Annotated in this window: 395 protein-coding genes and 18 pseudogenes (2 of these 413 cut by a window edge); 196 read left to right on the top strand and 217 right to left on the bottom strand. The window is 72.6% G+C overall.

Annotation, left to right across the window (positions count from 1 at the left end; genetic code table 11):
- Positions 1–1,801: the 5' portion of a prolyl oligopeptidase family serine peptidase gene (locus O1G22_RS38375; protein WP_270085521.1), read on the bottom strand. 275 nt of this gene lie to the left of the window's left edge; 1,801 of the gene's 2,076 nt are visible here — the first part of the coding sequence; its start codon is at positions 1,799–1,801; the stop codon falls past the left edge of the window.
- A gap of 96 nt (positions 1,802–1,897) precedes the next feature.
- Here O1G22_RS38375 and O1G22_RS38370 point away from each other — a divergent pair, with 96 nt between their 5' ends.
- From O1G22_RS38370 to O1G22_RS38355, 4 genes are all read left to right on the top strand, one after another.
- Positions 1,898–2,425, top strand: a complete 528-nt coding sequence (locus O1G22_RS38370) for an AAA family ATPase (protein ID WP_270085520.1) — start codon at positions 1,898–1,900, stop codon at positions 2,423–2,425.
- 101 nt (positions 2,426–2,526) lie between these two features.
- Positions 2,527–3,570: an MDR family NADP-dependent oxidoreductase gene (locus tag O1G22_RS38365; protein WP_270085519.1), complete on the top strand. Its 1,044-nt coding sequence runs from the start codon at positions 2,527–2,529 to the stop codon at positions 3,568–3,570.
- A gap of 2 nt (positions 3,571–3,572) precedes the next feature.
- Positions 3,573–4,148 carry a helix-turn-helix domain-containing protein gene (locus O1G22_RS44990; RefSeq protein ID WP_428986444.1) on the top strand — a complete coding sequence of 192 codons (576 nt, stop codon included), beginning with the start codon at positions 3,573–3,575 and terminating at the stop codon, positions 4,146–4,148.
- A gap of 14 nt (positions 4,149–4,162) precedes the next feature.
- Positions 4,163–4,903, top strand: a complete 741-nt coding sequence (locus O1G22_RS38355; RefSeq protein ID WP_270085518.1) for an SDR family NAD(P)-dependent oxidoreductase — start codon at positions 4,163–4,165, stop codon at positions 4,901–4,903.
- A 516-nt stretch (positions 4,904–5,419) separates the two neighbouring features.
- Here O1G22_RS38355 and O1G22_RS38350 read toward each other — a convergent pair.
- The gene (locus O1G22_RS38350; protein ID WP_270085517.1) at positions 5,420–5,707 is read right to left on the bottom strand and encodes a DUF1905 domain-containing protein; all 288 of its coding nucleotides are present in this window, start codon (positions 5,705–5,707) and stop codon (positions 5,420–5,422) included.
- Positions 5,708–5,767: 60 nt separating this feature from the next.
- Positions 5,768–6,475 carry an NAD(P)-dependent oxidoreductase gene (locus O1G22_RS38345; protein WP_270085516.1) on the bottom strand — a complete coding sequence of 236 codons (708 nt, stop codon included), beginning with the start codon at positions 6,473–6,475 and terminating at the stop codon, positions 5,768–5,770.
- A 124-nt stretch (positions 6,476–6,599) separates the two neighbouring features.
- On the opposite strand from O1G22_RS38345, the gene O1G22_RS38340 reads away from it, so the two are divergent.
- From O1G22_RS38340 to O1G22_RS38330, 3 genes are all read left to right on the top strand, one after another.
- Positions 6,600–7,313, top strand: a complete 714-nt coding sequence (locus O1G22_RS38340) for a TetR/AcrR family transcriptional regulator (RefSeq protein ID WP_270085515.1) — start codon at positions 6,600–6,602, stop codon at positions 7,311–7,313.
- Positions 7,314–7,381: 68 nt separating this feature from the next.
- The gene (locus O1G22_RS38335) at positions 7,382–8,884 is read left to right on the top strand and encodes a metallophosphoesterase family protein (RefSeq protein WP_270085514.1); all 1,503 of its coding nucleotides are present in this window, start codon (positions 7,382–7,384) and stop codon (positions 8,882–8,884) included.
- A gap of 101 nt (positions 8,885–8,985) precedes the next feature.
- On the top strand, positions 8,986–10,014 hold the full coding sequence (locus O1G22_RS38330) for an LLM class flavin-dependent oxidoreductase (protein ID WP_270085513.1): 1,029 nt from the start codon (positions 8,986–8,988) through the stop codon (positions 10,012–10,014).
- 15 nt (positions 10,015–10,029) lie between these two features.
- Here the strand turns inward: O1G22_RS38330 and O1G22_RS38325 are convergent, their stop codons facing one another.
- Entirely contained in the window at positions 10,030–11,004 is a 975-nt protein-coding gene (locus O1G22_RS38325; RefSeq protein WP_270085512.1) for a TauD/TfdA dioxygenase family protein, read from the bottom strand.
- An 81-nt stretch (positions 11,005–11,085) separates the two neighbouring features.
- Positions 11,086–12,648, bottom strand: a complete 1,563-nt coding sequence (locus O1G22_RS38320; protein WP_270085511.1) for a glycoside hydrolase family 32 protein — start codon at positions 12,646–12,648, stop codon at positions 11,086–11,088.
- A gap of 159 nt (positions 12,649–12,807) precedes the next feature.
- Here O1G22_RS38320 and O1G22_RS38315 point away from each other — a divergent pair, with 159 nt between their 5' ends.
- From O1G22_RS38315 to O1G22_RS38300, 4 genes are read left to right on the top strand one after another with little or no spacing between them, the layout of a single operon-like run.
- The gene (locus tag O1G22_RS38315) at positions 12,808–14,217 is read left to right on the top strand and encodes an extracellular solute-binding protein (RefSeq protein WP_270085510.1); all 1,410 of its coding nucleotides are present in this window, start codon (positions 12,808–12,810) and stop codon (positions 14,215–14,217) included.
- Entirely contained in the window at positions 14,214–15,182 is a 969-nt protein-coding gene (locus O1G22_RS38310; RefSeq protein WP_270085509.1) for a carbohydrate ABC transporter permease, read from the top strand. Before O1G22_RS38315 ends, O1G22_RS38310 begins: the two co-directional genes overlap by 4 nt.
- Before the next feature lie 14 nt (positions 15,183–15,196).
- Entirely contained in the window at positions 15,197–16,051 is an 855-nt protein-coding gene (locus O1G22_RS38305) for a carbohydrate ABC transporter permease (RefSeq protein ID WP_225094913.1), read from the top strand.
- Complete coding sequence (locus tag O1G22_RS38300; RefSeq protein ID WP_270085508.1) at positions 16,048–17,472, top strand: glycoside hydrolase family 32 protein; 1,425 nt, start codon at positions 16,048–16,050, stop codon at positions 17,470–17,472. The genes O1G22_RS38305 and O1G22_RS38300 overlap by 4 nt, the downstream gene beginning before the upstream one ends.
- Here the strand turns inward: O1G22_RS38300 and O1G22_RS38295 are convergent.
- Entirely contained in the window at positions 17,435–18,499 is a 1,065-nt protein-coding gene (locus O1G22_RS38295) for a LacI family DNA-binding transcriptional regulator (RefSeq protein WP_270085507.1), read from the bottom strand. The two genes, O1G22_RS38300 and O1G22_RS38295, sit on opposite strands and share 38 nt — an antisense overlap.
- A gap of 41 nt (positions 18,500–18,540) precedes the next feature.
- The gene (locus tag O1G22_RS38290; protein ID WP_270085506.1) at positions 18,541–19,164 is read right to left on the bottom strand and encodes an MmyB family transcriptional regulator; all 624 of its coding nucleotides are present in this window, start codon (positions 19,162–19,164) and stop codon (positions 18,541–18,543) included.
- A 35-nt stretch (positions 19,165–19,199) separates the two neighbouring features.
- Between O1G22_RS38290 and O1G22_RS38285 the strand changes: the two are divergent.
- The 4 genes and pseudogenes from O1G22_RS38285 (at position 19,200) to O1G22_RS38270 (ending at position 22,079) form a co-directional block, all read left to right on the top strand.
- Positions 19,200–20,113, top strand: a pseudogene (locus O1G22_RS38285) (pyridoxal-phosphate dependent enzyme).
- Positions 20,114–20,203: 90 nt separating this feature from the next.
- A pseudogene (locus tag O1G22_RS44585) lies at positions 20,204–20,533 on the top strand (M28 family peptidase); the annotation flags it as partial.
- The gene (locus O1G22_RS38275; protein WP_333492490.1) at positions 20,458–21,531 is read left to right on the top strand and encodes a M20/M25/M40 family metallo-hydrolase; all 1,074 of its coding nucleotides are present in this window, start codon (positions 20,458–20,460) and stop codon (positions 21,529–21,531) included. The pseudogene O1G22_RS44585 and the gene O1G22_RS38275, both read left to right, overlap by 76 nt.
- Positions 21,532–21,644: 113 nt before the next feature.
- Positions 21,645–22,079 carry a cupin domain-containing protein gene (locus tag O1G22_RS38270; RefSeq protein WP_270085505.1) on the top strand — a complete coding sequence of 145 codons (435 nt, stop codon included), beginning with the start codon at positions 21,645–21,647 and terminating at the stop codon, positions 22,077–22,079.
- A 26-nt stretch (positions 22,080–22,105) separates the two neighbouring features.
- On the opposite strand, the pseudogene O1G22_RS38265 reads toward O1G22_RS38270, so the two are convergent.
- The 3 genes and pseudogenes from O1G22_RS38265 to O1G22_RS38255 form a co-directional block, all read right to left on the bottom strand.
- Positions 22,106–23,918 (bottom strand): annotated as a pseudogene (locus tag O1G22_RS38265) (ATP-binding SpoIIE family protein phosphatase).
- Positions 23,919–24,056: 138 nt separating this feature from the next.
- Positions 24,057–24,524, bottom strand: a complete 468-nt coding sequence (locus tag O1G22_RS38260) for a peroxiredoxin (RefSeq protein ID WP_270085504.1) — start codon at positions 24,522–24,524, stop codon at positions 24,057–24,059.
- Positions 24,525–24,669: 145 nt separating this feature from the next.
- Positions 24,670–25,200: a MarR family winged helix-turn-helix transcriptional regulator gene (locus tag O1G22_RS38255; RefSeq protein ID WP_270085503.1), complete on the bottom strand. Its 531-nt coding sequence runs from the start codon at positions 25,198–25,200 to the stop codon at positions 24,670–24,672.
- Positions 25,201–25,345: 145 nt separating this feature from the next.
- Between O1G22_RS38255 and O1G22_RS38250 the strand changes: the two genes are divergently transcribed.
- The 3 genes from O1G22_RS38250 to O1G22_RS38240 all read left to right on the top strand — a co-directional run bounded on the left by O1G22_RS38250 (position 25,346) and on the right by O1G22_RS38240 (position 27,293).
- Positions 25,346–25,633: a putative quinol monooxygenase gene (locus tag O1G22_RS38250; RefSeq protein WP_225094922.1), complete on the top strand. Its 288-nt coding sequence runs from the start codon at positions 25,346–25,348 to the stop codon at positions 25,631–25,633.
- 218 nt (positions 25,634–25,851) lie between these two features.
- Positions 25,852–26,283, top strand: a complete 432-nt coding sequence (locus O1G22_RS38245; RefSeq protein WP_270085502.1) for an SH3 domain-containing protein — start codon at positions 25,852–25,854, stop codon at positions 26,281–26,283.
- 182 nt (positions 26,284–26,465) lie between these two features.
- The gene (locus O1G22_RS38240; RefSeq protein WP_270085501.1) at positions 26,466–27,293 is read left to right on the top strand and encodes an XRE family transcriptional regulator; all 828 of its coding nucleotides are present in this window, start codon (positions 26,466–26,468) and stop codon (positions 27,291–27,293) included.
- A 94-nt stretch (positions 27,294–27,387) separates the two neighbouring features.
- Here the strand turns inward: O1G22_RS38240 and O1G22_RS38235 are convergent, their stop codons facing one another.
- The 4 genes and pseudogenes from O1G22_RS38235 to O1G22_RS38220 all read right to left on the bottom strand — a co-directional run bounded on the left by O1G22_RS38235 (position 27,388) and on the right by O1G22_RS38220 (position 30,313).
- Positions 27,388–27,972, bottom strand: coding sequence for a 4-carboxy-4-hydroxy-2-oxoadipate aldolase/oxaloacetate decarboxylase (locus tag O1G22_RS38235; protein ID WP_270085500.1), 585 nt, complete (start codon positions 27,970–27,972; stop codon positions 27,388–27,390).
- Positions 27,969–28,764 (bottom strand): annotated as a pseudogene (locus O1G22_RS38230) (PIG-L deacetylase family protein). Before O1G22_RS38230 ends, O1G22_RS38235 begins: the two are co-directional and overlap by 4 nt.
- 95 nt (positions 28,765–28,859) lie before the next feature.
- Positions 28,860–29,398 (bottom strand): annotated as a pseudogene (locus O1G22_RS38225) (GntR family transcriptional regulator).
- Between the two features lie 57 nt (positions 29,399–29,455).
- Positions 29,456–30,313, bottom strand: a complete 858-nt coding sequence (locus O1G22_RS38220; RefSeq protein ID WP_270085499.1) for a LysR family transcriptional regulator — start codon at positions 30,311–30,313, stop codon at positions 29,456–29,458.
- 152 nt (positions 30,314–30,465) lie between these two features.
- Between O1G22_RS38220 and O1G22_RS38215 the strand changes: the two genes are divergently transcribed.
- Positions 30,466–31,275 (top strand): EamA family transporter, encoded by an 810-nt coding sequence (locus O1G22_RS38215; RefSeq protein WP_428986530.1) that lies wholly within the window; start codon positions 30,466–30,468, stop codon positions 31,273–31,275.
- 119 nt (positions 31,276–31,394) lie between these two features.
- Here O1G22_RS38215 and O1G22_RS38210 read toward each other — a convergent pair whose 3' ends face one another.
- The 4 genes from O1G22_RS38210 to O1G22_RS38195 all read right to left on the bottom strand — a co-directional run bounded on the left by O1G22_RS38210 (position 31,395) and on the right by O1G22_RS38195 (position 34,943).
- On the bottom strand, positions 31,395–32,555 hold the full coding sequence (locus tag O1G22_RS38210; protein ID WP_270085497.1) for an NAD(P)/FAD-dependent oxidoreductase: 1,161 nt from the start codon (positions 32,553–32,555) through the stop codon (positions 31,395–31,397).
- Complete coding sequence (locus O1G22_RS38205; RefSeq protein ID WP_270085496.1) at positions 32,552–32,749, bottom strand: ferredoxin; 198 nt, start codon at positions 32,747–32,749, stop codon at positions 32,552–32,554. Before O1G22_RS38205 ends, O1G22_RS38210 begins: the two co-directional genes overlap by 4 nt.
- A 32-nt stretch (positions 32,750–32,781) precedes the next feature.
- Positions 32,782–34,017, bottom strand: coding sequence for a cytochrome P450 (locus O1G22_RS38200; RefSeq protein WP_270085495.1), 1,236 nt, complete (start codon positions 34,015–34,017; stop codon positions 32,782–32,784).
- Between the two features lie 158 nt (positions 34,018–34,175).
- Complete coding sequence (locus O1G22_RS38195) at positions 34,176–34,943, bottom strand: response regulator transcription factor (RefSeq protein ID WP_270085494.1); 768 nt, start codon at positions 34,941–34,943, stop codon at positions 34,176–34,178.
- Between the two features lie 270 nt (positions 34,944–35,213).
- Between O1G22_RS38195 and O1G22_RS38190 the strand changes: the two genes are divergently transcribed.
- Positions 35,214–36,257: a zinc-dependent alcohol dehydrogenase gene (locus tag O1G22_RS38190; protein ID WP_270085493.1), complete on the top strand. Its 1,044-nt coding sequence runs from the start codon at positions 35,214–35,216 to the stop codon at positions 36,255–36,257.
- Positions 36,258–36,287: 30 nt separating this feature from the next.
- Here the strand turns inward: O1G22_RS38190 and O1G22_RS38185 are convergent, their stop codons facing one another.
- Positions 36,288–36,941: a TetR/AcrR family transcriptional regulator gene (locus tag O1G22_RS38185; protein WP_270085492.1), complete on the bottom strand. Its 654-nt coding sequence runs from the start codon at positions 36,939–36,941 to the stop codon at positions 36,288–36,290.
- A gap of 242 nt (positions 36,942–37,183) precedes the next feature.
- Here O1G22_RS38185 and O1G22_RS38180 point away from each other — a divergent pair, with 242 nt between their 5' ends.
- The 4 genes from O1G22_RS38180 to hemC all read left to right on the top strand — a co-directional run bounded on the left by O1G22_RS38180 (position 37,184) and on the right by hemC (position 41,833).
- Positions 37,184–38,656 carry an MFS transporter gene (locus O1G22_RS38180; protein ID WP_270085491.1) on the top strand — a complete coding sequence of 491 codons (1,473 nt, stop codon included), beginning with the start codon at positions 37,184–37,186 and terminating at the stop codon, positions 38,654–38,656.
- A 505-nt stretch (positions 38,657–39,161) separates the two neighbouring features.
- On the top strand, positions 39,162–39,806 hold the full coding sequence (locus O1G22_RS38175) for a LuxR C-terminal-related transcriptional regulator (RefSeq protein ID WP_270085490.1): 645 nt from the start codon (positions 39,162–39,164) through the stop codon (positions 39,804–39,806).
- A 110-nt stretch (positions 39,807–39,916) separates the two neighbouring features.
- A complete protein-coding gene (gene ligD, locus O1G22_RS38170) occupies positions 39,917–40,873 on the top strand; it encodes a non-homologous end-joining DNA ligase (protein ID WP_487416694.1) in 957 nt (318 codons plus the stop codon).
- An 18-nt stretch (positions 40,874–40,891) separates the two neighbouring features.
- The gene (hemC, locus tag O1G22_RS38165) at positions 40,892–41,833 is read left to right on the top strand and encodes a hydroxymethylbilane synthase (RefSeq protein ID WP_270085488.1); all 942 of its coding nucleotides are present in this window, start codon (positions 40,892–40,894) and stop codon (positions 41,831–41,833) included.
- Between the two features lie 27 nt (positions 41,834–41,860).
- On the opposite strand, the gene O1G22_RS38160 is transcribed toward hemC, so the two are convergent.
- From O1G22_RS38160 to O1G22_RS38145, 4 genes are all read right to left on the bottom strand, one after another.
- Positions 41,861–42,385: a hypothetical protein gene (locus tag O1G22_RS38160; RefSeq protein ID WP_270085487.1), complete on the bottom strand. Its 525-nt coding sequence runs from the start codon at positions 42,383–42,385 to the stop codon at positions 41,861–41,863.
- A gap of 190 nt (positions 42,386–42,575) precedes the next feature.
- The gene (locus tag O1G22_RS38155; RefSeq protein ID WP_270085486.1) at positions 42,576–43,421 is read right to left on the bottom strand and encodes an ABC transporter permease; all 846 of its coding nucleotides are present in this window, start codon (positions 43,419–43,421) and stop codon (positions 42,576–42,578) included.
- A complete protein-coding gene (locus tag O1G22_RS38150; RefSeq protein WP_428986443.1) occupies positions 43,381–44,331 on the bottom strand; it encodes an ABC transporter ATP-binding protein in 951 nt (316 codons plus the stop codon). The genes O1G22_RS38155 and O1G22_RS38150 overlap by 41 nt, the downstream gene beginning before the upstream one ends.
- Positions 44,328–44,783 (bottom strand): MarR family winged helix-turn-helix transcriptional regulator, encoded by a 456-nt coding sequence (locus tag O1G22_RS38145; RefSeq protein WP_225094938.1) that lies wholly within the window; start codon positions 44,781–44,783, stop codon positions 44,328–44,330. The genes O1G22_RS38150 and O1G22_RS38145 overlap by 4 nt, the downstream gene beginning before the upstream one ends.
- A 128-nt stretch (positions 44,784–44,911) precedes the next feature.
- Between O1G22_RS38145 and O1G22_RS38140 the strand changes: the two genes are divergently transcribed.
- Positions 44,912–45,721, top strand: coding sequence for a VOC family protein (locus tag O1G22_RS38140; RefSeq protein WP_270085485.1), 810 nt, complete (start codon positions 44,912–44,914; stop codon positions 45,719–45,721).
- Here the strand turns inward: O1G22_RS38140 and glgX are convergent.
- The gene (gene glgX / locus O1G22_RS38135; RefSeq protein ID WP_270085484.1) at positions 45,718–47,868 is read right to left on the bottom strand and encodes a glycogen debranching protein GlgX; all 2,151 of its coding nucleotides are present in this window, start codon (positions 47,866–47,868) and stop codon (positions 45,718–45,720) included. The two genes, O1G22_RS38140 and glgX, sit on opposite strands and share 4 nt — an antisense overlap.
- Positions 47,865–48,443: a pep a2 gene (locus O1G22_RS38130; RefSeq protein ID WP_270085483.1), complete on the bottom strand. Its 579-nt coding sequence runs from the start codon at positions 48,441–48,443 to the stop codon at positions 47,865–47,867. Before O1G22_RS38130 ends, glgX begins: the two co-directional genes overlap by 4 nt.
- A 302-nt stretch (positions 48,444–48,745) precedes the next feature.
- Here O1G22_RS38130 and O1G22_RS38125 point away from each other — a divergent pair, with 302 nt between their 5' ends.
- The 10 genes from O1G22_RS38125 (at position 48,746) to O1G22_RS38080 (ending at position 64,511) form a co-directional block, all read left to right on the top strand.
- Positions 48,746–49,045: a DUF5133 domain-containing protein gene (locus O1G22_RS38125; protein WP_225094942.1), complete on the top strand. Its 300-nt coding sequence runs from the start codon at positions 48,746–48,748 to the stop codon at positions 49,043–49,045.
- A gap of 107 nt (positions 49,046–49,152) precedes the next feature.
- Positions 49,153–51,144, top strand: coding sequence for an alpha-1,4-glucan--maltose-1-phosphate maltosyltransferase (locus O1G22_RS38120; protein ID WP_270085482.1), 1,992 nt, complete (start codon positions 49,153–49,155; stop codon positions 51,142–51,144).
- Entirely contained in the window at positions 51,141–52,856 is a 1,716-nt protein-coding gene (gene treS / locus O1G22_RS38115; RefSeq protein WP_270085481.1) for a maltose alpha-D-glucosyltransferase, read from the top strand. Before O1G22_RS38120 ends, treS begins: the two co-directional genes overlap by 4 nt.
- Positions 52,857–52,886: 30 nt before the next feature.
- The gene (locus O1G22_RS38110; protein WP_270085480.1) at positions 52,887–54,251 is read left to right on the top strand and encodes a maltokinase N-terminal cap-like domain-containing protein; all 1,365 of its coding nucleotides are present in this window, start codon (positions 52,887–52,889) and stop codon (positions 54,249–54,251) included.
- 4 nt (positions 54,252–54,255) lie between these two features.
- Positions 54,256–56,508, top strand: coding sequence for a 1,4-alpha-glucan branching enzyme (gene glgB, locus O1G22_RS38105; protein WP_270085479.1), 2,253 nt, complete (start codon positions 54,256–54,258; stop codon positions 56,506–56,508).
- Positions 56,509–56,600: 92 nt separating this feature from the next.
- Entirely contained in the window at positions 56,601–57,689 is a 1,089-nt protein-coding gene (locus O1G22_RS38100; protein ID WP_270085478.1) for a glutamate--cysteine ligase 2, read from the top strand.
- Between the two features lie 185 nt (positions 57,690–57,874).
- Positions 57,875–59,773, top strand: coding sequence for an AMP-dependent synthetase/ligase (locus tag O1G22_RS38095; protein ID WP_270085477.1), 1,899 nt, complete (start codon positions 57,875–57,877; stop codon positions 59,771–59,773).
- A 243-nt stretch (positions 59,774–60,016) separates the two neighbouring features.
- Positions 60,017–61,393 carry an NAD(P)/FAD-dependent oxidoreductase gene (locus O1G22_RS38090; RefSeq protein ID WP_270085476.1) on the top strand — a complete coding sequence of 459 codons (1,377 nt, stop codon included), beginning with the start codon at positions 60,017–60,019 and terminating at the stop codon, positions 61,391–61,393.
- A 121-nt stretch (positions 61,394–61,514) separates the two neighbouring features.
- Positions 61,515–63,773 carry an FUSC family protein gene (locus O1G22_RS38085; protein ID WP_270086647.1) on the top strand — a complete coding sequence of 753 codons (2,259 nt, stop codon included), beginning with the start codon at positions 61,515–61,517 and terminating at the stop codon, positions 63,771–63,773.
- Positions 63,774–64,052: 279 nt separating this feature from the next.
- A complete protein-coding gene (locus tag O1G22_RS38080; protein ID WP_270085475.1) occupies positions 64,053–64,511 on the top strand; it encodes a cyclic nucleotide-binding domain-containing protein in 459 nt (152 codons plus the stop codon).
- A gap of 8 nt (positions 64,512–64,519) precedes the next feature.
- Here the strand turns inward: O1G22_RS38080 and O1G22_RS38075 are convergent, their stop codons facing one another.
- Both O1G22_RS38075 and O1G22_RS38070 read right to left on the bottom strand, forming a co-directional pair.
- Complete coding sequence (locus tag O1G22_RS38075) at positions 64,520–65,824, bottom strand: MFS transporter (protein ID WP_270085474.1); 1,305 nt, start codon at positions 65,822–65,824, stop codon at positions 64,520–64,522.
- An 83-nt stretch (positions 65,825–65,907) separates the two neighbouring features.
- A complete protein-coding gene (locus O1G22_RS38070; RefSeq protein WP_270085473.1) occupies positions 65,908–66,525 on the bottom strand; it encodes a LysE/ArgO family amino acid transporter in 618 nt (205 codons plus the stop codon).
- Positions 66,526–66,592: 67 nt separating this feature from the next.
- Between O1G22_RS38070 and O1G22_RS38065 the strand changes: the two genes are divergently transcribed.
- Together O1G22_RS38065 and O1G22_RS38060 are read left to right on the top strand one after the other, a co-directional pair.
- A complete protein-coding gene (locus tag O1G22_RS38065; RefSeq protein ID WP_270085472.1) occupies positions 66,593–67,477 on the top strand; it encodes a LysR family transcriptional regulator ArgP in 885 nt (294 codons plus the stop codon).
- Positions 67,478–67,873: 396 nt separating this feature from the next.
- Entirely contained in the window at positions 67,874–68,125 is a 252-nt protein-coding gene (locus O1G22_RS38060) for a WhiB family transcriptional regulator (RefSeq protein WP_270085471.1), read from the top strand.
- Positions 68,126–68,142: 17 nt separating this feature from the next.
- On the opposite strand, the gene O1G22_RS38055 is transcribed toward O1G22_RS38060, so the two are convergent.
- From O1G22_RS38055 to O1G22_RS38045, 3 genes are all read right to left on the bottom strand, one after another.
- On the bottom strand, positions 68,143–70,128 hold the full coding sequence (locus O1G22_RS38055; protein WP_270085470.1) for a sensor histidine kinase: 1,986 nt from the start codon (positions 70,126–70,128) through the stop codon (positions 68,143–68,145).
- 74 nt (positions 70,129–70,202) lie between these two features.
- A complete protein-coding gene (locus tag O1G22_RS38050; RefSeq protein WP_270085469.1) occupies positions 70,203–70,907 on the bottom strand; it encodes a response regulator transcription factor in 705 nt (234 codons plus the stop codon).
- Between the two features lie 143 nt (positions 70,908–71,050).
- Positions 71,051–72,478 carry a M1 family metallopeptidase gene (locus O1G22_RS38045; RefSeq protein WP_270085468.1) on the bottom strand — a complete coding sequence of 476 codons (1,428 nt, stop codon included), beginning with the start codon at positions 72,476–72,478 and terminating at the stop codon, positions 71,051–71,053.
- A 166-nt stretch (positions 72,479–72,644) separates the two neighbouring features.
- Between O1G22_RS38045 and O1G22_RS38040 the strand changes: the two genes are divergently transcribed.
- A complete protein-coding gene (locus tag O1G22_RS38040; RefSeq protein WP_333492441.1) occupies positions 72,645–72,977 on the top strand; it encodes a DUF488 family protein in 333 nt (110 codons plus the stop codon).
- On the opposite strand, the gene O1G22_RS38035 is transcribed toward O1G22_RS38040, so the two are convergent.
- Both O1G22_RS38035 and O1G22_RS38030 read right to left on the bottom strand, forming a co-directional pair.
- On the bottom strand, positions 72,890–74,563 hold the full coding sequence (locus tag O1G22_RS38035) for an FAD-binding dehydrogenase (RefSeq protein ID WP_270085467.1): 1,674 nt from the start codon (positions 74,561–74,563) through the stop codon (positions 72,890–72,892). The genes O1G22_RS38040 and O1G22_RS38035 overlap by 88 nt on opposite strands.
- Before the next feature lie 37 nt (positions 74,564–74,600).
- Positions 74,601–75,221, bottom strand: a complete 621-nt coding sequence (locus tag O1G22_RS38030) for a TetR/AcrR family transcriptional regulator (RefSeq protein WP_225096092.1) — start codon at positions 75,219–75,221, stop codon at positions 74,601–74,603.
- Positions 75,222–75,356: 135 nt separating this feature from the next.
- Between O1G22_RS38030 and O1G22_RS38025 the strand changes: the two genes are divergently transcribed.
- From O1G22_RS38025 to O1G22_RS38015, 3 genes are all read left to right on the top strand, one after another.
- On the top strand, positions 75,357–75,986 hold the full coding sequence (locus tag O1G22_RS38025) for an alpha-ketoglutarate-dependent dioxygenase AlkB (RefSeq protein WP_270085466.1): 630 nt from the start codon (positions 75,357–75,359) through the stop codon (positions 75,984–75,986).
- Between the two features lie 85 nt (positions 75,987–76,071).
- The gene (locus O1G22_RS38020) at positions 76,072–76,818 is read left to right on the top strand and encodes an MBL fold metallo-hydrolase (RefSeq protein ID WP_270085465.1); all 747 of its coding nucleotides are present in this window, start codon (positions 76,072–76,074) and stop codon (positions 76,816–76,818) included.
- 94 nt (positions 76,819–76,912) lie between these two features.
- Positions 76,913–78,148 carry a DUF4032 domain-containing protein gene (locus O1G22_RS38015; RefSeq protein WP_270085464.1) on the top strand — a complete coding sequence of 412 codons (1,236 nt, stop codon included), beginning with the start codon at positions 76,913–76,915 and terminating at the stop codon, positions 78,146–78,148.
- A 1-nt stretch (position 78,149) separates the two neighbouring features.
- Here the strand turns inward: O1G22_RS38015 and O1G22_RS38010 are convergent, their stop codons facing one another.
- Entirely contained in the window at positions 78,150–79,016 is an 867-nt protein-coding gene (locus O1G22_RS38010) for a universal stress protein (RefSeq protein ID WP_270085463.1), read from the bottom strand.
- A 229-nt stretch (positions 79,017–79,245) separates the two neighbouring features.
- Here O1G22_RS38010 and O1G22_RS38005 point away from each other — a divergent pair, with 229 nt between their 5' ends.
- Genes O1G22_RS38005 through O1G22_RS37990 form a run of 4 tightly spaced genes read left to right on the top strand, consistent with a single transcriptional unit; the run spans position 79,246 to position 85,744 of the window.
- The gene (locus O1G22_RS38005; protein WP_270085462.1) at positions 79,246–80,922 is read left to right on the top strand and encodes an NAD(P)/FAD-dependent oxidoreductase; all 1,677 of its coding nucleotides are present in this window, start codon (positions 79,246–79,248) and stop codon (positions 80,920–80,922) included.
- Positions 80,919–82,388: an ATP-binding protein gene (locus O1G22_RS38000; protein ID WP_270085461.1), complete on the top strand. Its 1,470-nt coding sequence runs from the start codon at positions 80,919–80,921 to the stop codon at positions 82,386–82,388. The genes O1G22_RS38005 and O1G22_RS38000 overlap by 4 nt, the downstream gene beginning before the upstream one ends.
- Positions 82,385–82,735: a UBP-type zinc finger domain-containing protein gene (locus tag O1G22_RS37995; protein WP_270085460.1), complete on the top strand. Its 351-nt coding sequence runs from the start codon at positions 82,385–82,387 to the stop codon at positions 82,733–82,735. Before O1G22_RS38000 ends, O1G22_RS37995 begins: the two co-directional genes overlap by 4 nt.
- 54 nt (positions 82,736–82,789) lie before the next feature.
- Entirely contained in the window at positions 82,790–85,744 is a 2,955-nt protein-coding gene (locus tag O1G22_RS37990) for a helix-turn-helix transcriptional regulator (protein WP_270085459.1), read from the top strand.
- Between the two features lie 16 nt (positions 85,745–85,760).
- Here the strand turns inward: O1G22_RS37990 and O1G22_RS37985 are convergent, their stop codons facing one another.
- The 5 genes from O1G22_RS37985 to O1G22_RS37965 form a co-directional block, all read right to left on the bottom strand.
- A complete protein-coding gene (locus O1G22_RS37985) occupies positions 85,761–86,981 on the bottom strand; it encodes an SGNH/GDSL hydrolase family protein (RefSeq protein ID WP_428986442.1) in 1,221 nt (406 codons plus the stop codon).
- Positions 86,978–89,329: a glycosyl hydrolase family 95 catalytic domain-containing protein gene (locus tag O1G22_RS37980; protein ID WP_270085458.1), complete on the bottom strand. Its 2,352-nt coding sequence runs from the start codon at positions 89,327–89,329 to the stop codon at positions 86,978–86,980. The genes O1G22_RS37985 and O1G22_RS37980 overlap by 4 nt, the downstream gene beginning before the upstream one ends.
- A gap of 12 nt (positions 89,330–89,341) precedes the next feature.
- On the bottom strand, positions 89,342–91,144 hold the full coding sequence (locus tag O1G22_RS37975; protein WP_270085457.1) for an alpha-galactosidase D: 1,803 nt from the start codon (positions 91,142–91,144) through the stop codon (positions 89,342–89,344).
- Between the two features lie 37 nt (positions 91,145–91,181).
- Entirely contained in the window at positions 91,182–92,369 is a 1,188-nt protein-coding gene (locus tag O1G22_RS37970; protein WP_270085456.1) for an ROK family transcriptional regulator, read from the bottom strand.
- 152 nt (positions 92,370–92,521) lie between these two features.
- The gene (locus tag O1G22_RS37965) at positions 92,522–94,303 is read right to left on the bottom strand and encodes a M4 family metallopeptidase (RefSeq protein WP_270085455.1); all 1,782 of its coding nucleotides are present in this window, start codon (positions 94,301–94,303) and stop codon (positions 92,522–92,524) included.
- A gap of 308 nt (positions 94,304–94,611) precedes the next feature.
- On the opposite strand from O1G22_RS37965, the gene O1G22_RS37960 reads away from it, so the two are divergent.
- From O1G22_RS37960 to O1G22_RS37915, 10 genes and pseudogenes are all read left to right on the top strand, one after another.
- Positions 94,612–95,832 carry a serine hydrolase domain-containing protein gene (locus tag O1G22_RS37960; RefSeq protein WP_270085454.1) on the top strand — a complete coding sequence of 407 codons (1,221 nt, stop codon included), beginning with the start codon at positions 94,612–94,614 and terminating at the stop codon, positions 95,830–95,832.
- Positions 95,829–97,110 (top strand): annotated as a pseudogene (locus O1G22_RS37955) (CAP domain-containing protein). Before O1G22_RS37960 ends, O1G22_RS37955 begins: the two are co-directional and overlap by 4 nt.
- Before the next feature lie 56 nt (positions 97,111–97,166).
- Complete coding sequence (locus O1G22_RS37950; RefSeq protein ID WP_270085453.1) at positions 97,167–97,844, top strand: AIM24 family protein; 678 nt, start codon at positions 97,167–97,169, stop codon at positions 97,842–97,844.
- A gap of 176 nt (positions 97,845–98,020) precedes the next feature.
- Positions 98,021–99,061, top strand: coding sequence for a tetratricopeptide repeat protein (locus O1G22_RS37945; RefSeq protein WP_270085452.1), 1,041 nt, complete (start codon positions 98,021–98,023; stop codon positions 99,059–99,061).
- Between the two features lie 103 nt (positions 99,062–99,164).
- Positions 99,165–100,184 carry a polyprenyl synthetase family protein gene (locus O1G22_RS37940; protein ID WP_270085451.1) on the top strand — a complete coding sequence of 340 codons (1,020 nt, stop codon included), beginning with the start codon at positions 99,165–99,167 and terminating at the stop codon, positions 100,182–100,184.
- Positions 100,185–100,288: 104 nt separating this feature from the next.
- On the top strand, positions 100,289–101,248 hold the full coding sequence (locus O1G22_RS37935) for a threonine/serine dehydratase family protein (protein WP_270085450.1): 960 nt from the start codon (positions 100,289–100,291) through the stop codon (positions 101,246–101,248).
- A 154-nt stretch (positions 101,249–101,402) separates the two neighbouring features.
- Entirely contained in the window at positions 101,403–102,995 is a 1,593-nt protein-coding gene (locus tag O1G22_RS37930) for a serine/threonine-protein kinase (protein ID WP_270085449.1), read from the top strand.
- A 50-nt stretch (positions 102,996–103,045) separates the two neighbouring features.
- Positions 103,046–104,017, top strand: coding sequence for an LLM class F420-dependent oxidoreductase (locus tag O1G22_RS37925; RefSeq protein ID WP_270085448.1), 972 nt, complete (start codon positions 103,046–103,048; stop codon positions 104,015–104,017).
- A gap of 118 nt (positions 104,018–104,135) precedes the next feature.
- Positions 104,136–105,176, top strand: coding sequence for a hypothetical protein (locus tag O1G22_RS37920; protein WP_270085447.1), 1,041 nt, complete (start codon positions 104,136–104,138; stop codon positions 105,174–105,176).
- Positions 105,177–105,344: 168 nt separating this feature from the next.
- A pseudogene (locus tag O1G22_RS37915) lies at positions 105,345–105,498 on the top strand (VOC family protein); the annotation flags it as partial.
- Here the strand turns inward: O1G22_RS37915 and O1G22_RS37910 are convergent.
- Positions 105,486–106,037, bottom strand: coding sequence for a DUF6328 family protein (locus O1G22_RS37910; protein ID WP_270085446.1), 552 nt, complete (start codon positions 106,035–106,037; stop codon positions 105,486–105,488). The pseudogene O1G22_RS37915 and the gene O1G22_RS37910 overlap by 13 nt on opposite strands.
- Positions 106,038–106,107: 70 nt before the next feature.
- A complete protein-coding gene (locus O1G22_RS37905; protein WP_270085445.1) occupies positions 106,108–107,091 on the bottom strand; it encodes an aldo/keto reductase in 984 nt (327 codons plus the stop codon).
- A gap of 163 nt (positions 107,092–107,254) precedes the next feature.
- Here O1G22_RS37905 and O1G22_RS37900 point away from each other — a divergent pair, with 163 nt between their 5' ends.
- Together O1G22_RS37900 and O1G22_RS37895 are read left to right on the top strand one after the other, a co-directional pair.
- Positions 107,255–109,015 (top strand): cholesterol oxidase substrate-binding domain-containing protein, encoded by a 1,761-nt coding sequence (locus O1G22_RS37900; protein WP_270086645.1) that lies wholly within the window; start codon positions 107,255–107,257, stop codon positions 109,013–109,015.
- A gap of 475 nt (positions 109,016–109,490) precedes the next feature.
- Positions 109,491–109,694 carry a hypothetical protein gene (locus tag O1G22_RS37895; RefSeq protein WP_270085444.1) on the top strand — a complete coding sequence of 68 codons (204 nt, stop codon included), beginning with the start codon at positions 109,491–109,493 and terminating at the stop codon, positions 109,692–109,694.
- On the opposite strand, the gene O1G22_RS37890 is transcribed toward O1G22_RS37895, so the two are convergent.
- Both O1G22_RS37890 and O1G22_RS37885 read right to left on the bottom strand, forming a co-directional pair.
- Positions 109,661–110,482: a lipase family protein gene (locus O1G22_RS37890; RefSeq protein ID WP_270085443.1), complete on the bottom strand. Its 822-nt coding sequence runs from the start codon at positions 110,480–110,482 to the stop codon at positions 109,661–109,663. The two genes, O1G22_RS37895 and O1G22_RS37890, sit on opposite strands and share 34 nt — an antisense overlap.
- 61 nt (positions 110,483–110,543) lie before the next feature.
- Positions 110,544–111,740, bottom strand: coding sequence for an FAD-dependent monooxygenase (locus tag O1G22_RS37885; protein ID WP_270085442.1), 1,197 nt, complete (start codon positions 111,738–111,740; stop codon positions 110,544–110,546).
- Between the two features lie 339 nt (positions 111,741–112,079).
- Here O1G22_RS37885 and melC1 point away from each other — a divergent pair, with 339 nt between their 5' ends.
- Both melC1 and melC2 read left to right on the top strand, forming a co-directional pair.
- A complete protein-coding gene (gene melC1 / locus O1G22_RS37880) occupies positions 112,080–112,460 on the top strand; it encodes an apotyrosinase chaperone MelC1 (protein ID WP_270085441.1) in 381 nt (126 codons plus the stop codon).
- A gap of 35 nt (positions 112,461–112,495) precedes the next feature.
- Positions 112,496–113,317, top strand: a complete 822-nt coding sequence (melC2, locus tag O1G22_RS37875; RefSeq protein ID WP_270085440.1) for a tyrosinase MelC2 — start codon at positions 112,496–112,498, stop codon at positions 113,315–113,317.
- Between the two features lie 10 nt (positions 113,318–113,327).
- Here melC2 and O1G22_RS37870 read toward each other — a convergent pair whose 3' ends face one another.
- The gene (locus O1G22_RS37870; protein ID WP_270085439.1) at positions 113,328–114,020 is read right to left on the bottom strand and encodes a ribonuclease H family protein; all 693 of its coding nucleotides are present in this window, start codon (positions 114,018–114,020) and stop codon (positions 113,328–113,330) included.
- A 54-nt stretch (positions 114,021–114,074) separates the two neighbouring features.
- Positions 114,075–114,869 (bottom strand): VOC family protein, encoded by a 795-nt coding sequence (locus O1G22_RS37865; protein ID WP_270085438.1) that lies wholly within the window; start codon positions 114,867–114,869, stop codon positions 114,075–114,077.
- A 397-nt stretch (positions 114,870–115,266) separates the two neighbouring features.
- Between O1G22_RS37865 and O1G22_RS37860 the strand changes: the two genes are divergently transcribed.
- The 4 genes from O1G22_RS37860 (at position 115,267) to O1G22_RS37845 (ending at position 119,685) form a co-directional block, all read left to right on the top strand.
- A complete protein-coding gene (locus tag O1G22_RS37860; RefSeq protein WP_270085437.1) occupies positions 115,267–116,700 on the top strand; it encodes a family 2B encapsulin nanocompartment shell protein in 1,434 nt (477 codons plus the stop codon).
- Between the two features lie 17 nt (positions 116,701–116,717).
- Positions 116,718–117,770, top strand: a complete 1,053-nt coding sequence (locus O1G22_RS37855; RefSeq protein WP_270085436.1) for a family 2 encapsulin nanocompartment cargo protein terpene cyclase — start codon at positions 116,718–116,720, stop codon at positions 117,768–117,770.
- Between the two features lie 67 nt (positions 117,771–117,837).
- Positions 117,838–118,713 (top strand): geranyl diphosphate 2-C-methyltransferase, encoded by an 876-nt coding sequence (locus O1G22_RS37850; RefSeq protein WP_225096063.1) that lies wholly within the window; start codon positions 117,838–117,840, stop codon positions 118,711–118,713.
- Positions 118,714–118,782: 69 nt separating this feature from the next.
- Positions 118,783–119,685, top strand: a complete 903-nt coding sequence (locus tag O1G22_RS37845) for an aminoglycoside phosphotransferase family protein (RefSeq protein WP_270085435.1) — start codon at positions 118,783–118,785, stop codon at positions 119,683–119,685.
- A 13-nt stretch (positions 119,686–119,698) separates the two neighbouring features.
- Here the strand turns inward: O1G22_RS37845 and O1G22_RS37840 are convergent, their stop codons facing one another.
- Positions 119,699–120,181, bottom strand: coding sequence for a VOC family protein (locus O1G22_RS37840; RefSeq protein ID WP_270085434.1), 483 nt, complete (start codon positions 120,179–120,181; stop codon positions 119,699–119,701).
- Between the two features lie 122 nt (positions 120,182–120,303).
- Here O1G22_RS37840 and O1G22_RS37835 point away from each other — a divergent pair, with 122 nt between their 5' ends.
- On the top strand, positions 120,304–121,512 hold the full coding sequence (locus O1G22_RS37835; RefSeq protein ID WP_270085433.1) for an epoxide hydrolase family protein: 1,209 nt from the start codon (positions 120,304–120,306) through the stop codon (positions 121,510–121,512).
- A gap of 67 nt (positions 121,513–121,579) precedes the next feature.
- Here O1G22_RS37835 and O1G22_RS37830 read toward each other — a convergent pair whose 3' ends face one another.
- From O1G22_RS37830 to O1G22_RS37815, 3 genes and pseudogenes are all read right to left on the bottom strand, one after another.
- On the bottom strand, positions 121,580–121,978 hold the full coding sequence (locus O1G22_RS37830) for a helix-turn-helix domain-containing protein (protein WP_270085432.1): 399 nt from the start codon (positions 121,976–121,978) through the stop codon (positions 121,580–121,582).
- Between the two features lie 67 nt (positions 121,979–122,045).
- Complete coding sequence (locus O1G22_RS37825) at positions 122,046–122,498, bottom strand: ATP-binding protein (RefSeq protein WP_270085431.1); 453 nt, start codon at positions 122,496–122,498, stop codon at positions 122,046–122,048.
- A 561-nt stretch (positions 122,499–123,059) separates the two neighbouring features.
- Positions 123,060–124,265, bottom strand: a pseudogene (locus O1G22_RS37815) (DUF6777 domain-containing protein); the annotation flags it as partial.
- 165 nt (positions 124,266–124,430) lie between these two features.
- Here O1G22_RS37815 and O1G22_RS37810 point away from each other — a divergent pair.
- On the top strand, positions 124,431–125,705 hold the full coding sequence (locus O1G22_RS37810; protein WP_270085430.1) for a streptophobe family protein: 1,275 nt from the start codon (positions 124,431–124,433) through the stop codon (positions 125,703–125,705).
- An 18-nt stretch (positions 125,706–125,723) separates the two neighbouring features.
- On the opposite strand, the gene O1G22_RS37805 is transcribed toward O1G22_RS37810, so the two are convergent.
- From O1G22_RS37805 to O1G22_RS37790, 4 genes are all read right to left on the bottom strand, one after another.
- Positions 125,724–126,707, bottom strand: a complete 984-nt coding sequence (locus tag O1G22_RS37805) for a serine/threonine-protein kinase (protein WP_270085429.1) — start codon at positions 126,705–126,707, stop codon at positions 125,724–125,726.
- Positions 126,707–127,258 (bottom strand): SH3 domain-containing protein, encoded by a 552-nt coding sequence (locus O1G22_RS37800; RefSeq protein WP_225096056.1) that lies wholly within the window; start codon positions 127,256–127,258, stop codon positions 126,707–126,709. The genes O1G22_RS37805 and O1G22_RS37800 overlap by 1 nt, the downstream gene beginning before the upstream one ends.
- A gap of 55 nt (positions 127,259–127,313) precedes the next feature.
- Positions 127,314–129,653 (bottom strand): FHA domain-containing protein, encoded by a 2,340-nt coding sequence (locus tag O1G22_RS37795; RefSeq protein ID WP_270085428.1) that lies wholly within the window; start codon positions 129,651–129,653, stop codon positions 127,314–127,316.
- 73 nt (positions 129,654–129,726) lie between these two features.
- On the bottom strand, positions 129,727–130,137 hold the full coding sequence (locus O1G22_RS37790; RefSeq protein WP_270085427.1) for a hypothetical protein: 411 nt from the start codon (positions 130,135–130,137) through the stop codon (positions 129,727–129,729).
- Between the two features lie 316 nt (positions 130,138–130,453).
- On the opposite strand from O1G22_RS37790, the gene O1G22_RS37785 reads away from it, so the two are divergent.
- Both O1G22_RS37785 and O1G22_RS37780 read left to right on the top strand, forming a co-directional pair.
- A complete protein-coding gene (locus tag O1G22_RS37785) occupies positions 130,454–130,849 on the top strand; it encodes a nuclear transport factor 2 family protein (protein WP_270085426.1) in 396 nt (131 codons plus the stop codon).
- A gap of 247 nt (positions 130,850–131,096) precedes the next feature.
- Positions 131,097–131,348: a hypothetical protein gene (locus O1G22_RS37780; RefSeq protein WP_270085425.1), complete on the top strand. Its 252-nt coding sequence runs from the start codon at positions 131,097–131,099 to the stop codon at positions 131,346–131,348.
- A 22-nt stretch (positions 131,349–131,370) separates the two neighbouring features.
- Here the strand turns inward: O1G22_RS37780 and mgrA are convergent, their stop codons facing one another.
- Positions 131,371–132,363: an L-glyceraldehyde 3-phosphate reductase gene (gene mgrA, locus O1G22_RS37775; protein ID WP_270085424.1), complete on the bottom strand. Its 993-nt coding sequence runs from the start codon at positions 132,361–132,363 to the stop codon at positions 131,371–131,373.
- A 111-nt stretch (positions 132,364–132,474) separates the two neighbouring features.
- On the opposite strand from mgrA, the gene O1G22_RS37770 reads away from it, so the two are divergent.
- Both O1G22_RS37770 and O1G22_RS37765 read left to right on the top strand, forming a co-directional pair.
- The gene (locus O1G22_RS37770; RefSeq protein WP_270085423.1) at positions 132,475–133,389 is read left to right on the top strand and encodes a LysR family transcriptional regulator; all 915 of its coding nucleotides are present in this window, start codon (positions 132,475–132,477) and stop codon (positions 133,387–133,389) included.
- Positions 133,390–133,586: 197 nt separating this feature from the next.
- Positions 133,587–134,102 (top strand): mycothiol transferase, encoded by a 516-nt coding sequence (locus O1G22_RS37765; protein ID WP_270085422.1) that lies wholly within the window; start codon positions 133,587–133,589, stop codon positions 134,100–134,102.
- Here the strand turns inward: O1G22_RS37765 and O1G22_RS37760 are convergent.
- The 8 genes from O1G22_RS37760 to O1G22_RS37725 form a co-directional block, all read right to left on the bottom strand.
- Positions 134,084–135,163 (bottom strand): adenosine deaminase, encoded by a 1,080-nt coding sequence (locus O1G22_RS37760; RefSeq protein WP_270085421.1) that lies wholly within the window; start codon positions 135,161–135,163, stop codon positions 134,084–134,086. The two genes, O1G22_RS37765 and O1G22_RS37760, sit on opposite strands and share 19 nt — an antisense overlap.
- Positions 135,164–135,198: 35 nt before the next feature.
- Positions 135,199–135,591 carry a VOC family protein gene (locus O1G22_RS37755; RefSeq protein WP_270085420.1) on the bottom strand — a complete coding sequence of 131 codons (393 nt, stop codon included), beginning with the start codon at positions 135,589–135,591 and terminating at the stop codon, positions 135,199–135,201.
- 143 nt (positions 135,592–135,734) lie between these two features.
- Positions 135,735–136,661: a M48 family metalloprotease gene (locus O1G22_RS37750; protein ID WP_270085419.1), complete on the bottom strand. Its 927-nt coding sequence runs from the start codon at positions 136,659–136,661 to the stop codon at positions 135,735–135,737.
- A complete protein-coding gene (locus O1G22_RS37745; protein WP_270085418.1) occupies positions 136,661–137,038 on the bottom strand; it encodes a BlaI/MecI/CopY family transcriptional regulator in 378 nt (125 codons plus the stop codon). Before O1G22_RS37745 ends, O1G22_RS37750 begins: the two co-directional genes overlap by 1 nt.
- 212 nt (positions 137,039–137,250) lie before the next feature.
- Entirely contained in the window at positions 137,251–138,156 is a 906-nt protein-coding gene (locus O1G22_RS37740; protein WP_270085417.1) for an aldo/keto reductase, read from the bottom strand.
- 41 nt (positions 138,157–138,197) lie between these two features.
- Positions 138,198–139,520 (bottom strand): aldehyde dehydrogenase family protein, encoded by a 1,323-nt coding sequence (locus O1G22_RS37735; RefSeq protein ID WP_270085416.1) that lies wholly within the window; start codon positions 139,518–139,520, stop codon positions 138,198–138,200.
- 118 nt (positions 139,521–139,638) lie between these two features.
- Entirely contained in the window at positions 139,639–140,847 is a 1,209-nt protein-coding gene (locus O1G22_RS37730) for an RNA polymerase sigma factor (protein WP_270085415.1), read from the bottom strand.
- Complete coding sequence (locus O1G22_RS37725; RefSeq protein ID WP_225096043.1) at positions 140,847–141,197, bottom strand: YciI family protein; 351 nt, start codon at positions 141,195–141,197, stop codon at positions 140,847–140,849. The genes O1G22_RS37730 and O1G22_RS37725 overlap by 1 nt, the downstream gene beginning before the upstream one ends.
- Before the next feature lie 120 nt (positions 141,198–141,317).
- Here O1G22_RS37725 and O1G22_RS37720 point away from each other — a divergent pair, with 120 nt between their 5' ends.
- Positions 141,318–142,352 carry an acyl-CoA dehydrogenase family protein gene (locus tag O1G22_RS37720; protein ID WP_270085414.1) on the top strand — a complete coding sequence of 345 codons (1,035 nt, stop codon included), beginning with the start codon at positions 141,318–141,320 and terminating at the stop codon, positions 142,350–142,352.
- Positions 142,353–142,527: 175 nt separating this feature from the next.
- Here O1G22_RS37720 and O1G22_RS37715 read toward each other — a convergent pair whose 3' ends face one another.
- From O1G22_RS37715 to O1G22_RS44985, 4 genes are all read right to left on the bottom strand, one after another.
- Positions 142,528–142,791 carry an HXXEE domain-containing protein gene (locus O1G22_RS37715; RefSeq protein ID WP_270085413.1) on the bottom strand — a complete coding sequence of 88 codons (264 nt, stop codon included), beginning with the start codon at positions 142,789–142,791 and terminating at the stop codon, positions 142,528–142,530.
- 129 nt (positions 142,792–142,920) lie between these two features.
- On the bottom strand, positions 142,921–144,063 hold the full coding sequence (locus O1G22_RS37710; RefSeq protein WP_270085412.1) for an LLM class flavin-dependent oxidoreductase: 1,143 nt from the start codon (positions 144,061–144,063) through the stop codon (positions 142,921–142,923).
- A 148-nt stretch (positions 144,064–144,211) separates the two neighbouring features.
- Positions 144,212–144,766 (bottom strand): NADPH-dependent FMN reductase, encoded by a 555-nt coding sequence (ssuE, locus tag O1G22_RS37705; protein ID WP_270085411.1) that lies wholly within the window; start codon positions 144,764–144,766, stop codon positions 144,212–144,214.
- A 232-nt stretch (positions 144,767–144,998) separates the two neighbouring features.
- On the bottom strand, positions 144,999–145,076 hold the full coding sequence (locus O1G22_RS44985) for a putative leader peptide (protein WP_373878043.1): 78 nt from the start codon (positions 145,074–145,076) through the stop codon (positions 144,999–145,001).
- A 221-nt stretch (positions 145,077–145,297) separates the two neighbouring features.
- On the opposite strand from O1G22_RS44985, the gene O1G22_RS37700 reads away from it, so the two are divergent.
- Positions 145,298–145,735, top strand: a complete 438-nt coding sequence (locus tag O1G22_RS37700) for an SPW repeat protein (protein ID WP_270085410.1) — start codon at positions 145,298–145,300, stop codon at positions 145,733–145,735.
- 97 nt (positions 145,736–145,832) lie between these two features.
- Here the strand turns inward: O1G22_RS37700 and O1G22_RS44980 are convergent.
- Positions 145,833–145,986, bottom strand: a pseudogene (locus O1G22_RS44980) (amino acid permease); the annotation flags it as partial.
- Between the two features lie 53 nt (positions 145,987–146,039).
- Here O1G22_RS44980 and O1G22_RS37695 point away from each other — a divergent pair.
- Positions 146,040–146,189 carry a hypothetical protein gene (locus O1G22_RS37695; RefSeq protein ID WP_270086707.1) on the top strand — a complete coding sequence of 50 codons (150 nt, stop codon included), beginning with the start codon at positions 146,040–146,042 and terminating at the stop codon, positions 146,187–146,189.
- Between the two features lie 56 nt (positions 146,190–146,245).
- On the opposite strand, the gene O1G22_RS37690 is transcribed toward O1G22_RS37695, so the two are convergent.
- From O1G22_RS37690 to O1G22_RS37680, 3 genes are all read right to left on the bottom strand, one after another.
- Positions 146,246–147,715 carry a M6 family metallopeptidase gene (locus tag O1G22_RS37690; RefSeq protein ID WP_270085409.1) on the bottom strand — a complete coding sequence of 490 codons (1,470 nt, stop codon included), beginning with the start codon at positions 147,713–147,715 and terminating at the stop codon, positions 146,246–146,248.
- A 249-nt stretch (positions 147,716–147,964) separates the two neighbouring features.
- On the bottom strand, positions 147,965–148,741 hold the full coding sequence (locus O1G22_RS37685; protein WP_270085408.1) for a GNAT family N-acetyltransferase: 777 nt from the start codon (positions 148,739–148,741) through the stop codon (positions 147,965–147,967).
- 40 nt (positions 148,742–148,781) lie between these two features.
- Entirely contained in the window at positions 148,782–149,168 is a 387-nt protein-coding gene (locus tag O1G22_RS37680) for a MerR family transcriptional regulator (RefSeq protein ID WP_270086644.1), read from the bottom strand.
- A 59-nt stretch (positions 149,169–149,227) separates the two neighbouring features.
- Here O1G22_RS37680 and O1G22_RS37675 point away from each other — a divergent pair, with 59 nt between their 5' ends.
- The gene (locus tag O1G22_RS37675; RefSeq protein ID WP_270085407.1) at positions 149,228–150,535 is read left to right on the top strand and encodes an MFS transporter; all 1,308 of its coding nucleotides are present in this window, start codon (positions 149,228–149,230) and stop codon (positions 150,533–150,535) included.
- The gene (locus tag O1G22_RS37670) at positions 150,519–150,995 is read left to right on the top strand and encodes a nucleoside deaminase (RefSeq protein ID WP_270085406.1); all 477 of its coding nucleotides are present in this window, start codon (positions 150,519–150,521) and stop codon (positions 150,993–150,995) included. The genes O1G22_RS37675 and O1G22_RS37670 overlap by 17 nt, the downstream gene beginning before the upstream one ends.
- Positions 150,996–151,035: 40 nt before the next feature.
- Here O1G22_RS37670 and O1G22_RS37665 read toward each other — a convergent pair whose 3' ends face one another.
- The 3 genes from O1G22_RS37665 to O1G22_RS37655 form a co-directional block, all read right to left on the bottom strand.
- Positions 151,036–151,890, bottom strand: a complete 855-nt coding sequence (locus O1G22_RS37665; protein WP_270085405.1) for a GNAT family N-acetyltransferase — start codon at positions 151,888–151,890, stop codon at positions 151,036–151,038.
- A complete protein-coding gene (locus tag O1G22_RS37660; protein ID WP_270085404.1) occupies positions 151,887–152,396 on the bottom strand; it encodes a hypothetical protein in 510 nt (169 codons plus the stop codon). The genes O1G22_RS37665 and O1G22_RS37660 overlap by 4 nt, the downstream gene beginning before the upstream one ends.
- A 73-nt stretch (positions 152,397–152,469) precedes the next feature.
- Complete coding sequence (locus O1G22_RS37655; protein WP_270085403.1) at positions 152,470–153,174, bottom strand: chaplin; 705 nt, start codon at positions 153,172–153,174, stop codon at positions 152,470–152,472.
- A 310-nt stretch (positions 153,175–153,484) separates the two neighbouring features.
- Between O1G22_RS37655 and O1G22_RS37650 the strand changes: the two genes are divergently transcribed.
- Together O1G22_RS37650 and O1G22_RS37645 are read left to right on the top strand one after the other, a co-directional pair.
- Entirely contained in the window at positions 153,485–155,131 is a 1,647-nt protein-coding gene (locus O1G22_RS37650; protein WP_270085402.1) for an alpha/beta hydrolase, read from the top strand.
- A gap of 76 nt (positions 155,132–155,207) precedes the next feature.
- On the top strand, positions 155,208–155,696 hold the full coding sequence (locus O1G22_RS37645; protein ID WP_270085401.1) for a DUF4232 domain-containing protein: 489 nt from the start codon (positions 155,208–155,210) through the stop codon (positions 155,694–155,696).
- On the opposite strand, the gene asnB is transcribed toward O1G22_RS37645, so the two are convergent.
- Together asnB and O1G22_RS37635 are read right to left on the bottom strand one after the other, a co-directional pair.
- Positions 155,689–157,530 (bottom strand): asparagine synthase (glutamine-hydrolyzing), encoded by a 1,842-nt coding sequence (gene asnB, locus O1G22_RS37640; protein WP_270085400.1) that lies wholly within the window; start codon positions 157,528–157,530, stop codon positions 155,689–155,691. The two genes, O1G22_RS37645 and asnB, sit on opposite strands and share 8 nt — an antisense overlap.
- A 281-nt stretch (positions 157,531–157,811) precedes the next feature.
- Positions 157,812–158,612, bottom strand: coding sequence for an alpha/beta fold hydrolase (locus O1G22_RS37635; RefSeq protein WP_270085399.1), 801 nt, complete (start codon positions 158,610–158,612; stop codon positions 157,812–157,814).
- A 158-nt stretch (positions 158,613–158,770) separates the two neighbouring features.
- On the opposite strand from O1G22_RS37635, the gene O1G22_RS37630 reads away from it, so the two are divergent.
- Together O1G22_RS37630 and O1G22_RS37625 are read left to right on the top strand one after the other, a co-directional pair.
- The gene (locus O1G22_RS37630; protein WP_270085398.1) at positions 158,771–159,865 is read left to right on the top strand and encodes a baeRF3 domain-containing protein; all 1,095 of its coding nucleotides are present in this window, start codon (positions 158,771–158,773) and stop codon (positions 159,863–159,865) included.
- A gap of 67 nt (positions 159,866–159,932) precedes the next feature.
- Positions 159,933–160,967: a Gfo/Idh/MocA family protein gene (locus O1G22_RS37625; protein WP_270085397.1), complete on the top strand. Its 1,035-nt coding sequence runs from the start codon at positions 159,933–159,935 to the stop codon at positions 160,965–160,967.
- Here the strand turns inward: O1G22_RS37625 and O1G22_RS37620 are convergent.
- Positions 160,957–162,984 (bottom strand): phosphocholine-specific phospholipase C, encoded by a 2,028-nt coding sequence (locus tag O1G22_RS37620; RefSeq protein ID WP_270085396.1) that lies wholly within the window; start codon positions 162,982–162,984, stop codon positions 160,957–160,959. The two genes, O1G22_RS37625 and O1G22_RS37620, sit on opposite strands and share 11 nt — an antisense overlap.
- Positions 162,985–163,114: 130 nt before the next feature.
- Positions 163,115–163,528 (bottom strand): SsgA family sporulation/cell division regulator, encoded by a 414-nt coding sequence (locus O1G22_RS37615; protein ID WP_270085395.1) that lies wholly within the window; start codon positions 163,526–163,528, stop codon positions 163,115–163,117.
- A gap of 346 nt (positions 163,529–163,874) precedes the next feature.
- Between O1G22_RS37615 and O1G22_RS37610 the strand changes: the two genes are divergently transcribed.
- Positions 163,875–165,314, top strand: a complete 1,440-nt coding sequence (locus O1G22_RS37610; protein WP_270085394.1) for a PP2C family protein-serine/threonine phosphatase — start codon at positions 163,875–163,877, stop codon at positions 165,312–165,314.
- A gap of 53 nt (positions 165,315–165,367) precedes the next feature.
- Here the strand turns inward: O1G22_RS37610 and O1G22_RS37605 are convergent, their stop codons facing one another.
- Complete coding sequence (locus O1G22_RS37605) at positions 165,368–166,861, bottom strand: DNA-binding protein NsdB (RefSeq protein ID WP_270085393.1); 1,494 nt, start codon at positions 166,859–166,861, stop codon at positions 165,368–165,370.
- Positions 166,862–167,122: 261 nt separating this feature from the next.
- Here O1G22_RS37605 and O1G22_RS37600 point away from each other — a divergent pair, with 261 nt between their 5' ends.
- On the top strand, positions 167,123–168,268 hold the full coding sequence (locus O1G22_RS37600) for an aminoglycoside phosphotransferase family protein (RefSeq protein ID WP_270085392.1): 1,146 nt from the start codon (positions 167,123–167,125) through the stop codon (positions 168,266–168,268).
- Positions 168,269–168,529: 261 nt separating this feature from the next.
- Positions 168,530–170,497 (top strand): N-acetylmuramoyl-L-alanine amidase, encoded by a 1,968-nt coding sequence (locus O1G22_RS37595; RefSeq protein ID WP_270085391.1) that lies wholly within the window; start codon positions 168,530–168,532, stop codon positions 170,495–170,497.
- 22 nt (positions 170,498–170,519) lie between these two features.
- Here the strand turns inward: O1G22_RS37595 and O1G22_RS37590 are convergent, their stop codons facing one another.
- From O1G22_RS37590 to O1G22_RS37560, 7 genes are all read right to left on the bottom strand, one after another.
- Positions 170,520–171,017, bottom strand: coding sequence for a glycosyltransferase family protein (locus tag O1G22_RS37590; RefSeq protein WP_070026621.1), 498 nt, complete (start codon positions 171,015–171,017; stop codon positions 170,520–170,522).
- Positions 171,018–171,727: 710 nt separating this feature from the next.
- Complete coding sequence (locus tag O1G22_RS37585) at positions 171,728–172,630, bottom strand: universal stress protein (protein ID WP_270085390.1); 903 nt, start codon at positions 172,628–172,630, stop codon at positions 171,728–171,730.
- 122 nt (positions 172,631–172,752) lie between these two features.
- Positions 172,753–172,995 (bottom strand): DUF397 domain-containing protein, encoded by a 243-nt coding sequence (locus tag O1G22_RS37580; RefSeq protein ID WP_225096018.1) that lies wholly within the window; start codon positions 172,993–172,995, stop codon positions 172,753–172,755.
- A 104-nt stretch (positions 172,996–173,099) separates the two neighbouring features.
- A complete protein-coding gene (locus tag O1G22_RS37575) occupies positions 173,100–174,266 on the bottom strand; it encodes a thiolase domain-containing protein (RefSeq protein ID WP_270085389.1) in 1,167 nt (388 codons plus the stop codon).
- A complete protein-coding gene (locus O1G22_RS37570) occupies positions 174,263–175,312 on the bottom strand; it encodes a thiolase domain-containing protein (RefSeq protein WP_270085388.1) in 1,050 nt (349 codons plus the stop codon). Before O1G22_RS37570 ends, O1G22_RS37575 begins: the two co-directional genes overlap by 4 nt.
- 186 nt (positions 175,313–175,498) lie before the next feature.
- Complete coding sequence (locus O1G22_RS37565) at positions 175,499–176,440, bottom strand: Zn-ribbon domain-containing OB-fold protein (RefSeq protein WP_270085387.1); 942 nt, start codon at positions 176,438–176,440, stop codon at positions 175,499–175,501.
- A gap of 22 nt (positions 176,441–176,462) precedes the next feature.
- Positions 176,463–177,263: a crotonase/enoyl-CoA hydratase family protein gene (locus O1G22_RS37560; protein ID WP_270085386.1), complete on the bottom strand. Its 801-nt coding sequence runs from the start codon at positions 177,261–177,263 to the stop codon at positions 176,463–176,465.
- A gap of 182 nt (positions 177,264–177,445) precedes the next feature.
- On the opposite strand from O1G22_RS37560, the gene O1G22_RS37555 reads away from it, so the two are divergent.
- Both O1G22_RS37555 and O1G22_RS37550 read left to right on the top strand, forming a co-directional pair.
- Positions 177,446–179,062 (top strand): acyl-CoA synthetase, encoded by a 1,617-nt coding sequence (locus O1G22_RS37555; RefSeq protein ID WP_270085385.1) that lies wholly within the window; start codon positions 177,446–177,448, stop codon positions 179,060–179,062.
- 184 nt (positions 179,063–179,246) lie between these two features.
- Entirely contained in the window at positions 179,247–180,854 is a 1,608-nt protein-coding gene (locus O1G22_RS37550; RefSeq protein ID WP_333492436.1) for an alkaline phosphatase family protein, read from the top strand.
- A 123-nt stretch (positions 180,855–180,977) separates the two neighbouring features.
- Here O1G22_RS37550 and O1G22_RS37545 read toward each other — a convergent pair whose 3' ends face one another.
- The gene (locus O1G22_RS37545) at positions 180,978–181,844 is read right to left on the bottom strand and encodes an alpha/beta fold hydrolase (RefSeq protein WP_270085384.1); all 867 of its coding nucleotides are present in this window, start codon (positions 181,842–181,844) and stop codon (positions 180,978–180,980) included.
- 177 nt (positions 181,845–182,021) lie between these two features.
- Between O1G22_RS37545 and paaK the strand changes: the two genes are divergently transcribed.
- The 3 genes from paaK (at position 182,022) to O1G22_RS37530 (ending at position 184,376) form a co-directional block, all read left to right on the top strand.
- Positions 182,022–183,329, top strand: a complete 1,308-nt coding sequence (gene paaK, locus O1G22_RS37540) for a phenylacetate--CoA ligase PaaK (protein ID WP_270085383.1) — start codon at positions 182,022–182,024, stop codon at positions 183,327–183,329.
- 56 nt (positions 183,330–183,385) lie between these two features.
- Positions 183,386–183,724 (top strand): ArsR/SmtB family transcription factor, encoded by a 339-nt coding sequence (locus O1G22_RS37535; protein WP_270085382.1) that lies wholly within the window; start codon positions 183,386–183,388, stop codon positions 183,722–183,724.
- A 94-nt stretch (positions 183,725–183,818) separates the two neighbouring features.
- Positions 183,819–184,376 (top strand): S1 RNA-binding domain-containing protein, encoded by a 558-nt coding sequence (locus tag O1G22_RS37530; RefSeq protein ID WP_270085381.1) that lies wholly within the window; start codon positions 183,819–183,821, stop codon positions 184,374–184,376.
- Here O1G22_RS37530 and O1G22_RS37525 read toward each other — a convergent pair.
- Positions 184,373–185,869 carry an acyl-CoA synthetase gene (locus O1G22_RS37525; RefSeq protein ID WP_270085380.1) on the bottom strand — a complete coding sequence of 499 codons (1,497 nt, stop codon included), beginning with the start codon at positions 185,867–185,869 and terminating at the stop codon, positions 184,373–184,375. The two genes, O1G22_RS37530 and O1G22_RS37525, sit on opposite strands and share 4 nt — an antisense overlap.
- A gap of 104 nt (positions 185,870–185,973) precedes the next feature.
- Here O1G22_RS37525 and O1G22_RS37520 point away from each other — a divergent pair, with 104 nt between their 5' ends.
- On the top strand, positions 185,974–188,379 hold the full coding sequence (locus tag O1G22_RS37520; protein ID WP_270085379.1) for a penicillin acylase family protein: 2,406 nt from the start codon (positions 185,974–185,976) through the stop codon (positions 188,377–188,379).
- A 40-nt stretch (positions 188,380–188,419) separates the two neighbouring features.
- Here the strand turns inward: O1G22_RS37520 and O1G22_RS37515 are convergent, their stop codons facing one another.
- The 6 genes from O1G22_RS37515 to O1G22_RS37490 form a co-directional block, all read right to left on the bottom strand.
- On the bottom strand, positions 188,420–189,970 hold the full coding sequence (locus O1G22_RS37515; protein WP_270086643.1) for an acyl-CoA synthetase: 1,551 nt from the start codon (positions 189,968–189,970) through the stop codon (positions 188,420–188,422).
- Between the two features lie 8 nt (positions 189,971–189,978).
- A complete protein-coding gene (locus tag O1G22_RS37510; RefSeq protein WP_270085378.1) occupies positions 189,979–191,091 on the bottom strand; it encodes an NAD(P)H-dependent flavin oxidoreductase in 1,113 nt (370 codons plus the stop codon).
- Between the two features lie 95 nt (positions 191,092–191,186).
- Complete coding sequence (locus O1G22_RS37505; protein WP_270085377.1) at positions 191,187–192,752, bottom strand: phytoene desaturase family protein; 1,566 nt, start codon at positions 192,750–192,752, stop codon at positions 191,187–191,189.
- A gap of 837 nt (positions 192,753–193,589) precedes the next feature.
- Positions 193,590–195,758 (bottom strand): serine/threonine-protein kinase, encoded by a 2,169-nt coding sequence (locus O1G22_RS37500; protein ID WP_270085376.1) that lies wholly within the window; start codon positions 195,756–195,758, stop codon positions 193,590–193,592.
- Between the two features lie 117 nt (positions 195,759–195,875).
- Entirely contained in the window at positions 195,876–196,718 is an 843-nt protein-coding gene (locus O1G22_RS37495; RefSeq protein WP_270085375.1) for an oxygenase MpaB family protein, read from the bottom strand.
- Between the two features lie 9 nt (positions 196,719–196,727).
- Complete coding sequence (locus O1G22_RS37490) at positions 196,728–197,906, bottom strand: acyl-CoA dehydrogenase family protein (RefSeq protein WP_270085374.1); 1,179 nt, start codon at positions 197,904–197,906, stop codon at positions 196,728–196,730.
- A 141-nt stretch (positions 197,907–198,047) separates the two neighbouring features.
- Here O1G22_RS37490 and O1G22_RS37485 point away from each other — a divergent pair, with 141 nt between their 5' ends.
- Complete coding sequence (locus tag O1G22_RS37485; RefSeq protein WP_270085373.1) at positions 198,048–198,413, top strand: DUF6479 family protein; 366 nt, start codon at positions 198,048–198,050, stop codon at positions 198,411–198,413.
- Positions 198,414–198,475: 62 nt separating this feature from the next.
- On the opposite strand, the gene O1G22_RS37480 is transcribed toward O1G22_RS37485, so the two are convergent.
- Both O1G22_RS37480 and O1G22_RS37475 read right to left on the bottom strand, forming a co-directional pair.
- Positions 198,476–198,931, bottom strand: a complete 456-nt coding sequence (locus tag O1G22_RS37480) for an RpiB/LacA/LacB family sugar-phosphate isomerase (RefSeq protein WP_270085372.1) — start codon at positions 198,929–198,931, stop codon at positions 198,476–198,478.
- A gap of 111 nt (positions 198,932–199,042) precedes the next feature.
- Positions 199,043–199,765: an IclR family transcriptional regulator gene (locus O1G22_RS37475; RefSeq protein ID WP_270086642.1), complete on the bottom strand. Its 723-nt coding sequence runs from the start codon at positions 199,763–199,765 to the stop codon at positions 199,043–199,045.
- A gap of 385 nt (positions 199,766–200,150) precedes the next feature.
- On the opposite strand from O1G22_RS37475, the pseudogene O1G22_RS37465 reads away from it, so the two are divergent.
- Together O1G22_RS37465 and dmpG are read left to right on the top strand one after the other, a co-directional pair.
- Positions 200,151–200,795, top strand: a pseudogene (locus tag O1G22_RS37465) (acetylating acetaldehyde dehydrogenase); the annotation flags it as partial.
- A 20-nt stretch (positions 200,796–200,815) separates the two neighbouring features.
- Positions 200,816–201,793: a 4-hydroxy-2-oxovalerate aldolase gene (dmpG, locus tag O1G22_RS37460; RefSeq protein WP_270086641.1), complete on the top strand. Its 978-nt coding sequence runs from the start codon at positions 200,816–200,818 to the stop codon at positions 201,791–201,793.
- 374 nt (positions 201,794–202,167) lie between these two features.
- On the opposite strand, the gene O1G22_RS37455 is transcribed toward dmpG, so the two are convergent.
- Genes O1G22_RS37455 through O1G22_RS37435 form a run of 5 tightly spaced genes read right to left on the bottom strand, consistent with a single transcriptional unit; the run spans position 202,168 to position 208,205 of the window.
- Positions 202,168–202,521 (bottom strand): DoxX family protein, encoded by a 354-nt coding sequence (locus tag O1G22_RS37455; protein WP_270085371.1) that lies wholly within the window; start codon positions 202,519–202,521, stop codon positions 202,168–202,170.
- Positions 202,518–204,491, bottom strand: coding sequence for an acetoacetate--CoA ligase (locus O1G22_RS37450; protein ID WP_270085370.1), 1,974 nt, complete (start codon positions 204,489–204,491; stop codon positions 202,518–202,520). Before O1G22_RS37450 ends, O1G22_RS37455 begins: the two co-directional genes overlap by 4 nt.
- Positions 204,488–206,071, bottom strand: coding sequence for a bifunctional 3-(3-hydroxy-phenyl)propionate/3-hydroxycinnamic acid hydroxylase MhpA (mhpA, locus tag O1G22_RS37445; protein ID WP_270085369.1), 1,584 nt, complete (start codon positions 206,069–206,071; stop codon positions 204,488–204,490). The genes O1G22_RS37450 and mhpA overlap by 4 nt, the downstream gene beginning before the upstream one ends.
- Positions 206,072–206,091: 20 nt before the next feature.
- Positions 206,092–207,030, bottom strand: coding sequence for a fumarylacetoacetate hydrolase family protein (locus O1G22_RS37440; RefSeq protein WP_270085368.1), 939 nt, complete (start codon positions 207,028–207,030; stop codon positions 206,092–206,094).
- A gap of 29 nt (positions 207,031–207,059) precedes the next feature.
- Complete coding sequence (locus O1G22_RS37435; protein WP_270085367.1) at positions 207,060–208,205, bottom strand: VOC family protein; 1,146 nt, start codon at positions 208,203–208,205, stop codon at positions 207,060–207,062.
- Positions 208,206–208,339: 134 nt separating this feature from the next.
- Between O1G22_RS37435 and O1G22_RS37430 the strand changes: the two genes are divergently transcribed.
- Positions 208,340–208,975 (top strand): TetR/AcrR family transcriptional regulator, encoded by a 636-nt coding sequence (locus O1G22_RS37430; RefSeq protein WP_270085366.1) that lies wholly within the window; start codon positions 208,340–208,342, stop codon positions 208,973–208,975.
- A 13-nt stretch (positions 208,976–208,988) separates the two neighbouring features.
- Here the strand turns inward: O1G22_RS37430 and O1G22_RS37425 are convergent, their stop codons facing one another.
- Positions 208,989–209,774 carry an LmeA family phospholipid-binding protein gene (locus O1G22_RS37425; protein WP_270085365.1) on the bottom strand — a complete coding sequence of 262 codons (786 nt, stop codon included), beginning with the start codon at positions 209,772–209,774 and terminating at the stop codon, positions 208,989–208,991.
- 65 nt (positions 209,775–209,839) lie between these two features.
- Positions 209,840–210,478, bottom strand: a complete 639-nt coding sequence (locus O1G22_RS37420) for a TetR/AcrR family transcriptional regulator (protein ID WP_270085364.1) — start codon at positions 210,476–210,478, stop codon at positions 209,840–209,842.
- Positions 210,479–210,668: 190 nt separating this feature from the next.
- Here O1G22_RS37420 and O1G22_RS37415 point away from each other — a divergent pair, with 190 nt between their 5' ends.
- A complete protein-coding gene (locus O1G22_RS37415) occupies positions 210,669–212,282 on the top strand; it encodes an MFS transporter (RefSeq protein ID WP_270085363.1) in 1,614 nt (537 codons plus the stop codon).
- A 311-nt stretch (positions 212,283–212,593) separates the two neighbouring features.
- Here O1G22_RS37415 and O1G22_RS37410 read toward each other — a convergent pair whose 3' ends face one another.
- From O1G22_RS37410 to O1G22_RS37395, 4 genes are all read right to left on the bottom strand, one after another.
- Entirely contained in the window at positions 212,594–213,241 is a 648-nt protein-coding gene (locus O1G22_RS37410; protein WP_270085362.1) for a TetR family transcriptional regulator, read from the bottom strand.
- Positions 213,242–213,356: 115 nt separating this feature from the next.
- Entirely contained in the window at positions 213,357–214,445 is a 1,089-nt protein-coding gene (locus tag O1G22_RS37405; protein ID WP_270085361.1) for a catalase family protein, read from the bottom strand.
- A gap of 24 nt (positions 214,446–214,469) precedes the next feature.
- Positions 214,470–215,804, bottom strand: coding sequence for a Dyp-type peroxidase (locus O1G22_RS37400; RefSeq protein WP_270085360.1), 1,335 nt, complete (start codon positions 215,802–215,804; stop codon positions 214,470–214,472).
- Between the two features lie 13 nt (positions 215,805–215,817).
- Entirely contained in the window at positions 215,818–216,426 is a 609-nt protein-coding gene (locus tag O1G22_RS37395; RefSeq protein WP_270085359.1) for a hypothetical protein, read from the bottom strand.
- Positions 216,427–216,655: 229 nt separating this feature from the next.
- On the opposite strand from O1G22_RS37395, the gene O1G22_RS37390 reads away from it, so the two are divergent.
- Genes O1G22_RS37390 through O1G22_RS37375 form a run of 4 tightly spaced genes read left to right on the top strand, consistent with a single transcriptional unit; the run spans position 216,656 to position 219,541 of the window.
- A complete protein-coding gene (locus O1G22_RS37390; RefSeq protein WP_270085358.1) occupies positions 216,656–217,468 on the top strand; it encodes a DUF4331 family protein in 813 nt (270 codons plus the stop codon).
- Between the two features lie 60 nt (positions 217,469–217,528).
- Positions 217,529–217,831 (top strand): hypothetical protein, encoded by a 303-nt coding sequence (locus O1G22_RS37385; RefSeq protein ID WP_270085357.1) that lies wholly within the window; start codon positions 217,529–217,531, stop codon positions 217,829–217,831.
- Positions 217,828–218,919, top strand: a complete 1,092-nt coding sequence (locus tag O1G22_RS37380) for a tetratricopeptide repeat protein (RefSeq protein ID WP_270085356.1) — start codon at positions 217,828–217,830, stop codon at positions 218,917–218,919. The genes O1G22_RS37385 and O1G22_RS37380 overlap by 4 nt, the downstream gene beginning before the upstream one ends.
- A 28-nt stretch (positions 218,920–218,947) precedes the next feature.
- Complete coding sequence (locus O1G22_RS37375; RefSeq protein ID WP_270085355.1) at positions 218,948–219,541, top strand: TetR/AcrR family transcriptional regulator; 594 nt, start codon at positions 218,948–218,950, stop codon at positions 219,539–219,541.
- 190 nt (positions 219,542–219,731) lie between these two features.
- On the opposite strand, the gene O1G22_RS37370 is transcribed toward O1G22_RS37375, so the two are convergent.
- Positions 219,732–221,921 carry an MMPL family transporter gene (locus O1G22_RS37370; RefSeq protein ID WP_270085354.1) on the bottom strand — a complete coding sequence of 730 codons (2,190 nt, stop codon included), beginning with the start codon at positions 221,919–221,921 and terminating at the stop codon, positions 219,732–219,734.
- Here O1G22_RS37370 and O1G22_RS37365 point away from each other — a divergent pair.
- The 3 genes and pseudogenes from O1G22_RS37365 (at position 221,900) to O1G22_RS37360 (ending at position 223,415) form a co-directional block, all read left to right on the top strand.
- The gene (locus tag O1G22_RS37365; RefSeq protein ID WP_270085353.1) at positions 221,900–222,493 is read left to right on the top strand and encodes a TetR/AcrR family transcriptional regulator; all 594 of its coding nucleotides are present in this window, start codon (positions 221,900–221,902) and stop codon (positions 222,491–222,493) included. The genes O1G22_RS37370 and O1G22_RS37365 overlap by 22 nt on opposite strands.
- A gap of 48 nt (positions 222,494–222,541) precedes the next feature.
- Positions 222,542–222,823, top strand: a pseudogene (locus tag O1G22_RS44975) (SDR family NAD(P)-dependent oxidoreductase); the annotation flags it as partial.
- A 16-nt stretch (positions 222,824–222,839) separates the two neighbouring features.
- A complete protein-coding gene (locus tag O1G22_RS37360) occupies positions 222,840–223,415 on the top strand; it encodes an SDR family NAD(P)-dependent oxidoreductase (protein ID WP_270085352.1) in 576 nt (191 codons plus the stop codon).
- Between the two features lie 39 nt (positions 223,416–223,454).
- Here the strand turns inward: O1G22_RS37360 and O1G22_RS37355 are convergent, their stop codons facing one another.
- Positions 223,455–224,708, bottom strand: coding sequence for an ANTAR domain-containing protein (locus O1G22_RS37355; protein ID WP_270085351.1), 1,254 nt, complete (start codon positions 224,706–224,708; stop codon positions 223,455–223,457).
- The gene (locus O1G22_RS37350) at positions 224,705–225,208 is read right to left on the bottom strand and encodes an anti-sigma factor antagonist (protein WP_270085350.1); all 504 of its coding nucleotides are present in this window, start codon (positions 225,206–225,208) and stop codon (positions 224,705–224,707) included. The genes O1G22_RS37355 and O1G22_RS37350 overlap by 4 nt, the downstream gene beginning before the upstream one ends.
- Before the next feature lie 649 nt (positions 225,209–225,857).
- On the opposite strand from O1G22_RS37350, the gene dhaK reads away from it, so the two are divergent.
- The 3 genes from dhaK (at position 225,858) to O1G22_RS37335 (ending at position 227,955) form a co-directional block, all read left to right on the top strand.
- Positions 225,858–226,850: a dihydroxyacetone kinase subunit DhaK gene (gene dhaK / locus O1G22_RS37345; protein ID WP_270085349.1), complete on the top strand. Its 993-nt coding sequence runs from the start codon at positions 225,858–225,860 to the stop codon at positions 226,848–226,850.
- Positions 226,851–226,932: 82 nt separating this feature from the next.
- Complete coding sequence (gene dhaL, locus O1G22_RS37340) at positions 226,933–227,541, top strand: dihydroxyacetone kinase subunit DhaL (protein WP_270085348.1); 609 nt, start codon at positions 226,933–226,935, stop codon at positions 227,539–227,541.
- 3 nt (positions 227,542–227,544) lie between these two features.
- Positions 227,545–227,955 (top strand): PTS-dependent dihydroxyacetone kinase phosphotransferase subunit DhaM, encoded by a 411-nt coding sequence (locus O1G22_RS37335; protein WP_270085347.1) that lies wholly within the window; start codon positions 227,545–227,547, stop codon positions 227,953–227,955.
- Between the two features lie 777 nt (positions 227,956–228,732).
- On the opposite strand, the gene O1G22_RS37330 is transcribed toward O1G22_RS37335, so the two are convergent.
- A complete protein-coding gene (locus O1G22_RS37330) occupies positions 228,733–229,434 on the bottom strand; it encodes a glycoside hydrolase family 75 protein (RefSeq protein WP_270085346.1) in 702 nt (233 codons plus the stop codon).
- Between the two features lie 369 nt (positions 229,435–229,803).
- Between O1G22_RS37330 and O1G22_RS37325 the strand changes: the two are divergent.
- Positions 229,804–230,262: pseudogene (locus tag O1G22_RS37325) on the top strand (fibronectin type III domain-containing protein); the annotation flags it as partial.
- A 350-nt stretch (positions 230,263–230,612) separates the two neighbouring features.
- On the top strand, positions 230,613–231,152 hold the full coding sequence (locus tag O1G22_RS37320; protein WP_270085345.1) for a hypothetical protein: 540 nt from the start codon (positions 230,613–230,615) through the stop codon (positions 231,150–231,152).
- Between the two features lie 42 nt (positions 231,153–231,194).
- On the opposite strand, the gene O1G22_RS37315 is transcribed toward O1G22_RS37320, so the two are convergent.
- The 4 genes from O1G22_RS37315 to O1G22_RS37300 all read right to left on the bottom strand — a co-directional run bounded on the left by O1G22_RS37315 (position 231,195) and on the right by O1G22_RS37300 (position 235,356).
- Positions 231,195–231,740: a PadR family transcriptional regulator gene (locus O1G22_RS37315; protein ID WP_225095973.1), complete on the bottom strand. Its 546-nt coding sequence runs from the start codon at positions 231,738–231,740 to the stop codon at positions 231,195–231,197.
- Positions 231,741–231,771: 31 nt separating this feature from the next.
- The gene (locus tag O1G22_RS37310; protein WP_270085344.1) at positions 231,772–233,787 is read right to left on the bottom strand and encodes an NADPH-dependent 2,4-dienoyl-CoA reductase; all 2,016 of its coding nucleotides are present in this window, start codon (positions 233,785–233,787) and stop codon (positions 231,772–231,774) included.
- Positions 233,788–233,996: 209 nt separating this feature from the next.
- On the bottom strand, positions 233,997–234,368 hold the full coding sequence (locus O1G22_RS37305) for a hypothetical protein (RefSeq protein WP_270085343.1): 372 nt from the start codon (positions 234,366–234,368) through the stop codon (positions 233,997–233,999).
- 106 nt (positions 234,369–234,474) lie between these two features.
- Positions 234,475–235,356: a hypothetical protein gene (locus O1G22_RS37300; protein ID WP_270085342.1), complete on the bottom strand. Its 882-nt coding sequence runs from the start codon at positions 235,354–235,356 to the stop codon at positions 234,475–234,477.
- 338 nt (positions 235,357–235,694) lie between these two features.
- On the opposite strand from O1G22_RS37300, the gene O1G22_RS37295 reads away from it, so the two are divergent.
- Positions 235,695–237,773: a SpoIIE family protein phosphatase gene (locus O1G22_RS37295; protein WP_270085341.1), complete on the top strand. Its 2,079-nt coding sequence runs from the start codon at positions 235,695–235,697 to the stop codon at positions 237,771–237,773.
- Positions 237,774–237,776: 3 nt separating this feature from the next.
- On the opposite strand, the gene O1G22_RS37290 is transcribed toward O1G22_RS37295, so the two are convergent.
- On the bottom strand, positions 237,777–238,556 hold the full coding sequence (locus tag O1G22_RS37290; RefSeq protein ID WP_270085340.1) for a putative protein N(5)-glutamine methyltransferase: 780 nt from the start codon (positions 238,554–238,556) through the stop codon (positions 237,777–237,779).
- A 313-nt stretch (positions 238,557–238,869) separates the two neighbouring features.
- Here O1G22_RS37290 and O1G22_RS37285 point away from each other — a divergent pair, with 313 nt between their 5' ends.
- From O1G22_RS37285 to O1G22_RS37275, 3 genes are all read left to right on the top strand, one after another.
- The gene (locus tag O1G22_RS37285; protein WP_270085339.1) at positions 238,870–240,333 is read left to right on the top strand and encodes a hypothetical protein; all 1,464 of its coding nucleotides are present in this window, start codon (positions 238,870–238,872) and stop codon (positions 240,331–240,333) included.
- A gap of 66 nt (positions 240,334–240,399) precedes the next feature.
- Positions 240,400–241,632, top strand: a complete 1,233-nt coding sequence (locus O1G22_RS37280; RefSeq protein ID WP_270085338.1) for an AAA family ATPase — start codon at positions 240,400–240,402, stop codon at positions 241,630–241,632.
- Positions 241,629–242,870, top strand: a complete 1,242-nt coding sequence (locus tag O1G22_RS37275; RefSeq protein ID WP_270085337.1) for a vWA domain-containing protein — start codon at positions 241,629–241,631, stop codon at positions 242,868–242,870. Before O1G22_RS37280 ends, O1G22_RS37275 begins: the two co-directional genes overlap by 4 nt.
- 66 nt (positions 242,871–242,936) lie before the next feature.
- Here O1G22_RS37275 and O1G22_RS37270 read toward each other — a convergent pair whose 3' ends face one another.
- Positions 242,937–244,037, bottom strand: coding sequence for a hypothetical protein (locus O1G22_RS37270; protein ID WP_270085336.1), 1,101 nt, complete (start codon positions 244,035–244,037; stop codon positions 242,937–242,939).
- An 82-nt stretch (positions 244,038–244,119) separates the two neighbouring features.
- Between O1G22_RS37270 and O1G22_RS37265 the strand changes: the two genes are divergently transcribed.
- On the top strand, positions 244,120–244,560 hold the full coding sequence (locus O1G22_RS37265) for a MarR family winged helix-turn-helix transcriptional regulator (protein ID WP_270085335.1): 441 nt from the start codon (positions 244,120–244,122) through the stop codon (positions 244,558–244,560).
- A 69-nt stretch (positions 244,561–244,629) separates the two neighbouring features.
- Here O1G22_RS37265 and O1G22_RS37260 read toward each other — a convergent pair whose 3' ends face one another.
- Entirely contained in the window at positions 244,630–245,364 is a 735-nt protein-coding gene (locus tag O1G22_RS37260) for a GNAT family N-acetyltransferase (protein WP_270086640.1), read from the bottom strand.
- A gap of 215 nt (positions 245,365–245,579) precedes the next feature.
- Positions 245,580–246,503, bottom strand: a complete 924-nt coding sequence (locus O1G22_RS37255) for an NADP-dependent oxidoreductase (protein WP_270085334.1) — start codon at positions 246,501–246,503, stop codon at positions 245,580–245,582.
- Positions 246,504–246,693: 190 nt separating this feature from the next.
- On the opposite strand from O1G22_RS37255, the gene O1G22_RS37250 reads away from it, so the two are divergent.
- From O1G22_RS37250 to O1G22_RS37230, 5 genes are all read left to right on the top strand, one after another.
- Entirely contained in the window at positions 246,694–247,299 is a 606-nt protein-coding gene (locus O1G22_RS37250) for a sulfite oxidase-like oxidoreductase (protein ID WP_270085333.1), read from the top strand.
- Positions 247,292–248,056, top strand: coding sequence for a ferredoxin reductase (locus O1G22_RS37245; protein ID WP_270085332.1), 765 nt, complete (start codon positions 247,292–247,294; stop codon positions 248,054–248,056). Before O1G22_RS37250 ends, O1G22_RS37245 begins: the two co-directional genes overlap by 8 nt.
- 292 nt (positions 248,057–248,348) lie before the next feature.
- Positions 248,349–248,933 carry an Rv1733c family protein gene (locus O1G22_RS37240; protein ID WP_270085331.1) on the top strand — a complete coding sequence of 195 codons (585 nt, stop codon included), beginning with the start codon at positions 248,349–248,351 and terminating at the stop codon, positions 248,931–248,933.
- A gap of 186 nt (positions 248,934–249,119) precedes the next feature.
- Positions 249,120–250,088: an acetylxylan esterase gene (locus O1G22_RS37235; protein WP_270085330.1), complete on the top strand. Its 969-nt coding sequence runs from the start codon at positions 249,120–249,122 to the stop codon at positions 250,086–250,088.
- A gap of 143 nt (positions 250,089–250,231) precedes the next feature.
- The gene (locus O1G22_RS37230; protein WP_270085329.1) at positions 250,232–251,008 is read left to right on the top strand and encodes a GntR family transcriptional regulator; all 777 of its coding nucleotides are present in this window, start codon (positions 250,232–250,234) and stop codon (positions 251,006–251,008) included.
- Here the strand turns inward: O1G22_RS37230 and O1G22_RS37225 are convergent.
- Together O1G22_RS37225 and O1G22_RS37220 are read right to left on the bottom strand one after the other, a co-directional pair.
- Positions 250,978–251,733: a class I SAM-dependent methyltransferase gene (locus tag O1G22_RS37225; RefSeq protein ID WP_270085328.1), complete on the bottom strand. Its 756-nt coding sequence runs from the start codon at positions 251,731–251,733 to the stop codon at positions 250,978–250,980. The two genes, O1G22_RS37230 and O1G22_RS37225, sit on opposite strands and share 31 nt — an antisense overlap.
- Before the next feature lie 4 nt (positions 251,734–251,737).
- Complete coding sequence (locus O1G22_RS37220) at positions 251,738–252,301, bottom strand: PadR family transcriptional regulator (RefSeq protein WP_270085327.1); 564 nt, start codon at positions 252,299–252,301, stop codon at positions 251,738–251,740.
- A 72-nt stretch (positions 252,302–252,373) separates the two neighbouring features.
- Here O1G22_RS37220 and O1G22_RS37215 point away from each other — a divergent pair, with 72 nt between their 5' ends.
- Positions 252,374–252,772 (top strand): nuclear transport factor 2 family protein, encoded by a 399-nt coding sequence (locus O1G22_RS37215; protein WP_270085326.1) that lies wholly within the window; start codon positions 252,374–252,376, stop codon positions 252,770–252,772.
- A gap of 4 nt (positions 252,773–252,776) precedes the next feature.
- Here O1G22_RS37215 and O1G22_RS37210 read toward each other — a convergent pair whose 3' ends face one another.
- On the bottom strand, positions 252,777–253,715 hold the full coding sequence (locus O1G22_RS37210; RefSeq protein WP_270085325.1) for a hypothetical protein: 939 nt from the start codon (positions 253,713–253,715) through the stop codon (positions 252,777–252,779).
- 52 nt (positions 253,716–253,767) lie between these two features.
- A complete protein-coding gene (locus O1G22_RS37205; protein WP_270085324.1) occupies positions 253,768–254,205 on the bottom strand; it encodes a cytochrome P450 family protein in 438 nt (145 codons plus the stop codon).
- Positions 254,206–254,794: 589 nt separating this feature from the next.
- Between O1G22_RS37205 and rho the strand changes: the two genes are divergently transcribed.
- Together rho and O1G22_RS37195 are read left to right on the top strand one after the other, a co-directional pair.
- Positions 254,795–255,943 (top strand): transcription termination factor Rho, encoded by a 1,149-nt coding sequence (gene rho, locus O1G22_RS37200; protein WP_270085323.1) that lies wholly within the window; start codon positions 254,795–254,797, stop codon positions 255,941–255,943.
- A 107-nt stretch (positions 255,944–256,050) separates the two neighbouring features.
- A pseudogene (locus O1G22_RS37195) lies at positions 256,051–256,884 on the top strand (D-alanyl-D-alanine carboxypeptidase family protein); the annotation flags it as partial.
- A gap of 98 nt (positions 256,885–256,982) precedes the next feature.
- Here the strand turns inward: O1G22_RS37195 and O1G22_RS44580 are convergent.
- The 14 genes from O1G22_RS44580 to O1G22_RS37125 all read right to left on the bottom strand — a co-directional run bounded on the left by O1G22_RS44580 (position 256,983) and on the right by O1G22_RS37125 (position 272,031).
- Positions 256,983–258,326, bottom strand: a complete 1,344-nt coding sequence (locus tag O1G22_RS44580) for a glycosyltransferase 87 family protein (RefSeq protein WP_333492489.1) — start codon at positions 258,324–258,326, stop codon at positions 256,983–256,985.
- 11 nt (positions 258,327–258,337) lie between these two features.
- Positions 258,338–259,741 carry a polyprenol phosphomannose-dependent alpha 1,6 mannosyltransferase MptB gene (gene mptB / locus O1G22_RS37185; RefSeq protein ID WP_270085321.1) on the bottom strand — a complete coding sequence of 468 codons (1,404 nt, stop codon included), beginning with the start codon at positions 259,739–259,741 and terminating at the stop codon, positions 258,338–258,340.
- A 120-nt stretch (positions 259,742–259,861) separates the two neighbouring features.
- Positions 259,862–260,800 carry a glutaminase gene (locus tag O1G22_RS37180; protein ID WP_270085320.1) on the bottom strand — a complete coding sequence of 313 codons (939 nt, stop codon included), beginning with the start codon at positions 260,798–260,800 and terminating at the stop codon, positions 259,862–259,864.
- 49 nt (positions 260,801–260,849) lie between these two features.
- Complete coding sequence (gene aspA, locus O1G22_RS37175; RefSeq protein ID WP_270085319.1) at positions 260,850–262,259, bottom strand: aspartate ammonia-lyase; 1,410 nt, start codon at positions 262,257–262,259, stop codon at positions 260,850–260,852.
- Positions 262,260–262,310: 51 nt separating this feature from the next.
- On the bottom strand, positions 262,311–263,327 hold the full coding sequence (locus tag O1G22_RS37170) for an asparaginase (protein WP_270085318.1): 1,017 nt from the start codon (positions 263,325–263,327) through the stop codon (positions 262,311–262,313).
- A 41-nt stretch (positions 263,328–263,368) separates the two neighbouring features.
- Positions 263,369–264,808, bottom strand: a complete 1,440-nt coding sequence (locus tag O1G22_RS37165) for an amino acid permease (protein ID WP_270085317.1) — start codon at positions 264,806–264,808, stop codon at positions 263,369–263,371.
- The gene (locus tag O1G22_RS37160; protein ID WP_270086639.1) at positions 264,805–265,485 is read right to left on the bottom strand and encodes a FadR/GntR family transcriptional regulator; all 681 of its coding nucleotides are present in this window, start codon (positions 265,483–265,485) and stop codon (positions 264,805–264,807) included. The genes O1G22_RS37165 and O1G22_RS37160 overlap by 4 nt, the downstream gene beginning before the upstream one ends.
- A gap of 172 nt (positions 265,486–265,657) precedes the next feature.
- Entirely contained in the window at positions 265,658–266,494 is an 837-nt protein-coding gene (locus O1G22_RS37155) for an undecaprenyl-diphosphate phosphatase (RefSeq protein ID WP_270085316.1), read from the bottom strand.
- Between the two features lie 74 nt (positions 266,495–266,568).
- Complete coding sequence (gene crcB / locus O1G22_RS37150; RefSeq protein ID WP_270085315.1) at positions 266,569–266,943, bottom strand: fluoride efflux transporter CrcB; 375 nt, start codon at positions 266,941–266,943, stop codon at positions 266,569–266,571.
- Positions 266,940–267,323: a DUF190 domain-containing protein gene (locus O1G22_RS37145; protein WP_270085314.1), complete on the bottom strand. Its 384-nt coding sequence runs from the start codon at positions 267,321–267,323 to the stop codon at positions 266,940–266,942. The genes crcB (O1G22_RS37150) and O1G22_RS37145 overlap by 4 nt, the downstream gene beginning before the upstream one ends.
- Positions 267,320–267,781, bottom strand: coding sequence for a fluoride efflux transporter CrcB (crcB, locus tag O1G22_RS37140; protein WP_270085313.1), 462 nt, complete (start codon positions 267,779–267,781; stop codon positions 267,320–267,322). The genes O1G22_RS37145 and crcB (O1G22_RS37140) overlap by 4 nt, the downstream gene beginning before the upstream one ends.
- 82 nt (positions 267,782–267,863) lie before the next feature.
- Positions 267,864–268,151, bottom strand: a complete 288-nt coding sequence (locus tag O1G22_RS37135; RefSeq protein ID WP_225095942.1) for a helix-turn-helix domain-containing protein — start codon at positions 268,149–268,151, stop codon at positions 267,864–267,866.
- A gap of 187 nt (positions 268,152–268,338) precedes the next feature.
- Positions 268,339–269,901, bottom strand: a complete 1,563-nt coding sequence (locus tag O1G22_RS37130; RefSeq protein WP_270085312.1) for a glycosyl hydrolase 53 family protein — start codon at positions 269,899–269,901, stop codon at positions 268,339–268,341.
- 108 nt (positions 269,902–270,009) lie between these two features.
- Entirely contained in the window at positions 270,010–272,031 is a 2,022-nt protein-coding gene (locus O1G22_RS37125; RefSeq protein WP_270085311.1) for a beta-galactosidase, read from the bottom strand.
- Positions 272,032–272,274: 243 nt separating this feature from the next.
- Here O1G22_RS37125 and O1G22_RS37120 point away from each other — a divergent pair, with 243 nt between their 5' ends.
- From O1G22_RS37120 to O1G22_RS37105, 4 genes are read left to right on the top strand one after another with little or no spacing between them, the layout of a single operon-like run.
- Positions 272,275–273,591, top strand: coding sequence for an ABC transporter substrate-binding protein (locus tag O1G22_RS37120; RefSeq protein WP_270085310.1), 1,317 nt, complete (start codon positions 272,275–272,277; stop codon positions 273,589–273,591).
- Entirely contained in the window at positions 273,588–274,511 is a 924-nt protein-coding gene (locus O1G22_RS37115) for a carbohydrate ABC transporter permease (protein WP_270085309.1), read from the top strand. The genes O1G22_RS37120 and O1G22_RS37115 overlap by 4 nt, the downstream gene beginning before the upstream one ends.
- The gene (locus O1G22_RS37110) at positions 274,508–275,413 is read left to right on the top strand and encodes a carbohydrate ABC transporter permease (RefSeq protein ID WP_225095937.1); all 906 of its coding nucleotides are present in this window, start codon (positions 274,508–274,510) and stop codon (positions 275,411–275,413) included. The genes O1G22_RS37115 and O1G22_RS37110 overlap by 4 nt, the downstream gene beginning before the upstream one ends.
- Positions 275,410–276,441, top strand: a complete 1,032-nt coding sequence (locus tag O1G22_RS37105; protein WP_270085308.1) for a LacI family DNA-binding transcriptional regulator — start codon at positions 275,410–275,412, stop codon at positions 276,439–276,441. The genes O1G22_RS37110 and O1G22_RS37105 overlap by 4 nt, the downstream gene beginning before the upstream one ends.
- Positions 276,442–276,568: 127 nt before the next feature.
- On the opposite strand, the gene O1G22_RS37100 is transcribed toward O1G22_RS37105, so the two are convergent.
- Together O1G22_RS37100 and O1G22_RS37095 are read right to left on the bottom strand one after the other, a co-directional pair.
- Positions 276,569–277,264: a response regulator gene (locus O1G22_RS37100; RefSeq protein WP_270085307.1), complete on the bottom strand. Its 696-nt coding sequence runs from the start codon at positions 277,262–277,264 to the stop codon at positions 276,569–276,571.
- Positions 277,261–278,112, bottom strand: coding sequence for a sensor histidine kinase (locus O1G22_RS37095; protein WP_270085306.1), 852 nt, complete (start codon positions 278,110–278,112; stop codon positions 277,261–277,263). The genes O1G22_RS37100 and O1G22_RS37095 overlap by 4 nt, the downstream gene beginning before the upstream one ends.
- Positions 278,113–278,311: 199 nt before the next feature.
- On the opposite strand from O1G22_RS37095, the gene O1G22_RS37090 reads away from it, so the two are divergent.
- Together O1G22_RS37090 and O1G22_RS37085 are read left to right on the top strand one after the other, a co-directional pair.
- Complete coding sequence (locus O1G22_RS37090; protein ID WP_067051935.1) at positions 278,312–278,662, top strand: VOC family protein; 351 nt, start codon at positions 278,312–278,314, stop codon at positions 278,660–278,662.
- A 74-nt stretch (positions 278,663–278,736) separates the two neighbouring features.
- On the top strand, positions 278,737–279,162 hold the full coding sequence (locus O1G22_RS37085; protein WP_270085305.1) for a MarR family winged helix-turn-helix transcriptional regulator: 426 nt from the start codon (positions 278,737–278,739) through the stop codon (positions 279,160–279,162).
- Here O1G22_RS37085 and pqqB read toward each other — a convergent pair.
- Both pqqB and O1G22_RS37075 read right to left on the bottom strand, forming a co-directional pair.
- Positions 279,159–280,055 carry a pyrroloquinoline quinone biosynthesis protein PqqB gene (pqqB, locus tag O1G22_RS37080; RefSeq protein ID WP_270085304.1) on the bottom strand — a complete coding sequence of 299 codons (897 nt, stop codon included), beginning with the start codon at positions 280,053–280,055 and terminating at the stop codon, positions 279,159–279,161. The genes O1G22_RS37085 and pqqB overlap by 4 nt on opposite strands.
- A 127-nt stretch (positions 280,056–280,182) precedes the next feature.
- On the bottom strand, positions 280,183–280,584 hold the full coding sequence (locus tag O1G22_RS37075; RefSeq protein ID WP_270085303.1) for an SseB family protein: 402 nt from the start codon (positions 280,582–280,584) through the stop codon (positions 280,183–280,185).
- Positions 280,585–280,732: 148 nt separating this feature from the next.
- On the opposite strand from O1G22_RS37075, the gene O1G22_RS37070 reads away from it, so the two are divergent.
- A complete protein-coding gene (locus O1G22_RS37070; protein ID WP_270085302.1) occupies positions 280,733–281,998 on the top strand; it encodes an alpha-L-fucosidase in 1,266 nt (421 codons plus the stop codon).
- A gap of 30 nt (positions 281,999–282,028) precedes the next feature.
- Here O1G22_RS37070 and O1G22_RS37065 read toward each other — a convergent pair whose 3' ends face one another.
- Both O1G22_RS37065 and O1G22_RS37060 read right to left on the bottom strand, forming a co-directional pair.
- The gene (locus tag O1G22_RS37065; RefSeq protein WP_270085301.1) at positions 282,029–282,577 is read right to left on the bottom strand and encodes an isochorismatase family protein; all 549 of its coding nucleotides are present in this window, start codon (positions 282,575–282,577) and stop codon (positions 282,029–282,031) included.
- Positions 282,574–284,079 carry a purine-cytosine permease family protein gene (locus tag O1G22_RS37060; protein ID WP_270085300.1) on the bottom strand — a complete coding sequence of 502 codons (1,506 nt, stop codon included), beginning with the start codon at positions 284,077–284,079 and terminating at the stop codon, positions 282,574–282,576. The genes O1G22_RS37065 and O1G22_RS37060 overlap by 4 nt, the downstream gene beginning before the upstream one ends.
- 330 nt (positions 284,080–284,409) lie before the next feature.
- On the opposite strand from O1G22_RS37060, the gene O1G22_RS37055 reads away from it, so the two are divergent.
- Both O1G22_RS37055 and O1G22_RS37050 read left to right on the top strand, forming a co-directional pair.
- Entirely contained in the window at positions 284,410–285,477 is a 1,068-nt protein-coding gene (locus O1G22_RS37055) for an NAD(+)/NADH kinase (RefSeq protein WP_270085299.1), read from the top strand.
- A gap of 78 nt (positions 285,478–285,555) precedes the next feature.
- Positions 285,556–286,287, top strand: coding sequence for a DUF7873 family protein (locus tag O1G22_RS37050; protein ID WP_270085298.1), 732 nt, complete (start codon positions 285,556–285,558; stop codon positions 286,285–286,287).
- Positions 286,288–286,760: 473 nt separating this feature from the next.
- Here O1G22_RS37050 and O1G22_RS37045 read toward each other — a convergent pair whose 3' ends face one another.
- From O1G22_RS37045 to lnt, 4 genes are all read right to left on the bottom strand, one after another.
- Positions 286,761–288,680 carry a helix-turn-helix domain-containing protein gene (locus O1G22_RS37045; RefSeq protein ID WP_270085297.1) on the bottom strand — a complete coding sequence of 640 codons (1,920 nt, stop codon included), beginning with the start codon at positions 288,678–288,680 and terminating at the stop codon, positions 286,761–286,763.
- Positions 288,681–288,801: 121 nt separating this feature from the next.
- Positions 288,802–289,611, bottom strand: a complete 810-nt coding sequence (locus O1G22_RS37040; protein ID WP_270085296.1) for a 3-hydroxybutyrate dehydrogenase — start codon at positions 289,609–289,611, stop codon at positions 288,802–288,804.
- Positions 289,612–289,665: 54 nt separating this feature from the next.
- Positions 289,666–290,145 (bottom strand): NUDIX hydrolase, encoded by a 480-nt coding sequence (locus tag O1G22_RS37035; RefSeq protein WP_270085295.1) that lies wholly within the window; start codon positions 290,143–290,145, stop codon positions 289,666–289,668.
- Positions 290,146–290,212: 67 nt separating this feature from the next.
- Positions 290,213–291,823 (bottom strand): apolipoprotein N-acyltransferase, encoded by a 1,611-nt coding sequence (gene lnt / locus O1G22_RS37030; protein WP_270085294.1) that lies wholly within the window; start codon positions 291,821–291,823, stop codon positions 290,213–290,215.
- 331 nt (positions 291,824–292,154) lie between these two features.
- Between lnt and O1G22_RS37025 the strand changes: the two genes are divergently transcribed.
- Positions 292,155–293,123: an O-antigen ligase family protein gene (locus O1G22_RS37025; RefSeq protein WP_270085293.1), complete on the top strand. Its 969-nt coding sequence runs from the start codon at positions 292,155–292,157 to the stop codon at positions 293,121–293,123.
- A 229-nt stretch (positions 293,124–293,352) separates the two neighbouring features.
- Here O1G22_RS37025 and O1G22_RS37020 read toward each other — a convergent pair whose 3' ends face one another.
- A complete protein-coding gene (locus O1G22_RS37020) occupies positions 293,353–293,898 on the bottom strand; it encodes a hypothetical protein (RefSeq protein ID WP_270085292.1) in 546 nt (181 codons plus the stop codon).
- Between the two features lie 105 nt (positions 293,899–294,003).
- Positions 294,004–294,789, bottom strand: a complete 786-nt coding sequence (locus tag O1G22_RS37015; protein ID WP_270085291.1) for a glutamate racemase — start codon at positions 294,787–294,789, stop codon at positions 294,004–294,006.
- A 69-nt stretch (positions 294,790–294,858) separates the two neighbouring features.
- On the opposite strand from O1G22_RS37015, the gene O1G22_RS37010 reads away from it, so the two are divergent.
- Positions 294,859–296,022 carry a glycosyltransferase gene (locus tag O1G22_RS37010; protein ID WP_270086638.1) on the top strand — a complete coding sequence of 388 codons (1,164 nt, stop codon included), beginning with the start codon at positions 294,859–294,861 and terminating at the stop codon, positions 296,020–296,022.
- A gap of 6 nt (positions 296,023–296,028) precedes the next feature.
- Here O1G22_RS37010 and O1G22_RS37005 read toward each other — a convergent pair whose 3' ends face one another.
- A complete protein-coding gene (locus tag O1G22_RS37005) occupies positions 296,029–297,312 on the bottom strand; it encodes a TerD family protein (protein ID WP_270085290.1) in 1,284 nt (427 codons plus the stop codon).
- 285 nt (positions 297,313–297,597) lie between these two features.
- On the opposite strand from O1G22_RS37005, the gene O1G22_RS37000 reads away from it, so the two are divergent.
- From O1G22_RS37000 to O1G22_RS36980, 5 genes are all read left to right on the top strand, one after another.
- Positions 297,598–298,029, top strand: coding sequence for a DUF6643 family protein (locus tag O1G22_RS37000; RefSeq protein ID WP_270085289.1), 432 nt, complete (start codon positions 297,598–297,600; stop codon positions 298,027–298,029).
- A gap of 42 nt (positions 298,030–298,071) precedes the next feature.
- Complete coding sequence (locus O1G22_RS36995) at positions 298,072–298,896, top strand: MOSC domain-containing protein (protein WP_270085288.1); 825 nt, start codon at positions 298,072–298,074, stop codon at positions 298,894–298,896.
- A 182-nt stretch (positions 298,897–299,078) separates the two neighbouring features.
- Positions 299,079–299,684, top strand: a complete 606-nt coding sequence (locus O1G22_RS36990; protein ID WP_270085287.1) for an Rv1733c family protein — start codon at positions 299,079–299,081, stop codon at positions 299,682–299,684.
- A gap of 229 nt (positions 299,685–299,913) precedes the next feature.
- A complete protein-coding gene (locus O1G22_RS36985) occupies positions 299,914–302,352 on the top strand; it encodes a right-handed parallel beta-helix repeat-containing protein (RefSeq protein ID WP_270085286.1) in 2,439 nt (812 codons plus the stop codon).
- 41 nt (positions 302,353–302,393) lie between these two features.
- On the top strand, positions 302,394–302,741 hold the full coding sequence (locus tag O1G22_RS36980) for a VOC family protein (RefSeq protein ID WP_270085285.1): 348 nt from the start codon (positions 302,394–302,396) through the stop codon (positions 302,739–302,741).
- A 43-nt stretch (positions 302,742–302,784) separates the two neighbouring features.
- Here O1G22_RS36980 and O1G22_RS36975 read toward each other — a convergent pair whose 3' ends face one another.
- The gene (locus O1G22_RS36975; RefSeq protein ID WP_428986529.1) at positions 302,785–305,178 is read right to left on the bottom strand and encodes a hypothetical protein; all 2,394 of its coding nucleotides are present in this window, start codon (positions 305,176–305,178) and stop codon (positions 302,785–302,787) included.
- 561 nt (positions 305,179–305,739) lie between these two features.
- Here O1G22_RS36975 and O1G22_RS36970 point away from each other — a divergent pair.
- Both O1G22_RS36970 and O1G22_RS36965 read left to right on the top strand, forming a co-directional pair.
- The gene (locus O1G22_RS36970; RefSeq protein WP_225095913.1) at positions 305,740–306,582 is read left to right on the top strand and encodes a DeoR/GlpR family DNA-binding transcription regulator; all 843 of its coding nucleotides are present in this window, start codon (positions 305,740–305,742) and stop codon (positions 306,580–306,582) included.
- 68 nt (positions 306,583–306,650) lie between these two features.
- Positions 306,651–307,124, top strand: coding sequence for an SRPBCC family protein (locus O1G22_RS36965; protein ID WP_270085283.1), 474 nt, complete (start codon positions 306,651–306,653; stop codon positions 307,122–307,124).
- Between the two features lie 13 nt (positions 307,125–307,137).
- Here the strand turns inward: O1G22_RS36965 and cds1 are convergent, their stop codons facing one another.
- The gene (gene cds1 / locus O1G22_RS36960) at positions 307,138–308,262 is read right to left on the bottom strand and encodes an L-cysteine desulfhydrase Cds1 (protein WP_270085282.1); all 1,125 of its coding nucleotides are present in this window, start codon (positions 308,260–308,262) and stop codon (positions 307,138–307,140) included.
- 308 nt (positions 308,263–308,570) lie between these two features.
- Between cds1 and O1G22_RS36955 the strand changes: the two genes are divergently transcribed.
- Both O1G22_RS36955 and O1G22_RS36950 read left to right on the top strand, forming a co-directional pair.
- A complete protein-coding gene (locus O1G22_RS36955; protein WP_225095910.1) occupies positions 308,571–308,894 on the top strand; it encodes a hypothetical protein in 324 nt (107 codons plus the stop codon).
- A 257-nt stretch (positions 308,895–309,151) separates the two neighbouring features.
- Positions 309,152–309,709: pseudogene (locus O1G22_RS36950) on the top strand (ATP-binding protein); the annotation flags it as partial.
- A gap of 332 nt (positions 309,710–310,041) precedes the next feature.
- On the opposite strand, the gene O1G22_RS36945 reads toward O1G22_RS36950, so the two are convergent.
- A complete protein-coding gene (locus O1G22_RS36945; RefSeq protein WP_270086637.1) occupies positions 310,042–310,332 on the bottom strand; it encodes an SHOCT domain-containing protein in 291 nt (96 codons plus the stop codon).
- A 192-nt stretch (positions 310,333–310,524) separates the two neighbouring features.
- On the opposite strand from O1G22_RS36945, the gene O1G22_RS36940 reads away from it, so the two are divergent.
- Genes O1G22_RS36940 through O1G22_RS36930 form a run of 3 tightly spaced genes read left to right on the top strand, consistent with a single transcriptional unit; the run spans position 310,525 to position 312,606 of the window.
- Complete coding sequence (locus O1G22_RS36940; RefSeq protein WP_270085280.1) at positions 310,525–311,091, top strand: TetR/AcrR family transcriptional regulator; 567 nt, start codon at positions 310,525–310,527, stop codon at positions 311,089–311,091.
- 22 nt (positions 311,092–311,113) lie between these two features.
- Positions 311,114–311,698, top strand: a complete 585-nt coding sequence (locus O1G22_RS36935) for a DUF4865 family protein (RefSeq protein ID WP_270085279.1) — start codon at positions 311,114–311,116, stop codon at positions 311,696–311,698.
- Positions 311,695–312,606: a phosphotriesterase family protein gene (locus tag O1G22_RS36930; protein WP_270085278.1), complete on the top strand. Its 912-nt coding sequence runs from the start codon at positions 311,695–311,697 to the stop codon at positions 312,604–312,606. The genes O1G22_RS36935 and O1G22_RS36930 overlap by 4 nt, the downstream gene beginning before the upstream one ends.
- Positions 312,607–312,617: 11 nt before the next feature.
- Here O1G22_RS36930 and O1G22_RS36925 read toward each other — a convergent pair whose 3' ends face one another.
- Genes O1G22_RS36925 through O1G22_RS36915 form a run of 3 tightly spaced genes read right to left on the bottom strand, consistent with a single transcriptional unit; the run spans position 312,618 to position 315,347 of the window.
- Complete coding sequence (locus O1G22_RS36925) at positions 312,618–313,415, bottom strand: NUDIX domain-containing protein (protein WP_270085277.1); 798 nt, start codon at positions 313,413–313,415, stop codon at positions 312,618–312,620.
- Positions 313,412–314,650, bottom strand: a complete 1,239-nt coding sequence (locus O1G22_RS36920; protein WP_270085276.1) for an ROK family protein — start codon at positions 314,648–314,650, stop codon at positions 313,412–313,414. The genes O1G22_RS36925 and O1G22_RS36920 overlap by 4 nt, the downstream gene beginning before the upstream one ends.
- Before the next feature lie 46 nt (positions 314,651–314,696).
- The gene (locus tag O1G22_RS36915) at positions 314,697–315,347 is read right to left on the bottom strand and encodes an alpha-ketoglutarate-dependent dioxygenase AlkB family protein (RefSeq protein WP_270085275.1); all 651 of its coding nucleotides are present in this window, start codon (positions 315,345–315,347) and stop codon (positions 314,697–314,699) included.
- A gap of 67 nt (positions 315,348–315,414) precedes the next feature.
- Here O1G22_RS36915 and O1G22_RS36910 point away from each other — a divergent pair, with 67 nt between their 5' ends.
- Positions 315,415–316,548, top strand: a complete 1,134-nt coding sequence (locus O1G22_RS36910) for a methyltransferase (RefSeq protein ID WP_270085274.1) — start codon at positions 315,415–315,417, stop codon at positions 316,546–316,548.
- Between the two features lie 23 nt (positions 316,549–316,571).
- Here O1G22_RS36910 and O1G22_RS36905 read toward each other — a convergent pair whose 3' ends face one another.
- Both O1G22_RS36905 and O1G22_RS36900 read right to left on the bottom strand, forming a co-directional pair.
- The gene (locus O1G22_RS36905) at positions 316,572–317,426 is read right to left on the bottom strand and encodes a class II fructose-bisphosphate aldolase (RefSeq protein WP_270085273.1); all 855 of its coding nucleotides are present in this window, start codon (positions 317,424–317,426) and stop codon (positions 316,572–316,574) included.
- A 139-nt stretch (positions 317,427–317,565) separates the two neighbouring features.
- On the bottom strand, positions 317,566–318,447 hold the full coding sequence (locus tag O1G22_RS36900; RefSeq protein ID WP_270085272.1) for an SIS domain-containing protein: 882 nt from the start codon (positions 318,445–318,447) through the stop codon (positions 317,566–317,568).
- Positions 318,448–318,572: 125 nt separating this feature from the next.
- On the opposite strand from O1G22_RS36900, the gene O1G22_RS36895 reads away from it, so the two are divergent.
- A complete protein-coding gene (locus O1G22_RS36895; protein WP_270085271.1) occupies positions 318,573–319,352 on the top strand; it encodes a DeoR/GlpR family DNA-binding transcription regulator in 780 nt (259 codons plus the stop codon).
- Between the two features lie 95 nt (positions 319,353–319,447).
- Here the strand turns inward: O1G22_RS36895 and O1G22_RS36890 are convergent, their stop codons facing one another.
- Positions 319,448–319,843: a luciferase domain-containing protein gene (locus tag O1G22_RS36890; protein WP_270085270.1), complete on the bottom strand. Its 396-nt coding sequence runs from the start codon at positions 319,841–319,843 to the stop codon at positions 319,448–319,450.
- 416 nt (positions 319,844–320,259) lie between these two features.
- On the opposite strand from O1G22_RS36890, the gene O1G22_RS36885 reads away from it, so the two are divergent.
- Together O1G22_RS36885 and O1G22_RS36880 are read left to right on the top strand one after the other, a co-directional pair.
- Entirely contained in the window at positions 320,260–321,429 is a 1,170-nt protein-coding gene (locus O1G22_RS36885) for an MFS transporter (RefSeq protein WP_270085269.1), read from the top strand.
- A 55-nt stretch (positions 321,430–321,484) separates the two neighbouring features.
- Positions 321,485–322,237 carry a maleylpyruvate isomerase family mycothiol-dependent enzyme gene (locus O1G22_RS36880; RefSeq protein WP_270085268.1) on the top strand — a complete coding sequence of 251 codons (753 nt, stop codon included), beginning with the start codon at positions 321,485–321,487 and terminating at the stop codon, positions 322,235–322,237.
- Between the two features lie 43 nt (positions 322,238–322,280).
- Here the strand turns inward: O1G22_RS36880 and O1G22_RS36875 are convergent, their stop codons facing one another.
- Positions 322,281–322,679 carry a MarR family winged helix-turn-helix transcriptional regulator gene (locus tag O1G22_RS36875; protein WP_270085267.1) on the bottom strand — a complete coding sequence of 133 codons (399 nt, stop codon included), beginning with the start codon at positions 322,677–322,679 and terminating at the stop codon, positions 322,281–322,283.
- An 85-nt stretch (positions 322,680–322,764) separates the two neighbouring features.
- On the opposite strand from O1G22_RS36875, the gene O1G22_RS36870 reads away from it, so the two are divergent.
- Positions 322,765–324,255 (top strand): MFS transporter, encoded by a 1,491-nt coding sequence (locus O1G22_RS36870; RefSeq protein ID WP_270085266.1) that lies wholly within the window; start codon positions 322,765–322,767, stop codon positions 324,253–324,255.
- Between the two features lie 74 nt (positions 324,256–324,329).
- The gene (locus tag O1G22_RS36865; protein WP_270085265.1) at positions 324,330–324,614 is read left to right on the top strand and encodes a DUF6332 family protein; all 285 of its coding nucleotides are present in this window, start codon (positions 324,330–324,332) and stop codon (positions 324,612–324,614) included.
- Here O1G22_RS36865 and O1G22_RS36860 read toward each other — a convergent pair.
- From O1G22_RS36860 to O1G22_RS36850, 3 genes are all read right to left on the bottom strand, one after another.
- Positions 324,575–325,240, bottom strand: a complete 666-nt coding sequence (locus O1G22_RS36860) for a response regulator transcription factor (RefSeq protein WP_270085264.1) — start codon at positions 325,238–325,240, stop codon at positions 324,575–324,577. The genes O1G22_RS36865 and O1G22_RS36860 overlap by 40 nt on opposite strands.
- Positions 325,237–326,517, bottom strand: a complete 1,281-nt coding sequence (locus tag O1G22_RS36855) for a sensor histidine kinase (RefSeq protein WP_270085263.1) — start codon at positions 326,515–326,517, stop codon at positions 325,237–325,239. The genes O1G22_RS36860 and O1G22_RS36855 overlap by 4 nt, the downstream gene beginning before the upstream one ends.
- Before the next feature lie 103 nt (positions 326,518–326,620).
- Positions 326,621–327,307 (bottom strand): TetR/AcrR family transcriptional regulator, encoded by a 687-nt coding sequence (locus O1G22_RS36850; protein ID WP_270085262.1) that lies wholly within the window; start codon positions 327,305–327,307, stop codon positions 326,621–326,623.
- 145 nt (positions 327,308–327,452) lie between these two features.
- On the opposite strand from O1G22_RS36850, the gene O1G22_RS36845 reads away from it, so the two are divergent.
- Positions 327,453–327,902 carry a nitroreductase family deazaflavin-dependent oxidoreductase gene (locus tag O1G22_RS36845; RefSeq protein ID WP_270085261.1) on the top strand — a complete coding sequence of 150 codons (450 nt, stop codon included), beginning with the start codon at positions 327,453–327,455 and terminating at the stop codon, positions 327,900–327,902.
- Positions 327,903–327,906: 4 nt separating this feature from the next.
- Here the strand turns inward: O1G22_RS36845 and O1G22_RS36840 are convergent, their stop codons facing one another.
- A complete protein-coding gene (locus O1G22_RS36840) occupies positions 327,907–329,151 on the bottom strand; it encodes a geranylgeranyl reductase family protein (protein ID WP_270085260.1) in 1,245 nt (414 codons plus the stop codon).
- A gap of 131 nt (positions 329,152–329,282) precedes the next feature.
- Here O1G22_RS36840 and O1G22_RS36835 point away from each other — a divergent pair, with 131 nt between their 5' ends.
- Both O1G22_RS36835 and O1G22_RS36830 read left to right on the top strand, forming a co-directional pair.
- The gene (locus tag O1G22_RS36835; protein WP_270085259.1) at positions 329,283–330,638 is read left to right on the top strand and encodes a dipeptidase; all 1,356 of its coding nucleotides are present in this window, start codon (positions 329,283–329,285) and stop codon (positions 330,636–330,638) included.
- 72 nt (positions 330,639–330,710) lie between these two features.
- Positions 330,711–331,415 carry an MBL fold metallo-hydrolase gene (locus tag O1G22_RS36830; protein ID WP_270085258.1) on the top strand — a complete coding sequence of 235 codons (705 nt, stop codon included), beginning with the start codon at positions 330,711–330,713 and terminating at the stop codon, positions 331,413–331,415.
- A 193-nt stretch (positions 331,416–331,608) separates the two neighbouring features.
- Here the strand turns inward: O1G22_RS36830 and O1G22_RS36825 are convergent, their stop codons facing one another.
- Entirely contained in the window at positions 331,609–332,652 is a 1,044-nt protein-coding gene (locus O1G22_RS36825; RefSeq protein ID WP_270085257.1) for an NUDIX hydrolase, read from the bottom strand.
- Between the two features lie 143 nt (positions 332,653–332,795).
- Positions 332,796–332,990 (bottom strand): hypothetical protein, encoded by a 195-nt coding sequence (locus O1G22_RS36820; protein WP_225095887.1) that lies wholly within the window; start codon positions 332,988–332,990, stop codon positions 332,796–332,798.
- Positions 332,991–333,244: 254 nt separating this feature from the next.
- Between O1G22_RS36820 and O1G22_RS36815 the strand changes: the two genes are divergently transcribed.
- Entirely contained in the window at positions 333,245–334,015 is a 771-nt protein-coding gene (locus O1G22_RS36815; RefSeq protein WP_270085256.1) for a maleylpyruvate isomerase family mycothiol-dependent enzyme, read from the top strand.
- 214 nt (positions 334,016–334,229) lie between these two features.
- A complete protein-coding gene (locus tag O1G22_RS36810) occupies positions 334,230–336,269 on the top strand; it encodes an NPCBM/NEW2 domain-containing protein (protein WP_270085255.1) in 2,040 nt (679 codons plus the stop codon).
- An 80-nt stretch (positions 336,270–336,349) separates the two neighbouring features.
- On the opposite strand, the gene O1G22_RS36805 is transcribed toward O1G22_RS36810, so the two are convergent.
- On the bottom strand, positions 336,350–336,760 hold the full coding sequence (locus tag O1G22_RS36805) for a hypothetical protein (protein ID WP_270085254.1): 411 nt from the start codon (positions 336,758–336,760) through the stop codon (positions 336,350–336,352).
- A 115-nt stretch (positions 336,761–336,875) separates the two neighbouring features.
- Complete coding sequence (locus tag O1G22_RS36800) at positions 336,876–337,820, bottom strand: ROK family protein (protein WP_270085253.1); 945 nt, start codon at positions 337,818–337,820, stop codon at positions 336,876–336,878.
- A gap of 261 nt (positions 337,821–338,081) precedes the next feature.
- Here O1G22_RS36800 and O1G22_RS36795 point away from each other — a divergent pair, with 261 nt between their 5' ends.
- Entirely contained in the window at positions 338,082–339,131 is a 1,050-nt protein-coding gene (locus O1G22_RS36795; protein ID WP_270085252.1) for a LacI family DNA-binding transcriptional regulator, read from the top strand.
- Positions 339,132–339,138: 7 nt separating this feature from the next.
- Positions 339,139–339,867, top strand: a complete 729-nt coding sequence (locus O1G22_RS36790) for a hypothetical protein (RefSeq protein WP_270085251.1) — start codon at positions 339,139–339,141, stop codon at positions 339,865–339,867.
- A 70-nt stretch (positions 339,868–339,937) separates the two neighbouring features.
- On the opposite strand, the gene O1G22_RS36785 is transcribed toward O1G22_RS36790, so the two are convergent.
- The 5 genes from O1G22_RS36785 to O1G22_RS36765 all read right to left on the bottom strand — a co-directional run bounded on the left by O1G22_RS36785 (position 339,938) and on the right by O1G22_RS36765 (position 344,499).
- On the bottom strand, positions 339,938–341,242 hold the full coding sequence (locus O1G22_RS36785; RefSeq protein WP_270085250.1) for a DUF6986 family protein: 1,305 nt from the start codon (positions 341,240–341,242) through the stop codon (positions 339,938–339,940).
- Between the two features lie 184 nt (positions 341,243–341,426).
- A complete protein-coding gene (locus O1G22_RS36780) occupies positions 341,427–342,389 on the bottom strand; it encodes an electron transfer flavoprotein subunit alpha/FixB family protein (protein ID WP_270085249.1) in 963 nt (320 codons plus the stop codon).
- Positions 342,390–342,442: 53 nt separating this feature from the next.
- Positions 342,443–343,231, bottom strand: a complete 789-nt coding sequence (locus O1G22_RS36775) for an electron transfer flavoprotein subunit beta/FixA family protein (protein WP_270085248.1) — start codon at positions 343,229–343,231, stop codon at positions 342,443–342,445.
- 217 nt (positions 343,232–343,448) lie between these two features.
- On the bottom strand, positions 343,449–343,958 hold the full coding sequence (locus tag O1G22_RS36770; RefSeq protein ID WP_270085247.1) for a flavin reductase family protein: 510 nt from the start codon (positions 343,956–343,958) through the stop codon (positions 343,449–343,451).
- Between the two features lie 208 nt (positions 343,959–344,166).
- Complete coding sequence (locus O1G22_RS36765; protein WP_270085246.1) at positions 344,167–344,499, bottom strand: thioredoxin family protein; 333 nt, start codon at positions 344,497–344,499, stop codon at positions 344,167–344,169.
- A gap of 247 nt (positions 344,500–344,746) precedes the next feature.
- On the opposite strand from O1G22_RS36765, the gene O1G22_RS36760 reads away from it, so the two are divergent.
- Positions 344,747–345,475 carry a lysophospholipid acyltransferase family protein gene (locus O1G22_RS36760; RefSeq protein WP_270085245.1) on the top strand — a complete coding sequence of 243 codons (729 nt, stop codon included), beginning with the start codon at positions 344,747–344,749 and terminating at the stop codon, positions 345,473–345,475.
- Positions 345,476–345,565: 90 nt separating this feature from the next.
- On the opposite strand, the gene O1G22_RS36755 is transcribed toward O1G22_RS36760, so the two are convergent.
- From O1G22_RS36755 to O1G22_RS36745, 3 genes are read right to left on the bottom strand one after another with little or no spacing between them, the layout of a single operon-like run.
- A complete protein-coding gene (locus O1G22_RS36755) occupies positions 345,566–346,636 on the bottom strand; it encodes a threonine aldolase family protein (RefSeq protein ID WP_225095876.1) in 1,071 nt (356 codons plus the stop codon).
- Positions 346,633–347,379, bottom strand: coding sequence for an SDR family oxidoreductase (locus tag O1G22_RS36750; RefSeq protein ID WP_270086636.1), 747 nt, complete (start codon positions 347,377–347,379; stop codon positions 346,633–346,635). Before O1G22_RS36750 ends, O1G22_RS36755 begins: the two co-directional genes overlap by 4 nt.
- A gap of 41 nt (positions 347,380–347,420) precedes the next feature.
- Entirely contained in the window at positions 347,421–348,818 is a 1,398-nt protein-coding gene (locus O1G22_RS36745) for a DUF6421 family protein (RefSeq protein WP_270085244.1), read from the bottom strand.
- 393 nt (positions 348,819–349,211) lie between these two features.
- On the opposite strand from O1G22_RS36745, the gene O1G22_RS36740 reads away from it, so the two are divergent.
- A complete protein-coding gene (locus O1G22_RS36740) occupies positions 349,212–349,895 on the top strand; it encodes a glycerophosphodiester phosphodiesterase (RefSeq protein ID WP_270085243.1) in 684 nt (227 codons plus the stop codon).
- Between the two features lie 3 nt (positions 349,896–349,898).
- Here the strand turns inward: O1G22_RS36740 and O1G22_RS36735 are convergent, their stop codons facing one another.
- The gene (locus tag O1G22_RS36735) at positions 349,899–350,438 is read right to left on the bottom strand and encodes a GNAT family N-acetyltransferase (protein ID WP_225095873.1); all 540 of its coding nucleotides are present in this window, start codon (positions 350,436–350,438) and stop codon (positions 349,899–349,901) included.
- 70 nt (positions 350,439–350,508) lie between these two features.
- Between O1G22_RS36735 and O1G22_RS36730 the strand changes: the two genes are divergently transcribed.
- The 3 genes from O1G22_RS36730 to O1G22_RS36720 all read left to right on the top strand — a co-directional run bounded on the left by O1G22_RS36730 (position 350,509) and on the right by O1G22_RS36720 (position 352,584).
- A complete protein-coding gene (locus tag O1G22_RS36730) occupies positions 350,509–350,901 on the top strand; it encodes a VOC family protein (protein ID WP_270085242.1) in 393 nt (130 codons plus the stop codon).
- A 242-nt stretch (positions 350,902–351,143) separates the two neighbouring features.
- Complete coding sequence (locus tag O1G22_RS36725; protein WP_270085241.1) at positions 351,144–351,908, top strand: VOC family protein; 765 nt, start codon at positions 351,144–351,146, stop codon at positions 351,906–351,908.
- 346 nt (positions 351,909–352,254) lie between these two features.
- Positions 352,255–352,584: a hypothetical protein gene (locus O1G22_RS36720; RefSeq protein ID WP_270085240.1), complete on the top strand. Its 330-nt coding sequence runs from the start codon at positions 352,255–352,257 to the stop codon at positions 352,582–352,584.
- A 23-nt stretch (positions 352,585–352,607) separates the two neighbouring features.
- Here the strand turns inward: O1G22_RS36720 and O1G22_RS36715 are convergent, their stop codons facing one another.
- On the bottom strand, positions 352,608–353,276 hold the full coding sequence (locus O1G22_RS36715; RefSeq protein WP_428986441.1) for a MarR family winged helix-turn-helix transcriptional regulator: 669 nt from the start codon (positions 353,274–353,276) through the stop codon (positions 352,608–352,610).
- A 278-nt stretch (positions 353,277–353,554) separates the two neighbouring features.
- Positions 353,555–355,237, bottom strand: a complete 1,683-nt coding sequence (locus O1G22_RS36710; protein WP_270085239.1) for an FUSC family protein — start codon at positions 355,235–355,237, stop codon at positions 353,555–353,557.
- A gap of 175 nt (positions 355,238–355,412) precedes the next feature.
- Between O1G22_RS36710 and O1G22_RS36705 the strand changes: the two genes are divergently transcribed.
- The 6 genes and pseudogenes from O1G22_RS36705 to O1G22_RS36680 all read left to right on the top strand — a co-directional run bounded on the left by O1G22_RS36705 (position 355,413) and on the right by O1G22_RS36680 (position 361,754).
- On the top strand, positions 355,413–355,964 hold the full coding sequence (locus tag O1G22_RS36705) for a DUF5134 domain-containing protein (RefSeq protein WP_270085238.1): 552 nt from the start codon (positions 355,413–355,415) through the stop codon (positions 355,962–355,964).
- 98 nt (positions 355,965–356,062) lie between these two features.
- A pseudogene (locus tag O1G22_RS36700) lies at positions 356,063–357,033 on the top strand (M56 family metallopeptidase).
- A 168-nt stretch (positions 357,034–357,201) separates the two neighbouring features.
- On the top strand, positions 357,202–357,894 hold the full coding sequence (locus O1G22_RS36695) for an HAD family hydrolase (protein WP_270085237.1): 693 nt from the start codon (positions 357,202–357,204) through the stop codon (positions 357,892–357,894).
- Positions 357,895–358,072: 178 nt separating this feature from the next.
- Positions 358,073–358,741 carry a TetR/AcrR family transcriptional regulator gene (locus O1G22_RS36690; RefSeq protein ID WP_270085236.1) on the top strand — a complete coding sequence of 223 codons (669 nt, stop codon included), beginning with the start codon at positions 358,073–358,075 and terminating at the stop codon, positions 358,739–358,741.
- Positions 358,742–358,918: 177 nt separating this feature from the next.
- Positions 358,919–360,268, top strand: a complete 1,350-nt coding sequence (locus tag O1G22_RS36685) for an FAD-dependent oxidoreductase (RefSeq protein WP_270085235.1) — start codon at positions 358,919–358,921, stop codon at positions 360,266–360,268.
- A gap of 121 nt (positions 360,269–360,389) precedes the next feature.
- A complete protein-coding gene (locus O1G22_RS36680; RefSeq protein WP_270085234.1) occupies positions 360,390–361,754 on the top strand; it encodes a nucleobase:cation symporter-2 family protein in 1,365 nt (454 codons plus the stop codon).
- On the opposite strand, the gene O1G22_RS36675 is transcribed toward O1G22_RS36680, so the two are convergent.
- Positions 361,722–362,078 carry an ArsR/SmtB family transcription factor gene (locus tag O1G22_RS36675; protein ID WP_270085233.1) on the bottom strand — a complete coding sequence of 119 codons (357 nt, stop codon included), beginning with the start codon at positions 362,076–362,078 and terminating at the stop codon, positions 361,722–361,724. The genes O1G22_RS36680 and O1G22_RS36675 overlap by 33 nt on opposite strands.
- A gap of 158 nt (positions 362,079–362,236) precedes the next feature.
- Here O1G22_RS36675 and O1G22_RS36670 point away from each other — a divergent pair, with 158 nt between their 5' ends.
- A complete protein-coding gene (locus tag O1G22_RS36670) occupies positions 362,237–363,316 on the top strand; it encodes an NADH:flavin oxidoreductase/NADH oxidase (protein ID WP_270085232.1) in 1,080 nt (359 codons plus the stop codon).
- 309 nt (positions 363,317–363,625) lie between these two features.
- On the opposite strand, the gene O1G22_RS36665 is transcribed toward O1G22_RS36670, so the two are convergent.
- Positions 363,626–367,891 (bottom strand): cation-translocating P-type ATPase, encoded by a 4,266-nt coding sequence (locus O1G22_RS36665; RefSeq protein WP_428986440.1) that lies wholly within the window; start codon positions 367,889–367,891, stop codon positions 363,626–363,628.
- A 1,499-nt stretch (positions 367,892–369,390) separates the two neighbouring features.
- Positions 369,391–370,743 (bottom strand): SGNH/GDSL hydrolase family protein, encoded by a 1,353-nt coding sequence (locus O1G22_RS36655; protein ID WP_428986439.1) that lies wholly within the window; start codon positions 370,741–370,743, stop codon positions 369,391–369,393.
- A gap of 239 nt (positions 370,744–370,982) precedes the next feature.
- Between O1G22_RS36655 and O1G22_RS36650 the strand changes: the two genes are divergently transcribed.
- On the top strand, positions 370,983–371,792 hold the full coding sequence (locus O1G22_RS36650) for a pectate lyase (RefSeq protein ID WP_270085230.1): 810 nt from the start codon (positions 370,983–370,985) through the stop codon (positions 371,790–371,792).
- Positions 371,793–371,898: 106 nt separating this feature from the next.
- Entirely contained in the window at positions 371,899–374,151 is a 2,253-nt protein-coding gene (locus tag O1G22_RS36645) for a DEAD/DEAH box helicase (RefSeq protein WP_270085229.1), read from the top strand.
- 262 nt (positions 374,152–374,413) lie between these two features.
- Here O1G22_RS36645 and O1G22_RS36640 read toward each other — a convergent pair whose 3' ends face one another.
- A complete protein-coding gene (locus O1G22_RS36640) occupies positions 374,414–374,818 on the bottom strand; it encodes a DUF6221 family protein (protein WP_270085228.1) in 405 nt (134 codons plus the stop codon).
- Complete coding sequence (locus tag O1G22_RS36635; RefSeq protein ID WP_270085227.1) at positions 374,815–375,585, bottom strand: PaaX family transcriptional regulator C-terminal domain-containing protein; 771 nt, start codon at positions 375,583–375,585, stop codon at positions 374,815–374,817. Before O1G22_RS36635 ends, O1G22_RS36640 begins: the two co-directional genes overlap by 4 nt.
- Positions 375,586–375,658: 73 nt before the next feature.
- Here O1G22_RS36635 and O1G22_RS36630 point away from each other — a divergent pair, with 73 nt between their 5' ends.
- Both O1G22_RS36630 and O1G22_RS36625 read left to right on the top strand, forming a co-directional pair.
- Positions 375,659–377,344, top strand: a complete 1,686-nt coding sequence (locus tag O1G22_RS36630) for an acyl-CoA dehydrogenase family protein (protein WP_270085226.1) — start codon at positions 375,659–375,661, stop codon at positions 377,342–377,344.
- 206 nt (positions 377,345–377,550) lie between these two features.
- Positions 377,551–379,545, top strand: coding sequence for a HEAT repeat domain-containing protein (locus O1G22_RS36625; protein WP_270085225.1), 1,995 nt, complete (start codon positions 377,551–377,553; stop codon positions 379,543–379,545).
- A gap of 108 nt (positions 379,546–379,653) precedes the next feature.
- On the opposite strand, the gene O1G22_RS36620 is transcribed toward O1G22_RS36625, so the two are convergent.
- Positions 379,654–380,250 carry an Rv1733c family protein gene (locus O1G22_RS36620; protein ID WP_428986438.1) on the bottom strand — a complete coding sequence of 199 codons (597 nt, stop codon included), beginning with the start codon at positions 380,248–380,250 and terminating at the stop codon, positions 379,654–379,656.
- 279 nt (positions 380,251–380,529) lie between these two features.
- On the opposite strand from O1G22_RS36620, the gene O1G22_RS36615 reads away from it, so the two are divergent.
- From O1G22_RS36615 to O1G22_RS36600, 4 genes are all read left to right on the top strand, one after another.
- Positions 380,530–381,615: a WD40/YVTN/BNR-like repeat-containing protein gene (locus O1G22_RS36615; protein ID WP_270085223.1), complete on the top strand. Its 1,086-nt coding sequence runs from the start codon at positions 380,530–380,532 to the stop codon at positions 381,613–381,615.
- Between the two features lie 88 nt (positions 381,616–381,703).
- Entirely contained in the window at positions 381,704–382,381 is a 678-nt protein-coding gene (locus O1G22_RS36610; RefSeq protein ID WP_270085222.1) for a uracil-DNA glycosylase, read from the top strand.
- Positions 382,378–383,343, top strand: a complete 966-nt coding sequence (locus tag O1G22_RS36605) for an N-acetylglucosamine kinase (RefSeq protein ID WP_270085221.1) — start codon at positions 382,378–382,380, stop codon at positions 383,341–383,343. Before O1G22_RS36610 ends, O1G22_RS36605 begins: the two co-directional genes overlap by 4 nt.
- Before the next feature lie 150 nt (positions 383,344–383,493).
- Positions 383,494–384,420: a sirohydrochlorin chelatase gene (locus O1G22_RS36600; protein ID WP_225095852.1), complete on the top strand. Its 927-nt coding sequence runs from the start codon at positions 383,494–383,496 to the stop codon at positions 384,418–384,420.
- Between the two features lie 99 nt (positions 384,421–384,519).
- Here O1G22_RS36600 and O1G22_RS36595 read toward each other — a convergent pair whose 3' ends face one another.
- Together O1G22_RS36595 and O1G22_RS36590 are read right to left on the bottom strand one after the other, a co-directional pair.
- The gene (locus tag O1G22_RS36595) at positions 384,520–385,557 is read right to left on the bottom strand and encodes a lactonase family protein (RefSeq protein WP_270085220.1); all 1,038 of its coding nucleotides are present in this window, start codon (positions 385,555–385,557) and stop codon (positions 384,520–384,522) included.
- Between the two features lie 119 nt (positions 385,558–385,676).
- Positions 385,677–387,161, bottom strand: coding sequence for an FUSC family protein (locus tag O1G22_RS36590; protein WP_270085219.1), 1,485 nt, complete (start codon positions 387,159–387,161; stop codon positions 385,677–385,679).
- Between the two features lie 231 nt (positions 387,162–387,392).
- On the opposite strand from O1G22_RS36590, the gene O1G22_RS36585 reads away from it, so the two are divergent.
- From O1G22_RS36585 to O1G22_RS36575, 3 genes are all read left to right on the top strand, one after another.
- A complete protein-coding gene (locus O1G22_RS36585) occupies positions 387,393–387,869 on the top strand; it encodes an Lrp/AsnC family transcriptional regulator (RefSeq protein ID WP_270085218.1) in 477 nt (158 codons plus the stop codon).
- A gap of 19 nt (positions 387,870–387,888) precedes the next feature.
- Positions 387,889–388,587 (top strand): HAD family hydrolase, encoded by a 699-nt coding sequence (locus tag O1G22_RS36580; protein WP_270085217.1) that lies wholly within the window; start codon positions 387,889–387,891, stop codon positions 388,585–388,587.
- Positions 388,588–388,693: 106 nt separating this feature from the next.
- Entirely contained in the window at positions 388,694–390,160 is a 1,467-nt protein-coding gene (locus O1G22_RS36575) for an MFS transporter (protein ID WP_270085216.1), read from the top strand.
- A 74-nt stretch (positions 390,161–390,234) separates the two neighbouring features.
- Here the strand turns inward: O1G22_RS36575 and O1G22_RS36570 are convergent, their stop codons facing one another.
- A complete protein-coding gene (locus O1G22_RS36570) occupies positions 390,235–390,996 on the bottom strand; it encodes a LysR family substrate-binding domain-containing protein (RefSeq protein ID WP_270085215.1) in 762 nt (253 codons plus the stop codon).
- Positions 390,997–391,080: 84 nt separating this feature from the next.
- Here O1G22_RS36570 and O1G22_RS36565 point away from each other — a divergent pair, with 84 nt between their 5' ends.
- Together O1G22_RS36565 and O1G22_RS36560 are read left to right on the top strand one after the other, a co-directional pair.
- Positions 391,081–391,476, top strand: a complete 396-nt coding sequence (locus O1G22_RS36565; RefSeq protein ID WP_270085214.1) for a DUF5997 family protein — start codon at positions 391,081–391,083, stop codon at positions 391,474–391,476.
- A 204-nt stretch (positions 391,477–391,680) separates the two neighbouring features.
- Positions 391,681–391,812 carry a hypothetical protein gene (locus tag O1G22_RS36560; RefSeq protein WP_270085213.1) on the top strand — a complete coding sequence of 44 codons (132 nt, stop codon included), beginning with the start codon at positions 391,681–391,683 and terminating at the stop codon, positions 391,810–391,812.
- On the opposite strand, the gene O1G22_RS36555 is transcribed toward O1G22_RS36560, so the two are convergent.
- Both O1G22_RS36555 and O1G22_RS36550 read right to left on the bottom strand, forming a co-directional pair.
- Positions 391,770–392,483, bottom strand: a complete 714-nt coding sequence (locus tag O1G22_RS36555; RefSeq protein ID WP_270085212.1) for a site-specific integrase — start codon at positions 392,481–392,483, stop codon at positions 391,770–391,772. The genes O1G22_RS36560 and O1G22_RS36555 overlap by 43 nt on opposite strands.
- Positions 392,484–392,980: 497 nt before the next feature.
- On the bottom strand, positions 392,981–393,748 hold the full coding sequence (locus O1G22_RS36550; protein ID WP_270085211.1) for a dienelactone hydrolase family protein: 768 nt from the start codon (positions 393,746–393,748) through the stop codon (positions 392,981–392,983).
- A 288-nt stretch (positions 393,749–394,036) separates the two neighbouring features.
- Here O1G22_RS36550 and O1G22_RS36545 point away from each other — a divergent pair, with 288 nt between their 5' ends.
- From O1G22_RS36545 to O1G22_RS36535, 3 genes are all read left to right on the top strand, one after another.
- A complete protein-coding gene (locus tag O1G22_RS36545) occupies positions 394,037–394,495 on the top strand; it encodes a MarR family winged helix-turn-helix transcriptional regulator (protein WP_270085210.1) in 459 nt (152 codons plus the stop codon).
- 26 nt (positions 394,496–394,521) lie between these two features.
- A complete protein-coding gene (locus tag O1G22_RS36540) occupies positions 394,522–395,982 on the top strand; it encodes an MFS transporter (protein WP_270085209.1) in 1,461 nt (486 codons plus the stop codon).
- A 111-nt stretch (positions 395,983–396,093) separates the two neighbouring features.
- Positions 396,094–396,387, top strand: a complete 294-nt coding sequence (locus tag O1G22_RS36535) for a DUF1330 domain-containing protein (RefSeq protein ID WP_270085208.1) — start codon at positions 396,094–396,096, stop codon at positions 396,385–396,387.
- A 45-nt stretch (positions 396,388–396,432) separates the two neighbouring features.
- Here O1G22_RS36535 and O1G22_RS36530 read toward each other — a convergent pair whose 3' ends face one another.
- Together O1G22_RS36530 and O1G22_RS36525 are read right to left on the bottom strand one after the other, a co-directional pair.
- Complete coding sequence (locus O1G22_RS36530; protein ID WP_270085207.1) at positions 396,433–396,600, bottom strand: hypothetical protein; 168 nt, start codon at positions 396,598–396,600, stop codon at positions 396,433–396,435.
- 123 nt (positions 396,601–396,723) lie between these two features.
- The gene (locus tag O1G22_RS36525; protein ID WP_270086706.1) at positions 396,724–396,897 is read right to left on the bottom strand and encodes a hypothetical protein; all 174 of its coding nucleotides are present in this window, start codon (positions 396,895–396,897) and stop codon (positions 396,724–396,726) included.
- On the opposite strand from O1G22_RS36525, the pseudogene O1G22_RS36520 reads away from it, so the two are divergent.
- From O1G22_RS36520 to O1G22_RS36495, 6 genes and pseudogenes are all read left to right on the top strand, one after another.
- A pseudogene (locus O1G22_RS36520) lies at positions 396,845–397,041 on the top strand (glucarate dehydratase); the annotation flags it as partial. The gene O1G22_RS36525 and the pseudogene O1G22_RS36520 overlap by 53 nt on opposite strands.
- Before the next feature lie 156 nt (positions 397,042–397,197).
- Entirely contained in the window at positions 397,198–398,052 is an 855-nt protein-coding gene (locus O1G22_RS36515) for a DUF4132 domain-containing protein (protein WP_270085206.1), read from the top strand.
- Positions 398,049–403,088 (top strand): hypothetical protein, encoded by a 5,040-nt coding sequence (locus O1G22_RS36510; RefSeq protein WP_270085205.1) that lies wholly within the window; start codon positions 398,049–398,051, stop codon positions 403,086–403,088. Before O1G22_RS36515 ends, O1G22_RS36510 begins: the two co-directional genes overlap by 4 nt.
- Before the next feature lie 136 nt (positions 403,089–403,224).
- On the top strand, positions 403,225–404,394 hold the full coding sequence (locus O1G22_RS36505) for an ATP-binding protein (protein WP_270085204.1): 1,170 nt from the start codon (positions 403,225–403,227) through the stop codon (positions 404,392–404,394).
- 116 nt (positions 404,395–404,510) lie between these two features.
- Positions 404,511–408,533, top strand: coding sequence for a vWA domain-containing protein (locus O1G22_RS36500; protein ID WP_428986528.1), 4,023 nt, complete (start codon positions 404,511–404,513; stop codon positions 408,531–408,533).
- Positions 408,530–410,260 (top strand): hypothetical protein, encoded by a 1,731-nt coding sequence (locus tag O1G22_RS36495; RefSeq protein ID WP_270085202.1) that lies wholly within the window; start codon positions 408,530–408,532, stop codon positions 410,258–410,260. Before O1G22_RS36500 ends, O1G22_RS36495 begins: the two co-directional genes overlap by 4 nt.
- A gap of 194 nt (positions 410,261–410,454) precedes the next feature.
- Here O1G22_RS36495 and O1G22_RS36490 read toward each other — a convergent pair.
- Positions 410,455–410,718: pseudogene (locus O1G22_RS36490) on the bottom strand (2-oxo acid dehydrogenase subunit E2); the annotation flags it as partial.
- Positions 410,719–410,747: 29 nt separating this feature from the next.
- Here O1G22_RS36490 and O1G22_RS36485 point away from each other — a divergent pair.
- The 4 genes and pseudogenes from O1G22_RS36485 to O1G22_RS36470 all read left to right on the top strand — a co-directional run.
- Positions 410,748–410,981 (top strand): annotated as a pseudogene (locus O1G22_RS36485) (phosphopantetheine-binding protein); the annotation flags it as partial.
- Positions 410,982–411,076: 95 nt separating this feature from the next.
- Entirely contained in the window at positions 411,077–412,174 is a 1,098-nt protein-coding gene (locus O1G22_RS36480) for a baeRF2 domain-containing protein (RefSeq protein ID WP_270085201.1), read from the top strand.
- Between the two features lie 132 nt (positions 412,175–412,306).
- Positions 412,307–412,621, top strand: coding sequence for a hypothetical protein (locus O1G22_RS36475; protein WP_270085200.1), 315 nt, complete (start codon positions 412,307–412,309; stop codon positions 412,619–412,621).
- Positions 412,611–413,255, top strand: coding sequence for a protein-L-isoaspartate(D-aspartate) O-methyltransferase (locus O1G22_RS36470; RefSeq protein WP_270085199.1), 645 nt, complete (start codon positions 412,611–412,613; stop codon positions 413,253–413,255). The genes O1G22_RS36475 and O1G22_RS36470 overlap by 11 nt, the downstream gene beginning before the upstream one ends.
- 5 nt (positions 413,256–413,260) lie before the next feature.
- Here O1G22_RS36470 and O1G22_RS36465 read toward each other — a convergent pair whose 3' ends face one another.
- On the bottom strand, positions 413,261–413,713 hold the full coding sequence (locus tag O1G22_RS36465) for a YbhB/YbcL family Raf kinase inhibitor-like protein (RefSeq protein WP_270085198.1): 453 nt from the start codon (positions 413,711–413,713) through the stop codon (positions 413,261–413,263).
- A gap of 111 nt (positions 413,714–413,824) precedes the next feature.
- On the opposite strand from O1G22_RS36465, the gene O1G22_RS36460 reads away from it, so the two are divergent.
- The 3 genes from O1G22_RS36460 (at position 413,825) to O1G22_RS36450 (ending at position 416,413) form a co-directional block, all read left to right on the top strand.
- The gene (locus O1G22_RS36460; RefSeq protein ID WP_270085197.1) at positions 413,825–414,385 is read left to right on the top strand and encodes a nucleoside-triphosphatase; all 561 of its coding nucleotides are present in this window, start codon (positions 413,825–413,827) and stop codon (positions 414,383–414,385) included.
- A gap of 694 nt (positions 414,386–415,079) precedes the next feature.
- Entirely contained in the window at positions 415,080–415,913 is an 834-nt protein-coding gene (locus O1G22_RS36455) for an S-methyl-5'-thioadenosine phosphorylase (RefSeq protein WP_270085196.1), read from the top strand.
- 35 nt (positions 415,914–415,948) lie between these two features.
- On the top strand, positions 415,949–416,413 hold the full coding sequence (locus tag O1G22_RS36450) for a YbhB/YbcL family Raf kinase inhibitor-like protein (RefSeq protein WP_270085195.1): 465 nt from the start codon (positions 415,949–415,951) through the stop codon (positions 416,411–416,413).
- A gap of 141 nt (positions 416,414–416,554) precedes the next feature.
- On the opposite strand, the gene O1G22_RS36445 is transcribed toward O1G22_RS36450, so the two are convergent.
- The 4 genes from O1G22_RS36445 to O1G22_RS36430 are packed head-to-tail and all read right to left on the bottom strand — an operon-like array spanning position 416,555 to position 420,250.
- Positions 416,555–418,024 (bottom strand): glycosyltransferase family 87 protein, encoded by a 1,470-nt coding sequence (locus O1G22_RS36445; RefSeq protein WP_270085194.1) that lies wholly within the window; start codon positions 418,022–418,024, stop codon positions 416,555–416,557.
- On the bottom strand, positions 418,021–418,887 hold the full coding sequence (locus tag O1G22_RS36440) for a class I SAM-dependent DNA methyltransferase (protein WP_270085193.1): 867 nt from the start codon (positions 418,885–418,887) through the stop codon (positions 418,021–418,023). The genes O1G22_RS36445 and O1G22_RS36440 overlap by 4 nt, the downstream gene beginning before the upstream one ends.
- Positions 418,884–419,525: a TIGR04282 family arsenosugar biosynthesis glycosyltransferase gene (locus O1G22_RS36435; RefSeq protein WP_270085192.1), complete on the bottom strand. Its 642-nt coding sequence runs from the start codon at positions 419,523–419,525 to the stop codon at positions 418,884–418,886. The genes O1G22_RS36440 and O1G22_RS36435 overlap by 4 nt, the downstream gene beginning before the upstream one ends.
- Positions 419,522–420,250, bottom strand: coding sequence for a glycosyltransferase family 2 protein (locus tag O1G22_RS36430; RefSeq protein WP_270086633.1), 729 nt, complete (start codon positions 420,248–420,250; stop codon positions 419,522–419,524). Before O1G22_RS36430 ends, O1G22_RS36435 begins: the two co-directional genes overlap by 4 nt.
- A 145-nt stretch (positions 420,251–420,395) precedes the next feature.
- Between O1G22_RS36430 and O1G22_RS36425 the strand changes: the two genes are divergently transcribed.
- Positions 420,396–421,127, top strand: coding sequence for a response regulator transcription factor (locus O1G22_RS36425; RefSeq protein ID WP_270085191.1), 732 nt, complete (start codon positions 420,396–420,398; stop codon positions 421,125–421,127).
- Positions 421,117–422,229, top strand: a complete 1,113-nt coding sequence (locus O1G22_RS36420; RefSeq protein ID WP_270085190.1) for a sensor histidine kinase — start codon at positions 421,117–421,119, stop codon at positions 422,227–422,229. The genes O1G22_RS36425 and O1G22_RS36420 overlap by 11 nt, the downstream gene beginning before the upstream one ends.
- Positions 422,230–422,299: 70 nt before the next feature.
- Here the strand turns inward: O1G22_RS36420 and O1G22_RS36415 are convergent, their stop codons facing one another.
- The 21 genes from O1G22_RS36415 to O1G22_RS36315 all read right to left on the bottom strand — a co-directional run.
- A complete protein-coding gene (locus tag O1G22_RS36415; protein ID WP_270085189.1) occupies positions 422,300–423,352 on the bottom strand; it encodes an NAD-dependent epimerase/dehydratase family protein in 1,053 nt (350 codons plus the stop codon).
- A 52-nt stretch (positions 423,353–423,404) separates the two neighbouring features.
- The gene (locus O1G22_RS36410; protein WP_270085188.1) at positions 423,405–423,998 is read right to left on the bottom strand and encodes a hypothetical protein; all 594 of its coding nucleotides are present in this window, start codon (positions 423,996–423,998) and stop codon (positions 423,405–423,407) included.
- A gap of 75 nt (positions 423,999–424,073) precedes the next feature.
- Positions 424,074–424,487 (bottom strand): hypothetical protein, encoded by a 414-nt coding sequence (locus O1G22_RS36405; RefSeq protein WP_270085187.1) that lies wholly within the window; start codon positions 424,485–424,487, stop codon positions 424,074–424,076.
- On the bottom strand, positions 424,484–425,620 hold the full coding sequence (locus tag O1G22_RS36400; RefSeq protein ID WP_270085186.1) for a molybdopterin-dependent oxidoreductase: 1,137 nt from the start codon (positions 425,618–425,620) through the stop codon (positions 424,484–424,486). Before O1G22_RS36400 ends, O1G22_RS36405 begins: the two co-directional genes overlap by 4 nt.
- A gap of 514 nt (positions 425,621–426,134) precedes the next feature.
- Positions 426,135–426,980, bottom strand: coding sequence for a peptidoglycan recognition protein family protein (locus tag O1G22_RS36395; protein WP_270085185.1), 846 nt, complete (start codon positions 426,978–426,980; stop codon positions 426,135–426,137).
- Positions 426,981–426,991: 11 nt separating this feature from the next.
- Entirely contained in the window at positions 426,992–428,473 is a 1,482-nt protein-coding gene (locus O1G22_RS36390) for a DUF6519 domain-containing protein (RefSeq protein ID WP_270086632.1), read from the bottom strand.
- A 78-nt stretch (positions 428,474–428,551) separates the two neighbouring features.
- Positions 428,552–430,750 carry a hypothetical protein gene (locus O1G22_RS36385; RefSeq protein ID WP_270085184.1) on the bottom strand — a complete coding sequence of 733 codons (2,199 nt, stop codon included), beginning with the start codon at positions 430,748–430,750 and terminating at the stop codon, positions 428,552–428,554.
- Complete coding sequence (locus O1G22_RS36380; RefSeq protein ID WP_270085183.1) at positions 430,747–434,643, bottom strand: putative baseplate assembly protein; 3,897 nt, start codon at positions 434,641–434,643, stop codon at positions 430,747–430,749. The genes O1G22_RS36385 and O1G22_RS36380 overlap by 4 nt, the downstream gene beginning before the upstream one ends.
- Positions 434,640–437,843 carry a putative baseplate assembly protein gene (locus tag O1G22_RS36375; RefSeq protein WP_270085182.1) on the bottom strand — a complete coding sequence of 1,068 codons (3,204 nt, stop codon included), beginning with the start codon at positions 437,841–437,843 and terminating at the stop codon, positions 434,640–434,642. The genes O1G22_RS36380 and O1G22_RS36375 overlap by 4 nt, the downstream gene beginning before the upstream one ends.
- Positions 437,840–438,313: a GPW/gp25 family protein gene (locus tag O1G22_RS36370; RefSeq protein ID WP_428986437.1), complete on the bottom strand. Its 474-nt coding sequence runs from the start codon at positions 438,311–438,313 to the stop codon at positions 437,840–437,842. The genes O1G22_RS36375 and O1G22_RS36370 overlap by 4 nt, the downstream gene beginning before the upstream one ends.
- Positions 438,310–438,642, bottom strand: a complete 333-nt coding sequence (locus O1G22_RS36365) for a PAAR-like protein (RefSeq protein ID WP_270085181.1) — start codon at positions 438,640–438,642, stop codon at positions 438,310–438,312. Before O1G22_RS36365 ends, O1G22_RS36370 begins: the two co-directional genes overlap by 4 nt.
- Before the next feature lie 27 nt (positions 438,643–438,669).
- Positions 438,670–439,182 carry a phage baseplate assembly protein V gene (locus O1G22_RS36360; RefSeq protein WP_270085180.1) on the bottom strand — a complete coding sequence of 171 codons (513 nt, stop codon included), beginning with the start codon at positions 439,180–439,182 and terminating at the stop codon, positions 438,670–438,672.
- 10 nt (positions 439,183–439,192) lie between these two features.
- Entirely contained in the window at positions 439,193–440,338 is a 1,146-nt protein-coding gene (locus O1G22_RS36355) for a hypothetical protein (protein ID WP_270085179.1), read from the bottom strand.
- A complete protein-coding gene (locus O1G22_RS36350; protein WP_270085178.1) occupies positions 440,331–440,696 on the bottom strand; it encodes a LysM peptidoglycan-binding domain-containing protein in 366 nt (121 codons plus the stop codon). Before O1G22_RS36350 ends, O1G22_RS36355 begins: the two co-directional genes overlap by 8 nt.
- A gap of 6 nt (positions 440,697–440,702) precedes the next feature.
- The gene (locus tag O1G22_RS36345; protein ID WP_270085177.1) at positions 440,703–441,362 is read right to left on the bottom strand and encodes a CIS tube protein; all 660 of its coding nucleotides are present in this window, start codon (positions 441,360–441,362) and stop codon (positions 440,703–440,705) included.
- Entirely contained in the window at positions 441,359–441,949 is a 591-nt protein-coding gene (locus O1G22_RS36340) for a HEAT repeat domain-containing protein (protein ID WP_270085176.1), read from the bottom strand. Before O1G22_RS36340 ends, O1G22_RS36345 begins: the two co-directional genes overlap by 4 nt.
- Positions 441,950–441,983: 34 nt before the next feature.
- Entirely contained in the window at positions 441,984–448,658 is a 6,675-nt protein-coding gene (locus tag O1G22_RS36335; protein ID WP_270085175.1) for an eCIS core domain-containing protein, read from the bottom strand.
- The gene (locus tag O1G22_RS36330; protein WP_270085174.1) at positions 448,655–449,014 is read right to left on the bottom strand and encodes a hypothetical protein; all 360 of its coding nucleotides are present in this window, start codon (positions 449,012–449,014) and stop codon (positions 448,655–448,657) included. Before O1G22_RS36330 ends, O1G22_RS36335 begins: the two co-directional genes overlap by 4 nt.
- A complete protein-coding gene (locus O1G22_RS36325; RefSeq protein ID WP_270085173.1) occupies positions 449,005–451,035 on the bottom strand; it encodes an ATP-binding protein in 2,031 nt (676 codons plus the stop codon). Before O1G22_RS36325 ends, O1G22_RS36330 begins: the two co-directional genes overlap by 10 nt.
- Positions 451,036–451,055: 20 nt before the next feature.
- Positions 451,056–451,673: a Pvc16 family protein gene (locus tag O1G22_RS36320; protein ID WP_270085172.1), complete on the bottom strand. Its 618-nt coding sequence runs from the start codon at positions 451,671–451,673 to the stop codon at positions 451,056–451,058.
- Positions 451,670–451,954 carry the end of a hypothetical protein gene (locus tag O1G22_RS36315; RefSeq protein ID WP_270085171.1) on the bottom strand. The gene runs 486 nt beyond the window's last position, so only the last 285 of its 771 coding nucleotides appear in the window; the start codon falls outside the window, past its right edge — the gene reads right to left on this strand; it ends in the stop codon at positions 451,670–451,672. Before O1G22_RS36315 ends, O1G22_RS36320 begins: the two co-directional genes overlap by 4 nt.

The following is a 451,954-nucleotide window of genomic DNA, read 5'->3' as shown; positions in this document are numbered from 1 at the left end:
CGTACCGCTCGGGGTGCTCGTCCGGCCGGCCGAGGACTCGCTCGCGCCAGTGGGCGTCGTAGAGCCGCTGGTCGGTCACCGGCGCCCCCGCCACGGCGGCGCGGAAGACGTCCGGGCGGCGCAGTACGGCGAGTACGGCGAGGGAACCGCTGAAGGACCAGCCGCGGATGCCGACCCGGTTCAGGTCGAGCACGGGGTGCGTGCGCGCGGCCGCCGCGAGCGCGCTCACCTGGTCGTCGAGCACCGGCCCGAACAGGTCGCCGTACACCGCCCGTTCCCACCCGGGCCCGCGCCCCGGAGTGCCCCGGCCGTCGGTCACGAGCACGGCGAAGCCCTGCTCGGCGAACCACTGTGACACCAGGGTCTGCCAGGTGTGCGCGACGGTGACCCGCTGCCGGGCCGCGCCGCCGTAGGGATCGAGCAGCACGGGCAACGGCCCGTGATCCGACGGCCGATGCCAGGAGGGCAGGTACAGGGCGGCGCGCAGCTCCCTCGGGCCGAGTCGCAGCATGCTCCGCCGGACCGCGGGCACCGGCCGCTCGGCGTACGACGGCACGGTGGCGACGGTCCGCCCGCCGCGCAGCACCTCGGCGCGCGGGGCGGCGCCGGTCGTGTCCGCGACGGTCCGGACGAGGACGCCGCCGCGCAGCACGCCCCCGTACAGCCCCGGCCCCTCGCCCAGCCGCCGCGGCCGCGTGCCGGGCCGCCATGCCCACAGGCCGGTCTCGGTGGGCTCGTCCGAGGCGGTGAACAGCACCTCGTCGCCGTCGACACCGAGTACGGACCGTAGTTGGCGGCCGACGGGCGTGACCGGCTCGCCGTCGGCGGTCAGGTGCCGGGTGCCCTGCGCGTCGGCGTGGGCCAGGAGGACGCCGGAGGCGGTGCGGGCGGGCAGTCCGGGCACCAGCTCCACCCAGCGGGCGTCCCGTTGCTCGTGCAGGACCGTCGTACGGCCGTCCACCGGATCGATGCCGAGCAGCAGGACGGTGCGCTGGTCACGGGACTGTACGACGGCGAAGGGCCCGTGCCCGTCCCAGCCGGCGCCGACGACGTACTCGTAGGCGGCGCGGTCCCAACGCACCGGCGTGCGAGGGGCGTTGCCGTGGACCGGGATCAACCACAGGGTGACGTCGGGGTTCGGGGTGCCCGCGGGAGCGTGACGACGGATCCGGGGCGGACGGTCCGGGTCGGCGGGATCGGTGCCGTACCAGCGGTGTACCCGTCGGCGATCGGTGCGGGCGCACAGCAGGGCGGTGCCGTCGGGCGCCCACCAGTGGCCGCGCGGCCCGTCGGCGAGCGTGGCGTCGGTGTGCTCGGCGACGCCGAACTCGACGTCGTCGGCGGCCGGTTCGGCGATCGGACGGTCGTCGGTCCCGTCCGCCCGGACGACCCGGAGTGCGCCGCGTCGGACGTACGCGATACGGCGACCGCCGGGATCGGGCCGCGGATCGGACACGGGCCGCGCGGCCGGCAGCCGCCGGGGCTCGCCGCCGTCGGCCCCGGCCGTCCACAGGGCCCCCGCCAGCGTGAAGGCGACGAGCCTGCCCGCCGCATCGGTGGCGTACCCGCCGATCCCCCGCGTCCCGCGCCCGTCACCGAGCAGCCGGACGGGATCGGCCAGAAGCCGCTCCGATCCCGTGCCGAGGTCGAGCGCCCACAGGCAGGGGGCGGGGTCGTCTCCGGTACGACCGCGCAGATACAGCACGGTCCGGCCGTCCGCCGTCACGGTGAACCGGCCGGAAACGCCACGGGTGAAGCGGGCCGTACGAACGAGCTGGGCGAGGAGGGGATCGGGGGTCACACAGGGCCACTTCCCCTTCCTTTCCTTTGGCACACCTGTTCGATAACGGAAGGGCATGCCCGTTTTCGCGGCCCACAGGCCCTAGCATCGGGCTCCATGATCGTATGGATCAATGGCACCCACGGCGCAGGCAAGACGACGACCAGTCCACTCGTGCAGCAACTGATCCCGGATTCACGGGTGTTCGACGCCGAGAAGGTCGGCGAGACACTCATGGACATCACGCCGGGGCTGCCCGGGCCCGGGACGGACAACTTCCAGCACTGGCCGCCGTGGCGGCAGCTCGTCGTCGAGACCGCCCGCCGCGTACTCGACTACACCGGCGGCACTCTGGTGATTCCCATGACCGTCCTGGTCGAGCAGTACTGGCGCGAGATCAGCACGGGCCTCGCCCACCATGCCATCCCGGTACGGCACTTCGTCCTTCACGCCGACCAGGACACCCTGCGCGAGCGCATCGAGGGGGACACTGTTCTCGGTCCGTCCTCATTCCGTCTCGCATACCTTGAGCCCTACGCCGAGGCGGCCCGCACATGGCTGCACGGCGAGGCCGCGGTCGTCGACACCACGCACCTCACGCCCGCCCAGGCCGCCCTGCGGATCGCAGAGGCCGTCAAGAGCTGAGGTCGCCGGCGGGCACACCGGGCCGGGGGTTGCCCTTGACGTGCGGGTCAGGGTTTAGCGTCTGCGGGCCCGTTCCGCCCTCTGCCCTCAGGAGGCTCACGATGGTGACATCGCCGCCCAGGACCAGCCGCGAGGTCCGGCTGGTCGCCGTGCCCCAGGGATTGCCCACGCCCGCGGACTTCGCCCTGGGCGACGCATCGCTTCCGCCTCTCCGACAGGGTCAAGTCCTCGTGCGCAACCGGCAGTTCGTGGTCTTTCCCGGATTGCGAACCCTCATCGGCGGGGGCGCGAGAAGTACTCCGCTGCCGGGTCTGGAGCCGGGGGACGCGCTGTTCGGGCCGGCCGTCGGCGAGGTCGTCGCCGTACCGCCCGGCAGCGGGCTGGGCCCCGGAGACCTGGTGACGCACCTGCTCGGCTGGCGGGAGTACGCCGTCGTCCCCGAGGCGCAGTGCACCGCCGTCGACCCGGCGCTGCCCGACCCGGTCGCCCATCTCTCCCCCGGATCCGCCGCCTACGGAGCGCTGACCCGGGTGGCTCCGGTGCGCGAGGGCGACGTCGTCCTGGTCACCGGTGCCGCCGGTGGCGTGGGCAGTGCGGCCGGCCGGATCGCGCGGCTGCTGGGCGCCGCGCGGGTCATCGGCACGACGAGGTCGCCCGACAAGGCCGTGCGACTGACGGCCGAGTCGGGATACGACGCGGCGCTCACCGCGGGGGCGGACTTCGCCGGGCGGCTGGCCGCAGCGGCTCCGGACGGCATCGACGTCGTACTCGACCTGGTGGGAGGCGCGCAACTCAGCGCGGCGGTGGACGCCGCCCGGCCGGGCGCGCGCATCGCTCTGGTCGGATCGCTGTCCGGCCAGCTGGCCGCCGGGGGCCGCGGAGAGCGCGCTCCGGTCGAGATCGACGCGTATCGGCTCGTTCTGCTGGGAGCATCGGTGCGGGGGTATCTCGGCAGCGATCATCCCGGGGTGGAGGAGGAGTGGCGGGAGCGGTTCGGGCACTGGTTGCGCTCCGGCGAGATCGGCTTTCCGCTCACGCGGATCGCGGGCATCGAACGCGCCCCGCAGGCGTTGTGGGAACTGATCGAGGGGCGGCACTTCGGCACGGTGGTCGTGGAGTTGGCCCGGGACGGCGGGGAAGGGTGAGCATGCGGATCGCGGACGCGGCGGCAGCGGCGGGTACGACACCCAGGGCGCTGCGCTTCTACGAGCAGCGCGGGCTGCTGCCCCCACCGCGCCGCACGGGGTCGGGGCAGCGGGACTACACCACCGACGAGGTCGCCGTGCTGCGGGTCATCCGGCGTCTGCTGGCACTCGGACTCACCGTGGAGGACCTGCACCGCCTCGCGAACCGGCTCCCCCTGCTCACCACGGAACCAGCGCCGAGCTGCGCCTTCGCCGCACACGGGGGCGCTGGGCCAGGGGGCGCGGAACCGGGGGACGGGGGCGCGGCGATCGTCGGTGCAGAGGTCGGCTGTCCAGAGGCCACCGGCACGGAGGCCGCAGGCGCGGGGGTCACCGGTGCGGAGGGTGCGGGCGCGGAGGCCATCGGCACGGGGAGCGTGGGCGCCAGGGTCATCGGTGCGGAGGGGGTCGGTGCCGGGGTCGTCGGTGCGGTGGTCGTAGCGGAGCGCATCGCGGTGCTGGAGGCCGAGATCGGGCGGCTCACGCGGCTGCGAGACGCTCTGAAGGCCCACCGGGGGCAGGGCTGCGCCGGCCCGTGACAGGATCCTCGATCATGAGGAGCGAACAGAGCGATCGGCCCGTTGCCCTGGTCACCGGGTCCACGTCGGGGATCGGGGAAGCCGTCGCGCGCCGGCTGGCCGCGGACGGCATGCGGGTCGTCGTGCACTCGCGCGGCAGCACCGAGGCCGGGGAGGCCCTGGCGGCGGAGCTGGACGGTGCGTACGTGCGGGCCGACCTGGAGGCGGAGGACGAGGCACGCGGGCTGGTCGAGGCGGCGCTCGGCCGGTACGGGCGGCTGGACGCTCTGGTGAACAACGCGGGCATCAGCTGGCCCATCCCGCACGCCGACCTCGCCGCCGCGACACCGGCGGACTGGCGGCGTCTGCTGGAGGTCAACCTGATCGCGCCCTGGGTCCTGTGCACCGCGGCGCTGCCGGCGCTGCGCGACTCCCCGGGAGGCGGCGGCATCGTGAACATCACCAGTCATGCCGGAGTACGCCCCAAGGGCTCGTCGGTGCCGTACGCGGCGAGCAAGGCGGCGCTGAACCACGTGACCCGGCTCCTCGCGGCCGCGCTCGCGCCCGACGTGCGGGTCAACGCGGTGGCGCCGGGGCTGGTGGACACGCCCATGACCCGGGACTGGACGCAGGCGCACGAACTGTGGCGGGACCGCGCCCCCATGCGCCGCCCGGCCCAGCCCGCCGACGTCGCCGGCCTGGTCGCGTCGGTCCTCGCCCACACCTATCTCACCGGCGAGGTCATCCTGCTCGACGGCGGCATGAACCTGACCTGACCCCTCGTCCCACGGCATGTCCGCATCCACCAGCCCACGGTCCTGGAACGACGTACGGACCCAACAGGACTTCTCCGCTGACCTGGGAGAACCGGACCATCGACGACTTCCTCCGGGGCTGGGCCCGGCTGCTCCGCCCCCGGGTGAGCGGCGGCATCGCGGTGCCCGGGCGATCCCCCGGCGAACCGGGCCGGCAGGGCCTCGTCCCCCTGCTGGACTGCGCCCGGCCCGGCCACAACTGTGTCCGCGCCCGCGCATTCCACACGCGCATTCCACCGTACCCGGCGCGCATGGCAGGCCGGTGCCGACGACGGCATTTGGGCGCACAGCGCCCTCCCCGACCGGCTGGACGCCTGGTCCGGATGGGTCGGCGCCACCTCTCGGCTCCGCGCACGGATCGAACCGGTCACCTGGCGCGCAACAGCCCTGCAACTCCTCGCTGCGCGGGGCTGCGAGGAGCGAAGGCGCCGGGGCTACGTCTTCCGCAGGCCCGCAGCGGCCGGTCCGACACCGCGCTCACAGCCGTACCGTCATCGCGACCGCCACCTCGTCCCCCTCCGCGAGCCCCTCCGGCCGGCGCACCGCGGTCTTCAGCGGCAGCAGGTAGCCGCCGTCCTTGGGGAAGAGGGACGTGGTGAAGGCGGTGGCGCCGATCCTGGCCTCGACGGGGATCACGCCCCAGCCGTAGCTGGCCATCGCGGCCACGTCGCGGATGTCGGCGCACTCCGCGTCCGGTACGGCGACGAAGTAGTACGGGGCGGGCCCCCGCCACTCCACCACCCGCCCGGCGAAGGCGAGTTCCATGGTCAGCCCCCTCCTGAAGGAAGACCACAGCGTACCGGCGCCCGCCCCGCGCTCCGGCCGTCAGTAGCCGGCGGTGAACCGCCGCTGGACGAAGCGGGGCAGTTCGGCCTCGTCGAGCAGGGCGACGGCCGCGTCCTCCGCCGAGATGCGGCTGCGCCCCTCCGCGTCCAGGACCGGCTGGTCGCCGCCGAGCCGGAAGCGGCCCGTGCGCTCGCCGGGAGCGATCTCCTCGGCGGGGCTGAAGTAGGTCCACAGACGGTTCGAGGTGCGCAGGACGTTCAGGGCGTCGCGGTGGCCGCGGACCGCCGCCCCGTAGGCGCGGGGCAGCCCGATCCGGTCGAGCGCGGCGTGCAGCAGCTCGTCGGAGTCGGCGCGCACCACCCCCGGTTCGAGCTCCAGGCTGCCCGCGCCGCCGATGACGATGAGGCGGGTGCGGGGGTGGCTCTCCAGCGCCTTGAGCAGAGCCTGGGCCGCGGTGGCGTACACCGTGGGGTCGGCGATCGAGCGCCGCACGGTGTCCTCGATGTCCCGCGCGGCGTTGCCCGGCTGGAACCCGCTGATCAGCACGTCCAGGCCGGGCAGGACACGCGCGATGTCCGCCGCGTCCAGAACGTCGAGGCTCGCCCAGGTGATGCGGTCGCGCCGCTCGGCGCGCCCCGGCCCGGTCGCGTCCCGGCTGAACGCGCTGACCTGGTGGCCGCGGTGCAGGGCCTCCGTGACGACCCGGCTGCCGATGGTCCCGGTGGCTCCGATGACTCCGATGTGCATGGCTCTCCCCTGTGCATGCCGACATGGATGTGCGAACACCACGCGATGGTGACGCGGTGCAGAAACTATACGCCGTGAAGTTTTGTGACGCCGCACAGAAATCATCACGCTGTAGAGTGATCGCGTGACAGCGACAGCGGGCAGAGGACGGCGCGAGCGGCTGCGGACCGAGACGACGGCCGAGATCAAGAGCGTGGCCATGGGCCTGATGGCCGCGGGCGGACCCGACGCCATCACACTGCGGGCCATCGCCCGCGAGATGGGCATGACCGCCAACGCCATCTACGGCTACTTCGCCACGCGCGACGACCTGGTGACCACACTCGTCCACGACGTGTACACCGCGCTGGCCGACACCGTGGACGCCGCCTGGGAGGCCGCCTCACAGCAGGACGCGGGCTCCCGGATCCAGGCCTGGGCCACCGCCTTCCGCGACTGGGCCCTGGCCAACCCGCAGGGCTTCCGGCTGATCTACGGCGACCCCGTCCCCGGCTACCAGGCCCCCGCCGGCGGTCCCGCACCCGACGCCGCCCGCCGGGTCTGCACCGGACTCACCGCGCTCGCCGCAGCCGCCTGGCCCCACGCCGGACGCCTGTACGAGGACGGCGACTTCACCTGGTCCGACTTCGACGCCGGTCTCCTCGACAAGGTGCGTCCCGCCTTCCCCGAGCTGCCGCCGGCCGCGGTCGCGCTCGCACTGCGCATCTGGGGGCATCTGCACGGACTGGTCTCGCTGGAGATCTACGGCCATCTGCACACCCAGACCAAGCGACCGGACAAGCTCTTTCAGCAGGAACTCGCCCAGCTGGTGCGGAATCTGGGCGTTCCGCACGGCTGACCCGCCGTGCCGCGTGCGGGCGTGGGCCCGCCAACCGCCGCTGACCGGGGCGTTGTTACGGTGCAGGCGTGTCTGACTCCTCACGCGATACCGCACAGGGCGCCGGCTGGGGCTCGGCCGAGCCGGGTGCCTACAAGCAGTTGATGCCGGACCACGTCGAGAAACTGTCGTGGCTCGACCCGCGGACCCTGTGGGCCGCCCGCAACGGCGTGCTGGCGTCCTGGTTCGGCGATCCGACCGGGCGCACGCGCAGCCGCTGGGTGGCACACCGGGAGGCGGCCGGCGCGCCCGCGGACAAGGTGATCCGGCGTGCGGTCCCCGACTCGTTCTCCTTCATGGTCATCGGGGACACCGGCGAGGGCGACGACTCCCAGTACGCCGTCGTACCAGGCTTTCTGAAGGAGAGTCAGGACACCGACTTCGCGGTGATCGCGAGCGACGTGATCTACCCGGTCGGCAGCACCGACGACTACCACGACAAGTTCTTCCGGCCGTACCGGGACTATCCGGCGCCGATCTACGCGATACCCGGTAACCACGACTGGTACGAGGATCTCGGCGCGTTCATGCGCGTCTTCTGCGCCGACACCCCGCCGCTCGCCCCCGAGCCCCGGCCCCGCCCGCTCACCCGCGCCTGGTGGCGCGCCCTGCTGTGGCACCGGCCCGCACCGGCCGACGAGCAACGCCTCGCCATGGCACGGGAGTTGCGCGCGGCGCCCGGCCAGCAGGCCGAGCAGCCGGGGCCGTACTGGGCGATCGACGCGGGCCCGGTGCGGCTCGTCGGCATCGACACCGGCCTGCTGGGCACGATCGACGCCGAACAGGGCGCCTGGCTGCGCGCGGTGTCCCGGGACCCGAAGCCGAAGATCCTCATCACCGGCTCACCGCTGTACGTCGACGGCGAGCACCACCCGTGCCCCATCGAGGGCGGCGGCACGGTGGACGACATCGTCCGCGACCCCGAGCACCACTATGTGGCCGCGATCGGCGGGGACATCCACAACTACCAGCGCTACCCGGTCGACGTGGACGGCCGCACCGTCCAGTACGTGGTCTCGGGCGGCGGCGGGGCGTTCATGCACGCCACGCACACCATCCCGCGGGTGTCGGTCGGCGGCGTGACCGAGCGGGACTTCCGCTGCTATCCGCTGCGCGGCGACTCGCTGGCCTTCTACAGCCGCCTGTACGGCCGCCGGCTGCGCCTGCCCCGCTTCTTCACCCTCACCGAGTCCGAGGCGACGGCCGTCGTGGCAGAACGGCTCGGCATCGAGCCGGGCCGCGCCCCCGGTCCGGACGCCCGGGTGACCCGGCGCACCCGGCTGGTCGCGAGCCTGCTCGGCACCGGCGGTCGTCCGGACCGTAGGTCCCGGTTCCGGCTGCCCGTGCGCAAGATGTACGCCTCGCTGTTCTCGCCGAGCTCGGTCACCTACAGCCCGCCGTTCTTCAAGTGCTTCCTGCGGCTGGACGTCGCCCCGGAGGAGATACGGCTGCGCTGCTTCGCCGCGACCGGCAACCGCGCCCAGGAAGTCGAACCGCCGGTGGAGGACGAGGTCGTCATCCCGCTGAAGTGACCAGGGAAGTGACCTCGGCGGCGATCAGAAGTGATCACACGGTTGTCATATTGGCCTGCCAGAATCGGAACAGAGCCGACGTACGACCGCTGGAGGAGCCCGTGCCGTCCACCCCCCGCCCGCTGCGCAAGCTGGGCTTTCTCACGATCGGCCTGTTCGACGCGGCGGATCCGGCCCGGGGCCACGAGTCCACGCTGCAGATCATCGAGCTGGGCGAGCGGCTGGGCTTCGACAGCGCCTGGGTCCGGCACCGCCATCTGCAGTACGGCATCTCCTCCCCGGTGGCGGTCCTCGCGGCCGCCTCCCAGCGCACCCGGCGTATCGAGCTGGGCACGGCGGTGATCCCGCTGGGCTGGGAGAACCCGCTGCGCCTGGCCGAGGATCTGGCCACCGTCGACCTGCTGTCCGGCGGCCGGCTGAACCCGGGTGTGAGCGTGGGCCCGCCGATGCACTACGACCAGGTCAAGGAGGCCCTGTACCCGGACACCGCCGACGCGGAGGACTTCTCCTACGAGCGGGTTCGGCGGCTGCTGGACCTGGTGCGCGGCAAGCCCGCCACCGACTTCAGCGGGGTCGAGGGCTTCGAGGTGTTCTCGGACGTGGTCCAGCCGCACTCCGCCGGTCTCGGGCGTCGCCTGTGGTACGGCGGCGGCAGCCTCGGCTCGGCGCGCTGGGCCGGCGAGCACGGGATGAACTTCCTGACCAGCAGTGTCGTCAAGGCTGAAGACCCGGACGCGGAACCGGACTTCGCCGCGATCCAGCTGGCCCTGATCAAGGAGTTCCGCGCCCATCACCCCGACGGCGAGGCGGCCCGGGTCTCGCAGGGGCTGGTGGTGATCCCCACCGACTCCGCGAGCCCGGAGCAGCGCGCCAGGTACGAGGCGTACGCGGCCCGGCGGCTGCCCCGCACGGCCGCCCCGCAGGGCCCGGCGCGGCTGCTGTTCGCGCCGGACCTGGTCGGCACCTCGGCCGAGATCGCCGAACGGCTGCGCGCGGACGCCGCGTTCCGCGAGGTGGACGAGGTGGCGTTCGCGCTGCCGTTCACCTTCGAGCACGAGGACTACGTCCAGATCCTCACCGACATGGCGACGAAGCTGGGACCGGCGCTCGGCTGGCACCCCGCGGGCTGACGCTCCCGCCGCCCGTCACCAGCGGCCCGCCTCGGTGCCGGTGACCGGCTCCGACGGCGTGCCGTCCACGCCCACCGGCACATCCCCGGCGAGCATGACCCGGTGCATGATCCGGGGAGAGCCGACGTGGGTGTGGTCGCCGGGGGCGAGGTGAATGGTGGCCCGGTTGTCCCAGAAGGCGACGCTGCCGGGCTCCCAGCGGAAGCGGACCGTGTACTCGGGGCGGACGGCCTGCTCCACCAGCATCTCCAGGATCGCCGTGCTCTCCGGGCGGGAGAGGCCGACGATCTCCTCCACGTAGTAGCCGTTGACGAACAGCACCCGCTCGCCCGTCTCCGGGTGCACCCGCACCAGGGGGTGCACGGAGACGACCTGGTGGTCCAGCAGGCGGTGGGCGTACCCGTCGTCGACGGGCCGGGGCTGGTAGCCGACGCCGAGCCGGTGTTCGGCGCGCAGCCCGTCCACGAAGGCGCGCACCGGCGCCGACAGGCCGGCGTAGGCGGCGGCCAGATTGGCCCAGGTGGTGTCGCCGCCGTAGGGCGGTACCGTCTCGGCGCGCAGGATCGTGGCGGCCGGCGGGTCGACACGGGCGCCGTAGTCGCAGTGCCAGCCGCGCAGCAGGGTGTGCCGGCGCCGGTGCAGCCACTCGTCGCGCTCCATGCCGTAGCGTCCGGCCAACTCCAGCCGGTCCGCGGTCGTCTCGATCTCGGGGAAGCCGGGCGGTGAGTGCGGACCGCGGCGCGGCAGCACGACCGGCTCGCCGAAGCGGCGGGCGACGGCGATGTGGCCGGCGTGGTCCAGCTCCTGTCCGCGGAAGAACACCACCTTCCAGCGCAGCACCGCCTGCCGGATCAGGGCCACCACGCCGTCGTCCAGGGGCTTGGCCAGGTCGACCCCGGTGATCTCGGCTCCGATGTGCCCCGCGACCGGCCTCACCTCCACGCCCTCGACCCGCTCCGTCCGATCCTCGGTGGTCCTGTGCGTCGTCATACGCGCTCCGATGCTCGTCGGTGTCCGTCGTCGGTGTCCGCTCCACGACAGATCGTGGCATCCGAGACCAGCCCGGATCCCTCACACCGTGAACTCCCGTATGACCGTGTCGCGGAACACGGCCGTCCCGCCCGCCGTGAACAGGGCGAGCCGGTTGTCCACGAGGTAGGGGAACACCTCGCTGGTGTGGACGTACCGGCCGTCGTCCACGAACATCTCGACGGAGGTACGGTCCACCAGGATGCGCAGCTTCACCCGGCCGGCGCTCGGGTCGAAGGGGCTGTGGCTCTCCTGCCGGACGCCGCTGGTGTCGGGGTTGACGGTGCCGCGCCGGTTGAGGAAGGCGTAGTCGTTCCAGATGCCGGCGTCGATATGCCGTCCGCCGTCCGGTGAGCGGCGCAACTGGACGCCCGCGCCGGTGAGCTGGGACCAGGTGATCTCGGTCGTCAGCTCGTAGGAGACGCCGGTGTAGTCGAGCGGGCGGGTGCCGTCGACGGTGAGGTCGCCGAGGTTGACCGTGCGAGAGACATACGTGTCGAGTGCGGCAACCGGCTGGGAGGCGAGGTAATAGCCCCCGGAGTTCGACTTCTTGAGCGTGATCTCGCGGACCACGGAGTCCGTGCCGTTGAAGCCGTCCGCGTCGATGGTGGGTGTGGTGTGCGCGTACGCCCAGTCGTTGAGCCAGCCGAGCGCGTACCGCGCGGCCGGATCGACCGAGCCGTCCGCCCGACGCTTGTCGAAGGTGACCGCCGCGTACCAGTCCCAGCCGTGGTCGAGCCACTGCGGCTCGGCCGAGTCGGGGGTGAAGGAGCCGCCGTCGAAGGAACCGGTCCAGTACGCGTAGGTGTTGGGCTGTCCGGACCCGGTGCCGTCGGCGCTCGCGCCCAGCACCCACGTCGCCGTGCCGTCGTCGGCGGTGATCCGGAACAGGTCGGGGCACTCCAGCACCCCGATGCCGTCCTTGACGAAACCGCCGTCGCGCGTCCAGGACTTGAGGTCCGGCGAGTGGTAGAAGCCGATGGTGTCGCGCTCGGCCAGGGCCATCGTCCAGCGGTTCCGGTCCGCGTCCCAACTCACCTTCGGGTCACGGAAGTCGGCCCCCGTACCCGGGCTGGGCAGTACGGGATCGGTGCCGTAGTTCGTGAACGTGAGGCCGCCGTCGGTGGAGTAGTACAGGAACTGCTCCTGGTGGTCGGTGCCGCCGCCGGGTGACATCGTGACGACGACCACCACCGCGCCCGCCCCGAAGCCGGCCGTGTTGCCCGTGTCGACCACCGCCGAGCCCGACCAGACGTCGCCGTTGACCGTGGTGTCCTTGGGCACCGCGATCCCCCGGTCGGTGAAGCGGACCAGGTCGGCGCTGGTGGCCAGGCGCCAGGCGGTGCCCACCTCGCCGCCGGCGAGATAGTCGGCGTTGTAGAGGTAGTAGTAGTGGTACTCGCCGTCGATCCAGACCGGGCGCTGGGGGTCGTTCTTCCACTGGTCGGGGACCGTGAAGTGGTATCCGGCCCGGTAACTCAGGCAGTCCCGCGCCACCTTGGGGCGCGGGCGGGCGTCGGCGGGTGCCGCGGGCAGCAGTGCCGCGCCGGCTCCCGCGGCGGTCGTGGTGAACAGGGCTCTTCTCGTCAGGCCAGGGCCACGCATCACGTACCGGTCCTCTCGCGACGGTTCTTGACGATCCATGGGACCAGGACTGTGGGACCTAACTCGTTAAAGGTCAAGCGTTCCCGCACCTTGACAGGGCCGTAACACGCTTCACATCATCTGGGCATCACACCTTGGCTAACACGAGTTAGGCACCTGATGACCGACTCGCTTCTCTCCCGCCGCGCCCTGCTGCGGTACGGCGCCTACGGCGCGGGGGCCGCGGCGCTCGCCGGTACCGCCGCGAGCTGGGACCGCCTCACCGGCAACGACATCCCGGGCCGTGACGACGGCTCGCTGGTCGTCGCGACCCTGGGCTCGGCGTTCTCGCCGGACGGGATCCGCACGCTGCTCGCGGGCTTTCGCAGGCTGCACCCCGACATCAAGGTCCGGATCAACGCGGTGCAGGCCGTGGACTGGCCGGACTTCTTCGCCAAGATCCTCACGCAGATCGCGGCGGGCACCGCGCCGGACCTGGTCTATGTGGCCACCGAGGGCGTGCAGCTGTTCGCCCGGCACCTGGGCGTGCCGCTGGACCGCTGGGTGAAGCGGGACGCGGCGGAGCTGACGGAGTACTTCGCCGACGTCCATCCCTCGCTGGTGGAGTCGATGATGTACGAGGGCAGCCTGTATCAGCTGCCGATCGAGTTCAATGCGGCCGACATGTACCTGAACACCCAGGTGCTGCAGCGCGCGGGCGCGCAGCTCCCGGCGGACGACTGGACCCGGGACGACTTCACCGCGCTGCTACGGCAGCTGAAGAAGGCCAACGACTCCCATTTCACGCCGTACTTCTGGACGAACCGGCTGTGGGGCGGGGTGGTGCCCTGGCTGTTCGCGAACGGCACCGATCTGCTGGCCGAGTCCAAGGCCCCCGGCGGCTCCTGGCTGTGGGACGCCTTCTATCCGGCGGACCGGCGGCAGGGGCGCGGGGGTGGCTTCCGCTGGACGACCCCGCGGGCGACGAGCGGCCGGGTCGAGGAGGCGTACGACTATCTCGCCGAGCTGATCCAGGAGGGGCTGTGCACCCGGCCCGAGGGCGGCAACGGCCAGAATCTGATCGGGGTGTTCTCCACCGGCCGGGTCGGGGTGACGCCGGCCGGCGGTTTCTGGGCGGGCGGTCTGCATCTGGCCGGCATGCGCGCCGACGCCTTCGACGTGCAGTACTTTCCGCGCTGGCGCACCCAGCGGCACCAGTTCGGCGCGGCGGGCTACGCGCTGCTGCGCACCTCGAAGAAGCAGGACGCGGCCTGGGAGTTCATCAAGTACTCGGCTCGGCTGGACACCCTGGCCGCGCTGTTCTCGACCAACCAGACGACACCGGCCCGCCGTTCGATGCTGACGGCGGCCCGCTACCGGGAGTCCGGCCCGGCCCACTGGCGGGTCTTCTACGACACCCTCGACAAGTTCCCCGACACCGGGCCCATCCCGGCCCCGCCGCAGGTCGCCGAGGTGACCCAGGTGCTGCTCAAGCACACCGGGACGGCACTGGCGAGCCCGCACTCGGTGCGGCCGGCGCTGCGGCGGATGCAGGGCGATCTGGAGCAGGCCATGGAGCGTGACGTATGACCGACACCACGGACACGACGGACACCCGGGTCCCCGTCCTGCGGCCGCGCGCCGCGACCCCGCGTGCGGCGGCCGTGCGGCCCTCGGCCCGTGAGCGGGGCACACGGCTGCTGGCCGCGCTGTTCCTTGCTCCGACGGTGGTCGGGATCGTGATCTTCACGGTCGTACCGATCATCGGGTCGGTCGTGCTGAGCCTCTTCCACTGGAACGTGATCGATCCGCCCGGCTGGGCGGGTGCGGCCAACTACCGCTCGGTGTTCACCGATTCGACCGTTCTGGTCTCCTTCCGCAACACGCTCGTCTTCATGGTGTTCGCGGTCGCCGCGCAGCTGCTGATCGCGCTGTCGCTCGCGCTGACGTTGAACGGGCGGATGCCGGGCTGGCTGCGATCGCTTTTCCGCTCGGCGTTCTTCTTCCCGCTCGTGCTGTCGGCCGCGTCCATCTCGGTCGTGATGAAGTATCTGTTCAACCAGGACTTCGGAGTGATCAACTGGCTGATCGGGTTGTTCGGGATCGCTCCCGTGCCCTGGCTGACCTCCGAGCACGGCGCGATGGCCACGGTGATCATCGTGTACGTGTGGCAGCAGTTCGGCTTCTCGTTCCTGCTGTTCGTGGGCGGGCTGAACAACATCCCGAAGGAGATCCACGAGGCCGCCGCGCTCGACGGCGCGACCGGGCTGCGCAAGCACCTCGCCATCACCCTGCCGCTGCTCTCCCCCACCCTGCTGGTGGCCTCGGTGGTCGGCATCATCAACGCGCTGCAGGTCTTCGAGCAGCCGTACGTGCTCACCGACGGAGGGCCCGGCGACTCGACCCGCACGGTGGTGATGGTGATCTACGAGAAGGCCTTCGAGCAGCTGCGGTTCGGGGAGGCGTCCGCGGTGGGCGTGCTGCTGTTCGTGCTGATCATGGCGGTGACCGCCGTCCAGTTCCGGCTCAGCCGGCGTTTCGTCCACTACCAGTGAGCCGGGTGAGTCTCATGAGCCAAGCAACCCTGAACATCGGCCGCGCCCGGTACGCGCTCGGGCCGTGGGCGCGGATCGCCGGGCTGACCGTGTGCGCGCTGCTCACCCTCGGCCCGGTCGTGTGGACGGTCTCCACCTCGCTGCGCACCCCGGCGGACTCGTTCAATCTGCCGCCGCAGATCATTCCCACTCATCCGAGCACGGCCGCCTATCGCGGGGTCTTCGACCAGATCGACGTGTGGCTGCTGGCGCTCAACTCGACCCTGGTGACCGCTTTGATCGCGGTCGGTCAGATGATCACCGCGGGGCTCGCCGGTTACGCGTTCGCGCGGCTCGACTTCCGTTTCAAGAAGCCGCTGTTCGGGCTGGTCCTGGCGACCATGATGGTCCCCTTGCAGGTCACGATCGTTCCGGTGTTCCTGGTGCTCAAGTCGATGGGTCTGACCGACACCCTGCTCGGTCTGATCATTCCGGCGTTCCCGACCGCGTTCGGCACCTTCCTGATGCGCCAGTACTTCCTCGGCATGCCGAAGGACCTCGGTGAGGCGGCGATGCTGGACGGCGCCGGGCCCTGGCGGATCTTCCGGTCCGTGTACGCCCCGCTGGCCCGGCCCGGACTGGCGATCGTCGGTGTCCTCGCCTTCAACTACCACTGGAACGAGTTCTTCCGCCCGCTGATCCTGGAGACCTCCGGCCAGAACTACACGCTCCCCCTGGGGCTGGTCTCCCTTCAGGGCAACCTCGGCACCGGCTCCATCTCCGTCGTGCTCGCCGGTGTCGTGCTGTCGATGCTCCCCGCCGTCGCCGTGTTCGCCGTCGGCCAGCGCCCTCTCCGCGAGGGCATCACCTCCGCAGGAGTCAACCGTTGAGCCTCGCCGCTCCCGCCCCGGACCCGGCCGCCCCGGACCCGGCCGCCCCGCGCTTCCGGGTCCGCCCGCCCGCCCACTGGATCAACGACCCCAACGGCCCGTTCCGCTGGCGCGGCCGCCACCACCTCTTCTACCAGCACAATCCGGCCGCGCCGGTGCACGCGAACGTCCACTGGGGCCATGCCTCCAGCCCCGACCTGGTCCACTGGGAGCACCACCCGATCGCCCTCACCCCGACCCCGGGCGGCCCCGACGAGGCGGGCTGCTGGTCGGGCTGTGTGGTGGACGACGCCGGCGTCCCCACCGCCGTGTACACCGGGGTCGACCACACCCACACCGGCGTCGGCACCATCTGCCTGGCCCGCGCGGCCGACCCCGGCGACGACCGCCTCCTCGACTGGCGTCCGCTGCCCGACCCCGTGGTCGCGGCGCCCCCCGCCGGACTGGACGTGGTGATGTTCCGCGACCCGTTCGTCTTCCACCACGGCGGCCGGCGCTGGGCACTGGTCGGTGCGGGCCACGCCGACGGCACCCCGTCGGTGCTGCTGTACGACTGCCAGGAGCTCACCGACTGGCGGTTCGCCGGTGTCCTGCTGGACGGCACCGACCCGGTCGCGGCCGGCGCCTTCGGTGACAAGGCCGTCGGCTGGGAGTGCCCGCAGCTGTACGAGGCGAGCGGCGGGGAACACGTCCTCGTGCTGTCGCTGTGGGACGGCGAGCCCTGCTCCACCGGCTATCTGACGGGACGTCTGGAAGCTTACGGCAAGGGTGGGTTGGCGCTCACGACCCGCGCCGGCGGCCGACTCGACCACGGCCGGGACTTCTACGCGCCCGCCGTCCGCCAGGATCCCGGCCGGGCCCTGCTGTGGGGCTGGTCGTGGGAGGCCCGAGACAACTCAACGGTCCTGGCTGCCGGTTGGGCGGGGACACTGACCGCGCCCCGCGTGGTCGACGTCCATCCGGACGGCTCGCTCCGGGTGTTCCCGGCGCCGGAGCTGGAACTCCTGCGCGCCCCCGTGCCGTTCGTGACCGCGCCGGGCCGGGCGCCGCTCCCGCCGTCGTACGACCTGACCGTGACCGCGCGCGGTGCCACCACGGTCACCCTGCTGCGAGCGGCGGACCGGGAGCTCACCGTCCGGCTGGACCCGGCGGCGGGCAGCGTCGTGCTGGACCGGAGCGGCTGGCCGCGCACGGGCGCCATGGCGGCCGAGGGGTCGGCTCCGATCACGGTGGGCGTGCCGCCCGGCCCGGCGCTCACCGTCCGGATCCTCGTGGACGGCTCGCTCCTCGAACTCTTCGCCGGGGAGCGGGCGATGGTGACCGAGCGGGTCTATCGCCGCCCGGACGACGTGGCCGAGCTGGTGGTCGCCGGGGACGCCGAGGTCAGCGCGTGGGAGCAGGTCCCACCGAGGCGCGGCTGACCACCGGGCAGGCGAGCCGCCGTACCGTGGCGGGCGGGGTGCGGCCGGTGTCGATCGCGTCGAGCAGCAGCCGGGCCGCCGCCTCGCCCATCGCCCGGTGCGGCAGCGCGACGGTGGTCAGGGCCGGGGTGAGGAAGGCGGCCATGTGTTCCTGGTCGTCGTAGCCGACCACCGACAGCGCGCCGGGTACGGCGATCCCGAGCCGGGCCGCGGCATGCAGCACGCCTGCCGCGACCCGGTCGTTGTAGCAGAAGATCCCGGTGGGCCGGTGGTGCGGATCGGCGCCGTCGAGCAGCCGCATCGCACCTTCGTGGCCGCCGCTGATCTCGCCGCCGGTGCGTACGACCCACTCCTTCGGCACGGTGACGCCCTCGGCGCGCAGCGCGTCCCGGAAGCCGCGCAGCCGTTCCACCGAGGCGATGTCGTCCTGTCCGCCGACGAGGGCCACCTTGTGGTGCCCGGCCTCCAGCAGCAGCCGTGCGGCCGTACGCCCGCCGGCCCGCTCGGCCGGGATGACGGCGGGCAGCGAGTCGTCGTCGGGCACGCAGTTGGCGAGCACGGAGTGGGTGCGGTGCAGGCCCTCGGGGACCCGGACCCGGCGCAGGGACATGGCCGCGTAGATGATGCCGTCGACCCGCCGGTCGAGGAGTTCGGCCACGGCCGCGTCCTCCTTGGCCGGATCGCCGCCGGAGTCCACGGTGAGCACGAGGTGCTCGCTCGCCCACGCGGTCTCCATGGCGCCGCGCAGCAGCCGGCCGGCGAACGGCGAGGAGGCGATCTCGTCGGTGACCAGTCCGATCACGGCCGTACGGCGGCGGCGCAGGCCGCGGGCGACCGGGTCGGGGCGGTAGCCGAGCTGGGCGGCGGCCTGCCGGATGCGTTCCTGGGTGGCGGGCGAGAGGTTGCCCTCGGCGCGGCCGTTGAAGACGAAGGAGACGGCGGTGTGCGAGACCCCGGCGAGCCGGGCGACGTCCCGTGAGGTGGGCCGTCCGCCACCCGCGCCGCTGCGCTCCGCGCCTGCGCCCATACCGTCCGCTGCCCTCTCCCCACCCGTGTGTTGATCACCACTCACCCTATCCGTGCGGCGACGGCGACGGCGACGGCACCGGTGGCGGCCGGACCTGGGCCGGCGCGGGTTCGTCCGGGACGCCGCGCGACCACACGCTCCGCCCCCGCCGTACGCCGGTCTGTTCCTCGGTGCGCTACTGGTCCTCCACACGCTCCGGGGCGGCGTCGCGCGCGGGCGCGTTGAGGTTGAGGCTGCCGAGGATGTCCGGGAGTTCGGCGCTGCGGCTGCCGGGTTCGGCTGAAAGACGACGAGGGTGAGTCCGTCGGTGCCGTCCACGGAGAGCTTGGTGGAGTGCAGGTCGAGGTCGCCGGCCTGTGGGGGGTGAGATGGCTCGTGCGGCCGCGGCGGGGCCGTACCTCGTGCCGGGCCCACAGGCGGGGCCGTACCTCGTGCCGGGCCCACTGGCTGCGGAAGCGCTCGCTGCGCAGGGACAGCTCCCCGACCAGGTCGCGCAGCCGCGGGTCGTCCGCGGTCACGCCGGCCTCGGACCCGAGCGCCCCCACCCCCTCCTCGGTGAGGTCCTCCCAGTCCCGGCGCAGCTCGCGCTCGGGCGCACCCGCGAGCCGGCGGGGCGACCGGCCTCGGCCGAGGCCGGTGAGCCGCGTTCCGTCGGGGGGATCCATGACGCGCGGCGGCTGCACTTCCGCTTCCGGCCGGCCTGGCTGCCGGTGCGCTCCGGACGCACCCTCGCCCAGCCGGCCCCGGCCGAGCGGGGGACTCAGCGCGGGCCGGGTGGTCGCGGGCCGGAGCGGAGGCCGGCCGCGCGGCGCAGGGCGTCCCACACGGCCGCGCGGTGGCCCGCGTGGCGCACCGCCTCGGGCAACGCGCCCATGTCTTCGTCCCGCAGGGGGTGCATCCGCGGGCCGTGGCCGCCATAGCCGCCGAACGGGCGCGGGTCACCGAGGTCCCGGGGTCGTACGACGAGGCCGTGCGCCGGGCGGCCGAGGCGGCCGCCGCGCCGGACGCGGTCCTGGTCCAGGACACGGGGCTGCCGGGCTACGAGCGGATCCCCGGGTGGATCGTGGAGGGCTACTCCACCCTGTGCGCCGAGACGGATGAACAACTGGCCGCCGCCCATGTCGCCGACGGACCGGATCTCGTGTGCGTACCGGTCGGTGTCGGGTCCCTGGCGCAGGCCGTGGCACGCACTACCGCAGCCGGCCGTCCGGGCGCGGGGCGGCGCTGCTGTCCGTGGAGCCGGAGACCGCGGCCTGCGTCCTGGAGAGTCTCACCGCCGGCCGTCCGCTCAGCATCGCCACGGGCGACACCATCATGGCCGGGCTGAACTGCGGTACCCCGTCCGGCACCGCCTGGCCCTTCCTGCACGGCGGGCTGGACGCCGCGGTCGCCGTCACCGACGCCGACAGCGCCCGCGCGGTGGGCGATCTCGCGGCTCTCGGTGTCTCCTCGGGCCCCTGCGGGGCCGCGGCTCTGGCCGGCCTGCGCGCGGTGCTCACCGGCGCGGGCGCCGAGGACCGCCGTACCGCACTCGGGCTCGGGCCGGCCTCGGTGGTCGTCCTGCTGAACACCGAGGGCACGGCTGCCAACCCGCACTCCCCCACCGCCCGCTGACCACGTGCTCGCAACCGCCAGGAGACAGATCATGACGGACCCCGCCCCGGCACGATCACCGTCGACGGCGACCGTCTGTGGCGGTCCCTGATGGACCTCGCCGAGATCGGCGCGTACGACGACGAGCGCACCGGTCTGCGCGGTGTCAGCCGCCTCGCCCTCACCGACGCCGACGCGGCCGGGCGCCGCCGGGTCATCGCGTGGATGGAGGAGGCCGGGCTGGCCGTCCGCGTCGACCGGATGGGCAACATCTACGGCCGCCGCGAGGGCACCGACCCGGAGGCGGCCCCGGTCCTGACCGGCTCGCACATCGACAGCGTCGCCACCGCCGGCGCCTTCGACGGCTGCCTCGGCGTCCTGGGCGGCATCGAGGTCGTCCGGACGCTCGACGAACACGGCATCGCCACCCGCCGTCCGATCGAGGTCGGCGTCTTCACCGAGGAGGAAGGCGTCCGCTTCGGCACGGACATGCTGGGCAGCGCCGTCGCCGCCGGCCGGCTCACCCTGGAGTACGCCCACGCGCTGACCGACCGCGAGGGCCGCACCCTCGGCGGCGAACTCGCCCGCACCGGGGCTTCGCCGGCCCCGCCGACGCAACGCTCGCCCCGCCGTACGCCTACGTCGAGTGCCACATCGAACAGGGACCCGTCCTCGCCGAGCAGGGTGTCGAGATCGGTGTCGTCACCGGCGTGCAGGGCATCTCCTGGCAGGAGATCACCGTCCACGGCCGCGCCGCGCACGCCGGCACCACGCCCACCCGGCTGCGCGCCGACGCCGGCCTCGCCGCGGCGCAGATCGTCGTCCGGCTGCGAGCCATGGTCGACTCCGGTGCGTACGGCGAGCTGCGCGCGACCGTCGGCCATCTGACGGTCCACCCGGACCCCGGGCACTTCCTGGTCGCCCTGGAGGACCTGGGCCGGCACCTCGCCCGGGGACCGGCACACCCGCTCCCGGGCACCGGGACCGTGCACGCCTCCCTCATCCGGGGCGGCGAGGAGCCGTCCACCTACCCGGCGCGCTGCCGTGTCACCCTGGAGCGCCGCACCGTTCCCGGCGAGAGCGCCGCCCGCGTCGAGCGCGAGCTGACCGGCCTGCTGGACCGACTCGCCGCCACCGTCCCCGACTTCCGGTACCGGCTGGCCCGCGGCCTGCACCGCGAACCGTTCCAGGCCGACCCCGAGGCCCGCATCGTACGCACCCTCACCCGCCATGCCGCCCAGGTCCTCGGGCATCCGCCCGTCGTACGCGCCGAGCCGTTCTGGACCGACTGCGCTCTGCTGGACCGGGCCGGCATCCCCTGCCTGCTCTTCGGCGTCGACGGCGCGGGCGCGCACGCGGCCGACGAGTACGCGGACCTCGCCTCGCTGGACCGGCTCACGGACGTCCTCACCGGCACCATCGCCGACGTCTGCGCCTGAGCCGGGGGCGGATCGCCGGGTTCCGGCCCCAACGGGCGCCCGCTGGCCTAATCTTCACGGCGAGACCCGCCATGTTCACGGCGACACCCGCTCGCCTCCGGGGAGGCTCCCGCATGCGCATCGCACTCCGCACCGCCGTCACCGGCGCGCTGACCGCCGCCACCGTTCTGCTGTGCGGTACCGCCCAGGCGACTCCGCCCGGACCCGGGGTGACAGCCCGGATCATCAGTCGGACCACCGTCGACGGCACCGACTACACCCTGCGGGAGATCACGATCCCGCCCGGCCAGAGCACCGGCTGGCATTACCACGACGGTCCGCTGTACGGCGTGGTGAAGCAGGGCACGCTGAGCCACTTCGACTCGTCCTGCGCCTCGGACGGTGTGTACCGGAGGGGGGCGACGATCCAGGAACCGGCCGGTCCCGACCACGTCCACATCGGGCGGAACCTGGGCGACACACCACTCGTGCTCGATGTGCTGTACGTGCTGCCGCACGGGGCGCCGTTCTCGGAGGACGCGCCGAACCCGGGGTGCCCGTTCCAGTGACCGGTCATCGGGCGGTGACCCGGTGATCAGGGTTCGGGCAGCGTCTGTTCGGCCCAGATGGTCTTGCCCCGGCCGGTCTGGCGGCTGCCCCAGCGCTGGGTGAGCTGGGCGACCAGCAGGAGTCCGCGGCCGCCCTCGTCGTAGGCGTTGGCCCGGCGCAGATGCGGAGAGGTGGAACTGGCGTCGGAGACCTCGCAGATGAGGGCGCGGTCGCGGATCAGCCGTAGTTTGATGGGCGGTTCGCCGTAGCGGATGGCGTTGGTGACGAGTTCGCTGACGACGAGTTCGGTGACGAAGGCGGCCTCGTCCAGCCCCCAGGCGGTCAGCTGTTCCCCGGCCGCCTGCCGGAAGACGGCGACCTCGGCGGGGTCGGGCGGGACGTCCCAGGTGGCGACCCGGTCGGCGCCGAGGGCGCGGGTGCGCACCAGCAGCAGGGCGACGTCGTCGCCTGGCTGGTCGGGCATGACGTCCTTCAAGACGCTGTCGCACAGCGCGTCGAGGGATCCGGCGGGCGTGGTCAGGCCTGGCACGGGGCGTCGGTGGCGCCGTCGAGGTCCCGGTCGCGGTCCTCCAGCAGGTCGTCGGTGTAGAGCGCGACGACGGAGCCCTCGGGCAGGTCCAGTTCCATCGCCTCGAAGAGCAGCCCGCCTACGCCGAGCGGCGGCCCGGCGGTCATCGGGACGATCTCGGCGGCGCCGCCGGGCAGGACGACGGCCGGGGCCGGGTGGCCGGCGGCGGCCAGGGCGAGCCGGCGGGAGACGGGGTCGTACATCGCGTACAGGCAGGTCGCGCCGAGCTCGGCGACCTCCTCGCCGCTGTCCTCGGCGGCCAGGTGGACCACCAGGTCGTCGAGGTGGTGAGGAGTTCGTCCGGCGGCAGGTCGACGTCGGCGAGGGTGCGTACGGCCGTGCGCAGCCGGCCCATGGTCGCCGAGGACTGGATGCCGTGGCCCACCACGTCGCCCACGACCAGGGCGACCCGGCCGCCGGAGAGCGGGATGACGTCGAACCAGTCGCCGCCGACGCCGGCCAGGGAGCCGCACGGCAGATACCGGTGGGCCACGTCGAGCGCGGCCTGCCCGGGCAGGTCCCGTGGCAGCAGGCTGTGCTGGAGGGCGAGGGCGGTGCTGCGCTCGCGCTCGAAGCGGCGGGCGTTGTCGATGCAGACGGCGGCGCGGCTGCCGAGTTCCTCGGCGAAGACGGCGTCGTCGGGGCCGTAGTCGTCGGGATGGGCCATGCGGACGCAGATCGCGACGCCGAGCGTGGTGCCGCGGGCCCGCAGCGGCACCGTGATCAGGGATGGGCGCCCAGCCGGAACGGGCGGCCCCGCGGGGAGCGCGCAGCGCGGGGAGCGCGCAGCGCGGCCTGGCCGGCTGTGCGGGGCGTCCTCGACGGTGTCCAGGAAGTGTCGGCCGAGCAGCACCTCCTCGGGTACGCCCATCACATGGCAGGCGGCGTCGTTGACCCGCAGATAGCGCTGCTGGAGATCGAAGACCGACATGGACATGGACGCCTGCTGGAAGGCCTGGGCGGCCAGGGCGGTGGCGGCGCTGCCGGGCGGGCCGGCGGTGACGACGAATCCCGTGGCCTCGCCGTCCGGGCCGAGCACCGGGAACGCGGTCAGGGTCAGCTGCACGCGGTGGCCGTCGCGGTGCCGCAGGGCTACGGTGCCGGCCCGTGCGGCAAGAAGCTCGCCGGGGACGTTCCCGGCGAGCAGCTCGGTCGCGGGCCGGCCCACGATGTCCCCGGCCGAATGGCCCGTGAGCAGCCGCGCACCCTCACGCCAGCCGGTCACGGTGCCCAGGACATCGATGACCGCCACGGCGGCGCCATGCTTCATATGCCCCAGGATGATCCGACTGCTCCGGGCCATCAAGCGCGGGGCGGAGGCCTGTCCGACGCGGCGGGTGGACGGTTGCCGGTCCGGCTCAGGGGATGGACGTGGCGGCCGACGCCGGGTGGGAACAGGTGGGTGGTCTCAGCCCTGGTGGGTGCGCAGGGCGGCGAGGGCGCGGTCGGCGTGGGTGTTCATGCGCAGCTCGCTGCGGACGATCTCCAGCACCGTGCGGTCCTGGGCGATGACGTAGGTGACGCGCTTGGTGGGCGCGAGGGAGAAGCCGCGCTTGACGCCGAACCGCTCCCGCACCGCGCCGTCGGTGTCGGAGAGCAGCGGCATGCCGAGGCCGTGCGCGCCGGCGAACTCCTGCTGCTTGTCGACGGTGTCGCCGCTGATGCCGACGGGCCGGGCGCCGACGGCCGCGAACTCGGCGGCGAGGTCCCGGAAGTGGCAGGCCTCGGCCGTGCAGCCAGGGGTCATGGCGGCGGGGTAGAAGAAGAGGACCACCGGGCCGTCGGCCAGCAGTTCCGTGAGCCGGCGGGTGGCGCCGGTCTCGTCGGGCAGGGCGAAGTCCGCCACCTTGCTGCCGACCTCGATACGTTCCGTCACGACCGTCTCTCCTCGTTCCGGGCGACTCCCGGCGCCCACCGTGCCGGCGGCACCGTCTTCGCCTCCGATGGCCTGCCGCCGGATATTACTGGACGGTAGAAGCCATGTGGGGCCCCGCTCGCCCTACCTTCGCCGGCAGCGGACGTCAGCCCGTCGTCAGCGGGGCCTCGTCCGCCTCCCGCCCGGAGTCCTCCTCGATGGTGTACGCGAGGAAGTCGTCGACCATGCGATGGAAGAGGGTGGCCATCTGCCGCAGCTCCTCGGGCCGCCACCCGGCGAGGGCGAGCTGCATGCCCCGGGCCCCGGCGTCCCGGATCCGGCCCACGGCCTCCCGGCCGGCGTCGGTGAGCTGGATCCGCTGGGCGCGCCGGTCGGCAGGGTCGGGGACGCGGCTGACGTAACCGGCCTTCTGCAGTTGCTGCACGGTCCGCGTCACATGGGAGGCCTCCACGCCCAGCCGCTGCGCCAGCTCCCCCGGCCGCAGCGGCTCGGAGTCGGCGATCTGCCGCAGCAGCGCCACCGCGGCCCGGTCCAGCGGCACGCCCGCAAGCGCGATCAGCCGCTCGTGCTGCCGGGACCGGGTGCTGAGGTAGGTGACACGCGTCAGAGCGCGCTCGATGTCGACGACCTCCGGGGAGGCGTCGGGCAGGTCGGACAGCGATTCCGTGCTGGGCATACCCGGCAGTTTACCAGCTCGTTGCGTAAGTCAAGTAACTTCCGCGCGCCCCCGGGCATCGGGACGCGTGTCGTACGGGCCGTCCGCGGGCGGCCGCGTGCTGCAATCGGCAGACCACGATTCTCGTCGAACACCGGAGGGACCCATGGCCTTCGCCGTCGTCGCCCAGTACCAGTGCGCACCCGCCGACGCGGACACCGTGCGCGACGCGCTCCGCGCGATGCGCGAGCTGGTCCCGTCCGAGCCCGCGAACCTCGCCTACGAGGCGCACGAGGTGGTGGACCAGCCCGGGGCGTTCGTCCTGTACGAGCGGTACACCGACCGCGCCGGCTTCGAGGCGCACAAGGAGACGGCCCACTTCGCGGAACTGATCCGGGGCACGGTCTTCCCGCTGCTGAAGGAGCGGACGATCACCTTCGCCGAGACGGTCTGACCACTCCCCTCGGGACACCTCACCCGGACGGGTACAGGCACGGGCGGGACGACGGCGCGCCTCCCCCTGTCGCCCCGGCCGCGGCGCCGGATCCCGCCCCGAGGAACGTTCCGGAGCGTCCCGGGGGACACCGGAACGGCATTCCGACGACCCGCCACGGAAACGCTGGCTGTCGTGATCACTGCTCGTGGTCACGAGAACGACAGCCGGAGGTTGCCATGATCCGACGGACTTTCAAGAGCGGTCTGCTGGCCACGGTCGCGGTGCTCGCCTTCCTGCCCACGACGGCCGGGGCGGCCACCGCGAGCGCCGCGGGCTCCTACCCCCTGCCGGGTGCCGTCACCCAGCACCATGCCCGTCACATCGATCTCTTCCAGCGCCGCGCCCACCGCCGACACCTCACGCACCGTGTCGCCGTCCGCGCCACCGGCCGTGTCACCACCCGGCACGCCCGACTCAACGTCCGCTCCGGGCCGGGCACCGGCTACCGGGTGATCGGCCACCGGCACACGGGCCGCTATCTGCACCTGACCTGCAAGACGCGCGGCTCGTGGGTCGCCGGGAACCGCGTCTGGTACCGGCTCGCCCACCACCGGGGCTACGTCTCGGCCCGCTACGTCCTCATCGACCGTGCCCTGCCCTGGTGCTGACGGCACCTCAGCACCGCACTCCCAGCCGCCGAAGGCCCGTTCGACGACCCCCGGACGGGCCTTCGGCCTGCCCATGCCTCACCTTCCTCCTACCTCACGTGTGTGTTCGCCGCGCCGCAGGGAAGCCATTCCGGCAACAGGGGCGAAATGGCCCATAGCGGAACGGGAGTCGAGGACGCACGATGCGGCACCCCCAAGCATCGACAGCAGCGGTCACGCCGGACGACGAGCCACGGGTGGCGGCGCTGCGCGACCTGAAGGACCGTACGGGGCTGAGCCTTGCGGCGCTGGCCGCGCGCACCCCGTACAGCAAGTCCGCGTGGCACCGCTATCTGTCCGGCGGCACACCGCCGCCGCGGCCCGCTGTGGAGGCGCTCTGCCGGCTCGCCGGCGCCGACCCCGAGGCCGTACTGGCCGAGTGGGACGCGGCCAGTACGCCCCCGCCGGACTCGGAAGCCGCGGCCGCCGAGACCGGCGGGGAGCGGAAGCCGGGCCGGCTCCGGCCGCAGCTCCCCTCCTGGCTCGCGTCCCGCCCGCCGTCCCGGCTTGCGCTGTCCGCGCTGGCCGTGTTCGGCGCCGCCACGGCGGTGGCCGCCGTCGTCACCCTGGCCGCGCGTCCGGCCGGCGCGCCCGCCGCGCAGACGCTGCCGGCGGTGTCGCGCTGTCACGGCCGGTCGTGCCAGGGCGAGTTGCCCGACGCGTCGGCGTGCGCCCGGGACGCGCGGACCGCGAGCACCGTCACCGACCCCGCCTACACGGTCCGGCTGCGCTGGTCGGCGGCCTGCGGCACCGCCTGGTCCCAGGTGCGGCTGCACTCGGCGCGGGCCCGCGAGGTGTCGGTGCGGGAGGGCCAGAACGTACTGTCGGCCGGCTATCCCGCGGACGACTCCGCCGGCGACAGCAGTCCGATGCTGTCGGTCTCCTCGCCCCGGGGAGTGGAAGCGTGCGCCGAGGTGGGCGGCGAGCTGGCGTGCACGGGCCGGGACGTGGAACCGGACGAGGCGGGGTGAACCGCGACGTACGCATACGGTGCCGCTCCTCCGGGTTCGCGCGTACGGTGCCGTGCCCCGGGTCCGGGGTGCGGCACCGCGGGCGCGGGGCGGGTCAGCCGGCCGTGACGAGTCGCTGTCCGCTGCCGCTGGGCTCGGACCGGCGGGGTGAGCGCAGGGCGGCGATGCCGAGGGCGGCCGTGCCGAGGATCACGTCACCGGTGTGGATCACCTGGCCGTCGACGGCGACCGGCACGTTGACCGAACCGTCGGTGGCCTTGACCGTGCCCTGCGCGCTGACGGCGCGTGACCAGGCCGGGAAGTTCATGTCGCGCAGTTCCTGGGTGTCCCGGATGCCCGCGTTGACGACGAGCCCGCGCACCCCGCGCCGTCGCAGGGCGGTGGCGAACAGCTCGCCGAACATGCCGTCGGTGGACGGCGAGGTCGTGGTGACGACCAAGAGGTCACCCTCGCCGCACTGTTCGACGGCCGGGTGGATCATGAGGTTGTCGCCGGGCCGGCTGAGCACGGTGACGGCCGTGCCGGCGGCGCGCACGCCCTGCTGGACGGGCCGGATGCCCGGCCCCAGCAAGCCGGTTCGCCCCATCGCCTCGTGCACGGTGGCGACCCCGTACCCGGCCGGCGCGTCGACGTCCTTCGGATCGGCCTTCGGCGGGCCGGTGACGATCACGCCGCTCACGCCGGCTCCTTCGTGACCTGCGGGTAGAGGCGCATGAAGGCCTCGGCGATGGTCCGGTGCGGCAGACCGAGGTTGGGGCCGGCGTTGCGCCCCAGCTGGACGCCGCGGCGGACGGCGAGGTCGGTGTAGTGGTCCCACAGGTGCCGCTGGGCGCCGAGGCACTCCATCGCCTTGCGCTCGGTGTCCCACACCTCGGTGATGTCGAGCAGGACTTCGGGCCGGAAGCCGCTCATCTCGGGCTGGTGCGGCTCGAAGCAGCAGACGGGCGGGGCGCCGATGATCTCGCCGGGGCCGGGGTGGCCGATGGCCTGGGCGAGGACGCGGGCCTGAAGGGCCCATGCGGTGAGCGGCCGGGTGGTCGCCGTTGCAGGGGTCGTCCACGGGGTGGGTGAGGACGACGTCGGGCTGGGTCTCGCGGTAGACGGCGACGAGCCGGTCGGTGAGCTCCGCGGTGGCGACGAGGGCACAGTCGCCGACGTCGAAGAACCGGACGTCGGCGCCGAGCGTGGCGGCCGCCTGCTCGGCCTCCTGCCGGCGTATCGCCTTGATCTCCTCAAGGGTCCGCCCGTCGCGCCACGCGTTGGCGGACTCGCCGGGCTCGCCGAAGGTCAGGCAGGCGATGGTGACCTGCTCGTCCCGTGAGGCGGCCAGGTCGATCGCTCCGCCCGCCCGCCACACGAAGTCCCCGGCATGGGCCGTGACGACGAGGGTCGAGCGGGGCGGGGACGGGGGTCCGCCCAGCTCGGGCGGGGCCGAGGGATCGGCGGAGGCAGACGCGTCGGACTGCGTCATCGGTGGCATCTCCTTGCTGGACAGGTGAACCTCCACCCGCCCGGCGACCGGACACGCGACGCAGGCACACGAACGCGCCCCGGGGGCGCGCCGTATCAGTCGCTGAGCGCCTCGATCACGTCGGCGAGGTGGGCGCGGACGGCCGCCTCGGCCGCCTGCGGGTCCCTGGCCCTGATCGCCTCGATCATCGCCAGGTGCTCGTTCAGGGACTGCTGGGGGCGCCCCGGGCGGAGCGCCAGCTGGAAGCGGTGGCGGACCAGTTGGGCGTTGAGCCGCTCCAGCAGCTCGATCGCGGTGCGCCGGCCGGAGATCTCCGGGATCCGGTCGTGCAGTCGGTGGTTGAGGTCGGAGTACGTCACGGGCTCGCCGTCGGCGACGGCCTTCTCCATCGCCGCGCCGAGGTCGGCCAGTTCGGTCAGCTGCGCCTCGCTCGCGGCGACGGCGGCCTTGGCCGCGCACAGCCTTCCAGGACCATGCGGCACTCCGTGATCGCGACCGCCTCTTCCACGGTCACCACCCGCACCCGCGAGCCGCGATTGCGGATCCGCTCGACCAGTCCCTGCGCCTCCGGATCGACCAGTGCCGCACGGATGCCGGCCCGCGTCACACCGAACTGCTCGGCGAGTTCCTTCAATCCAGCCCGACAAGATTGTCAACAATTTTGTTTGCGTTATCCGGGCCCAGGACCGGCTCAGGCCGCGCGATACAGCTCGGTGAGGAGTTCCACGACCGCCTGGCGGGCCGGGTGGGGGTCGTCGCGCCACCAGGCCAGCCGTACGGCAACGGGTTCGGCGTCGCGCACCGGCCGGTAGACGACGCCGGGCCGCGGGTACTGGTGCGCGGTCGACTCCGCGGTGACGCCGATGCCGCGTCCGGCGGCGATCTCGGTGAGCCAGTCGTCGACGTCGGACGTCTCCTCGACGGCCGGACGGGCGCCCGGCGGCCACAGCTCGGGAGTGGCCGTGCCGGTGCGGGGGTCCACGAGCAGGGTGCGGTCGGCCAGTTCGGCGAGCCGCACCGAACGGCGCCGGGCGAGCCGGTCGTCGGCGGCGAGCGCGCACAGCCGGCGCTCCAGGCCGACGATCGCGGTGTCGAACCGCCGGTCCGCCGGCGGCCTGCGGACCACGGCGAGATCACAGGCGCCCTCGGCGAGCCCGGCAGAGGGCGAGTTGACGCGCACGAGGTGCAGATCGATGCCCCCGTGCTCCGCGCTCCAGCGCCGCTGGAAGGCGACCGTGTGGCGGCCCACCGCCGACCAGGCGTAGCCGACGCGCAGCCGGGTGTGGCCCGAGCTCGCCTCCCGGACCAGGCCGGAGACGTCCGCGAGCACGCGGCGGGCCCGCTCCACCACGCGCAGTCCGGTCGCGGTCGGGGTCACCTCACGGGAGGTGCGGCGCAGCAGCCGTACGCCCAGGGCGCGTTCCAGGGAGGCGAGGGTGCGGGAGACCGCGGCCTGGGAGACCCCGAGGGCGATGGCCGCGTCCGTGAAGGTGCCCTCGTCCACGATCGCCACGAGACAGCGCAGCTGGCGCAGATCGATGTCGTGCATACGCTCAGCGTATAGATCGGTCGGCGCATGCATTTTGCGCAAGGATGCAGGCGGCGCACGATCCCGGCATGCGACGCGCTCTCCAACGCCCGGCCGTGGCCCCGCCCACAGTCATCACCCCGTCCCCGGCGAAGGCCCGGCGGCTGACCGGCGTGGCCACCATGGTGGGCAGCGGGCTGTCCAACCAGACCGGCGCCGCCGTCGGGGCCCTGGCCTTCCCCGTCCTCGGTCCGCTCGGGGTGGTCGCGGTCCGTCAGTACGTCGCCGCGCTCGTCCTGCTCGCCGTCGGCCGGCCCCGGCTGCACGGCTTCACCTGGCGGCAGTGGTGGCCGGTGCTGCTGCTGGCCGGGGTCTTCGGCACGATGAACTTCACTCTGTACACCGCCGTGGACCGCATCGGCCTCGGTCTCGCCGTGACCCTGGAGTTCCTCGGGCCGCTCACCGTCGCGCTGGCCGCCACACGGCGCCGGCTGGACGCCGGGTGCGCGGTGGTGGCCGCGGCCGGGGTGGTCGTCCTGATGCGCCCGCGCCCCTCCGCCGACTACGCCGGGATGGCCTTCGGCCTGGTCGCCGCGTGCTGCTGGGCGTCGTACATCCTGCTCAACCGGGTCGTCGGCCGGCGCATACCCGGCGCGCAGGGCGTCGCGGCGGCCGCCACGGTGTCCGCGCTGGCCTTCCTGCCCGTCGGCGTCGTCCTCGTTCTGCGCCATCCGCCGACGGCCGGTGCGGTGCTGTGCGCGGTGACGGCCGGCGTCCTGTCCTCCGCCGTTCCCTACCTGGCCGACCTGCTGACCCTGCGCCATGTCCCCGCGCAGACCTTCGGCCTGTTCATGAGCGTCAACCCGGTCCTGGCGGCCCTGGTCGGCTGGGTCGTCCTCGGCCAGGGCCTGGGCGCGGCGGAGTGGGCGGGCATCGGGGCGGTGGTGGTGGCAAACGCGGTGAGCCTCGCGACGAAGGGGTGAGCACCGTCGGGCCCCGCCGTGGGAGTACAGGCCGTCCCCCGGGTGCGGGTACGTTGTGGCTGATCGCGCCCACGCGGCGGAGCCGCATATACCGATACGGCCCCGCGCCCTTCGGGTCGCTAGCCCACTGCTTCTCGCCAAGGCGCCCCTGCCGCGATCGCCTGACGCCATGGGCGGATCGCCTTCGGCGGCATGCCGACCATGAGGGCTCCGACGAGCCGGTCGCCGGTGCGGTACACGGCCAGCAGGCGCCCCTCCGTCGCGCCGCCCTCCAGTACGGCGACCTCGTCATGCCCGCGCAGCACCCCGTACGCCTGGATCTTCAGCTCGTACTGGTCGGACCAGAAGTACGGCACCGGTGCGAACGGCTTGCGGGCCTCGGAGTTGAGCAGGTTGCGGGCCGCGGCCATGCCCTGCTCGGCGGCGTGGGTGCGGTGCTCGATCCGGATGCGGGTGCCGAACAGCGGATGCTGCCAGCGGGCCACGTCCCCGGCGCCGTAGATCCCGGGTGCGGCTTCGCAGTACGTGTCGCACACCAGCCCGTCGGCGACGGTGAGCCCGCTGCCGGCCAGCCACTCGGTGTTCGGCAGCGAGCCGACGGCGACCAGGACCGCGTCGGCCTCGATCCCGGTGCCGTCCGCGAGCCGCACGCCGTCCTCGGCCGTCTCCGTCACGGTGATCCCGGTCCGCAGGTCCACGCCCCGCTCCCGGTGCACGCGGGCCAGCAGGTGCCCCACCTGAGCGCCGACGGCGTGGGCGAGCGGCACCGGGGCCGGCTCCAGCAGGGTCACCCGGGTGCCGAGGCCGCGTGCGACAGCGGCGGCCTCCGCGCCCAGGAACCCGGCGCCGACCACGACCAGATGCCGGCCGGGGCCGAGCCGGTCGCGCAGGGCCAGGGCGTCGTCCAGGGTGCGCAGCACGTGCGCGCCCGTGCCCGGCAGCCGGCGGGGCCGTACGCCGGTGGCCACGATCAGCCCGTCGTACGGCAGTGCCGAGCCGTCGGCCAGCCGCACCGTGCGGCCGCTCGTGTCCAACTCCTGTGCGGCGACGCCGAGTCGGAGGTCCAGGCGGAGGGCGGCGAGATCGGCGGGAGGGCGCAGCCGTATCCGTTCCGGCGGCCACTCGGCGGCCAGCACCTGTTTGGACAGCGGTGGACGGTCGTACGGCGGGCGGGGTTCGTCGCCGACGAGGGTGAGCGTGCCGTCGTACCCCTCGCGGCGGAGCGTCTCGGCCGCGGCGAGTCCCGCGGCCGAGGCGCCCACGACGACGATCCGGTTCACCGCTCCACCAGACGGATCGCGGCGGCCGGGCAGACGGCGACGGCCTCGCGGACGCCGTCCAGCACGTCCGCGCCGGGTGTCTCGTCGAGCAGGAAGGCGATGCCGTCCTCGTCGCGCTGGTCGAACACCTCGGGGGCGGCCATGACGCACTGTCCCGAGGCGACGCACCTGGGCTCGTCCAGTTCCACACGCATGGTCTTCTCCTCGCTGCTTCGGGGGTGAACGGTCACCAGGTGACCGGGAGTTCGTGGACGCCGTAGATGAACGCGTCGTGTTTGAAGGGGACGTCCCGAAGGGCACCGGCGAGCCTCAGGGTGGGGATGCGGCGGTAGAGGGTGCCGTAGACGACCTGGAGTTCCATGCGGGCCAGGGGCTGGCCGAGGCACTGGTGGACGCCGAAGCCGAAGGCGACATGGCGGCGGGCGTCCCGGGTGAGGTCGAGGCGGTCGGGGTCGGGGAAGGCCGCGGGGTCCCGGTTGCCGATCTCGTTGACCATGATCAGACCCTCGCCGGCCTTGATCACCTGGCCCGCGATCTCGATGTCCTCGGTCACCGCCCGGCGCCGGCCGAGGTGGGTGATGTGCAGATAGCGCAGCAGCTCCTCGACGGCTCCGGCGACGAACGCCGGATCGTCGCTCTTCTCGCGCAACAGGGCCAGCTGCTCGGGGTGCTGGAGGAGGGCGAGGGTGCCGAGGGCGATCATGTTGGCGGTGGTCTCGTGGCCCGCGATGAGCAGCAGGAGCGCCATCTCGGTCGCCTGCTGGTGGGTCAGCTCGCCGGCGGTGACGCGCCCGGCGAGAGCCGAGAGCAGGTCGTCCGCGGGCTGGTCGAGGCGGGCACCGATCAGCCCGGCGAGGTAGCCGGCGACCTCGCGGCTCGCCTCGCCGCGCTGTTCGGGCGTGGCCTCGCGGTGGACCATGGTCCTGGTGTGGTCCTGGAAGAAGGCGTGGTCGTCGTAGGGCACGCCGAGCAGGGCGCAGATGACCAGGGAGGGGATGGGCAGCGCGAAGGACTCCACGAGGTCGGCCGGTCCGGAGCCGGCCAGCAGGTCGTCGATCAGGCCGTCGACGATGCGCTGGACCGTGGGCCGCAGTGCCTCGACCCGTTTGACGGCGAACGGGGCCGTCACCATCCGGCGCAGCCGGGCGTGTTCGGGGTCGTCCATCATGATGAAGCTGAGCTTGCCCTCGCCCGCGGCCGGGCTCGCCTTCGTCGGGTAGCCGGGCCGGTCGGGGTCGGCGCTCACCCGGGGGTCGCCGAGCAGGGCGCGTTGTTCGGCGTAGCGGGTGACGAGCCAGGACTCGCTGCCGTCCCACTGGCGCACCTTGGCCAGCGGGCCCTGCCGCTGCAGCTCGGCGAGGGCGGGCGGCGGGTCGAACGGGCAGCGGGCCGCCCTCGGCATCGGGAACTCGGGAACCGGGCCGGCCGCGTGCGGGGCGGCTCCGGCGAGGCTGTCGGTCATGACGCTCCTCGGTGGTGGGGGCTCCGGGATGAGCACATGCAAACAGAGCAGCCTGACCGCCACCGGTCCGTCCCCTGACAGCAACCTGACGTGACACAGGCCACACACCAGGAGAGGGGTGCGCATCAACCCATGCGTAATCAAGAACACTTGAGGTGTTACGACGTCCCGCCGAGCCGGTAGCCGAAGCCCCGGCGTGTGTGGATCAGCGCCGGCCCCTCCCGGTCCACTTTGCGCCGCAGCCGCGAGACGAGTTGCTCGATGGCGTTGTCACCGCGGAACTCACCCCACACATGCCGGCTGATCCGCTCCTTGGAGAGCACGGTGCGGGCGTTGACGAGGAGGTGGCGCAGCAGCCGGTACTCGGCCGGGGTCAGATCGAGCACCCGGCCACCCCGGCGGGCCCGGCAGGTCACGTCGTCCAGGACCAGGTCGGCGTAGTGCAGGGCAGCCGCCCGGGGCCGGGTGTCCTCGGGCACCCCGGTGCCGCGCAGCAGCACCTGGATCCGGGCAAGCACCTCGGCGATCCGGACGGGCTTGGTGACGCAGTCCCGCTCGACCGCGCCGAGCCGGGGCACGAGTCCGGGCAGCTCGTCACAGCCGGCGAGCAACAGCACCGCAGGACGGTAGGCGACGGCACCCGCGCCCTCCAGCTCCGCCAGGCCGGGCAGGTCCATGTCGGCGACGACCAGCCGGTACGGCCGCTCGGTGAGCCGTCGGGCGACACCGGCGCCGGTGTCGGCGGCTGCGACCCGATAGCCGGCCAACTCCAGGGTGACGGTGAGCAGTTCGGCGGCCGCCTGGTCCGCGACGGCGAGCAGGAGGTGCTCTCCGCCGCCACGGGCGAGCCGCCGCCGTTCTCCCCCGTCGAGCACCCGGGGGTCCGGCGGGACGGTACGCGGCGATTCCAACGTCGGTGCGGACATGACACTCACCCTGTCTCTCGCGCTCGCCTCGGCTTCGAGGATCCACAATCACTTGCTTGACTCAAGTAAGCCATATGTGCTTGCCTAACTCAAGTAAGCGAACCCGACCGGGGCGGCTCTTGAGCGGAGGCCGCCCCTGTGCGCCGCATCCCGTGGGGACGGGGACGGCGCGGCCCCCGGACCGGCCGCCGGGCCACTCCCCCCGCCCGGCCCCGGTCCGGGGGCACCCTCCGCCTCCGCCGCACCTCGACCTCGAAAGCGAGACACCCCATGGCCACCATGAAGTCCGTACAGACCGGCGCCCCCGGGCAGATCGAGCTGGTGGAGGTCGAGCGTCCGCACCCCGGGCCGAAGGACGTCCTGGTACGGGTCCGCGCCTGCGGCATCTGCGGCACCGACGTCACCTTCCTGCACATGGGCGGCATGCCGGCCCGGGCCCACCTGGGCGGCGAGCTGGTGCCGGTGGCCCTCGGCCATGAGCCGGCCGGGGAGATCGTCGAGATCGGCGCGGAGGTCACGGACCTGAAGGCCGGTGACCGGGTGGTCGTCAATCCGCAGGACGCGCCCACCGGGATCATCGGCTGCGGCGGCCGGTACGGCGGGGTGAGCGAGTACCTGCTGATCGAGAACGCCGTGGCCGGCAAGAGCGTGGCCGTGTTCCCGGACACCGTGCCCTTCGACGTGGCCTCGCTCAACGAGCCCATGGCGGTCGCGCTGCACTGCGTCAACCGGTCCGGGGCGCAGCCGTCGGAGCAGGTGGTGATCTTCGGCGCGGGACCCATCGGGCTCGGCGCCGCGATCTGGCTGAAGCTGCGGGGCGTGGCCCACGTGGTCGTGGTCGACGTACTGCCGGACCGGCTGGAGACCGCCCTCGCCGTCGGCGCGGACGCGGTGATCAACTCGGCCGAGGAGGACGTGGCCGCGCGGCTGACCGAGCTGCACGGGCGGAGCGCCAACGCACTCGGCCAGCCCCGGCCGGGCACCGACGTCTACATCGACGCCGCCGGGGCCCCCGCCGTCTTCCATACGGTCGTCGGTGCCGCCAGGTGGGGTGCCCGGCTGGTCATGGTCGCCGTGCAGAAGAAGGGCGCCGAGATCGATCTCGGCGGCATGCTGCGCAGCGAGCTGACCCTCATCGCCTCCCAGGGCTACCCGACCGAGATCTTCGAGGTCACACCCCAGCTGATCGAACACCATGAGCGCTTCGCCCGGCTGATCAGCCACCGTGTCCCCTTCGCCGAGGCCGGCCGCGCCTTCGGGCTGGCGCTGACGCCGGGGGCCGCGGAGAAGGTCGTGGTGACCTTCGATGCGTGAGCCGATGCGCGCACGCCGGATGCGCGGGGGTCAGTGGGCGCCGTGGCCCACCGGGGCCAGCCACAGCCCCACGATCGCGTCGGCGAGTCCGCCGGCCGCGTCCGCCCAGGTGGAGCGCGGGGTCGGGGTGCCCTCGGCCAGGGCCCGCTCCCGCTCGGCGCAGGTGTGCAGGATCAGCAGCCGGACCATCTGGCCGCGCTCGGCGCGGACCTCGGGCGGCAGCTCGGGCAGGACGCGGTTCAGCGCCTCGATCGCCCGGCGCAGCGCCGGCGAGGCCATGGACTCCTCGACCATGATCTCGTGCAGCGCCGGGTCGGTCATCACCTGGGCGCAGAACCGGGCGTACCAGGTGGGGCTGCCCAGGCCGGCCAGATGCTCGGTGACCGGGCGGACCAGGCAGTCGACCCAGTCGCGTACGTCCGTGGAGTCGCCGGCCGCCTCCAGCGCCCGCTCGCGGAGCGTCTCGATCGCCTCGGCGTGCCGCCGGGCCACCGCGCGGACCAGGTCGGCCTTGGTGCCGAAGTGGTAGCCGACCGCGGCGTTGTTGCCCTGGCCGGCGGCCTCGCTGACCTGACGGTTGGAGACGGCGTACACGCCGTGTTCGGCGAACAGCCGCTCCGCCGCGGTCAGGATCGCCTCCCGCGTCGCGCTCACCTGCTCGGCCCGCGCCGACCTGCGCGCCATGCTCACCACCGCTCCGGGACTGCGCACCGCCCCGGGGCGGCCAGTCCCGCGCACCGCCCCAGGTCCTCGACCGGGGCGGCGAGGTCCAGCCGGACCACCCTACGGTGCGGGCCCGCCCCACCCGGGGCAGGGCCCGCGTGCGGTGCCTTTTCGGCTCGCTAAAGTAAGTCAAGCACTTGACTTAAAAGACTCCGTTCTCACGTTCTCCCTCTCCTGTTCTCTCTTCGGAAGGTGCACGTCCCATGTCCGACGCCCCCGCCCGGCCCACCGAGGCCGGCAGATCCGCTCCGGTGCGCCCGGGTGCCGTGGTCGCGGTGCTCGCCCTGGCCGGTATCACCGTCTCGCTGATGCAGACCCTGGTGATCCCGATCGTCCCGGAGCTGCCGAAGTACCTCAACGCCTCCCCGTCGAACGCGGCCTGGGCGGTGACGGCGACCCTGCTGGCCGCCGCCGTGGCCACCCCGGTGGCCGGCCGTATCGGTGACATGTTCGGCAAGCGGCTGATGCTGCTGATCAGCCTGGTGATGCTGGTGGCCGGTTCCGTGGTCTGCGCGCTCAGCGATGCGCTGGTCCCGATGATCGTCGGCCGTACGCTCCAGGGACTGGCCTCCGCCGTGGTCCCGCTGGGCATCAGCATCATGCGCGACGAGCTGCCGCCGGAGAAGCTGGCGGGCTCGACGGCGCTGATGAGTGCCTCGCTGGGCGTCGGCGGCGCGCTCGGGCTGCCGGCCGCGGCCTTCCTCGCGGACCACTTCGACTGGCATGTGCTGTTCTGGACCTCCGCGGCCCTCGGTGTCGTCGCCTTCGGGCTGGTCATGCTCCTGGTGCCGGAGTCCACGGTGCGCTCGGGCGGCCGCTTCGACGCGGTCGGCTCCGCCGGTCTCGCGGTGGGCCTGGTCTCGCTGCTGCTCGCCGTCTCCAAGGGCGCCGACTGGGGCTGGGCGAGCGGCACCACGCTCGGTCTGCTCGCGCTCGCCGTCGTCGTGCTCGGCGCCTGGGGCTTCTTCGAGCTGCGGACCTCCCAGCCGCTGGTCGACCTGCGCACCACGGCCCGCCGCCAGGTGCTGTTCACCAACCTCGCCTCGATCGCGTTCGGCTTCTCGATGTTCGCGATGTCCCTGGTGCTGCCGCAGCTGCTGCAGCTGCCGACGCAGACGGGCTACGGCCTGGGCAGGTCGATGCTGACCGTCGGCCTGGTCATGGCTCCGCAGGGCCTGGTCATGATGGGCTTCGCGCCGGTCTCCGCCGCCATCACCAAGGCCAGGGGACCGAAGGTCACCCTCATGATCGGCGCGGTGATCGTCGCCGCGGGCTACGGCCTCAACATCGTGCTGATGTCCGAGGTCTGGCATCTGATCCTGGTGTCCTGCGTCATCGGCGCGGGCGTCGGCTTCGCCTACGGCGCCATGCCGGCCCTCATCATGGGCGCGGTCCCGCCGTCGGAGACGGCCGCCGCGAACAGCCTCAACACGCTGATGCGGTCCATCGGCACCTCGGTGGCCAGCGCGGTCGCCGGCGTGATCCTGGCGCAGATGACGATCAGCCTCGGCGGACACGCACTGCCGTCCGAGAACGGGTTCAAGGTCGTCATGGCGCTCGGCGCGGGCGCGGCCGTCCTCGCCTTCGTCCTCGCCTCCTTCCTCCCCCGCCACCGCCCGACCGCCCCGGCCCCGGAGCCGACGCCCGCCGAGGCCTCGGCGGAGGCGGTGGCCTGAGGCGGGCAGCGCGGGGGTACAGCCAGGACAGCGGGCTCGGCCCGGGGGCGAGGCCCTCCGGGCCGAGCCGGGCGAAGGCCCTCCGGGCCGAGCCGGGCGAAGGCCCTCCGGGCCGAGCCGGGCGAAGGCCCTCCGGGCCGAGCCGGGCGAAGGCCCTCCGGGCCGAGCCGGGCGAAGGCCCTCCGGGCCGAGCCGGGCGAAGGCCCTCCGGGCCGAGCCGGGCGAAGGCCCTCCGGGCCGAGCCGGGCGAAGGCCCTCCGGGCCGAGCCGGGCGAAGGCCCTCCGGGCCGAGCCGGGCGAAGGCCCTCCGGGCCGAGCCGGGCGAAGGCCCTCCGGGCCGAGCCGGGCGAAGGCCCTCCGGGCCCCCTCCCCTCGCCCTCCCCCGGGCAACACCGCCTCCCCCGTGCCAGACTCTGCCCCACCACCCCGGAGCGGGCCGGTCCCGTTGGCTTCGTTCCGCTGATCAGCCCCGTCGGCGCCCAGCCGGAGTGGAGAAGGAACCGCCGTGCGTGTCGTGATCGCCGAGGACAACGCCCTGCTCCGGGAGGGGCTGGTGCTGTTGCTGACGTCGGCCGGGCACGAGGTGGCCGGCGTCGTGGGCAGCGGCCCGGAGATTCTTCCGGCGTTGCTGGGCCGGCGGCCGGACATCGCCGTCCTGGACGTCCGGATGCCGCCGAGCTTCCGTGACGAGGGCCTGCGGGCGGCACTGGAGGCGCGTGAGCGGCTGCCCGGACTGCCGGTGCTGGTGCTCTCGCAGTACGTCGAGGAGTCGTACGCGGCCGAGCTGCTCGGCGGCGGCGCGCGCGGGGTCGGCTATCTGCTGAAGGACCGGGTGGGCTGTGTGGACGAGTTCCTCGACGCGCTGGAACGGGTAGCGCGCGGCGGTACGGCCCTCGACCCCGAGGTGGTGACGGAACTGATGACCGGCCGCGCGGGCTCTCCCCTGGACTCGCTCACCCCGCGCGAGCGGGAGGTGCTGCGGCTGATGGCCGAGGGCCACGACAACACGACCATCGCCCGGACACTCGTCATCACCGAACGCTCCGTCAGCAAGCACATCGGCAACGTCTTCCTCAAGCTGGGCCTGCCGCCGAGCGACAGCGGACACCGCCGGGTGCTGGCCGTGCTCGCCTATCTGCGGCACGCCTGAGCGCGCTGCGGGCCCGTTCAGGGGAACCGACGGTCCAGGGCGCGTACGGCCGCCGCATGCGGTCGAGACCTTCAGCCGTGACCGCCGCATCCCTGCCGCTCATCGCGCCGATGCTCGCCACGCCCGGCCGGCTGCCGCCCGCCGCCCAGGACGCGCGGTGGGCGTACGAGACCAAGCAGGACGGGCAGCGGGCCATGGTGTATCTGCCCGGCGACGGCAGCGTGCGGCTGCGTGCCCGTTCGGGCGAGGACATCACCGGCGCCTATCCCGAACTCCGGCCGCTCGGTGCCGCCCTGGGCGCCACGCCCGCCGTGCTGGACGGCGAGGTACTGGCGCTGGACGAGCGGGGCCGGGCCGACTTCCAGCTGCTGCAGAGCCGGATGGGACTCGCGCACGCCCCCGCGCGGGCCGCGCGCCGGGCCGTCGAGGTGCCGGTGCACCTGGTCCTGTTCGACGTGCCCTACCTGGGGGAATCCCTGGTACGGCAGCCGTACGTCCAGCGGCGGACGCGGCTGGAGGAGCTGGAGCTGGCCGGGCCGTACTGGTCGGTGCCCGGTGCCGTCACCGGGCACGGCGCCGAGGCGCTCGCGGCGACCAGGGAGCACGGGCTGGAGGGCGTGGTGTGCAAGCGGCTGGACTCGGTGTACGAGCCCGGCGTGCGCTCCCGCGCCTGGATCAAGATCCGGAACATGCGGACCGAGGACGTGATCGTCGGCGGCTGGCTGCCCGGCAAGGGGCGGCTGACCGGGCTGCCCGGGGCGCTGCTGGTCGGCCAGCGCGCCGCGGGCGGCCGGCTGCGGTACGTCGGCGGGGTGGGCACCGGCTGGAGCGAGGCGGAACGCACCGAGCTGGCCCGGCTGCTGGCGGCCGCCGCGAGCAGCCGGTGCCCCTTCGACCCGGTGCCGCGGATCGCCGGAGCCCGCTGGGTGCTGCCCCGGCTGGTGGGCGAGGTCAGCTACAGCACGCGGACCCGGGGCGGGCTGCTGCGCCAGCCGTCGTGGCTGCGGCTGCGCCCGGACCTCACCCCGGAGGAGTCGGCGGCCGACCTGCCCGAGACCTCGGCTTGAGCGGCGAAGGTCTATCGTGTGGCCATGCCGGTTCCCGAACTGATCCGTATCGTCTCCCGCGATTCGCCCATGGCCCTGGCCCAAGTCGAGCGGGTCCGCGCCGAGTTGGCCGTGCTGCACCCGGCGGTGCGCACCGAGGTCGTCCCGGTGAAGACCACCGGCGACAAGTGGCTCGGCGATCTGTCCCAGGTCGAGGGCAAGGGCGCGTTCACCAAGGAGGTCGACGCGGCTCTGCTGGCTGGGCAGGCCGATCTCGCGGTGCACTGCGTCAAGGACGTGCCCGCCGACCGGCCACTGCCCGCCGGGACGGTCTTCGCCGCGTTCCTGAAGCGGGACGACATCCGGGACGCGCTGATCCACCCGGGCGGGCTCACCCTGGACGAGCTGCCGGCCGGCACCCGGATCGGCACCTCCTCGGTGCGCCGGATCGCCCAACTGGCCGCCACTCACCCGCAACTGGAGTGCGTGCCGTTCCGCGGCAACGACAACAGCCGGCTGGCGAAGCTCGCCGCCGGCGAGGCGGACGCGCTGCTGCTGGCGGTGGCGGGGCTGGAACGGATCGGGCGGACCGACGTGATCAGCGAGGTGTTGTCGCCGGAGACGATGATGCCGCCGATCGGCGCGGGCATCCTCGCCCTGCAGTGCCGGGAGGACGACACCGACGTCATCGACGCGGTCAGCGGGCTCGGCGACCCGGACACGCACCGGGAGGCCGCGGCCGAACGGATGTTCCTGCATGTGCTGCAGGGCCACTGCAACAGCCCCATCGCCGGGTACGCGCGCGTGGACCGCAGCGGCGAACTCTCCCTGCGGGCCTGTGTCTTCACACCCGACGGCAAGACCCGGCTGAACGCCCACGAGTGGGCCGGCCGGCTCGATCCCGCCACCCTCGGCACCTCGGTCGCGGTGGCCCTGCTCCGGCAGGGCGCCCGGGAGATCATCGACGGCATCCCGCACTGACGCCGTACGACGCCCGGGGCGGCGCGGTCAGCCGGTGCCCGGCTCCGTCTGGTCCCGCAGGAAGGCGCTGACCTGGTGGGCCAGGCTGCCCTGGGCGGTGCCGGTGGAGGCGGCCGTGGTGGGCGCCTCCTGGACGCCGATGCCACCGGCCCACAGCCGGCGGTCGGTCCACTCGTCCTCCACCCGCAGCTGCACCTGCACATCGACGTGGGTGAGGGCGGCCTCGGGGGCCGCCGCGTAGAGCACGGCGGTGGCCCGGCGCAGCGGATAGACGTCGAAGCCCTCGATGAACTGGGAGTTGCGCCAGTCCATGAACGCGGCCTCGCCGTCCGGCCCCACGCGGACGTCGAGCTGGCCGTCCTCCAGGTGGATGCAGTACTGCCGCGCACCGCGGTTCTCGACGGTCACCCGGACACTGAAGTACGTCAGTCCCACGGCGGCGTCGTCGCGTCCGCGCGGCGGCTCGCCCGCCTCCAGGCGGTGGACGCGGACCCGCAGACCGGCATGCTCGTCGTACTCGTGCCAGTCCCCGACCACGTTCGGCTCGTACACAGTGCCCCTCTCGACCTTCGAGAGCTGCTGTCTATCTGTGCGCCGATCGCACTGTCAAATGAGCGGAATGCGCTGTGGCCAGCGGATTCGCCCGCTTTGATCGCTGATCAAGCGCTGCCCAGGAAGAATCCGTTCACGGCCCCTTTTCGCGGGGTACGCGCGCGTGTGGCACATCACGTTCCCGGCAAGATCAGCGGGCCAGCCGGCCGAGCAACGAGGAGGCGGCCGCGACACCGAGCGCGGCGGCCACCGCCAGCACCGCGAAGTCGGACCCGAGATGCGCCGGCGTACCGAGCAGCAGCCCGCGCAGGGCGTCGACTTGATAGCTCAGCGGGTTGACCTTGCTGACGGCCTGGAGCCAGCCCGGCATCACCGAAACGGGGTAGAGGGCGTTGGAGCCGAAGAACAGCGGCATGGTGATCGCCTGCCCGAAGCCCATCAGCCGGTCCCGGCTGAGGACGATGCCCGCGATGGTCATCGACAGACAGGAGAAGAACACCGCGGCGAGGACCACGGCGGCGGCGACGCCGAGCAGCTTCAGCGGGTTCCAGGTGAGGGCGACACCGAGCAGGGCCGCGATCACGATCACGACGACCGCCTGGATCAGCGACTTCACCCCGGCCGCGAACGCCTTGCCGGTGATCAGCGCCGAGCGTGGGGTCGGGGTGACGAGGAGCTTGTTGAGGATGCCCGCGTCCCGCTCCCAGATGATCTGGATGCCGTAGAAGATCGCGATGAACATCGCGGACTGGGCGATGATGCCGGGCGCCAGATAGTCGACGTACGGCACACCGCCGGTGGGGATCGCCCGGATCCGGGTGAACGTCTGGCCGAAGATCAGCAGCCACAGGGCGGGCTGGACGGCGCGCGTGTACAGCTCGGTGCGGTCGTGGCGCAGCTTCTGCAGCTCGACCGCGCACAGGGCGGCGACCCGGGCGGGCAGCAGCCGCCAGCCCGCGCGGGGCACGGGCGGGGTGAGCAGCAGATCCGTGCGGTCAGCCGACGCGGTGCGCGGTGCGGCGGGTGCTGCGGACATCGCGGAAACCTCCTGCTGACGTGTCGTCGAGACCGCTGCCGGCGACGTCGCGGAAGACGTCCTCCAGCGTGGGCAGGGTGTCGGTGCCCCGGCGTTCGGCGAGGCCCTGGCGCAGCTCGGCCGGGGTGCCGAGGGCGCGGATCCGGCCGCGGTGCATCAGGCCGACCCGGTCGCAGTACCGGTCTGCCTCGTCCATGGAGTGGGTGGTGACCAGGACGGTCATGCCGGTGGCCGCGCGGACGGCGTTGATGTGTTCCCAGACGCCGGTGCGGGCGATCGGGTCCAGGCCGATGGTGGGCTCGTCGAGGATCAGCAGCCGGGGCGCGCTGACCAGGGCCTGGGCGAGTTCGAGCCGGCGGACCATACCGCCGGAGTAGGTGCCGGCGAGCCGGCCGGCGGCGTCGGTGAGGCCGACGGCGGCGAGGGCCTGGGCGACGCGTGCGGCGCGCTCGCGCCGGGGCACGTCGAAGACGCGGGCGAACAGGGTGACGTTCTCCCGGCCGGTGAGCCCGCTGTCGGCGGACAGCTGCTGCGGAACGTAGCCGAGCAGGCGGCGCACCGCCATCCGCTCCCTGGCGGCGTCGTGGCCGAAGACCCGGACCGTGCCGGCGGGGACGGGCAGCAGGGTGGTGATGCAGCGGATGGCGGTGGTCTTGCCAGCGCCGTTCGGGCCGAGCAGTCCGAACACCTCGCCCTCGCGGACCGCCAGGTCGAGCCCGTCGACGGCCTTGGTGTCGCCGAACGCGTAGGCGAGAGCGGTGCAGGTGACGGCCTCGGTCACCGTTTCGGCGGACGCGGCGGGCAGGTTTTCGGCGGACACGCCGGACGGGTCCTGCGCGGTCGCACCCGACGGGCCCTCGGCGGACACACCGGACAGGCCGGCCAGGTCGCTGTCCCTGTCGCTCGTCATGGCTCCTCGGCCTCCTCGTGCAGGGTGACGGCCAGCTTGCGCAGCGCCGGAAGGGCGGCGCGGAGGGCCTCCCGGTCGGCCGCGTCGAGCCGGGAGACATGCCGCGCGACCAGCTCTGCCCGGCGCCGCCGCCAGTCGGCGAGCCGCTGTCCGGCGGCCTCGGTGAGCAGCAGGCGCGCGGCGCGGCGGTCGGCCGGGTCGGTCTCCCGGAGCAGCTGCCCGCCCTTGACCAGCTGGTTGACCAGGGTGGAGACGGAGTTGCCCGCCAGGTGCAGTGCCCTGGCCGCGTCCGAGATGCCGATGCCGGGCCGCGCCTCGACCAGCCGCAGCAGCTCCACCTCGGCACCGCGCAGGCGGGGCACGCTCAGCCCGCCGCGCAGGCGCCGCCGGACCAGCCGCTGAATGCGCACCAGCGTGTCCGCGAGCTCCTCCGGGAAGGTCTCGTCCTCCACTCTTCGAAGATTACCTCTGTTACAGAGCTATTTCCTCACGAGGAGGTCAAAAGAGGTCAAGGAGCGCGAAACGGCTCGCGCAGTGGACACTGGTGCCAGACCGTCCCCTACCGCAGGACGCGAGCGCCATGAACCAGAACCCCCCTGCCGACGGTGGACCTCGCCGACGGGACATCATCTCCACGCACTCCGTCTTCGGCGCCCCGTGCTGGGTGAGCCTGACCAGCCGGGACCTGAAGGCCACCCAGGACTTCTACACGGCCGTCCTGGGCTGGCGCTGGCGCGGCGCCAAACTCGGTGAGCACTTCCGGATCGCGCTGGCCGACGGGGTGCCGGTGGCGGGGATCGCCGCCGTCGCCGCGATGTGGCAGATGGCCGTGGCCTGGACGCCGTACTTCGCCGTGCCGGACGCCGACGTGGCCGTGGCCCGGGCCCGCGAGCGCGGCGGTACGGCGGCCGTCGGACCGCTGTCCTTCCCGCCGGGCCGGGCCGCGCTGCTCGCCGACCGGGACGGGGCGACCTTCGGGATCTGGCAGGGGGAACTGGTCGGCAACTGGGAGGCCTGGCGGCGGGCGTCACCGACGTTCATACGGCTGCACACCCGCGACGCCTTCGACGCCGCGATGTTCTACGGCGAGATCCTCGACTGGGCGTCCGGGCTGCCGGGCTGCTGCGAGGTGGAGTACGAGGGCGGTGAGGTGGTGCTGCGCAGCGAGGGCGACATCGTGGCGCGGATCGACTCGGGCGCGCTGGAGTCGGCACCGGATCCCTCCGTGCGGCCGCACTGGCAGATCCACTTCGCCGTCGCGGACGTCCTGGGCTGCGCCCGCACGGCCGAGAAGCACGGGGGCAGTGTGCTGAGCGAGGAGGAGGACGAGGCGATCCTGCGGGATGCGGACGGGGCGCAGTTCACCGTGACGGCACGCCGGCAGCGTTAGCCGGCGCCTCGCGACGGCCTGGACAGCACGACCAGACTCCGCGCCTCCACCCGGACCCTCGTCCCCGCCTTGTGTTCGCGCTCGTCCGGGATGCCGTCCGGGTCGGCCGTGTCGATCAGGGTCGCCCAGCGCTGGGCGAACATCGTGCCCGGCAGGCGGAAGTCGACCGGTTCCCAGTAGCCGTTGACGAGGAGCAGGAAGGAGTCGTCGGTCATCCGGCGCCCGTAGGAGTCGCGTTCGGCGATGGCGTCGCCGTTGAGGAACGCCGCGACCGAGTGCGCGTCCCCCCGCTGCCAGTCCCGGCCGGTCATCTCGCGGGCGTCGGGCCTGAGCCACATCAGGTCGGGCAGTGGCTGGTCGGCGTTGGTCGCGGTCTCGCCGCGGAAGAAGCGGCGCCGGCGCAGCACGGGATGGGCGGCGCGCAGGGCGATGAGGTACCGGGTGAACTCCGTCAACGACCGCTGTTCGCCGGTGAGTTCCCAGTCGACCCAGGAGATGGGGTTGTCCTGGCAGTAGGCGTTGTTGTTGCCGCGCTGGGTGCGCCCGAACTCGTCGCCGTGGCAGAGCATCGGGATGCCCTGGGAGAGCAGGAGCGTCGCGAGCAGGTTGCGCTGCTGGCGGGCGCGCAGTTCGAGGACGGCCGGATCCTTCGTGTCGCCCTCCGCCCCGCAGTTCCAGGACCGGTTGTGGCTCTCGCCGTCCCGGTTGTCCTCGCCGTTGGCCTCGTTGTGCTTGTCGTTGTACGACACGAGGTCGCGCAGGGTGAAACCGTCGTGCGCGGTGACGAAGTTGACGCTCGCGCGCGGCCGGCGCCGGCTGTGCTGGTACAGGTCGGAGGAGCCGGTCAGCCGGGAGGCGAACTCGCCGAGCGAGCCGCGCTCGGCCCGCCAGAAGTCCCGTACGGCGTCACGGTACTTGCCGTTCCACTCCGACCACAGCGGCGGGAAGTTGCCCACCTGGTAGCCGCCCTCGCCCACGTCCCAGGGTTCGGCGATCAGCTTGACGCGGCTGATCACCGGGTCCTGCTGGATGAGGTCGAAGAACGCCGACAGCCGGTCCACCTCGTGGAACTGCCGGGCCAGCGTGGCCGCGAGGTCGAAGCGGAAGCCGTCGACGTGCATCTCGGTCACCCAGTACCGCAGCGAGTCCATGATGAGCTGCAGGACGAACGGGTGGCGCATCAGCAGGCTGTTGCCGGTGCCGGTGGTGTCGTAGTAGTGCGCCCAGTCGCCGTCGACCAGGCGGTAGTAGGAGGCGTTGTCGATGCCCCGGAAGGACAGGGTCGGGCCCATCTCGTTGCCCTCGGCGGTGTGGTTGTAGACCACATCGAGGATCACTTCGAGGCCGGCCGCGTGCAGCGCCTTCACCATGGCCTTGAACTCGTTGACCTGCTGGCCCCGGGTGCCGAAGGCGGCGTAGGCGTTGTGCGGGGCGAAGAAGCCGATGGTGTTGTAGCCCCAGTAGTTGGCCAGACCCCGGTCCTGGAGCACGCCGTCCTGCACGAACTGGTGGACCGGCATCAGCTCCACCGCGGTCACCCCGAGCCCGGTCAGGTGCTCGGTGACCGCGGGGTGCGCGAGGCCGGCGTAGGTGCCGCGCAGCCGCTCGGGGACGTCCGGGTGGCAGCGGGTCAGGCCGCGTACGTGGGCCTCGTAGATGACCGATTCCGCGTACGGTGTGCGGGGCGGGCGGTCGTCGCCCCAGTCGAAGTACGGGTCGGCGACCACGCCCAGCATGGAGTGCCCGGCGCTGTCGCCGGGCGCCGGGCCGTCGGGGGCGCGCTCGTACAGCGACGCGTGGTTGTCGATCTGGCCGTCCACGGCCATGGCGTACGGGTCGAGCAGCAGCTTCGCCGGGTTGCAGCGGTGGCCGAGGGAGGGCTGCCAGGGGCCGTGCACCCGGTAGCCGTAGCGCTGGCCGGGGGTGATGCCGGGCAGATAGGCGTGCCAGACGAAGCCGTCGACCTCGTGCAGCCGGACGGGAGTCTCGGTGCCCGCGTCGTCCAGCAGGATCAGGTCGACGCGCTCGGCGACCTCGCTGAACAGCGCGAAGTTGGTGCCCTGCCCGTCGAACGAGGCGCCCAACGGGTAGGGCTGCCCGCTCCACACGGGCAGCCCTGCTCGGGACCGGGAGGTGCGGGACGTCACCGGCTGCCCTCCAGGGTGTCGCCCAGAACGGCGGCCGGTGCGGCCAGCCCGTCGTCCCCGGCGGCCGCCGTGGCGGCCAGAGTGTCGTCCGGGGCACCGGCCGGGGCGGCCAGCACGGTAACCGGCAGCTCGCGCGGCACCTCCAGGCCCTGCCGCAGGGTGGGCGCGGGCGCGAGGGGCACCAGCGGGACGCGCTCGCCGGCGCGGGCGCGCTGCGAGAACCAGATGATCTTGCTGCCGGTGTCCGAGGCGCAACAGCCCCAGCCGTCGCTCATGGCGGCGATGTCCGCGAGACAGGCCCGCAGGTCCTGGTCGGGGCGCAGATCGGGGTCGTCGTCGCCGAAGGCGGTGATCAGGTGCTGTCCGTTCCACCACATCTCGATCGACGTGTGCTTGTCGGAGGCGTGCTGGTGGATCGCCCGCAGCAGCAGCTCGGTGCCGCGGCAGACGGGGTCCGTGAGATTCTCCAGGTCCCAGTAACGCAGGTGGGCGGCCAGGATGCGGCTGACCTGTCCCACCCGTTCCGGGCTCACTTCCACGTCGAGGTGGTAGTAGCAGGGCACTGCGGTCTTCATCGTCGCTTGCTCCTCACCGGCGAAGCTCTGGCTCCCCGCGCCTGTCCGGGAGGGATCCCGGACACACAGCGTGAGGGCAGATCGCTTCTGAGTCACCTCCACGGTGCGGTCACTACGCCATTCGTGCAACACGAGCACCCGACACCACCCATGGTTGAAGCTCCAACAAGACGCTGCGTCGTCGTGCGTGCACCATAAGTGAAAGCCTCGATCGCCGTAACGGTGCCGTGCCCTTCCGTGCGCGGACACCACCCGACCGTCGGGAACGCGCCCAGTCGAGAGCGTGAAAGGTGAAGACGGCGATGCTGCTACCCGCCAAGGCCGAAGTGGCCCGGCAGTTGCGGCGTTACCGGGCGTGGGAGCGCGTGATGCTCGCCTCGCCCCACGACCGCACGGTCCGGGCCACCTTCGAGGACTCGGGTTACACGCTGTGCGTACTGATGGGCAAACGCTGCGCCCGCGAGGCGGCGGACGCGGCCGAACGCTATCTGCGCACCAGCCTGGTCACCTACCTGCGCGAGCAGAACGGGCGGCCGAAACGTCGCCGGAAGGCGAGAAGACCGCCGCCACCGGAGCGGCGTTCCACGGCGTCAAGCCCCTGAGCTGGCACCGTACAAGGCGTTCCCCCCGGGACCGACGTGAGTCGGCCCGTCCTGGATCGCGAAGCCGGGCCCGGTGCCCGGCTTCGCGCACGGCGGAGGTGAGATACATGCGCAGGACCCCGGCCATCGGCCGTGTACCGGTACGTGACGTCCGGCCGGCCGTGGAGTGCGGCAGGCGCCCGGCGAAGGCGGTGGCCGGGGAGACCTTCCAGGTCACGGCGACCGTGTTCCGCGAAGGGCACGACGCCGTGGGTGCCAACGTGGTCCTGCGCGATCCGAAGGGCCGCCGTGGCCCGTGGACACCGATGCGGGAGCTGTCTCCCGGCAGCGACCTGTGGGGCGCGGAGGTCACGCCGGACGCGACGGGCCGCTGGACCTTCCGCGTCGAGGCCTGGTCCGACCCGGTGGCGACCTGGCGGCACACCGCCTCGGTCAAGATCCCGGCGGGCGTCGACACCGGGCTGGTCCTGGAGGAGGGCGCCGAGTTGTACGAGCGGGCAGCCGCCGGAGTGCCGAAGGGCCCGGAACGCGACCTCGTCCTGGCCGCCGCGCGCGCCCTCGGCGACGACTCCCGGTCGGTGCACGAGCGCCTGAAGCCGGCTCTGTCCCCGGAGGTGGACGCGCTCCTGGCCCAGTATCCGCTGCGGGAGTTGGTCACCGCGTCGGATCCGATGCCGTTGCTGGTGGAGCGGGAGCGGGCCCTGTACGGCTCCTGGTACGAGTTCTTCCCCCGCTCCGAGGGCACCGCCGAGCAGCCGCACGGCACCTTCCGGACCGCGGCGCGGCGGCTGAAGGCGATCGCGGAGATGGGCTTCGACGTCGTCTATCTCCCGCCCGTCCATCCGATCGGTACGACGTTCCGCAAGGGCCCCAACAACACCCTCACCGCCGGTCCGGACGACGTGGGAGTGCCCTGGGCCATCGGGTCTCCCGAGGGCGGTCACGACGCCGTCCACCCCGGCCTCGGCACGATCGAGGACTTCGATCATTTCGTCGCCGAGGCACGGGAGTCGCGTCTGGAGATCGCCCTCGACTTCGCGTTGCAGTGCTCGCCGGACCACCCCTGGGTGCAGAAACACCCCGAGTGGTTCCATCACCGGGCCGACGGCACGATCGCCTACGCCGAGAACCCGCCGAAGAAGTACCAGGACATCTACCCCGTCGCCTTCGACGCCGACATGGACGGCCTGGTCGCCGAGACCGTACGGATCCTGCGGCACTGGATGGACCACGGAGTGCGGATCTTCCGCGTCGACAACCCGCACACCAAACCGGTCGTCTTCTGGGAACGGGTCATCGCCGAGATCAACGGCACCGACCCCGACGTGATCTTCCTGGCCGAGGCCTTCACCCGCCCCGCGATGATGCACACCCTCGCCCAGATCGGCTTCCAGCAGTCGTACACCTACTTCACCTGGCGCAACAACAAGCACGAACTCACCGAATACCTCAGTGAGTTGGCGGGTGAGGCGGCTGCGTACATGCGGCCCAACCTGTTCGCCAACACCCCGGACATCCTGCACGCCTACCTCCAGCACGGCGGCCGCCCCGCCTTCGAGGTCCGTGCCGTGCTCGCCGCCACCCTCTCCCCCACCTGGGGCATCTACAGCGGCTACGAGCTGTGCGAGAACACCCCGCTCAAGGAAGGCGGCGAGGAGTACCTCGACTCCGAGAAGTACCAGCTCAGGCCCCGCGACTGGGCGGCGGCCGAGCGCGAGGGCCGCAGCATCGCCCCGCTCATCACCCGGCTGAACACCATCCGCCGCAACCACCCCGCCCTGCGCCAACTGCGCGATCTCCGTTTCCACCCGACCGACAACGATGCCGTGCTCGCCTACAGCAAGAGCACGGGGACGGACACGGTCATCGTGGTCGTCAACCTCGACCCCCACCACACCCAGGAGGCCACGGTCTCGTTGGACATGCCGCAACTCGGCCTGGACTGGGACGCCGCCCTGTCCGTACACGACGAACTGACGGGCGAGTCGTACCACTGGGGCAGGACCAACTACGTGCGTCTGACGCCCGGCAGCGCGCCGGCGCACGTGCTCCACGTCGGGCGAGAGACGCCCCAGATCGGAGGGCCCGCAGCGTCATGACCGTCAACGAACCCGTACCCGACACGTTCGAGGACACTCCCGCCAAGGACCGGGACCCGGAGTGGTTCAAACGCGCCGTCTTCTACGAGGTCCTGGTCCGCTCCTTCCAGGACAGCAACGGCGACGGCATCGGCGATCTGAAGGGCCTGACCGCCAAGCTCGACTATCTGCAGTGGCTCGGCGTGGACTGCCTGTGGCTGCCGCCGTTCTTCAAGTCCCCTTTGCGAGACGGCGGTTACGACGTCTCCGACTACACCGCCGTCCTCCCGGAGTTCGGTGACCTCGCCGACTTCGTGGAGTTCGTCGACGCCGCCCACCAGCGCGGCATGCGCGTCATCATCGACTTCGTCATGAACCACACCAGCGACCAGCACCCGTGGTTCCAGGAGTCCCGCAGCAACCCCGACGGTCCGTACGGGGATTACTACATGTGGGCCGACGACGACAAGAGTTACGAGGACGCGCGGATCATCTTCGTCGACACCGAGGCCTCCAACTGGACCTTCGACCCGGTGCGCGGCCAGTACTACTTCCACCGCTTCTTCTCGCACCAGCCGGACCTCAACTACGAGAACCCGGCCGTGCAGGAGGAGATCCTGGCGGCCCTGAAATTCTGGCTGGACCTGGGCATCGACGGCTACCGGCTCGACGCGGTCCCCTATCTCTACGCCGAGGAGGGCACCAACTGCGAGAACCTGCCGGCCACACACGCCTTCCTCAAGCGGGTGCGCAAGGAGATCGACGCGATGTACCCGGACACCGTGCTGCTGGCGGAGGCCAACCAGTGGCCGGAGGACGTGGTCGACTACTTCGGGGACTACAGCTCCGGCGGCGACGAGTGCCACATGGCGTTCCACTTCCCCGTCATGCCACGCATCTTCATGGCCGTACGCCGCGAGTCCCGCTACCCGGTCTCGGAAATCCTCGCCAAGACCCCGGCCATTCCCTCCAATTGCCAGTGGGGCATCTTCCTGCGCAACCACGACGAGCTGACCCTCGAAATGGTCACCGACGAGGAACGCGACTACATGTGGGCCGAGTACGCGAAAGACCCGCGGATGCGTGCCAACATCGGGATCCGGCGGCGCCTCGCGCCCCTCCTCGACAACGACCGCAACCAGATCGAGCTGTTCACCGCTCTGCTGCTGTCCCTGCCCGGCTCGCCGATCCTCTACTACGGCGACGAGATCGGCATGGGCGACAACATCTGGCTCGGCGACCGTGACGCCGTCCGCACCCCCATGCAGTGGACCCCCGACCGCAACGCCGGCTTCTCGACGTCCGATCCGGGGCGGCTGTTCCTGCCGACCATCATGGATCCCGTCTACGGCTACCAGGTCACCAACGTCGAGGCCGCGATGTCCTCGCCGTCGTCGCTGCTGCACTGGACCCGCCGCATGATCGAGATCCGCAAGCAGAACCCTGCCTTCGGACTCGGCTCGTTCACCGAGCTGCAGTCGTCGAACCCGGCGGTCCTGGCCTTCCTGCGCGAGTACGGCGACGACCTCGTGCTGTGCGTCAACAACTTCTCCCGGTTCGCCCAGCCGACCGAACTCGACCTGCGGGCCTACGACGGCCGGCATCCGGTCGAGCTGATCGGCGGGGTGCGCTTTCCCGCCATCGGTGAACTGCCGTACCTGCTCACCCTGCAGGGGCACGGCTTCTACTGGTTCCGGCTCACCCGAGTCGCATCCCGCATCGGCCGCCACTGAACGCCCGGCGCCGAGGAAAGGACGCGCGTCATGCCGAAGACCATCACTGTCCGACCGAGCAGCGCGGCGGACCTCGATGACCCCCTGGCCTCGCTGGGCGGGCTGCTGCAGGAGTGGCTGCCGCGGCAGCGCTGGTTCGCCGGCAAGGACCGGCCGGTCACGGACCTTTCGGTGCTGTCCGTGACCGAGCTGTTCCCAGGGTGTCTGCATCTGCTGGTGCACGCCTCGCACGCCCCGGTGCCCACACCGGGCGGCACTCCCCCGCCCGGCGACTGCTACCAGCTGCTGCTCGGCCTGCGTGAGCATCTCGCCCCGCGGCTGGAACGGGCGTTCATCGGACGCGCCGAGCAGGGGCCGTTCGCCGGGCTCGCGGTGTACGACGCGCTGCACGATCCGCGCTCGGCCCATCTGCTGCTGGAGCGGCTGCGGCATCCCGGCACGGCCGGGCCGCTGCGCTTCGAGGCGGATCCCGAGGCCGCGCTGCCCGGTGGGCTGCCGCCGCGCCTGCTGGAGGCGGAGCAGTCCAACTCCTCGATCGTGTACGGCGACGCGTACATCCTGAAGGTCTTCCGGCGCATCCAGCCGGGCGTCAACCCGGACCTGGAGGTGTCCGCGGCGCTCGCCGCCCAGGGGTGCACCCGGGTGCCGGCGCCGGTGGCCTGGTTCGGCACGAGCGCGCCGCGGCCGGCCACGCTCGGGGTGCTCCAGCCGTTCCTGCCGGACGCGACCGACGGCTGGACGCTGGCGCTGCGCGCGCTCGCCGCGGGCGACGACTTCACCGCCGAGGCCCGGGAGCTGGGCCGGGCCATGGCCGAGGTGCATCTCGCACTGGCCGAGGCGTTCGGACCGGCCGGACCGGGCGAGAACAGCCGTACGGCACAGGCCATGTCCGCGCGGCTGGACGCGGCCGCGCACGCCGTACCGGGACTGCGGCCCTATGTGCCGGGGCTCAGAGCGGCGTTCGGGGCGCTCGCCACGTGCGACGCCGGGCCGTCCGCCCAGCGCGTGCACGGTGATCTGCACCTCGGACAGGTGCTGCGGGCCGGCCGCGACTGGTTCGTCATCGACTTCGAGGGCGAGCCGTCCCGGCCGCTGGCCGAGCGCCGGGCCCCGCAGTCCCCGGTGCGGGACGTGGCGGGCATGCTGCGCTCCTTCGACTACGCCGCCCGGCAGCGTCGCCCCTGGCGACCCGAATGGGCGCGCCGCTGCCGGGAGGCGTTCTGCGCGGGCTACGCGGCCCGCGCGGGCTGGGATCCACGCAAGAAGCACGCGCTGCTGCGCGCGCACGAGACGGACAGGGCGGTGTACGAGGTGCTGTACGAGGCGAGACACCGGCCGGACTGGCTGCCGGTTCCGATGGCGGCGATCAAGCGGCTCGCCGTGTGGGGAGGCTGACGGCATGGCTCTGCGCGACACCTCGCTCCCCGAGACGGCCGGCCCCGCGCCGGCCGAGGCCGTCCCTGCCCCGGACGCCGTCCGGGAGGACCCCCGTCCCGGCGCGCTCGACCCGGCCGAGCGCGGCCGGCTGCTCAGCGGCGCCCATCACGATCCGCACGCCCTGCTGGGCGCCCACCCGGTGCCGGGCGGCACCCTGTTCCGGGCGCTGCGCCCGAACGCCCGCGCCGTGAGCGTCGTCGCCGGCGGCACGCGGCACCCGCTCGGGTCGGAGGGCGGCGGTCTGTTCGCCGCGGTGCTGCCGTACCCGGAGATCCCGGAGTCGTACACCCTGCTGGTGACGTACGACGACACCGAGCAGGAGGTACACGATCCGTACCGCTTCCTGCCCGCCCTCGGCGAGCTGGATCTGCATCTGATCCGGGAGGGCCGGCACGAGCAGCTGTGGCAGGCGCTCGGCGCCGAGCCGATGACGCACCAGGGGGTGACCGGCACCCGCTTCACCGTGTGGGCGCCGAACGCCCAGGGGGTGCGGGTGGCCGGAGACTTCACCTACTGGGACGGCACCCAGTATCCGATGCGCTCGCTCGGCGCGTCCGGGGTGTGGGAGCTGTTCCTGCCCGGGATCGGCGAGGGCGCCCGCTACAAGTTCGAGATCACCTCCCGGCACGGCCACCGGTTCCTCAAGGCCGACCCGATGGCCCGGTGCACCGAGGTGCCGCCGGACACGGCGTCGGTCGTCGCGGTGTCCCGCTACGAGTGGGGCGACGCCCAGTGGCTGGCCCACCGGGGCGACACGCCCGTGCACCAGGCGCCGTTCTCGGTGTACGAGGTGCATCTGCCCTCCTGGCGACCTGGCTTGACATATCGTCAGCTGGCTGAGGAACTCCCCGCGTATGTCAAGGACTTGGGCTTCACCCATGTGGAGCTGATGCCGGTCGCGGGGCATCCGTTCAGCGGGTCGTGGGGCTACCAGGTCACCTCGTACTACGCGCCGACGCCCCGGCTCGGCTCGCCCGACGACTTCAAGTACCTGGTGGACAGGCTGCATCAGGCCGGGCTCGGCGTGATCATGGACTGGGTGCCGGCGCACTTCCCGAAGGACGACTGGGCGCTGGCCCGGTTCGACGGGGAGCCGCTGTACGAGCCCGGGGACTGGCGGCGGGCGGAGCATCCGGACTGGGGGACGTACGAGTTCGACTTCGGGCGGACCGAGGTGCGCAACTTCCTCGTGGCCAACGCCGTGTACTGGTGCCAGGAGTTCCACATCGACGGGCTGCGGGTGGACGCCGTCGCCTCGATGCTCTATCTGGACTACTCGCGGGACTCCGGGCAGTGGGAGCCGAACGTCTTCGGCGGACGGGAGGACCTGGACGCGGTCGCCTTCCTGCAGGAGATGAACGCGACGGTGTACCGGCGCTGCCCGGGGGTGGTGACGATCGCGGAGGAGTCCACCGCGTGGGACGGGGTGACCCGGCCGACGGACAGCGGCGGGCTCGGCTTCGGGCTGAAGTGGAACATGGGCTGGATGCACGACTCGCTGGAGTACGTGCGGAAGGAGCCGGTGCACCGCAAGTACCACCACAACGAGATGACGTTCTCGATGGTGTACGCGTACAGCGAGAACTACGTCCTGCCGATCTCCCACGACGAGGTCGTGCACGGCAAGCAGGCACTGGTGTCGAAGATGCCGGGCGACTGGTGGCAGCGGCGCGCGAACCACCGGGCCTACCTCGGCTTCATGTGGGCCCACCCCGGCAAGCAACTCCTCTTCATGGGGCAGGAGTTCGCACAGGGAGCGGAGTGGTCCGAGGCGAACGGCCCCGAGTGGTGGCTGCTCGGCGACGACTACCACTCGGCGGGCGACCACCGGGGTGTCCAGGATCTCGTACGGGACCTGAACACCAGGTACCGGGCGACGCCGGCCCTGTGGCAGCGGGACACCGATCCGGGCGGTTTCCACTGGGTGCTGTGTGACGCGGCGGACGACAACGTATTCGCGTTCCTCCGGTTCGACGCCGAGGGTTCCGCCCTGCTGGCGGTCTCGAACTTCTCCCCCGTGGTCCGCGACGCCTACCGCCTGTGGGTTCCGGATCCCTTCCCGGCCTGGCAGGAGACCCTGAACACGGACGACACGCGCTATGGCGGCAGCGGTGTCGGCGCCGGGGCCCCCGGGGTTCCCTTCCGGCCAAAGGACGGGTTTGTGCGGGTCACGCTGCCGCCGCTCGCCACTGTCTGGTTGACGCCCGTGCCCTGAACTCGCAGGAGTCGGGCGGACGCCCGAGGGGCAGTCAGGGTCGTACGGACTCTCGTCTGCCCCTCGTGGCCTGAACAGAAGGGCGGCCCCACGTGCGCACTGTCGGTGTGGAGGAGGAACTTCTTCTGGTCGATCCGGACACCGGCGAGCCGAAGGCGCTGTCGGCCGCCGTCCTCACCCGGGCCGTCCAGGAGGACCCCGGGCAGGACCTGTTCCAGCTGGAGGTGTTCGGCCAGATGCTGGAATTCGCCACGCGTCCGCACACGGACATGGCGGACCTCGGCGCCGATGTCGTGCGCTCCCGCAAGGAGGCGGCCCGGCTCGCGGGCGAGGTGGGCTGCGCGGTCGCCGCGCTGGCCACCTGCCCGGTGCCGGTCACCGGCGCGCTCACCCCGAACGACCGCTACCGGTGGATGGCGGAGCAGTACGGGATCGCCACCCAGGACTGGCTCGTGTGCGGGTGTCACGCGCATGTGGCGGTGGAGTCCGACGAGGAGGGCGTCGCCGTCCTCGACCGGCTGCGGCCGTGGCTGCCCGTGCTGCGCGCGCTCAGCGCCAACTCACCGTACTGGCAGGGCCGGGACACCGGGTACGTCAGCTTCCGCAGCCGGCTGTGGAGCCGCTGTCCGTCGGCGGGGCCGACCGAGTTGTTCGGCTCGCCCGCGCGCTATCACGGGCAGGTGGCGGACATGCTGGCCAGCGGGGTCATCCTCGACCAGGGGATGGTGTACTTCGACGCGCGGCTGTCCGCGAAGTACCCGACGGTGGAGATCCGGGTGGCGGACGTGTGCCTGCGCGCCGAGACCACCATGCTGCTCGCCACCCTGGCCCGCGCCCTGGTGGAGACGGCCGCCCGGGACTGGCGGGCCGGGCGGCCGGCGCCCGACCACAGTGTGAGCCTGCTCCGGCTGGCCGCCTGGCACGCCGCCCACACCGGCCTGGACCGGGAGCTGCTCGACCCCGTGACGATGCGGCCCCGGCCGGCGCCCGAGGTGGTGCGCACCCTGCTGGAGCACAGCGGGGAGGCGCTCGCCGACAGCGGGGACACGGCCCTGGCCGAGGAGGCCGTCGACGAGCTGCTGCACCGGGGCACGGGCGCGCGCGAGCAGCTCCGGCTGATGGAGCGCACGGGCAGCCTGCGCGAGGTCGTCACCGAGTGCGTCCGGCGCACCCAGGGCTGAGCGCCGAGAGCTGAGCGATCCGGCGTCGGGGGACGCACCTCGCCAGGAACGGACACGGCCAGGTCATCAACCGATCACAACTTCCCCGTTCGATGCACCGAACGCGCTCGCCTCGGCTACATTCGAGCACTGCCGACCACAGAGCCGATCGGCGGTGTGACCCTCCGTACCTCCAGGAGCAGCGCATGCGCGACGTCGCCCTCGCTCCCGCCGTTGCCCCACCGCTCACCGGGGGCCTCGCCGACAGCGTCTTCGACACCGCGGAGCGCAGCCCCGCGCTGCCGCTCCTCGCCCACCGCGCGGACCCCGCGGCCACCGTGTGGCAGGAGGTGACCGCGATCGAGCTGCGGGACGAGGTGGTCGACCTGGCCAAGGGACTGGTCGCGGCCGGGATCTCGCCCGGGAACCGGGTGGCCGTGATGGCCCGCACCCGCTACGAGTGGACCGTCTTCGCCCATGCGCTGTGGGCCGTGGGTGCGGAGGTGGTGCCGGTCCATCCGTCCTCCTCGCGCGAGCAGGTCGAGTGGATCCTGCGGGACGCCGGCTGTGTGGCCGTGGTCGTGGAGGACGAGCAGGGCGTCATGACCGTCGGCACGGTGTGCACCCGCCTGCCCCGGCTGCGCCATGTGTGGCAGCTGGACGCGGGGGCGCTGCCCGACCTCGTCCAGCGGGGCGCGACGGTGCCGTACACCACCGTGGAGTCGCTGCGCCGGATCGTGCTGCCGGACGCCACCGCGGCCGTCGTCTACACCTCGGGCACCTCGGGCCGTCCCCAGGGCTGCGCGCTGAGCCACCGCGGCCTGGCCTACCCCTGTGACACCGTGCTGGCCGGCTGGTTGCACACGGCCGCGCCGCCGGGCGAACAGCCGTCGGTGCTGGCCTTCCTGCCGTTCTCGCATGTGTACGGCATCATGATCATGCTCACGTGTGTCCGTGGCGGGGTGCTGATGGCGCACGAGCCGGAGCTGTCCGAGACCGCGCTGGCGTCGGCGCTCGGCACGTTCCGGCCGACGTATCTGTACGGCGTGCCGTCGGTGTTCGAGAAGCTGTACAAGAACTTCCTGCGCGCGGCCGGACAGGCGGGCCGGGGCACTCTGTTCGAGCGGGCCGCGCAGACCGCGCGGGACTTCGCCGCGGCCGAGGAGCGCCGGCGGCTGGGCACCGGGCCGGGTCCCGGGCTCGAACTGCGGCTGCAGCACGCCCTGTTCGAGCGGACGGTGTACCGCAGGCTGCGCGCGGCGCTCGGTGGCCGGGTGGTGCGCGGCACCTCCGGCGGCTCCTCGCTCAGCCGTGAACTGACCCTGTTCTACGAGGGCATGGGGATCGTCGTCAACGACGGCTACGGGCTCACCGAGGCCTCCGGCGGCATCACCATGCAGCCGCTCGGCCGGGCGAAGTCCGGGACCGTGGGCCGGCCGCTGCCCGGCACGGAGGTGCAGGTGGCCGACGACGGGGAGATCCTGGTGCGCGGCCCGTCGGTGTTCCAGGGGTACGTCGGCGACGAGGCGGCGACCCGGGCCGTGCTGCGCGGCGGCTGGCTGGCCACCGGGGACATCGGGCGGCTGGACTCCGAGGGCTATCTGACGATCACCGGGCGCAAGAAGGACGTCATCGTCACGAGCGGCGGCAAGAGCGTGGCCCCGGCCCTGCTGGAGCAGCGGCTGCGGATGCACCCGCTGGTCCACCAGGCCGTCGTGCTCGGTGACGACCGGCCCTGTGTCGGCGCGCTGATCACGCTGGACCCGGAGTTCCTCGCGCACTGGCGGGGCGCGCTGGCGCTGCCACGCGAGGGCCCCGGCCGGGAGAGCCGTGAGGAGAACGCGCTGCGGGAGGAGATCGCCCGTGCCGTGGCCTCCGCGAACAGCGCCGTCTCCCGCGCGGAGTCCATCCGGGTCCACCGCGTCCTGCCGGAGCCGTTCGCCGCGACGGCCGGCCTGCTCACTCCGTCGATGAAGCTGCGCCGGGACGCGATCGTGCGCCATTACGCCGCCGAGATCGACGCGATGTACCAGGCGCGCTCGCGGGCCGGTCGGGGGGTGCCGGAGCCGGCGGACTGGGACGAGCCCGACGACGTCTTCCGCTGAGCGGAGGCGCCCGTTCCGCTGAGCGGACACGGTCGGACCGGATCGGCATGTGTGCGACGAGTATCTGTGTGAAAAACCGGTTACTCGCCCCGATGTAGGGGCATGCTGGAGCCCACGCGTTCGTCTGCCTGCCGCACCCCAGCTGGCGGAACGGCTCGGGTCACGGTGGGATCGAAGGGTGTGTGCAGCGATCCAGGGCACGCGAACGGCGTCGAGTCGGACCGCCTGGTGCCGCAGAAAGGGATGAACACCGTGACACGACCCAGGATCCTGGTGGTTGGCGCAGGCTTCGCCGGAGTCGAGTGCGTCCGCCGCCTGGAGCGGAAGCTCGCCCCCGACGAGGCCGACGTCACCCTGGTGACGCCGTTCTCCTACCAGCTCTATCTGCCACTGCTGCCCCAGGTCGCCTCGGGTGTGCTCACCCCGCAGTCGGTCGCCCTCAGCCTGCGCCGCAGCAAGAAGTACCGCACCCGGATCCTGCCGGGCGCCGCGATCGGCGTGGACCTGAAGGCCAAGGTGTGCGTCGTACGCACCATCAACGACACGGTCGTCGACGAGCCGTACGACTACATCGTGCTCACCCCGGGCAGCGTGACCCGCACCTTCGACATCCCGGGGCTGACCGAGCACGCCTTCGGGATGAAGACCCTCGCCGAGGCCGCCTACATCCGCGACCACGTCATCACCCAGCTGGACCTCGCCGACGCCTGCGACGACCCGGTCGAGCGGGCCGCGCGACTGCAGTTCGTGGTGGTGGGCGGCGGATACGCCGGCACCGAGACCGCCGCCTGTCTCCAACGGCTCACCCACGCCGCCGTACAGCGCTATCCGCGCATCGACCCCGGCCTGATCAAGTGGCATCTCATCGACATCGCGCCGCGTCTGATGCCGGAGCTCGGCGAGAAGCTCGGGCGCAGCGCGCAGGAGATCCTGCGCCGGCGCGGTATCGACGTCTCGCTCGGGGTGTCGATCGAGAAGGCCGGCGCCGAGGAGGTCACGTTCACCGACGGCCGGGTGGTGCCGACGCACACGCTGATCTGGACGGCCGGTGTGGTCGCCAGCCCGCTGATCGGCACGCTCGGCGCGGAGACGGTGCGCGGCCGGCTGGCGGTCACCGCGGAGATGACCGTGCCCGGGCACGACGGGGTGTTCGCCCTCGGGGACGCGGCCGCCGTGCCCGACCTCGCCAAGGACGAGTCGGGCGCGGTCTGCCCGCCCACCGCGCAGCACGCCATGCGGCAGGGCAAGAAGGTCGCCGAGAACGTCATCGCGACCCTGCGCGGCGAGACCCTGACGCCGTACGTGCACAGGGACCTGGGACTCGTCGTGGACCTCGGCGGCAAGGACGCGGTGTCCAAGCCGCTGGGCGTCGAGCTGCGCGGGGTGCCCGCCCAGGCCGTCGCCCGCGGCTACCACTGGTCGGCGCTGCGCACCAACGTGGCCAAGACCAGGGTGATGACCAACTGGCTGCTGAACGCCGTCGGCGGCGACGACTTCGTCCGCACCGGCTTCCAGGCCCACAGGTCCGGCCGGCTGAAGGAGTTCGAGCACACGGACGCGTATCTGACCCCGGAGGAGCTGCGGGCCCGGGTGGAGGGCGGGGCGGGCGAGAGTTCCTGACCGGTCCCCACCGGGTGGCGTTCCTCCGATCACGACGTGCGATGCTGGGACGGAGATCGATTTCTGGCACGGGAGAGAGCGCGGCGGCGTGAGGGCAGCGGGACGGTCGGGGCGGGTACGGATGCGGGACCGGCTCGCGGCGTCCGATCCCGGGCTGCTGCGGCTGACCGCGGGGTTGCGCACGGTCACCGCGATCGCCCTCACCCTCGCCGTCCTGGCCGCCCTGCGGGTGCCGGTGCCGCATCTGGTCGCCGGTGCCATGGCGGCGATGGTGTCGACCTTCGCCATCCGGGAGAAGTCGCGCGCCCAGCAGGCGGTCACGCTCGCGCTCGGCCTGCCGGTGGCGCTGGCCTCGGTGTCGCTGGGCGCGCTGCTGAACCAACGGGTCGTCGTCGGCGACCTGTTCTTCGTCGTGCTCATCTTCGCCGCGGTCTACGGCCGGCGCTTCGGTGACCGCGGTACGGCGCTGGGGCTGATCGGCTTCCAGATCTACTTCCTGTCGCTGTTCGTCCACGCGACCACCGCCGTGCTGCCCGCGCTGTACGGGGTCATCTGCGTGGCGTTCGCGTGCAGCGCCCTCGCGCGGTTCGTGCTGCTGCCGCAGACCCCGGCGGGCACCCTGGACCGGCTGCGGCGGGCCTTCCGCGCCCGGCTCGCCCAGCTGATCGCCGTACAGGCCGAGTTGCTGGACGCCGGGCCGGACGCGGTCGACAAGGTGCTGGAGGAACTGCGCGCCGCCACCGCCCGGCTGCACGAGACGGCGCTGATGATCCAGGGGCGGCTGGAAGACGGCACCTCCGACCCGGCGGTGGCGCGGCTGCTGCAGCGCCGGATCGCCGACGCCGAGATCGCCTCCGAGCGGCTCGGCCTGCTGCTGCTCACCGCGCGCAGCGCCGAGCGGACCGACACCCTCACCCTGCATCTGCCCGGCGCCCACCTGCCCTCCGGCGGCTCGCTGCCGGTGCGGGACGAGGCGACGGCGGCGCTGCGAAGGGACCTTCAGGCGCTGCGGCTGCTGATGCTGCGGCCGGTCGGCGAGGCCCGGGGCACCGCGCTCGCCCATCTGCGCAACCGGCTGCTCGGCTACCGCGAGGAGGACAACCTGCCGAAGGCCTCCCCGGCCGTGCAGGACGTCTTCCGCGGTCTCGGCGAGGCCGCGCGGGCCGCGCTCGGTCTGCGGGTCGCTCTGGACGGGGCGCAGGACGAGTCGGACGACAGCCCGGCGACCACCCGCTCGCGGGAGGAGCTGGACGCGGAGGACGCCGCGATCGGGGCGGGCGAGGAGCGCGAGGCCGAGAAGGCGGAGCCGACCGGGCTCGGGCGGCCCACCACACGGGCCGCGGTCCAGGTGGCCGTCGGCTCCTCGCTGGCCATCGCGGGCGGCGAGCTGCTGTCCAGCCACCGCTGGTACTGGGCGGTGCTGACCTGCTGGATCGTGTTCATCAACACCGCCTCCACCGGGGAGATCCTGGTCAAGGGCTACCGCCGGCTGCTGGGCACGGTGCTCGGCGTGGTGGCCGGCATCGGGCTCGCCGGGCTGGTCGGGCACCACACATGGACGGCGTTCGCGCTGGTGCTGGTGTTCGTCTTCGCGATGTTCTACACGGCGCCCCTGTCGTACACGCTGATGTCGTTCTTCGTGACGGCGGCGCTGGGGCTGCTGTACACGCTGCTGAACACCTACAGCCTGTCGGTGCTGGTGCTGCGGGTGGAGGAGACGGCGCTCGGCGCGGCCTGCGGGGTGATCGCGGCGGCGGTGGTGCTGCCGATCCACACCGACCGCCGGACCAACGAGCTGCTCGTCGAGGTGCTGGACCGGCTGGCCGGGGTCGCCCGGGCCGCCGTCGACCAGCTGAGCGGCGGGGCGGGCGCCGACCTGGTGGAGCAGGCGCGCGAGCTGGACCAGGCACTGGCCGATCTGCGCGCGGCCATCGACCCGCTGACGCATCCGATCACCCCGCTGCGCTCACGCCGGGACACCGCCCGGTACGTCGTGGCGCTGCTGGAGACCTGCGCCTATCACGCGCGTTCCCTCGCGGCCACGGCCGAGCTGCTGCCGACGCACCCGTCGATCGCCGCGGATCCCCGGCTGAGCGGGGCGTGCGCGCGCATGCTGCGCAACATCGAGGCGATCGCGGCCCATGTCGCCGACCCGCGCTCCGCGGCCGCCATCGAGACCGGTCCGAGCATCGCCTCGATGCTGGAGCCGGGCACCCTGCGCACCCCGCGCTACGGCCGGGTGACCGACCGGGTGCTGCGCCATCTCCAGCGCCTGGACGAGGCGGTCTCGGGTCTGGCCCGGCCGCTGGGCGTGCCCAGGCCGGGCGCCGACGCGGGCTCGGGCTCGGGCTCGGGCGGGAGGGTGAAACAGGTCACGTGACCCGCTCCTGATGATGCTCCGGCATATCGAATGGTTTATCGTTCATACATACGTGATGCCGGAGCGGACCGGAACCGTCCTTCCCTCCCGCTGAGCGTCACCACAAGCTGCCCTGGCTGGCCTCCCCCGTCCAGCCAGGGCTTTTCAGTGCCCGCGCGCCACCGGACAGGTGATCCGGCGCGGACATGCCCCTCCTTCGAGGTGCCCCGTACGGCGGCAGCGGCTGAAATGGGCTTACGGACATCACCCGGAACCGCCGCCGGCGAGGAGCCCCGTGCCATGACCAAAGCGATCAAACTGCTCACCGCCCTGCCCCAGCAGCAGCGCGAGCGCCTGATGGAGCTGGCCCAGGAGGTCTCCTTCCCGGAGGACACCCGTATCTTCGAGGCCGGCGGCACCGCCGACCGGTTCTGGGTGATCCGCTCCGGCGCTGTCCATCTGGACCACCACGTCACCTCCCGGCAGCGGGTGACGGTCGCCACGCTCGGCGCGGGCGACCTGCTCGGCTGGTCCTGGCTGTTCCCGCCGTACGAGTGGGACTTCGGCGCGGTGGCCTTCACCGACGTACGGGCCTACCAGTTCGACGGGCCCGCGGTGCTCGCGCTGTGCGTGGAGGATCCGCTGCTCGGGCTGTCGCTGGTGCGGACGGTGGCCGAGGTCCTCGCGGGCCGCCTGGAGGCGACCCGCGGCAAGCTGATGGACCAGTACGCGATGCGGCGGCGCACCGGTCCTCTCTGAGCCGGACCTCAGATCCGGTAGCGGCGCAACGCCGGCACCGCGGCGGCGAGGGCCAGCATCACCACGACGACCAGGGCGCCGCCGCCCGCCACGGCCGCCCGGGGGCCGAAGACGGAACCGGCGGTGCCGTGCAGCACGTCGGCCAGCCGCGGTCCGCCGGCGACGACGACCGTGAACACGCCCTGCATCCGGCCGCGCATCTCGTCGGTCGCGGCGGACAGCAGGATCGCGCCGCGGAACACCATCGAGACCATGTCGGCGACCCCGGCCAGGGCGAGGAAGGCCATGGCCACCCAGAGGTTCGCGCTCAGCCCGGACGCGGCGACGGCCACGCCCCAGCCGGCCACCGCCCCGATCACCATCCAGCCGTGCCGGCGGGCCCGCGAGAACACCCCGGAGAACAGTCCGCCGAGCACCGCGCCGACCGGGATCCCGGCGAACAGCACGCCGAGCGCGAGCCCCTCGCCGTAGGAGTGGTAGGTCTGCGCGGCCAGCTGCGGGAACAGGGCGCGGGGCATGCCGAGGACCATGGCGACGATGTCGGCGAGGAAGGACAGCAGCAGCACCTGGTGCCGGGAGATGTAGCGGAAGCCCTCGGCTATCGCGCGTATCCCGGCCCGGCGGGCGGCGCTGTCGCCGAGCGGCGGCAGCGCGGGCAGCCGGTGGACGGCCCAGACGGTGACGCAGAGCGCGAGGGCGTCGATGAGATACAGCTCCGGCAGCCCGATGACCGGGATGAGCGCACCGGCGAGCAGGGGACCCGCGACCAGTCCGGTCTGGGTGACCGTGGAGCCGAGGGCGTTCGCGGCGGGCAGTTCCCCGGCGGGCACCAGCCGGGCGATGGAGGCGTTGCGGGCCGGGGAGTTGAGGCCGAAGAAGGCCTGCTGGAGCGCGAGCAGCACCATCAGGACGGCGACCGAGCCGAGATCGGTGACCGCCTGCGCCCAGAACAGCAGCGAGGTCACCGCGATGCCGCTGTTGGTGACCAGCAGCAGCTTGCGCCGGTCCACGGTGTCGGCGACCGCCCCGCCCCACAGCGCGAACGCCACCATGGGCACGAGTCCGGCCAGGCTCGCGTAGCCGACCCAGGCCGAGGAGTGCGTGATGTCGTAGATCTGCTTGGGTACGGCGACGGCGGTGAGCTGGCTGCCCACGGCCGTGACAATGGTCGACGTCCACAGGCGCCGGTAGGCGGGGATGCGCAGGGGGCGGGTGTCCATCGCCCAGCGGCGCCAGCCACGCCGGGGCGGAGGCGTCGCCTCCTGGTCCGTCGCGGAGCCGGGTTCGGTGCTGCTGCGCTCGCTCGTGTCCACGGATGTCCTGGTTGTTCGCTACATCTTTTCCGTTCGAGAGGCTGACTATCTCAGGAAGTCCCGTGTGTGCCGAACGGTTTGTCTCAGGATCCGGCCATGAGCATGACGCCGAGGACCAGCATGGTGACGGCGACCAGGCCGTCCAGCACCCGCCAGGCGGCGGGCCGGGCCAGGAAGCGGCCGAGCAGCCGGGCGCCGAAGCCGAGCGTGGTGAACCAGCACAGGCTGGCGAGCGCGGCGCCGATCCCGAAGGTCCAGCGCAGCGCCCCGCGGTCGGCGGCGAGGGAGCCGAGCAGGAACACCGTGTCCAGATAGACGTGCGGGTTGAGCCAGGTCAGCGCCAGGCAGGTGAGCACGGCCCGGCGCCGGGAACCGGCCGCCTCCCCCTCGGTGCTCAGTCCGGCCGTACCGGGCCTCAGCACCCGGCGGGCGGCGAGGGCGCCGTAGCAGAGCAGGAAGGCGCCGCCGATGATCCCGACCGCGCGGACCGCGCCCGGCCAGGCCACCACGACCGCCCCGACCCCGCCGACGCCCAGCGCGATGAGCACCGCGTCGGAGAGCGCGCAGATGCCGACCACGGCGAGCACGGCGTCCCGGCGCACCCCCTGGCGCAGGACGAAGGCGTTCTGGGCGCCGATGGCGACGATCAGGGAGAGTCCGCTGCCGAATCCGGCGATCGCGGCGGTCAGTGCGTGGTTCATGCCGTCGACGCTAGGAGACAGACTGTACACAAGTACAGCTAAAGATTCTTACGTATCCTTAGCCTTCATGATGACAGAGCTTCCGTTGGACCAGGTGCGGACGCTGCTCGCCGTGGTGGACGAGGGCACCTTCGACGCCGCCGCGGCGGCCCTGCATGTGACCCCGTCCGCGGTCAGTCAGCGGGTCAAGGCGCTGGAGCAGCGCACGGGCCGGGTCCTGCTCCAGCGCACCAAGCCGGTGCGGCCCACGGATTCCGGGGCGGTGCTGGTGCGGTTCGCCCGGCAACTGGCCCGGCTGGAGCGGGACGCGCGGGGCGAGCTGGGGCTGAGCGGCGCCGGGGAGCCGACCCGGGTGTCGGTCGCGGTGAACGCGGACTCGCTGGCGACCTGGTTCCTGCCGGCGCTGACCCGGGTGCCGGGGCTCTGCTTCGAACTGCACCGGGAGGACGAGTCCCACACGGCGGCGCTGCTGCGCGAGGGGCTGGTGATGGCGGCGGTGACCACGTTGCCCGACCCCGTGCCGGGCTGCACGGTCCGCCCGCTCGGCCGGATGCGCTATCTGCCGGTCGCCGCACCGGAGTTCGCCGAGCGGCAGCTGGCCGGTCCGCTGCCGGAGCTGCTGCCCGCGGCCCCGGTGGTGGTCTTCGACCGCAAGGACGACTTCCAGGACGCCTTCGTACGCCGGCTGGGCCGCGGGGCCGCGAGCCCCCTGCGCCACTACGTGCCCACCTCGGAGGGGTTCGTCGCCGCGGTCGCCGCGGGCCTCGGCTGGGGCATGGTCCCCGAGTCCCAGGCGGGGCCGCTGCTGGCGGAGGGCCGGCTGAAGGTGCTCGCCCCGAGGACGTGGGTGGACGTCACCCTGTACTGGCAGCAGTGGAGGCTCGACTCCCCCGCGCTGGCCGCCCTGGCCGACGCGGTGACGGCGACGGCGGCTCAGGCGCTGCGCGGCTGACGCGTCCGGACACCGGAATCCTTCCGTCCGACCGGTGCCCGGGCGGCCGCCGGCGCAGTACGGTGTCCGGACGGTGGCGCGGTGGACGGCGGCCCACCCGCCCGTCGCCCCCGACTCCGCGCTCCCGGTGCCCGGTCGGGCACGGGTGTCCCTCGGCCCAGGCCCGTTCACCGGGCTTCCCCCCAGGGCCCGTTCGCCCCGTGGTCCGGCCTGTTGAGCGCGTACGGCGCCCCCGCGGGCCCGTAGCCGCGCCCGTGTCCGGATCGCGGCCGTCGCGCGATTCCCGCCGATCGCGCTGTTTCACATCGCGTCGAGCGGTCAGCCGAATCCTCAGAACAGCTTTCGACCGGCACGGACGACTTCGATCCCATCCAGGAGACGATCCAGGAGACTTCGATGGACAACTGGCGCGACCACGCCGTCTGCCGTCACGTGGACCCCGACCTGTTCTTCCCCGTCGGCACCACCGGTCCCGCCCTGGTGCAGACCGAGCGGGCCAAGGCGGTGTGCGGGCACTGCCCCGCCCGGGAGCCGTGCCTGGACTGGGCGCTGGCGACCGGTCAGGGCACGGGCATCTGGGGCGGTACGACCGAGACGGAGCGCCGGGCGCTGCGGCGCCGGGCCCCTTCCCGGCCACGTCTGCGCTGACCCCACGCCCACGGCCGTCAGGGCTCGGTGCCGACCGGGGTGTCGCCGGGGGGCTCGGTGGCGGGCAGGGCGTCGCCGGGCACGTCGGTGCCGGGCGGCTCGGTGCCGACCGGGGTGTCGCCGGACGGGTCGTCGCCAGGCAGGCCGGTGCCGGGCAGGCCGGTGCCGATCGGGTCGTCGCCGGGCGGTTCGGTGCCGGGCAGTCGCAGGGTGAAGGCCGCGCCCCCGCCCGGCTCGCTGGCGGCCGTCACGGTGCCACCGTGGGCGGCGACCAGATGGCGCACGATGGGCAGGCCCAGCCCGCTGCCGCCGGTGCGGCGGCTGCGGGACTTCTCGGCACGCCAGAACCGCTCGAAGACATGCGGCAGATCCTCGGCCGCGATGCCCGCCCCGGTGTCGGTGACGGTGACCACGACATCGGTGCCGTCACGGCGGGCGGCCAGCGTGACCGCTCCGTCGGCCGGGGTGTGCCGCAGCGCGTTGGAGACCAGGTTGCCGAGCGCCTGCCGCATCCGCACCGGGTCGGCTTCCAGCCAGGCGGCGGGATCGGCCGCGGTGCGCAGGGCGACCCCGGCGGCGTCGGCGGCGACGCGGTGGGCGGCGGCCACCTGGTCGAACAGGTCGGCAGCACACAGCGGTTCGCGGTGCAGCCGCAGGGTGCCGGCGTCGGCCGCGGCGAGGTCCTGGAGGTCGTCGATGATCCGCTGGAGGACGAGCGCCTCCTCGTGCAGGGAGTCCAGCAGAGCCGGTTCGGGTTCCACGACTCCGTCTCGGACGACCTCCAGCCAGCCGCGGATGTTGGTGAGCGGGCTGCGCAGCTCGTGGGCGATGTCGCTGACCATCGCCCTGCGCTGGGCCTCCAGACGTTCGCGGCGCTCGGTCAGGTCGTTGAAGGCCTCCGCGAGGATGCCGGTCTCGTCCCGGGTGGTCACCGGCACCCGTATGTGCAGCTCGGGCGGTGCTCCCGCGGCCTCGGTCAGCGCGCGCAGGGGCCGTACCAGCCGGATCGCGACGACGGCGGTCACGGCGACGGTGACGGCGAGGACGAGTCCGGCCGCGCCGATCACCTTGGCCTTGTTGGCCGCCGACATGTCGAAGCGGGACGGGCTCTGGTCGCCGATGCCGAGGAACAGGTCCGCCACCGGGGCGACGTAGGGCTCCAGTTGGGTGCGCCGGGCGGTCAGGACGCACCGCTGGGCCGCGCGTGCCGTCGCCGCCTTGCCCGCCTTGGCGTACTTGGCGACGAGGTAGCCGCCGCCGAAGGGGTCCTTGCCGCTGGGGTCGTAGGTGAGGAACAGCGGGCCTTCGAGGTCCAGCCCGGCCTGTTTCAGACAGGGGCGGGCGAGGTCGGTGAGCGCGTCCAGAGCCCTGTGCTCGGTCGGGGTGGGCGTGTTCAGCTGTCCGTCCTCGCACGCCGTGACGCCGTAGCCGGCGGGGTCGGTGCCGTCCGAGCCGGAGACGACGGGCCGCCCGCTCGCCGTGCGGACCACGGTGGCCTGGAGACCGAAGCGCTCGTAGCACCGCTTGCGCGCGGCGGCCAGCGCGTCCAGCTTCGCCTGTTCCGCCGCCGGGAGCCGGTAAGGGCCGACCACGCGCGGGTCGATGCCGCTGAGCTGGGCACCGGTCTCGCTGTAGGTGTCGGTGCGCAGCGGGTCGACGGTGGCGGCGGGCCGGGGCGGCAGCGGGGTGCCACGGGGCGCGGAGTCGGCGACCGGGGTGCGGTCGGCGGTGGTGAGCGCGATCCGGCGGCCGGTCTTCACGGCCAGCTCCCGCACGGTGCGCCGGACCCCGGACCAGTCGGCGTGGGTGGCGGCGTACCCGCTGAGCTGGGCCAGGATGCTGTTGTCGGCCGCGAGATCCTGGCCCTGCTCCTCCTTCAGGGCGCTGGTCGTCGTCGTGACCGCCAGCCAGGCGGTGGCGGCCACCGAGCAGACGGCAATCAGGGCGGAGACGAACAGCAGCCGGACGAGCAGCCGTTTGCGGAGCGGGATCCGACGCTTCACGCCCGCTTCCCGCCCCGGCCGGGACAGCCCACGCGTCACCGGCGTCCCCTGCCCCGCCCCCGGCTCCCGGTGTCTCACGGCCGTGTGCCGGTCAGCTTGTAGCCGACGCCGAAGACCGTCGTCAGGCGGACCGGGTGACGGGGGTCGGGCTCGATCTTGCGGCGGAGGTTCATGATGTGGACGTCGACGGCCCGTTCGGTGGAGGCCCGGTCGAAGCCGCGGGTGCAGTGCAGCAGTTGCCGCCGGGTGAACACCCGGTCCGGCTCGCCCGCCATGGCCAGCAGGATCTGGAACTCGGCGGGCGTGCACTCCACCGGCACACCGTCGCAGCGCACCTCGTGCCGCTCGGGGTCGACGCTGATCCCGGCGGCCCGGACGACGAGGTCGCCGTCCCGGGATCCGGTGCCACGTCCGCTGCGCCGGAGCACCGTGCGGATGCGGGCCATCAGCTCGCGCGGGCTGTACGGCTTGGTCATGTAGTCGTCGGCGCCCAGTTCGAGGCCGAGCAGCACGTCGTCCTCGGCGGAGCGGGCGGTGAGCATGACGACCGGGATCTCCGGGTCCTCGCCACCGCGCAGCATCCGGCACACGCCGAAGCCGTCGACGACCGGGAGCATCAGGTCCAGGACGACGAGGTCGGGCCGCAGCCGGCGGGCGGCGTCCAGCGCGGCGGCGCCATCGTGCACCACCGTCGCGGTGTGTCCCTCGGCCAGCAGGGTGCGGCGGATCAGCTCGGCCTGTTTCTCGTCGTCCTCGGCGACCAGCACATGTGCGCACACGAGTGCGGATCCTAGGCGGCCTGCCGGTCGGCTCCGCCGCCGCAGCCGGTGGGCAGCAGCGGGGCGGCGGGGAACGCGACGGCGGTTCTGCGCTGGATCATGGTGCCGACCTTGGCCGACACTTGTTTGGAACCGGTGAGGATTCAGGCCTTGTTCGGCTTGCCTTTGCTGAACAGCCAGGTGTGGAACAGCCCGTCCAGCCGCTTTCCGGACAGCCGCTCGGCCAGGTCCGTGAACTGTGCGGTCGTACCGTGGCCGTCGCGGTGGCCGGTCGCCCAGGCGCGCAGGATCCGGAAGAAGTCCCGGTCCCCGACCGCCCTGCGCAGTTCGTGCAAGGCCATGGCGCCGCGCGAGTAGACGGGCGTGCCGAAGATGTTCTTGCCGCTGCCCGGATCGGCCGGCGGGTAGGCCCACAGCGCGTCGCTCGCCGGGGAGGCGTAGAGGGCGTCGAAGGTCTTCTGGGCGCTGTCGCCGCCGTGCTGTTCGCTGTACAGCCACTCGGCGTAGGTGGCGAAGCCCTCGTTGAGCCAGACGTCCTTCCAGGACGTCAGCGAGACCGAGTCGCCGAACCACTGGTGTGCGCTCTCGTGGACGAGGGTGGTCAGGTCGGGCGCGGAGTCGTACACCGGCCGGGTCTGGGTCTCCAGCGCGTAGCCGATGTCCGGGGCGTGGTCGACGATCGCGCCGGCGGAGCGGTACGGGTACGGCCCGAACAGCTTGCTCTCCCAGGCGAGGACGGCCGGCAGCTGCTTCAGCACCGGCGCGGCGGCGGACGCCTCACGCGGGTCGACGGCGTTGTAGATCTGGATGCCGTCGGGGGTGGTGGAGCGCTCGACCCGGAAGGTGCCGATGGTCGCGGTGGCCAGATAGGCGGCCATGGGGCGGGTCTCGCGCCAGTGGAACGTCGTCTGCCCGTGCGTGGTGTGCTCGGAGAGCAGTTCGCCGTTGGCGACGGCCGTGCGCCCCTGCGGGACGGTGAGCGTGAAGTCGTACGACGACTTGTCCTTGGGGTGTGCGTTGCCCGGGAACCAGCTCATCGCGCCCTGCGGCTCGCCCGCCACGAACGCGCCGTCGTCGGTGGGGATCCAGCCGTCCTGGGAGCCGTCGGGGTCGGTGACCGGCGCCGGCGTGCCCTGGTAGGTGACGGCGACCTGGAACGCGCCTCCGGCGGGCAGGGTGCGGGGCGGGGTGACGACGAGTTCCTGGCCGTCGCGGCGGAACGTGGCCGGGGTGCGGTCGACGGTGACGCCGGTGACGGTCAGGCCCGTGAGGTCGAGGTCGAAGCGGCTCAGCCGCTGGGTGGCGCGGGCGCTGAGGACCGCTGTGCCTCGGAGGTTCCGGGTCGTGGTGTCGTAGCGCAGCGTCAGGTCGTAGTGCCGGACGTGGTAGCCGCCGTTGCCGCTGAGCGGGAAGTAGGGGTCGCCCGCGCCGGGCGCGCCGGCGGTGCCGGGTGCCGTGGGCGCGGTGGCGCCGATGAGGGCCGCGAGGGCGACGGGGACGGTGGCGAGGACCGCGCGGCGGCGCAGGACAGTGGTACGGCGCCGGGCGGGCTGTCTGCGGAATGGCGTCACATGCGCTCCTCGGGGAGTGGCCGGTGATCGTCTGGCCGCCCAGCGTAGGGCGCGGCCCGGTCCTGGTGATCCGCTCCTTCAGGTCACGTTACGCCGCGTCGCGTCCGGCGGCCGAGCGCACCGGGGTCAGGCTCACGGCGCCGTCCGCGACCCGAGAGGGGCCGAAGTGAGCGTACGTGCGCGCCGGATCCACGGCGAGCCCGAACCCGACGACGCCTGCGGGTGCTGGTCGACCGGGTACGAGGAGTTCCGCAGCCGCTACGAGGCGGAGCCGGACGCTCCCGAGGCCGCCGAGCTCGTCGACGGCCTGTGCTGGGCGGCCCGCCGCAGGTGCGTGGCCCTGCCGACGGCGTCCAGGACGCCGGAGCAGAGCCACGCGCAGGTGGTGCCGGACCTGCTGAGGGGCTTGCGTCAGCCGGTCTGCCGGGCCGCGTGCTGGCCCGCGGCCCGGCCGGAGAACAGGCAGCCGCCGAGGAACGTGCCCTCCAGCGCGTTGTAGCCGTGCACCCCGCCGCCGCCGAAGCCGGCCACCTCGCCCGCCGCGTACAGCCCCTCGATCGGGGTGCCGTCGGCGGCCAGGGCGCGGGAGTCGAGGTCGGTCTGGATGCCGCCGAGGGTCTTGCGGGTCAGCACGTGCATCCGCACACCGATGAGCGGGCCGGCGGCCGGGTCCAGGATGCGGTGCGGTGCGGCGACGCGGCCGAGCCGGTCCCCGATGTAGCGGCGGGCGTTGCGGATGCCCTGGACCTGGGAGTCCTTGCTGTAGGGGTTGGCGATCTGCAGGTCGCGGGCCTCGATCTGGCGGCGCACCTCCGCCGCGTCGAGAAGAGGCTTCTCGGTGAGGCCGTTCATCTTCTCGACCAGCCGCTCCAGCGTGCCGGCGGTGACGAAGTCCGCGCCCTTGTCGAGGAAGGCCTGCACCGGTCCGGGCGCGCCCTTGCCGAGCAGCCGGTCCTTGAGCACGGCGCCCCGGTCCTTGGCGGTGATGTCGGGGTTCTGCTCGGAGCCGGAGAGCGCGAACTCCTTCTCGATGATCTTCCGGGTGAGGATGAACCAGGAGTGGTCGTACCCGGCGATGTCCTCGGTGGTGCGCAGGTGCTTGAGGGTGCCCAGGGTGTCGTAGCCCGGCAGGCAGGGGTCGGGCAGCCGGCGGCCGAGGGCGTCCAGCCAGATGGAGGACGGGCCGGGCAGGATGCGGATGCCGTGGCCGGGCCAGATCGGGTCCCAGTTCTGCAGGCCCTCGGTGTAGTGCCACATGCGGTCCCGGTTGACCAGGCGGACGCCCGCCCCGGCGCTGATGTCGAGCATGCGGCCGTCGACGTAGGCGGGGACGCCGGTGACCATTTCGGTGGGCGGGGTGCCGAGCCGCTCGGGCCAGTGGCGGCGGACGATGTCGTGGTTGGCGCCGATGCCGCCGGTGGTGACGACGACCGCCTGGGCGGTGAGTTCGAAGTCGCCGGCGCGGTCGCGGCTGGAGGCCACCCCGCGCGGCGAGCTGTCCTCGGCGAGCACGGTGCCGCGCACCCCGCGGGCCGTGCCGTCCTCGATGACCAGCTCGTCCACCTGGTGGCGGTGGTGGAAGGTGAGCAGCCCGTCCCGGGCGGCCTGGCGGGCGTACTTGACGAAGGGCTCGACCACACCGGTGCCGGTGCCCCAGGCGATGTGGAAACGGGGGACGGAGTTGCCATGCCCGTTCGCCCTCAGGTCGCCGCGTTCGGCCCAGCCGACGGTCGGCAGCAGCTCGATGCCGTGGCCCTGGAGCCAGGAGCGCTTCTCGCCGGCCGCGAACTCGACGTAGGCGCGGGCCCAGCGCACCGCCCAGGCGTCCTCGTCGTCCAGCCGGTCGAACCGCGCGCTGCCCTGCCAGTCGTTCCAGGCGAGGTCGAAGGAGTCCTTGATGCCGAGGCGGCGCTGCTCGGGGGAGTCGACGAGGAAGAGCCCGCCGAAGGACCAGAACGCCTGGCCGCCGAGGTTGGCGGCGTTCTCCTGGTCGACCAGGGCCACCCGGCGGCCCCGGCTGGTGAGTTCGTGCGCCGCGACCAGGCCGGCGAGGCCCGCTCCGACGACGATGACGTCCGCGTCCATGGCGAATGTGTCCTTCCTGAGGGTGCTCGGAGGGTGCTCATACGGGGGTGCGGCTGCCGTCGGTCAGCAGCGCGGTGAGCAGCTGCTTCAGCCAGGTCCGCGCGGCCTCGACGTCCTTGTCGAGCAGCAGCTGGGTGGTGACCCCGTCGTACGCGGCGACCACGGCGTGCGCGGCGCCGTCCACGTCGCCGAGCACGGCGGGCAGTTCGGTGTGGCCACGAGCCCGGAAGAGCCGGTCGGCGACGGCCTCGCGGAGCCGGGCGCGATGGTCGAGGAGGGCCCGGGCGACGGCCGGATCCCGGGCCGCGTGCACCAGGAAGTCGGTCTTGACCAGCAGCCAGTCCACGTCGAGCAGCAGCACCTCGGTGACCCGGTCCACGGAGGCCGGCACGTCGAGGTCGGGTCCGTCCTGGGCGAGGGCGTCGGCGACCTGGGCGGCGATGAGGTCGGCGCGCTCCTGGTAGAGCGCGAAGAACAGCTCGTCGAGGGTGGCGAAGTTCGAGTAGAAGGCGCCGCGGCTGTAGCCGGCCGCCTCGCAGATCTCCTCGATGGAGACCCGCCCGAAGCCTTTCGCGGCGAACACCTCGAACGCGGCGTCGAGCAGCCGGGCGCGCGTGGCGACCCGGCGCCGGGTGACGCGCTTGGGTGTGTCGTTCATCGGTACCGGCTCCTCCGCCCTCCGTTCGATACGCGAATGTATCCGATACATCGATGTATCGAAAGAGCCCGAGGATGCCTTCCCGCGACAAGAAAACATGGGAACGCATTTTCGATTAAGGAGTACGCTGGGCCCATGTCCACGCACCTCCAGGGCTCCCTGTTCGACCAGACCGACGAGCTGCGGCTCGGCCCGCTCGATGGGCTGCGCCGGACCGGACTGTCCGCCGGTGCCTGGATCGATGTGCTGCCGGGCTGGCTCAGCGGCGCCGACGCCCTGTTCGAGCAGCTGGCGGCGGACGTGCCGTGGCGGGCCGAGCGCCGGAAGATGTACGACAACGTGGTGGCCGTACCGCGCCTGCTGGCCTTCTACGCGGCCGAGGACCCCCTCCCCCATCCGGTACTGGCCGAGGCGCGCGAGGCCCTGTCCCGGCACTATGCCGAGGAACTGGGCGAACCGTTCGCGACCGCCGGGCTGTGCTTCTACCGGGACGGCCGGGACAGCGTGGCCTGGCACGGGGACCGGATCGGGCGGGGCGCCCGCGAGGACACGATGGTCGCGATCCTCTCCGTCGGCGCACCCCGGGATCTGCTGCTGCGGCCCGCCGGCGGAGGCGGTGCGACCGTGCGGCGCCCGCTCGGGCACGGCGACCTGATCGTGATGGGCGGCTCCTGCCAGCGTACGTGGGAGCACTGCGTACCGAAGACCGCGCGGGCCACGGGACCGCGCATCAGCGTGCAGTTCCGGCCCAGGGGCGTGCTGTGACGTGTCCCGCAACCGCTTGTACCGCACGGTGCCCCATCTGGTTGGCTGTCCCGAGACGATCAGCGGCCACCGGGGCGGGATGAGCATGCGGGCAGAAGTACAGCAAGTCGCCGACGGCACATATCTGGTGCACGGCAACAACGTCAACTGGGTGATCCTCAAGGACGGGGACGCCGTCACCCTCGTGGACACCGGCTACCCCGGCGACCGGCAGGGGGTCCTGGAGTCCCTCGCGGCGGTGGGCAGTGCACCGGAGGCGGTCGCCGCCGTGCTGATCACCCACGCGCACAACGACCACCTGGGCTCGGCCGAGTATCTGCGCGCCGCCCACGGCACCCCCGTCCATCTGCATCCCGTCGAAGTCCCGCACGCGCGCCGGGAGTTCCTGCAGCAGGCCACCATCGGCGACGTGGTGCGCAACATCTGGCGGCCGGGTGTGCTGCCCTGGGCGGTGCACACGATCCGGGTCGGCGGCACCGAGCAGCACCCCGTCACCGCCCCCGAGCCGTTCCCGGCCGAGGGCCCGCTGGACCTGCCCGGCCGCCCGGTTCCCGTGCACACCCCGGGCCACACCGACGGCCACTGCGTCTACCACCTGCCCGGCGCGGGGATCGTGATCTCCGGCGACGCGCTGGTCACCGGGCACGCGATCTCGCAGGTCAAGGGGCCGCAGCTGCTGACCGACTTCTTCCACCACGACCGCACCCAGGCGATCGCCTCTCTGAAGCTGATCGGCGAGCTGGCGGGCGACACCCTGCTGCCGGGGCACGGGCCGGTCCACCGGGGTCCGGTGCGCGCGGCGGCCGAGCAGGCCCTGGAGCGGGCCTCCTAGAACGCGGGAGCGGGCTCCTGGAACCGGGGAGGGACCCGCCGGAACCGGGGAGGGGCCTGCTGGGACTCCGGCGCGGGGCCTTAGGGTTCGTGTCATGGCCTTGCAGATCAGCGCCACGAACCCGGAGCACCCCGCGCTCCTGCTCGCTCTGCCCTGGGACGTGCCCCTGGAGGAGTGGCCCGAGGAGTACCTCGTCCCGCTCCCGAGGGGCATCTCCCGGCACGTGGTGCGCTACGCGCACGCCGGTGACGAGGTGATCGCCGTCAAGGAGCTGGCCGAGCGGCCCGCGCTGCGCGAGTACGAGCTGCTGCGCGACCTCGACCGGCTCGGCATCCCGGCCGTCGACCCGCTCGCGGTGATCACCGGCCGCACCGACCACGCCGGCGCACCGCTGGAGCCGGTCCTGGTCACCCGGCATCTGCGCGGCTCGCTGCCGTACCGCTCGATGTTCGAGACGACCATGCGTCCCGCGACCATGCACCGGCTGATGGACGCCCTCGCCGTGCTGCTGGTCCGCCTGCACCTGGCCGGCTTCGCGTGGGGCGACTGCTCGCTGTCCAACACGCTGTTCCGGCGGGACGCGGGCGCCTACGCCGCTTATCTGGTCGACGCCGAGACGGGCGACCTGCACCCGCAGCTGAGCCCCGGGCAGCGGGAGTACGACCTCGATCTGGCCCGGGTGAACATCAGCGGCGAGCTGCTGGACCTGGAGGCGTCCGGCGCGCTGCACCCGTCCGTCGACGCGGTGGAGTTCGGGCACGAGATATGCACCCGGTACGAGGGGCTCTGGCAGGAGCTGACCCGCACCTCGGTGTACCCGGCGGGCAAGTACCACTACATCGAACGCCGGATCCGCCGGCTGAACGAGCTGGGCTTCGACGTGGCCGAGATGCAGATCGAGCACTCCTCCAACGGGGACGCGGTCACCTTCGTGCCGAAGGTCGTCGACGCCGGCCACCACCAGCGCCAGCTGCTGCGGCTGACCGGCCTGGACACCGAGGAGAACCAGGCGCGGCGGCTGCTGAGCGACCTGGAGAGCTGGATGGCCACCCAGGACGACTACGCACCCGGCGATCCCCTCGCCGCCCGCCCGGAGGTGCTGGCCCACCGCTGGGTCCGGGACGTGTTCCGGCCGACCGTGCGGGCCGTGCCGCCCGAGCTGCGCGGCGCCATGGACCCGGCGGAGATCTACCACGAACTCCTGGAGCACCGCTGGTACCTCTCCGAGCGCGCGCAGCACGACATCGGCCTGGACACGGCCGTCCAGGACTACATCGCCAACGTCCTGCCGAAGGCGCGGGCGACCCTGGAGCCGACCGCCCCCGAGTAGCTCACTCGTGCGGGACCACGGCCACCGGGCACTCGGCGTGGTGCAGCACCCCGTGCGCGACCGAGCCGATCCGGGCGCCCACGGCCGAACGGTGCGCCCGCCGGCCGACGACCAGCAGCTGGGCCCGCGCGGCCGCCGAGAGCAGCACCTGGCCCGCGCTGCCCATCTCGACGTGCTCGGTCACCGGAACGCCGGGGAACCGCTCCCGCCACGGCGCGAGGGCCGCGCTGAGCGCCTCCTTCTCGTACGGTTCCAGACCGCCGGCGTCGTCCAGCAGCTTGAGCGAACCGGGGCTGTAGGCGAAGACCGGCGGCAGCGTCCACGCCCGTACGGCCCGCACGCCGGCGCCGCGGGCCGCCGCCGTCTCGAAGGCGAACCGCAGCACGGCCGCGCTGTCCTCGCTGTCGCCGTGCTGGCCGACGACGACGTCCCGTCCGGCCGCCTCGGCCGCGGGCCTGTCCTCTGCGCGGACCAGGACCACGGGCCGTGCCGTGCCGGCGATCACCTGCTGGCCGACCGAGCCGAGCAGGAAACCGACGACGGGCCCGTGTCCGCGCGAGCCCAGCACCAGCATCTCGGCGTCCGCCGCCGCGCGGACCAGCGCGTGCACGGGCTCGCCCTCGACGACGTCGACGGTCGTGACGAGCTGCGGATGCCGCTCGGCGACGGCCCGCACGGCCTCGGTCACCGCGTCCGACGCCCACCCCCGCTGGGTGCCGCGGTCGGCCGTGGCGAGCTGCTCGGCGTAGCGCCACGCGTGCACCACGCGCAGCGGCAGCCCCCGGCGTACGGCCTCCCGGCCGGCCCACGCCAGCGCGGCCAGGCTCTCCTGCGAACCGTCCACCCCTGCCGTGATCGGGCGTGTCATGCGTGGGCCTCCTCGTCGTCGCGGCGCGTCTCGCGCTGCCGGTGCCCGGGGCCGGGCTGCGGCACGCACGGCAACGATCATCCCCCGCCGGGCACCGCGCACGCCGAGCGGCGCGGTCCCCGTCGCATCCCGGGGCGAACCGGAGCGATCGAACATACGATGGCGGGGAACCGGTGCGGCGGTCCCCACGACGCGCGCCGCGGGAACCGATGCTCGGGGTGGGAGACGTATGACACAGGCCGCCGATACCGCGCGGACCGTCATCCTGACCGTGGACGACGACCCGGGAGTCTCCCGTGCCGTCGCCCGCGATCTGCGGCGGCGCTACGGCGAGTCGTACCGGATCGTGCGCGCGGAGTCCGGCGCGTCCGCGCTGGAGGCGCTGCGCGAGCTGAAGCTGCGCGGCGACCTGGTGGCCGTGATCCTGGCCGACTACCGCATGCCGCAGATGAACGGCATCGAGTTCCTGGAGCAGGCGCTCGACGTGTATCCGGGGGCGCGGCGGGTGCTGCTGACCGCGTACGCGGACACCAACGCGGCGATCGACGCGATCAACGTCGTCGACCTCGACCACTATCTGCTCAAGCCCTGGGACCCGCCGGAGGAGAAGCTCTACCCGGTCCTGGACGACCTGTTGGAGGCCTGGCGGACCAGCGCCTACCGGCCCGTGCCCAGCACCAAGGTGGTCGGGCACCGCTGGTCGGCGCGGTCGTCGGACGTGCGCGAGTTCCTGGCCCGCAACCAGGTGCCGTACCGCTGGTACTCGGTGGACGAGCCGGAGGGGCAGCGGCTGCTGAGTGCCGCCGGGCAGGACGGGCGGCGGCTGCCGCTGGTGATCACCCCGGACGGCACCGCCCTGGTCGAGCCGGAGGCGCCCGAACTGGCCGCGCAGGTGGGGCTGGCGACGACGCCCATGGCCGACTTCTACGACCTGATCGTCATCGGCGGCGGGCCCGCCGGGCTCGGCGCGGCCGTGTACGGGGCCTCCGAGGGGCTCAGGACCGTGCTGGTGGAGCGCTCGGCGACCGGCGGACAGGCCGGGCAGAGCTCCCGGATCGAGAACTACCTGGGCTTCCCGGACGGCGTCTCCGGCGCCCAGCTCACCGACCGGGCGCGGCGCCAGGCGGCCAAGTTCGGCGCCGAGATCCTGACCGCGCGGGAGGTGACCGGGCTGGAGGTCAACGGCGCCGCCCGCGTCGTACGGTTCGCGGACGGCACGGCGATCGCCGCGCACAGCGTGATCCTCGCGACCGGCGTGCAGTACCGGCAGCTGGAGGCCGCCGGCTGCGTCGATCTGACGGGCTGCGGGGTGTTCTACGGCTCGGCGCTGACCGAGGCGTCCGCCTGCCAGGGGCAGGACGTGTACATCGTCGGGGGCGCCAACTCGGCGGGCCAGGCGGCGATGTATCTGTCCCGGGGCGCGAAGTCGGTGACCGTGCTGGTGCGCGGACCCGACCTGTCGGCCTCGATGTCGCACTACCTGATCCAGCAGATCAATGAGGCGCCGAACATCTCCGTGCGCCCGCACACGGTCGTGACCGCGGCGCACGGCTCGGACCACCTGGAGCAGCTCACGCTGCGGGACACGGGGACCGGCGAGAGCGAACGGGTCGACGCCCAGTGGATGTTCGTGTTCATCGGCGCCGCCCCGCTCACCGACTGGCTGGGCGATTCCGTGCTGCGCGACGAGCGCGGGTTCATCCTGGCCGGACCCGATCTGACCGCCGACGGGCGGCCGCCGGCCGGCTGGGAGCTGGACCGGGCGCCGTACCACCTGGAGACCAGCGTCCCGGGCGTGTTCGTGGCGGGCGACGCCCGTGCCGAGTCCGCCAAGCGGGTCGCGTCCGCCGTCGGAGAGGGAGCCATGGCCGTGATGCTCGTCCACCGGTATCTGGAGCAGTCATGAGCGGGCGGATCATGCCGTGCAGCCCCAAGGAGATCGGCTCGCTGTTCCTCTTCGAGAAGCTGAGCCCCGAGCAGCTCGGGCGGCTGTGCAGCGACGGGCGGGTGGAGTTGTTCGAGCCCGGCCCGGTGTACACCGAGGGCGACGCCGCCACCTGCTTCTTCGTGATGATCGAGGGCACGGTGGTGCTCTCCCGCCGGGTCGGCGGCGACGATGTGGAGGTCACCCGTGCCTCCCAGCCCGGGGTGTACGCGGGCGCGATGCAGGCCTATCTCGGTGACCGGGTGCGGCAGGTGTACAACAACTCGATGCGGGTGACGGAGCCGACCCGGTTCTTCGTGCTGCCGGCGGACGTCTTCGCGGAGGTCATGACCGACTGGTTCCCGATGGCCGTGCATCTGCTGGAGGGGCTGTTCTTCGGGTCGAAGAGCACCCAGGCGGCGATCGGGCAGCGGGAGCGGCTGCTGGCGCTCGGCTCGCTGTCGGCGGGGCTCACGCACGAGCTCAACAACCCCGCGGCGGCGGCCGTACGGGCCACGGCCACGCTGCGCGAACGGGTCGCGAAGATGCGGCACAAGCTCGCCGTGATCGCCGAAGGTCCCTTCTCCCGCGATCAGTTGGCGGGCCTGATCGAGATCCAGGAGCGCACCGCGGAGCGGGTCGCCAAGGCCCCGGTGCTCAGTCCCCTGGAGGCCGCCGACCGGGAGGACCTGCTCACCGACTGGCTGGAGGACCACGGCATCGACTACGGCTGGCAGCTGGCGCCGACGTTCGTGCAGGCCGGGCTCGACGTCGACTGGCTGGAGCAGGTCGCGGCGGCCGTCGACGAGGAGATCCTGCCCGGGGCGGTCGCCTGGCTCAACTACACCATCGAGACCGAGCTGTTGATGAGCGAGATCGAGGACTCCACCACCCGGATCTCGCATCTCGTCGACGCGGCCAAGCAGTACTCGCAGCTCGACCGGGCCCCCTACCGGGTGGTCGACGTGCACGAACTCCTCGACAGCACCCTGCTGATGCTCTCCGGCAAGATCGGCTCGGGCATCGAGGTCGTCAAGGAGTACGACCGCACGCTCCCGCCGGTGCCCGCGTATCCGGCGGAGCTGAACCAGGTGTGGACCAACCTGATCGACAACGCGGTCTCCGCCGTCAACAGCGCGGGCGGCACGGGCACGTTGACCGTGCGGACCGCGCTCGACCACGAGCGGCTGCTGGTGGAGTTCCGGGACACCGGGCCCGGGGTGCCGGCGGAGATCAGGAGCCGGATCTTCGACCCGTTCTTCACCACGAAACCGGTCGGCGAGGGCACCGGGCTGGGCCTGGACATCTCCTGGCGGATCGTCGTCAACAAGCACCACGGCACGCTGCGCGTGGAGTCGGTGCCCGGCGACACCCGCTTCCAGGTGCTGCTCCCGCTGACCGCCGAGACACCCGAAGAGGACGCGCAGGAAGCCGAGGAACGCGTATGAACGACGTCGAGGGACTCGACCCGACCGCCGCGCCCAGCGGCACCGGGTGCCTGGAGTGCGAGGAGGCCGGCGGCTGGTGGTTCCACCTGCGCCGCTGCGCGCAGTGCGGGCACATCGGCTGCTGCGACGACTCCCCCGCCAAGCACGCCACCGCCCACTACCACGCCACCGGGCACCCGGTGATCCGGAGCTTCGAGCCGGGCGAGGAGTGGTTCTGGAACTACGCCACGGACGAGCTGTACGCCTCGGGGCCCGAACTGGCCCCGCCGGCCAGCCATCCGGCCGACCAGCCGGTACCGGGCCCGGCGGGACGGGTGCCGGCGAACTGGGCGGAGACGCTGCGCTGATCCGTACCCGGCCGCACGCACGGCGTGGTCGGTGGCCCGTGTCACCATAGGCGCGTGTCACAGATCGTCTTCAGTGCGCCGCCCTTGATCGGGCGGGACGAGGAACTGGCCCGGCTCCTAGGCGTGCTGGAGCGTGCCCGGGGCGGTGAGGCGCGGGGTGTGCTGGTCGCCGGGGACGCGGGGGTCGGCAAGACGCGGCTGCTGGACGAGGTCGCCGGGCGGGCGGAGCGGGCGGGGACGACCGTCGTCACCGGGCACTGCGTGGACCTCGGGGACGTCGGCCTGCCGTATCTGCCGTTCACCGAGATCCTCGGCGCGCTCGCGGCCGACGCGCGCTTCACGTCCGTGCTGGCCGCGCATCCGGTGGTGGACCGGCTGCTGGGCGCGGGCACGGACGCGGCGGACGGTCCGGACGGCCGGCTGCGGCTGTTCGAGGACGTCGCCGGGCTGCTGGCCGAACTGGCCGCCGTGGCACCGCTGCTGCTCGTCCTGGAGGATCTGCACTGGGCCGACCAGTCGTCCCGGGACCTGCTGCGCTTCCTGCTCAGCCGGGGCATGCCGCACCGGCCGGGCAGCGGCGCCCCCGGCCGGCGCCTGACGGTCCTCGCCTCGTACCGGGCGGACGATCTGCACCGCCGCCACCCCCTGCGCCCGCTGCTCGCCGAGCTGGTCAGGCTGCCGGCCGTGGAGCGCCTGGAGCTGCGGCCGCTGCCGGACCCGGAGGTCGCGCGGCTGGTGCGGGCCCTGGAGGACCGTCCGCTGTCCGAGTCCGTCGTACGCGGCATCGTGGCCCGCGCGGAGGGCAACGCGTTCTACGCGCAGGAGCTGTTCGCGGCTTCCGGCGCCGACTGCGGCGGGGTGCCGAGCGGGCTCGCGGATCTGCTGCTCATCCGGGTCGAGCAGCTGTCCGAGACCGCCCAGCAGGTGCTGCGGACCGCCGCGGTGGCCGGGCGCCGGGTGGAGCACGACCTGCTGCGCGATGCCGCCGGGCTCCCGGACGACGAGCTGGAGTCGGCGCTGCGCGAGGCCGTCGGACGGCAACTGCTCGTCCCCGGACCGGCGGACACCTACGCCTTCCGGCACGCGCTGACTCGCGAGGCGGTCTACACCGATCTGCTGCCCGGCGAGCGGTCCCGGCTGCACGGCGCGTACGCCCGGCTGCTCGCCGCGCGGGGCCGGGCCCCGGAGACCGCCGCCGAGCGCGCGCATCACGCCCGCGAGAGCCACGACCTGCCCGGGGCGCTCGCCGCCTGTCTGGAGGCGGCCGACCACGCCCGGCGGCTGGGGGCGCCCGCCGAGGAGCTGCGGCATCTGGAGACCGCCCTGGACCTGTGGCCCTCGGTGCCGGAGCCCGAGCGGCCGGGGGCGGCGGGCCGGGACCGGATCGCCCTGACCCTGCGCGCCTCGGCGGCGGCCGCGCACGCCGGGGACGCGCACCGCGCGGTCGCGCTGACCCGTGCCGCACTCGCCGGGATCGGCCGGGACGCCGATTCCGAACTGGCCGCCCGGGTGCGGTACACCCTCGCGGGGAACCTGCTGAGCGTGGACAGCCTGACGGCGGCGTACCGCTACAGCAGCGAGGCGCTGGCCCTGATCCCCGCCGAGCCGCCGTCCCGGACGTGGGTGTGGGCGGCGGCCACGCATGTCGCGGCGGCCCGGCAGGTGGGCGAGGACGAGACCGCGCTGCGCGTCGCCCGGCAGGCCCTGCCCGTCGCCGAGGACCTGGGCGTGACCGGCGCCCAGGCCGACCTGCTGATCTCCCTCGTCGGCCTCGACGGGGCGAGCCGGGGCACCCGCGAGGGCAGGGAGCGGCTGCACCGGGCCCGGGAGCTGGCCCGCTCCGCCGGGCACGCTCCGGTGGAGATGCGCGCGCTGTTCAACCTGGCCGTCGGTGCCTTCGAGAGCGGTGACCTCGAAGCCTGCCTGTCCCTGCTCGGCGAGGGCCTGGACCGGGCGCGCCGGGCCGGGCTGCTGTCCTCGACGTATCCGCTGGGCCTGCGCTATCTGCGGCTGCTGGCGCTGTACACGCTGGGCCGCTGGGACGAGTGCCTGGCCGCCGCGGCCGACCCGGCGGTGCCGGCCCCGGCGAGCGCCGGCTTCGCCGACAGCCCGGTGCTGTACGTGGCGCTGGCACGCGGCGAGGAGAGCGCCGTCGCCGGGGCCCGCGCGCTGCTGGCGGGCCCGTTCGACTGGATGGGCACGCTGGTGGCCGGGGTCGTCCTCACCGACGCGGCCGCGCGGGCCGGCGATCCGCAGGCGGCGGTCGAGCACATGCGGGAGGCGGCCGCGGCCCTGTCCGACGAGACGACACACCGGCCGGGTGTGCTGGTCCGGCTCGCCGCGCTGTGTCTGACGGCGGTGGCCGACCGCACGGCCGAGCCGCGCCGGGCCGGCGACGACCGGGAGTTCGCCCGCTGGACGGACACGGCGACCGAACTGGTGGAGCTGGCGCGCGCGACGGCCGCCTCGGGCAAGGAGGGCCGCACGCGGGGCCCGGAGGGGGAGGCCTGGCTGGCCCGCGCCGAGGCGGAGTGGGCGACGGCCGTGTCCGGGCCGGATCCGGCGGCCTGGGCGAAGGCGGTCGCCGCGTTCGGGTACGGCGACGTGTACGAGCAGGCACGCTGCCGGGTCCGGTTCGCCGAGGCGCTGCTTGCCCGGGAGCGCCGTACCGAGGCGGCGGAGCAGATACGGCTCGCCCGCGAGACGGCGGCCCGGCTCGGCGCGGCGCCGCTGCTGGAGCGGATCGACGCGCTGTCCCGCCGGGACCACCAGGCCGCTGCCGCTGCCCCCACCGTGTCCCTCACCGCCCGGGAGCGGGATGTACTGCGGCTGCTCGCGCGGGGCCGCAGCAACCGGCAGATCGGCGAGGAGCTGTTCATCACCGGCAAGACGGCGAGCGTGCACGTCTCCAACATCCTGGCCAAACTGGGCGCGGCGAGCCGTACGGAGGCGGTGGCGATCGCCTACCGCACAGGGCTGATCGCGCCGGAGCCGGCCGGGTCGGGCTGACCGGGCCGGCCCTCGGTCAGCGGGCGCAGTCCAGGCGGCCGAGGTCGACGGCGTCGGCCAGGGCCCGCATTCCCTTGTCGTTGGGGTGCAGATGGTCGCCGCCGTCGAAGAACGGCAGGATCCGCTCGGGGTCGTAGGGGCTGCGCAGGGCGCGGTCGAAGTCGGTCACGGCGTCGACGTCATGGCTGGTGCGCAGGTACCGGTTGACCTCCTGGCGTACGGTCTCGGCGGCCGGGTCCCATTCGGGCCAGCCCTTGAACGGGCCGACCGTGGCGACGACGACGCATTTTCCGGCCGCGTGGGCCCGGCGTGCGATCTCCCGGTACCCGGCGATCAGATCGGCCGCGGTGACGCCGGTGTGCGCCTTGATGTCGTTCACGCCCTCGAAGAGGAAGACGGTGCGCACGCCGGGCAGGGACAGCACGTCCCGGTCCAGCCGGTGCAGGGCGCTCTGCCCGGCGCCGTCCGCGAGGACCTTGTTGCCCGAGATCCCTTCGTCGGCGACGCCCTTGATGCGGGTCCGGGCGGTGATCAGGCGGCGCGCGAGGTAGTCGGGCCAGCGGCGGTTCCGGTCGCCGGTCGACTGCCAGCCGTCGGTGATCGAGTCTCCGAGCGCGGCCACGGCCCGGGTGGCCGCACGGGACGGCCGTACGGACACGGCGTCGAGGTACCACCAGGAGCCGGTCGTCCGCGTCCAGTTGGTGTCGCTCTCCTCGGCGGTGTGGTCGCCCTGGCCGGTGTACGACGTCTGCATCGCCATCCCGTGGCCGCCGGCCGGGCCGGCCGCGTCCGGGGTGTGCAGGCTGACGGCGAGGTCGGTGCCGGCGGGGACGCTGCCGGGCAGCGGATCGCTCCAGGCCAGGGCGCCCGCGGGCACGGTGACCGTGCGGGAGCCGCCGAAGGTCAGCCGCCGGTTGCTGCCGGGGCGCAGGGCGGCGCCGTGGTCGCGCAGGCCGGCCCAGACACTGTCCACCGTCAGCGGGCGGTCGCCGAAGGCGTTGGTGACACGGACGCGCAGGCCGCTGCCGCCGACGCTGGTGTGCACGATCAGCCGGTAGTCCGCGTCCGCCGTACCCGTGCCGACCCGGTCCGCGCTCGCCGCCCAGGTGACGACCCCGGAGGCGCGGGTGGCGGTGGCGGGCAGGGGTTCGGCCGCCTGGTCGGGTGCGGACTGGCAGACGGCGGCGGTCAGCAGGGCGGCGACGACGCGGCAGCCGCGTCCGATCGGGCCGCTCACCGGGCGAAGTCCCGGAGCGTGACGGACTCGCCGGGGCGTATGCGGACGGTCCGGGACTGCCCTGCGTATCCCACGGAGGTCATGGTCCCGCCGATGCTGCGGATCCGCACCTCGGTGGGTGTCCCGTTCCGCCAGTGGAGGTCGACGACGAACCCGCCGCGGGCCCCGGCCCCGGTCACCGAGCCGACCGCCGCCCAGGCGTCCGGCAGGGCCGGCAGCAGTTCGAGGTGCCCCGGGCGGGAGTACAGCAGCATCTCGGTGACGGCGGCCGGGGTACCGAGGTTGGCGTCGATCTGGAAGATGCCCCGGCCCGGGGAGGTCTCGTAGATGTCGAAGAGGTTGGGGGCGCTGCCGTTGCCGCCGTGCTCGGAGGGGCGCAGGTTGGTGACGACGAGCTGGTAGGCCTTGTCGGCGTTCTTCAGCCGGGCCCAGCACAGGGCGCGCCAGGCGTTGGCCCAGCCGAAGCTGTTCATGCCGCGTGCGGTGAGCAGGGCGGTGGCGCCGGTGACGATGCCGGCGGGGGTGGAGCCGTCGGGCCGGATGCGGTCGCCGGGGAACAGGCCGATGAGGGGGGAGAGATGCCGGTGGGTGGTCTCGCCGAGGTCGTCCGGGGACATCCACTCCTCCAGCCGGCCCGTCTTCGGGCTGACCACGGGCAGGTACAGCCGCTCGCGCAGGGCGCCGACGGTGGCCGCGTAGTCGGCGTCCCGCCCCAGCTCGGCTGCCGCCGTGCGGTAGTTGCCGAAGAGCGCCCACACCAGTTCCTGTGCGTAGGTGATGCCCTTGGCGTCGAGCGGGCCCTGTTCCGGGGACCAGTCGCTGTCGGCGACGAGGACCTCCCGGCCGGTGTCCGGGAGGGTGGTGGTGAGCAGCCGGGCCTCCCAGAACTCGCAGGCGCCCTTGAGCAGCGGGTAGATCTTCGCCAGGTGCGTACGGGAGTGGGTGAACTCGTAGTGTTCGAAGAGGGTGTTGGCCAGCCAGGCGTTGCCGGCCGGGTGCCACCACCAGCCCCCGCCGCCGTTGGGATTGGTGGAGATGGCCAGGGTCCAGCCGGCGTTCCTCCCGCTGGAGTTGCGGTAGCGGTTGCGCGGGTCGCCGAAGAGGCGCCGGGTGAGGTCGGTCCAGGAGGGCAGCTGGGCGAGGCAGTAGTCGGTGAGGGCGTCGAAGCACGGGGACAGGCCCGCCCGGTCGGCCGTCCAGTAGTTCATCTGGAGGTTGATGTCGGTGTGGTAGTCGCCCATCCAGTCCGGGTCGTTGCCGTCGAGCCAGAGCCCCTGGAGGCCGAGCGGCAGGCTGCCCCGGGAGCCGGAGATCATCAGGTAGCGGCCGAACTGGACGTAGACGGCCTCCAGTTCGGGATCGGGCTCGCCGTCCCGGGCGCGGGCCTGGATCCGCTCCCAGGTGTCGAGGGAGCGCTGCCGGTCGGTGGACGTGCCGAGGGAGAGGCTGAACCGGTCGAAGAGAGCGCGGTGGTCGGCCGTGTGGGTGCGCAGCAGGGTGTCGGCGGAATGCCGGGCGGCGGCGCGGACCTTGGCGCGGGCCAGGGAGCGGGGATCGAGGGACGGGTCGCGGTAGTGGGCGGTGGCGTCCGGCGCGTAGTCGGTGCCGCCGCTGAGAATCACGGTCAGCTCGCGGCAGCCGGAGAAGATGAGGTGATCACCATCGACTCGGACGCTGCCGCCGTTGCCGTGGGCGGTGACCGCGGCGCCGTACGTCAGCCCGTTGGGGAAGGACCCGGTGAAGGAGTCGGCGGCTCCCCCGGTCTCGCCGTGGGTGCCTTGCAGGGTGAGGGTGCCGGTGTACTGTCCGCCGCCGTCCTGGGTGAAGTGCAGCACGATCACGTCGTCGGGGCGGCTGGCGAACAGCTGCCGCCGGTAGGTGACCCCGGAGCGGACGTACGACGTCGTCACCACGCCCTGGGCGAGGTCGAGGGTGCGGCGGTAGCCGGAGACGGCGGACAGGTCGTGGCCGGGCAGGTCGACGGCGAGCCGGGCGAGCAGGGTGAGGGATCCGAAGTCGTCCCGTCCGTAGGGGAATTGACCGTCGGCGTCCAGGGTGTCGTTGCGGCCGCCGGTCCACATCGTGGCGTCGGTGACGAGGAGGAGTTCCCGGCCGGGGTCGTTGGTCGCGAGGGCCCCGAGCCGGCCGTTGCCGATGGGCAGCCCCTGGGTGATGAGCGAGTGCTCGTCGGCGGGGGCCTGCCACCAGAGCCGGTGGCGGGGGTCGGGCGCGACGGCCTCGGCGGGGCGCTGCGGGGCGGCGCCGGCGGTGAAGGCGGGGAGTGAGGCGAGGGCTCCGGTGGTGGCGGCGAGGGCGAGGAAGCCGCGTCTGCTGGGCAGGGTGTCCATGGCGGGCTCCGATCACGGGCGAGGAGACTGGGGCACGTCGATGCGGTCGATGTCCGGTGCGTAGTCCGAACCGCTGTCGAAGGTCACGGTGTTGGCGCCGGCCTTCAGGGTGACGGGGACGCTCACGGTCTCGACGGTCCCCCAGTCACCGGTCGAGGGGAAGCGATGGGACGCGGCGGCACCGGAGTCGGCCGAGATGTTGACCGAGCGGGCGTCGCCGCTGACGTAGGCGACCTTGATCAGGTAGGTGCCGGGGCGGTCCACGACGATGTCGTTGAAGCGGAGGGCGCCGCCGAGGTAGAGGTTGCCGACCTTCTTGCCGCCGGAGCAGACGGAACAGTCGGCGACGGAGGCGTTGCCGCTGAGGGTGTTGGCGGTGGACTCGGCCTCGTAGGCGGTGGTCGTGAGGGCGCTGCCGTGCGGGGTGAGCGTGAACAGGCGCGAGCCGTGGGCGGGCAGGGCCTCGGTGATCCTGTTCCGGTGCGTGCCGAGGTTCTCGTGGTTCCACAGGTCCCGTACGGCCGCCCTGCCGGTGAAGCCGAGGGCGGAGAAGTCGGCGGTGACGGCGGCGGGGCTGTCGGCGAGGTTGAACAGGGCCACCGTGTATGTGCCGTTGGGGTTCTTCGCGGCCCAGACCTGCTGCGGGTCGGAGGGCGTGACCGGCCGGGCGGGCGGGGTGTCGCCCTGGTCGACGGCAATGACCTCACGGTTGGTGAGGAGCCTGACGCCGTAGTCGTCCAGCCCGGTCAGGTCGTCACCGGTGTAGAGCGGGGACTTGGCGATGGCCCACAGGGTGGCGTAGCTCTGCCGTTCCGCCTTGGTGAGGCCGTCCATGGCGCCATTGCCGACGTCGAGGGAGTCGAGGTCGTTCCAGCCGCCGGGGCCCGCGTGCCGGGTCCAGCCGGGGGTGTCGTCGAAGCGGTCGTCGACCGAGTTGTCCCAGGTGACAAGGGTGTTGCAGTAGCACTCGACATCGGTGTCGATGCGCCAGCCGTTGGAGTACCTCTTCCAGTCGGCGGCGTGGCCGATGTCCAGGGACCAGGAGAGCTCCAGATGGACCGGGCGGCCCGTGGCGGCCAGTGCCCGCTGCCAGGCGGCCACGTCGGCGACGTTGTCGTAGTTGTCCCCGTTCTTGAAGGAGCCGGGGCCCACGCCGTCGAGCTTGAGGAAGTCATAGCCCCATGAGGCCAGCAACTGGGCCTGGGAGTCTATGTACTTCTGGGCGCAGGGCTTGCCCAGATCGAGTTTGTAGGCGCTGTCCCAGCCGTTGGTGGTGCGCAGGTCGCCGTAGACGATGTCGGCGGTGGTGCAGCCGTCGGCGTGCCATACGGGGACCTTGCCGTCGCCGTAGGCCTCCTTCTCCAGGCCGACCGGCAGATAGATCCCGGCCTTCAGGCCGAGCGCGTGGATGCGGTCGGCGACCGCCTTCATGCCGTGCGGGAAGCGGTGTGGGTCGGCCTGCTGGCGTGCGTAGCCGTCGAACTCGGGCTTCCAGGTGGTGTCCATCCACCACCCGGCGTCGATGTTGACGTACTCGTAGCCGTACGGCTTCAGCCGTACGGCCAGCGCACCGGCCTGCTTCAGGACGTTCGCCTCGGTGAGGTAGCTGTAGTCGCCGTCCGGGTTGAGGCCCGGGTACCTGGAGGACTGCATGCTCCAACTCGACCAGCCCATATAGGGTTTGGCCGCCGTGACCGGGGCGGTCTCGGCGTGGGCGGTGGCGGGGGCGGCGGTGGCGAGGCCTGCGGTGAGGGCCAGGACGACGGCGGCTCTGAGCCCGCGGGCGGGCAGGACGGAGTACGAGGGTGACCGCATGGGCCGTACCTCCTGGGTGGGTTCGGGTAGGGGCGGCTCAGCCCTGTCCGATGCCGGGGGGCTGGGTGATGAAGGACTGGATCGCGACGGCCGCGGCGCCGCGCGCCCACTGCTCGAAGGGCAGCGGGCGGGTCAGGACGTCGCAGCGGGCGGCGGAGCCGAAGGCGGCCGCGGTGAACGCCTGGCGGATCCGGCCGGCGAAGAGGTCGTAGGCGGCGAGCCCCTCGCCGGAGATGATCACGCGCTCGGGGCCGAGCAGATTGGCCACGGTGGCGATGCCCCGGCCGATGGCCTCCCCGGCCCGCGCGTACACCTCCCGGGCCCCGGGCACGCCTTCGTGTGCGAGTGCCACCGCCTGTGCGCTGTCGTCCACTTGACGTCCCGTCACCTCGCGCATGCGGGCGACGATCGCGGACTCGCCGGCGATCGCCTCGACACAGCCCCGGTTGCCGCAGTGGCACTCGGGTCCGGCGGGGTCCACGACGACGTGCCCGATCTCCCCGGCCACGCCATGGGCGCCGGCGACCACCTGCCCGTGCACGACGAGTCCGCAGCCGATGCCCGCGCCGACCGTCACGAGGGCGAAGCCGGCGAGTCCCGCGCCGGCGCCGAACCACTGCTCGGCGACGGTCAGCGCGCGCACGTCGTTGTCGACGGTGACGGGCAACCCGGTGGTGGTGGCGGCGAGTTCGGCGAGCGGCACGTCCCGCCAGTCCAGGAACGGCGAGTAGCGTACGACGCCCTCGGCGCGGTCGACGTCGCCGGAGACGGCGATGCCGAGCCCGGCCACCGGGGCGTCCGACTCGGCCGCGTGGGCGAGGAGTTCCTGGACGAGGCCGGCGATCGAGGTCAGCACGGCCCCGGGCGCGCGGTCCGGCAGGGGCCTGCGGCGGTCGAGGCGGATACGGCAGCACAGGTCCGTCAGGACGGCGATCAGCTCGGTGCCGGTGACCTTCACGCCGAGGAACAGGGCCCGTTCACCGTTGACCCGGACCAGGGTGGCGGGCCGGCCCGGGGTGGGCCGAGCGTCCTCGTCGGCGTCCTCCGCCAGATAACCGGCGGCGAGCAGGGGACGTACGGCCTTGGTGACCGCGGCCGGGGACAGGCCGGCCCGGCGGCCCGCCTCCAGACGGGTCAGCGGGCCGTGGGACAGCACCGTCGTGAAGACCTGCGAGACGGCCGGCGTGGGTGCCGGGAAGGTCTCGGCGTGCGGGGTCGAGGGCATGGCCGGGAACCTAGGGCCGTTATTTTCCGCTGTCAATAAAAGAAACAGAGGCTGTTACGGAGGCAGTTGGGGCGCACACGTGTCCCGGACATGCGGATGCCCCGCGCGCGGCGGGGCATCCAGGGGTACGGCGGTTCCGTACGACGGTGACGTCAGTGACGGGCGGCCGGCGTGTTGGCGACGGTGACGTTGACCGCGGCCCACGCCGTGTCCACCGTCTTGTACTCGATGCTGTTCGCGCCGTACAGGTCCTGGGCCGCCTTCAGCGTCGCGATGCGCGCCTGGTGGAAGTCGGTCGTGGAGACCATGTAGCGGGTGAGCGCACGGTAGAAGATGGCGGTGGCCTTGGCGCGGCCGATGCCCTTGACCGTGGCGCGGTTGTACGTCGGCGAGTCGTAGGCGACGCCGTTGATCGTCTTCTTGCCGCTGCCCTCGGCGAGAAGGTAGTAGGCGTGCGAGGAGACACCGGAGCCCGCGTGCACCTCGGTGTAGTAGGCGTCCGGCGACCAGTAGTCGATGGTGTGCTCAAGCTTGTCGAGCGACGGGTGGTCGAGGCGGCGCAGGAACTTCTGCGCGAGGCCCAGCTTCTCGCCGATCAGGTAGTCCGGCGTGTCCTTGGGGTTGTTGGCGTAGAACTCGACGTTCGAGCCGAAGATGTCCGCGAGGGACTCGTTCAGCGCGCCGGGTTCGCCGTACTGGTTGCCCTTGGCGTCGACGAAGGTCGGCTCCAGCTTCGCGGTCGCGTCGACCACGCCGTGGGTCAGCTCGTGGCCGGTGACGTCGAGGACGACGAGCGGCTTCTTGAAGGTCTTGCCGTCGCCGTCGCCGTACAGCATGCAGGTGCAGGTCGGGTCCCAGAAGGCGTTGGCGACCTTGCTGCCCCAGTGGACCATGCCCTGGGCGGCCTTGCTGTTGTCGGCGATGCCCTTGCGGCCGAAGGCGGCCTTGTAGAAGTCCAGGGTCTTGGTGATGCCGTACTGGGCGTCCGCGGCGGCGCTGGCCCGGTTGCCGGTGGTGCCGTTGCCCCACACGTCGGTCGTGCTGGTGAACGCCGTGCCCGCGCTGAACTTCTCGGTGTACGTGCCCTTGGCGTCACGCGTCTCGGTGCCGTACCGGCTCGGGTCCTTGAGCCGGTAGTGGCCCTTGGAGGTGGCCGTGGTGGTCAGGCCGACGCTGCCCACGAAGAGGGTCTTGCCGGTGCCCCTCGCGGGCGAGGGGTACGTGGTGGCACCGGAGACGCCGGAGCCGAGCAGGCCGGCCTCGGGGGCGGCCGTGCCGGTGGCCGGGTCGAGCGTCTCGCCGCGCCCCCGCAGGTCGGCGAGCAGCTTCGGCGACAGGAACTCGTCGCTGTCGGGCGTGTTGCTGCGCACCTTGCCGGTGACGGCGTCGACGACGACGGTGCTGGTGCCCTGCCGGTCGGTCACCGTCACCTGGTAGGCGAGGGCGGCGGCGCCGTCGCGGGCGTCGACCACGAGCTGGGCGCTGCCTGCCTCGCCCTTGGCGGCCTGGGCGGCCTTGGCGGCGGCCTGGTCCGCGGTCAGCCTGGCCCGGGAGGCGGCCGGCGCTACGGCGTGGTCGGCCGCGCGGGTCACGCCCGTGTAGGCCAGCGTGCGGTCGAGGTGGACGACGAGGTCGCCGCCGAGCACCGGCATGCCGCTCAGCGTCCGGACGAAGCGCACGTGCCGGGCGCCCTCGGGGTCGATCATCACGTCCTGGGCGTGCAGTTCGTCGCCCTTCGAGACGCCGGTCGCCGAGGCGTGCGCGAAGGCCGCGGCCTGCGCCGCCTTCACCACCGCCGAGGCGTTCGTGCCGGCGGACGCGGCGGACCGCTCCACCCCCGTGCCGGAGCCCGCGAAGGCCGTACCGGCCAGTCCCGTGGCAGCGGTCGTCACCGCGATGGCGACGGCTACGCCGCGTATGTGCGGTCTACGCACTGATCAGGGTTCCTTCGTTCGAAGGCGGCCGGGATCGCCAACCGCCTTGAGACGCGGCGCTGTTCGGCACCACGGGGGCTGGTCGGGCCCCGAGGACAACCCTTACGGATCAGTCATGTCCACGTAAAGTCGGAATGATCCAATTCGCGAACTTCTATGTAATTCCTTTACGAACGGGCGCCACGAAGTGATCACAATCTGATCAGCTGCGTGTCGGCTGTGGAGACGTGGCGTCAATCCCTTAGGTTCCAGGGCCGGAATGTGACCGATGTCGCATCACATGTCGTACGGACGGGAGTGGGTGCCGGATGGTGTCAGCAAGGGTGGGGCAAGGTGCGGTCCTCGGCGCGATCGCGCTGTCGCTTCTCGCGGTTCCGGCACGGGCCGCGACGGCGGAGCCGGACACGCCGAGGGGAGCGTCGCTCGCGGCGCCCGACACCGCGGGGGTGGCCGCGGCGCTGAAGTCGTCGGTGGAGGCGGGCGCGCCGGGTGCCATGGCACTGATCGACGACCACGGCAAGACGTACAAGGTGACCCGCGGCCTCGCCGACCGCGGCACCCGGCGGGCCCTCAGCACCGACGACCGGTTCCGTATCGGCAGCGTCACCAAGACCTTCTCGGCCGTCGTCCTGCTCCAGCTCGCCGACGAACACCGGCTGGCACTCGACGCGCCGGTCAACCACTATCTGCCGAAGCTGCTGCCGGACGACCGGATCACCGTCCGCCAGGTGCTCGGCCACCGCAGCGGGCTGTACGACTACACCAATGACATGTTCGCCGACAGCGTCGCCGGCTTCGAGGCGGTGCGGAACAAGGTCTTCACCTACCGTCAGCTGGTCGAGCTCTCCCTGAAGAAGCCCCGCACCAACGCGCCCGGCGCCGCGTACTCCTACTCCAACACCAACTTCGTCATCGCCGGGATGCTCATCGAGAAGCTCACGGGTCAGTCCGTGCGGACCGCGTACGAGGACCGCATCTTCAAGCCCCTCAAGCTGCGCGACACGTTCTACGTCCACCCCGAGACCACGATCCCCGGCCGGTACGCCCACGGCTACCTCACCCCCGACACTGCCGGTGAGCCGCTGGTCGACGCCACCGTCCAGACCGTGTCCTGGGCACAGAGCGCGGGGGCGATCATCTCCAGCGCGCGGGATCTGGACACGTTCTACTCCGCGCTGCTGAGCGGCAGGCTGATGTCCGCCGCGCGGCTCGGCGAGATGGAGCGGTTCAGCGCGGTGAACGCGACGACCGCGTACGGGCTCGGGCTGCGGCGGCGTGCGCTGTCGTGCGGGGTGTTCGTGTACGGGCACACCGGGATCGTGCAGGGGTACTACACGTATGCCTTCGCCACGAAGGATGGTTCACGCAGTGTCGCGGCTGTCGCCAACACGTCCAACAACGGGCAGGTGCAGAGTGCGATGGGGGGTGTGCTGGAGTCCGCGTTCTGTGGGGCGGCGAAGTCGGCCAAGGGCTTGGGGGCGGCAAGCGGGGAACTCCTCCATGAGGGCCGGGCGTTGTCCCCGATGTGACCAGTGAGCTTGTCGCCGGGGGCAATGTGCCGCTGCCCGGTGGTGTGCTGCGGCTTCGGGTGGCCGGCGGCTTCGATGTGTCCGCTCTCGTCACCGGGGCGGACGGCAAGGTCGGGTCCGACGGCGACTTCGTGTTCTACAACCAGCCACAGGCGCCCGGTGTCCGGCTGCTCGGTGACGCCCTGGCCGTCGAGCCGGGGCGGCTGCGGGCCGGGGCGTGCCGGGTCACCGTCGTCGTGAGTGCCGCCGAGCCGGGGACGCCGCTCGGACGGTGGCCCGCTCCCCGGCTTGAGGTCACGGACGCCTCCGGTCGTACGGTGGCCCGGTTCGTACCGCCGCGGCCCGGTTCGGAGACCGTGCTGCTGCTCGCCGAGCTGTATCTGCGGCCCGGCACCGGGTGGAAGCTGCGGGCGATCGGGCAGGGGTACGCCGACGGGCTGGCCGGGCTCGCCCGGGACTTCGGGGTGGAGGTCGGCGAGGACGGCTCCACCACCGAGGACAGCTCCCCTGCCGATGCCGACTTCCTTCGGCTGGTCAACTCCGCGCGTACGCAGGCCGGTTCGGTGCGCATCGCTCTCGAACCGCGTCTCGTGTCCGCCGCCCGGTCGCATGCGCGTGCCATGGCGGACGCCGGGCGGCTGGGGGCCGAGGGGCGGGACGGGGTGTCGGTGCATCAGCGGATCACCGGGGCCGGGTACGCGTACATCAGGGTCGGGGAGCATCTGGTCTCGGGGCCGCGCACTCCGGACGAGTTCGTGGAGTACTGCCTGGGATCGGAACGGTCCCGGCGGATCCTGCTCGATCCCGGGTTCCGGCATGCCGCACTCGCCCACGCCGACGCCGGGGACCGGTACTGGACCGCCTTGTGGGCCGCTCCGCTGACCCCGGAGGCGCTGGACCGCGCGGCCGCCGAGGTCCTCGCGCTCACCAACACCGAGCGCCGGCGGGCCGGGCTGGCCCTGCTGGCCGTCGATCCACAGCTCACGGCCGCGGCGCAGGCGCACTGTGCGGACATGGTGGCCCGGGACTTCTACGACCATGTCTCCCCCCGGCGGCGCCCAGCCGTGGGACCGGGCCGCCGCGGCGGGTTCCCGGCTGCGGACCATCGGCGAGAACATCGCCTGCGGACAGCGCAGTGCCGCCGAGGTCGTGGCGGGCTGGATGAACAGCCCCGGGCACCGGGCCAACATCCTCAAGCGGGAGTTCGGCCACATCGGCATCGGCTTCGCGGGCGGCGGCCGGGCGGGCACCTACTGGTGCCAGCTGTTCGGTGGCTGACCGGCCACTTTGCGTGATCTTGGCGGAACGACTGCTTCCGGGACACCATGCCCGGCATGAAGGGTGATCTCTTTTCCAGTGCGCACGTGGTGCAGCCGGCCGTGGCGCCGGGCATGTCCGTCGAGAACGCCAAGTGCCTCCGCTACGCGGTGAGCGGCGAGATGTACGCCCGCCAGGGCGCGATGGTCGCCTACCGGGGCGACCTGAAGTTCGAGCGCAAGGGCCAGGGCGTCGGCGGCATGCTGAAGCGTGCGGTCACCGGTGAGGGGCTGCCCCTCATGGCGGTGCGCGGGCAGGGCGAGGCCTGGTTCGCGCACGAGGCGCAGAACTGCTTCATCGTCGAGGTCGAAGCGGGTGACCGGTTCACCGTCAACGGGCGCAACGTGCTGTGCTTCGACCCCTCGTTGTCGTACGAGATCAAGACGGTGAAGGGGTCGGGCATCGCCGGCGGCGGGCTGTTCAACAGCGTGTTCAGCGGGCAGGGCCGGCTCGGTCTGGTCTGCGAGGGCAATCCGCTGGTCATCCCGGTCTCCGCGCAGGCCCCGGTGTACGTCGACACGGACGCGGTGGTCGGCTGGACCGCGCAGCTGCAGACCTCGCTGCACCGCTCCCAGTCCATCGGGTCGATGCTGCGCGGCGGTTCGGGCGAGGCCGTGCAGCTGATGCTCCAGGGCGAGGGCTTCGTCGTGGTGCGACCGAGCGAGGCGACCCCGCAGAAGGCCCAGCAGCACTGAGCCGGCACGCCCTCAGCACGTGATCCACGTCGCACGGGCAACCTCCGTCGCCGTACGCGCGTCTTGACCGGCAACAGAGCGATGCGCCCCGGCTCCCGGGCCGGGGCATCTTTTCGATCCCCTATACACGGGATGTATACACGACATCTATACATGTCGTGTATAGAAAGGTGCGTATGTACGGCAAGGCTTTCGCCCCGGAGTACCAGGGCGCCCTGACCTCCCTCTCCGTGAACTCCTCGCTGGTCGACGTGCTGGCCGAGGCCACCGCGCGGCTGCGTGAGGCCGAGCGGGCCGGGCGCCCCGGCGAGGCCGCCCGCTGTGGGCTCGCCGTCGCCGAGGCCCAGCGTCGGCTCGGCCGGATCGAGGACGCGGACCGGGCCTGGAAGGCGAGTTACCGCGCCGCCCGCCAGGCCGGCGACACCGGCGCGATGGCGTGGGCGCTGTGGAGCGGCGGCACTCTCGCCCGGCAGCGCGGCGCGTTTCCGCTGGCCTGGCGGCTGCTCGGGCTCGCCGCCGACCTCGGTGAGCGCGGCGGGGACGTGGTGGTGCGCGGCTACTCCCTGGCGGGGCTGGCGGAGACCGGTCGCATCCAGGGCGACTACGCGGCGGTGGGCCGGCTGCACGAGCAGCTGCTGGCCGAGGCCCGCCGGCGCGGGGAGGCCCGGCACACGGTGTGGGCGCTGGAGGGCATCGCGCAGATGCACCGCAACACCGGGGACTTCGACCGGGCGTACGCACTGTTCGAGGAGGCGGCCCGGATAGCCGAGCGGGCCGAGGACCGGCGGGGGCACGCCTGGGCACTGCGCGGGCTCGCCGACATCCTCTCGGTCCGCGACAAGGACACCGAGGGCGCCCTGGAGCTGCTCTCGCGGGCGGAGGCCGGCTGCCGCGCGATGAATCTGTCCAGCGCGCTCGCCTACAACCACAAGATGCGCGGCAACGTCCTCTACCGCGCCGGGCGTTACGCCGAAGCGCGAAAGCTGTACGAGCTGGCGCTGGAGGAGTTCCGCGCGATGGGCGAGCCGCGCGGCACGGCGCTGGCCCGGCTGGGGCTGGCCAAGTCGCTGGCTCAGCTCGGCCGGGACCGCGCCGAGACGGCGGCCGAACTCGCCGATCTGGCCCGGACATTGGAGCGCGGCGGGCTCAAGCACGCGCGGGAGATGGTGGCCCGCGCCCAGGAGGAGTTCGGTCTCGGCATGGAGGGGGTGCGATGACCACCGTACAAGCTCCGCCTCGCGCGCCCGAAAACCTCGCCCCCCGCCGGGACCTGACCCAGCCGGCACCCGAGGAGCTCCGTGCCGGCATGGAGGGCGTGCGATGACCACCGTACAAGCTCCGCCTCGCGCGCCCGAAGTCCTCGCTCGCTGCCGGGAGTTGGTGCGGCCGGCGCTGGAGGAGGCGGTGGGCGGGATGCATCCGTGGGTGGCCGAGATGGCCGGGTACTCCTTCGGCTGGTGCGAGGTCGGCGGGGCGCCCGCGGCCGCGCCGGGCGGCAAGGGCGTACGGCAGGCGCTCGCGGTGCTCGGCGCCGAGGCGGCGGGCGCCGACGGCCGGGCCGGCGTACCGGCGGCGGTGGCGGTGGAACTGGTGCACGCGTTCTCGCTGCTGCACGACGACATCATGGACGGCGACGGCACCCGGCGCCGCCGCCCGGCCGTGTGGCGGGCCTACGGCACCGGACCGGCCGTACTCGCCGGGGACGCCCTGTTCGCCCTCGCGGTGGAGACCCTGGCCACGGCGGCGGGCGGTCCCGGCACCCTGCGGCTGCTGTCTGCGGCCCTCGCCGACCTGGTGCGCGGGCAGGCCGACGACCTGCTGTTCACCGCCCGGCCGCACGCCGGACCGCAGCGGGTGACGCCCGAGGAGTACCGGGCGATGGCGGAGGGCAAGACCGGCGCGCTGCTGGGCTGCGCCCTCGCGCTGGGCGCCGCGCTCGGCGGGGCGCCCGAGGCCACGGTCGGCGTGCTGGCACGGGCCGGCCGGCACCTCGGCATCGCCTTCCAGCTGGTCGACGACGTGCTGGGCATCTGGGGCGATCCGGCCGTCACCGGCAAGCCGGCGGACGGCGATCTGCGGATGCGCAAGATGACATACCCGGTGCTGGTCGCGCTCGGTTCCCCGGTGGCCGGCCGGCTGCCCGCACTGCTCGGCCGGCCGGAGCGGGCCACGGAAGCCGCCGCACTGGTCGAGGCGGCGGGCGGCCGTTCAGCGGCGCTGGCCGAGGCGCGGACGCACACGGCCGCCGCACGGGCGCTGCTCGCCGAAGCACCGCTGGCCGCCGGAGCCGCCGGGCAGCTGCACACGCTGCTGGACCATCTGGCGGACCGTGAGCTGTGAGCTCCTCGGGGCCGGTGGCGAAACGGTGTTGACCTGGGGAGTCCGGGCGGGTGAGGGTGCCAGGGGCGCGGTTCCCACACCCCGCGCCGGAAGGGTGAAGCACCTTGATCGGCATCTCGGACATCGAAGCCGCCGCGGAACGGATCGCCGGGCACGTGGTACGGACGCCGACCGTACCGAGCCCGGGGCTGACCGCGCTGCTCGGCGCCCCGGTCACCACCAAGCTCGAACTCCTCCAGCGCACCGGCTCGTTCAAGGCACGCGGGGCCACGGCGAAGCTGCTGTCGCTGAGCGAGGCCGAGCGGGCGGCCGGCGTGGTCGCGGTCAGCGGCGGCAACCATGGCATCGCCCTCGCGGTGATGGCGGCGGCCCTCGATGTGAAGGCGACCGTGGTGATGCCCCGGACCGCTCCCGCGCGTTCCGTCGAACTCGCCGAGGCGGCCGGGGCGTCGGTGCGGCTGACCGACGGCATGGGCAGCGCGTTCGAGCTGGTGCTCCGGCTGCGGGACGAGGGGCTGACCCTGGTCCACCCGTTCGACGACCCGGTCGTGATCGCCGGACAGGGCACCGTGGGGCTGGAGTTCGCCGAGGACGCGCGGGAGCTGACGGATGTGATCGTCAGCGTCGGCGGTGGAGGACTGATCGCCGGAGTGGCGGCCGCGCTGCGCGCCCGGCGCCCGGACGTGCGGGTGTGGGGCGTGGAGACGGCGGGCGCCGAGGCGATGTCGGCCGCGCTGAAGGCCGGCGGTCCGCTTCAGGTGCCGGTGTCCTCGCTCGTCACCACACTGAGCGCGCCGTCCGTGTCCCAGCTGACCTATGACCATGTCTCCGCGCTGGTGGAGGAGGTGCTCGTGGTGCCGGACCGGGAGGCGGTGCAGGGCTGTCTGGACCTCGCCGACCACGCCAAGGTGTGGGCCGAGCCGGCCGCGGGCTGTCTGCTGCCGGCGGCCCGGCAGGTGCTGGCCCGGGTCGGTGACGGCGCCCGGCTGGGCCTCGTGGTGTGCGGCGGGAACACGACACCCCGGGAACTCATGGGATGGGCCGATGAGTTCGGGCTGAGGTGAGCATCCGCCGAGCCGGGGCGCGCACCGGAGTCCGCTGAGCCGGGGGCGCGCCCCGGAATCCATGGAAAAAGGGGCGCATCCGGGATTTCTTTGAACGCACCCCCACGCGCCCCGCGTACCCCTGGGAGACACGGAACAGGGGTTTCAGCGAGGGATGACCATGGTCAAGGCGCACGTCTCCGCACACGAGTTGGTCGCCGGACGGTACCGGCTCCTGGAGGTCTTCGCCCGCGAGACGAACCGCTTGTGGTGGTACGCCGAGGACGTGACGGCGGACCAGCCCCGGCTGGTGGCCCAGACCGCCCTGCCGGAGCCGTTCACCGACGACACCGTGCGCCGGGTCACGGCCCGGGTCGTCCGGACCTCGGAGACCATGCGGCTGCTGCGCCCCGCCCAGGTCGCCGCGGTCGTGGACGCCGTGGTGGAGGCCGGCACCCTGTGGACGGTCACCGAGTGGATCGACGGCACACCGCTCACCGAACTCCTCGACCGCGAGGGTGCGTTCAACCCCGTGCGCTCGGCCCGGATCGGCCTGGAGCTGCTCGACGTGCTCCAGGCCGCACACGACGAGGGCATCACCCATGGCGAGCTCAGCCCCGGCCAGGTCTTCGTCCCGGAGGGCGGCCCGGTGATCGTCACCGGGTTCGGGCTGGCCGGGGCGACCCTGGTGCCCCGGCTCACGGCACCGTCGTACGCCTCGCCGGAGCAGGCCCGCGACGAGCGGATCGGCCCGGCCGCCGACCTGTGGGCACTGGGCGCGCTGCTGTACACGATGGTGGAGGGCCGGCCGCCGTACCGGGACCGGGGCAGGCCCGAGGCCACCTTGAAGGCGGTGGACCGGCTGCCGCTGCGCACCCCGCTGCGCGCGGGCCCGCTCAACCAGGCCGTGCAGGGGCTGCTGCGGAAGAGCTCGCGGGAGCGGCTGACCCGGCAGGTGGTCCGCGCGGCCCTGACCCGGGCGCTGGACGGCGACGGCGAGGCGGACCAGCCGGCGGCCCCCGTGCCCCGGCTGCGCGGTGTCCACCCGAGCGTGCGGCTCCCCGGCGGGGTGCACGGCAGACGGGTGCTGGCCGCCGGCAGCGCGCTGGCCGTGGTCACCGTGGCGGTCACCGCCCTGGCCGTCACCCACCAGCTGCCGGGCACCGGCACCGCCCACGCGCCGGACCGGCCCGCCACCTCCGCGGCACCGGTCACCCCGGCCGCCCCGGCCGAGCGGCCCTCCGTTTCCGCGAAGCCCACGCCGACCCCCACGCCGACCGCGTCGGCGGCGGCCCCGGCCGCGCTGCCCGCCGGATACCACCGCTACACGGCCCCGGAGGGCTTCTCGGTGGCACTGCCGGACGGCTGGAAGCGGCTCGTCACCACGCGCGTCACGGACTCCTACCGCATCACCTTCGGCACGGGCGGCTCCTCCCCCACGCTCGCCGTCACCTACAGCGAGCACGCCGGCCCGGACCCGGTCGCCGTCTGGCAGGACGACGTCGAACCGCACCTGGAGCGGCTCCCCGGCTACCAGGACGTGGCCGACGCACATGCCACGACCTATCGGGGCCACAAGGCCGCCGACCTGGAGTGGCTGTCGGGGACGGGGAGCGCCCGGGTGCACACCTTCGGGCGCGGCTTCCTGCTCGGCGGCGGGCGCAGCTTCTCGCTGCGTTTCACCACCCCGGCCGCGACCTGGGACGACGCCGCGAACCGGCTGGCGCTGAAGACGTTCCTGGCGACGTTCCGCGAGCCGCGGGACTGACCGGTGCCGGTGGTCCGTTTCCGGTCCCCGGGCGTGGGGACTCGCCGGTCATGGTGCACATCGGATACACGATGATGACGGAGCAGACCGGGCCCCGGGACCTCGTGGACCACCTCGTGCGGGCCGAGGAGACCGGCTTCGACTTCTCGGTGATCTCCGACCACTACTTTCCGTGGCTGCGCTCGCAGGGCCACTCCTCGTACGCGTGGAGTGTGCTGGGCGCCGCCGCCCAGGCCACCTCGCGGATCCCGCTGATGACCTTCGTGACCTGCCCCATCCTCCGCTACCACCCGGCGATCGTGGCGCAGAAGGCGGCCACGGTGCAGCTGCTGTCGCAGGGCAGGTTCCGGCTCGGCCTGGGCGCGGGCGAGAACCTGAACGAGCATGTGGTGGGCGGCGGCTGGCCCCCCGTGGACGTGCGGCACGAGATGCTCGAAGAGGCCGTGGGGATCATCCGCGCGCTGTTCGCCGGCGGTCATGTCACCCACCACGGGCCGTACTACGACGTGGACTCCGCCCGGCTGTGGGACCTGCCGGAGCAGCCGCCGCCGATCGGCATCGCCGTCTCCGGCGAGCAGTCCTGCGAGCTCGCCGGGCACCTCGCCGACCTGGTCATCGCGACCGAACCGAAGCCGGGGCTGCTGGCGGCCTTCGACCGGCACGGCGGCAGCGGCAAACCCCGTGTCGGTCAGCTGCCGGTCTGCTACGACCCCGACCGGGACACGGCCGTCAAGCGCGCCCACTCCCAGTTCCGCTGGTTCGGGCTCGGCTGGAAGGTGAACGCCGAGCTGCCGCACCCGGACTCCTTCGAGTCCGCGACCCGGTTCGTGGACGAGGACGACGTCGCCGCCGCGATCCCGTGCGGCGACGACCCGGACGCCTTCGTGGACGCCGTACGGCCCTACGCCGAGGCCGGGTTCGGGGAGATCGCCCTGGTGCAGATCGGCGGCGACGCACAGTCCGCGTACCTGGACTGGTCGGCGAAGACCCTGCTGCCCGCGCTGCGGGAAGCCTTCGGCTGACCCGGGCCGGCCGGGTCCGCCCGGGTCTGCCAAAGCATGGCCAACGCGTCCATATAGGCTTTCCTGTCCGTACCCGCCCCGGGTGCGGTCCCTCGACATCCTCGCAGGAGAGTCATCCGTGACCCTGGCCATCGACCCGTCCGAGACGTCCGCCCCGGCCGCGGCGCCGCTGTCCGACCTCGTGGCGCGCGACGCGCGTGAGTTCGGCGTCTACGCGCGCACCGGAGGCTGGGCCTTCGCGCTGATGGTGGCCCGCAGTGTGCGGCCGGGCGGGCAGGCCGCCGGCGAGACGCCGAAGGTGTCGGCGAAGGAGTTCGCGCAGCTGGCCGGCTGCTCCCCGGAGCGGGTCATGCGTCACTACAAGGCCTGGGACCGGGCCGCCGACGACGGGCTCGTGCCGCAGTTCGAGACCCTGGAACCCGGACAGGAGGTCGAACTGCCGGATGCCGACGTGTGGTTGAGCTACTACGTCTCCCGCAACAGCGCGACCTCCGAGCGCGGCACCGCGATCGCCGAGGCAGCCGAGGCCGAGGGCATCCGCCCCACCAAGGCCCTGGAGGTCGCCGAGAACCCGACCGCGCTGCGCGCCGCGATCCTGGCCGACCCCTCCACCGCCCGCGCCGCCCGCACCGCCCTGCTGGACCGGCTCCGGGAGGACCCCGAGCTGCAGGCCGAGCTGGCGCGGGACGTCGTGCGCACCGACGACCTGAAGAAGGCCGTCGCGACCGAGAGCCGGGCCGCCGACCGGATCGGCTACGTCCGCCAGATCGCCGAGTCCGGGCAGATCAGGACGCCCGCCGGACAGACCGTCGAGGCCCCCGCCGAGCTGCGCGAGGAGGCCGAGCGGCATCTGTCGCTGATCGACGAGCTGGAGGAGACCGAGGACACCGGCGAGTGGGCCACCGAGGCCTACGACACCATGAGGTCGCTGGTCGTCGAGGCGGTCGAGGCCGATCCGGAGCTGCGGGTCCAGGAGCGGCGGACCAGGTTCTACAGCAGCCTGCAGAAGGCCACCAAGGCGTTCGAGGAGCTGACCTTCGACGACGCCCAGGACTTCTACGAGGACGACATGGTCCAGCGCCTGGAGGAGCTCCAGCAGGCCATCGGCACCTGCCTGACCGCGCTGCGCGGAGCGCGCGAGGAGCGGCCGCGGGACTGAGCGGTGCGCACCCACGGGGGTGAGCTGCCGTACTCGTGCCCGTGCCCCCGCCCGGCGCCACGATGAGGTTCCGGTGCCGCCCCGAGCCGAGGAGCCCCGCCGTGACCGCAGCGCATTCCGCCCCGCTTCCCGCGCCGGGCCCGCCGATCTCGGCGGGCAGCCGTTCCAGTCACCCGTCTGGAGGCGCTCGGCGTCACCTGCTTCGCCGATCCCCACCACGGCGAAACGGGCGCGTCAACCGCCTCTTCGGCGGCCGTGACGCCTACTTCGCCGACCCGTCCGGGCACACCAGGAGATCATGACCCGGCCCTACGTCCGGCCCTGGCGGCGTCCGGGGCCCGGGCCGCCCGGCGGCAGGTCCGGGGCCCGGTCGCCGGGGCGGACCGGGTGCCGGCGGCGGGCCCACAGCGGCAGCGCGTACCAGCAGAGCAGGTACCACGCGACGACGGCCGCCACGAGGTACGGCACGAAGCCGGCGTGTGTGGCGACCCGGAGGATCAGCAGCAGGGCGGACGTCATCGTCGCGAGGAGCAGCAGCAGGCCGACGAACGTCATCCGGGACGCCAGCCGCACCGCCCGCGGCTTGACCCGGAAGCCGGAGACGAGGCGGTGCAGGGACACCGGTCCGACCAGGGCGCCGGTCGCGCAGGCGCCGAGGACGACGGTCACGATGTAGATGACCTGGTCACTGTGGGAAAGCCGGTCGTACTTGGGCTGGAAGACGACGGTCAGCAGGAAGCCGAACAGGATCTGCACGCCCGTCTGGGCGACCCGGACCTCCTGGATGAGCTCACCCCACATCCGGTCGGCCCGCTCCTCCTCGGTCTCGTGCCGCCCCCTGCGTCCTCCGTCCTCCGTCATGCGGTGCGGGTAACCGTCCGGCCGTTCGTTCAAACGGTGGCCACCCGGCAAACGGCGGTCGCCCGGACGACTACCAGCGCCGTTCGACCTGGTCCTTGATCCGGCGGTCGTACAGCTCGCGGATCGCGGTGAACGTCTCCTCGGGCAGCGGCGGCAGCTTGGCGGCGGCCGCGTTGGCGCGGGCCTGCTCGGGGGTGCGGGCGCCGGGGATGACCGTCGTGACGCCCTCCTGCTCGATGATCCAGCGCAGCGCCAGCTGGGCCGGGGTGTACCCCTCGGGGGCGAGTGCGGCGAACTCGGCGGCCGCCTCGACACCGGTCTCGTAGTCGACGCCGGAGAAGGTCTCGCCCTGGTCGAAGGCCTCGCCGTGCCGGTTGAAGGTGCGGTGGTCGTCGGCCGCGAACACCGTGTCCTTGGTGTACTTGCCGGACAGCAGGCCGGAGGCGAGCGGCACGCGCGCGATGATGCCGACCCCGGCCTCGCGGGCGGCGGGCAGCACCTCGTACAGCGGCTTCATCCGGAACGGGTTGAGAATGATCTGCACGCTCGCCACGTTCGGCCGGGCGATCGCGGTCAGCGCCTCGGCGCAGGTCTCCACGCTCACCCCGTACGCCGCGATCCGCTCCTCCGCGACGAGCGTGTCCAGCGCGTCGTAGACCGCGTCGGAGGAGTAGACGGGCGTCGGCGGGCAGTGCAGCTGGACGAGGTCGATGCGGTCGACACCGAGGTTGCGGCGCGAACGGTCGTTCCAGACGCGGAAGTTGTCCAGGACGTAGTGTTCGGGGAGCTGCTCGGCCCGGCGGCCCATCTTGGTGGCCACCAGCACATGCAGATCGGGGCGGCCGCGCAGGAACGAGCCGATGGTCTCCTCGCTGCGCCCGTCGCCGTACACATCGGCCGTGTCGAAGAAGGTGACCCCCGACTCGGCCGCCGCCTCCAGGACGGCCACGGCCTGTTTGTCGTCCACGTCGCCCCAGTCGGCGCCCAGCTGCCAGGTGCCGAGACCGACCACCGAGGCCCACTGGCCCGGCCTGCCGAATTCGCGTTCGTCCATGGCGCCAGTGTGGCATCCGGAACCGGCCGGCGCGGAACGGGCCGCTCCGGCACGCTGTCTGTACGTCGACGGTACGCTTTTCACCCACATGGGTGATCTGGGTGGACAAGAGCACGGTGGGCGTCAAGCGCGCCCTTACGGTGAGCCCGTGATCGATCGTTCCATGGACACGTCGGCCAACTTCCCTTCTGTGCACGGTGGTTCGGGTGCGGTCAGCCGTCGCGGTCTGCTGCGCGGCGCCGCCGCGTTCGCCGCCGTACCGGTCCTGCTCGCGGCCGACCCGGCGGTCGCCGCAGCCGAACTCCCCGGGTTTCCGGCCGAGGTGACGCTCTACCGCTCGGCCTACCGCAACTGGGTGGGCGAGATCACCGCCGACGGGCTGTGGGCCTGCGCCCCGACCGGGCCGGAGCAGGTGCTCGCCGTGGTGAACTGGGCGTGGCGCGGCGGCTGGCGGGTCCGCGCGCGGGGCAGTTCGCACGGCTGGTCACCGCTCACGATCACCGAGGGGACGACGGCGCGGACCCGGACCCTGCTGATCGACACCACCCCTCATCTGACCGGCCTGGCCCTGGAATCCGGCTCGGCGGTCCGCGCCGGCACCGGGGTGACCCTGGAGGCCCTGCTCACCTTCCTGGAGGGGCACGGGCTGGGCCTCACCGCGACACCCGCGCCCGGCGACCTGACCCTCGGCGGCGCCCTGGCGATCGACGCGCACGGCACCGCCGTACCGGCCGACGGCGAACGCCCGCCGCCGGGAAGCACGTACGGCTCGCTCAGCAACCGCGTCCTGGAGCTGACGGCGGTGGTGTGGGACGCGGACCGCGGGGCGTACGTCCTGCGCACCTTCCGCCGGGAGGAGGCGGACTGCGCCGCACTGCTGACCCACCTCGGCCGGGCCTTCGTCACCGAGGTGGTGCTGCGGGCCGGCCCGGACAGCGACCTGCGCTGTGTCAGCCGTACGGACATCCCGGCCCGCGAACTGTTCGCGGCGCCCGGCTCCGGAGGGCGCACTCTGGAGAGCTTTCTGCGCCGCTCGGGCCGGGTCGAGGCGATCTGGTTCGCCTTCACCGAGTTCCCGTGGCTGAAGGAGTGGAGCGTCACGCCGGTCCGCCCGGCCGGCTCACGGCACGTCACCTCGCCGTACAACTACCCGTTCTCGGACAGTGTGCCGACGCTCGTGGCCGACCTGGTGGGGCGGCTGGTCGCGGGCGCGGGCTGGTATCTGGCACCGGAGCTGGGCACCGCGCAGCTCACGGTGGCCAGGCTCGGGCTGGCGGCCACCGGCTCCGCCGATCTGTGGGGGCCGTCGAAGAACACGCTGCTGTATCTGCGGCCGACCACGCTCAGGGTGACCGCGAACGGGTACGCGGTGCTCACCTCGCGGACCGGAGTGCAGCGCGTGGTCCACGAGTTCACCCGTCACTACCGGGAACTGCTCGCCGCGTACGCCGCGCGGGGCCGCTTCCCGGTCAACGGCTCGGTGGAGATCCGGGTGACCGGCCTGGACGATCCGGCCGACAGCGGTGTGCCCGGGGCGCGGATCCCGCTGCTGTCGGCGCTGCGGCCGAGCGCGGAGCATCCCGAGTGGGACACCGCGGTGTGGCTGGACGTGCTGACGCTGCCCGGCACGCCGTACGCGGAGGCGTTCCTGCGCGAGCTGGAGCGGTTCCTGCTCGGCGCTTACGACGGCGGGTACGCCCTCGCCCGTGCGGAGTGGTCCAAGGGCTGGGCGTACACCGACGGCTCCGTCTGGAGCGACCCGGAGGTGCTCGGCACCGTCGTGCCCGGGACCTTCGGCCGGCAGGTGTGGACACGGGCGGTCACGACCCTCGACCGCCTCGATCCGCACCGGGTGTTCGGCAATGCCTTCCTGGACCGGCTGCTGCGCCGACCAGGCCTGGAAGCCGACTGGGCCTGGAAGTAGTGCCCCTCGTCCAGGTCCGCGAGGAATCCGGTCTCGCGCGGATCCCAGCCGAGGAGCGTGCGGGTCAGCGCGCTCGACGCGGGCATGTCGGCCCCGGCGAACCGGCCGAGGAAGCCGAAGTGCTCGTCGGCCCGCTCCGGGGAGACCCCGGTGACGGGCACGCCGAGGTGCCGGCCGATGACCTCCGCGAGATCCCGGAAGGGCACCGTTCCTGTGGGCTGAGCAGGGGTAAGCCTGCTCAGCAGCACGCCCCGAACGGTCTTGGGCGCACTGGTCCCCGGCGTCCTCAACCCCGACGCGGCGACACGAATCCTGTCCGTGGTCCGGTCCCGGGAGGCCGGTTAGCCCGAACGGCCCAGACCGCCACAAGCCCGAACGCCAACCATCACACGATCGAGTTGACGCGACCTGAAGCGCAGCCGGCCAGGGCGGCGCCGATGGCCTCGATGGCCCGCAGGTCGGTGGCGCCCGCCGCATGGATGGCGCCGAAGTCGTGGACGAAGGCCAGGTGGACGACACCGCCGGCGGCGCCTGCCGCACGGGCCAGGCCCTCGGGGTCGGCCAGCTCGCCGCGGCAGGCCTCGGCCCCCGCGGCCCGCAGCGCCGCGGCGGCCTCGTCGGAGCGGCCGGTCCGTCGACCCCGGCTCAGCCCAGGTTCTTCTCCAGGGCCGCCAGGTAGTTGTGCATGAAGTGGTCGCGGATTCCGTCGGACGCGGGCGCGAAGACGTCGGCGGTCAGCCCCGCCGCCCGGTCGGTGAGGGCCGAGAACATCGGCATGCTCTCGTGCAGCTTGCCCTTGGAGTCGATGTAGCGCAGCGCCCGGACATGGGTGAAGACGGGCTCGGGCGGCAGCTGGGGGACGATGTCGTTGTTGTTCACGAAGCGGTACGTGCACCGGCCGAGGCCTTGGTGGAACGCCTCGGCGAGCACCGGGTCGCAGGTGCGCGGCTGGCCGAAGGTGTAGATGCCGTCGGCCGCGAGGTGCGGCTTCTCCAGGTACATCCGGGCGCCGGCGAGCATGGCGAGGGCGCCGCCCAGGCTGTGCCCGGTGAAGTACAGGGTCTGTCCGTCGGTACGCAGGTCCGCGAGCGTGTCGGCGATGTCCGGGTACACCGAGCGCAGGGCCTCGGCGAAGCCGTGGTGGACGTGTCCGTTGCCGCCGGGGCCGGTGACCGGCGGGGTCGTGGCGTCGGTGAGCCAGTCCTTGATCTGGGTGGGTTCGGTGCCGCGGAACGCGGTGACGATCATCCGGTCGCCGGCCATCGTGTACGCCTGGGTGTCCTGCAGCGGGAACGGCGGGGTGAACCGGGTCTCGTGGTGCCGCACCTGGCCGAAGCCCCACTTCGCGGCCTGGTCCTCGATGACGGCACGGTCCTTGTAGGCGAGCTCGGCCGCGCGGGCCAGCCAGTAGGCGCGTTGCACGCTGTAGCCGGAGGCGGTCTGGTCGAACACTTCGGGCACGGTCATGGGCGGGTTCCTTGCGTGTGGGGGGTTCGGTGGGGGGATTTCGGGGGGATCGGGGGTCCGGCTAGCCGCGGCGGGGGGCGGACCGGGCGTGCAGGGCGCCGGCCGCCCGCGGGCCGAGCCACCGCTTGAACCGGCGCAGCGCCTCCAGTTGTCCGGCCGCCTTGTCGAGGCCGTAGTACACCTGCGGGGGGACGTACGGCAGCAGCGGTGAGTGGCGCTGGCCGAGCAGGGCGAACATCCGGTGCGGGGGCAGGTCGATGTAGCGGGGCAGGTTCTCGTACCAGCGGGCGCTGTAGCGGGCGGCGCTCTGCGCGGACAACAGCTCGGGCATGCGGCGGCGTTCGTAGGCGGCGAGGGCCTCGGAGAGGCCGGCGTGGCTGTGCAGGGCGTCGGCGAGGCACATGGCGTCCTCCAGGGCGAGGGTGGTGCCGGCGCCGATGGAGTAGTGAGTGGTGTGGGCCGCGTCGCCGAGCAGCACCAGGTTGCCGCTGTGCCAGGTGCGGTTGGTCAGGGTGCGGAAGGTCAGCCAGCCCGCGCCGGGACGGCCGATGAGCCGGTGGCCGTCGAGGACGTCCGCGAAGAGCCGCTCCAGCAGCGCACGCCCCTCCGCCTCGTCGGTCCGGTCCAGGCCGAGGCCGGTGAAGGTCTCCGGGGCGCACTCGACGACGCAGGTGCTGTGCCCGTCGCCGCAGCCGTAGCCGTAGGCCCAGATCCAGCCGTGGGCGGTCTCGGTGAAGGCGAAGGTGAAGGCGTCGAAGACCTTGGTGGTACCGAGCCAGATGTAGTGGTTGCGGCCCGCGCTGATCTCGGTGCCGAAGGCGTCGGCGTGCCGGGCGCGCAGGGCGCTGTGCACTCCGTCGGCGGCGACGACGAGGTCGGCGCCCGCGGGCGGTTCGGTGAGCTCGCTCTCGTACTCCAGCCGCACGCCGAGCGCGCGGGCCCGGTCGGCGAGCAGGCCGAGCAGCCGGTGGCGGCCGATGCCGAAGCCCTCGTCCCCGTGGTGACGGGTGGACAGGCCGCGGACGTGGGCGACGCCTTCGCTCCAGCGGACGGAGGCGTCCGCGATCGCCCGCGCCGAGTCGGGGTCGTGCTCCTGGAGCCGGTCGAGGAGGCCGCGCCAGTACGTCACGCCCCAGCCGTAGGTCGAGCCCTCGGGGTTGCGCTCGTGGACGGTGATGTCGTGCGACGGGTTCAGCCGCTTCAGCAGGATGGCGAGGTACAGACCTGCGGGCCCGCCCCCGGCACAGACGACCTTCACGCAGACACCCCTGTACATCACTGAACGTGGTCGGACGGGACCGCAGGGTAGCAGGCGGGGCGAGCCCTTCGATCGCGTCAGTTTGGCGTGGTGAGCAGAGCCACTCGGACGGACGGAACCCGAGAAAGATCACCGAAAAGACGGCCGGCGAGGCAAGGAATTCCCTGTTCCGGAGCGGATCGCCATCGACGGCAGCAAGATCAACTTCGTTCAACTCTGCACGACATGTGGTTACTTGTCCGGATCACAGCCAACCGGTTCCGAGCGATTTCGCCCGGCCCCGAAGGCCTCGATAGGCATGCGTCGTCACCACGGAAAGCACCCTCCAGGAGGACCCGCATGCCCGACATCAGCCGTCGCCGCGCGCTCACCGCCGCGGCCGCCCTGGCCGTGACGGCCACCGCCGTGGGCGTCGCCGCGACCGCCGCCTCGGCCGCCGACCACACGCACCCCATGCCGATGCCCGAGACCTTCGACGAGGTCTACAAGGGCCGCCGGATACAGGGCCGCCCGATGGGCGGGGGCGGCCACCACCACGAACACGGCGGCGGATTCGAGGTGTTGATCGACGGGGTCCAGCTGCACCTGATGCGGAACGCCGACGGCACCTGGATCAGCATCGTCAGCCACTACGACCCGGTGGCCACCCCGCGCGCCGCCGCCCGGGCCGCGGTGGACGAGCTCCAGGGCGCCCCGCTGCTGCCCTTCCCCGCCAACTGACCGCCCCCGCAAGGATTTTCGGAGCATCGCGCACCATGACCGTACGCAAGAACCAGGCCGCCCTGACCACCGACGAGAAGAAGCGTTTCGTCGACGCGGTCCTCGCGCTCAAGCGCAGCGGACGCTACGACGACTTCGTCCGCACGCACAACGAGTTCATCATGTCGGACACCGACACCGGCGAGCGCACCGGCCACCGCTCCCCGTCCTTCCTGCCCTGGCACCGCAGATTCCTGCTCGACTTCGAACAGGCGCTGCAGTCGGTGGACTCCTCGGTCGCCCTGCCGTACTGGGACTGGAGCTCGGACCGCACCGTGCGCGCCTCGCTGTGGGCGCCGGACTTCCTCGGCGGCACCGGGCGCAGTACGGACGGCCGGGTGATGGACGGCCCGTTCGCAGCGGCGGCCGGCAACTGGCCGATGAACGTGCGGGTGGACGGCCGTACGTTCCTGCGCCGCTCGCTCGGCACGGCCGTGCGCGAGCTGCCGACCCGTGCGGAGGTGGAGTCGGTGCTGTCCATGTCGACGTACGACATGGCGCCCTACAACAGTGCGTCGGACGGCTTCCGCAACAACCTGGAGGGGTGGCGCGGGGTCAATCTGCACAACCGGGTCCATGTCTGGGTCGGCGGGCAGATGGCCACCGGGGTCTCCCCCAACGACCCGGTGTTCTGGCTGCACCACGCCTACGTCGACAAGCTGTGGGCCGAATGGCAGCGCCGGCACCCGGACGCGGGCTACGTCCCGACGGGCGGCACGCCGGACGTCGTCGACCTGGACGAGACGATGAAGCCGTGGGACGACGTACGCCCGGCGGACCTGCTGGACCACACGAAGTTCTACACCTTCGACAGCTGAGGCAGGCCGATCAGGCCTCGGCGGTACGGCACTCCGGGTGGCCCCAGCCCTGCGCGTTCTTGGCGATGGACTCGCCGGCCGCGTAGGCGCGGCCGCACAGGCAGCGGCCGGGGAACTTCGCCTTGATCGTGCGGGAGGAGGCCCCGCCGCCGGCGCGGCGGAGCGCCTTCCTCCGCGGGGCGGCCGCCTTCGGGGTGTCGGGCGAGGCCGGCGGCTCCGGGGAGCCGAGCGCGCTGCCGGCCTCCTCCTGCACGGAGGCCGCCTGGCTGGCCGCGCGGTCGGCGAAGTCGTTCAACGGGTCGCCGTCGACCTGGTGGGCCGGGACGTAGCGGAACTCGACCGTGCGGCCGTCGAGGAGCGCGTCGATGCGGACGACGAGTTCCTGGTTGGCGACGGGTTTGCCGGCGGACGTCTTCCAGCCGTTGCGCTTCCAGCCGGGCAGCCAGGTGGTGACGGCCTTCATCGCGTACTGGGAGTCCATGCGGATCTCCAGCGGCACATCCGGCTCGACCGCCGAGAGCAGACGCTCCAGGGCGGTGAGTTCGGCGACGTTGTTGGTGGCCCGGCCGAGCGGGCCGGCCTCCCAGCGGGCGGGGGTCCGCTCGTCGTCGGAGACCACCCATGCCCATCCGGCCGGTCCGGGGTTTCCCTTCGAAGCCCCGTCGCACGCGGCCACCACACGTTCACGCATGCGCACGATCATGCCATGGGCGCGCGGACGGCCTTCCCGGCACCCCGCCGGTCGCGCGCACCGCCCTCAGACGTCCCTGACCGCCGGCATCTCCCCTTCGGTGGTCGCGGTGTCGATCACCGAGAAGTCCGCGCCCTGCGGGTCGCTCAGCGCCGCGAACCGGCCGAAGGGGCTGCTCATCGGCCCGAAGCGCAGGACGCCGCCGAGCTTGACGGCGCGCTCCACCGCCTGGTCGCAGTCGTCGACGCTGAAATAGAGATTGATGTACGACGGCACCTCGGGCGGGAAGTCGTCGGTCATCTTCATCCGGCCGAGCACGGTCCGGCCGGCCACGTCGAACATCCGGTAGTCGATCGCCTGGTCCTCCATCTGTTTCATCCGGTACGGGAAGACGGCGGACAGGAAGGTGTCGGCCTTCTCCGGTTCCCGGGTGAAGACCTCGGCCCAGCAGTAGGCGCCCGGGGTCCCGATCGCCTCGAAGCCCTCGTGGGTGCCGCCCTGCCAGACGCCGAACACGGTTCCGCTGGGCTCCCGGGCCAGACACATGGTGCCGAAGTCGCCGACCTTCATCGGCTCCATCAGCACCTCGCCGCCGTTGTCCCGGATCTTCCGGGCGGTGGCGGCGGCGTCCGGCGAGGCGAAGTAGAGGCACCATCGCGACTGGCCCTCCTGGCCGGGCATGGGCGGGACGACGGCGGCCACCGCCTTGCCGTTCGCATAGGCCTGCGTGTAGTTGCCGTACTCCGGCGACGACTCGCCGAAGGTCCAGCCGAGGACGTCGCCGTAGAAGCGCTTGGCTCCCTCGACGTCACTGAACATCGCGTCGGCCCAACAGGGCGTTCCCTCGGGTTGCACGGCCATGGTCACGGCCCTCCTGGTGCTGTATAGCCCGGTTACTCCCGCTTGCCCACCCCGCTGCTCACGCTAGCCATCCACCCGTCGGCCCGCGCGCCGAGCGGCCGGGGCCGGAGCCGCCCGCCCGGAAGGTCGCGGAGAGTAATGTTCCGGGCACGATCAGTTCGCCCGGACGGGTGAAGGGCGGCCAAGAAACCTCTGCGCGGAGGCGACCGGAAGCGTGCACACAGCCGCGCGCCGACTGTTTGACGCGAACGGCGAGTTTGCACAACCCGCGCGCTCAACCGCCCCTTTCACGCCTTACCCGGTGATCATCCGGCCTGTTTGGCTGATCCGTGCGCAGCTCCACCCGGAGCACCACCGACCAATCCCGTCACCCCCGTTGCGCCCCGCTGGAGGGAATGTGTCCACACCGGACGCCACCGGTTCCGTCATCGATGAACCCGTCCCCGACCCGGACGGACAGCTCACCAGCCTGAGCACCCGGGCGGCACGCCAGCTCACCACCACCACCAAGTCCGAACCGCAGATGCAGGCCATCACCTCCCGATGGCTGCTGAAGACCCTGCCGTGGGTGGACGTCAAGGGCGGCACCTACCGGGTCAACCGCCGGCTCCAGCTGCGCACCGGACGCGGCCGGGTGCACTTCGAGCACAACGGCGCCGACGACATCCGGGTGATCCCGGAGACCCTGACCGAGCTGCCGATCCTGCGTGGCTACCCCGACGGCGAGGTCCTGCAGGAGATCGCCGGACGCTTCCAGCCCCGCGAGGTGCGCGCCGGGCAGGTGCTGTTCGAGGCGGGCCAGCCCGTGACCGAGGCGTACCTCGTCGTCCACGGCCGTTTCACCCGCTTCACCAACGGCAAGTACGGCGACGAGGAGATCACCGGGGTCGTCACCGCGGGCGACCAGATGGGCGACGAGGCGGTCGGCCAGTCCGACCCGCTGTGGCTGTCCTCGGTGCGGGCCGACACCCCGGGCGTGGTCCTCGCCCTGCCCTGGAACGTCGTCCGGGAGGTCACCGACCGGGCGCCGTCCCTCGCCGCGCACCTCCAGGCGTACGTCGAGCGGCAGCGCAGGCCCATGAACCGCAAGGGCGAGGCCGAGGTGCCGGTGCAGGCCGGCCACACCGGCGAGCCGACCCTGCAGGGCGGCTTCGTGGACTACGAACTCGCCCCGCGCGAATACGAGTTGTCCCTCACCCAGACCGTGCTGCGGGTGCACACCCGCATCGCCGATCTCTACAACCACCCCATGGACCAGACGCAGCAGCAGCTGCGCCTGACCGTGGAGGAGATCCGCGAGCGCCAGGAGTGGGAGCTGGTCAACAACCGCGAGTTCGGGCTGCTGCACAACGTCGACTACGGCCAGCGGATCAGCACCTTCACCGGCCCGCCCTGCCCGGACGACATGGACGAGCTGCTGTCCATGCGGCGCAAGACCAAGGTGTTCCTCGCCCACCCGAAGGCGATCGCGGCCTTCTTCCGCCAGTGCAACCGGCGCGGTCTGGTGCCCGGCACCGCGAGCGTCGACGGGCACGAGGTGCCGGCCTGGCGCGGGGTGCCGATCTACCCGTGCAGCAAGATCCCGATCAGCGACGACCACACCACGAGCATCATCGCGCTGCGCACCGGCGAGGCCGACCAGGGCGTCATCGGCCTGTACCAGACCGGCATCCCGGAGGAGTTCCAGCCGGGCCTGAACGTCCGCTTCATGGGCATCAACGAGCAGGCCGTCATCAACTACCTGGTCACCGCCTACTACTCGATGGCGATCCTCGTGCCCGACGCGGCCGGGATCCTGGAGAACGTCCAGCTCGGCCGGACCGCCGACTGAGGGGCCTGGAGCACGCCATGAGCACACCCACCACCGCCTACACACTGCCCGGCCCGCCGAACATCGCCCAGGCCCTGCGCCCGGCCCGGCGCACCGGTGTGATCCCCGGCCTGCGCCACCGGCCGGCCGTGCCCGCCGACCCGGAGAAGGCCGCCGAGATCGACCGCCGGCTGGAGGCCTGGGCCCGGGAGCTGGATCTGTTCCCCGAGTCCTGGACGGGCGACTTCTCGGACTTCCAGTGCGGCCGGGCCGTCGTCCTGCAGCACCCGGGCGGCCTCGACCTGGACCGGCTCACCGCCGCGGGCAAGCTGCTGCTCGCCGAGAACATCGTGGACTCCTGCTACTGCGAGGAGGACGAGGGCCGGGGCGGATCGCGGCGCGGCCTCGGCGGCCCGCTGATCATCGCCCAGTCGGCGCTCGACCCCTTCCACGGCGTCCCGGAGCTGGAGGCCGAGTGGCGCGAGGGCCTCCAGGCCGACCCCGCGTTGCGCTCGTACCACCACGCCCTCGCGGACTACGCCACCTTCGCCACGCCCAGCCAGACCGACCGGTTCGTGCACGACATGGCCCGGCTGCACCTGGGCTATCTCGGCGAGGCCGCCTGGATGGAGACCCGGTACACGCCCCGGATCTGGGAGTACCTGGTCATGCGGCAGTTCAACAACTTCCGCCCCTGTCTGTCGCTGGTCGACGCCGTGGACGGCTACGAACTGCCCGAGCAGCTCTACGCCAGCCCGGAGATCCAGCGGATCACCGCCCTGGCCTGCAACGCCACCACCATCGTGAACGACCTGTACTCCTTCACCAAGGAGCTGGCGAGCGATCCGGACCACCTCAATCTGCCGCAGGTGGTCGCCGCCAACGACCGATGCGGGCTGAAGGCGGCCTATCTGAAGTCCGTCGAGATCCACAACCAGGTCATGGAGGCCTTCGAGGAGGAGTCGGCCACCCTGTCCGCCACCTCGCCCCTGATCGCGCGCTACGCCGAGGGCCTGGCCGCCTGGGTCTCCGGCAACCACGAGTGGCACGCCACCAACAGCAACCGCTACCACCTGCCCGACTACTGGTGATGCGCCCGGCCACGGGTGCCTTCAGCCTCTCCGCAACACCGTCACATCCGTACCGAAGGAGTCATCGTTGACCACCGCCCCCGCCCGACCCCACGTGGTTCCGGTCCCGACCCAGTCCATCTACCAGAACCGGGTCGCGGACTACTGGAACGCCGAGGAGAACCCGGTCAACCTCGAACTCGGCAAGATCGACGATCTGTACCACCATCACTACGGCATCGGTGAGGCCGACCGGTCGGTGCTCGACGAACCCGACCCCGAGCTGCGCAAGGAGCGGATCACCGGCGAGCTGCACCGCCTGGAGCACGCCCAGGCCGAGGTACTGGCCTCGCACCTCGGCCCGCTCACCCCGGACGACCGGGTCTTCGACGCCGGCTGCGGCCGGGGCGGCGGCAGCATCGTGGCGAACCTGCGCCACGGCTGCCACGCCGACGGGGTCACGATCTCCGCCAAGCAGTGCGACTTCGCCAACGAGATGGCCCGCAAGCGGGGCGTCGGCGACAAGGTGCGCTACCACCACCGCAACATGCTGGACACCGGCTTCGAGTCGGGGGCGTACGCGGCCTCGTGGAACAACGAGTCCACGATGTACGTCGAGCTGGACCTGCTGTTCGCCGAGCACGCCCGGCTGCTGCGCCGCGGCGGCCGCTATGTGACGATCACCGGCTGCTACAACGACACCTACGGCCGGGCCTCGCGCGAGGTGTCCCTGATCAACGCGCACTACATCTGCGACATCCACCCGAGGTCGGAGTACTTCCGCGCGATGGCCAAGAACCGGCTGGTGCCGGTCCATGTCGAGGACCTGACCGACGCGACGATCCCGTACTGGGAGCTGCGCAAGGAGGCCGACCATCTGGTGACGGGCATCGAGGACGCGTTCCTGGACGCCTACCGCAACGGCAGCTTCCAGTATCTGCTGATCGTGGCGGACCGTATCTAGGCCGAAGGTGATCGGCCGTACCGAAATCCGGTCGACAGCGCGGGCGCCGAGGCGCTGGGATGGCCGGCGATGAACGCCTTCACCCCACCGCCGCGTATGCACGCGGACGAGGTTCCCCTCGACGCCCCGCTGGTCGGCCGGCTGGTCGCCCGCCGGTTCCCGCACTGGGCCGGCCTGCCGGTACGGCGCCTCGTGTCCTCCGGCACCGAGAACGCCATGTTCCGGCTCGGCGCCGATCTGCTGGTACGGCTGCCCCGGCGGCCCGGCGCCGTACCGGACGTGCTGCACGAGCAGCACTGGCTGCCCCGGCTCGGGCCGCACCTTCCGGTGGCCGTGCCCGAGCCGCTCGGGATCGGGGAACCTGACGGGGAGTTCCCCTGGCCGTGGTCCGTCTACCGGTGGCTGGAGGGACACAATCCGGTGCCTACGGCCATCCGGGGACCCGGCCGACTCGCCGCGGATCTCGGGGCGTTCGTCCGCGCGCTGCGCCGTGTCGACCCGCGGGACGCACCGCCCGGCTACCGGGCCGGTCCGCTCCGGGAACGGGACGAGCCGACCCGCACGGCCATCTCCGAACTGGGCGGACGTATCGACACCGACGCGGTCACCGCCCTGTGGGAGCGGGCCCTCGACGCCCCGGACCACACCGGGCCCGCCGTGTGGGCCCACGGAGACCTCTCTCCCGGCAATGTGCTGGTCGACGGCGGCCGGCTGACCGCCGTGATCGACTTCGGCTGCGCCGGCGTCGGCGATCCGGCCGTGGATCTGATCGTCGCCTGGAACCTGCTGCCGGCGAGCGCCCGGGACGCCTTCCGCGAGGCTGTCGGCGCCGACGACGCCCAGTGGGCGCGCGGCCGCGGCTGGGCCCTGTCGATCTCGCTGATCCAGCTGCCGTACTACTGGGCCACCAATCCGGCGCTGGCGGAGAACTCCCGGCATGTCATCGCCGAGATCCTCGCCGAGGCCGGATGACAAGCGCCTGCGGCTACTCCCCCGCGTACGCCCTGTCGAGCGCGGCGACGTCCAGTTTGCCCATGGCCATCATGGCTTTCATGGCACGGTCGACCTTTTCCCGGTCGGGGTCGTGGATCATCTCGGACAGCCGGTCGTAGACGACCTGCCAGGAGACGCCGTACCTGTCCTTGAGCCAGCCGCAGGGGCCGGGCTCGCCGCCGTTCTCGGTGAGCTTGGTCCAGTAGTAGTCGATCTCCTCCTGGTCGGCGCACAGGATCTGGAAGGAGACGGCCTCGTTGAACGTGAACTGGGGGCCGCCGTTGAGCGCGATGAACCTCTGGCCGTTGGCCGTGAACTCGACGGTCAGCACGGAGCCGGTCTCACCGGGCCCGGCCTCGGTGTAGCGGCTGACACGGCCGACGCTGGAGTTCTTGAAGACCGAGACGTAGAACTCGGCGGCCTCCTCGGCCCGGCCGTCGAACCAGAGACAGGTGACGAAACCGTCGGTGGTCATGGATACCTCCTGGGCGGGGAACACAGTCATCTGTATCGACCGCTCCGCGCGGCGAAACTCATCGGCCGGACCGGCGGAAAATCCACCTGGGTGAGCGCGCGTTCCCGCCTAGCATCCGGATCATGACCTCCACACCTGGCGAGACATCCGGCGAGCGCATCGAACCCTTCCGGCTGTCGGTGCCGCAGAGCGACCTCGACGACCTGTACGACCGCCTCGACCGCACCCGCTGGCCCGCCGAGCTGCCCGGCGCGGGCTGGGAGTACGGCGTCCCGGCCGGCTATCTCCGGGAGCTCGTCCACTACTGGCGGCACACGTACGACTGGCGCGCGGCCGAGGCCGAGCTGAACCGGTGGCCGCAGTTCACCACCACGGTCGACGGCGCAAATGTCCACTTCGCCCATGTCCGCTCGCCCGAACCGGACGCCACCCCGCTGCTGCTGACCCACGGCTGGCCGGGCTCGCTCGTGGAGTTCCTGGACGTCGTCGGCCCGCTCACCGACCCGGTGGCGCACGGCGTCGACCCGGCCGACGCCTTCCATGTCGTCATGCCCGGCATCCCCGGCTTCGGGCTGTCCGGGCCCACCACCGAGCCGGGCTGGGAGGCGGGCCGGGTGGCCGACGCCTGGGTGGAGCTGATGCGGCGGCTCGGCTACGAGCGGTTCGGGGCGCAGGGCGGCGACTGGGGCGCGGCGATCTCCCGCGAGCTGGGCCGCGCCCACCCGGACCGGATCATCGGCGTCCACCTCAATCTGCTGCCCGGCGCGCAGGCGACGGCCGAGCCGACCGAGGAGGAGCTGGCCGCGCTCGGGCCCGAGGAGCGGGAGCGGACGCTGCGGTCCTGGCGCCGGTGGGCGGACTGGTCCCGCGAGGACAGCGCGTACGCCGCTCTGCAGTCCACCCGGCCGCACACCCTCGGCTATGCGCTGACGGACTCGCCGGTCGGTCAACTCGCCTGGATCGTCGAGAAGTTCCGGGCGTGGACGGACTCCGAGGAACTGCCGGAGGAGGCGGTGGACCGGGACCGGATGCTCACCGGCGTGATGCTGTACTGGCTGACCGGCACGGCCGGTTCGTCGGCGCGCATCTACTACGAACGGGCGCACGCCACCGGTCGCAGGGCCGAGCCCGCCGAGCCGTCCACGGCGCCGACGGCGCTCGCCGTGTTCCCGGCCGAGCTCCAGCTTCCGCTACGGCACCGGGCGGAGCGGACCGAGAACCTCGTGCGCTGGACGGAGTTCGACCGGGGCGGGCACTTCGCGGCCATGGAGGAGCCGGACCTGCTGGTCGGCGATGTGCGGGCGTTCTTCCGGCAGCTGCGGGAGAAGTGAGCTCCCCCGGCAGCCGCCGGAGACGTGAGGTCCCTCGGGCCGGTGCGGACGTGTGCCGGGCGCCGGGTCAGGCGACCAGGCAGAGTCCGTTGTAGGGCCGGTGCGGCGCGCCGGCCGGGCGGCGGTGCGACCTTGTCCGCCGGGTCAGCTCGCCGTGCGCCAGCGACAGCAGGTCGCCGAGGTCCAGACCGAGGGCGTGCGCGGCGGCGGCGAGGACCTCCGAGGAGGCCTCCTTGCGGCCGCGCTCGACCTCGGACAGGTAGGGCAGCGAGATCCGGGCCGCGTCGGCCACGTCCTTCAGGGTGCGGTCCTGCGCTCGCCGCTCGCGCCGCAGCACCTCACCGACCAGATCGCGCCACAGGGGCTCCTTCGCGGCCTCCCGGGGCTCCGGCTCGGGCAGCTGCGGGCGGGCGGGCGCCGGTCGCAGCGGGATCACTCGGGCTTCGTTGCTCGCCTGGTTGCTCACCCGCGTCAGCCTAGGCGCCGGGGGCCGCGGGACAAGGGCCCGGCGTTGCGCCCTGAGGGAAACCGACTCAGCGCTTGAGCGGGAAGCGGGCGCGGACCCGCTTGCCGACCGGCACGCGCTCGGCGGTGACCTCGGTGGCCAGGGCATCCACGATCTCCAGGCCGTGCCGCCCGACGCGCGCGGGGTCCCTGGGGTAACGGCGGGGCAGGGCGGAGCTGCTGTCGTAGACGCACACCGTGACCGCGCTGTCCGTGCCCTCCAGCTCCAGGATGTAGGGGCCGTTGCTGTGCTGCTCGGCATTGGTGACCAGCTCGCTCACGAGCAGGAGCAGCTCGCCGTCGGCACGGCGGTCGGGCATGGCGCACCACTCGGTCTTCAACTGCTCCAGAAACCGTGCGGCGAAGGCCCGTGCCTCCGCGATGGAGCCAGGTTCGCCGGTGTAGTGCGCCGCGCGTCTCAGCGGTTCCACGGGTACGTCGAAACCAGTCGGTATCACGTCCCCGCCCAGGTGCTCGGTCATGCTGTCTCTCTCGAATGCCGGGTCGGGCCGGTCGCCTGTTGCACCGGTTCTGGTACCCCGAGCCGGGCCCGGCAGTCCCCCGAAGCGTTCGCCGACCGCGCACAGTGGCGATGGTCACCCTTGCGAGGAGCCCTGCGACTGCTGCTGGGTGGCGGGCATCGGCGGCGCGCCGGTGGTCCCGGGGGTCACCTCGCCGGGCGCGGAACTCTGCGGGGGCGGAGGCGCGGAGCTCTGCGTGGGCGGAGGCGCGGAGACGCTCGTCTGCTGCTGCGTGGACTGCTGCGTCGTACCTCCCGGCGAGCCCGGGGCCGGTGACGACGGCCCGGCGGAGGACGACGAGGCCGACGACGACCCTGCCGAGGTCGACACGACCGAGTTCGGTCCCGAGGACGAGGTCGACGGCGCGGATGACGACGAGGCCGAGGTCGAAGGTGCGGACGACGAGGAGGACGGGGACGTGCTCGACGACGACGGCGATGACGAGGAGGAGGACGGCGCCGAGGACGAGGAGGACGCCGAGGTCGAGGGGGACACGCTGCTGGACGAGGACGACGGGGACGCGCTCGACGAGGAGGACGACGTCGACGGGCTCGGCTTGCCCGATGTGGAGGACGCGGACGGCGACGGGCAGTGCTTCGCACCGGGCGGGCACGACCGGGACGGAGACGGCGACGGGGACGGGCAGTGCTTCGCACCGGGCGGGCACGACCGGGACGGAGACGGAGACGGGGACGGGCAGTGCTTCGCACCGGGCGGGCACGACCGGGACGGAGACGGCGACGGGGACGGGCAGTGCTTCGCACCGGGCGGGCACGACCGGGACGGGGACGGCGACGGGGACGGCGGCGGGTTCCAGGGGTGGGGATGCTCCGGCGGCCTGGCGTGCTCGTCGTGGTGCCAGCCCTGGTCGCCGTGCGGGCGGTGGATCCAGTCGTCGTGGTGGGAGTCGTAGAGCACGAAGACGTTGACGACCACCGGCGCGGGCGTCACGACGACCACGTTCGAGGGCCGGTACGCCGGCCAGCGCGGGCCCACCAGCTTGGGCGTGTTCTTCTCGGCGACCGGGGAGGTCAGCGGGTTGCCGCAGGCGCAGCGCACCCGGGGCACGCCGCGGTTGTCGACCAGTACGGCGGTGCCCGCCTGGAGCACGGACTGGTAGCTGGTGGCGGCGCCGTTGCGGAAGCCGTGGTTGGTGACGCGCGTGTCGACGCGCAGCTGGACCGGGGTGAGCGAGCGCAGATAGGCGGGCACGCCGGACGGCTGGACGCCGGCCACGGACGCGAACGCCCTGTTCTTGGCCGGGTCCGCCTGGAGTGCCTTGATCTGCTGCTCCACGTCGCAGGCGGCGACCTTCTGGGTGCCGCCGTACAGGCCGGGCGCCCCGCCCTGCACGCCCTGCACCGCGTTGGCCGTGCCGGAGGGCGCGGCGGAGGCCGAGGGGGGCGGCGGGGCGGAACTCTGCTTGGCCGTCGACTCCGTGAAGGGATCCTGGCCGGTGCTGGCCGCGGACTGCAGGAAGACCTCGCCGCCCTTGCCGCCACCCGGACGGGTGAAGACGACGGCGAGTACCACGGCGGCGACCACGAGGGCGCTGATGGCTCCGACGCGCGGTACGGACTTCCACCACGGCCCGTGCGGCCCCTTGGGCCCGGTGCCGCCGGGGGGCGGCCCTGCGGGCGGCGGGCCGGAGGGCGGCTGGGACCCTCCCGACAGCGGGCCGGAGGGCGGCCCGGTGGGGCGGCCTGATGACGGAGGTTCGACGCTCACGAGCACTTCTTCCCGTCGCGATGCGCGGCTTTTCTCAGTGCGGCTTTTCGCAGTCAAGTTCCGTTTCATGCATTTGGCTGCACATTGGTCCCATTGTGTGTCTCAGGGTCGCGCTGCTCGCAAGCTGACGGGCGGGATGCCCGGCCGCTGCTTAGCGTGGCCGGTGTGAGCCCTCCGACCGTCACCGCGCGGCCCGCCTCCCGCCACGGCTGGGCCCATGCCCTGGGTGTGGTGCTGACCGGCCTGGCCGTCATGGTCCTGGTGGCGGCACTGGGGCTGTGGGCGGCCGGTGCGGCGGGTCTGCCGGACGGCGCGTTCCCGAGGGTGGTGGCCGCGACCCTGGCCACGGCCGTCGGCGGCAGCGTGGAGCTGTCCGGCAACGCGGGGGCGCTGGCGCAGAGCCGGGCCGGTCTCACCGTGCTCCCGCTGTCGGTCACGCTGGCCGGTGCCCTGGTGATCGGGGCGGGCTTTCTGCGCCCGCTGCGGCACCGGGCGGTGGCCTCGGCCGCGGAGCTGGCCGGCTGGGCCGCCCGGATCGCGGCGCTGTGGCTGCTGGTGCTGATCGGCCTGGCCCTCGGCGCCCGGCAGACCTTCGCCGTCGACGTGGGCAGCGGCACCCTCAGCGATCTGACCGGGCTGTTCGAGGCCGCACCGAGGGTCGGCTTCACCACCGACGTGCCGTTGACCGTGCTGTTCGGGCTGGTGTGGCTGGCCGGGGTGCTGTTGCTGGCGGTGCTGGTCGCGCGCGGGGCTCCGCTCCCGGGGCGGCTGCTGCGCTGCCAGGAGTCGGTGCGCCCGGCGGCCCACGCGATGGTGGTCCTGCTCCTCGCCTACGTCGTCGTCGCCCTGGTCGTCGCGCTGATCACGGCGGCCGGCCGCGGACATGCCTCCGCGACCTTCGCGCTGATCCTGCTCGGCCTGCCCAACCTGGCCTGGCTGGCCCTCACCATCGGTCTGGGCGCGACCTGGCACGGCCGGGTGGACGGCCCGTTCGGGCTGCCGATGCCGCATGTCCTGGACGTGCTGCTGCGCACCCCGGACGTGTCCGTGCTGAGTCTGCGCTCGCTCACCGGCTATGACGGCCGCTGGTGGTGGCTGGTGGTCGTGGACGCGCTCCTGCTGCTCGCCGTGGCCTTCCGGATGGCGGTGAGCTCACCGGCCCGGATCCGGCTGTGGCAGCACGCCCTGCACCTGGCCGTCGCGCTGGCGCTGACGGTGCTGATGATCTGTCTGACGGTCCGTGTCTCGGCGCATTACGGCCTGTCCCTGCTCGGCATCGGCGATCTGGGCGGCGGTCTGTCGGGCGAGCTGTTCCTCAGGCCGATGCTCTGGCAGGCGGTGGGCCTGGGCGCGCTGTGGGGACTGGTCGCCGGGCTGCTGGGCGGGCTGCTGGCCCTGCCGGTGCGCCGCCGGGGTGACGTCGGCGAACCGCCGCACTGAGCCGGCGTCCAGGCGCGCTCAGCCGTGGAACACCGGCCCGGCCCAGTGCGGAGGCGGCGGGGTCTCGGTCACCGTGCGGGCCGGCTCCGGCCCGGTCTCCGGCGCCGGGCGGACCTCGGCCGGGCCGGTCGCCAGGCTGGCGCGCAGGGCGGCCACGAAGTCGAGACAGGTGTCGTACCGGTCGTCCGGGCTCTTGGCGAGGGCCTTGGCGAACACGGCGTCGACGGCCGGGGGGATACCGGGCCGGGCCGCGCTCGGCGGGGGCGGTTCGTCGTACTGGTGGGCCCACAGCAGGGCCATGTCGTCGTCGCGCTGGAAGGGCGGACGGCCGGCGAGGGTCTCGTAGGCGACGCAGGCGAGGCCGTAGACGTCGCAGCGGCCGTCGACCGGGCGGCCGGAGATCTGCTCGGGGGCCACGTAGTCGAGGGTGCCGACGAACTGGCCGACGCTGGTGAAACCGGTCAGGGACAGCGACTTCTTGGTGAGGCCGAAGTCGGTGAGGTACACGTGCTCGGGGTGGTCGCTGTCGGTGCCCTCGGCGATCAGGACGTTGCCGGGCTTGACGTCCCGGTGGACCAGGCCGTGCTCGTGGGCGGCGTCGAGGGCGGAGGCCACCTGCGCGGCGATGCGGACGGCGTCGGGGGGCGGCAGCGGGCCGCGTGCGTCCAGCAGATGGCGCAGGTCGCTGCCGGAGACGTACCGCATGGCGAGGTAGAGCACGCCGTCCGTCTCGCCGGCGTCGAAGACCGGCACGATGTGCGGGTGGTCGATCGCGGCGGCCACCTGGGACTCGTGGGTGAAGCGTTTGCGGAAGGTGTCGTTGCGGGCGAGTTCGGGCGCGAGCAGTTTGAGGGCGACCGTGCGGTCCAGGCGCAGGTCGCGGGCGCGGAAGACGACCGCCATGCCGCCGCGCCCGACCTCGCTCTCGACCAGGTAGTTCGCCACCTTCCGGCCGATCAGTTCGGAGGGCCGGCCGGAGAACAGGCTGGTCTCGCGCGCCATCAGGGCTCACCGTCGGACGCCACCAGCCGGGTCGGAGCGTGTCCGGCGTCGGTGTCGCCGGTGACCGGGCGGTCGGTGGCGTAGGTGGTCAGGCGCCGTCCGTCGCCGTACATCCAGCGGCTCTCCTCGGGGTCGTACAGCCACATCTTCTCCCCGTCGACGACGATCCCGATTCTCAGGTCCCGGGTGCGGTCCGCGAAGTCCTCGCCGTCGAGCGCGCCGGCCGTCAGTTCACCCACCGCGGCGCGGTAGTCGGCGAGGGCCTCGGCGGCGCGGGCCAGCAGAGGCCGGGGGTCGGCGGTGCCGGCCGGGCCTTCGGCGGCCGGCGGATCCTCGGGTACGGCGATGAGGTGGCGGCCGTCGACCCAGGCGGCCCAGCCGTTGGCGCAGCGGATGTGGCTCCAGTCGCCGCGCCGTTCCATGAGCTGGACCGGCAGCAGCGGGTCGAGGGGCACGGTGGGCCGGGCCGGGTCGGGGGCTTCCCAGGCGGGCATGCCGCGCGGCGGGACGACGTGCGTGGGCCGGAATCCGGGGCCGGGCGCTTTGCTCATCGGGCGCCTGCCAGGGTGTCCGTGTCTGTGTCCGGGGCATGGGTCATCGTGCCGTCTACCTCCGCGTCACGGCCGGCTCGTGCCGGCGCAGCAGCCGGGAGAGCGCGGAGCCGAAGACGGCCGCGAGCACCACCAGCATGATCATGTTGCGCAGCCACACGCCGGCCGAGTGCCGGAAGAACGGGTCCGCGGTGAGCGTGCCCGGCACGATCCGGCCCAGGTCGACGGTGCCGGCCATGGCGCCCAGCGCCCACCGCGAGGGCACCAGCCAGGCGAACTGCTCCAGGCCGGGCACGCCGTTCAGTTTCAGCAGGGCCCCGCAGAAGACGACCTGGACGACGGTGAGCAGCACCAGCAGCGGCATCGTCACCTCCTCCTTGCGGACCAGCGCGGAGATCAGCAGGCCGAGCAGCATCGCGGTGAAGGCGAGCACGGCCACGGCGACGGTGATCTCCAGCAGGGGTGGCAGCAGCACCCCGTCGCCGCGGGGCGCGTTCAGGTCGACACCGGCGAGTCCGACGAGGGTGAGGACGACCGCCTGCAGCACGGTGAGCACACCGAGGACGGCGACCTTCGACATCACGTAGGCCGAGCGGGGCAGGCCGACGGCTCTCTCACGCCGGTAGACGACGCGTTCCTTGACCAGCTCGCGCACGGCGTTGGCGGCGCCCGTCAGCACCCCGCCCACGCACAGGGTGAGCAGCGCGTTGGTCGCGGTGTCGACGGTCAGCTTGCTGCCGGCGACGGCCCGGGCCATCGCGCCCATGACGAACGGCAGCCCGATCATGATGGCGAGGAAGGTGCGGTCGGCGGCGAGGACGGCCGCGTAGCGGCGCACCAGGGTGGCGAACTGGGCTCCCCAGCTGCGCGGCCTCGGCGGCGGGGCGAGGGCGACCGGGCCGGTACGCGGCACACGCGGCTGCGCGCCGGAGTTCACGATGTACTCCCGGTGGTACGACGAGGCGCGGTACTCCCCCGCCCAGTCCCGGCCGGTGTCCCGCTCGAACGCCTCGAAGGCCTCCGGCCACTCCTCGAACCCGAAGAAGCCGAGGGCGTCGCCGGGCGGGCCGAACCAGGCGGTCCGCCCGCCGGGCGCCAGCACCAGAAGGCGGTCGCAGACGTCCAGGCTGAGCACGCTGTGGGTGACGACGATGACGGTACGGCCGTCGTCCGCGAGGCCGCGCAACATGTTCATCACCGAGCGGTCCATGCCCGGGTCGAGGCCGGAGGTCGGCTCGTCGAGGAAGAGCAGGGAGGGCTTGGTCAGCAGCTCCAGGGCCACGCTGACCCGCTTGCGCTGCCCACCGGAGAGGCTGTGCACGGGCTGCTCGGCACGCTGTTCGAGGCCCAGCTCCCGGATCACCTCCTCGACCCGCTGCACGCGCTCGGACTTCGCGGTGTCCTCGGGGAAGCGCAGTTCGGCGGCGTAGGTGAGGGCGCTGCGCACGGTCAGCTGGACGTGCAGGATGTCGTCCTGGGGGACCAGGCCGATGCGCTGGCGCAGTTCGGCGTAGTCGCGGTAGAGGTCACGGCCGTCGTAGAGGACGGTGCCGTGGTCGGCGGGCCGCTGCCCGGTCAGGGCGTTCAGCAGGGTGGACTTGCCGGCGCCGCTCGGCCCGACCACGGCGAGCAGGCACTTCTCCTGCACCGGGAAGGAGACGCCGTCCAGCAGGATCTTGCGGCCGCGGTCGACGGCGACGGTGAGTTCCTGCACGTCGAGGGAGACCTCGCCGGTGTCGACGTACTCCTGCAGTTCGTCGCCGACCAGGCAGAACGCCGAGTGCCCGATGCCGACGATGTCGCCGGGGCCGAGGGTGGCGCGGGTGACGGGCCGGCCGTTGAGGTAGGTGCCGTTGTGGCTGCCGACGTCGGCGATCTCGTACGTGCCGTCGGCGTGGGCGCGCAGTTCCGCGTGCCGGCGGGAGACGGTCAGGTCGTCCACCACCAGGTCGCTGTCCGGTGCCCGGCCGATCCGCACGGTGCGCACGGGCAGCGGACGCACGCTGGTGGGGCGGCGGAAGGTGCCGGTCAGCAGGGGCAGCGACACCGCGGAGGGGCGGTCGGGGGTGGGCGGCGGCGCACCGGCCGGCACCGCGCGGGGGCCGTCGGCGGGGTTGCCGAAGCGGATCTCGCTCCCGGGACGCACCTCCCACTCCTCGATCCTGCGACCGTCGGCGTAGGTGCCGTTGGTGCTGTGCCGGTCCGCCAGGGTCCAGTGATCGTGGTCGCAGCGCAGCACGGCGTGGTGCCACGAGACCCGGGCATCGTCGAAGACGATGTCGCTCAACGGGTCGCGTCCGACGTGGTAGTCGCGCCCCGGGCTCATCACCGTGGAGCCCGTGTCGGTCTCCAGGACGAGCTCAGGGGCCGTCGGGGCGACCGGTCGCTCCGCCATGGCCAGAATTCTACCGATTTGTTCACATACGCGCCGCAGCGAGGTGGTGCGGTGCCCGGCGTGCGGACACGTGTCAGGCGACGGGTACGACGAGGACGGGCAGGGTCCGCTGCATCCGCAGGGCGTCGACGGACTCGGCGAGCAGCTCGTACTCGGTGGTGTCGTCGCTGGCGGCGATCCGCACCAGCCGGCCGGCCGCCAGCTCGTCGGCGACCAGTTCCTGCCGGACGTCGTCGGCACACCAGGCACGCAGCAGCGCGGGCACGTCGGCGACGGTTTCGGCCACCGGCACCAGCGCACCCGCGGGGAAGGCGGGATCCTCCGGGCTGGGGTCGAGCCGCTCGGCGATCCAGGACGCACGGTCCCGCAGCCACCACAGGGCCAGGGCCAGCGTCGGCGCGCGATAGGTGCCGAGCGGTACGCCGATGCGCCGGCCGTCGCACATGCCGTATGCCGTGACATGGCACAGGAATTCGTCGTGCACGTCTCACTCCCCCGTCGCCTCGCTCGTGTGCCGGCTCAGGCCTCGCTTCCCGTGCGGCTCCTGTGCGGTGAAGTGCCCCTGACGTTCGAGTATCGCCTCTCCCGAAACACTGTCACCATGACTTTCCGGCCAGCCTGTTGGCATATTCGGTGCCCGTTCTGGCCGAGATTGCACCGGCGTGTGCGGGCCACCCGGCTTTACCGGGGAGGTAATCGACCGGCCCCCTCGGTCTCCGGCATGGTGGTCACACCGGATCGGCGAAGCCCCGGATCCGGGCCTGACCAGCAGTGACGACCTCGATGGAGGCTGATTCACCATGTCCGTGAACACCAACCGTTACGAGACCGCGGCCGCCCGTTACTTCGAGGCCTGGAACGCCACCGAGCCGGAGGCGCTGCGGAAGGCGGTCGCCGCCGCGTGGACCACGGACGGCGGGTACACCGACCCCCTCGCGGACGTCCGCGGCCACGAGGGCGTCGCCGCCGTGATCGCCGCGGTCCACGAGCAGTTCCCCGGGTTCGTCTTCCGCCCGCTCGGCCCGGTCGACGGCCACCACGACACCGCGCGCTTCGCCTGGGAGCTGGTCAGCGAGTCCGGGGGTACTGGAGGAGGCTCGGCCCCGGTCGCCGGTTTCGACGTGGTCACCCTGGACGAGGAGGGCCGGATCCGCCAGGTGCTGGGCTTCCTGGACCGGGTGCCGGCGGGCGTCTGAGACAGGCTGCGGTGGCTCAGCTCCCGGCGGTCCCCCGACAGGGGCGGCGCGGCGGCGCCGGTCCGCCGGAGGGCGCTCCTCGCCGGTACCGCAGACAGGTGAGCGGCGCCGCATCCTCGGCCTGTCGGAAGCGGTCGACGGGGGTGGTCCGGGTCCGCTCCTCCACACCTGCCAGGGGTGGGCGGGGCCTGTGTGCATCAGGCGCGGGGCCGGGCGAAGGGCATGGCCCTTCGCCGTGCAGCCCGGCATGGTCTTCGACGCCGCTCTCGCCCAGCACGTCTCCGAGGAGGCCCGGCGGGCGACCGCGCGGGCGCCGGACAAGCGGCCACGGCCCACCCTCGGCAGGCGACCCAGGCCGGCACCGCGCACCCCGGTCGGTGGCCACGGGCCGCCCCGCGGCTACGGGCCGGCCGGGCGCCGTACGACCCGGCAAGCGGTCGCCGACCTCCCCGTGGCATACGGCCTGCCCCGGGGTCTCGGCTCACCCCCTGACCCCTGACGGCAGCCGCCGCCCGGCGTTCTCAGGGCTTCACGATGGCGTCGATGCGGGCCAGTTCCTCGGTGTCGAAGTCCAGGTTCTGGATCGCGCCGACGCTGTCCTCGATCTGGCGTGCGCTGCTCGCGCCGACCAGTGCGGAGGTGACCCGGCCGCCGCGCAGCACCCAGGCCAGGGCCAGCTGGGCGAGGGTCTGGCCGCGGGACTTGGCGATCTCGTCCAGGGCGCGGAGCCGGGCGACCAGGTCCTCGGTGACGGCGTCGGAGTTGAGGAAGGGGCTGTCGCTCGCGGCCCGGGAGTCCTCGGGGATGCCGTCGAGGTAGCGGCTGGTGAGCAGGCCCTGCTCCAGCGGGGAGAAGACGATCGAGCCGACCTGGAGTTCGTCGAGGGCGTCGAGCAGGCCCTCGTCCTCGGGGCGCCGGTCGAGCATCGAGTAGCGCGGCTGGTGGATGAGGAGCGGCGTGCCGAGGTCGGCGAGGATGCGGGCGGCCTCGCGGGTCTGCTCGGCCGAGTAGTTGGAGACGCCGACGTAGAGCGCCTTGCCCTGCTGCACCGCCGAGTGCAGCGCGCCCATCGTCTCCTCCAGCGGAGTGTCCGGGTCGGGACGGTGCGAGTAGAAGATGTCCACGTAGTCCAGACCCATGCGCTTCAGGCTCTGGTCCAGGGAGGACAGCAGGTACTTGCGCGAGCCCCATTCGCCGTACGGGCCGGGCCACATGAGGTAGCCGGCCTTGGTGGAGATGACCAGCTCGTCGCGGTACGGCGCGAAGTCCGCCCTCAGCGCCTCACCGAGCGCGGACTCGGCGGCGCCGGGCGGCGGGCCGTAGTTGTTGGCGAGGTCGAAGTGGGTGACGCCCAGGTCGAAGGCGCGGCGCAGGATGGCCCGCTGGGTCTCGACGGACCGGTCCGGGCCGAAGTTGTGCCACAGGCCGAGGGACAGCGCGGGGAGCTTCAGCCCGCTGCGTCCGGTGCGCCGGTAGGGCATGCCGTCGTAGCGGCCGGGGTGTGCGGTGTACAACGCGACTCCAGAGGGGTTGGCACACGGTCTACCGGACCCACTCTTCACCGGGTGCCGTGCAGTGGTCCAACAGAAGAATCCGATGGAATTCAGCGGATAAGCTTCTCAATCATGGAACTGCGTCATCTCCAGCACTTCGTCGCGGTCGCCGAGGACCAGCATTTCACCCGGGCCGCCGAACGCCTGATGGTGTCCCAGTCGGGCCTGTCGGCGTCGATCCGGGCGCTGGAGCGGGAGCTGCGGGCGCCGCTGTTCGTGCGGACCACCCGGCGGGTGACGCTCACCGAGGCGGGGCGCGCACTGCTGGTGGAGGCCGAGCGGATCCTGGCGCAGGTGCGCTCGGCGCACGAGGCGGTGGCCGCGGTGCAGGGCGTGCTGCGCGGCACGCTGGCGCTCGGCACCGAGCAGTGCATCGCCGGGGTGCATGTGGCGCGGCTGCTGGCCGGGTTCCGGAGGCGGCACCCGGACGTGGAGATCCGGCTGCGGCAGGCCGGCTCGGGCGCGCTGGCCGAGGAGGTCGCGGCCGGGCGGCTCGACCTGGCCTTCGCCTACCGCACCCAGGCGGACTCCGACCAGCTGCGCTCGGTGGCGCTGACGAGCGAGCCGATGACCGTGCTGTGCCATCCCGGGCACCGGCTGGCCTCGTCGGGCGCGGCGCTCATCCCTGAGGACCTGGCCGGGGAGGTCTTCGTGGACTTCCATCCGGACTGGGGTCCGCGCCGCACGACCGACGCCGCGTTCACCGCGGCCGGGATCCGGCGCACGGTGGCGCTGGAGGTGAACGACGTGCACAGCCTGCTGGACCTGGTGGACGAGAACCTGGGGATCGCGGTCGTCCCCCGGCACTTCCGGCACAAGCGGCCCGCGCTCACGGCGCTGCCGCTGAAGGGCACGGAAGAGGCGGAGTACGAGACCGTCGCCCTGCTGCCCCCGGATCGCGCCACCAGCCCCGCCGCCCGCGCGCTCGTCACGCTTCTGGAGACCGAGGGCCTGGCACCGCTCCGGGAAGGGACCGAGGCCTCCTGATGCCCGCCGGGCCGTCCGCCGCACCGGGCTCAAGGCCGTCGCCCGGCGCCCTGCATCGGCTTGCCGCGCAAGGGAGTTGACGGCGTCCGGCCTGCCGGGCCGAGCCCGGCGCGGTGGGCACGGTCCTCGTGGTGCGGGAGTGCACGGAGCTGAATTTCCGGGCGCGTGAACGGCCGTCGTTTGGGATGGTGGACGGTATGCATGCCAAGGACATCCTCATCGACGGCTACGGCCGCATCCAGGAAGAAGTCCACGCCGCCCTCGACGGCCTCGGACCGGACGAGCTCAATCACCGCCCGGCACCCGACGCCAACTCCATCACCTGGCTGATCTGGCACCTCACCCGGGTGCAGGACGACCACATCGCCGACGCGTTCGGACTCGAACAGGTCTGGCTGGACCAGGACTGGCACAAGCGCTTCGGCCTCGACCTGCCGCCCCGTGACCACGGGTTCGGGCACTCCCCCGCGCAGGTCGCGAAGGTCAGGGTCGACTCCGCCGACCTGCTGACCGGGTACTACGACGCCGTCCACGAGCAGACCCTCCACGCGCTCAGGGGGCTCGCCGCCAAGGACCTGGAACGGATCGTGGACGAGCGCTGGGATCCCCCGGTCTCACTGGGGGTGCGCCTGGTGAGCGTCCTGTCCGACGACCTTCAGCACGTCGGACAGGCCGCCTACCTCAGGGGGCTCGCTCAGAGCGCTGCCTTGTAACCCGGCAGGACCACGTCCTCGATGAGGGCCGTGCGCTCGTCGAACGGGATGAACGCGCTCTTGAGGGCGTTCACCGTGACGGTGCGCAGGTCCTCGACGGTCCAGCCGGCCTCCTCGACCAGCAGGGACATCTCGCGGGTCATCGTCGTGCCCGACACCAGGCGGTTGTCGGTGTTGAGGGTGACCCGGAAGCCGAGGTCCTTCAGGGCCGTGATCGGGTGCTCGGCGATCGAGGTGGCGCAGCCGGTCTGCAGGTTGGAGGTGGGGCACATCTCCAGCGCGATTCGGCGGTCGCGCACCCAGGAGGCGAGCCGGCCGAGCTTGCCGGCCGCGAGGTCGGGGATGTCCTCGGTGAGGCGCACACCGTGGCCTATGCGCTGGGCGCCGCACACCTGCAGGGCCTGGTGGATGCTGGGCAGGCCGTGCGCCTCACCGGCGTGGATGGTGAACGGCACGCTCTCGCGGCGCAGGTGCTCGAAGGCGGCCAGGTGGTCGGCGGGCGGGAAGCCGTCCTCGGCACCGGCGATGTCGAAGCCGACGACGCCGGCGTCCCGGTAGGCGACGGCCAGGTCGGCGGCCTCGCGGACCCGGTCGAACATCCGCATGCCGCACAGCAGGGTGCCGACGCGGACCGGGCTGCCGGCGGCGGCCGCCTTGGCCATGCCCGCGGCGAGGCCCTCCTGGACGGTCTCGACGACCTCGCGCATCGTCAGCCCGCCGCGGGTGTTCAGCTCGGGGGCGTAGCGCACCTCGGCGTAGACGACGCCGTCGGCGGCGAGGTCCAGCACGTACTCCTCGGCGGTGCGCAGCAGGCCCTCGCGGGTCTGCATGACGGCAAGGGTGTGCTCGAAGGTGGCGATGTAGCGGACCAGGTCGCCGGAGTTGGCGGCCTCGAAGTACCAGGCGGCCAGCTCGTCGGGGTCGGTGGTGGGCAGGGTGTGACCGATCTCCGCCGCGAGTTCGACGACGGTGGCGGGACGCAGGCCGCCGTCGAGGTGGTCGTGCAGCACGGCCTTGGGGAGCCGGCGGAGGGTCTCGGTGTCGATGCGGGGCGCGGTCATGGCAGGGCTTTCCTCGGCAGGTGGTTCAGCGGTGATCAGGAGGCGGGCTGGAGCAGGTCCCAGCGGTTGCCGTAGAGGTCCTGGAAGACGGCGACGGTGCCGTAGGGCTCGTGCCGAGGGTCCTCCAGGAAGGTCACTCCGGCCGCGGTCATGCGGGCGTGGTCGCGGGCGAAGTCGTCGGTGTGCAGGAAGAACCCGACGCGTCCGCCGGTCTGGTCGCCGACGCGGGCGCGCTGCTCCTCGTCCTTGGCGCGGGCGAGCAGCAGCCCGGTGCCGGCCGCGGGGCCGCCGGGCTCCACGACGACCCAGCGGGAGCCGTCGGGGCGCGGGGCGTCCTCGGCGAGCCGGAAGCCGAGGGCCTCGGTGTAGAAGCGGATGGCCTCGTCGTAGTCGTCCACGACAAGGGTGACCAGGGCGACGCGTCGCATCGGGACCTTCCGGTGGGGTTGGTTAGCCGGTGAGGTTATACGTAAAACTTCACGGGCGCCAGTCCCGTTCTACGCGCGTCGCACCAGGGCGTCCCGGCGCGGGTCTGCGCAGGGGTGGCGCGGGTGGTGTGGGGCAGGCAGGCTCAGGGCCGATCCTCGCCCTGGGCGACCTCCACCCGGTGGTGTACGTCGGCCATCCCGGCGACCGCGGCCACGCCGGAGACGGCGGTGCAGGCGAGGAGGAGGGCGGCGATCGTACGCCCGGTCCGGGCGGCGCGCGGGGCGGTGAGCAGGGCCTGGACGCGCAGCGGGACAGGGCCTGCGTTCGCGGCGGGCGCGAAGTCGGGGCGCTCGGAGCGGGTGGCCTGTCCGGCCAGGGCCGCGCGGGCGATGGCCCGGGCGATCAGCCGCCGGTCGCCGACCCGGGCCGCGGCGGCCTCGTCGGCGGCGCGCTCGACGGCGAGGCGGATCGTCTCACGGACCCGGCGCAGGGCGGGGTGGCAATGTGCGGTGAGCTCGGCGGCGGCAAGGAAGTAGTGATGACGGCCGTCGTTGTGCGCCCGCTCGTGCGCGAACAGCGCCTCCCGCTCGGGGCCGTCCAGGCTGCGCAGCATCGCGGTGGTGACGACGATGCGGTGCGGGCGGCCGGGCAGGGCGTAGGCGTCCGGACGGGGCGAGTCCACGACGCACAGATCACCGGCGGCGGGCCCGCTCCCGGCCTGGGTGCGGGCGGCGCGGAAGGCGCGGGTCTGGTGCAGCACGGACCGTACGAGGGTCCAGCCGCACACGGCGAGCACGCCGACGGACGTCGCGGCCGCGGGCAGGACGACGAGGTCCGAGGCGGTGTGCAACGGCTGGACCAGCCGGCCGAGCGCGGCGAAGAGCGGCATCTTCAGCAGACCGATCAGCACGAAACCGCCGAGCGCGGCCAGTGAGCAGCCTGCGAGGACGACCGCGCAGCCGGTGACGGCCCACAGCGCGGCGACCGGGGCCAGCCGGTCCAGCGCCCGGCGGGCCAGGGCCGGCAGCGCGAACGGCAGCAGCAGGGGCAGCAGGAGAAGGCCGGTCATCACTCGTCGGATTCGAGCAGGTCCCGCAGGATGCGTTCGTCGTCGGGGGTGAGCTGGGCGACGAACCGGGCGAGCACGGTCTGGCGGTCGCTGTCCCGGTCCAGCTCGCTGTGCATCCGGCGGGCGGTCAGCCCCTGGGCGTCCTGGGCGTCCCGCACGGGGTAGTAGGCGTACCCGCGGCCCTGTCGGTGCCGCTGGACGACCCCCTTGTCGTACAGCCGGGTGAGGATCGTCGTCACCGTCGTCCGGGCCAGCTCCGCGCCGAGGGTCGACTGGACCTGGCCGGGCGTCTGCGGCCCGCCCGCGGCCCAGAGCGCGGCCATGACACTCGCTTCGAGCTCACCGGCCGGCCGGCGCTCGTCCTTCGCCTCGGTCATGAAACGTTCCTCACCCCGTCCTTCGCTGCCCTTCTCTGCGGCCCGGAGACCGTCTACACGATGGTAGTCAACCGCACCTTCGCACGGCTGTGCGCCGACATGCCCATTATGGGAGAGCGCGGCGGCGGGAGGGACGGCGGCCGAGGATGCGGGGGCCGGCGCGACGGGAGGTGGCAGCCACCGAGCCCCCCACCAGAAGCCCCCGCCCCGCCTCACCGGTCCGCGTCGTGCACGGCGTTCAGCCGGGCCAGTTCCTCCGGCGTGAGGTGCAGGGCGCCGGCGGCGATGTTCTGGGTCACGTGGGCGGGATTGCCGGTGCCGGGGATGGCCAGCACGTGGGGGCCCTGGTGGAGGGTCCAGGCGATGCGGATCTGGGCGGGGGTCGCGCCATGGGCCTGGGCGATGGAGCGCACCTCGTCGCCGTGGGTGTCGGGTGCGGCCTGGGGACCCGCCTCTCCGGCGACGGCGAAGAAGGGGACGAACGCGATGCCGTGCTCGCCGCACAGGCGGAGCATCTCGTCGTCGACGGGGTCTGGGCGGTCCAGGGCGTAGCGGTTCTGCACGCACACCACCGGGGCGATCTCCAGCGCCTCGGCGAGGTGGCGCGGTTCGACGCCGGAGATGCCGAGGTGGCGGATCAGGCCGGCCTCACGCAGCTCCGCGAGGGCGCCGAAGTGTTCGGCGATCGAGTCCTGGCGCATCCGGCGCAGATTGACGACGTCGAGGTGGTCGCGGCCGAGCTGGCGCAGGTTCTCCTCGACGTGACCGCGCAGCTGGTCGGGGCGGGCCGAGGCGCCCCACTCGCCGTGGTAGTCCCGGAAGGGGCCGACCTTGGTGGTGATCACCAGGTCGTCGGCGTACGGGGCGAGGGCCGTGTTGATCAGTTCGTTGGCCGAGCGTGTGGCGGAGAAGTAGAACGCGGCCGTGTCGATGTGGTTCACGCCGAGCTCCACCGCCCGTCGCAGCACGGCGATCGAGCGTTCCCGGTCGCTGGGGGTGCCGAGATGGAACGCGGCGCTGCCCGTCAGCCGCATGGCTCCGAGGCCGATGCGGTGGACGGGCAGGTCGCCGAGTTCCCAGGTGCCGGAGGCGTCCGCGGTGATCGTGTCAGCAGTCATTCGGCGGAGTTTCGCACATCCGGCCCACCGGACAAGGGAGTTCAGCCGAGCGGCTTGTCCAGCACCGCCTTGCGGTGGCTGAAGGTCTCGATGGAGTAGCGGCCGTGGTAGTTGCCCATACCGCTCTCCCCCACACCGCCGAACGGCAGGTCGGAGACGGTGAGATGGGCGAGCGGCAGGCCGTAGCCGAGGCCGCCGGAGGAGGTCTCTGCGGCGATGCGCCCGCGTGTCTCACCGGACTCGCTGAACACGTACAGCGCGAGCGGCTTGTCGCGGTCGTTGATGAAGGCGATCGCCTCGTCCAGGCCGGACACGGTGACGATGGGCAGGATGGGTCCGAAGATCTCCTCCTGCATGACCGGCGCCTTCGGGTCGACATCCGCGAGGACGGTCGGCGCGATGTACTTGGCCGTGCGGTCGCTCGTGCCGCCCACCGCCACCCGGCCCGAGTCGAGCAGTGCCGACAGGCGGTCGAAGTGGCGCTCGTTGATGATGCGGCCGTACTCCGGCGACTCGGCCGGATCGGCACCGAACAGCGTCCCGACGGCGCGCACCAGCGCGGACTCCAGCGCGGCGGCGGTCTCCGGGTCGGTCAGCACGTAGTCGGGGGCGACACAGGTCTGCCCGGCGTTGAGGAACTTGCCGCGGGCGAGCCGGTCCGCGACCACGTCGAGGTCGGCGTCACGGTCCACGAACACCGGGGACTTGCCGCCGAGTTCGAGGGTGACGGGGGTGAGGTGCTCGGCGGCGGCACGCATCACGACACGGCCGACGGCGCCGTTGCCGGTGTAGAAGATGTGGTCGAAGCGCTCGGCCAGCAGGGCCGTGGTCTCCGGGATGCCGCCCTCGACCACGGCGACCGCGTCGGTGTCGAGGTAGGCGGGGATCAGCTCGGCGAGGACGGCCGAGGTGGCCGGGGCCAGTTCGCTCGGCTTGGCGACCACCGCGTTGCCGGAGGCCAGGGCGCCGACCACGGGGGCGAGCAGCAGCTGCGCCGGGTAGTTCCACGGGGCGATGACGAGGACGACGCCCAGCGGGTCGACTTGCGTCCAGGCCGTGGCGTCGGCACCGAGGTGGGCGGGGACGGGTGCGGGCTCGGGTCGCAGCCAGTCCGCGAGGTGCTCCAGCGTGTGGTCGATCTCGCGGATCGTGAAGTCGATCTCGGTGCGGTAGGCCTCGGTGCGGCTCTTGCCCAGGTCGGCGCGGAGGGCGGCGGCGAGGTCCGCACCACGTTCCGTGAGCATCGCGCGCAGGCGGCGCAGCTGGTCGGTGCGCCACTCGACGGGCTTGGTGCGGCCGGTGGCGAAGGTGGCGCGCAGCCGGGCCACGATGTCGGCGGGCTGCTCGATGGCAGGGTGGTTCACGGGTGCCTCGCTGGTGGTGCCGGGCGGTTCGGCCCGGATCTCGGATCTCTCACGGTCGGATGTAAATGCCAACCTTTCAGGTCCTCAAATTGATTCCGGCCGAGGGAAGTGATCACGCTCACACGCCCAGGTCGCGCCCGCGCCGCTCCAGATGAGCCCGCTCCGCTTCGCTCGCGGCCAGCCCGGCGGCCACGCCGTACTCCGTCGCCGCCTCGGCGGTCCGGCCCAGCCGGCGCAGCAGGTCGGCGCGGACCGCGTGCAGCACGTGGTAGCGGCCGAGGTCCAGTGCCTCGACCAGGTCGAGCGCCCGGGCCGGTCCCTCGGTCTCGGCCACCGCGACCGCCCGGTTCAGGGCGACGACCGGGGACGGTGCCACGGCCATGAGCTGGTCGTACAGGGCCAGGATCTGCCCCCAGTCGGTGGCGCCGGCGGTCGGGGCGTCGCTGTGCACGGCGTTGATCGCGGCCTGGATCTGGTACGGCCCCGGCCGGTTCCGGCGCAGACAGCGGCGGACCAGGTCCTGGCCCTCGGCGAGCAGCGCCCGGTCCCAGCGGCTGCGGTCCTGCTCGGGCAGCGGTACGAGGGCGCCGTCCGCGTCCTGCCGGGCCGGCCGGCGTGCCTCGATCAGCAACATCAGCGCGAGCAGGCCGGTGACCTCGGGCTCGTCCGGCATCAGCGCGGCGAGCAGCCGGCCGAGCCGCAACGCCTCCGCGCACAGGGCGGGGTCGCCGGTGTAGCCCTCGTTGAAGATCAGGTAGAGCACCGCGAGGACTCCGCCGAGCCGGTCGGGCAGGTCGGCGTCGCGCGGCACACGGTACGGGATGCCCGCGTCGCGGATCTTGGCCTTGGCCCGCACCAGCCTCTGGGCGAGCGTCGGCTCCGGCACCAGGAAAGCGCGGGCGATCTGTGCGGTGCCGAGGCCGCCGAGCAGGCGCAGGGTGAGGGCGACGCGGGACTGGAGGGCGAGCGCGGGGTGGCAGCAGGTGAAGATCAGGCGGAGCCGGTCGTCGCGCACGGGGCCCTCCTCGGGCGATGTGTCGGGCGCGGACGGGTCGGGCGCGTGCAGCAGCGCGGCCTCCGCCTGCCGCGCGTCCCGGGAGGACTCGCGGCGCAGGCGGTCGATCGCCCGGTTCCGGGCGGTGGTGATGATCCAGCCGGCCGGGCTCGGCGGCACGCCGGTCTCCGGCCAGGTGCGTACGGCGGTGGTGAAGGCGTCCTGCACCGCTTCCTCGGCGAGGTCGATGTCGCCGAGGAAGCGGACGAGGACGGAGACCGCGCGCCCGTACTCGGCGCGGAAGACGGCCTCGATGTCGGGGGCGCCGGACATCAGTGCTGGTCGACGAAGGGCCGCACCTCGATCGGCAGCGTGGTCGCGAGCGCTGCCTTGCGCCCCCACTCCAGCGCCTCGTCCAGGTCGGCGGCCCGGATCAGGCAGAGTCCGCCGAGGTACTCCTTGCCCTCGGCATAGGGGCCGTCGGTGATCAGGACGTCGCCGCCTTGGGGGCGGAGCATGGTGGCGGTCTCGGGGCCGTGCAGTCCACCGGCGAAGACCCAGGCCCCGGCGGCGCGCAGCTCGTCGTTGAAGGCCTCGACGTCCCGCATGATCGCGGCGAGCGCGTCCGGGGCGGGCGGGGTGCCGCCGGCCGGGGTGACCACGCTGAGCAGGTAGTGCTTCATGACGTTCTCCTTGTGTTCTCAGGGTCTCTCGGCTCCCTGTCACCTCCTACACGAACGGCGGCCCCCCGGATCGACACCCGGCCCACGAGTCGCCGGGAAAAGTCCGGAAGAATCTTCGTCATGACCACCAGCGCACACCCCCTCGTCACCCGGGCCCGGCGGCTCGCCGCCGAGCTGCTCGTCCCCGAGGCCGAGCGGGTGGACCAGGAGGGCGTACCCGCGAGCCACATCGCCGCGGTGAAGCGGTCCGGACTGCTGGGAGTGGTGGCACCCGTCGCGTACGGCGGCTCCGGCGCGCCGCCCGCCGTACTGCGGCAGACCGCCGAGATCCTGGCCGGGGCGTGCTGTGCGACATGGTTCGTGCAGACCCAGCACCACACACCGGTGCAGACCCTGACACAGAGCGAACTGCCTGTCCGGGAGCGGTTGTTGGGCCCGCTGGCGCGCGGGGAGCTGCTGTCCGGGGTCGCGTACGCGCATCTGCGGTCGTATCCGCGCGTGCCGGTGCGCGTACGCCGGGAGGGCGGCGGCTGGCGGTTCGACGGCACCGTGCCCTGGTACACCGGCTGGGGGCTGAACGACGTGCTGCTGCTCGCCGGGGTGACCGACACCGGCGAGGTGTTGTTCGCCTTCGCCGAGGCCCGCGACCAGCCGGGGTTGCGGGCGTCGGCGCCGATGCGCCTGGCCGCTCTCACCGCCGCGCGCACGGTGTCGCTGGAGCTGGCGGGGCTGTGGCTGCCCGAGGAGGCGGTGGCCCTGCGGACGCGGTACGAACGCTGGGCGCCCGGCGACCGGGCCCGGACCCTCAACGCCGGCCCCGCGATCTTCGGCGTCGCCGAGGCCGCCCTGTCCCTGCTGGACGAGGAGCGGGCCGCCCCGCTGCGCGCCCGGCTCGCCGACGTCCGCCGACGGGCCTATGCCCTGGCCGACCACCCGGTGCCGCTGGAGCGGGCCGAGGAACGGCTGGCGGTGCGGGCACAGGCGTACGAGCTGCTGCGTACGGCCACCACGGCGGCGGTGGTCGCCGGGGGCGGCCGGTCCATGGCCCTGACGAGCCGGGCCCAGCGCCTCGCCCGGGAGGCGCTGTTCCTGCTGGTGCAGGGGCAGACGGCCGAGACGCGTACGGCCCATCTGCGGGCGCTGACGGGCAGCTGAGCCTTCACCGTCGGTGTCGTACTCCCTGGGTCGGCGCGTGGGTGGCGTCCACGGCGGCCGCGGCGTAGGCGAGGCCCTGGTGCCGGGTCCCGGGGCCGGGTGGGGCGCAGGACGCCCGAGCGGCGCAGCCGGCCGCGGGCCCACACGGTGAAGGGCAGAACCACCAGGGGGGTGGTCACCGGACCGGTGTGCAGCCGCGCCTCGCGGCCGCCTGTGCCAGATGGACCAGGCCGTGCAGCCCGAAGGCGTTGAGCGCGGTCCGGCAGACGGCGCAGCGGCCGCCGCTCCGGTGGCCGTCGGCGGCCGCGGCCGCCACCACGACCGCCATCGCGCCGACCGCGATGGCCAACTCCCGCGCGTCCACGGACTCCGGCCCCCGCCACACCGCCTCCGGCACCCGGCGGAACCGCTTGCGCAGCTCCGGCAGATGCGCCCGCACCCACGCGGCACCATGACCACTGCCTCGGTGTCGTGCAGGGCCCAGGCGGCCGGCAGACCCCAGGTGAAGGCAGCGGGGGCCTCGTCCGGTGCTCGCGTCATGAAACGGCAGTCCGCCAGGGCGGGTTGGTCAGCTCGCGAACGGCACCTGCGCCGAGGGGCCCGACACGGGGGCGTCGGGATGGGTCCACAGTCCCTGGGCGGCGAGCCGGGGCAGTACGCCCTCGCCGAACCAGTACGCCTCCTCCAGATGCGGGTAGCCGGAGAGGACGAACTCGTCGATGCCGAGGGCGTGGTACTCCTTGATCCGCTCCACGACCTCGTCATGGCTGCCGACCAGAGCCGTGCCCGCGCCGCCGCGCACCAGGCCGATGCCGGCCCACAGGTTGGGGTGGATCTCCAGGCTCTCCCGGCTGCCGCCGTGCAGGGCGAGCATGCGCTGCTGGCCCTCGGACTCGCTGCGCGCGAGCCCCGTCTGGACGGCCTTGACGGTCTCGGGGTCGAAGCCGTCGAGCAGCCGGTCCGCCTCCGCCCAGGCCTGCTCCGAGGTGTCCCGGGTGATGACGTGCAGCCGGATGCCGAAGCGCAGGGTACGGCCGTGGGCGGCGGCCAGTTCACGGATCCAGGCGATCTTCTCGGCGACCTGAGCGGGCGGCTCGCCCCAGGTCAGGTACACATCGGCGTACTTGGCCGCGACCTCGCCGGCGGCGGGCGAGGAGCCGCCGAAGTACACCTCGGGCACCGGGTCGGGCAGCCGGCTCAGCTTCGCGTCCTCCACCTGGAGGTGCTCCCCGTGCAGATCGACGCTCTTGCCCTCCCACAACTGGCGCACGATGTGCAGGAATTCACCGGTACGGCGGTAGCGGGCGTCCTTGTCGAGGAAGTCGCCGTAGGCCCGCTGCTCCTGGGTCTCGCCGCCGGTGACGACGTTGAGCAGCAGCCGGCCGCCGCTCTGCCGCTGGAAGGTGGACGCCATCTGCGCGGCGAGCGTCGGCGAGACGGAGCCGGGCCGGAAGGCGACCAGGAACTTCAGCCGCTCGGAGTTCTGGCTGACCATGGCGGTGGTCAGCCAGGCGTCCTCGCACCAGGCACCGGTCGGCGTGAGCGCGGCGGCGAAGCCGAGCTGCTCGGCGGCCCGGGCGATCTGGCTCAGATAGCCGACCGTGGGCGGCCGGTCCAGACCGGAGGCGGTCGCCGGGGTGCCGTGACCGCCGCCGACGACATCGCGGCTGTCGCCGTTGGTGGGCAGGAACCAGTGGAAGGTGAGGGACACGGGGACTCTCCGTTCGGGATCGTGCGTCAGAGCAGGCCGCGGCGGGTCGGGGGGGTACCGGGTGTGGATGCGGGTGCCGCGCCGATCACGGCACGGGTGGGAGGAGTTGGGCGCCGAACGGGTGCCGGCCACGAAGCGCGCGGGCCGCTCAGCTCGCCGCCGCCAGGACCGGGGTCCGGCCGAGGGCGGCCGAGAACCGGTCCACCACCTCACCGAGCGCCTCGGCGGTGGCCGGGGCGATGGTCAGCGAGCCGTCCTCGCGTACGGTGATGTCCTTGTCGAGGGTGAACCAGCCCTGGACTATGTGGGCGGCACCCATGGAGTTCAGGACCGGGCGCAGCGCGTAGTCGATGGCGAGGACGTGCGCGGTGGAGCCGCCGGTGGCGAGCGGCAGCACGGTCTTGCCGGTGAGGGCGTACTGCGGGAGCAGGTCGAGCAGCGCCTTGAGGACACCGGAGTACGACGCCTTGTAGATGGGCGTGCCGATCACGACGCCGTCGGCGCGGGCGACCAGCTCGGCGGCCCGGGCGATCGCCGGGTGCCGGACGTCCGCACCCAGCAGGGCCTCGGCCGGGAGGGTGCGGACGTCGAGCGGGATCACGTCATGCCCCTGGGCGGTCAGGCGCTGGTCCAGGTGGCGCAGCAGACGGCCGGTGCGGGAGGTGGCGGAGGGGCTGCCGGAGACGGACAGGACGGTGGCCATGGGTGCCTCGTTTCTGGGAGTGCGGGGTGCTGCCGGCGGTCAGCCGTGGGCCGCGACGGAGACCAACTCCGGTTCTTCGCCCGCACGTCGGTGGCAGCACCCGCCGGACTCCTGGTGCGGAGAGTCTTCAGGCACGCCGAACTCAAGGGGTGCGCGGGCACGCCAAGAGAGGTGCCGGCACGGTGAATTCAGGCGGGAAAAGGAGAAAGCGCGGCGGATCGCCGAGAAGTGATCAGGCCGCGGCGCAACAGGAGGCGCTGGCAACGCGCGCGAGGTCGACATGGCGTCGCCGCGTGAGGTCCAGTCGCATCGTCATGCCGTTGATCGTGGCAGCCGCCGGTGAGGACCGTCAAGGAAAACCCGACCGGTCTCGTATCCCGGACCCGCGCCGGGCGCGGGTCCGGCGCGGGTCCGGGACGGCCCGCCACAGGCCTACACATAAAGAAGAAATAAGAGCAAAATGGTAGCAAGCGGTGTTTACCCGCACCGCACCAGACGCGGTCTGGCCAGCGAAGTCAAAGGAGACGAGTCATGGCCAACGTCTCGCACAGGGGTGACATGACGACTCACCCCGATGTCTCCGAAATGCGGGCACGCTACGCCCGCATGCTCGGCGGTCGTGATGTGGCGCTCGTGGACGGGCCGGTGTTCCTGCTCGGCCTGTACTGCGCGGCATCACCGTGGATCGTGCACTACACGGCGAGCCAGCCGGCGCTCATGACCCACAACCTGATCATGGGCATAGCGATCGGCCTGCTGGCACTCGGTTTCACCAGGGCCCCCGAGCGGATGTACGGCCTCAGCTGGGCCATGTGCGCCATGGGCGTCTGGCTGATCATCGCCCCGTGGATCGTGGGCAGCGGCCCGGACAAGGGCGTGATCATCAACAACGTCGTCATCGGCGCCCTGGCGCTTCTCCTCGGACTGCTCTGCGCCGGCACGGCGGCGAAGAGCACACCCAGGCCGTAGCTGGAGACGCGAGAGAGAAGGAAGAGGAAGAGGCGAGGAAGGACAGGTGACCAGGTGAGGCCGGTCCGCCCGGGTGGACCGGCCTTCGCCGCGCCCGCAGCGCCTGGACGATCACCATGACCGTGGTGAGCAACTGGATCAGCGCGGCGAGGTCGGTGCGCCGGCCGATCAGGAAGCCGACCGCGGTGATCACACCCGTGGAGGACGCGGGAGCCGCCGAGCAGGCAGGTGAAGACCGACGCGAACGCGGTCCGGCCAGGCCGACCTCAAGGGGCTCTCCTCGACGGCCCGGGTGCCGGTCTCGGTGACGGCGGCCACGAGCGCGTCGGACGGGCTGTCGACCACGACGGCGACGCTGCCCGCGGCGTACCGCACGGCCGATCTGCACGGCTCGGCGCCGAGTGTGCGGGGCACCGGCTGGCACACACCGGAGCGGACGGTCCCGGCGGCATGACGGACATACGGAGCGGGGGCGGGCCCGGACGGCCCGCCCCCGTACCGCTGTTCGGCTCAGGCGACGTTGAGCGCGGTGTCGTCCACGACGAAGGACGTCTGGTACTGGGAGCCCTCGGTGCCGGTGAACTTCAGCGTGACGGTCTGCCCGGCGTAGCTGCTGAGGTCGAAGCTGCGCTGGGTGTAACCGGAGGCCGCGTTGAGGTTCGAGTACGTGGCCAGGGTGCCCAGGACCGTGCCCGAGCTGTTCAGCACCTGAACCTTGAGGGTGTCGTATGCGGTGCTGGTGGAGGTCTCGGCGGTGTCGATGTGCAGGTAGAAGCTCAGCGTGGCCGAGCACCCGGACGGGATGGTCACCGACTGGGAGAGCGTGTCGGTGGTGGCGGTGCCGTAGCCGTCGAGCCAGGCGTAGTACGAGCCCGAACGGGCCGACTCGCCGGTCGAGTTGGTGATGACACCGCTGGAGGCACTCCAGGTGGTGTTGCCGGACTCGAAGCCCGGGTTGCCGAGGAGCTGCGCGGCGGTGCAGGTGCCGGTACCTCCGCCGGTGCCGCCACCGGTCCCGCCGCCACCGCTGGTGCCACTGGCGCCGGAGAGCCATTCGGTGGCGTTGAGGGCGAGGGCCGCGTTGGTGGCGCTGGAGTCGTTCCAGCCGTCGTACAGGGTGTTGCCGGACTGGCCGGTGCCGTCGTCGATCGGGGAGCTGTCGCCCCAGAAGGCGACGCGGCCGCTGCCGAACGTGGACGTCAGGAAGAAGGCGCCGGTGTTGCCGGAGTAACCGGTGCGGTACAGCAGGCCCTTGACGGCGGAGTTGTCCGACGGCTTGAGGGTGGCCGTGGTGCCGTTGGCGATCAGGCTCTTGGTGACGGTGCCGAAGGAGCCGTGCAGGACCGGGTCGGTGCTGTCGCTGATCGCGGCCGGGTGGTCGGAGGAGATGTTCAGCGAGTCGATCGAGAAGCCGAACGGGTCGCTGGAGTCGACGCTGTTGTTCGTCATCAGGTCGTTCAGGATCTGGACCGCGTCGTAGCCGTCGTTGTTGCGGTCGGCTCCGGTGTGGTCGGAGATCATGAACAGCCCGCCGCCGTTCTTCACGAAGTTCATGATCGCCGTCTTCTCGGCGCTCGTGAACAGCGTGTTGGGCTCCGGCAGGACCAGCGTGTCGAAGTTCGACAGGTCGAGCGAGGACGAGCCGCCGTAGCTGAGGCTGGAGCCCGACGGCAGCGTCTTCAGGCTGTAGTTGCCGGTCTTCTGCAGCGCCACGCCCCAGGAGGAGATGGCGCCGGTCCAGTCGGTCTCGGCGGACGGGGACGAGTTCTCGCCGAGCGGGTCGGGCTGACTGGTCGAGATGATCCAGTCTGCGTTGCCGGCCGTCTCGGCGTGGGCGTTGTCGAACAGGATGCGGTGTGTGGTCGCCGCGTGGGCGGGGGTGCTGCCGCTGCCGACCTGGACGGCGGCTCCGGTGAGGAGCAGCCCAAATCCGGCCAGGGCGGTGGTGAGTCTGCGGCGGGATCTCATGGATCCAAGCATCCGGCGAACCTCCGTTGAGGGGTGGGGAGTGGCGGTGGGGGACGCCAAATCTGCGCGCGTAGAACCGGATTGAGGGTTCTACACGCGTGGACTGTTTGAAAGGTACATGGCATGACGGTCCGGTGAACAGAAAGTCCAGGCAATGAACGAGCCGGCCCCGCCCTCCCCTCTCGGCGGGTCCGAGCTCAATCCCCGTCCCCTCTCGGCGGGTCCGAGCTCAATCCCCGTCCCCTCTCGGCGGGTCCGAGCTCAATCCCCGTACAGATACGGCGTGGTGGTGCTCAGGGCGTGGAAACCGAGGCGCTGGAGGATCGGGCGGCTCATGGGTGAGGCGTCGACCTGGAGGTAGCGGTAGCCGCGGGCGGCGGCGACGCGGGCACGGTGGGCGACCAGGGCGCGGTAGATGCCCCGGCCGCGCCAGGCCGGGGCGGTGCCGCCGCCCCACAGCCCGGCGAACGGGGTGCCGGGCACCAACTCCATGCGGGCGGCGCTGACCGGTTCGTCCCCGGCGAGCGCGACCACGGCGACGACCGTGCCGGGGTCGGCGGCCAGTCGCGCGAGCAGCCGGTGCCGCAGCCGGGTGCCGTCGGTGCCGAAGGCCTGCTCGTGCACGCCGACGACGAGATCGACGCCGGCCTCGTCATCGGCCGCCACGAGCCGGATGCCCGCGGGCGGTTCGGCGTCCAGGGCGAGGGAGTCGACGTCGGCGACGAGCAACGTCTCCTCCGGCTCGGCCCGGAATCCGGCGGCGGTGAGCCGGGCGGCGAGATCCACGGGCCGGTCGTGGCCGTAGAGCTTCCACTCGAAGTCCCGGCCGAGGGCGGTGAAGTGGTCGATCTGCTCGCGGATCGCCCGGTCGGCGCCGGCCGCGTCCAGAGCGCTCCAGAGCACGCCGTTCCAGCCGTGGGCGTCCGCGACCTGGCGCACGACCGCGCCGGCCCGTTCGATCCGGGCGCCAGGGCCGTCGGGGCGTGCGCGTTCGCGCATGTCGCGGTCGTAGCGGGCGAGTACCGTGGTGTGATCCATGCGCCCAGCCGATCAGTCCGGCCCCGGCCGGGCAACGGGATTACCGCGCGTCGGGCCCGCTTCCGTCCGGCCGTACGGCGGCGAGGTAGGCGGTCAGCCGGTCGCGGTTGCGGGCCAGGCAGTCGATGCGCGCCTGGATGCGGTCGATGTGCCCCTGGAGCAGGGCGGCCGTCTGCGGGGTCACGCACGCGGCGGGCGGATGGAGCTCGCCGGGTCCGGACAGGTACGGCAGGATCACACGGATCATCTCGGTGGTGAGCCCGGAGTCCAGCAGGCCGCGGATCTGCTGGACGTCGGCCACCGCGGACTCGGGATAGCTGCGGTAGCCGTTCCCGGAGCGCTCGGGGTGGAGCAGGTCCTGTTCCTCGTAGTAGCGCAGCAGCCGGGTCGGGACGCCGGTGCGGCGCGACAGCTCACCGATCCGCATCATGTTCTCCCGGCACATGTTTGACCTTCATACTGATGTGAAGCTCCCACCATGGTCGCATGACCGTGTTCTCCGTGTCTTCCACGTATCCCCAGCTCAAGGGCGGTCGGTTGCCGTGGTCGGGGCTGCTCGCCCTGTCCTGTGCCGCGTTCACCGCCGTCCTGACGGAGCTGCTCCCGGCCGGGCTGCTGCCCGTGATGGCGCCGCCGCTGGGGGTCGCCGAGTCCCGGGTCGGCTTCCTCGTCACCGCCTACGCGGCAGCCTCGTTCGCGGCCGCGGTCCCGGTCACCGCGGCGCTGCGCGGGCTGCCGCGGCGGACGGTGCTGTGCGGGGCGCTGCTCGGGTTCGCCGCGAGCGACGCGCTGGTCGCGCTGTCCTCGGCGTACCCGCTCACCTTCGCGGCCCGGCTGCTGGCTGGTGCGATGGGCGGCACGCTGTGGGCGATGCTGGCCGGCTACGCGGCCCGGATGGTGCCGGCCGACCGGCGCGGGCGGGCCATCGCGATCGTGCTCGCCGGGATCACCCTGGCCCTGGCGCTCGGGGTGCCCGCCGGTACGGCGCTGGCCGGTGCGGTGGGCTGGCGCGCGGCGTTCGGCACACTGGCCGTGCTCGCGGTGCTGCTCGTGGCGTGGATACGGCTGCGCGTGCCCGCCTTCCCCGGCGAACCGGCGCACGCGCGCGTGCCGCTCACCGGGGTCGCACGACGGCCCGGGATCCGCCCGGTGCTGTCCGTGACACTGTTCCTGCTGCTGGGGCACCAGGTGATGTACACGTATGTCGCCCCGTTCGCCGCGCACGCGGGATACCACCGCACAGGACTGCTGCTCGCGGTGTTCGGGACGGCCACGGTGGCCGGGATCTGGCTCACCGGGGTGCTGATCGACCGGTGGCCGCGCCGCACACTGCTGATGGCGCTCGCCCTGTTCGCGGGCGTGCTGCTGGTGCTGGGCCTGGGCGCGGCGGCGCATGTGCTGCTGGTCGGGGCGGTCGCGGCGTGGGGCGTGGCCTTCGGCGGGGCGCCGACGCTGATCCAGACCGCGCTGGTCGACGCCTCCGGTCCGGCCGACGCCGATGTGGCGACCTCGCTGCAGACCACGGTGTACAACGCGGGCATCGCGGCCGGTTCGCTCACCGGCCGGGTGGCGCTGGACGTGCTGGGTGCCGGGGCCCTGCCCTGGACCGCGCTGGCACCGGCCGTAGTGGCGCTCGGGGTGGTCGCGGCGGGGCGCCGGTACGCCTTCCCCGCCGTGCGGCGCGGTGTTGCCCCGGAGGCGAACCCGCCGTCCGAGCCCTGCGAGGTGGCCGTACCGTGCGCCGCCGGAGATCATGCCGTGAGGAGGTCGGTGGACGATGGTGAAGGAAAGTGAGCTGCGGTATCTGCGCCGCTGTGTGGAGCTGGCCGGCGAGGCGCTTCGGGACGGTGACGAGCCGTTCGGCTCGGTGCTCGTGGCGGCGGACGGCACGGTGCTGGCCGAGGACCGCAACCGGGTGGCCGGCGGGGACCACACCCGGCATCCCGAGTTCGAGCTGGCCCGCTGGTCGGCCGCGCATCTGACGCCCGGGGAGCGGGCGGGGGCGACCGTCTACACCTCCGGCGAGCACTGCCCGATGTGTGCGGCCGCGCACGCCTGGGTGGGGCTCGGCCGTATCGTGTACGTCGCCTCGTCCGCCCAAATGTCCGGATGGCTCACGGAGTTGGGCGCGCCGCAGCCGCCGGTTCGGCCGCTGCCCGTCCAGGACATCGCGCCCGGCGTGGCCGTGGAGGGGCCGGTGCCGGAGCTGCTGGACCAGGTCCGGGAGCTGCACCGGCGCCGCCTCCTGTCGTAGCCCCCTGCTTCTCAGCCGATTCCGACAACTCCTGGTTGTTTCAGCCCAGTTCGAGGGTGGTGACGCCGAACACGCGGTGCTGGGCATGGGCGCGGACCGGTCCGGTGTACATCCGGGCGGTCTCGAACGAGGCCTGGAATCCGGCCGCTTCGGCGAGGGCGACGCCGGCCGTGTTCGGCTCGGGCACGTCGATGGCGACCTCGCGCCCGGCGGCCTCGGCCGTGAGGGCGGCGAACAGGGCCCGGGCGTCCTCGGGGGTGTCGGCGAAGAGGGGGCCGATGCGCAGGCTGTCGTGGCCGGGGCGCAGCACGCCGTAGCCGGTGACGCGCTCGCCGTCGTGGCGGACGAAGGCCCGGTGGCCGGGGCCGGTGAGCCACTCGGCGAGGAAGCGCGGACGGTCGGCCGGGAAGCAGGCACCGTCGTAGGCGCTGAGGGCGGCGAGGTCGGCGAGACCGGCCGGCCGGACACCGGCGGGCACCTGGGCCTCGGGGGCGGTGCCGGTGAACCGGACGGTGCGGTAGGCGAGTTCGAACCCGGACTGGCGGTAGTTGTGCTGCTGGGCGACGACTCCGTCCAGGCCCACGGTGCGGTTCCCGGCGTGGGCCAGGGCGGTCTTCCAGGTGGTGAGGCCGTGCCCGTGGCCGCGCAGGTCGGGGCGGACCAGGTAGCAGCCCAGGAAGGCGTAGTCGGGGCCGTAGGTGACGACCGAGATGGCCGAGACCGGCTCCCCGTCGATCCGGCCGAGAAAGAATCCGTCCGGGTCCTGCGCGAAGAACGCGGGCCCGTCGGACACCCCCGGATTCCAGCCCTCCGCCGCCGCCCACCCGGCGATCACCTGCCAGTCGGCGAGGGTGGCCTGGGTGACGACGAGGTCGTGGGGGGCCGCAGAGGTCATCGGTGCGCTCCATTTCCGTCGGGACCGGACTGCCGTGCCGCATCCTTCCGGATCAACGGGGGCCGCGCCACGGGAAGATCAGCCGTTACGGCACCCCGCACCACGCGCGTCATCACCGGCGCCGTCGCGACCACGAACAGCCCGAAGAGGGTGATGGGCAGCAGCCCCACCGGCCGCAGCAGTTCTTCGTGATGCGCCTTCACCCAGCGCCAGTTGACGTACCAGTTGCCGAGGACGTCCAGTGTCATGACAGCGGCCGCCAGCCGGAAGCCCCAGGGCCGTAGCCAGAGCGTCAGAGCAGCGGCGAGCGGGTCGAGGACGACCAGAGCGACGAAGAACACCTGCAACGGCGGGGGGCCGAAGCCGGCATAGGCGTGCAGTCCGCCGCGCGCCAGGTACAGGGCGTGGTCGCCGGTCCCTTCCAGGAATCCGGCAGCGTAGACCACGAGAACCGCCCGCGCCCGGCGCGGCAGCGCCCGCCATCGTCCGCGTATGCCGTCCGTCACCGGGACAACGTACTGCACCCATGATCCGGCCCCACCGGGCCGGCGTCCGGTGGGGCCATGCGGCGTGGGGGATTCAGGACGTGCGGGCCGGGCGGAAGCGGCGGTAGAGGATCGCGCCGCTGAGGAGCAGCGCGGCGCTGCCGGCGACGGCAGGGAGGGTGACGTCCGTACCGGTGTGGGCCAGGGAGGACACGGTCTGCCGTGGTGTGGCCGGGGCTGGGCGGTGCTTCACGGACCCTCGGGGTGTGGAGACCGGAGGTGCAGACACCGGGGGTGTGGAGACCGGGGGTGTCGAGACCGGCGGCGTGGAGACCGGCGGCGTGGAGGGCCGGCTGCGCGGGGGCTGGGTGGCGGTGCCGGTGTTCGCGCAGCCGTTACCCGCGGCAGGGTTGAGCAGTCCCACCACGTTCACGGTGTTGCCGCACACGTTCACCGGTACGTGCACCGGGAGCTGGACGCCGTTGCCGGAGAGCACGCCGGGCGAGTCCTGGGCGGTGCCATGAGCCGAGGCGCCGCCGGTGGTGGCCGAGCCGGCCTGTGCCGTACCGCCGGTGTTCGCGCAGCCGTTACCCGCGGCAGGGTTGAGCAGTCCCACCACGTTCACGGTGTTGCCGCACACGTTCACCGGTACGTGTACCGGGAGCTGGATGCCGTTGCCGGAGATCAACCCGGGCGAGTCGGCCGCGGAGCCGTCGGCGGAGGCGCCGTCGGCCGCGAAGGCGGCGGACACCGGCAGCGCCACGGCCATCGCCCCGGAGGCTGCGACGAGGGCGATCACGCCGTTTCGGGTAGCCCGTCTCATGAGGTTCCCTGCCTTCCAGACATCATCACGGGCACTCACCCGCACCCTGTAAAAACGCAGGCGAACCATCCGAGTTATGGCTTATCCCTCTTTCACCCCATCGAGTGACACCTGTTCCGAACCGCATGTAAAGCGGATCAATGATCATCAACAAGTGACAGAAGGGGCGGATCATACGACACCCTGCGCCGCCTCGCTCGTCCGGAGGCGGCCGCTCCGGGGCCCGCTTATGGTGATCCGAGGGCGCCGTCCCCCGGTCCGCGACAGGCGTCCCGGGAGGCGATCGATGCTGGTCAAGCTGTCCCCACGGCCCGCCGTGCGGCGCTGCGCGGGCGCCGGAGCCCTCACCCTGGCGCTGCTCGGCGCCGGGCTGCCCGCGGCCGACCGGCCGCCGCAACCCGACCTGTCCCGGTTCTACCGGCAGAAGCCGACCTGGACGGGCTGCAAGGGTCCGGACATGCCGAAGGACCTGCAGTGCGCCAAGGTCACCGTCCCGCTCGACTACGCCCGCCCCCGCGCCGGCACTCTCGACATAGCCCTGGCCCGCTACCGGGCGACAGGGACGTCACAGGGCTCGGTGCTGCTGAACTTCGGCGGTCCCGGCGGTCCGGGGGTCAGTGAACTCGCCTCCGACGGCCGGAAGTTCATGGACCTGACCAACGGCTACGACGTGGTGACCTTCGATCCGCGCGGCGTCGGCCGTTCCTCCCCCGTCAGCTGCGGCGAGGGCGGCGACGACGCCTCCGGCACGACGGACGACCACACCGACCTCGGCCATCCGCAGGCACTGCTGCGGCAGTTGAAGCGGACCGCCGAGGAGTGCGCCCGGTACTCCGGCCCGGTGCTGGCCCACATCGGCACCGTGGACGCCTCCCGCGACCTGGACGTCATCCGCCAGGCGCTCGGCGACAAGAAGCTCAACTACCTGGGCTTCTCCTACGGAACCCGGCTCGGCGCGGTGTACGCGGCGCAGTTCCCGCACAAGGTCGGCCGTTTCGCCCTCGACGGCGTGGACACCCTGACCGAACCGCTCGCCGAGCAGGGGGTGGCCGGGGCCGAGGGGCAGCAGACCGCGCTGGACGATTTCCTGGACTGGTGCACGACGGACATCGCGTGTCCGTTCGGACGGGACCGGCGGGCGGCCGGGGACCAGGTCGTACGGCTGGTGAACTGGCTCGACGAGAAGCCGGTCCCCACCGGCGTCGGCGGCACGTTCTCCGGCCAGGACCTGGTGGGAGCCATCGGACAGGCCCTCTACAGCAAGCAGTTGTGGCCCTCGCTGGAGCGGGCGCTGGCCTCGCTGGTCCAGGACGGCGACACCCGGGGCGTGCTGGACTTCGCGGCCGGGGGCACCAGCCTGCCGGTCCGTTCGGGCACGGCAACGGCAACGGCAACGGCAACGTCGTACGCCGGGATCCGTACGGACGGCGGGCTGGTCGAGCCGCAGGACGTCCCGGCCGACAACCTCCTGGCCGCGCTGATGGCGATCAACTGCGCGGACGACCCCGACCGGCCCGGCGCGGCCCGGATCACCGAGAACCTCAAAAACCTGCCGGCCCGGTACGAGCAGGCCTCCCCGGTCTTCGGCCGCTACCGGCTCAGTGAGCTGCTGATGTGCTACGGCCGCCCCAGGGGCACCGACTTCATCCGCGACCGGGTGAAGGCCGTCGACACCGCGAAGATGCTGCTCGTGGGCACGCGCGGCGACCCGGCCACGCCGTACCGGTGGACCGTGGAGACGGCGGCGCGGCTCGGCCCGTCGGCGGTGGTGCTCGACAACAAGGGGGACGGCCACACCGGGTACGACTCCTCGCCATGCGTCCACCGGAAGATCGACGACTTCCTGCTGTACGGCACCCTGCCGCCGAACGGCAGCTCCTGCCCGGCGGACGGGGAAGACTGGAGCGCGACCGCGAACACCGACGACGGATGACAGGTGTACGTGACCGCGACAGGGAGAGACCGCCATACGTATCCGCGCCGCCCTCGCCGTACCCGCCACGGCCGCCGTGACGGCCCTGCTGCCGACCGCGCAGCCGGGTCACGCCGCCACGGCCGACGGGGAGCACGCGCGGACCGTCGGCTGCGCCGAGACGTCGCTGACGCTCCGGGCGAGGGCCGTGCCCGGCCACCCGACGGTGGTGCGCACGAGCGTCACCAACCGCGGCGCCCGCGCCTGCGTGGTCGACCTCGTGCCCACCGTGACGTTCGGGAACCTCGACGGAGCGGCACTGCCGGTGCCGGCGGGCGGCACGGGCACCTACCGGCTCGCGGCGGGCCGGAGCGCCTACGCGGACGTACGGACCATCGCCGACCCGGCGGACCGTCAGGCCCGCCGGACGGACGACCTCACCGTGGCCGCCTCGGCCGCGCAGCGGGGCCGCGCCTTCACCGCCGGCCGGCTCGGCACCGGGAGGCAGGTCCTGGTGTGGGAGCCGGTGACGACGTGCTGGCAGCCCACGGCGGCGGCCGCGGACCGGGCCATCGGTCTCAGCTGAGCTCCACCTCGGGGGAATAGGCGTCCAGCCAGCCCGCGAGGTCCAGGGCGCGCTCCAGCCCGCGCCGCTCCACCTGGGTGCTCACCGGTTCCTCGCGCTCGGCGGCCGCACGGACCCGCTCCCGGTCCACCAGGTCGAACACCGGGTGGGAGGGCCGGGCGAGCAGTTCCTTGACCTGTTCCTGCAGAGCGGCGGCGTACCGCGGGTCCTGGGTGGAGGGGTACGGGCTCTTCACCCGCTCGTACACCGAGCGCGGCAGGACGTCCGCGGCCGCCTCGCGCAGCAGGCTCTTCTCCCGGCCGTCGAAGGACTTCAGAGCCCAGGGGGCGTTGTAGACGTACTCGACCAGCCGGTGGTCGCAGAACGGCACCCGGACCTCCAGGCCCACGGCCATGCTCATCCGGTCCTTGCGGTCGAGCAGGGCGCGCACGAAGCGGGTCAGGTGCAGATGGCTCATGCGCCGCATCCGGTACTCGAAGTCACTCTCGCTGTCGAGCCGTTCGATGCCGGCGACGGCGGTGCGGTAGCCATCGGCTACGTAGCCCTCCAGGTCGAGGGACTTGGTCAGGTCGGCGCGCAGTACGTCGCCGTCCGCGCCGAAGTGCCGGTTGAAACTGGCCAGCCAGGGGAAGGTCTCGGCGCGGCGCGCCTCCTCGTCGAAGAACTGCAGGTAGCCGCCGAAGACTTCGTCGGCGGACTCGCCCGACAGGGCGACGGTGGACTTCTCGCGGATGGCGCGGAAGAGCAGCAGCAGCGAGGAGTCCATGTCACCGAAGCCGGCCGGCAGGTCGCGGGCGCGGATCACCCGCTCGCGCACGGCGGGGTCGGCGAGGGACTGGGCGTCGAGCACGATGTCCTGGTGGTCGGTCCGGGCGAGCTCGGCCACGTCGTGCACGAAGGGCGTGTCGGGGGTGCCGCGCAGGTCGTCGGCGACGAAGTTGTCGGTCCGGCCGACGAAGTCGACGGCGAAACTCCGTACCCGCTCGCCCTGTTCGGCGAGCTGCCGGGAGGCGATCGCGGTCATCGCGGAGGAGTCGAGACCGCCGGAGAGCAAGGTGCAGCGCGGCACGTCGGCGACGAGCTGGCGGCGCACGATGTCGTCGAGGAGGGAGCGCACGGTGGCGATGGTGGTGTCACGGTCGTCGGGGTGCGCGAGGGTCCGCAGCCGCCAGTAGACGCGGGTGCTGATGCCGGAGCGGTCGACGGTGACGACGGTGCCGGGCTCCACCTCGCGCATGCCGTCCCAGATCGCGTGCCCGGGCGTCTTGATCAGCACGAACAGCTCGCGCAGGCCGTCCAGCGTGACCCGGCGGCGGGCCAGCGGGTTGGCGAGAATGGCCTTGGGCTCGGAGCCGAACAGCACGCCGTCGGGGGTGGGGTGGTAGTAGAACGGCTTGATGCCCATGCGGTCGCGAATCATCACGAGCTTGTCGTGCCGGCCGTCCCAGACGGCGAACGCGTACATCCCGTTGAGGCGTTCGGCGACCTCGTCGCCCCATTCGAGGTAGCCGTGCAGCACGACCTCGGTGTCGGAGTCGGTGGTGAACCGGTGGCCGCGGCCTTCGAGTTCGCGGCGCAGCTCGGTGAAGTTGTAGGCCTCCCCGGAGTAGACCATGGCGATGGTTCCCTGGGGGGTCGGCAGGGACATCGGCTGACGGCCGCCGGGAAGGTCGATGATCGCGAGCCGGCGGTGTCCCAGGGCAGCCGGACCCTCGGTCCAGATGCCGCGGTCGTCGGGGCCCCGGCAGGCCATCGTCTCGGTCATCGCATCCAATGTGGTGGCCTCGGCGGTCAGATCACGGTCGAAGGACACCCATCCGGTGATGCCGCACATGCGCTGCCTCCTGCCTCCGGTTCGCTGCCGTTCTCCGCTTTCACCTGTGCGTTCCGTGGTGATCCGGGTTCCGGTCGGCAAACCAGTTGTATTGAGCACCTACAGCTACGAGCGTCCGTCAGTTGCCCGAGGCAGTCAACGTGGGCGTAACACGGACGGCCCCACATCCCCCTTGCTTTCGGCCGCTTTTTGCTCGCGCGAAATCCGGTGGAGGCCGCACCGTCGGGCCGGCGCCACCAGGAACCGGCCAGAGGCAAAAACTTCCCCAAGCGTTACACCGGTCAGTTGTTTTCGGTCAGGAGGGGGCGGGCTTCGGTCAGGAACCGGTCCAGTGCGTCGGTCAGCTCGGCAGGCCTCTCCAGGGGCAGCTCATGGCCCGCGTCAAGGATGCGCACGACCGCGTCCGGCCAGACCCTGGCCATCCGCAGCATCTGCCGCACCGGCAGCTGGACGTCGTGGTAGCCGTGCACCATCAGGGTGGGCGTGCGGATCTCACCGGCCCGGTCGAGGACGTCGAAGGCGCGCATGGCGCCGTAGAGCGTCATGACGACCTCGCGCGGGGTGCCGGCCGAGGCGCGGATGTGCGCGCGGATCTCCTCGCGCGGATGGCCCGGCGCGAAGGCGCGCCGGATGTTGGCCGCCACGAACAGCCTGAACGGCACCAGCGTGGAGGCGGCCATGAGCAGCCCCCGGCCGCGGCTGTACGCCATCCGGGCGATGGAACCGACCAGCACCAGCCGCTCCACCCGCGCGGGGTGGGCGAGGGCGATGGTCTGCGCGATCATCCCGCCCATCGAGTGGCCGACCAGCGCGAACCGCTCGACCTGCAGATGATCGAGCAGGGCGAGCACGTCGTAGGCCAGCTCGGCGATCGTGCGCACGCCGGCCCCGCTGCTCTCCCCGTGCCCGCGCAGGTCCAGCCGGATCACCCGGCGTCTTTCGGAGAAGTGCGCCGTCTGGTGGTCCCAGCGGTGCCGGTTCGCGGTCCAGCCGTGCACGAACACCAGGGGCACCTCCGGCGCATCCCGGGGACCCTCGTCGTCGTACGTCAGGGTCGCTCCGGCGACGTCGAACTGCGGCATGGGGGCCTCCTGAGGGGTGCGGCAGCATGTAGTTACTGGCGGGTACGGTATCCGGCCCCGGGCGGCGCGTCACCGCCTTCCGCCGGGGAACTCCCGGTGGCAGGCGGGTCCGGTTTACCCCGAATGCCGTACGCGTGAATCCGCCCTATCGTGCTGTCATGGAGCACGCACTGAGTCCCGCGACCCTGGCCGAACTGCGGCGCCCGCGTCCCTACCCGGCGGTGTCGGTACTGACCCCGACGCACCGCCGTGAACCGGAGAACGGGCAGGATCCCGTCCGGCTGCGCAATGTCCTCACCGAGGCGCGCAAGCGCCTGGAGGCCGATCCCGCCGTCACCCGTGAACGGCGCAACGACGTCGAGGCCCAGCTCGACCGGGCACTGGCCGAGGTGGACCTGGCCCACGCCGAGGACGGTCTGGTGATCTTCGCCGCGCCGGGCGAGCACCAGGTCTGGTCCCTGGCCCGATCCGTCCCCGAGCGGGTGGTGCTCTCGGACACCTTCCTCACCCGCAACCTGGTCGCCGCACAGGCGGCCGAACGGCCCTTCTGGGTGCTGTCGGTGTCCGCGGACCGCGTCGCCCTGTGGAGCGGCGGCGAGGGCCGTGTCGTGGCGGACGAGTCCGGCGGCTTCCCGCTGGAGCGGCGGCAGCCGAACTTCGACCCCGAACGCCAGGAGCAGATCGGCGACATGCCGAGCGCGTACAGCGACGAGGCCACCCGTCAGTTCCTGCGCGAGGCCGACATCGCCATGGCCGCGCTGCTGCGCGAGCAGCCCCGGCCGCTCTACATCACCGGTGAACAGGCCGCGCTGTCCCTGCTGGAGGAGGCCGGCCAGGTGACCAAGGAAGCCGTCCAGGTCCCGCACGGCGGCCTCGCGCACGCCGGTCCGGAGGCCGTGTGGCAGGCGCTGCGGCCGGTGCTGCAGGACGAGGCCCGCAAGGACACCAGGTCCGTGATCGACGAGCTGACCTCCGCGCGTGGCCACAAGACCTACGCGGCCGGTCTGGACGAGCTGTGGCAGAGCGCCCGCGAGGGCCGGGTCCGGCTGCTCGCCGTCGAGGAGAACTTCCGGGCGACCGTCCGCGACCTCGGCGCGCATCTGGTGCCGGCCGAGCCCGGCGATCTGGACGCCCGCGAGGACATCGTGGACGAGATCGTCGAGCAGTGCCTGCAGACCGGCGCCGACGTCCGCTTCGTGCCCGACGGCACCCTGGGCGACGCCGACGGGATCGCGGGAGTGCTGCGGTACTGAGCCCACTGGCGGCGCTCCCTGCGCGGCGTACGCTACGGCGTGATCGTCGGCGTAGGGGAGCGCACGCATGGGTGACCTGCTGGGTGTGGCGGTACTGGGTGCCGGACACATGGGGGCCGATCACATACGACGACTCGACCAGGTGGTGAGCGGAGCCAGGGTCGTGGCCGTGGCCGACCCGGACGTCGAGCGGGCGAAGGAAGCGGTGGCCGGCCTCACCGGGGTGAGTGTCCGCCCGGACGCGGAGGCCGCGCTCGACGCACCCGGGGTCGCGGCCGTGCTGATCGCCTCTCCCGGCCCGGCCCATGAGGAGGCACTGCTCGCCGCCTTCGCCCGGGGTCTGCCAGTGCTGTGCGAGAAGCCCATGGTGCCGGACTCCACCGGCGCGCTGCGCATCGTGGAGGCCGAGACCAGGGTGGGCCGCCGGCTGGCACAGATCGGCTTCATGCGCCGCTACGACGCCGAGTACCGGCGGCTGAAGTCGCTGCTGGACGGGGGCAGTCTCGGCCGGCCGCTGATGCTGCACTGCACCCACCGCAATGTCTCCTCGCCGCCCGACTTCACCAGCGCGATGCTGGTCAACAGCTCGGTCTCGCACGAGATCGACGCGGCCCGCTGGCTGCTCGGACAAGAACTGACGGCGGTGACCGTGCTGCGGCCCGCACCGTCCTCGGACGCTCCGGCCGGCCTGCTCGATCCGCAGTTCGTGCTGTTCGAGACCGACGGCGGCGCGCTGGTCGACGTCGAGGTCTTCGTCAACTGCGGCTTCGGCTACCAGGTGCGCTGCGAGGCCGTGTGCGAGCGGGGCAGCGCCCGGATCGGCGACGAGCACACCATGGTGGTGACCACCGGCGGCGCCGCCCGCGAGGAGGTGGCGCAGGACTACCTCGTCCGCTTCGCCGCCGCCTACGACCGCGAGGTGCAGGCCTGGGTCGACGCCACCCGGCGCGGCGAGGTCACCGGCGCGAGCGTGTGGGACGGCTACGCGTCCTCGGTCGTCGCCGAGGCGGGGGTCCGGGCGCTGGAGAGCGGCGGCCGGGTGACCGTCGGCCTGGCCCCGCGCCCGGACCTGTACGATCCCCGCGCCGGGGTCAGCCGCTGACGCTCGCGGCGCCCGTCTCCAGGTGCCCGGTGAACCGGCGCGACCAGGTCGCGTCGGAGTCGACGGTCACCGTGAAGTCGTACCAGCCGTTCTGGTACGCGACGGCGTTGAAGAAGTCCTCCGCCGAGCCACCCGCGGCCACGGTGTAGGTCCACGGACCGTCGCTGCGGTAGTGGTGGGAGGTGATCGTGAACTTCACCGGCGACGCACCGGAGTTGGCCATCCTGAAGTAGATCGCGAGCTTGCCCGTGCCCGGCTCGACCGCGTAACGGCTGCTCACCTCCGCCGACTTGCCCGCCTTGGTGGCGTCGCCCTGGAAGCGGCGCAGGAAGCGGTTGGGGCCGACCATGGTCAGGTCGTACCTGCCGCCGCCGAAGCCCGTGCCGATGTTGAAGGAGTCCGACGCGGTGCCGCCCGCGCCCACCGTGTACTGGTACGGCGTGGTGTCCCGGTAGGCGTTGGGGTGGATGGAGAAGTGGGCCGCGCGGGTGGCCGGGCCGCCCTGGTTCGTCATGGTGAACCAGGCGAGGATCTGGCCGGCCGCGCCGAACTCCAGGTGGTCCAGATAGCCGTTCGGCTGATACGGCAGCGCGCGGGCGGGCCGGGTGCCGGGCTCCTGGGCGGGCAGGGCGTTGTCCGTCGGCACCGGATTGGGCAGCGGGCCACAGGTGTTGATGCCGATGACGCTGGTCGCGGGCAGCGAGACCGCGCCGTGGACCGGGTTGGCGAAGTCGAAGACGCCGGTCAGGTCGCCGCTCACCGTGCGCCGCCAGTCGCTGACGTTGGGGCACGTGGCGGGCGTGCCGAGGGCGGCGGTCCAGGTCTCCAGGAAGCGCAGCACCGAGGTGTGCTCGAAGACCTCCGAGGAGACCCAACCGCCGCGCGTCCAGGGCGAGACGACGATCATCGGGACCCGGAAGCCGAAGCCGTACGGCACCCCGTTGAGGAACTCCCCGGCCGTTCCGGCCGGCGGCACCGGCGGGGGCACGTGGTCGAAGTAGCCGTCGTTCTCGTCGTAGTTGAGGAACAGGACGGTCGAGTCGAAGACGTCCTGGTCGGCAGCGAGGGCCTGGTAGACGAGGCTGACGAAGTGGGCGCCGTCGCCGGGCGGGGCGTACGGGTGCTCGGAGAAGGCCTGGTTGGGGACGATCCAGGAGACCTGCGGGAGGGTCCCCGCGAGGACGTCGGCCTTGATCGCGGCGGCGATGTCGTCCGGGGTCGAGCCGGTCACCTTCGGCACCGAGGACATGCCGCGGTCGTACAGCGGGTCGCCCGCCTTGGCGTTCGCGAAGTTCTTGAAGTAGGCGCAGCCGTTGTCGCCGTAGTTGTCGGCCGCGTTCTGGTAGACCTTCCAGCTCACCCCGGCGGCCTGCAGCGCCTCCGCGTAGGTCTGCCAGGTCAGACCGGACTCGTCGCCGCCGTCGTAAGAGGAGGAGTCGACCTTGCCGCTCCACAGGTAGGTGCGGTTGGGGCCGGTGGCGCTGAGTGTGGAGCAGAAGTAGGCGTCGCAGATCGTGTAGTTGTCGGCGAGCGCGTAGTGGAACGGGATGTCGGAGCGGTCCAGGTAACCGAGCGAGCGGACGTTGCCGACGCCCGCGACCCAGTTGTCCATCCGGCCCTTGTTCCACGCGGAGTGCTGCGAGGACCAGGAGTGGGGCAGGTCGCCGTTGCACTGGGCCAGGGTCTCGCCGTCCGCGCCCGCGGCGGACGGGGTCGCGCTGAGCTTCCACGGGTACTGGCGGCCCAGCCCGTTCGGCTGGTCGAAGACCGGGTACCCGCCGCTCAGGGTGATGCCACTGCGGTCGTCGAAGCCGCGCACACCCTTCAGACGGCCGAAGTAGTGGTCGAAGCTGCGGTTCTCCTGCATCAGGATCACCACGTGCCGGACGTCCTTGATCGTGCCGGTCGCCGTGGCCGGTGCGGCAGCCGCCGTCCGGGAGGTGCCGGCGCCCAGCGCCACCCCCGCCGCGACGGACGCGCCCAGTCCCACGAAGCCTCTGCGGCTGATCGGTGTCATTCGCCCCGTCCTCGTCACTTCGTGTGCCCCTCCGGCACACCGCGCGACAGGGTGCACGGGCGGAACGTCAGGGTCCATACCCGCGTGGTGAGGCGAAGGTGAACAAAAGTCAAAGTCGGCCCCGGGCCGCTCACACCCCGCCGAACAGGGCGCTGAGCCCTCGTTCCACCACCCTGGCCACGTCCTCCTGTCCGGGCGCCACCACCTCGTAGCTGCGCAGCAGGAAGCGGCGCAGGGCGAGGGCGTGGAACTGCAGCAGGGCGAGGCCGTGCGGCGAGTGGAACTCGATGACCGTCCGGGTGCGCCCGTACGGCCAGATCTGCACGTCCCCGTGACCCGCCGGGGCCCGCAGCCCCTGGTCGAGCAGGGAGCGCGCGAACGTCCACGTGACGTCCTCGCCCTCCAGGGCTGCCTCGGCGGGGAAGTCCACGAAGACGGCGAGCGGATCCCCGGTGGTGTAGCGCAGCGTGGCGGACACGGGGATCTCCTGGTCCTCCGCGGTGATGAGCCGGGCGAGCACGGGCTGTTCGACAGTGGTGTCCATGCTTATATGGAGTGCGCGAAGGCCGTTCGCATGCCCCCAAATCCGGTCAGAGTTCGACGGGTACCGGCCGGTCACGGCACGGGCGAACACAGGTGCGTCGAACAGTCGAGTGAGCGCTACACGAAGATCGCCGACGCGGGACAACTCTCGTAGGATTTCTACGACTTGGACCGCCGGGCGCGTACGTCATTCACGCCTCCGGATCACTCCGGGGAGACTCTGGCATATGTCAGAAGCACCACCGTATCGTGTGTTGCCAAATCCCTTACAGGGCGTCGCGGGCTGTGCAAGAGTCGTAACGGTCCCCCGTCCTGCTTGGCCGTATCGTCCCCCATCGGAGTGCGTCATGCCGTCCCCAGTCTCCGCGGGCCGCCCAGCCGCCCAGCCACCCGGACACGGCTCGGTCGAGGCGTTGATCACGCAGGCACGGCGACTCCGGGGCGACGTGGACGCCGTACGGCGGGACACCCAGAGCGACGGCGCGGACCCCGAGGAACGCTGGCAGCGCGCTCTGTACGACCTCGCGCTGCATCAACTGAACGATCTGGACGCCCACTTGGCCCAGCTTCGCGACGGCCCGGACCCGGCGCCCGAGGCCCCGGCCGAGCCCGCCGAGGCGTCCGGACTGCGCACGGCACCGGCCGTGAGCCCGCGCGGCTCGCTGCTCAGCCGGGTCGGCAGCGCGGAGTGGAACCTGCTGACGGACGAGGCGACCTGGTCCGGTGAGCTGTACCAGATCCTCGGCCGCGCCCCGGCCGACCCCGCCCTCACCCTGGACGAGCTGCCCTCGCTGGTCCTGGAAGAGGACCGGCCGCAGCTCACCGCGATGGTCACGGGCTGTCTGGTCGACGGCAGGCCGATCGACGGCGAGTTCCGCATCGTACGGCCGGACGGCTCGGTGCGCACGGTCCACATGATGGGCGAGCCGGTGCTCGGCGCCGACGGCGGCACCTCCTCGATGTGGGCGGTGCTGCGGGACGTCAGTGAACTGCGCCGCAGTCAGCGCACGGTGCGCGAGACCCGTGACTCGCTGCACCGTCAGCGCAGGCAGGAGCAGACCGAGCACCGGATCGCGGCCGAACTGCAGGAAGCCGTGCTGCCGCCCTGGCTCGGCTCCCTGCGGCTCCCGCACCGGGGACCGGGCACCCTGGACCTCGCCGCGCACCATCTGCCGGCGGAGACGAGCACCCTGATCGGCGGTGACTGGTACGACGCGCTGGACCTGCCCGACGGCGAGATGCTGCTCAGCGTCGGCGACCTCACCGGACATGGGGTGGCCGTCGCCTCGGGCATGGCGATGGTGCTCGGCGCCGTACGCGGCATGGCGGTGGCCGGCACCCGGCCCGGTGAACTCCTCGGCCTGCTCAACCGGTTACTGGACACCACCGTGCAGCCCGCCCTGGGCAGCGCCGTCTGCTGCCGCTACCGGCCCGAGACCTGCACCCTGGTCTGGGCCCAGGCAGGACACCCCGCCCCGCTGCTCTACCGCGACGGGACGGGGCGTGTACTGACCGCGCCGGACGGCGTGCTGCTCGGCGCGACCTCGGGCGCCGTCTACGGGCAGGCCGAGGAGACCCTCCAGCCGGGCGACCTGCTGCTGCTGCACACCGACGGGCTGGTACCGGGCCGGATCACCACGGCAGCCGTGGACCGACTGCTCGACCTCGCCCCACGGTTCGACGCGGCGCGCACCGCGCAGGACTGTGTCCGGACAGTGGTCGAGGAGTTCGGCGGAGCCGGGCGCGAGGACGAGGCATGCGTACTCGTCGCCAGGGTCACCGCGTGAACCGGCAGTGATGGCAGGGACGTCGAGCCCACGGACTTCCTGTGCCCGTGGGCTCACGCCTGTGCGCTGTTACCGCCCTTGGCCCTCGGCTTGGGCAGGGCGTTCCTGATCTCCTCCCGCAGTTCGTGGATCTTCGGGTACTCGGCGTACTGGGCGGTGAGCTGGTACATCTGGCGCAGCCGGTCCCAGGTGCGGCGGGAGGAGTTCGAACCCATCGACATCAGGGCCAGCCGGGCGAAGCGGTCGGCCTGTTCCGGGTCGTCGGCGATGAAGCAGGCCGAGGCCATGGACAGATGGTCGAAGATCTTCGAGCGCTCCCGCCCGTCGATGCGCAGGGCGAGCGCCTTCTCCGCGTAGTGCTGGGCGTACGCGGCCGCGGCCGGGTCGAACTCCGCGAGCGTGCGGTAGGCGAGGGCCTGCATGCCGTACAGGTCCTCGTCCTTGAAGGTCTGCATCCAGTCCGGCGTCTCCTCGTTCTGCCGGTCGGAGACGAAGAGGTCCTCCGCCTGGCCGAGGGTGCGGCGCATCGCCTGGCCCTTGCCCATCGACGCCTGCGCCCAGGCCTCGATGGTGTGGAACATCGCCTTCGTGCGCGGCTGCAGGCGGTCGCCGGCGCCGTCCTGGGCGAGCTTCATCAGGTCCAGCGCGTCGTCGGGCCGGCCGAGGTGCACCATCTGCCGGGCCGCCCGGGACAGGGCCTCTCCGGCGCGGGGCCGGTCACCGCCCTCACGGGCGGCGTGGGCGGCGATGACGAAGTACTTCTGCGCCGTGGGCTCCAGGCCCACGTCGTGCGACATCCAGCCCGCGAGGACCGCGAGGTTGGCGGCGACGCCCCACAGGCGGCGCTGGAGATGGGGAGGGTGGTGGTAGGCGAGCATGCCGCCCACCTCGTTGAGCTGGCCCACGACCGCCTTGCGCTGAAGCCCGCCGCCGCGGGCCGCGTCCCAGGCGCGGAACACCTCGACCGAGCGCTCCAGTTCCTCGATCTCCTGCGACCCGATGGGGGCGGCCTCATAGCGGTCGAACCCAGCGGGGTCGGCGTGCAGGGGATCGTCGAGGACGGGGGCGTCGGCCTTCAGGGCCGGGTCGGTGTGCAACCAGTCGTACATGGCGCTGCTGAGTGTGGATCCCGCGGCGAGCGCGGCACCCGCGCCCACCAAGCCGCGTCGGTTGAGCATGAGGTCCATTCCCGTGAATTCGGTGAGGACCGCGGCGGTCCGTTCGGGCGCCCACGGCACGCCGTCGGGATGTTCCTCGATCCCGTCGCCCTGCCGTTTCCCGTTACGCCCGTGCCGCACCAGACCGAGGTCCTCGATGGTCACGACACGGCCGAGACGCTCGGTGAACAGCGCCGCCAGCACCCGCGGCACGGGATCGCGCGGGATCTCTCCCATGTCGATCCACCGCCGCACCCGGGAGGTGTCGGTCGACAACTGGGGGTGGCCCATGGCCGCCGCCTGCTTGTTGACCAGCCTCGCGAGTTCGCCCTTGGACCAGCCGGCCAGGCCGAACAGGTCCGATAGGCGGGTGTTGGGTTGTCCGCTCACGTCAAGCCCCCAGGTTCTCGGCTGAGTTGACAGTAGCCCTGTGGAGGTTGCCGAGCGACTATTCGCCACGGTTCGCCAGGGTGCGCCAGATGGTGTGCCACTGCCCATCGGGTGTCAGGTAGGAACGCGCCACCCCGACCCGGTCTCCCGTCAATATGACAGAGGCATTCCCCAGGGTGCCCCTTGGGCGACCGGGCCGGGTTGCGCGCAAGGACTTGCACAGGCAGGCACCGCAGGCACACGAAGGGATCTGTATCTCCCATGTACGCAGCATCGTCCTCCGTGTCCGCCCCGCCCCGGCCGCTGCGCTCCCGCCCGGCGGGCGGCGGGCCGTACCTCGACCCGGTGGCGCGTCCGGGCGCGCCCGTGCCGGTCGCGGGCCGGCTCCGGCGGGTCCCGGGACAGCCGGGCACGCCACCGCTCAGCGGGAGACTCGACTTGTCCGGTCCCCAGGGGGCGCAGCTGCGCTCCGCGATCGCCTCGGTGCACCGGATCTGTCCGGAGTTCGCTCCGGTGCAGGTGCTGCGCCGCAGCGGGCGGTCCGTGCTCATCGTCGGGACGACCGGGCGCAGTACGGCCGTGGCCAAGTGTCTGCTGGACCACTCGCCCGCCTGGGCGGAGCGGATCCGCCACGAAATAGCCGCATACCGCTCGTTCGTCCGGCACCGGCCCCCGGTCCGTGTGCCCCGGCTGATCGCAGCGGATCCGGACAACTGCACCCTGGTGATCGAGCGGATGCCGGGCCGGGTGACGGCGCTGCAGCGGCATCCGGTGGAGGCGCCGCCGCGCCCGGACGTCCGGGCCGCGCTGGGCGCGATCTGCCGGCTGAACGCCTGGCGGCCCCCGGCCGGCACGTTCGACATGCCGCTGGACTACGGCGCCCGGATCTCCCGGTTCCACGAGCTGGGCCTGCTCACCGACCGGGATCTCGGCGACCTCCAGAAGCTGCTGCACGGCATCGCCCACGAGGTGGGCCGGCACGGCATGCTCCAGTTCAACCACGGCGACGCCCTGCTGTCGAACATCCTGCTGTCCCCGGCCGGTCCAGTGCTGGTGGACTGGGATCACGCCGGCTGGTATCTGCCGGGGTACGACCTGGCGACGCTGTGGCTGGTCCTCGGGGACGCGCCGGTGGCACGGCGTCAGATCAGCCAGATCGCCCAGTCGGCGGGCCCGGCCTCCCGGGACGCCTTCCTGGTGAACCTGATGCTGCTGCTGACCCGGGAGATCCGGACGTACGAGACGGCCGTGCAGCGTTCGATGCACGAGGTGGCCCCGGCGGCTCCGGGTACGGCCCACCCGGGTGCCGCGCCGTCCGGCGAGGAACAGCGGCTGCTGCTCCGGCGGCTGCACGACGACTGCCAGATGGCCCGCAAGGCCGTCCGGGCGGCGGTCGGTACTCGCTGACGGGGACGACGGGTCCGCGGTGCGCCAGAGCGGCGGCGCATCGCGGACCTTCGTGCGTCCGGGCCGGTCCGCGGCCACTGGTGTATGCCAGTGACGCCCCGCAGGCCCGGGCGCCATCACGGCGAAACTCGCCGAAAACCCTCCGTGACGTGGGAAATCGCCGATCCGAAGGCATTATTGACGGATCGTCGGCAAGCGGGTACCACTGACCCAGCTCGGCGCCGTACGCCCCGCCACGCCCGCCCGTCACAGGAGGCCGCATTGCGAGGTTCCGCCACCGATCCCACGACCAGACCCCACAGACATCTCCGCCGCGCCGCCGCCCCCCTGGCCACCGCGGCCCTGCTGCTGCCGCTGCTCGGCGCAGCCCCCGCGCAGAGCGTCGGCGGCTCCTCCGCGGGCCGGCTCCAGCACGCGTTCGCCACCGCCGCTACCGAGTACCACGTGCCGCAGAGCGTTCTGCTGGCCGTCTCCTACCTGCAGTCCCGCTGGGACTGGCACGGCGGTGCGCCCAGCGTGACCGGCGGCTACGGCCCCATGCATCTGACCGACGCCCGGACCGCGATCGCCACCACGGAGCACTACGCGGAAGGCACCGAGGACGCCCGCGGCGACGGCACCCGCCCGGCCGTGCGTCCCGCCGTCAAGGCGCCGGCCGAGTCCGCGCTCCCGGCCCGGCTGAAGACGCTGCCCAGGGCGGCGCAGCTGACGGGCCTGTCCGCCGAACGGCTGCGCACCGATCCGGCGGCGAACGTGACCGGCGGCGCCGCCCTGCTCGCCGCCACTCAGAAGCAGTTGGGCGAGCCGCTGAGCGAGGACCCGGCCGACTGGTACGGCGCGGTGGCCCGTTTCTCCGGCGCGGACGACACCGCGACGGCCGCGGCGTACGCGAACGACGTGTACGACGTCCTGCGCACGGGCGAGGAACGCACCACGGACGACGGCCAGCTGGTCGCGCTGGCCGCCCAGCCGCGGCTGGCCGCCGACACGGCCCAGCTGATCCACGCCGGCCTGCGCACGCTGCCCACGGACGGCGTCGAGTGCCCGAAGTCGGTGTCCTGCGAGGCGGTGTGGGCGCCGTACTCCCAGTTCGGGAACAACGACTACGGCAATCACGACCTCGGCGGCCGGCCGGCGTCGCAGAGCATCAAGTACATCGTCATCCATGACACGGAGGGCGCCTGGGACGGCGTACTGAATCTGATCCAGGACCCCACCTATGTGTCGTGGAACTACACGATCCGCTCCACGGACGGTCTGATCGCCCAGCATGTGAAGGCGAAGGACGTGGCCTGGCACGCGGGCAACTGGTACATCAACGCCAAGTCCGTCGGCATCGAGCATGAAGGTTTCCTCGCCAACCCGGACGCCTGGTACACGGAGGCGATGTACCGGTCCTCTGCGCGGCTGGTGAAGTATCTGAGCCGTACGTACGGCATCCCGCTGGACCGGCAGCACATCCTGGGCCACGACAACGTGCCCGGTCCGACCACGTCGACCATCCCCGGCATGCACACGGACCCGGGCCCGTACTGGGACTGGCGGCACTACTTCCAGCTGCTGGGCCACCCCTTCAAGCGCACCGCCGGCAAGCGGTCCGGCCTGGTGACGATCCTGCCGGACTACGCCACGAACCAGCCGGCGTACACGGGCTGCACCACATCGGGCCAGCCCTGCACCGCGCACGGCTCCAGCGAGGTGCGGCTGTACGCGGACCACGACGTGACCGCGCCGCTGATCAAGGACATCGGCCTGGGCAAGGACCCGACGACCGACGTCAACGACCTGTCCTCACGGGCCTCCACCGGCCAGCAGTACGCGATGGCGGATCGCTGGGGCGACTGGACGGCCATCTGGTACCTGGGGCAGAAGGCCTGGTTCCGGAACCCGCGCACCGCGCCGACGGCTGTCGCGGCGAAGGGCCTGGTGGTGACGCCGAAGGAGGGCCTGGCGAGCGTTCCCGTGTACGGCCGCGCCTACCCGGAGAAGGAGGCCTACCCGACGGGCGTCCCCGCGCAGTCTGTCGTGCCGCTGCCGTACACGATCCCGGCCGGGCAACGGTACGTGGTCGGTGACGAGGTGCCGGGCGAGTACTACTACTCGGTCACCTTCACCACCGACTCGCACCAGGTCGTGGTGGGCAAGGACCTGTACTACGAGATCCAGTACGGCCACCGGGTCGCGTTCGTCCGTGCCGCGGACGTCACCCTGGAGGACTCGGCCGGCTAGGGCCCCGGGCGCCGGCGGTCGCTCAGCCCTGCTGGAAAAGCTCCGCCGGGAGCGGCTTCAGCAGGGCGTACAGGTCGTCGGTGATGGGGCGGTCCCAGGCGGCGATGGTCACGAGCACGCCGTCGCTGCGGTCGAACTGGACGCAGGAGATCCGGCTCTCCGAGAGCTTCAGCCGCCGCACGATCAGAAGGTTGTCGCCCTGCAGGACGGGGGTGTCCTCGGTGCCGACGACGGTGACCTCCTCGTCGTTCTCCAGCGCGAGCAGCAGCTGACCCACCTCGAAGGGGATCTCGCCCTCGGCGACCTCGCGGGCCGGGGAGCCCTCGGGGAGATTGCCGATGATCATCGCGGGCCCACGGCCGCCGAAGAGGTCGTAGCGCAGGAAGACACCCTGGCAGGTGCCGTCGGGGGCGGGCAGCAGACCCGCACCGAGATTGCCGGGCCAGTCGCCCGGATCCATGGCCAGCACATCGAAGTCGGGTCCGGCAGGAGTGGCGCTGCGGCGGCGGAGGAACGACATGCGGCCATGGTACGTGCCCACGCCTCGGGGGGTGACCTGCGGGCACCCGAGCAGGGGGGGCGGGGGCGGTGTGGGTGACAGGCGCGGCCGGGGCCGCCGGGGAAGGCCCGGCGGGGGCCGGTGAAGCGGCCGACCGGCAGCGGCTTCGGACCGGGCGCCGGAGAAGCCCGGGAGGCACGGGCTGCATCCGCTCCGCGGATCGGCCGTGCGGGCACGACCGGGCATCACGGACCGCACCCGGCGAACGACGGGCACCTGCGGCCCGGGACGACCGGCCCACGCTGCCCGGGGGAAGGTGCCGGGCGGGCGACGGCGTGAGGTGAGGAACCGCTGTGGCCGTCGGCCTGCCGCCGCGCACAACCCGCCGCTCCGGGCGCCCGGCCCGGTAAGCCGCCGTGGCCACGGGTGAGCGCCGCTCGACGGATGAACCGGCCCGAGGCCCGGCGGTTCCTGGAGACCACGCGCGCGTGGGCCACGAGCACGTGGCCGGACAGGTGCCGGGCCGACGGCCGGGCACGCGGCACGGACCGGGCCGGGAAGCCTGCGCGCCGGTGCTGTCGCGCTCGGCACGGTCGTCGTACGTGCCGCCTTCGCTCCCTCGCCCGTGCCCAAGCCACGAACCCGACCGGACGCACCGAGCCCCCTCGGCCTCAGCGGCTCGGGATCGGCGGGGACGCGCGCGGGGCGGTGGAGTGGCAGGCGAGCCGGCCTCAGTCCCCCGCCGGTGCCGGTGGTACGACCGCGATCGGGCTGGCCGCGTGGAGCAGGACTGCCTGGGTGACCGAACCCATCATGCGGGCCGGGGCGAGCAGGCGGCGGCGGTGGCGGCCGACCACCACCAGGTCGGCTTCCTTGGAGGCGGCGACGAGGTGGCCGGCCGCGTCGCCGGGCAGGGCCTCGGTGTCGGCGCGGACCTCGGGGTGCCGTTCGCGGTGCGGGGCGAGGAAGCCCTCGGCGAGCGTGCGGGTCTCGCTCTCCACGGCGTCCTGGTCGAGCGCGGGCGGCATCAGCTGTCCGGGCGCGGACCAGGTCTGCACCGGCCACGGGTACGCGGCGATCACCTGCACCCGGGCCGCGCGCAGGGCGGCCTCGGCGAAGGCGAACGCGAGGGTTCCGTCGTCGGGGCTGTCGACGTGCAGGCCGACGACCACCCGGGGTCCGGGCTCGGCCGGCCCGTCGCCGTGCACCTCCCGGCCGGGCCGGGGTACGACGACCACCGGGCACCCGGCGTCCCGGGCCGCGGCGAGGCCGTTGGAGCCGAGCAGCAGGCTGGCGAAACCGCCGCGGCCACGGGACCCGAGGACCAACAGCTCGGCGTCGCTGCCGAGTTCGGGCAGTACGGCGCCCGGTACGCCCTCCAGGGCGACGTACTCCACGGCGGGTTCCCCGGCGCGGTCCGCGAGCCGGGCGCGCACCTCGTCCAGGACCGGATCGCCCTCCGCATCGGGCGGCCCGGCGACCAGCACGTCGGCCTGTCCCCAGGCGGCGTACTGCCGTACGTGGACCACCCGCAGCGGTGCCGCGCGGCGCCGGGCGGCATCGACAGCCCAGTCCAGCGCGCGCAGACTGTCGTCCGAACCGTCGACCGCGGCGATGACCGGCGCAGTGCTCATCGTTCCTCACCTCCGGAACACGACCTACCCCGTGCTGGGGCCAGCCTGACGCAAGGCTCGGCCCCAGCGCGGCGCCGCTGGTCGCGTGTCCGGAAATCCGGCCGGATCACCCCCGGTCCGGCTCAGGTCAGGTCGAACTCCCCCTCGCGCGCGCCGGAGACGAAGGCTCCCCACTCGGCGGGCGTGAAGATCAGCGAAGGGCTCTGCGGGCGGCCGCTGTTGCGCATCGCGATGAAGCCCTCGACAAACGCGATCTGGACATCGCCCAGACCCCGGCTGCTGGACTGCCATTCAGCGTTGCTGAGGTCGAGGTCCGGCTTGTCCCAGCCCGCGAACGGCTGCTGCTGGATGGTGCTCTCGGCCACGTCCGTGCTCCTCCCGGTTCGTCGTCCGCGGGTCAGCCTAGCGACCGGTCACGACGGCCGACAGGCCACGTGGGAAGGACTTCGGTCAGTCGCCGCCCGGTCGGTCAGGCGTCGGGCGGCGCGGATCCCACGAGCCACATGGAGAAGAACTGCGAGCCGCCGCCGTAGGCGTGCCCGAGGACCTTCCGGGCACCGTCCACCTGGTGTTCCCCGGCCTGGCCGCGCACCTGGAGCGCCGCCTCGGCGAAGCGGATCATGCCGGAGGCGCCGATGGGGTTGGCGGACAGCACGCCGCCCGACATGTTGACGGGCAGGTCCCCGTCGAGTTCGGTCACGCCGGACTCGGTGAGCTTCCAGCCCTCGCCCGCCGCTGCGAAGCCGAGGTTCTCCAGCCACATGGGCTCGTACCAGGAGAACGGCACGTACATCTCGACGGCGTCGATGTCCCGGCGCGGGTCGGCGACACCGGCCTGCCGGTAGACGTCGGCGGCGCAGTCCTGGCCGGCCCGCGGGGAGACGAAGTCCTTCCCGGCGAACAGGGTCGGTTCGCTGCGCATGGCGCCGCCGAGCATCCAGGCGGGCGGGCGGGGCGCGCGGGCGGCTCCGGCGCGGTCGGTGAGGACCATGGCGCAGGCGCCGTCGGAGGAGGGGCACGTCTCGGAGTAGCGGATGGGGTCCCACAACATGGGTGAGCCCAACACCTTTTCCAGCGTGATGTCGTGCTCGTGGAGGTGGGCGTAGGGGTTCTTCAGGGCGTTGCGGCGGTCCTTGTAGGCGACGAGGGCGCCGATCGTGTCGGGAGCGCCGCTGCGCCGCATGTACGCGCGCACATGCGGGGCGAAGAAGCCGCCCGCCCCGGCCAGCAGGGGCTGTTGGAAGGGGATGGGCAGGGACAGGCCCCACATGGCGTTCGACTCGGACTGTTTCTCGAAGGCCAGGGTCAGTACGGTGCCGTGGACCCGGGCGGCGACCAGGTTGGCGGCGACCAGCGCGGTCGACCCGCCCACCGAACCGGCCGTGTGCACCCGCAGCATGGGTTTGCCCACGGCGCCGAGCGCGTCGGCGAGGTACAGCTCGGGCATCATGACGCCCTCGAAGAAGTCGGGCGCCTTGCCGATGACGACGGCGTCGATGTCGGCCCATGTCAACTCGGCGTCGGCCAATGCCCTTCGGGCCGCTTCGCGGACGAGTCCGGCGATCGACACGTCCCGGCGGGCGGCCACGTGCCTGGTCTGGCCGATGCCGGTGACGGCCACGGGCTCCTTGCTCATCGTGGATCCCCTTCGAGTACGGCGACCAGGTTCTGCTGGAGGCAGGGGCCGGAGGTGGCGTGGGCGAGGGCGCGGTCGGAGGCACCGCGGTGGATGCGGGCGGCGGCCTCGCCGATGCGGATGAGTCCGGCGGCCATCAGCGGGTTGGCGGCCAGCGCCCCGCCGGAGGGGTTGACGCGCACGTCGTCGCCGAGCCTGAAGGCCCTGCGCAGGATCACCTCCTGGGCGGTGAACGGCGCGTGCAGCTCGGCGGTGTCGACGGGCCGTTCGAAGGCGCCGGCCCGCTCGGCGGCGAGCCGGGCCGAGGGCGAGTCGGTGAGGTCCCGGACGCCGAGGCCGTGCGCCTCGATGCGGTGGTCGATGCCGCGGATCCAGGCAGGCCGCGCGCACAGCCGGCGGGCCCGCTCCCCCGCTGCGAGGATCACGGCGGCGGCGCCGTCGCCGACGGGCGGGCAGTCGCCGGTGCGCAGCGGCCGTACGGCGTAGTCGCCTTGGGGGACCCGGCCCCTGAGCTGGGCGTGCGGGTTGGCTTCGGCATCGGCCCGGCTGCGGGCACCGACGGCGGCGAGCGCCGGTTCGTCGGTGTGGCCGGCGTCTATGAGGGCCTGCGCCTGCAGGGCGGCCAGAGCTATGGAATCGGGCCACAGAGGGGCGACGTAGTACGGGTCGAGCTGCCGGGTCAGCACGTCGCGTACGGAGCCGGGTGAGCACTTGCCGTAGGAGTAGACGAGCGCGGTGTCGGCGTCGCCGGTGAGCAGCTTGGTCCAGGCCTCGTACAGGGCCCAGGCGCCGTCCATCTCGACGTGCGACTCGGAGAGGGGCGGCCAGGCGCCGACGCCGTCGAGGGTGAGGGTGAAGGAGAAGGCGCGGCCGGCGAGGTAGTCGCTGGAGCCGGAGCAGGTGAAGCCGATGTCGGCGGTCTTCAGGCCGGTCTGCGCGAGGACGTCGTGCAGCACCGGCATGAGCAGCTCGACCTCGGAGGATTCCTCGGTGGAGCGCCGGTGGTCGGTCTGGGCGAAGGCGATTACTGCGATCTCACGCGTCACGAGGTCTCCAGGCTGTAGAGTCCTGACTGCGGAGCGAGAGCCAAGCCCGCATGGCAGTTCCTTCCAAAACTTCATACAACCGGGCTGGTTTCAACCCGGCTGGCGCTGATCGCGTGAGACTGGATTGTTCGCTGAGCGATCGAGCAGCGTGAGCCAGGAATCCCCGTCGTTCGCGAGGGGGAGGATTCAAAGCAGCTCCTTGTAGGTCTCGTACGGAGCGTCGGGTTCGCCGGTGGGGCGGTAGTGGTCGGGAAACCGAGCCCCTTCCGCCCACACCGGCTCGACCCGCAGGCCCATGCGCACCTGGTCGTAGGGGATGCCGCCGATACGGGCGTGCAGGGCGAGGTCCGCGCCGTCGAGGGCGATGTGCGCGTAGACGTACGGCACCTCGATGTCCAGGTTTCTGGCCTTGATGTTGACGATGCAAAAGGTGGTGACCGTGCCCCGGGGACCTACCTCGACCCGTTCGGATGTGGCGACACCACATGTGGGGCAGGCCCCCCTGGGCGGGACGTACACCTTGCGGCAGGACGGGCAGCGCTCGCCGACGGTGTGCCGCTCGGAGAGGGCGTCGATGTACGCGGATTGGGCACGGCCGGGCGAGTAGGTGTAGTCCAGGCGGGCCGGGGCGACGATCCCGGTGAGCGGGTCCTCGAACTCGCCGGTGTGGCCGTCGGGTCGCTGGGGCTCTCCGTCGTACGGCTCGAAGCAGGCGATGTCGGTGATGGCGCCGGTGCGCTCCTCGGCCCAGCGGATGCGCACCCGCATGCCGGTGCTGACGGCGTCGGGGCCGGGGGCGTCGAGGGCGTGCAGGAGAGCGGTGTCGGCGCCGTCGAGCCGGACGAGGACCCAGGCGAAGGGGCTGCCGAGGGGCTGGCCGCGGCGCGGGGCGTGGTTCCAGGCCCAGGTGGTGACCGTACCCGTGGGGGCGACCTCCACCAGGTCGTGGATCTCCTCGGCGGTGCCGGGGTCGTACTCGACGGGCGGGACGAGGATGCGTCCGTCGGTGGTCCGCACGCCGAGTACGACGCGTTCGCGCAGGCCGGTGAGGAAGGCGCTCTGGACGGGGCCGAGGGAGCGGGTGAAGGGGAACTCGACGACGAGGGGGGCTCGGAGGACTTCGGGCATCCTTGGGGACTCCTTCGGCGGTTCAGGCGCGCTTGTAGACGGGGGGCCGTTTCTCGGCGAAGGCGCGGGCGCCCTCCTTGGCGTCGGCGGTGTCGAAAACCGGCCAGCCGCGGGTGAGTTCGGCGGCGAGGCCGTCGGCCTCCGTCAGCTCGGCGGTCTCGTACACGGACGCCTTGACGGCCTCGACGGCGAGCGGGCCGCAGGCGTTGATCCGCTCGGCGATCTCCAGAGCCTTGCCGAGTGCCGTGCCGTCGGGGACGACATGGCCGATCAGGCCGATGCGGGCGGCTTCCTCGGCGGTGTACGGCCGTCCGGTGAGCAGCATCTCCAGGGCGTGGGTGCGCGGGATCTGGCGTTGCAGGCGCACGGTGGAGCCGCCGATCGGGAACAGGCCGCGCCGGACCTCGAAGAGGCCGAAGGTGGCGGACTGGCCCGCGACCCGGATGTCGGTGCCCTGGAGGATCTCGGTGCCGCCCGCGACGCAGTACCCCTCGACGGCGGCGATGACCGGTTTGCGCGGGCGGTGGTGGCGCAACATCGCCTTCCAGTGCAGATCGGGGTCGGCCTTGAGCCGGTCGCGGTAGTGCTCTCCCGCCATGCCGTTCCCGGCGAGCGCCTTCAGGTCCATGCCGGCGCAGAAGGATCCGCCCGCGCCGGTGAGCACGATCGAGCGGATCGCGTCGTCCGCGTCGGCCTCCAGCCAGCCGTCGTACAGGCCGACGAGCATCGGAAGCGAGAGCGCGTTCCTGGCGTCGGGCCGGTTGAGTGTGAGCACCAGTGTGGCGCCCTCGCGCCGCACGGTGAGGTGTTCCGTCCCGCCCATGGGCCATCCTCCCTCGGTGAGAACGAGAACAGGTTGCAGTAGCCGGGGAGGCACTTCAAGGGTTTTCTGACAGACAGTCAGATTTGTTGGTGAGGACCCTTCACAGTTGCAGCGCCCTTTGCTCTGATGACCGGCGAAGCGAGCACCTTTCTTCGCCGGGGCTGCCGGGGTCAGGAGGAGCGGTGGAGTACAACCTTGCCGATCTGTTCGAGTCGGTCGTCGACGTGGCCGCGGACCGCGAGGCGCTCGTGTACCTCGACCGTCCCGGCACCGGCGCGGAACGCCGTCTGACCTACGCGGAGCTGGACGCGGCCGCCAACCGCGTCGCCCACCACCTGATCGACAGCGGGATCCGCCCCGGGGAACACCTGGGCCTCCACCTGTACAACGGCGTCGAATACCTCCAGACGGTGCTGGCCTGCCTGAAGGCACGGGTCGTCCCGGTCAACGTCAACTACCGTTATGTCGAAGAGGAGTTGGTGTACCTCTACCGGGACGCCGACCTGGTCGCGCTGGTCTTCGACGCGGAGTTCGCGGACCGGGTGGCGGGGGCGCTGCCGCGGGCACCGGGGCTGCGGCATCTGCTGTGCGTGGGGGCGGGGGCGGCAGAGGTGCCGGGGGCGGTGCCGTTCGCGGACGCGGAGGCGGCCGGGTCGCCCGAGCGGGGTTTCCCGGCGCGTTCCGGGGACGACCAGTTCATCATCTACACCGGTGGCACGACGGGTATGCCCAAAGGGGTGATGTGGCGTCAGGAAGACCTGTTCTTCGCGGGGCTGGGCGGTGGGGCACCGACCGGGGAGCCGGTGAAGACGCCGGAGGAACTGGCCGAACGAGTCGCGGCCGGCGGCACCGGGATCACCTTCTTCCCCACTCCCCCGCTGATGCACGGCACCTCGACGCTCACCGCGTTCATCGGCTTCAACTTCGGCCAACGCGTCGTCCTGCACCGCAAGTTCGTGCCGGAAGAGGTGCTGCGGACCATCGAGAAGGAGAAGGTCACCAGCATGTCGCTGGTCGGCGACGCGATGCTCCGCCCGCTGATCGACGCGCTCGGCGGACCGCTGAAGGGCACGGACTGCTCGACCCTGTTCAGCGTCTCCTCCTCCGGCGCGATCATGTCGGAGACGGTGCGCAGGCAGTTCCGGGAGCTGATCCCGAACGCGATGCTCCTGAACAACTTCGGCTCCTCCGAGTCTGGCTTCAACGGCACGGCGACCGAGGACTCCGGGCCCGAGCGGGGCTTTCGCATCCGGGTCAACTCCCGTACGCAGGTGGTGGATCCGGGGACACACGAGCCGGTCGCGGTGGGCGAGGTCGGCCGGGTCGCCCAGTGCGGCCATGTGCCGCTCGGCTACTACAACGACCCGCGCAAGACCGCCGAGACCTTCTTCGAGCAGGACGGACAGCGCTGGGTGCTGCTCGGCGACATGGCGACGGTCGACGAGGACGGCGTGGTCACCGTGCTCGGCCGGGGTTCGCAGTGCATCAACACCGGGGGCGAGAAGGTCTATCCCGAGGAGGTCGAGCAGGCGCTCAAGGCGCATCCGGACGTGTACGACGCGCTCGTCGCCGGAGTACCGGACGCGACCTGGGGCAACCATGTGGCGGCCGTGGTGCAGCTGCGCGAGGGAGCGTCCCGGCCCTCCCTGGCCGACATCCAGACCCACTGCCGTACCCGGCTGGCGGGCTACAAGGTCCCCCGCCAGCTGGTGATCACGGAGTCCATCCAGCGCTCCCCGAGCGGCAAGGCCGACTACCGGTGGGCGCGGGAGGTGGCGGTGGCGGCGGACCGGCCGTAGATCCGGGGTGTCCCGCCGCCTCAACAGCACCGGAGGATTACCCTGTGTGCGCAATCGACGTCACTTGATCACGGATGGTGTCGTTCGGTTGTACGGCCCCGCACGGAAGGACCCTCAGGTGTCGCACCCCACGCCTCGTCCACGGTTCGCGTGGCTGCGTCGGCACACCAGGACCGGGCGGGGGGTGGCCATCGGCACGACCGTCCTCGCGGTCGCCCTCCTGCTGGTCGCGCTGGTGCTGCCCGACCAGCCCGACCACCTCACGCCCAAGGCGTTCGTGCGGCTGCCGGCCGAGGGCATCCTGCTCGCCGCGCTGCTGCTCGCACTGCCGGCCCGGGTGCGGCGGGCCGGGGCGGTGGCCGGCGGCGGGCTGATCGGGCTGCTCGTCCTCCTCAAGTGCCTGGACCTGGGCTTCTATTCGGTGCTGTACCGCCCCTTCGACCTGGTCCTGGACTGGGGCCTGCTGGGCAACGCGGCGGACTATCTGCGGGAGACGTCCGGCCGGACGGGTGAGCTGGCCACCATCGCCGGCGCCGTGCTGCTCGCGGTCGCGGTCCTCGTCCTGACCACGGGCGCCACCGTCCGGCTGACCACGCTGATGGCCCGGCACCGCGCCCGCTCGGTCCGCGGCACCCTGGCGCTGGGCACCGCCTGGGTCACCTGCGTCGTACTCGGCCTGCACAGCGCCGGGCAGCCCGTGGCCGCCACGCTCGACGCCGACCTGCTCGGCGACCGCGCCCACCAGGTCCGCGCCTCGCTCGCGGACGCCCGGATCTTCCGCCGCCAGGCCGCCGTCGACGCCTTCGCCCACACCCCCGCCGACCGGCTGCTCACCGGTCTGCGCGGCAAGGACGTGCTGTTCACCTTCGTCGAGAGCTACGGCCGCTCGGCGATCGAGGACCCGGCGATGGCCCCGCGGATCGATGCGGTGCTCAAGGAGAGCACGGCGAGCCTGAAGGCGGCCGGGTTCCAGGCGCGCAGTGGCTGGCTGCGCTCGCCGGTGACGGGCGGCGGCAGCTGGCTCGCCCACTCGACCTTCCTGTCCGGCCTGTGGATCAGCAACCAGCAGCGGTTCCGCAGCCTCACCTCCAGCGACCGCACCACCCTCACCAGTTCCTTCCGTAGAACCGGTGCCTGGCGCACGGTCGGCGTGGTGCCGGGCGTGCTGGTGGCCTGGCCGGAGGGCCGGTTCTTCGGCCTGGACCACATCTACGACGGCCATCATCTCGGCTACCACGGGCCGGACTTCGGCTGGTCACAGGTGCCGGACCAGTTCGCCCTGGAGACCTTCCGGCGCGAGGAGTTCGGCAAGGCGGGCCGGGGCCCGCTGATGGCGGAGATCATCCTCACCTCCAGCCACTACCCCTGGGCGCCCGTGCCGCGCATGACCGACTGGGCGAAGCTGGGCGACGGCTCGGTCTTCCAGCAGATCAGGCGCGAGGGCAAGTCCCAGGAGGAGGTCTGGAAGAGCCCGGAGAGCGTGCGCGCCGAATACCGCGCCTCCATCGAGTACTCGCTGCACAGCCTCGTCGGATTCCTCCAGCGCTACGGCGACAAGAACACGGTCCTGGTGTTCCTCGGCGACCACCAGCCCGTACCGACGGTCACCGCCAACAGCCCCCGCAAGGACGTGCCGGTCACCATCGTGGCCCACGACCCCAAGGTGCTGGACCGGATCTCCGGCTGGGGCTGGACGGAGGGCCTGAAACCCGCCCCGGACGCCCCCATCTGGCCGATGGACGTCTTCCGCGACCGCTTCCTGACGGCGTACGGGCCACAGCCGGGCCGGTGACGGGACCCCGACGGCGCCCGCCGGCCGTCATCGGCCCGGAGGGTCATGCCCTCGGCCTTGACGATCTGCGGCTGCGCGGTGCCCAGGCCGGCACGCCGGCCGGGCGGGCCGGGACCCGGCCGCCTACTCCGCCGAGGGCAGAGCCGTGGCCGCGGATCCGTCGAGGAACGCGAGGACGCGGTCGGCGAACCACTCCGGATCGTCCAGCCAGGGGAAGTGGCCGGCGCCGGGCTGGACGGTGAACTCGGCCTTCGGGAAGGCCTCGGCGGCACGGCGGGCGAGACCGGGGCGCGGGCCGCCGTCGACTTCGCCGGCGTACACCAGGACCGGTGCGGTCAGGGCGGCGAGAGCGGTCCGGGTCGCGTCGGGGGTGAAGGCCCCGTCGCCGAAGTAACGGTCGGCCGCCTCGTCGTTGGTCTGCGCCGGCTCGGCCTCCGCGTGCTTCCGGGCGGCGGCGTCCCAGCGGCCGTAGAAGAACGGTACGAACGCGTCGTCGAAGTCGGCCTCGCCCGCCAGCCAGGCCCTGAAGGCCGGGAAGGCCTCTGTGAACCAGGGTTCGGCCGTGCGCGGCCGGGCCGCGGCCAGCCGGTCCTCGGGGGTCGTCCGCAGACCCAGGGCGGAGGGGTTGCCGGTGATCAGCAGCAGGCGGCGTATCCGCTGCGGGTAGCGGGCCGCGTAGAGCGTGGCCAGGGCCGCGCCGGCCGAGTGGGCGAGCAGATCCATGTGTTCCAGGCCCAGGTGCGTACGCCACGCCTCCACGTCCTCGACCATCCGGTCGCAGCGGTACGTCTCCGGGTCCGCCGGCAGTGCGGAGTCGCCGGTGCCGCGCAGGTCCAGCAGGGCCAGGCGGCGGTGCGCGGTCAGCCCGCCGAGGTCCCCGAGGTAGGCCGAGGCGCGCATGGGGCCGCCGGGCAGGACGACCAGGGGATCGCCCTCGCCCCGCAGGTGGTAGGCGAGCGGGGTGCCGTCGGGTGCGGTGAAGGTCGGCATGGGCGTGATCCTTTCGGTCCGGGGTGGCGGGGCGCAACGTCTTTGAAGCGAGATGGCCGTACGGAAAATCCGCGCATCCCTCTTGCCTGACGGCCGACGGCCTGAATTACTGGCCCCGAACAGATCGACCGAATGATCGGTCGTCCGGAATGTACGGTCGGCGAGGGAGACGTGTCGATGGTGGATGCGACGGAGCTGTTCGACGCGGGCGAACGGCTCGGGCCCGATGAGCTGCGGGCACTTCAGCTGGAGCGGCTGCGCGCCTCGCTGCGGCACGCCTACGCGCACGTGCCGTTCTACCGGGAATCCTTCGACAAGGCCGGCGTCCGCCCCGAGGACTGCCGCTCACTGGCGGACCTCGCCCGCTTCCCGTTCACGACCAAGGCCGATCTGAGGGAGCACTACCCGTACGGCATGTTCGCGGTGCCCCGGGAGCGGATCCGCCGGCTGCACGCCTCCAGCGGCACCACGGGCCTGCCCACGGTGGTCGGCTACACGGACAGCGATCTTTCCATGTGGGCCGACATGGTGGCGCGCTCGCTCCGGGCGGCGGGCGCGCGGCCCGGTGACATCGTGCATGTCGCCTACGGCTATGGGCTGTTCACCGGTGGCCTGGGCGCTCACTACGGTGCCGAGCGCCTGGGCTGTACGGTCGTCCCGGCCTCCGGTGGCATGACGGCCCGGCAGGTGCAGCTGATCCGGGATCTGAAACCGGCCGTGATCATGGTGACCCCCTCGTACATGCTCACGCTGCTGGACGAGTTCGAACGGCAGGGCGTGGACCCGCGCACCACCTCGTTGCGGGTCGGTGTCTTCGGTGCCGAGCCCTGGACCGAGCAGATGCGTTCCGAGATCGAGGAACGGTTCGCGATCGACGCCGTCGACGTCTACGGACTGTCCGAGGTGATCGGTCCCGGTGTGGCGCAGGAGTGCGTGGAGACCAAGGACGGGCTGACCGTGTGGGAGGACCACTTCTATCCGGAGGTGGTCGATCCGATCACGGGCGAGGTGCTGCCGGACGGCGAGCGGGGTGAGCTGGTGTTCACCTCGCTGACCAAGGAGGCCATGCCGATCGTCCGCTACCGGACCCGGGATCTGACCCGGCTGCTGCCCGGCACGGCCCGGGTGTTCCGGCGGATGGAGAAGGTCACCGGGCGCAGCGACGACATGGTGATCCTGCGCGGGGTGAACCTGTTCCCGACCCAGATCGAGGAGATCGTGCTCCGCACGCCCGGGGTGGCGCCCCACTTCCAGCTCCGGCTGACCCGGGAGGGCCGCCTGGACCGGCTGACCGTCCGCGCCGAGGCCCGCCCGGACGCACCGCCCGAGGCGCGTGAGGCGGCGGCCCGCTCCATCGTCGTGGCCGTGAAGGACGGCATCGGGGTCTCGGTCGACGTGGAGATCGTGGACCCGGAGTCGCTGGAGCGGTCGGTGGGCAAGATCCGGCGGATCGTGGACCTGCGGCCGCGGGACGCAGGGCAGTGAGAGGTGATCGTATCGACGTACCTCGAAACGTCGTCGGCGACCTATACTCCGGAGCCATGACGGACACCGCCCCCCTCCCGGACACCGACCCTGACCTGGTCAACGCGCTGCGGGCGCTGTCCAACCCGATGCGGCTGCAGATGCTGCGCTGGCTGCGCGAGCCGGAGCGGCACTTCCCGACGGAGAAGGCCATCGCCGACCCGGCCGAGGTCGGTGTGTGCGTGAGCCACATCCAGGCGAAGGCGGGACTGGCCCAGTCGACCGTGTCGGCCTACATGGCCGAGCTCCAGCGCGCGGGCCTGGTCCGGGCCACCCGGGTGGGCAAGTGGACCCACTACAAGCGGGACGAGGAGCGCATCGCCGGCCTCGTCGCCGAGCTGGGCCGGAGCCTCTAGCCGACCGGGCGCCCCGCACTGGCGGTTGCCGGCCGACGCGCTGCTGCCGGCCAAGGCCTGGGCCCACCCGGCTCCGGGTGAAATACTGGCCGGCATGGACGGGCGGTCCGAGCAACCGGAACTCCGGGCTTTTCTGGCATCCCTGCACCGCGGCGAGCTGCTGTCCGGCACGGTCGCGGCGATCGAGCGGTTCGGGGTGTTCGTGGCCCTGGACGACGGCCCCGCGCACCCGGTCTTCCCCGGCGTCGGCTTCATCACGATCCCCGAGCTGTCCTGGACACCGGTCGCGGCGGCGTCCGACGTCGTGCGGGTCGGGCAGCGCGTCACCTGCGAGTTCCTGCAGTTCGACACCTGGAACCTGGAGGCCAGGCTGTCCTTGCGGGCGACCCGGCCGGATCCCTTCCAGGAGTTCGCGGACGGCATCGCAGTGGGGCAGAGACTGCGCGGGCCGGTCACCAAGCTGGTTCCGTTCGGTGTCTTCGTGCGGGTCGCCGACGGCGTCGAGGGACTGGTCCACCTCCAAGAGCTCTCGTCGCCGCCTGCTGAGGCACCCTCGGACGTCGTCCGGGTGGGTGACGAGATCACGGTCGTCGTCACCGGCCTCGACCGGGAGCGACGCCGTCTGACGCTGTCCCGGCGCCGGGTGCGCTAGCCGCCGAAGCGGTCCCGTAGTTCGCGTTTGAGGATCTTGCCGCTGGCGTTGCGTGGCAACTCGTCGACGAACACGACCCGTTTGGGAGCCTTGAAGGCGGCGAGTCTCTCCTTCACATGGGTGATGAGCTGATCCTCCGTCACTTCGCTGCGGGCGACGACGATCGCCGTGACGGCCTCGATCCAGCGGTCGTCGGGCAGGCCGACGACCGCAACCTCGGCGACGGCCTCATGGGTGTAGAGGGCGTCCTCGACCTGGCGCGAAGCCACCAGTACGCCGCCGGAGTTGATGACGTCCTTCACCCGGTCCACGATCGTGAAGTAGCCGTCGGCGTCGCGGACGGCGAGGTCGCCGGAGTGGAACCAGCCGTCCCGGAAGGCCTCGGCGGTCTCCTCGGGCTTGTCCCAGTAGCCCTCGCACAACTGCGGTGAGCGGTACACGATTTCACCGGGGGTGCCGTCGGGCACGTCCTCGCCCTTGTCGTCCACGACCCGCGCGTCCACGAAGAGCACCGTACGGCCGCAGGAGTCCAGCCGGCCCTCGTGTTCGTCGGGGGCGAGCACCGTGGCGAGCGGGCCGATCTCGCTCTGCCCGAAGCAGTTGTAGAAGGCCAGCCCCGGCAGGCGTGCGCGAAGACGCTCCAGGACCGGGACGGGCATGATCGAGGCGCCGTAATAGGCCTTGCGCAGGCCGTCGAGGTCACGGGTGGCGAAGTCGGGCCGGCCCGCCAGGCCGATCCACACCGTGGGCGGTGCGAACAAGCTGTCCACGCGGCCCGCTTCGATCAGGTCGAAGAGACGGTCCCCGTCAGGGCTGTCCAGGATGATGCTGGTCGCGCCGACCGCCAGATACGGCAGCAGGAACACATGCATCTGCGCCGAGTGGTACAGCGGCAGCGCGTGCACCGGGCGGTCGCCGGCGCTCAGGTCGAGGGCGGTGATCGCGCTCAAGTACTCGTGCACCAGCGCCCGGTGGGTCATCATCGCCCCCTTGGGCAGGGCCGTCGTACCGGAGGTGTACAGCAACTGCACCAGATCCTCGGTGCGCGGCTCCGGGCCCTCGTACGGCGGTGCCTCCGCCTGGCGGGCCAGCAGCGAGTCCGCCGTGTCCCTGAGGGGCAACACCCGTACGCCGTCCGGGAGTCGGGCGGCCAGGCCCGGATCGGCGAGGACGAGGGTGCTGCCGGACTGGGTGAGGAGATACGCCAGGTCGTCGCCGGTGAGGCTCTGGTTGACCGGCACATGGACCAGCCCCGCGCGGGCACAGGCGAGGAAGGCGATCAGGTAGCCGTCGGAGTTGTGGCCGTAGGCGGCGACCCGGTCGCCCGGCGCGAGCCCCTCGGCGAGCAGCACCGAGGCCGCGCGGGAGACGGCGTCGTCGAGTTCCTCGTACGTCCACCGGCGCTCGCCGTACTCCACCGCGACCCGCGCCGGGGTGCGCCGGGCGCTGCGCCGCAGCACCCCGTCAACCGTGCTGCCGTGTCCCTGCGTCATGACTCATGATCCTCGGCCCGTCGCCGGGGCAGGTCAAGCACCGGGGAGGATGGTCCCCCCGGTGGGCTCAACCGCTCCTTCCCTCAACGACGTTGGGAGGCACATTGCGCAGCCACCTGAGACGACTGGCCGTCACGGCCGTCGCCCTGCTCACCGCCTCGTCCGCGCTCCCGGCCGCCGCGGCCGGGCGGCCGAGCCGGCCGGAACACCCCTCGCACGGCGGGCTGTCCGCCGTCATCCGCTACACCGAGTACGGCATTCCGCACATCGTCGCCAGGGACTACCCGGACCTCGGCTTCGGCACGGGCTGGGCGCAGGCCGCCGACCAGGTGTGCACGCTCGCCGACGGCTTCGTGACCGTACGCGGCGACCGCTCGCGCTTCTTCGGACCGGACGCGAAGACCGATCTGTCGCTGTCCTCCGCCTCCGACAACCTCTCCAGCGACCTGTACTTCCGTGGGGTGCGGCAGGCCGGCACGGTGCGCAAGCTGCTCGCCGCACCCGCACCACTGGGCCCGAGCAACGACGTGAAGGACCTGATGCGGGGCTTCGCCGCCGGCTACAACGCCTGGCTGAAGCAGCACCGGATCACCGATCCGGCATGCCGGGACGCCGCCTGGGTGCGGCCGGTGAGCACCCTGGACGTGGCCGCCCGGTTCTACGCCCTCGCGGTGCTCGGCGGCCAGGGCGGCGCCGTGGACGACATCACCTCGGCGCAGCCTCCCACCGGCTCCGCGGCCCACCCGCGAAACGTGGACGCACAGGCACTGATCACATCCGTGCGGGCCCGGACCGCCGACGCGGACATGGGCTCGAACGCGGTCGCCTTCAGCGGCGCCACCACGGCGAACGGCCGCGGTCTGCTGCTGGGCAACCCGCACTACCCGTGGCAGGGCGGACGCCGGTTCTGGCAGTCGCAGGAGACCATTCCGGGCGAGCTGAACGTCGCGGGCGGCTCGCTGCTCGGCTCGCCGGTCATCTCCATCGGCTACAACGCACATGTGGCGTGGAGCCATACGGTCGCCACCGGTGTGCCGTACAACCTGACCCGGCTCACCCTCGACCCGGCCGACCCCACCGTCTACCTGGTCGACGGCGAGCGGGAGCGGATGACCCGGCGGACCGTGACCGTGGCCGTCAAGGACGGCGCTCCGGTCACCCGGACCCAGTGGTGGACCCGCTACGGCCCGGTCGTCGCCCACGCCCAGGGCAACCCGCCGCTGCCCTGGACCACCACGACGGCCTACGCGTTCAGCGACCCGAACGCCACGAACATGCGGTTCGCGGACACCTCGCTGGACTTCGCCAAGGCGCGCTCCACGGCGGACGTCCTCGCGTCCCTCGACCGGCACCAGGGACTGCCCTGGGTGAACACCATCGCCGCGGACTCCTCGGGCCACACCCTCTACACCCAGTCGCAGGTGCTGCCCCGCATCACCGACGACCTCGTGGCGCGGTGCTCCACCGACCTCGGCAGGCAGACCTACCCGGCGGCAGGACTCGCGGTGCTCGACGGTTCCCGCGGCGACTGCGCGCCCGGCAGCGACCCCGACGCCGTCCAGCCCGGCATCTTCGGGCCCGCCCGCATGCCCACGCTCAAGGACGCCCCGTACGCGGAGAACTCCAACAACAGCGCCTGGCTGACCAACGCCGACCGGCCGCTGACCGGGTACGAGCGGATCTTCGGCACGGTCGGCACCGAACGCTCGCTGCGCACCCGGGGCGCGATCGAGGACGTGGCGGCCATGGCGCAGCGAGGCGGGCTGACCGTCCGCGACCTGCAGCACCAGGAGTTCACCGACCGGGCGCCCGCGGGAGAGCTCGCCGCGGCCGACGCGGCCAGGGCCTGTGCCGCGCTGCCCGGCGGCACCGCGACGGCGAGCGACGGCACGCGGGTCGACGTCGGCGCGGCCTGCCCGGTGCTCGCCGCATGGGACCGGACCATGGGCACCGGCAGCCGGGGCGCCCTGCTGTTCGACCGGTTCTGGCGGAAGCTGACGAGCGCGGTGCCGTCCGGCCTGCTGTGGAAGGTGCCGTTCTCGGCGGCGGATCCGGTCCGCACGCCGAACACGCTGAACACCGGCACCCCGGCCTTCGCCACGGCGCTCGCGGACACGGTGCAGGAGCTGCGGGCGGCGGGCTTCGCGCTGGACTCCCCGCTCGGGGAGCACCAGTTCGTGGTGCGCGACGGCCGGCGCATCCCCGTGCCCGGCGGCACGGAGCGGCTCGGCGTGTGGAACAAGGTCGAGGGCGTCTGGAACGCGGCGCAGGGCGGCTACGCGGAGGTGACGACGGGCTCCAGTCACATCCAGGCCGTCGGCTGGGACGGCAGCCCCTGCCCGGTGGCCCGCACGCTGCTGACGTACTCCCAGTCCTCGAACCCGGACTCGCCCCACTCCAGCGACCAGACCCGGCTGTTCTCCGGTGAGCGGTGGGTGACGGCCCGGTTCTGCGAGAAGGACATCCTGTCCTCGCCCGCGCTCCAGGTCGTCCCCGTGCACGACCGCTGAGTATGTGGTCCCGTCCCACATGGGGCGGGACCACACCTGCTCAGACCGGACGTGTGCGGCCCGCCCAGTACGGGTCCCGCAGGCGCCGCTTGTACAGCTTGCCGTTGGGGTCGCGGGGCATCTCGGCGATGAAGTCGACGCTCTTGGGCCGCTTGTAGGCGGCGAGTTGCCGCGCGCAGTGGTCCAGCAGGGCGGCGGCGAGGGCCGGGCCGGGTTCGTGGCCGGGGGCCGGTTCGACCACGGCCTTGACCTCCTCGCCCCAGTCGTCGTGCGGGATGCCGAAGGCGGCGGCGTCGGCGACGGCCGGGTGGGAGAGGAGCACGGACTCGATCTCCGCCGGGTAGATGTTGACCCCGCCGGAGATGATCATGTCGATCTTTCGGTCACGCAGGAACAGGTAGCCGTCCTCGTCGAGTACGCCGAGGTCGCCGACGGTGAAGAAGTCACCGATGCGGTTCTTGCGGGTCTTGGCCTCGTCCTTGTGGTACGAGAAGCCCCCGGTGCTCATCTTCATGTAGACGGTGCCGAGTCGGCCGGGCGGCAGCCGGTTGCCGTCGTCGTCGAAGACCGCGAGTTCGCTGATGGGCCAGGCCTTGCCGACCGTGCCGGGCTTCTTCAGCCAGTCCTCGGCAGTGGCGAAGGCACCACCGCCCTCACTGGCCGCGTAGTACTCCTCCACACAGTGCCCCCACCAGTCGATCATGGCCCGCTTGACGTGGTCCGGGCAGGGGGCGGCGCCGTGGATGGCGTGCCGCATGGACGAGACGTCGTAACGGGCCCTCACCTCGTCCGGGAGGGCCAGCAGCCGGTGGAACTGGGTCGGGACCATATGGGTGTGCGTGCACCGGTGGGTGTCGATGCGGCGGAGCATCTCCTCAGGAGTCCACTTGTCCATCAGCACCAGCCGGTGGCCGATGTGCAGGGACGCGCCCGCGAACTGCAGGACGGCCGTGTGGTAGAGCGGTGAGCAGACCAGGTGGACGTTGTCGTCGAACGGCTTGATGCCGAAGATGCCGAGAAAGCCGCCGAGGTAGGCCTCCTCCGGCGCCTTGCCGGGCAGCGGTCGGCGGATGCCGCGCGGGCGTCCGGTCGTACCGGAGGTGTAGTTCATGACCCAGCCGAGTTCGCGGCCCGTGGGGGCCGACTCCGGCTGGCCGTCGAGGAGTTGGCCGTACGGCCGGAAGTCCTCGACCTCGCCGACCGCGTACCGGTGACACGACGGCAGTCCCGCCTCGTCGGCGGCGGCGCGCGCGGCGGCGCCGAACCGCTCGTGGGCGATGAGCACCTTGGCGCCGGAGTCGGCGACGATCCAGGCGATCTCTGGGCCGACGAGGTGGTGGTTGACCGGGACCAGATAGAGACCGGCCTGGGTGGCGGCCAGGTAGGCGGTGAAGAACTCGACGCCGTTGGGCAGCACGACGGCGAAGGAGTCGCCGCGTTCGAGACCGGCCGCGCGCAGCCCGTGGACGAGCCGGTTGGCGGCGGCGTGCAGGCGTCCGGCGGTCCACTCCTCGCCGTCGGGGGCGATGAGGACGGTGTGATCGGGGTGCCGGGCGGCCTCGGCCCAGAAACCGGCGGGCGGCGTGCTCACGGGTGCGTTCACGACTGGCCGCTCCTCCCGGCGATGCGGTTGATGCGGTCCACGGCCCGCTCGAAGCCGCGGGTGAGGTCGTCGACGACGGCCTGGACGCTGCGCTCGCTGCTCATCCGGCCGACGATCTGCCCGACGGGGGTGCCGAGCAGCGGTTCGACCTCGTACTTCTGGATCCGGGAGACCGCCTCGGCCACCAGCAGTCCCTGCAGCGGCATGGGCAGGGTGCCGGGTCCGGCCGGATCGTCCCAGGCGTCGGTCCACTCGGTGCGGAGCTGCCGTGCGGGCTTGCCCGTCAGGGCGCGGGAGCGGACGGTGTCCCCGGACCCGGCGGCGAGCAGCTTGCGGGTCAGGGCGGGCGAGTGCAGATCGGCTTCTGTGGTGGTCAGCCATATGGAGCCCAGCCACACACCCTGGGCGCCGAGGGTGAGCGCGGCGGCCACCTGCTGTCCGCTGCCGATGCCGCCGGCGGCGAGGACGGGCAGCGGGTCGACGGCGTCCACGATCTCGGGGGTGAGCACCATCGTGGCGATCTCCCCGGTGTGGCCGCCTGCCTCGTAGCCCTGGGCGACGACGATGTCGATGCCCGCCTCCTGGTGTTTGCGGGCGTGCCGGGCGCTGCCGGCGAGCGCGGCGACCAGGACGTCCCGTTCGTGGGCGCGGGCGACGACGTCGGCGGGCGGCGAGCCGAGGGCGTTGGCGAGCAGCTTGATCGGATAGTCGAAGGCGACGTCGAGCTGGGTGCGGGCGACCTGCTCCATCCACCCGGTGATGCGCCACCCGGACGCTTCGCCCTCGGCCAGTTCCGGCACCCCGTGCCGGGCGAGGGTGTCCCGTACGAACTGCCGGTGCCCCTCGGGGATCATCGCCTCGACGTCCGCCTCGGTCACGCCCTCGACCTTCTTCGCGGGCATGACCACGTCCAGCCCGTACGGCCGGTCGCCCACGTGCGCCTCGATCCAGTCGAGGTCGCGTTTGAGGTCGTCGGGGGCGGTGTAGCGGACCGCGCCGAGCACGCCGAAGCCGCCGGCCCGGCTGATGGCCGCGGCGACGGCAGGGAACGGCGTGAAGCCGAAGACGGCGTGCTCGACTCCCAGTCTCTTGCTCAGCTCCGTCTGCATGGGCGCAGGATGCCGCAGCCGGCCGGACGACGGAAGAGTTTTTCTGACGTATCGTCAGTTCTTTGGGGACCGGTGGTCTGTGAGCGGTAGCGGTGTCACGCGGTGGCCTGAAGCACCGCCATCGCCGCGTTGTGCCCCGGCACCCCGCTCACCCCTCCCCCGCGCACCGCGCCCGCCCCGCACAGCAGGACGTTGGCGTGGCCCGTCTCCACTCCCCAACGGCCCGTGCCCTCCTGGGCGTAGGGCCAGGACAGGGCGCGGTGGAAGATGTTGCCGCCGGGCAGCCTGAGGTCGCGTTCGAGGTCGAGCGGGGTCTTCGCCTCGATGCAGGGACGGCCGTCGGCGTCCGTGGCCAGACAGTCGGCGAGCGGCTCGGCGAGGTGGGCGTCGAGCTGGGCGAGCGTGGACTTCAGCAGTTCCTCGCGCACGACGTCGTTGTCCCGGTCGAAGAGCCGGGCAGGGGTGTGCAGGCCGAACAGGGTGAGCGTCTGGTAGCCGCGCTCGGCGAGTTCCGGGCCGAGGATCGAAGGGTCGGTCAGGGAGTGGCAGTAGATCTCCGCGGGCGGCACGGCGGGGAGTTCGCCGGCGGCGGCCTGGGCGTGGGCGGTGGCGAGCTGCCGGTAGCCCTCGGCGATGTGGAAGGTGCCGGCGAAGGCCTCGCGCGGGTCGACGTCCGGGTCGCGCAGCCTGGGCAGCCGGGTGAGCAGCATGTTGACCTTGAGCTGGGCGCCCTCGGCCGGCTCGGGCGCCAAGTCCCCGGTGAGTGCGGCCAGTTCGTGCGGGGATGCGTTCACCAGGACGTGCCGGGCGGCGGCGACGCCCTCACCGTCGGCCGTGCGGTAGGTGACCTCGGCACGGTCGCCGTCGGTGGCGATCCGGACCGCCTCGTGACCGGTGCGGAGGACCGCGCCCGCCGAACGGGCTGCGGCGGCCAGCGCGTCGGTGAGGGCGCCCATGCCGCCGACGGGTACGTCCCAGGCGCCGGTGCCGCCGCCGATGACGTGGTAGAGGAAGCAGCGGTTCTGGACGAGGGAGGGGTCGTGAGCGTCGGCGAAGGTGCCGATGAGGGCGTCGGTGAGGACCACGCCCCGCACCAGGTCGTCGGCGAAGTCCCGCTCGACGGCGACGCCGATCGGCTCCTCGAACAGGGTGCGCCAGGCGGTCTCGTCGTCGATGCGGCGGCGCAGTTCCTCGCGGGTGGGCAGGGGCTCGGTGAGGGTCGGGAAGACCCGTTCGGCGACGCGGGCGGTCATGCCGTAGAAGCGCTCCCAGGCCGCGTACTCGCGTGCGCCGCCGGTCAGCCGGGCGAAGGCCTCCCGGGTGCGCTGCTCGCCGCCGCCGACGAGGAGTCCGGTGGGCCGGCCGTCGCGTTCGGCGGGGGTGTACGAGGAGATGGTGCGGGCGCGGACCCGGAAGTCGAGGCCGAGATCGCGCACGATCTTCCGCGGCAGCAGGCTGACCAGGTAGGAGTAGCGCGACAGCCGGGCGTCGACGCCGGCGAAGGCGCGGGTGGAGACGGCGGCTCCGCCGGTGTGGTCGAGCCGTTCCAGCACCAGGACAGAGCGGCCGGCCCGGGCCAGGTAGGCGGCGGCGACCAGGCCGTTGTGTCCACCGCCGACGATGACGGCGTCGTACGTGCGGGTTGCGTGAGGGGCAGCCATGGTTCTTCGTAACACGTGTTGATCCACGGCGGCCAGAGGTGCGCCCCTGACGTGTCCGGACCCGGCGCGCCCCAGGCGGGACTCGGGAGTATCCGGGCGCGGGGCCCCAGGCGGGCCTCGGGCGTGTCCAGGCCCGGCGGCACCGGCGGGCCTCGGGGTGGTCAGGCGCGGAGCCCCAGGCGGGCCTCGGGCGTGTCCAGGCCCGGCGGCACCGGCGGGCCTCGGGGTGGTCAGGCGCAGGCGCCGGCCACGGTCGGGCGCCCCGCCACCGCCAGACACCGGCCGCGATCAGGCCCCGCGTCACCGGCACGCGCTCCCGACCTCTATCAGCCCCGCCCCACCGGCAGGCTCCCGGGCGCGGTCAGGCGCCCCCACCGCTGACGGACCACCGGCCGCGATCAGGCCCCTGCCCGTCGGCGTGGCCAGACGCCGCAGGCCACCGGCAGACACCAGCCGTGCTCAGACGCCCCACACCGCTGACAGACCCCGACCATGATCAGCCCCCGCCCCACCGGCAGGTTTCCGGGCGCGGTCAGGCGCCCCCACCGCTGACGGACCACCGGCCGCGATCAGGCCCCTGCCCATCGGCGTGGCCAGACGCCGCACGCCACCGGCAGACACCAGCCGTGCTCAGACACCCCACACCGCTGACAGACCCCGACCATGATCAGCCCCCGCCCCACCGGCAGGCTCCCGGGCGCGGTCAGGCGCCCCCACCGCTGACGGACCACCGACCGTGATCAGGCCCCTGCCCATCGGCGTGGCCAGACGCCCCACGCCACCGGCAGACCCCCGACCCTGACCAGTCCCGCCCCACCGGTACGCGCCCCGCCGTGGTCAGGCGCTGCCGGGCGCGAGCCGGTGGCGGACCACTGCGACCCTGCGGTACAGCTCGCCGGCCTCGGTGCCCCGGCCGAGCCGCTCCAGGCAGTGGGCTTCGTCGTTGCGGCTCGCGAGGGTGTCGGGATGGTCCGGGCCGAGGGTCCGCTCGCGGGTGGCGGCGACCCGGCGGTACTCGGTGAGGGCGTCCTCCCACCGGCCGAGCCAGCCCAGGGCCACGGCGATCTCACGGTGACTGACGAGCGTGTCGGGGTGGGCGGGGCCGAGGACCTGCTCGCGCAGCAGGCACACGTCGCGGGCCTCGGCCAGGGCCTCCTCCCAGCGGCCGAGCCGGCCGAGGTTGACCCCGAGGCCGTGCCGGGCGCGCAGGGTGTCGCAGTGGCCGGGGCCGAGGACACGGGTGCGGTCCTCGATCAGGTCGCGGTACAGGCGCAGGGCGTCCGCGCTGCGGCCGAGCCGGCCGAGGCTGAGGGCGGTCTCGTAGCGGGCGGCCAGGGTGTCGGGGTGATCCTGGCCGAGGACGCGGGCCCGGACTTCGGCGACCTCGCGGTAGAGCCGCAGGGCCTCCTCCCAGTGGCCCGACTGCCCCTGCGCGTAGGCGACTTCACAGCGGGAGACCAGGGTGTCGGGATGGTCGGCGCCGAGCACCCGCGCCCTCGCCCCGGCCACGTCGAGGGCGGCGCGCAGCGCGTCGGCCGGCCGCCCGAGCCGGCCGAGGGTGCAGGCGAGGTTGTGCCGGCAGCGCAGGGTGTCCGGGTGGTCGGGGCCCATGGCCCGCACCCGGGCGGCGAGCACCGTGCTGTACACCTGGTGGGCCTCGAAGTGGCGGCCCAGCCGGCCGAGCACGTAGGCGGTCTCCTGACGGGCGGCAAGCGTGTCGGGGTGGTCGGCGCCGAGCACCCGCGCGCTGGCCTCGGCGACGTCCGTGTAGGCGTCGAGCGCCTCGGCGACCCGGCCGGCGCGCAGGAGGGTGAAGGCGGCCTCGTACCGGCCGGCCAGGCTCTCGGGGTGGTCGGGACCGAGGCGCTCCGCGGGGAGGGCCGGAACGGGGTGCCGGTCGCCCGCCGGTCCGTTGCGGCCGGTCGCGCCTCCGCGGCGATGGCCCCAGGTCAGATGGGACCCCGCGCTCCTTCGGGGCGCGACCGCCTCCGGCGTCACGACCCAGCAGCCCGACAGCACCGCCCCGGGGTCCGGCGGCAGAGCGCCCGGTCCGGCGCCGAGCGCCTTGTGCCCGGTGGTCATGCGATGAGTCCAGGACGGCAGTCGGCCCCCCTCCTCCCCGACAGCTGACTCAACGGCCTTGACCGGCTTGCTCGTCATGTGCCCGGACCGGATTCTGCGCAGCAACTCACCGCCGTCGTACGGCCGTTCCTCCGGCCGTTTGGCCAGCAGAGCGAGGATGATCTCCTGGAGGTGGCCGGGCAGTTCCGGGCGCAGCTCGCGCAGGGGGCGGGGCGGGGTGTCGCGGTGGCCGATGAGGACGGCCCAGGCGTCCTCCAGGTCGAACGGCGGTGCCCCGGTGGCGATTTCGTAGAGCACACAGCCCAGCGAGTACAGGTCACTGCGCTGGTCCACCTCGCCGCCGCCGATCTGTTCCGGGGACATGTAGTGCGGGGTGCCGAGGGCGACGCCGGTGCCGGTCAGCCGGGCGGTGAAGCCGATGCCGTGGCCGAGGCGGGCGATGCCGAAGTCGCAGATCTTCACAGTGCCGTCGGTCAGCCGCACGATGTTGGCCGGTTTCAAGTCCCGGTGGACTATGCCGTGTCGATGGGTGTAGGCCAGGGCGGCGGCGACCTGGGCGGCGATGTCCGTGACGTCGTCGACGGGCAGCGGGTGGCCCTTGTTCTCCTCCAGCAGCCGGCTCAGATCGCGGCCGTCGAGCAGTTCCATCACCAGGTACGGCATGCCGTCGCACTCGCCGAAGTCGTGGACGACGGTCACCCCGGGGTGCGAGAGCGACGCGGCGACCCGGGCCTCGCGGCGGAACCGCTCCCGCAGGACGCGGGCGAGGGCGGGATCGTGGTACGGGCCGAGCGGCTTGAGGCACTTCACCGCGACCTGCCGGCCCAGGGACTCGTCCCGGGCCCGCCACACCTCACCCATCCCGCCCCGCCCGAGCAGTTCGAGCAGCCGGTACCGGCCCTGAACCAGCCTGTTCTCCCCCATAGCGATCCGCCGCCCCCGTCGCCGTCCGCCCCGCCCCGGGAGGCGCCCGGGACCGCGACCGGACACACCGCGCCGGCCCGATCCGCGCCACACCCCCTGCTCGTCCAGTATGACGGCCTATCGTCCGAGTTTGTACGGTGCCGGACGCGCGCCCGGTCCGAGCCTCGCCATCGCGCGCAGGATGTGTTTGGGCGGCAGTTGCCAGCGCACCGTTGCGGGAACAGCACGCAGGAGCCTGCCCGTGGCCCGCAGCCGACGGGTGACGACGGCGGGTGCGGGGGCCGGTCTGCCGTACAGCTCATGGGCGTACGACGGCAGGGCGGCGTATGCCAACACCGCCACGCGCCGCCACAGCAGCTCGCGCGCCGGTACGAGGAGGGGATGCGTCGGCGGGCGGAGCAGGAAGTCGTCCACCACGCGTGCCTCGGTTCCCGCGGCCAGTTCCGGGCGCACCTTCTCGAAGTACGCGGCGAGTTCGGCGCGGCTCGCCGGTACTGTCGCCGGGTCGAGGCCCACCAGGCGTGCACTGACCCGGTGTTCGGCTATGTAGCGGTCGGCCTGGGCGTCGGTGAGCGGGAAGCCGGAGCGGCGCAGCACGTGCAGATAGGAGTCGATCTCCGCGCAGTGCACCCAGAGCAGCAGTTCCGGCTCGCCCACGCCGTAGCGTTCGCCGGTGTCCGGGTCGGTCGCCGTCAGCATGCTGTGGATCTTCCGGACGCGGACGCCGGCCCGCTCGGCGGCCTCGGTGGTGCCGTAGGTCGTCGTGCCGACGAAGTTCGCGGTGCGCATCAGCCGGCCCCAGGCGTCCCGCCGGAAGTCCGAGTTCTGGATCACCCCGCGCACCGCGCGCGGGTGCAGCGCCTGCAGGTACAGCGCGCGGACACCGGCGACCCACATCATGGGGTCGCCGTGCATCTGCCAGGTCACGGAGTTCGGCGTGAAGAGCCCGGGATCGCTCATGCCCGCAGGCTAGCGCCGCACCCTCGGCATCCCCAGGCCGATCCAGGAGATGATCTCGCGCTGGATCTCGTTGTTGCCGCCGCCGAAGGTGAAGATGACCGCCGAGCGGTAGCCGCGCTCCAGTTCGCCGTGGAGGACCGCGCCCGCCGAGCCTTCCTTCAGCGGGCCGGCCGCGGCGACGATCTCCATGAGCCAGGCGTAGGCGTCCCGGCGGGCCTCGGAGCCGTAGACCTTGACGGCGGAGGCGTCCTGCGGGGTGAGGGTGCCCTCCTGGACGGCCGTGACCATCTGCCAGTTCATGAGTTTCAGCGCGTCGAGGCGGGTGTGGGTGCGGGCCAGCAGCCGGCGCACCCAGGGCAGGTCGGCGACCCGGCGGCCGTCGGCGAGCTTGGTCTCCATCGTCCAGCGCTGGACGTCGTACAGGGCGCGGATGGCCATGGTGCCGTGGGCGGCGAGGGTGACCCGTTCGTGGTTGAGCTGGTTGGTGATCAGCCGCCAGCCCTGGTTCTCCTCGCCGACGCGGCGGGAGACGGGGACGCGGATGTTCTCGTAGTAGCTCGCGGTGGTGTCGTGGGAGGCGAGGGTGTTGATGACGGTGCACGAGTAACCGGGGTCGGAGGTCGGCACCAGCAGCATGGTGATGCCCTTGTGCGGCGGGGCGCCGGGGTCGGTGCGGGTGGCCAGCCAGACCCAGTCCGCGGTGTCGCCGTTCGTCGTCCAGATCTTCTGCCCGTTGACGACGTACTCCTCGCCGTCGCGTACGGCCCTGGTCCGCAGGGAGGCGAGGTCGGTGCCGGCGCCGGGCTCGCTGTAGCCGATCGCGAAGTCGATCTCGCCGGAGAGGATGCGTGGCAGGAAGTACGCCTTCTGCTCCTCGGTGCCGTACCGCATCAGCGTGGGGCCGACGGTGTTCAGCGCCATCAGCGGCAGCGGTACGCCGGCCTGCGCGGCCTCGTCGAAGAAGATGAACTGCTCCATCGCCGTCATGCCGCGTCCGCCGTACTCCTCGGGCCATCCGACGCCGAGCCAGCCGTCGGTCCCGAGCCGGCGGACGGTCGCGCGGTAGAACCGCTTCTGCGCGGCCGTGTCGCCGTAGCGGGCGTAGGCATGATCCGGGACCAGTTCGGCGAAGTAGGCGCGCAGCTCGGCGCGCAGTCGCTGCTGCTCGGGCGTGTGGTCGAGGTGCACGGCGCCTCCAGGCTCCCCAAGGGCGGTCCTGACGGCGCACACCGTAGAACGTGTTCCAGAAATTGGGAATGACATGCCCGGGAAGAATTGGTCACGCATTGTGTCTGGTTCGCCCGGGTTTGAGGGGGGTATGCCTGTCCTATGAGTACCGCATCGACGCAGCTGGCCGCAGCGAGCGGCCTCATGAGCCTCGTCCTGTTCGTCGTAGCCATGGCTGTGCTCGGGATTCTCGCCGGCGGCTTCTGGCTGACCTCCCGCGTCAAGTACCGCGAATCCCCCCGGCCGCGCCCCGAGGAGCAGCCCAAGCTGCCGCCGGAGGGGCCGGTGCACGAAGTGCGGGAGAACAGGGAATCCCAGGAGGTTCCCGTGCCCCCCGAGGGCGGCCGCCCGCTCACCCCGTACCAGCTGAGCAACCAGGACACCAGGCCGAGCGCGTCGAAGGAGCGGCCGCGCTGGAGCAGGGGGTCCAGCGGCTCGTTCGGTGGCGGCGGCCTCGGCGCCCACTGATCCCCGAGCCGGTTCAGCCCCGCCCCTGACAGCCCCGGCCCGCGCCGGACCGCCGTACGCCCCTAGGAGTCCTTCCGGGCGGCGTCCAGGCGGCCGACGCGGGCCACGTTCCGCCGGTCCTCGGGGTCCTCGCTGGGCTCGGCGGCGAACCAGGCGTCGAGGATCTCCGTCAGCAGCGGTCCCGAGGTCAGGCGCAGGCTGAGCGCGAGGACGTTGGCGTCGTTCCAGCGGCGGGCGCCGTCCGCCGTCCCGGCGTCCGTACACAGGGCCGCGCGGACGCCGGGCACCTTGTTGGCCGCGATGGACGCGCCCGTACCGGTCCAGCAGCACACCACCGCCTGGTCGGCGACGCCGTCTGCCACGTCCCGGGCGGCCGCCTCGGAGCACACGGCCCACTGGGGGTCGGCTCCGGGCCGCAGCGCGCCGTGCGCCCGCACCTCGTGGCCGCGCTTCTCCAGCTCGGCGAGGAGGAGCCGGGCCACGGGTTCGTCCATGTCGGAGGAGACGGAGATGATCATGTGCGACTCTATCCTCGCAGGTCAGAGAGCTCGATGGCTCGGTGACATCAATTGCGGACATCAGTTTCGTCAGCTCTCGGCAACGACCCCGGCTTTCGCCGGGTGTGTCTGTCAGCCGCTGCCCCGCAGTGCTCGGGACAGCCCCAACGCCGCTGTCCGTACGGCCGGGGCGAGTCGGGCAGGGCTGAAGCGGGACCGGGGTACGGCTACGGAGAGGGCGGCCACCGTGGCACCCCCGGCGAAGACGGGAGCCGCGATGCAGCTCACGCCGAGGGCGGCCTCCTGTTCCTCGTAGGCGAGGCCGGAGACCTGGATCTTCTCCAGGGCCATGCGCAGGCGGTCCGGGTCGGTGATCGAGTGCGTGGTGAGTGCGGGCAGCGACCGGGACAGCGCCTCTTCCATCAGCTCGGCGCCGGAGAAGGCGAGCAGAGCCTTGCCCACCGCGGTGCAGCTCAGCGGGAGGCTGCCGCCGATGCGCGACGGGAGCTGGAGAGCCTCATGGCCGTGGATGCGTTCGAGGTAGACCACCTCCATGCCCTCGCGAACGCCGAGATGGACGGTCTCGCGGGTGGCCTCGAACAGGTCCTGGAGGAAGGGCAGCGCGGTCTCCCGCAGGTCGAGGCGATGCGGCACGAGTGAGCCCAGCTCGAAGAGCTTCGCGCCGAGCCGATACCGGGGCCCCGACCGCTCCAGCCAGCCCAGCCGGACCAGGTCGGCCGCCAGCCGGTGCACTGTGGGCTTGGGCAGCTCGGTGCGCTCCGAAAGTTCCGCCAAACGGTACGATCCGCCACTCGGACTGAAGCTCTCCAGGATGAGCGTGGCCTTTTCCAGCATGCTGCCGCCGGTGCCGTTCCGTGTCACGGAACAGATTTTGTCCTTTCGGAGCGACCCTGTCTATATCGGTGTCCACCCCCTGCTTATACCTTCCCGGAGGTAACCGTTGTCGGCCGCACCCGACGGCACCTGTACGGACGCCGCCCCACCGGCTGTGCTCAAGGCCGCCGACCTGCTGGCGGAGGCAGCCGGCACCGGGCCTCAACGCGGCTGTCTGGCTGGCTTCCACGCTCGCGGAGCACGGCGGTCCGCTGCGCGCGGGTGACCTCGTACTGACCAGCGCGCTGGGCCCGATGGCCCCCACCGGCCCAGGCGACGTGTTCGAGTCGCACATCTCGCGCCTGGGTTCCGTGCGGGTCCGTTTCACCGCGGAAGGAGACCAGCAGTGAGCACCAAGGTCGCCGTCATCGGTTCGGGCAACATCGGGACCGACCTGATGATCAAGGTTCTGCAACTGTCGGAGAGCCTGGAGATCACCGCGTTGGTCGGCATCGACCCGACTCCGACGGCCTGGCCCGCGCACACCGTCTCAAGGTCGCCACGACCCACAAGGGCGTCGAGGGCCTCGTCGAACTGGACGAGTTCGCGGATGTCGAGATCGGCGGCCTTCGGGCCTTACGTCGTCCCACCGGTCAACGGCGACGCCCACCTCGATGCCCCGAACGTCAACATGGTCACCTGCGGCGGCCAGGCAACCATCCCGATCGTCGCCGCCGTGAACGCGGTCGCCCCGGTCCACTAGGGCGAGATCGTCGCGTCCATCGCCTCCCGCTCGGCCGGCCCCGGCACCCGCGCGAACATCGACGAGTTCACCGAGACCACCTCCTGCGCCATCGAGGAAGTGGGGGGAGCACGGCGCGGCAAGGCGATCATCATCCTCAATCCGACCGAACCACCGCTGATCACGCGGGACACCGTGCACTGCCTGGTCTCCGACTGCGCCACCGAGAGCGTCACCACGTCGGCCGAGGAGATGGTGGCGCGCGTGCAGTCGTACGTCCCCGGCTACCGGCTCAAGCAGAAGGTCAGGACGTGACCCTGCGAGACGGCATGCACGCCGTCCATCACCGCTACACCGTCGACGAGGCCCGCACCACAGCCGCCGCGCCGGCCGCCGCCGGGGTCGCCGCCATCGAGATCGCCCACGGCGACGGCCTGTCGGGCTCCAGCGTCAATTACGACGTCGGCGCACATACCGAATGGGAGTGGATCGAGGCGGTCTCCGACGTCACGGACCACGCCGTACCCACCACCCTGCTCCTCCCCGGCATCGGCACTCTGCACGACCTCAGTCAGGCCCACCGGCTGGGCATCCGCTCGGTGCGCATCGCCACGCACTGCACCGAGGCCGACATCTCCGCCCAGCACATCGCCGCCGCACGGGAGTTGGGCATGGACGTCGCCGGGTTCCTGATGATGTCCCACATGGCCGAACCGGCCGAGCTCGCCCGCCAGGCCAAGCTGATGGAGTCCTACGGCGCCACTTGCGTCTACGTCACCGACTCCGGCGGCCGCCTCACCATGGACGGCGTCCGCGATCGCTTCCGCGCCTACCGCGACATCCTCAACCCGGCCACCGGACTCGGCATCCACGCCCACCACAACCTCGCCCTGGGCGTCGTCAACACCGTCGTCGCCGTCGAGAACGGCGTCACCCGCGTCGACGCCTCGCTCGCCGGACAGGGCGCGGGCGCCGGCAACTGCCCCCTCGAAGCGTTCATCGCGGTCGCCGATCTCATGGGCTGGGAGCACGGCTGCGACCTGTTCCCTCTCATGGACGCCGCCGACGACCTGGTTCGACCGCTCCAGGACCGTGAGGTCCGCATGGACCGCGAGTCGCTCAGCCTCGGCTACGCGGGCGTCTACTCCAGCTTCCTGCGGCACGCCGAGACCGCCGCCACCCGCTACGGCCTGGACACCCGCAGCATCCTCGTCGAGGTCGGCCGACGGGGCATGGTCGACGGCCAGGAGGACATGATCACCGACGTCGCCCTGGACCTGGTCGCCCGCGCGGAGGCGGCAGCCTGATCACGGACACCACAGCGGCGAGTCCAGGAACGAGCCGGACCGGTAAGAGACCGGGCGGGCCGAGACACCGACGGCGGCTCTAGGCCGCTCGCCTCGATGCCGAGTTCCAGGCCGGCCAGGACGCCACGGACGTGCTCGGCGATGTTCTCGGAGGTCATGCGGACCAGGTCCGGGTCGTCCCACAGCTCGGGAACCTCGCTCCGCAGGCGCCGCGCCACATCCACGATCAGCTCGTCCGCCTGCGGGGCAAGCTCATGTGCGGCACGGCGCATGAGGCCGTCGGCCGTGAGGTCCACACTGTCGACGTCACGCCCGACGGGAAGCCCGTGGCCGGTCGACGGACCTCCTCATCAGGCCGTACACATCCCGCTCCGTCAGCCGGCGGCCACCGCCGCCCCGGCGTATGCCACCACTGCCAGGGCCAGGACAGCGGCGGGCACGGCCCGTACCGGCGGGTCGCCATGGCGCAGGTGCACCACCACGGCCGCGGCCATGAGCAGCGCGAGCCCCGCCGCGGCGGCCAACCCGAGCGGAACCATTGCCAGTCCGAGCAGGAGCCCGACGGCTCCGGCTGCCTCCAGGGAGCCGACAACCCGGTAGAGGCCGGTCGTCATGCCGAGGTGCGCCGCCGCCCGGCGCATGAACGGCACCGCGGCGAGCTTCGCCAGACCGAGCGGGAGGAAGACCGAGGCCGGCGCGACGGCGAAGATGACGTGCACGGTCGTCATGCCGACCGTTCCCGCCGTTCGGCCCCCAGGCGGGCGAAGTGTTCGATGAGGACGGGAGCGTCCACCGCAGCGGGGTTGACGACGTGCTCGACCGGCGCGCCCTGCAGCAGGCGTTTGACCGGGACCTCCAGTTTCTTGCCGGTCCGGGTGTGCGGAATTCCGGGCACTTCGAGGATCTCGTCAGGGACATGGCGGGGTGAGGCGCCGGTGCGGATGGCCTCCTTGATCTTCTCTCGGAGGGCGTCGTCCACGGTCACTCCGGCGGCCGGCACGACGAACAGCGGCATCCAGTAACCGCCGTCGGGCTCCTCCGCGCCGATGACCAGGGCCTCGGCGATCTCGGGGAGGCGTTCGACGACGTCGTGGATGTCGGCGCTGCCCAGGCGCACGCCGTTGCGGTTCAGCGTGCTGTCGCTGCGGCCGTGGACGATCACCGAACCGTGTCCCGTGACCGTGATCCAGTCGCCATGGCGCCAGACGCCGGGGTAGGTGGAGAAGTAGGCGTCGCGGTAGCGGGTGCCGTCGGGGTCGTTCCAGAAGGACAGCGGCATCGACGGCATGGGGCGCGTGACGACCAGTTCACCGACCTGGTCGGTGACCGGGCGGCCCTCGGCGTCGTACGCGCTCAGGGCCACGCCGAGGTGAGGCGCGGACAACTCACCCGCCCACACGGGTGTGTTGGGCGCGCTGCCGGCGAAGCCGGACACCACGTCCGTGCCGCCGCTGATGGACGCGAGCAGAACGTGGTCGCCGACGTGATCGCGGACCCAGGGGTAGGCGGAGGCGGGCAGGGCGGAGCCGGTGCAGCCGACCACGCGGACGGACGACAGGTCGTGCGAGGACGGGTCGATGCCGAACTTGGCCATGCCCAGCAGGTACTGCGGGCTGGTGCCGAAGACGGTCACCCGCTGGCGCGCGGCCAGCTCCCACAGGACGTCGGGCTTGGCGTGCGGCGCCGGGCTGCCGTCGTACGTGCAGGTCGTGGCCCCCGTCAGCAGGGTGGAGGCGACCAGGTTCCACATCATCCAGTGGGTCGTGGTGTACCACAGGAGGCGGTCGCCAGGGCCGAGGTCGGAGTGCAGGCCGAGGGTCTTCAGATGTTCCAGCACCACGCCGCCGTGGCCGTGGACGATGCCCTTGGGCAGGCCGGTGGTGCCGGAGGAGAACACGACCCACAGGGGGTGGTCGAACGGCACCGGCACGCAGGTGAGTTCCTCGGTGCGGGTGGAAGCGTCCTCCCACGGGATGACCAGGGACGGACAGGAGCCCTCGGGCCACGGCAGACCCACATGATCGACCAGCAGCGTGGCCTTCAGCGTCGGGAGGGCCTTGGCCAGTTCGAGGGCTGCCTCGCGGCGGTCGTGGGTGGTGCCGTTGAAGAGATAGCCGTCGGCCGCGATCAGCACGGTGGGTTCGAGCTGGGCGAAGCGGTCGGCGGCAGCCCTGGGCGCATAGTCCTGTCCGCACACCGACCACACAGCGCCCAGGCTCGCGGCGGCCAGGAACGCGACGATCGCGTGCGGGGTGTTGGGTAGATAGCCCGCCACCCGATCGCCCGGCCCCACGCCCAGGTCGCGCAGCGTCGCGGCCACCGAGGCGACCTGGGAGCGCAACTGCTTCCCCGTCACCTGGTACCCCGAGCCGGTCTCGTCCAGCGCGATGATCGCCACACCGTCGTCCGGCACATGACGCAGAGCGTGATGGGCGTAGTTCAGGGTGGCGCCCGGGAACCAGCGGGCACCCGGCATGGTCTCCTCGGCCAGGACGCACGCGTACGGGGTGTCCGCGTCGATGCCGAAGTAGTCCCACACCGCGCCCCAGAAGCCTTCCAGGTCGGTGACCGACCAGTGGTGAAGGGCGGCGTAGTCGGTGCCGTCCTGCCCGGCGTGGCGGGCGAAGTCCATGATGCGGCTGCCGGCGACGGCCTGCGGGTCGGGCGTCGTGAAGGGGTCCGGATACGGCCTGGTCATCGTGTGGCGCTCCTCAACAGGCTTTTCTCGGCGGTTCGCGGGGAGGGGTGGGGGCCACGCGTGGTGTGCAGCAGGGGCGCCCAGGTGGCGGTGTCCGTGAAGTCCCGGCCACCGGCCGGGACGATGTCCAGGACGACGCGGTCGGGGCGCAGCAGTGCGGCGTCCGCCCGGCCGGCGTGCAGCCAGGCGGCGAGCGTGCCGTCGTCACGCAGCCCGGTCACGGGGACCGCCCGGACGCCGAGCCCGTGGGCGAGCGCGGTCAGCGAGGGCGAGGGGTCGGTGGCCGTCAGGATGATGAAGGAGTCGCCGATCACCTCGTCGAGACGGCTGCGCCGCCCGTCGGCGTTCACCCACGGTTGCGGGCAATGTGTGCCCGCGAGACCCCGGCGCGCACGGCGCCGCACCAGCGGCCCTGCGGTCAGGGCCGGGCTGAGGTCGCGGCCGGCCGCTTCGGCCAGGCCGGGGATGCGGCACGCGGCGGCCAGGAGATTGCGGCGGAGCGCGGCGGCGCCGTCCTGGCCGCCGGTCATGGCCCAGCCCATGGCGACCGCGAGCCGGATCACGCGCCGTGCGTGTGGCTTGCGCTCTCTCTCGTATGTGTCCAACAGGCCTTCCTCGGCGCCTTGCTGGAGGACACGGGCGAGCTTCCAGGTGAGGTTGTAGGCATCCCGCAGGCCGGAGCACAGCCCCTGCCCGATGAAGGGCGGGGTGAGGTGGGCGGCGTCACCGAGGAGGAAGACCCGTCCGCCGTGCCACCGGTCGGCAACCCGCGCCCGGAAGGTGTACTGCGTCTTGCGGACGACCTCGAAGTCCCCGTCGTACGAGGGCGACACCCACGGGGCGACCAGCTCACGGACCGGCTCGTCCCGCTCCCCCAGGCGGAACTCCCAGCGGTAGCGGTCCTCGCCGACACGCATGAAGGTCGCCGGCCGGTCCGGGTCACAGACCTGGTCGACGCCCTCCCAGCAGCGGACGTCGGCGTTCGTCCGGACGTCGACGACCGTCCAGCGTTCCTCGAAGCGCAGGTTCTCCCACATGGCGCCGATGGCCTCGCGGGTGAGGCTGTTGGCGCCGTCGCAGCCGAGGACCGCCTCTGCCCACAGGTGGTGCTCGCCGTTGTCATCGCGGTAGGTCACGCGCACGGGACCCGAGGTGTACGGGCCGACGGCGGTGACCTCCACTCCGCCCCGCAGTTCGCACTCGGGGCTGCGGCCCAGGGCGTCGCGCAGCACACGCTCCAGCTCGGGCTGGTCGAACATGCTGGTCTGCGGGTAGCCGTGATGGCCGTGCACGGAGCGGCGGAACTCGGCCATCACCCGGTGCCGGGCGTCCAGCAGCCGCAGCCCCTTGGCGGGACGGGAGATCGCGGCGAACTCCTCTCCTACGCCCGCCGCCTGGAGAATCCTGCACACCTCGTCGTCGGTGGCGACGGCGCGCGGAAGCGGGTAGACGTCCCGGTGGCGTTCCAGCACGACGCTGCGGACGCCGCGCCGGGCGAGCAGGAGGGCGGCGGTCACGCCCACCGGCCCGGCGCCGATGATCACGACGGGTACGTGTGCCGAGTTGGGCTCGACGGTCATGTGCGGCTCACCTCGGGTCCCTACTCGGCGTCCGTGACGGGCGTGCGCTGCTCACCGAGGTCGATCCGGCCGTCCGGGGTCGAGATCGTCGCCGTGATCACGTCACCCGTGCGCAGGTAGTGCGGGTTGCGGGCCTGGCTCTTGAAGAACGCCTTCCACTTCGCGGCGGGGGGAAGCAGCGAGCCGATCTTCTCCACGGCCTTGGGTGGGGCCTTGAGCGCGGTGCCGCCGGGGGTGCCGGTCAGCAGCAGGTCGCCCGGGTCGAGGCTCTGGAAGCGGGCGAGCAGGGTGACTGCCCGTGCCGGGCGGACGATCATGTCGGCGAGGGTGCGGTCCTGGCGCAGTTCGCCGTTGACCGACAGCTTCAGCCGCAGGTCGAGAAGATGGGCGAACTCCTCCGGCTCCAGCAGGGTCAGGTAGGGACCGGTCGGCGTGAAAGTGGGGTACGACTTGCTCTCGTAGAACTGCGTCTTGGTCAGCTGGACGTCACGGGCGCTGACGTCGTTGGTGATCACGAGACCGGCGACGTACGACGGCAGGTCGCGTTCCTCGACGACGGTGCCGACGGGCAACGGTGCGCCCATGACCAGGCCGAGTTCGATCTCGTAGTCGAGGAACTTCACGTGCGCAGGCCGGACGATGGTCTCCGCCGGGCCGCTGACCGAGCCGGACGCCTTGCGGAAGAAGGCGGGCGGGATGTCGCCGGTGAAGCCCGAATCACGGGCGTGGCTGCGGTAGTTGACCATCTGGGCGACCACTCGGCACGGGGTGGTGACCGGTGAGAGGGCGACCAGGTCGGCGACGGGGGTGCCCGCATCGTCCGAGACGGTCGCCTCGCGTACGGCGACGCGGTCGGCGATCAGTTCGGCGGTGGTGGCGGCCTTGGTGTCGACGGGGACGGCGCGGTCGCCGCGGACGGCCCACCAGCCGTCGGCGGTGCGCAGGACGTTGGTGCTCATGATCGGTGCCTTTGTGAGGGGAGTCGGGCTCAGGAGTTGGCGGCCTTGAGCAGGCCGAACAGGCGGGCGGGGTCCATCTCGTTGTCGCCGCGCAGCGCCTGGACGACGTCGCGGACACGCTGCGGAGAGGGACTGGCGCCCAGGAAGTCTCGGGTGGCGGGCGGTCCCCACTGGGCGAGGCCGCTCGTCGACATCGGCGCCCAGCCGGGCTCGACGTCGCAGGAGAACAGGTCGCCGTCGGCGAAGTGCTCCAGCATGAAGTGGTCGGGGTCGCGCCAGTAGTCGAAGAGCTGGCTGCCCTGGATGTGCCGGCCGATCCCCCAACTGCGCTTGTATCCGCGCTCCTTGAGGTATTCGCCACCGACGGCGATCGCGTCCAGGTCGGTGACCTGGTAGGCGGAGTGGACGTACCCCGTTCCCGGCCCCAGGTGCATGGCCAGCGTGTGGTGGTCCGCCGGCACGCTGCCCTGGTCGCAGCGGATGAACGCCATGGTCGGGCCGCGGTCGCGCTGTCCGTCCAGGAACAGGAAGTCGGACACGATCATTCCGAGGGTGTCCAGGTACCAGTCGAGGGCCCGGCCGAACACTCGGGTCTCCAGCACCACATGGCCCAGCCGCTGAATACGGGACGGCTCGCGCGGAGGCCGCTGCGTGGCATTCGTACGGCGGTGGTCGGTGCCGAAGTTGAGGAGCAGCGGCTGCTGCTCGGGGAGCTCCGGCAGCTGTTCACCGCAGTGCACCACGCGCACCGGGAAGCCGGACGGGTCCAGCAGTCCGACCGTCTTGCCACCGCCGGGCACGTCCGCGTCCCGTACGTCGGTACCGGTGGCGCGCGCCAGCCGCTCCAGGTCTGCCTGCTCGGAAGCCCGGAACACCGGGCCGATGAATCGGGAGGTGCGGCCCTGCCGGATCACCATGCAGGGCGAGCCGGCGAAGGTGCCACGCAGCCACAGCTCGCGCTCGGTACGCGCAGCGACCTGGAAGCCGAAGTCGCGGGCGAAGACTTCGGCCCGGTCGAGGTCCGGCTTCTCGAACTCCAGCCAGGCCAGGTCGGCCACCTTGATCACCGGATTGCGGGACCTGCCCGGATGTTCGCCACGCAGGGCGCCCTGCTCGCTGTGGAGGTCCTGGTGGGCCGTCTTGACGACGGCCCCCTTGTTGCGGGTTTCAGACATGGTGCCCTCCGAGCAACATTGCCGTAATGAGGAAATCATCAACTGTGACAGTTCTGTCGTCAAGCTGTTCACGGCAGAAAATGACGAATTCATCAGGACTGCGATCTTCATCGCCCTGCCGTTAGACTCGGCGCATGTCTACGTCAGCCCCGCCCAGCAACCGGTTCGAGCGGCGCCGCGCCGAGACCCGGCGGGCGCTCATTCGCGCGGCCCGGCAGATCCTTGCCGAGACCGGTGACACCAGCGCCAGCATCCAGGCGATCGCCGAGCGCGCCGACGTCGGATTCGGCTCCTTCTACAACCACTTCGAGTCGAAGACGGAGCTGTTCGAGGCGGCCGTGGTGGACGCCCTGGAGGAGTTCGGCCAGAACTTCGACAAGCACCTCACGGGGATCGACGACCCGGCCGAGCTGGTCGCGGCGGGTTTCCGGCTGAGCGCGCGGCTGACCGCGTCCCATCCGGAGCTGATGCAGGTCGTGCGCCGCCGCGGCCTCGGCCATATCCACTCGGACAACGGCCTCGCCGTCCGGGCGCTGCGCGACCTCCAGGTCGGCATGGCCTCCGGCCGCTTCACCGCCGTCGACCCGGCGGTCGCGCTGTCGGCATTGGGCGGAACGCTGCTGTCCATGGTGGAGCTGAGGTTCGCCCGTCCCGACCTGGACGGCGAAGAGGCGGCGGTGAACCTCGCAGAAATGGTCCTGCGCATGCTGGGCGTCCCGCCGGACGACGCCCACGAGGTCGCCCGGCGCCCCCTCCCCACCCTCGACTGACCGCCTGGCACGTCTACGCGGCGGACGACGTGCTCGGGCGGAAGGTGACGGACGTTCCGGTGAAGCGGGCATCGATGCCGCTTTCCGTGGGGGTCACCGATCGCAGGTGCAGCCCCTCCGGAATGTTCTGAAGCGGGACGGGCTTCGACAGGGCCTTGTCGAGCAGCGCCTTGGCGGGAGGGATCAACTCGCCCTGGGTCACGCGGATGTCCGAAAAGGCGATGCTGTTGCCGTCGACCACCGAGACGGCCGCGCTCACGGTCACGTCGCCGGCGAGCGGAAGGCTGGCCGTGGCGTCGACCCGTCCGGGCTTGTCCCCTTGAGAAATCTGCACGCCGAGGGCACTCGACAGGTCGTCGTAGGACACGAAGGCGGTCGCATCGACGCTGCGGGCATGGGCCTCCTTGGCGCTCCCCGACGTCTTGAGGCCGTTGAGGCCGACGGTCAGCTTCGTCACCGGCAGCGGCCGGGCCGTGCCGCGGGCCGGTATGTCGCGGGCGGTGATCTCGACGTGCCGCAGACTGCCCCGGGCCAGCTGCGTCAGCACGGGAAAGCCGCTGACGTGCACCGAAGGCTGGTCAGATGTGCCCATGCCCTCCTGGAACGCCTCCGCCGTACGGCTCTCCGCATGGGCGGCGGCAGTCCGGTCGACCACGACGGCGCCCACCAGCAACGCGGCCAGGGACGCGGCGATGATGATCCTGCGTCGCCTCCCGGGAGGGGGCGGGCTCGCGTAGACGGTGGCGTCGTCGTAGCTGGACCGACTGTCGAATTCGCCATAGGGCTGCGACTGGTACATGAGCGTCCTTTCCTGGACGTGCTCGGGAACGTCTTGGGCTATGTGTCTGAAACCGATATGTGCAGCTAGGCACCGGCGCGGTCCGGCCGGCGGAGGTGTCGGACGCAGGTGACGGCGATGTCGCGGTCCACGCCCATGGCGATCAGGGCGGCGGTCGCGGTGTGTGTGCCGTCATCGGTCCACGTCCCTGCGTTCACACACTCCAGGAGCCCAAGCAGATGGCCCTCCAGGGCCCGGCTCAGCGGATCGGCCGGGACGCTGCTCTGGAAGACCCCCTGCCGCTGCCCCTGGGCGATGATCGTCGCCGCCGTCTCGCGCGCGGGAGCGAGCACCTGGGCGACCCGTTCGGCCCCCAGATCCTGGGGAGCGAGGCGGAGCAGCATGCGGTAGCGGTCACCGACAGGCCACACGGCGAGGACGAAGCACGCCAGAGCCGCGACAGCGTCCGGCTCGGAAGCGTGCGGGACCTCAAGCGCTCGCCTCAGCGCCTGCGTGGCATCCTCCACCAGCCCCTCCACCAGCGCGGCCCGGCCGTTGAAGTGGCCGTAGACCGTACGACGCACCACGCCGGCGGCCTCCGCGATGTCTCCGAGGCTGCTGTCGGGGTCACGGCCGAGTTCCTGTCTGGCCGCCTCAAGGATCCGGGCCCGGGTCATGCGGGTGCGGCTGCGTCCCGGGCTGTCTGCCACGTGTGCGCTGGTCATGTGGGGATCTCCGGTCGACGGCGGGAGGGGGCTCCTCGATAGTTGCACATCGACGGGCAATAAACTAGCCTGCACATCAATGGGCAATTAAGTGCCCCGGTGCTTCGCAGGCTCCCGGCCGTGCCCGCACCGCTCACACCGATCCACGAACCTCCGAAGCCTCTGCTTCGCCTCTGCCGAGGAGCTTTCGATGCCGCTCTTTGCCACCACCCCCGTCGAGAAGATGACGGGGCCGTACCCCCGGCGCTGGTGGGCGCTGCTGGTGCTGTGCCTCAGCCTGCTGATCGTCGTCATGGCCAATACATCGCTGATCGTGGCGGCGCCGGACATGACGAGGGACCTGGGCCTGTCCAGCAGTGACCTGCAGTGGGTCATCGACGGCTACACCGTCCCGTATGCCGCGCTGATGCTGGTGCTGGGTGCGATCGGCGACAAGTACAGCCGCCGTGGCGCCCTGGTCCTGGGTCTGCTGATCTTCGCGGGCGGCTCGGTGATGGGCAGCCAGGTCCACCACACCGACCTGGTCATCACGGCCCGCGCGATCATGGGCGTCGGCGCCGCCGTCGTCATGCCGGCCACCTTGTCCCTGCTCGTCGCGATCTTCCCGAAGTCCGAGCGCGCCAAGGCCATCACCGCGTGGTCCGCCACCTCCGGACTCGCCATCGCCGCAGGCCCGCTGGCCGCCGGATGGCTGCTCCAGTACCACGCCTGGGGCTCCACCTTCCTGATGAACGTGCCCATCGCCGTCCTCGGCGTCATCGGGGCACTGCTCCTCGTGCCGCCGTCCAGGGCCGAGGGCATGGGCCGCATCGACTACGTCGGTGGTCTGCTGTCGATCGTCTCGGTCGGCTGCCTGGTCTACGCGACCATCGAGGGCCCGCACTTCGGCTGGGGCGCCGGCCCGATCACCGCGGCCGTGGTCGCCGGCGTGGGCCTGCTGGCCTTCGTCGCCTGGGAGTTGCGTCACTCCAACCCCATGCTGGACGTGCGCAAGTTCACCGAGCGCCCCTTCTCCGGTTCGATGCTCGCGGTGCTGTTCTTCTTCTTCGGTACCTTCGGCTCGATCTACTACTCCACCCAGTTCCTGCAGTTCGTCCTCGGCTACGACGCCCTGGAGACCGGTGTACGACTGCTGCCGCTGGCCGGCGCCGTCTTCGTCGGCGCCGCCGTGACCGCGAAGCTGACGCCGAAGCTCGGTGTGAAGGCGGTGGTGGGCGTCGGCATGGTGCTCGGCACGGCGGGCGTCGTCCTGCTCACCCGGGTCGAGGCGGGCTCGACGTACACCGACTTCCTGCCGTCCCTGCTGGTGCTCGGCCTCGCGATCGGGCTGAGCCTGTCCCCGGCCACCGGCACCATCATGGGTTCCTTCCCCGAGTCGGAACTGGGCGTCGGCGGCGGTGCGAACGACACCGCGCTGGAGCTCGGTTGCTCCCTGGGCATCGCGATCCTCGGCTCGCTCCTCGCCACGTCCTACAAGCACAAGCTGACCGACCTGGTCGGCGGCCACCTCCCCGCCGCCGCGATGAGCACCGCCAAGGACTCGGTGGGCGGCGGCCTCGCGGTCGCCGAGCAGGTCGCGAAGAACCCCCAGGGCGGAGCCCAGCAGGCCCAGGCCCTGGTCGCGGCGGTCCACGAGTCCTTCGCCCACGCCATCGCCCACACCAGCCTCATCGGCGGCATCATCATGGCCGTCGGAGCCGTGATCGTCATCGCGGTCCTGCCCGGCCGCAAGCACACCGGCAAGCACCGCCAGCAGGACACGGTGGTCGCGCCGGAGGAGACCGAGGCCGTGGGCGCCGCCTGAGCCCCACGAGGTGACGGGCCGGACACCCGATCCGGCCTCCACCGCCCAAGGACGGGCCGTGCCTGAGCGGCGCACGGCCCCGGACGGTGCCGGGAGGGGACGCCCGGCACCGTCCCTTTTTGCTGTCCGCACCCGTACAAACCGCGGTTTCCTTGGCTGTCAGCAGGTCGGCCGCGACTGGTCGTCGACTCCCTGTGCCGTCCGCCGGAATGGGAGCGGTTCACTGAAGGAGCAGGGGCACCTGTGACGAGACCCCGGTGCATCTGCACCGGGGTCTGATCGGACCTCTGCCTGGCCAGCCGCACGGCGGCTCAGCCGTCCGCGGCATCCTCCGCCGTTGCCGTGGCCACCACCTCGTCGACCACGACGCGCGCCTGTTTCTCCGGGACACCTGCCGCGATGAGCGTGGCGACAGCCACCCGGGTGCCGTCGTCCTCGAACGTGCCGGTGTTGACCTCCTCCAGGAGGGCGACCGTCATCGCCTCCAGGGCGGCGCCGAGCACGGCGGGCGGCAGATGGGAGTGGAAGACGCCGTCGCGCTGTCCGTACTCCACGATGGCGGTGGCCCTGACCCGGGCGGGCGTGAGGATCTCGTCGACACGTTCCGCGCCCAGGTCACGGTGGGCGAGCGCCAGGAGCATCCGGTAGCGGTCGCCCACCGGCCAGATCGACAGAGTGAACCGCGCGAGCGCCCGCTCGGCCGGCTCCGTCGCCGGCGCTCCGAACGCCACGGCGGCCTCAAGAGCTTCGGCAGCCTCCTCGGCCAGCGCCTCCAGGAGCGCCGCCCGTCCGGGGAAGTGTCCGAAAAGGGTGCGCCTGACGACACCGGAGGCGCGGGCCAGCTCCTCCAGGGTGATGTCGGGGTTCCGTCCGAGTTCCTGGCGTGCGGTGGCCAGAATGCGCGCCCGATTGGACCGTGCGTTGCGTCGCTGTGGCACGCGGCCGACGGGCTGGGACACGGAAAACCTCGATGAAGACCGGACGACGTACGAGCGCCTCCATTCTGACATGCGAGCGCCCGGCGCGATCTGCGGCCGCATCCGCACTTCGCGCCGGGAGGACAGGCGAGGAGGATCAGGCAGGAAGCTCCTTGATGTCGGACGGCTCCTGGGGCTCCACATCGTTGAGGCGGTGGCGGAAGTCGCTGGAGGCGGGGTAGGCGGTCCGGCGCGAGCGCATGATGGAGCCCAGCGGGCGGTGGGCCTCCAGGGCGTGCCACGGACTGAAGGACAGGACGTCGTCGGCGTAGCGGCGGCGGGCGTCGCTGTAGGCGTTCTGGGCGGGCAGGTGCAGCACTGCGACGACCTCGTGCGCTGACAGCTCCTCGGGCCACAGGACGGAGGCGTCCTCCACGGGCATGCGGTCGATGTCCGTGCACAGTTGGGCCCTGATGTCGTAGTCCGCGCTGTTGTGCGCGAAGAAGTCCACGACGAGGTCGCGCAGTGCCGACTCTCCGGCCTTCCGGTCGACGGGCCGGCCGGTGAGGGCCTTGACGTCGGCCGAGCGCGGCGCGGCCGAGATCTTGGCGACGTGGTCGCCGTAGCGCAGCGCCGCCATGGAGTGGAAGGTCTCGCCGAGGATGTGGTGGTTGGCCGCGGCCAGGGTTTCGACGGCCGGTGGAAGCGGGCGTCCGGCGCGGGTGAGGGCCTTGGCGGCGACGCGGGCGGCCAGTCCGGTGAGCTGGAGTTGCTGGTCGCTCTGGCGGGGCTGCTTCTCCAGCAGGTCCTGCAGTTTGGCGTACTCGGCGATGTTGCCGAAGGGCAGGGTGGGGTGGTTGACCAGGAGGAAGTCCTGGGTGGTGAAGCCGTCGTCGACGGCACGGGGTCCAGGTGCGCCGATCACCTTGATCGCGATGCCGCGCTGGACGGGTACCTGGTCGGAGCGCAGGTCGCCCGGAGCCGAGGAGAAGCGGACGATGACCGGGTAGACGGCGGGTTCGGCGAACAGCCCCTGGGCGAGGTGGGCCGGCAGGTTCGGCTGGACGCGTAGTTCGCCGGCGAGGACGCCGTGGCTCTTGGCGTGGGCATCGCGCAGGCCGTGGCGGTGTTTGTCGGCGACCTGCCGGTTGGCCTTGCCCATGGCTTCGACGACCTGGCGGACGAGTTCCTGCTCGTTCGGAAAGGGCTGTTCGAGGTCGGGCCGGTAGCGGATGTACGAGGTCATGGGATGCCTCCGCGCGGGGTGGGGTCAGATGCTGCTCAGCCAGCGGATTGCGGTCAGGCTCGGCATGAAGAAGTACTCGCCGCCGAGAAGGGTGTTGAAGGACTGGATGTTCTGCACCCGGCGCGGCGGGGTGCCGGGCACGGTGAAGTAGGCACCCTTGTCCTGGAGCGAGATCATCGGGTCCTTCTCCTTGCCCAGGCCCATGAAGTTGCCCGAGCCGACCCACTCGCTCTGCAGGAACTCGACGTTGTCGATCGCACGCGCGCCGAGCGCGATGAAGTCCAGGCCGCGCGGCGTGCCGTCGTCCTTGAGGCGGTCCGGGGGCAGAGGGGTGCCGTAGGAGGTGCCGCGCCGGATGATGCGGCGGATGTTGACGTCGGTGAGGACCGTCAGCTTCGTGTCGCGGGGGTTCATCCGGCGGATGTGCGATCCGAGGGGCGTGCGCAGGCCGCGCGGGTCGGCGGCATAGTCGAAGTCGTTGATCCGGTTCGGGTCGTCGCCGATCGCGGGGTTGTCACGCTCCGGAGCCAGGGCCAAGGGCGCGCCGCTGCGCCAGCGGCCGACGAGCTTGGCGGCCAGCAGTTCGCGTTCGGCCTCGGTGCGGGCGTTGTCGTGCAGCCACGTGTTGAAGGCGGCGACATGGGAGTGGTACTTGCGGAAGACCACGTAGGTGCCGTTGCGGCCGAGGACGTCCGGAGTCGGCACGGGCAGGGGATGGCCGGTCTCGCTCGGGTAGCCCAGCACGAACTCGCCGGCCTTGATCGGGCGGCCGTCGCCGGGCAGGGGTTCGGCGCCGCTGCCCTCGACCACCGGCTGGCTGAAGCCGTCGCGGTACCCGAACACATTGAACCCGTCGGCCGCGAAGTCCTGGTGCGACAGCAGCCGCACTCCCGGCACTTCGCCCAACTCCGTCTCGTAGGCGGCGACTTCGGCACGCCAGTCGTGCTCGCTCGCGGCGTAGACCGTGACGGCGACGTGCACGCGCGGCGTGCCGAACGGGAACTCCCAGCGCTCCGGCGCGTTCGGGCCGGTGTCACGCAGCCGCTCGGCGCGGGCGGCCATCCCGGCACGGAAGTTGGCCGGGAAGGAGGCCAGCGACTCGTGCGGCACACCAAGGGCTACGAGTCCCTGATAGCTGAGGGCGAGAGCCAGCCAGGACGGCCGCGGTTCGTCCCAGCGGGCGGCCGAGGTCACCCGGGGCGCCAGCCGGCGCAGCAGCTCTCTGCCCGCGGCGGGCTCGGTGATCTCCAGGATGGCGTGGGTGCCGAAGTAGGGCTCCGGCCGGGCCCGCAGCAGGGTCGCCTGGATGTCGTCGAGCTCCAGCGTGGGCGGGCGGCGCAGGCGTCGGAAGACGGACATGGTGCGCCTGTCCTCAGTTGAGGTCGGACAGGAAGCGCTGCACGGCGGACTCCTGCCGCTTGAGGCGGGCGCCCTCTGCGACGGTGAGGCCCGGGTGGGCGACGAACCACGCCTCCGCCGGGATCTGGTACTTCACGATGAAGTCCTTCACGTCCGGCGAGGTGATGCCGGGCCAGCCCTCGACGTTGCTGAACAGGTAGTCCATGAAGTCGGGGATCTTGGTGGCGAAGTCGTCGATGTAGGGGTCCCACTCGCCGTCGAAGGCGGTCGCGAACAGCAGCTTGGTGTCGTTGTCCAGGAACACGAACCGCATGTTGTGCAGCGTTCCGACCTGACCGGCGCCGGCCAGATTTCCCCCGACCAGCTTGAAGAACTTCCGCAGCCGTTCGGCACCGCCCGGCTTCAGCGGCAGGATCGTCGTCAGCTCGGAGACCTCACCGCTCTTGGCGCCGATCCGGCCGGCTGTCGTGACGGCGTGCTCGGCCACCTCCTGCTTGTCGGCCAGGATCTCGGCGACCTTCAGCTTGAGCGCGATCTTGGCGTCCGCCAGCGCCGAGTCGACCTTCTCGCGGACGGCCTCGGGCAGCTTCTGGAACTTCGCGTGCAGGTCCTTCTCGCTCATGGCACTTCTCCTCGGGTTCGGGGCGCCCACCTGCCGGTCGACGCCTCTGAGCAATCCCCCATAACTGAGGACATCATCAGTTCACCTACGCGGCCTGTCAACGCACCGCTCGCAATCGGCGGCATGACGAACGCCACTATGAGACAAGTTGACTCACAACCTTCTATGAGTCAGCCTGTCTCACAGTTGACGGATCTCCGGCACATCCATCCCTCCTGAAGGAGTCCCGATGGCGGATCACTTCTCCGGACCGCGCATCCTCTTCGATCCCGCGTCCGACATCGCCGACGTCTTCGTCTTCCCGAGCCCGGACCGGCCCGGCCGTCTGGTCCTCGTCCTCAACGTCTTCCCGGCCGCCACGCCCACGGCGCTGTTCTCCGACGCCCTCACCTACCGCTTCCGGGTCCGCCCGGTCTCGCCGGCGTCCGAGGGGGCCGCGTTCGTCGTCGGCGATGCCGAGTACGCACTCGACTTCACCTTCGCTGCGCCCGACCGAGTCCTCGGCGACGACAGGCCGGTGCAGACAGGCCTCTGCACGACGCCGGACGGCGGACAGGTCGTCTTCCAGGTCGGCGACGAGACACCCATCGACACCAATGGCCTGCGGATTTTCGCCGGGCCGCGGCTCGACCCGTTCTTCATCGACCTCGCGGGCGTACTGGCTGCCGACGCCACGGAGAAGCTGGCCTTCCGGCCCGGCGCGGCCAACACCCTCGAAGGCATGAACGTCCTGAGCATCGTCGTCGAAGTCGACCCCGAGACGGTGTTCGACCCGGACAGCGGCCCGCTGCTCGCCGTCGTCGGCGAGACCGTGTCCTCGGGCGGACGTCCTGTCCGGCTGGAGCGCATGGGCCGACCCGAGATCAAGAACGTCGTCCTGGCGAGCAGGAAGTTCGACCCCGTCAACAGCGACCTCGAAATCCGGGACCTGTACAACGATGAGGACGCCTTCGCCGTACGACCGGACTACGCCGGCGCGTACCGGGCACGGTTCGACGCGAACCCGGCCTTCTTCGACCGCCTCGACGGCGAGACCGTCTGACCGCTGAACGGACAGGGCGGTCACCCGCTGACCGGGCTGCTTCTCGCGGACTTCCTCGTCGTGGATGTCTCCAAGCCGTTCTCGGAGAACAGCTGCTTCGAGATCGAGACCGCTCTCCTCGCCGGCCGCGAACACACGACCTGTGGCGGCAGGGCTCCCAACGACGACATCGTGGACACCCTGTACACGCTGCTGGTGCACGGTGTCGACGGAGCCCGCATCAGCGACGGCGTCGATCACGGGACCCGGCCGGCCACCCACCGCTTCCCCTACCTGGTGGCCCCCAACCCGAACCCGCCGGACCTCATGACCGTGATGACCGCGCTGCTGGCGGCGCCCGAGCCGGAGGGGGAAGCGGCATGACCCCCGCACCCGTCCGAGGCGACCACGAGCCGACCACGACGAACGGCACCATCGCCCTGGTGAACCTGTCGGCCCGGATCGACGGCCTGACGGCACGAGCCCAGCAGGCGGACGAGGCCGGACCGTTCACCGTCGCACCACAGGCGGGCCTGGTCGACCTGCTCACGCTGCGCGGGCACTTCCTCGGTCGCATCGCCGACTACGAGCAGGCGGCCCGACTCGCCGACGGATGGGTACGCCGCGCTCCCGAGCACACCGCCGCCCTGCTGGCTCGCGCCCGGGCGCGAGCAACCCTGCACCGTTGCGCCGACGCCATGGCCGACCTCGACGCGGCGGCCCGGCTCGGCGCCGCACCGGCCGCCCTGGACGCGGAACGGGCGGCGATTCTGCAGGCGGTCGGCTGTCACACCGAAGCCCGTTCCCTGCTGAGAAAGGCCGCCCCGCACCAGTCCGACTTCGCGATGCTGGGGGCCCTTGCGGTGTTCCGGGCAGAACGCGGTGAGACCACAGAGGCGGAGCACGTCTTCGAGGAGGCGCGACGGCGCTGTCACGGCGTCTCTCCTTTCCCGCTCGCCCAACTGGACTTCCGGCGCGGTGTGATGTGGATGCGCGCGGGCGATCTGCCCAGGGCCCGGCGGTGGTTCGAGGCAGCATGTCGCCGGGTGCCGGGCTACGCGCCGGCAACCGGCCACCTCGCGGAAGTCGAACTCCTCCTCGGAGATCCCCGGGCCGCTGTGGCCCGGCTGCGCTCCCTGGCGGAAACGAGCGACGACCCCGAGTACGCCGCCCATCTCGCGCGCGCCCTGCGGGCCGCCGACCGGCACCAGGAAGCGCAGGCATGGCGGGACCAGGCGGCCGAACAGTACGAGGATCTGGTACTGCGGCACCCGGAGGCGTACGCCGATCACGCCGCCGACTTCTGGCTGACGGTCGGAGGCGACGTCGACCGCGGACTCCAGCTGGCGCTGCGCACCCTCGTCATGCGTCAGACGACCAGGTCGTACGCCCTGGTCGGGCGGGCCCGTACGGTCGGCGGCCAGGAGACGCTCGGCACGGCCCTGCCACGGCACCTTGCGGTTAACATGTGAGTCAAGTTGTCTCACAAGAAGGTGCCGCATGCCGGAGGAGCGAGCCGACCCGCGCCAGGTGCGCAGCCGTGAGGCCATGGTGGCCGCGGCCACCGAGCTGCTCACGCAGGGGGGGCTGGAGGCCGTGAGCCATCAGGCAGTGGCCACGCGTGCCGGGGTCGGTCGGGCCACGGTCTACCGCCACTGGCCCGACCTGCTCGGCCTCCGCCTGGCCGCGCTGCAGGCCGGGATGCCGCCCCTGTCGTCGGCCCCCGAGGACGTGCGGGCCGCGTCCATTGCCGAACCACGCGCCGAGCTGGTCCACTATCTGCGCCAGCTCGGCGAGCGGCTCGACGACGCCCAGGCCGGAGCAGTCCTCGCCGCGGTCCTGGGCGGGGCCCAGCACGACGGCGGGATGCAACACCTGCGGCAGACACTACTGACCCAGATCGTCGACGCCCTGCGCCCCGCCGTCGCCGCTGCCGTCGAGCGTGGCCGGCTCCGCGTCGACGTCACGGCCGAGACATTCGCCATGACCACCGTCGGCCCCCTGGTCTACCAGCGCTTCCTCGTGGGCTCCCCGCTCGGCCCGGACACGGTCGACAGCGTGGTGGACGCGGCACTGCGGGCGTGGGCGCCGTAGCGGTCGGACACCGGCTCACAAGGGTCAGAACGGGCTCCTCGAAGGCGGAAGCACATTCCAGTTCGGGAACCAGTGCCCTCCTTCTGCAAGGGTGGCCGAACAGGGGGGCGGAGCAGCGCAGTGGGGACAGACCCCACGACACGCCGCTTCGGCCACCGGACCGACAGATCATGGACGAGATGCCGAGGGTTCAGCGCACGGCGACCTCGTCCTGCTTCCGGTCCGCCTCGGCCTCCGCGCGCGCGGGAAGCCGCGCACCCTCGATGTCGACATCCGGCGTGATCCGGTCGAGCCAACGGGGCAGGCCCCAGGCGCGGCGGCCGAGCAGGGCCATGACCGCCGGGACGAGGGTCATGCGGACCACGAAGGCATCGACGAGGACACCGAACGCCAGGGCGAAACCGATGGACTTGATGATCGGGTCATGGTTGAAGACGAAGCCGCCGAAGACCGCCGCCATGATCAGCGCCGCGGCGCTGACGACCCGGCCGCTGCGGGCGACGCCGTGGGTGATGGCCTCGGTGGCGTCGTTGGTGTGCTCATAGTGCTCGCGCATGCGGCTGACGAGGAAGACCTCGTAGTCCATGGCGAGTCCGAAGAGGACGCCGATGAGAAGGACCAGCAGGAAGCTGGTGACCGGGCCCGCCGACGGGATGTCGAGGACACCGTTGAGGTGTCCGTCCTGGAAGACCCAGACCGTGGCTCCCAGGGACGCGGCGACGGACAGCAGGAAGCCGAACGCGGCCTTGACCGGGACCAGCAGGGACCGGAAGGCGATGGTCAGCAGAATCAGGGCCAGGACCACGATGATGGCGATGAACAGCGGTAGTGCGTCGGCGAGTTTGCCCGCAACGTCGATCGCGGCCGCGGTCGTACCCGCGATGTAGAGGGTGCCGCCCGCCTTGTCGACGGCGGGGGCGTTCTCCCGCAGCCGGTGCACGAGGTCGGTCGTGGCCTGGGCGTCCGGCCCGGTCTTCGGGACGACGGCGATGACGGCGAGGGTCGAGTCGGCGTTGGCGACCGGCTGGGTGACGACGGCCACGCCGCGGTCACCGGCCAGGCTCCCCCTCAGATGCGTCACTGCCGAGCCGCGATCGGCCGCCGGCATGTCACGCAGGTCGACCACGGCCGTCAGGGTGGCGTTGAAGCCGGCCCCGAAGCCCTTTGTCAGCAGGTCGTAGCTCTTGTGCTGGGTGCTGTCGACAGGCTGCGAAGCGTTGCTGGGCAGGCCGAGGCGCAACTCGCGAGCGGGTACGGCGAGCGCGAGCAGACCGATCACTCCCGCCAGCAGGACGAGCAGCGGCTTGCGAGTGACCACGCGGGCCCAGGTCAGGCCCCAGGCGCCGGGGGCGCGTTCGGCCGTAGCGCGACTGCGCGGTCGTAGCCGGTCGCCGAACAGGGCGAGGACGGCGGGTACGAGGCTGACGGCGACCAGGACCGCCAGCAGTACGGTGACCGCCGCGGCCAGGCCCATCACCGTCAGGAACGGGATGCCGGTGACCGCGAGCGCTGCCAGCGCGATGATCACCGTCGCACCGGCGAAGACGACCGCGCCGCCGGACGTGGCCACGGCACGCGCGATCGAGTCCTCCGCGTCCTGTTCGGGGTCGGCGAGCGGCTCGCGGTGGCGGGAGATGATGAACAGCGCGTAGTCGATGCCCACGGCCAGCCCGATCATCAGGGCGAGCACGGTGGCGGTGCTGGTCATCTCGACGTATCGGGTCATGAACTCGACGCCCAGGACACCGATCGCCACGCCCACGAGGGCGGTCAGCAGCGGCAGCCCGGCGGCTGTGAGGGAGCCGAGGGCCAGGGCCAGGACGGCCAAGGCGATCACAACGCCGACCACCTCGGCCGGGCCGCCGACCTCCGTCTTGGCGTCCATCGCCGAACCGCCGAACTCGATCTGCAGTCCAGCGTCGCGGGCCTGGGCCATCGCGCCGGACAGGGCGTCCTTGGCCGACTGCGGCACATCGCTGGCCTGCCGGCGGAAGCGTACGTCCGCGTATCCGATGCGCAGGTCGGGCGAGACCGTCTTGGTCTTGAGCGGGTCGGAGACGTTCACGACGCCGGAGACCCCTGCGGCCTTCTTCAGGCTCGCCTCAACGGCCGCCGTCGTCTTCGGCTCGGTCAGCTTGTGTCCCTCGGGCGCCGCGAAGACCACCCGGGCCACGCCGCCGGCGGCCTCGGGGACCTTCTCCTTCAGCAGGTCCTGCGCCTTCTGCGACTCGATCCCAGGCACCGAGAACTCGGTGGTCACCTTGCCGTGCAGGGTGATCCCGAGGCCGCCGACGACAGCGAGCAGCAGCAGCCAGACCGCGATGACCCGGCCGCGACGGCGTGCCATCCATCGCGCCCATGCGTACAGGCGTGAGGCCATGCCCGTCTTTCCTCTCTCTACGGGAACGGTCCAAGGCGCGCCGCAGGGAGGCGATCCTCCGGGCTGCGTACGAGCTGTTCGCCGATCACGGCTTCGAGGCGACGACGATCGCCGACATCGCGGCGTCCGCCGAGGTGTCGCCGCGTACCGTCACGCTGTACTTCCCCTCGAAGCTGGAACTGGCGACCTCCCACTTCGACGCGTTCGCCGACCGGCTGGGCACCGTCCTGCGCGAACGGCCGGACGGGCAGACAACCCTGGACGCACTGGAGCACTGGCTACGCGGCGAGGGGGCCCAGCGCAGCGACCTGGACGATCTCCACGACCGCATGCTCGACCTCAACCCGCAGCTCAGGGCCATCGCCAACGCCCGCCTCACGGAGGTCATCCAGGAGGGCGCCCGCATCTTCGCCGAGGAACGGGGGGCCGCGCCGGACGACTTCGGTCCCCGCATGGCGGCAGCGGCAGCCGCGGCGGTCATCGGCGAGGTCTGCCATCGCACACAGGAAGCCGACATCGACACGGCGATGGCCTTCCTGCGCGCCGGTGTCGGCACCCTCGACACCGCATAGCCACCGCCCACACCTTGCCCGGCAAGGTCGACCGCGAAGGGCGGACGCATGGCTCTGCCGAAGCCCACCCCCTCCACCACCGCTGTCGTCACCGCCGCCTCCTCGGGCATCGGCGCCGACATCGCGCGCGAGCCGGCCCGGCGCGGCCACGGGGTCACGCTGGTGGCCCGGCGTGAGGACCGGCTGCGCGATCTGGCCGACGAACTCTCCGGCACGGTCCGGGTCGAAGTCATCGGCTGTGACGTGGCCGACGCCGGGCAGCGGGCGGGACTGTTCGACACCGTCGCCGAGCGCGGGCTGCCGGTGGACGTCCTGGTCAACAACGCCAGCATCGGCACTCGACACAGTGGTCCATTCGCCGGTCGAGGCCGAGGTCGCGCAGGTGCGGGTGAACGTCGAGGCGGTCATCGACCTGACCACCCGGGCGGTGCAGCAGATGGTGCCGCGCGGACGCGGCGCGATCCTCAACGTCGGCTCCGTCAGCGGCTTCTGTCCGACTCCGGGCCAGGCCGGATACGCCGGGACGAAGGCGTTCGTCCAGATCTACAGTGAGGGCCTGTGCGCGGGGCTCGCCGGTACGGGTGTCACGGTCGCCGTGCTGTGTCCCGGGCCCGTGCGCGCCGAGTTCCTCCACTTCGCCGGTCTGGACAGCGACGAATTCCCGGCCTTCCTGTACACGCCGTCCCGCGAGGTGGCGAAGATCGGCGTCGACGCGCTCGACGCCGACCGCGGCGTGGTCGTCGGCGGCCTGCCCATGCGGATCGTCAGCCGCCTCATGCGACTGACAGCCCGACGTGTCCTGCTGCCCGCGCTCGCCCGGCAGAACCCGGGGATGAAGCGCGACCGCGACCGACCTACCGCAGACGCCGTTGCGATGATCGAGGCGAGCCAGGGCCGACCACCGACACTGACACCGCCATAGCGCCGTCGTATCTTGGGCCGTCGGCCGCCTGGGCTCAGGTCATGCTTCGGCCGATGCGGTCAGGACGCGATGCAGGTGTTCCAGGGCGTCGAGGAGGACCGAGCGGTGGTACCAGCTCAGCCAGGCCGCCGTGTCGGAGGCCAGCAGGGCGAGGGCCTCGGACCGGTCGGTGGTGGGGCGGTGTCCGGCGTCGGGCCAGTGCAGGGTCAGTACGCCGGCGCAGGACCCGGACCCGGACAGTACGGGGACGCTCTGCACGGCACGGGTGCCCGTGGCCAGCAGGACGCGCCGGGACTCCTCGGACAGGAGCGTGTCGGCGGCCACGTCGGGCACGCTCACCGGGCGTCGGCGCCGGTACGCGACCGCGTCCGCCGTGCCCTCGTCCCAGCCGCGCACCAGATGGTCCAGAAACGTATCCGCACAGCCGTGGTCGGACTCCGGCACCAGCGCGTTCACGGCCGGGTCGACGCACTGCACGTAACCGGCCGAGGCCCGCCCGAGGGCGAGCGCCTCGTGCAGCACGGCGTCGATCATCTGCCGCCGGCTGCGCGGGTCCCGGCCCTCGCGGGCCAGGATCCGCAGCGGTGGCACGGGCAGGGGCCGGCGGCCCGGGAACCACACCGCGCCGTCCGGCGGCCGGGCCACCACCACGGCGGAGACGAGGACGCGGAGCGGCACGTTGAACCGCTGCGAGCCCTCGCGCAGCGCCCGGAAGGCGGTGCCGGCGTCCGGCAGGCCGTAGCGGACCATGAGCACGCCCTGCGCCAGGCCGATGACCGGGGCGGTGCGCACCCGGGCGCGCAGCGCGCGGACCTCCTTGCGCAGATCCTCGTAGCTGGGCCGCAGCGGGTCCGCCATCTGCGACCGCCAGGCGGGCAGGTCCGCCCGGCGGGTGGCGGCACGGGCCAGTTCGCGCAGCGCCTCGTCGAGGGTGGCGTAGAGCCGTACGCCGTCCAGGCGGGCGAGGTGCACGGCTTCGCGCACCCCTGGCCGGGCCCGCACGACGATCAGGTCCGGGCGGCCGGTGCGGGCGCGGGTCGTCTCGCTGAGCGCGCGCAGCACGGCGGCGCCGCCGAGCTGCACATGGGCCAGGTCGAGGACGGGCCGCAGCCCCGCCAGGTCCGCCTGTTCCAGGTGGCCGCGCAGCTGCGCCGACCAGGAGCGGGCGCCCTCGGCGTCGAGGCTGCCGGACATGCGCAGCAGCAGCGCGCCCTCGGCGGGCAGTCCCTCGACCACGGACGACTCGATGACCAGCGGGGCCGACGCGTCCGAGCTGCCGGAAACGGGTGTCATGGTCCCGCCCGTCGTCGCGTCGTCACAACGTCCGGTGCGGCCCCCGGCTCCGTACCCGCGTCCAGGTCCGCGTCCACGGCGTCCCTTCGGGCCTCCAGGGCGTTCAGAGCAGATGCCATCGTGGCGTGCACCCGGACGCCCGGCAGCCCGGCGGTGCGCAGCGCGTCCCGCGCGTGCGGGCGGGGCTGTACGACGGGCAGGGCGCGGCCGGAGAAGGCGAGGACGCCGGTCGCCCGGTCCAGGGAGCGCACGGCGGCGGCGCAGGCGAGGTACATCTCGGTCAGATCCAGCAGGGGGTGTTCTCCGGCCTTGTCGGCGTGGGCGATGTGCTCGGCCAGCACCTCGGAGAACTCCATGGCGTTGGAGGCGTCGACCGTGCCCCGGGCCTTCAGAACGCTGATCACGCCGACCTCGGGACGCCGCTCGTGCACGGTCTGCAGAAGCAGCGGGGCCGGGCCACGGGGGTGGGCGTGAGCACGGGACGGCTGACCGTTTTCCATGAGATCGGGCTTCCTGAGTGGGGAAGGATCAGCCAGCCGCGTCTTGACCGGGGCTTCACTGTGCTCCGCGCGTCCGCTCGATGCAACGACTTTCCCCGGGCGTGTCGCACCCCCGGGCGACGCCGCCGAACGGGTGTGCTCCGACTCCGCCCCGGCCGCCAACTCCCGGCCCCGCGAGCTCAGCCCCCGCCGGCACCGGCCCGCGATGGCGGCGATGAGGGCTTGAAGGCCGGTGCGCGCACCCGGAGTTGCCCGCTGTGGCGGGCCGCGTCCAGGGCCTGGCTCCCCCGGGCGACAACGGGCCGTTCCCGGCGGGGACGCGGAATGGGCTGTGGCCCGGCGGCTCCTGCTCAGCGTCCGGCCGTCCGGGAAGCAACTGGCCGGAAAGCCTGGTGAGTTGGCTGTCGGCCGCCGGACCCTCCGGTCCTGGTGCCGTCCCGTCCCGTCGAGCGGGCGTACGCCACCGGACCGCCGGCGCGCGACGGCGGCCAGGGTGATTCCTCCCGCCATCCCGGCCATCACCGCCCGGGCGACACACATCGCGCTCCGTGATCATCGCTTCTGCGCGTGACCTCGCCGGGTCCAAGGTCGATACTGCCAGTAGCTCCGTACTCCACCCCGCTCCCGCAAGCCGCACGAGGAGACACCGATGAGGATGCTGATCAACGTTCCGGAGACCGTCGTGGCGGACGCGCTGCGCGGGATGGCGGCCGCGTATCCCGATCTGACCGTGGACGTGGAGAACCGGGTGATCGTCCGCCGGGACGCCCCGGTCGCCGGGCAGGTCGCGCTCGTGTCGGGCGGCGGGTCGGGGCACGAGCCGCTGCACGGCGGGTTCGTGGGTCCGGGCATGCTGTCCGCCGCCTGCCCGGGCGAGGTCTTCACCTCCCCGGTGCCGGACCAGATGGCCCGCGCCGCGGCCGCCGTGGACAGCGGCGCCGGGGTGCTGTTCATCGTGAAGAACTACACCGGTGACGTGCTCAACTTCGACATGGCGGCCGAACTGGCCGAGGACGAGGGCATCCAGGTCGCCAAGGTGCTCGTGAACGACGACGTCGCGGTCACCGACAGCCTCTACACGGCGGGCCGGCGCGGCACCGGCGCGACCCTGTTCGTGGAGAAGATCGCGGGCGCCGCCGCGGCCGAGGGGCAGCCGCTGGAGCGCGTGGAGTCGATCGGCCGCCAGGTCAACGACAACTCCCGCAGCTTCGGCGTGGCCCTGAGCGCCTGTACGACCCCGGCGAAGGGCAGCCCGACCTTCGATCTGCCGGACGGCGAGCTGGAGTTGGGCGTCGGCATCCACGGCGAGCCGGGCCGGGAGCGGCGGCCGATGATGACCTCCGGGGAGATCGCCGACTTCGCGGTGAATGCGATCCTGGAGGACATGCCTCCGCGCAACCCCGTGCTGGTGCTGGTCAACGGGATGGGCGCGACCCCGCTGCTGGAACTGTTCGGCTTCAACGCCGAGGTGCAGCGGGTGCTCGCCGAGCGCGGCGTGGCCGTGGCCCGCACGCTGGTGGGCAACTACGTCACCTCCCTGGACATGGCGGGCGCCTCGGTGACGCTGTGCCAGGTCGACGAGGAGCTGCTGCGGCTGTGGGACGCGCCGGTGAAGACCCCGGCGCTGCGCTGGGGGATGTGATACGGCGGTGCGGAAGGCGACCGCCACCGCGACCGACACCCCTGCCCCGCCGATCAACCCCCTTACCACGCAAGGAGTTCCAGTGCTCGACGCCGACTTCTTCCGCCGCTGGATGGCGGCGGCCGCCGCGTCCGTCGGCCGTGAGGCGCAGCGGCTCACCGACCTCGACTCGGCCATCGGGGACGCCGATCACGGCATCAACATGCAGCGCGGCTTCACCGCCGTGACGGCTGCCCTGGCGGAGGAGGCGCCGAACACCCCGGGTGCCGTGCTGATCCTGGCCGGTCGGCAGCTCATCTCCAAGGTCGGCGGCGCGTCCGGGCCGCTGTACGGCACGCTGCTGCGCCGGACCGGCAAGGCGCTCGGCGAGGCCGCCGAGGTCAGCGAGGGGCAGTTGGCGGCGGCGCTGCGGGACGGCGTGGACGGGGTGATGAAGCTCGGCGGGGCGGTGCCCGGTGACAAGACCATGATCGACGCGCTGGTGCCGGCCGTGGACGCGCTCGGGGAGGGGTTCGCCGCCGCGCGTGCCGCCGCCGAGCAGGGCGCCGAGGCCACGATCCCGCTGCAGGCCCGCAAGGGCCGGGCGAGCTATCTCGGCGAGCGCAGCATCGGCCACCAGGACCCGGGGGCGACCTCGTCGGCGCTGCTGATCGCCGGACTCTCCGCGGCGGCCGAGTCGGCGGAGGGCTGAGGCGTGAGCGGGGAGAAGCTGGTCGGGATCGTGCTGGTGTCGCACAGCGCGGAGGTGGCCGCGTCGGTCGCCGAGCTGGCGAAGGGCCTCGCGGGCGGGGCCACGGCGGTGCCGGTGGCCCCGGCGGGCGGCACCGAGGGCGGCGGGCTCGGCACCAGCGCCGAGCTGATCTCTGCCGCGGCGGCGTCGGTCGACCGGGGTGCCGGCGTCGCGGTGCTCACCGACCTCGGTAGCGCCGTGCTGACCGTGAAGGCGCTGCTCGCCGAAGGCGACGAACTGCCGGACGGCACCCGGCTGGTGGATGCGCCGTTCGTCGAGGGCGCGGTCGCCGCGGTGGTCACCGCCTCCACGGGCGCCGACCTGGCCGCCGTGGAAGCCGCGGCAACGGAGGCGTACAGCTACCGCAAGACGTGACCCGGCCCCGGGTGGCGCGGCGGGAGCGGGGCCGGTCTGAGCTGTACACGGCCGCTGGCCCAGGCCCCTGACGACAAGCGGCTCGTGGCCCGGCCGCCCGACGACGCGTGGCTCGTGACGCGGCCGGTAACGGCACGTGGCCGAGCCTGTTCGTCGGCGTGCGGCCAGAAAGGGGGCCGGTCTGCGGTGTCGCCGGAGCCGGCGCGCGGTGCGCGGCGCACGGTGCGGCCGACCATCGACGCATGGCCGGTGGTGCGGTGGTCATCGGCGTGCGGCCGGGACGCGGCCCGGTCAGCGGCGAGCGAATCGGGGCCGGAGCCGGACACTGGCGCGCGGCCGGTACTACACCCGACCATCGACGCACGGCCAATGGCGCCGCGGTCATCGGCATGCGGCCGGAACGCAGCCCGGTCAGCGGCGAGCGAATCGGGGCCGGAGCCGGTCAGCAGCGTGCCAGGCTCGGTCTGCGGCGCGTGGCCGGGCCGTGCCATCGCCCCGCAACCGGGACCGAGCCGGATCGGCGGCTCGCGTCCCGGGCTGGAGCACGTCAGCGGTGCACGGCTGGTCGGGCAGCCGGCGGCGCGCGGACCGGCACCGCGCCAGTCAGCAGCGCGCGGCCGACGGGACTCCTGGTCAACGGCGCGTAGCCGGACCGTGCCATCGACCCGCGACGGGGCCAGGTCCTGTCATCGACGCACAGCCGGGACGAAGGGCCTTGTCATCGGCTCGCTGCCCGGGCAGGCCCCGTCAGTGGTGCGTGGCCGAGGCCGGAAATCGTCAGTGGTCGGTGAGGAACAGACGGGCCATGCGCTCGCCTGCCGCTGCCGCCGCCGCGTGGTCCTCGATGGGATCGACGCGGGAGTTCCTGAAGACGATGTAGGTGACACCGGAGGACACCCCGCCGCCACGCGGGTCGGTGGGGATGCCGAGGCCCTGGGCGGTGGCGTAGGAGGCCTCGCCGATGAGGTCGCGCGGGCCGATGTCGCCGACCACCGCGTACTGCACCCGGTCCCGGTAGACGACGGCGGCGACGGAGCCGCCCTGGACGCCGGCGGCGCGATGGTCCCAGATCCCGCTCGGTGCCGGGACGACGATGTAGGGCAGTGTCTCGGCGTTCAGGTGCCGCCCGTCGGACTGCTGGAAGGAGGTGGTGGTGGCGAAGACCGGGTCGGTACGGCGGTTGCAGCGCGCGGTGGCCTGGCCGTCGCAGTCGATGTCCAGGTCGGCCTTCCAGTAGACGGCGTCCTGGGTGCCGCACACCGGGACGGTCGCCGGGCTGCCGGCGTCGGTGCGGTACCGGCCGTGGGAGATCTGGTGGCACTCGCCCAGCCGGGCCAGCAGATCCACCGCGGCGACGGCCCCCTCGCTCCGCACCACGGGCCGCTGCGGCGGCGGGACGGCGGCGGCCGGATCGGACAGCGCTGCCGGGGCGAGCAGGGCCGCGCCGGCCGCGGCCAGCGTCAGCGACGGGACACGCACGATGAGGGACCCTCTCGTCGGGGACGGGACGGACATCCGGCTCGTCGGGGAACGGGCCGACATCCAGGCCACTGTGGTGCGGGCCCGGGCCCTGGTCCGTCCGGAGCACTGGGAAGAGGCCGGATGGAGCACGCTTCTGACGCCCCGTGAGGGACAAGAGGAATGTCGACGGACAACAGGGGCCGGGGATCCGGGACGATTCCGGCCCGGATCCCCGGCCGCCCGCGTCGGCGCGGCTCCGGCGACGACAGCGTGTCCGCGCCGATGGCATGAACTCCCCTGCCCTCTAGGGTAGTTCAGCCGCAGGGAGCATCAGCATACGTAACCCTCCCGGGTGGTCACCAACGCGGGGCCGAGCGACGCGTACCCCTGCCGGTCGTACCGGTCTGCGGAGCCCTCCTGCTGCTCGCGTCCTGCGGCTGGAGCCGGGCCGACGACGGCGAGGGCGGCCGAGGGCCCGGCGCTCCGACCGATGTCACCGCGCAGGCGGGCAGTGCCACGAGCGTGCACGCGATGTGGAACGCGGTGACCGACGGTCCCGGCAGCCGCACCCACGAGCTGTCTCGCGGCACCACGACGGCGGCTGAAGTGCCGGGTTCGCGGCACATGGTGGATGTCACCAGGCTCAGGCCGTCGACCGTGTACGCCTTCACCGTGCGGGCCCGGGACACCGCGGGCCGCCTCGGCCCGCCGAGCGGGGCGGTGCGGGCGCGTACACCTGCCCACCTCGCGGCGGACCGCTCGGCACCGACCCGGCCGTCGTCGCCCGCCGGCCGGGGCGTGAGCAGCCGCGCGGTTCAGCTGTCCTGGGGCGCCTCCCGGGACGACTGGGATGTGGGATGTGGTGTCGTACGTCGCCGCGCACGGGCGGCGTGATCACCGAGTACCAGATCCAACTCGACGGCAGGACGGCCACGTCACTGGTGTGGGGCGGCTGGTCGGCCTAACGGATCGTGACGACGGGTGAGTGAGGCCGCGCGTCCGCCGCCGCCGGTGATGGCGGGCGGCCCGGCCCCACCCAGCCTGCGCCGCACGAAGGAAACCGTCACCTGACCGGCTGTCTCCCAGGTGCGCGCACCCCCGTGGCCGCGTTGGCTGCTGACCAGGCAGCACGGACGTTTCCCGACCCTCGGCGGCGCATGGGACGTACCGCCGACCGTGCCGCCGGAGGCCAGCCCATGCACACCTCGCGACTCCTCCTGCGCACCGGTCCGGCCCTGGTGGCCGCCGCCGCGCTGCCCGTCGTCCTCGCCGGTCCGTCCACCGCCGCCTCGGGTATCTCCGTCAGTACCACCGGCTCCACCGTCTCGGTGGTGACCGGCGCGTGCGCGCAGATCAACGGCAGCTGGGGCAAGGCGGCCCTGCTCACCAGTCGGCAGGCGAACTTCGCGCAGGGCCGGCAGATGGCCCTGGCGGGCACGACCGTCAGCCAGTCCGCGGCCTGGCCGGGAGTGAGCCCGGGGACGTACACGGTGGTCGTGGTCTGCTCCAGCGGCAGCACGGCGGGCACCCAGTCGGTGGTCGTCTCCTCGCCCTCGGCGGCGACGATCTCCGCCACGTCCTCGCCGGCCCCGTCCCGCGGTGTGCTGGGCGGCCTGGGCGGCGCCGCCCGGGACTACGGCCCGCTGACGCTGGGCCTCGGCGCGGCGCTGGTCGGGAGCGGCGTGATCGCCACGGGGTGGTACCTTCGCCGCCGTTCGAAGCCGTACCGGCTCTGAGCAACGCGCCGAGGGCACGGCCGTACCGGCTCAGCGCGGGGCTCAGCCGGCGTCGGGCAGGTCGTCGAACTCCGTCAGGGCATGGGTGAGCCACTGGGTCCAGAACGTCTCCAGGTCGATGCCGGCGCGCAGCACGAGATGACGCAGCCGGTCCTCGGGGGCGTCCCGGTCCGGTGGGAAGTCGCGCTGCTCGATCTCCTGGTACTCGGTCAACTGGCGCCGGTGCAGCTCCAGATGGCGGCGCAGGTCCGCCCCCAGGCCCGCCGTGCCGACCACCGCCGCCGCGCGCAGCCGGAGCAGGAGCGTGTCCCGCAGCGGCTTGGGGTCCTGGGCGGCGGCGGTCCAGCGGGCCAGTTCGGCGCGGCCCGCGGGCAGCACCTCGTAGCTCTTCTTCTGCCCGCGGGCGGGCTGTTCGGACGGCAGGGTGCGGATGAGCCCCTCGGCCTCCAGCTTCCCCAGCTCGCGATAGATCTGCTGGTGTGTCGCGGACCAGAAGTAGCCGATCGACTTGTCGAACCGGCGGGTCAGTTCCAGTCCCGACGACGGCTTTTCCAGCAGGGCGGTGAGGATCGCGTGCGGGAGTGACATGGGCCCATCCTAGGGACGCGTGGGACGAGCCCTACAGCGTCGCCGCCAGCTCCGTACCCTGCTTGATCGCCCGCTTGGCGTCCAGCTCGGCGGCGACGTCCGCGCCGCCGATCAGGTGCGCGCTGCGTCCGGCGGCGGTCAGGGCGTCGTACAGGTCGCGGCGCGGCTCCTGGCCGGTGCACAGGACGACCGTGTCGACCTCCAGGACCGTGCTCTCCTCGCCGACGGTGATGTGCAGGCCCGCGTCGTCGATCCGGTCGTAGCGCACGCCCGGCACCATGGTCACGCCGCGGTGCTTCAGTTCGGTGCGGTGGATCCAGCCGGTGGTCTTGCCGAGTCCGGCGCCGACCTTGGTGGTCTTGCGCTGGAGCAGGTGGACCTGGCGCGGCGGGGCCGGCCGCTCGGGCGTGGCGAGTCCGCCGGGCACCCGGTAGTCCATGTCGACGCCCCAGGCGCGGAAGTACGTCGCCGGGTCCTCGCTCGCCTTGTCGCCGCCGTCGGTGAGGTACTCGGCGACGTCGAAGCCGATGCCGCCGGCGCCGAGGACGGCGACCCGGTCGCCGACGGGGGCGCCGTCGCGCAGGACGTCCAGGTAGCCGAGGACGCGGGGGTGGTCCACGCCGGGGATGTCGGGGGTGCGCGGGGTGACGCCGGTGGCGACGACGACCTCGTCGTAGCCGCCGACCGTCTCGGGGGTGACCCAGGTGTCGAGGCGTACGTCGACCCCGTGCGCGTCGAGCTGGTGGCGGAAGTAGCGCAGGGTCTCGTCGAACTCCTGCTTGCCGGGGACCTTGCGGGCGACGTTGAGCTGGCCGCCGATCTCGCTCGCGGCGTCGAACAGCGTGACCTCGTGGCCGCGTTCGGCGGCGGAGACCGCGCAGGCCAGACCCGCCGGTCCGGCGCCGACGACGGCGACACGCTTCTTCAGCCGGGTCGGGGAGAGCACCAGCTCGGTCTCGTGGCAGGCGCGCGGGTTGACCAGGCAGGAGGTGATCTTCCCGCTGAAGGTGTGGTCGAGGCAGGCCTGGTTGCAGCCGATGCAGGTGTTGATGGCCTCCGGGGTGCCGGCGGCGGCCTTGGCGACGAAGTCGGGGTCGGCGAGCATCGGGCGGGCCACGGAGACCATGTCGGCGAAGCCGCCGGCCAGCAACTCCTCGGCGAGGTCCGGGGTGTTGATGCGGTTGGTGGTCACCAGGGGCACCGACACCTCGCCCATGAGCTTCTTGGTGACCCAGGTGTAGGCGCCGCGCGGTACCGAGGTGGCGATGGTGGGGATGCGGGCCTCGTGCCAGCCGATGCCGGTGTTGATGATCGTCGCCCCGGCGGCCTCGACCGCCTTGCCGAGCGTGACGACCTCCTCCAGCGAGGAGCCGCCGGGGACCAGGTCGAGCATGGAGAGCCGGTAGATGACGATGAAGTCCTCGCCGACGGCCTCGCGCACCCGCTTGACGATCTCGACGGGGAAGCGCATCCGGTTCTCGTAGGAGCCGCCCCAGCGGTCGGTGCGCCGGTTGGTCTGCGCGGCGATGAACTCGTTGATGAGGTAGCCCTCGGAGCCCATGATCTCCACGCCGTCGTAGCCGGCCTGCCGGGCGAGGCGGGCGGCGCGGGCGTAGTCGTCAATGGTCCGTTCGATGTCGGCGTCGGTCAGCTCGCGCGGCACGAAGGGGCTGATCGGCGCCTGGAGCGGGCTCGGCGCGACGAGGTCCTGGTGGTAGGCGTACCGGCCGAAGTGCAGGATCTGCATCGCGATCCGGCCGCCCTCGCGGTGCACGGCGTCGGTGACGGCCCTGTGCTGCTCGGCCTCCGTCTCGGTGGTGAGCCGGGCACCGCCCTCGTACGGCCGGCCCTCGTCGTTGGGCGCGATGCCGCCGGTGACGATGAGGCCGACGCCGCCACGCGCGCGGGCCGCGTAGAAGGCCGCCATCCGCTCGAAGCCGCGCTCGGCCTCCTCCAGGCCGACGTGCATGGAGCCCATGAGCACGCGGTTGGGCAGGGTGGTGAAGCCCAGGTCGAGCGGGGTCATCAGATGCGGGTAACGGCTCATCGGGCCCTCCGTGCGCGGTGTCGTCGCCTCTTGTTGTAGAGGACGCGACCCCCTTTATGCAACTAGTTGCATAACCGCCGGAGGGTGACCCCAGCCACTCTGTAACCACTCATATGTACAGGCGAGGACACCGGCACGGATCCGGCGAACGTACGCCCCGGACGGCGAGGAGCCGGCCGGGGCGCTGTCGTCGCGCTGCGCGATCGGCGTCAGGCGCTCTCCAGGCGCAGATGCAGGTCCCGCTCCTGGTCGCCGGAGGCCGCGCAGGTCTCCTGAACGGTGAAGATGGAGTCCAGGGTGTGCCGGAACCGGTTCACCGCCCAGTAGCCGCCCTGGACGTCCGCCTGGACGGACGCGCCGAGGTGGACCGGCGCGCAGTGCGGCACGTGTTCGTCCGCGACGTCGTACGTGCCGAGCCACACCATCGGCCGGACCTCGTGGAGCTGCTGCGGCACCTCGTCCGCGCCCCGGTCGGAAGCGAAGCAGGACCTCAGGGCGTCGAAGACGATCCGGGCGTCCTCCTTGGAGCCGCTGATCTCCACCGTGACGGTTTCCGGATGCGACCGCTCCGTGTGTGCCATTGATCGCTCCTTTCGTGGCCGTGCTGCGGTGGAAGGGGGTACCCCGCCGAACCGCGTCCATCCTCAGGAAAGCACCACCGGCCGCGGAGCACACCCCCAGCCGGGCTCAGCCGCGCGAGAACTTGTACGTCTTGCTGTCCGTGAGGATGCAGAAGCCGGGCGACATCACGATCACGCGCAGGATGCCGGTGCGCCGGTCGTAGTCGATGCCCTCCACCTCGAAGGTGCCCGAGCAGGAGCTGCGCAGCGGCAGCTGCCGCAGAGCGGTGACATGGCCGGTGACGTCCGAGGAGCCGTTCGGCGCGGCCGACAGGTCGATCCGGAGCAGCGGCTTGGTCATGCCGAAGAGGCTGCCGTCGGGGTCGTCCGAGGAGCACAGCAGGGTGGTGGGGCCGGAGAAGTCGCAGCCCTGGACGTCACGGACCGGGTGGTCCAGGTTCACCTTCGAGGCCAGCGGGAGGTCGGCCGAGGGCGAGGTGCTCGCATTGACGCCCGGGGCCGGGAAGACCAGCAGGCGGCTCATCGTGCCCCACTCGCCCGAGAGCATCCACTGACCGTCGGGCGAGATCGCGTCCCAGGAGTTGTTCAGCGCCTCGCCGGGGCTCAGGGTGTGCACGTACTCCGACCAGGTGCCGTCGGGCGCCTGCACGCGGAACATCTTCGCGTTGCCGGAGTCCTCCTGATAGGGCTCGATGTAGTAGCCGTTGTAGGAGGCGTCGGGGTCGCCGACGTGGTTCCAGCCCCGGCTGGAGACGCCGATCGGGATGGTGCCGATGCCGGTGTACCGGTTGGGACTGTTCGCCGGGACCTCCACCGAGGTCAGGCCCTGGCTCTCGGTCAGCGGGTCGGCGCGGTCGGAGCCGGTCTCCGTCCATGTGTCGGCGGCGGACGCCGGCGCCGGCGCGGCGAGGGACACGACGGCGGCGGTGGCCAGGGTGACGAGTCCGGCGAGGACTGCGTGACAACGTTGCCGGGCGGGCGCGGGCATGCCGACTCCTCGGACGGGGGGGACGGGTACTCGGTCGGCGGACAGTCTGGCGCGGCGCGATAGTCATGTACAGACCAATACGGCAACATGAGCGTGAACTCTCCCGGCCCGCGCACGGCGCGTGCAGGATGTGCGGGACGGGAACCCGTGCGGGGCACGGCGGGACGGCGCGGGAGCGGACGCCGGGCACGGCGGCTTCCGCGGACGTGCGCCGCCGTGGTGAGAGATGGTGGAGGTAGCCGGCGAGGGTGCCGGGGAGTCGGGTGTGACGCGGTGGACCAAGGGGAACCGGCACGGGGGACGACGTGCCGAGCCGACGGGCGAAGGCGGTGCAGGGCATGGGTGCAGCCGAGGCTCCGGTGACGCAGGGCGGCGAGCCGGTGCGCGGCCCGGTGCGGCCGGGCGGCCTGCTCGACGTGCTGGGCGTGGCGTCGGTGGTGCTGGACACCGACGGCCGGATCGTGCTGTGGAGCCCGCAGGCCGAGGAGCTGTTCGGGTACAGCGCGGGCGAGGCGCTCGGCCAGTACGCCGCCCGGCTCATGGTCCACGAGCGGCATTTCGAGCTGGTCGGCAGGCTCTTCGCCGATGTGATGCGCACCGGGCAGAGCTGGGCCGGCGGCTTCCCCATTCGGCACAAGGACGGCAGCACCCGCGTGGTGGAGTTCCGCAACATGCGGCTGCTGGACGACCGCGGTGACGTGTACGCGCTCGGACTCGCCGCCGACCAGTCGACCGTACGGCGGCTGGAGCAGGACGTGGCGCTGTCCGAGCGAGTGGTGAAGCAGTCGCCGAGTGGGCTCGCCGTCCTGGACCCGCAGTTGCGGTTCGTCTCGGTGAACCCGGCGCTGGAGCGGATCAACGGGCTCCCCGCCGCCGAGCAGGTGGGGCGCCCGCTGCGTGAGGTGGTGCCCCGGATGGAGGCCGACGTCCTGGAGGCGGAGGCCCGGCAGGTGCTGGACACCGGGGTGCCGCTGATCGACCGGCTCGTGGTCGGCCGTACCGCGGCCGACCCGGAGGCGGACCACTCCTGGTCGCTGTCGCTGTACCGCCTGGAGGACGCGCTCGGCAACGTGCTCGGCGTCGCGGCCTCCATGGTCGACGTCACCGAGCAGCACCGGGCCTCCCTGGAGGCCGAGGCGGCCCGGCGCCGGCTGGCGGTCATCGCCGACGCCTCCGCCCGGATCGGGACGACGCTGGAGCTGGACCGCACCGCCTGCGAGCTGGCCGATGTCGCCGTGCCGGAACTCGCCGACGTGGCCGCCGTGGACCTGCTGGACCCGGTGGTGGAGGGCCGGCGCAGCACGCTGGGCCCGGCGGAGCCGGCGGTGATGCGTGCCCTCGCCGTGCGTCCGCAGGACGGCTCCGACGCGCTCCGGGCCGCCGACCGGCCCGGCCGGATCGCGACGTACGAACCCGACCGGCTGGTCACCGAGTGCGTGCGCTCCGGCGAGGCGGTGCTGGTGCGGCAGGTCAAGGACGAGGACCTGCCGCGCATCGCCCGCTCCCCCGAGGCCGCCGCGCTGCTGGCCCGGGCGGGACTGCACTCGTATCTCGCGGTACCGCTGATCGCGCGCGGCGAGGTGCTCGGCGCCCTGGACCTCAAACGCACCCGCAATCCGGCGCCGTTCGACGAGGACGACGTCCTGCTCGCCCGGGAGCTGGCCGCCCGCGCGGCGGTGCAGATCGACAACGCGCGCTGGTACCAGAACGCCCGCAACACCGCCCTCACCCTGCAGCGCAGTCTGCTGCCCAGTCATCCGCCGGTCGCCACCGGCCTGGAGGTGGCTTCGCGCTATCAGCCGGCCGGGGCCACCAGCGAGGTCGGCGGCGACTGGTTCGACGTGATCCCGCTGGAGGGCGGCAAGACCGCGCTCGTGGTGGGCGATGTGATGGGCAGCGGTATCAGCGCGGCCGCCACCATGGGCCGGCTGCGTACGGCGACCACCACGCTGGCCGCCCTCGACCTGGACCCGGCGCTGCTGCTGGAGCACCTGGACAACACGACGTCGGCCCTGGACCACTCCATCGCGACCTGTGTGTACGCGGTCCACGATCCGCATCTGCGGCAGTGCCGGATCGCCAACGCCGGCCATCTTCCGCCGGTCCGGGTCCGCCCCGGCCGGCCGCCGGAACTGCTCGACCTGCCCACCGGGGTGCCGCTGGGGGTGGGCGGGGTCGGCTTCTCCACCGTCGCCGTCGACTTCGAGCCCGGCGACGAGCTGGTGTTCTACACCGACGGGCTGGTGGAGACCCGCCGCCACTCGCTGGACGAGCGCCTGGACTTCCTGCTGTCCCTGCTCGACGACCCCGCACGCCCGCTGGAGGAGACCTGCGACTTCCTCCTGCGGACCCTGCACCACCCCGACAACCACGACGACGTGGCCCTGCTCATCGCTCGGGCACAACAACTGTCTTAATGTTTACGGCAGTTCACCGATCACCACATGCGCGTACAGCTCCTCCGACACCGCCAGACGCGCTGTCAGACCGGCGTCGGCGAAGGCCTGTACTGCGGCCGGTGCCTGGCGTTCGCTGGTCTCGGTCAGCAGGCAGCCGCCCGGGGCGAGCCACTCGCGCGCCCCGGCGGCGACCCTGCGCAGTACGTCGAGGCCGTCCGCGCCGCCGTCCAGCGCGACCAGCGGCTCGTGGTCGCGGGCCTCGGCCGGCAGCAGCGGCACCTCGGCGGTGGGGACGTAGGGCACGTTGGCCATGAGGACGTCGACGCGGCCGCGCACGTGCGGGGGCAGGGCGTCGTAGAGGTCGCCCTCGTGCGCCCGGCCGCCGAAGGGCGCGAGGTTGCGGCGGGCGCAGCGGACGGCGGCCGGGTCGATGTCTGCGGCGTGCACCTCGGCACCGTCCAGGGCGGCGGCGAGGGCCGCGCCAAGGGCACCGGAACCGCAGCACAGGTCCACGACGACGGACGCGTCCGGCGCCTGGGCCAGCGCCTGGCCGACGAGGAACTCGGTACGGCGGCGGGGCACGAACACCCCCGGTTCCACGTGGATGCGCAGACCGTGGAACTCGGCCCAGCCGAGGACCTGTTCGAGCGGGAGCCCGGCGACACGCCGGTCCACCATCGAGGTCAGCTCTTCGGCGCTGCGGGCGGTGGCGAGGATCAACTCGGCCTCGTCCTCGGCGAAGACGCACCCGGCGGCGCGCAGCGCGGAGACGACGGCGGAAGGGGAAGAGGGGGAAAGCACGGAGGGCGAGAGCCTTTCGGGAGCGCGATACCGGATGGGCGCTCCCGCGGTCACCGCTGCCGGTGCACCGCGCCGTCCTGAGGAGAGAGCACCCCGGCTGACACAGCGGTGATGGGTCCCACCTCCTCGGCGATCGGGGCCGCGACCGTTCGCGACCGGACGGCCACCCTACCCCAACGGCCGCGCGGGGTCGCCGTACCGGGGCCGCCGGGAAAAACAGGTGCCGCCCGGCCCGGACCGTGGTTACGATCCCGGCGATGACCACTCACTCGACTCAGCGATTGGGGGTCCCGTCCGCGCAAGGTGAGTGCTGATGCCCACCTCGACCGCGTACCGGGACACCCGGCTTTCCCTGTGGCAGCGTGTGCGTGCGTACGCCGTGCCACCGTCCATGATCGAGCTGGCCGCCGGCCGCCGTGCCGTCGGGGACTGGGCGGGGGCCTGCGCCGCCGCCCGGATCGACGTCGACCTCGATCTGCGTTCCGTCGCCCGCGCCCACGGCCGGGAACTGGCGGCCCTGCTCCGCACCGATCTCCGCCATCTCGCCCCCGACCTGCTGCGCTGGCACATGCCGAGGATCGCGCCCGACGGGCTGCTGCGCCCGGGGCTGACCCTCACCCTGGCCCGGTACGGCACCTCCGGCCGGGCCGGTCCGCTGCATCTCGTGGCCCGTACCCCGCCGGCCTGGGCCGATGCCGGCCAGCGGATCAGCCTCGCCCTGTGGGATCCGGCCCGTGCGCACAGCGGCGGCCATCCGCATCCCCGCCCGAACCGGCGCTACCGGCTCGATCTGCACCGGCACCTGTGGGACGCCCGCAGGGCCGCCGAGCTGCGCGACCGCTCGGGCGCCGGCGGGCCCGCGCCGCCGGACGCCGACCCGCTGGGGCTCGCGCCGCCGGAGCAGGGCTGTGCCGTGGGCCGGTGGGCGGCCGAGGCGCGTGTCCTGCTGGGCGCCGAGGGACGGTCCGCCGGCGTCTTCGCCGTACGGCTCGGCAGCCGGCACCGGCTGATCCTGGCGGTGGACGCGGACGACACCCCGGAGCCGACCGGACACCGGCACGCAGTCGGCCCGGCCGACGAGCTCCCCGGCCTGTCCGGGCCACGGCCCCGTGACCACCCGCACCTCGTCACGGACGGCGGCGGTGCGCTCTGTCCGCGGATCGTCGCCCAGCGCGTGCCGGGCGGCCTGCGCGCCGTGCCGGTGCTGCCCGACGCGGCGACCTGGGTGGCACCCGATCTGGAGTTGCTGCGGGCCGGGCTGCTCGGCCCGGACCGGCTGCATCCCCTGGTGGCCGCCGCGCTGGCCCCCGGCCACCGGCCGCAGGGGCCGCCGCCCGACGCCGATCCGGTGGCCGGGGCCCATGTCGTGGCGTGCCGGGGCGAGCGGCACCGGATCGGTCTGGTCGACGGTGTCCTGGTCCCGCTGGACCACGCCCCGGACGAGATCCGGCGCGAGGAGCTGCTGGCCTCGCTCGGCGGTCCTGCGCTGCCCTGCCTGCGGGTCATCGACGAGGCGCACCGGCGTCCGGACTGCCTCACCGGCGTCCGCGAGCGGCTGGACCACGGCGACAGCGCCGGGGCTCTGGCCGTGGTCGAAGCACTGCTGGGTCCTCAGGCGGTGCTGCGCGACGGTCCGCTGCGGGACGTACTGGCGGCCGCGGCCGAACGGCGCATCGCCCACGGTCTCTACCGGGCCGGCCTGACCGGCCCCGCCCACGCCCCGGCCGACCCGTACCGCAACCGGATCCGGCACCGGCAGCCCAACCGTCTGCGCTGAACGCCCTTTATTTCTTGCCCCGTTGGCGCCAACCCCTTCCCTTCTCCCGACTTCAGGTGATGCCACATGACTGCTTCCGCCCTGCCTGTCCTCCCTCAACTCGACGTAGCCGAGACCCTGTTGACCCTGCTCCGCGACTCCACCACCGAGCCGCGCGCCGACATCCAGCTGGAGGCACTGACCCTGGCCGTCGCCGCCGACCTCCCGGTCCTGCTGTGGGGTGAGCCCGGCATCGGCAAGACGGCCGCGCTGACCCAGCTCGCCGCCGCTCTGGACCTGCCGCTGACCACCGTGATCGCGAGCGTGCACGAGCCGTCCGACTTCTCGGGGCTGCCCGTCGTGGGCGACGATCCCGCCGTACAGGGCGTGCCGATGGCACCGCCGGACTGGGCGGTGCGGCTGGTGCGCGCCGGGCGGGGGCTGCTGTTCCTGGACGAGCTGTCCACCGCTCCCCCGGCCGTGCAGGCGGCGCTGCTGCGGCTCGTGCTGGAGCGGCGGATCGGTGCGCTGCGGCTGCCGGCCGGGGTGCGGATCGTGGCCGCCGCCAACCCGCGCTCCTCGGCCGCCGACGGCTGGGAACTGAGCCCGCCGCTCGCCAACCGGTTCGTGCATCTGCAGTGGGTCCACGACCACGACGTCGTCGTACGCGGTCTCGGCGGGACCTGGCCGCGGGCCGCCCTGCCCCGGCTCGACGCCGAACGGCTGCCCGAGGCGGTGGACTTCGCCCGGCGCGCGGTGTGCGCCTTCCTTCAGGCGCGGCCGGGGCTCGTGCACCGGCTGCCCAGTGGGGAGAGCCGGCGGGGCGGGGCATGGCCGTCGCCGCGCAGCTGGGAGGCGACCCTGCGGCTGATCGCCTTCGCCACGGCCGCCGGATCCTCGCGGGACGTGCTGTCGCTGCTGGTCCGGGGCACCGTGGGCGACGGTCCGGGGCTGGAGCTGCTGGCGAGCCTGGACCGGATGGACCTGCCCGACCCGGAGTCGCTGCTGGCCGACCCGGCCGGTGCCGTGCTGCCCGAGCGCGGGGATCTGCGCCAGGCCGCGCTGGACGGGGTGGTGGCCGCGGTGCGGGGGCGACCGGAGCGGGCCCGCTGGGACGCGGCCTGGGCGTTGCTGGTCCGGGCGATGGAGACCGGCGCGCCGGACGTGGTGGTCGTCCCGGCGACCACGCTGGCCTCGCTGCGCCGGGAGGACTGGGAGGTGCCGGCGGCGGTCGAGCGGCTGGCCGGGGTGGTGTCCCTGTCCCGGCGGGCCGACGAGGCCGCCCGCCGCTCCGTGCGGACCGCCGGGGCCCGGCGATGACGGCGCGGGCACCCGGGGCGCTGGACCTCGGCAAGCTCTTCGCGGCCCGGCTGCACGCGGCCCGCGCCCGGCCGTACCTGGCGACCGCGTTGTTCGCGCTGCGCCCGGTGGAGTCACGGCAGGTGCCGACGATGGCGGTCGACCGGTACTGGCGGTGCTACGTCTTCCCGGCGTTCGTGGACCGCACTGCGCTGGAGGAACTGGCCGCGGTCTGGGTGCACGAGGTGGCGCATCTGCTGCGCGACCACCACGGGCGCGGCGACCGGGTCGCCCGCGAGCGCGGACTGACCGGCCCGGCGGAGCGGCTGCGGATGAACATCGCCGCGGACTGCGAGATCAACGACGACGTCTACGGCGACGGTCTGGTGTGCCCCGAGGACGCGGTGACACCGCAGAAACTGGGGGTGCCCGCAGGCTGGTTGATGGAGGACTACCTCCGGCACGTCCGGCTCGGGCCGCCGCTGGACCGGCTGGGGTGGCTGGACTGCGGCAGCGGCGCGGACGGGCTGGAGCGGGCGTGGGAGCTGGGCCCCGACGGCGCACACGGACTCAGCGAGCAGGAGCGGGACGCGGTGCGCTTCCGGGTGGCCCAGGGCATCAGGGGCGCTCCGGGCAGCGCTCCGCAGAGCTGGCGGCGCTGGGCGGAAGAGGTGTTCCATCCGCCGCAGCCGTGGCGGCAGTTGCTGGGCTCGACGCTGCGCTCGGCCGTCTGTGCACCGGGTGCGGGCGAGGACTATCACCAGGGCCGTCCGGCACGGCGCTCGGCCGGAGTGCCCAAGGTGGTGCTGCCGAGCCTGCGGCGCCGTCCGCCGCGGGTCTGTGTGGTCGTCGACACCTCGGGCTCGGTCAGCGACGCCGAACTGGGCAGTGCGCTGCTGGAGGTGGCCGCCATCTGCCGGGCCCTGGGCGGGCGGCGGGACCTGGTCTCCGTGCTGTCCTGCGACGCCGCGGCCCGGACCGTGCAGCCGCTGTGCCGGGCGGAGGGCATCGAGCTGACGGGCGGTGGCGGGACGGACCTGCGCACCGGGTTCGCGCGGGCACTGCGGACCCGGCCCGACGTGGTGGTGGTGCTGACCGACGGCCAGACCCCGTGGCCCGAGGCGCGGCCCGCCTGCCGGACCGTGGTGGGCCTCTTCTCCCGGGCCGGCGGGTCGTACGACGAGAACGATCCCGACCACCGACCGGACGAACCACCCGCGTGGGCACGGGTGGTGACGATCGGTTCCGGGCCGGGCTGACACACCGGCAGGTGCACCGCCCCGGGCCGGGCGGTGCGCTCCCTGTCCTCGGTGGCCGGTGCCGGATCAGACGCCGACCGACTCCTCGACCTCTTCCTCGATCTCCTCCTCGGCCTCCGCCTCCGCCTGGTCCGCCGCCGTCCGCTGCACGGCGGGAGCGGCGGTCGGCCCTGCGGTGGCCGTCTCGCCGTGGGCGGCCGCGTGCCGGGCGTGCCGGGGCCGCTCGTACAGGGCCGCGATCCCGGTCACCACGAGGCCCGCCAGCAGCCAGGCCGCGAGGGTCCACACAGTGCGCGCGAGGCCGTCGTCGCCGAAGTACAGCAGGCTGCGGATGCCCTCGACGAAGCCGGCGCCGTTCCAGAAGGCGTGCAGGGTGCCGAAGAAGCCGTTCTGCAGCTCGGGGCGGAACAGGCCGCCGGAACTGGTGAAGTTCAGCATCACGAACAGCACCATCATGGTGAGCGTGGTCCACCGCTTCAGGAAGGTGTGCAGGCCGACGCCGATGAGGAGGATGCCCGCCGAGTACAGCCACGCCATGCCGAACACGCTCGCGAGGTCGTGGTGCGCGAGATGGAACACCGGCCCGGCGAGCAGCGTGCCGATGCCGCCGACCACGGCGGAGACACCGAGCGCGAGCAGCGCCCGTACCCGCATCGGCAGCGCGGCACCCGCGGCACCAAGGGCGGCGACCGAGGCGTAGGAGCCGATGCTGACCGCGATCAGCAGGAAGAACAGACCCTGGCCCGTGGGGTCGTCGGCGACCGGCGCGGCCACGTCGGTGACCTTCAGCGGCACACCCTGCTCCGCGGCGACCGGAGTGAAGACCTTCTCGACGGCCGTCGCGCCCATGTCGGAGGCGGCGCTGGCCACGAGCAGCTCGGGCTTGTGTGCGCTCGGCACATAGGCGCCGGTCACATCGCGGGACTTCAGCAGATGTACGGCGTCGGCACGGGTGGCGACCGTACGGACGTCGAGCTTGTCCCCTGCGGTGTCCTTGACCGTCTGGGCGAACACCTTCGCCTGCGGGCTGGTGCCGACGACGGCGACCGGCAGGTGGTGCGGCTCGGGGGTGACGAAGGCCCCCATGTACGCCAGCCCCATGCCTATGCACATCAGCAGCGGGGTGATCAGGTGCGTGAGCACATGGCGCAGTGCCGGTGACCTCATCGCGCGGACCTCCAAAGGTTGGCTTATACAACTCTCAGCTCAAGTTGTACTATACAACTAGAACGCCTGAGGAGGTATTCCCGTGAGCGCAGCGGAGTCGGCCGTCGAGACGATCCAGCGCGAGATGACGATCTTCGCCCGCCGGGCCCGCGCCTCGGCGGGCCGTATGCACCCCGAGCTCTCGCTGGTGTCGTACACCCTGCTCGGCCATCTGGAGGAGCAGGGCGGCTGCCGGGCGACGGACCTGGCGGCGCACTACGCCCTGGACAAGTCCACGGTGAGCCGCCAGGTGGCGGCACTGGAGCGGGCCGGGCTGATCGAGCGCCGGCTGGACGCGGAGGACCACCGGGTCCAGGTGCTGCATCTGACGGAGGCGGGCCAGGAGATCCTCGACCGGGTCACCCGCAGCCGCCGGGCCGCCTTCCGCGAGCGGCTCGCCGGCTGGCCGGAGGAGGACCTGATCCGCTTCGCGGCCTATCTGGAGCGGTACAACGGGGGCCCTGGCGGTACCGGGTCCGAGTGACCGGCGCCGGGCGGCCCGGCTCCGGCAGCGGTACGACCGGGGCACGCGCCCCCCGCGTACGCGTGCGGGCTACGCCACCGGTACCGCCGCGCGGCCACCGGCCAGGTGCTCCGGGGCGCGGGCCGCGCCGAACGCGGTACGGCGGCGCAGCCGGAAACCCAGCGACTCGTACAGCCGGATCGCGTTCGTGTTCTGGGCGCCCGTGTGCAGGAACGGCGTCTCGCCGCGCTCGCGGATGCCGTGCGCCACCGCGCGGATCAGCCGGGTGGCGAGGCCTTCGCCGCGATGTTCCGGATCGGTGCAGACCGCGCTGATCTCGGTCCAGCCCGGCGGGTGCAGCCGCTCCCCCGCCATCGCGATCAGCGCGCCGTCGCGGCGGATGCCGAGGTAGGTGCCGAGTTCGATGGTCCGCGGCAGGAACGGTCCGGGCTGGGTGCGGGCCACGAGGTCGAGCATCTCGGGTACGTCGGCCGGGCCGAGCGGGACCGCTTCCGCGTCCGGCTCTGCGACGAGGCCGTCGTCCACGAGCTGAACGCCCTCGACCCGGAAGGTGATCTCCCAGTCCTCCGGCACCTCACCGCTGAACCCCAGCAGCGGGACCTCGGCACCGGGACCCGCCAGCGCGGCGGCGTCCGCCCAGTCCCGCGCGTCCGGCTCGTCGGGCAGGGCGAGCCACGGGGAGACGTCCACCGGGTACCGCAGCACCCGCCCACGCCGCTCTGCGAAGCGGGCATGCGGGCCGGTCAGCGCGGCCAGGGCGGGGTTGTCGAGGACGTGGGAGGTGGCGGCAGCGGAACCGGCCAGGGCCGCAGAGGTGGCGACGGTGGCGGAATCGGCCAAGACCTCCCGGGCGGCGGGGACTGCGGAATCGGCCAGGCCCTGCCGGGCAGCGGGAGTGGCGGCCGCCGGATCAGCCAGAGCCTGAGGAGTGGTGGCGGCGTCGGCCAAGACCTGCCTGGCGGGGTCGGCCGGGTCGGTCAGGAGCTGCGGGGCGTCGCCGCCCGGGAAGGGTATGTGGCTCACGCGGCCACCTCGATGACGATCTTGCCGCGGGTGTGCCCGTCCTCCACGGCGCGCAGCGCCTCGCCGGCCTGCTCCAGGGGGAAGGTGCGGGTGACGTGCGGCTTCAGGTCGCCGCGTACGACGAGGTCGGCGACCGCGTCCAGAACGGCGGCAGTGCGGGCGCGCTGCACCCGGTCCCCGCCCAGCGCGGCGACCGCCTCCAGTGGGGAACCGGCCGTGATCAGCTTGCCGCGGTCCTTCAGCAGCTCGGCTGCCTCTGCCAGCACCGGGCCGCCGATCAGGTCGTACACCCCGTCGATCCCGTCGGGGGCGGCGGCCCGCACCCGCTCGACGAGGCCGGGACCGGAGGCCACGTGGACGGCGCCGAGCGACTCCACGAAGTCCCTCTTGCCCTCGCTCGCCACGCCCACGACCCGCAGTCCGAAGGCGCGGGCGATCTGCACGGCCGCGCTGCCGACCCCGCCGCCCGCGCCCGTCACCAGCAGGGTCGTCCCGCCCGGCAGGCCGAGCTGGCGGACGCCGTCGTAGGCGGTGGCCGCGGCGACCGGGAGGGTGGCGGCGTCACGGAAGGACAGCGCGGCCGGCTTGTGGACGGTCACGTCGGCGGAGAGCAGCGCGTACTCCGCGTATCCGCCGTGGACCGTGCTGCCGAACACCTCGTCGCCGACCGCGAACCCGGTCACACCCGGGCCGGTCTCCGCCACGACCCCGGCGGCCTCGCTGCCGAAGACCGTGGGGAAGTCGCGGGCGTGTTCGCCGGGGCGGAGAAAGCCCTGGCGCATTTTCCAGTCGACGGGGTTCACCCCGGCCGCGCGGACCGCGATCAGGATCTCGCCGGGGCCGGGGTGCGGCCGGTCCAGTTCGGTCAGCGCCTCGGCCTCCGGTCCGCCGTGCCGCGTGTAGACGTATGCCTTGGGCATGCAATTTCCTCGCTTCTCTCGCGCTGTCACCGGTGTACCGGCGCCGGCATCGAGCGCAAAGGAGAAGCGCCGCAGAGCTATTCCCCGGGCCCGAAAGAGTTCATACGGACGCAACGATCCCGCGGTGACCTGGGAGATCCGGGCAGTGGCCTGGGACGGAGCACGGGATGTGACAGCGTACGGTTGACGGATGAACGTCACGCGAGGCTTCACGGGCCGCCCGCGCGTACACAACCCCGGGTTGCCTCCCGGCCAGTACGACGCGGGCGAGGACTGGCCCGTCCTGTCCGCCGAGGTCACCCCCGACCTCGCCCCGGCCGACTGGTCCTTCCGTATCGACGGCCTGGTCGAGCGGCCGCACACCTGGGACTGGGACGCGGCGCACGCACTGCCGGAGTCGGCGTACGCCGGGGACATCCACTGTGTGACCGGCTGGTCGAAGTTCGGCGTGCGGTTCGGCGGTGTCTCGCTGGACGCGTTCTTCCACAGGGTGCGGCCCCAGGTGTCCGCCACACATGCCGTCGCCTGCTCCCACACGGGCTACACCGCGAATCTTCCGCTCGCCGACCTCACGGGCGGCCGGGCCTGGATCGTCTGGGAGTACGACGGCGAGCCGCTGCCGTCCGAGCACGGCGGCCCGGCGCGGCTGATCGTGCCCCATCTGTACTTCTGGAAGAGCACCAAGTGGATCGCGGGCCTCACCCTGCTCGACCACGACGAGCCCGGCTTCTGGGAGCGCAACGGCTACCACGAGCGCGGCAATCCCTGGGAGGAGCAGCGGTACTCCGGTGACTGAGACGGTGACGACGAACCCGGCGGTGACCCGGTTCGCGGTGCCCGGGCGGATCGCGGTGAGCGACCAGGCCGCGGCGGTCTGGCGGACGGCCACACTCACGGAGATCCGGCGCGAGACAGCGCACGCGGCCACGTTCCGGCTGGCCGTGCCGGGCTGGGCGGGGCATCTGCCCGGACAGCATCTGCTGCTGCGGCTGACCGCGCCGGACGGCTACACGGCGCAGCGCCACTACTCCATCGCGTCGGCACCCGACGACTCCGGGCACATCGAACTGACTCTCGACCATGTGCCGGACGGTGAGGTCTCCGGCTGGTTCCACACCGTGGCCCGGCCCGGGGACACGGTCGAGGTGCGCGGACCGCTGAGCGGCTTCTTCGCCTGGCAGGGCGACCGGCCCGCGCTGCTGCTCGGTGCCGGTTCCGGGGTCGTACCGCTGATGTCGATGGTGCGGCACCACCGGCAGCGCGGCCTCACCGTGCCGCTGCGTCTGCTGGTGTCCGCGCGCAGCCCCGAGGAGCTGTTCTACGCGTCGGAGCTGGGCGCGGAGACGGCGCCCGTGTTCACACGCAGCGCCCCACAGGGGGTGCCCGTGGGGCGTATGGCGGCCGCACATGTGGCACCCCTCCTGTCCGAGCAGCCTCCAGGTGGGTGGGAGGCCTATGTATGCGGGTCCAACGGCTTCGCCGAGCACGCCTCCCGGCTCCTGGTCGCCGCCGGCCAGCCGGTGGAACGGATCCGGATCGAACGCTTCGGCTGAACCTCCCGCCCGCTCTTCCGGGGAACCCTGTCCGAGCCCGGTGGCCAGGCACGTCCGTCCTCTGACGCCCGAGCACCCCGGTCGCACGCCGCAGGCCGGCCGCGTGGCCGTGGGGCGCGTGGCTCGTTCCGCGCTCCAAACGGGCTTGAACTCACGGTTCGCGGCGTGAACGAGGGGCACCGTACGGGGTACGAGACGGGTGTGGACGCCCGTGTGCGTGAGCGGTGGGGGACGGTGGGCCCGCGGCAGCGGTCCGCCGGCGCTCCGGCTCCGACGGGGCAAGGAGGTGGACATGCGGACCCAGGTGCGTGGCTGGCGCTGGCAACGCAATCCGTTGCGGCGCCGCTCGGACGTCGTGGAGGCGTGGACGGTGCTGGTGGTCACCGTCCTGCTGTTCGTGGTGGCGCCGCTGGCCGGGGCGGCCGCGGGCCTGCACGCGCATGACCAGGCCCGGGCGCTCGCGGCGGCGGCCCGCGCCGAACGCCACCAGGTGCGCGCCGTGGTGATCGGCGACCCGCCCCGGCGGGTGCCGGCGGTGGAGGGCGACCGTCAGCGCCCCTATCGCGCCGAGGTCCGCTGGACCGAGCCCGGCAAGGGCACCCGTACCACCTGGGCCAGGGTGCCCTCCGGGACCCGTACCGGCGACACGGTCTCCGTGTGGTTCGACGCGCGGGGCCGCGCGGTCGCCCCGCCCCCGGGCGACGCGGCCGTCTGGCAGCACGCGGTGACCGTCGGCGTGTGCGCGGCGGGCGGTACGGCCGCTGTCGTGCTGTTCGGGTACGCCGTGGAGCGGCGGATCGCGCTGCGCCGCAGGATGGCGGAGTGGGAGCGCGCGTGGGCGCGGACCGGGCCGAGGTGGACCCAGCACCAGGCCTGACGGTCACCCGACCACCACGTTCCGCCCGGCGCACACCGCCGCCTCGACAGCAAGCGCTTACTCACCGTATGACCTGGCACGTCGACCACCAAGAAACCCTTCGGGCGCATCCCCGGGCCTGGTCAGTCCTCCGATCATCCACGTACGGTGAGCTGACGCACTGTCCCTTCACAAAGGCGGTTGTTGATGGCCCTGTTCGACCTTTCCCTCGCCGAACTGCACGCGTACCGCAGCGAGTCCACCGAGCCCGAGGACTTCGACGCCTTCTGGGGCAAGACCCTGGAGGAGGCGCGCGAGCACGAGCTGGACGCCCGTTTCGAGCCGGTGGACACCGGGCTGTCGACGGTCGAGGTGTACGACGTGACGTTCGCCGGGTTCGGCGGTCACCCCGTCAAGGGCTGGCTGCGGCTGCCGGCCGGCGCGACGGAACCCCTGCCGCTGATCGTGGAGTTCATCGGGTACGGCGGCGGGCGCGGACTGGCGCACGAGAACCTGCTGTGGGCCTCGACGGGCCGGGCGCACTTCACCATGGACACCCGCGGCCAGGGCAGCACCTGGGGCGCGGGGGGCGGCACGGCGGACCCGGTGGGCGCGGCTCCGGCGTACCCGGGCTTCATGACGCGGGGCATCGACGCGCCCGAGAACTACTACTACCGGCGGGTGTTCACGGACGCCGTGCGCGCGGTCGAGGCGGCCCGTTCGCATCCGCTGACCGACGCGGCGCGCACGGTGGCGCTCGGCGCCAGTCAGGGCGGCGGCATCGCCCTGGCCGTCGGCGGTCTGGTCCCGGACCTGGCCGCGATCGCGCCCGACGTGCCGTTCCTGTGCGACTTCCCGCGCGCGACGATCCTGACGGACCGTCATCCGTACCGGGAGGTGGGCCTGTTCCTCAAGACGCACCGCGGCCGCTCGGCGGAGGTGCGGCGCACCCTGGCGTACTTCGACGGTGTGCACTTCGCGGCGCGGGGCCGGGCGCCGGCGCTGTTCTCGGCCGCCCTGGAGGACCAGACCTGTCCGCCGTCGACGGTGTTCGCGGCCTTCAACGCCTGGGCGCACGAGGACAAGGCGATCGAGGTCTACGACTTCAACGACCACGAGGGCGGCGGCCCCTTCCACGAGGCGGCGAAGGTGCGCTGGCTGCGGTCGTACGCCTGAGAGGCGGGGCGGGCTCCTGAGCCGGCGGGGCGGGTTTCGGCCGAACCGGCAGGCCACTCTTCCCTCGTGGTTTAGACCAATGCTAATTGTGGTCGCGCAATGAGCCCGCACGGCTACGTCTTGTCACCACAGGAGGGCGCGGCATGGCCCGCACCACCCCGCACGAACCCGACCAGAGCCACGAATCCGCGCAGAGCCACGAACCCGCACCGCACGACGACCGGCCCCTGTACGGGCGGATCGCGGCTCTGCTGCTCGACGAACTGCGCGCAGGCACCATTCCCCCGGGCGAACGGCTGCCGGGCGAACGGCACTTGGCCACGCACTACGGGGTCAGCCGGGAGACCGTCCGGCAGGCCCTGGAGGTGCTGCGGCGCGGCGGTCTGGTCGCGACCGACCGGCGCGGCAGCCACGCCACGCTGCCCGGCCGGCCGGTCAAGGCCCCGGCGACGCCGGTGTTCCCGCTGGGCGCCCGCTCGGCGGACCCGTGTGCGGTCGACCGGGCCACGGTGACCTGGGAGGCGCCGCCGCCGGAGCACGCGCGGGCGCTGGGCATGGCCCCGCACCGGCCGACACTGGTGCACCGCTACCGGTCGTCCACGCCGGACGGCCGCTCGCTGCGGACGGCGGTGACGTCGTTCTCGGCGGTGGCGCTGGCCGAGGTCGCCGAGCTGGCCCGGTACCGGGACCGGGCCGACGGGGCCACGCCCGCGCAGCTGCTGCGGGCCTACGACTGGATGCGCAAGGCCGGTCTGGCCCTGCACCACCGGGACGCCATCAGCCAGGTCGGCGACGCCTCCTCGGTGCGGGTGACCCGGCGGGTGCACGACCAGTACGCCCGGCCGCTGGAGATCACCGACCTGGTGGTGAACGAACAGGACATGCTGGTCTACGAGTTCACGCTGCCCGCCGCGGGCTGACCTCGCCGGGCCACCACCAGCCGGGCGCGCGGGCTGCCGTCGTCCCGCCGCCCGAACTCCGGCAGGGGGTGCAGCTCGACCTCGAAGCCCGCATGCCCCAGCTCCCGCAGCACGTCGCCGAGCCGAAAGGTGCGGTAGTACATGACGAACGGCGGCCGCCACAGGGCGTTGCGCACCCGCATCACGGCGTCGAAGCCGAGCAGCAGCCAGTAGCCGGGCCGGGTCGGGCGGGGCGGGGCGAGCACCGGGAAGGCGAACCGGCCGCCGGGCCGCAGGACCGAGTGGACCTGCGCGAACAGCCCCGGCAGCTCACGAGGCAGGAAGTGGCCGAACGCCCCGAAGGAGACGACGAGTTCGAAGGAGGCTACGAACGGCAGGGCGCGGGCGTCGCCGCGCACCCAGGCGACCCCGGGCCCGCCGGCCGGCGGCCGCACCCTCCGCCGGGCCACCTCCAGCATGCCCGCGCTGAAGTCGACACCGGTGACGCTCCGCCGGCACAGCCCGGTCAGCGCCTCCACGCCCGCGCCCGTGCCGCAGCACAGGTCGAGCCCGTCCGCGAACGGGCCGAGCGGGGCGAGCGCCCTGGCGACGGACTCCAGCACCTCGTCGGGGGTCCGGAACGGGGTGTGGTCGAACTTCGGGGCGAGCAGGTCGTAGCCGCGCTCGACGGACGACAGCGCCTGGACCGCGAGTTCACGCAGTCGGGGACCTTCGGGACCGAACATCGTCTCAGCCCAGGGCCACGCGCTGGGCGAGGACGGCGAGGACCCGCTCACACCAGCGCAGGTTGTCCTCCTCGAAGGCGATCCCGGCCATGAGGGTGAGATACGGGCCGACGCGCTCGGCGGTGCGGAGGTACTCCTCCTCGCTGCGCCCGTCGAGGAGGCGCTCGCGGACCCGCCGGTAGCGGTCGAGCTTGCCGCGCGCCCAGCCCATCCGCTCCTCGACCAGCGCGCGGGTGACCTCCGGATCGCCGCCGTCCATCGCCTGGATCTTGATGAGGAACTCGTCGCGCACGGCGGTGGGCCGTTTCGGCGGCTCGGCGGCGAACGCGGTCAGCTCGGCCCGGCCGGCCCCGGTGAGCGTGAACATCCGCTTGTTGGGCCGGCGTTCCTGCTGCACGGTCCGGGCCTGGACCAGCCCGTCCTGCGCCAGGCGCTCCAGCTCCCGGTAGAGCTGCTGCGGGGTGGCGGGCCAGAAGTTCGCGAGCGAGACGTCGAACGCCTTCGACAGCTCGTAGCCCGAGGCCTCGCCCTCCAGCAGAGCGGCCAGGACGGCGTACTTGAGCGACATGTGGACAGGTTAGCAGCCATTGATTAATCTCATCCGCACCTAATCAATTAATTGAGTATGCGAGGTGATCCGATGCGCGCGTTCCGCGAGGCGGTGGAGGCCGGGAACATCGACGCCGCCGTGGCGCTGCTGGCCGAGGACGTCGTCTTCACCAGCCCGGTCGTCTTCAAGCCGTATCCGGGCAAGGCGATCACCGCGGCGATCCTGCGCGCGGTCTCCCAGGTCTTCGAGGACCTCCGCTACGTCCGGGAGATCGGGGCCCCGGACGGCGCCGACCACGCGCTGGTCTTCACGGCCCGGGTGGGCGACCGCGAGCTGACCGGCTGCGACTTCATCCACGTGAACGAGGACGGCCTGATCGACGACTTCATGGTCATGGTCCGCCCCCTGTCCGGCGCCCATGCCCTCGCCGAGGCCATGGGCGCGCGGTTCGACGAGATCGCGAAGGAGGCGGAGGCACGATCGGCGTGACGCGTCAGCCCTTCAGCTGCCCCAGGGTCGCCTTGGCGTCCTTCTTCAGCCAGTCGGTCACACTGCCGAGGCTAGGCGGGTTCTTGTCCTGGTCGTACGAGCTGAGGTACGCGTTGTAGGTCATCTCGTACGTCACCCAGCCGTCGCGCACGGTGAGCGTGGCAGAGCGGGAGCCGCTCCCGGCGGAGCCGCCGGTGGTGTCCTGGCTGACCAGGTAGGCCTCGTCGCCGATGCCGCTGACCGTGGAGACCTCGTAACCGCTGTGACTGTCGGCGTAGTTCTTCCACAGGGCGGTGAACTCGGGCCCCGGATCAGTCTTTCTGTGCAGGTCCAGCTGCATGGTCAGGTAGGCGTCGGCGTAGGTGGAGCCGGTCTTCTTCAGACCGAGACTGCAGTAACTCTCGTCCAGCGCCGGGTTCTTGAGGGTGTTCTTGGTGGGCGTGGCGTCGTCCTGCGGGTATTCGCTCTTGAAGGAGGAGTAGTCGGCGCGGGAGCACAGGTCGGCCGGCGCCGCGTAGCCCCGCAGGTCCGCGCTGTCGCTCTTGCCGCCGATGAGGAAGACACCGCCCGCCCAGGCCGCGGACGCGACCACCGCGCCGACGACCGCCCACAGCACCGCCTTGCCCGCCCCGCCGCCACCTGTTGGGGGAACGGGCGCGCCGGGGCCGTACTGGGGTGCCTGGGCATAGGGGTTGCCCGGCTGGGGCTGCCCCGCCCCGCCGAACTGTCCCGGCTGCACCTGCTGTCCGTGCGGCACCGGCAGGGGCTGGGCAGCGGGCTGGCCGACCAGGGTGGGCTGCGCATAGAAGTTCCCGGGCGGCGGGGACTGCGGGCTCGGGTACGGATAGGCCGTCGGCTGCGGCGGGACGGCCGGCTGCGGCGGCTGCGCGGGCTGCGGTGCCGGCTGATCGGCCGGCTGAGGCGGCTGCGATGGCGTGGACATGTCCTGAACATAGTGCACGCTTATCGGTCAAGTCCCCTGACGTCCGGGATCGTTACGGTCTGGGGACATACCGCCGGAGGCGGACGGCAGGGTCCGTGCGGACGCTGTTGCCGGCGAAGCCGGAGTGCGGCGGCAAGTCGGCTTCGCGTGCGGCGAGTTGGAGGTCGGGGGAACCGGGAGAACAGCCGCTCCAGCGCGATCGCGGCCTCCTGGCCGGTTGCGCGGCCTTCGCCGCGGCGATCTCACCGAGCACGGCGACGAGTTCACGGCTGGCGGCACCGGCCCGGGCCGGCGTGATGCCGGTGGCCAGGACCTGATTGCTCACGTGATGCAGCCGGTCACGGAACACGACGTCCACCCCGATGAGTTCGATGACTGCCCGGTCAACTCCACGATCGGGACCGTAGTTACGCCACCCGGCGCGGGGTGAAGGCGCGGCCGGCCTGGGGGACCGCAGCCGACGGTGGTCGTCGCCGTCGGCGGTGGCCATGCCCCGTACGGTCGCGAAGGTCGGCGGCGGCAGGCCGGGAGCGTTCCGCCCCTCCCGCAAGGCGTGAAGTGCCTTGTGTCCTTGGCGACTTCGGGATGCCGGAGGGACTCCTTGAGCGCGTCGTGCCCGCGTACGGCCATCCCCTCGATGCCGCCGGGCAGTTCGACCGGGGCCCACGGTGCCCTGCACCCGCAGGCGCGCGTTGACGGCGTACGAGCAGCCGCCGAAGGGGGCCGGAGGGGACGGGGCCGGGCGGGAGGAAGTTCCACGGGGTTCTTCTGACGGTCGGGCAGGGCGGGAATAGACGTGGACGCCCTCATGTTGACGTCACCGGACGTACGGGTATAGTGCGATCAGCGCATGTGTGTGTCCCGTCGTACGGACACCGGTGTCGCTCTTCTCTCCACCAGCCCTTCGGCCAGGACTCTCGACCGGCCCGGGCTTCTTCTCGGCACACCTCGTGACCAGGTCGTTTCCGCCGTACCCCGAGGTGTCGTTCCCGCCGCCCGCAGGCATGTGTCCGCCTGCCGCTCGCGGCCTCTCCCCCCTTCCCACGCTGTTTCTCCCGTCCGCGAAAGGACCTCCCACCATGACCACCACACTCGACCACCCTCCCGTGGTCCCACAGGCCCCGGCTGCCCGGCTCGTCACCGGTGTCCTCGACATCGACGCGCAGGGGAAGGGATGTCTGCGGGCCACGAACCTCCTGTCCGCCCCGGCCGACCCCCAGGTCCCCACGGCCCTGATCCGGCGCCACGGGCTGCGCAAGGGCGACCTCGTCGAGGGCGTCCGGGGCGAGCGGCGGGCACTGACCGAGATCACGCGCATCGAGGGCCGCGATCCGGCGGGCCCGGTCGGCCGGCGCCGCTTCGGCGACCTCACCCCGCTCCACCCGCACGACCGCCTCCGCCTCGAACACCCCGCCTCCGGGCCGGCCGGCCGGGTCACCGATCTGCTCGCGCCGGTCGGCAAGGGCCAGCGCGGCCTGATCGTGGCCCCGCCGAAGAGCGGCAAGACGGTGCTGCTCCAGCAGCTCGCCGCGGCCGTGGCCGGCAATCACCCCGAGTGCCGGCTGATGGTCCTGCTGCTGGACGAGCGGCCCGAGGAGGTCACCGAGATGCGCCGCTCGGTGCGCGGCGAGGTGTACGCCTCCACCTTCGACCGGACGCCCAAGGAGCACATCGCGCTCGCCGAACTCGTCGTCGAGCGGGCCAAGCGCCTGGTCGAGGCCGGCGAGGACGTCGTCGTCCTGCTGGACTCGCTGACCCGGCTGTGCCGGGCCCACAACAACGCCTCCGCCGCCGGCGGACGCACCCTGAGCGGCGGTGTCGACGCCGGTGCGCTGCTCGGCCCGAAGCGGTTCTTCGGCGCCGCCCGCCAGGCCGAGGAGGGCGGCTCGCTCACCATCCTCGCCACCGTGCTGGTGGACACGGGCTCCCGCGCCGACCAGTACTACTTCGAGGAGCTGAAGAGCACCGGCAACATGGAGCTGCGCCTCGACCGGGAGGCGGCCGCCCGCCGCCTCTTCCCCGCCGTGGACATCGACGCCACCGGCACCCGTCGCGAGGAACTCCTGCTCACCCCGGCCGAGTTGACGGCCGTGCACGGGCTGCGCCGCGTGCTGCGCGGCCGGGAGGGCGGTCCCTCCGGACTGGAGACCCTGCTGGAGCGGCTGCGCGCCACCCCCGGCAACGCCGCGTTCCTGCGGCAGATCCGGCCCACACTGCCGGCCGGCTGACCACCGCCCCGGCACGCCTCGCCCGGGGTGCCTCGTCCGGGTTGCTCGCGTGGGCCGAACGGCCCGGAGGGCGCGAAGAACGAGAGAGGTATTCGTACGTTGATCACATGATCACCGGACTTTCTCATCGGGCGGCCCTGTCGGCCTGTTCCCTGTGCGTGACGGGGGTGCTGGCGCTCGCGCCGGGCGCCGTCTTCGCCGGGCAGCACACGGGGGACCCCGCTCCGCCCGGCCCCCAGGCGGTGATGCCCGGGCCGTCCCAGCTGTACCGCTCAGGTACGCAGGTCCGGCCGCACCGGGGGGCGCCCGAGGTGCCGGAGGTGTCGGCGCTGTCCTGGGTGGTGGCCGACGCCGGCAGCGGGGACGTGCTGGCCGCGAGCGACGCCCACCTCAGGCTGCCGCCGGCCAGCACCCTGAAGACGCTGTTCGCCCTCACCGTGCTGCCCGAGCTGCCGGGCGGGATGCGGCACACCGTGCGGGACGCGGAGCTGGCGGACATCGGCCCGGGCAGCAGCCTGGTCGGCATTCAGGAGGGGCGCACCTACGACGTGGCCGATCTGTGGCGCGGGGTGTTCCTCAGGTCCGGCAACGACGCCGTGCACGTGCTCGCCTCGATGGCCGGCGGATGGGACGCCACGGCCGCGCGGATGCAGGCCAAGGCCCGCTCGCTCGGCGCCCTGGACACCCATGTCGTCTCCCCCGACGGCTACGACGCGGACGGCCAGGTGTCCTCCGCCTACGACCTGGCGGTCTTCGGCCGGGAGGGGCTGCGCAACCCCGACTTCGCCCGCTACTGCTCCACCGCCGAGGCCACGTTCCCCGCCGACGGATGGGCGTTCGGGATCTCGAACACCAATCGGCTCCTGACCGGCCGGGACGGCGTCGCACCGTATCCGGGGCTGATCGGCATCAAGAACGGCTACACGTCCCACGCGGGCAACACCCTGGTGGCCGCGGCCCGCCGCCACGGGCGCACGCTCGTGGTGACCGTGATGAACCCTCAGGCGGGCGGCGGGTTCACGGTGTACAACGAGGCCCGTCAGCTGCTGGACTGGGGCTTCGACGCGGCCGGGCGGGTCGATCCGGTCGGCTCGCTGGACGGGCTGCGCGTCAAGCCCCGCCCGGCGAAACCGGCGGTACCGGTGGCCGCGGCCGCGTCGCGGGTCCCGGACGACGAATCGGGCTGGTCCGGTACCGCGCTCGTCGCGGGGCTCTCGGGGATCGGCGCCGGGGCGGCCGTGGCGCTGGTGCTGCGGGCCAGGGGCAAGGCCTCGCGCGACTGACCCACCGGCAGGCCGAGAAGCAGGCCCAAGGTGATCCACGTGTAGAGGTTGCCGCCGAGGAACCCGCCGACGCCCGAGGCGCCGTCGTACCAGAGCCACACCACGCTCGTGCACATCACCGCGTACAGGCCCCCCGCGATGCGCGGGTGCCCGGCGCGGACCAGGACCGCGAACGACGGCAGCAGCCACACCAGGTGATGAACCCAGGTGATCGGGCTGACCAGACAGGCCGCCGCGCCGGTGAGCGCGAAGGCCGCCGTCCAGTCCCCGGCCGTCACCGCCCGCCGGGCCCGCCAGGCCCACACGCACAAGGTCAGCAGGACCGCCGTGGCCCACAGCGGGCGGCCGGTCTCGCCGAGGCGGGCCAGCACACCCTGCAGCGACTGGTTCGAGACGTAGGCGAGGCGGCCGACCCGGCTGGTGTCCCACAGCGCCTCGGTCCAGTAGAAGCGGGACGCGCTCGGGTCCGCCCAGGCCGCGAGCGCGCTCGCCGCGACGGCCACGGCCGTCGCGACACCGGCCGCCCGGCGGCGCCCGGCGAGCAGCAGCAGGCCGATGAACAGGGCGGGCGTCAGCTTCACGGCGGCGGCGAGCCCGATCCCGGCGCCCGCCCAGCGCCCCCGGCCGCTCGTCAGCAGCCGGCAGTCACCGAGGACGAGGGCGAGGAGCACCAGATTGACCTGGCCGAAGCTGAAGGTGTCCCGCAGCGGTTCGAACAGCGCGAGCGCACACAGGGCGAGCGACCAGCGGTACCAGCCGTACCGCCGGCGGCCGGAGCCGGCCAGGATCCACAGGACCATCGCGAGCGCGGCCAGGTTCACCAGCAGCGACAGCGCGATCGCGGTGGTCCGGCCGAGCAGGGCCAGCGGCAGCATGGCGAGGGCGGCGAACGGCGGATAGGTGAAGCCGTAGGCGGTGCCGGGGACGTGGTAGTCGTAGATGCGGCCCCCGTGGTGCACCCAGGTGTGCACGGTCCCGTAGTAGACACGCAGGTCGAAGAAGTCGCGCAGCAGCGGCACGGTCGCGGTGAAGACGGTGACCGCGGCGGCGAGGACCAGGACCAGCAGCAGCCGGCCCCGGGTCGTGCGCGGCCCGGTCACTCCGAGCGCGCTCACGCCGTACGTCCCGGCGCCGGGGCCTGGGCCGCCAGGTGGGCCTGCCACAGGACGACCACGCCGAGCACCCCGCCGGAGACGGCGAGCACCAGCTGGCCGGGATCGGCGGGACCGCCGCTGGGCAGGACGGCGAGGGCGAGGACACCGGCCAGGGCCGCGACCCGGTGTCGTACCGAGGTGTCGGGCGCGGCGGCGGCGATGAGGAACAGGCCCCACAGCACGTACCAGGGGCGGATCGCCGGGCCGAACACGGCGACGGTCAGCAGGCTCAGACCGAGCGCGTACACGGGTCTGAGGCGCAGCCGGAGCCATATCAGCGCGACGAGGACGGCGGTGACTGCGAGGCCCAGCAGATGCCAGGCCGGAACGGCGAGCGGGGCCAGGCCGCTGCCGAGGTGGTCCAGCAGGGCACCGGTGGCCCGGCCGAGCAGGCTGGTCAGGGCCCAGTTGTGCGGGGAGACCGGCGTGGCCAGAGCGCCGATCCAGCCGTAGCCCGTACCGGCTACGGCGGTGGCGGCGACCGTGGTCGCGGCGGAGGCGGCCGCGGTGGTCAGGAGGGCGGGCAGCGGACGGCGGCCGGAGCGGACCTGAAGGGCGAGCACCGCCAGGAGTCCGAGCCCGGCCGGCGCCTTGACCAGAGCACCCAGCGTGACGAGGACGGCCGCGCCGATCCCGGCGGCCGGCCTTGGGGAGCGCGCGGCGACCAGGCCGAGCCCCAGCAGGCCGAGCATGAGGGCGTCGTTGTGGGCGCCCGCCACGAGGTGCAGCAGGACGAGCGGGTTGAGGGCGCCGAGCCACAGGGCCGCGGCCGGGTCGGCGCCGCTGTGCCGGGCGAGCCGGGGCAGCGCGAGCGCCATGAGGGCCACACCGAGCAGGGCGACCAGGCGCATGCCGAGCAGGCCCGCGGGCAGTTCGCCGCGGGTCAGGCCGGACAGTGCGGAGGCCAGCCCGAGGAAGGCGGGGCCGTAGGGGGCGCCGGTGTGCTGCCACATCGGCGCGACCTCGTCGGCGAGCGGGCCACCGAGCTGGTCCGGACCGTGGGCGTAGACGTCCATGTGGGCGTCGACCATGGCGCCCTGCGCGAGATAGCTGTAGACGTCCCGGCTGAACAGCGGCGGGGCGAGCAGCAGCGGGGCCGTCCACGCGGCCAGCACGAGCAGCAGGGCACGCGGGCTCGGTGGCCGCGGTCCGCGCACCAGCCGGCCGAGCAGCACCCAGGCCGCTATCAGCAGGACGACACCGAAGTACACGCCGACCAGCCCGAGCGCCGCCCGCGCCGAGGCGGGCGCCAGCAGGTCCTGCACCGGCAGCGCACCGGCGGTCTCACCGCCCAGCGCGAGAAAGGCGGTACCGGCCAGCCCGAGCAGCCGGCAGCGGCGGAGATCGACGGGGAATGCCATGGCCAACACTGCTTCAGCGTGTCAACGCCGGGTGGCCGGAAGGATACGGCGAGCCCACCGGGCGGGGGCCGAGATGTGACCGGCGGGGGTGGGAACCGGCCAAGGCGCGCGGGGCACCCGTCAGAACACCGACAGTCCGGTGAGCGTCGTGAAACGGTCCAGGGCCGCCACCCCCGCCACCGAGTTGCCCCGCTCGTCCAGCCCGGGGCTCCACACGCACAGCGTGCAGCGGCCGGGTACGACCGCGATGATGCCGCCGCCGACGCCGCTCTTGCCGGGCAGGCCCACGCGGTAGGCGAAGTCTCCGGCCGCGTCGTACGTCCCGCAGGTCAGCATCACCGCGTTGACCTGCTTGGCCTGGCTGCGGGTGAGCAGCCGCCCGCCGTCGGCGCGGATGCCGTGCCGGGCGAGGAAGCCGGTGGCCAGGGCCAGGTCGGCGCAGGTGGCGGCGACGGAGCACTGCCGGAAGTACTGGTCGAGCAGGACCGGTACGTCGTTGTCGATGTTGCCGTAGGACGCCATGAAGTGGGCGAGGGCGGCGTTGCGGTCGCCGTGGGCGGTCTCGGAGGCGGCGACTTCCTTGTCGAAGTCCAGCGCCGGGTTGCCGCTCTCGGCGCGCAGGAAGTCCAGGAGATGTCCGGCCGCGTCGCCGGTACGGGTGTGGAGGCGGTCGGTGACGACGAGCGCGCCCGCGTTGATGAAAGGATTCCGCGGGATGCCGTTCTCGTACTCCAGCTGGACCAGGGAGTTGAACGGGTTGCCGGAGGGTTCACGGCCCACGTGCTCCCAGAGTTCGTCGCCCTCGCGGGCCAGGTCCAGGGCGAGCGTGAAGACCTTGGTGATGGACTGCGCGGAGAACGGCTCCCGCCACTCCCCCACCCCGTACACGGTGCCGTCCAGCTCGGCGACCGCCATGCCGAAGCTGCGCGGATCGCGGGCGGCGAGGGCCGGGATGTAGTCGGCGGGACGGCCGCGGCCGGGGGTGCGGCCTATCTCCTCGGCGATGCGCTCCAGGACCGGCAGAAAGGTGTGGGACGACGTCATTGTCATGATCACCATTGTGCCTCCCGCCGGTCCCGGAGCGTCATCGGGCCCGCGTCACCGCAGGTCAGGCGACCGGTGCCGCACTGCCCGCGACGATCTCCGGACGCAGCAGCTCGGCCAGCCGCTCGGCGGGCAGCAGGCCCTTCTCCAGCACGAGTTCGGCCACCCCGCGGCCCGTGACGAGGGCCTCCTTGGCGATGTCGGTCGCCGCGGTGTAGCCGATGTGCGGGTTGAGCGCGGTGACCAGGCCGATGGAGTTCTCGACGCTCGCGCGCAGCCGCTCGGTGTTGGCGGTGATGCCGTTCACGCAGCGCTCGGCCAGCGTGAGGCAGGCGCTCTGCAGATGCGTGACCGACTCCGACAGGGAGTGCAGGATGATCGGCTCGAAGGCGTTGAGCTGGAGCTGTCCGGCCTCGGCGGCCATGGTGATGGCGACGTCGTTGCCGATCACCTCGAAGGCGACCTGGTTGACGACCTCGGGGATGACCGGGTTGACCTTGCCCGGCATGATCGACGAACCGGCCTGCACCGGCGGCAGGTTGATCTCGCCGAGGCCCGCGCGCGGACCGGAGGACAGCAGCCTGAGGTCGTTGCAGCTCTTGGAGAGCTTGACCGCGATCCGCTTGAGCACGCCGGACATCTGGACGAAGGCACCGCAGTCCTGGGTGGCCTCCACCAGGTTGGCGGCGGTGACCAGCGGCAGCCCGGTGATCGCGGCCAGGTGGCGGCGGGCGGCCTCGGCGTAGCCGGCGGGCGCGTTGAGGCCCGTGCCGATCGCCGTGGCACCGAGGTTGATCTCATGGATCAGCTCGACGGCCTCGGCGAGACGGCTGCGGTCCTCCTCGATCATGACGGCGTAGGCGGAGAACTCCTGGCCGAGCGTCATCGGCACGGCGTCCTGCAACTGTGTACGGCCCATCTTGAGCACGTCACGGAACTCGACGGCCTTACGGGCGAACGAGTCCTGCAGTACAGCCATCGCCTTGAGCAGTCCACGCACCGCGAAGACCGTCGCTATCTTGACGGCGGTCGGGTAGACGTCATTGGTCGACTGACCCAGGTTGACGTCCTCGTTGGGGTGCAGATACGCGTACGCGCCCTTGGCGTGTCCGAGCAGTTCCAGCGCCCGGTTCGCCACGACCTCGTTGGCGTTCATGTTGGTGGACGTGCCGGCACCGCCCTGGATGACGTCGACGACGAACTGGTCGTGCAGCTTGCCCGCCCGGATCTCCCGGCAGGCGGCGACGATCGCCTGCGCCTTCTCGGGCGCCAGCAGCCCGAGTTCCTCGTTGGCGAGCGCGGCGGCCTCCTTGACGGCGGCCAGGGCGTCGATCAGATGCGGGTACGCGGAGATCGGCGTACCGGTGATGGGAAAGTTCTCGGTGGCACGCAGGGTGTGCACACCCCAGTAGGCGTCGGCGGGTACGTCACGGTCGCCGAGCAGATCGTGCTCGCTGCGGGTGGCGGCGGTCATGAGGGTTCAGGTCCTCTTTCTGGGCTACAGGGGCGATCTGTGTTCGGCGAACTACGCGCAAGCAGTGAAGGGAACCGGATCCAGCGCACGCACTACACGCACGGACCCCACCGGCTCCCCGCCCCCGAGCAGCGGCTCACCCACGAACTCGGTCAGCGACTCGGGAGCCACGCCCGCGCGCGCGAGCGCGGCCGCGGCGACCGGCACACGCGCCCGGTTCGCCCCGTCAGCGATCTTCACGGCGATGGCCCGGCCGTCCGGCAGCGCGGCGACCTGCACGCCCTCGAAGCCGTCCTTGGCGAGCAGCCCCGGCACGGCCCGCATCAGCGCCGCGACGTCACGCCCTGAGCCGGAGGCCATCTCGGCGTGCGAGCGCACGGCGTCGGCGACCTTGGCCTCGGGCGTGCCGGGCGCGGCGGAGGCGATCCGGGCGACGGCGCGGGCGAGGCCGTGCAGGGAGATCGAGAACAGGGGCGCGCCGCAGCCGTCGACGGTGACCCGGGCGACGTGCTGGCCGGTGAGGTCCTCGACTATCTCCTGGATGGCCTGCTGGAGCGGGTGCGCCGGGTCGAGGTAGTCCGTGAGGGACCAGCCGTTGAGCTTGGCGGTCCACAGCATGGCCGCGTGCTTGCCGGAGCAGTTCTGGGCGAGCCGGTCGGGCGTGCGGCCCTCGCGGACCCAGGTGTCCCGGACGGCCGGGTCGTACGGCATGTCGGGGACGTTGCGCAGGTCGTCCTCGGTGAGCCCGGCGAGTTCGAGGATGCGCCGGGTGCCGGCGAGGTGACGCTCCTCGCCGGAGTGGCTCGCGGCGGCCAGCGAGAGCAGCTCCCCGTCGAGGGGCAGCCCTGCCCGCAGCATGGCCACGGCCTGGACGGGCTTGAGGGCCGAGCGCGGGTAGAAGGCGGCCTCGATGTCGCCGAGCTGGAACTCCACCCGGCCGTCGGCGCCGAGGACGACGACGGAGCCGTAGTGGATGCCCTCGACGACCCCGCCGCGGACGAGGTGGGCGACGGGGGTGTGGAGGGGTTCGCGGACGACGGGTGCGTCGGCGGGGGAACTGCTGTACATCACTGCCTGCATCGATGGGTCGGGTCGGGCCGGTTCGCGGGTCACGCGTCGGCGCCGGTGGACGTGCGCGCTATGCGGCCGCGGATGGCGTACCAGCCCGCGACCAGCGCTGCGACGATCAGCGGCAGACACAGCACGGTGGTGCGTCCGGCGCCGCCGTCGGCGTACATGAGGACCAGGACGGAGGCGAGGAACGCCAGCGTCACGATCTCGGTCCAGGGGGAACCCGGCAGCCGGTAGGACGGCCGGGTCAGTTCGCCCTTCTGGGTCTTCCGCCAGAAGAGCGCGTGACAGATCATGATCATGCCCCAGGTCGCGAGGATGCCGATCGCCGCGAAGTTGAGGACGATCTCGAACGCGTCGGCGGGGACGACGTAGTTGAGGCCGACGCCGAGAACACAGATACCGCTGGTGAGCAGGATTCCGCCGAACGGGACCTGACTGCGGCTCATCTTCGCGGTGAACTTCGGGGCCGAGCCGCTCATGGCCATGGAGCGCAGGATGCGGCCGGTGGAGTACAGGCCGGAGTTGAGCGAGGACATGGCCGCGGTGAGGACGACCAGGTTCATCACGCCGCCGGCCGCGGGGACGCCGATGTTCGACAGGACGGTCACGAAGGGACTCTCGCCGGCGCTGTACTTGTTCCAGGGCAGCAGCATCGAGAGCAGGACGACGGAGCCGACGTAGAACAGGCCCACGCGCCACATGATCGAGTTGATCGCCTTCGGCATGATCTTCTCGGGGTTCTCGGTCTCACCGGCGGCCACGCCGACCAGCTCGACGGAGGCGTAGGCGAAGACGACGCCCTGGATGATCAGCAGCATGGGCAGCATGCCGTTGGGGAAGACACCGCCGTTGTCGGTGATCAGCGACGGGCCGGGGTGGTGGCCCGCGACCGGGTGCTGGGTGACCAGCAGGAAGATGCCGATGCACATGAAGACGACCAGCGCGCTGACCTTGACGATCGCGAACCAGAACTCCAGTTCGCCGAAGATCTTGACCGAGATCAGATTGACGGTCAACACGACGGCCAGGGCGATCAATGCGATCAACCATTGAGGGATGTCCGAGAACATGCCCCAGTAGTGGGTGTAGGTGGCGACCGCGGTGATGTCGGCGATACCGGTGGTGGCCCAGTTCAGGAAGTACATCCAGCCCGCGGTGTACGCGCCCTTCTCGCCGAGGAACTCCCTGGCGTACGACACGAAGGCGCCGGAGGACGGGCGGTACAGGACGAGTTCGCCGAGGGCGCGCACGACCAGGAAGGCGAAGACGCCGCACACGGCGTACGCGATGAAGAGGGAGGGCCCGGCGTCGGCGAGCCGGCCGCCCGCGCCGAGGAAGAGGCCGGTGCCGATGGCTCCGCCGATGGCGATCATGTTGACGTGCCGGTGCTTCAGGCCTTTGCTGTAGCCGGCGTCTCCGGCGTCGACATGGCCGGACGAGGGGCGCGTCTCGTCTTTGAGGTGCTGCTCGCTCACGCCTCGGGTCCGCCTTCCGTAGGGAGGTCGTCCGTCCGCTGGGGACGCACGATGTCGGTGAGGGTCGTCTCGACGCGGTCCAGGTGGTGGCTCATGGCCTCCACCGCGTCGTGTTCGGAACCGTCGATCAGCGCTTCGACGATGGCCCGGTGCTCCCGGTTGGACTGCTCGCGGCGGCCGCCCAGTTCGTTGAGGAAGGCCGACTGACGCGCCAGTGCGTCCCGGATCTCCTCGATGACCCGGCGGAAGACCGGGTTCTGGGCGGCCTCGGCCACGGCGAGGTGGAAGAGGGTGTCCATCGCGACCCACGCGGTGGTGTCCGTCTCCCGCTCCATGCGGTCGAGCAGGTGGGCCAGGTGGTCCAGGTTCTCCGGGGTGCGGCGGGCGGCCGCGTACCCGGCGACCGGGATCTCGATGTGCCGGCGCACCTCCAGCAGGTCGCTGGCCGCGTAGTCGCCGAACGTGGGGTCCTCGACGGCGTTCGCGACGACGAAGGTGCCCTTGCCGGTCCGGGAGACCGTGAGGCCCATCGTCTGCAGCGCGCGCAGCGCCTCGCGCAGCACGGGCCGGGACACCTCAAGGGTGCGGCACAGCTCGGCCTCGGAGGGGAGCTTGTCGCCTATGGCGTACTCGCCGCGTTCGATGGCGCCGCGGAGGTGGCCGAGAACCGCTTCCATGGCGCTCACGCGCCGGGGGCCCGGACCACCTGTCTGGCTGTCTGACAGGTTCACGGGAGCGATCCTGCGGGTTGCGTGCCAGGGCTGTCAAGGCATCGCGTAAGGAAACATTCACGGGGTGCGGCGCCTGAAAACAGGCATCCGCACCCCGTGGGTGATCAGCGGTGTTCGGTCAGGCGTCGAGCACGCCCGTGGCGAGCAGGCCGAGCAGGCCTACGCCGATCACGATCCGGTAGATCACGAAGGCGTTGAAGGAGTGCTTGGCGACGAACTTCAGCAGCCAGGCGATGGAGGCGTAGGCGACCACGAAGGAGACGATGGTGCCGACGGCCAGCGGGGCCGCGCCCACGCCCGCGCCGAGGGCGTCCTTGAGCTCGTAGATCCCGGCACCGGTGAGGGCCGGGATACCGAGGAAGAACGACAGCCGGGTGGCGGCGACGCGGTCCAGGTCCAGGATGAGCGCGGTGGACATGGTGGCGCCGGAGCGGGAGAAACCGGGGAAGAGCAGGGCGAGGATCTGGGAGCAGCCGACCCACATCGCGTCCTTGAACGAGGTGTCGTCCTCGCCGCGCTTGTGCCGGCCCATCTGGTCCGCGCACCACATCACGGCGGAGCCGACGATCAGTGAGCCGGCCACCACCCAGAGAGAGCCGAGCGCGCCGTCGATCAGCGGCTTGGCGGCCAGACCCACCAGGACGATCGGGACGGTGGCGGCGATCACCCACCAGGCGAACTTGTAGTCGTGGTGGTAGCGCTCCTCGCGGTTGGTCAGACCGCGGAACCAGGCGGAGACGATCCGCTTGATGTCCTTGAAGAAGTACACGAGCACGGCGGCGATGGCGCCGACCTGGATGACGGCGGAGAAGCCGACGACGGACTTGTCGTCGACCGGGATGTTCATGAGCCCCTCGGTGATCTTCAGGTGACCGGTGGAGGACACCGGGAGGAACTCGGTCACCCCCTCGACGACACCGAGGACGACGGCTTGACCGACGGAGATGGCGCTCATGGGATCCAGTTCTGGGTAAGAGTTGGTCGACAGTGCTGTAGACAGTCTTACTATGCCCGACCGTAGAGCAAGAGTCAGGCAAACAGCACGTCGGCGAGGGAGAACCCGGCGAACGCCGCCGCGAGCCCGGCCGCCACGCTGCCGACGACGTTGACGGCAGCGTAGAGCCCCGAGCCGGCCTCGGTCAGCCGCAGGGTCTCGTAGGAGAACGTCGAGTACGTCGTCAGCGCCCCGCAGAACCCGGTCCCCAGGAGAAGCTGCAGGTGAGGCCCGGCGGAGCCGGCGGAGACCGCGCCGGTCAGCAGTCCGAGGACCAGACTGCCGACGACGTTGACGACGAAGGTGCCCCAAGGGAAGACCGAGTCGTGGCGGGCCTGCACGGCACGGTCGGTGAGATAGCGCAGGGGTGCCCCGACCATGGCCCCCGCGATCACCAGGAGCCAGCTCACAATGAATTCTTACCCTTCGCTTCCCCTGTGTCCGAATCATCTGCGGAGCGCCCCACGTACCGGACCACCTCGCACTCCTCCAGCGTGACGAGGCCCTCGTCGACGAGTTCGTCGAGCTGCGGCAGGAACGCCCGCACCCGTTCCTCGGTGTCCACGACGACCACGGCCACGGGCAGGTCCTCGCTCAGGGACAGCAGGCGGGAGGTGTGGATGCGCGAGGAGGCGCCGAAGCCCTCGATGCCCCGGAAGACGCTGGCCCCGGCGAGCCCGGCCGCGTGCGCGCGGTGCACGATCTCGGAGTAGAGGGGCTTGTGGTGCCAGGTGTCGTCCTCGCCGATGTAGACGGTCAGCCGGAGGGCCCGGCCGGTGAGGGACGTCATCGCTGCCTCCCTACGATGATCCGGCGGGCGGCGGCCGAGGCGAGCCACACCGCGGCGAGGGCCGCGCACAGCGTCGCGGCGAGATAGGCCAGCCCGATGCCCAGGCGGCCGCCGTCGACCAGCTTGCGGATGTCGACGGCGTAGGTGGAGAAGGTGGTGAAGCCGCCGAGGACGCCGGTGCCGAAGAAGGGGCGGATCAGGCGGTGGGCGGCCCACACGTCGGTGATGAGCACCATGAACACGCCGATGACCGCGCAGCCGATGACGTTGGTCCAGAAGGTCGCCCAGGGGAAGGAGCCCGGCGGCGTGGGCCAGGCGAGGCTCAGCCCGTACCGGCCGCACGCGCCGAGGGCGCCGCCGATCGCGACCACCGCGACGACGGGCGCCTGGGCGCGCCACTCGGACCGCCCCCGCGGCGCGGGACGGACTCGGATGCTCTCGGCTTCCGGGGCTGTCATGCTCGTACGTCTCCTGTTCGGCCGACCCGACGGGTGATCACGGCCGGGCACCAGGGTACCGTCGCACCGCCGAACCCCGTGTTCACCAGCCCTTCTCGAACACCCGGGACACCTCGGCGATGCGGATCTCGTCGCGCCGGTAGCAGACGCGGCACCGCACGCGGCGGGTGCGCAGCAGGCCGAGGCGGGTGAGGAAGTCCAGGTGGGCGCGGGCGGTCCGGTGGGGCACGCCCAGCTTGGCGGCCACGGCCCGCGCGGTGACACCGGTCTCGGCGAGGTCACCAGGGCCGTGGGCCGGGAAGTGGGCCGCCGGGTCCTTGAGCCATTCCAGGATCGTCTTCCGCATCCGGCCCGAGGGAGTTCCCGTCATCCGTCCACCCTCCGTCCCGGCCTCCTCGTACGCAGTGTTCCCACTGTGGCCCGGGCGACGCCGCCGCGTCCGGGACTCGCCCGCCGTTGTCCGGTACGCGGCGCAGGGCGGCCGAGGAGCGTCCGGCGCGGCCCCCGAACAGGGAGAGGGCCCGGCCGCCCCTTACGGCCGGGCCCCGCGGTGTGGTTCAGCGGTGGCTGAACCACGTCATGGAGGACAGCGCCTTGTCGTCGTAGCCGAACAGGGCCTGGTTCTCCCAGCCGTTGCCCGAGGTGGCGTCGGTCGGGTCCCAGCCGTTGCCGGTGACGGCGGTCCAGGTGGCCTCCCAGTAGAAGACACCGAGGCCTCGGTGGTTCGGGACGGCCTCCACGATGCTCGCCACGTCGTTCATCCACTTGGTCTGGCCGGCCACCGTCGCCGGGTAGCCGGAGACCAGCTTGGCGGTGGTGTCGATCTGGTTCTCCAGCGAGTCGTCGTTGGCCAGCGTGAAGGGGTAGGCGGTCTCGGCGACGAAGACGGGCTTGCCGTAGCGGGAGGCAGCGTCGTCCAGGGTGGTCTGGAAGTCGGAGAGCGGGCCGTGCCAGTAGCCGTAGTACGACAGGCCGATCGCGTCGAACTTCACGCCATTGGCGACCGCGTTGTCGAAGAACGTCTCGGTGCCAGCCTTGTCCCCGCCCTTGGCCAGGTGCAGCGCGACGACCGTGGCGGAGCTGACCGCCTTGGCGGCGTCGTAGCCCGAGTTGAGCAGACCGGCGAGCTGGCTCCAGTTGGACGTGGATCCCTCGGACCACAGGATGCCGCCGTTGATCTCATTGCCGATCTGGACCATGTCGGCGGTGGTGCCTTGAGCCTTCAAGGCGTTCAACACGTCGTACGTGTGGTTGTACACATCAGTCTTGAGTTGACTGTATGTATGGCCCATCCATGCGGCCGGCTTGGTCTGGGCGCCGGGGTCGGCCCAGGTGTCCGAGTAGTGGAAGTCGACCAGGAGCTTCATGCCCTGCGCCTTGATGCGCTTGGCCATGGCGAGGACGTGCGTCTTGTCGTTGAAGCCGTCCGCCGGGTTCACCCAGACCTTCAGGCGGGCGTAGTTCATGCCGTACGACTTCAGGACGGCGAGCGCGTCGCTGGTGGTGCCCGAACTGGTCTTGTAGACACCGCCCTTGGCCTCGCTCTTGGCGAGGGAGGAGATGTCGGCGCCGTGGATGGACGTGCCGGTGGTGCCGGACGTGAAGGTCAGATCGTCGACGTTGATCCAGTTGCCGGCGTTCGCGTCACTGTTGATGCTGATGGTGCACTGATTGTTCGTCACATTGATCGGCGTGACGATACGGATCCATCCACTGGACGAGATGGGCAGATCGGTGCGCTGCTCCGAACTCCCGCAATTCTTGAGGGCTATGTACGCGGCGTTCTGCCCGCCGCTGGAGCGGACCCAGGCGGTCAACGTGTAGGTGCCGTTGGTCAGGCCCGACAGGTACTGGTACGTCTCCACCTTGTAGGCGGAGGCCGAGTAGTGGGTGAGGCGGTAACTGCCGCTGTGGCCGCCGGACTCGGTGTACGAGGCGCCGGTGTCGCCGTACTCGGACCAGCCGGAGGGGGTGGCGGTGCCGGTGCCGTCGGCCTCGAAGCCGCCGTTGGTCAGCGTGCTCGCGGCGTGCGCGGCCTGCGCGGGCAGGAAGGAGAGGGCGAGCCCGGCCGTGAGCGGCAGCAGCAGGGCTCTGATGGTGCGTCTGGGATGGAACTTCATCGTCCGTCGTCCCTTCGACGTAACTGGGGAGGGGGTCCTCCGGTGGGGCCGGAGGAGAACCCCTCCGCCCACGGCTCTCGTGGCACACGCGGGCGGAGGGGAGCCTGCTCAGCCGTCGAGTCGTACGACCCGGACGGCCCCCGCCGGGACCGGGAGGCGGCCCGCGGCGCGTTCGCCCGTCAGCAGCTCGGTGCCGGGCGTGTCCAGCGGCACCTTGGTGTCGCCGGCGGTGTGGTTGATCGCGAAGAGGTAGGTGCCGGACTCGCCGCTGCGGCGCACCACTTCGACGTCCCGGGGCAGGTCGGCGCGCGGGGTGAGCCGGGCGTCGTCGGCCGCCCAGCCGACAAGTGCGTCCAGGCCCTGGGCGTCGAGGCGGGTGGAGACGTACCAGGCGGTGCCCTTGCCGAGCCGGTGCCGGGTGACGGCCGGGCGCCCCGCGGTGAGTCCGTCGGCGTAGGTCCACACGGTCTCGGCGCCGCGCGGCACGACGAACTCCGTCCACACGTCCCCGGACAGCTCGGAGCCGTCGGGGCCGCTCAGCCGCACCCGCTCGTCCTTCAGCAGCGGCGAGAACTCCTCCACCGTCAGGCCGAGGACGTCGCGCAGCGCGCCCGGGTAGGCGCCCTCGTGCACGGCGTCGTGCTCGTCGACGATGCCGGAGAAGTACGACACCACGAGCGTGCCGCCGTTCTCGACGTACTCCCGGACGTTGTTCCCGGCCGCCTCCGTCATCAGGTACAGGGCCGGTACGACGACAAGGGGATAGGCCGACAAGTCGGCTTCCGGGTGGGCGAAGTCGACCGTGAGGTGGCGGTCGTAGAGGGCCTCGTAGAAGGAGTCGGCGCGCTCGCGCGCGTCGTGGTCCTCGCTGGGACGCCAGGCGAGATTCTGCGCCCACCAGGACTGCCAGTCCCACAGCATGGCGGCGTCGGCCTGGGTGCGGGTGCCGCGGACGGTGCGCAACGAGTCGATGGACGCCCCGAGTTCGACGACCTCGCGCCACACCCGGGTGTCGGTGCCGCCGTGCGGCAGCATCGCCGAGTGGAACTTCTCGGCGCCGCGCCGGGACTGGCGCCACTGGAAGAACATCGCGCCCTCGGAGCCGCGGGCCACATGGGCGAGGGAGTTGCGGGCCATCTGGCCGGGGGCCTTGGCGGGGTTGCGGGGCTGCCAGTTGATGCCCGAGGTGGAGTGCTCCAGCAGCAGCCAGGGCGAGCCGCCCGCGACGGAACGCGTGATGTCGGCGGCCATCGCGAGATTGACGTGGGTGCGGCGGCCGTCGGTGATCAGGTAGTGGTCGTTGGTGACGAGGTCGACCTCGCGGCCCCAGGCCCAGTAGTCGATCGAGTCGCACTGGCTGAGCGCGGTCATGAAGTTGGTGGTGACCGGGACGCCGGGTGAGAGGCGGTGCAGGATGTCGCGTTCGGCGCGGAAGTTCTCGCGGATGGTCGCGTCGGCGAACCGCTTGTAGTCCAGGGCCTGGCCAGGGTTGCCGACGGTCGGGGTGGCCCGGGGCGGGTTGATCTGCTCGAAGCTCGTGTAGCGCTGGCCCCAGAATGCCGTTCCCCAGGCCTCGTTGACCGCGTCGACCGTGCCGTAGGTCCGCGCGAGCCAGCGGCGGAAGTGGGCGGCGCAGGAGTCGCAGTAGCAGGCCGAGACGGGGACGCCGTACTCGTTGTGCACGTGCCACAGGGCGAGGGCGGGGTGGTCGCCGTAGCGTTCGGCGAGCTTCACGGTGATCGCCTTGGCTGCGGCCCGGTAGTCGGCGTTGCTGTGGCAGATCGCGCCGCGCGAGCCGAACTCGTGGCGCATGCCCTCGGCGGTCACCGGCAGGGCCTCGGGGTGCGCCCGGTAGAACCAGGCGGGCGGGGCCACGGTGGGCGTGCCGAGGTCGACGCGGATGCCGTTGTCGTGCAGCAGGCCGATGATCCGGTCCAGCCAGCCGAAGTCGTACTCCCCCGGGGCCGGCTCCAGCAGGGCCCAGGAGAAGATCCCGACGCTGACCATCGTGACGCCGGCCTCCCGCATCAGCCGGACGTCCTCCTGCCAGACGCTTTCCGGCCACTGCTCGGGGTTGTAGTCGCCACCGAAGGCGAGCCTGGTGAGGCCCCTGGGGCTGGTGTCCGGCATGGATGTCTCCCGCTTAATCGATCATTTGGGAACGTGCACACACAACGGCAGCGGTGCAAGCCCAACATAACCGCACAGCAACAACCATTGACAAGTGTCCGGGATGTTTCTCTACTGTGAACGCTCACAGAAGCATGGCAGGGGCTCGCGACGGGCGAGCACCCGGGTCATGTGAACGTGCACAACGCACATCTGCATGGCAGGTCCCCGCAGCGGGCGGGGACCCAGGTCAGGGGAGAAACCATGCCGCACACGAAGCGCCGTCGCCTCGTGACAACCGCCCTCGCCGTCGCGCTGGGCGCGACCACCCTCGCCGCCTGCGGCTCCGGGGACGACAGCAAGTCCGAGTCCGGTCCGGTCTCGCTGACGTACTGGACCTGGACGCCCGGCATGGACAAGGTCGTGGACCTGTGGAACAAGGGGCCGGGCAAGAAGGACCAGATCACCGTCACGGCGAAGAAGCAGGCCGGCGGCGACACTCTGGTCACCAAGATCCTCACCGCGCACAAGGCGAAGCAGGCCCCGGACCTGGTGCAGGCCGAGTACCAGGCACTGCCGACCCTGGTCAGCAATGGCGCGCTGGCCGACATCTCCAAGCAGGTCGGCGACGTCAAGGGCAAGTTCGCCGACGGCGTCTGGCAGCAGACCACGCTCGGCACGGACGCCGTCTACGCGATCCCGCAGGACATCGGCCCGATGATGTTCTACTACCGCGAGGACCTGTTCAAGCAGTACGGCCTGACGGTCCCGACCACGTGGGACCAGTTCGCCCAGGTCGCCCGCCAGCTGAAGCAGAAGGCCCCGGACAAGTCCCTGACCACCTTCTCCGCCAACGACTCCGGTCTCTTCGCGGGCCTCGCCCAGCAGGCCGGCGCCAAGTGGTGGACCACCTCCGGCAGCAAGTGGAAGGTCGCGATCGACGACCCGGCCACGCAGAAGGTCGCCAAGTTCTGGGGCGGGCTGGTCAAGGAGGGCGTCATCGACAACCAGCCGATGTACACCCCGTCCTGGAACAAGGCTCTCGACACCGGTAAGCAGATCGCCTGGGTGAGCGCCGTGTGGGCGCCGGGCACGCTGACCACGGCCGCGCCCGACACCAAGGGCAAGTGGGCCATGGCCCCGCTGCCGCAGTGGTCGGCGACCCAGGACGTGACCGGCAGCTGGGGCGGCTCCTCGACGGCCGTGACCACCGACTCCGCACACAAGGACGCCGCCGCCAAGTTCGCCGCCTGGCTGAACACCGACCACGACGCCCTCGACGCGCTGGCGAAGGACAGCGGCATCTACCCGGCCTCGACGTCCGCACAGCTCAGCGGCGCGTTCTCGAACCCGCCGGACTACTTCTCCAACCAGGCCGACTTCTACCCGAAGGCCGCCGAGATCGCCAAGACCACCGCGCCGTCGGCCTGGGGCCCGAACGTGAACGTCGCGTACGCGACCTTCAACGACGCGTTCGGTGCCGCCGCCAAGAACAAGTCGGACTTCTCCGCCGCCCTGAAGCAGATGCAGGACGCCACGGTCGCCGACATGAAGAAGCAGGGCTTCGAGGTCTCCCAGTGACAAGCCCCGCAAGCCGGAAGTCGTACGGGGTCAAGGGGGCCCCGTACGCCTTCCTTCTCCCCGCCACCGTTCTGTTCGCCCTCTTCTTCGCGCTGCCCATCGGCTACGCCGTCTTCCTCAGCTTCCGCAAGGTGCACGTCTCCGGGCTCGGGCTCGGTGCGAACGCCCGCAAGGAGGTCTGGGCCGGCGTCGAGAACTACACCGGCGCCTTCAAGGACAGCGAGCTGCTGCACGGCGCGCTGCGGGTGCTCGGCTACGGCTGCATCGTCGTCCCGGTGATGCTGGGCCTCGCCCTGCTGTTCGCGCTGATGCTGGACTCCGACAAGGTGCGGTTCACCCCGTTCACCCGGCTCGCGATCTTCCTGCCGTACGCCATCCCCGGTGTGGTGGCGGCGCTGCTGTGGGGCTTCCTGTACCTGCCGGACGTGAGCCCCTTCTACTACGTCCTCGCCAAGCTCCACCTGCCGCAGCCGAACCTGCTGGACGGCGGTCCGCTCTATCTCGCCCTGTCGAACATCGCGGTCTGGGGCGGCACCGGCTTCAACATGATCGTCATCTACACCTCGCTGAAGTCCATACCGGCCGAGGTGTACGAGGCGGCAAGGCTGGACGGCGCCACGCCGCTGCAGATCGCCCTGAAGATCAAGATCCCGATGGTGGCGCCCTCACTGGTGCTGACCTTCTTCTTCTCGATCATCGCGACACTCCAGGTGTACAACGAGCCGACCACCCTCAAACCGCTCACCAACTCCGTCGACACGAGCTGGAGTCCGCTGATGAAGGTGTACCAGGACGCCTTCCACCGGAACGACATCTACTCGGCGGCCGCCGAGGCGGTCCTGATCGCCCTGGTCACGCTGGTCCTGTCGTTCGGTTTCCTGCGGGCCGCGAACCGCCGCAACAAGCAGGAGGCGCGATGAGCACCCTCGCCGTCCACAAGGCCGCCCCGGCGGCCGGCACCACACCCGGTACGGCACGGCGCCCGCCGCTGCGCCGCCGGATCGCGCTGGTGCCGACGATCACCCTGCTGCTCGGCGCGATCTACACGCTGCTGCCGGTCGCCTGGGTGGTGATCGCGTCCACCAAGTCCGGGCACGAGCTGTTCTCCACCTTCACCTTCCTGCCCGGCACCGGGTTCACGCAGAACATCAAGGACCTGAACGCCTACCGGGGCGGCATCTACTGGAGCTGGATGGGCAACTCCGCCCTGTACTCCGGTGTCGGCGCCCTGCTGTCCACGGCCGTGTCGGCGTTCAGCGGCTACGCGCTCGCGACCTACCGATTCAAGGGCCGCGAGACGATCTTCAACGTGCTGCTCGCGGGCGTCCTGATGCCGCCGGTGATCCTCGCCGTCCCGCAGTACCTGCTGCTGGCGAAGGCCAACCTCACGGACTCCTACCTGTCCGTGCTGCTGCCGCAGATCCTCTCCCCGTACGGCGTCTACCTCGCCCGGATCTACGCCTCCGCCGCCGTCCCCACCGATGTGGTGGAGGCCGGCCGGATGGACGGGGCGAGCGAGTGGCGGATCTTCACCCGCATCGCGCTGCCGATGATGATCCCGGGCATGGTCACGGTGTTCCTGTTCCAGTTCGTCGCGATCTGGAACAACTTCCTGCTGCCGTACATCATGCTCAGCGACGACAACAAGTTCCCGCTCACGCTGGGTCTGTACACGCTGCTGGAACAGGGCTCCAACACGCCGGCTCTCTACACGCTGGTGATCACGGGCGCGTTCCTCGCGGTCCTCCCGCTGATCGCGCTGTTCCTGATCATTCAGCGGTTCTGGAGCCTCGACCTGCTCTCCGGGGCCGTAAAGTCATGACCATGGGCAATCCGGGGGGCCGGCGCAAACCGCCGACGATCCACGACGTGGCGCGCGAGGCAGGCGTCTCGCGCGGCACCGTCTCGCGCGTGCTCAACGGCGGGCACTACGTCAGTCCCGCCGCGCAGGAGGCGGTCAATGCCGCCATACGCAAGACCGGGTACGTCGTGAACCGGCACGCCCGTTCGCTGATCACCGGGCGGTCCGACTCGGTCGGCTTTCTGCTGACCGAGCCGCAGGAGCGGTTCTTCGAGGACCCCAACTTCAATGTCCTGCTGCGCGGTTGCACCCAGGCGCTGGCCGCGCACGACGTGCCGCTGCTGCTGATGCTGGCGGGCACGGAGGACGAGCGGCGGCGCATCACGCGGTACATCACCGCCGGGCACGTCGACGGGGTGCTGCTGGTCTCCAGCCACTCCGGTGACCCGGTCGCGGAGGAGCTGCGGGAGGCGGGCGTGCCGCTCGTCGCCTGCGGCAAGCCCATCGGCCTGGGCTCCAAGGTGAGTTACGTGGCCGCCGACGACCGGGACGGCGCCCGGGACATGGTCCGGCACCTGCTGTCGCTGGGACGGCGGCGGATCGGTGTGGTCACCGGTCCGCTGGACACTCCCGGTGGTGTGGAGCGGCTCGCCGGGTACAAGGAGGTGCTCGCCGAGGCGGGCATCGGGGTCGACGAGCAGCTCATCGTCTCCGGTGACTACAGCCGGGCGAGCGGTGAGGCGGGCGCGGAGCGGCTGCTGGCGCAGGCACCGGACATGGACGCGGTGTTCGTGGCCTCCGACCTGATGGCGCAGGGCGTGCTGGCGGCGCTGCACCGGGCCGGCAAGGGGGTGCCGGATGACATCGCTGTCGGAGGTTTCGACGACTCGCCGGCGGCGACGGCCGCGACGCCGGAGCTCACCACGATCCGGCAGCCGTGGGACCGGATCAGCAGTGAGATGGTGCGGGTGCTGCTTGCGCAGATGGGCGGGGAGGATCCGGCGGCGGTGATTCTTCCTACGGAGTTGGTGCGGCGCGAGTCCGCTTGAGCGATGGCGACCAGTGGGGTGCCGGGAAGGCCGTCAGGCGTCTGCGGCGTCGTTGTGGCTGGTCGCTCCCCCACGTTCTCGGCTTCGCTCGAACAGGGGGGACCCCCATCGCGGCGGAGCCGCACATTCAACACGGCCCCGCGCTCCTTCGGGGCGCTACCAGCCCTGTCTCGTAAGCGAGGACGACGGCCTGGGCGCGGTCCCGTAGGCCCAGCTTGGCGAAGATGCGGGCCACGTGGGACTTGATCGTGGCCTCGCTCAAGGTCAGTTCGGTGGCCAGTTCCGTGTTGGACAGGCCTCGGCCCATCAGGGTCAGCACCTCGCGCTCGCGCGGGGTGAGAGCGGCCAGGTCGGCGGGCGGGGCCTCGGCCGTGTGCCGGGCCTCGGCCGCGTACCGCTCCACCAGGCGCCGGGTGATCTGCGGGGCCAGCAGGGCGTCGCCGGTGCCGACCAGGCGTACGGCCGCAGCGAGGTGCTCCGGGGTGACGTCCTTGAGCAGGAAGCCGCTGGCGCCGATCGACAGGGCCTCGTAGACGTAGCGGTCCAGGTCGAACGTGGTCAGCATGAGTACCCGGCAGTCGGGGACCCGCTCCAGGATGCGCCGGGTGGCCGCCAGGCCGTCCATGACCGGCATGCGGATGTCCATCAGCACGACGTCCGGGCGCAGTTCCCGCACCGCGGCGACCGCCTCGGCGCCGTCGGCTGCCTCGCCCACCACCTCGATGCCCCGGGCGGTGAGGATCAGCCGGAAGCCGGTGCGGATCAGGGTCTGGTCGTCGGCGATCAGGACGCGGGGCGCCCACTCGGGGGTGTCCGGCGTCATGGGCGGTCCAGCGGGATGCGGGCGCGGACGCGGTAGCCACCGCCGAGCCGGCGCCGGGCGTCGAAGTCACCGCCGTAGACGGCGACCCGTTCGCGCAGCCCGAGCAGGCCGCGGCCGGTGCCCTCGCCGCGCGGTCTCGGCGCGGCCGGTGCGTCACCGGTGAGCACGCTGGGGCCGGAGTTGAGCACCTCGACGCGCAGGGCGTGGTCGGCATAGCGCACGCTCACCTCCGCCGTGCCGCCGTCGCCGTGCCGGAGCGCATTGGTCAGGGCCTCCTGGATGATGCGGTAAGCGGTCACGTCGATGCCCTGGGGCAGCGGGCGCGGCTCGCCCGAGACGCGGACCTCGACGGGGAGTCCCGCGAACGATATCCGGTCCACCAGGGAGCCGAGCCGGTCGAGGCCGGGCTGCGGGGCGAGCGGGGTGCTCGACCGGTAGGCGCCCGGTCCGGCGTCGGTGTCGGCTTCCGTGCCGTCCGGGGCCGGTGCCAGCAGGCCCAGCAGGTGTCTGAGGTCGGTCATGGCGCCCCGGCCGGCGTCCTCGACGGCTCTGAGCGCGGTCGCGGCCTCGTCCGGCATGGTGCCCAGCACCTCGCGCGCGGCGCTCGCCTGGACGACCATGAGGCTGACGTTATGACTGACGATGTCGTGCAGCTCCCGGGCGATCCGGTCGCGTTCAGCCGCGATGGCGGCCTCGGCGGCGCTCTCCCGCTCCCGCTCCAGCAGCCAGCCGCGCTCCCCGACCGCCGCCTGCCAGCGGCGCCGGGTGCGCACCAGGGCCACCGTCAGCCCCACCACGGCGGCGCTCGCCCCCGCGCGCGCCGCCGTCAGCACCTCGTACTCCCCCATGCCGTTCATGGTCGCAGACGGCACTGACATCAGCATCGACCTGGGGATTCAGTGGTCTGCATCCGTGGGATGAGGCCCTGCCGGCGGGGCAGCCGCAACCGGTCAGGATCGGAGAAGCCGCCACCGGCTCCGCCGCCCTAGCGTGAAGTGCACCGGCGGTCAGGGCCGCCGGACCCTGTTTCGTGAAGGAGTGAGTGCCATGACCGCGGGCGTGCAGACGATCATCTACCCCGTCAAGGACCCGAAGGCCGCCAAGGCGCTGTTCACCGCCCTGCTGGGCGTCGAGCCGTACGCCGACGAGCCGTACTACATCGGCTTCAAGGCCGCCGGGCAGGACGTCGGGCTCGACCCGAACGGGCATGCGCAGGGCCTGACCGGGCCGGTGCCGTTCTGGCACGTCACCGATCTGCGCGAGCGCCTCGCGGCTCTGGTGGAGGCGGGCGCCGAGGTGCTCCAGGACGTGCGGGACGTCGGCAACGGCCGGCTGATCGCCTCCGTGAAGGACCCCGACGGCAACCTGATCGGTCTCCTCCAGGACCCCGCCGCCTGAGCCCCGGCCGGCCGCCCGCACCCCACACTAGTTGCACACTCAACGATTGGCCGGATCGGTGCTACGGTGCGGGTATGGCAGTCAAGACGGCCGACGCCCGGCTCGAAGAACGGTGGCGGGACATCCTCGCCGTCCACGCGCGCACGATGTGCGAGATCGACCGGGCCCTGCATCCGCACGGGCTGGGCGCCAGCGACTTCGAGGTGCTGGACATCCTGGCGACCGAGTCGCCCGCCGAGGGCGACCAGTGCCGGGTGCAGAACCTGGTCGGCCGGGTCCACCTCAGCCAGAGCGCGCTGTCCCGGCTGATCGGCCGGCTGGAGAAGGACGGACTGGTCGAGCGCTCGGTGTGCGCGGAGGACCGGCGCGGGGTGTGGGTGGCGCTCACCCCCAAGGGCCGCCGGCTGCACACCGAGGTACGGCCGCTGCAGCGCGCGGTGCTGGAGCGCATGCTGGCCGAGCAGGAACGTGAGGCGAGAGCGGCGCGGCGGGAGACCTAGAGCATCAGCTCGGTTCCGTCCGGCAGCACCTCCACCCCCTCCTCGGCGGTACGCGCGCGTGCCGGTGATGCGGGGTCGAGCAACGGGTTGGTGTGGTCGAGGTGGGTGTAGACCCGGCGCACCCCGAGGTGACGGGCGAGGGCGGCGAGGGTGCCGTCCGGGCCCGTCACCGGCAGATGTCCGCCGGCCGGCTGCCCGGCCCCGGACCGCGGCACCGTACCCGTCTCGTCCGCCGTGTAGCGGGTGCCGTCCAGCAGCACACAGTCGGCCTCGGCGCACAGCTCGTCCAGCTCCGCGCTCCAGGTGTCCACACCGGGCGCGTACAGCAGTACTCCCCCGCTGGCGAGATCCTCGATGCGGTACGCCGTGACCCATGGGCCGGCCGGCTGGGGCACCTGGGCCGGTACGTACGCCGGGATCTTCGCGCCCGCCGCGTGGGCCGTGACCACCAGCCCGCCGGCCAGCACGAAACCGCCGTCGGCCAGGCTGTCCGCCCACTCCCAGGGGGCGTGACGGTCCAGTGCGGCGCGGACGGGGGCGAGGACGGCACGGACCGGCGGAGCCGCGTAGACCTTCAGGCCGGCCGCTCCGCGCAGTTCGGCCAGGCCGCTGACATGGTCGGCCTCGGCGTCGGTGAGCAGGACACCGCGCAGCGGGGTGTCCCGGGTGCCGGGGCCGGGGCGCAGCGCGAGTGTGGCGGTGAGCTGGACACGCAGATCGGGCGAGGCGTTCAGCAGCCACCAGTCGCGGCCGTTGCCGGTGACGGCGGCGCACTCCCGGGTGCGGGAGGGCAGCGTGCCGGCCCGGGCGGCCGTGCACAGTGCGCAGGCGCAGTTCCACTGCGGGAAGCCGCCGCCGGCGGCGGTGCCCAGCAGGACGACCCTCACGACCATCGGCTCCTTCGCGCGCGTCCGGTTGTGTCTCCGGTGGGGTCTTCCCGCGCAGGGGTGGATGACCACCCTGGTTCAGGGCGCAGTTCCGGTCGTTCGGTCGTCCGAGGGAGTTCCTTCGAGGCGCCGATCACCGAGCCAGGAGCGTGCGTACCCCCTGTGCCGTCAGCGTCAGAGCGTGGGCGGAGTTGCCGTCGATGGCGAGGCACAGGTCCTCGTCGGGCCACTGGGCGGCCAGTGCGCCGAGTGGTATCAGGCGGTAGCGGGAGACGAACGGCAGCAGCCGGGCCAGTTCGTCCTCCGTGGTGAACACGGGGACGACCGGGTCGCCTCCGGGTGCTTCGAGGACCGGCAGGGCCACGGTCTCGGGGGCTGTGCCCTCGCTGTCGGCCTCGTCGTCCGGCACCGGGACGAGCACGTCACTGTGGGCGAGGGTGTCCAGCGCGGCCTGGTCCTCGGTGTTCACGACCAGCGCGTCCAGCGCCTTCCGGGCCGGCGTCGCCGGGTCGTTGTGTGCGGCGGATGTGTCCATGGCGGATCCCCAGGTAGCTACGGTGCGGCCTCCCGGGCCGGTCCGTGCCCGGGCGCTCCCGGCTCGCGTACCCGCTGGGATCCCGGGCATGCGTGAGGATCGTACGGAGGTCTGGTGACCGTGCGCGCATGCCGCCTAGCGTGTCCGTATGCCGATGCAACCCTGGTTCCGCGAGGCCAAATTGGGCATCTTCGTCCACTGGGGCGTCTACGCGGTGGGCGGAGTCCCGGAGTCCTGGTCGTTCTACACCGGGCAGGTCTCCCACGAGCGGTACATGAAGCAGCTGGACGGCTTCACGGCGTCCCGTTACGACCCGCGCGCGTGGGCGGAGCTGTTCGCCCGCGCCGGTGCCCGATACGCCGTGCTCACCGCGCGCCATCACGACGGGGTGGCCCTGTGGGACAGCGCGCAGGGCGGCCTGGACGTGGTCCGCCACACCCCTGCGGGGCGCGATCTGCTCGCCGGGTACGCGGACGCGCTGCGCGAGCGCGGACTGAGGGTGGGCCTGTACTACTCCCACTCGGACTGGAACCACCCCGACTACGCGAGCCTCCGGCACCCCGGACCGGACCAGGAGCCCGCGAACCCCCTCTCCCACGCCCAGCCCGGTCAGGAGGACCCGGCGGCCTGGACGCGCTACCTCGCCTACCGGGACGGCCAGGTTGGGGAGCTGGTCGACCGGTACCGGCCGGATCTGCTGTGGTTCGACGGCGAGTGGGAGCGCACCGAGGAGCAGTGGGGGCTGGACGCGCTGGCCGCGCTGATCCTGGCCGGGAACCCGGACACGGTCCTCAACGCGCGGATGCTCAGCCACGGCGACTACGCCACCCCGGAGCAGGGTGTGCCGCTTCAGGCCCCCGACGGACCATGGGAGTTGTGCCTCACGGTCAACGACTCCTGGGGCTTCCAGCACCAGGACCACAACCACAAGTCCGTGCGCCAACTGGTGCGCTACTTCACGGAGACGATCGGCGCGGGCGGCAATCTGCTGCTCGACGTGGGCCCGCGCGAGGACGGCACGATCCCGGCGGAACAGGCGGAACGGCTGACGGGGCTCGGGGCGTGGATCGCCCGGCACGCCGAGGCCGTGTACGGCACGGGTGCGGGGCTGCCGCCCGGGCACCACTACGGCCCGAGCACGCTGTCGGCCGACCGCCGGACGCTGTATCTCGTCTGCTTCGACACCCCGCGCGAGACGGTGTCGGTGCGCGGGCTGCGCAACCGGGTGCGGCGGGTGAGCGTGCTGGGTACGGGTGCCGAGCTGGGCCACCGGGTCACCGGCGGGCTGGCCGACGTACCGGGCGTGACCTGGCTGGACGCGCCGGCGGCGCGGGACGTGGACGAGTACGCCACCGTACTCGCCGTGGAACTCGACGGTGAGCTGGATCTGTACCGGGGTACGGGGCGGGCCTGACGCGGCCGCCGGCCGGGCCGCGTCAGCGGCTCACGGGCCGGGCTCCGCGAGCAGGCCGGCGATGGTGGTGACCCGGATCAGCGGCCGGTAGAGGTCCATCAAGTGAAGGGCCTTGCGGTGCGAGTCGTCGTCCGCGCCCGCGCAGGCGTCGGCGACCACGAGCACCTCGGTGCCGGCGTCGGCGGCGGCCAGGGCGGTGGACAGCACACAGCAGTCGGTGCTGACCCCGGCCAGGACCAGGCGGCCGCCGGGGCCGAGGCGGGCGGCGAGTTCCGGGGTCCATTTGCCGAAGGTGGTGGTGTCCAGGACGTCCGACTGGGAGGCGAACTCGCCGTCCAGGTCCCAGAGTTCGGCGTCCGGGGGCCGGCGGGCGAAGGGCCAGCGGTCGTAGTACGCCCGCCAGGCCCCGGTCGGCCGCTCGGGGGCCAGGAAGCGGGTGAAGGTCACGCGCCCGGCGAAGGCCGGCAGGAGGGTGCGTACGCCCGCGGCCGCGTCGGCGAACCGAGGGGTGGCCCACGGGCTCGCCGGGTCGGCGAAGACGCGCTGCATGTCGATGACGGCGAGGTGTCCGGCGGTCATACGCGGACCGCTCCCTCGTTCGGTGCCTGGCTCGGCGCCTGGGCCTCCTGGGCGCGGACCCGGCCCCGGCCGAGCAGCAGGGTGCCGAGGAAGGCGAGGGCCAGGGCTGCCAGGACACCCAGGTTGGCGTACGCCCAGGCGCCGGTCCTGCCGCCGAGGCCGAGCGGCCCGAGCAGATAGCCCTGCCAGGTGAGCCAGCTCGCGGCGGTGTTGGTGACCAGGCCCCAGCCGGCGGCGGTGGCGGCGAGGGTGAGCAGCAGGGGTGTCAGGGGGAGGTCGCCGTAGCGGCCGTGCGGGCGGTACAGGTCGCCGTCGTCGTAGTCGCGGCGGCGCAGGGCCAGGTCGGCGAGCATGATGCCGCACCAGGCGGCGATGGGTACGCCGAGCGTGGTGAGGAAGCCCATGAACTGGCCGAGGAAGTCACCGGCGAAGAACACGATGTACACCGAGCCGGCGATCATCAGGGCGCCGTCGAGGAGCGCGGCCAGATAGCGGGGCACGGGCAGGCCTGCGGAGAGCAGGGCCAGGCCGGAGGAGTAGATGTCGAGGACGGCGCCGCCGACCAGGCCGAGGACGGCGACGACGGCGAACGGCACCAGGAACCAGGTGGGCAGGATCGTGGTGAGCGCGCCGATCGGGTCGGCGGCGACGGCCTTGCTCAGCGCCTGCGAGGAACCGGCCAGCAGCAGGCCGAAGACCAGCAGGAGCAGTGGGGCGGCGCAGGCGCCGAAGGTGGTCCAGCCGATCACGCCCCTGCTGGACGCGTTCCTGGGCAGATAGCGGGAGTAGTCGGCGGCGGCGTTGACCCAGCCGAGGCCGAAGCCGGTCATCATGAACACCAGGGCGCCGATGAACTCCTGCGGGGAACCGGCCGGGATCGCGCTGACGCCGGCCCAGTGGATGTGGTCGGCGACGAGGGCGATGTAGACGACGGTGAGGACGCCCGTGATCAGGGTGATCGCGGTCTGCAGCCGCATGATGAGGTCGAAGCCCATGACCCCGCCGACGACGGTCAGCGCGGCGACCACGACGAGGGCGACCACCTTGGTCCCGGTGCCGCCGCCCCAGCCGAGACGGCCGAAGACGGTCGCGGTGGCCAGGGTGGCGAGCGCGGTGAGCACGGTCTCCCAGCCGACGGTGAGCACCCAGGAGATCACGGACGGCAGCCGGTTGCCGCGCACTCCGTACGCGGCGCGGCTGAGCACCATCGTCGGTGCCGAGCCGCGTTTTCCGGCGACCGCGATGAACCCGCACAGCAGGAACGAGACGACGATGCCCAGCACGCCGGCGGCGAGGGCCTGCCAGAAGGAGATGCCGAAGCCGAACGCGAAGGCGCCGTAGCTCAGGCCGAGGACGGACACGTTGGCCCCGAACCAGGGCCAGAACAGCGTGCGCGGGGTGCCCTTGCGCTCCGCGTCCCCGATCACGTCGAGGCCGTGTGCCTCCACCTGGATCGGCCGGCCGGGGGATCTGTCGCCGACGGGGTCCTGCGCACGCGTCATGACCGAACCACCTGCCCTGCCTGTCCGGAAGTTTCTCGATCACGCTAGGCCGGTGCCGTGGGGGCGTCAATCGACGCCCGCGGATCGTCCACGCGGGCCGGGGGTTTCATGACCGCCCGCGCCGACGTGGGTTCCTGGGTCGCCGCGGCCACCCGTCGGTCCGGACCGGCGCAGTGCTTGGCCGGCGCCCGCGGGGGGCCGGGGTGCTGTGCCCGGCCGCCGGCTACGGCCCACCCGGTCGCGGCAACCGGCGGCGTGGCGCGTGCCGCGGCGGAGGGGTGCGCGGCGAGGATGGCGCTCGGAGCAGCCGGTTGGGAGGCGGAGGCGGGTATGACGGTGAACCGTGTCGGCCTGGTGGTGCACGGCGGACGCGCCGAGGCCGTGACCGCGGCGGGGGCCGTGCGCGCGTGGTGCGCCGAGCAGGGCGTGACGTGTGCCGACATCGATGTGTGGCAGGAGGGTGCGCGGCACAGTGCCCTGGAGGAGATCGAGGCCGCGGGCGACCCTGATCTGATCGTCACGCTCGGCGGGGACGGCACGTTCCTGCGCGGGGCGCGGCTGGCCGCCGAGCACGACGCCCTGGTCCTCGGCGTCGACCTCGGCCGGGTCGGCTTCCTGACGGAGGTCCCGGTCCCGAAGGTGCGCGCGGCCCTGGACGCCGTACAGGACGGGCGGATCACCGTGGAGCGCCGGATGCTGCTGACCATGCGCGCGTCGTGCCGGCTGGAGGTCCCGGCGCAGATGGAGGCGCTGCTGCGGTACGGGCGCGGGCCGATGCTGCCGCCGCCGCGGGTGCGCACCGAGTGCGAAACAGGCGGTGACTGGGGTGTCGCGCTGAACGTCACCGCGCTGAACGACATCGTCGTGGAGAAGCTGGCCCGGGACCGGCAGGTGTCGGTCGGCGTCTATCTGGCGGGCCGGCTGCTGGCCTGCTACTCCGCCGACGCGCTGCTGGTGGCCACGCCCACGGGCTCCACCGCGTACAGCTTCGCCGCGGGCGGCCCGGTCGTCTCGCCGCGCACGCAGGGGCTGGTCTTCACACCGGTCGCCCCGCACATGGTGTTCAACCGCTCGGTCGTGGCCGCCCCCGACGAGCCCATCGCGCTGCGGGTGCTGGAGCGGTCGGGCCAGGCCGCCGTCAGCATCGACGGCCAGCTGCGCGGTGTGCTGAGCCCCGGCGACTGGATCGGTGTGTACGCCGCGCCGCGCCCGCTGAAGGCCGTGCGGCTGGGCCCGACGGACTTCTACGGCCGGCTGCGCGAGCGCATGAACCTCACCGACGCCCCCGCCGCGCTGGCCGACGGAGAGGCCGCTCCGCTGTGGCCGGTCACCACTCCCCCGCCGGGCGACCTGGCCCACCTCGCGCTGCCCCCGGTCCCGGCCGACGGACAGGCATGATCCGGGGCCAGCGATAAAACGGGTGCGAGTGTTCGAGCAGGTGAGATACGTTCCTGCCTGTTCGAAGGGGGAGCCGACATGGCGAAGCTGAATCAGATCATCGCTGTCGAGAAGGGTGTCAAGAGCAAGTCGCTCCAGGACATCACCGCGGCGCACCACAAGGTGCAGAAGCCGGCGCTGCTGGCCGGTATCTCGCGCACGTACCAGCCGAAGGACGAGGAGGGCGAGCAGCTCCCGCCCGAGTCCACGCGGGTGCAGGTGCAGGCCGAGGACGTGCTGCGCGAGATGTCCACCTCGCTCACCCGCCTCTTCGACGTGACCGCCACCAAGGACTGGGCGAACTGCACGGCCCGCGCGGACGTCACGGTCGACGGCCGGACGATCCTCACCGACGTCCCGGTCAGCTATCTGCTCTTCCTGGAGAAGCAGCTCACCGACCTGCACACGTTCGTCAGGAAGCTCCCCACGCTCGACGCCGCCGAGTCCTGGTCGCACGACCCGTCCACGGACTGGTGGAAGACGGACCCGGTGCGCACGATCCGTACCAAGAAGGTCCCGCGCAACCATGTCAAGGCGGAGGCGACCGAGAAGCACCCGGCACAGGTCGAGGTGTACTACGAGGACGTGCCCATCGGGTACTGGACGACCGTGAAGTTCTCCGGAGCGCTTCCGGCGCGGCGGGTGAACGAGCTGGTGGAGCGGGTCGAGAAGCTCCAGCAGGCAGTGAAGTTCGCCCGCGAGGAGGCCAACGGCGCGGAAATCACCGACCAGCGGGTCGGCGACGCGGTGTTCGGCTACCTGCTCGGCTGACGCCGGCCACGGGTAGCATCCACGATCGCCCCCGCGTGCGAGCGCGGGGGTGCGCGACAGGCGCGGGCCGGATTGAGGACCGGTGCGCGTGATGAGCGCAAGCTGACACTGAAGTTCAGCCTGAAGAAGCGGTGACAGTGAAGGTTCGAGTCCTTCCCCCGGCACGGCACGAGCAACGGGCCGGGGTAGCCCAACATGGCAGAGGCAGCCGCGGTCAATCTCAGACTCTCGCTCCAGTCTCAGCATCGCCGCCGATCGCCGGATCGACCGGGGCCGGACGAACGCCGTCGGATGCGAGTTCGACTCTCGCCTGCACCTCTTCCACGGTGCGGTAGTTCAAAGGAAGAACACGACGGCATGATGACTGATCCGTCCTCTTAAACGCCGCCGGCATGCGCAATTGGGTGGCATCCCCAGGGGCCCGGGAGCTGGATACGACTCCCGGGCCCCGCCACATGCGTACGGTGCCGGTGTCACCCTCTGTCCGGGGTCGCCAGCCGGTGCAGTCTCAGGGCCAGTTGGATCTCCAGGGCGCGGGCGGGGGTCTGCCAGTCGGCGCCGAGCAGCCGGCCCACCCGCTCCAGGCGCTGGGCGACCGTGTTGACGTGGACGTGCAGGGCGTCCTTGGTGCGGGCCGGACTCATCCCGCAGGCGAAGTACGCGTCCAGAGTGCGCAGCAGGTCCGTGCCGCGCCGTTCGTCGTACGCAACGACCGGGCCCACGGTGCGCTCGACGAAGCCGGCGATGTCCCGGTCGCCCGCGAGGAGCAGACCGAGGAAGCCGAAGTCCTCGGCGGCCGCGCCGTCCCCGGCCCGGCCCAGCAGATGCAGGGCCTCCAGGCAGCGGCGGCCCTCGACGTAGGCGGCGGCCACGGTCTCGGGGCGGGCGGCCAGGCCGGTGACGGGGGCGGAGGCGCCGACCGTGACGGGTTGGCGGACGGCCGTGCCCAGGTCGCGGGCGGTGCGGCGGGCCACTTCCGTGGCGCTGTCGCCGGTGCCGAGCGGCAGCAGCAGGACGGTGCCGCCGTCGCGCGCGGCGGCCAGACCGTGACGGGTGGCGGCGAGATGGGAGGCGGCCGACCACAGCCGACGGCGGGCCGCGGCCTCCTCGTCGGCGTCGGCGGCGGGGCCGTCGAGGCGGGCGGCGAGGACGACATGGGTCGCGTCCAGGTCGGCGTGCAGCCGGGCGGCCCGGTCGCGCAGCAGGCGCGGGTCCCGGTCCCGGGCGTCCAGCAGGTCGTCCAGCAGCTCGCCGCGCACGCGCTGTTCGGCCTCCGCGGCGGAGCGGCGGGCCAGCAGGAGCAGCGAGGTGACCATCGCCGCCCGCTCCAGCGTGCGCTGGTCCACCGGGTCGAGGTCGGGGTGTCCACGCAGGACCAGCGCGCCGAGGAGTTCGCCGCCGGCGGCCACCGGGGCGATCCAGTCCCCGGCGTGCCGTACGGCGTGTCCCTCCGCGCGGGAGGCCTGAAGCGCCTCGGCCGGTGCCGCGCCGGGCTCGGTGAACTCCACGGTCCCGTCGAGGACTTCGGAGACGGCGGCGGCCACGTCGTGCACCCCGCCGCCGCGCAGGACGAGTTCGGTGAGCCGGTCGTGCACCTCGGAGGCGCGCTCGATGACGGCGCTGCGGTCCCGGATGATCTCGTTGGCCCGCTCCAGCCCGGCCAGCGCCGCGCGGGTCTCGGTGAGCAGGTTGGCGGTGTCGATCGCGGCGGCGGCGAGCGCGGCGAAGGAGCCGAGCACCGCGATCTGCTCCCGCTCGAAGACCCGGGCCCGGCGGTCGGCGGCGAACAGAACCCCGATGACGTGCGGCCCGAGCATCAGGGGGACGCCGAGGATGGCGACCAGGCCCTCGTCCCGGACACCGCCGTCGATGGTGAGGGTGTGCTGGAAGCGGGCGTCCTGGAAGTAGTCGTCGGTGACGTAAGGCCGTGTGGTCTGCGCGACCAGTCCACCGAGCCCTTCCCCGAGGCCGAGTCGCAGCTGCTGGAAGCGGGCGGAGACGGAGCCCTCGGTCACCCGCATGTAGGTGTCGCCGCGCGCGGGGTCGTTCAGGGTGAGATAGGCGACGTCCGTGCCGAGCAGCGAGCGGGCGCGCTGCACGATGGCCTGCAGAACGGCGTCGAGATCGCGCAGGCCCGCGAGATCGTGGGCGGTCTCGAAGAGCGCGGACAGCTCCGCCTCGCGCCGCCGGCGTCCCTCCAGCTCGGCCCGGACGCGCAGGGCCAGCGGGCGGGCCCGTTCCAGCGCGGCGATCCGGTCGGCAGGCAGGCCCTCGGCGCGGGCGAGCAGCACCGGCTGCTCGTACGCCTCCACGGAGGCGTCGCGGGCCAGCAGCTCCAGGTAGGGGACCTCCGGGCTGCGGCTGGGTGCCGGCTGAACGTGATCGCGAGACATGGTCACAGGATTCCGCATCGACGGCCCGGCCCGCCTGGCCTGTGGACAACTCCAGGGCTCCCGGACTCCCGGCCCCCTGGCCCCCGGGCGCTTGGGCTCCCGGGCCGGACGTTCGGGCCTCTCAGTGGGCCGTCCACCCGCCGTCGAGCACGAGCGAGGTGCCGGTGACGAAGGACGCCTGGGGGCTGCACAGGTAGGCGACGGCCTCGGCGACCTCCTCCGGTTCGATGAGCCGTCGCACGGCGCTGTCCTTCAGCAGGACCTCGGACAGCACGCGCTCCTCGCGGATGCCGTGCGCCCGCGCCTGGTCGGCGATCTGCCGCTCGACCAAGGGCGTGCGCACGTAGGCCGGGTTCACGCAGTTCGAGGTCACCCCGTGGGCGGCTCCCTCCAGAGCGGCTGTCTTGGACAGTCCCTCCAGACCGTGTTTGGCGGCCACATAGGCCGACTTGAAAGCGGAGGCGCGCAGACCATGGACGGAGGACACATTGACGATCCGGCCCCAGCCCTGGGCGTACATGTGCGGCAGGGCCCCGCGGATGAGCCGGAAGGGTGCCTCCAGCATCACGGTGAGCACCGTGTGGAAGACGTCGGGCGGGAAGTCCTCGATGGGGCGCACCAGTTGCAGGCCCGCGTTGTTGACCAGCACATCGATGCCGACGGCGGCCCGTTCGGCGGCGTCGAGGTCGGTGAGGTCGACGACCTGCGGTACGACGGTGCCGAGGAGGCCGGTGTCCGCCTCCGCGGCCAGCTCGGCCAGGCCGGCCGCGTCGCGGTCGACGGCCCGCACCTCGGCCCCGGCGGCGGCGAGCCGCAGCGCGCAGGCGCGGCCGATGCCGCCGGCGGCACCGGTGACGAGGGCCGTGCGGCCGCCGAGGTCGAGGGCGAGGGGCGGGGGGCACGAGCCGGGCGGCGGGCTGGACGCGGTCATGTGCCGACCCTAAGGGGAACCCCTCTCTCCCCACATATGGTGATCACCCATACTTCAGTCGCCAGCCATAGGGTCAAACCATGTGGGTGCATCCGACATGGCCTGCTTGATCCGGAACAGGCCGAACTCATGCAGTTCGGGCAGCGCGTCCACGTCGAACCAGGCCACCTCCAGCGACTCGTCGTCGTTGACCCGGGCCTCGCCGCCCACCGCGCGGCAGCGGATGGTGATGTCCATGTACTGGCAGGTGTCGCCGTTGGGGTAGGTGACCGGTTCCAGCGCCTGCACCAGGACGACCCGCTCGGCTTCGCAGCGCACCGCCGTCTCCTCGAAGACCTCCCGCACGGCGCAGGCCGCCGGCTGTTCACCCGGCTCCGGGATGCCGCCGATCACCGACCACTTGCGGGTGTCGGCCCGCCGGCCCAGCAGCACTCTGCCCTCGTCGTCGAAGACGATCGCGGTGATTCCGGGGAGCCAGAGCAACTGCTGTCCGGCGGAGGCACGCAGCGTGCGGATGAAGTCAGGAGTAGCCATGGCCCCGACCCTAACCGGCCGGGCCCGTGCTCTCCGGCCGGTTCACAGGCCGGACCCGGTCGTACGGCTATGCGCCACCGGCGCGCCGGCCGCGCAGCCCGGACCCGATGGCCCAGCCGATGCCGCCCGCGGCGACCAGCACCAGGGCGATCTCCGGGAGGATGCCCAGCTCGGTCGCCGGGGTCTTGGACGTGCGCAGCGGCACCTTCTGCACGAGGTAGGCGGGCACGAACATGCCGGTCTTCTGGGTGATCCTGCCGTCCGGCATGATGATCGCGCTGACGCCGCTGGTCACCGGCACGGTGACGGTGCGGCTGTGCTCGACGGCGCGGATCCGGGACATGGCGAGCTGCTGGTAGGTCATCTCGCTGCGGTCGAAGGTGGCGTTGTTGCTCGGCACGGAGATCATCTCGGCGCCGTGGGTGACCGTGTCCCGTACGGCCCAGTCGAAGGCGGCCTCGTAGCAGGTGGCGAGGCCCACCTTGGCGCCGTCGATGTCGAACACGCCGGGCTTGCTGCCCCGGCTGAAGTCCTGGCGGACCATGCCGGTCCAGTTCTTGTTGATCGCGCCGACGAGCCCGCGCAACGGCAGGTACTCGCCGAACGGCTGGATCTGCCGCTTGTCGTAGGTCTGCGTCGGCCCCTTCTCGGGGTCCCAGAGGATCTGCTCGTTGAGCAGCTTTCCGTCGCGCTCCACGACTCCGCCGACCGAGATGGGCACGCCGACCGCCTTGGCGGCGCCTTCGATGACGGCGGCCGCGTCGGGGTTGGTGAAGGGGTCGATGTCGGAGGAGTTCTCCGGCCACAGCACATAGTCGGGCTTGGCGGCTTTGCCCGCCTTGATGTCGGCGGCGAGCTTGAGCGTCTCGCGCACGTGGTAGTCGAGCACGGCCCGGCGCTGGGCGCTGAACTCCAGCCCGGAGCGCGGCACGTTGCCCTGGATGAGGGCGACGGTCCGGGTGCCGTCCTCGGCCTTGTCGCTCACGAGCGGCCGGGCGGCGACGGCGCCCGCCACCGGGACGGCCACGCTCAGCAGCGCGGCGGCCGCGGCCCCCCGCCGCACGTCCCGGTTCCGGCGGTTCTCGGCGATGAGCCGCCCGGCCTCGTACAGCCCGAAGCCGCACAGGACCACCGCGAAGCCCAGCACCGGAGTGCCGCCCACCGCGGCGAGCGGCAGGAAGACGCCGTCCGCCTGGCCGAAGGCGATCTTGCCCCAGGGGAAGCCCCGGAACGGCACGCGCGCGCGTACCGCCTCGCCGGCGATCCAGAGGGCCGCGGCCCACACCGGCCAGGCGGGCAGCTTGGAGACGGCGGCGACGCCGACGCCGACCAGGGCGACGAAGACCGCCTCGATGGCGACGAGGGCCAGCCACGGACCGGGACCGACCTCCACGCCGGTCCACACCAGCAGCGGCAGCAGGAAGCCCAGGCCGAAGAGGTAGCCGAGGCCGAGGGCCGCCTTCCAGCCGCGCCCGCGCAGTACCCAGCCGAAGCCGGCGAAAGCGGGCAGCGCCAGCCACCACAGGGTGCGGGGCGGGAAGCTGACGTAGAGCAGCACTCCGCAGAGCGCGGAGGCGACGGCCGGGACCAGACGCAGCAGCCGGCCGCTGCGCACGCCTGGGGCGGAGGGCGGCTGGAGCTGGTCCGGCTGGTCCACGGAAGTTGCGGTGACGGTCACCCGGGTGAGTGTACGGCGGCTGACCTGGCCACCGACAGCACGGTCCGCAGGCCGGCCCCGGCTCCGGCCCGCCACGCTTCTCCCCCTTTTCGTCACGCTCCCCCCGCACACTTCTCATCACGGCGATCCGCCGCATCTCGTGCCCAACCAGGTCATCAGCCGCTACGGTGTGCCCAGCCTCGGCAGTGCGGCCGACCCCGGCGCCGTGCTCTGCCGTGGCCCGACAGGGGTGAGCGGGGACGAGGGGCGGCGAGTGAGCTCGACCGGGATGAGGCCTGCGGCAGGTGTGGACGCGGCCGACGTCAGAGGAAACGTTTCTGACGGGGCAGGCATGATCTTGCTGGGCGCCTGTGCCGGATGGGCGCTGCTCACCGCGGCGGCCCATGACGGGCGGCCCGAGGGCATGCTGCTCGCGGTGCTCGCCGTGACCGCCGGTCATGCCGTCGGCCGGGTCTCCGGGGCGCTGCTGCCGGTGGCCGCGCCCTGCGCCGGCGCGCTGGCCGCCCTCGCGGTGGCCGTGGCGCGGCCCGATCTCTCCCCGGGCGCCTGGTACGCAGCCCCACTCGGGCACGCCGGCGGCACGGCCGCTCTGCTGGCGCTGGCCACCGGTGCCGCGTGCTGCGCCGCCTGGGCCACGTCCGTACCGGCGCTGCGGCTGGGCCTGTGGGCGCTGGCCGCGGGAATCGTGCCGACCGGGGCCCTGCTGGGCTCCGTAGCCGGTTGTGCGGCGAGCACGGCCGTACTGCTGTGCGCGCTGGCCGCGGGCTCGGTGACCCGCCGGGGCCCGTCCCTGCTGGGGCTGGCCGTGGCAGCGGCCCTGGTCGGGGGCACAGTGTGGGCGCTCGCCGCCGGTGTGCTGCCCGACGGGCTCTCGGACGTGCTCGAAGGACGGCTCAGCGCGCACCGGGTGGGGCTGTGGCAGGACGCCCTGCGGATGGCGGGCCGGAACAGGGGCCTCGGGGTCGGCCCGGACCGGTTCGGCGAGCTGAGCCCGGCGGCGCACACCGTGCCCTCCGACGGCAAGCCGCACTCGGCCCCGCTGCAACTGGCGGCGGAGCAGGGCCTCGTCGGGGTGGTGCTGCTCGGCGCCGCGTTCTGCTGGGTGCTGCACGCGCTGTGGCGTACGCCCCGTCCGACGCCCGTCGCCCTCACCGCGGGCGCCGCCCTGACGGCGCTGGCCGCGCTCGCCTCGCTGGGCAACGCGCTGAGCTTCACGACGGTGACGGCGAGCGCCGGGCTGCTGGCCGGGTGGGCCACGGCACGGCCCTGGGCCCGCGCCGGCGCGGAGCCCCGGCTCTGAACGCGGTCACCGGCGGCCGCGCTGTGCCGGGCGGCCACGCTGTGCCGGGCGGCCGCACGATCGGAGCGGTGCCACCCGCCACGCGCGCGTGCCCGTGTCAGAGAGAAACGCCCGCCGCATCAGAGAGCAACGGCCTCCGCGCGCGTGCCCGTCTCCGAGAGATGTCGTATGCCACGCGCGCGTGGCCGACGCGGGCGATGGCACCGGCCCGCACTCCGGTGTGCGCGGCTCAGGCGGCCGGGCCCGGTGTGATGGTCCGCAGCCGGGCCCTGATGACCCGTACCGCCGACTCGGCGTTGTCGACGGTGATCGTGAAGGTGTGGCCGTCCCACAGGCGCAGCACGATGCCCTCACCCCGGCGTACGACGACCGCGGTGCCCTTCTCGGGCCGCCAGCGGTAGCCCCAGCCGCCCCAGTGCCGGGGGGTGACCAGGGCGGTGAAGTCGGCGCCCGCCACATGGGAGAGGGGGATGCGGCGGCGCGGCAGCCCCATGTGGCCGCAGCGCACCTCCAGGGACTCCTTGTCGAGCTTGAGGTCGACGTGCACGAAGGCGAGGGTGCCGAAGAGGACCAGCAGACCGGCCGCGATGCAGCCCACGACGGACATCGCCAGCGGGGCGACGCCGGAGGTCCATGCCGAGTCCACGGCCAGCTCGATGCCGAGCGCCATGCAGGCCGCACCGACCAGCGCCAGCAGCCACTGGACCCGGTTGGTGGCGCGCCCGGTCCAGACCTCGGGGTGAGCGGTGTCGTCGGCGTGGGGGTGGTCCCTCATGCGTATGAGGTTACTCAGGATTCGCCGTGCGGGGACGGTGTGGCTGGGCGTGGCTGGACCCGGTGGGGCACGGTGGGCCGGTGCGCGAATCCGTCGCCCCGTCGGTCAGCGGACGGGGCTGACGGTCCGCAGGAAACGGCCTTCCTCGTAGGTCAGGGCGGTGTCCGGGAGCGTGGCCTCGCGGCCGCTGAGCAGCACCGTGAGGGTGCTGTCGGCGACGGCGTCCGGAGCCGGCTCCACCCCGATCCGGCGCAGGGCCTGGGCGGCGACCGCCCCGGCGGTGCCGTGCAGGACGAGCGGCGGGCGGTCCGGCCGCTGGACGGCCGCGCGGATCCGCTCGGCGACCAGCTCGTAGTTGGTGCAGCCGAGGACGACGGTGGTCACGTCCTCGGGGGTACGGGCGGCGGCGGAGGCGATCGCGGCCTCGATGGCGGCCTCGTCGGCGTGGTGCACCGCGTCCGCGAGGCCGGGGCAGGCCACCTCGGTGACGGCGACACCGGCGGCGAACTCCTCGATCAGGCCCCGCTGGTAGGCGCTCCCGGTGGTGGCGGGGGTCGCCCAGATGGCGACGTGGCCGCCACCCGCCGCGGCCGGCTTGATCGCCGGAACGGTTCCGATGATCGGCAGGTCCGGTTCGAAGCGGGCCCGCATCGCGGGCAGGGAGTGCACGGACGCGGTGTTGCAGGCGACGATCAGAACCTCGGGGGCGTGGGCGGCGGCGGCCTCGGCCACGGCGATCGCCCGCTGCGTGATGTCCTCCGGGGTGCGCGGCCCCCAGGGCATCCCGTCGGGATCCCACGAGAGCACGAGATCCGCGTCGGGCCGCAGCCGGCGTACCGCGGCGGCGGCGGGGAGCAGGCCGATTCCGGAGTCCATGAGCGCGATCTTCACCCGGCCACGATAGACGATGCGCCCTTACGGACCGCTCCGGTGGGGCAGACTGCGGCCGTGAGCGCCCTGATGTGGATCACCGTCGTCTCGCTGGCCGCCTGGTGCTGGCTGCTGCTGTGCCAGGGCTTCTTCTGGCGCACGGACGTCCGGCTGCCGCCGCGCCGGGAACCGGACGCGTGGCCGTCCGTGTGTGTCGTCGTACCGGCCCGGGACGAGGCGGCCGTCCTGCCCGCGAGCCTGCCGTCGCTGCTGGCGCAGGACTATCCGGGGCGGGCGGAGGTGTTCCTGGTGGACGACGGGAGCACGGACGGCACCGGTGAGCTCGCCCATGAGCTGTCCCGGCGGCACGGCGGTCTGCCGCTGACCGTGGGCTCGCCCGGTGAGCCGCCGGCGGGCTGGACGGGCAAGCTGTGGGCGGTGCGGCACGGTATCGGTCTGGCACGCGCGCGTGATCCCGAGTATCTGCTGCTGACGGACGCGGACATCGCGCACGCCCCGGACAGCCTGCGCGAGCTGGTCGCGGCGGCCGGTGCCGGGGGCTTCGACGTCGTGTCGCAGATGGCGCGGCTGCGGGTGGAGAGCCTGTGGGAGCGGCTGGTGGTCCCGGCGTTCGTCTACTTCTTCGCGCAGCTGTATCCCTTCCGGTGGATCGGCCGCAGGGGATCGCGTACGGCCGCGGCGGCGGGCGGCTGTGTCCTGCTGCGCGCGGACATGGCCGAGCGGGCGCGCGTCCCGGACGCGATCCGGCACGCCGTCATCGACGACGTGGCGCTCGCGCGCGCGGTGAAGGGCGCCGGCGGACAGGTGTGGCTGGGGCTGGCCGAGCGGGTGGAAAGCGTGCGGCCCTATCCGCGGCTGCACGACCTGTGGCGGATGGTCTCGCGCAGCGCCTACGCGCAGCTGCGGCACAACCCGCTGCTGCTCCTCGGCACGGTCGCCGGACTCGCCCTGGTGTATCTGGTGCCGCCCGCCGCGCTGGTCGTGGGAGCGGCCGGCGGGGATGCGGCGACGGCGGTGTTCGGCGCGGTGGCGTGGGCGGTGATGGCGGGCACGTACGTGCCGATGCTGCGCTACTACGGCCAGCCGCTGTGGCTCGCCCCGCTGCTGCCGTTCACCGCGTTCCTCTATCTGCTGATGACGGTCGACTCGGCGGTACAGCACTACCGGGGCCGCGGGGCCGCATGGAAGGGCCGTACGTACGCGCGTCCCGGTGCCGTGCCCGACGAGGGCTGAGCGCGCTCACTTGCGGCCGGGCGTCCAGTTCATGCCCCAGCCGTAGGCGCGGTCCACGGTCCGCTGCGGGCTCACCCCGCGCTCCGGCACCAGATAGCGCGCCTCGCGCTGCACGAGGAGATCGCCGCCGGTGTTCGTGATCAGCGCGAGCGCGCACACCGTCGAGGGGACCGTGCACTCGTCGAGCGAGAAGTCGATCGGGGCGCCGTGCTGCGGCTGGAGGGTGACGGTGGCGTGCAGGTCGGCGAACGAGCTGGCGCCTTCGTAGATCGTGACGAAGACGAGGATGCGCCGGAAGTCCTGCCGGTGGTCGAGGTTGACAGTGAGGTTCTCGCCGGCGGCCACGGCTCCGGTGCGGTCGTCGCCGTCGAGATGGATGTACGGCGGCCGGTGCAGCGATCCGAAGGCGTTCCCGAGGGCCTGGACGACACCTTTGCGGCCGTCGGTGAGTTCGTACAGCGCGCACAGGTCGAGGTCGAGGTCCCCCTGCCCTCCCCAGCGACCGCCCCAGCCCGAAAGCCGTTTGCGCGTCTGCCAGTTGAGGTTCACGCGCAGGGCGCCGGAGGTTCCGCCCTGCTTGGCCAGCGAGACGGAGGGTACGGCCTTGGTGAGGGTGACCTTGGACAGGCGGACCGGCTGGGCCGGGGGCATCCGCGGGGCGGCGGCCGGAGGGACCGGAGGTGGCGGCGGAGGCGTGGCGGGCGCCGGCGGCATGGCTGCCGGGGGCGCCGTTGGGGCCGGGGCGGCGGTCGGTGCGGCGTGCTGGGGCTGGTCGACGGTGATCCCGAAGTCCGTTGCCAGGCCTTCGAGTCCGCTGCTGTAGCCCTGGGCGACGGCGCGGAACTTCCAGCCGCCCTGGCGGCGGTAGAACTCACCGAGCACGAAGGCCGTCTCGGAGGTCGCGCCGGGGCTGTCGAATCGGACGACGACGGAGCCGGTCATGGCGTCGGTCACCTCGATGTAGAGGCCGGGGACCTGCGCGAACGTCCCGCCGTCGGCCGAGGCGGCGAGGACGATGCGCTCGATCGCGCCCTCCACGCGCGCGAGGTCGACGCAGAGGATGTCGGTGACGTGTCCGCCGGCCGTGCGCTTGCCCTCGTGGCGTACCGCGCCGGAGGGGTGGGCGGGCTGGTTGTAGAAGACGAAGTCTCCGTCGGAGCGGACCTTTCCCGCGGCGAGCAGCAGCGCCGAGGCGTCCGCGTCGGGCACACCGGGACCGGAGCGCCAGCCCAATTCGACACGCAGGGCCGTGGCCGGCACCGGCGCGTTCGATCCCTTCGACATTGACATGTCCGCCCCAATCGATGTCGGCTCCCGGGCTCCCCCGGCACTCGGACCCATCCCTACCCGCACAACGTATTCCGGGCCCGCGAACTCTCCTGAGCAGCACCGGAAGATCGCCGGTCGACCGCCGGTAACCCCGCAGAAAGTCGGCCTTTACATGATTCAAACGTAGACCGGCGCCCCATTTTGCCAAGTTCGCTCGGATTGGGTATCCCAGGCCACTGCCGACACGGAAAAGAACCCTCTTATCGGTCTCCCCAACGAGCACATCGTGGGCTTAACTTATGTGCCATGACCTCCCCCCGCTCCACTTATGGTGGCGGCTACTACTCCGCCTCCTTCCCGGACACCCCGATCTACGACTCGCTCGTCGCCGAGCGAGGCACCCCGCAGATCGCCCCGATCCGGGTCCCCGCCGCCTACGACACGGGCGGCAACCTGCCGGCCCTGCCGTCGGCCCTGCCCGCCCTCCCGGCGGCGCCCTCCCCGCAGGTCCCCTCCTACGGATACCCGCAGACGGCGCAGCCCGCACCGCTGCAGCAGGCCCCCACGGCGTACATCCCGCAGCAGGCGAGCGCCCCACGCGGTTATCCCGGCCCGCAGGCCCCGCAGCAGCAGCGCCCGATGGGCACGGGGTACGAGGCCATGCGCCCGGCCGCGCCGCGGCCCACACCGGCTCCCTACCAGGACCCGTACAACAACCAGCAGTACCGCGGCTACTGACCGGCGCCCCGCGCTGTCGGTGCCACCTGGCACGATGGCGCCATGGAACACGCCGAAGTGCAGTCGATCCACGTCCATCCGGTCAAGGCGTTCCGGGGATTCGCGGCCCTGGAAGCCGTGGTGGAGCCCTGGGGCCTGGCCGGTGACCGGCGCTGGACACTGATCGACGACGGGGGAAAGGTCGTCACACAGCGCGAGCAGCCACGCCTCGCACTGGCCGCCGCCGAGCTGCTGCCCGGCGGCGGAGTGCGGCTGTCCGCGCCCGGTCGCGCGGCGTTGAGCGTGCCGGTGCCCGAGCCGGCCCGGACCGTGCCGATCAGTGTCTTCGGCACGAAGGTGGAGGCGGTCCCGGCCACAGCGGCCGCGCACGCCTGGTGCAGCGCCTATCTGGAGGCGGACGTCCGCCTGGTCCACATGGACGACCCGGCCACCCGGCGCCCGGTCGACCCCGCGTACGCCCTGCCCGGCGAGACGGTGAGCTTCGCCGACGGCTACCCCCTGCTGGCCACCACGGCCGCCTCCCTGGCCGCCCTCAATTCCCTGATGGCAGAGGGCACTCACGCCCACGAGGGCCCGCTGCCGATGAACCGCTTCCGGCCCAACCTCGTCGTCGCGGGCACCGAGCCGTGGGCCGAGGACCACTGGACGCGGCTCTCCGTCGGCGAGGTGGTCTTCCGCGTCGCGAAGCCGAGCGGACGCTGTGTCGTCACCACAACCGACCAGGACACCGCCGTGCGCGGCCGTGAGCCGCTGCTCACCCTCGCGCGGCACCGCAGAGTCGGCTCGAAGCTGGTCTTCGGCCAGAACCTGGTGCCGCTCACGCGCGGCACCATCAGGGTCGGGGACCCGGTCCGGGTGCTGGAGTGACGGTCGAGAACGGCTGCGGACGGGAACCAGGGGCGGGGCCCGGTCGTTGGGAGCTCATGAGAATTGCGTGAGAGGCCACGGGCGTGACCGTCCGCGGCGGACGTGATGTCGCTCTCTCTTGCTCCGGGGCACGGACGCATCGCCCGCGCCGGGAGTTATGACGGAGCGGAAGGGGGTGGGACATGCGTGCCATCAGGGGGCTGTGGCGCTGGCGGCGCAATCCGCTGCGCCGGACGACCGATCTGGCCGAGGCCTGGGTGGCGCTCGTGGCACTGGTGCTGATCACCGTGGCCGCACCCGTGACGGGCTGTCTGGTCGGCGCCGTCGCACAGGACTCGCTGCAGCGGGCCGTACGCGAGCAGCAGCACACACGCCATCTCGTCGCGGCCACGGTGGTGCGTGATCTGGGCGAGGCTCCGCTGGACACCGACCCCGACGCCACCACGGTGCGCGAGCCCCGCCACCGCGTCCTCGCGGACTGGACCGCGCCGGACGGCTCCCGGCAGCACGGTGCGGCGCTGGCGGACCTCAAGTCCCCGCACACAGGCGACCACTTCAGCCTCTGGACGGACCCGCAGGGCCGAATAACGACTCGCCCGCTGGACTCCCCCACCGCGACGACGCACGCGGTGCTGGCCGGGTTCGGCACGGCCCTGCTGATCGGCGGCCTGGTCGAGGGCGTCCGGCGGCTGACCGTGTGGCGCATGGTCCGGCGGCGGTACGCCCGCTGGGACCAGGCCTGGGACCGGGCGGGTCCGGACTGGGGCAAGGCGGGCACCGGCAGCTGACGGCCTGACGGCTCTGGTCAACCCACCCCGCACGCACACGCTACGGTGGACCGGCCGGAACGCTTTCGGCGACAACCCGCGGATGAGCGAACCGCACGGGCGCGCAGGTCTTCGCGAGCGCGGACGCGCACCGGCCCAGGGCCGAGCACGGTCGCGGTCCCGGCACCAGTGGCACGGTCCCGCACGGGAGCGAGCCATCAGCACGACGAGGTGGGGGCACAGCAACGCCATGGCACAGGGCACGGTCCAGGTGACGCACACCGGTACGTCGCGGTGGCGGCGCCGCACAGGCGAGTACGCCTCGCTCGCCGCCGCCCTGGAGGCCGCCGCCGACGGCGACGTCCTCACCATCGCCCCGGGCACCTACCGGGAGAACCTCGTCGTCCAGCGGGCGGTGACGCTCCGCGGCCCCAACGGCTCCCCCGGCTCGGTGCGCATCGCCCCGGTGGACGGGGTGCCGCTGACCGTGCGGGCTTCGGCCGTGGTGCAGGACCTGCACGTGGAGGGCCAGGACGCGGCGGCCCCGGCGCTCCTGGTCGAGGAGGGCACGCCCGAGCTGACGGATCTGCGGATCGTCACCCGGTCCGCCGCCGGCATCGAGGTGCGCGGCGGCGCCCGCCCGACCGTGCGCCGCTGCACGGTGGACAATCCCGCGGGCATCGGCATCGCCGTGCTCGACCGCGGCGGCGGGGTGTTCGAGGAATGCGAGGTCGTCGCGGCCGGACAGGCGGGCGTGGCCGTCCAGGGCGGCGCCCATCCGCGGCTGGAGCGCTGCCGCGTGCATCACGCCTCCGGTACCGGGCTCACCGCGACCGGGGAGAACTCCGCGCTGGAGGCGGTCGGTTGCGAGATCTACGAGGTCCGCGGCTCCGGTGTGCAGGTGACCCAGCGTGCGACGGCCCATCTGACCGACTGCGATGTGCACCGCACGACCGCCGACGGCGTCACGATGGACACGGACGCGGTGCTCACGCTCGCCGACTGCCACATCCACGACATCCCGGAGAACGCGGTCGACCTGCGCTCTCGCTCGGTGCTGACGCTGACCCGCACGACGGTCCGTCAGTTCGGCCGCAACGGCCTGTCGGTATGGGACCCCGGCACGCGCGTGGACGCCAACCAGTGCGAGATCTTCGACAGCACCGGTGACTATCCGGCGGTGTGGGTGAGCGACGGCGCCACCGCCGTGCTCGACTCCTGCCGGGTGCACGATGTGCCGGACGCGTTGTTCGTGCTGGACCGCGGTTCGCGCGCGGACGTCGTGGACAGCGATCTGTCCCAGGTGCGCAACACGGCGGTGTCGGTGAGCGACGGGGCGACCGCGCAGCTCGACGACTGCCGGATCCGGGAGGCGGCGACCGGCGCGTGGTTCCGCGACCACGGCAGCGGCGGCACACTGAACAACTGCACCCTGGACGGCACCCAGACCGGCGTGATCGTCACCAAGGGCGCCGACCCGACCATCGAGCGCTGCACGGTCGAGTCCCCTGCCGAGGCCGGCTTCTACGTCTCCGCGGGCGGCCGCGGCAGCTTCCTGAACTGCCGGGTGAGCGGTAGCGGTGGCTACGGCTTCCATGTGATCGACGGCTGCCGGGCGACCCTGCGCAAGTGCCGTACGGAGCGTTGCGCGCGCGGCGGTTACGAGTTCGCCGACAACGGCCCGGACGCAGGTTCCGGTACGGGCCCGGTCGTGGAGGACTGCACCAGCGACGAGAGCGGAGGCCTGCGGCCGGCTGCAGTACGCGAGACCGCAGTGGAGACGGTGACGCCCTCCCCCGGGCTGCTCGGCTCGATCCCCGGGCAGCGCAGCACGGAGCAGGAGCCGCTGGTCGCCGCCGCGGAGCCCGAGAAGCCGGTGCGGACGTCGAAGGACGTGCTCGGGGAACTGGACGCGCTGGTGGGCCTGGAGAGCGTCAAGCGCGAGGTGCGGGCGCTGACCGACATGATCGAGGTGGGCCGGCGCCGGCAGCAGGCGGGTCTGAAGGCAGCCTCGGTCAAGCGGCACCTGGTCTTCACCGGCTCCCCCGGCACCGGCAAGACGACGGTGGCCCGGCTCTACGGCGAGATCCTCGCCTCGCTCGGGGTACTGGAGAAAGGCCACCTGGTCGAGGTCTCCCGGGTCGACCTGGTCGGCGAGCACATCGGCTCCACGGCCATCCGCACCCAGGAGGCCTTCCAACGGGCGCACGGCGGGGTGCTGTTCATCGACGAGGCGTACGCGCTGTCCCCGGAGGACGCCGGACGGGACTTCGGCAAGGAGGCCATCGACACCCTGGTGAAGCTGATGGAGGACCACCGGGACGCGGTGGTGGTGATCGTCGCCGGGTACACGGCGGAGATGGAGCGCTTCCTGTCCGTCAACCCCGGTGTCGCCTCCCGCTTCTCGCGCACCATCACCTTCGGCGACTACGGCCCCGACGAGCTGCTGCGGATCGTGGAGCAGCAGGCCGACGAGCACGAGTACCGGCTGGCGGAGGGCGCGTCCGAGGCGCTGCTGAAGTACTTCACGGCGATCCCGAAGGGCCCGGCCTTCGGCAACGGCCGCACGGCCCGGCAGACCTTCGAGGCGATGGTGGAGCGGCACGCGAGCCGGGTCGCCCAGCTCGCGGACCCGAGCACCGACGATCTGACCCTGCTGTACGCGCAGGACCTGCCGGAGCTGCCCTGAGCGGCGAGGCCCGAACCGGACAAGCTTCTGGAGGCACGGATATGAAGGCGCTGGCGACGCTCGCCCGGCTCTATGTGGCCGACCTGGACGAGGCGCTGCCCGCCCTGCGCGCGCTGACGGGCCAGGACGTGCGCACGCGGTTCTTCCACGGCGAGGTGGAGGTGGCGAGCATCGGCGGTTTTCTGCTCGTCGCGGGCACCGAGCAGGCCCTCGCCCCGTTCCGCCGTGTGCAGAGCACGGTGCTCGTGGACGACCTGGACGGCCTGCGCTCGCTGCTCGCCGAGCACGGCGGCGAGATCCTCGACGGCCCGAACAAGGTGCCGACCGGCCGCAACGCGACGGTACGGCATCCGGGCGGGGCCGTGCTGGAGTACGTCGAGCACACGTGAGCGCTCCGCGCATCAGGCACGGCCCCGCGCCCTTTCGGGGCGCTCAACTTCGCTGTCCCGGCACCTCTGGGCGCAGTCGGCTCAGCAAGCGGGCGCGTTCCCGGGCGAAGACAGGGTCCGCCTGGTAGTCGGAGTGGCCGAGGATGGGCGCCGGGAGGGGATGGTCGGGCGTGCGGCCGTAGGCGAGCGGGTCCCGCAAGGGGGCGTGGTCGACCTCGGGGGCGGTGTCGTCGTCGGGGACGCGGACGGGGCCGCCGATGGGGTCGGTACGGCGGTGGAGGTTGCGCCAGCAGGCGACGTCGCGGTGCAGGGCGGCGAGCGCGGGCGGCCCGAAATGGGCGGGGAACCAGCGACCGTAGAGGCGCTCCAGGGGAGAGCCGTAGGTCAGCAGGGCGATCCGCTTGCGTGCCGACGGGGTCAGCTGCCAGGCGGCGGCCGCGGCCAGGACGCTGCCCTGCGAGTGCCCGGAGAGGACGAGCCGGCCTCCGGTGCGCTGCGTCCAGGTCGCCATCCGCCAGGTCAGGTCGGGTACGGCGCGCTCGGCGTAGCACGGGGGCGCGAAGGGGTGGGCGGCACGCGGCCAGAAGGTGCCGACGTCCCAGAGGATGCCGATGGTGCGCCGGGCCGAGGCGTCCTTGTAGGCGCGCCGGCCCCAGGTCACGAACAGCAGGAAGCCGAACCCGACCAGCCAGGAGCCCAGCGCCTGCGAGGTGTCGGCGGCGGTCCGCAGGACGTCGTAGGTGCGGCGGGCCGCTCCGTCGGGTGTCTTGCCGGTGGCCATGGCACCGGCAAGGGCGAGGGCGCCGAGCACGAAGGTGGTGGCGGTGAGTACGGCGACGACGAGGGGCGCCCGGTCGGTGAGGGTGGCCATGGCCCGGACATGGGCGATGGCCCGGGTGCGGCCGGGGTCCTCGGGCTCGCCGGGGTGCTCGTGGCGGATCCGGCCGCGTTCGGCGCGGGCGACCCGGGCGGCATCGGAGCCGAGCCGGACGGCGAGGAGCAGCAGGACCGCGAGAACCGGCGGGATGGTGGACGCCTGCCAGGTCAGCAGCACGGGCGGACCGGCGGGCAGGCCGCCGGTGCCGGACAGCCAGCCGGCGACGCGCTGGGCGACCCCGCCGGACATCACACCGCCCAGCGCACAGGCGAGCAGGGCGACCGCCGGACCGCCGAGGCCGCGCATCCCGGCGCGCCGGTCGGGGCTCCGGCGGTGCAGGTTCCGCGCGACGACGGCGAGGGCGATGATGAGGAGCCCCTGGGCCAGCATCAGGGCGCCGAAGGCCGGGTCGCCGGGCAGCCGCCCGGTGGAGTGCCAGCCGGGCCGGGACCAGCCGGCGTACAGAGCGGTGAGCAGCAGCAGGCCGAGCGCGCCGAGCGGCAGCCGGCGTACGAGATGCCGGTCGAGTCGCCGGTCGAGGCGGTTCTCGCTGCGGCCCCGGCGGCAGACCACGCCCACCGCCGCGGCCGCCCAGGCCAGCAGGGCCGCGGTCAGCAGCCAGCTCAGGGCGTTCAGGGCCGCGGGACCGCCTGGCCGGTGGTCGTAGCGGGCCGCCGGGGTCACGACGGCGGCGGCCACCGTCAGCAGGGCCGCCGCGGTGTGCGCGGCGCGCAGCCGGGCCACCAGGCGGCGCCCGTACCAGAAGCCGGGCCGGGCCAGCGCGCTGCCGTCGGTCTCCGGCTCGGGGTCGCGGTCCATGGGCCGGTGCGACTCGTAGGCGCTCCAGGTGCGGCGCGAGAGATACCACAGGAGGAGGGTCAGCGCGGCCGGAACCAGCGCGGCGAGCGCGAGCCGGCGCCCGGGCAGGCTCCACCAGCCGCCGTCGCCGCCGGGCGCTCCGGCGGCGGAGAAGGTCAGCCAGGAGTGGCGGCGAGCGCAGTCGTGGACGCCCGCACACTGCCAGGCCACCAGGTCCAGCGCCACCTCGCAGGCGGCGGCCACCAGCAGCACCGTCAGGGTGAGGGCGGTCAGGCGGACGAGGAGGCCGTACAGGCGGACGGCGCGCGGCCGGCCGGTCGTGGCGGGGCGCATCCAGTGGGCGAGGTTGACCACCATGAACGGCAGCAGTAAGAGCCACAGGGCGCGGCTGCTGTCGCCGGAGGTCAGGTTGCACCAGACGTACGCCTCCTGCACCGGCTCGCCGCGTGCCCCCTTGCGGCGGCCGGCGTCGGCCGCGCGCCGGAAGACCGCGGCCGTGTCGTCACCGGTGATCCGGACCGTGCGCGGATCGCCGAGCATCTTCTCGGGCGTGGTGCCACCGACCCCGTGCACCAGCAGCTCCAGCTCGGACTCGGGCTGGAGCCCCTTACGACCGGCCGCCGGCCCCGCATCCGGCTCCGCCCGCCCGGTCCGCGCCTCGGGCTCCGTACCTGTACGCTCCACCCCCGCCCCGGCACCCGTATCCGCCCGTTCGGTCCACTTCCCGGCACCCGCACCCATACGCTCGATTCCCGCCCCGGCACCGGTGCTCGTCCGCCGGGTCTGCGTCCCCGCACCCGTACCCGTGCCCTCGCTGTCGGTCCCGGCACCCGGATCCGTGCGGTCGGCCCCCGCCCCGGCACCCACGCGTGTCCGGTCACTCTCTTTCCCCGCACCGCTGCCGGTCCGGTCGGTGTCCGGGGCGGTGTCGCCGGCCGCCAGATCGGTCTGCTGTTCGTCGTGTGTGCCCGTCCGCCGCCCGATGGGGCGGTCCTGCGCGCGGTCCACTGTCGTCGCACCCCCGTGACGCGCCCGAAGGCCTGAGTCGATGCGGGCATCAGGATCTCCGCTCCACCGGCGCCGCACACCGCTCGTCACGGAATCTCCCCGATCCGTGTGACAACGGACGGGAACAGCGGAGACCCGAGTGGCGTGTGCGCTTCGTGACAGGCGGGTGGCGCAACCGGTACCCACCCGTGAAAAGATGGGACGCCCGCGCACCTCCGGTCGTACGGAATCTCCTGGTCGAAGCCGGTGTGCCGGGCGTGTCGGACCGTTGGCGGCGAAAGGACCGGAGCGTACGTGAGCGAGAATCAGAACCTCCTCGCGGAGCAGCGCCGCGCCCTGATCCTGGACGAGGTCCGGCGCCGGGGCGGTGTGCGGGTCAACGAGCTGACCCGCAAGCTCGGCGTGTCGGACATGACCGTGCGCCGGGATCTGGACTCCCTCGCCCGCCAGGGCATGTTGGAGAAGGTGCACGGCGGTGCGGTGCCGGTGGTCGAGGCCAGCACCCATGAGCCGGGGTTCGAGGCCAAGTCGGGTCTGGAGCTGACCGCCAAGGAGGACATCGCGCGGGCCGCGGCCCGGCTGGTCACGCCGGGGACGGCGATCGCTCTGTCCGGCGGTACGACGACGTACGCGCTCGCGCAGCACCTGCTGGAGGTGCCGGATCTGACCGTCGTGACGAACTCGGTGCGGGTCGCGGACGTCTTTCACGCGGCGCAGCGCACCTCGGGCCAGCGGCAGGGCGCGGCGACGGTGGTGCTGACCGGCGGGGTGCGCACCCCTTCGGACTCGCTGGTGGGCCCGGTCGCCGACCAGGCGATCGCCGCCCTCCACTTCGATCTGCTCTTCCTCGGTGTGCACGGCATATCGGTGGAGGCGGGGCTGTCCACGCCGAACCTCGCGGAGGCCGAGACCAACCGTCGGCTGGTGCACTCCGCGCGCCGGGTCGTGGTGGTCGCCGACCACACCAAGTGGGGCACGGTGGGCCTGAGTTCGTTCGCCGCGCTGGAGCAGGTGCACACGCTCGTCACCGACGCGGGGCTGCCGGCCGAGGCGCGCACGGAGATCTCGGAGCATCTGCCGCGGCTGATCGTGGCGGGCGAACCCGAACCCGAGCCCGAAGCGGACGAGGACATCTGACAGCCCGTCAGCTACCCTGCCCCGCAACGCCCCGCTTCCGCACGGGACTTCACGAGGGGGTTCGCGTCATGCCGCAGCGTCTGCGCCCGGTCGGGCCGGAGTTCGTCGACGGCGCGCCGGTACGGCTGGTGTTCACGCGGGACATGGCCGCCGCCCCGGCGGCGGTCTTCCACGCCCTCGCCGAGGACGTGCCCGGCTGGCCCGCATGGTTCCCGGCGGTGGCCTCCGCCCGGCCGGCCGAGGGCGGGCGTGAGGTACGGCTGCGCGGCGGCATCCGCTTCCAGGAGACGGTGCTGGTGGCGAAAGCGCCCGAGGTGTACGCGTACCGGGTCGACGTGACGAACATCCCGGGCACCCGCGCCTGGGTAGAGGAGTGGCGGCTGGCCCCGGCGGGTACCGGCACCCGGGTGCGGATGACCTTCGCCCTCGACGGTACGGCGGCCTTCCGCACGGTGTCCCGGCTCATCCGGCCGGGCGTCGGACGGTCCGTCCGTCAGGCGGTCGCGGCACTGGACCGCCGACTGGGCTCACCGGCCCGCTGACCCGCCCGCGCGTTCAGTCCGGCCAGACACCCGTCGACAGCAGGGCCTCGATCGCCGCCGTGTACGGCGTGATGTCCAGACCCTGCTCCACGAGCCAGGCGTCGGAGTAGTACTTGTCGAGGTAGCGGTCGCCCGGGTCGCACAGCAGGGTGACGACGCTGCCGGTACGGCCCTCGGCCACCATCTCGGAGACGATCTTCAGCGCGCTCCACAGCCCGGTGCCCGTGGAGCCGCCCGCCTTGCGCCCGATGGCCCGCTCCAGGGAGCGTACGGCGGCGACGCTGGCCGCGTCCGGGACCTTCATCATCCGGTCGATCGCGCCGGGCACGAAGCTCGGCTCCATGCGCGGCCGGCCGATGCCCTCGATCCGTGAGCCGCAGTCGCAGGTGACGTCCGGATCGCCGCTGGTCCAGCCCTCGAAGAAGCAGGAGTTCTCCGGGTCGGCGACACAGATCCGGGTGTCGTACTGCATGTAGTGGACGTAGCGGGCGAGGGTCGCCGAGGTGCCACCGGTGCCCGCCGTGGCGACGATCCACGTCGGCTCCGGGAACCGCTCCAACTGAAGCTGGCGGAAGATGGATTCGGCGATGTTGTTGTTGCCGCGCCAGTCCGTGGCCCGCTCGGCGTAGGTGAACTGGTCCATGTAGTGGCCGCCGGTCTCCACCGCGAGGCGGGCCGACTCCTCGTACATCTTCCGGGAGTCGTCCACGAAGTGGCACCGGCCGCCGTGGAACTCGATCAGGCGGCACTTCTCGGCGCTCGTCGTGCGGGGCATGACCGCGATGAAGGGCACGCCGATCAGCTTGGCGAAGTAGGCCTCCGAGACGGCGGTCGAGCCGCTGGACGCCTCGATCACGGGGCGGCCGGGTCGGATCCAGCCATTGCAGAGGCCGTAGAGGAACAGGGAGCGGGCGAGGCGGTGCTTGAGGCTGCCGGTGGGGTGGGTCGACTCGTCCTTCAGGTAGAGGTCGATGCCCCACCGCTCGGGCAGCGGGAAGCGCAGCAGGTGCGTGTCCGCCGAGCGGTTGGCGTCGGCCTGGACCTTGCGCACGGCGTCTTTCAGCCAGTCGCGGTAGGCGGCGTCACTGCGGTCGACGTCGAGTGTGGCGCCGGTCCGCGCCTGAGGGGTGGTGCTCACGGCGGTGCTCCTTACGCTGGGCGCCGACGGCGCTGACGCGGTCGGCACGTCGAGCATAGGCATCTTTCACACCGCTTCCCACCTGCATAAACGCATCTTTGGGCGACTCAAAGCCACCCTGGGACCGGGCGCGTGCGAGAACGGCGGGGGCGCATTGGCGGGAGTGCTCCGGGTCGGCGACCGCACGCGCTCCGCGTGCACTGGTGCTCTCGGCGCCCTCGGGGCAGACTGCACGCGACGGGACCGATCGTCCCGAACGGGGGCGCACACTGGATCGCGGAAGCACACGCGCAAGGGGGCGGCACACGATGGCGGAGCCGGAGTTCACGGCCACGGGCGTGCGGATCGGCAAACGGCTGCGCTCGCTCACGCGGGCCGGGCAGGTCCGGATCAACGACGGCAGGCTGGAGTTGCTCAACAGCTACGGCAGCGAGATCGACAGCGCCCCGGTGCAGGCGGTGCGGGCGTCCAAGCCGTGGTTCGCGCCGGACGACCGCGCGCTGGCCGACCTCAACGGCCACCGGTACCTGCTGACGCTGGGCGAGCACGACCCCGCTCCGGGCGAGCCGGGGCCGCCCGCGGCACGGCGGTTCATCGAGGCGGTACGCAGGGCCGCCGGGCGCGGCGGCTGAGCCACACGCCGGCCGGGGGCCGGCGCCGGCCACCGGCCGTCATTACTCCGAGCAGCGTTCCGTCGCGGCGAGTTGCGGTAGCGCATCCGCCCTGTCACGCTGTTCTCACGTCACTCTGGGTTTACCGGCGATAACGCTGCGAACCAGCCCGCCGGCCATGACAGCAGGCGGACGTTTGGACGCAAGCACCCTGCTGGATCCGTTGTTCTCCGTGTTCTTCCGGTCCGTCCGGACCTCTACATCGGGGAGTCGCAGCAGTGATCAGTCATCCGAGCAGGCACTGCACGGTGGAGCTTCAAGCCCTGCCGTCGCGGATCGGTCAGGTCCGCAGAATCGTATCTGCACAGTTGCGGTACTGGCATATGGACCCGTTGATAGACCGGGCCGCGCTCGGTGTGACGGAGTTGCTGAGCAACGTTCACCGGCACGCGAGGCCCGACAAGTCGTGCACGGTCGAGCTGGAGCTGCGCCCGGACCGGCTCACCGTCTCGGTGCGCGACAACGACCCCCGGCTGCCGGTGCCGGTCGACACCGCGGACACCCCGGACGCCGGTCCGCTGGCCACCTGCGGCCGGGGGCTGGCGATGGTGGCGGCGGTCAGCGAGAGCTGGGGCGCGCGGCCGGACGGCGAGAACGGCAAGATCGTGTGGTTCACGCTGCCCGCGCCCGCGGCCGCCCGGACCCACCCGGCGGGCCCACCGCGCGGTACGACCCAGACGGCACGACCGGCACCGGAACCGGCCCGGGTCAGCGCCGCGGTGCCGGCGGCCGCCGGGGCTTCGGTGGCGGCCGGGGCCCCCGTGTCCGCCGCGGTTCCCCTGTCCGCCGGGACGCCCGTCGGCGCCACGGCTCCTGTCGGGAGCGCGACTCCGGGGGCGACGCCCGCGCCCACCGTGGTGCACGCCTCCATCGCGTCCGGGGTACAAACTCCCGCCCGGCCGGCCGTTTCCGGCTGACCGGGCGGTGAGACCCGGCCTCCGGGTGGAGCGCCCCGAAGGGCGGGACTGCGCGACCAGCCATGACCGACCCGTGGCCGCGCACGGTCCCGGCACCTGTGGTGCACGCGCCCGGAAAGGCACACGTGCGTTTCAACCCCTGTGCGCAGCAAGGGAGTCAGCCGTCGCGACCGACGACGGCCGGGGCGGGGTCATGCCGGACCGCCCTTGCCCGTGCGGCCGAACTGCTCCTCCAGGACGGACAGGCGGCGCCAGTACTCGTCCTCGTCGATCTCGCCGGAGGCGAACCGGCGGCCGAGGACGGCGACCGGTGAGTCACCGGCCGGGCGGCCGCCCGCGACGGGACCCCAGGGGCCGCCGCGGCCGCGCCACGCGGTGCGCCGCAGCACCGTCACGGCGCCGATCACCACGACCGCCCAGATCAGCGGGAAGAACAGGATCCACGGGCCGGGCCCGCCGTGCCAGCTCGCCAGGGTCTGCATCTCGGTCATCTCCCTCGTCGCCTTGCTCGTCGTCGTTCTTGCGGGGATGACACGAGCCTCCCTCCGGCAGGGGGTCCGGGTCGTCGTGCGCCCGGCGGCCGTGCGCGTACCTCCCGGGGAGTACGACGAGAGTGGCGCACTGCTCCCCGAAGACACTGGCCTTCTGTAACTACTAGTATGTACGGTAGTTTCATGAGCACCTCGGAACGGCTGATCGAGTCCACCCGCGAGCTGCTGTGGGAGCGCGGATACGTGGGGACGAGCCCCAAGGCGATCCTGGAACGCGCGGGCGCGGGCCAGGGAAGCATGTACCACCACTTCAAGGGCAAGCCGGACCTCGCCCTGGCCGCGATCAGACGCACCGCCGACGAGCTGTGCGCCACCGCGGAGCGCGTCCTCGCCGGACCGGGCACGCCGTACGAGCGCATCGAGACGTATCTGCTGCGGGAGCGTGACGTGCTGCGCGGCTGCCCGATCGGCCGGCTGACGATGGACCCCGACGTGATCGCCAGCGACGAGCTGCGCGCGCCGGTGGACGAGACGATCACCCGGATCCGGCAGCTGATCGCAAAGACCGTCGAAGAGGGCCGGCGGCAGGGGCAGTTCGCGCCCGAACTGGACGGCGAGGAGATCGGCGCGGCCGTCCTCGCGACCATCCAGGGCGGCTATGTCCTGGCCCGCGCCTCCGGCTCCCCCGCCGCGTTCGACGCGGGCGTCCGCGGTCTGCTGTCTCTGCTCACACCCCGAACCTCCGCCTGAGACCTGCGAAGGGAATCGCGACATGCACGCCATGCAGTACGAGTTCACCCTGCCCGCCGACTACGACATGGGCATCATCCGCTCGCGCGTCGCCCGCGTCGCGCACCTGCTGGACGACTGGGACGGCCTCGGCATCAAGACGTACATCCTGCGCGAGCGCGGGGTGCACGGCTCGCCGGTGAACCAGTACGGGCCGTTCTACCTCTGGAACACCATGGAGGGCATGAACAGCTTCCTGTGGGGCGGCACCTTCCAGGGCCCCGTCCGCGACTTCGGCCGGCCGGACATACGACAGTGGACCGGCCTGGCCTTCGAGGAGGGCACCGCCACCGGATCCGCCCCGGCGTTCGCCGTGCGTCGGCGTCAACCCGTCCCGGAGGGTGTGGAGTTGGCGGCGTTCATGACGGACGCGGCGGCCGAGACCGCGCGGCTGGCAGCCCAGGACGGCGCGGTGCTGGCGGCGGCCGCCGTGGACACGCGCGCATGGGAGCTGGTGCACTTCTCCCTCTGGGAGCACGATGCGCCCAAAGCCGACGGGGACCTCTTCCAGGTGCTGCACCTGTCCGCCCCCGGCCGGGACCGGCTCCCCCGGGGCCGGCAGTGGTGAGCCGTGTCCGCACGGTCCTCGGCGACCTCCCGCCCGAGGAGCTGGGCGTGTGCGACGCGCACGACCATCTCTTCCTGAGCAGCCCGCGGTTCCCCGGTCAGGAGCTGGACGACACGGTCGCGGCCCGGGCCGAGCTGACCGCGTTCCGGGCGGTGGGCGGAGCGGCCGTCGTACAGTGGACACCGCACGGCATGGGCCGTCGGGCGGCGGACCTGCCGGAGCTGTCCCGGGCCACCGGTGTACGGCTGGTCTGCGCGACGGGCCTGCACCAAGCCGCGCACTACGACCCCGAGTTGCTCGACCAGCTGCGCGGCGCCGGTCTCGCCGAGCTGTTCGTGGCCGAACTGACCGAGGGCATCGGTACGACGGGGGTGCGGGCCGGGCTGATCAAGGTGGCGGGCGGCTTCCACGCCCTCGACGCACACACCCGCTGGACGATGAAGGCGGCGGCCGAGGCCCACCACGCCACCGGCGCGCCCATCGCCGTGCACCTGGAGCTGGGCACCGGCGCGCTGGACGTACTGGACCTGCTGTGCGGCGAGTCCGGGGTGCCGGGTGACCGGGTGATCCTCGGCCATCTGAACCGCTCCCCCGACCCGGTGGTGCAGCGGGAGGCCGCCGCGTCGGGCTGCTGGCTGGCCTTCGACGGGCCCTCCCGCGCCCATCACGCCACCGACTGGCGCATGCCGGAGGCGGTACGGGCCCTGGCCGAGGCCGGCTTCGCCGACCGGCTGCTGCTCGGCGGCGACACGGTGCTCGCCGGTGCGCGCTCGGTCGACGGCGGGCCCGGCATGCCGTACCTGCTGCGCAGGACTCGGCCCCGGCTTGAGGCCGAGCTGGGCGCGGAGTTGGTCGACCGGATCCTCACCGAGCATCCGGGGCGGGCGTTCGGGGTCGACTGGCGGTAGCCGGTCTTCGCCTACGCACCCGCGTGGTCCGGTCGTTCGGCGGCCACGGACCGTGCGTGGCCTGCCGCGCGGTTCCCCGTGCCCCTGTGGTGGCGTACGACCGGGCGCAGATAGTCGACGACGGGGCCTTCGAGGCCGTCCAGATCGGAGAGCGAGCCGATCAACTCGACGCGGTCGAACTCCGGTTCGGCGCCACGGGCGCTCTCCGTCCGGACCAGCTCGGCGTAGCCGTCGTACAACTCCCGTGCGGGGCGCGGCGGGGCGGTGAACGCCACGCCGACGCTGCCGCGTGCGCCCCGGGTGGTCAGCCATGGGGCGAGGGCGTCGGCCGGGGTGGCGGAGCCGGTCTCCTCGGCCAGTTCGCGGGCCGCGTGGGCGCGCAGCGCGGCGAGGTCCAACTCCCCGTCGGGATCGGGGGGTTCGACGGTCCCGCCGGGGAGCTGCCAGCGGCCCGGGGCCGAGGTCGAGGGGGCCATCCGGCCCACCAGCACACGGCCGTCGTCGGTGGGCTGCAGCACGGACACGAACAGGGACGACAGCGCGGGCGAGCCGGGCACGTGCCGCAGGGCGCGGTATCGGTAACTGGCCCGCGCCCAGGACAGCACCAGGCCGTCCGTCCCGTCCCGCTCCACCGCGACGAGGGCGGCCACCGGTCCGTCGAAGAGGGCCGGGTTGGCCCGTACCGACTCCGCCCACGCCTGGTCCATCGCCGCGCGGTGCGGCCGCGACAGCTCCGGCAGGGCGGTCTCGACCAGGCGGATGCCGGCTGCGGGCAGGATGTCCACGCCGTCCCCGGCCGGACCGGTCACCGCAGTGCCGCCAGCGGGTCGTCCAGGACCGGCTGCCAGGCCAGTTCGGCCGCGCCGACGAGGCTGTTGTGGTCCAGCGTGCAGGCCAGGATCGGCACGCCCCCGCTCTGGCCCCACAGGCTGCGGTCGGCGACGACCGCGCGGAGCCGGCCGGGATCGGCGTCCAGGAGGGTGCGGTGCAGGCCGCCGAGGATGATCCGGTCGGGGTTGAGGATGTTGACCAGTCCGGCGAGACCGAGGCCGAGACGGTCGATCAGGGCCTCGGCGGCCGTGCGGACGGCCGGGTCGTCGTACTGCGTGCGCAGCAGGTCGTTGGCCTGCTGGAGCAGGGACACCTCGGGGCCCGGCTCGCGGCCCGCCTCGACGAGCAGCGCCAGCGGGTCCGCCTCGACGTCCAGACAGCCCCGGCTGCCACAGTGACAGGGGCGGCCCTCCGGGTTGACGGTGAGGTGGCCCACCTCCAGAGCCAGGCCCGAACTGCCGGTGTGCAGACGGCCGTCGAGCACCAGGGCACCGCCGACGCCCCGGTGCCCGGTGGCCACGCACAGCAGATCGCGGGCGCCCCGGCCGGCGCCGTGCCGGTGTTCGGCGAGCGCGGCGAGGTTGACGTCGTTGCCGGCGAACGCGGGGCCGGTGAGGCCGGCGGCGCGCACGCACTCCGCGAAGATCCGCCGGACGGGGGCGCCGACGGGCCAGGCCAGGTGGAGGGGGTTGAGGGCCAGTCCGTCGGGTTCGGCGACGGCGGACGGCACGGCGAGTCCGGCGCCCACACAGCGGCGGCCGGTCGTGCGCAGGAGCTCGGCGCCCGCTTCCACGACCGAGCCGAGCACCTTCGCCGGGTCGGCGTCGACGGTCTCGCAACCGGGCGCGGTCGCCACGATCCGCCCGCCGAGACCGACGAGCGCGGCCCGGAACCCGTCGGCGTGGACCTGGGCCGCCAGCGCCACGGGCCCGTCCTCGGCGACCTCCAGCCGGTGCGAGGGGCGCCCCTGCGATCCGGCCGCCGCGCCGGGCCGGGCGTCCACCCGGATCAGCCCGAGCGCCTCCAGCTCGGCGGCCACCGCGCCCGCCGTCGCCCGGGTGACCCCGAGTTCCGCGGTGAGCACGGCCCGGGTCGGCGCCCGTCCGGTGTGCACGAGCTCCAGCGCGGGTCCGAGCGCACCGCGCCCCCGGTCCAGCCGCGCCCTCGGGGTCGTTCTCTCCCCCGCCGTCCGGGGGTCCGCCTTGCCGCTCATGAGGGCGAGTCTCCCATGATCCGCTGGAGTGGTTCCCGGCCGCCCGCTACAGCCCGCTCACCCGCAAGGTGATGTTCAGCCGTCCGGCGAGGCCCAGCCAGGGCGGTGCCGTACCGGGGCGCACGCGCGGCACCCCGTGGTAGGCGAGCCGGGACGGCCCGCCGAAGACGAACAGATCGCCGCTGCGCAGCTCCACGTCGGTGTACGGCCTGGCGCGCGTCTCGGTGTTGCCGAAGCGGAACACGCAGGTGTCGCCGAGGCTCAGCGAGACCACCGGGGCGTCCACACGCTCGTCGGCGTCGCGGTGCATGCCCATGCGGGCGTCGCCGTCGTAGAAGTTGATCAGCGCGATGTCGTACGGCGCCGCCGGGACCGCGTCCGGGCCGAGCGCGTCGGCCACCGCGCGGCGGCCCAGCTCGCCGAGCCAGGCCGGGAAGGGCTTGACGGGAGCCCCGTCGCCGTCGACGACCGTACGGGCGTAGGAATACGGGTACCAGTGCCAGCCGAGGCAGACCTGCCGGGCGGTCATCGTGCCGCCGCCCGGGGTGCGGACGGTGCGCAGCCCGGCCGGGGGCCGCGCCCAGTCCCGGCAGGCGGCGAGCAGGTCGCGCTGCCGTGCGCGGTCCAGCCAGGCCGGGGCGTGCACGGCGCCCGGCGCGACCTCCGCACGCCCCCGGGAAAACAGCTCGTCCTCCATGCTCCCATGCTGCCGCACCACCCCTGATCTGCGGCTCGGCTAGCCTGGACACACGATGAGCGACCGTATGACGACACCGTGGGGCGAGGTCGAGCTGACCCGCTTCCCCGAGGATCCCCGCGACCGGCTGCGCGCCTGGGACGCCTCCGACGCGTACCTGCTGCGCCATCTGGCCGAGGAGGGGGTGCCGCTCACCGGCGCGGTCGTGGTGGTCGGGGACCGCTGGGGCGCGCTGGCCACGGCGCTCGCGGAGCACCGGCCGACGCAGATCACCGACTCCTTCCTGAGCCAGGAGGCGACCCGGGTGAACCTGGCCCGGGCCGGCGTCGAGCCCGGTGCCGTCCAGCTGCTCACCACCCAGGATCCGCCGCCGCAACGGGTGGACGTGCTGCTGGTCCGGGTGCCGAAGAGCCTGGCGCTGCTGGAGGACCAGCTGCTGCGGCTGGCGCCCGCCGTGCACGCGGACACGGTCGTCGTCGGTACCGGCATGGTGAAGGAGATCCACACCTCCACGCTCCAGCTGTTCGAGCGGATCCTCGGGCCGACCCGCACCTCACTGGCGCGGCAGAAGGCCCGGCTGATCCTCTGCACCCCGGATCCGGCGCTGAAGCGGCCGGCGAACCCGTGGCCGTACAGCTACGCCCTCCCTCAAGGCGTCGGGCCGGTGTCGGGGCGCACGGTCGTCAACCACGCGGGCGTCTTCTGCGCCGACCGGCTCGACATCGGCACGCGTTTCTTCCTCCAGCACCTGCCCGGTCCGGGCGCGGGGCGCGTGGTGGACCTCGGCTGCGGCAACGGTGTCGTGGGTACGGCGGTGGCACTGGCGGACCCGTCGGCCGAGGTGCTGTTCGTGGACGAGTCGTTCCAGGCCGTCGCCTCGGCCGAGGCGACGTACAAGGCCAACGGGGTGCCGGGGCACGCGGAGTTCCGGGTCGGGGACGGGCTGGCCGGGGTCGCGCCGGGCAGTGTGGACCTGGTGCTGAACAACCCGCCGTTCCACTCCCACCAGGCGACGACCGACGCGACGGCGTGGCGCATGTTCACCGGCGCGAAGCGCGCGCTGCGGCCGGGCGGCGAGCTGTGGGTGATCGGCAATCGGCATCTGGGGTATCACGTGAAGCTGCGGCGGTTGTTCGGGAACAGTGAACTGGTGGCCTCCGACCCGAAGTTCGTGGTGCTGCGGGCGGTCCGGAAGGACTGACCCGGGCGCTCGCGCGGCCGGCCTCAGGTCCGGGCCAGCACTCCGATGATCCGGCGCACCTCCTGGGCCATGGCCTCCCGGCCCACGCTGAGGTACTTGCGCGAGTCCACGGCCTCGGGATGCGCGGCGAGGAACTCCCGGATCGCGCCGGTCATGGCCGCGTTGAGCGCCGTGCCGACGTTGACCTTGGTGATGCCGCCGACGACCGCCTCGACCAGCCCGGCGTCCGGTACGCCGGAGGAGCCGTGCAGGACGAGCGGGAGGGCGAGCGCGGCGGACAGCCGCTTGAGCAGGGCGTGGTCGAGATCGGCGGTGCGGGTGGTCATCGCGTGCACGCTGCCGATGGCGACGGCCAGGGCGTCGACGCCGGTCCCGCTGACGAAGTCCAGCGCCTGGTCGGGGTCGGTGCGCGCGCCGGGCGCGTGGGCTTCCAGCGGGGGGCGGCCGTCCTTGCCGCCGATCTGCCCCAGCTCGGCCTCGATCCACAGCCCTTGGGCGTGGGCCCAGTCGGCGGCGGCCCGGGTGGCGGAGAGGTTGTCGGCGTAGGGCAGGCGGGCCGCGTCGTACATCACCGAGCTGAACCCGGCGCCGGGCGCCTGACGCAGCAGGTCGTCGCTCTGTACGTGGTCCAGGTGCAACGCGACGGGTACGACGGCCCGTTCGGCGGCGGCGACGGCCGCGCGGGCGAGCGGCAGCAGCCGTCCGTAGCGGAACTTGACGGCGTTCTCGCTGACTTGGAGGACGACGGGCGAGCCGGCCGTCTCGGCGCCGGCGATGACGGCCTCGATGTGTTCCAGGGTGATGACGTTGAAGGCGGCGACGGCGGAGCGGGCCGTGGCGGCGGCGGTGACCAGCTCGCCGGTGGACGCGAGGGGCACGTGGGGTGTCCTTCCGTGACGCGGACCGGGGTCGGGCGGGGGGCGGCCGGGCGAAGGCGGCCGGGCTTCGGGGCCTCGGGACCTCAAGGCCTCAGGGCTTCGGGAGTTCAGGTCCTCCGGACTTCGGGACTTCGTGTCCTCAGGGCGCGAGGATCACCGAGCGGGTGAGGTGGCGCGGCCGGTCGGGGTCGAGGCCGCGCGCGGCGGCTACGGCGACCGCGAGGCGCTGGACGCGGACGAGTTCGGCGAGCGGGTCGAGTCCGCCCCCGATCCACAACCCCCCGGTGGCGCCGACCTGTCGGGCGAGGCCCTCGGGTGCCTCACCGAGCATCCAGGTGGCCGTGCCCGCGGTGGTGATGCTGATCGGGCCGTGCCGGTACTCCATCGCCGGGTAGGCCTCGGTCCAGGCCAGCGAGGCCTCGCGCATCTTCAGTCCGGCCTCGTTGGCGAGTCCGACCGTCCAGCCGCGCCCCAGAAAGGTGAACTGGGTGCAGGCGATGAGCTGTTCGGGAAGAGGAGTGGCGAGGGCCGCGCGCGCGTCGGCGACGACGGAGTCGGTGTGCAGGCCGAGATGGGCGCGCAGGAGGGTGAGTGCGGTGGTCGCGAACCGGGTCTGCACGACGGAGCGTTCGTCGGCGAAGTCCAGCACGACGAGGTCGTCGGCGGCGGACATGACGGGCGTGGCGGCGTCGGCGGTGACGGCGGTGGTACGGCTCCGCCCCCGCACCTTGCCCAGCAGTTCCAGCACCTCGGTGGTCGTACCGGAGCGGGTGAGGGCGACGATCCGGTCGTACGGCCTCCCGTACGGGAACTCGGAGGCGGCGAACGCGTCGGTCTCGCCCTGCCCGGCGCCCTCGCGCAGCCCCGCCGCCGCCTGTGCCATGAAGTACGAGGTCCCGCACCCCACGATCGCGACCCTCTCCCCGGGCTCCGGCAGCGCGGCCTTGTGCCGCTCCGCGCCCTCGGCGGCCCTGGTCCAGCACTCCGGCTGGCTGTTCAGCTCGTCCTCGACATGGGTCATGGCCCACACTCTCCCTCGCTGATTGTTCCTGCAAGATATAGCCAGATTTCGAGCACAATCAAGCATCCACGCGCAGAGAGTGGTGCGCTAGGGTCACCGGGAACACTTCAGAACGGAGGCTGCGGATGTCCCGGGACGCCCGCTGGAAGGCGCTGCTGGAACTGCTCGTGGAGCGCGGCCGGCTGGACGTCGAGGAAGCGGCGGCCGAGCTGGGGGTGTCGGCGGCGACGATCCGCCGGGACTTCGACCAGCTCGCCGAGCAGCAGATGCTGGTGCGCACCCGGGGCGGAGCGGTGGTGCACGGGGTGTCGTACGAACTGCCGTTGCGCTACAAGACGGCCCGCCGCGCCTCCGAGAAGCAGCGCATCGCCAAGGCCGTGGCCGAACTGCTGGCGCCGGGCGAGGCGGTGGGGCTGACCGGCGGTACGACCACCACGGAGGTGGCCCGCGCCCTGGCCGTGCGCGGGGATCTGTCCAGCGGCTCACCGGCGCTGACGATCGTCACCAACGCGCTCAACATCGCCAACGAGCTCGCCGTACGCCCTCAGTTCAAGATCGTGGTGACGGGCGGGGTGGCGCGTCCGCAGTCGTACGAGCTCATCGGCCCGCTCGCGGACGGGGTGCTCGGGCAGATCACGCTGGACGTGGCCGTGCTCGGGGTCGTCGCCTTCGACGTCACGCACGGCGCGGCGGCGCACGACGAGGCGGAGGCCGCGATCAACCGGCTGCTGTGCGAGCGCGCCGAGCGGGTGGTGGTCGCCGCCGACTCCAGCAAGCTGGGCCGGCGGGCGTTCGCCCGGATCTGCGGGGCGGAGCTGGTGGACACGCTCGTGACGGACTCGGCGGTGGCGCAGGAGACGGTACGCCGGTTCGAGGAGGCGGGGGTCAGGGTCCTGGCGGTGTGAGGGCCGGCCGCCTCGACGACGGCCGCCGTCCGCACAGAGCCCGCGCGGCACAAGTCCCCGGCGCCAGGCGGCCGCAGAGGCTGCCCGTCGCCGGCTCAGATCCGGCCGAGGTCGGCCTTCACAAAGCCCGCGCCGCGCTGGTCGTTGCAGCCGGTCACGGGCCGGTCGGCCGGGTCGGGCCAGGTCTGCTGGGCCTGGAGCGCCACACTCACCAGGGTCAGCAGCAGGTCGACGTCGCTCGCGGCGTCGAGGCGCAGGGTCACCCACTGCGAGCCGGGCACGATCCTGATCGCCCCGGAGCCCTTCAGGTCCTTGGCGAAGCGCCGGATGGCCCGGTCGGTCAGGCGTAGATCGACATCCCGGTCCGAGTGGAAGTGGGCGATCTCGCCCTGGGCCGAACTCACCGCCTGTCCCAGGCCGCAGCTCGGGACCGCCTGGCTCAGGTCGGGCCAGGTCGCCAGTTGCGCGAGCGCGCGCGAGGCCAACGTCATGGGCCCATCATGGCCCGCTCACCCGTCGGCAACCAGCTCGTGAGCAAGCATTAACCGACCTGTATCCGTGTGGAGAACGCCCGGGGAGACACACCGGCCACCCCGAACGGGGCGTTGTCCGCAGCCCGTTGACGACACCGGCGACGTGAGAGCGGACAAATAGCCACAGGTCAAGGGCACATCGTTCACTCCGCGGACGCCGGTGCACCCTCACCCGGAGCCAGTGGGTGGCCCGCGCCACCGACCCGGCCGGTGCCGCCGGAGCGGGCGAGGTGCCGCCCCGGCCGTCTCGCCATGTGAACACCGCCGGCCCGCGGGTGACGCGCGCATACCCGGGCCAGCCCTTGCTCCTCCCCGCCGCCCGCCCCTAACCTGAGTTTGTGCCGCAAATAAACAAAACCCGATCGCACAGCGTCGTGCCGGGCAGCAGTCACGCACTCACCCGCCTCCGGATCGCCCTCACCGCCTTCTTCGCCCTGGACGGCTTCGTCTTCGCCGGGTGGGTCGTCCGGATCCCCGCCATCAAGGAGCAGACCCACTCCTCCGCCGGCGATCTCGGTCTGGCGCTCCTCGGTGTCTCCGCCGGTGCCGTGATCACGATGACCCTCACCGGGCGGCTGTGCCGGCGCTACGGCAGCCATCCGGTCACCGTGGTCTGTGCCGTCCTGCTCTCGCTCAGCGTCGCCCTGCCTCCGCTCACCCGTTCCGCGCTCGCGCTCGGCGTGGTGCTGCTGGTCTTCGGCGCCGCCTACGGCGGGATAAACGTGGCCTTCAACAGCGCCGCCGTCGATCTGGTGGCCGCGTTGGGGCGGCCCATCATGCCCACGTTCCATGCCGCGTTCAGCCTCGGCGGGATGATCGGCGCCGGTCTCGGCGGACTGGTCGCGGGTGCCCTCTCCCCCACCCGGCATCTGCTCGGGCTCACCCTCATCGGGCTGCTCGTCACGGCCGTGGCCGGGCGCACTCTGCTGCGGCAGCGGCCGCCGGCGCCGCGTGCGCCGCAGCGCGCGGAGCCGGCCCCTGGGGGCGCACCGCGCACCGGCGGGCGCGGGCTGGTTCTCGTCTTCGGACTGGTCGCGCTGTGCACCGCCTACGGCGAGGGCGCCATGGCCGACTGGGGTGCGCTGCACCTCCAGCAGGACCTCGCGGCCTCCTCGGGGGTGGCGGCGGCCGGGTACGCGTGTTTCGCGCTGGCCATGACCGTCGGCCGGGCGACCGGGACGACGCTCCTGGAACGCCTCGGCCGCGCCCGGACCGTGATCGCCGGCGGCACCGTCGCGGCGGCCGGCATGCTGCTCGGCTCCCTCGCGCCCACCGTGTGGGCGGCGCTGATCGGCTTCGCCGTCACCGGGCTCGGGCTGGCCAATCTCTTCCCGGTCGCCGTGGAGCGGGCCGGCGCGCTGACCGGCCCGTCCGGCGTCGCCGTCGCCTCCACCCTGGGCTACGGCGGCATGCTCCTCGGGCCGCCCTCGATCGGCTTCATGGCCGACTGGTTCTCCCTGCCGGCCGCGCTCACCAGTGTGGCCGCGCTGGCCGCCGTCGCCGCGGTCATCGGCGTCACGACACGGCGGGCCATGGGCCGCTGACGACACCGGACCGTGGCGAACCCGTGAAGCGCGCTCCATCCGGCACACTCACCCCATGAACACTGCGGACTTCCTCAAGACCCTGGACCGGGAGGGCCGGCTGCTCGCGGCGGCCGCCGACGCCGCGGGAACCGACGCCAAGGTGCCGACCTGCCCCGCATGGCAGGTGGGCGACCTGCTGCGGCACACCGGCGCGGTACACCGCTGGGCGGCCGGCATCGTCGCCGACGGGGACACCACGCCCCGCCCCTTCGGCGACCTGCCCGACCTGGACGGCACCGAGTTGGTGGACTGGTACCGGGACAGTCACCGCCTGCTGGTCGACACCCTGTCCGCCGCACCCGCCGACCTGGAGTGCTGGACGTTCCATCCGGCGCCCAACCCGTCACCGCTGGCGTTCTGGACCCGCCGGCAGGCGCACGAGACGACCGTCCACCGTTACGACGCCGAGGCGGCGCGCGGCGGTACGGCGTCCCCCGTCGCCCCGGATCTCGCGCCGGACTTCGCCGTGGACGGCATCGACGAGCTGCTGCTCGGCTTCCACGCCCGTTCCCGGAGCCGGCTGCGCACCCCGGAGCCGCGTGTCCTGCGGGTGCGCGCGCTGGACGCGGGGGCGGACGCGGTGTGGACCGTACGGCTCTCGGCCGAGCCGCCGGTGAGCGTGCGGGGCGCGGACGGTGAGGCCGACGCCGAACTGTCGGGCCCCGCCGACGAGTTGTACCTGGCTCTGTGGAACCGCGCGCCGGTGCCGAACGTGAGCGGCGATCGCTCGCTGGCCGAACTGTGGCGGGAGAAGGGCGGTTTCTGACCCCTGACCGGCCCCGGTGAGCCGGCTGCGCGGGCCGGCTCCGTCAGCCGGCCTCGGTCAGCATCCGGGCCAGCACCGCGCGCTGCACCGGACGTACCTCGCCGTGCAGCGCGCGCCCCTTGGCCGTCAGCGCCACGCACACCCCGCGCCGGTCCACGGCACACATGGCGCGGTCGACGAGGCCCTCCTTCTCCAGCCGGCCGATCAGCCGGGACAGTGCGCTCTGGCTGAGATGGATCCGCTCGGAGATCTCCTGCACGCGGTAGGTGGTGCCGTCGTCCGCCGCCCCGCCCTCGGCCAGCAGGTCGAGCACCTCGAAGTCGCTGGAGCACAGGCCGTGTCCGCTCAGCGCCCGGTCCAGCTCGCTCTGGGTCCGGGCATGCAGCGCCAGGATGTCCCGCCACTGCTCCACGAGCTCCTGCTCGGCCTTGTTCGCCGCCATGAGCGCACGGTAGCAGAGAAACGAGTTTGTTGCATCGTAATTAAATGCATTTGCATTCGATGCATGCGCATGTAGTGTCGTCGCCATGACCTCTCCGCTCACCACCTCCGCGGCCCCGTCCCCTACGGTCCGCTGGACTCCCCGGCTGTGGGGCACCCTGCTGGTGCTCTGCGCGGCGATGTTCCTCGACGCGCTGGACGTGTCGATGGTCGGCGTCGCGCTGCCGTCCATCGGCTCCGACCTGCACCTGTCCACGTCGACGCTGCAATGGATCGTCAGCGGCTACATCCTGGGCTACGGAGGCCTGCTCCTCCTCGGGGGACGCACCGCCGACCTGCTCGGCCGGCGCCAGGTGTTCCTCGTCGCCCTCGGCGTCTTCGCGCTCGCCTCGCTGCTCGGCGGGCTCGTGGACTCGGATCCGCTGCTTATCGCCAGCCGCTTCATCAAGGGCCTGAGCGCGGCCTTCACAGCGCCGGCCGGCCTGTCGATCATCACCACGACGTTCCCGGAGGGCCCGCTGCGCAACCGGGCCCTGTCCATCTACACCACCTGCGCCGCCACCGGCTTCTCCATGGGCCTGGTGCTCTCCGGCCTGCTCACCGAGGCCAGCTGGCGCCTCACCATGCTGCTGCCCGCGCCGATCGCCCTGATCGCGCTGGTCGCGGGCCTCAGGCTGCTGCCGCGCAGCGCCCGCGAGGAGAACCACGACGGCTACGACATCCCGGGCGCCGTCCTCGGCACCGCCTCGATGCTGCTGCTGGTCTACACCGTCGTGCAGGCTCCCGAGGCCGGCTGGGCCTCGGCCCGTACGCTGCTGTCGTTCCTCGCCGTCGCGGTGCTGCTGACCGCCTTCGTCCTGGTCGAGCGACGCTCGCCGAGCCCGCTGATCCGGCTGGGTGTGCTGCGCTCGGGCAGCCAGGTGCGCGCCCAGCTCGGCGCGATCGCCTTCTTCGGCAGTTATGTGGGCTTCCAGTTCCTCACCACGCTCTACATGCAGTCCCTGCTCGGCTGGTCGGCGTTGCACACGGCGCTCGCGTTCCTGCCGGCGGGCGCGCTGGTGGCGGTGTCCTCCACGAAGGTCGGCGCGATCGTCGACCGGTTCGGCACCCCGCGGCTGATCGCGCTCGGCTTCGCCTTCATGGCCCTCGGGTACGCGCTGTTCCTGCGCGTCGACCTCGACCCGGTGTACGCGGCCGTCGTCCTGCCGTCGATGCTGCTGATCGGCGCGGCCTGCGCGCTGGTCTTCCCCTCGCTCAACATCCAGGCCACCAACGGGGTCGAGGACCACGAGCAGGGCATGGTCTCCGGTCTGCTCAACACCTCGGTGCAGGTGGGCGGCGCGCTGTTCCTGGCGGTGGTGACGGCCGTGGTCACCGCGGGCGCCCCCGCACACGCCACCCCGCAGGCCGTCCTCGACAGCTACCGCCCCGGTTTCCTCGTCGTGACGGGCATCGCCCTGGCCGGCCTGCTGATCACCCTCACCGGCCTGCGCAGCCGCCGTGACCGGCCGTCGCTCGTCGTCGCCAAGTCCACGGAGCGGGAGGCGGAAGCGGAGCGCGTGGCGGTCCGCGACTAGGGGGAACCGCCTCCAGACGTGCGCCCGGCCGGAGTTGCTTGCTCCGCCGGGCGCACGTCCGTGAGACTGGGTGGATGGACAGGTACGGGGGACGGCGGACCAAAGCCGAGCAGGACGCGGCGACGGTCGAGGTCGGCTACGCGCTGGTCAGCGCCGCGTTCGCGGCGGCGGTGCTGTGCGGGGCCCTGGGCGTGCCCGTCCTGCTCTTCGAGCTGCCGGACCTGCTGTCCACGGCGCTGACATGGCTCGCCATGACACTCGCACCGGCCCTGTTCGTGGCCCGGGTGGTGAGCGTCATGGTGCGTTTCCGGCAGACGGCTCAGCCCAGCCAGCCCGGTCGTACCAGTCCCGACTCGTAGGCCAGTACCACGAGTTGGGCGCGGTCGCGGGCGCCCAGTTTGACCATCGCGCGGCTCACATGGGTCTTGGCCGTCAGAGGGCTGACCACCAGGCGGCGGGCGATCTCGTCGTTGGACAGGCCGATGCCGACCAGGGCCATCACCTCCCGCTCCCGCTCGGTGAGCCGGGCGAGGGCACCGGCCGCGGCGGGTTCCTTGGAGCGGGCCGCGAACTCGGAGATGAGGCGGCGGGTGACACCGGGCGACAGCAGTGCGTCGCCCTCGACCACCGCCCTTACGGCGCGCACGAGTTCGTCCGGTTCGGTGTCCTTCACCAGGAAGCCGGAGGCACCGGAACGGATCGCCTCGAAGACGTACTCGTCCAGTTCGAAGGTGGTGAGCATGACCACCTTCACGTCCCGCAGAGCCGCGTCGCCGGTGATGCGCCGGGTCGCGGCGAGGCCGTCGAGCACGGGCATCCGGATGTCCATCAGGACGACGTCCGGGGCCAGTTCACGCACCAGGCGCACTGCCTCCTCGCCGTCGGCCGCCTCGCCGGCCACCTCGATGTCCGGCTGCGCGTCCAGCAGCGCTCGGAAACCGGCCCGCACGAGGGACTGGTCGTCGGCGAGCAGTACCCGGATCACTGGTCCTCCCTGAGCTGCGACGGCAGTACGGCGAGCACCCGGAAGCCGCCGTCGGGGCGCGGGCCCGCCTCGATGGTGCCACCCAGCGCGGCCGCCCGCTCCCGCATGCCGGCCAGCCCGTTCCCGCTGCCCCCGGCATCCGCGCCGGTCGCGGGTCCGTCGTCGTCGATGCGCAGCCGCAGCGCGTCGCCGTCGTACGTGAACGCCACGCGCGCGTGCCGCGATCCGGAGTGTCGTACGACGTTGGTCAGGGCCTCCTGCACGATCCGGAAGGCGGCCAGGTCGGCCCCCGGCGGCAGGGCCGGCAGCTGCCCCTCGACCTCCACGGTCAGTCCGGCCGCCGCGGCCTGGTCCACCAGCTCCGGCAGCCGGTCGAGGCCCGGCGCGGGGGTGCGCGGGGCGGCGCCGGAGGTGCGCAGGGTGTCGAGCACCTGGCGCACCTCGCCGAGGGCCTCCTTGCTGGCGGCCTTGATGGTGGTGAGCGCGGCCCTCGCCTGCTCGGGGTCGCTGTCGAGCAGCGCGAGCCCCATACCCGCCTGGACGTTGATGACGGAGATGCTGTGCGCGAGGACGTCGTGCAGCTCGCGGGCGATCCGCAGCCGTTCCTCGTCCGCACGGCGCTTGGCCGCCTGGGCCCGGTCCGCACGCTCGCGCGCCCACTGCTCGCGCCGCACCCGGGCGAGTTCGGACACGGCGACGACGGCCAGCACCCAGGTGCCGATGACGACCTCCTGGGCGAGACCCGCGCCCTTGTCCCCCGAGGGCGGCAGCAAGCGGTACAGCCAGAGCGCGACCAGCGCCTGCCCGGCCCACAGCAGGCCCACGGCCGTCCAGGCGGCCCTGCGCTGCCCGGCGACGACGGCGCTGAAGCACCCCACCGCGACCGTCAGATAGACCGGCCCGTACGGATATCCCGCGGCGAGATACCCGAAGGTCACCGCCGCCGTCCCGAACACCACGGCCACCGGATGGCGGCGCCGCCACAGCAGCAGGAGCGAGGCCACGAGCAGCAGCACGCGCGCGTACGGGTCGAGCGGCACCCGGTGCGGCTGGCCGTGCGCGGCGAAGTTGCTGCCGATCAGCACGAACGCGGTGAGCACCACGGTGGAGCGCCAGGGCAGGCGGTGCCCGCGGTACGGCTCGTCGTCGTCCGGACCACCTCGCCACGGGAGCCCGTACCGCGACCACGGAGGCCCGTACGACGGCCACGGAGGTCCATGCCGCCACCACGGGGGCCCGTGCCGCCACCCCGGCGAGGGGCCGTGCTGCTCTTCCATGCCCGCCACGCTAGACGCCGGCGGCGCGGCGAGGCGTCAGCCGGGCGAGGTGATCACTCGTACTCCCAGGGAAGTACGACGCCGGTTCCGCCGGCGTCGCGGGCTACCGGATCCCCACCCCGTGCGCCAGCTGCGTCACCGCATGCCGGAAGAAGGCCTCCCGGTCCTCCACCACGTTGGTGAACTGGCCGAACAGCTCGAAGCCCACCAGCCCGAAGAGCTGGGCCCAGGCCGCCACCATCGCCGCGGCGACCTCGGGGGGCAGGTCGGGAGCGAGGTCGGCGGCCATGCGCTCGGCCTCGGGGCGCAGGGCGGCGGGCAGGGGCAGGTCGGCGAGGCCGGGGCCTTCGTGGGCGTCACGGATGATGCCGATGAGGACCAGGCCGACGCGGGAGGCGGCGCGGACGGTGGTCTGAGGGGCGGAGTAGCCGGGCACAGGCGAGCCGTAGATCAGCGCGTACTCGTGCGGATGCCTGAGCGCCCAGCCGCGCACCGCCTCGCACACAGCCGTCCAGCGGGCCACAGGGGTAGCGCCGTCGGCCGCGTCGCGCGCCTGCTCCGCGGCCTCGCCGAGAGAGTCGTAGGCATCGATGATCAGAGCGGTCAGCAGCTCGTCACGGCTGGGGAAGTAGCGGTACAGGGCCGACGAGACCATGCCCAGTTCGCGGGCGACGGCCCGCAGCGAGAGCTTCGCCGCGCCCTCCTCCGCCAGTTGTCTGCGGGCCGCTTCCTTGATCGCGGCGGTGATTTCGATCCTGGCCCGTGCACGGGCGCCCTGTGGGGTGCTCATGCCGAAAGTCTCCCACGAAGGAGAGCGGTGCACACAAAATAGATCGGTGCACACAAAAGAGAGCAGCGCTCTTGCATTCTTGTGCCGACCTGCCCCACACTGAAGACAAGCGAGAGCACCGCTCTCCCAAACAGTGGGGGTCACCATGTCGGCACATGTCAAGAAGCCCGGTTGGTTCACCGTCAACGTCTTCAACCGGGCGGTGGCCTGGCTCACCCGGCGCGGCCTCAGCGTCTGGGGTTCCCGGGTCCTCGCGGTGCGCGGCCGCAAGAGCGGGGAGTGGCGCACCACCCCGGTGAACCTGCTGACGGTGGACGGGCAGCAGTACCTGCTCGCCCCGCGCGGCCATGTCCAGTGGACCCGCAACATGCGGGCGGCCGGCGGTGGCGAGCTGCGGCTCGGCAAGAACGTGGACGTCTTCACCGCCACCGAGGTCGCCGACGACGACAAGGTCCCGCTGCTGCGCGCCTACCTCAAGCGCTGGAAGGCGGAGGTCGGCGTCTTCTTCAACGGCGTCGGCCCCGACTCCCCGGACGAGGACCTGCGCCGGATCGCCCCCGACCACCCCGTCTTCCGCATCACGGTCACGAACTGAACCGTCACGAACCGACGGGCTCCTCCGCCGGAGCCTCGGTCTGCCCCCGCTCCAGCGCGGTCAGGGCACGCTGGGCGAGCGGGTGGGAGCGGACCATCTCGCCGAGCGAGCTCTTGCCCTGGGTGATCTCCCGGAACGCCCGCCAGGCGGGGCGGAAGCCGGTGAGGGCCGCGTGGAAGAGGCCGGGACGCTTCTCGAACACGGTCAGCAGCCGCTTGCCGACGCTCATCTCGACGCCCAGCCCGGCCTTGACCGCAAACGCGTAGTTCAGGGCCTGGCGGCGGGTGTCCACCGCGTCGTGCGCTTCGGCGATGCGCACCGCCCACTCCCCCGCGAGCCGGCCCGAGCGCAGCGCGAAGGAGATGCCCTCGCGGGTCCACGGCTCCAGCAGACCGGCCGCGTCACCGCAGACCAGCACCCGGCCCCGGGACAGCGGCGAGTCGTCGGCACGGCAGCGGGTCAGGTGCCCGGAGGAGACGGCGGGCTCGAAGCCGGACAGACCGAGCCGAGCGATGAAGTCCTCCAAGTACCGCTTTGTGGCGGCGCCTTCGCCGCGCGCGGAGATCACGCCGACCGTCAGGGTGTCGCCCTTGGGGAACACCCAGCCGTAACTGCCCGGCATCGGGCCCCAGTCGATGAGGACGCGGCCCCTCCAGTCCTCGGCGACCGGCACCGGGACCGGGATCTCCGCCTCCAGACCGAGGTCCACCTGGTCCAGCTTCACCCCGACATGGGCCCCTATGCGACTCGCGCTGCCGTCGGCGCCGACGACCGCGCGGGCCAGCACCGTCTCGCCGCCCTGCAGGACGACGGCGACGGTGCGCCGGTCAGGAACCGCGGCGCCGTGCTGCTCCACGCGCTGCACCGTGACGCCCGTACGCAGCTCGGCGCCCGCCTTCTGGGCGTGCTCGACCAGCTGCTGGTCGAACTCGGCGCGGTTGACCAGCCCGAACAGCATCTGCTTGGCACGGCGGGTGCGGGTGAAGCGGCCGCCCAGGGAGAAGGTGACCGCGTGCACGCGGTCCTGGAAGGGCACCTCGAAGCCCGGGGGCAGCGCGTCGCGCGAGGGGCCGATGATGCCGCCGCCGCAGGTTTTGTAGCGCGGCAACTCGGCCTTCTCCAGCAACAGCACGCGCCGTCCCGCGACCGCGGCCGCGTAGGCGGCCGAGGCCCCCGCGGGTCCCGCGCCCACCACGACGACGTCCCACACCCGCTGAACGCCGTCCGCCGAAGAGTTCTCGCCGCTCACGATGGTCTACCGCTCCGATCCAGCCGCTGCCGAAGTGTCCCTCGCATCCTACGGCGGACGTCGTCGCAGGCCACTGTGGGAGTATCGGGGGACTCACCCTGTTGAACGTCGCACCCACGAGGAGCGTGCCCATGTCGTCGAATCCGGTCGCCGAGACCGTCGCCTCGCTGATGCCCCGGGCGAAGGAGGAGCTGACCGAGCTGGTCGCCTTCGCGTCGGTGGCGGACTTCGCGCAGTTCCCGAAGAGCGAGAGCGAGGCCGCCGCGCGCTGGATCACCGACGCCCTCACCGCCGAGGGTTTCGTCGATGTGGCCCTACTGGACACCCCCGACGGCACACAGTCCGTCTACGGCTACCTGCCGGGCCCCGAGGGCGCCAAAACGGTTCTCCTCTACGCGCACTACGACGTGCAGCCGCCGCTGGACGAGGCCGGCTGGACCACCCCGCCGTTCGAGCTGACCGAGCGCGACGGCCGCTGGTACGGCCGCGGAAGCGCCGACTGCAAGGGCGGCTTCATCATGCACCTGCTCGCGCTGCGCGCCCTGAAGGCGAACGGCGGCGTGCCGGTGAACGTGAAGATGATCGTCGAGGGCTCGGAGGAGCAGGGCACCGGCGGCCTGGAGCGGTACGCCGAGCAGCACCCCGACCTGCTGCAGGCCGACACCGTCGTGATCGGCGACGCGGGCAACTTCCGCGTCGGCCTGCCGACCGTGACCACCATCCTGCGCGGCATGACCATGATCCGGGTGCAGATCGACACCCTGGAGGGCAATCTGCACTCCGGCCAGTTCGGCGGTGCCGCCCCGGACGCCCTCGCCGCGCTGATCCGGGTCCTGGACTCGCTGCGCGCCGCCGACGGCTCGACCACGGTCGACGGTCTCGACGCCTCGGCGACGTGGGACGGCCTGGAGTACAGCGAGGAGCAGTTCCGCGCCGACGCCCGGGTGCTCGACGGCGTACGGCTGACCGGCGGCGGTTCCGTCGCCGACCGGCTGTGGGCCCGCCCGGCGGTCACCGTCCTCGGCATCGACTGCCCGCCGGTGGTCGGCGCGACCCCGTCGGTGCAGTCCACCGCCCGGGCCCTGATCAGCCTGCGGGTGCCGCCGGGCGTGGACGCCGCCGAGGCGACCAAGCTGCTCCAGGCGCACGTCGAGGCGCACACCCCGTGGGGCGCCCGGGTCACCACCGAGCAGGTCGGGCAGGGCCAGGCGTTCCGCGCCGACACCTCCAGCCCCGCCTACCAGGCGATGGCCGACGCGATGGCCGTGGCCTACCCCGGCGAGACGATGCAGTACGCCGGGCAGGGCGGCTCGATCCCGCTGTGCAACACCCTCGCCGGGCTGTACCCGCGGGCGGAGATCCTGCTGATCGGGCTGAGCGAACCGGAGGCGCAGATCCACGCGGTCAACGAGAGCGTCTCGCCCGAGGAGCTGGAGCGACTGTCGGTCGCCGAGGCGCTGTTCCTGCGCAACTACGCGGCGAGCTGACACCTTCCGCTCTCTTCTGCCCCTGGCAGAGCGCCCTCGCCTCCCGGCGGGGGCGCTGCCTACCGTCGGCCCATGGACGTCATCGCACTGCTGCCCCGGCTGCACCTGCTGCGCTTCCCTGTCGGCCAGGCCTATCTCTGGCGCGACGACGACGAGTTGACACTGATCGACGCGGGCGCGCTCGGGGCCGGCCGGGCGATCGCCGACGCGGTCGGGTCACTGGGCCGGGCGCCCGGGGACGTACGACGGATCGTGCTGACCCATTTCCACGAGGATCACGCGGGCGGGGCGGGCGAGTTCGCGGCGCTGAGCGGTGCCGAGGTGCTGGCGCACCACTTGGACGCCCCGTTCGTGCGCGGTGAACTCCCGGGCCCGCCGCCCCGGTTCGAGGACTGGGAGCTGCCGCTGCACGCGGCGGCGGCCGAGCGGCTGCCCCAGGGGACACCGGTGCCGCCGGCCGCGGTCACCGGCGTGTCGGACGGTCAGATCCTCGACTTCGGGGGCGGGGCGCGGGTGATCCACGTCCCGGGGCACACGGACGGCAGCATCGCGCTGTTCCTCCCCGCCGAGGGCGTGCTCTTCACCGGCGACACGATCGCGGCCGCACCCTCCGACGGAACTCCGATCCCAGGGGTGTTCAACCTCAACCGCCCCCAACTCCTCGACTCCGTACGGCGATTGGCGGAGCTGGACCCGGAGATGGCCTGCTTCGGCCACGGCGCCCCGGTACGGAAGCACGCCGCGGCGGCACTGCGCGGGCTGGCAGCCGCCTGCTGACCACGAGGCCGGCCGAGTCCGCCGCCCGTCCGGGACGACACGAAGGCACGTGCCGGACGGGCGCACGTGGACGACGCGAAGGCACGTGCCGGACGGACGGCACGTGGACGACGGTGAGCCAGGGGCCCGGCCGACCCGCGCACCGAGGACCCGCCACATGAACCGGCGGTGAGCCAGGCGCCCGGGCGGGCGGTCAGCCGGTCGGTACCCCGCCCTCCAGATACAGCACCGTCCCCCGTTCCCGGGCCCGCAGGGCCCAGCACAGGCGTTCGTAGCGCACCGGTGGGAGCATGCCGGCGGCCTCCTGCTCGCTCGCGAAGCGCCAGGCGCGCAGTTCCGGGCCCGGCAGCAGCACCCGGGAGGCCTCGCCGGGCTGCAGCCGGCCGCCGTCGAACAGCAGCCGCAGCCCGCCGAAGCCGGGCGGCGCGGGCCGCTCCCAGTCCACGACCAGCAGCCGGGGCACCTCCCGCAGCTCTATCCCGGTCTCCTCGGCGACTTCACGCATCCCGGCGCGGGCCGGTGCCTCGCCGCGCTCCACCACACCGCCGGGGAATTCCCAGCCGGGCTTGTACGTGGGGTCCACGAGCAGCACCCGGTCGTGCTCGTCGAAGAGCAGCACCCCGGCGGCCAGCGTCTCGGCGGTCGGCTCCGGGGTCTGCACGATGTCACAGGACGGTACGGCACCGCTCGCGACGGCGTCGGCGATGCGGACGGCGGTCTCGTACGGGGTCAGGGCGCTGGTGTCCACGAGATGGGCGTCGGCGGTGAGCCAGGAGGCGAGGGCGGCGTGGTAGGGCTCGATGTGGTCGTACGCCCACTGGCCTTGGCGTATCTCGCCCTCGGCCGGCTCCGGTGGGATCTCCCGCTCGGCCATCCGCTCTCGCAGGATCGTTTCAGCCGGAGCGAGCAGCAGATGGTGGACGGCGATCCTGCGGGCGGCGAGGCCGCCGAAGATCTCGTCGCGGTACTCCTGGCGGAGCAGGGTCATGGGGACCACGAGGGTTCCGCCCAGCTCGGCGAGCATCGCGGCCGCCGCGTCGACGACCAGCCGGCGCCAGATCGGCAGGTCCTGGAAGTCACCTACCTCGGCGAGGCGCTTGGGCGGCAGCAGGTGCGTGAGCGACCCACCGATGACCTCGGGGTCGAAGAGCGTGCTGTTCGGGATCAGTTCGATCAGTTCCCGTGCGGTCGTGGTCTTCCCCGCACCGAACGCGCCGTTGATCCAGACGACGGTCACGGACTCCCCCTCTTCTGTTGGCCCCCTGTGGCTTGCCCGCTCCACCCTGCCACGGAAACCCCGCCCCGGTGAGGGTGCCCGTACGCGAGTGCCGGTGCCCCCCACGACGGGGACACCGGCACTCGCGCGCCGAGCCGCCGGGGCTACTCCTGCCCGAGGACGTGATCGCCGACCGGGGACAGGCTGTCCTGGCTGACGAGGTCACCGGCCGAGTGCACGGTGTCCTGGACGCCGAGGTCTCCGAGGGGGCCTTCGTCCGCCGCGTGGGACGGGGTGACGGCGGCCACGACAAATCCGGTGGCCAGGGTGGCGAGGGCGAGAATGCTGCGCTTCTTCATGCGCTGATCAACTACGGAGGCGGCCCTCGGGTCACGCGGACCACCGCAGATCCGTCCTTCGGCTCGATCGCCGTCCGGCCCGCGGGTGAGCGGATTTCCCGTGGCCCGGACGATCACGCGACCGGTATCGTCCGGGCCGCAGTGCCCTCGCCGACCAGGAAGGCGGCCGCCATGACCGGACCCCGCCCCCGTACCGCCCTCCGGCGCCCCGCGGGCCCCGACCACTCGCCGCGCGGCCTCGTGCGGGAGTGCCGGTGAGCGCGCTCACGGTCCTCGGCGCCCTGGACGATCGCGTCGCGGACGTCGTGCTCTCCGGCGACCGGCTCGTGCGCTCCGCCGCCGCCCTGTCCGACGCCGGGCTGCGCGCCCCCTCGGGGCTGCCCGGGTGGACGCGCGGCCATGTGCTCGCCCATGTCGCCCACTCCGCCGACGCCTATGTGTGGCTGTTGCGGCTCGCGCGCACGGGCCGTGAGCCGGGTCCGCGCGCGGACGCGGCGGCCCTGGCCGCGGCGCTGAAGCGGGACGCGGCGCTGTCCGCCGACCGGCTCACGGCCCTGCTGCGGGAGAGCCTCGACCGGTTCACGGCGCAGGCGCGCGCGATGCCCGCTCCTGCCTGGGACCGGCCCGTCGCGGCGCTGGCCGGCTGGCGGCACCCGGCCTGGTACCTCCTGCTGCGCTGCCTGCGGGAGCTGGAGACGCATCACGTCGACCTGGGTGTCGGTCACGGCACCGAGCAGTGGCCGGACGCGTACGTCTCCTGGGCGCTCGACGACACCCTCGGCACGCTGCGGACCCAGGGCTTTCCGCTCGCCTCGGTGGAGGCCGCCGACCTCGGCCGGAGCTGGGCCGTGGCGGCGGACGGCCCGTCGGTCACCGGGGCCGGACACCAGGTGCTCGGCTGGCTCACCGGACGGCTTCCGGCCGGCGTACTGACGACCCGCCACCCGGCCCGCCTCCTGCCGCATCCGCCCGCCTGGCCCCAGCCACCGCTGCCGGGATGGGGCCGCGTCGACGACGAGACGTGAGCCCGGGAAGCCAACACATCCGAACACGCGGCGCGCGCACGAGGTGAATCTGCCCAGCTTTCAAGGCTTCTGACGGGATATCGAACGGTCGGGCGCGCCTCTTCCAACACAGTCCGACAGGTCCTACCGTAAACGCGCACAGCTGACACACACATGACGCCCAGGGGGCGCTCATGTCGTCAGCCACGTCTCGCGAGTCGGAGGAACGTCAACGATGCGTCACCCTCACACCCGCACGACCCGCACCACCCGCCTGAGACTGGCCGGAGCACTCACCGCCGGCCTGCTGTGCACAGCGGGCCTCGCCGCCCCGGCCGTCGCGGCCCCCACGCGGGCCCCCGCCGCGTCCGCCGCCCCCGCCCTGGCCGACGGCCTCGCCCTGACCCCGCCGATGGGCTTCAACAACTGGAACTCCACCCACTGCCGGGCCGACTTCGACGAAGCCATGGTCAAGGGGATCGCGGACCTCTTCGTGGCCAAGGGCCTGAAGGACGCGGGCTACCGGTACGTCAACCTGGACGACTGCTGGGCCCTGCCGAACCGCGACGCCGACGGCAAGCTGGTGCCCGACCCGGCCCGCTTCCCGAACGGCATCAAGGCCGTCGCCGACTACGTCCACGCCAAGGGGCTGAAGCTCGGCATCTACACCAGCGCCGGCACCAAGACCTGCAACAGCGCGGGCTTCCCGGGCGCGCTCGGTCACGAGTACAGCGACGCACGGCAGTTCGCCGACTGGGGCGTGGACTACCTGAAGTACGACAACTGCAACAACCAGGGCGTCGACGCCAAGAAGCGCTACACGACCATGCGTGACGCGCTCAGGGCGACCGGCCGGCCCATCGTCTACAGCATCTGCGAATGGGGCGAGAACAAGCCCTGGGAGTGGGCGGCGAACGTCGGTCACCTCTGGCGGACCACCGGCGACATCAGCGACGACTGGGGTTCGATGGTGTCGATCCTCAAGCAGAACCTGCCGCTCGCGCCCTACGCCGGCCCCGGCCACTGGAACGACCCCGACATGCTGGAGGTCGGCAACGGCGGCATGACGGACACCGAGTACCGCTCGCACTTCTCGCTCTGGTCGGTCATGGCCGCGCCGCTGCTCATCGGCACCGATCTGCGCAAGGCCTCCCAGGCGACCTTCGACATCCTGGACAACAAGGAGGTCGTCGCCGTCGACCAGGACCCGCTCGGCAAGCAGGGCACGGTCGTCTCCTCCGCGGGCGGACGCTGGGTGATCGCCAAGGAGATGAAGGACGGCAGCCGCGCGGTGGCCCTGTTCAACGAGTCGGGCACGGCCCAGCGGATCGCCACCAGCGCGAGCGCCGTCGGCCTGCCCGGCGCGCCCGCGTACACCCTGCGGGACCTGTGGCAGCACCGCAGCTACAACACCGCCGGCACCCTCGCGGCGACCGTCCCGGCGCACGGCACGGTCCTGTTGCGGGTCACGGCCGACCCCGCATGGGCCACGCACCCGCCCGCCGTCGAACTCGGCCTGCACGGCAGCCCGTTGGTGGAGGCGGGCACGCCGGCCGCGCTGACCACCACGGTCACCGACCTGGGCCGCACCTCGACCCGGCAGGTGTCCGTGTCCCTGACCGGCCCCGCCGGCTGGACCGTCCGGCCCACCTCGGCGACCACCACCGCCGCGCTCGCCACGGGCCGCTCGCTGCGCACCGGTTGGACGGTGACCGCCCCGACCGGCACCCCGACCGGCGCGTACGCCGTCTCCCTCAAGGCGAGTTACGGCTCACCGTCCGGCCGGCACGTCACCGCCGTCCTCCCGCTGACCGCCACCGTGGTGGTGCCACCGCCCGCCGGGGCGTCGTACCTCAGCGACCTGCCCTGGCTGTCGACCACCAACGGCTGGGGGCCGGTGGAGCGTGACACCAGCAACGGCGAGAACGCTGCGGGCGACGGGCATCCGATCACCGTCGGCGGGGCCGTGTACGCCAAGGGGCTCGGCGTCCATGCCGAAAGTGCCGTCGAGTTCTACACCGGCGGCAGGTGCTCGACGGTCACCGCCCGGGTGGGCCTCGACGACGAGACGGGCACCCGGGGAACCGTCGCCTTCGAGATCCTGGCGGACGGCAGGAAGGCCGCGTCGACCGGTGTGCTCACCCACGCGACACCCGCCCAGGCCATGTCAGCCGACGTGACCGGGGCCCAGGTCGTCCGCCTCGTCGTCACCGACGGCGGCGACGGCATCGACTACGACCACGCGGACTGGGCGGACGCGAAGCTCACGTGCTGAGCGACGGGCCCTGACCGAGGTCACCGCGTGATCGTCGGGTGTTCACCACCCTCGACCATCACGCGGTGACTGTCATCGGCCTACCACCACGCGGTGCAGCGCGCGTAGTTGTCGCCGTTCGCCTGCACGCAGACGCGGGCCAGCGCGGGGTCGTTGTCCGGGATGTAGGTGGACTCCTGGGTGTTCCACGGGTCGACCCAGACCCGGTTCTGCAGCCCGTAGAAGTGGTTGGTGTCGCCGTCCGGGGCCCAGTCGATCCAGCCCGAACAGGTGGTGCTGCCACCGCTGTTGTTCACGTAGTTGCGGACCTGCCAGCCCCCGCCGCCGGACACGTACTGGGTCATCAGGCTGCCCGAGCAGCCGTTGCTCCAGACCGTATACTGCGTGGTCTCGGCGGAGGCGACCCCGCCGCCGCCCAGCACCAGCGTGGCGACTCCGGCCAGCGTGCCGGCCCCGACGGCGGCCCGGCGCACGATGCTGCGTGCGTTCATGTTCCGTTCCCTCCCTCATGTGCAGCGTCCGCCGCACGTAAGGGATCTTCCTGGACGGCTCCAACAGACGGCCAACGGAGCGCCAACCGCCGAATGGATCGCCAACTTCCGTTTTTCACACGGAAGTTGAGGCGGCGACGCGCAAGGCCGCCGCTGCCGCCCCCACCAGCCCCGCGTCCGTACCCATCTGCGCGGGCACGACCGTCAGCCGCTGGACGAAGGACAGCGTCGCGTAGTCGGTGAGGGCCTTGCGCAGGGGGGTGAAGAGGATGTCGCCCGCCTTGCCGACGCCGCCGCCGATGACCGCGATGTCGATCTCGACCAGGGTCGCGGTGGCCGCGATGCCGGCGGCCAGTGCCTGGGCCGCCCGTTCGAAAGAGGCCACGGCGACCGGGTCGCCCTCGCGGGCGGCGGCGGCCACCGCGGCGGCCGAGGTGTCACCGTCGGGACCCGGCCGCCAGCCCTGTTCCAGGGCACGGCGGGCGATGTTGGGGCCGCTCGCGATCCGCTCCACGCAGCCGCGCGAGCCGCACGGGCACGGGTCGCCGTCGAGGTCGACGCTGATGTGGCCGATGTGCCCGGCGTTGCCCGTCGGGCCGGGGTGCAGTTGCCCGTTCAGGACCAGGCCGCCGCCGACGCCCGTCGAGACCACCATGCACAGCGCGTTGTCGTGGCCGCGCGCGGCGCCCTGCCAGTGCTCGGCCGCGGTGATCGCGACGCCGTCGCCGATCAGCTCGACCGGGAGGCCACCGGTGACCGCGCGAACCCGGTCGACCAGCGGGAAGTCGCGCCAGCCCGGCACGTTCACCGGGCTGACCGTGCCCGCCGAGGCGTCCACCGGGCCGGCGCTGCCGATACCCAGGGCGCCGGCGCGGTCCCACAGCGGCGAGCCGGTGAGGTCGGCGAGCACCTCCTCGACGGCCCGCATGACCGTTTCGCCGTCCTGCTGGGCGGGCGTACCGCGCTGGGCGCGCGCCAGGATACGGCCGTCGCCGTCCACCAGGGCGCCGGCGATCTTGGTGCCACCGATGTCCAGAGCCGCCACGAAGTCGGTGTGCATGAGAGTCAGATCTCCCCGTCGAAGCTTGAGAACCAAAGACCAAAGACGAAGCAGGCCGGTCAAGCGGTGGGGACGCAGGCCGACAGACAGCGGTGGACAGTCTCTCGCGCATCTGACAACGTTGTCCAGGCTCTATGCTCGACGCCACATCCTCATACGAACGCCGGATCGGCGCACCCCCTCGGTACGCACGGAGGGGCGCTCCGACCCCGCGGACCGGACGGATACGACAAACCGGACGACAGGACAGGACACCACACTGTGCCCGACACCACCAGCCCCGCAGACCGCCTGCCCGGGAACCGCTACGGCAACCGCCCGACGATGAAGGACGTGGCGGCGCGGGCCGGTGTCGGGCTGAAGACGGTCTCCCGGGTGGTCAACGGCGAACCGGGAGTCACCCCGGACACCGAGCGGCGGGTGCAGGAGGCCATCGACGCGCTGGGCTTCCGCCGCAACGACAGCGCCCGGGTGCTGCGCAAGGGCCGTACGGCGAGCATCGGCCTGGTGCTGGAGGACCTCGCCGACCCGTTCTACGGCCCGCTCAGCCGCGCCGTCGAGGAGGTGGCCCGGGCCCATGGCGCCCTGCTGATCAACGGCTCCAGCGCCGAGGACCCGGAGCGCGAGCAGGAGCTGGCGCTGGCACTGTGCGCACGCCGGGTGGACGGGCTGGTGGTGATCCCGGCCGGGGACGACCACCGGTATCTGGAACCGGAGATCAGGGCCGGGGTGGCGACGGTGTTCGTGGACCGTCCGGCCGGGCGGATCGACGCCGACGTGGTCCTGTCGGACAACTTCGGCGGTGCCCGGGACGGCGTGGCCCATCTGATCGCGCACGGCCACCGCCGGATCGGGTTCATCGGCGACATGCCCCGCATCCACACCGCCGCCGAACGGCTGCGCGGCTACCGGGCAGCCATGGAGGACGCCGGGATACCGGTCGAGGACAGCTGGATGTCCCTCGGGCAGACGAACCCCGAGCGGGTGCGCCGGGCGGCGGAGGAGATGCTCGCCGGGCCGGCGCCCGTCACCGCGATCTTCACGGGCAACAACCGGGTGACGGTCACCGTGGTCCGGGTGCTGGCCGAGCGCTCCCGCCGGGTCGCTCTGGTCGGCTTCGACGACTTCGAGCTCGCCGATCTGCTCCAGCCGGGCGTCACGGTCGTCGCCCAGGACGCGGCCGCCCTCGGCCGTACGGCCGCCGAGCGCCTCTTCCGTCAGCTGGACGGCGGCCTCGTCTCCCCGGAGCGCATCGAACTGCCCACCCGGCTGATCACGCGCGGCTCGGGCGAGCTGCCGCCGGCCGACTGAGCCGCGCATGACCGGACGCACCCTGGCGGAACTCGGCCTGGCCGACACCCCCCGCGACCATCCGCTGACCTATCCCGGCGCCTGGCCCGTCGACTCCGGGCTGCTGCACGGCGACCGGATGCTCCCGCTGGAGCGCCTGGTGTACGACGACCGGATGCCGGTGCTCGCCGTCGGCTCCAACGCCTGTCCGGGCCATCTGCGGTACAAGATGGCCGCGTTCGGGATCGACGCCCCGGTGCCGATGGTGCGCACACGGGTGACGGGCCTCGACGTGGGCGTCTCCGGGCATGTCAGCCTCTCGGGATACATCTCCGCTTCCCCGGTCAAGTCACCTGATTCCTCAAGGGAGTTATTCGTGATCTGGCTGGACCGGCGCCAGCTGGAAGTGGTCGACGCGAGCGAGCCCCACTACTGGCGGGTCGCGCTGCCCGCGCAGCACGTGCGGATCGAACTGCCGGACGGTGCGGCACTCTCGGACGTGCACGCGTACGTCAACCGGCACGGGGTGCTGCGCGACGGCGGCGGCGCGCCGCGCCGGCATCCGGGACAGCGCGCCCTGCTCACCGAACTGCTCCTGGAGTCCGCCCCGTTGCGCCGACTGTTCGGGGGTACACCGGAGGAGTTCGTCAGCCGGGTGCAGGCCGATCCGGGGCTCAGCACCCTCGGCACACGGCTGTTCGCGGAGCAGAGGTGGCTCACGGGGTCGGGGCTCGAACCGTATGCCGGGCCCGCCTGAGCCGTCGGTCCACGCGCCGCCCGCCCCGGGTCGGCGGCCGGGGCGGCGGTGAACCGGGCTGTGCCCGCTGTCAGTTGTGCTGGGCCGAGGCGGTCAGGTCGCCGCGCCGGGGCGCGGCGAAGCCCTCCAGGTCGGCGCGGGTCAGGCCGGTGAGGCGGGCGACCTCGGCGATGTCGAGGGCGCCGCAGTCCAGGCCGCGCAGCAGATATCCGCTGAGGGCCTTGGCGGTGGCGGGCTCGTCCATCACATCGCCGCCGGCCCGGTTCGCGTAGCGGGCGAGACGGCCGGCGGCCTGCTCGAAGCCCTCGCGGTAGAAGGCGAAGACGGCGGCGTAGCGGGTCGGGATGTGGCCCGGGTGCATGTCCCAGCCCTGGTAGTAGGCACGGGCGAGGGCACGGCGGGCGAGGCCGTAGTGCAGCCGCCAGGCGTCGTGGACCTTGGCGGTCGGACCGACGGGCAGGACGTTCGTGGAGCCGTCCGAGACGCGTACGCCGGTGCCCGCCGCCGCGACCTGCATGACCGCCTTGGCGTGGTCGGCGGCCGGGTGGTCGCTGGCCTGGTAGGCGGCGGAGACGCCGAGGCAGGCGCTGTAGTCGAAGGTGCCGTAGTGCAGGCCGGTGGCGCGGCCCTCGGCGGCCTGGATCATCCGGGCGACGGTCGCGGTGCCGTCGGTGGCGAGGATGGACTGGCTGGTCTCGATCTGGATCTCGAAGCCGAGCCGCCCGGCCGCCAGCCCGTGCGCCTTCTCGAAGGCCTCCAGGAGACGTACGAAGGCGCCGACCTGCTCGGGGTACGTCACCTTCGGCAGGGTCAGGACCAGGCCCTCGGGCAGCCCGCCCGCCTCCATCAGCCCGGTGAGGAACACGTCGAGGGTGCGGATGCCCCGGTCGCGGACGGCCGCCTCCATGCACTTCATGCGGATGCCCATGTACGGCGCCGCCGTGCCGTTCTTGTACGCCTCCGCGATCAGGCGGGCCGCGCGGGCGGCCGTCTCGTCCTCCTCGGCGTCGGGGCGGGGGCCGTAGCCGTCCTCGAAGTCGACGCGCAGGTCCTCGACGGGCTCGCGCTCCAGCTTGGCGCGGACGCGGGAGTAGACCGGCTCGGCGAGTTCGTCGGCGAGGCCGAGGACGGCCGCGAAGGAGGCGGCGTCGGGGGCGTGCTGGTCGAGGGCGGCGAGGGCCTGGTCGCCCCAGGAGCGGATGGTGTCGGCGGCGAAGGCGTCACCGGGGACGTAGACGGTGTGGACGGGCTGCCGGGTGCCGGGGTCCCCGGGGTAGCGGCGCTCCAGCTCCGCGTCGACCGGTGCGAGGGAGGCGCTGATCTCCTCGCTGACGGCTCCCGCGAGGCTCGTCGCCACCTTCTCCTGCTGACCCATCCCACACCCTCCAATTTTTCCGCTCTACGGAATCAATAATCCGTAGAATGAAGTTATCTGGGTGGTTCCCGCTGGTCAACACCCCGTCCGGACCTTGGGCGGCCCCTGGGGGATCCTCACCAGGATGCACCGAGGCCCCGGTGACCGACGCGGTCACCGGGGCCTCGGGTGGGCCGGGCGAGGCTCAGCCCTTGCGGGCCTTGATCTCCTCGGTCAGCTGCGGGACGACGTCGAAGAGGTCGCCGACGACGCCGTAGTCGACCAGCTCGAAGATCGGGGCCTCGGCGTCCTTGTTGACGGCCACGATCGTCTTGGAGGTCTGCATACCGGCGCGGTGCTGGATCGCGCCGGAGATGCCGTTGGCGATGTACAGCTGCGGCGAGACCGACTTACCGGTCTGGCCGACCTGGTTGGTGTGCGGGTACCAGCCGGCGTCGACGGCGGCACGCGAGGCACCGACGGCCGCGCCGAGAGAGTCGGCCAGCGCCTCGATGATCGAGAAGTTCTCGGCGCCGTTGACGCCACGGCCACCGGAGACCACGATCGCGGCCTCGGTCAGCTCCGGACGGCCCGTCGACTCGCGCGGGGTGCGGGCGGTCACCTTGGTGCCGGTCGCCTGGTCCGAGAAGGTCACGGCGAGCGTCTCGACCGCGCCGGCGGCCGGGGCGGCCTCCACGGCGGCCGAGTTCGGCTTGACCGTGATGACCGGGGTGCCCTTGATGACACGGGACTTGGTGGTGAAGGACGCGGCGAACACCGACTGGGTGGCCACCGGGCCCTCGTCGCCGGCCTCCAGGTCGACGGCGTCGGTGATGATGCCGGAGCCGATACGCAGCGCCAGACGGGCGGCGATCTCCTTGCCCTCGGCGGAGGAGGGAACGAGGACGGCGGCCGGGGAGACGGCGTCGTAGGCGGCCTGCAGGGCGTCCACCTTCGGCACGACCAGGTACTCGGCGTACTCGGAGGCGTCGTGGGTGAGGACCTTCACCGCGCCGTGCTCGGCGAGCGCCGCGGCGGTGTCGGCGGCGCCGTTGCCCAGCGCGACGGCGACGGGCTCGCCGATGCGGCGGGCCAGGGTCAGCAGCTCCAGGGTGGGCTTGCGGACGGCACCGTCCACGTGGTCGACGTAGACGAGGACTTCAGCCATGGGAATGCTCTCCTGCGAAACGAAGTTGAGGGGCGGTCAGCGGGGGCGAGCCTTTAGATGAACTTCTGGCTCGCGAGGAACTCAGCGAGCTGCTTGCCGCCCTCGCCCTCGTCCTTGACGATGGTGCCGGCCGTGCGCGCCGGGCGCTCGTTCGCGACCTCGACCTTGGTGAACGCACCCTCCAGGCCGACCTCCTCGGCCTCGATGTCCAGGTCGGACAGGTCCCAGGACTCCACCGGCTTCTTCTTCGCCGCCATGATGCCCTTGAAGGACGGGTAGCGCGCCTCGCCGGACTGGTCGGTCACGGACACGACCGCCGGGAGGGAGGCCTCCAGCTGCTCCGAGGCCGCGTCACCGTCACGGCGGCCCTTGACCACTCCGTCCCCGACGGAGACCTGGGAGAGCAGGGTGACCTGCGGGACGCCGAGGCGCTCGGCGACCAGGGCCGGGACGATACCGCCGGTGCCGTCGGTGGAGGCCATGCCGGAGACGACCAGGTCGAAGCCGGCCTTCTCGATCGCCTTGGCCAGCACCAGCGAGGTGCCGATGGCGTCGGTGCCGTGCAGGTCGTCGTCCTCGACGTGGATGGCCTTGTCGGCACCCATGGACAGGGCCTTGCGCAGCGCGTCCTTGGCGTCCTCGGGGCCCACGGTCAGGACGGTGACCTCGACGTCGTCGTCCGAGTTCTCCGAGATCTGCAGCGCCTGCTCGACCGCGTACTCGTCCAGCTCGGAGAGCAGGCCGTCCACGTCGTCGCGGTCGACGGTCAGGTCATCGGCGAAGTGCCGGTCGCCAGTGGCGTCGGGCACGTACTTCACAGTGACAACGATCCTCAAGCTCACGCCGGCTCTCCTACTGCATCGTCATTTCCGGGCTGCCTCTTGCAGGCAGCATAGGCGCCTCAAGCGGCCGATCCCGATCGGGGCGTCCGCGCGCTCCGAACGAAATATTACTCGTCAGTACACCCAGTTCACGCCCGCTAAGCAAGCGCTTTGAACTGTGACCTTCGCAACGCAGCGTAACCGGAACTCGACGCCTTCGCAGGAGAGGCCGGCGTGATCAATCCCGCAGGCCGTTGAAACGCCCCTGGTGGTACAGGAGCGGGCGGCCGGCCCCCGTGGGGTCGCCCAGGACGACCTCGGCGAGCACGATCCGGTGATCACCGGCCGGGACCCGGCCGACGATCCGGCAGACCAGCCAGGCGAGCACGTCGTCGAGCACCGGTACGCCTTCCGGGCCCTCGCGCCAGGAGGTGGGGGCGCCGAAGCGGTCGGCGCCGCTGCGGGCGAAGGTGCCGGCCAGCTCGCTCTGGTGCTCGCCGAGTATGTGCACGCCGACATGCTCCGCCTCGGCGATCGCCGGCCAACTGGAGGCACCCGTGCCGATGCCGAAGGAGATCAGCGGCGGCTCGGCGGAGACCGAGGTGAGCGAGGTGGCAGTGAAGCCGACCGGGCCGGAGGCGCCGCGCGCGGTGATCACCGCGACACCGGCGGCGTGCCGGCGGAAGGCCGAGCGGAGCAGGTCGGGAGAGGCGAGCCGAGGGGTGCCGAGTTGGGGCGTGGCCGTCATGGAGTTGTCCTTCTGCCGAGGGGGACGTGTCGATGCGTAGCTGCTCAACAGCCCGGACAGCACGCGCTCGCGGTGCGGGCGAGGTCGACGTGGGCCCGCCGGTGGAGAAGGAGTTCGATCGGCATACGGTCAGGCTGACGATAGGTGGTGCGCGCAGTCAAGTGCGGTCCGGGATCCGGAAGGCGCCGTACCGTTTCCTGAGGCCCCCTCACACGGCCTCCCCCAGAGCCGCGATGACGTCGGCCTTGCGGGGCTGTCCGGCGGCGCGCCGCACCACGCGGCCGGTCGCGTCGAGGACGAGCACGGTGGGGGTCTTCAGGATTTCCAGCGCGCGTACGAGGTCCAGATGGGCCTCGGCGTCGATCTCGACGTGTGCCACGCCGGGGACCAGCGCCGCCACCTCGCCGAGGACGCGCCGGGTGGCCCGGCAGGGCGCGCAGAAGGCGCTGGAGAACTGCACGAGAGTGGCCCGCTCCCCCAGTTCGCCGCCCAGTTCGACGGCTCCCAGCCGCACCGCGTCGTCCTGCCCGCGCACCCGCACCCTCCCGCTCCGCCGCTACCGCTCACCCTGCACCAGCGTCGGTCGGGCCGCGAAGATTCCCGGACGGCGGAAGAGACACGCCGGATGTAGGCCGACGTGACGAGGATCTCGCCGCCGCGGGGCACCAGGGCTGGCTACCCGTCCGTTCTTCGGGCACGATCTGCGAGACGCCGTAAACCTACGGCTGCGTAACTTTCCCGCCGGGAGCCCCCTTTCCCGAGCAGAGCAGAAAGGGTCCGTCCCGCCCATGGCAGAGCTGGTCTATCGTCCCGTCGTCGGTTTCGCCAAGACGTTGTTCAAGGTCTGGGACCTGAAGATCGACTGCCAGGGCTCGGCGAACATCCCGCGCTCGGGCGGGGCCGTGCTGGTGAGCAATCACATCAGCTACCTGGACTTCATCTTCAACGGCCTGGCGGCCCTGCCGCAGAAGCGCCTGGTGCGTTTCATGGCGAAGGAGTCGGTCTTCCGCCACAAGGTCTCCGGCCCGCTGATGCGCGGCATGAAGCACATCCCGGTGGACCGCGAGCAGGGTGAGGCGGCCTACGCGCACGCGCTGGACTCGCTGCGCTCCGGCGAGATCATCGGGGTCTTCCCGGAGGCCACGATCTCCCAGTCCTTCACCCTGAAGAGCTTCAAGTCGGGTGCGGCCCGCCTCGCCCAGGAGGCCGGTGTCCCGCTGATCCCGATGGCGGTGTGGGGCACGCAGCGGCTGTGGACGAAGGGCTACCCGCGCAACTTCAAGCGCAGCCACCTGCCCGTCACGATCCGCGTCGGCGAGGCGGTCGAGGCCCCTCGCGACCAGTACGCGGGCGCCATCACCCGCCGCCTGCGCGAAGCCGTCCAGGAGCTCCTGGACGCCGCCCAGCGCGCCTACCCCGGCCGCCCCAAGGGCTCGGAGGACTCCTGGTGGCTCCCCGCCCACCTGGGCGGCACGGCACCGACAGTGGACCAGCTGCGCACGGCCGAGGCCCACTGAGCCCGTTCACCTCGCCGGCAGACGCAGAGCACAGGAATGCGATCACCCGAGAGTCGATGACTTTTCGGGTGATCGCATACCTATGTATAGCTAACGCGCCATCTCCTCCTTGAGAGCCGCCACGAAGGTGTCGACGTCCTCCTCCGTGGTGTCGAAGGAGCACATCCAGCGCACCACTCCGGCGGCCTCGTCCCAGAAGTAGAACCGGAACCGCTTCTGCAGGCGCTCGCTCACGTCGTGCGGAAGCCGGGCGAAGACGCCGTTGGCCTGCACCGGGTAGAGGATCTCCACCCCGTGCACCGCGCGCACGCCCTCGGCGAGCCGCTGGGCCATCTCGTTGGCGTGCCGGGCGTTGCGCAGCCACAGGTCCTTCGCCAGCAGCGCCTCCAACTGCACCGACACGAAGCGCATCTTGGAGGCGAGCTGCATCGACATCTTGCGCAGGTGCTTCATCTGCCGCACCGCGTCCTGGTTGATGACGACGACGGCCTCACCGAGGACGGCGCCGTTCTTCGTGCCGCCGAGCGAGAGGATGTCGACGCCGACCGCGTTGGTGAACGTCCGCATGGGCACGTTCAGCGAGGCGGCCGCGTTGGCTATGCGCGAGCCGTCCAGGTGCACCTTCATGCCACGGGCGTGGGCGTGCTCGCAGATCGCGCGGATCTCGTCCGGCGTGTAGAGCGTGCCGAGCTCCGTGCTCTGGGTGATCGAGACGACCTGCGGCATCGCGCGGTGCTCGTCCTCCCAGCCGTACGCCTGCCGGTCGATCAGCTCCGGCGTGAGCTTGCCGTCGGGCGTGGGCACGGTGAGCAGCTTCAGGCCGCCCATACGCTCGGGGGCGCCGCCCTCGTCGACGTTGATGTGCGCGCTCTCGGCGCAGATCACCGCGCCCCAGCGGTCGGTGACCGCCTGGAGCGCGACGACGTTCGCGCCGGTGCCGTTGAAGACCGGGAAGGCCTCCGCGGTGGCCCCGAAATGGCCGCGGATGATCCGCTGGAGGTTCTCGGTGTACTCGTCCTCGCCGTACGCCACCTGATGGCCGCCGTTGGCCAGGGCCAGGGCGGCCAGCACCTCGGGGTGGGCTCCGGCGTAGTTGTCACTGGCGAAACCGCGGACCTGCGGGTCGTGGTGGCGACGCGCGTCGGTCCTGGGAGGGTTCACGGCTTCTCGGTCAGCCACAGACGGTTTCCGTTCACTTCGGCGGCGGACTTGCCCCAGACGCCCTCGATGGCCGCGGCCAGGTCCTTGACATCCGTGAAGCCCGCGAACTTCGCGTTGGGGCGTTCGGCGCGCATCGCGTCGTGCACCAGCGCCTTCACCACCAGGATGGCAGCCGCCGAGCGCGGCCCCTCCTCACCCCCCGCCTTGCGGAAGCCGTCGGCCATGGCGAGCGTCCAGGCCTCGGCGGCGGCCTTGGCCGCGGAGTACGCCGCGTTGCCCGCGGTGGGCTTCGAGGCGCCGGCCGCGCTGATCAGCAGATAGCGGCCGCGGTCGCTGCGCTGCAGCGCGTCGTAGAAGGCCAGGGAGGTGTGCTGGACGGTGCGGATCAGCAGCTTCTCCAGCAGGTCCCAGTCGGCGAGGTCGGTCTCGGCGAAGGTCGCGCCGCCGCGCCATCCGCCGACGAGGTGGACCAGGCCGTCGATCCGGCCGTGGTCCTTCTCGATACGGTCGGCCCAGGCCCGGGTGTCCTCCAGGTCGAGCAGGTCGACCGTCTCGCCGGTGACCGTGGCGCCGCCGCGGGCGTAGCGGGCCGCGTCCACGGCCTCCGCCAGGCGCTCGGGGTTGTTGTCGGCGCCGACGACGACCGCGCCGGCCTCGGCGAGCCGGACCAGCGTCGCGTGCCCGGCGGGTCCGCCCGCGCCGGCCACCGCGATCACCGCACCACTGAGAGACCCGTTCCCCACCATGTTCTTCCCCTCTTGAGGAGTGTTCTTCGGGCGGTCGCTCACGCGGCGATCCGCTCGGCGTCGTCCGCCCTGATGCCCTTGGTCGCGGCGATCACGTTCTTGAGCTTCTTGGACAGCGCCTCATAGAACATGCTGAGCGGAAACTCGTCCGCAAGCACGTCGTCCACGAGTTTGCGCGGCGGCTGGGTCAGGTCCAGCGCGTCCGGGCCCTTGGCCCACTTGGAGCCGGGGTGCGGGGCGAGGTAGGTCGCGACCAGCTCGTAGCCGGCGAACCAGTGCACCAGCTTCGGGCGGTCGATGCCGTCCTTGTAGAGCTTCTCGATCTCGGCGCACAGCTGGTTGGTGACCTGCGGGGCGCGCTCCCAGTCGATGGAGAGCTTGTTGTCGGTCCAGCGCAGGACGTCGTGCTTGTGCAGGTAGGCGAAGAGCAGCTGGCCGCCGAGGCCGTCGTAGTTGCGGACGCGGTCGCCGGTGACCGGGAAGCGGAACATCCGGTCGAAGAGCACCGCGTACTGCACGTCACGAGCCTGCGGGATGCCGTCCGCCTGGAGCTTCACGGCCTCCTTGAAGGCGGTGAGGTCGCAGCGCAGCTCCTCCAGGCCGTACATCCAGAACGGCTGGCGCTGCTTGATCATGAACGGGTCGAACGGCAGGTCGCCGTGGCTGTGGGTGCGGTCGTGCACCATGTCCCAGAGCACGAAGGCCTCTTCGCAGCGCTTCTGGTCGTGGACCATCGCGGCGACGTCCTCGGGCAGCGATACGCCCAGGAGGTCCACGGCCGCCTCGGTGACCCGGCGGAAGCGGGCGGCCTCGCGGTCGCAGAAGATGCCACCCCAAGAGAAACGTTCCGGCGCCTCACGTACGGCAATGGTCTCCGGGAAGAGGACGGCCGAGTTCGTGTCGTAGCCGGACGTGAAGTCCTCGAAGGTGATGCCGCAGAACAGCGGGTTGTCGTAACGGGTGCGCTCCAGCTCGGCCAGCCAGTCCGGCCAGACCATGCGCAGCACGACCGCCTCCAGGTTGCGGTCCAGGTTGCCGTTCTGCGTGTACATCGGGAAGACGACCAGGTGCTGCAGGCCGTCCGCGCGGTTCGCGGCGGGCTGGAAGGCCAGCAGGGAGTCCAGGAAGTCGGGCACCTCGAAGCCGCCCTCGGCCCAGCGGCCCAGGTCACGCACGAGGGCCTCGTGGTACGCCTTGTCGTGCGGGAGCAGCGGGGAGAGCTGCTCGACCGCGTCGACGACACGCCGTACGGCGGCCTCGGCGTCGGCCTGGGCGGGGGCGCCCTCGGCGGTGAAGTCGATCGACCCGTCCTTGCTCTGCCATGGCCGGATCTGCTCCACGGCATCCTTGAGCACGGGCCAGGCCGGGTGCTCGATCACCCTGGTCGACGAAGGAATCTGCCCCTTCGCAGCCGCCTGCACAAGAATTTCCGTCATGTCCCATCCTCCACGGGAGAACCTCGCGTATGGACACCGTATGCGTACCCCGTTTACGCCATCAAGAGGCAGCCCGGGAAATTTTTCTGTTCGATCGTGTGGTAGCCGCCGATTTTCCTGCATCGCAGCGTGACGACGCTCACTTCCGTCGCGTGCACGGGATCCGGACGCAGTGCCGATCCGGTCGGCCAGGAGAACGGGGACGCGCCCACGAGTGGGTGACGGCAGGGGCGCAAACCGGCCAGTTGAGGCGCGCGACGTGCACCCGGACGGCGTGCACGTGCGGGTTCATCGCGGGTCCCGGCGATTAGGCTGCGAGCCTGGCCCGCGCGGACGACGGCGTCCGCCCGTCCCGCGCGCGCCGAGCCGCCGTCGACGGAAGCGAGTCGAACCTTGAACTTCCTTACCATCGGTCACCGCGGGGTCATGGGTGTAGAACCCGAGAACACCCTTCGTTCCTTCGTCGCCGCGCAGGACGCCGGCCTCGATCTCATCGAACTCGATCTCCACCTGAGCAAGGACGGCGCCCTGGTCGTCATGCACGACGCGGAGGTGGACCGTACGACCGACGGCTCCGGGCCGATCGCCGAGAAGACCCTGGCCGAGCTGCGCTCCCTGGACGCGGGCCGCGGTGAGCGGGTGCCGGTGTTCGAGGAGGTGCTGGACGCGGTGCGCACGCCGCTCCAGGCCCAGATCAAGGATGTGGCGGCGGCCCGGGCGCTGGCGAAGGTGATGCACGAGCGGGACCTCGTCGGGCGGGTGGAGGTGTCCTCGTTCGACGACGACGCGGTCGCCGAGATCGCCCGGCTGGTGCCGGGGGTGCGCACCGCGCTGGTCGCGGGGAGCTACGGCCCCGACGTGGTGGAGCGGGCCGTGGCGGTCGGCGCCCCGACCCTGTGTCTGAACATCCGCCGGATCACCCTGGAGATCGTCGAGCACGCGCGCGCGTCCGGCCTGCGGACCATCGGCTGGGTGGTCAACACGCAGGACCATCTGCGGCTGGTGCGCGCGCTGGAGCTGGACGGCGCGACGACCGACTTCCCGGAGATCAAGCGCACCGGCCGCTTCACCGCGTGAGGCTCACGCCAGTGGCTTGACCAGCAGCTCGAACTGGAGGTCGGCGCGCTGCGGGATGCCGAAGCGCTCGTCGCCGTACGGGAACGGGCTCATCTGTCCCGTACGGCGGTAGCCTCGGCGCTCGTACCAGGCGATGAGATCGTCCCGTACGGAGATCACCGTCATGTGCATCGCGGTGACGCCCCAGTCCTCGCGCACCCGGCGTTCGGCCTCGGCCATGACGGCCTTGCCGAGGCCGGAGCCCTGGAGCGTGGGGCGGACCGCGAACATGCCGAAGTAGGCGTGGTCACCGCGATGTTCGAGCTGGCAGCAGGCGATGATACGGCCGTCCCGCTCCACCACCAGCAGCCGGCTGTCCGGCGACTTGATCACATCGAGCACGCCCTCGGGGTCGGTGCGCTGTCCTTCCAGGATGTCCGCCTCGGTGGTCCACCCGGCCCGGCTGGCGTCACCGCGGTACGCCGACTCGATCAGCGCGACCAGGGCGTCGACGTCGGCGTCTGTGGCGTCACGGAAGGTGAGTCCGGCGGCGGGCGTGTCCATGGGCGGCCTTTCGATCTCGGGCGTGGCTGAGCCAGGGTCGAGGGTAACCCTGCCAGTAGGCTCCGCCGGCATGGTGCATGTACTCAGCAGCCGGACGCTGCTCACCCCCACCGACCCCGAGCGTGCCCGCGCCTTCTACGGCAAGCTGCTGGGGCTGTCCGTCTACCGCGAGTTCGGTACCGGTCCCGAGCGCGGGACGGTCTACTTCCTCGGCGGCGGCTTCCTGGAGATCTCCGGCCGCTCCGAGACCCCACCGTCGCCCGCGGTACGGCTGTGGCTCCAGGTGGACGACGCGACGGCCGCGCACGAGGAGTTGCGGGCCAAGGGCGTCGACATCCTCCGGGCGCCGGTGAAGGAGCCGTGGGGCCTGATCGAGATGTGGATCAGCGACCCGGACGGCGTCCGCATCGCGTTGGTGGAGGTCCCGGCGGATCATCCGATGCGGTATCGGCCGGGGGTCTGAGGGGGTGAGGGTCGAGGGAGGGGGTCGGGGGGAGGAGGGAAGTGGTGCGGGGCGGCTGGGGATCGGGCGGCCGGCTCGTACTCGGGCCCGCTCGGATGGCCGGGTCCGTGGGCCGGGGTTAGCGTGCCGGGAGGGGCTTCGCGCGCGGGAGGCCCGACTGCCTGTCCCTGTGTCCTTCTGTCCCCCGTGCGTCTCTGTCTCTCTTCCCTTCTCCCGCCTCTGCCCCTCCGGAAGGAGCCGTCATGGAGTTCGACAAGCCGGTGATCGGTGGCCCGTGCTGGGTCGAGTTGGGGACCAGGGATCTGGAGGGGGCCAAACGGTTCTACGCCGAGTTGTTCGGCTGGCGGCCGGAGACGGACACGCGGTCGGAGGCGGGCGGGTACACGGTGGCGCATCTGGGTGACGCGCCCGTCGCCGGGCTCACCCCGCTGTACCAGGAGTCCCAGCCGGTGGTGTGGAACGTCTCGTTCGCCGTGCCGGACGCGGACGCGGCGGTTCGGCGCGTGGAGGAGGCCGGCGGGACGGTGGTCCTCGGCCCGATGGACGTGTTCGACGCGGGCCGGTTCGCGGTCGTCCTCGACCCGACCGGCGCGGCGTTCCAGCTGTGGCAGGCCCGGACTTTCCCGGGCGCCGGCCTGTTCAACGCGCCCGGCGCCCTCGGCTGGGTGGAGCTGGCCACCCGGGAGACCGACCGGGCCCGCGACTTCTACACCACGGTGTTCGACTGGAGCGCCGAGTCCTCCGAGTGGTACACGGAGTGGGCCCTCGGCGGTGCGGAGTTCGGCGGCATGGCCGACATGGGCGACCGGTTCCCGCCCGAGGCACCCGCGCACTGGATGCCGTACTTCGCGGTGGCCGACGTGGACGCCACCGCGGAGGTCGCGGACCGGGCGGGCGGTGCCGTCGTGCTGGCCCCCGTGACGGTGCCGGACGGCCCGCGCATCGCGGTGCTGCGGGATCCGCAGGGCGCGGCGTTCGGGGTACACCTCGCCGGCACGGAGAGCTGAGCCGCGGCTTGCCCTCCAGCCGGCACGTACACATGCGGCACGCGCGACAGGGACCCCCGACAAGGTGCAGTGCGTGGGCGTGTCGGACTGGACCGCCTGGTAGGTCGCCCAGGCCAACACCCTTGCAGAGCCGAGGAGTTGGATGATCTTGGCGGGTTCGCGGCTGCGCTACAGCCTGCTGGAGCGCACTCCGGAGTGCGAACTCCTGCCGCAGGCCCGGGCGTTCGACCAGGCGTGTCCGCCTGGGCACCGCTGGCGTCGGACAAGCTCACCGGCAAGTACCGGCGCGGGGAGCCGGGCGGGCCGACTGCCACGGGCGACCAAGCCTGAGGCCTGGGAGGAGCACGTGATCAGCACCCGTCCTGGAGATCGCCGAGCAGGGCGGCTGGAACCCGGCGCAGGTGGCGCCGGCCTGGCTGCTGGGCCGGCCCCGGTACGTCGTACCGATCATCGCGGCCACCAAGGGGCCCAACTCGCCGGCAATCTGGCGAGCGCCGAGGTCCGGCTGGATTCGGACGCGGTACGGCGGCTGAACGAGGTGAGCGCGGTCCCGCTGGGCTTCCCGCACGACTTCCTGCGCGAGCCGTCGGTCACGCGGAACGTCTACGGCGACCGCTGGGCGGACATCGACGACCGCCGCTCCACCCATCGGCGTACGGCGCACGACGTCCCCTGACACCGTCCTGCGACACCGCGCCGCTATGCGCGCAGCGCCCCCATGCGGCCCTCCAGCCGGCTGAGCAACTCACCCAGCAGACCGGCGAGTTGACCCTGCCCATCCGGGTCCAGGACCGCCAGTACGGCGGTCTCGTAGGCGAGTTGCTCAGGGAGGATGCCGTCGACCAGGTCACGGCCGGCGTCGGTGAGCCGGAGGTGGGCGACGCGGCGGTCGCGGGTGTCGCCGCGCCGCTCGACCAGTCCGCGTTCGGTCAGCTGCTTGAGCCGCTTGGTGACGGCGGCTCCGGAGGAGAAGGTCTCCCGGGCCAGCTCCCCCGGGGTCAGCTCGTGACCGGTGCGGCGCAGCGCGCCGAGCAGGTCGAACTCCGCACGGCTGAGACCGTCCCGCCGCAGCGGCGCGTCCTCGGCCTGCTGGAGGAGAGCGGCGCATCGGTTGATACGTCCGATGACCTCCATGGGCCCGGTGTCCAGCCCGGGATGCACCACCCGCCACTGCTGAACCACGCCCGCGACGGTGTCACCCGCCACGGTGCCACGCCCGATACCGGCGGGTACTCCGGTGCCGGAGTTGGCGCCGGAGCCGGAACCAGTCCCGGATGCAGTGTCGGAGCGAGGGTCGATGCCGGTTCCGGACCCGGAATCCGCGCCGCCCCCGGTCTCCGCCCCAGTCCCGGCGCCGGCGTCGGCCATGGGCGCCCCGCGCCGCGCTCGCACACCCGCCGGGGCCTCCGCTTCCCCCGGCCGCACGCCAGCCGAAACCTCGTCGTCCCCTCGCACTCCACCGACCGGGACCTCAACGTCCCCTCGCCCCCCACCACCCCGCTCCGCTCCGCCGCCAGGCCTCGCCTCCGCCCCTGGAGCCGAAACCGGACCCGAAACCGGAGCCGAAGCCGCGCCCGCCCAGGCCTCTGCCCCCGCGCCCGCGCCCGCCCCGTTGTCCCCGGGCGCCGGTCCGTCGTTCGTCGCCGTCATGGCCGTATGTCCTCCGTCGCCCTGCCCGGGCCCTGGCCCCGGTCCCGGGTCTGGGCCTCGTTCTGCCACGGTACGAACCCCTGGCGTCGTACCGTCGCCGCGAGCGTACGGTGTCCGCTCTGCTCGGCGAGCACGACCCGCTCCTCGGGCAGAGCGCGCTGCCACCACTCGCCGGCCGCGGCGTCGGCCGTGGCGCGCAGGTCGGCGAGGGCGGCGGTGAGGCCGCGGCGGGCGGACTCCAGGGCGTGGGGTGCCGGGTGCGGCTCGGCGAGCAGCCGGGCGGCATTCTCGCGGGCGCGTTCCGCCGTGGTCAGGGCGTGTTCGAGGCGGTCGCCGGCGCGCCGGTTGGTGACGGCGACGGCCGCGACGAAGCCGACCAGCGCGCCGACGAGGGTGTCCAGGACCCGTTCGGTGATCAGGCGGCCCGGATCCTGGCTGCGGGCGAACTCGGTGATGAGCAGGGCCATCGGGGTCACGCAGACGCTGCCGAGCCAGTAGTTGCGGCCGATCAGCGCCTCGGCGCCGAAGTTGAGGGCGAGGCAGCACAGCACCAGGACGGCCGGGTGGAGATGGGCGAACGGAGCGAGGGCGGCGAAGGCGAGCACGCCGACGAGGTTGCCGACGACGCGCTGGACGCCCCGGCTCCAGGTGAGGGTGACGTTCGCCTGATAGAGGGAGGCCGCTGTGACCAGGGCCCAGTACGGGCGGCCGACGCCGAGCGCAAGAGAGGCATAGCCGGCGAGGGCGCAGCCGATCGCGGTGCGCGCGGCGATCGGCGCCAGTGGGGCGAGCCGCTGCCACGACTTCCTTTGCGGACGGTCGAGTTCCAGCTCCAGGCCGAGGAGCTCGTCGGCCGACTCGCGGGGCAGCTCGACCCTCGGGATCCGGCCGGTGCCCCGCAGTTCGCGGGCCCAGGCGCGCAGCCGGTCGGGGTCGCTGTCGGCGGGGGCGGCGAGGGCGACCTCCGCCCGCACCAGAAGCTGTTCGAGGGCGCGTCGTGCGCGGTCGGGGCGGGCGGCGAGCAGGGACTGCCAGGCGGCGTGGATCGCGGCGGCGCTCGCCGCACGGGCCCTGGCGTGTCCGTCGCCGGCGCCGTCCGTGGCGGCGTACGCGGCGGCGGAGTTCAGGGCCTGGGCGGTGGCGCGGCGTTCGGGGCCGTGCGGGCGCAGCAGCCCGGGTGCCATGCCGACCAGCCAGGCCCAGGTGCCCGCCGCCAGGGCCAGCCCGACATGCCCGGGGACCTCGCCGAGAGTCTGCGGGGCGAACAGCGAGGCGGAGCTGATGAAGGTGAGGACCACGTTGGCGGGCGGTCCGACCCGGGTGGCGTCGCACACGGCCTTCTGCACGGCCGCCATGACGGCGCCGACGGTGACCAGGACGACGGCGTCGGTGGTGAGCGACGCCGCGAGCAGCGAGAGCGCGAGGCCGCCGACCATGCCGAGCACCACCCACGCGAGGACGCGGGCCCGGGCGGCGTAGGGCCGGTTGTGGCCGTAGAGGGCGCACAGCGATCCGGCCATCGTGTACATGGCGAGGTCGAGGCGGCCGAGCGCCAGCAGGATCAGATTGGGCGGGGCGACCGCGGCGACCACGCTCAGCGCGGGCTTGAACCAGATGTCCGAGGGCCGCCCGAGGCGGAGCACTCCAGCGAGGGGAAGACGGCGGGTCACACTGCTCATACCCATCAATTTAGCATGTGTTTTACTCGTAAAACATCTCTACATCGGCGGCCCTCACCAGCCGTGCTCCGCCGAACGCTCCCCGTGTACACCCTTGCGCTCGCGTGCGCCCCGCACGGCATGGGCATCGCATCCATCGACGTCCTTCGACCGACCGTCGAGCGGGGAGGTGCACGTGCACGGACCGGTACCGGCGGCCTGGCTGCTGGTCGCGCTGTGCGCGGCGACCGGGGCCTACTGCCTGTTGCGGATGCGCAGCCGGGTCGAGGAGCAGCGCCGGTCCGCGGGCGGCGAGGCGCTGATGGGTTTCGGGATGGCCCTGATGGCCGTACCGGCGGCCGTTTTCACGCCGCCGCAATGGGCGTGGCCGGTGTACGCGGCGGTGTTCGGCGCGGCGGCGCTGCGCGCACTGTGGGCCGCCCGCACCGCCTCGCATCATCTGCACCACCTGGTGGGCACGTGCGCGATGGTCTACATGGCGGCGGCGATGGCCACCGCCCCGCCCGCCGCCCACCATGCGCACGGCGGCATCGGGGTGCCGCCGCTGACCGGCGCGCTCCTGGTGTACTTCATGGGGTACGTGCTGCTCGCCGGCGCCCGGCTGGTGCCCGCCGCCGTCGCGGTGGCAGGGCCCGGGTCCGCCCGCTGGGGCGACCGCCCGGAGCTGGCGCGGGCGTGCCGGCTGTCGATGGGGATCGGCATGGTGGCCATGCTGCTCACCATGTGAACGGCTCGGGCAGCGGCGCGCCGGGAGCGTTGTCTGCGCCACGTCGGCCCCATGGGCCGCACGGTGAGCGGCCACGGGCTCACAGGGTGTTGCCCACGATGGTCCCCATGGCACTGCTGCCGCTCGGTGCCTTGACCGCCGTCGTCGCCCCCGGCTGCTCGCCCGGGCCGACGGGGCGGACCGCGAACCGATCGTGGCTCTCTGGGCGTGGCTGGGGGTACCCCCTCTGGGGAGGCGTCGTGGTGGCCGTCCTGCTGTGCTGCGCGCTGTCGATGACGCTCAGCGCGGCCGCGGCCCGGCAGGCGGTGCGCGGGCATGTGTGCGCCCCGGCTCCGCGCGCGGTCGTGGACGCGTACGCGCTCGGGACGGCCGGACCGTGGGCCGCCGCCACTGCCCTGCTGCTCGCCGCGGGGGGCCTGTGGAGCCTCGCCATGCTGGTGAGTGAGGTCGTGCGGTCCCGGGCGCGACGCCGTGCCCGACGGGCCGAACTCCTCGTACGCGCGCCGCTGTTGCCGCGTGAGGGCCGGGAAGCGGCCGGCTCGTGGTGCTGGAGGGCGGGCGTCCCGACGCCTGGTGGCTGTCCGGTACGGCACCTCAGCTGGTCGTCACCACGGCCGCGCTGCGCCGCCTGAGCGGGCGTCAGCTCGACGCGCTCCTCGTCCATGAGCAGGGGCACGCACAGGCCCGGCACGACTGGCTGCTGCGCAGCTCGGCCGCGCCGGCGAGCGGGTTCCCGCAGGTGCCGGTGTTCGCCGCGTTCCGGGACGAGATGCACCGGCTGGTCGAGCCGGCCGCCGACGACATGGCCTCCCGGCGCTTCGGCCGGCTGACGACCGCGCCGGCCCTGGTCGAACTCAACGAGGAACGGGGCGTGTTCGACCCCTCCCCCACCCCGCAGGCCCATGTGCCGCAGCGCGCGCACCGCCTGCTCACCGCCCCGGATCGCCTCCCCGCCCTGCACCGGCTCCGCCTGACAGCACTGGCGGCGCTGGTGCCGGTGATCCCGGTGCTGGTGACGCTGGTACCGGGGCTGCGGGCACTCGGCCGAGCCTCCCGCCCGCCGGCATGAGGGCGGTTCAGCTCGATCGTGTGATGGTTGGCTTTCGGGCTGATGACCGGCTGCGCCGTTCGGGGCGGCAGTGGTGGCCCTGGCGGTGACGGCGTACGAGTGGCAACGGCCCGGAAGCGTCAACTCGCCCGTAAACGCCCGTAAAGCGGCCCCGATAGAGTCAAGGACATGACTGCTGTGTTGTTCGACTTCTCCGGGACGCTGTTCCGGATCGAGTCCGCCGAGTCCTGGCTGCGCGCGACGCTCGACGCGTCGGGGCACACCCTGCCCGAGCCCCGACTGAGTGAGACGGCACGGGCGTTGGACGCGGCCGGTGCGCTGCCGGGCGGCGGTGTGGATCCGGTCGAGCTGCCGGCGGACCTCGCCGCACTCTGGGCGGTGCGGGACGAGACGGCGGAACTGCACCGGGCCGCCTACACCGGCGCGGCCCGGCAAGTGCCGCTGCCCGACCCGGGGTTGTACGACGCCCTGTACGAGCGACACATGGCCCCGGCAGCCTGGTCCCCGTACCCGGACGCCGCCGAGGTGCTGCGCACCCTGCGCGAGCGCGGGATCGGGGTCGGTGTGGTCAGCAACATCGGCTGGGACCTGCGACCGGTGTTCCGCGCACACGGGCTCGACCCGTACGTGGACGCGTACGTGCTGTCGTACGAGCATGGGGTGCAGAAGCCGGACCCGCGGCTGTTCTCAGTCGCCTGTGGGGCGCTGGACGCCGATCCCCGGCAGGTGGTCATGGTCGGCGACAGCAAGGAGGCGGACGGCGGCGCGGCCGCGCTCGGCTGCCGGGTGCACTTCGTGGACCATCTGCCGGTCACGGAACGGCCCGACGCGCTGCTGCCGGTGCTGGACCTGGTCGGCTGAGCGTCGCCGGAGGCCTGGGAGGTGGGCCGAGAACACGGGCTCGCCCGCACGCCGTCCGCCTGAGACGATCCCCCGCGTCGCCCCAGACGGACGGCAGCCCTGGACGGGCCCCGCACACGGCGGTGCTTCCCTGCGTGAGTATAGTTGGCTGGCAGCCAGTCAACGCAGGAGTTACAGGATGTCCCCGCGCAGCGCCTCGGTCAATGAAGAGTTGCGACGGCGTTCCCGGGAACGGCTGTTGCAGGCGGCCGTTGAACTGGTCGGCGAGCACGGCTTCGAGGCCACCACGCTGGGCGACATCGCCGACCGGGCGGGTTCGGCGCGCGGGCTGGTGTCGTACTACTTCCCCGGCAAGCGCCAGTTGGTGCAGTCCGCGGTGCACCGGCTGATGCACCGCACGCTGGAGGAGGCCCTGGAGCGCGAGCCGCGCACCGAGGACGGCCCGGAGCGGCTGGCCCGGGCCATCGACGCGATCCTGGGCCTGGCCCGCGACCATCCCGTGCTGATGCGGCAGCACATGGCCGGACTGCTCCAGGGCGAGGGCTTCGTGCAGTGTCCGGAGCAACAGCGGCTCGGGGAACTGCTCGGGGACACCGTCGCCCGCTACGGCTCCCAGAACGTCGCCGCGGACTACCCGATGCTGCGCGCCGTGCTGATGGGGGCGGTGTACGCGGCACTGATCCCGGGGGTGCCGATGCCGATTCCGGCGCTGCGGGCCGAGCTGTTCCAGCGGTACGGGCTCGACTGGTCGCTGGGGGTGCCGCCGGAGAGCGAGACGGGTTCCGGGGCTCGGGAACGGGATCTGTCCCGGTTCTTCGCGACGGAGGAGCGCACGGACCTCAGCTGACGCCCCTGGTGATGGTCAACTCCCCTCACGCCTGGCACATACGCGACGTAGCCGCGTGATCACACTCCATACGAAGGAACACGCGGCCGCGTCACCCCGCCGGCCCCTGCCGCCACGCGCGGGGCGGTGTCATGCTGGAGCCGTCCGCACACCCTCCTTCCGCCGAGGAGTTCCGCTGTGCTGCGTGTCGCCGTCGTCGGTTCGGGGCCGAGCGGGTGCTACACCGCCCAGAGCCTGGTCCAGCGAGATCCCGGGGTCCGGGTGGACGTCCTGGACCGGCTGCCGTGCCCGTACGGCCTGGTCCGCTACGGCGTCGCCCCGGACCACGAGAAGATCAAGTCCCTGCAGGGCAGCCTCGCGGCGGTGCTGGAGCACGAGCGGGTGCGCTTCCTCGGCGGGGTCCGGGTGGGCGGCCCGGGCGGGCTGCCGGTGGAGCGGCTGCGGGAGCTGTATCACGCGGTGGTGTACTGCGTGGGCGCCGCGGGCGACCGCCGGCTCGGGATCCCCGGCGAGGAGTTGCCGGGCAGCTGGTCGGCGACCGACTTCGTGGCCTGGTACAGCGCGCATCCGGACGCGGCCGACGCGGGCTTCCTGCGCGGGGTGCGGTCGGCCGTCGTCATCGGCGTGGGCAATGTGGCGGTGGACGTCGCCCGGATGCTGGTCCGGGGTGCCGCGGAGCTGAGTCCGACGGACATCCCGCAGGCGGCCCTGGACACGCTGACGGCGAGCGGGGTCCGCGAGGTGCACATGGTGGGCCGGCGCGGTCCGGCGCAGGCCCGCTTCACCACCAAGGAGCTGCGCGAGCTGGGCGACCTGCCGGACACCGAAGTGGTCGTACAGCCAGGCGAGTTGGCACTCGACCCGGCCGACTCCGGCATGCTGCCCGGGGTGCAGCGGCGCAATCTGGAGGTGCTGCGCGACTGGGCGGAGCGTCCGCGGACGGCGGCCGGCCGGCGGATCGGCCTGCGCTTCTTTCTGCGGCCCGTAGAACTGCTCGCGGACGGCGGCAGGGTGGGCGCCGTCCGCTTCGAGAGGACGGCACCGGACGGACACGGCGGGGTGACGGGCACACAGCGGTACGAGGAGGTGCCGGCCCAGCTGGTGCTGCGGTCGGTCGGTTATCGCGGAGTGCCGCTGGACGGGCTGCCGTTCGACCCGGCGAGCGGCACCGTGCCGCACGAGGAGGGCCGGGTCGTGCGCGGCGGTGTGCCCTCCCCCGGCGAGTACGTCGCCGGATGGATCAAGCGCGGCCCGACGGGTGTCATCGGCACCAACCGGCCCTGCGCCAAGGAGACGGCGGCCTCGCTGCTCGCGGACGCGCCCGGCCTGCTCGGCGAGCGGGCGCTTCAGGATCCGGTGCCGGCGCTGCGGGCGGCCGGGTTCGAACCGGTGCCGTGGACCGGATGGCTGGCGATCCAGCGGGCCGAGACCGAGCTGGGCGCCCGGCTCGGGCGGAGCGTGGTCAAGCTGGCCGACTGGGACGCGCTGCGCGCGGCGGCCCGCTCGGCCCAGCCCGGCCGGGTGTGACACAGAGCGGTCGGGTAGGACACACCGCGGCAACAGTCCGGAAATCAACAAACTGTTCAAGGCGCTTACGGTCTCCTCCTGTCCGGATGCCACTGTCCACCCGCAGCTTGTTGGAGTCCCCATGGCCACCACCGCAGAGATGCACCCCGTCGACGAGATACCGCCGGTACGGCAGCTGGCCGCGTTCGGCCTGCAGCATGTGCTCGCGATGTACGCGGGCGCCGTCGCCGTACCGCTGATCGTGGGCGGCGCGATGAAGCTGTCGCCCGCCGATCTGGCGTATCTGATCACCGCCGATCTGCTGGTGTGCGGTATCGCCACGCTGATCCAGTGTGTCGGCTTCTGGCGGTTCGGCGTCCGGCTGCCCATCATGCAGGGCTGTACGTTCGCGGCCGTGTCGCCGATGGTGCTGATCGGGACGACGGGCGGCGGACTGCCCGCGATCTACGGCGCGGTGATCGTCGCGGGGCTGGCGATCATGCTGCTCGCGCCGGTCTTCGGCAGGCTGCTGCGCTTCTTCCCGCCGCTGGTGACCGGCACGGTGATCCTCATCATCGGGGTCTCGCTGCTGCCGGTCGCGGGCAACTGGGCGGCCGGCGGGGTCGGCGCCAAGGACTTCGGGGAGCCCAGGAACCTGGCGCTGGCGGCGTTCGTGCTGGCGGTGGTGCTGGGTGTGCAGCGGTTCGCGCCCGCCTTCCTCTCCCGGATCGCCGTCCTGGTCGGCATCGCGGTGGGCCTGGCGGTCGCGGTGCCGTTCGGGTTCACCGACTTCAGCGGGGTGAAGGACGCCGACTGGGTGGGCATCAGCACGCCGTTCCACTTCGGGGCGCCGGCCTTCCACGTCTCCGCGATCGTGTCGATGCTGGTGGTGGCGCTGGTGTCCATGACCGAGACGACCGGTGACCTGATCGCCGTCGGTGAGCTGACCGAGCGGAAGGTCGAGCCGCGTCCCCTCGCCGACGGGCTGCGCGCGGACGGTCTGTCGACCGTGCTCGGCGGAGTGTTCAACACCTTCCCCTACACGGCGTACGCGCAGAACGTGGGCCTGGTCGGTATGACGCGGGTGCGCAGCCGCTGGGTGGTCGCGGCGGCCGGCGGGATCCTGGTGCTGCTCGGGCTGCTGCCCAAGCTGGGCGCGGTGGTCGCGGCGATCCCGGCGCCGGTGCTGGGCGGCGCGGGTCTGGTCATGTTCGGCACGGTCGCGGCGAGCGGGCTGCGGACCCTGGCCGGGGTGGACTTCAAGGGCAACCACAATCTGACGGTGGTGGCCGTCTCGGTGGCGATCGGCATGCTGCCGGTGGGTGTGCCGACGGTGTACGACAAGTTCCCCGACTGGTTCCAGACGGTGATGAACAGCGGCATCAGCGCGGGCTGTCTGTCCGCGATCGTACTGAACCTGCTCTTCAACCACCTTCCGGCGAGGGCGGGTTCGGGCGCACCGGGTTCGTCGGATTCAGGCTCCGTCGCCGAGCCGGCGGGTCTGTAGCTCGGCTGCGGCGAGCAGGCTGTCGAGCAGTCCCGGGAAGAGATCGTCCAGGTCGTCCCGGCGCAGGACGTTCATCTTGGCCGTGCCCCGGTAGACCTGCCGGATGACCCCGCTCTCGCGCAGCACCCGGAAGTGGTGCGTGGACGTGGACTTGGTCACCGGCAGGGCGAAGTCCGAGCAGGTCAACTCCGCTTCATCCGCGGCGAGTTCGCGCACGATACGCAGCCGCATCGGGTCGGAGAGCGCGTGCAGCACGGCCTCCAGGCGGAGCTCCTCCCGCGCCGGGTGCGGCAGTGCGCGACCGGTGGTGGCGATGTCGGTCACGGTGGCCGCCCTTCGTCGCGTGATCCTTGCCCTGCGAGCATTGTACGAGAGTCATCGTAGTTTGACATCTCTCGTACTACGAGGGTTATCGTACGAGCCGTACGAGTCGACCGGGCGGTACGAGTCGACCAGGGGTCCCGTGACGAATGGAGTCCGTCGTGAGCGCGCTCTTCGAGCCCATCACCCTGCGTGAGGTGACCATCCCGAACCGGGTGTGGATGCCCCCGATGTGCCAGTACTCGGCCGCGCCGGAGGGACCGCTCACCGGCGTCCCGCACGACTGGCACTTCGCACACTACGCGGCCCGCGCCACGGGCGGCGCCGGCCTGATCATCGTCGAGGCGACCGCCGTCTCGCCGGAGGGCCGGATCTCGCCGTACGACCTCGGTCTGTGGAACGACACCCAGGTGGAGGCCTTCCGCCGGATCACCCGCTTCCTGGCCGACCAGGGCACGGTGCCGGGCATCCAGCTCGCGCACGGCGGCCGCAAGGCCTCCACCGACCGGCCGTGGAAGGGCGGCGCACCCGTCGGACCGGAGGCGGGCGGCTGGCGGCCGAGCGCACCGAGCGCCGTACCCTTCGACGAACGGCACCCCGTGCCCAGCGAATTGACGATGGATCAGATCTCCGGGATCGTCGGCGAGTTCGCCGCCGCCGCACGCCGTGCACTCGATGCCGGCTTCGAGGTCGCCGAGATCCACGGCGCCCACGGGTACCTGATCAACGAGTTTCTGTCGCCGCACTCCAACCACCGCGCCGACGCCTACGGCGGCTCGTACGAGAACCGCACCCGCTTCGCCCTCGACGTCGTGGACGCCGTACGGGAGGTGTGGCCCGAGGACAAGCCGGTGTTCTTCCGGATCTCGGCCACCGACTGGCTCCAGGACGGCGGCTGGACCACGGAGGACACGGTCCGGTTCGCCCGCGAGCTGCACGCCCACGGGGTCGACCTGCTGGACGTCTCCACCGGCGGCAACGTCTCCGGCGTGACCATTCCGGCCGAGCCGGGCTACCAGGTGCCGTTCGCCGCCCGGGTGAAGGCCGAGACGCCGCTGCCCGTCGCCGCCGTGGGTCTGATCACGGAGGCGGAGCAGGCCGAGAAGATCCTGACGAACGGCGAGGCCGACGCCGTCCTGCTCGGCCGCGAGCTGCTGCGCAACCCCTCCTGGGCCCGGCACGCGGCCCGCGAGCTGGGCGGCGAGGTCCGGGTGCCGGAGCAGTACCTGCGCTCGGTCTGAGTCACCGCGGCTGGATCCGAGCACCGTCCGAGGTCGCTTCAGCCTGAGGCAATGTCAGCGGTCCCGCCGTACCGTCCGAGGCCACGGCGGCGGGTCCAGCAGTACGACCGAGGTCACGGTAGCGGGTCCAGCCGTACCGTCCGAGGCCACGGCGGCGGGTCCAGCAGTACGACCGAGGTCACGGTAGCGGGTCCAGCCGTACCACCGAGGTCACCGCGGCAGGATCCGCCGGCCGTCCGAGGTCACCACGGCGAGTCCCGCCGTGACGTCCGAGGTCACCCCGGCAGGTCCCGCCGTACCACCCCCAGGTCACCGCGGCAGGATCCGCCGTACCGTCTCCTCCAGGCGGGGCAGCGCCCGCTGTCCCGCCAGCGCCACGCAGATCGCCGCCAGGACGCCGGCCCAGGCGAGCGGGCCGAGCGGGGTGCATCCGACGGCGTGGCTGACGCCCGGGGTCTCCACCACCACGGCCAGCGCCACGGCGGAGCCCAGGCAGGTCAGCTGCACCAGACGGCTCTCGCGCCGGTCCAGCCAGGTCTGCACGAGCTGGGTGCCGACCACCCCGCACAGCGCCATCGTGCTGGAGCGGCGAGGCGTTCCGGGGGTGAACCGGCCGATCAGCCAGGCCGTCACCGCGCCCAGGCAGGTGGTGAGCGCCCGGTGCCGGATCTGCCGCAGCAGGGGCTCGCCCAGCACCCCGGCCGGCTCCTCCACCTGTGCCGGGTCGGCGCCGTCCTCCTTCTCGGTGACCGCCACCGCCATCGACGGAAACAGGTCGGTGAAGAGGTTCACCATGAGCATCTGCCGGGTGGACAGCGGCGCCCGGCCGGACAGCAGCGTGCCGAGGAGGCCGAAGCCGACCTCGCCCGCGTTGCCGCCGATCAGGATGGCGATGGCGTCGGCGACGCTGTGCCACAGCGCCCGTCCCTCGCCGACGGCGGCGATCAGGACCGTCAGGTCCTCGTCGGTGAGGACGATGTCGGCGGCGTTGCGCGCGGCGGCCGAACCTCGCGCGCTGATCCCGACCCCGATGTCGGCGGCGCGGATGGCGGCCGCGTCGTTGGCGCCGTCGCCCACCATGCCGACGACCCGGCCAGCGTCCCGCAGCGCCTCCACGACCTGGAGCTTCTGCTCGGGTGCCACCCGTGCCACCACGCCCGCGTCGCGCAGCATCCGGGCCCGGTCCGCCCGGTCCGCGGCCGCCAGTTCGTCCCCGGTGACCACCACGGTGTCCTCAGGCCAGCCCAGTTCGGCCGCGACGGCCCGCGCGGTCTGCGGATGGTCGCCGGTGAGCATGACCGGCCGTACACCCGCCTCAAGCAGCCCCCGGACCAGCGCCGTGGAGGTCTCGCGCGGTACGTCGGACAGCGCGAGCAGACCGGTGAACTCCAGCTCCCCCAGCGGCTGTTCGAGGACATCGGTCTCATCCTCGTCCGGGCCGAGCCGCCGCTGCGCCACCGCCAGCACCCGCAGGCCGTCCCCGGCCAGGCGCTGCGCCGCCTCGGCGGCGTGCGCGGGGGTTCCGGAGCAGGCGGGCAGCACGGTCTCCGGGGCGCCCTTGACCACGAGCACGAGCGGTCCGTCGCCACTGCGGCCGACGGCGGCGGCGTATCCGCGGGCCGCCTCGAACGGCAGGTCCGCGCGCCACGTCCAGTCCGGGTCGGGACCGGCCGCCGCCAGCACGGCCTCGTCGGTGGCGTGCACCGGCTGCTCGGAACCGCCGTCGGGTTGCGGGCAGGCGCGGGCGGCGGCCCGGACGGTGCCGGCCGACCCGGGGTCGTCCACCGCGCGGACCGTGCCCTCGGCATCGCATGTACGCACCACCCGCAGCCGGTTCTCGGTGAGGGTGCCCGTCTTGTCGAAGCAGACGGTGTCCATGCGGCCCAGCGCCTCCAGGGTGCGCGGGGTGCGCACGAGGACACCGCCCTGGCTCAGCCGCCGGGCGGCCGCCAGCTGGGCGACCGTGGCCACCAGCGGCAGCCCCTCCGGTACGGCCGCCACGGCCACCGCGACCCCACCGCTGACCGCCTCCCGGACGGGGGCACCGCGCAGCAGCGCGAGTCCGGTCACCGCGGCGCCGCCCCCCAGGGTCAACGGCAGTGCCTCGCGGGTGAGTTCCTGCAGCCGGGCCTGTACGCCGGCGGCCGGGGGTGTGCGGGCGGCGAGGTGCACGGCGCGGGCGGCCTCCGTGTGCTCACCGATGTCGACCACCACGGCCCGGGCCTGGCCCGCGACCACGGTCGTCCCCTCGAAGACCATGCAGCGCCGGTCGGCCACGAGTGCGTGCGGGGTCGGGGCCGTCTGCTTCTCCACCGGCAGCGACTCGCCGGTCAGGGCCGATTCGTCGACCTCCAGGCCCTCCTGCCACAGCAGGCGCGCGTCCGCGGGCACCACGTCGTCCGTCTTCAGCCGGATCTCGTCGCCCGGACGCAGCTCGCCCGCGTCCACGGTGCGGGTGCCGCCGGCCGGTGCCTCGGCCTCGTGCGGTACGAGCCGCGCCTTGCGCTGCTGCTCCGCGACCAGTCCGGACAGCGCCCGTTCCGCACGCAGCCGTTGGAAGCCGCCGACCAGTGCGTTCAGGTCGAGGGCGCCGAGGACGAGCAGGGCGTCGACGACCGAGCCGAGGATCGCCGAGGCCGCCGAGCCGACCGCGAGGACCGGGGTCAGCGGGTCATGGAGTTCCCCGCGTACGGCCCGGCCGAGCCGGTACGTCCAGCGCGCGGGAGCGGCGAGCGGGTGCCCGGTGACCCCGGCGGCGGCCGACCGCACGAGGGCGAGGAGCTCGTCCAAGTCGCTGGTCTCAGCAGTCGGTTCGTGTTCCAGCCGCTCCTGGGCCGCCGCGGCCTCCAGGTCGTGCCAGTGCACGCGCGGACGCGGATGCGGGGGCCGGGCCGCCGCCACGCCGAGCGCGGCCCGGGCGCCGGAGAACAGGGCGGTCGCGGCGGCGGCGTCGACGGGGGCGTGCCGCAGTCCCGGCAGGGTGGCGAGGCGCCCGCCGGGGCCACGCGCCTCGCCGACGGCCACCAGGAGACCGGAGAGCGCGGCGCCGGAGCGGGCCAGGGTCTGGGCGTGCCGGCCGACCGTGCGGGCGGCCGGAATCGCGGTCAGCACCCGCCACACGTCGGGCAGTCCGTGCAGGGCCAGGATGTCCGCGCCCCAGACCACCGCGCCCTCGCGGTCGGTGAGCGCGATGCCGATGTCGGCGGCGGACAGCCCGGCCAGGACGTCGTGCTCGCCGGCCGTGCGCACCCGGGCCACGACGAGCACCCCGCCCGCGTCGCCGCGCGCCTCGTACACCACGTCGTCCAGCGGTCGGCGCGCGTCCACGACCTGGTCGGCGAGGCCGGTGAAGTCCTCCAGGGCGGGGTCGTCCACGAGCACGACCCTCAGGCCCGCCCGGCGGGCCGCGTCCAGCACCGGTTCGGCCCACGGGTCCGCCTCTCCCTCGTCGGTGCGCAGTACGCCGGCGGGCAGTACGAGCGTGCCGGCCAGCTCCAGCCGGCGCAGCCGGTCCGGGTTCCTGACCAGCACTCCCGTACGGGCGAGCGCGGCACTCAGCAGCGCGTGGTAGGCGGCAGGTCCGTACCGGGCGGCCTTCGGCGAGCCGGCGAGGACCGCCTCCGCCGCCTCGGCGCCGTCGTGCTTGACCAGCAGGGTGGCCGCGGCGCCCAGCAGACTGCCCGCGAAGGCGTGGTCGGCGTATTCCTGGGCCGGGGACTCCGGTAGGGGCGGCCGGGGCGCGCCGGCGGCCGGGAGACTGAGCCGGTCGGGCGCGCAGAGCTGGTCGTGCACCGTGTCGAAGGCGGCGGCGCGGGCCACCGTCTCCGCCACCTGACAGCTCCGCAGAGCGCCGTCGAGCACCAAGGAGGTGGGGGTCTGTCCCGCGCCGTGGACGGCGGCGTTCGCGCAGGCCAGGCCGAGGTCCATGGGGGCGTCACCGAGCCGGGCCCGCAGCCAGGCACGACAGCGCGGGTTCTCCCGCAGCAGCGTCACCACTGCGGTCGCCAGCCGGGGCGAGGGCGGCAGCCGCAGCGCGTACGCGGTGACCGCGGCGCCGATGCCCACCCCGTCGGCGGCGAGCGCGGCCACGGCGGCGCGCACCCCGGCCGGGTCGGCCGGATGCGTGGTCTCCTCCACGTCCGCGGCGGACAGCACCAGCCCGTGCCGCTCGGCCAGGTCGGCGGCGTGTTCCACGACCCGGTCGGCGGCCTCCTCGCCGGTCGCGGTCACCACCAGGCGGGCGAGTCCCTGGTCCCAGTACGCGACGAGCACGTCCGGCCGCTCGGCCAGCGTCCGGGCCACCCCGCGCGCCAGCCGCGCCGTGCCGCCCGCCCCCTCCACTGCACGCAGCGCGAGGTGCGCACGGGCGCCGGCCCGCCACCGGCCACCGGGGCCGGGCAGCGCGTTGCGCCCGACCCTCGCCACCCGTACGGCGCTGTCCGCGCCGCGCACTCCGGCACGCGCCGTTCCGGCCGCGGCACCGGCGACGAGTCCGACGGCCGGCGCGAACAGCCGTGGCGGGGCAGTCAGCAGCCGCGCCACAGCCGAGGGCACCGCCAACAGCCCGGGCACCACGGCCGCCCTCAGCGCGTGGCGCGGCCGGGCCGCGCGGTGGGTCCGAGCGGACCGGTGGACGGCTTGGGCACCGCATCCTCGACCTCCGACCCCTCGTCCCCACGGGAGGCCCGGGAACCGCCGGACGCCCTGACACCGGCGGGCGCCCTGGCGCCGCCGGACGCACCACTGCCTCCGGCCGCCGGAGCAGTGCCGTGCGCCCGGCGCCCACGGGAAACTTCACCGGCACGGGAGGCCACGGCACCACCAGACGTCTTGCTCGCGCCGGAAGCCACAGCACCAGACGCCCTCGCACCACCAGATGCCCCAGCACCACCGGACACCTGACCCCCACGCGAACCCTCGCCCGCGCGGGAGGCCACAGCACCACCAGACGTCTTGCTCGCGCCGGAAGCCACAGCACCGGACGCCCTCGCACCACCAGATGCCTCAGCACCACCGGACACCTGACCCCCACGCGAACCCTCGCCCGCGCGGGAGGCCACGGCACCACCAGACGTCTTGCTCGCGCCGGAAGCCACAGCACCGGACACCCTCGCACCACCAGATGCCCCAGCACCGCCGGACACCTGACCCCCACGCGAACCCTCGCCCGCGCGGGAGGCCACAGCACCACCGGACGTCTTGGCCGCGCCGGAAGCCTCGGCGCCGGACACCCTCGCGCTGCCGGAGGCCCTGCCACTGTCGGCTGCCTGGCGCCCGCGCGAAGCCTCTGCATCGCCGAGTCGCCCGGTCGCGCTCTCGCCGCCGGCTTCGGCCGCACCGGATGCCGCAGAACCCGCTGCCTCCTCCGTCGCGGCCCCACCAGTCCCCTCAGCCCCCGCTGCACCCTCCACCCCGCGCCCGCCGGCGGCCGCCCCGACTGCCGCTCCCCTCTCGCCGGACTCCGCCGCGCCCCTGGCGCCGCTCTCTCCCGCCGAGGCCTCCGTCCCACGCTCGCCGTCGGCGCCCCGGGACCGGCCGCCCCCGGTGCCGGACCTGAGGGCCGCCGTGCCGAGGTCGTGGGGCGGGCCGGCGTCCTTGTCGCCGGCCGTGCGTGCGGCCGGTCCTTCGGTGGCTGCTCGCTCCGCGACGGCCACCGGACCGGGTGGCTCGGCCGCTCGGCGGTTGCCGGGCGCCGCGAGACCCTGTCTCCCGGCCGTCACCGCCACGCGCTGGCGAGCGCCCGCCGGACGCAGCGGCCGGGGCTGGGTGAGCCAGGCCACGGCCGCACCGGTGAGGGCGACGGGCCAGTCCACCACGCCTGTGGCGCCCAGTACTCCGGCGCCCACGTACACCGCGATCCGCCGCCCACGGGGCGAGACCGCACCCACCTTGTCCAGGGTGTCCACCGCGGCCCTGCTCACCAGGCCGGCGCCGGGTACCCTGCGCACCACCGAGGCCGCGCCGCTCACGGGCGCCGTGAGGGCCGGCGACGACTTCTGCTCAGCCATGACTCTCCTCGGATGAGACCGCCTCTCGTGCCCCACCGAGTGCCCGTCACCGCGCGAGTTATCCCCTTATCCCCTGTTCCGGAACAGTCCCTCGGGCACCGCCGAGGCGAGGACCCGGTAGCCCTCGGGGTTGAGGTGCAGCCCGTCGCCGACCTGGAGGGCGGGCAGCAGCCGTTCCGGCGCCGAGGGGTCGCGCACCGCCTTGTCGAAGTCGATCAGCGCGTCGAAGTGGCCGGGGGTGCGGATCCAGGCGTTCACCCGCTGCCGGGAGGCCTCGCGCACGCCCGCCCCGTCGTCGTACGGATTGCCCGCGAACGGCGTGATCGTCGCGCCGTAGACCCGGATGCCCAGGGCGTGGGCGCGGACGACGACCTGCTGGTACCCGGCGATCAGGTCGTCGGTGACGGCGCGCTGCGCCTCGGGGGTGGCGGCGGCGGTGCCGATGTCGTTGACGCCCTCGAAGAGGATCAGCCAGGAGACCCCGCTGCGGGACAGGACGTCACGGTCGAGGCGGGCGAGGACGTTGGGGCCGAGCCCGTCGTTGAGGACGCGGTTGCCGCCGGCGGCCTGGTTGAGGACCGCGATGTCCGAGGTGTCCGGCCGGCTTCGGAGGCGGTCGAAGAACTGGTCCGGCCAGCGGTCGTTGCCGTTGGTCGTGGAGCCGCGCCCGTCGGTGAGCGAGTCGCCCACGACGGCCACCGCCCGGGTGCGCGCGGGCGCCAGTATCTCGACGTCGCTGAGCAGGTACCAGTGGTCGACGGCGGTCGCGCCGGTCAGGTCCTGGTCGCCCGTGTGGTCGCCGTGCACGAGGTACGAGGTGGTCCGCGAGCCGGGGTGCGAGGTGAGCGCCAGCGACGGCTGGCCGCTCGCGGTGTACGCCGTGACCGTCAGCTCGGATCCGGCGCGCAGGTCGAAGTCGAGGTCGTCGGAGACCACTTGGGCCCCGACCGGCACGGTCGTGGCGTCCCGGCCCGCGAAGGTGACCCGCCTGAGGCTGCCCGGTTCGACTCCGCTGACCCCGGCCTTCCCGCCCTGGGGCAGGGCGACCGTCACGGCGGTCAGCGGCAGCGGGGTGTCGCCGTAGGCGTTGGAGAAGCGCAGCCGGATGCGGTGGCCGCCGGCGGTGACCCGGACGGTCTGCCGGAGCGTGGTGTCCACCAGCACGGACTTCTCACCGGTGTACGGCGCGGGCGGCAGGTTGCCGGGCTCGGTCAGCTGGGGCATGCCGGTCCACGTGTCGACCCAGTGGCCGGCGGTGCCCGGACTGCCCTCGGCCGGGGACGGGCCGGGGCTGTCCAGCAGTGCCCTGACCGCCGATCCCGTCACGATCAGGGTCAGCACGAGGACACAGACACTCAGCACGGTGGCGAAGGGCGCTCTGGCGGGCTGCTTCCTGGTGGGCTGCTTCACGGCGGTCATCGTGGCATGAACACGTCCTCCTTGGAAGCGCTCCCACCTCACTTTCCGCCGGGCGGGGACAGAGCTGCGCGATCCATTGACCAGAAAGCGCTTGCCCTCTACGGTCCGTTCATCAGCGTGACCGAACGCGCCGTACCTGGGCATGCAGAGCCGCTCGTACCCCAACTGCGTTCCAGATGGCGCACGTTGGCCACGGACATGACCCATGACCCCCCACTTCGAAGAAGGGCATTCGGGACATGACCTCACGAGTACGAGCACACACCCGCACCGGGACCGGGCGCGCACTGACGGGCGGGCTCGCCGCCCTGGGACTCACGCTTGGCATGATCATGGCTAGCGGAGCCTCCGCTCACGCGGCCACCTGGCCCACCGCCAACGGGAGCCAGGCGGTCACCAAGACCATCCCGCTGTCCGGCACCAAGGACTACGGGATGAAGCGCCTGTACGGCAGCGGGGACCTGGGCACGAGCGGCCAGAGCGAGAACCAGAAGCCGATCCTGGACCTCGCCCCCGGCACGGTCCTGAAGAACGTCATCATCGGCGCTCCGGCCGCGGACGGCATCCACTGCGAGGGCAGTTGCACCCTGCAGAACGTCTGGTGGGAGGACGTCGGCGAGGACGCGGCGACGTTCAAGGGCTCCTCGCCGTCCAACGTGTACACCGTCTCGGGCGGTGGCGCGAAGGAGGCCGGCGACAAGGTGTTCCAGTTCAACGGCGCCGGCACGCTCAACGTGTCGAACTTCGCGGTGCGGAACTTCGGCAAGCTGGTCCGCAGTTGCGGCAACTGCAAGACGCAGTACAAGCGCACGATCAACCTCAGCGACATCGAGGCGACGTACAAGGGCCTCGCGATCGTCGGCATCAACACCAACTACGGCGACAGTGCGACTCTGAAGAGGATCACCATCGTCGGGGACTCCGGCAAGAAGATCGTCCCGTGCCAGAAGTACATCGGCAACAACACGGGCAAGGAGCCGACCACCAACGGCTCGGGCCCGGACGGGACTTGGTGCAAGTACTCCGGCTCGGACATCACCTACAAGTAAGCCCCTCGGGTGCCCGTCGGCCCTCCGCCCTCTCGCCGCCGTCTCCCACCGGTCTTGGCCGCGTCCCGGCCGGGCGGTGGGAGGATGCGGGTGAGGGGGAGGGCGGATGGGGCGCAGGGAGCGGGAGACGGTCGCGCGGGCGACCGGACTGTACGAGGCGGCGCGGTCGTTGGCCGACGACCACGCCAGGGCCGTCGAGGCGGTGCGCGCGGCGCTGCGGCCGATCGAGGACGCCGCGGTGGAGCGGGCGCTCGACGCGATCCCCGTGGCACGGCTGCAGGACGCCACAGGCGGCCGGCTGCGGCTGAGCGAAGTCGACCACAGCGGGCTGCACACGGTCCGGCAGGTGCTCGACGCCGGTTCCTACCGCTTGCGACAGGTACCCGGAGTGGCGGGGCGGACCGCGGACCAGATCGTCGCGGCCGCACGGCAACTCGCCGACGCCGTACGGGACACCGTGGCCGTACACATCGACGTCGACCGGCCGGAACCGCGGACGACCGCGCTCGTCATGGCGCTGCACGTGCTCGTGGAGGCGGGCCCGGACGCGCGGCGCGCGGTCGGCGCGGCTGCCGTGCTGGCCGAGCGGCTCGCACCGCTGCTCGCCGACGCCCGGCCCGCCGCCGGGCGGCTGAGCATGCTGGTGGCCGGGCCGGACAAGAAGGCCCGCGTACTGACCGCCGTCGAGGAGATCCGTACGGTCGTCTCCGAGGCCGAGCAGGCCGGCACTCCCGAGGCGCTCGCGCAGGCGTCCGTGGACCTGCTGCGGGGACCGTCGACGGAACTCGCGGTCCGGGTGGACTTCGAACTGCGCTCCGCCGAGTACTACGGCCTCCTCGCGGAGATCTCCGGCCGCGCTCCGGACACGGCCGCCGCCGAGGGATTCCTGCCCGACGGCATCGCCGAGCGGGTGCGCGGCCAGCGGTTCGACGACTCGGGGCTGCGGGTGTCGCTGCGCGGCTACCAGGCGTTCGGCGCCCGCTTCGCCCTGGCGCAGCGGCGGGTGATCCTCGGCGACGAGATGGGGCTCGGGAAGACGATCCAGGCACTGGCCGCGCTGGCCCATCTGGCCGCCGAGGGGCAGAGCCACTTCGTGGTCGTCTGTCCGGCGAGCGTCCTGGTGAACTGGACGCGGGAGACCGAGGCGCGCACCTCGCTGAACGTCACGCCGTTGCGGGGGCCGGACCGGCGCCGGGCGTTCGCCGACTGGAAGGAACGGGGCGGCGTCGCCGTGACGACCTTCGAGGCCCTGCGCGGATTCCCGGTCCCGGTCCGGGGCGGGATCGGCATGCTCGTCGTCGACGAGGCACACTGCGTGAAGAACCCCCAGGCCCTGCGCTCCCAGGCCGTCGCCCGATGGGCGAGGCGCTGCGAACGCGTCCTCTTCATGACGGGCACGCCGATGGAGAACCGGGTCGCCGAGTTCCGCAACCTGGTCCACATGCTCGACAAGACCGTGGCGACGCGCATCGGCGACCATGCGGGACTGCCCGGCTCCGTGGCGTTCCGGAAGACGGTCGCCCCGGTCTACCTGCGCCGCAATCAGGTGGACGTGCTCGCCGAACTCCCCGCGCTGCAGCAGACGGACGAGTGGGAGGAGCCGAGCCCCGCGGACGAGGAGGCGTACCGCGAGGCGGTGCGATCCGGCAACTTCATGGCGATGCGCAGGGCCGCGTACGCCCGTCCCGAGCAGTCCGCCAAGCTCGTCCGGCTCCGCGAGATCGTGCACGAGGCACGGGAGAACGGGCTGAAGGTGGTGGTGTTCTCCGCCTTCCGGGACGTCCTGGACGTGGTGCGGGAGGCGCTCGCCGCCGGGACGCGCTCCGGCGGCGGCCCCGTGATCGGCCCGCTCACCGGGAACGTCCCGCCCGAGCGGCGCCAGCTGCTCGTCGACGAGTTCGCGGCCGTGTCCGGCCCGGCGGTGCTGCTGGCACAGATCCAGGCGGCGGGCCTCGGGCTCAACCTCCAGGCGGCCTCTGTCGTGATCATCTGCGAGCCTCAGCTCAAGCCGACCGTCGAGCAGCAGGCGGTGGCCCGGGCCCACCGCATGGGCCAGGTACGGCCGGTCCGGGTGCACCGCCTCCTGGCTCCCGGCGGCGTGGACGAGCAGATGGTGAGGATGCTGGAGAGGAAGGCCCGGCTGTTCGACGCCTACGCCCGCCGCAGCGCGCTGGCGGAGGCGACCCCGGAGGCCGTCGACGTGTCGGACACGGAGCTGGCACGGCGGATCGTGGCGGAGGAACAGATCCGCCTGGGCTGCGGAACCGGCCACGTCGACGGCGAGCCGGAGGCCACCATGGCGGGGCTCCGCGGTACCGACACGGGCGAAGCGGCCGACGGCCGCCCCGCTCCGTCGTAACCCGCACGGGCGCAGCGGCTCCCGAGTGACCGGGCCGCGGACGCCGTCACGGCGCAGTCGGACGGCAACGCCGCCATGGTCTCCCACGCCGAGGACGGGGAACTGGCCCGGCACAGCCTGATCCCTGTGTGGCGGTACCAGCCGGCGGAACTCCTGACCCGCCGTCCGGAGGCCGAAGGCGAACTGCGGGCCCTGGTGGAGCGCGCGCAGCGGAGCCGGCGGCAGCATCATCGTCCACCAGGCCGGCCCCGTCAGCACTGCCCTAAAGGCGCCAGGAGTCGTCGTATCCGGGATGGTCCGCGAACGGTACGGCGAGCAGGCGGAGTGTGGTGCAGGGCGAACGGGGCCGCTCTCCCCGGCGGCAGGTGCGGCACAGGCCGTCGTCCTGCGCCCTGTGCTCCTCCGACAGGGTCCGCTTCGCCGCGAGTTCGCGCAGCACCCGGTCCGGATCGTGCCGGGCCACGTGGGTGAGCAGCTTCACCGGGTCGTCGGCGCCGAACTGCGCCATCGGTGTGTGCGTGGTCGTGCCGTGCCGGGAGGTGAGCACCTGCTCGATCTCGTCGGCCATGACGCCCCAGACCGCACCGGGCGCGCCGGCGATCGCGTCCCGGGCAACGCGCTCCTCTTCCTCGAACCGGGCCCGCAGAAACGCTTCGAGAGCGGTCATGCGGCACGCTCCCTTCGGCCCACCGAGACGGTCAACTCCCGCTGATAGGCGGCGTAGGCCGCGCGCAGGGGCTCCCCCGGCCAGTCGGCGGGGAGCAGTGCGGACGGCAGCACCGGGTCGGTGAGCAGGTGGCGTACGGCGGCGGTGCAGGCGGTGAACCGGTCCGCGGGGGCCCGGTCGGCGGCCGTGTGCGTGAGCAGCGTGCGTGCCGTGGCGGCCCAGGCGTCCAGCGGCCAGAGCCGGGCGGCGAGGTCGCGCGCGGGCTCGTCGGGGCGGGTCGTGCAGGTCAGGGCGAGGGTGTGCAGGTCGCCCGGCAGAGGCCGGTCCAGGTTGGCGGGGCGCAGCCATACGCCCTCGCGGAGTTCGGCGAGGCGCAGGGCGGTCAGCCGGGTGCGCAGCTCGGCGCGTTCGGCGGGGCCGCGGCCCGTCGCCGTGATGACCACCATCTCCCAGTCGCCGTCCCACGCGCGCGTGCCGGGACGCAGCGCCTCGTCCTGTCGCCGCTGACGGGCCAGCAGCCGGTCGCTGAGCCGGTAGACGGTGTCCGTGCGCCGCAGATCCCCGGCGGCCACCATCCGGCTGAGCGCGGCCCGCAGCGTGGGGCCGCCCACGCCGAACGGCTCCACCAGCCGGACCAGGTCCTTCACCGGCAGCTCCGGCGGGTGCGCGCCGAGAAGCAGGCTCAGGACGACCGACCGCGCGGACAGCGGCCGCAGGTCCGGGTCCGCGTCCGCCTGCTCCGGTTCGGGCGAGACGTTCATGCGCATGGGCACGTACTGTACGTGCGCCTTCTGTTGTTGCGTTATTGCTACAGCCGTAGGAAGGATGCAACATGGCTGTATGGTCTCGATTCCCGCACAGTCGCAGTCGCCCGCGCCGTCGCCGTCCCAGCCGCAGTTCGTCACGCATGACGTCACCAACCAGGCCCCGCCCCTGGCTCCTTACGACGCCTCCGACGACCGGGCCCTCCTGGAGGGGTTGCGGCGGGAGGGTGCGGGCTGGGCCGAGGAGGACATCCGGCGGCTGGGGGCGCGCGCCGGGAGCGCGGAGGCGCAGGAGTGGGGCGAACTGGCCAACCGGTACGAGCCGGAGCTGCGCACCCACGACCGCTACGGCAACCGGATCGACGAGGTCGACTTCCACCCCAGCTGGCACCATCTGATGCGCACGGCGATCGCCGAGGGCCTGGCCGCCGCTCCGTGGGCGGACGAACGGCCGGGCGCGCATGTGGCCCGCAGCGCCGGCGGACTGGTGTGGGGCCACACCGAGGCCGGGCACGGCTGCCCGACGTCGATGACGTACGCCGCGGTCCCCGCGCTGCGCGCCCAGCCGGATCTCGCCAAGGTGTACGAACCGCTGCTCACCAGCCGGGAGTACGACCCGGAACTGCGCGTTCCGGCCGAGAAGCCGGGGCTGCTCGCGGGGATGGGCATGACCGAGAAGCAGGGCGGCTCGGACGTGCGCACGAACACCACCACGGCCACACCCACCGGCGAGCCGGGCGTGTACACGCTGCGCGGGCACAAGTGGTTCACGTCGGCGCCGATGTGCGACGTCTTCCTGGTGCTCGCGCAGGCACCGGGCGGGCTGTCCTGCTTCCTCGTACCGCGTGTGCTGCCGGACGGCAGTCGCAACACGTTCCGTATCCAGCGCCTGAAGGACAAGCTGGGCAACCGCTCCAACGCCTCTTCGGAGCCGGAGTTCGACCAGACGGTGGCCTGGCTGGTCGGGCCGGAGGGACGGGGGGTGAAGACCATCATCGAGATGGTCAACTGCACGCGGCTGGACTGCGTGATGTCCACGGCGACGCTGATGCGCAAGACGCTGGTCGAGGCGGGGCATCACGCACGGCATCGCAGCGCGTTCGGCGCCCGGCTCGTCGACCAGCCGCTGATGCGCAACGTCCTGGCCGACCTGGCACTGGAGTCGGAGGCGGCGACGACGCTCACGCTTCGGCTGGCCGGCGCGGCCGACCGCGCGGTGCGCGGGGACGCCGGTGAGCGCTCCTTCCGGCGGATCGCCACCGCCGTGGGCAAGTACTGGGTCACCAAGCGCGGTCCGGCCTTCACCGCGGAGGCCCTGGAGTGCCTGGGCGGCAACGGCTATGTCGAGGACTCCGGCATGCCCCGGCACTACCGGGAGGCTCCTCTGCTGTCGATCTGGGAGGGTTCGGGCAACGTCAACGCGCTCGACGTGCTGCGCGCCCTGGGCCGCGAACGGGACACCGCCGAGGCGCTGTTCGCCGAACTCGCCCTCGCGCGCGGGGCGGACGCCCGCCTGGACGCCACGGTGGCCGGCTTGAAGGACCAGTTGGCCGAAACCGACCAGGTGGGCGCCCGCCGACTGGTCGAGCGGATGGCGCTCGCCCTCCAGGCCTCGCTGCTGGTCCGGCACGCCCCGCACCCGGTCGCGGACGCCTTCTGCGCGACCCGGCTGGGCGGCGACTGGGGCCACGCCTTCGGCACGCTGCCCACCGGAGCCGACCTCGACGCCATCCTGGAGCGCTCCCTGCCCGACCCGGACTGACACCTCCTCAGGCGACCGAGGCCCACCGCACCGGGCAAGCAGCCCCGTCCGGCCTGAACTGCCTCCTCCCTGAACGAACATGGCCCACACGCGCGCGTGGCCGATGACAGCCGACGGATCGCACACAGTCAGCGTGCGGTTCCGTACCGTTGTCAGTGCCGTGGTGCACACTCGCGATCAGGTGGCACTCGTCTGGGGAGGACTACGTGTTCACGGGGATCGACGAGGTCGACTGGGCCTCGCTGCGGCACGCCCACGGCAGCGCGCGGGACGTGCCCAAGTGGTTACGGGCGCTTGCGTCCGCGGACAGCGCCGAGCGGGCGAGCGCGCTCGACGTGATGTACGGCGCGCTGCGCCATGAGGACCGGGTGTACGACGCGACGCCGGCCTGCGTCCCGTTCCTGTTCGCGCTCGCGGCCCGCCCGGAGGTGCCGGACCGGGCCGGCATCGTGGAGCTGCTGGTCGGCATCGGCACGGAGGGCAGGGCCAGAGACACGCGCGCGTGGGAAGCGGTGTGCGCGGGCGCCGAGGTGTTCGTCCCGCTGGCCGCGGACCCGGACCCGGCGGTGCGCGGCGCGGCGGCCGCGGCCCTCGTGCACTTCCCGACCGAGCCCGCGCGCACCTTGGAGTTGATGCACCAGCGGCTGCGGGCCGAGTGGGACGGCTGTGTCCTGCTCGCCCTGACCGAGGCGCTCGGCCTGTTCGCCCGCCGGTACCCCGCGCACGCCGACGCCGCGGTGGACCTCCTGGTCGAGCAGAGCGCGCCGCCGTACGACGCGAGGCTGCGGCTCGCCGCGCTCGGCCAGCTCGCGCTGGCCGCGCCCGCCCGGCTGCCGGCCGGCCTGGTGCCGACGGCGGTCGGGCTGCTGCGGGAGCGGTCCGCGCGGCGCGCCGGTGCCGCCGAGCCCGTCGGCCCGGACACCCTCGTGAGGCGGATACGGCGGCTGCGCCCCTCTGACGAGGAGGGCGCCCATCTGCTGCGCACCCTGCACAGCGCACTCGGCGACCGCGTGGCCGACCGGACCGCCCTGCTCACCGGCCAGTTGACCAGCCCGGACCCGGTGGACCGGTGCAACGCCGTGTGGATGGCGGCGGCCCTGCTGCGCGGCTGGCGCGGCGACCACGCGGCCGTCGTCGGACTGCTCGGCGGCCAACTGGGCACGGACCAGGACCCGTTGCGGGATGCCGCGGTCGCCGTGCTGGCGGAGCTCTTCGCGCTGGCCGCGCCCGCGGCGGGCGACCTGTACGCGCTGGTGTGCGCACGCCCCGACCTGTGGACGCACCGCTGGGAGCGCGGCTCCCCCGTACTCGGCGGCCCGCTCAGAGCCCTGGCCCGATGCGGTGACCCCCGCGCGGTTCCGGCCCTGGCCCAGCTCCTGGCCGGCCCGGCCGCACCCACGGACCTGGGGTTCGAACTGGCCTGCCTGGGCGCCGCCGCGGTCCCGCTCGCGCCGGCGGTACGGCACCGGCTCGGCCGGGTCCCGCTGGCCTCGCCGTCCGCCGCCCCGCTCGCCGCCGCGCTACTGGCGGCGGTGAGAGCCGTCGGTGACCGGGACGCGGTCCCGGAGGTGCTGCGGCTGCTCTCGGGCGCCCCCGACGGCCTGGGCGCGCGGGACGCGGTCGCAGACCGGGCCATCGGGACGCTGGAGGCACTGGGCGCCGCCGGACGGGCGGCACCGCTGCTCCGGGCACTGCTGCCCACCCGGCACGCGGCCGCCGCGGCCGGTGCGCTCTGGTCGGCGGACGGGGACGCCGGCGCCGTACTCCCGGTCCTGCTGCGGGAGTTGACTCAGGGCGACCCGGCGAGCCGGTGCGCGGCCGCCCGGCGGCTGGGCGGGCTGGGTCCGGCCGCGCGCCCTGCCCTGCCCGCGCTGCGCCGGGCGGCGGGGTCGGGGCGGATACGGCAGCGGACGGCGGCCGCGTGCGCGCTGTGGTACGTCGACGCGGATCCGGAACCGGTCCTGCCGGTGTTCCGGACGGCCTGGACGCAGGACCCGCCCGCCCGCGGCTCCATCGCCCGGTGCCTCACCGCGATGGGCCCCGCCGCCGCCCCGCTACGGGACCTGGTGGCGGCGGAACTGTCCGCCCCGCGCCGCCATCTGGCCCGCACGGGCGCGCCCTGCCGCCGCGGCATACCGATGGACGAGGCGCTGTTGACCGCGTGCCGGGAGGTGCTGGCGGTGGTGCAGGGGGTGAGGTGAGTGGTGATTGATGGTGATGAGTGGTGGGTGAGTGGTGAGGAGATGGGCTGAGTGGGGACGTGGGCAGGACAGGTGACGGTGTGCTCGGACCATCAGGCCCTTGCGGGCCTATTGCCGGTGGTCGGACCATCCGCCCCACTGTGGTCCGAGCCGGGCCCATTCCGTGTCCCAGGCCTCCATCCGCCGCCGTTCCAGCCGGCGGCGCAGCGCCAGGCCGCCGGCGAAGGGGACGGCCGCGGCGCTCACGCCGACCAGCGCGCCGATGAGGGCGCCCCGGAAAGCGGACTCGGACGCGGAGGTGGGGCGGCTGACGAGACGGTCCTGGGGATCGGTCCAGACGGTGACCGGGGTGCCGGCCGCGCTGCCGGGCCGTACCCGGACCTGACCGGTGTGGACGGAGCCGTCGGCGGCCGTCCAGCGCACCTCGGCCCACACCGGCTCCCCCACGACGGTGTGGGACTGCGCGGGGGACGCCGCCCGGACCGGTTCGACGACCCGGGCCACGACGGGGCGCCAGTCCGCGCGTTCCCGGGCGAGCCCGTCCTCCACTGACCCGGCCGCCGCGAGGCCGGCGAACACTCCGGCGAGGGCGGTCAGCAGCCAGGTACCGAGCACCAGCCAGGCCTCGATCACATCGGCCCGGCGTCTGAGCGGGTTGCGCCGCCAGCGCCACAGCCACACCTTCGGACCACGGAACGCCTTCAAAGGCATCCTCCTCACGAGCGCGCACCGACCGGCCGGACCGCCCTCCCATACGCGGGAGATCGCTCCGCTGCTCACGACGAGCCGTCTTCTCGACGGTCGCACGAGACACCCCGTTCGCGCAGGCACATGCCCGAACGCATCCGGCCCATCTTCGCCACACACCGACGACACCACTGTGACCTGGGCAAACGTCGGCCCGGGGGAGAGTGTCAGTGGTGGGGTGCACACTGGCCGATATCTGACGACTACCTGGACAACGACGTCCCGGAGGTGAGCGGCATGACCGAGGTTCTGCTGGCGGTGGGCACCCGCAAAGGCCTGTTCATCGGGCGGCGGAAAGGCGGCACCTGGGAGTTCGACGACAGCCCGTATTTCAACGCGCAGGCGATCTACTCGGTCGCGATCGACACCCGTGAGCCCCGGCCGCGGCTGCTGGCCGGCGGCGACAGCGCGCACTGGGGGCCGTCGGTGTTCCACTCGGACGACCTCGGCCGCAGCTGGACCGAGCCCGCGCAGCCGGCCGTCAAGTTCCCGAAGGACACCGGCGCTTCGCTGGAGCGCGTCTGGCAGCTGCATCCGGCCGCGGCCGAGCCTGGCGTGGTCTACGCGGGCACGGAACCGGCCGCGTTGTACCGCTCGGAGGACCGCGGCGAGAGCTTCGAGCTGGTCCGGGCACTGTGGGAGCATCCGACGCGCGCCCAGTGGGTGCCGGGCGGCGGCGGTGAGGGCCTGCACACCGTGATCACCGACGCCCGCGACCCGAAGGCGGTGACCGTGGCCGTCTCGACGGCCGGCGTGTTCCGCACGACCGACGGCGGCGCGAGCTGGGCGCCGTCCAACTCCGGGGTGTCCGCGGTGTTCCTGCCGGATCCGAACCCGGAGTTCGGCCAGTGCGTGCACAAGATCGCCAAGGACGCGGCCGACCCGGACCGCCTGTATCTGCAGAACCACTGGGGGGTGTACCGCAGCGACGACGCGGGCGGGCACTGGACCGACATCGGCGCGGATCTGCCGTCCACGTTCGGCTTCGCGGTGGCCGCCCATCCGCGCCGGGGCGACACGGCGTACGTCTTCCCGATCAACGCCGACGCGGACCGGGTGCCCGCCGAGCACCGCTGCCGGGTCTTCCGCACGGAGGACGCGGGCCGCACCTGGGAGCCGCTCGCCCAGGGACTGCCGGCGGAGGACCACTACGGCACGGTCCTGCGGGACGCCCTGTGCACGGACGACGCCGACCCGGCGGGTGTGTACTTCGGCAACCGCAACGGCGAGGTGTTCGCGTCGGCCGACGACGGCGACAGCTGGCAGCAGCTGGCCGCGCATCTGCCGGACGTGCTGTGCGTGCGGGCGGCGGTGATCGGCTGAGACGGGCGTGCCGGCCGGCGCAGGCCTGGGCCGCGTGCTCGGGCCATCGGTTGATCACCTGCCTGTGTGCGGCAGTAGGGTGACGCCCGTGGCACCACGACCCTTGCATGAAATCGTCGAACCGGGCTGGGCGAAGGCCCTGGAACCCGTCGCCGGACGGATCGCCCAGATGGGCGACTTCCTGCGCACGGAGATCGCCGCGGGACGCACGTACCTCCCGGCCGGACCCAACGTCCTGCGGGCCTTCCAGCAACCCTTCGACGATGTACGGGTCCTGATCGTCGGTCAGGACCCGTACCCGACTCCGGGGCACGCGGTGGGCCTGTCGTTCTCGGTCGCGCCCGAGGTACGCCCGCTGCCGCCGAGCCTGATCAACATCTTCCGCGAGCTGAACACCGACCTGGGCCTGCCCCACCCGGCCAACGGCGACCTGACCCCGTGGACCCAGCAGGGCGTCCTGCTGCTCAACAGGGCGCTGACCGTGGCCCCGCGCCGACCGGGTGCCCACCGGGACAAGGGCTGGGAAGAGGTCACCGAGCAGGCGATACGGGCCCTGGCCGCCCGCGGAAAACCGTTGGTCTCCATCCTGTGGGGCCGCGAGGCCCGCAATCTGCGTCCCCTGCTGGGCAGCCTGCCGGCGGTGGAGTCGACGCACCCCTCGCCGAAGTCGGCCGACTACGGGTTCTTCGGCTCCCGCCCCTTCAGCCGGGCCAACGACCTGTTGATCCAGCAGGGCGGACAGCCGGTGGACTGGCGCCTGCCGTGACCGAGGCCGGGTATCTGGCCGTCGACTCCGGGGGCTCCGGCCTCCGTATCGCCGTCGGTGTCCCGGGAGGGGCGCCCCCGGCCCGCCGGGAGTCACGGGAACCGGTCCGTACAGGTGCCCGGGGCATCGATCCGGCGCATCTGCTGGCCGAGCTCCTCCCGCCGGCACGGGCGGCGGCCGCGGAGGCCGGAGTGGACGAGCTGGGCACGGCCGTCGTCGGCGCCGCCGGGTTCGCCACCCTGGGTGACGCCCTGCGCGCCGAACTGCCGGGCGCCCTGGCCCGGGAGCTGGGAGTACGCCGGGTGGCGCTCGCCGCCGACGCCGTCACCGCCTACGTCGGCGCCCTCGGGCCGCGTCCCGGCGCGGTGCTCGCCGCGGGCACCGGGCTGATCGCGGTCGGCACCGACCTCGTCGGCTGGCGGCGGGCCGACGGCTGGGGTCATCTGCTCGGCGACTGCGGCAGCGGCGCCTGGATCGGACGGGCCGGCCTGGAGGCGGCGCTGCGCGCCCACGACGGCCGGGACGGCGGCTCCGCACCGTTGCTGGCCTGCGCCGAGGAGCAGTTCGGTCCGGTCCGCGAGCTGCCGGGCCGGCTCTACCCCCGCACCGACCGGCCCGCCGTGCTGGCCTCCTTCGCGCCCGGGGTGGCCGCGTGCGCCGCGCACGACCCGGTGGCCGCGGGCATCCTGCGCGCGGCGGCCCGGCACATGGCGGACTCCGTCGCGGCCGTGTGTCCGGCGGACGGGGCGCCCGAAGTGGCCCTCACCGGAGGCCTCTTCACGATGGGCGACCCACTCCTCGTACCCCTGCGCGAGGAGTTGGCACAGCGGCTGCCGCACACCCGTCAGGTGCCGGCCGAGGGGGATCCGCTGCACGGCGGTGTGCGCATCGCGACCGAGCTGGCGGCGGGGCGGCTCACCCTCCCGGGTGAACCGCACATGCTCTACGTGGTCAGCACATAAGGGGATTACCCCTTTCATGAACCATGGGCCCGGCACGTGCTCCGAACACGTGCCCGCCGCATGTAACTCATCAGACAAAACCGGACGGATACCGCTCACCTGCACCCTCCCCGAACGGAGCAACCCGCAAAGCCAGTAACATGCGGCGCCATGAGCTCCCCCACTGGACCCGCGTCCGGCCTGCCAGTACGAATGCCGCGACCCCGCCAGCCCGGACGGCACCGCCGACCGGAACCGCTGGTGGCTCCCGAGGGCGCGCCCGCGCTCGTCCTCGCGGTGCCCGGCGCGCCCAGCACCGCCACCCGCGGCCTCGCCGAGGAGGTCGTGAGCATCGCCCGCTCCGAGCTGCCCGGCCTGGACGCCCGGATCGGGTACCTGGACGGGGACGACGCCGAGTTCCCCGCGCTGCGGTCCGTGCTGGCGCACGCCGCCGAGGAGCGCACGGCCCGCTACGAGCAGGCCGTCGCCGCCGGCGTCGAGGGGATCAAGGAGCCCGACGGCCCGGTCGCCGTCGTCGTACCGCTGCTGGCCGGTCCGGACAGCTCCCTGCTGCGCCAGATCCGCCAGTCCGTGATGGACAGCCGGGTCGCCGCCGACCTGACCGACGTCCTCGGCCCGCACCCGCTGCTCGCCGAGGCACTGCACGTGCGGCTGTCCGAGGCGGGCCTGGCCCGCGCCGACCGTGCCCGGCTGTTCACCGTGGCCACCGCCGCGGACGGCATCATCCTGGCGTCCGTGGGCGGCGACGAGGCGGTGCAGGCGGCCGGGATCACCGGCATGCTGCTCGCCGCGCGCCTGGCCGTGCCGGTGATGGCGGCGGCCCTGGACCAGGAGGGCGCGATCTCCTCGGTCGCCGAGCAGCTGCGCTCTTCCGGCTCGCAGCAGCTGGCCCTGGCGCCGTATCTGATCGGCCCGGAGATCGACCCGGGGCTGCTGGCGGCGGCCGCCGAGGAGGCGGGCTGCGCCACGGCCGAGGCGCTCGGCGCGTACCCGGCGATCGGCAAGCTCGCCCTCGCCAAGTACACGACGGCGCTCGGCATCGCCCCGCAGCAGGCGCAGGGCACGCCGGTCCGCTGACCCGCGCCGGTACCCGCCCGGCGTCCCGTACGGCCAAGGGCCCGCTCCACGCCCCGGAGCGGGCCCTTCACCTTGCCCGTCGGCCCGTCGGCCGAGAACTCAGCCGAAGACGACGCACGAGGCCGCGGGGACCTGCACCGAGCCGTCGTAGCGGGGCAGTCCCGTCGCCTCGTCGACGGCGAACCAGGTGACGTCGCCGGAGCGCTCGTTGGCCACGTACAGGAAGCCGTCGTGCTCGGCGAGCGCACGCGGCCAGTCCCCGCCGCAGGTCACCGCGCCGACGAGCCGCAGTCCGGCGCCCTCGACGGCGAGGACCGACAGGACGTCCTCGCCGCGGGTGGCGGTCCACACGAAGCGGCCGTCGGGCGAGACCGCGATCCCGGACGGATAGGCGTCGCCGGCCGGGGCGCCCGGCAGCACGGGGACCTCGGTGAGGGGCTTCAGGGAGCCGCCGGCGGCGTCCCAGCGGCAGACGGTGACGGTCGGGGTGAGTTCGTTGACGACGTAGGCGTGCCGGCCGTCAGGGTGGAAGGCCAGATGGCGGGGCCCCGAGCCCGGGCGCAGGGCGAACTCGCGGTGCAGGACCGGGGCGCCGTCCGTGAGGGCGCACACCCGCACCGAGTCCGTGCCGAGGTCGACGCTGACGACCCACCGGCCGGTCGGGTCGGCCTGCACCTGGTGGGCGTGCGGGCCGCGCTGGCGCCGGTCGTGCGGGCCGGAGCCGGTGTGCTGGAGCAGTCCGGAGGGCTTGGCGGCGAGCGAGCCGTCCGGGCGCACGGGTACGGCGGTGACGCTGCCGGAGCCGTAGTTGGCGGTCAGCACATGTCCGTCGTACAGACCGACGTGTGTGGGGCCGCTGCCGTCCACCGGGACGGGCGGCCCGGCGAGTTCCGGCCGGTCGCCGCCGACCCGGAAGGCGGCGACGGCGCCGTCGGCCGTCTCGCTGACCGCGTAGAGGGTGGCCCCGTCGGGCGACAGGGCCAGATAGGACGGGTCGGGTACGTCGTTCACGGCGGTGCCGAGGACGAGGGCGCCGCCGTCCGGCGCGAGCCTCGCGGTCACCAGTCCGGGGCCGCCCGCCGCCGTGAACGAGCCGATGAACGCCCGGCGCCCGCCGGGCCTGCCGTCCTGTGCCACCGCTGTCCCCTCTCGGTCGTACCGGTCCGTGGCCGACGCTAGCAGTCGGTCACGCTCGGTCTAGACCAAGAGGCGCAGAGTGCCTTTGTTCGCCTTGTCGCCTTCGCGCCGGTGTCGGCTCAGGCGCCCACCAGCAGAGATCCCGACGGCGCCCGCAGGGGCTCGGCGAGGTCGGCGAGGGCGCGCTCCAGGCCGTGCAGATGGGCCAGGGCGGGTTCGGCAGGGGACTCGGCCACGAGGGTGACCCGGCGGCCCTGGGTGAGCGCCTCGACGGCCGCCTCCACGCGCCAGCAGGCCGCGGCCAGCCGGGCGTCGTGCGAGGCCTCGGGGTCGGCCGCGACCGCCACCAGACCGCGCACCTCGCGGGCACAGTCGTCGAGGAGCGCGAGGACCCGGCGGGCGCGCCGCTTGCGGGCCGGCATCGGGTTCAGCGGGTGCACCAGCGGGGCGACGGCGAGCCGGACCCGGCCGAGCAGCTGCTCCAGTTCGGCCACGCGCGGCGCCGGGTCGGCCGTCGCCGAGCCCGCGAGCCGGTCCGCGGCCTCGGCGGTGCAGGCGTGGACGCAGCGCAGGGCGCGCTGGATCCAGACGTCGGTGACGGCGTGGGTGGTGACCGGCAGGACGAACAGCACAGCCAGCGCGGCGCCGAGCGCGCCGACACCGGTCTCCACCAGACGCAGGCCGAGCAGGCCGGGGCTGAGGACGCCGAGGAGGCCGTAGAGGGACTCGGCGAGCACGGTGACCCAGAGCATCATCCAGGTGTAGGAGACTGCGGCGGTGTAGAAGATGCCGAAGACGGCGACCGTGACGAGGACGGCCGTCGGCACGGGCGCGCCGTGCACGGGGACGGCGACGAGGAAGCCCAGGCCGATACCGATCAGCGTGCCGAGCACCCGCCGGAAGCCGCGCACCAGCGTCTCGCCGCGCGAGGCGGTGTTGACGAAGACCCACCAGGTGGCGCCGACGGCCCAGTACCAGCGCTGTCCGGACACCAGCTGGCCCACGACCAGCGCGAAGCCCGCGCCCGCGGTCGCCTGGACCGCCTGCCGGGTGGTCACCCGGGCCAGTCCGGTGCCGGCGGGCGGGGACGGTACGGCGGCCGGGGGCAGCCGGCGCTCGTAGCACCACAGGCCGAAGCGGACCACGGCCGCGCTGAGCACGGACAGCAGGACGGCGGCGTACAGCTCGGGCAGCTGCTGAGGGGTGGCGTGCAGGAACTGGGCCACGAAGAAGGTCATGAAGGCGAACACGCCGAGGCTGTGGCCGCGCGGTCCCCAGCGGCGCGCGTACACCCCGGCGCCGACCACGGCCAGGAAGGCGAGATCGCGCGCGACGGGGAACGCGTGCAGTTCGGCCGCGGCGGCGAGCACCGGCACGCCCACGGCGGGCAGCAGCGCGGTGGTGACCGCCTGCCCGCGCACGGTCGCGTCGGTGACGGTGAAGAGCGCGAGCAGCGCGGTGAGGCCACCGGTGACCGCGCCGACGAGGGAGTGTCCGGCGAGGAAGCAGACGACGACCGCCAGGCCGATGCCGAGGACGGCCCGCGCGGCGAAGCGCAACCGCGCACGCCCTGGGTCCGGAGCCACGAACATCCTCTTCAGCACTGCTGCCCTCCCCTGGGAAACACCGGCACAGAAAAGGCGCCGCGGAGGTCCGCAGCGCCATCGACGTATCCATGAGAGCACCACCCGGGTCACTGGCTCAAGTGATGCCCGGATCACTGAGCCATTGGCCCGGTTTCAGCCACTCACCAGCACCCGCCGAAATGCCAACGGACCAGGTCGCGTGGCTTGCGCCGACACGGCAGAGCTGAGCCATTGGTACAGTCGTCCATCATGGCCGTGGACGAACTCGACACCCGCATCCTGCGGCTCCTCCTGGAGCAGCCGCGCACCAGCGTGCGCGAGTACGCCCGCGTTCTCGGCGTCGCCCGCGGCACGCTCCAGGCCCGGCTGGACCGCATGGAGCGGGACGGGGTGATCACCGGCACGGGCCCGTCCCTCTCCCCCGCCGCGCTGGGCCATCCGGTGCTGGCGTTCGTGCACATCGAGGTGACCCAGGGCCATCTGGACGACGTGGGGGACGCGCTGGCCGCCGTACCGGAGATCGTGGAGGCGTTCTCCATCACGGGCGGCGGGGATCTGCTCGCGCGCGTGGTGGGCCGGGACAACGCCCATCTGGAGGACGTCATCCAGAAGCTGATCAGCCTCCCGGGCGTGGTGCGCACCCGTACGGAGGTGGCGCTGCGCGAGCGCGTCCCGTACCGGCTGCTGCCGCTCGTGGAGTCGGTGGGCCGGGCCGCCCGCGGCTGACGCTGGGCATGCTGGCCGTATGAGCGATCTCGGCGCCCTCTCGGTCATCTTCGATCTCGACGGAACGCTGGTGGACAGCGAGCCGAACTACTACGAGGCGAGCCGGCAGATCCTGGCCGAGCACGGCGTCCCGAACTTCACCTGGGCGGAGCACGAGAGCTACATCGGCGTCAGCACCCTGGAGACGGCGGCCCTGTGGCGTGAGCGCTACGGCCTGAGCGTTCCGGCGCGGGAACTGCTCGCCGAGCTGAATCCGCGCTACCTGGACCTCGCCCGCACCCGGACGCCGGTGTTCCCGCAGATGCGCGCCCTCGTGGAGCTGCTGGCGGCGGACGGGGTGCCGATGGCGGTCGCGTCGGGGTCCTCCCCGGAGGCGATCGAGGCGATCCTCGCGGGCACGGGACTGGACGCGTACCTGCGCACGGCGGTGTCCGCCGAGGAGGTCGGGCACGGCAAGCCCGCCCCCGACCTCTTCCTGGAGGCGGCCCGGCGCCTCGGCGCGGACCCCGCCGACTGCGTGGTCCTGGAGGACGCGGCCCCGGGCGCGGCCGCCGCCCACGCGGCCGGGATGCGCTGCATCGCGATCCCGTACGTGGCGGCCCAGGCCGACGCCCCCGAGTTCGCCACGGCGGCCCTGCTGCTGCGGGGAGGGCAGCGGGAGTTCTCGGCGAGGTCGGTGTACGCCTGGCTCCGGCAGACCGCCGCCCGCGCCCGCTGAACCCTCGTCCGGAACCCTCGTTCGGGTCAGTGCGGGGCGGACTGCCGGCGGCGCCGCACGACCGTCCCGCCGTGCGGGGTGGGCTGTGGCTCCGTAGCGTGATCGCATGACCACAGACCAGGCCGGAGCGGTCGCCGACGACCGGCGGTGGAAGGCGCTCGCCGTCTGCCTGACCGCGGCCTTCATGACGCTGCTGGACACATCGATCGTGAACGTGGCCCTGCCCTCGGTGGAGCACGGGCTGCACGCCGACGAGGCGGACCTGTCGTGGGTGATGTCCGGTTACGCGCTCGCCTTCGGCCTCTGTCTCGTCCCGGCGGGGCGGCTCGGAGACATGCGCGGGCGGCGCCAGACCTTCCTGACCGGGCTCGCCCTGTTCACGCTGGCCTCGGCGGCCTGCGGGCTGTCGTCCGGGGCGGCCTGGCTGGTGCTGTTCCGACTGGTCCAGGGGGCGTCGGCCGGACTGATCGCGCCGCAGACCTCGGCGCTCATCCAGCAGATGTTCCAGGGGCCGGAGCGGGCCCGCGCGTTCGGCATGATGGGCAGCACCATCGGGGTCTCCACGGCGGTCGGCCCGCTCGCGGGCGGCCTGCTGATCCAGGCGGCCGGCGGTCCCGACGGCTGGCGCTCGGTCTTCTACGTCAACCTGCCCATCGGGGCGGCCGTCTTCTGCGCGGCGCTGCGGCTGCTGCCCCGCACCCCCGGCTCGCCCGGCAAGCGCGAGTGCTTCGACCTGACCGGCGTACTGCTGCTCGGCTCGGGTGTGCTGGCCCTCATGCTGCCGCTGGTGCAGAACCAGCAGTGGCACGGGCGCCTGAAGTGGGTCCTGCTGCCCGTCGGCGTCGGTCTGCTGGCCGCGTTCTGGGCATGGGAGCGGCACCAGGAGCTGCGCGGCCGGGCCCCGTTGATCGACCTGGGGCTGTTCAGGCTGCGCTCCTTCTCGCTCGGCGCGCTGCTGAGCCTGGTGTACTTCGCCGGCTTCACGACGTTGTTCTTCGTCTACACCCTCTTCCTCCAGAACAGCAGGGGCTACGGCCCGTTGGCGGCAGGCCTGTCCTCGATGCCGTTCGCGCTGGGCGCGGCGGTCGGCGCCGCGGCCGGGGGCCGGCTGGTGCTGCGGTTCGGGCGCGGGCTGGTCATGGCCGGGCTGGGCACGGTGGCGGTGGGCATGCTCGGGGTCGTCACGGCCGTGCAGTTCGCGCCGGGGCGGGCCGTGGCCTGGGGGGTCGCGCTTCCCCTGCTCGTCGCGGGCATCGGCTCGGGCCTGACCATCTCGCCGAACACCACTCTCACCCTGTCCCGCGTGCCGGTGGGACGGGGCGGGGCGGCGGGCGGGGTGCTGCAGACGGGCCAGCGCATCGGCTCGGCGGCCGGCATCGCCGTCGTGGGCTCGGTGTACTTCGCCCACCTGGCCCACGGGGGCAACCCTGCCACCGCCCTCCAGCTCGGCCTCCTCACTTCCGTCGCCATCATCCTGCTGGCCCTCCTCCTGGCCTACGCCGACCTGCGCGAACGGCGCGCCCATCCGGAGGGCGGGAGAAGAACGGAGGCGGCGGCTCGGCAGGGGTCGTAGGGGTGGCGTGTGGGCGGGCGACCAACCGGCGGGACCGGCACGTACCGGCGCGCGCCCCTACCACCACCCTCGGCCTACGACCTACGGCGCGGTTTCCCCCGTTTCGGCGTCGGCTTGCCTCCTGCCGTGCGGGGGCGTGGGGTGCGCCCCGGTGACTTCGGTTGCTGCTTCTGGCGGGTGCCCGTGCTCTCGGTACGCGTGCGCTTCTGTTCCGCCGGAGGCTTGGCACGGCCCCGGGTGCTGTTGACGGTGCGGCCGCGGACGATGCCGATGAAGTCTTCCACCAGGTCGGTGGTGGCCTCCTCCGGCCAGGACAGGGCGACGCTCGATTGCGGGGCGTCGGTGACCGGGCGGTAGGTCAGGTCCTTGCGGTGGTGGAGGCGGGCCAGGGACTGCGGGACGACCAGGAGGCCGACGTTCGCGGCGACCAGTTCGATCGCGTCCGATGTCGTGGCGGGGCGCTCGAAGGCCGGCTCGCCGGGCGGGCTGTCCCAGTCGAAGACGTCGTCCAGGGGGTGGAAGAGCACCTCGTCGGCGAGGTCGGCCAGGGTGATCTCGTCCGCGGCCGTGATCAGGTGATCCTTGGGGACCACGACCACCGTGGTCTCCGTGTAGAGCGGGATCGCGCTGAAGAACGTACGGTCCACGGGGAGCCGTACGAGACCCGCGTCGGCCTCGCCCGCGCGCAGCACGCCGGGCGCCTCGGCGGCCGGGACCTGGACGAGGGTGAGCGGGATGTCCGGCAGGCGCTCGTTCCAGGTCTTGACCCATTTGGCGGGCGTCACTCCGGGGACGTACGCGAGCCGGAACGACGGTGATTCCTGCGAGCCTGTCACCGGGCCAAGGTTACCGGCCGTGGCCGGTCCGGACGGCACCGGCCGTGGTCGGCGGCCCGGCACACGGCCGATACCCTTGACCTCATGAGTTCGCAGCAGAGCACCCAGACGATGAAGCCCGCGACCGCGGCGAAGAAGCTGGGTGTGTATCTCCCCGCCACCCCCGCCTCGTTCCAGGAGGGCGTCGTCACGCGCGCCGAGCTGAACGAGCTGCAGGCGAACCCGCCTCAGTGGCTGAGCGAGCTGCGCAGCAACGGCCCGCACCCGCGTCCGGTGATCGCCGCGAAGCTCGGTGTGTCCATCGCCGGTCTCGCCCGCGGCGGGGTCACCGAGGCACTGACCACCGAGCAGATCGAGGCGCTCAAGCAGGAGCGGCCGGAGTGGCTGGAGAAGGAGCGCGCCACCCAGGCCGAGGTCCGCAAGGAGGCCGCGCGGATCAAGAAGAGGAACGCCGAACGCGCCGAGCAGGCGCAGCACTGACCCACCGAGCGTCCGCGCTCCACCGACGCCCCCGTCGCCGATCCGTACGGCGGTGGGGGCGTTGTCGTGCTGTCGGCGTGCTGTCACGCCCCTGAAGAAATCGGTTCACGCATATGAACACTGGAGGTCTGGACCCGGAGCAATCCCGACTCCGCCGCCACCCACGACTGCGTCTTCGCCGCCTTCACCAAGGACCTGCCGGACGTGATGATCAACGACACCGCTCTGATGGGCAGTTACCAGAGCCAGGGCCTGCTCAAGCCGATCGACCCCGATTCCATCGCGGGCCACGATCAGATCAGCGTCAAGTCCTGGTCCTCCACCATGGGGGTGTGACCGAGATACGCGCCAAAGGGGCCGCCGTCCTCCGCGTCGTGCGTCAGGGCACTGTGCCGTAGCCGGTGCAGGGTCCAGCCGTCCAGATCCTTGATGTCGTCGGGTGAGGCGAGGGGGTTGGCCAGCAGCCGGGTGTTCTCCTCGAAGACCTCCTCAGCGCGGCGGCAGGAGAGCCGGGCACGGCCCGTCTCCGGGCACACGTCGAGCGTCGGTGTTCCGGCCGGCGCCTTGCGGTCGGTGAGAAACAGCGGGCCGCGCGTGCGGCGGGCGATGAGTCGGGGCAGGAGCTGGGCGGTGCCGGACTGCCAGTGAATCCACTCGGTCGCGCCGCCCTTGGCGGTGATCTTCCCGCGCTTGTCCTGCGGGTACAGGTCTGCCACGTTGAGGCACAGCATCTCGTCGGCCCGTGCGGCGGACTCGTAGAGCATCTTCCACTGGGTCTTCTCCCACAGCGCGACGTCGAGGCGCCACAGGGCGGCGATCTGGTTCTCCGCGAGGGCCTTGATGCGGTCGGGCGGTGCCGGCCGCCGCTCGATGCCGATCGTCGGGTCGCCGTCGATCCAGCCCTGGCTCTGCCACCAGCCGATCGCCTTGCGTGCGACGGACAGTTCCCGGTTGACGGTGTCGGCGTCCATCTCGTCCGCCCGCGCCGCCGCCAGTTCGGCCAGCACCTCCGGCAGTGCCGGGTCGTCGATCGCGGTGACGGGGAAGACGGGGGGCGCGCCCCGGCGGGCGGGTCCGGGCGGGTCCGGTCGGCTCCGGTTCGCCGACGAGCATCCACCCCCATGTCGTGAGCGAGATCCGATAGATCCGCGCGGAGGACTTCGCGATGCCCGCGCCGGTGAGGTACCGCTCGACCGCCGCGGTGTACGACGACGGCGGGATGGACAGAGGTACGACCCGAGCGCGCGGCAACCGAAGCGCGCCCCCGCTCCCGAGCTCGGTCACCGGTTCGATCGTCACGTCGCCCCGACTTCCTGGAACTGCCGCAGTAAATGCGCACTCCTCGCCCCGGCGGCCGGGATGGTCCGCCGCAGGTCGCGGTGATCACCGTAGGGGCTCTGCCGCAGTAAATCCGGTATTTACTGCGGTAGTTGTGAATACGTCTCCGCGATCGAGTAACCGCCCGAATGCGGTTCTGCTGTGCGGACTTGAGGGGAGGGGACTGTCAGTGCCCGGGGCCAGCATGCTTACCTGGGTCAGGCCCCAGATCCTCCGTCACGGGCAGGCACTCGGCGAGCAGGTCGACGACGTCGCGCCAGGCTCGCTGCGCGTGCCGTGGGTGGTAGCCGACGCCGGGGACCACGGGGTGGCCGACCGGCGGGTGGTGGAAGGCGTGCAAGGCGCCGCCGTAGACCGCGAGGCGCCAGTCGACGCCCGCAGCCTGCATCTCAGCGGTGAACGCGTTCCGTTGCGCGGGCGGCATGATCGGGTCTTCCGACCCGACCCCGGCCCACACCGGGCAGCGAATGCGCGCCGCCTCGCCCGGTCGGCCCGTGGTCAGTGCGTTGACTGTCCCGATCGCACGCAGGCTGACGCCGCCGCGCCCGAGTTCCAGCCCGACGGCGCCCCCGGTGCCGTAGCCGACGGCGGCGATCCGGACGGGGTCGGTGCGCGGTTCGGCGCGCAACACGTCGAGCGCCGCATGGCCGATGCCCCGCATCCGGTCGGGATCAGCGAGCAGCGGCAGGCAACGAGCCAGCATCTCCTCCGGGTCGCCCAAATAGCGCCCGCCGTGAAGGTCGAAGGCCAGCGCTATGTATCCCAGTTCGGCGAGAGCATCGGCCCGGCGGCGCTCGACGTCGCTGAGCCCCATGCCCTCCGGTCCGAGCAGCACCGCGGGCCGGCGGTCGACACCGGCCGGGAGCGCGAGGTGCCCGATCATCGTCAAACCGTCGGCCGGATACTCGACCGTACGCGTCGTGATCGTCGTCATGGGACTGGACTGTAGTGATCGTCGAGCCCGGTCCAGCTGGTGTTCTGCCGCTGGCAGAACAGCGCGGGTATCCCTCTGAAATACGGCGAGGGCTCACGAGAACCGGCACAAACCTATCGACGGATTCAACCCCGGCGTGGACTTCTGCCAGCAGGTCCAGAGATTCGACACCAACGTAGAAGATCCCTCGGCCCGCTCAACGCGGCCGGCATGGTGCACTCGACGGCGGCGGTGAACCCTGATCGAGAGATGCATAAAGGATTCATATAAAGCTGCTATGCTTCAGGCATGAGTCGCCGAGACGCCGCGCACGGCGCTTCCGATGCCATCGGGTCAGCCCTCTACGGTCTGGCCACCAGGGCCGTGAAACGCCTTCCCCGCGACATGAGCCTGACGTCGGCCGCCACCTTGGCCACCCTGGACAAGACCGGCCCGCGACGGATCACCGATCTGGCGGTGGCCGAGGGCGTCACCCAGCCCGCGATGACCGTCCTGGTCCGGGTGATGGAGGAATCCGGGCTGGTCGAGCGGAAGGGCGATCCGTCCGACAAGCGGGTCACGCTGGTGTGCCTGACCGAGGCCGGCGCGTCGTACGTCCGGACGCGACGCCAGGCGGGTGTCGACGCGTACGCGCGGTTGATCGACAAACTCAGCGGTGACGAGGTCGAGGCCTTGGCAGCAGCCCTTCCGGCGCTGCTGCATCTGGCGGAGCTCGAAAGCCACGCCCGAGAGGAGTCGGACCGGTGACCGCGGCCCAGGCTCATGACCAGCCCATGAGCACTGCCCTGATACGTTCCGAGGCACGTCTGCTGGTCCCCGCCCTGATGTTCATCGCCCTGGTCGTGGCGGCGGTCGCCAGCCTCGGGACGCCGCTCATCACCAGCGTGGCGACCACGTTCCACGTCTCCCTCGACAGCGCGCAGTGGACGCTGACCATCGCCCTGCTCAGCGGCGCCGTCGCCACACCCGTCCTCGGCCGGCTCGGAGCCGGTCCGCACCGGCGGGCCACGATTCTCGCCACGCTGGCGATCGTCGTCGTCGGCAGCGCGCTCACCGTGCTGCCGCTGCCGCTGCCGTTCGCCTGCCTGCTCGTGGGCAGAGCGGCCCAAGGCGTCGGACTCGGTCTCACGGCGCTGATGATGGCCGTGGCCCGCGACCATCTTCCCGAGGAGCGCAGCGCGGCCACGATCGCCCTGATCTCAGTGGTCTCCATCATCGGAGCCGGCGTCGGCTACCCGCTGGCCGCTCTGCTCGCCGAGTTCGGCGGACTACGGGCCGCCTACGGCCTCGGCCTGCTCGTCACCGCCGTCGCCTTGGTGACCGCGTGGCGCTCCATGCCCGCAGCTCCCGAAGGCCGCTCCGCTCACGTGAACGTGGCCGGTGCGCTCGTCCTGGCGGGTGGACTGCTCCTCGTCCTGTTCCTGGCCGGCGAGAGGAGCCTGTGGAGCCGACACCTCGCCGTGGCGGTGACCCTTGCCGTCGCCGCCGTACTCCTGCTCTGCGTCTGGACCGTTTCCGAACTGCGAACCAAGACGCCCCTGGTCGACGTCCGGGCGGTACGGCACCCGGCGGTCGCCGGGGCGAACATCGCCATGTTCGTCGGCGGGAGCGGCATGTACCTCCTGCTCACGCTCATCACCCGCTACGCGCAGACGCCGCACAGCGCCGGCTACGGCTTCGGACTGACCACCTTCGTGGCGGGGCTGGTCCTCATCCCGTTCTCCGTGCTGGGGTTCGTCGCCGGCAAGCTCACGCCGCGGGTCCGCGAACGGATCGACGGCCCCCTGCTCCTGGCCGGCAGCGCCGCCATCGTCGGCGGCGGGTTCGTCCTGTTCGCCACCGCCCGGTCCAACCTGGCCGAACTGCTCGCGGCCATGAGCGTGCTGGGCTTCGGCGTCGGCAGCTTCTCGGCCGCCATGCCCGGCGTCATCCTGGCCGTCACCCCCAAGAGCGAGACGTCGAGCGCCATGAGCTTCAACTACGTCGTCCGCAGCGTCGGGTACTCCCTGGGCAGCGCCATCGGCGGTCTGGTCCTGGCCGCCGGCACCGCCACGGGCCGCCTCTTCCCGAACGACGACGCCTACACGACCGCGGCGCTGGTCGGCGTCGCCGCGATGGCGATCACGACGACGGCCGGCCTCGCCCTCGCCCGCCGACGCTCACCCGAGACCGATCCGAGCACAGCCCCAGTCGGTGTGCCGGGCCTGGGCCGGTCGAGCCGAACCGGAAGCTGAGGATCGCCGCCGTCCGACTTCGACGCCGTCCCCGCCGGCTCGCTGACCCACAGCGCGCCGGCCGCAGATCGAGCATGCTTCTGAGCATCCATTCCGAACACAGGAGGTACCGTGGCCAAGGGCTATTGGGTCAGCGCCTACCACACCATTGCGGACCCCGAGAAGCTGGCTGCCTACAACAAGCTGGCTGGTCCAGCCGTCAGGGCCGCGGGCGGGCGGACGCTCGCCCGCGGTGGCCGGGTCGTCGCCCACGACGCCGGAATCGCCGAGCGCACCGTCCTGGTCGAGTTCGACAGCTTCGAACAGGCGGTCGCCGCACATGCGAGTGCGGCCTACCAGGAGGCGCTGGCCGCACTTGCTGACGGCGTCGAGCGCGACTTCCGCATCATCGAAGGCCTCGACTGACGATCGAGGCTGCGTCGGCGACGAACACGAAGCCGACTGCGGGAATCACCCCGGCTCGTCAGCGCGCCGCACCGTCGCGAACAGCGTCAGGCCAGTGGCATCGGCGGTGATGTCCAGTCCGGCGACGGTTCCCGGCGGCGCGGCGGCACGGACGTCGGCCTCGATGTCGGCGGGGGTGCGTTCGACGAGGTTCCAGCGGCCGATGTGGGTCACAAACCCCGTCCCCACGGCAGCGCTATCGGATCACCTGCCCAGGCCACGGTGTTGGAGGCTGACCCTCGCAGCGGGATTCCGGGGTACACCGGCCCGCTCCTGTGAAGGGCGTCACCAGCCAGTTCACCTCACGGTTCCGGCGGCCTGGCCGAGGCCTGCGGGGGTCAGGTCCTGCTCGCGCAGCGGGGTGAAGCCGACGTCGAGTTTCGGGTCGTACGCCTCGGGCTGGATGCCGAGTTCGTGGGTGCTGTTTCCCGGCGTGCTGGAACTGCGTGCCGGAGCCGTCGCGGTCCCCACCGGTCCCGGTCTCGGTGTGGAGCTCGACCACGACGCCCTCGACCGGCTGCACCGGCTGTACCTGGACTCCGGGGTGCGCAGCCGCAACGACACTGGGTACATGCGCCGTTTCCACCCGGAGTACTGCGGTTGCCCCGCTGGTGAGAGGCCCACGGGCGGCACCTCTCGGTTGCTCTGCACGGGCCTGCGCGGCCCGGTCCGTCCTGCCCGCCGGCCCTTTCTCCCCAGGGCCCGCGGGCGTTGTCAGTGGTCTGCCCTACAGTTCCCGTCACTTGATCAGCACGGGTGCGGGAGGCACGTATGGGGTGGGTGTCGGCCGGCGACTACGAAGTCGCCCTCGACAACGGGAAGGTGGTGTGCCGCAACGCCTCGGGACGGCTGCTGAAGTCGGTGCCGCCGAAGATCGCGGACGATCCGGCGGTCGTGGGCCTCAGGCAGCTGACGGAGTGGCTGGAGCGGCACGAACGGCGGTGTCTGGCCGACGCCGAGCGATGGATGGTCCGTTCGCTGCCCGTGCCGCTCGCGGTCGTCACGCGCGTGTGGCCCGACCCCGCCTGGCGGGCGGCGCTGCGCGATCTCGTCGTCACCGGCACCGACGGACAGATCGCCGGGTTCCTGCGGGACGCCGACCCCGAGCGCGGCCTGGGCCTGGTCGACCTCGACGGCGACACCGTCCGCGTCTCCCCCGACCTCGTCCGCATCCCGCACCCGGTCCTGCTCGAAGATCTGGAGGAGCTGCGGGAGTTCGCCGTCGAGCTGGGCGTGGAGCAGCGCGCCCAGCAGCTCTTCCGCGAGGTCTGGCACCGCCCGGCCACCCTCGACGCCGAGGCGACCGAGGTCGAGGAGTACGCCGGCGGCTCCTTCAAGGAGCTGCGCTTCCTGCACGGCAGAGCCGCCCAGCTCGGCTACCGGGTGCGCGGCGGGTACGCGGTGTGCTCGGTCCTGGAGGCCGGCCGCGGCGTCGAGGCCCGCGTGTGGATCGGCGACTACGACGGCTACGCGGAGACCGAGACGGGCCCCCTGACCTGGTCCGACCCCGCCGGGAAGGGGATGAAGCTCGGTCAGGTCGGGCCGGTGGCCTGGTCGGAGGGCATGCGCATGGCGGCCGCGCTGTACGCGGGACGGGACATCGAGGACGAGGAGCGGGCGGCATGACGTACGACGAGAACAGCGTGACGTCGCTGCTGGACGCCGGCGCCGTCCTGCCGCCGGGCAGCACCGCGCGCGAGGACGCCGACAGCCTCACGGTGCGCACCTACACGCACCCCGCCCTCGACGACCGTCCGGTGGTCCGGCTGGTGCCGGGCACGCTCGGTGAGGCCGAGGACCTGGCGCTGGAGTTCCTGGGACTCACGCGCGAGCCCGAGGCGCCGGAGGTCGGGCAGGTGCGCCGGGAGACCCTGGGCTTCCCGGCCTGGGCGCTGGTCCACGACCCGGCCAACGGGCATCACGCGCTCGCCCTGGTGAAGGACGTCGAGCGCCTCGCCCGGCAGGCCAAGTCCCGCCCGGGCGCGGCCAAGGAGGGCTTCGAGTCGCTCGGCGAGCGGCTGGGCCGGGCCGTGCCGCACTTCCTGCCGACATTTTACGAACAGGCCGCGCGGATCTTCCTGGAGCACGACAACACCACGTACGCCGCGGCGTTCTTCGGCAAGGCCCGGGAGGCCGAGCGGGTGCACGCGCTCGCGGTGGACGAGGAGCGGCAGCGCGCGGTCTTCCTGGAGTTCGCGTTCGCCGGGGCGCTGACCGTGAAGGCCCTCAAGGAGCATGTGCGGGACCTCACCGGGCGGCTCGACCCGGCGGCGGCCTGGACGCAGTTCCGGCAGCTGACCGTGGAGCGCTGCGCGGCCGGGATGCCGCCGTACGCCTCGCTGCCGCAGGACGCGCGCGGGCTGATCAAGGCGGCTGGCCTGGACCGGGTCACCGAGGAGTGCGCGCTGGTCGCCGACCTGATCGCCTCCCCGGCCGCGGTCCGTGCGCCGAGGTCCTTCTGGACCGCCTACCGTTCGGTGCTGCCGGTTCTCGCCGGACAGCGCCCGGAGGTCCGGCTGCGACTGCTGGAGATCATGCCGGCCGGCATCGGCCGGGACGCCGAGGACGAGGAGTTCTGGCTGGCGCTGCTCGCGGAGACCGGGGCCGAGCGGCTGCTGACCGACGAGTCGGCGGCCCGGGAGCACGGCGCCGATCCGGCGGACTGGCTGACCCGCTGGGCGTCCTTCCGCAAGCACGGCGGCTCCTCCTCACGGCGCTGCCCGGCCACGCTGGCGCTGGTCGAGCGCATGGCTCCGCTGCTGCGGGCCGCCGGCCGGCCGGTGGACCTGTGCACCGGCCGCTGGCACGCGGGCGCCGACCTGGATCTGCTGGACCTGTGCGCGGCCGAGCGCGTCCCGATGACGCTGCCGGGCGCCGACGTCCCCGTGTATCTGCCGCTGCCCGAATGGCTGCTGGACAGCCAGGAGGGCCGGCGCGACCTGGCGGCCGTCGCGGCGGACCCGCGGCTGCGCCGGCTGCTGCACCGGGTCATGGACCGGGTGGGCAGCCATCAGCACGCCGCCAAGCTGCTCAGGCGGGTCGCGGATCATCCGGTGCTGTGCCAGGTGCTGCGGGAGTGGCTGGACGAGGCCGCCGGCGACTTCACGCGCGCGGTGGGTCTGCCGGGTGCCCGCGCGGCGCTCGACCGGCTGCGTCCCTTCCGGATGATCGCCTCCGAGGTCGCCCCGGACACGGTGGCCAAGGTCGCCGGACACGCTGTGGCACCGCTGCTCGGCCGTACCGTGCGTGCCGGTGTCCTCGACGAGCTGGGCTGGCCCGCGCTCGACGAGGCGCTGACGCTGCTCGACGGGGAGGTGAGGAAGAAGGGGAACAACCACGACAACTCCCTGGCCCTCCACGAGGCCTGGCCCGCGCTGATCCTGAGCCGCGGCCGCAAGGCGGTCGTCGTCGGCCCGGAGCGCATCCTGCTCGAACACGAGCTGCGGGTACCGCACGATCTGGACCGCTGGCACCGCCCCCGCTTCCGCTTCGTGGACGGGGAGCTGCTCGTGACCTGGTGGCACCGCTCCAAGCAGCACGCCTACTGGTCGGCCCGGCCCACCGAGGTGTTCGAGCTCGGCGGTGAGCAGCTGCCCGCGTGGTGGTCCGGGCAGGAGGCGATCGTCCCCTCGATCCCGCTCGCCGCCGGCGGGCGCGCCACCGGCGGCCGCACCCTGCACGCCGGGGACACCGTCCTGCCGCCGTGCCGTGCCGTCATCGGTGACGGCACCACCCTGTGGCGCCAGGGCAAGGAGGGCCGCAGGACGGTGTGGCTGGAGTACGACCCGGCCACCGGCACGCACGGCCGCGCGTCCCTGCCCGCGCTGCTGCGTGCGGGCGTCCGCGAGGACGCCGAGCTGCTGCCCGCGCAGTGCGAGGTGCTGCCGCTGCAACCGGGCCTGGAGCACAGCCCGTTCGGCACCGACGGCACGGTGCTGGGGCGGTGGGTGCGCACGGAGGGCACGGGCGCCGAGGAGCGCCGTACCGCGGGGACGCCGGGCGGGCGGACGGTGTCGTTCGAGACGGCTGAGGGCGACCGGGCGACCGTTCCGTACGGCGCGCTGCGGCTGCCCGGCGGCGCCGAGCCCGTCGTCGCCCGGCTGAGCGGCCACCGGGCCCACCTGGGGGGACACCTCGGGCTCTTCGCGTGCGACGACACGTCCCCCGCCGGCCTGCTGGGCCAGGTGACGCCGAACGACGGCGGCGGTGAGTACGCCGCCGGCACCCGCCTCGTGCCCCCGCTGCCCTTCTGGCACGCGCTGCGTCCGCGTGACGAGCGGGGCTCGGCCGCACTGCGCGCCATGGGTGACGAGCAGGCCGCGGAGGTACTGAAGGTCACGGCCGAGGCGCTGGTCCTGCGGCAGGAAGCGCTGGCGAAGGCCGGGACGGACGAGACCGCCAAGGCCGCCGTGCCGACCGTCGACACCGTCGTGCTGAAGGCCGTGGAGCAGTTCCTGCCGGACGTCACCGACGAGCGGCTGCGCATCGGTGTCGCCTCCCTCATCCGGTCGGCGCTGCGCCTCACCGACGCGGCCACGGCCTTCGCGAACCCCCCGGAGGAACGGCCGCAGCAGCCGCGCAGCCGCACCGAGGGCATGTTCGCCGACTACAGCCCCGCCCACGGCGACGACCGCACGCTGCACGACGCGCTGTCCGGAATCATCGGACTGCGGGGCTGGTGGTACGGGGAGCGCTGGAGCGTACTGCGGCAGATCCGCGCGGTGAACCACGTGCTGTCCGGCCGCCCCGCCGAAGGCAAACCGCTGCCCGGCATGGAGCGCCTCGGCGCCCTCACCGACGGCTGGACCAGCGAGGACCACACCGTCCCCGCGATCGGCATGGTGTGGCCACCTGTTCTGGGCGTCCTGCGGGCGCTGCTCTACCGCGCCGCCTCCCCCGTCCTGCCCGATGCCCACCGTGAGTCGCTGCTCCTGCTCGCCGAGGCCCTCACCGAGGGACCGCTCGCGTCGGCCGGCGGCACGCTGCGCGACATCGTGCTGAGCGAGCCACTGGAGCAGAACAGGCAGCGGCAGCGCGACGGGCAGGTGCTGCGCCACGGCGGGCGCACGGTGGTGATCCTCGGCACGCACCGGATCGACGTCCGGCACGACCGGGTCCAGTGGCTGGCGCTGGACCACGACCCGTCCGGTGCGTTCGGCGCGGTCGCGCACTTCACGCTGGACCAGGAGACGCGGTACACCCCGACGATGTCCGCCGAGGACCTGACCGCCGTCACCGGCCTCGTCCGGGCGAAGGGCGCCGTGCCCTGGCAGCCGGCGGCGCCCGAGGCGCTGGTCGCGGCGACGGGCGGCGGGCTGGGCCCGCTCCAGGCCACCGTTCTGCTCGCCGGCCAGCCGCAGCAGGCGCACGCCGACGACCTCGCCCTGCTCGGACTGAAGCCCAAGCAGCGGGAGTTCGGCAACGCCCTGCTGCAGGCGCTGGGTGCGCAGGCCCGGTCGGCGCTCCTGGGCGCACTGCTGCCGGACGACCCGGCCGCCCTGTGGACGACGGGACCGGACCTGGACGCCGCCGGGCGGGAGTGGGGCGAGCGGTTCGGCTCGATGGTCCGCCTGCCCGAGGAGCTCCGCGCCGAGCTGGCGGGCATGAACGCCGGCCGCGCCGAGGACGTCCTCAACCCGACCCGCACACCGTGGCTGAGCCGCACCACGGCGCTGCGGTGGGACGAGGACGGCCGGCTCGTGGCGGAGGACCGGCAGGCTCTGCCCAGCAGACACGATCTGTCGGGGGCGGTCCGCGCGCTCGCCGCGCTGTCCTACGTCCTGCCGTACGGCCACCCGCTGCGCGCCGCCCTGCCGGCCGGCCTCGCCGCGCTGCGCCGCCGCATGTCCGACCCGGAGCTGGTGCTCGGCCTGGACGTGGAGTCGACGGAGAAGGGCGGCCCCACCGCGGTGCAGCTGCGCAAGGCGTACGGAATGCCCGCGACCGGCGGCGCCGACGCGCACGGCACGACCCGGATCGGCGAGGCGCTCATTCTGCGCCCCTGGTATCAGGACGTCGAGACGGTCCTGGTCCGGCCCGCTGGGCTCACCGGGCCCGACGACGCCGTGCTCGGGCTGCTGGAAGGCCTGGTCGGCCCGCACCGGGGAGACGGCCTGCGCACGCTGCGCACGCTGCTGGGGGACGAGCTGGGCCGCGCGGTCGCGGCCGGAGCCGGCGCCGGTGGTCAGGGCGAGGGTATGACGGGCTTCGCTCAGGACCCGACCGTCAGTGTGCCGGCACTGGTCGCCGAGGTCGCCGCGGCACACGGCCTGGGCGAGGATGCCGCCGCGCTCTACCTCCAGCTGCTGGCTCTGCCGGACCCGACGGACCGCAACTGCGCCCGCTGGACCGGCTGGAAGCCCGCGCGTCTGAAGAAGGCCCGCACCGAGCTGGCCGCGACGGACCTGGTCGTGTCCGCCAAGCGCCCGCGCGCCGGGCGGACCCTGTTCCTGCCGTGCGGCTGGCGCGACCTGAAGTCGCCCGCGCTGCCGGTGGAGACGTGGAAGGAGGGTCTGTACCCGGTCCTGGACCGCCGGCGTGCGATACCGCCGGCGCCGGTGCCGGAACTCTTCGCGCGCGCCTGGGACCGCGTCCGCGCGGGCGACGGCCCGGCGTACGAGGAACTGACCACGCGCGCGCACCGGCGGGGGCGACGCCCATGACGTCCCTGCCGCCGAGTCGATCACTGCGGAACCTTGTCCGCACCGTCCCCTCGCCTCCCCTTGAGCGCACCGTCCTTGGGCACACACCCCTTGCCTGCACCCCTCTTGCCCGCACCACGTCGAAGGACTTCCGCCGATGACCGCCGCCCTCGCGCCCGACGCGACCCGTCAGATCGTCCCGCCCGAGGACCGGTACGCCGCCGAGCTTGCCTTTCTCGCCGCCTACGACTCCGGTCCGCGGCCGCCCGCCTGGCGGCTCACGCCCCGGTCCGTCGTCACGTTCGTCATGGGCAGCGGCGGCCGGGCGCTGCGGCTGCCCGACGAGGTGGCGGCGCCGGAGGGCATGCCGCGCCGCCTTGAGATCTCGGGCAAGTTCGTGGGCGACCGCGCGCTGGTCGAGCGGTGTGTCGTCACCCTCGCCGGGGAGCGCGGCCTGCTGCTCGTCGGCGAGCCCGGCACCGCCAAGTCGATGCTGTCGGAGCTGCTGTCGGCCGCCGTGTGCGGCACCAGCGGGCTGGTCGTGCAGGGGACGGCAGGCACGACGGAAGATCAGCTCAAGTACGGCTGGAACTACGCCCTGTTGCTCGCGCAGGGCCCGAGCCGGCAGGCGCTCGTCCCGTCGCCGGTGCTCACCGCGATGACCCGGGGCGCGATCGCCCGGGTCGAGGAGGTCACCCGCTGCCTGCCCGAAGTGCAGGACTCCCTGGTGTCGTTGCTGTCGGAGCGGCGCATCGCGGTGCCCGAACTGGCGGGCGGCGAGGACGCCTTGGCGCACGCGGCGCCCGGATTCAACCTCATCGCCACGGCGAACCTTCGGGACAAGGGGGTCTCGGAGATGTCGGCCGCACTCAAGCGCCGCTTCAACTTCGAGACGGTGGGCCCGATCTCGGACCTCGACGCCGAGACGGCTCTGGTGCGCGGTCAGGCCCGGGCGGCGGTGGAGCGGGCCGGGTCACCCTTCCAGGTGGACGACGCCGTGCTGGAGGCCCTGGTCACCGTCTTCCGTGATCTGCGAGAGGGCCGGTCGGCGGAGGGCTGGGAGGTCGAGCGGCCGTCCACGGTCATGAGTACGGCGGAGGCGGTGTCCGTGGCGGGCGCGCTGGGGCTGGCCACGGCGTACTTCCTCGGGGACCGTGACGTCCTCGGCCTGCTGCCCGGCCATCTCCTCGGCGTCGTACGCAAGGACGACCCGGCGGACGCGGCACGGCTGCGCGGCTACTGGGACGGCCCGGTCCGGCGCCGCGCCGAACAGGGATCGGCCACCTGGCGCACGCTGTGGGATCTCCGCACGGTACTGGAGGGCTGAGGATCGTGTCCCACCCGTCCGCCGCCGACGCAACGGCCGAGGCCTGCGCCGATGGTGCTACGGCCGTCGCGGCCTGGACCGGCCCAGACGCCTCGCCCGACGCGGCCGTCGCCGCCCTGACCGGGCCGGCCGCGCCCTGTCTCATCGGGGTACGGCATCACGCGCCTTCCCTGGCCGCCGCCGTGCCCGCGCTGCTGGATGCCGCCGGGCCGGATGTCCTGCTGGTCGAACTCCCCGCCGAACTGCAGGACTGGCTGCCCTGGCTCGCCCACGAGGACACCCAGGCCCCGATCGCCCTCGCCGCCGCCCCCGGCGCCGGGGGCGGCGGCCCGGCGTTCTATCCCTTCGCCGACTTCTCCCCGGAGCTTGCGGCCGTACGCTGGGCCGCCCGGAACGGGGTTCCGGTGATCGCCTGCGACCTGCCACTCGCCGACCGGGCCTGGACGGCTACGGCAGCGCCGGGCCCGGGACCGGAGGACGGGACGGGCATGCCCGACGGCCCGTCGCAGGAGACGGCCGGGCCGGTCGGGACAGCCGGGCCGGTCGGGGCAGCCGGGCCGGTCGGGACGGCCGGGCCGGTCGGGACAGCTGGCGCAGCCAGGACAGCCGGGCCGGTCGCGACGGCCGGGCCGGTCGGGACCGCCAGGACGGCCGCGAAGCCCGGTGCCACGCCGGCGAACACTGCCGGGGAGTCCGCCCCGACGGACGCTTCGGGGGCCGAAGTGCACGGGCGGGACTCCGTACCCGGCTCCCTGGCCGCACCTACGGACAGGGGCTCCGCCACGACCTGCCCTCCGGCGGCCGACCCGGACGGGAAGGGCTCCGCGCCCGGCGCCCCAGGGGCCCCATCCTGTGGGCGTGGTGGTGTGGGCGCCGTGCCCGGGGTCGTGGGCGCGCTACGTTCCCGGCTCACCGGTCGTCCTGGGGACGATCTGTGGGATCGGCTGGTCGAGGCCGCCGCACCCGGTTCCTCGCCGGAGGCGTTGCGGCGGGCCGCGCTGTTGACGGGGTGGGCGCTGCGGGAGGAGGCGGTCGCTTCGGGCGGGGTGCCGGAGCTGGATCTGCGGCGGGAGCGGTGGATGCGGTCGTGCCTCGCCGCCGCCACGGCGCACGGGGAGCGGGCCGCCGTGCTCGTGGGCGCCTTCCACGCCCCGGCGCTCCTGGCACCCGCCGACGAGGACACCGGCAAGCTCCCGGCACCGGCCGACGACGGCACCGACAAGCTCCTGGCGCCGGCCGACGACGGCACCGACGAGGCGACCCGGCAGCCGACCGCCTCCACCTGGACGACCTCCCTCATCCCCTACAGCTACGCCCTGCTGGACGAGCGCTCCGGCTACCCCGCCGGAATCCGTGACCCGGAGTGGCAGCACATGGTGCTGGACGCGGCGGGTGATCCGGCGGCGCTGGAGGACGCGCTGACCCGGGCGGCCGTACGCATATGTGCCCAGTTGCGGGCGCTGGGCCATCCGTCCGGGCCCGCCGACGCGCGGGAGATCGCGCGGCTCGCCGGTGATCTGGCCCGGCTGCGCGGGCTGCCCGCAGCGGGCCGGGGCGAGTTGGTCGAGGCCGTGCAGACGGTACTGACGCAGGGTGAGCCGTACGGGCGCGGGCGGGCCGTCGCTCGGGCGATGGAACAGGTGCTCGTCGGGACGCGCACCGGCCGCCCGGCCCCGGACGCGCCACGCAGCGGACTGGCCCCGGCGGTCGAGGCGGAGCTGGCCTCGCTGGGCCTGCCCGGCCCGGCCGACCCACATCCCGGCGACAACACCCGGGATCTGCGTCTGGACCCGCTGCGCTCGGATCTGGACCGCCGCCGCGAACTGCTGCTCCGGCGCCTGACGGTGTGCGGGGTTCCGTACGGCGATCCCAAGGCCGTGACCGGCACGGGCGGTTCCGACGCACTCACCTCGCGCTGGGAGGTCCGCTGGACCCCGGCCACGGCGGCCATGCTCACCGCCGCCGGCCTGCGGGGTGTCACCCTGGCACAGGCGACCGAGGGCGTGCTGCGGGAACGGCGTCGCACGGAGCGGGACGAGGGCGGCCCGACCGCGGCACAGACCGTCAAGGGCCTGGAAGAGGCGGCGGAGTGCGGCCTGCCCGGGCTCGCGGACGAGCGGCTGACCGACACCGCCGAGGTGCTGCCGGGTTCCGGCACCCTGCCCGAACTCCTTTCCGGACTGGCGCTGTTGGACCGGTTGCGGGCCGGGCACATCGCCGGCCTCGACGACGACGAGGAGCGTACGGCACGCGCGGCAGCGGTGGCCGAGCTGCTGACCGCCGCCGCGGTGCGTCAGGTCGACGGACTGACCGGCTCCGAGGACCCGGCCGACGCGCACGCCCTGCTGGAACTCGCCCATCGCGCCGATGTGTTGGGCGGCATCCGGCTCACCGACGCGCTCACCCGGCTGGCGGCCGACGGTTCTGCGCTGATGCGGGGCGCCGCCGGTGCCGTACGCGTGCTGCTGGGGCAGGAGGAGGCCCGGGCGTTCGGCGACCGGGTCGCCTCCTGGGTGGACGGTGCCGTCGACACCGAGTCGCGTACGGCGCTCACCGCACGTCTCACCGGTCTGCTGAGTGCGGCCGGACCGCTGCTGGAGTCGGCGGCGCCTGCCCTGGAACCGCTGCTGAACCGGGTGTCGGACCTGTCCGACCGGGACTTCCTGGACCGGCTCCCGGCGCTGCGCGGCGGCTTCGACACGCTCAGCCCGGCGGCCCGCGAGCGGCTGCTGACCGCCGTGGAGCAGCGCCTGGACGGTGAGCGCCCGGACGACACCGGCGCCGTCGACCCGGTGGCCCTGGCCAGGTGGACCCGCGCCGACCTCACGGCCCGCGAGACCCTTGCCGCACTCGGGCTCCTGTCACCCGACCGGTCCACCGGGGCGGACACCGACGGCACAGCACGCACACCGGCCGAGGTGGTCCCCGCCGGCCCGGCCACACCGGGCGAGGCGCACGCCGGCGAACCCGCGAGTCCGACGCCCGGCACGCACACCGACGGCCCCGTACCTCCCCCGCCCACTGACGAACACCGCCTGCCCCCAGCCGACCGATGGCGTCTGGTCCTGGGCCGCCGGAACAGTCGGCTCGGCTCCTCCGCACGGCCCTTGGCGACCGCGCTGGACGAGTTGTACGGCAGCGGGCGCGGTGAGGGGAGTCGCGGGGATCTGTCGGGGCAGGGGGCCGGTGGCGGGCGTGAGGCGGCGTTTCCCGGAGTGCGGGAGTGGTCCGAGGAACTCGCCGCGCTGTTCGGCCCTGGTATCCGGGAGGAGGTGCTGGCGGCGGCCGCCGCGAGCGGCCGCCAGGATGTGTTCGCGGAACTGGACCCGGACACGGTACGGCCCTCCGTCGATCTGCTGCGCTCGGTGCTGCGGCACGCCGGCGGTCTGCCGGAGGCCCGGCTGGCGGCGCTGCGTCCGCTGGTCCGCCGACTGGTCGACGCGCTGACCCGGGAGCTGGCGACCCGGCTGCGCCCCGCGCTGCACGGCATCGCGCTGCCGCGCCCCAGCCGGCGTCCCGGCGGCGGCCTCGACCTGCCCCGCACACTGCGGGCCAACCTCGCCACCGCCCGTCGTATGCCGGACGGCACCGTGCGGGTCATACCCGAGCGGCCCGTCTTCCGCAGCCGGGCGAAGCGGGCGGCCGACTGGCGGCTGATCCTGGTCACCGACGTGTCGGGGTCCATGGAGGCGTCCACGATCTGGGCGGCGCTCACCGCCTCGGTGCTGGCCGGGGTGCCCACGCTCGCCACGCACTTCCTGGCCTTCTCCACCGAGGTGATCGATCTGACCGAGCAGGTCGCCGACCCGCTCTCCCTCCTCCTGGAGGTCAGGGTCGGCGGCGGCACCCACATAGCGGCCGGGCTGCGGCACGCGCGTGAGCTGGTCACCGTGCCGTCGCGCACACTCGTCGTGGTCGTCAGCGACTTCGAGGAGGGCTATCCGGTCGGCGGGCTGCTCGCCGAGGTCCGCGCCCTGGTCGGGGCCGGCTGCCAGGTGCTGGGCTGCGCGAGCCTCGACGACACCGGCCGGCCCCGCTACTCCACGGGCGTGGCCGGGCAGTTGGTCGCCGCGGGCATGCCGGTCGCCGCTCTCAGTCCGCTCGAACTCGCCCGCTGGGTAAGGGAGAAGATCGCATGAGCCCGAGCCCGGAGCTGCCTCCGGTCGCACCGTCCGTGACCGCCGAACTCGTCGCGGCGCTCACACCCCGGCTGCGCAAGCGTCTGGACGCGGGCATGGCCAAACTGGCGGACCGCCCCGTCGTCCGGGAGGGCGACGTCGTACGCATCGCGATCGACGACGACACCGACCTCGAACTGCATGTCCCGGACGGCACGGTGGCGAGCGTGGACGCCGTCCGCTGCGGCTGTCTCCTGGCCCCGGACTGCCTCCACCGCGCCGCGATCGCCTCCGCGGCTCCGGTCGCGGACGACACCGGCATCTCTTCGGACACGGCGACTTCGACCGGCGAGGAGCCGGCGGCGGAGCAGCGGACGGTCGAGCCGGAGACGGCCGGCCCCGATCAGCGTGCGGCCGCCCGTGCACTGCTCTCCGCCGCTGCCGCCGTGCTGGAGGCCGGCACGGACGGCGCGGGCGCGGTGCTGCAGGCGGAGCTGCTGCGCGCCGCGCACGCTGCCCGCCTCGCCGGTCTGCACCGGGCCGCCGCCTCGGCCGTGTCCGTGGTCACCGCGCTGCGCGCCGCCCGCGCTGCCGACCCGGACTACCGGCTGGACGACCTCGTCGCGAGGCTGCGTGACGTGCTGTCCGTCGCCCACCGCGTGCCCGACGCCACGGGTGCGGAACTGGCCGGGCTGCGCGGCACGGCACGGCAGCCGTACCGTCCGGACGGCTCGCTGCGGCTGTACGGCCTGTTCTGCGAGCCGGTGCTCACCGCGAGCGGCTACGCGGGTGCCGTCACCTGGACCGCGGACGCCGGGGGCCGGCTGTACCAGGTGTCCGACGTCGCTCCGGGCGGTGCGGGGCGCGCGCTGGGCGCGGCGGACCGGGCGGTCCGGATCGGCGACACGGCCCTGACCCACCGGCAGCTGTCCCGGGCGGGCCTGGCGGTCTCGGGGGCCACCGTCTCCCCCAGCGGGCGGCTCGGCGCGGGCGCGGGAGTACGGGCGGTCGCGGCGGCCGGCGCCGGCTGGCGCGAGGAACCTCTGGACCGGCTCTGGGCGGTGCCGGTGGCCGAGCAGCTCGGCCGGGCGCTGTCCGGCGGCCACGACCTGCTGTTCCTGGAGGTCACCCTCGTGGGTACGGCGGCGGAGGCGAGCGGCGAATGTCTGCTCGCCGAGTGCGGTGCCGTCGTACTGCGGCTGACCAGAGCCCATGATGATCCGGCGCTGCCCCACCGGGACAACCTGCGGTTGCTGGCCGCCGCCCGGGGCAGCCGGCTGCGGATCGTCGCCCGCCTCATCCCGGCCCCGCATCCTCGGGCGCAGCTTCTCGCGGCCGAGCATCCGGTGCTGTCCGGCACGCGGGTCGACGTGGGTTTCGACCGGCTTCAGCGCACGGACCTGCCCGCCGTGCCCGCGTCGTTGGCCCGGCCCGTGCCGGCGGCACCGGAAGAGGCCCCGGTCCACCTGCTGCGCCGCCGGGTGCGGCAGGCGGTGTCGGGCGGCCGGCGGGTGCTGTCCTTCTCCGGCGACACGGCGGCCGACGCCCGGCGGCTGGGCCGCTCCGGGCTCGTGACGGCCGGCGAACTGCTGGAGGTGCTGCACGCGTCGGCGGCGGAGCGGTCCCGCGATGTGTTCGGCCGCCTGCTGCCGACGGACCCGGACCGCTTCGCCCGCGCCTGGCTGGCGGCGGCCCGCTACACCGACGAGCTGGACCGCGCTCTGTGCGCCGCCGCCTGGTCGGGCTGACGGACACGGGAGAGTCCGGGCCCCACGCTGCCGGCCACGGCCGCCCCGCCCGGGGCCTGGGCTCACGCTCCGCGATTCGTCACCTGGACCGGTCCCGCAATCGCCGGTCTGGCCAACGCGAGGACCCTCTTTGCTCGCCGCTGACTCGATGACGCGTCCTGGGACCTCCACGGCGGAGGAGGCGGCGCGGCCGGTCAGGGGTGCACGGACGAAGACGGCTCACTTCGCCGGCCGCGTTCCGTGCCTTGGGAAAAGGTGTCGATGACGTGGCGGAGGAATCCGGCCGCGGTGCCGCCGTCGCAGATTCGGTGGTCGAAGGTCAGGGACAGACGGAAGACCTTCCGTGTCTCCACGCGGCCGTCCACTGCCCAAGGACGGTCGACGAGGCGGCCGATGCCGAGCATCGCCGTCTGGGGGTGATTGAGGATCGGGGTGGCGCCGTCGACGCCGAGAGGACCGTAGTTGTTGAGGGCGGGAAACGGCCCCCGTCGCCGCCGCCGACGACCTCGCCGCGAGCATGACGGAGATCTGGAGCGACGTGCTGGGCGTGCCTGTCGGCCCGGACGACGACTTCTTCGGGCTCGGCGGCAACTCCCTGTTCGCTGTCCGCATCGGTGCCGCTCTGCGCGCCCGCGGTCTGCCGTCCCCGCGGCTGCGGGACCTGTACCGACACCCGACCGTCCGGGGAGCGGGCGCGAGTCTCAGAGCCACGGCCGAGTGACCCGTGCAGTAGGCCTGCCGGAGCTCCCATGGGTGATCCATGGGAGCGATGGGAGGCATCATCGAAGGAGGGGAGACCCTCAGCGAGGAGTGGCGATGAGGTTGTCGTTCCTTGAACCCCTCTACGCGGAACCGGGCCCGTTCGCCTCCGTGTACCTGAACACCTCCCGAAACGTCGAGCATCCCGAGCGGGCGATCGCGCTGCGCTGGCGTCGGCTGCGCGAGAGTCTGTCCCGTCAGGGCGCGGACCGGGCGCTGCTGAACGTACTGGAGGAGGTGGTCGGCGCCGACACGGAGGTGCCGGGGGTGCACGGTCAGGCCATCTTCGCCGCCCACGGCACACTCGTCCTGGACGGGGAGCTGCCCAGGCCGCCCGAGCACGACTCCGCGCGCTACAGCACCCTGCCGGACGCGATGCCCCTGGTCACCCAGCACCTTCCGGAGATCCCCTACATGGCCGTGGTCGTCCACTACGGCGGCCTTCCGACCGCCGAGACCCACGGCTGGGTGACTCTGGAGGCGGAGACCGGCACCTGGCCCGCGTCCACCGTCACCCCGGGTGAGCGGCTGCACCGCAGGGTCGCGGTGGCGACCTGGCACCGCGCCTCCCTCCGGCTCGGTCACCGGCTGGACGAACGGGCGCGGCACGCCCATGCCGACGCCGTCGTCGTGGGCGGGGACGAGTGGGCCTGCAACGTACTGATCCGCCGCCTGCCGCACACCCTGCGGGACAAGGTCGTACGCGTGGGCGGCCGGACCCCCACCGACACCGGACGCGCCCTGTTGGAGCCGCAGCTCGACGGCGTCTTCCGCGGCCGCATGGCCGCGCACGACCGGGAGCTCGTGGACATCTTCATCGGTCGGCGTGCCCTGGACGGACCCATGACGGACGGGCTGGCCGCCACCGTCGCCGCCCTCCAGCGCGGCCAGGTCGCGGCACTGCTGCTGAACCGACCGCCAGGGTCTTCGCTGCGGCTCTGGTCGGGCTCCCAGCCCACTCAGCTCGCCCTGACCGAGGCGGAGCTGATGTCCTTCGGCGTGCGGGCCCCGCGCGAGGAACGTGCTGACGAGGCCCTCGTACGGGCCCTCGTCGGCACCGGTGCCGAGCTGGTCGTCGTACCGGAGAGCGAGCTGAGGCTGTACGAGGGCGTGGGCGCCCTGCTGCGGTACACCGACCCGGGGACCCCATCCTGACGCCGACGCGCTGCGCCTCCCGGATCACGGGTCGCCCCTGGCGCCCGACCGTCCCGAATCGCGCCGCGCGCTGAACACTCCGACACTGGGCTGGAGCAGCGGATGGGGCACATGGACAGGAGCAGGAGCGGCGTGGCGGAGACGGACGTTTCGATCACCCCGCCCACGACCTGGGCGGCAGGCGGGCCGGCGGTGGCCGACCCGCTGCGGTACTCCTTGGAGCGGACGACGGTCCGCCGTACGGCGCCGGCACTGCTCGGCCTCGACCAGACCAAGGGCTTCGGCTGCCCGGGCTGCGCCTGGCCGGAACCGGACCCCGCTCACCGGTATCGCAACGAGTACTGCGGGTGCGGCGGCGAGCACGATCACGCCGCGCGGCTTCCGGAACGCACCACGACCGGGGCCGCCGGCGCCACCGCCACGGCCCCGCGGTCCGATGGCCCATGAAGGGACCCCCGAGGACCTGGTCCGCGCGGCCCACGCCGCGGGCGTGACCGACGCACGTCTCCTGGAGGCCGTACGGAGCATCCCCCGGGCGGAATTCGTCCCCGCGGACGAGGTGGCATTCGCGTACCGGGACACGCCCGTTCCGCTCCCCCACAGGCAGGTGACCACCCAGCCCTCGCTGATCGCCATGATGGTCTCCGCGCTCGGCCTCACCGGAGACGAACAGGTCCTGGAGGTCGGGACCGGATACGGCTGGCAGACCGCGCTGCTGGCCCGCTTGGCCGCGTACGTCGTCAGCGTCGAGCGCTGGCCCGACCTGGTCGACGAGGCCCGGCTGCGGCTGGCCGGGCAGGGCGTCGGCAATGCCGAGGTCGTACTCGGCGACGGGACCCTCGGGATGCCGAGCCGTGCCCCGTACGACGCCGTGATCGTCTGCGCGGCCTTCCCACGCGTGCCTGAGCCGCTCGTGGCTCAGCTCCGCACCGGTGGCCGGCTGGTCCAGCCGATCGGGCAGGGCGGACAGGAACGTGTCGAGCTGTACGAGCGGCGGGCCCACGACCTGGTGCGCCGCAGGACGGTCACCGCGGCGCGGTTCGTCCGGCTGTACGGCGCCCATGGGTATGACGAGCGGTGACGCGCTCAGCGCTGATAGGTCCCGACCAGGGTGCCGGAGGCCAGCTCCCTGCCCTTCAGGGCACGGTGCACGTCGTCGGCGCCCGGGCGGTCGTGCAGCGGCAGGGGTTCGGACAGGGCGTACAGGCGGAAGAAGTAGCGGTGCGGTCCGTGCCCCGGTGGAGGCATCGGCCCTCCCCAGCCCACGCGGCCGAAGCCGTTGGGCCACGGCTGGCCGCCCTGGGGCTCCTGGCCCTCCGCCGCCCCGGTCGTCCCCGGATCGATGCCGGTCACCAGCCAGTGCAGGAAGGTCGTCCCCGGCGCGTCCGGGTCCTCGCACAGGAGCACCAGCTCCGTGGCCTCGTGGGGCACCCCCGACCAGGTCAGGGGCGGTGAGATGTTCTCGCCCTCCCCGCTGTACCGACGGGGGATCACCGTTTTGTCGTCGAACGCGGTGCTGCTGAGTTCAATTCCGCTCATGCGCGCGGCCATACCCGCAAACGGCGGCACCGGCACCGGTCCGCACCCCAAAACCCCCGCTCGGCCGAGCCCACCCGGGCCGCCTCCGGCAGCGGGGGTGAAGATGGCAGTGTGCCGACGAGGATCCTGCTGGAGGGCCGCCCTGGCGCGGGCAAGACGACCGCTCTGCGGCGGCTCGCCGCGCTGCTGCCCACCCACACGGCCACCGGCTTCACCACGGAGGAGATCCGGCAATCCGGCGCCCGCGTCGGTTTCGCCCTGGAGACCCTGGCAGGCCGACGGGAAGTGCTCGCCCATGTCGACCTTCCCGGTCCGCCACGGGTGGGGAAGTACGGCGTCGACACGGGCGTCATGGAACGATTGGCGCTGCCGTCGCTTCGGCCGGCAGCAACCGAGGAGGCAACAGGGCGGCTGGTGCTCATCGACGAGCTGGGGCGGATGGAACTGGCGTGCACGGCGTTCCGGCACGCGGTCGACGCGCTGTTCGTCGCAGAGGTCGACGTCGTCGCCACGGTCCACACGCACCGCGATCCGTTCACCGACGCCCTCAAGCGGCGCGCCGACATCGAGGTCGTCCAGCTCACTCCGGCAAACCGGGACGTCCTTCCGGGGGAGCTCGCGGCCCGGTTGCAGCAGCCCGGGATGCACGGAAGGCCTCCCTCTCACGGATGAGAGACCGGCCCCCGACCTGCTGAAAGCAGGGCCGGGGCGACAGGATGTGAGGTCGCCCGCCCGGTGCGACCGGCGGCGCCCACTATCAAGGGTCAGTGTCTGCCCACCGAGTACAAGGATCTTGCCCGGGTCGTGCACCGCCCGCGGCTTGCGGCACGGCTGGGGCGCCGCCGACAACGCGGCGGGAACGTGCCTCGCGCCGGGGCGATGCAACCGGACCGTGAACGAGCACTGTCATCCCAGCTCAAGTGCTCTATGTTGCCCTCCGGCCGTCCCCGGGGACGAGGACCGCTCGGCCTCGCCAGGCGCGAGGCACCCCATGTTCAGGGACCGCCCATGCCAGCCGACACACGGTCGGAACTCTTGGTCCACTCCGAGCAGTTGACCGCGCTCTACGCCGAGTTGCCGCCCCTGGAGCACCTGGTTCTCAGTTCGGTGCACTTGAGTCCCTACGGCCCCGGTGTGAAGCTGCGGACGGAGCGTCGAGCCGCTCACTCAGCCTTCACGTGTGAATACGTCGGCACTGCAGCCCTCGACGCGCCACGGCCAACCATGCACGAGGTCGTCAGCCGCATTGCCGGGCTGTCGACTCGGACGGTGGCCCGCGGCTCTCGGGGGCCGAACTTCTTTCGAGATCATGACGTTTCCCGACGTCGTGATCTCGAATTGTGTCTGCGCGGCTAACGTGCTGGTCATGACGAACGCGGAGATCGGTGTCATCGGTGGGTCCGGCTTCTACTCCTTCCTCGACGCAGTGACAGAGGTCCAGGTCGACACCCCGTACGGGGCCCCCAGCGATTCCCTCTTCCTCGGCGAGATCGCCGGCCGGCGGGTCGCGTTCCTCCCCCGCCACGGCCGCGGTCACCATCTGCCGCCGCACCGGATCAACTACCGCGCCAACCTGTGGGCGCTGCGCTCCGTCGGCGTACGTCAGATTCTCGGTCCCTGCGCGGTGGGCGGAGTCCGCCCGGAGTACGGACCGGGCACGCTGCTGATCCCCGACCAGTTGGTGGACCGCACGAAGGCCCGGGTGCAGACATACTTCGACGGGCTGCCGCTGCCGGACGGCACCACGCCGAACGTGGTGCACGTGTCCCTGGCCGACCCGTACTGCCCCGTCGGACGAGTGGCCGCGCTGAAGGCCGCGTACGGCCGGGACTGGGAGCCCGTGGACGGCGGCACCCTGGTCGTGGTCGAGGGGCCGCGGTTCTCCACCCGCGCGGAATCGTTGTGGCACCGGGCGCAGGGCTGGTCCGTTGTGGGTATGACCGGTCATCCCGAGGCCGCGCTTGCCCGTGAACTGGAGCTGTGTTACACGTCGTTGACCCTGGTCACGGACCTCGACGCAGGGGCGGAGACCGGGGAGGGTGTCTCGCACGACGAGGTGCTGAACGTGTTCGCCGCCAACGTGGACCGGCTGCGGAGCGTGCTGTTCGACGCGGTGGCCGCACTGCCCGAAACCAAGGAGCGGGACTGCCCGTGCGTGAACGCGCTCGGCGGGATGAACCCGGGCTTCGAGCTGCCGTAGCCGCGCGAGGGTCAGGACTGTCCCGATGGCGGGAAGTGGCCGTAACCAGTCAGCCGGAACCGCATGTCCGGCTCGCTCTGTGGGCCGGCGCAGCTCACGACTACTCGCCTGGGCTCACCATCGCCAATACCCCGAAGGGTACTGTCGAACTGGCCCTTTCCATGGTCGATGTAAAGAATCAGAAGATCCATTGGCTTCAGGTGGGTATTCCCGCTGCCACACGGGAACTGAAGGCGCACCATCTGACGCCCGGCGCGCGGGAGCTTCTCAACAACCTCGGTGAGGCAACGTACGACGGGCCGTGCCCACGCCCCAACAGCACCCACCCGTATCGCCTGACGCTGTACGCGTGTGGCATGTGGGGGTCAGTCATCGCCGACTTCAAGGGCCGCATACTGTGGACCGTCACACTACGGCTGGGACGCATGCACGACCCGACCGGCGCCCCGACACCTGTCACACCATTGCCGACCTCGTCTCCGACCGCTGTCACGACCTGAGACCAACCCCATGGGCCACACACGTCCCCCTGTCGCCAGCCAACTGGTAAGCACCGGGCGCCGCCCGTGCGGGTGGTGGAGGTGACTGTGTCGCCAAATCCTTACGGCACGGGGCGCCGGCCGGCAGGCCTCCTTTCGTGTCTAGGCGCTGTACGTAGGAGACGGAGCCGAAGACGCCGGTCCCACGGTGGGCCCTCTCAAGCAGGCACCTAGTACCACCGTGACAGCGGCGGCGCCGTAGGCCCATGCCTGCAAAGGGAACCCGGGCAACAGCCGCCCGGCGAGGTACAGGACCGTGCCGGCGAGCGTGACGGTCAGCCACTCCCAGCGGCCGTCCAGGGCGACGAGGGCGACGACGAGCAGGGAGTACCAGGGGTAGTTGGGCGAGAACAGCAGCAGAGTCGTACCGGTCAGCAGGAGGGCACCGCGCCAGGGGCGTGCCGGGTCGCCGCGCCACCACACGAACAGGGCCGTGAGCGCGAGCAGGACGATGGCCACGATTTCGGCGGCGGAGTCCGGCAGGATCAGCCGCAGCAAGGCGAAGCGGCGTACATCGCCGGGTTCGTATCCTTCTTCGTTCAGGTAGCCGGGGAGATAGCCGAGGACTCCGGTGCCGGAGGCCATGACGTAGGGCACGTAGGCGAGCGCGACCGTGGCAACGGCAGCCGCCGTCACCGTCCCGATGCGTCTCGCGTCGCGCTGCCCGGCCAGGGCGCCGGGCAGGGCCAGCACGGGCAGCAGCTTGACCGCGATGGCGGCGCCGAGCAGGGCGCCGCGGCGCGTCCCCGCGGTGGCGGTGCCGAGAGCCAGCACGGTGAGCAGGACGCCGAGGGTGTCGATGTGTGCGTTGTTGACGGCCTCGAAGGGGACGGCCGGGCACCAGCCCCACAACGCGGCACGGCCGGCGGCGCGTTGCGGGTCCCCTCGTCGGCGCAGGACGACGAGCAGGGCTGCGGTGGTGCCGAACGCCAGTACCGCGCCCCCTACTTGGATCGGCTTGTGGCGACTGTCCGGTGGCGAGAGGGCGTGGACGCCCAGGAACCAGCCCTCGGCGACGGGCGGGTAGATCGTCGGAACGGTGGGGCGGTTGATGCGGACACACACTCCGCCGTCGGTGCGCCTCAGACCCCAGCCGTCGCAGGATCCACTGGTGGGGAACAGCCAGTTGTCCCGCAGATGGGCCAGTTGGGGGGCGGCCGGCGGATAGGCGTAGGGCGAGATGCCGGCGGCCTGCACGCGTCCGTCCCAGGCGTAGCGGTACATGTCGTCGCTGGTGCGGGGCGCTGCCGCCAGGCCGGCCAGGGCGACGGCGGCCGAGCCCGCGAGCACGAGGAACGTCGCGGCGCGGGCGGGGGCCTTGCGTACGGCCCAGGCCCCGGCGGCGAACAGTGTCCAGGCGATGCCGTATCCGGCGAGCAGGCGGCCCGGGTCGCTCTGGTTGTCGCCGGCCCGGAGGGTGGCGACGACTGCGGCGGTGAGCGCGGCGAGCAGCACCACCGTGACCGCCGTACACACACGACCGATGCGGCGGTTCGCCGGTACGGCGGGGTGGTCGGGGACGGGCTCGGCGGACCGGGGAGCCGGCCAACGCGTCGAGGCACTGTCGGTCATGAGGGAGGGCGCCTCTCGGTGATCGGGGCCTGTGCGTGGGGGTGCTCCGCGTGCGGGCGGCGCAGTTCGACGAACGGGCGGCCCTCGGCCGTCCAGCGGCCGGTCTGGATCCAGCCGGCGGAGCGTGCGGCGGACAGCAGCGCGGTGGTGCCCAGCCTGGCCCAGGAGAAGGGCCGGCCGTGGTGACCGTGGGCGTTCTCGACGCGGACGGTGAGGCGCTCGTCCACGTCCTGCGGGGCGGCCTCGGCCAGCAGGAGCCCGCCGGGGGCGGCCAGTTCGCGCAGGCGGCGCAGCAGGGCGACGGGATCGCCGCCGATGCCGATGTTGCCGTCCAGCAGCAGTACGGTGCCCCAGCGGCCTTCGCCCGGGAGGTGGTCGAAGACGGACCGCCGTATGGCGGCACCGCCACTGCGCCGGGTCCGCTGCACGGCGTCCCGGCTGAGGTCCACGCCCAGCGCCGGTACGCCACGGGCGGCCAGTGCGGCCACCAGGCGTCCCGGCCCGCACCCCGCATCCAGGACGGAGCCCGTACATCGGCGCAGCACGGTGGTGTCCGCCGCGTCGGCAGGTGCACACCAACGTTCCACGTCCAGCGGCAGCGTGTGCTCCACGCCGAAGCCGTCGGGGCGATCAGAGTGTGACAGGCGGCGCAGGAAGAGCGGGCCGCGTCCGGTGCGCAGAGCGTGGGCGTAGGGATCGTCGGTCCACGGGGCGCCCGGTGCCACGGGCGTGGTGGGCTCGGCGGGGCTCGGCAGGTGTTTCCCGGCTGCGCCTGCCGTCGGGGGCTTCGGCCGGAGCTCGGTCGTGACCGCGTCCGGCCACTCGGCCACGACCGTGTGCGTGCCGACTGCGGTCCCGGTCATCGGGCCACCTCCGCCAGCGAGTTGAGGACGGCGGCGAAGCTGGAGCCCCGTGCGCAGCGGGCGGCGGCCTCGACGGCGTCGGCAGCGGTGTCCACATCGCGCAGTACCGGCAGGTCGGCCACCGCCAGCCCTGCCTCGGTCAGGCGGTCGCGTTGGATCGCGCCCGTCCGGTCCGTCGACATCGGCACCCCACGGACCAGGGCGCCGGCCCGGGCGGGATCGGCAAGGCCCAGCGCCCAGAAGCCGCCGTCCGCGGCCGGACCGAACCAGGCGTCGTGGCCGTCCCGGCCGACGCCGGCGATCATGTCGGCGGTCATGTGGGGGGTGTCCATGCCGACCAGGAGTGTCGGTCCGTCGCAGTGCTCGAAGGCGGCGGCGATCCGCTCGTCCAGGCCGCCGGAGCTCTGGGCTACGACGTCGTAGCCGGGTGGCAGCCACGGGCCGGGGGTGCCGTCGAGGGCGAGGACGCGGCGGCGTGCGGGGGCCTTGAGCACGGTGTGGAGGGTGTCGGCGAGGGCGGCCTCGGCGAGGGCGGCCGCCTCCTGCGGTGTGTAGGGCGGGGTGAGCCGCGTCTTGACCCGACCGGGCACGGGTTCCTTGGCGATCACCAGCAGGGTCACCGGGGTTCGGGCGCTCATCGTTCGCCTCCCCGCACGCCGGCGCCGACGACCTCGGGGGCGGTGACGGGCGCCTCGGCGAGCACGGCGCGCATGTCCCGCACGGCCTGCCAAGTGCCCCGCCAGGTGCCGGTGACTTTGGAGCGGCCGGTTCGCGGGTGGTAGGACACGTCCATCTCCGCCACCCGCCAGCCGGCGTCGGCACCGCGCACCACCATCTGCAGCGGGTAGCCCGAGCGCCGGTCGGTCAGGTCCAGGGCGAGCAGGGCCTCGCGCCGGGCGGCGCGCATCGGACCGAGGTCGTGCAGGCGCACTCCGGTGCGCCTGCGGACGAGCCGGGCCAGCTCCAGGTTGGCCAGGCGGGCGTGCGGAGGCCATGCCTTGGGGGTGGTGGGGCGCCGTCGGCCCAGCACAAGGTCCGCGGTGCCGTCGAGGACGGGCGCGGCGATGCGCGGCAGCAGGGCGGGGTCGAGGGAGGCGTCGCAGTCGCAGAAGCAGACGACGTCGGCCGTGGCGGCGGTCAGGCCGGCGTGGCAGGCGGCGCCGAAGCCGCGCACCGGCTCGGACACCACGTGGGCGCCGAGGGCGCGGGCGATGTCCGCCGAGCCGTCGGTGGAGCCGTTGTCGACGACGATGGCGCGCCAGCCGGACGGAATCCGGTCGAGCACCCAGGGCAGTGCCTCGGCCTCGTTCAGGCAGGGCAGCACCACGTCGACCTGGGAAGGGGAAGAGGAGGGAGTCTCGATCACCCCACTCACCCTACGAACGAAAAAAGGACATAACGGACTTGGTGTCCTTACGGATCTCTGACGTCGGCGGCACTCCTTACGGATCTCTGACGTCCCCCGTCACACGCGCCGGCAGACGAGGGACAGTGCGAGACTCGCCACCGTGAAACGCGTACTCGTCGTGGACGACGACCCGACCGTCTCCGAGGTCGTCGCCGGATACCTGACCCGGGCGGGCTTCACCGTCGACGTGGCCGCCGACGGTCCCTCCGCCGTGGCCGGCGCCACTGCACAGCCGCCGGATCTGGTGGTCCTGGACCTCATGCTGCCCGGCATGGACGGACTGGAGGTCTGCCGCCGTATCCGGCAGGCCGGACCACTGCCCGTGATCATGCTGACGGCGCGAGGTGACGAGGAGGACCGCATCCTCGGCCTGGAGGTCGGAGCAGACGACTATGTCACCAAGCCCTTCAGCCCCCGGGAGCTGGTCCTGCGGGTGGAGTCCGTACTGCGCCGCGCGGGGGCACTGATGGCCGCACAGGGCGCATCGTCCGCACCGGCCGCTGCGAGGGAACTGCGGTCCGGGCCTCTCGCGCTGGACCCCACGGCTCGCCGGGCCACTCGCGAGGGGAAGGAACTGGCGCTGACCCTCAGGGAGTTCGACCTGCTGGAGTTCTTCCTGCGCAATCCCGGGCGGGCCATCAGCCGCGAGGAACTCATGCGCCGCGTGTGGGGCTGGGACTTCGGTGACCTGTCCACCGTCACCGTCCACGTCCGGCGGTTGCGCGAGAAGATCGAGGACGATCCGGCCGGCCCCCGGCTGATCAGCACCGTGTGGGGGGTCGGCTATCGCTTCGACGTACCCGGGACGAACGGGGCGGACCATGCTGCGTGACATCTTCCTGATCGCCGTGTACGCGGCGATCGGTGCGGGCACCGCCGGACTGCTCGGTGTGGGCGCCCTGAGACTGCTGCGGAACCGCTCGGTCGCGCTGTCCCTGGCCGTGGTCGCCACTGTTGCCGTGGCGGCGATGCTCGCCGGGACGATGCTCGTGTCGTGGGCGATGCTGCTGTCGGATCACGACCTGTGGGTCGTGACGATGGTGTGCTCCATCGCGGCGGTCGTCTCCCTCGCAGTGGCACTCGTCCTCGGACGCAGCGTCGTCAAGGGCAGCCGGGCCCTCGCCGAGGCCACCCGCGCCCTGGGCGACGAGGGCCGCTTCACCCCGCCCAGGGCCGCTCCCACGGCCGAACTGGCCCAGCTCGTCCGCGAGTTGGACTCCACCAGTGCGAAGCTGGCCGCATCCAGGGAGCGCGAACGGGCCCTGGAGGATTCCCGCCGGGAACTGGTCGCCTGGATCTCCCACGACCTGCGCACCCCGCTCGCCGGGCTCCAGGCGATGACCGAAGCGCTGGAGGACGGCATGGTGGACGATCCCAGCGTCTACCACGCCCGGATCCGCAGGGAGGTCGGGCGGCTCAGCGAGATGGTCGGCGACCTGTTCGAGCTCTCCCGCATCCAGGCCGGCGTGCTCGCCCTGAACACGGCCCGCATGTCGGTCTACGACCTCGTCGGCGACGCGATCGCGGGCGCCGACGCCCTGGCCAAGGAGCACGGCGTACGGATCGTCGGCGACGGAGTCGAACCGGTGCCGATCGAGGTCGACGGCCGCGAGATGTCCCGCGTCCTGGCCAACCTCCTTGTCAACGCCATCCACCGCACGCCCAACGACGGAACGGTGGCGGTCTCCGCCCGACAGGAGGCCGACAGCGTCGTCGTCTCGGTGACCGACAGCTGCGGCGGCATCCCGCCCGAGGACCTGCCCCGCGTCTTCGACACCGGCTGGCGCGGCTCCGACGCCCGCACCCCGCCCGCCGGCGCGGGCCTGGGGCTGGCCATCGTCCGGGGCATCGTCGAGGCCCATCGCGGCCAGGCCGCCGTTCACAACGTGCCGGGCGGCTGCCGCTTCGAGGTCCGCCTCCCAGCAGCCGCCTGAGCCCCTTGCCGGAAGGGCCGCCCCCGTGAGAGCACGGGGGCGGCCCTTCCGCATGGGCACCGGGGAAGGCTCAGCCGGCCCGCAAGGGGGCCACCGCGAACTCCGCGATTCCCTCGGCGAAGTCCACCTCCGGTTTCCAACTCAGTTCATCGCGGAGCCTGCGCGAGGAAGCGGTGATGTGACGGACGTCGCCGAGCCGGTACTCCCCGGTGACGACGGGCGCCTGGCCACCATGTGCCGTGGCCAGGGCGGCAGCCATCTCCCCCACCGTGTGCGGAGCGCCGCTGCCGACGTTGTACGCCCGCAGACCACCCTCCGGCAGACCGGACAGCCCGCTCAGTGCCGCCAGGTTGGCCCCCGCGACATCCCGGACGTGGACGAAGTCCCGGCGCTGACCACCGTCCTCGAACACACGAGGTGCCTCGCCGCGTGCGAGGGCGGACCGGAACAGGGAGGCGACTCCCGCGTAGGGGGTGTCGCGCGGCATGCCGGGCCCGTACACATTGTGGTAGCGAAGCGCCGCCACCCGTCCACCCGTCGCCCGTGCCCACGACGCGGCCAGGTGCTCCTGGGCGAGCTTGGTGGCCGCGTAGACGTTGCGCGGATCGGTCGGCGCGTCCTCCCCCACCAGGCCGGCGGACAGGGGCTCGCCACAGTGTGGGCAGGGTGGTTCGAAACGGCCCGCGTCCAGTTCGGCGATCCGTCGCGGCCCCGGCCGTACGACGCCGTGCCGGGCACACTCGTAGCGGCCCTCGCCGTAGACGACCATGGAACTCGCCAGCACGAGTCGGGGTACCCGGGACTCTGCCATGCCTGCCAGCAGTACGGCCGTGCCGAAGTCGTTGCAGCCGACGTAGTCGGGCGCGTCCGCGAAGTCCTTGCCGAGCCCCACCATCGCCGCCTGATGGCAGACGGTGTCCACGCCGTCCAGCGCGTCTCGCACCGCTTCTCTGTCGCGGACGTCCGCGTGACGCCAGTCGACACCATCGGGGACGGGCGGCGGCGTGTGGTGGGCGGCGGGCAGGAGCGCGTCGAGCACGCGCACCTCGTGCCCGGCGCCGGTGAAAGCGCTGACGATGTGCGAGCCGATGAAGCCCGCACCTCCGGTGACCAGGATCAACATGCTTCGACGCTATGCCTGGATGGGCGTGGGTGGATGCTGCGGCGGGGATCCGTCAGGGGTTCGTAAGCCTTCCGGACCGCCGGGACGCCGCCGCGCTCAGCAGACCGAAGCCCACGGCGAACGCGAGCATCGTGAACACACCGCGGGGCCAGAAGATGTGGCTGTCGAGGAACGACCAGCATGCTCCCAGCACCACCACGGCCCCGGGCAGGACGCGGACGCCGTGGCGCCGCAGCAGTAGCGCGGCTGCGGCGAGGGCGGCGACCGTCAGCGCGTACACGCCTGCCCGGCCCAGCTCGTCACCGGTCGAGAACAGCCACCCCACCGCTCCGTGCACGCCGTGGCCCGCCACCGTACCGGCGGAGACACCGGCCACCGCGTCCAGCCCTGAGTAGTAGGCCGCGTACCCGAGACACCCGGCCCAGGCCAGCACGGTGAGTACGCCGTCGAGGTCACGCGCCGGTCTGCCCCACAGCGGCACCAGCAGGCCGAGCGCCAGCAGCGGGAAGACGGGCAGCAGGACGACGTGCAGTGCTGCCCAGCGAGCGGCCGTCGATGCGGTGAGATGCCGTGGGTGAACCAGGCCCGCCACAGCCAGAAGCAGGGGCGGCGCCGTGACGAGGGCCACCGTACGAAGAGTTCGCATGGCGACACCGTAGGAATGCCCCGGGCTGGGCGGGCCCGCACCGGCGGTGCGTAAGACACCCGTAAGACGCCGCCGTCACGAAGGCGGACGACGTCGGATGCCACGGACCTCCTTCGCCGCCACCAGCAGAGCCGTGACCGTGGCCACGGCCACCAGGGTCAGCAACCAGTTGCGCGGGTAGTCGAGCGGCAGCACCGTCGCGTTGGCCCGCGGCCCCGGCCGCAGCAGCACCGGCAGCGCCACCGCGGTCAGGGCGCCCGCCACGAGCAGCGCCCCGCGGACCGGCCCCCTCACCCCGCCACGGACCAGCACCAGCCCGATGAGCAGCACCACCGGCGCGATCAGGGCGTCGTGCAACACGACCGCCCCGCCGAGCCACTCCAGCACGCCCATCAGGTCCTGCTGCCTGTCCATCAGCAGAGACGCGCCGACACCCATCAGCGCCGGCCCGGCAGCGCCGGCCAGCAGTCGCAGCACGTTGACCCTCATGACAGCACCTCCAGTCGGCCGACCCACTTGGTCTGCAACACGCCCGGACGGTTCGGGGCGATCAGACGCGCCGGGTAGCCGTGATCGGGCGACAGTTCCTCGCCGTTGAGGCGCAGCGCGAGCAGGGTCAGCGGGTCCCGGGCGTGCTCGTGGCCCATCTCGGAGACCCGGTAGCCACCCCGGGTCTGCAAGGACACCGCCCGTACCCGCGCGTGGACCGGGGCGCCCGCCCGCTCCAGCAGGTCCACGACGCGCACGCCTGTCCAGTGCGCCGACTTGCTCCAGCCCTCCACGCAGGCGATCGGCAGCTCGACCTCGTGCTGGGGCAGTGCGCGCAGCTCGTCCAACGTGAGGGTGTAGGGCCGCGGTCCGGCGACGGTCAGGCGGTAGCCCTCGGCGTGGATCAGGCCGACACCGGCTGCCGCGGCGGTCCGGTTGACCGGCAGGCCCTCGGGACCGTGGTCAGGATGGCGGGGCGCGAGGAGGGTGAGGTCCTTCAACGGCGTGAAGGACTGCCCCACCGTGGTGATGGTGACCGCGCCGACCGCCGCCGCCACCGCGGCGAGCAGGGAGCGCCGATCGGGGGCGTCCTCGGCCGGCAGGGCCAGCGTGCCCGGCGAGCGGCGGCTCCAGTGTGCCGCGATCTCAGGTGCCTTGACCGCGATGTGCAGGACCAGCGCTCCCACCACCAGCCAGGCCACGGCGTAGTGCACCTCCACGAAGGAGAAGGGCCACGGGTACCACTGCGCGGTGTTCAGCAGGCCGGTCGCCAGCTCGAAGAGGGCCGCCGCGACCAGGACGGCCACCGACACCCGCTCCAACCCGTGCCGCACCGAGCGCACCAATGGCCACGCGAACAGCCGCGGATACACCGTCCACAACTTGGCCAGCAGCAACGGAATCGCCGCGATACCGGAAGCGACGTGCAGCCCCTGCGTGAACCGGTAGCCCCACACCGGGCGGCTCGGCAGCTCATTGGCGAGCCACCCAGGCGGATGTTGCATGAAGTGACTGATCAAGCCGGTGCAGAAGCACACCGCGAACGCCAGGCCGAGCCACCGCCCGATGGAGGTTGCCGTGCGGGCGTCGTGCAGTCTGCCCTTGAACACGGGCGGAAGGAAGCGCGATCTCATGTCTTCCATCCCACCCGGAGGAAGGCCGCCATGGAACGTCCGGCCGCCTTACGGAACAGGGACGTCCTCCGGCCCCGGGATGCACGCGGCAAGATGTCCCGCCGACACCGCTCACCTCTACACCGGGTACGGGGCAATCGGCGCCGCCTGCCTGAAGACTTCGGCGATACCCGGCCTCGCCGCTGCGGGAAGACAGCCCCGCAGATCGCAGCGCACTCGTCCAGGGTGCAGATCCAGGTCGGACCGAAGCGGACGCCTCCCCGGTAGGAGGAGAGAGGTGGGTGCGGGTGAACTGCAGCGGCAGGCTCCTGGGCAGGGTCAGGTCCGTCGAAGATCACGCCGTCCTTGGCGGCAGGGGCCAAGGGGCATTGGGCGCGGCCGGAATTCGGCGCTACGGTTCCGGCACCTGCATCAGCCGAGGAAGGTCATCCGGACCTTGCGCTCGGGATTGTCCCTGTTCGTATCGGCCGGACTCCGTCAGGGCAACCCCGCGCGCTGCCGCTCTGCGTCCTTGTCAGCCCTCCGCCGGAGGTGGGGACGGTTTGGGGCCGTGGGGCGCGGAGTCGGGGAGGAAGAAGTCCAGGAGGGCTTCGCGGACGGGGTGGTGCTGGCGGGCCGGGACCGATGTCGCGGAGTCCTGCGCGCGGGGCCGGGGTACGGGATCGGCCGCGGGGGACGGCGGCTGCGACGGCATCGCCGAGAGCTGGTCCGAGGATGAAGTCAGGGGCGTCTCTTCGGCGGTCGGGGTGGAGGGGGACGCGACCGACACCGACAACAACTCCCGGACGATCTCCTCGGCGTGCTCATGGCGCGGGCGCATGTCGGAGACGCTGATGCCGTAGGGGGCCAGGACGCGCGGGAGGAGGGAGTCCTCCCACTGCTGGATGCGGCGAGGGCCCGGACAGGACTTGGGGATGGGAGTCCAGGGGCTCGGCGAACCGAGGAGAGTGTGGTGGGCCAGGCCGGGGTCGGCAGCCGTGCGGCAGGCCCGGTGTGCGATGGCGGGGTGGGCGCGCATCAGCCACCAGTGGAGGCGGATCAGGGCGTCCAGCTGGGCGTCCGTCCAGGGCTCGGAGACGTTCCCCTCCGTCGTGATGGACACCGCGCCGGTGCCGTCGGAGCGGAGGTTGGCGCGGTACGCGGAGTCGGCGGGGGTGGACGTGTCCAGCCACTGGGTGATCTTTCCGGTGGCGGAGACGCCGAAATGGCTCCAGCCGCGGGCGTCGGGCCGGCGGAAGCGGATGTCCGCGGCGGCGAGGGTCGTGTTCGCCGTGTGGACGATGATCTGGGTCGGCTGGAGGGGCGACGGCGGCTTCGGCCCGGCGAGAAGCCGGACCGAGGCAAATGGGCAGAGGGGCACGTCAGTTCTCCTCAGCTCTCCTGGGCGTCCGCGTTCATGTCGGAGAGCGGGGTGGCCAGGGGGTAGAAGACGCGGCGGAGGTCGGAGTGGGAGTTCTCGCCGGTGATCCAGGCCAGCGGGGCGTAGTGGACGTCGATGCCGAGCGGGTGTCGCAGGAGGGGGTCCCCGGCGGCGTCGGTCGGCCACTCGACGGCGCCGGTGACGGTGCGGGTCGGGACCAGCCAGAAGTCGCCGGGGCGGTAGGAGCTGCCAGGGTTGAAGTAGACCTGGAGGCCGTCCTCCAGCTCCAGCCACGTGCCCTCCTCGACGGGCAGGGCGCCGCCGTCGGTGCGCGGACGCCGGCCGGGGGTCCCGGTGGAGGCATGGTCCCAGCGGCGCAGGAAGGGGTGGCGCTCGGGCAGCGCGCCGATGCCGGGGAGCGGCTCGGCGGAGAGGCGGACCCGGCGGCCGGGGAGGTCGATCTCCTCGACGCGCAGCAGGGGCGCGGGCTCGCCGCGGCTGAGGTAGGCGGAGTCGCAGACCTCGACGCGGTCGCCGACGTCCAGGGTGAGCTTGTCGTCGTCACCGAGGGTGGACAGCGCGGCCCAGGTGCCGTCGAGTTCGGCGATCGGGAAGGTGACGCTGCCGTTCTCCCTCGACCACTTGAAGGTCGCGCCCCGCTCGGCCGTTCCGCCCTGGTGGATCTCGATGCGGTAGAGCTGGTTCTCCGGGCCGCGGTAGCGGGCGTCGGGCCGGACCAGGCAGGGCTCGTCCGCCGCTCCCTCCGGCCGCTCGGCGCGGGCGGCCAGAAGGGCGGTGGAGCGCTGGGCGTCGACCCAGTGGTAGAAGGCGTCGCGCACGGTGGCGGCACCGCCGTCGCCGACCTCCAGGTCCTGGGCGGAGAGGGTGAGTACCTGCCAGACGGTCTTGACGCGGGCGGCCGTGTCGGGCATGGCGGCGCCGAGCGCGACCTCGCGGATCTCGGGGTCCTCGACGGCGGTGACGCTGCGGTCCCAGACCTTCAGGTACGCCAGGAAGGGGAAGGGGGCGGGGAGTTTGTCGCTCTGCAGCTCGGGGTCGCGGTAGGCGTCGGGCTGGTTCCAGTACGACCAGGTGGCGGGGGTGGGGGACGGTATGACGCCGTCGCTGTCCGCGCCGTCGCCGTCCAGTGGCCGCGGGCCGCCGCTGGGGACGGCCGGGGCCGGCTGGGGGCGCGTCGCGTCGACCTGGATGCCGTCGACGTAGTAGCGGCCGGCGCCGATGGCGAGGTCGGGGTGGGTGCCGTTGACGTAGGTGATCTCGAAGCCGGGGCCCTCGCCGGGCCGGTCGCCGGGCCTCTTGCCGGGCCCGCCGTCGGTGCCGATCAGGTCGCGGGCCAGGGTGCGGGAGCGGAACAGCTCGATCGCCGCCTGTTCGTTGGCGTCGGCGTCCAGTTGGACACGGCCCTGCTGGGCGAGCACCGCGGAGTAGTGCTTTCCGGGCTGGTGGGTCAGGCGCGAGAAGTCGCCGTACATGGTCCCCTTCAACTTTCTTGTGCTGGTGCGCCGATGGGTGGGTCTGCGTCTGCGTCCACGTCTGGTGGCCGACGGGCGTCAGGTCACGAAGAAGACGCCCGCGTCGGTGCCGGCCGGGGCGAATTCCGCCAGACGGGCGCGGAGGTTGTCGGTGCGCTGCGGCTGGAAGAGGTCGTGGAAGGCGCCCTGCTCGGAGCGGTCGGCGGCGCCTCGGGCGATCTCCGGGGCGCAGCCGCGGGCGAGTTGGGCGTAGGCCGGGGTGCCGTAGCGGAGGCTGGTGAAGCGCGGGCGGACCCGGTCGCTCTCGGCGGCGGCCAGTGCCGGGGCGTCCGCCTGTGGCAGCCGGCCGCTCTCGACGAGCTCCTGGACGGTCTCGCGGACGAGGTCCGGCTGGCAGCGGTAGCGGCGCGGGGTGCGCGAGCCGGGCGGCACGTAGCTGAAGCGGAGGCAGCCGACCGAGCGGCGGGCGACGTTCATCCGGCCGGTGAAGACACAGTCCTCGGCGATGTCGACGGCGTGCGTGTGCACCTCACCGATCACGGTGGTGCGGTAGGCGTGCAGGACGGCGTGGGCGTGGCGGCAGTCGGGGGCGGAGAGTGCCTCCAGGTCGGAGGCGGTGGCGTCCAGGATGCTGTCCGTGATGTGGATCGGCAGCGGGTCGTCGTCGACCTCGTCGCCGACGACCTGGATGGTGCCGAGGATCGACCGCTCGATCTGGACGCAGGCCGTGGTGCGGTCGAGGACCAGGCTCGGCTCCTCGGGCGAGTGCGGTGCACAGCGGTCGGTGAGTGACCAGCCGGGCACCAGGGTGCAGTGCCGGATGACCAACTCGCCCAGCGGACCGGTGACGTTGACGCCGCGACCGGTGATGAGAAGGCCGTCGAGGACCATACGGCCGCCCGGCACCCCCCTCGAACCGCTGCCGGTACCACGGATGTTGAGGGCGTCGGGTCGGTTGCCGTACCAGTCGAGCAGGCGGATCACCGGGCGGGTGCCCTCGGCGGCGCGCAGTTCGAGGCGGTCCTCGGGGTCGAGGGCGAAGTCCAGCTGCTCCTGGTAGGCGCCGCTGTGGGTGATCTGGATGATCGCCTCGGCCCCGGCCCTGCCCTCGGACTTGTCGGTGCGCCACTGCTCGTAGGCGTCGGTGATCCGCTCGAAACGGCGGCCCGGGCCGACCCGGTAGACGGCGGCCTCGGGCGGGGTGACGCGGTCGCGCGGGTACTGGCCGCCGCCCATGTCGTCTGAGAACGCGTGGTGATAGCTGGCCCAGACGCCGCGCGTGGGTGCCGAGCGGGCGCCGAAGGCGATCCGCCCGAGCTCGGGGTCGACGGCGACCTGGCCGTACCTGGGCCGGTAGTGCCAGCCGGAGAGGTCGGCCACCACGATGTCGGAGAGCGGGACGGGGGTGAAGTCGTCGTCGCGCCAGATGGCGAAGCTCTTGCCCGGACCGTAGAAGTCGCTGAGGCGGCTGGTGAGTTGACGCCTCGTTATGTAACCCGGGACGTTGTCGATGGTGGCGATGTGCGTCACCGAGGGCTCCGGCTCGGGGAGGGTGACGAGCGGGGTGTCGTTGCCGAGGATGGAGAAGGTGTAGTGGTTGCGGGCCCGGTCGAGGCAGTAGGCCGGACCGCGGGAGATCGCGTACGGCTTGAGACGCCAGACGAAGAGGCCCACGCCGGCCGGGGTGACTCCGCCCTGGCGGCGGGTGGCGGCGGCGCGGCGGACGTCGGCGGTGCGGGCCGAGGTCTCGAAGGGGCTGCCCAGCAGGTCGAGGGCGGCGCCGTCGCGCAGGTCGGCGAGGCGGCCACGGCGCAGGCGGCGGTGGTCGGCGGACGTCTCGTCGGCCCGCAGGAGGCGCACCGGCTGGGTGGTGGCCAGGAGCCTGGAGAACTCCACCGCGCGGGCCGGCCAGTCGGCGGTGGAGGCGCTGATCTCTTCCAGCACGGCGAGTGTGCCTTTGCGGCGGCGGCCCGCGACCGTGTCGGCCACGTCGCGGCGCGGGGCGAGGCGGGCGGCCAGGCCGGGGTCGGTGCTCAGCATGTCCTGGTAGCCGGGAAGCACCTGGTAGCCGACGAGGTCGCCCAGGTAGGGCAGGACCCAGTCGGCGGCGGTCTCCACGAACCAGTCGTCGTAACTCTGCTCGACGGAGGTGCGGATCAGGTCGATCTGCTCGGAGATGACCGCGAGCAGGGCCCGCAGCGGCTCGCCCGACCGGGCGTCGCGGATGCGGTACCAGTCGGGGAGCAGGTCGAGCAGGCCGTCGGGGTCCCGGCTCATGCGGAGGCCTCCTTGAGGATCAGGGTGTCCGGCAGGTCCGGGGAGAGCACGGCGAGCTGCGCCGGGCGGATCCCGCGGAAGACGACCACGCTGCGGGGCGGCAGCAGGGGCTGGGTTCCGGTGAGGTCGGGGTTGAGGCGGAGCAGTTCGACCAGGGAGATCCCGTACTGGGCCGCGATGTCGGTCAGGGTCTCCCCCGCCGGGTCGGTCACCCGGTGGCGTTCGATCCGGTGGCGGGCGGGCTGCGCCGCCACCACGTCCTGGGGGACGGTGAGTCGGTCGCCGAGCCGTTCAAGCGCTTGGGGGGTGAGGTCGCCCGGGACCCCGGTCAAGGCGGTGACCTCGATGTGGTCGACGCCGGGGACGAAGTGGGCGGTGGCCAGTACCTCGGAGAGGTAGGCGGGCTGGGCGAGTTCGCGCGCGTCGAAGCCGAAGCGGGCGAGGAGGGCGGAGCGCAGTGCGGGCTCCACCTGTTCCCAGTCGTGGTCCTGGCCGACCGTCACCTGCGCGGCGAGGAGGAGCAGGACCTTCTCGCGGACCGCCACCTGCACCGGCAGCCGGAGGTCCCCGTACTCGGCGAGCGAGGCGCGCAGGGCGGTGAGCAGGCCGGAGTCGGCGGCGATCGGGATGTCGTCCACGCCGGCGACCGTGACATGCACCAACTGTCGCTGCCCGTCGAAGAGTTGGGCCGCAGCGGCGCGGCCGATGCCGGCTCGGGCCCGGGTGAAGTCCGCGTAGTCGGGGACGGAAACCAGGCGGTCCAGCGCCGAGACGGCCAGCGGGACCTGGCGGCGCCGCGGGGTGAAGCCGCGGGTGAGGGTGCGGGTGTCGGTGATGCCCGCCGTGCCTTCGGGGTCGGCCCCGCCGGTGGCCGGCAGCGGGTTGGTCACTCCGGTCACGCCGAGCGGGCGCGTGGCCAGCTGGGTGATCTTCTCGGCGGCGAGGTTGGCGGACCTGCCGATGCCGGTGCGGTAGGTGGCCCGGACGTTCTCGTGGCCGCCCGGCAGGCGGGAGCCGTGGACGCCGTCGCCGAAGGTGACCCGGATCCGGCCGTCCTCGGTGGTGCTCGTGGTGTAGACGCGGTCGTGCGGGCCGGCCGCGGCGAGGGTGTCCACCTCGTGCCAGAGGACTCCGTCGACGCGGATACGCAGGGTGCTGGCCGCGCCCTCGGGGGTGTCGGCCGCCAGCCAGGTGAGCGGGGCCTGCCAGAGGACGAAGCTCTGGCCGGCCTGGCTCGCGTCGCCGCTGCCGATCGGTTCGTCGCGGGTGGCACCCTGGGTGGCGCGGACCACGTTGCCGTAGATCTTCACCGTGGAGCGCTTGTAGCGGTAGGCGAGCGGGGCGGTGAGCATGAGGGTGGTGCGGACCGTGTCGCCGGGCAGGGCCGGATCCACGGCCTGGACGGCCTGGAGGACCATGGCCGGCTCGCTGCCGTGCACGCCCGGGGTGCCGGGGATGTCGGTCCGCTCACCGGAGACGACGATCCAGCGGCCGGGAGCCAGGCCTTGGTGGAGCTGGGCCAGGTCGATCAGGTCGCCGCCCACGTCGTCGGTGAGCGGCTCGTCGGCCAGCCGGAAGCTCTCGCCGCGGGCGTAGACGCTGGTGTCACGGATGTGCGAGAGCAGGGTGTCCCTCTCGTCCAGCCAGGGGTCCTCCAGGGTCAGCTCGGTGACCTTGCCGGTGATGCCGAAGTCGGCGCGGGAGAGCACGCGGACGCCGCTCACCCGGGTGATGACCCTGGAGAGCGCGGGATCACCGGGGACACCGCCGGTCACGCCCTTGCGGGGGCGGTCGACGGCGATCCAGCTGCCGGGGGCGATGCCCTCGTAGACCGCGTCGAGCGCGAGCACATTGCGTGAGGTCAGGCCGAGTTGGGAGGCGAGGCTGATGCCGACGGAGGCGGGACTGTCGCCGGTGGAGCGCTGCACCGTGACCTGGTAGGCGCCCTGCGGGACGGTCAGCTGGTCGCCGGGGGCGAGGTGGAAGTCGAGCGGCTCGGGCAGCGGGGGGGTGGGGCCGTTGCCGTCGCCCTCGTCGGTGGTGCCGGTCGCGGTGATGGTGACGTGGATGCGGCCGTCGTCGCCGGGGCGGGAGACGAAGACGTCGCGCTCCGGGAGGTGGGCCTGCAGGCGCGCGGTGACACCCTGCTCCTGACCGGCCTCGAAGACCCGGCGCAGCGCCGACTCGTCGCCGGTGGTGGCGAGTTCGATCCGGCCGGGGCCGAATTCGTGCGAGCCGTCGTCCTGGGGGAGAGTGAAGTTCAGGCTCACCGATCCGCCGGCCTCGGTGTAGCTGAACGCGACGCCATGGGGGGTGGTGCCGTCCGTGTCGTAGTCGACGCGGATGCCGGTGAGCTTGGAGCCGGTGAGCGGCCAGTCGGCGTAGCTCTCGACGCGGCCGGAGGCGTCGTAGACCGGCTTGAGCGGGGCGGTGGCGCCGAAAGGCGTCGCGGTGACCCGCATGGCCTGCGCGTCGAGCAGTGCGAGGGGCGCGCCGAGGTCTGCGTTGCCCCAGGCGGAGTAGAGGCCGTCGCGCAGCCGCGGGTCGAGCGCCGTGAGCAGCTGGGCGCCGAGGTCGGAGCCGGGGGCGTAGCTGCGCTGCGGATCACGGGGGAGGGAGCGGGCGTCCGGGGGCAGGCCGGCCGGCGGGGTGCGCAGGGCGGAGAGCAGCGGGCCCAGGCCGGCCAGGGCCGGATCGTGCACCTCGCAGGGAGAGTCCCCCGGCTCGCTGCCGGGAGCTCCGGGAGGCGAGGCGACGTCAGGCACGTGTGATACGGCGGCGGTGCGCGTGCCGGTCCCGGCTGTGGCCGGTTGCGGCGGTTGCAGACCGAGGGCCTGGGCGCGCAGCCGGGTCAGTTCGGTGTCGAGGGCCTCGAACCAGTCGGAGACGTCCCGGTAGTCCTGCCCGTAGGCCTTGGCCTCGCGCAGCCGGGCGAGGGTCTGCGTCAGCCGGTCGGCGAGCTTCGGCGGGGTGTCGAGGGTGTCCAGTTCGCTGCGCAGCGGGGCCAGCACCTGGTCGTCGAAGTCGCTGACGATGCGGCTGTGTTCGGGCCAGGGATTGGGGTTGTGCTCCCCGCCGGGGGTGATCCAGCGGGTGAGTACGGCCTTGATTCCCTGGAGGGAGGGCAGTGCGGCCTGTGGCAGGCCGATGACCGTGGTGCCGCTGTCCCGGTCAACGCTGACGCCGGGGACCGTGACGAGGATGCGCTGGCTGCGGTCGGCGGCGCGGTCGGCGCTGAAGATGAAGAGCAGCTGGTCGCCCTGCTTGATGTTGTTGGTCGTGCCTGCGGCGAACAGGTTATTTCGCTTGGCGAGTTGGGCAGCCGTCAGCTGGTAGGGGCGCCGCTGGAGGACCTGGAGCTCGTTCCAGGACCAGCGGGCCGTGAGGTCCTCGACGGTCTCGAAGGACTGCGGCTCCTCACCCTGGCCCGGGACGCTCTGCGAGCGTGTGCCGCGCGGGACGACGACCGTGGCCTCCTGGCCGCTGCGCGGATCGCGGTCCACGGTGTACGCCAGATAGGTCTCGGCGGCGACGCCCGGACGGGGCTTGTGGCCGACCAGGCCGCCGAGCAGGGCGAGCGAGCCCTCCTCGGTGGCGGTGCGCAGGTAGCCTTCGTTGGCGATCCGCTCCGAGTAGAAGGTGAGGACGTCGCCGACCACGGCCGCGGCGTCGACCAGTGCGATCGCCGGGTCGTCCGGTGTGCGCACGGTGAGGCCCCGCAGGGCGGGGTAGGCCGGGCCCGACAGCCGCTCCAGCATCGCGGAGACGAAGCGCCCGTACTCCCCCACCCGGTAGCGCACCGCGTCCAGGCCCGGCGGGTTGAACACCTCGACCGGCGTCGCCGGGTCGGCTCCGCCGCGACCGCAACCGCAGCTGCACGGGGTGCCGGTCATCGTCCGCCTCCGATCTCGATGCTGAGCCGGCCGTTCTCGGGCCGTGCGGGGTCGTTGTCGCACGCCGCGACCTCAAGCGCGCCCACCGGCAGGACTCCGGCCGCCAACTCGCCCTGGTCGGTGCGGAAGAGGCGTCGCAGACGGGTCACCTTGGCGCTGAGCACACCGGGGACCGCCGCGGCGGCGGCGACCAGGCGGCTGACCCGGACCGGATCGCCGAAGGTCAGTGCGTCCGGGTGGAAGAACCCGAGCCTGCCGTCGGGAAGGCGGCGGTTGCCCAGCACCCGGCGCAACTCCGTGAGCACATGGCCGAGTTGATGGGCGGGGTCCACGCAGACCGACAGCGCGAGGTCGACCGGGACCTGGAGCGCGGGGCGCACCACCAGCTCGTGGCCGATGCGACGGTAGGGCAGCAGGCTGTGCTCGACGGCCCGCAGCAGTGCCTCGCCGGGCTCGGGGAAGTCGACGGCCCCTGCGGGGCCGCCCGCCACGGCGGCCCTCGGGCGCTCCACCGCCTCGACGGCGACGTGCATCTCCTGGCCGCTGCCGGTCCAGCGCAGTTCGGCGGCGGCCCGGCGCACGCCCGGGACCCGCGCGGCCAGAGCCGCGTAGTCGCCGGGGGTGATGGCGCGCCTGAGCTCGCGGTGCGGGGCGAGCGGGGCGAGCCGGCGCACCTCTTCGATCGCCTCGGGCTCGGTGCCGCCGACGGCGGGGAGCGGGTTGCGGACCGCCGTGACCGCCTCGAAGGCGGCTCGTCGGGAGCGCGCGCCGCGGCCGCTGTCCTCGCTGCCGCGGCAGATGACGAGGTGGTTGATCGCCTCGGCGCCGACGTTGCCCGATGCGCCGTTGCCGACGCGGTAGGCGACCTCCAGTGTGGCGCCGGGCGGGGGCGGCGCGCCGTGCTTGCCGTCGCCGAAGCGCAGGGCCAGGCGTCCGTCGTCCTCGACCTCGCCGACCATGTGGTGGCCGCGCGGGCCGTCGGCGAGCAGGTCGCGGCGGGCCGTCCACACCCCGTCGCCGGCCTGGGCGCGGACGGCGGGCAGCGCGGTGCGCGGGTCCTGGCGCAGGCCGTCGGCGGCCGGTCCGGCGAGAACGGGGTCGCCGGGGTCCAGTTCGGCGGCGTAGCGCTCGCCCCAGCTCTGGGCGATCTCCCACGCCACGTAGCGGTTGAGCACCGTGCCCGCATGGGCGCGGGCGGTGAGCACCTCCAGGCGGCGCAGCTTGCCGGCGAGGAGGCGGGTCCGGCGGTCGTAGAGCTCCCGAAGGGCGCGGCCGGGGTGCTCCTCGATGCGCAGGCGCTGGATCGTACGGGCGCCGAAGGCCACGGTCAGCTCGTCGATCTCGCCCTCGGTCGGCGGCTCACCCTCCTCGGCGCGACGCCACAGCTCCTCGATCCGCTCGCCCAGGCGGGTGGGTACGGCTGCCAGCCGGTCGGCCTGGCCTGCGGCGATGCGAGCGGGGTCGGGGTAGGGGGTGGCCTGGGTGACGGGGGCGTAGCGCAGGACCGGGCGGAAGCGGGGGGTGATCGCCGGGTAGGTGGTCTGGGCGAGCAGTGTCTCCAGGGCCTGGGCCTGCGCGTCGGCGGTGGAGGGCTGGACGCGTTCCTCGACCGTGGTGCCGGGGGCGAGGACGACGGATATGCCTGCGCGGGCGACGGCCTCCGCGCCCAGCAGCGGTGCCAGGTCACGTACCTGATCAGGCGTCAGCGGGCGCCCACAGCGGGTCTGTTCGAGCACGGCGTGGACGGCTTCGGCGGCAGGGCTGCCCTGGGTGCGCTCGTCGGAGCAGCCGAAGACGGTGGGGCCGCAGGGCCTGAGTTCGGCAGGCGCGGGCGGGACCGCGAAGCGCTCGGGGGCGCCGCCGCAGAAGGTCAGCGAACGGCCGTGGTCGACCAGGACGACGTTGCCGCGGGCGACGCTGACGTCCGTGATGAGGGCGCAGTCGAGCCCGCCGCGGGCGGACAGGCACAACGGGAAGGTCAGCGCGTCTCCCTGGCTCCAGGCCACTTCGACGATCGGCTGCTCGTACAGCTCGTCCTCACCGGGGACGACCGAGGTGAGCCGGACCACCTGGCGGTGTGTCGGGTCCGCTCCGGCGGGTGTGCCGGTGCGCGGGCCGAGGACCTCCTCCAGGACGAGCAGATCGCCGGGTTTGAGCTTCAGTCCCCGCTGCGGGGTGTCCATGAGGGTCGCGGCGGTGGTGCCCTTGGGCAGGAGGCACTCCTCCTCACCCCAGGTCCAGAAGCGGATCTCGTTGTGCTCGGGACGGAGTTGGACGTCGGCGCCCGGGTTCAGCGGCTCGAAGATCTCCAGACCGACGGGGAGGTCGGCGAGGGCGTCCAGGTCCTCGTCGGCGATGACCGTGCCGAAGTCCGGGCGCTCCTGCGGTCCCAGGCGCGACACGTCGATGGCGGCGAAGCGGAACTCACCTCTGGGCAAGGAACATTGACGGTCCGTCTGGAGGGACACGAACGCGCGGGCGTTGCAGCCGTCGTGCATCGCGTAGTCGATCAGGCGGACGTGACGGCGGACCGAGACCCTACGGCGGGCCGTGGCCAGGTACGCCTCGGTGGCCACCGCGTCCTGGTGGTAAGAGAGTTGATCGCCCGCGTAGGCGAGTAGCTCGACCAGGGCCGTGCCGACGTCGGGGGCGTGGCGCTCGACCCAGCCGGGGGCGGTCAGGCTCATCCGGTCCAGGATCAGCCGTCGCAGGCTGTCGTAGTCGCGCGCGGTGTAGTCGATGACCGGGTGGCGGGCGTACTGCGGGGCGCAGTCCTCCTCGTCCCCGCCGCAGTCGTACGGGCTGGGCCCGCCCTGGTCGAAGGTGAACTCGACGGCGGCGTACCGGACATCGAAGCCGCGGCGCGGCTGTGTGCCCGGCCGGCCGAAGGCGTCGGTCTCGACGACGCGGAGCCGGTAGGGCGAGGCGTCCCCCGCCTTGTCCAGGGTGACGAACATCCGGTCGTCGAGCTCGGGGTCGTCCTCGCGGACGATCTCGACCGCCAGGGCGTGGATGTCCCTGATACGGCGGCCGCCTTCGACACGTATGTGATGATGCGTCAGATGGTGTGGCGCCTTGCCGAGAAAGGTGACGATGAGCGTACGGCCGTCGTCACTCGTCTCCACCTCGTCCACGCCGTGCAGGCGCGCGGCACGGACCGCGCCGCGGCGCCGGTCGCTCCGGCAGTCTGTGCTGCTCACGCGGCTACCCCGCTCCCCTCGAACACATCGGTCCGTCGCGACCCGGTGCGCCGGACGGTATAGGCCAGGTGCACCCGCACCACGTTCTCCTCGCTGACCACGTCGAGCGCGTCCACCTCGATCACGTCGCCGAGCCAGCGCTGCAGGGCGGCCTGGACGGAGAGCTGGAGCGCGGAGGCCAGCTCCGGGCTGTTGGGCGCGAAGACCAGGTCGAGCAGCCCGCAGCCGAAGTCGGGGCGCATCACCCGCTCCCCCGGGCTGGTGAAGAGCAACTGCTCGATCATGTCGCGGACGTGGCCGTCGTAGTCGCTGTCCGCGGTACGGCCGCGGCTGTCGACGTGGAAGGGGAAAGCGATGTCCGTGCGGGGCGGGTACGGCTGCGGCGCGGGCAGCTGGATGACGCGCTCGGCGGGGGCACCGGCTGCGGCGGCCGCGCCCGCCGCGCCGGTCCGGCGGTTGCGCGGGCTCATCGTCCCACCACCCGCTGCTGTACGACGGTGACGTTCGGCGGGCCCTGTGTCGCGCCCTCGGCCGTGTGGCAGAGCGCCGTCGAGTCCTGCAGCAGGGCGGGCGAGCCGTTGACGCGGATGCGCGCGGAGGTCCCCGTCCAGCGGACCGTCGTGCAGGGGTCGGCCTTTCCACCGGCGGTGAAGGTGCAGCCGGTCACCGTGTAGACGTCGGCCTCGGTGGCGGCCGGGCTGCCGTCGACGAGCACCCGGGACTGGGCGGGCAGGACGTTCGCCTGCCCGCCGTGCGGGCACATCACCGTGGCGCTGATGGTGACAAGATTTCCGGACACGTGAACTTGGCCTTCCCCCGTCGGAATTCAGGTGATGGTGAGCGCGTCGTTGTTGATGGTCACGGTCGGCCCCACGAGGGAGATCACCGCGCCCTGGCCGTTGCTGATGTGCACCCCCGTGTCGTCGATGACGATCGACGCGCCGGAGGGGTGCTTCAGGGTGATGCCCTTGCCGCCGGGCTCGTCGGAGAGGACGATCTGGCGCCGACCGGGCGTCTGGAGCACCACGTTCGGGTCGTTGCCGGTGGTCATGGCGTCTTCCGGTACCTCGTGGAAGCCGCCGTACCAACACCCCGTCCAGATGGGGTAGCTGGGGTCGCCCTGCTCGAACTCCACCCACACACCGGCGTCCACCGGCGGCAGATGGAACTGCCCCATCCCGGGACCGGCCAGCGGGAAGCACGGCATGGCCCAGGTCGAGGTCACGTCGCCGAGCACGTCCGGGACCTGGACCTGGAGCCGGCCCACGCGCATGGGGTCGGCGTTGCTCACCACGGTGCCCCGGTACTTGCCGAGGTAACGGGTGGGTTCAGCAGCCATTCTCTGTCTCCTAGGGGACGACCGTGGGCTCCAGTGCGATCAGCCCCTCGCGAGCAAGGGTGAAGTTCTGCGTGTACGAGCCGCGTTGCAGGTTGTGGGTCACGGACTTCACGTAGTACCGGCCGTCGTAGGTGATCCCGGCACCACGGACGCCGACCAGTTCCCGGGCGCGGAGCACGTATCCGTACCGGACCACGTCCAACTGCCCGGAGCCGGTGACGGCGTCGGCGGATTCCGCCGCCTTGGCGAGGGCTTCGGCGATGCCCTGTCCGCTGTCCTTCTTCGCGGTGTCCCCGATGACGGTCTTCTTCAGCGCGGGCGCCGGGCGCCGCGCCAACGGCGGGCGCAGGATGCTCACTTCGGGCACGGGCAGGATGGCCGAGACGCGCGTGGCCGGCAACTGGATGCGCGCCTCGGGCTGCTCCCGCGCGGTCCCGTCGAAGGCGAAGGTGAGCTGGTCGACGTTGGAGAGCCCGTCCATGTTGACGTTCAGCGCGTGCTGCGGCTCGCCGAGGCGGACCTCCGGCCCCCAGTAGGCGCGGCTCTGCCCCGGGACCGGCCCCGGGTCGAGGAAGAAGGCATAACCGTTCGCCTGCGCCAGCTGGTTGATGTAGGCGAGGTCGGTGCCCTTCTGGAAGTCCACGCGCTGAGTGGGCATGGGGGTCTGCGGGATGAGCTCCGGGATGACCAGCGGGGTGATCCCGTACTGGGCGTACTGGGCGATGATCGCCTGGACGCGGGCAGCCGGGGACATCGCGGGGTACGGGACGGCGGCACGCTCCTCCAGGTCCATCAGCACGGTCAGGTCCTCGCCGGTGACCGTGAGCGTCGACTGGCCCGGCTGGTTGCTGATGCCGACTTCCTGGCGAATGATGACACCGTCCATCAGCACGGTGGGGGTGCCCTGGACCGTGATCGTGATGATGACGCGCGTCTTGGGATCGAAGGAGCCGCCCGGCAGCAGACTGCGGCTGATCAGGCTGTCCTTCGCCAGGTCGAACGCCAGCTGGAAGCCGCTGCGCTGCCCCGACGCCACCGTCACCTGCACGGAGAGGAGCGAGTCCGCGACCTCCTGCGCGACAGGTACGGCCAGCTGCGGGCCCATCATCAGCGTCAGATGGATCGGCCCGGTCGTGATCGGACCGTTCTCAGCCATTCACCCCTCCGGGCACGCCGCTGGGCAGGGTGATCCGGATCCGCCGGCCCGGATCGCTGGTCAACTCCCTTGGGTCCAGGACCAGGTTGGCGTCCGCGATCCGCCACCACTGCTCCGCGTTGCCCAGGTAGCGGGCGGCGAGGAGGTCGGGGCGGTCGCCGGTGCTGACGGTGTGGGTGGCCAGGTCCGCCATGCCCTGCGGGTCGGGCAGGAGGCGACGACGCAGGTAGGTGATCTGATGGCCGTCCGGTTCCGTGAACCGGGCGGTGCCCAGTCCGTAGTAGCGGCTCGATCGCGGATAGGCGGTGGTCGCCTGGGTGAGCGCGACCGCGTCCAGCGGATTCTCCAGTGACGCCATGGTTGATCAGATCCCTCCCAGTCCGCTTCCGCTCAGCCCCAGCGCGCTGAACCGCCGGGTCGCGGCGGGACCCGCCAGCCGCTCCTTCTGCGCCAGGTACGCGAGGTAGAGCTCGTACCCCCGGTTGGTGACCGGCAGATCACTGACCGTCAGCACCCGCAGTGTGATGGCCACTTGAGCCCTGATCGGATTGAGGTCGACGTCGAACGCCTCCTCGGTGATCGAGAACTCGGTGAGCCTGACCGGTACGACGCGCTTGTTGCCCCAGGTGAAGAGCGTCAGCGGCGCCTCGACGGGGGTGATTTCCAAGGTGCCGCGGGCCGCCAGCGCTTCGAGCTGCCGCAGGCTCGCCGACGACGGGCTCACCAGCATCTCCAGCACGGCGAGCTGCGGATGAATCCCGTTCGGCGCGGCGACATCCAGCTGATCGGTCGCGTCGATGTCAGCGGTCAGCTTCCACGTCTCGACGGCCGGCCCCTTCAGCCGCAACGCCTCCGTCCGATCCCCGGACGAGTTGTCAGCCCCGGCGGCCTGGGGAGCGATACTGCGCTCCAGGCTGTCGGGGTTGAACTGGAGGACGATGATGTCATTGGGGGTTCCGCGCTGGGGGTCGATGATGACGAGGCCGGAGCGGATGGGTTTGGGTATGTCGGCGTAGCTGCTCACTGGGCACCATTTTCTGCGCTCTCAAAAACCGAGACCACCTGTTCTGCCTCCCCCCGCACGCGAGCGTCGGTGTCGCCTGAGGCAATGATCCGCAACTCGGGAAGCAATTGCGGCCATTCCATATATGCGGCAGTTCGCGCTGCAGCTGCTCTGATCATGGGGTGCTCATCACGCAGCGCAACCATGAAGGCATCGAAGAACTCGTCATCAAAAGCCGCAGGAGCGCCGAGCCCCAGACGGAACAGCGCACCCACACGCTCCATCGGAGGGGCTTCTGCATAGACTTGATCGATCAGCTCGGCCGAGCTCCATGCATCTACCTCTGCATCAATCCTACGGAAGGCATCCGTGACACCATCGATCCTGGACCCACGAAAGAAGCAGCAAAACTCCCCGGAGGCCACGTCCTCAACACAATGAAAGGTCGTTTCATCATCAACCGCCCATACGAGTTCTACGGCTTTCCGATGCCCTCCGCGAGAGCCGAGGGAGGCCCACCCGTGCTGTGTCGCTACCCGCTCCGCCTGGGAAGGGTCAGGATGCCGGAACACGAGCCTACGACTGCGATGGAAAACAGCACCATCCATGCGGCAGCCCTCCTTTCAAAGTGTGCAGAAAACCCTAGAGACCGTACGTATTCATAACTTGGGTCTCGATATGTTTGAAAACCCTTTCCTTGACAGTCCTGGGATCCATTCCATCCGCAATGTCCACACTATACTCGTTCAGCCACGCCTGGATGAAGTTTATTTCACGCTCGGCGAGCTCTTCGCCGCTAATTGAGTGCACCCCCGATTTGGTCGTGTGCCCAAGTATGCCCCGCCTCATCCTGCGCCTCATATTATTCACCAGCTTTCTTCTCGCACCTCGCTCCTCCAGATCCGAAAGCCTGTTTATCTCAGCCCGTTCGTTCTGCACGCGTGCGCCGAGATCGGCCAGTTGCCTCTCCCTGTTCGCCCCACCCACCCACGCTCGCTTGCTCACTGCGGCCGCTTGCGCCCCCTTGGGAGCCATCGGATACCCCTCGATGGCCTTGATGATCATTTCTCCGTCCTTCTTGGTGGCAGCTCGTGAAATCATTTGGGCCAGCATTGCCGCATGGACCCTGGCGCTCTCATCCCGTCGCTTCTCAGTCCATGCAGTGAGCTTGATGAGAAAGCGACTTTTCAGAAGCTGCATCTGGCTCAGATTTTTATTCGGAGCCGCTCCGCGGAAAATGTTGAGGTAGTCACGTCCGACAGCAAGGAGATCAGCGCTCTCATTTTCCTCCGCTATGATCTCCTGGTATTCGAGGTCTCGCCCTCTGGCCTGATCCGGTGTGCGCCGGTATATGTGACTGTTGGCGCCGCCCGGTTCCTCGACAGTCGTATCACCAGCATTTTCGTTCGACGCCCAGGCCAAGGTCCACCGGCCCGGCACCGACACTTCTTTCTCCTGGCCGTCCTTTTCTCGACGTTCTGTCGTGGGCTCCGGGAAGAGTCTGTCCCCCTGCAGCGAATCCAACCGGTCCACCATATGGCCGACTCCAGCGGCACGCCCGAATTCGACCCGATTCACACTGCCATCGCTTCCAAAAGCCACGTTGGCCGGATGCGATCCGCGCCTGCTGAACTCGATACGTACCTTGTTGGCCAACTGCTGCACAAATTCGAGCACATCTCGTGGGTCGAGCCTGACGTTCGTGCCCGGAACCACAAGCTCGGGCGGGCTTGCCCACGCCTTGATATCGAAACGCTGCGCGCCCTCCGCTGCGACGCGCGAAAGTCGGTACCAAAGCCGCATGCCGCCCATGACCGCACGGAGCACGGTCGGGTGGACGCCTCGCCGAAGCATCGACGTGAAGAGCGGCTTCATTCGCGCAACGGCTCGCGCGAGCCGGTCGTCATGCCGTTTCGCGCGCCTCTGCGCCCGCTGCTCCTTCCGCTTGTTCCACCACTCGCGCAACTGGTCGCGCTTGCGCTTGTAAGCGTCGCGAATTTTGTGGGCAGCGTTGCCGATCGCGCGGCCGAGCTTACTGTTCTTCAGCTTGCGACCAAGTGCGCGGGCAGCGTTGCGCGCCTTCCCAAGGGCCGCTTTCACGGCGCCCTTGGCCCGGTTGAGTGCTCGACCCGCGCGGGATACCGGACGACGAGGTCGGGCGGGCGCGTTCGCCTCCTCCGGCTCGCGGGGCTTCCTGGGCCCTTCGGGTTCGTGGGGTTTCGAGGACTTGCTCTCCGACTGGAACTTGGGCTCGTGCGACTTCGAGGTCTTGGAGGCCTCGGGGCTCGGCGCATGCGGCTCCTCGTGGTGAGGGGCCGTCTCATGGGGCTCGCCGGGCCGCTCGTGAGGATGGGCGAAGAAATCCGGTTCGGCGGGTCGGCGGCCGGACGGCATGCGCTCGCGGAGTGAGGACATCGCGTTGCGCAGGCCCGTCCGAGCCCGGTTGACGGCGGTGCCGACGGCCTTTCTCGCGCCCTTGCCCGCCTTGGCCAGGGCCTTCAGGATCTTCTGGGCGAGGGCCTTGAGCTTGGTGCCCACGGCCTTGCCGGCGCCCTTGAGCTTGGAGAGGAGGTATTGGGAGACGAATTCCAGGAGGGCGACGACACCCGCTGCGACCGCCTCCGCGAAGAGGCAGGCGGCCGGGCCCGCCTTCACCGCCTTCAGGAAGGCGAAGAACTTGCCGAAGGCGGCGATGATTTTGCTGATGGTTCCCCAGGCGGCCATCAGTCCCTGAATGATCGTCATGATCGCGCCCGCCGCAGGCACGATCATCGAGATGACCTTCTCGATGATGATCTGCGCGAGCATCATCGGAAGCGCGGAGATGATCGCTTTCCAGGCCATCTGGCCGATCTTCTTGAGGGAGATGCAGCCCTTGACGAGGATGTTCAGGAGGGTGGACGTCAGGCCGACGACGGACTCGACCTTCTGGTCGAACCAGGCCTTCACCGCCGTCTTGACCGCGCCCCAGAGGTGATGCTGGATGCCGTCCCTCGCGGCGGCGCCCATCTTGCTCAGCCAGCCGCCCGGGTCCGGGGCGATGTCCGCGATCAGCGCCGCGAGTTGACCCAGCGCGGCGATGGCGGCCTTGACGAAGTTGATCGCCGCCTCGACCAACGAGCGCACCTGGTTGATGATGGCCTTGAGGGTCGCTTCGGCCAGCTTCAGCAGTGCGTTGAGCGCGGCCCCCAGCCCGTCGAGGAGCGCGTTGACCGCCGCCTTGAGCGTGTCGGCCAGGGCGTTGACCGCCGCGATGGCGCCATCGCGCAGGTCCTCGATGGCCTTGCGGAACTTGTCGCGCAGCGCCGGGAACGCGGCGAGCAGGACGTCGCAGATCTGGATCAGCGTATCGGCGACGGCCTTGATCAGCTGTACGGCGAGCTTGCGGCAGGTGTCGATGACCGAGTCCGCGAACTTCTTGAAGCCGTCGATGATGTCGTTGACCAGCTTGCGGAAGAAGTCGAAGATCTTCGTGACCGCCGACAGCAGCGCGTTGAAAGCATCCTTGATCTTGGATGTGATCCAGCCGAACCAGCCCGAGGACTCGTGCTTCTTCTTCTCCTTCTCGTCCTGGGCCTTCTTCTGCGCCTGCTCGCGGTTGTCCTGGATCTTCTGGTTGTCGCTGGCCTGCCGGTCCTTGACCTGCTTGTTGCTGTCGTCGCGCTTGGAGAGGATCTTCTGGTTGTTCTCCGTGTGCGACTGATCCGCCTGCTTGTCGGAGTCGGCGACCTTCTGGTCCTGCTCCGAGCGCCACTGGTCGCGCGCCTGCTTGGCCTGGACGCCTACCTCACCGCGCTTGGCCGTCTGCTTCCTGGCGTTGTCGGCCGTCTCCTTGTCGATGTCCGACTGGTTCTTCTTGCGCGCCTCGGCCTGCTGCTGCCTGTTGTCGGCCTGGGCGCTGCCCACCTGCCCCTGACCCTGGCCGATCGCCTGCTTGATCTGCGGGCCGCGCTGCTGCTGGACGACGGTGGCCTCGCCGGGCTTCAGCTGCGTACCGGCCTTGCCCCCGCCGCCCCGGCCGCCGGCGCCCCCGGGGACGTTGCCCTTCAGGGTCTCCTGGGGCACGTCCGGGTAGATCTGGTCCTCGCCCAGCGGCTTGGCCGCGTCCTGTCGGCCGGTGTCCTGGATCTCGGAGGTCTTGTCGTTGTACTTGCCGGCCTGCTGGTCCGTCAGCTGCGGGTCGGCGTCACCGGTCAGCTGCACCTGGGGGGCCGGGCCGACAGTGACGTTCAGACCGGGGTCGGTGGAGGGAACGTCGTTGACCGCGTCCTGCATGTTCTGGACGTCATGGGCGTCCGCCTTGCCGGCGTCGGTGTCCGGGACGTTGGGCGTCTGCACCTGCTCGGCCGGGTTCTGGCCCTGGACCTGATTGCCGTCCGCCTTCTGCTGCCGGCCCTGCCCCGGCGGGGCCACCCGCTCCAGCTGACCCGACACCTGCGCGGCCGGGGCCTCCTCCGTCGGCTTGCCCTGCAGGGTCTGCGGCGCGCCGGAGGGGCGCTGCGTGGTCGGCGGGGCAGCCTTGAGCTGGGCCTGCTGCTGCCCGATGGAGTGGTCGACGGCGCTGTCGGCACCGCCCAGGACGGTGACCGTCTGGTCCGGCGGCACGGCGGCGGCCGTACCCAGGGCGGCCTGCGGGTCCTGATCGGAGACGTTGGGCGGAGCCGGGCTCTTCCGCTCCTGAGCGCCGCCACCTCCGCCTCCGCAACCGCCGCCGCTGCCCTCGGGCTTGTCAGCCTCGGTGCTGGGCTCCGGGGACCCCGCGCAGGCACCGCCGCCCGGTTCGAGCGAGGCGCCGGGGGCGGGCTGGGCGCCGAGGGCTCCCGGGGCGTCGGACTGCTGGTCGGCGGGACCGAGGGCCGGGGACTGCGCAGCGGCGCGGACGGGAGCGACGGCGCCCGGCGCGGCCCCCGGTCCCGCGACCGCACCCGCCGGCTCGGGCGCGCCGGCCGGGCCGGCGGCAGCAGCGGCGGAGGAAGGTGCGCGGCCCGGGGCCGATCCCGCGGCGCTGCCTGATCCATAGGAGACGCCCGCCGGTTGCTGCGCGTGCTGCGCGGCGGCCGGCCGCGCGGTGACACGGGCAGGGGTCGGCGCTGCGGGAGCCGGGGCGTGCTCGGCCTCCTGGCGCTCGTTGTGCTCGGCGGCACTCTCCTGCTGGGCCGGGCTGGGGGCGGTCCCCCCCTCGGTCTGCGGAGGTTCGGCCGGCGCTACGTCAGTCTGCCCGCCGGCCTGCGGATGCGCCTCGGCCTCCGGCTCAGCGGCCGGGGAGCCGTCGTCGGCCGGTTGCGCCTGCTCGGGGTCCGGGCCGACCTCCTGCTCGACCGGCTTCTCGGTCTGGAGGTCGTGCTCGGTGCGGTCCCCGGCCGCGTTCTCGGCGACGGGGCCCGGCTGCGGGACCGACTGGGGAGTACGGCGGCCCGGAGCGGGCGGGGCGGTGGCGATGGGGGGCTCGGCGGGCTCGTCGTCCTCGCGCTCACTCTCGCGCGCCGCCTGGACCTTCTCCGCCTTGGTCGGGGGCGGGGCCGGGAAACTGGGGACCTCGGCTGAGGCCGGGGCAGATCCGCCTACGGACAGGTGTATCTGATCGGCCGTCGGCACAGCGGAGACGTCGAGGTCGGTGGAGGGCAGGAAGTCCTCCGGCTTGAGCGTGGCCTCCGCCCCGCCGGTGGCGCCGGGCTTCTCGGCACCCTGCGGACCGCCGATCTCGCTGTCGGCGCCCGGCTCCAGACCCTCGGGCTGCTCCTGCTCGGGGGGTTCGCCGCTCTCCTCGTCGCCCTCCAGGACGCCGTGGCGGACGAGCGAGCCGTCGCGCTGCTCCGCGGTCTTGTCGACCTCCTCCGGGCGGACGGGGCCGGGCTGCGGGGTGGGCAGGTGGTCCGGGTTGTGCGGCTTGCCGCCGGCGACCGGCTGCTTGGTCGCGGACTTCCGCTCGTGCTCCGGCGAGCCCTCGGCCTGCGCGGCGGCCGGCTTGTCCTTGGGGTCCTTGCTCTGCTCGGTCTTCTGCTGCTGGGCCTGCTGCTCCTTCTTGTCCTGCTGGTCCTGCTGGTCCTGTTGGGCCTGCTGGTCCTTGCGGTTCTTGTCCTGGGCGTCCTGGCCGTCGGCCTGCTGCTGACCGGCGGTTGCGCCCTGGGCGTCCTGACCCGGCTGGTCCGCCTGCGCCTGGTCACCGGTGGCGGCGTCGGGCTGGGCGGAAGCGGACCGGCCGGCGGTGGCGCCATCGGTCGTCGAGGACGCGGAGGATGCGGACGCTCCGGAGCCGTCGACGCCGCTGCCGGACGAGGAGGAAGTCCCGTCCGGTCCCTGTGCGTTCCGCTCTCCACGCCTGCGCTGCTCGGAGGGCCTTCGCCTCTTCCGCTCCTCCTGGTGGACGCGCTGCTGCGGGTGCCGGTCCTCGTGCTCCTCCTCGTGCCGTCGACGCCCCTCGGCCGCGTCGTCGCGGTGCTCCTGCTCGGCCTCGCGGTGGTCGCGCTCCCGTACGTCGTCCTGGTCGTGCTCGGCCTCGATCCGGTCGACCGTGTCCGTGACCGGCACCGGAGTGAGCGGGGTGTCCATGCCCTCGGGCAGGTGCGAGGCCTGCTCGGCGAGGTCGAGGACGCGCTGGTAGTCGGAGGAGGGCAGGCGGAGTTCGAGCTTGGCGAGCACCGCCTGCTCCAGCTCCGGGGCAAAGCGCGCCAGTTGCCGGCGGACGCGGCCGGAGGAGTCCGTGGGGTCGCCGCGCAGGGAACGGAGGATGCCGGCGGTCAGCCGGTCCACCAGGGTCGCCGGGTCGAGGCGTTCGCTGCGGAGCCGGTCGGCATCGACGCGAGCGTAGCGGAGCCAGCCGGGGGTGGCGGAGCTGTCCCGCGTGACCTCGGTCCGCCCTGCGTCCGCGCTGCGCGCGCCCTGCTCGGCCTGTTGCTCGACGGCGTCGGTGGGCAGGCTGACGCCGCCGAAGTCGCGGCCTGCACGCAGCCGGCCCGGCTGGTCGGGGGCCTGGACGGTGTGCAGCAGCTCGTGCGCGAGCAGCCGACGGCCGTCCTCGGTGCCGGGGCGGAAGGTGCCCGCTCGGAAGAAGATCTCCTGGCCGACGGTGACCGCGTCGGCGCCGACCAGGTCGGCCAGCGCGGCCGAGTCCTCGTCCGTGTGCACACGTACGCGGCTGAAGTCGTGACCGAGCCGCGCCTCCAACTCCCTGCGGATGCCGGGGTCGAGAGGGTGGCCGGCCCCGCTGATGATCTCCTTGGGCTCGGGCGTACGGGCGGAGCGCTGCGGCTTGCGAGCCTTCTGCTTGGAGCTGCCGCTGCTCTGCCGGCCCTGCGCGGGCGCGTGGGTGCCGCTCATCCGCGCTCCATGCGGCTGTTCGCGGCTCCGGCACCGGCACCCGACAGGCCGGCGTGGACCGCGCGAGCGAGGGCCTCGCCCAGGCGGCGCGGGTTGCCGGTGGCGGGCAGCTCGGGCAGTCCCGAGAGGAGATCGAGTGCGCGGTCGCCGTCGGCGAGCAGGGCGGCCGGGACACCGCGCTCGCGGACCAGCCGGTCCAGCTCGCCGTGGAACGCCTGGCGGACCCGGTCGACGTCGCGCGGGGCCAAGTCGAAGCCGTCGAAGACGAGTTCGGCGATGTCGATGCGGATCGTGGTCGGTGCGGCGGGCACCCGCCGCCGGTCCTCGGTCGCGTCGCGCACGTCGTTCAGACCCACCCGTCCACCTCCGAAGGCGTCAGGGAGCGTTCGAGCTTGAGGTACTCGGTCCGGGCCGCGGCGAGCATGTGCTCCATGCGCACCGGGCTGCCCTCCTCGGCGGCGAGGAAGGCACCGGCCAGCGCGATATTGCGGATCGAGCCGCCCGCGACGGTGAGTTGGGCGAGCCGATCGGGGTCGAGTCCCTCCGTCGGCGTCCGGTCGGGGATGACACGGCGCCAGATCTCGGCGCGCTCCGGCACGGACGGGAAGGGGAAGTCGACGACGAAGCGGATCCGCCGCATGAAGGCGTTGTCCAGGGCCTTCTTCATGTTGGTGGTGAGGACGGCCAGTCCGCGGTAGGCCTCCATGCGCATCAGGAGGTAGCTGACCTCCAGATTGGCGTACCGGTCGTGGCTGTCCTTGACCTCGCTGCGCTTGCCGAAGAGCGAGTCCGCCTCGTCGAAGAGCAGCAGGGCGCCGCCGCGCTCGGCCGCGTCGAAGACCCGGCGGAGGTTCTTCTCCGTCTCGCCGATGTACTTGCTGACCACCTGCGAGAGGTCGATGACGAAGAGGTCGACGCCCAGTTCCCCCGCCATGACCTCGGCGGCCAGCGTCTTCCCGGTGCCGGATCCGCCCGCGAAGAGCGCGGTGACGCCGAGTCCGCGGCGCAGCACGCTCTCGAAGCCCCACTCCTGGTGGACGGTGGCCCGGCGCCGCACATGCGCGACGATCTCGCGGAGAATCGCTCGCTGGCGTTCGGCGACGACCAGATCGTCCCAGCCGGCGCGCGGTTCGACCCGGCGGCCGAGCTCGTCGAGGGCCATGCGGGCCTCCACCAGACCGGCCCGCCAGGCGAGTTGGGTCGGATCGCTGCCACCATTGCGGGAGCCCGACGAACGCCGGACCGAGGTCGCCGCCGCACGGATGACGTGCGCGGGCAGCGAGAACTGGGCGACCAGCCCCCGCAGTCCGCTCTCGGTGACATCCGGGAGGTCCCCCAACGCACCCGACCAGACGTCGAGTTGCTCCTCCGCGCTGAGCGCCGGAACGGTCACCCGCTCGGCGCGGGCGCGAGCCGTCGCCGGACGCGGCTCGTCGGCGGAGAGCACCAGCGGTACGGCCAGCCCGCCGGTCAGGGCGTCGACGGCGGCCGAGGTGTCCCGGGCGGAGAGCCCGGCCGGCGCCTCGCCCAGCGACACCCCCGACGCGCCGTCGTACCACTCCACCAGCAGCGCCGCGGGCAGCAGCACCGCCTCACGCTGCCACAGCCTGGCGAGTCGGTCGCGCTCGCCGGGATCGGTCGGCAGATCCTCGGCAGAGACCGCGTACAGGGTCAGCCCGGAATCGCGGGCCGCAGCGGCGGCGATCTCCCAGCGGGTCTGCCGGTCGGACCCGACCAGCTCGACATGCGGCAGCGCGTCCAGCTCGGCTGCGGCCCAGCCCACGGACACCTCACCCACGGTGCGCTCATGCGCAGCCGGCAGCGCCTCCCCCGACGGGGCGACACGTTGCAGCAACCCGTGCAGGCGTACGTCCAGATAGTCGACGCCGACCAGGAAGTGCAGGATCCGCTCGTCGATCCGGATGCGTGCGGCGGTGAGGGCCACCGTCCCGTCCCTGTCGTCGAGTTCGACCAGCCGCCAGCGGCGCAGCGGTCCGACCGGGGCGAGCGCGCTCCAGTGCGCGTCGGCGAGGGCGGCCAGGGCGAGCGAGAGGGTCGGGTACGGCCGCGCCGGGTCACCGCCGGCCGCGGCGCAGCGGCTCGCGGTGGTGGAGTCCAGTTCGGCGGCGGCGGCCAGGACGAGGATGTCGCGCTCGAAGGGGCTCAGCCCGAAGCAGGAGCACAGGGTGTCCAGGGCGCTGCCGGGCTCCGGGTCCGGGCAGGCGGGCAGCTCGGACCGGGCCTCGGCGGCCGCGCCGGCGCGGTCGCGCCCGGACGCGTGGGCGTCCAGGCGCGCCAGCACCGCCTCCACCGCCATCGACAGCGCCTTGTGGTGCAGATCGTGGCCGCCCGGCACCTTGGCCTTCTCCCCTCCCATGGCCGTTGCTCCGCTCCCGCTCAGCCGGCTTCGGGCACCGCGTGCACGGTGCGCGTCTTGACGGGCTTGGCCTCGACCGGGGTCGAACGGCCGTCGATCAGCACGGCAATGCCCTGGTAGATGAGGGAGAGGGCGTAGGGGGTGTTGTTCTGGTAGAGCATCCCCCAGAGCTTGGACGTGTCGTCGATGTCCAGCGCGGTGGGGGTGAAGCGCACCCGCTGCGGGGAATCGGCCAGGTCGGAGCCCTGAAGGTAGGGCTGCTCGGCGGCGGCCTCGATCATCGCCCTGGACAGCACCGGGCTCTCGTGCAGGGTGCGCACCACACAGCCCAGCAGGCGCTGCGGGACCAGCTCGGCCTCGTCGCCGTAGAAGCTGATCAGATAGTGCAGGTCGAGGGCGGCCGAGGGCCGGGTGAGTACGGTGCCGTCGGCCGCGCGGGTGGGCGCGTCCATGTTGCGCAGGGAGGCGTTGGGCGTCACCTGGTACAGGAAGATGGTGATGGTCGGCTCGGCCGGCGGGTCCGTGGGCGGCTTGCGCGCGGCGACGTCGACGGCGAACGGGATGTCGGGCGCCAGCGATTGTGCGATCTGCTGGCGCAGCGCCTCGGTGACCGTGGCCACGGCGAGGGTGTTGCTCATCGCTGGGCCTCCCCTCGGGACAGGTATTTCTCCAGGCTCAGGACGGGCGACTGCCGACCTGGCTGCTGTGCGCGCTCGCGCGGGCGTGCGGCAGCGTCGTTGCGCCGGCCCACGGCGCGGACCTCCAGACGGCCGATACTGATGTGCACGGTGCGTTCCCGCTGGTGTTGCCGCGCGCTGTCGCGGGCAGACCGACGCCCGGCGGCGGCCTCGGCGGGACGTGTCGCGGGACGCGCGGTCTGAGCGGGGACGGCGATGGGGCGTGCGCCGGTGTCCTGGCG

The sequence above is a fragment of the Streptomyces camelliae genome (assembly GCF_027625935.1).
GTDB lineage: Bacteria > Actinomycetota > Actinomycetes > Streptomycetales > Streptomycetaceae > Streptomyces > Streptomyces camelliae.
The sequence above is the reverse complement of the archived record's forward strand: the minus strand, read 5'-3'. Positions and strand labels throughout refer to the sequence as shown.

What these genes read in the sequence shown, in the direction of transcription:
- O1G22_RS37160 (WP_270086639.1), bottom strand. Translation starts at nt 265,485, where the DNA reads ATGGAAGCGGTTCTCGGCCACCTCCGCGGCGCCATCGAACGCGGCGAG.
- O1G22_RS38155 (WP_270085486.1), bottom strand. Translation starts at nt 43,421, where the DNA reads ATGTCCGCAGCACCCGCCGCACCGCGCACCGCGTCGGCTGACCGCACG.
- O1G22_RS37565 (WP_270085387.1), bottom strand. Translation starts at nt 176,440, where the DNA reads ATGCCCGAAGTCCTCCGAGCCCCCCTCGTCGTCGAGTTCCCCTTCACC.
- O1G22_RS36580 (WP_270085217.1), top strand. Translation starts at nt 387,889, where the DNA reads ATGAGCGATCTCGGCGCCCTCTCGGTCATCTTCGATCTCGACGGAACG.
- O1G22_RS38035 (WP_270085467.1), bottom strand. Translation starts at nt 74,563, where the DNA reads ATGGACGCGGACGTCATCGTCGTCGGAGCGGGCCTCGCCGGCCTGGTC.
- O1G22_RS37065 (WP_270085301.1), bottom strand. Translation starts at nt 282,577, where the DNA reads ATGACCGCCGGACACCTCGCCGTCATCGACATGCAGCGCGTCTTCGCC.
- O1G22_RS38020 (WP_270085465.1), top strand. Translation starts at nt 76,072, where the DNA reads ATGCGGGCAGAAGTACAGCAAGTCGCCGACGGCACATATCTGGTGCAC.
- O1G22_RS36710 (WP_270085239.1), bottom strand. Translation starts at nt 355,237, where the DNA reads ATGAGCAGTGTGACCCGCCGTCTTCCCCTCGCTGGAGTGCTCCGCCTC.
- O1G22_RS38060 (WP_270085471.1), top strand. Translation starts at nt 67,874, where the DNA reads ATGGACAACTGGCGCGACCACGCCGTCTGCCGTCACGTGGACCCCGAC.
- O1G22_RS38150 (WP_428986443.1), bottom strand. Translation starts at nt 44,331, where the DNA reads ATGACGAGCGACAGGGACAGCGACCTGGCCGGCCTGTCCGGTGTGTCC.
- O1G22_RS36350 (WP_270085178.1), bottom strand. Translation starts at nt 440,696, where the DNA reads ATGGCGTCACTGGAGAATCCGCTGGACGCGGTCGCGCTCACCCAGGCG.
- O1G22_RS36440 (WP_270085193.1), bottom strand. Translation starts at nt 418,887, where the DNA reads ATGACCGGGACCGCAGTCGGCACGCACACGGTCGTGGCCGAGTGGCCG.
- O1G22_RS37085 (WP_270085305.1), top strand. Translation starts at nt 278,737, where the DNA reads ATGGCAGTCAAGACGGCCGACGCCCGGCTCGAAGAACGGTGGCGGGAC.
- O1G22_RS36410 (WP_270085188.1), bottom strand. Translation starts at nt 423,998, where the DNA reads ATGCGAACTCTTCGTACGGTGGCCCTCGTCACGGCGCCGCCCCTGCTT.
- O1G22_RS37910 (WP_270085446.1), bottom strand. Translation starts at nt 106,037, where the DNA reads ATGACGGAGGACGGAGGACGCAGGGGGCGGCACGAGACCGAGGAGGAG.
- O1G22_RS37300 (WP_270085342.1), bottom strand. Translation starts at nt 235,356, where the DNA reads ATGCCCGCGCCCGCCCGGCAACGTTGTCACGCAGTCCTCGCCGGACTC.
- O1G22_RS38080 (WP_270085475.1), top strand. Translation starts at nt 64,053, where the DNA reads ATGACCAAAGCGATCAAACTGCTCACCGCCCTGCCCCAGCAGCAGCGC.
- O1G22_RS37845 (WP_270085435.1), top strand. Translation starts at nt 118,783, where the DNA reads ATGAACGCCTTCACCCCACCGCCGCGTATGCACGCGGACGAGGTTCCC.
- O1G22_RS37220 (WP_270085327.1), bottom strand. Translation starts at nt 252,301, where the DNA reads ATGTCGCTCAAGTACGCCGTCCTGGCCGCTCTGCTGGAGGGCGAGGCC.
- O1G22_RS38180 (WP_270085491.1), top strand. Translation starts at nt 37,184, where the DNA reads ATGTCCGACGCCCCCGCCCGGCCCACCGAGGCCGGCAGATCCGCTCCG.
- O1G22_RS37930 (WP_270085449.1), top strand. Translation starts at nt 101,403, where the DNA reads ATGACCATGGTCAAGGCGCACGTCTCCGCACACGAGTTGGTCGCCGGA.
- O1G22_RS38200 (WP_270085495.1), bottom strand. Translation starts at nt 34,017, where the DNA reads ATGACCGACAGCCTCGCCGGAGCCGCCCCGCACGCGGCCGGCCCGGTT.
- O1G22_RS36940 (WP_270085280.1), top strand. Translation starts at nt 310,525, where the DNA reads ATGAGCACCTCGGAACGGCTGATCGAGTCCACCCGCGAGCTGCTGTGG.
- O1G22_RS44990 (WP_428986444.1), top strand. Translation starts at nt 3,573, where the DNA reads ATGCGGATCGCGGACGCGGCGGCAGCGGCGGGTACGACACCCAGGGCG.
- O1G22_RS37870 (WP_270085439.1), bottom strand. Translation starts at nt 114,020, where the DNA reads ATGATCGTGCGCATGCGTGAACGTGTGGTGGCCGCGTGCGACGGGGCT.
- O1G22_RS38315 (WP_270085510.1), top strand. Translation starts at nt 12,808, where the DNA reads ATGACCGACTCGCTTCTCTCCCGCCGCGCCCTGCTGCGGTACGGCGCC.
- O1G22_RS37305 (WP_270085343.1), bottom strand. Translation starts at nt 234,368, where the DNA reads ATGGCACACACGGAGCGGTCGCATCCGGAAACCGTCACGGTGGAGATC.
- O1G22_RS37620 (WP_270085396.1), bottom strand. Translation starts at nt 162,984, where the DNA reads ATGACACCGATCAGCCGCAGAGGCTTCGTGGGACTGGGCGCGTCCGTC.
- O1G22_RS38305 (WP_225094913.1), top strand. Translation starts at nt 15,197, where the DNA reads ATGAGCCAAGCAACCCTGAACATCGGCCGCGCCCGGTACGCGCTCGGG.
- O1G22_RS37630 (WP_270085398.1), top strand. Translation starts at nt 158,771, where the DNA reads ATGGAGCACGCACTGAGTCCCGCGACCCTGGCCGAACTGCGGCGCCCG.
- O1G22_RS37050 (WP_270085298.1), top strand. Translation starts at nt 285,556, where the DNA reads ATGGCGAAGCTGAATCAGATCATCGCTGTCGAGAAGGGTGTCAAGAGC.
- O1G22_RS36455 (WP_270085196.1), top strand. Translation starts at nt 415,080, where the DNA reads ATGACGAACGCGGAGATCGGTGTCATCGGTGGGTCCGGCTTCTACTCC.
- O1G22_RS38070 (WP_270085473.1), bottom strand. Translation starts at nt 66,525, where the DNA reads ATGAACCACGCACTGACCGCCGCGATCGCCGGATTCGGCAGCGGACTC.
- O1G22_RS37800 (WP_225096056.1), bottom strand. Translation starts at nt 127,258, where the DNA reads ATGAGCAAAGCGCCCGGCCCCGGATTCCGGCCCACGCACGTCGTCCCG.
- O1G22_RS36915 (WP_270085275.1), bottom strand. Translation starts at nt 315,347, where the DNA reads ATGGAGGACGAGCTGTTTTCCCGGGGGCGTGCGGAGGTCGCGCCGGGC.
- O1G22_RS38250 (WP_225094922.1), top strand. Translation starts at nt 25,346, where the DNA reads ATGGCCTTCGCCGTCGTCGCCCAGTACCAGTGCGCACCCGCCGACGCG.
- O1G22_RS38240 (WP_270085501.1), top strand. Translation starts at nt 26,466, where the DNA reads ATGCGGCACCCCCAAGCATCGACAGCAGCGGTCACGCCGGACGACGAG.
- O1G22_RS36415 (WP_270085189.1), bottom strand. Translation starts at nt 423,352, where the DNA reads ATGTTGATCCTGGTCACCGGAGGTGCGGGCTTCATCGGCTCGCACATC.
- O1G22_RS37435 (WP_270085367.1), bottom strand. Translation starts at nt 208,205, where the DNA reads ATGTCTGAAACCCGCAACAAGGGGGCCGTCGTCAAGACGGCCCACCAG.
- O1G22_RS37405 (WP_270085361.1), bottom strand. Translation starts at nt 214,445, where the DNA reads ATGACCTCGTACATCCGCTACCGGCCCGACCTCGAACAGCCCTTTCCG.
- O1G22_RS37390 (WP_270085358.1), top strand. Translation starts at nt 216,656, where the DNA reads ATGGCGGATCACTTCTCCGGACCGCGCATCCTCTTCGATCCCGCGTCC.
- O1G22_RS38310 (WP_270085509.1), top strand. Translation starts at nt 14,214, where the DNA reads ATGACCGACACCACGGACACGACGGACACCCGGGTCCCCGTCCTGCGG.
- O1G22_RS36745 (WP_270085244.1), bottom strand. Translation starts at nt 348,818, where the DNA reads ATGACGGAAATTCTTGTGCAGGCGGCTGCGAAGGGGCAGATTCCTTCG.
- O1G22_RS38325 (WP_270085512.1), bottom strand. Translation starts at nt 11,004, where the DNA reads ATGACGACGCACAGGACCACCGAGGATCGGACGGAGCGGGTCGAGGGC.
- O1G22_RS37575 (WP_270085389.1), bottom strand. Translation starts at nt 174,266, where the DNA reads ATGAGCAAGGAGCCCGTGGCCGTCACCGGCATCGGCCAGACCAGGCAC.
- O1G22_RS37680 (WP_270086644.1), bottom strand. Translation starts at nt 149,168, where the DNA reads ATGCGGATCGGTGAGCTGTCGCGCCGCACCGGCGTCCCGACCCGGCTG.
- O1G22_RS38000 (WP_270085461.1), top strand. Translation starts at nt 80,919, where the DNA reads ATGAGCGGGCGGATCATGCCGTGCAGCCCCAAGGAGATCGGCTCGCTG.
- O1G22_RS38195 (WP_270085494.1), bottom strand. Translation starts at nt 34,943, where the DNA reads ATGTCCGCACCGACGTTGGAATCGCCGCGTACCGTCCCGCCGGACCCC.
- O1G22_RS37635 (WP_270085399.1), bottom strand. Translation starts at nt 158,612, where the DNA reads ATGCCGCAGTTCGACGTCGCCGGAGCGACCCTGACGTACGACGACGAG.
- O1G22_RS36355 (WP_270085179.1), bottom strand. Translation starts at nt 440,338, where the DNA reads ATGGCTGAGAACGGTCCGATCACGACCGGGCCGATCCATCTGACGCTG.
- O1G22_RS37535 (WP_270085382.1), top strand. Translation starts at nt 183,386, where the DNA reads ATGACGGACACCGCCCCCCTCCCGGACACCGACCCTGACCTGGTCAAC.
- O1G22_RS36760 (WP_270085245.1), top strand. Translation starts at nt 344,747, where the DNA reads ATGGCAGAGCTGGTCTATCGTCCCGTCGTCGGTTTCGCCAAGACGTTG.
- O1G22_RS37730 (WP_270085415.1), bottom strand. Translation starts at nt 140,847, where the DNA reads ATGTCCGGCGCCCCCGACATCGAGGCCGTCTTCCGCGCCGAGTACGGG.
- O1G22_RS36630 (WP_270085226.1), top strand. Translation starts at nt 375,659, where the DNA reads ATGGTCTCGATTCCCGCACAGTCGCAGTCGCCCGCGCCGTCGCCGTCC.
- O1G22_RS37020 (WP_270085292.1), bottom strand. Translation starts at nt 293,898, where the DNA reads ATGAGGGACCACCCCCACGCCGACGACACCGCTCACCCCGAGGTCTGG.
- O1G22_RS36320 (WP_270085172.1), bottom strand. Translation starts at nt 451,673, where the DNA reads ATGAGCAACACCCTCGCCGTGGCCACGGTCACCGAGGCGCTGCGCCAG.
- O1G22_RS38110 (WP_270085480.1), top strand. Translation starts at nt 52,887, where the DNA reads ATGCCGAAGACCATCACTGTCCGACCGAGCAGCGCGGCGGACCTCGAT.
- ssuE (WP_270085411.1), bottom strand. Translation starts at nt 144,766, where the DNA reads ATGGCCACCGTCCTGTCCGTCTCCGGCAGCCCCTCCGCCACCTCCCGC.
- O1G22_RS37400 (WP_270085360.1), bottom strand. Translation starts at nt 215,804, where the DNA reads ATGTCCGTCTTCCGACGCCTGCGCCGCCCGCCCACGCTGGAGCTCGAC.
- ligD (WP_487416694.1), top strand. Translation starts at nt 39,917, where the DNA reads ATGCTCGCCACGCCCGGCCGGCTGCCGCCCGCCGCCCAGGACGCGCGG.
- O1G22_RS37890 (WP_270085443.1), bottom strand. Translation starts at nt 110,482, where the DNA reads ATGACCGTGCCCGAAGTGTTCGACCAGACCGCCTCCGGCTACAGCGTG.
- O1G22_RS36955 (WP_225095910.1), top strand. Translation starts at nt 308,571, where the DNA reads ATGGCGGAGCCGGAGTTCACGGCCACGGGCGTGCGGATCGGCAAACGG.
- O1G22_RS37785 (WP_270085426.1), top strand. Translation starts at nt 130,454, where the DNA reads ATGTCCGTGAACACCAACCGTTACGAGACCGCGGCCGCCCGTTACTTC.
- O1G22_RS38355 (WP_270085518.1), top strand. Translation starts at nt 4,163, where the DNA reads ATGAGGAGCGAACAGAGCGATCGGCCCGTTGCCCTGGTCACCGGGTCC.
- O1G22_RS37960 (WP_270085454.1), top strand. Translation starts at nt 94,612, where the DNA reads ATGGTGTCAGCAAGGGTGGGGCAAGGTGCGGTCCTCGGCGCGATCGCG.
- O1G22_RS36540 (WP_270085209.1), top strand. Translation starts at nt 394,522, where the DNA reads ATGAGCACTGCCCTGATACGTTCCGAGGCACGTCTGCTGGTCCCCGCC.
- O1G22_RS38125 (WP_225094942.1), top strand. Translation starts at nt 48,746, where the DNA reads ATGCTGCTACCCGCCAAGGCCGAAGTGGCCCGGCAGTTGCGGCGTTAC.
- O1G22_RS36850 (WP_270085262.1), bottom strand. Translation starts at nt 327,307, where the DNA reads ATGAGCACCCCACAGGGCGCCCGTGCACGGGCCAGGATCGAAATCACC.
- O1G22_RS36465 (WP_270085198.1), bottom strand. Translation starts at nt 413,713, where the DNA reads ATGAGCGGAATTGAACTCAGCAGCACCGCGTTCGACGACAAAACGGTG.
- O1G22_RS37545 (WP_270085384.1), bottom strand. Translation starts at nt 181,844, where the DNA reads ATGCCGACCTTCACCGCACCCGACGGCACCCCGCTCGCCTACCACCTG.
- O1G22_RS36640 (WP_270085228.1), bottom strand. Translation starts at nt 374,818, where the DNA reads ATGACCGCTCTCGAAGCGTTTCTGCGGGCCCGGTTCGAGGAAGAGGAG.
- O1G22_RS37270 (WP_270085336.1), bottom strand. Translation starts at nt 244,037, where the DNA reads ATGAGGTCACCGGCACTGCGCCATGTGCTCACGCACCTGATCACCCCG.
- O1G22_RS37040 (WP_270085296.1), bottom strand. Translation starts at nt 289,611, where the DNA reads ATGACCGCGTCCAGCCCGCCGCCCGGCTCGTGCCCCCCGCCCCTCGCC.
- O1G22_RS36845 (WP_270085261.1), top strand. Translation starts at nt 327,453, where the DNA reads ATGTCGGCACATGTCAAGAAGCCCGGTTGGTTCACCGTCAACGTCTTC.
- O1G22_RS38030 (WP_225096092.1), bottom strand. Translation starts at nt 75,221, where the DNA reads ATGAACGACACACCCAAGCGCGTCACCCGGCGCCGGGTCGCCACGCGC.
- O1G22_RS37995 (WP_270085460.1), top strand. Translation starts at nt 82,385, where the DNA reads ATGAACGACGTCGAGGGACTCGACCCGACCGCCGCGCCCAGCGGCACC.
- O1G22_RS37310 (WP_270085344.1), bottom strand. Translation starts at nt 233,787, where the DNA reads ATGAGCCGTTACCCGCATCTGATGACCCCGCTCGACCTGGGCTTCACC.
- O1G22_RS36895 (WP_270085271.1), top strand. Translation starts at nt 318,573, where the DNA reads ATGTCCCGGGACGCCCGCTGGAAGGCGCTGCTGGAACTGCTCGTGGAG.
- O1G22_RS37865 (WP_270085438.1), bottom strand. Translation starts at nt 114,869, where the DNA reads ATGGCCGTGCAACCCGAGGGAACGCCCTGTTGGGCCGACGCGATGTTC.
- O1G22_RS37315 (WP_225095973.1), bottom strand. Translation starts at nt 231,740, where the DNA reads ATGTCACTCCCGCACGCGATCCTCACCGCCCTGCTGGAAAAGCCGTCG.
- aspA (WP_270085319.1), bottom strand. Translation starts at nt 262,259, where the DNA reads ATGACCGCCGCCACCCGCAGCGAGCACGATCTGCTCGGCGACCGTGAC.
- O1G22_RS36550 (WP_270085211.1), bottom strand. Translation starts at nt 393,748, where the DNA reads ATGACGACGATCACGACGCGTACGGTCGAGTATCCGGCCGACGGTTTG.
- O1G22_RS37000 (WP_270085289.1), top strand. Translation starts at nt 297,598, where the DNA reads ATGACCTCCCCCCGCTCCACTTATGGTGGCGGCTACTACTCCGCCTCC.
- O1G22_RS37235 (WP_270085330.1), top strand. Translation starts at nt 249,120, where the DNA reads ATGGCCCTGTTCGACCTTTCCCTCGCCGAACTGCACGCGTACCGCAGC.
- O1G22_RS36575 (WP_270085216.1), top strand. Translation starts at nt 388,694, where the DNA reads ATGACCACAGACCAGGCCGGAGCGGTCGCCGACGACCGGCGGTGGAAG.
- O1G22_RS37690 (WP_270085409.1), bottom strand. Translation starts at nt 147,715, where the DNA reads ATGCTTGGATCCATGAGATCCCGCCGCAGACTCACCACCGCCCTGGCC.
- O1G22_RS36870 (WP_270085266.1), top strand. Translation starts at nt 322,765, where the DNA reads ATGACCTCTCCGCTCACCACCTCCGCGGCCCCGTCCCCTACGGTCCGC.
- O1G22_RS36820 (WP_225095887.1), bottom strand. Translation starts at nt 332,990, where the DNA reads ATGAAGAAGCGCAGCATTCTCGCCCTCGCCACCCTGGCCACCGGATTT.
- O1G22_RS36725 (WP_270085241.1), top strand. Translation starts at nt 351,144, where the DNA reads ATGGAGTTCGACAAGCCGGTGATCGGTGGCCCGTGCTGGGTCGAGTTG.
- O1G22_RS37420 (WP_270085364.1), bottom strand. Translation starts at nt 210,478, where the DNA reads ATGACCAGCGCACACGTGGCAGACAGCCCGGGACGCAGCCGCACCCGC.
- O1G22_RS37950 (WP_270085453.1), top strand. Translation starts at nt 97,167, where the DNA reads ATGAAGGGTGATCTCTTTTCCAGTGCGCACGTGGTGCAGCCGGCCGTG.
- O1G22_RS37005 (WP_270085290.1), bottom strand. Translation starts at nt 297,312, where the DNA reads ATGTCAATGTCGAAGGGATCGAACGCGCCGGTGCCGGCCACGGCCCTG.
- O1G22_RS36335 (WP_270085175.1), bottom strand. Translation starts at nt 448,658, where the DNA reads ATGAGCGGCACCCACGCGCCCGCGCAGGGCCGGCAGAGCAGCGGCAGC.
- O1G22_RS36600 (WP_225095852.1), top strand. Translation starts at nt 383,494, where the DNA reads ATGAGCTCCCCCACTGGACCCGCGTCCGGCCTGCCAGTACGAATGCCG.
- O1G22_RS37590 (WP_070026621.1), bottom strand. Translation starts at nt 171,017, where the DNA reads ATGTCGTTCCTCCGCCGCCGCAGCGCCACTCCTGCCGGACCCGACTTC.
- O1G22_RS37485 (WP_270085373.1), top strand. Translation starts at nt 198,048, where the DNA reads ATGAGTACCGCATCGACGCAGCTGGCCGCAGCGAGCGGCCTCATGAGC.
- O1G22_RS36585 (WP_270085218.1), top strand. Translation starts at nt 387,393, where the DNA reads ATGGCCGTGGACGAACTCGACACCCGCATCCTGCGGCTCCTCCTGGAG.
- O1G22_RS37685 (WP_270085408.1), bottom strand. Translation starts at nt 148,741, where the DNA reads ATGGATCACACCACGGTACTCGCCCGCTACGACCGCGACATGCGCGAA.
- O1G22_RS37970 (WP_270085456.1), bottom strand. Translation starts at nt 92,369, where the DNA reads ATGCCCTCGACCCCGCACGCCGAGACCTTCCCGGCACCCACGCCGGCC.
- O1G22_RS38015 (WP_270085464.1), top strand. Translation starts at nt 76,913, where the DNA reads ATGGCCTTGCAGATCAGCGCCACGAACCCGGAGCACCCCGCGCTCCTG.
- O1G22_RS36515 (WP_270085206.1), top strand. Translation starts at nt 397,198, where the DNA reads ATGGGGTGGGTGTCGGCCGGCGACTACGAAGTCGCCCTCGACAACGGG.
- paaK (WP_270085383.1), top strand. Translation starts at nt 182,022, where the DNA reads ATGGTGGATGCGACGGAGCTGTTCGACGCGGGCGAACGGCTCGGGCCC.
- O1G22_RS38220 (WP_270085499.1), bottom strand. Translation starts at nt 30,313, where the DNA reads ATGCACGACATCGATCTGCGCCAGCTGCGCTGTCTCGTGGCGATCGTG.
- O1G22_RS37610 (WP_270085394.1), top strand. Translation starts at nt 163,875, where the DNA reads ATGCCGTCCCCAGTCTCCGCGGGCCGCCCAGCCGCCCAGCCACCCGGA.
- O1G22_RS37720 (WP_270085414.1), top strand. Translation starts at nt 141,318, where the DNA reads ATGACCACCAGCGCACACCCCCTCGTCACCCGGGCCCGGCGGCTCGCC.
- O1G22_RS36645 (WP_270085229.1), top strand. Translation starts at nt 371,899, where the DNA reads ATGGGGCGCAGGGAGCGGGAGACGGTCGCGCGGGCGACCGGACTGTAC.
- asnB (WP_270085400.1), bottom strand. Translation starts at nt 157,530, where the DNA reads ATGTGCGGCATCACCGGATGGGTGTCCTTCGACCGTGATCTGACCGCC.
- O1G22_RS37900 (WP_270086645.1), top strand. Translation starts at nt 107,255, where the DNA reads ATGGACACGTCGGCCAACTTCCCTTCTGTGCACGGTGGTTCGGGTGCG.
- O1G22_RS36855 (WP_270085263.1), bottom strand. Translation starts at nt 326,517, where the DNA reads ATGGAAGAGCAGCACGGCCCCTCGCCGGGGTGGCGGCACGGGCCCCCG.
- O1G22_RS36880 (WP_270085268.1), top strand. Translation starts at nt 321,485, where the DNA reads ATGAACACTGCGGACTTCCTCAAGACCCTGGACCGGGAGGGCCGGCTG.
- O1G22_RS37480 (WP_270085372.1), bottom strand. Translation starts at nt 198,931, where the DNA reads ATGATCATCTCCGTCTCCTCCGACATGGACGAACCCGTGGCCCGGCTC.
- O1G22_RS37225 (WP_270085328.1), bottom strand. Translation starts at nt 251,733, where the DNA reads ATGTTCGGTCCCGAAGGTCCCCGACTGCGTGAACTCGCGGTCCAGGCG.
- O1G22_RS38065 (WP_270085472.1), top strand. Translation starts at nt 66,593, where the DNA reads ATGATGACAGAGCTTCCGTTGGACCAGGTGCGGACGCTGCTCGCCGTG.
- O1G22_RS38205 (WP_270085496.1), bottom strand. Translation starts at nt 32,749, where the DNA reads ATGCGTGTGGAACTGGACGAGCCCAGGTGCGTCGCCTCGGGACAGTGC.
- O1G22_RS37560 (WP_270085386.1), bottom strand. Translation starts at nt 177,263, where the DNA reads ATGGGCGGGACGGAACACCTCACCGTGCGGCGCGAGGGCGCCACACTG.
- dhaK (WP_270085349.1), top strand. Translation starts at nt 225,858, where the DNA reads ATGAGGATGCTGATCAACGTTCCGGAGACCGTCGTGGCGGACGCGCTG.
- O1G22_RS37320 (WP_270085345.1), top strand. Translation starts at nt 230,613, where the DNA reads ATGCACACCTCGCGACTCCTCCTGCGCACCGGTCCGGCCCTGGTGGCC.
- O1G22_RS37745 (WP_270085418.1), bottom strand. Translation starts at nt 137,038, where the DNA reads ATGACCGAGGCGAAGGACGAGCGCCGGCCGGCCGGTGAGCTCGAAGCG.
- O1G22_RS36690 (WP_270085236.1), top strand. Translation starts at nt 358,073, where the DNA reads ATGTCCCCGCGCAGCGCCTCGGTCAATGAAGAGTTGCGACGGCGTTCC.
- O1G22_RS36980 (WP_270085285.1), top strand. Translation starts at nt 302,394, where the DNA reads ATGAAGGCGCTGGCGACGCTCGCCCGGCTCTATGTGGCCGACCTGGAC.
- O1G22_RS36400 (WP_270085186.1), bottom strand. Translation starts at nt 425,620, where the DNA reads ATGAGATCGCGCTTCCTTCCGCCCGTGTTCAAGGGCAGACTGCACGAC.
- O1G22_RS37240 (WP_270085331.1), top strand. Translation starts at nt 248,349, where the DNA reads ATGCGGACCCAGGTGCGTGGCTGGCGCTGGCAACGCAATCCGTTGCGG.
- O1G22_RS37145 (WP_270085314.1), bottom strand. Translation starts at nt 267,323, where the DNA reads ATGACGTCCCTCACCGGCCGGGCCCTCCGGCTGACCGTCTACATCGGC.
- O1G22_RS37450 (WP_270085370.1), bottom strand. Translation starts at nt 204,491, where the DNA reads ATGACCAGGCCGTATCCGGACCCCTTCACGACGCCCGACCCGCAGGCC.
- O1G22_RS36680 (WP_270085234.1), top strand. Translation starts at nt 360,390, where the DNA reads ATGGCCACCACCGCAGAGATGCACCCCGTCGACGAGATACCGCCGGTA.
- O1G22_RS36370 (WP_428986437.1), bottom strand. Translation starts at nt 438,313, where the DNA reads ATGAGCCCGCGCAACCGCCGGACCGGCGCGGCGGGCGCGGCCGCCGCA.
- O1G22_RS37210 (WP_270085325.1), bottom strand. Translation starts at nt 253,715, where the DNA reads ATGTCCACGCCATCGCAGCCGCCTCAGCCGGCCGATCAGCCGGCACCG.
- O1G22_RS37700 (WP_270085410.1), top strand. Translation starts at nt 145,298, where the DNA reads ATGGCCAACGTCTCGCACAGGGGTGACATGACGACTCACCCCGATGTC.
- O1G22_RS38270 (WP_270085505.1), top strand. Translation starts at nt 21,645, where the DNA reads ATGCGCATCGCACTCCGCACCGCCGTCACCGGCGCGCTGACCGCCGCC.
- O1G22_RS37355 (WP_270085351.1), bottom strand. Translation starts at nt 224,708, where the DNA reads ATGACACCCGTTTCCGGCAGCTCGGACGCGTCGGCCCCGCTGGTCATC.
- O1G22_RS38290 (WP_270085506.1), bottom strand. Translation starts at nt 19,164, where the DNA reads ATGGATCCCCCCGACGGAACGCGGCTCACCGGCCTCGGCCGAGGCCGG.
- O1G22_RS37125 (WP_270085311.1), bottom strand. Translation starts at nt 272,031, where the DNA reads ATGCCGGACACCAGCCCCAGGGGCCTCACCAGGCTCGCCTTCGGTGGC.
- O1G22_RS37075 (WP_270085303.1), bottom strand. Translation starts at nt 280,584, where the DNA reads ATGGACACATCCGCCGCACACAACGACCCGGCGACGCCGGCCCGGAAG.
- O1G22_RS38090 (WP_270085476.1), top strand. Translation starts at nt 60,017, where the DNA reads ATGAACACCGTGACACGACCCAGGATCCTGGTGGTTGGCGCAGGCTTC.
- O1G22_RS37940 (WP_270085451.1), top strand. Translation starts at nt 99,165, where the DNA reads ATGACCACCGTACAAGCTCCGCCTCGCGCGCCCGAAGTCCTCGCTCGC.
- O1G22_RS36405 (WP_270085187.1), bottom strand. Translation starts at nt 424,487, where the DNA reads ATGAGGGTCAACGTGCTGCGACTGCTGGCCGGCGCTGCCGGGCCGGCG.
- O1G22_RS37750 (WP_270085419.1), bottom strand. Translation starts at nt 136,661, where the DNA reads ATGACCGGCCTTCTCCTGCTGCCCCTGCTGCTGCCGTTCGCGCTGCCG.
- O1G22_RS37760 (WP_270085421.1), bottom strand. Translation starts at nt 135,163, where the DNA reads ATGACCGCGCCCCGCATCGACACCGAGACCCTCCGCCGGCTCCCCAAG.
- O1G22_RS36890 (WP_270085270.1), bottom strand. Translation starts at nt 319,843, where the DNA reads ATGACGTTGGCCTCGCGCGCGCTCGCGCAACTGGCGACCTGGCCCGAC.
- O1G22_RS37170 (WP_270085318.1), bottom strand. Translation starts at nt 263,327, where the DNA reads ATGTACAGCAGTTCCCCCGCCGACGCACCCGTCGTCCGCGAACCCCTC.
- O1G22_RS36655 (WP_428986439.1), bottom strand. Translation starts at nt 370,743, where the DNA reads ATGACCGCCGTGAAGCAGCCCACCAGGAAGCAGCCCGCCAGAGCGCCC.
- O1G22_RS37615 (WP_270085395.1), bottom strand. Translation starts at nt 163,528, where the DNA reads ATGGACACCACTGTCGAACAGCCCGTGCTCGCCCGGCTCATCACCGCG.
- dmpG (WP_270086641.1), top strand. Translation starts at nt 200,816, where the DNA reads ATGCACGCCGTCCATCACCGCTACACCGTCGACGAGGCCCGCACCACA.
- O1G22_RS36510 (WP_270085205.1), top strand. Translation starts at nt 398,049, where the DNA reads ATGACGTACGACGAGAACAGCGTGACGTCGCTGCTGGACGCCGGCGCC.
- O1G22_RS36385 (WP_270085184.1), bottom strand. Translation starts at nt 430,750, where the DNA reads ATGAGCCGGGACCCCGACGGCCTGCTCGACCTGCTCCCCGACTGGTAC.
- treS (WP_270085481.1), top strand. Translation starts at nt 51,141, where the DNA reads ATGACCGTCAACGAACCCGTACCCGACACGTTCGAGGACACTCCCGCC.
- O1G22_RS36875 (WP_270085267.1), bottom strand. Translation starts at nt 322,679, where the DNA reads ATGGCGGCGAACAAGGCCGAGCAGGAGCTCGTGGAGCAGTGGCGGGAC.
- O1G22_RS37675 (WP_270085407.1), top strand. Translation starts at nt 149,228, where the DNA reads ATGACCGTGTTCTCCGTGTCTTCCACGTATCCCCAGCTCAAGGGCGGT.
- O1G22_RS37250 (WP_270085333.1), top strand. Translation starts at nt 246,694, where the DNA reads ATGAACGTCACGCGAGGCTTCACGGGCCGCCCGCGCGTACACAACCCC.
- O1G22_RS37650 (WP_270085402.1), top strand. Translation starts at nt 153,485, where the DNA reads ATGCTGGTCAAGCTGTCCCCACGGCCCGCCGTGCGGCGCTGCGCGGGC.
- O1G22_RS36990 (WP_270085287.1), top strand. Translation starts at nt 299,079, where the DNA reads ATGCGTGCCATCAGGGGGCTGTGGCGCTGGCGGCGCAATCCGCTGCGC.
- O1G22_RS37510 (WP_270085378.1), bottom strand. Translation starts at nt 191,091, where the DNA reads ATGCAGACGGAGCTGAGCAAGAGACTGGGAGTCGAGCACGCCGTCTTC.
- O1G22_RS38025 (WP_270085466.1), top strand. Translation starts at nt 75,357, where the DNA reads ATGTCCACGCACCTCCAGGGCTCCCTGTTCGACCAGACCGACGAGCTG.
- O1G22_RS37130 (WP_270085312.1), bottom strand. Translation starts at nt 269,901, where the DNA reads ATGAAGTTCCATCCCAGACGCACCATCAGAGCCCTGCTGCTGCCGCTC.
- O1G22_RS38320 (WP_270085511.1), bottom strand. Translation starts at nt 12,648, where the DNA reads ATGCGTGGCCCTGGCCTGACGAGAAGAGCCCTGTTCACCACGACCGCC.
- O1G22_RS37835 (WP_270085433.1), top strand. Translation starts at nt 120,304, where the DNA reads ATGACCTCCACACCTGGCGAGACATCCGGCGAGCGCATCGAACCCTTC.
- O1G22_RS36975 (WP_428986529.1), bottom strand. Translation starts at nt 305,178, where the DNA reads ATGGGTGCGGGTGCCGGGAAGTGGACCGAACGGGCGGATACGGGTGCC.
- O1G22_RS37600 (WP_270085392.1), top strand. Translation starts at nt 167,123, where the DNA reads ATGTACGCAGCATCGTCCTCCGTGTCCGCCCCGCCCCGGCCGCTGCGC.
- O1G22_RS36920 (WP_270085276.1), bottom strand. Translation starts at nt 314,650, where the DNA reads ATGAGCGGCAAGGCGGACCCCCGGACGGCGGGGGAGAGAACGACCCCG.
- O1G22_RS37980 (WP_270085458.1), bottom strand. Translation starts at nt 89,329, where the DNA reads ATGGACACCCTGCCCAGCAGACGCGGCTTCCTCGCCCTCGCCGCCACC.
- O1G22_RS36800 (WP_270085253.1), bottom strand. Translation starts at nt 337,820, where the DNA reads ATGCACACCGACTTCGTGGCGGCTCTGGACATCGGTGGCACCAAGATC.
- O1G22_RS38370 (WP_270085520.1), top strand. Translation starts at nt 1,898, where the DNA reads ATGATCGTATGGATCAATGGCACCCACGGCGCAGGCAAGACGACGACC.
- O1G22_RS36390 (WP_270086632.1), bottom strand. Translation starts at nt 428,473, where the DNA reads ATGTACGGCGACTTCTCGCGCCTGACCCACCAGCCCGGAAAGCACTAC.
- O1G22_RS36965 (WP_270085283.1), top strand. Translation starts at nt 306,651, where the DNA reads ATGCCGCAGCGTCTGCGCCCGGTCGGGCCGGAGTTCGTCGACGGCGCG.
- O1G22_RS37425 (WP_270085365.1), bottom strand. Translation starts at nt 209,774, where the DNA reads ATGTACCAGTCGCAGCCCTATGGCGAATTCGACAGTCGGTCCAGCTAC.
- O1G22_RS37895 (WP_270085444.1), top strand. Translation starts at nt 109,491, where the DNA reads ATGGATGGCGCCGAAGTCGTGGACGAAGGCCAGGTGGACGACACCGCC.
- O1G22_RS37370 (WP_270085354.1), bottom strand. Translation starts at nt 221,921, where the DNA reads ATGGCCTCACGCCTGTACGCATGGGCGCGATGGATGGCACGCCGTCGC.
- O1G22_RS37275 (WP_270085337.1), top strand. Translation starts at nt 241,629, where the DNA reads ATGACGGCGCGGGCACCCGGGGCGCTGGACCTCGGCAAGCTCTTCGCG.
- O1G22_RS36770 (WP_270085247.1), bottom strand. Translation starts at nt 343,958, where the DNA reads ATGACGGCCACGCCCCAACTCGGCACCCCTCGGCTCGCCTCTCCCGAC.
- O1G22_RS37135 (WP_225095942.1), bottom strand. Translation starts at nt 268,151, where the DNA reads ATGACGGGAACTCCCTCGGGCCGGATGCGGAAGACGATCCTGGAATGG.
- O1G22_RS37280 (WP_270085338.1), top strand. Translation starts at nt 240,400, where the DNA reads ATGACTGCTTCCGCCCTGCCTGTCCTCCCTCAACTCGACGTAGCCGAG.
- O1G22_RS37380 (WP_270085356.1), top strand. Translation starts at nt 217,828, where the DNA reads ATGACCCCCGCACCCGTCCGAGGCGACCACGAGCCGACCACGACGAAC.
- O1G22_RS36505 (WP_270085204.1), top strand. Translation starts at nt 403,225, where the DNA reads ATGACCGCCGCCCTCGCGCCCGACGCGACCCGTCAGATCGTCCCGCCC.
- O1G22_RS37285 (WP_270085339.1), top strand. Translation starts at nt 238,870, where the DNA reads ATGCCCACCTCGACCGCGTACCGGGACACCCGGCTTTCCCTGTGGCAG.
- O1G22_RS36910 (WP_270085274.1), top strand. Translation starts at nt 315,415, where the DNA reads ATGACGACACCGTGGGGCGAGGTCGAGCTGACCCGCTTCCCCGAGGAT.
- O1G22_RS37585 (WP_270085390.1), bottom strand. Translation starts at nt 172,630, where the DNA reads ATGAGCACTGCGCCGGTCATCGCCGCGGTCGACGGTTCGGACGACAGT.
- O1G22_RS38295 (WP_270085507.1), bottom strand. Translation starts at nt 18,499, where the DNA reads ATGGGCGCAGGCGCGGAGCGCAGCGGCGCGGGTGGCGGACGGCCCACC.
- O1G22_RS37230 (WP_270085329.1), top strand. Translation starts at nt 250,232, where the DNA reads ATGGCCCGCACCACCCCGCACGAACCCGACCAGAGCCACGAATCCGCG.
- O1G22_RS38095 (WP_270085477.1), top strand. Translation starts at nt 57,875, where the DNA reads ATGCGCGACGTCGCCCTCGCTCCCGCCGTTGCCCCACCGCTCACCGGG.
- O1G22_RS37500 (WP_270085376.1), bottom strand. Translation starts at nt 195,758, where the DNA reads ATGGGGGAGAACAGGCTGGTTCAGGGCCGGTACCGGCTGCTCGAACTG.
- O1G22_RS37120 (WP_270085310.1), top strand. Translation starts at nt 272,275, where the DNA reads ATGCCGCACACGAAGCGCCGTCGCCTCGTGACAACCGCCCTCGCCGTC.
- O1G22_RS38190 (WP_270085493.1), top strand. Translation starts at nt 35,214, where the DNA reads ATGGCCACCATGAAGTCCGTACAGACCGGCGCCCCCGGGCAGATCGAG.
- O1G22_RS37375 (WP_270085355.1), top strand. Translation starts at nt 218,948, where the DNA reads ATGCCGGAGGAGCGAGCCGACCCGCGCCAGGTGCGCAGCCGTGAGGCC.
- O1G22_RS37010 (WP_270086638.1), top strand. Translation starts at nt 294,859, where the DNA reads ATGTGGATCACCGTCGTCTCGCTGGCCGCCTGGTGCTGGCTGCTGCTG.
- O1G22_RS37905 (WP_270085445.1), bottom strand. Translation starts at nt 107,091, where the DNA reads ATGGACGAACGCGAATTCGGCAGGCCGGGCCAGTGGGCCTCGGTGGTC.
- O1G22_RS37455 (WP_270085371.1), bottom strand. Translation starts at nt 202,521, where the DNA reads ATGACGACCGTGCACGTCATCTTCGCCGTCGCGCCGGCCTCGGTCTTC.
- O1G22_RS36565 (WP_270085214.1), top strand. Translation starts at nt 391,081, where the DNA reads ATGAGTTCGCAGCAGAGCACCCAGACGATGAAGCCCGCGACCGCGGCG.
- O1G22_RS37415 (WP_270085363.1), top strand. Translation starts at nt 210,669, where the DNA reads ATGCCGCTCTTTGCCACCACCCCCGTCGAGAAGATGACGGGGCCGTAC.
- O1G22_RS36380 (WP_270085183.1), bottom strand. Translation starts at nt 434,643, where the DNA reads ATGACCGGCACCCCGTGCAGCTGCGGTTGCGGTCGCGGCGGAGCCGAC.
- O1G22_RS37975 (WP_270085457.1), bottom strand. Translation starts at nt 91,144, where the DNA reads ATGCGGTCACCCTCGTACTCCGTCCTGCCCGCCCGCGGGCTCAGAGCC.
- O1G22_RS37180 (WP_270085320.1), bottom strand. Translation starts at nt 260,800, where the DNA reads ATGGTGATCATGACAATGACGTCGTCCCACACCTTTCTGCCGGTCCTG.
- O1G22_RS36790 (WP_270085251.1), top strand. Translation starts at nt 339,139, where the DNA reads ATGACCGGACGCACCCTGGCGGAACTCGGCCTGGCCGACACCCCCCGC.
- O1G22_RS37805 (WP_270085429.1), bottom strand. Translation starts at nt 126,707, where the DNA reads ATGGCGCGCGAGACCAGCCTGTTCTCCGGCCGGCCCTCCGAACTGATC.
- O1G22_RS37255 (WP_270085334.1), bottom strand. Translation starts at nt 246,503, where the DNA reads ATGCCCAAGGCATACGTCTACACGCGGCACGGCGGACCGGAGGCCGAG.
- O1G22_RS37475 (WP_270086642.1), bottom strand. Translation starts at nt 199,765, where the DNA reads ATGCTGGAAAAGGCCACGCTCATCCTGGAGAGCTTCAGTCCGAGTGGC.
- O1G22_RS36635 (WP_270085227.1), bottom strand. Translation starts at nt 375,585, where the DNA reads ATGCGCATGAACGTCTCGCCCGAACCGGAGCAGGCGGACGCGGACCCG.
- O1G22_RS36805 (WP_270085254.1), bottom strand. Translation starts at nt 336,760, where the DNA reads ATGAACGCACGCAGCATCGTGCGCCGGGCCGCCGTCGGGGCCGGCACG.
- crcB (WP_270085313.1), bottom strand. Translation starts at nt 267,781, where the DNA reads ATGACAGCCCCGGAAGCCGAGAGCATCCGAGTCCGTCCCGCGCCGCGG.
- O1G22_RS38120 (WP_270085482.1), top strand. Translation starts at nt 49,153, where the DNA reads ATGCGCAGGACCCCGGCCATCGGCCGTGTACCGGTACGTGACGTCCGG.
- O1G22_RS36340 (WP_270085176.1), bottom strand. Translation starts at nt 441,949, where the DNA reads ATGGATGGTGCTGTTTTCCATCGCAGTCGTAGGCTCGTGTTCCGGCAT.
- O1G22_RS36995 (WP_270085288.1), top strand. Translation starts at nt 298,072, where the DNA reads ATGGAACACGCCGAAGTGCAGTCGATCCACGTCCATCCGGTCAAGGCG.
- O1G22_RS36615 (WP_270085223.1), top strand. Translation starts at nt 380,530, where the DNA reads ATGACCGAGGTTCTGCTGGCGGTGGGCACCCGCAAAGGCCTGTTCATC.
- O1G22_RS37215 (WP_270085326.1), top strand. Translation starts at nt 252,374, where the DNA reads ATGCGCGCGTTCCGCGAGGCGGTGGAGGCCGGGAACATCGACGCCGCC.
- O1G22_RS37155 (WP_270085316.1), bottom strand. Translation starts at nt 266,494, where the DNA reads ATGAGCGCCATCTCCGTCGGTCAAGCCGTCGTCCTCGGTGTCGTCGAG.
- O1G22_RS36780 (WP_270085249.1), bottom strand. Translation starts at nt 342,389, where the DNA reads ATGGCTGAAGTCCTCGTCTACGTCGACCACGTGGACGGTGCCGTCCGC.
- O1G22_RS38130 (WP_270085483.1), bottom strand. Translation starts at nt 48,443, where the DNA reads ATGAAGACCGCAGTGCCCTGCTACTACCACCTCGACGTGGAAGTGAGC.
- O1G22_RS37100 (WP_270085307.1), bottom strand. Translation starts at nt 277,264, where the DNA reads ATGACGCCGGACACCCCCGAGTGGGCGCCCCGCGTCCTGATCGCCGAC.
- O1G22_RS36835 (WP_270085259.1), top strand. Translation starts at nt 329,283, where the DNA reads ATGTCGTCGAATCCGGTCGCCGAGACCGTCGCCTCGCTGATGCCCCGG.
- O1G22_RS38185 (WP_270085492.1), bottom strand. Translation starts at nt 36,941, where the DNA reads ATGGCGCGCAGGTCGGCGCGGGCCGAGCAGGTGAGCGCGACGCGGGAG.
- mhpA (WP_270085369.1), bottom strand. Translation starts at nt 206,071, where the DNA reads ATGACCGTCGAGCCCAACTCGGCACACGTACCCGTCGTGATCATCGGC.
- O1G22_RS36785 (WP_270085250.1), bottom strand. Translation starts at nt 341,242, where the DNA reads ATGGGTCAGCAGGAGAAGGTGGCGACGAGCCTCGCGGGAGCCGTCAGC.
- O1G22_RS37840 (WP_270085434.1), bottom strand. Translation starts at nt 120,181, where the DNA reads ATGACCACCGACGGTTTCGTCACCTGTCTCTGGTTCGACGGCCGGGCC.
- O1G22_RS37765 (WP_270085422.1), top strand. Translation starts at nt 133,587, where the DNA reads ATGCATGCCAAGGACATCCTCATCGACGGCTACGGCCGCATCCAGGAA.
- O1G22_RS37530 (WP_270085381.1), top strand. Translation starts at nt 183,819, where the DNA reads ATGGACGGGCGGTCCGAGCAACCGGAACTCCGGGCTTTTCTGGCATCC.
- O1G22_RS36935 (WP_270085279.1), top strand. Translation starts at nt 311,114, where the DNA reads ATGCACGCCATGCAGTACGAGTTCACCCTGCCCGCCGACTACGACATG.
- O1G22_RS38255 (WP_270085503.1), bottom strand. Translation starts at nt 25,200, where the DNA reads ATGCCCAGCACGGAATCGCTGTCCGACCTGCCCGACGCCTCCCCGGAG.
- O1G22_RS36495 (WP_270085202.1), top strand. Translation starts at nt 408,530, where the DNA reads ATGAGCCCGAGCCCGGAGCTGCCTCCGGTCGCACCGTCCGTGACCGCC.
- O1G22_RS37090 (WP_067051935.1), top strand. Translation starts at nt 278,312, where the DNA reads ATGACCGCGGGCGTGCAGACGATCATCTACCCCGTCAAGGACCCGAAG.
- O1G22_RS37825 (WP_270085431.1), bottom strand. Translation starts at nt 122,498, where the DNA reads ATGACCGAGCACCTGGGCGGGGACGTGATACCGACTGGTTTCGACGTA.
- O1G22_RS37725 (WP_225096043.1), bottom strand. Translation starts at nt 141,197, where the DNA reads ATGAAGCACTACCTGCTCAGCGTGGTCACCCCGGCCGGCGGCACCCCG.
- O1G22_RS37070 (WP_270085302.1), top strand. Translation starts at nt 280,733, where the DNA reads ATGCCGATGCAACCCTGGTTCCGCGAGGCCAAATTGGGCATCTTCGTC.
- melC1 (WP_270085441.1), top strand. Translation starts at nt 112,080, where the DNA reads ATGCCCGACATCAGCCGTCGCCGCGCGCTCACCGCCGCGGCCGCCCTG.
- O1G22_RS37945 (WP_270085452.1), top strand. Translation starts at nt 98,021, where the DNA reads ATGTACGGCAAGGCTTTCGCCCCGGAGTACCAGGGCGCCCTGACCTCC.
- O1G22_RS37045 (WP_270085297.1), bottom strand. Translation starts at nt 288,680, where the DNA reads ATGTCTCGCGATCACGTTCAGCCGGCACCCAGCCGCAGCCCGGAGGTC.
- O1G22_RS37430 (WP_270085366.1), top strand. Translation starts at nt 208,340, where the DNA reads ATGTCTACGTCAGCCCCGCCCAGCAACCGGTTCGAGCGGCGCCGCGCC.
- O1G22_RS37665 (WP_270085405.1), bottom strand. Translation starts at nt 151,890, where the DNA reads ATGACCTCTGCGGCCCCCCACGACCTCGTCGTCACCCAGGCCACCCTC.
- O1G22_RS36650 (WP_270085230.1), top strand. Translation starts at nt 370,983, where the DNA reads ATGACCTCACGAGTACGAGCACACACCCGCACCGGGACCGGGCGCGCA.
- O1G22_RS37350 (WP_270085350.1), bottom strand. Translation starts at nt 225,208, where the DNA reads ATGGAAAACGGTCAGCCGTCCCGTGCTCACGCCCACCCCCGTGGCCCG.
- O1G22_RS37505 (WP_270085377.1), bottom strand. Translation starts at nt 192,752, where the DNA reads ATGGCTGCCCCTCACGCAACCCGCACGTACGACGCCGTCATCGTCGGC.
- O1G22_RS36695 (WP_270085237.1), top strand. Translation starts at nt 357,202, where the DNA reads ATGACTGCTGTGTTGTTCGACTTCTCCGGGACGCTGTTCCGGATCGAG.
- O1G22_RS36480 (WP_270085201.1), top strand. Translation starts at nt 411,077, where the DNA reads ATGAGGTTGTCGTTCCTTGAACCCCTCTACGCGGAACCGGGCCCGTTC.
- O1G22_RS38350 (WP_270085517.1), bottom strand. Translation starts at nt 5,707, where the DNA reads ATGGAACTCGCCTTCGCCGGGCGGGTGGTGGAGTGGCGGGGGCCCGCC.
- O1G22_RS36830 (WP_270085258.1), top strand. Translation starts at nt 330,711, where the DNA reads ATGGACGTCATCGCACTGCTGCCCCGGCTGCACCTGCTGCGCTTCCCT.
- melC2 (WP_270085440.1), top strand. Translation starts at nt 112,496, where the DNA reads ATGACCGTACGCAAGAACCAGGCCGCCCTGACCACCGACGAGAAGAAG.
- O1G22_RS36470 (WP_270085199.1), top strand. Translation starts at nt 412,611, where the DNA reads ATGGCCCATGAAGGGACCCCCGAGGACCTGGTCCGCGCGGCCCACGCC.
- O1G22_RS37770 (WP_270085423.1), top strand. Translation starts at nt 132,475, where the DNA reads ATGGAACTGCGTCATCTCCAGCACTTCGTCGCGGTCGCCGAGGACCAG.
- O1G22_RS44985 (WP_373878043.1), bottom strand. Translation starts at nt 145,076, where the DNA reads ATGCGACTGGACCTCACGCGGCGACGCCATGTCGACCTCGCGCGCGTT.
- O1G22_RS37365 (WP_270085353.1), top strand. Translation starts at nt 221,900, where the DNA reads ATGCGTACAGGCGTGAGGCCATGCCCGTCTTTCCTCTCTCTACGGGAA.
- O1G22_RS38365 (WP_270085519.1), top strand. Translation starts at nt 2,527, where the DNA reads ATGGTGACATCGCCGCCCAGGACCAGCCGCGAGGTCCGGCTGGTCGCC.
- O1G22_RS36715 (WP_428986441.1), bottom strand. Translation starts at nt 353,276, where the DNA reads ATGGCCGACGCCGGCGCCGGGACTGGGGCGGAGACCGGGGGCGGCGCG.
- O1G22_RS36945 (WP_270086637.1), bottom strand. Translation starts at nt 310,332, where the DNA reads ATGCAGACCCTGGCGAGCTGGCACGGCGGGCCCGGCCCGTGGATCCTG.
- glgB (WP_270085479.1), top strand. Translation starts at nt 54,256, where the DNA reads ATGGCTCTGCGCGACACCTCGCTCCCCGAGACGGCCGGCCCCGCGCCG.
- O1G22_RS37670 (WP_270085406.1), top strand. Translation starts at nt 150,519, where the DNA reads ATGGTGAAGGAAAGTGAGCTGCGGTATCTGCGCCGCTGTGTGGAGCTG.
- O1G22_RS38140 (WP_270085485.1), top strand. Translation starts at nt 44,912, where the DNA reads ATGAACCAGAACCCCCCTGCCGACGGTGGACCTCGCCGACGGGACATC.
- O1G22_RS37055 (WP_270085299.1), top strand. Translation starts at nt 284,410, where the DNA reads ATGACGGTGAACCGTGTCGGCCTGGTGGTGCACGGCGGACGCGCCGAG.
- O1G22_RS37035 (WP_270085295.1), bottom strand. Translation starts at nt 290,145, where the DNA reads ATGGCTACTCCTGACTTCATCCGCACGCTGCGTGCCTCCGCCGGACAG.
- O1G22_RS37095 (WP_270085306.1), bottom strand. Translation starts at nt 278,112, where the DNA reads ATGGGGGAGTACGAGGTGCTGACGGCGGCGCGCGCGGGGGCGAGCGCC.
- O1G22_RS37025 (WP_270085293.1), top strand. Translation starts at nt 292,155, where the DNA reads ATGATCTTGCTGGGCGCCTGTGCCGGATGGGCGCTGCTCACCGCGGCG.
- O1G22_RS36730 (WP_270085242.1), top strand. Translation starts at nt 350,509, where the DNA reads ATGGTGCATGTACTCAGCAGCCGGACGCTGCTCACCCCCACCGACCCC.
- O1G22_RS37495 (WP_270085375.1), bottom strand. Translation starts at nt 196,718, where the DNA reads ATGAGCGATCCCGGGCTCTTCACGCCGAACTCCGTGACCTGGCAGATG.
- O1G22_RS36445 (WP_270085194.1), bottom strand. Translation starts at nt 418,024, where the DNA reads ATGACCGACAGTGCCTCGACGCGTTGGCCGGCTCCCCGGTCCGCCGAG.
- O1G22_RS36435 (WP_270085192.1), bottom strand. Translation starts at nt 419,525, where the DNA reads ATGAGCGCCCGAACCCCGGTGACCCTGCTGGTGATCGCCAAGGAACCC.
- O1G22_RS36985 (WP_270085286.1), top strand. Translation starts at nt 299,914, where the DNA reads ATGGCACAGGGCACGGTCCAGGTGACGCACACCGGTACGTCGCGGTGG.
- O1G22_RS37205 (WP_270085324.1), bottom strand. Translation starts at nt 254,205, where the DNA reads ATGGCCACCGCCGACGGCGACGACCACCGTCGGCTGCGGTCCCCCAGG.
- O1G22_RS36545 (WP_270085210.1), top strand. Translation starts at nt 394,037, where the DNA reads ATGAGTCGCCGAGACGCCGCGCACGGCGCTTCCGATGCCATCGGGTCA.
- pqqB (WP_270085304.1), bottom strand. Translation starts at nt 280,055, where the DNA reads ATGGTCGTGAGGGTCGTCCTGCTGGGCACCGCCGCCGGCGGCGGCTTC.
- O1G22_RS37060 (WP_270085300.1), bottom strand. Translation starts at nt 284,079, where the DNA reads ATGACGCGTGCGCAGGACCCCGTCGGCGACAGATCCCCCGGCCGGCCG.
- O1G22_RS36900 (WP_270085272.1), bottom strand. Translation starts at nt 318,447, where the DNA reads ATGACCCATGTCGAGGACGAGCTGAACAGCCAGCCGGAGTGCTGGACC.
- O1G22_RS37395 (WP_270085359.1), bottom strand. Translation starts at nt 216,426, where the DNA reads ATGAGCGAGAAGGACCTGCACGCGAAGTTCCAGAAGCTGCCCGAGGCC.
- rho (WP_270085323.1), top strand. Translation starts at nt 254,795, where the DNA reads ATGACCACCACACTCGACCACCCTCCCGTGGTCCCACAGGCCCCGGCT.
- O1G22_RS37925 (WP_270085448.1), top strand. Translation starts at nt 103,046, where the DNA reads ATGGTGCACATCGGATACACGATGATGACGGAGCAGACCGGGCCCCGG.
- O1G22_RS37740 (WP_270085417.1), bottom strand. Translation starts at nt 138,156, where the DNA reads ATGACTGCTGACACGATCACCGCGGACGCCTCCGGCACCTGGGAACTC.
- O1G22_RS36420 (WP_270085190.1), top strand. Translation starts at nt 421,117, where the DNA reads ATGCTGCGTGACATCTTCCTGATCGCCGTGTACGCGGCGATCGGTGCG.
- O1G22_RS36325 (WP_270085173.1), bottom strand. Translation starts at nt 451,035, where the DNA reads ATGGGAGGGGAGAAGGCCAAGGTGCCGGGCGGCCACGATCTGCACCAC.
- O1G22_RS37855 (WP_270085436.1), top strand. Translation starts at nt 116,718, where the DNA reads ATGAGCACACCCACCACCGCCTACACACTGCCCGGCCCGCCGAACATC.
- O1G22_RS38345 (WP_270085516.1), bottom strand. Translation starts at nt 6,475, where the DNA reads ATGCACATCGGAGTCATCGGAGCCACCGGGACCATCGGCAGCCGGGTC.
- O1G22_RS38005 (WP_270085462.1), top strand. Translation starts at nt 79,246, where the DNA reads ATGACACAGGCCGCCGATACCGCGCGGACCGTCATCCTGACCGTGGAC.
- O1G22_RS38085 (WP_270086647.1), top strand. Translation starts at nt 61,515, where the DNA reads ATGCGGGACCGGCTCGCGGCGTCCGATCCCGGGCTGCTGCGGCTGACC.
- O1G22_RS37780 (WP_270085425.1), top strand. Translation starts at nt 131,097, where the DNA reads ATGGTCTTCGACGCCGCTCTCGCCCAGCACGTCTCCGAGGAGGCCCGG.
- mptB (WP_270085321.1), bottom strand. Translation starts at nt 259,741, where the DNA reads ATGGCATTCCCCGTCGATCTCCGCCGCTGCCGGCTGCTCGGGCTGGCC.
- O1G22_RS36810 (WP_270085255.1), top strand. Translation starts at nt 334,230, where the DNA reads ATGCGTCACCCTCACACCCGCACGACCCGCACCACCCGCCTGAGACTG.
- O1G22_RS37295 (WP_270085341.1), top strand. Translation starts at nt 235,695, where the DNA reads ATGGGTGCAGCCGAGGCTCCGGTGACGCAGGGCGGCGAGCCGGTGCGC.
- O1G22_RS37110 (WP_225095937.1), top strand. Translation starts at nt 274,508, where the DNA reads ATGAGCACCCTCGCCGTCCACAAGGCCGCCCCGGCGGCCGGCACCACA.
- O1G22_RS37105 (WP_270085308.1), top strand. Translation starts at nt 275,410, where the DNA reads ATGACCATGGGCAATCCGGGGGGCCGGCGCAAACCGCCGACGATCCAC.
- O1G22_RS37795 (WP_270085428.1), bottom strand. Translation starts at nt 129,653, where the DNA reads ATGGCGGAGCGACCGGTCGCCCCGACGGCCCCTGAGCTCGTCCTGGAG.
- O1G22_RS36865 (WP_270085265.1), top strand. Translation starts at nt 324,330, where the DNA reads ATGGACAGGTACGGGGGACGGCGGACCAAAGCCGAGCAGGACGCGGCG.
- O1G22_RS37440 (WP_270085368.1), bottom strand. Translation starts at nt 207,030, where the DNA reads ATGAGCACCAACGTCCTGCGCACCGCCGACGGCTGGTGGGCCGTCCGC.
- O1G22_RS36360 (WP_270085180.1), bottom strand. Translation starts at nt 439,182, where the DNA reads ATGGCTGCTGAACCCACCCGTTACCTCGGCAAGTACCGGGGCACCGTG.
- O1G22_RS37625 (WP_270085397.1), top strand. Translation starts at nt 159,933, where the DNA reads ATGGGTGACCTGCTGGGTGTGGCGGTACTGGGTGCCGGACACATGGGG.
- O1G22_RS37525 (WP_270085380.1), bottom strand. Translation starts at nt 185,869, where the DNA reads ATGACGCAGGGACACGGCAGCACGGTTGACGGGGTGCTGCGGCGCAGC.
- O1G22_RS36735 (WP_225095873.1), bottom strand. Translation starts at nt 350,438, where the DNA reads ATGGACACGCCCGCCGCCGGACTCACCTTCCGTGACGCCACAGACGCC.
- O1G22_RS38010 (WP_270085463.1), bottom strand. Translation starts at nt 79,016, where the DNA reads ATGACACGCCCGATCACGGCAGGGGTGGACGGTTCGCAGGAGAGCCTG.
- O1G22_RS38245 (WP_270085502.1), top strand. Translation starts at nt 25,852, where the DNA reads ATGATCCGACGGACTTTCAAGAGCGGTCTGCTGGCCACGGTCGCGGTG.
- O1G22_RS37755 (WP_270085420.1), bottom strand. Translation starts at nt 135,591, where the DNA reads ATGCGACGCGTCGCCCTGGTCACCCTTGTCGTGGACGACTACGACGAG.